The organism is Pseudomonas sp. NPDC047961 (genome assembly GCF_050272435.1).
Taxonomy (GTDB): Bacteria; Pseudomonadota; Gammaproteobacteria; order Pseudomonadales; family Pseudomonadaceae; genus Stutzerimonas.
The window spans coordinates 396229-785753 of record NZ_JBNNMD010000002.1; the positions used below are offsets into that span (position 1 = coordinate 396229).

At 61.2% G+C, this 389525-nt stretch carries 329 protein-coding genes, 1 tRNA gene, 1 other RNA gene, 1 pseudogene and 2 riboswitches (1 of these 334 running past the window's edge); of the genes and pseudogenes, 152 read left to right on the top strand and 180 right to left on the bottom strand.

Annotated elements, in window-relative coordinates:
* Positions 1–301: the 5' portion of a glutamate-5-semialdehyde dehydrogenase gene (locus ACQKIK_RS08175; protein ID WP_499135886.1), read on the bottom strand. 965 nt of this gene lie to the left of the window's left edge; only the first 301 of its 1266 coding nucleotides appear in the window; the start codon lies at positions 299–301; the stop codon falls past the left edge of the window.
* Positions 302–561: 260 nt separating this feature from the next.
* Here ACQKIK_RS08175 and ACQKIK_RS08180 point away from each other — a divergent pair, with 260 nt between their 5' ends.
* Positions 562–1881, top strand: a complete 1320-nt coding sequence (locus ACQKIK_RS08180; protein ID WP_499135548.1) for a bifunctional DedA family/phosphatase PAP2 family protein — start codon at positions 562–564, stop codon at positions 1879–1881.
* A 26-nt stretch (positions 1882–1907) separates the two neighbouring features.
* On the opposite strand, the gene ACQKIK_RS08185 is transcribed toward ACQKIK_RS08180, so the two are convergent.
* The 3 genes from ACQKIK_RS08185 to ACQKIK_RS08195 are packed head-to-tail and all read right to left on the bottom strand — an operon-like array spanning position 1908 to position 3586.
* Positions 1908–2498 (bottom strand): LON peptidase substrate-binding domain-containing protein, encoded by a 591-nt coding sequence (locus ACQKIK_RS08185; protein WP_499135549.1) that lies wholly within the window; start codon positions 2496–2498, stop codon positions 1908–1910.
* Between the two features lie 9 nt (positions 2499–2507).
* Positions 2508–3218, bottom strand: coding sequence for an LrgB family protein (locus tag ACQKIK_RS08190; RefSeq protein WP_499135888.1), 711 nt, complete (start codon positions 3216–3218; stop codon positions 2508–2510).
* A 5-nt stretch (positions 3219–3223) separates the two neighbouring features.
* Positions 3224–3586, bottom strand: a complete 363-nt coding sequence (locus ACQKIK_RS08195; RefSeq protein WP_046161765.1) for a CidA/LrgA family protein — start codon at positions 3584–3586, stop codon at positions 3224–3226.
* 181 nt (positions 3587–3767) lie between these two features.
* Here ACQKIK_RS08195 and ACQKIK_RS08200 point away from each other — a divergent pair, with 181 nt between their 5' ends.
* The 3 genes from ACQKIK_RS08200 (at position 3768) to ACQKIK_RS08210 (ending at position 6636) form a co-directional block, all read left to right on the top strand.
* A complete protein-coding gene (locus tag ACQKIK_RS08200) occupies positions 3768–4223 on the top strand; it encodes a MaoC family dehydratase (protein ID WP_045424027.1) in 456 nt (151 codons plus the stop codon).
* Between the two features lie 71 nt (positions 4224–4294).
* Positions 4295–5974 (top strand): C13 family peptidase, encoded by a 1680-nt coding sequence (locus ACQKIK_RS08205; protein ID WP_499135551.1) that lies wholly within the window; start codon positions 4295–4297, stop codon positions 5972–5974.
* Positions 5975–5994: 20 nt separating this feature from the next.
* Positions 5995–6636, top strand: coding sequence for an oxidoreductase (locus tag ACQKIK_RS08210; protein WP_499135552.1), 642 nt, complete (start codon positions 5995–5997; stop codon positions 6634–6636).
* Positions 6637–6714: 78 nt separating this feature from the next.
* On the opposite strand, the gene orn is transcribed toward ACQKIK_RS08210, so the two are convergent.
* Both orn and ACQKIK_RS08220 read right to left on the bottom strand, forming a co-directional pair.
* On the bottom strand, positions 6715–7257 hold the full coding sequence (orn, locus tag ACQKIK_RS08215) for an oligoribonuclease (protein WP_064480689.1): 543 nt from the start codon (positions 7255–7257) through the stop codon (positions 6715–6717).
* Positions 7258–7285: 28 nt separating this feature from the next.
* Entirely contained in the window at positions 7286–8095 is an 810-nt protein-coding gene (locus tag ACQKIK_RS08220; protein WP_499135553.1) for a class I SAM-dependent methyltransferase, read from the bottom strand.
* A gap of 127 nt (positions 8096–8222) precedes the next feature.
* Between ACQKIK_RS08220 and rsgA the strand changes: the two genes are divergently transcribed.
* Complete coding sequence (gene rsgA / locus ACQKIK_RS08225; RefSeq protein ID WP_128120695.1) at positions 8223–9254, top strand: small ribosomal subunit biogenesis GTPase RsgA; 1032 nt, start codon at positions 8223–8225, stop codon at positions 9252–9254.
* A 35-nt stretch (positions 9255–9289) separates the two neighbouring features.
* Here rsgA and motB read toward each other — a convergent pair whose 3' ends face one another.
* Together motB and motA are read right to left on the bottom strand one after the other, a co-directional pair.
* The gene (gene motB / locus ACQKIK_RS08230; RefSeq protein WP_499135554.1) at positions 9290–10300 is read right to left on the bottom strand and encodes a flagellar motor protein MotB; all 1011 of its coding nucleotides are present in this window, start codon (positions 10298–10300) and stop codon (positions 9290–9292) included.
* Positions 10301–10308: 8 nt separating this feature from the next.
* Positions 10309–11160, bottom strand: coding sequence for a flagellar motor stator protein MotA (gene motA / locus ACQKIK_RS08235; protein WP_499135555.1), 852 nt, complete (start codon positions 11158–11160; stop codon positions 10309–10311).
* Positions 11161–11330: 170 nt separating this feature from the next.
* Here motA and ACQKIK_RS08240 point away from each other — a divergent pair, with 170 nt between their 5' ends.
* From ACQKIK_RS08240 to ACQKIK_RS08265, 6 genes are all read left to right on the top strand, one after another.
* Positions 11331–12845 (top strand): HDOD domain-containing protein, encoded by a 1515-nt coding sequence (locus tag ACQKIK_RS08240; RefSeq protein WP_499135556.1) that lies wholly within the window; start codon positions 11331–11333, stop codon positions 12843–12845.
* A gap of 43 nt (positions 12846–12888) precedes the next feature.
* Positions 12889–13704 carry a rhodanese-like domain-containing protein gene (locus ACQKIK_RS08245; protein WP_046161758.1) on the top strand — a complete coding sequence of 272 codons (816 nt, stop codon included), beginning with the start codon at positions 12889–12891 and terminating at the stop codon, positions 13702–13704.
* An 11-nt stretch (positions 13705–13715) separates the two neighbouring features.
* Positions 13716–14618, top strand: coding sequence for an archaetidylserine decarboxylase (gene asd, locus ACQKIK_RS08250; protein WP_499135557.1), 903 nt, complete (start codon positions 13716–13718; stop codon positions 14616–14618).
* Between the two features lie 152 nt (positions 14619–14770).
* Complete coding sequence (locus tag ACQKIK_RS08255) at positions 14771–16591, top strand: cyclic-di-GMP receptor FimW-related protein (RefSeq protein WP_499135559.1); 1821 nt, start codon at positions 14771–14773, stop codon at positions 16589–16591.
* Between the two features lie 61 nt (positions 16592–16652).
* On the top strand, positions 16653–18719 hold the full coding sequence (locus ACQKIK_RS08260) for a GGDEF/EAL domain-containing response regulator (protein ID WP_499135560.1): 2067 nt from the start codon (positions 16653–16655) through the stop codon (positions 18717–18719).
* Between the two features lie 152 nt (positions 18720–18871).
* Positions 18872–19945 (top strand): NAD(P)-dependent alcohol dehydrogenase, encoded by a 1074-nt coding sequence (locus ACQKIK_RS08265; RefSeq protein ID WP_127840214.1) that lies wholly within the window; start codon positions 18872–18874, stop codon positions 19943–19945.
* Positions 19946–19996: 51 nt separating this feature from the next.
* On the opposite strand, the gene serB is transcribed toward ACQKIK_RS08265, so the two are convergent.
* The gene (gene serB, locus ACQKIK_RS08270) at positions 19997–21211 is read right to left on the bottom strand and encodes a phosphoserine phosphatase SerB (protein WP_499135561.1); all 1215 of its coding nucleotides are present in this window, start codon (positions 21209–21211) and stop codon (positions 19997–19999) included.
* A gap of 198 nt (positions 21212–21409) precedes the next feature.
* Between serB and ACQKIK_RS08275 the strand changes: the two genes are divergently transcribed.
* Positions 21410–22963: an AhpA/YtjB family protein gene (locus ACQKIK_RS08275; protein ID WP_463307855.1), complete on the top strand. Its 1554-nt coding sequence runs from the start codon at positions 21410–21412 to the stop codon at positions 22961–22963.
* A gap of 167 nt (positions 22964–23130) precedes the next feature.
* Here the strand turns inward: ACQKIK_RS08275 and ACQKIK_RS08280 are convergent, their stop codons facing one another.
* From ACQKIK_RS08280 to ACQKIK_RS08320, 9 genes are all read right to left on the bottom strand, one after another.
* Positions 23131–23823: a PqiC family protein gene (locus ACQKIK_RS08280; RefSeq protein WP_499135562.1), complete on the bottom strand. Its 693-nt coding sequence runs from the start codon at positions 23821–23823 to the stop codon at positions 23131–23133.
* A gap of 219 nt (positions 23824–24042) precedes the next feature.
* Positions 24043–26292, bottom strand: a complete 2250-nt coding sequence (gene parC / locus ACQKIK_RS08285) for a DNA topoisomerase IV subunit A (protein WP_499135563.1) — start codon at positions 26290–26292, stop codon at positions 24043–24045.
* Positions 26289–26816, bottom strand: a complete 528-nt coding sequence (locus tag ACQKIK_RS08290) for a retropepsin-like aspartic protease family protein (RefSeq protein ID WP_045423998.1) — start codon at positions 26814–26816, stop codon at positions 26289–26291. Before ACQKIK_RS08290 ends, parC begins: the two co-directional genes overlap by 4 nt.
* Positions 26813–27793 (bottom strand): esterase-like activity of phytase family protein, encoded by a 981-nt coding sequence (locus ACQKIK_RS08295; protein ID WP_499135565.1) that lies wholly within the window; start codon positions 27791–27793, stop codon positions 26813–26815. Before ACQKIK_RS08295 ends, ACQKIK_RS08290 begins: the two co-directional genes overlap by 4 nt.
* Positions 27790–29676: a DNA topoisomerase IV subunit B gene (parE, locus tag ACQKIK_RS08300; RefSeq protein ID WP_064480702.1), complete on the bottom strand. Its 1887-nt coding sequence runs from the start codon at positions 29674–29676 to the stop codon at positions 27790–27792. Before parE ends, ACQKIK_RS08295 begins: the two co-directional genes overlap by 4 nt.
* Positions 29677–29694: 18 nt before the next feature.
* Positions 29695–30312 (bottom strand): YqiA/YcfP family alpha/beta fold hydrolase, encoded by a 618-nt coding sequence (locus ACQKIK_RS08305; RefSeq protein ID WP_064480703.1) that lies wholly within the window; start codon positions 30310–30312, stop codon positions 29695–29697.
* 150 nt (positions 30313–30462) lie between these two features.
* Entirely contained in the window at positions 30463–31278 is an 816-nt protein-coding gene (cpdA, locus tag ACQKIK_RS08310) for a 3',5'-cyclic-AMP phosphodiesterase (protein ID WP_064480704.1), read from the bottom strand.
* 154 nt (positions 31279–31432) lie between these two features.
* Positions 31433–31879, bottom strand: a complete 447-nt coding sequence (locus tag ACQKIK_RS08315) for a DUF1249 domain-containing protein (RefSeq protein ID WP_046161745.1) — start codon at positions 31877–31879, stop codon at positions 31433–31435.
* On the bottom strand, positions 31876–32493 hold the full coding sequence (locus ACQKIK_RS08320) for an NUDIX domain-containing protein (RefSeq protein ID WP_499135890.1): 618 nt from the start codon (positions 32491–32493) through the stop codon (positions 31876–31878). The genes ACQKIK_RS08315 and ACQKIK_RS08320 overlap by 4 nt, the downstream gene beginning before the upstream one ends.
* Before the next feature lie 228 nt (positions 32494–32721).
* On the opposite strand from ACQKIK_RS08320, the gene ACQKIK_RS08325 reads away from it, so the two are divergent.
* Positions 32722–33450: an RsiV family protein gene (locus ACQKIK_RS08325; protein ID WP_499135567.1), complete on the top strand. Its 729-nt coding sequence runs from the start codon at positions 32722–32724 to the stop codon at positions 33448–33450.
* Here the strand turns inward: ACQKIK_RS08325 and cytX are convergent.
* A complete protein-coding gene (cytX, locus tag ACQKIK_RS08330) occupies positions 33416–34684 on the bottom strand; it encodes a putative hydroxymethylpyrimidine transporter CytX (RefSeq protein WP_155737961.1) in 1269 nt (422 codons plus the stop codon). The genes ACQKIK_RS08325 and cytX overlap by 35 nt on opposite strands.
* Positions 34685–35080: 396 nt before the next feature.
* Positions 35081–36961: a phosphomethylpyrimidine synthase ThiC gene (thiC, locus tag ACQKIK_RS08335; RefSeq protein ID WP_045423977.1), complete on the bottom strand. Its 1881-nt coding sequence runs from the start codon at positions 36959–36961 to the stop codon at positions 35081–35083.
* Positions 36962–37064: 103 nt separating this feature from the next.
* Positions 37065–37171: riboswitch (TPP riboswitch) on the bottom strand.
* Between the two features lie 192 nt (positions 37172–37363).
* Here thiC and ACQKIK_RS08340 point away from each other — a divergent pair.
* Positions 37364–38815, top strand: a complete 1452-nt coding sequence (locus tag ACQKIK_RS08340) for a TolC family outer membrane protein (protein WP_499135568.1) — start codon at positions 37364–37366, stop codon at positions 38813–38815.
* A gap of 143 nt (positions 38816–38958) precedes the next feature.
* On the opposite strand, the gene waaA is transcribed toward ACQKIK_RS08340, so the two are convergent.
* Entirely contained in the window at positions 38959–40227 is a 1269-nt protein-coding gene (gene waaA, locus ACQKIK_RS08345; RefSeq protein ID WP_499135569.1) for a lipid IV(A) 3-deoxy-D-manno-octulosonic acid transferase, read from the bottom strand.
* Positions 40228–40371: 144 nt separating this feature from the next.
* Between waaA and ACQKIK_RS08350 the strand changes: the two genes are divergently transcribed.
* The 4 genes from ACQKIK_RS08350 to ACQKIK_RS08365 all read left to right on the top strand — a co-directional run bounded on the left by ACQKIK_RS08350 (position 40372) and on the right by ACQKIK_RS08365 (position 43681).
* Entirely contained in the window at positions 40372–40704 is a 333-nt protein-coding gene (locus ACQKIK_RS08350; RefSeq protein ID WP_499135570.1) for a DMT family transporter, read from the top strand.
* A gap of 67 nt (positions 40705–40771) precedes the next feature.
* A complete protein-coding gene (locus ACQKIK_RS08355) occupies positions 40772–41944 on the top strand; it encodes an NAD(P)/FAD-dependent oxidoreductase (protein WP_499135572.1) in 1173 nt (390 codons plus the stop codon).
* The gene (locus ACQKIK_RS08360; RefSeq protein WP_499135891.1) at positions 41941–42756 is read left to right on the top strand and encodes an aldo/keto reductase; all 816 of its coding nucleotides are present in this window, start codon (positions 41941–41943) and stop codon (positions 42754–42756) included. The genes ACQKIK_RS08355 and ACQKIK_RS08360 overlap by 4 nt, the downstream gene beginning before the upstream one ends.
* 37 nt (positions 42757–42793) lie before the next feature.
* The gene (locus ACQKIK_RS08365) at positions 42794–43681 is read left to right on the top strand and encodes a metal ABC transporter ATPase (protein ID WP_127840255.1); all 888 of its coding nucleotides are present in this window, start codon (positions 42794–42796) and stop codon (positions 43679–43681) included.
* Between the two features lie 49 nt (positions 43682–43730).
* Here the strand turns inward: ACQKIK_RS08365 and hldE are convergent, their stop codons facing one another.
* From hldE to msbA, 4 genes are all read right to left on the bottom strand, one after another.
* Positions 43731–45152 carry a bifunctional D-glycero-beta-D-manno-heptose-7-phosphate kinase/D-glycero-beta-D-manno-heptose 1-phosphate adenylyltransferase HldE gene (hldE, locus tag ACQKIK_RS08370; RefSeq protein ID WP_101152929.1) on the bottom strand — a complete coding sequence of 474 codons (1422 nt, stop codon included), beginning with the start codon at positions 45150–45152 and terminating at the stop codon, positions 43731–43733.
* Positions 45153–45230: 78 nt separating this feature from the next.
* Entirely contained in the window at positions 45231–46625 is a 1395-nt protein-coding gene (locus tag ACQKIK_RS08375) for a PIG-L deacetylase family protein (RefSeq protein WP_499135573.1), read from the bottom strand.
* A 2-nt stretch (positions 46626–46627) separates the two neighbouring features.
* The gene (locus ACQKIK_RS08380) at positions 46628–47524 is read right to left on the bottom strand and encodes a GNAT family N-acetyltransferase (protein ID WP_499135574.1); all 897 of its coding nucleotides are present in this window, start codon (positions 47522–47524) and stop codon (positions 46628–46630) included.
* Positions 47524–49332 (bottom strand): lipid A export permease/ATP-binding protein MsbA, encoded by a 1809-nt coding sequence (msbA, locus tag ACQKIK_RS08385; protein WP_499135575.1) that lies wholly within the window; start codon positions 49330–49332, stop codon positions 47524–47526. Before msbA ends, ACQKIK_RS08380 begins: the two co-directional genes overlap by 1 nt.
* A 153-nt stretch (positions 49333–49485) precedes the next feature.
* Between msbA and ACQKIK_RS08390 the strand changes: the two genes are divergently transcribed.
* The gene (locus tag ACQKIK_RS08390; protein WP_499135892.1) at positions 49486–50061 is read left to right on the top strand and encodes a BUD32 family EKC/KEOPS complex subunit; all 576 of its coding nucleotides are present in this window, start codon (positions 49486–49488) and stop codon (positions 50059–50061) included.
* Positions 50062–50074: 13 nt separating this feature from the next.
* Here the strand turns inward: ACQKIK_RS08390 and ACQKIK_RS08395 are convergent, their stop codons facing one another.
* The 15 genes from ACQKIK_RS08395 to glnE all read right to left on the bottom strand — a co-directional run bounded on the left by ACQKIK_RS08395 (position 50075) and on the right by glnE (position 67609).
* Positions 50075–51226, bottom strand: a complete 1152-nt coding sequence (locus tag ACQKIK_RS08395; protein WP_499135576.1) for an O-antigen ligase family protein — start codon at positions 51224–51226, stop codon at positions 50075–50077.
* Entirely contained in the window at positions 51223–51981 is a 759-nt protein-coding gene (locus ACQKIK_RS08400) for a glycosyltransferase family 2 protein (protein WP_499135577.1), read from the bottom strand. The genes ACQKIK_RS08395 and ACQKIK_RS08400 overlap by 4 nt, the downstream gene beginning before the upstream one ends.
* Before the next feature lie 3 nt (positions 51982–51984).
* The gene (locus tag ACQKIK_RS08405; protein WP_499135578.1) at positions 51985–52857 is read right to left on the bottom strand and encodes a DUF6625 family protein; all 873 of its coding nucleotides are present in this window, start codon (positions 52855–52857) and stop codon (positions 51985–51987) included.
* A gap of 2 nt (positions 52858–52859) precedes the next feature.
* Entirely contained in the window at positions 52860–53816 is a 957-nt protein-coding gene (locus ACQKIK_RS08410; RefSeq protein WP_499135893.1) for a glycosyltransferase family protein, read from the bottom strand.
* Positions 53816–54541 (bottom strand): CatB-related O-acetyltransferase, encoded by a 726-nt coding sequence (locus ACQKIK_RS08415; RefSeq protein ID WP_499135894.1) that lies wholly within the window; start codon positions 54539–54541, stop codon positions 53816–53818. Before ACQKIK_RS08415 ends, ACQKIK_RS08410 begins: the two co-directional genes overlap by 1 nt.
* Before the next feature lie 69 nt (positions 54542–54610).
* Positions 54611–55723, bottom strand: coding sequence for a glycosyltransferase (locus ACQKIK_RS08420; protein ID WP_499135579.1), 1113 nt, complete (start codon positions 55721–55723; stop codon positions 54611–54613).
* Positions 55710–57464, bottom strand: coding sequence for a carbamoyltransferase family protein (locus tag ACQKIK_RS08425; protein WP_499135580.1), 1755 nt, complete (start codon positions 57462–57464; stop codon positions 55710–55712). Before ACQKIK_RS08425 ends, ACQKIK_RS08420 begins: the two co-directional genes overlap by 14 nt.
* Before the next feature lie 12 nt (positions 57465–57476).
* Positions 57477–58928, bottom strand: a complete 1452-nt coding sequence (locus ACQKIK_RS08430; RefSeq protein WP_499135581.1) for a lipopolysaccharide kinase InaA family protein — start codon at positions 58926–58928, stop codon at positions 57477–57479.
* Complete coding sequence (locus tag ACQKIK_RS08435) at positions 58925–59659, bottom strand: lipopolysaccharide kinase InaA family protein (RefSeq protein WP_499135582.1); 735 nt, start codon at positions 59657–59659, stop codon at positions 58925–58927. The genes ACQKIK_RS08430 and ACQKIK_RS08435 overlap by 4 nt, the downstream gene beginning before the upstream one ends.
* Positions 59659–60465, bottom strand: a complete 807-nt coding sequence (rfaP, locus tag ACQKIK_RS08440) for a lipopolysaccharide core heptose(I) kinase RfaP (RefSeq protein WP_499135583.1) — start codon at positions 60463–60465, stop codon at positions 59659–59661. Before rfaP ends, ACQKIK_RS08435 begins: the two co-directional genes overlap by 1 nt.
* Positions 60462–61583, bottom strand: a complete 1122-nt coding sequence (locus ACQKIK_RS08445) for a glycosyltransferase family 4 protein (RefSeq protein WP_045423941.1) — start codon at positions 61581–61583, stop codon at positions 60462–60464. Before ACQKIK_RS08445 ends, rfaP begins: the two co-directional genes overlap by 4 nt.
* The gene (waaC, locus tag ACQKIK_RS08450) at positions 61583–62584 is read right to left on the bottom strand and encodes a lipopolysaccharide heptosyltransferase I (RefSeq protein WP_499135584.1); all 1002 of its coding nucleotides are present in this window, start codon (positions 62582–62584) and stop codon (positions 61583–61585) included. The genes ACQKIK_RS08445 and waaC overlap by 1 nt, the downstream gene beginning before the upstream one ends.
* Positions 62585–63619, bottom strand: a complete 1035-nt coding sequence (gene waaF, locus ACQKIK_RS08455; RefSeq protein WP_241529363.1) for a lipopolysaccharide heptosyltransferase II — start codon at positions 63617–63619, stop codon at positions 62585–62587.
* Positions 63620–63701: 82 nt separating this feature from the next.
* The gene (gene ilvE / locus ACQKIK_RS08460; RefSeq protein ID WP_046161718.1) at positions 63702–64625 is read right to left on the bottom strand and encodes a branched-chain-amino-acid transaminase; all 924 of its coding nucleotides are present in this window, start codon (positions 64623–64625) and stop codon (positions 63702–63704) included.
* Between the two features lie 38 nt (positions 64626–64663).
* A complete protein-coding gene (gene glnE / locus ACQKIK_RS08465) occupies positions 64664–67609 on the bottom strand; it encodes a bifunctional [glutamate--ammonia ligase]-adenylyl-L-tyrosine phosphorylase/[glutamate--ammonia-ligase] adenylyltransferase (protein WP_499135585.1) in 2946 nt (981 codons plus the stop codon).
* A gap of 276 nt (positions 67610–67885) precedes the next feature.
* Between glnE and aceE the strand changes: the two genes are divergently transcribed.
* Both aceE and aceF read left to right on the top strand, forming a co-directional pair.
* Positions 67886–70531, top strand: a complete 2646-nt coding sequence (gene aceE / locus ACQKIK_RS08470; RefSeq protein ID WP_499135586.1) for a pyruvate dehydrogenase (acetyl-transferring), homodimeric type — start codon at positions 67886–67888, stop codon at positions 70529–70531.
* 24 nt (positions 70532–70555) lie between these two features.
* Entirely contained in the window at positions 70556–72565 is a 2010-nt protein-coding gene (gene aceF / locus ACQKIK_RS08475) for a dihydrolipoyllysine-residue acetyltransferase (RefSeq protein WP_499135587.1), read from the top strand.
* Positions 72566–72633: 68 nt separating this feature from the next.
* On the opposite strand, the gene ACQKIK_RS08480 is transcribed toward aceF, so the two are convergent.
* Entirely contained in the window at positions 72634–73161 is a 528-nt protein-coding gene (locus tag ACQKIK_RS08480) for a hypothetical protein (protein ID WP_256044638.1), read from the bottom strand.
* A 110-nt stretch (positions 73162–73271) separates the two neighbouring features.
* Here ACQKIK_RS08480 and ACQKIK_RS08485 point away from each other — a divergent pair, with 110 nt between their 5' ends.
* Both ACQKIK_RS08485 and msrA read left to right on the top strand, forming a co-directional pair.
* Positions 73272–75947, top strand: coding sequence for a sensor domain-containing protein (locus ACQKIK_RS08485; RefSeq protein ID WP_499135588.1), 2676 nt, complete (start codon positions 73272–73274; stop codon positions 75945–75947).
* A gap of 94 nt (positions 75948–76041) precedes the next feature.
* On the top strand, positions 76042–76689 hold the full coding sequence (msrA, locus tag ACQKIK_RS08490; protein WP_499135589.1) for a peptide-methionine (S)-S-oxide reductase MsrA: 648 nt from the start codon (positions 76042–76044) through the stop codon (positions 76687–76689).
* A 536-nt stretch (positions 76690–77225) separates the two neighbouring features.
* Here msrA and ACQKIK_RS08495 read toward each other — a convergent pair.
* From ACQKIK_RS08495 to bioB, 10 genes are all read right to left on the bottom strand, one after another.
* Positions 77226–79004, bottom strand: coding sequence for an acyl-CoA dehydrogenase C-terminal domain-containing protein (locus ACQKIK_RS08495; RefSeq protein WP_499135590.1), 1779 nt, complete (start codon positions 79002–79004; stop codon positions 77226–77228).
* A gap of 221 nt (positions 79005–79225) precedes the next feature.
* Positions 79226–81019: an acyl-CoA dehydrogenase C-terminal domain-containing protein gene (locus ACQKIK_RS08500; RefSeq protein ID WP_499135591.1), complete on the bottom strand. Its 1794-nt coding sequence runs from the start codon at positions 81017–81019 to the stop codon at positions 79226–79228.
* Positions 81020–81176: 157 nt separating this feature from the next.
* Positions 81177–82514, bottom strand: a complete 1338-nt coding sequence (locus tag ACQKIK_RS08505) for a GGDEF domain-containing protein (protein ID WP_499135592.1) — start codon at positions 82512–82514, stop codon at positions 81177–81179.
* Between the two features lie 118 nt (positions 82515–82632).
* Entirely contained in the window at positions 82633–84438 is a 1806-nt protein-coding gene (locus ACQKIK_RS08510) for a phenylacyl-CoA dehydrogenase (protein ID WP_046161709.1), read from the bottom strand.
* Between the two features lie 239 nt (positions 84439–84677).
* Complete coding sequence (locus ACQKIK_RS08515) at positions 84678–84932, bottom strand: hypothetical protein (RefSeq protein WP_045423915.1); 255 nt, start codon at positions 84930–84932, stop codon at positions 84678–84680.
* Positions 84933–85053: 121 nt separating this feature from the next.
* Positions 85054–85752 carry a dethiobiotin synthase gene (gene bioD, locus ACQKIK_RS08520; protein ID WP_499135593.1) on the bottom strand — a complete coding sequence of 233 codons (699 nt, stop codon included), beginning with the start codon at positions 85750–85752 and terminating at the stop codon, positions 85054–85056.
* Complete coding sequence (gene bioC / locus ACQKIK_RS08525) at positions 85749–86573, bottom strand: malonyl-ACP O-methyltransferase BioC (RefSeq protein WP_499135594.1); 825 nt, start codon at positions 86571–86573, stop codon at positions 85749–85751. The genes bioD and bioC overlap by 4 nt, the downstream gene beginning before the upstream one ends.
* Positions 86570–87292 carry an alpha/beta fold hydrolase gene (locus ACQKIK_RS08530; RefSeq protein ID WP_499135595.1) on the bottom strand — a complete coding sequence of 241 codons (723 nt, stop codon included), beginning with the start codon at positions 87290–87292 and terminating at the stop codon, positions 86570–86572. Before ACQKIK_RS08530 ends, bioC begins: the two co-directional genes overlap by 4 nt.
* Positions 87285–88466, bottom strand: coding sequence for an 8-amino-7-oxononanoate synthase (bioF, locus tag ACQKIK_RS08535; protein WP_499135596.1), 1182 nt, complete (start codon positions 88464–88466; stop codon positions 87285–87287). The genes ACQKIK_RS08530 and bioF overlap by 8 nt, the downstream gene beginning before the upstream one ends.
* A 98-nt stretch (positions 88467–88564) precedes the next feature.
* A complete protein-coding gene (gene bioB / locus ACQKIK_RS08540) occupies positions 88565–89620 on the bottom strand; it encodes a biotin synthase BioB (protein WP_127840273.1) in 1056 nt (351 codons plus the stop codon).
* A gap of 93 nt (positions 89621–89713) precedes the next feature.
* Here bioB and ACQKIK_RS08545 point away from each other — a divergent pair, with 93 nt between their 5' ends.
* Together ACQKIK_RS08545 and ACQKIK_RS08550 are read left to right on the top strand one after the other, a co-directional pair.
* A complete protein-coding gene (locus ACQKIK_RS08545) occupies positions 89714–90439 on the top strand; it encodes a ComFC family protein (protein WP_127840274.1) in 726 nt (241 codons plus the stop codon).
* Positions 90440–90483: 44 nt separating this feature from the next.
* Positions 90484–91458 carry a serine/threonine protein kinase gene (locus ACQKIK_RS08550; protein ID WP_045423903.1) on the top strand — a complete coding sequence of 325 codons (975 nt, stop codon included), beginning with the start codon at positions 90484–90486 and terminating at the stop codon, positions 91456–91458.
* A 227-nt stretch (positions 91459–91685) separates the two neighbouring features.
* Here ACQKIK_RS08550 and ACQKIK_RS08555 read toward each other — a convergent pair whose 3' ends face one another.
* Positions 91686–92525 carry a 23S rRNA (adenine(2030)-N(6))-methyltransferase RlmJ gene (locus ACQKIK_RS08555; RefSeq protein ID WP_499135597.1) on the bottom strand — a complete coding sequence of 280 codons (840 nt, stop codon included), beginning with the start codon at positions 92523–92525 and terminating at the stop codon, positions 91686–91688.
* A 142-nt stretch (positions 92526–92667) separates the two neighbouring features.
* On the opposite strand from ACQKIK_RS08555, the gene ACQKIK_RS08560 reads away from it, so the two are divergent.
* Positions 92668–93711, top strand: coding sequence for an NAD(P)H-dependent flavin oxidoreductase (locus ACQKIK_RS08560; RefSeq protein ID WP_499135598.1), 1044 nt, complete (start codon positions 92668–92670; stop codon positions 93709–93711).
* Between the two features lie 92 nt (positions 93712–93803).
* Positions 93804–94337, top strand: a complete 534-nt coding sequence (locus ACQKIK_RS08565) for a sterol desaturase family protein (protein ID WP_499135599.1) — start codon at positions 93804–93806, stop codon at positions 94335–94337.
* On the opposite strand, the gene ACQKIK_RS08570 is transcribed toward ACQKIK_RS08565, so the two are convergent.
* The 5 genes from ACQKIK_RS08570 to fni are packed head-to-tail and all read right to left on the bottom strand — an operon-like array spanning position 94291 to position 100275.
* Positions 94291–95223, bottom strand: a complete 933-nt coding sequence (locus ACQKIK_RS08570) for a phytoene/squalene synthase family protein (protein WP_499135600.1) — start codon at positions 95221–95223, stop codon at positions 94291–94293. The genes ACQKIK_RS08565 and ACQKIK_RS08570 overlap by 47 nt on opposite strands.
* Positions 95220–96737, bottom strand: coding sequence for a phytoene desaturase (locus ACQKIK_RS08575; protein ID WP_499135601.1), 1518 nt, complete (start codon positions 96735–96737; stop codon positions 95220–95222). The genes ACQKIK_RS08570 and ACQKIK_RS08575 overlap by 4 nt, the downstream gene beginning before the upstream one ends.
* A complete protein-coding gene (gene crtY / locus ACQKIK_RS08580) occupies positions 96737–97900 on the bottom strand; it encodes a lycopene beta-cyclase CrtY (RefSeq protein WP_499135602.1) in 1164 nt (387 codons plus the stop codon). The genes ACQKIK_RS08575 and crtY overlap by 1 nt, the downstream gene beginning before the upstream one ends.
* Positions 97893–99179 carry a glycosyltransferase gene (locus tag ACQKIK_RS08585; protein WP_499135603.1) on the bottom strand — a complete coding sequence of 429 codons (1287 nt, stop codon included), beginning with the start codon at positions 99177–99179 and terminating at the stop codon, positions 97893–97895. Before ACQKIK_RS08585 ends, crtY begins: the two co-directional genes overlap by 8 nt.
* Before the next feature lie 46 nt (positions 99180–99225).
* Complete coding sequence (fni, locus tag ACQKIK_RS08590; protein ID WP_499135604.1) at positions 99226–100275, bottom strand: type 2 isopentenyl-diphosphate Delta-isomerase; 1050 nt, start codon at positions 100273–100275, stop codon at positions 99226–99228.
* A 118-nt stretch (positions 100276–100393) separates the two neighbouring features.
* On the opposite strand from fni, the gene ACQKIK_RS08595 reads away from it, so the two are divergent.
* From ACQKIK_RS08595 to ACQKIK_RS08635, 9 genes are all read left to right on the top strand, one after another.
* Positions 100394–101299, top strand: coding sequence for a polyprenyl synthetase family protein (locus ACQKIK_RS08595; protein ID WP_499135605.1), 906 nt, complete (start codon positions 100394–100396; stop codon positions 101297–101299).
* 120 nt (positions 101300–101419) lie between these two features.
* A complete protein-coding gene (locus ACQKIK_RS08600) occupies positions 101420–103222 on the top strand; it encodes an acyl-CoA dehydrogenase (protein WP_499135606.1) in 1803 nt (600 codons plus the stop codon).
* 191 nt (positions 103223–103413) lie between these two features.
* Complete coding sequence (locus ACQKIK_RS08605) at positions 103414–105159, top strand: potassium/proton antiporter (RefSeq protein ID WP_064480753.1); 1746 nt, start codon at positions 103414–103416, stop codon at positions 105157–105159.
* 109 nt (positions 105160–105268) lie between these two features.
* Positions 105269–108571: a mechanosensitive channel MscK gene (mscK, locus tag ACQKIK_RS08610; protein WP_499135607.1), complete on the top strand. Its 3303-nt coding sequence runs from the start codon at positions 105269–105271 to the stop codon at positions 108569–108571.
* A gap of 80 nt (positions 108572–108651) precedes the next feature.
* Positions 108652–110112 carry a protein adenylyltransferase SelO gene (gene selO / locus ACQKIK_RS08615; protein ID WP_499135608.1) on the top strand — a complete coding sequence of 487 codons (1461 nt, stop codon included), beginning with the start codon at positions 108652–108654 and terminating at the stop codon, positions 110110–110112.
* A 281-nt stretch (positions 110113–110393) separates the two neighbouring features.
* Positions 110394–110912, top strand: coding sequence for an Hcp family type VI secretion system effector (locus tag ACQKIK_RS08620; RefSeq protein ID WP_019339876.1), 519 nt, complete (start codon positions 110394–110396; stop codon positions 110910–110912).
* A gap of 258 nt (positions 110913–111170) precedes the next feature.
* A complete protein-coding gene (locus ACQKIK_RS08625; RefSeq protein WP_499135609.1) occupies positions 111171–113339 on the top strand; it encodes a type VI secretion system Vgr family protein in 2169 nt (722 codons plus the stop codon).
* Positions 113336–116545: a hypothetical protein gene (locus tag ACQKIK_RS08630; protein ID WP_499135610.1), complete on the top strand. Its 3210-nt coding sequence runs from the start codon at positions 113336–113338 to the stop codon at positions 116543–116545. The genes ACQKIK_RS08625 and ACQKIK_RS08630 overlap by 4 nt, the downstream gene beginning before the upstream one ends.
* Entirely contained in the window at positions 116542–117819 is a 1278-nt protein-coding gene (locus ACQKIK_RS08635) for a hypothetical protein (protein WP_499135611.1), read from the top strand. The genes ACQKIK_RS08630 and ACQKIK_RS08635 overlap by 4 nt, the downstream gene beginning before the upstream one ends.
* 285 nt (positions 117820–118104) lie before the next feature.
* On the opposite strand, the gene ACQKIK_RS08640 is transcribed toward ACQKIK_RS08635, so the two are convergent.
* A complete protein-coding gene (locus ACQKIK_RS08640) occupies positions 118105–118821 on the bottom strand; it encodes a UTRA domain-containing protein (RefSeq protein ID WP_499135612.1) in 717 nt (238 codons plus the stop codon).
* Positions 118822–119170: 349 nt separating this feature from the next.
* On the opposite strand from ACQKIK_RS08640, the gene ACQKIK_RS08645 reads away from it, so the two are divergent.
* From ACQKIK_RS08645 to ACQKIK_RS08670, 6 genes are all read left to right on the top strand, one after another.
* Positions 119171–120229: an ABC transporter substrate-binding protein gene (locus tag ACQKIK_RS08645; RefSeq protein ID WP_499135613.1), complete on the top strand. Its 1059-nt coding sequence runs from the start codon at positions 119171–119173 to the stop codon at positions 120227–120229.
* A 243-nt stretch (positions 120230–120472) separates the two neighbouring features.
* Positions 120473–121276 carry an alkaline phosphatase family protein gene (locus tag ACQKIK_RS08650; RefSeq protein ID WP_499135614.1) on the top strand — a complete coding sequence of 268 codons (804 nt, stop codon included), beginning with the start codon at positions 120473–120475 and terminating at the stop codon, positions 121274–121276.
* Complete coding sequence (locus ACQKIK_RS08655; RefSeq protein ID WP_499135615.1) at positions 121273–122184, top strand: ABC transporter permease; 912 nt, start codon at positions 121273–121275, stop codon at positions 122182–122184. The genes ACQKIK_RS08650 and ACQKIK_RS08655 overlap by 4 nt, the downstream gene beginning before the upstream one ends.
* On the top strand, positions 122171–122968 hold the full coding sequence (locus tag ACQKIK_RS08660; protein ID WP_499135616.1) for an ABC transporter permease: 798 nt from the start codon (positions 122171–122173) through the stop codon (positions 122966–122968). The genes ACQKIK_RS08655 and ACQKIK_RS08660 overlap by 14 nt, the downstream gene beginning before the upstream one ends.
* Positions 122969–123235: 267 nt before the next feature.
* Positions 123236–124237 carry an ABC transporter ATP-binding protein gene (locus tag ACQKIK_RS08665; RefSeq protein WP_499135617.1) on the top strand — a complete coding sequence of 334 codons (1002 nt, stop codon included), beginning with the start codon at positions 123236–123238 and terminating at the stop codon, positions 124235–124237.
* On the top strand, positions 124237–124890 hold the full coding sequence (locus tag ACQKIK_RS08670; protein WP_021206430.1) for an HAD family hydrolase: 654 nt from the start codon (positions 124237–124239) through the stop codon (positions 124888–124890). Before ACQKIK_RS08665 ends, ACQKIK_RS08670 begins: the two co-directional genes overlap by 1 nt.
* Positions 124891–124906: 16 nt before the next feature.
* Here ACQKIK_RS08670 and ACQKIK_RS08675 read toward each other — a convergent pair whose 3' ends face one another.
* The 7 genes from ACQKIK_RS08675 to ACQKIK_RS08705 form a co-directional block, all read right to left on the bottom strand.
* Positions 124907–126103, bottom strand: coding sequence for a hybrid sensor histidine kinase/response regulator (locus tag ACQKIK_RS08675; RefSeq protein WP_499135618.1), 1197 nt, complete (start codon positions 126101–126103; stop codon positions 124907–124909).
* Between the two features lie 3 nt (positions 126104–126106).
* On the bottom strand, positions 126107–126706 hold the full coding sequence (locus tag ACQKIK_RS08680; protein WP_159966956.1) for a chemotaxis protein CheB: 600 nt from the start codon (positions 126704–126706) through the stop codon (positions 126107–126109).
* Positions 126703–127521, bottom strand: coding sequence for a CheR family methyltransferase (locus tag ACQKIK_RS08685; RefSeq protein ID WP_148925402.1), 819 nt, complete (start codon positions 127519–127521; stop codon positions 126703–126705). The genes ACQKIK_RS08680 and ACQKIK_RS08685 overlap by 4 nt, the downstream gene beginning before the upstream one ends.
* 1 nt (position 127522) lies before the next feature.
* The gene (locus ACQKIK_RS08690) at positions 127523–131026 is read right to left on the bottom strand and encodes a response regulator (protein ID WP_499135619.1); all 3504 of its coding nucleotides are present in this window, start codon (positions 131024–131026) and stop codon (positions 127523–127525) included.
* 216 nt (positions 131027–131242) lie between these two features.
* Entirely contained in the window at positions 131243–131401 is a 159-nt protein-coding gene (locus ACQKIK_RS08695; protein WP_045423855.1) for a YqaE/Pmp3 family membrane protein, read from the bottom strand.
* 390 nt (positions 131402–131791) lie between these two features.
* Complete coding sequence (locus tag ACQKIK_RS08700; protein WP_463307880.1) at positions 131792–132007, bottom strand: hypothetical protein; 216 nt, start codon at positions 132005–132007, stop codon at positions 131792–131794.
* On the bottom strand, positions 132007–132840 hold the full coding sequence (locus ACQKIK_RS08705) for an MBL fold metallo-hydrolase (RefSeq protein ID WP_499135620.1): 834 nt from the start codon (positions 132838–132840) through the stop codon (positions 132007–132009). Before ACQKIK_RS08705 ends, ACQKIK_RS08700 begins: the two co-directional genes overlap by 1 nt.
* A 239-nt stretch (positions 132841–133079) precedes the next feature.
* Between ACQKIK_RS08705 and ACQKIK_RS08710 the strand changes: the two genes are divergently transcribed.
* From ACQKIK_RS08710 to ACQKIK_RS08720, 3 genes are read left to right on the top strand one after another with little or no spacing between them, the layout of a single operon-like run.
* Positions 133080–134444: an NfeD family protein gene (locus tag ACQKIK_RS08710; protein ID WP_499135622.1), complete on the top strand. Its 1365-nt coding sequence runs from the start codon at positions 133080–133082 to the stop codon at positions 134442–134444.
* Positions 134445–134447: 3 nt separating this feature from the next.
* Entirely contained in the window at positions 134448–135209 is a 762-nt protein-coding gene (locus ACQKIK_RS08715) for a slipin family protein (protein ID WP_046161671.1), read from the top strand.
* A 9-nt stretch (positions 135210–135218) separates the two neighbouring features.
* The gene (locus ACQKIK_RS08720) at positions 135219–135719 is read left to right on the top strand and encodes an LEA/WHy family protein (RefSeq protein ID WP_499135624.1); all 501 of its coding nucleotides are present in this window, start codon (positions 135219–135221) and stop codon (positions 135717–135719) included.
* A 184-nt stretch (positions 135720–135903) separates the two neighbouring features.
* On the opposite strand, the gene treF is transcribed toward ACQKIK_RS08720, so the two are convergent.
* Together treF and ACQKIK_RS08730 are read right to left on the bottom strand one after the other, a co-directional pair.
* On the bottom strand, positions 135904–137502 hold the full coding sequence (treF, locus tag ACQKIK_RS08725) for an alpha,alpha-trehalase TreF (RefSeq protein WP_499135895.1): 1599 nt from the start codon (positions 137500–137502) through the stop codon (positions 135904–135906).
* A complete protein-coding gene (locus ACQKIK_RS08730) occupies positions 137499–138266 on the bottom strand; it encodes an SDR family oxidoreductase (protein WP_499135625.1) in 768 nt (255 codons plus the stop codon). Before ACQKIK_RS08730 ends, treF begins: the two co-directional genes overlap by 4 nt.
* A gap of 198 nt (positions 138267–138464) precedes the next feature.
* Here ACQKIK_RS08730 and rarD point away from each other — a divergent pair, with 198 nt between their 5' ends.
* The gene (gene rarD, locus ACQKIK_RS08735; protein WP_045423842.1) at positions 138465–139358 is read left to right on the top strand and encodes an EamA family transporter RarD; all 894 of its coding nucleotides are present in this window, start codon (positions 138465–138467) and stop codon (positions 139356–139358) included.
* 7 nt (positions 139359–139365) lie between these two features.
* Here rarD and ACQKIK_RS08740 read toward each other — a convergent pair whose 3' ends face one another.
* Positions 139366–139884 (bottom strand): glycine cleavage system transcriptional repressor, encoded by a 519-nt coding sequence (locus ACQKIK_RS08740; RefSeq protein ID WP_499135626.1) that lies wholly within the window; start codon positions 139882–139884, stop codon positions 139366–139368.
* A gap of 293 nt (positions 139885–140177) precedes the next feature.
* Between ACQKIK_RS08740 and ACQKIK_RS08745 the strand changes: the two genes are divergently transcribed.
* The 11 genes from ACQKIK_RS08745 (at position 140178) to ACQKIK_RS08795 (ending at position 154173) form a co-directional block, all read left to right on the top strand.
* On the top strand, positions 140178–142358 hold the full coding sequence (locus ACQKIK_RS08745; RefSeq protein WP_499135627.1) for a malate synthase G: 2181 nt from the start codon (positions 140178–140180) through the stop codon (positions 142356–142358).
* 200 nt (positions 142359–142558) lie between these two features.
* The gene (locus ACQKIK_RS08750; protein ID WP_499135629.1) at positions 142559–144181 is read left to right on the top strand and encodes a methyl-accepting chemotaxis protein; all 1623 of its coding nucleotides are present in this window, start codon (positions 142559–142561) and stop codon (positions 144179–144181) included.
* 21 nt (positions 144182–144202) lie between these two features.
* A complete protein-coding gene (locus tag ACQKIK_RS08755) occupies positions 144203–145363 on the top strand; it encodes a hypothetical protein (RefSeq protein ID WP_499135630.1) in 1161 nt (386 codons plus the stop codon).
* A gap of 11 nt (positions 145364–145374) precedes the next feature.
* The gene (locus ACQKIK_RS08760) at positions 145375–145779 is read left to right on the top strand and encodes a type 2 periplasmic-binding domain-containing protein (protein ID WP_127840303.1); all 405 of its coding nucleotides are present in this window, start codon (positions 145375–145377) and stop codon (positions 145777–145779) included.
* A gap of 182 nt (positions 145780–145961) precedes the next feature.
* Positions 145962–147896: a putative nucleotidyltransferase substrate binding domain-containing protein gene (locus ACQKIK_RS08765; protein WP_499135631.1), complete on the top strand. Its 1935-nt coding sequence runs from the start codon at positions 145962–145964 to the stop codon at positions 147894–147896.
* Positions 147893–148597: a 3'-5' exonuclease gene (locus tag ACQKIK_RS08770; RefSeq protein ID WP_045423828.1), complete on the top strand. Its 705-nt coding sequence runs from the start codon at positions 147893–147895 to the stop codon at positions 148595–148597. The genes ACQKIK_RS08765 and ACQKIK_RS08770 overlap by 4 nt, the downstream gene beginning before the upstream one ends.
* Before the next feature lie 121 nt (positions 148598–148718).
* Entirely contained in the window at positions 148719–149234 is a 516-nt protein-coding gene (locus ACQKIK_RS08775) for an RNA polymerase sigma factor (RefSeq protein WP_045423826.1), read from the top strand.
* Positions 149231–150214, top strand: a complete 984-nt coding sequence (locus ACQKIK_RS08780) for a FecR family protein (RefSeq protein WP_499135632.1) — start codon at positions 149231–149233, stop codon at positions 150212–150214. The genes ACQKIK_RS08775 and ACQKIK_RS08780 overlap by 4 nt, the downstream gene beginning before the upstream one ends.
* A 128-nt stretch (positions 150215–150342) precedes the next feature.
* Complete coding sequence (locus tag ACQKIK_RS08785; protein ID WP_499135633.1) at positions 150343–152787, top strand: TonB-dependent siderophore receptor; 2445 nt, start codon at positions 150343–150345, stop codon at positions 152785–152787.
* 55 nt (positions 152788–152842) lie between these two features.
* Positions 152843–153967 (top strand): PepSY-associated TM helix domain-containing protein, encoded by a 1125-nt coding sequence (locus ACQKIK_RS08790; RefSeq protein ID WP_499135634.1) that lies wholly within the window; start codon positions 152843–152845, stop codon positions 153965–153967.
* Positions 153964–154173, top strand: a complete 210-nt coding sequence (locus ACQKIK_RS08795) for a hypothetical protein (protein WP_499135635.1) — start codon at positions 153964–153966, stop codon at positions 154171–154173. Before ACQKIK_RS08790 ends, ACQKIK_RS08795 begins: the two co-directional genes overlap by 4 nt.
* Before the next feature lie 117 nt (positions 154174–154290).
* Here the strand turns inward: ACQKIK_RS08795 and ACQKIK_RS08800 are convergent, their stop codons facing one another.
* The 4 genes from ACQKIK_RS08800 to rloA2 form a co-directional block, all read right to left on the bottom strand.
* The gene (locus ACQKIK_RS08800; protein ID WP_045423816.1) at positions 154291–154812 is read right to left on the bottom strand and encodes a hypothetical protein; all 522 of its coding nucleotides are present in this window, start codon (positions 154810–154812) and stop codon (positions 154291–154293) included.
* Positions 154813–154909: 97 nt separating this feature from the next.
* Entirely contained in the window at positions 154910–156679 is a 1770-nt protein-coding gene (locus ACQKIK_RS08805; RefSeq protein WP_463307868.1) for a sodium:solute symporter family protein, read from the bottom strand.
* A gap of 5 nt (positions 156680–156684) precedes the next feature.
* On the bottom strand, positions 156685–156951 hold the full coding sequence (locus tag ACQKIK_RS08810; protein ID WP_045423810.1) for a DUF4212 domain-containing protein: 267 nt from the start codon (positions 156949–156951) through the stop codon (positions 156685–156687).
* Positions 156952–157595: 644 nt separating this feature from the next.
* Complete coding sequence (gene rloA2, locus ACQKIK_RS08815; RefSeq protein ID WP_045423808.1) at positions 157596–158117, bottom strand: retropepsin-like aspartic peptidase RloA2; 522 nt, start codon at positions 158115–158117, stop codon at positions 157596–157598.
* 144 nt (positions 158118–158261) lie between these two features.
* Between rloA2 and dbpA the strand changes: the two genes are divergently transcribed.
* Positions 158262–159641: an ATP-dependent RNA helicase DbpA gene (dbpA, locus tag ACQKIK_RS08820; protein WP_499135636.1), complete on the top strand. Its 1380-nt coding sequence runs from the start codon at positions 158262–158264 to the stop codon at positions 159639–159641.
* 139 nt (positions 159642–159780) lie between these two features.
* On the opposite strand, the gene ACQKIK_RS08825 is transcribed toward dbpA, so the two are convergent.
* On the bottom strand, positions 159781–161262 hold the full coding sequence (locus ACQKIK_RS08825) for a PhoX family protein (RefSeq protein ID WP_499135637.1): 1482 nt from the start codon (positions 161260–161262) through the stop codon (positions 159781–159783).
* A gap of 193 nt (positions 161263–161455) precedes the next feature.
* Here ACQKIK_RS08825 and yccS point away from each other — a divergent pair, with 193 nt between their 5' ends.
* Positions 161456–163642, top strand: a complete 2187-nt coding sequence (yccS, locus tag ACQKIK_RS08830) for a YccS family putative transporter (protein WP_045423804.1) — start codon at positions 161456–161458, stop codon at positions 163640–163642.
* Here the strand turns inward: yccS and ACQKIK_RS08835 are convergent.
* Positions 163633–164391, bottom strand: a complete 759-nt coding sequence (locus ACQKIK_RS08835; RefSeq protein ID WP_336605005.1) for a substrate-binding periplasmic protein — start codon at positions 164389–164391, stop codon at positions 163633–163635. The two genes, yccS and ACQKIK_RS08835, sit on opposite strands and share 10 nt — an antisense overlap.
* A gap of 158 nt (positions 164392–164549) precedes the next feature.
* Between ACQKIK_RS08835 and ACQKIK_RS08840 the strand changes: the two genes are divergently transcribed.
* Positions 164550–165731, top strand: a complete 1182-nt coding sequence (locus ACQKIK_RS08840; RefSeq protein ID WP_052649167.1) for a BaiN/RdsA family NAD(P)/FAD-dependent oxidoreductase — start codon at positions 164550–164552, stop codon at positions 165729–165731.
* A 5-nt stretch (positions 165732–165736) separates the two neighbouring features.
* On the opposite strand, the gene ACQKIK_RS08845 is transcribed toward ACQKIK_RS08840, so the two are convergent.
* The 6 genes from ACQKIK_RS08845 to ACQKIK_RS08870 all read right to left on the bottom strand — a co-directional run bounded on the left by ACQKIK_RS08845 (position 165737) and on the right by ACQKIK_RS08870 (position 170570).
* Complete coding sequence (locus tag ACQKIK_RS08845; protein ID WP_045423798.1) at positions 165737–165925, bottom strand: hypothetical protein; 189 nt, start codon at positions 165923–165925, stop codon at positions 165737–165739.
* Positions 165926–166001: 76 nt separating this feature from the next.
* On the bottom strand, positions 166002–166307 hold the full coding sequence (locus ACQKIK_RS08850) for a hypothetical protein (RefSeq protein ID WP_045423796.1): 306 nt from the start codon (positions 166305–166307) through the stop codon (positions 166002–166004).
* A 154-nt stretch (positions 166308–166461) separates the two neighbouring features.
* Positions 166462–168672, bottom strand: a complete 2211-nt coding sequence (locus ACQKIK_RS08855) for a putative bifunctional diguanylate cyclase/phosphodiesterase (protein WP_499135638.1) — start codon at positions 168670–168672, stop codon at positions 166462–166464.
* Positions 168673–168879: 207 nt separating this feature from the next.
* Positions 168880–169353, bottom strand: a complete 474-nt coding sequence (locus ACQKIK_RS08860) for a PA2171 family ribosome-binding persister protein (protein WP_045423793.1) — start codon at positions 169351–169353, stop codon at positions 168880–168882.
* A gap of 116 nt (positions 169354–169469) precedes the next feature.
* Positions 169470–169748, bottom strand: coding sequence for a DUF3509 domain-containing protein (locus ACQKIK_RS08865; RefSeq protein WP_045423791.1), 279 nt, complete (start codon positions 169746–169748; stop codon positions 169470–169472).
* 201 nt (positions 169749–169949) lie between these two features.
* Positions 169950–170570 carry a class I SAM-dependent methyltransferase gene (locus tag ACQKIK_RS08870; protein ID WP_499135639.1) on the bottom strand — a complete coding sequence of 207 codons (621 nt, stop codon included), beginning with the start codon at positions 170568–170570 and terminating at the stop codon, positions 169950–169952.
* Positions 170571–170778: 208 nt separating this feature from the next.
* Between ACQKIK_RS08870 and ACQKIK_RS08875 the strand changes: the two genes are divergently transcribed.
* Positions 170779–171186, top strand: coding sequence for a response regulator (locus ACQKIK_RS08875; RefSeq protein WP_045423787.1), 408 nt, complete (start codon positions 170779–170781; stop codon positions 171184–171186).
* 44 nt (positions 171187–171230) lie between these two features.
* Here ACQKIK_RS08875 and fba read toward each other — a convergent pair whose 3' ends face one another.
* The 7 genes from fba to ACQKIK_RS08910 form a co-directional block, all read right to left on the bottom strand.
* Positions 171231–172295, bottom strand: coding sequence for a class II fructose-bisphosphate aldolase (fba, locus tag ACQKIK_RS08880; protein WP_045423785.1), 1065 nt, complete (start codon positions 172293–172295; stop codon positions 171231–171233).
* Positions 172296–172463: 168 nt separating this feature from the next.
* On the bottom strand, positions 172464–172796 hold the full coding sequence (locus ACQKIK_RS08885) for an MliC family protein (RefSeq protein WP_045423784.1): 333 nt from the start codon (positions 172794–172796) through the stop codon (positions 172464–172466).
* Positions 172797–172813: 17 nt separating this feature from the next.
* A complete protein-coding gene (locus tag ACQKIK_RS08890) occupies positions 172814–173008 on the bottom strand; it encodes a hypothetical protein (protein ID WP_045431533.1) in 195 nt (64 codons plus the stop codon).
* Positions 173009–173108: 100 nt separating this feature from the next.
* Entirely contained in the window at positions 173109–174269 is a 1161-nt protein-coding gene (locus tag ACQKIK_RS08895) for a phosphoglycerate kinase (protein WP_499135641.1), read from the bottom strand.
* 77 nt (positions 174270–174346) lie between these two features.
* A complete protein-coding gene (gene epd, locus ACQKIK_RS08900; protein ID WP_045423780.1) occupies positions 174347–175393 on the bottom strand; it encodes an erythrose-4-phosphate dehydrogenase in 1047 nt (348 codons plus the stop codon).
* A 159-nt stretch (positions 175394–175552) separates the two neighbouring features.
* Positions 175553–177550, bottom strand: a complete 1998-nt coding sequence (gene tkt / locus ACQKIK_RS08905; RefSeq protein ID WP_499135642.1) for a transketolase — start codon at positions 177548–177550, stop codon at positions 175553–175555.
* 123 nt (positions 177551–177673) lie between these two features.
* Positions 177674–178594, bottom strand: coding sequence for a LysR substrate-binding domain-containing protein (locus ACQKIK_RS08910; RefSeq protein ID WP_127840735.1), 921 nt, complete (start codon positions 178592–178594; stop codon positions 177674–177676).
* A 162-nt stretch (positions 178595–178756) separates the two neighbouring features.
* Here ACQKIK_RS08910 and ACQKIK_RS08915 point away from each other — a divergent pair, with 162 nt between their 5' ends.
* From ACQKIK_RS08915 to metK, 4 genes are all read left to right on the top strand, one after another.
* Positions 178757–179653 carry a TauD/TfdA family dioxygenase gene (locus ACQKIK_RS08915; protein ID WP_499135643.1) on the top strand — a complete coding sequence of 299 codons (897 nt, stop codon included), beginning with the start codon at positions 178757–178759 and terminating at the stop codon, positions 179651–179653.
* Positions 179650–180255 (top strand): LysE family translocator, encoded by a 606-nt coding sequence (locus tag ACQKIK_RS08920; RefSeq protein ID WP_499135645.1) that lies wholly within the window; start codon positions 179650–179652, stop codon positions 180253–180255. Before ACQKIK_RS08915 ends, ACQKIK_RS08920 begins: the two co-directional genes overlap by 4 nt.
* Positions 180256–180333: 78 nt before the next feature.
* The gene (locus ACQKIK_RS08925) at positions 180334–181335 is read left to right on the top strand and encodes an ArsR/SmtB family transcription factor (RefSeq protein WP_046161638.1); all 1002 of its coding nucleotides are present in this window, start codon (positions 180334–180336) and stop codon (positions 181333–181335) included.
* Between the two features lie 14 nt (positions 181336–181349).
* Positions 181350–182540: a methionine adenosyltransferase gene (metK, locus tag ACQKIK_RS08930; RefSeq protein WP_046161637.1), complete on the top strand. Its 1191-nt coding sequence runs from the start codon at positions 181350–181352 to the stop codon at positions 182538–182540.
* 344 nt (positions 182541–182884) lie between these two features.
* Here the strand turns inward: metK and ACQKIK_RS08935 are convergent, their stop codons facing one another.
* The gene (locus tag ACQKIK_RS08935; protein ID WP_499135647.1) at positions 182885–183646 is read right to left on the bottom strand and encodes an ABC transporter permease; all 762 of its coding nucleotides are present in this window, start codon (positions 183644–183646) and stop codon (positions 182885–182887) included.
* Positions 183643–184572 (bottom strand): ABC transporter ATP-binding protein, encoded by a 930-nt coding sequence (locus ACQKIK_RS08940; protein ID WP_045423767.1) that lies wholly within the window; start codon positions 184570–184572, stop codon positions 183643–183645. The genes ACQKIK_RS08935 and ACQKIK_RS08940 overlap by 4 nt, the downstream gene beginning before the upstream one ends.
* Before the next feature lie 145 nt (positions 184573–184717).
* On the opposite strand from ACQKIK_RS08940, the gene ACQKIK_RS08945 reads away from it, so the two are divergent.
* The 3 genes from ACQKIK_RS08945 to ACQKIK_RS08955 all read left to right on the top strand — a co-directional run bounded on the left by ACQKIK_RS08945 (position 184718) and on the right by ACQKIK_RS08955 (position 188230).
* The gene (locus tag ACQKIK_RS08945) at positions 184718–186049 is read left to right on the top strand and encodes a ferredoxin reductase family protein (RefSeq protein ID WP_499135648.1); all 1332 of its coding nucleotides are present in this window, start codon (positions 184718–184720) and stop codon (positions 186047–186049) included.
* A 64-nt stretch (positions 186050–186113) separates the two neighbouring features.
* Entirely contained in the window at positions 186114–187790 is a 1677-nt protein-coding gene (gene ligB / locus ACQKIK_RS08950; protein ID WP_499135649.1) for an NAD-dependent DNA ligase LigB, read from the top strand.
* Positions 187791–187849: 59 nt separating this feature from the next.
* Positions 187850–188230 (top strand): DUF1090 family protein, encoded by a 381-nt coding sequence (locus ACQKIK_RS08955; protein ID WP_499135650.1) that lies wholly within the window; start codon positions 187850–187852, stop codon positions 188228–188230.
* 17 nt (positions 188231–188247) lie between these two features.
* Here ACQKIK_RS08955 and ACQKIK_RS08960 read toward each other — a convergent pair whose 3' ends face one another.
* Both ACQKIK_RS08960 and ACQKIK_RS08965 read right to left on the bottom strand, forming a co-directional pair.
* Positions 188248–188697: a c-type cytochrome gene (locus tag ACQKIK_RS08960; RefSeq protein ID WP_499135651.1), complete on the bottom strand. Its 450-nt coding sequence runs from the start codon at positions 188695–188697 to the stop codon at positions 188248–188250.
* 72 nt (positions 188698–188769) lie between these two features.
* Positions 188770–189204 carry a hypothetical protein gene (locus ACQKIK_RS08965; protein WP_045423760.1) on the bottom strand — a complete coding sequence of 145 codons (435 nt, stop codon included), beginning with the start codon at positions 189202–189204 and terminating at the stop codon, positions 188770–188772.
* Between the two features lie 158 nt (positions 189205–189362).
* Between ACQKIK_RS08965 and ACQKIK_RS08970 the strand changes: the two genes are divergently transcribed.
* The 4 genes from ACQKIK_RS08970 to rhlE2 all read left to right on the top strand — a co-directional run bounded on the left by ACQKIK_RS08970 (position 189363) and on the right by rhlE2 (position 195226).
* A complete protein-coding gene (locus tag ACQKIK_RS08970; RefSeq protein WP_045423758.1) occupies positions 189363–190616 on the top strand; it encodes a cation:proton antiporter in 1254 nt (417 codons plus the stop codon).
* A gap of 93 nt (positions 190617–190709) precedes the next feature.
* Positions 190710–190802: riboswitch (S-adenosyl-L-homocysteine riboswitch) on the top strand.
* Between the two features lie 23 nt (positions 190803–190825).
* Positions 190826–192235: an adenosylhomocysteinase gene (gene ahcY / locus ACQKIK_RS08975; RefSeq protein ID WP_499135652.1), complete on the top strand. Its 1410-nt coding sequence runs from the start codon at positions 190826–190828 to the stop codon at positions 192233–192235.
* A gap of 80 nt (positions 192236–192315) precedes the next feature.
* Positions 192316–193167, top strand: a complete 852-nt coding sequence (gene metF / locus ACQKIK_RS08980; RefSeq protein WP_499135653.1) for a methylenetetrahydrofolate reductase [NAD(P)H] — start codon at positions 192316–192318, stop codon at positions 193165–193167.
* A 232-nt stretch (positions 193168–193399) separates the two neighbouring features.
* A complete protein-coding gene (rhlE2, locus tag ACQKIK_RS08985) occupies positions 193400–195226 on the top strand; it encodes an RNA helicase RhlE2 (RefSeq protein WP_499135654.1) in 1827 nt (608 codons plus the stop codon).
* A gap of 103 nt (positions 195227–195329) precedes the next feature.
* Here rhlE2 and adeC read toward each other — a convergent pair whose 3' ends face one another.
* The 5 genes from adeC to ACQKIK_RS09010 all read right to left on the bottom strand — a co-directional run bounded on the left by adeC (position 195330) and on the right by ACQKIK_RS09010 (position 202452).
* On the bottom strand, positions 195330–196760 hold the full coding sequence (adeC, locus tag ACQKIK_RS08990) for an AdeC/AdeK/OprM family multidrug efflux complex outer membrane factor (protein ID WP_241529436.1): 1431 nt from the start codon (positions 196758–196760) through the stop codon (positions 195330–195332).
* Positions 196757–199891, bottom strand: a complete 3135-nt coding sequence (locus tag ACQKIK_RS08995) for an efflux RND transporter permease subunit (RefSeq protein WP_499135655.1) — start codon at positions 199889–199891, stop codon at positions 196757–196759. The genes adeC and ACQKIK_RS08995 overlap by 4 nt, the downstream gene beginning before the upstream one ends.
* A 6-nt stretch (positions 199892–199897) precedes the next feature.
* Positions 199898–201058, bottom strand: coding sequence for an efflux RND transporter periplasmic adaptor subunit (locus ACQKIK_RS09000; RefSeq protein WP_064480813.1), 1161 nt, complete (start codon positions 201056–201058; stop codon positions 199898–199900).
* A 241-nt stretch (positions 201059–201299) separates the two neighbouring features.
* On the bottom strand, positions 201300–201875 hold the full coding sequence (locus ACQKIK_RS09005) for a YceI family protein (protein WP_499135656.1): 576 nt from the start codon (positions 201873–201875) through the stop codon (positions 201300–201302).
* A 22-nt stretch (positions 201876–201897) separates the two neighbouring features.
* Positions 201898–202452 (bottom strand): cytochrome b, encoded by a 555-nt coding sequence (locus ACQKIK_RS09010; RefSeq protein ID WP_499135657.1) that lies wholly within the window; start codon positions 202450–202452, stop codon positions 201898–201900.
* A gap of 168 nt (positions 202453–202620) precedes the next feature.
* Between ACQKIK_RS09010 and ACQKIK_RS09015 the strand changes: the two genes are divergently transcribed.
* Together ACQKIK_RS09015 and ACQKIK_RS09020 are read left to right on the top strand one after the other, a co-directional pair.
* Positions 202621–204027, top strand: a complete 1407-nt coding sequence (locus ACQKIK_RS09015) for an adenosylmethionine--8-amino-7-oxononanoate transaminase (RefSeq protein WP_499135658.1) — start codon at positions 202621–202623, stop codon at positions 204025–204027.
* Between the two features lie 79 nt (positions 204028–204106).
* Entirely contained in the window at positions 204107–204835 is a 729-nt protein-coding gene (locus tag ACQKIK_RS09020) for a 16S rRNA (uracil(1498)-N(3))-methyltransferase (RefSeq protein WP_499135659.1), read from the top strand.
* 57 nt (positions 204836–204892) lie between these two features.
* Here the strand turns inward: ACQKIK_RS09020 and ACQKIK_RS09025 are convergent, their stop codons facing one another.
* From ACQKIK_RS09025 to pilG, 8 genes are all read right to left on the bottom strand, one after another.
* Positions 204893–205363 (bottom strand): chemotaxis protein CheW, encoded by a 471-nt coding sequence (locus ACQKIK_RS09025; RefSeq protein WP_499135660.1) that lies wholly within the window; start codon positions 205361–205363, stop codon positions 204893–204895.
* The gene (locus ACQKIK_RS09030) at positions 205360–206415 is read right to left on the bottom strand and encodes a chemotaxis protein CheB (protein WP_499135661.1); all 1056 of its coding nucleotides are present in this window, start codon (positions 206413–206415) and stop codon (positions 205360–205362) included. Before ACQKIK_RS09030 ends, ACQKIK_RS09025 begins: the two co-directional genes overlap by 4 nt.
* Positions 206408–213604, bottom strand: a complete 7197-nt coding sequence (locus ACQKIK_RS09035; protein ID WP_499135896.1) for a hybrid sensor histidine kinase/response regulator — start codon at positions 213602–213604, stop codon at positions 206408–206410. Before ACQKIK_RS09035 ends, ACQKIK_RS09030 begins: the two co-directional genes overlap by 8 nt.
* Before the next feature lie 11 nt (positions 213605–213615).
* The gene (locus ACQKIK_RS09040) at positions 213616–214482 is read right to left on the bottom strand and encodes a CheR family methyltransferase (RefSeq protein WP_499135897.1); all 867 of its coding nucleotides are present in this window, start codon (positions 214480–214482) and stop codon (positions 213616–213618) included.
* Positions 214483–214543: 61 nt separating this feature from the next.
* On the bottom strand, positions 214544–216592 hold the full coding sequence (locus ACQKIK_RS09045; RefSeq protein ID WP_045423730.1) for a methyl-accepting chemotaxis protein: 2049 nt from the start codon (positions 216590–216592) through the stop codon (positions 214544–214546).
* Between the two features lie 79 nt (positions 216593–216671).
* On the bottom strand, positions 216672–217208 hold the full coding sequence (locus ACQKIK_RS09050) for a chemotaxis protein CheW (RefSeq protein ID WP_045423728.1): 537 nt from the start codon (positions 217206–217208) through the stop codon (positions 216672–216674).
* 38 nt (positions 217209–217246) lie between these two features.
* Positions 217247–217612: a twitching motility response regulator PilH gene (gene pilH, locus ACQKIK_RS09055; RefSeq protein ID WP_045163991.1), complete on the bottom strand. Its 366-nt coding sequence runs from the start codon at positions 217610–217612 to the stop codon at positions 217247–217249.
* Positions 217613–217656: 44 nt separating this feature from the next.
* Entirely contained in the window at positions 217657–218064 is a 408-nt protein-coding gene (pilG, locus tag ACQKIK_RS09060; RefSeq protein ID WP_045423724.1) for a twitching motility response regulator PilG, read from the bottom strand.
* Positions 218065–218298: 234 nt separating this feature from the next.
* Between pilG and gshB the strand changes: the two genes are divergently transcribed.
* The 7 genes from gshB (at position 218299) to ACQKIK_RS09095 (ending at position 224220) form a co-directional block, all read left to right on the top strand.
* Entirely contained in the window at positions 218299–219258 is a 960-nt protein-coding gene (gene gshB, locus ACQKIK_RS09065; RefSeq protein ID WP_045423722.1) for a glutathione synthase, read from the top strand.
* 159 nt (positions 219259–219417) lie between these two features.
* Entirely contained in the window at positions 219418–220314 is an 897-nt protein-coding gene (locus ACQKIK_RS09070; RefSeq protein ID WP_241529444.1) for an energy transducer TonB, read from the top strand.
* Positions 220315–220395: 81 nt separating this feature from the next.
* Positions 220396–220965 (top strand): YqgE/AlgH family protein, encoded by a 570-nt coding sequence (locus ACQKIK_RS09075; protein ID WP_499135663.1) that lies wholly within the window; start codon positions 220396–220398, stop codon positions 220963–220965.
* Complete coding sequence (ruvX, locus tag ACQKIK_RS09080) at positions 220962–221390, top strand: Holliday junction resolvase RuvX (protein ID WP_499135664.1); 429 nt, start codon at positions 220962–220964, stop codon at positions 221388–221390. Before ACQKIK_RS09075 ends, ruvX begins: the two co-directional genes overlap by 4 nt.
* A 19-nt stretch (positions 221391–221409) precedes the next feature.
* The gene (gene pyrR / locus ACQKIK_RS09085) at positions 221410–221922 is read left to right on the top strand and encodes a bifunctional pyr operon transcriptional regulator/uracil phosphoribosyltransferase PyrR (protein WP_499135665.1); all 513 of its coding nucleotides are present in this window, start codon (positions 221410–221412) and stop codon (positions 221920–221922) included.
* 10 nt (positions 221923–221932) lie between these two features.
* Complete coding sequence (locus ACQKIK_RS09090; RefSeq protein WP_046161612.1) at positions 221933–222949, top strand: aspartate carbamoyltransferase catalytic subunit; 1017 nt, start codon at positions 221933–221935, stop codon at positions 222947–222949.
* Positions 222949–224220, top strand: a complete 1272-nt coding sequence (locus tag ACQKIK_RS09095) for a dihydroorotase (RefSeq protein ID WP_499135666.1) — start codon at positions 222949–222951, stop codon at positions 224218–224220. The genes ACQKIK_RS09090 and ACQKIK_RS09095 overlap by 1 nt, the downstream gene beginning before the upstream one ends.
* Before the next feature lie 54 nt (positions 224221–224274).
* Here ACQKIK_RS09095 and ACQKIK_RS09100 read toward each other — a convergent pair whose 3' ends face one another.
* The gene (locus tag ACQKIK_RS09100; protein ID WP_045423709.1) at positions 224275–224679 is read right to left on the bottom strand and encodes an NINE protein; all 405 of its coding nucleotides are present in this window, start codon (positions 224677–224679) and stop codon (positions 224275–224277) included.
* 134 nt (positions 224680–224813) lie between these two features.
* Between ACQKIK_RS09100 and ACQKIK_RS09105 the strand changes: the two genes are divergently transcribed.
* Together ACQKIK_RS09105 and ACQKIK_RS09110 are read left to right on the top strand one after the other, a co-directional pair.
* On the top strand, positions 224814–226025 hold the full coding sequence (locus ACQKIK_RS09105) for a putative DNA modification/repair radical SAM protein (protein ID WP_499135667.1): 1212 nt from the start codon (positions 224814–224816) through the stop codon (positions 226023–226025).
* A complete protein-coding gene (locus ACQKIK_RS09110; protein WP_499135668.1) occupies positions 226025–226855 on the top strand; it encodes a TIGR03915 family putative DNA repair protein in 831 nt (276 codons plus the stop codon). The genes ACQKIK_RS09105 and ACQKIK_RS09110 overlap by 1 nt, the downstream gene beginning before the upstream one ends.
* On the opposite strand, the gene ACQKIK_RS09115 is transcribed toward ACQKIK_RS09110, so the two are convergent.
* On the bottom strand, positions 226856–228001 hold the full coding sequence (locus ACQKIK_RS09115; protein ID WP_045423703.1) for a PilT/PilU family type 4a pilus ATPase: 1146 nt from the start codon (positions 227999–228001) through the stop codon (positions 226856–226858).
* A 78-nt stretch (positions 228002–228079) separates the two neighbouring features.
* A complete protein-coding gene (locus ACQKIK_RS09120; protein ID WP_046161608.1) occupies positions 228080–229114 on the bottom strand; it encodes a type IV pilus twitching motility protein PilT in 1035 nt (344 codons plus the stop codon).
* A 66-nt stretch (positions 229115–229180) separates the two neighbouring features.
* Here ACQKIK_RS09120 and ACQKIK_RS09125 point away from each other — a divergent pair, with 66 nt between their 5' ends.
* From ACQKIK_RS09125 to ACQKIK_RS09170, 10 genes are all read left to right on the top strand, one after another.
* Positions 229181–229894, top strand: a complete 714-nt coding sequence (locus ACQKIK_RS09125) for a YggS family pyridoxal phosphate-dependent enzyme (protein ID WP_499135669.1) — start codon at positions 229181–229183, stop codon at positions 229892–229894.
* 13 nt (positions 229895–229907) lie between these two features.
* Positions 229908–230735 carry a pyrroline-5-carboxylate reductase gene (proC, locus tag ACQKIK_RS09130; protein ID WP_499135670.1) on the top strand — a complete coding sequence of 276 codons (828 nt, stop codon included), beginning with the start codon at positions 229908–229910 and terminating at the stop codon, positions 230733–230735.
* Between the two features lie 9 nt (positions 230736–230744).
* Complete coding sequence (locus ACQKIK_RS09135; RefSeq protein ID WP_045423695.1) at positions 230745–231335, top strand: YggT family protein; 591 nt, start codon at positions 230745–230747, stop codon at positions 231333–231335.
* Between the two features lie 113 nt (positions 231336–231448).
* On the top strand, positions 231449–233416 hold the full coding sequence (locus tag ACQKIK_RS09140; protein WP_499135671.1) for a dynamin family protein: 1968 nt from the start codon (positions 231449–231451) through the stop codon (positions 233414–233416).
* A gap of 81 nt (positions 233417–233497) precedes the next feature.
* Entirely contained in the window at positions 233498–234637 is a 1140-nt protein-coding gene (metX, locus tag ACQKIK_RS09145; RefSeq protein ID WP_046161604.1) for a homoserine O-succinyltransferase MetX, read from the top strand.
* A gap of 9 nt (positions 234638–234646) precedes the next feature.
* Positions 234647–235246: a methionine biosynthesis protein MetW gene (metW, locus tag ACQKIK_RS09150; protein ID WP_045423688.1), complete on the top strand. Its 600-nt coding sequence runs from the start codon at positions 234647–234649 to the stop codon at positions 235244–235246.
* Positions 235247–235269: 23 nt separating this feature from the next.
* A complete protein-coding gene (locus ACQKIK_RS09155) occupies positions 235270–235692 on the top strand; it encodes a DUF4426 domain-containing protein (RefSeq protein WP_128120399.1) in 423 nt (140 codons plus the stop codon).
* Positions 235689–236285: an RdgB/HAM1 family non-canonical purine NTP pyrophosphatase gene (rdgB, locus tag ACQKIK_RS09160; protein WP_499135672.1), complete on the top strand. Its 597-nt coding sequence runs from the start codon at positions 235689–235691 to the stop codon at positions 236283–236285. The genes ACQKIK_RS09155 and rdgB overlap by 4 nt, the downstream gene beginning before the upstream one ends.
* A complete protein-coding gene (gene hemW, locus ACQKIK_RS09165) occupies positions 236282–237469 on the top strand; it encodes a radical SAM family heme chaperone HemW (RefSeq protein ID WP_499135673.1) in 1188 nt (395 codons plus the stop codon). Before rdgB ends, hemW begins: the two co-directional genes overlap by 4 nt.
* 9 nt (positions 237470–237478) lie before the next feature.
* Positions 237479–237802, top strand: coding sequence for a DUF3392 domain-containing protein (locus tag ACQKIK_RS09170; RefSeq protein WP_046161601.1), 324 nt, complete (start codon positions 237479–237481; stop codon positions 237800–237802).
* Between the two features lie 6 nt (positions 237803–237808).
* On the opposite strand, the gene ACQKIK_RS09175 is transcribed toward ACQKIK_RS09170, so the two are convergent.
* Positions 237809–238171, bottom strand: coding sequence for a DUF5064 family protein (locus ACQKIK_RS09175; RefSeq protein ID WP_231108005.1), 363 nt, complete (start codon positions 238169–238171; stop codon positions 237809–237811).
* A 187-nt stretch (positions 238172–238358) separates the two neighbouring features.
* Here ACQKIK_RS09175 and arcD point away from each other — a divergent pair, with 187 nt between their 5' ends.
* The 4 genes from arcD (at position 238359) to arcC (ending at position 243158) form a co-directional block, all read left to right on the top strand.
* Complete coding sequence (gene arcD / locus ACQKIK_RS09180; RefSeq protein ID WP_499135674.1) at positions 238359–239786, top strand: arginine-ornithine antiporter; 1428 nt, start codon at positions 238359–238361, stop codon at positions 239784–239786.
* A 99-nt stretch (positions 239787–239885) separates the two neighbouring features.
* Positions 239886–241142: an arginine deiminase gene (arcA, locus tag ACQKIK_RS09185; RefSeq protein WP_486034859.1), complete on the top strand. Its 1257-nt coding sequence runs from the start codon at positions 239886–239888 to the stop codon at positions 241140–241142.
* 53 nt (positions 241143–241195) lie between these two features.
* Positions 241196–242206, top strand: a complete 1011-nt coding sequence (locus ACQKIK_RS09190) for an ornithine carbamoyltransferase (protein WP_046161597.1) — start codon at positions 241196–241198, stop codon at positions 242204–242206.
* Between the two features lie 28 nt (positions 242207–242234).
* Positions 242235–243158 carry a carbamate kinase gene (gene arcC, locus ACQKIK_RS09195; RefSeq protein WP_499135675.1) on the top strand — a complete coding sequence of 308 codons (924 nt, stop codon included), beginning with the start codon at positions 242235–242237 and terminating at the stop codon, positions 243156–243158.
* Positions 243159–243212: 54 nt separating this feature from the next.
* Here the strand turns inward: arcC and ACQKIK_RS09200 are convergent, their stop codons facing one another.
* The 5 genes from ACQKIK_RS09200 to ACQKIK_RS09220 all read right to left on the bottom strand — a co-directional run bounded on the left by ACQKIK_RS09200 (position 243213) and on the right by ACQKIK_RS09220 (position 247063).
* Positions 243213–244547 carry a DUF1329 domain-containing protein gene (locus ACQKIK_RS09200; protein ID WP_499135676.1) on the bottom strand — a complete coding sequence of 445 codons (1335 nt, stop codon included), beginning with the start codon at positions 244545–244547 and terminating at the stop codon, positions 243213–243215.
* 178 nt (positions 244548–244725) lie between these two features.
* On the bottom strand, positions 244726–245397 hold the full coding sequence (gene trmB / locus ACQKIK_RS09205) for a tRNA (guanosine(46)-N7)-methyltransferase TrmB (RefSeq protein WP_499135899.1): 672 nt from the start codon (positions 245395–245397) through the stop codon (positions 244726–244728).
* 108 nt (positions 245398–245505) lie between these two features.
* Entirely contained in the window at positions 245506–246300 is a 795-nt protein-coding gene (locus ACQKIK_RS09210; protein ID WP_045423666.1) for a thiazole synthase, read from the bottom strand.
* 83 nt (positions 246301–246383) lie between these two features.
* Positions 246384–246584 carry a sulfur carrier protein ThiS gene (gene thiS / locus ACQKIK_RS09215; protein ID WP_046161832.1) on the bottom strand — a complete coding sequence of 67 codons (201 nt, stop codon included), beginning with the start codon at positions 246582–246584 and terminating at the stop codon, positions 246384–246386.
* Positions 246585–246688: 104 nt separating this feature from the next.
* Positions 246689–247063 carry a DUF423 domain-containing protein gene (locus tag ACQKIK_RS09220; protein WP_499135677.1) on the bottom strand — a complete coding sequence of 125 codons (375 nt, stop codon included), beginning with the start codon at positions 247061–247063 and terminating at the stop codon, positions 246689–246691.
* A gap of 71 nt (positions 247064–247134) precedes the next feature.
* Between ACQKIK_RS09220 and mtgA the strand changes: the two genes are divergently transcribed.
* Together mtgA and ACQKIK_RS09230 are read left to right on the top strand one after the other, a co-directional pair.
* Positions 247135–247845 carry a monofunctional biosynthetic peptidoglycan transglycosylase gene (mtgA, locus tag ACQKIK_RS09225; protein ID WP_499135678.1) on the top strand — a complete coding sequence of 237 codons (711 nt, stop codon included), beginning with the start codon at positions 247135–247137 and terminating at the stop codon, positions 247843–247845.
* A gap of 229 nt (positions 247846–248074) precedes the next feature.
* A complete protein-coding gene (locus ACQKIK_RS09230) occupies positions 248075–250627 on the top strand; it encodes a hybrid sensor histidine kinase/response regulator (protein WP_499135679.1) in 2553 nt (850 codons plus the stop codon).
* A 110-nt stretch (positions 250628–250737) separates the two neighbouring features.
* Here ACQKIK_RS09230 and rpoH read toward each other — a convergent pair whose 3' ends face one another.
* The 4 genes from rpoH to ftsY all read right to left on the bottom strand — a co-directional run bounded on the left by rpoH (position 250738) and on the right by ftsY (position 254703).
* Positions 250738–251592, bottom strand: coding sequence for an RNA polymerase sigma factor RpoH (gene rpoH, locus ACQKIK_RS09235; RefSeq protein ID WP_045423658.1), 855 nt, complete (start codon positions 251590–251592; stop codon positions 250738–250740).
* Positions 251593–251699: 107 nt separating this feature from the next.
* Positions 251700–252710 carry a permease-like cell division protein FtsX gene (gene ftsX, locus ACQKIK_RS09240; RefSeq protein ID WP_499135681.1) on the bottom strand — a complete coding sequence of 337 codons (1011 nt, stop codon included), beginning with the start codon at positions 252708–252710 and terminating at the stop codon, positions 251700–251702.
* Positions 252707–253378, bottom strand: coding sequence for a cell division ATP-binding protein FtsE (ftsE, locus tag ACQKIK_RS09245; RefSeq protein ID WP_045423654.1), 672 nt, complete (start codon positions 253376–253378; stop codon positions 252707–252709). The genes ftsX and ftsE overlap by 4 nt, the downstream gene beginning before the upstream one ends.
* A complete protein-coding gene (ftsY, locus tag ACQKIK_RS09250; protein WP_499135682.1) occupies positions 253375–254703 on the bottom strand; it encodes a signal recognition particle-docking protein FtsY in 1329 nt (442 codons plus the stop codon). The genes ftsE and ftsY overlap by 4 nt, the downstream gene beginning before the upstream one ends.
* Before the next feature lie 239 nt (positions 254704–254942).
* Between ftsY and ACQKIK_RS09255 the strand changes: the two genes are divergently transcribed.
* From ACQKIK_RS09255 to ACQKIK_RS09270, 4 genes are all read left to right on the top strand, one after another.
* Positions 254943–256295 carry a M16 family metallopeptidase gene (locus ACQKIK_RS09255; RefSeq protein WP_499135683.1) on the top strand — a complete coding sequence of 451 codons (1353 nt, stop codon included), beginning with the start codon at positions 254943–254945 and terminating at the stop codon, positions 256293–256295.
* Positions 256288–257838, top strand: coding sequence for a M16 family metallopeptidase (locus ACQKIK_RS09260; RefSeq protein ID WP_499135684.1), 1551 nt, complete (start codon positions 256288–256290; stop codon positions 257836–257838). Before ACQKIK_RS09255 ends, ACQKIK_RS09260 begins: the two co-directional genes overlap by 8 nt.
* Positions 257838–258437, top strand: coding sequence for a 16S rRNA (guanine(966)-N(2))-methyltransferase RsmD (rsmD, locus tag ACQKIK_RS09265; RefSeq protein WP_045423647.1), 600 nt, complete (start codon positions 257838–257840; stop codon positions 258435–258437). The genes ACQKIK_RS09260 and rsmD overlap by 1 nt, the downstream gene beginning before the upstream one ends.
* 114 nt (positions 258438–258551) lie before the next feature.
* Positions 258552–259538: a hydrolase gene (locus ACQKIK_RS09270; protein WP_499135900.1), complete on the top strand. Its 987-nt coding sequence runs from the start codon at positions 258552–258554 to the stop codon at positions 259536–259538.
* An 11-nt stretch (positions 259539–259549) separates the two neighbouring features.
* On the opposite strand, the gene pelG is transcribed toward ACQKIK_RS09270, so the two are convergent.
* The 8 genes from pelG to ACQKIK_RS09310 form a co-directional block, all read right to left on the bottom strand.
* Positions 259550–260920 carry an exopolysaccharide Pel transporter PelG gene (gene pelG / locus ACQKIK_RS09275; protein ID WP_499135685.1) on the bottom strand — a complete coding sequence of 457 codons (1371 nt, stop codon included), beginning with the start codon at positions 260918–260920 and terminating at the stop codon, positions 259550–259552.
* Position 260921: 1 nt separating this feature from the next.
* Entirely contained in the window at positions 260922–262442 is a 1521-nt protein-coding gene (gene pelF, locus ACQKIK_RS09280) for a GT4 family glycosyltransferase PelF (protein ID WP_499135687.1), read from the bottom strand.
* Positions 262439–263428, bottom strand: a complete 990-nt coding sequence (locus ACQKIK_RS09285) for a HEAT repeat domain-containing protein (protein WP_241529470.1) — start codon at positions 263426–263428, stop codon at positions 262439–262441. Before ACQKIK_RS09285 ends, pelF begins: the two co-directional genes overlap by 4 nt.
* The gene (locus ACQKIK_RS09290) at positions 263406–264779 is read right to left on the bottom strand and encodes a PelD GGDEF domain-containing protein (protein ID WP_499135688.1); all 1374 of its coding nucleotides are present in this window, start codon (positions 264777–264779) and stop codon (positions 263406–263408) included. The genes ACQKIK_RS09285 and ACQKIK_RS09290 overlap by 23 nt, the downstream gene beginning before the upstream one ends.
* Positions 264779–265297, bottom strand: a complete 519-nt coding sequence (locus ACQKIK_RS09295) for a hypothetical protein (RefSeq protein ID WP_045423640.1) — start codon at positions 265295–265297, stop codon at positions 264779–264781. Before ACQKIK_RS09295 ends, ACQKIK_RS09290 begins: the two co-directional genes overlap by 1 nt.
* A 26-nt stretch (positions 265298–265323) precedes the next feature.
* On the bottom strand, positions 265324–268878 hold the full coding sequence (locus tag ACQKIK_RS09300) for a tetratricopeptide repeat protein (protein ID WP_499135689.1): 3555 nt from the start codon (positions 268876–268878) through the stop codon (positions 265324–265326).
* Positions 268856–271615 (bottom strand): bifunctional glycoside hydrolase/polysaccharide deacetylase family protein, encoded by a 2760-nt coding sequence (locus ACQKIK_RS09305; RefSeq protein WP_499135690.1) that lies wholly within the window; start codon positions 271613–271615, stop codon positions 268856–268858. The genes ACQKIK_RS09300 and ACQKIK_RS09305 overlap by 23 nt, the downstream gene beginning before the upstream one ends.
* Positions 271616–271881: 266 nt before the next feature.
* Entirely contained in the window at positions 271882–272550 is a 669-nt protein-coding gene (locus tag ACQKIK_RS09310; protein WP_045423634.1) for a TetR/AcrR family transcriptional regulator, read from the bottom strand.
* A gap of 133 nt (positions 272551–272683) precedes the next feature.
* On the opposite strand from ACQKIK_RS09310, the gene ACQKIK_RS09315 reads away from it, so the two are divergent.
* The 5 genes from ACQKIK_RS09315 to ACQKIK_RS09335 all read left to right on the top strand — a co-directional run bounded on the left by ACQKIK_RS09315 (position 272684) and on the right by ACQKIK_RS09335 (position 277290).
* On the top strand, positions 272684–274114 hold the full coding sequence (locus tag ACQKIK_RS09315) for a coniferyl aldehyde dehydrogenase (RefSeq protein ID WP_045423631.1): 1431 nt from the start codon (positions 272684–272686) through the stop codon (positions 274112–274114).
* Positions 274115–274138: 24 nt separating this feature from the next.
* Positions 274139–274675 (top strand): twin-arginine translocation pathway signal protein, encoded by a 537-nt coding sequence (locus tag ACQKIK_RS09320; RefSeq protein WP_499135691.1) that lies wholly within the window; start codon positions 274139–274141, stop codon positions 274673–274675.
* A gap of 41 nt (positions 274676–274716) precedes the next feature.
* Positions 274717–276312: a GMC family oxidoreductase gene (locus tag ACQKIK_RS09325; protein ID WP_499135692.1), complete on the top strand. Its 1596-nt coding sequence runs from the start codon at positions 274717–274719 to the stop codon at positions 276310–276312.
* 105 nt (positions 276313–276417) lie between these two features.
* Positions 276418–276900: a pantetheine-phosphate adenylyltransferase gene (gene coaD, locus ACQKIK_RS09330; RefSeq protein ID WP_045423625.1), complete on the top strand. Its 483-nt coding sequence runs from the start codon at positions 276418–276420 to the stop codon at positions 276898–276900.
* 138 nt (positions 276901–277038) lie between these two features.
* Positions 277039–277290 (top strand): YfhL family 4Fe-4S dicluster ferredoxin, encoded by a 252-nt coding sequence (locus tag ACQKIK_RS09335; RefSeq protein ID WP_045423623.1) that lies wholly within the window; start codon positions 277039–277041, stop codon positions 277288–277290.
* A gap of 268 nt (positions 277291–277558) precedes the next feature.
* On the opposite strand, the gene ACQKIK_RS09340 is transcribed toward ACQKIK_RS09335, so the two are convergent.
* The 3 genes from ACQKIK_RS09340 to ACQKIK_RS09350 form a co-directional block, all read right to left on the bottom strand.
* The gene (locus tag ACQKIK_RS09340) at positions 277559–277900 is read right to left on the bottom strand and encodes a hypothetical protein (RefSeq protein ID WP_045423621.1); all 342 of its coding nucleotides are present in this window, start codon (positions 277898–277900) and stop codon (positions 277559–277561) included.
* Between the two features lie 124 nt (positions 277901–278024).
* On the bottom strand, positions 278025–278837 hold the full coding sequence (gene mutM / locus ACQKIK_RS09345; protein WP_499135693.1) for a bifunctional DNA-formamidopyrimidine glycosylase/DNA-(apurinic or apyrimidinic site) lyase: 813 nt from the start codon (positions 278835–278837) through the stop codon (positions 278025–278027).
* Positions 278838–278893: 56 nt separating this feature from the next.
* Complete coding sequence (locus tag ACQKIK_RS09350; RefSeq protein ID WP_196766742.1) at positions 278894–279703, bottom strand: HDOD domain-containing protein; 810 nt, start codon at positions 279701–279703, stop codon at positions 278894–278896.
* Between the two features lie 174 nt (positions 279704–279877).
* Here ACQKIK_RS09350 and ACQKIK_RS09355 point away from each other — a divergent pair, with 174 nt between their 5' ends.
* Both ACQKIK_RS09355 and ACQKIK_RS09360 read left to right on the top strand, forming a co-directional pair.
* Entirely contained in the window at positions 279878–280417 is a 540-nt protein-coding gene (locus tag ACQKIK_RS09355) for a type 1 glutamine amidotransferase domain-containing protein (RefSeq protein WP_499135694.1), read from the top strand.
* 187 nt (positions 280418–280604) lie between these two features.
* The gene (locus ACQKIK_RS09360) at positions 280605–281801 is read left to right on the top strand and encodes a class I SAM-dependent rRNA methyltransferase (RefSeq protein ID WP_463308403.1); all 1197 of its coding nucleotides are present in this window, start codon (positions 280605–280607) and stop codon (positions 281799–281801) included.
* A gap of 61 nt (positions 281802–281862) precedes the next feature.
* Here the strand turns inward: ACQKIK_RS09360 and ACQKIK_RS09365 are convergent, their stop codons facing one another.
* A complete protein-coding gene (locus ACQKIK_RS09365; protein ID WP_046161577.1) occupies positions 281863–282711 on the bottom strand; it encodes a poly(ethylene terephthalate) hydrolase family protein in 849 nt (282 codons plus the stop codon).
* A 478-nt stretch (positions 282712–283189) separates the two neighbouring features.
* On the opposite strand from ACQKIK_RS09365, the gene ilvD reads away from it, so the two are divergent.
* The gene (gene ilvD / locus ACQKIK_RS09370) at positions 283190–285028 is read left to right on the top strand and encodes a dihydroxy-acid dehydratase (protein WP_499135695.1); all 1839 of its coding nucleotides are present in this window, start codon (positions 283190–283192) and stop codon (positions 285026–285028) included.
* Positions 285029–285070: 42 nt separating this feature from the next.
* Here ilvD and ACQKIK_RS09375 read toward each other — a convergent pair whose 3' ends face one another.
* A complete protein-coding gene (locus ACQKIK_RS09375; protein ID WP_499135697.1) occupies positions 285071–286804 on the bottom strand; it encodes a DUF4153 domain-containing protein in 1734 nt (577 codons plus the stop codon).
* 771 nt (positions 286805–287575) lie between these two features.
* On the opposite strand from ACQKIK_RS09375, the gene ACQKIK_RS09380 reads away from it, so the two are divergent.
* On the top strand, positions 287576–288964 hold the full coding sequence (locus tag ACQKIK_RS09380; protein ID WP_499135698.1) for a uracil-xanthine permease family protein: 1389 nt from the start codon (positions 287576–287578) through the stop codon (positions 288962–288964).
* On the opposite strand, the gene ACQKIK_RS09385 is transcribed toward ACQKIK_RS09380, so the two are convergent.
* Positions 288965–290083: an NAD(P)/FAD-dependent oxidoreductase gene (locus ACQKIK_RS09385; RefSeq protein WP_499135699.1), complete on the bottom strand. Its 1119-nt coding sequence runs from the start codon at positions 290081–290083 to the stop codon at positions 288965–288967.
* A gap of 104 nt (positions 290084–290187) precedes the next feature.
* Between ACQKIK_RS09385 and ACQKIK_RS09390 the strand changes: the two genes are divergently transcribed.
* A complete protein-coding gene (locus tag ACQKIK_RS09390; RefSeq protein ID WP_499135701.1) occupies positions 290188–290643 on the top strand; it encodes a metallophosphoesterase family protein in 456 nt (151 codons plus the stop codon).
* A gap of 4 nt (positions 290644–290647) precedes the next feature.
* Here ACQKIK_RS09390 and ACQKIK_RS09395 read toward each other — a convergent pair whose 3' ends face one another.
* Both ACQKIK_RS09395 and ACQKIK_RS09400 read right to left on the bottom strand, forming a co-directional pair.
* Entirely contained in the window at positions 290648–291370 is a 723-nt protein-coding gene (locus tag ACQKIK_RS09395) for a YitT family protein (RefSeq protein WP_499135702.1), read from the bottom strand.
* A 93-nt stretch (positions 291371–291463) separates the two neighbouring features.
* Positions 291464–291979: a dihydrofolate reductase gene (locus ACQKIK_RS09400; protein ID WP_064480858.1), complete on the bottom strand. Its 516-nt coding sequence runs from the start codon at positions 291977–291979 to the stop codon at positions 291464–291466.
* A gap of 153 nt (positions 291980–292132) precedes the next feature.
* Here ACQKIK_RS09400 and ACQKIK_RS09405 point away from each other — a divergent pair, with 153 nt between their 5' ends.
* Positions 292133–293245, top strand: a complete 1113-nt coding sequence (locus ACQKIK_RS09405; RefSeq protein ID WP_499135704.1) for a glycerophosphodiester phosphodiesterase — start codon at positions 292133–292135, stop codon at positions 293243–293245.
* Between the two features lie 87 nt (positions 293246–293332).
* Here the strand turns inward: ACQKIK_RS09405 and ACQKIK_RS09410 are convergent, their stop codons facing one another.
* Positions 293333–294523 carry a CaiB/BaiF CoA transferase family protein gene (locus tag ACQKIK_RS09410; protein ID WP_499135705.1) on the bottom strand — a complete coding sequence of 397 codons (1191 nt, stop codon included), beginning with the start codon at positions 294521–294523 and terminating at the stop codon, positions 293333–293335.
* A gap of 207 nt (positions 294524–294730) precedes the next feature.
* Here ACQKIK_RS09410 and ACQKIK_RS09415 point away from each other — a divergent pair, with 207 nt between their 5' ends.
* The 5 genes from ACQKIK_RS09415 (at position 294731) to ACQKIK_RS09435 (ending at position 300881) form a co-directional block, all read left to right on the top strand.
* A complete protein-coding gene (locus ACQKIK_RS09415) occupies positions 294731–295708 on the top strand; it encodes a Bug family tripartite tricarboxylate transporter substrate binding protein (RefSeq protein ID WP_463309484.1) in 978 nt (325 codons plus the stop codon).
* Between the two features lie 10 nt (positions 295709–295718).
* The gene (locus ACQKIK_RS09420; protein ID WP_499135706.1) at positions 295719–296222 is read left to right on the top strand and encodes a tripartite tricarboxylate transporter TctB family protein; all 504 of its coding nucleotides are present in this window, start codon (positions 295719–295721) and stop codon (positions 296220–296222) included.
* 24 nt (positions 296223–296246) lie between these two features.
* Positions 296247–297725: a tripartite tricarboxylate transporter permease gene (locus ACQKIK_RS09425; RefSeq protein WP_499135708.1), complete on the top strand. Its 1479-nt coding sequence runs from the start codon at positions 296247–296249 to the stop codon at positions 297723–297725.
* Positions 297726–297788: 63 nt separating this feature from the next.
* On the top strand, positions 297789–299183 hold the full coding sequence (locus ACQKIK_RS09430; protein WP_499135709.1) for a DUF2868 domain-containing protein: 1395 nt from the start codon (positions 297789–297791) through the stop codon (positions 299181–299183).
* A gap of 324 nt (positions 299184–299507) precedes the next feature.
* Positions 299508–300881 carry a GTPase/DUF3482 domain-containing protein gene (locus ACQKIK_RS09435; protein WP_241529492.1) on the top strand — a complete coding sequence of 458 codons (1374 nt, stop codon included), beginning with the start codon at positions 299508–299510 and terminating at the stop codon, positions 300879–300881.
* Between the two features lie 141 nt (positions 300882–301022).
* On the opposite strand, the gene ACQKIK_RS09440 is transcribed toward ACQKIK_RS09435, so the two are convergent.
* The gene (locus ACQKIK_RS09440) at positions 301023–301967 is read right to left on the bottom strand and encodes a DMT family transporter (RefSeq protein ID WP_499135710.1); all 945 of its coding nucleotides are present in this window, start codon (positions 301965–301967) and stop codon (positions 301023–301025) included.
* A gap of 84 nt (positions 301968–302051) precedes the next feature.
* Between ACQKIK_RS09440 and ACQKIK_RS09445 the strand changes: the two genes are divergently transcribed.
* Positions 302052–302966: a LysR family transcriptional regulator gene (locus tag ACQKIK_RS09445; protein ID WP_499135712.1), complete on the top strand. Its 915-nt coding sequence runs from the start codon at positions 302052–302054 to the stop codon at positions 302964–302966.
* Positions 302967–303152: 186 nt separating this feature from the next.
* Here ACQKIK_RS09445 and phoU read toward each other — a convergent pair whose 3' ends face one another.
* The 5 genes from phoU to ACQKIK_RS09470 form a co-directional block, all read right to left on the bottom strand.
* A complete protein-coding gene (gene phoU / locus ACQKIK_RS09450; RefSeq protein ID WP_499135713.1) occupies positions 303153–303875 on the bottom strand; it encodes a phosphate signaling complex protein PhoU in 723 nt (240 codons plus the stop codon).
* 303 nt (positions 303876–304178) lie between these two features.
* The gene (gene pstB, locus ACQKIK_RS09455) at positions 304179–305009 is read right to left on the bottom strand and encodes a phosphate ABC transporter ATP-binding protein PstB (RefSeq protein WP_073299220.1); all 831 of its coding nucleotides are present in this window, start codon (positions 305007–305009) and stop codon (positions 304179–304181) included.
* A gap of 80 nt (positions 305010–305089) precedes the next feature.
* On the bottom strand, positions 305090–306706 hold the full coding sequence (pstA, locus tag ACQKIK_RS09460) for a phosphate ABC transporter permease PstA (protein ID WP_499135901.1): 1617 nt from the start codon (positions 306704–306706) through the stop codon (positions 305090–305092).
* A 108-nt stretch (positions 306707–306814) separates the two neighbouring features.
* Positions 306815–309091: an ABC transporter permease subunit gene (locus ACQKIK_RS09465; protein ID WP_499135715.1), complete on the bottom strand. Its 2277-nt coding sequence runs from the start codon at positions 309089–309091 to the stop codon at positions 306815–306817.
* A gap of 215 nt (positions 309092–309306) precedes the next feature.
* Positions 309307–310281 carry a PstS family phosphate ABC transporter substrate-binding protein gene (locus ACQKIK_RS09470; protein WP_045423571.1) on the bottom strand — a complete coding sequence of 325 codons (975 nt, stop codon included), beginning with the start codon at positions 310279–310281 and terminating at the stop codon, positions 309307–309309.
* Between the two features lie 218 nt (positions 310282–310499).
* Here ACQKIK_RS09470 and ACQKIK_RS09475 point away from each other — a divergent pair, with 218 nt between their 5' ends.
* A complete protein-coding gene (locus ACQKIK_RS09475; protein ID WP_045423569.1) occupies positions 310500–310901 on the top strand; it encodes an acyl-CoA thioesterase in 402 nt (133 codons plus the stop codon).
* A gap of 7 nt (positions 310902–310908) precedes the next feature.
* On the opposite strand, the gene ACQKIK_RS09480 is transcribed toward ACQKIK_RS09475, so the two are convergent.
* Positions 310909–312090 carry a GGDEF domain-containing protein gene (locus ACQKIK_RS09480; protein WP_064480867.1) on the bottom strand — a complete coding sequence of 394 codons (1182 nt, stop codon included), beginning with the start codon at positions 312088–312090 and terminating at the stop codon, positions 310909–310911.
* A gap of 166 nt (positions 312091–312256) precedes the next feature.
* Between ACQKIK_RS09480 and ACQKIK_RS09485 the strand changes: the two genes are divergently transcribed.
* A complete protein-coding gene (locus tag ACQKIK_RS09485; RefSeq protein ID WP_499135716.1) occupies positions 312257–313174 on the top strand; it encodes an AEC family transporter in 918 nt (305 codons plus the stop codon).
* Positions 313175–313206: 32 nt separating this feature from the next.
* Here the strand turns inward: ACQKIK_RS09485 and ACQKIK_RS09490 are convergent, their stop codons facing one another.
* The 5 genes from ACQKIK_RS09490 to recC form a co-directional block, all read right to left on the bottom strand.
* The gene (locus ACQKIK_RS09490) at positions 313207–313989 is read right to left on the bottom strand and encodes a substrate-binding periplasmic protein (protein WP_499135717.1); all 783 of its coding nucleotides are present in this window, start codon (positions 313987–313989) and stop codon (positions 313207–313209) included.
* 85 nt (positions 313990–314074) lie between these two features.
* Positions 314075–314530 carry a hypothetical protein gene (locus ACQKIK_RS09495; RefSeq protein ID WP_499135718.1) on the bottom strand — a complete coding sequence of 152 codons (456 nt, stop codon included), beginning with the start codon at positions 314528–314530 and terminating at the stop codon, positions 314075–314077.
* A 138-nt stretch (positions 314531–314668) separates the two neighbouring features.
* Positions 314669–316519: an exodeoxyribonuclease V subunit alpha gene (gene recD, locus ACQKIK_RS09500; RefSeq protein ID WP_499135719.1), complete on the bottom strand. Its 1851-nt coding sequence runs from the start codon at positions 316517–316519 to the stop codon at positions 314669–314671.
* Positions 316520–316966: 447 nt separating this feature from the next.
* Positions 316967–320515, bottom strand: coding sequence for an exodeoxyribonuclease V subunit beta (gene recB, locus ACQKIK_RS09505; RefSeq protein ID WP_499135720.1), 3549 nt, complete (start codon positions 320513–320515; stop codon positions 316967–316969).
* On the bottom strand, positions 320512–323823 hold the full coding sequence (recC, locus tag ACQKIK_RS09510) for an exodeoxyribonuclease V subunit gamma (RefSeq protein ID WP_499135902.1): 3312 nt from the start codon (positions 323821–323823) through the stop codon (positions 320512–320514). The genes recB and recC overlap by 4 nt, the downstream gene beginning before the upstream one ends.
* Positions 323824–324052: 229 nt before the next feature.
* Here recC and ACQKIK_RS09515 point away from each other — a divergent pair, with 229 nt between their 5' ends.
* Positions 324053–324943 carry a cache domain-containing protein gene (locus tag ACQKIK_RS09515; protein WP_499135722.1) on the top strand — a complete coding sequence of 297 codons (891 nt, stop codon included), beginning with the start codon at positions 324053–324055 and terminating at the stop codon, positions 324941–324943.
* Positions 324944–325084: 141 nt separating this feature from the next.
* Positions 325085–326776: a Na/Pi cotransporter family protein gene (locus ACQKIK_RS09520; RefSeq protein ID WP_064480873.1), complete on the top strand. Its 1692-nt coding sequence runs from the start codon at positions 325085–325087 to the stop codon at positions 326774–326776.
* 87 nt (positions 326777–326863) lie between these two features.
* Here ACQKIK_RS09520 and ACQKIK_RS09525 read toward each other — a convergent pair whose 3' ends face one another.
* Positions 326864–329416: a TRAP transporter permease gene (locus tag ACQKIK_RS09525; RefSeq protein ID WP_499135723.1), complete on the bottom strand. Its 2553-nt coding sequence runs from the start codon at positions 329414–329416 to the stop codon at positions 326864–326866.
* A 125-nt stretch (positions 329417–329541) separates the two neighbouring features.
* Positions 329542–330507 (bottom strand): TAXI family TRAP transporter solute-binding subunit, encoded by a 966-nt coding sequence (locus tag ACQKIK_RS09530; RefSeq protein ID WP_045423547.1) that lies wholly within the window; start codon positions 330505–330507, stop codon positions 329542–329544.
* A 543-nt stretch (positions 330508–331050) separates the two neighbouring features.
* Between ACQKIK_RS09530 and ACQKIK_RS09535 the strand changes: the two are divergent.
* From ACQKIK_RS09535 to ACQKIK_RS09545, 3 genes and pseudogenes are all read left to right on the top strand, one after another.
* A pseudogene (locus ACQKIK_RS09535) lies at positions 331051–331380 on the top strand (PAS domain-containing protein); the annotation flags it as partial.
* Positions 331381–331494: 114 nt separating this feature from the next.
* Positions 331495–332637 carry a methyl-accepting chemotaxis protein gene (locus ACQKIK_RS09540; RefSeq protein WP_499135903.1) on the top strand — a complete coding sequence of 381 codons (1143 nt, stop codon included), beginning with the start codon at positions 331495–331497 and terminating at the stop codon, positions 332635–332637.
* 165 nt (positions 332638–332802) lie between these two features.
* Positions 332803–334725, top strand: coding sequence for a sensor domain-containing diguanylate cyclase (locus ACQKIK_RS09545; RefSeq protein WP_499135904.1), 1923 nt, complete (start codon positions 332803–332805; stop codon positions 334723–334725).
* On the opposite strand, the gene ACQKIK_RS09550 is transcribed toward ACQKIK_RS09545, so the two are convergent.
* Both ACQKIK_RS09550 and ACQKIK_RS09555 read right to left on the bottom strand, forming a co-directional pair.
* On the bottom strand, positions 334714–336132 hold the full coding sequence (locus tag ACQKIK_RS09550) for a sensor histidine kinase (protein WP_499135724.1): 1419 nt from the start codon (positions 336130–336132) through the stop codon (positions 334714–334716). The two genes, ACQKIK_RS09545 and ACQKIK_RS09550, sit on opposite strands and share 12 nt — an antisense overlap.
* Positions 336125–336796, bottom strand: coding sequence for a response regulator (locus ACQKIK_RS09555; RefSeq protein WP_499135725.1), 672 nt, complete (start codon positions 336794–336796; stop codon positions 336125–336127). Before ACQKIK_RS09555 ends, ACQKIK_RS09550 begins: the two co-directional genes overlap by 8 nt.
* 178 nt (positions 336797–336974) lie before the next feature.
* Between ACQKIK_RS09555 and ACQKIK_RS09560 the strand changes: the two genes are divergently transcribed.
* The 5 genes from ACQKIK_RS09560 (at position 336975) to ACQKIK_RS09580 (ending at position 342291) form a co-directional block, all read left to right on the top strand.
* A complete protein-coding gene (locus ACQKIK_RS09560) occupies positions 336975–338237 on the top strand; it encodes an OprD family porin (protein WP_045423537.1) in 1263 nt (420 codons plus the stop codon).
* Between the two features lie 33 nt (positions 338238–338270).
* On the top strand, positions 338271–339245 hold the full coding sequence (locus ACQKIK_RS09565) for a Bug family tripartite tricarboxylate transporter substrate binding protein (protein WP_046161545.1): 975 nt from the start codon (positions 338271–338273) through the stop codon (positions 339243–339245).
* Between the two features lie 61 nt (positions 339246–339306).
* Positions 339307–339750 carry a tripartite tricarboxylate transporter TctB family protein gene (locus tag ACQKIK_RS09570; protein WP_064480881.1) on the top strand — a complete coding sequence of 148 codons (444 nt, stop codon included), beginning with the start codon at positions 339307–339309 and terminating at the stop codon, positions 339748–339750.
* A gap of 2 nt (positions 339751–339752) precedes the next feature.
* The gene (locus tag ACQKIK_RS09575; RefSeq protein ID WP_499135726.1) at positions 339753–341267 is read left to right on the top strand and encodes a tripartite tricarboxylate transporter permease; all 1515 of its coding nucleotides are present in this window, start codon (positions 339753–339755) and stop codon (positions 341265–341267) included.
* A gap of 1 nt (position 341268) precedes the next feature.
* A complete protein-coding gene (locus ACQKIK_RS09580; RefSeq protein WP_045431511.1) occupies positions 341269–342291 on the top strand; it encodes an AbrB family transcriptional regulator in 1023 nt (340 codons plus the stop codon).
* 75 nt (positions 342292–342366) lie between these two features.
* Here ACQKIK_RS09580 and ACQKIK_RS09585 read toward each other — a convergent pair whose 3' ends face one another.
* The 4 genes from ACQKIK_RS09585 to ACQKIK_RS09600 all read right to left on the bottom strand — a co-directional run bounded on the left by ACQKIK_RS09585 (position 342367) and on the right by ACQKIK_RS09600 (position 345166).
* A complete protein-coding gene (locus ACQKIK_RS09585; protein WP_045423529.1) occupies positions 342367–343596 on the bottom strand; it encodes a nucleoside recognition domain-containing protein in 1230 nt (409 codons plus the stop codon).
* A gap of 466 nt (positions 343597–344062) precedes the next feature.
* Entirely contained in the window at positions 344063–344233 is a 171-nt protein-coding gene (locus ACQKIK_RS09590; protein ID WP_019341907.1) for a DUF1328 domain-containing protein, read from the bottom strand.
* Positions 344234–344304: 71 nt separating this feature from the next.
* Positions 344305–344541 carry a hypothetical protein gene (locus ACQKIK_RS09595; protein ID WP_127840394.1) on the bottom strand — a complete coding sequence of 79 codons (237 nt, stop codon included), beginning with the start codon at positions 344539–344541 and terminating at the stop codon, positions 344305–344307.
* A 181-nt stretch (positions 344542–344722) separates the two neighbouring features.
* Positions 344723–345166, bottom strand: coding sequence for a ferritin-like domain-containing protein (locus ACQKIK_RS09600; RefSeq protein WP_045423525.1), 444 nt, complete (start codon positions 345164–345166; stop codon positions 344723–344725).
* Between the two features lie 303 nt (positions 345167–345469).
* Here ACQKIK_RS09600 and algB point away from each other — a divergent pair, with 303 nt between their 5' ends.
* Genes algB through ACQKIK_RS09615 form a run of 3 tightly spaced genes read left to right on the top strand, consistent with a single transcriptional unit; the run spans position 345470 to position 349043 of the window.
* Positions 345470–346816, top strand: coding sequence for a sigma-54-dependent response regulator transcription factor AlgB (gene algB / locus ACQKIK_RS09605; RefSeq protein WP_046161539.1), 1347 nt, complete (start codon positions 345470–345472; stop codon positions 346814–346816).
* Positions 346813–348600, top strand: a complete 1788-nt coding sequence (locus ACQKIK_RS09610; protein ID WP_499135727.1) for a KinB sensor domain-containing domain — start codon at positions 346813–346815, stop codon at positions 348598–348600. Before algB ends, ACQKIK_RS09610 begins: the two co-directional genes overlap by 4 nt.
* Positions 348601–348635: 35 nt before the next feature.
* A complete protein-coding gene (locus ACQKIK_RS09615; RefSeq protein ID WP_241529513.1) occupies positions 348636–349043 on the top strand; it encodes a DUF1330 domain-containing protein in 408 nt (135 codons plus the stop codon).
* 9 nt (positions 349044–349052) lie between these two features.
* Here ACQKIK_RS09615 and ACQKIK_RS09620 read toward each other — a convergent pair whose 3' ends face one another.
* From ACQKIK_RS09620 to ACQKIK_RS09640, 5 genes are all read right to left on the bottom strand, one after another.
* Positions 349053–349829, bottom strand: a complete 777-nt coding sequence (locus ACQKIK_RS09620) for an N-acetylmuramoyl-L-alanine amidase (RefSeq protein ID WP_064480887.1) — start codon at positions 349827–349829, stop codon at positions 349053–349055.
* A gap of 150 nt (positions 349830–349979) precedes the next feature.
* A complete protein-coding gene (locus tag ACQKIK_RS09625; protein ID WP_499135728.1) occupies positions 349980–351836 on the bottom strand; it encodes a GGDEF domain-containing protein in 1857 nt (618 codons plus the stop codon).
* On the bottom strand, positions 351836–352705 hold the full coding sequence (locus ACQKIK_RS09630; protein WP_046161534.1) for an endonuclease/exonuclease/phosphatase family protein: 870 nt from the start codon (positions 352703–352705) through the stop codon (positions 351836–351838). Before ACQKIK_RS09630 ends, ACQKIK_RS09625 begins: the two co-directional genes overlap by 1 nt.
* A 6-nt stretch (positions 352706–352711) precedes the next feature.
* Positions 352712–353341: a thiol:disulfide interchange protein DsbA/DsbL gene (locus ACQKIK_RS09635; protein WP_499135730.1), complete on the bottom strand. Its 630-nt coding sequence runs from the start codon at positions 353339–353341 to the stop codon at positions 352712–352714.
* A 181-nt stretch (positions 353342–353522) separates the two neighbouring features.
* Positions 353523–354155, bottom strand: coding sequence for a c-type cytochrome (locus ACQKIK_RS09640; protein ID WP_045423511.1), 633 nt, complete (start codon positions 354153–354155; stop codon positions 353523–353525).
* Positions 354156–354432: 277 nt separating this feature from the next.
* On the opposite strand from ACQKIK_RS09640, the gene yihA reads away from it, so the two are divergent.
* On the top strand, positions 354433–355095 hold the full coding sequence (yihA, locus tag ACQKIK_RS09645) for a ribosome biogenesis GTP-binding protein YihA/YsxC (RefSeq protein ID WP_499135732.1): 663 nt from the start codon (positions 354433–354435) through the stop codon (positions 355093–355095).
* A 57-nt stretch (positions 355096–355152) separates the two neighbouring features.
* Here the strand turns inward: yihA and gcvP are convergent, their stop codons facing one another.
* From gcvP to ACQKIK_RS09690, 9 genes are all read right to left on the bottom strand, one after another.
* A complete protein-coding gene (gcvP, locus tag ACQKIK_RS09650) occupies positions 355153–358029 on the bottom strand; it encodes an aminomethyl-transferring glycine dehydrogenase (protein WP_499135734.1) in 2877 nt (958 codons plus the stop codon).
* A gap of 106 nt (positions 358030–358135) precedes the next feature.
* Positions 358136–358525 carry a glycine cleavage system protein GcvH gene (gene gcvH, locus ACQKIK_RS09655; protein ID WP_499135736.1) on the bottom strand — a complete coding sequence of 130 codons (390 nt, stop codon included), beginning with the start codon at positions 358523–358525 and terminating at the stop codon, positions 358136–358138.
* Positions 358526–358605: 80 nt separating this feature from the next.
* Positions 358606–359688, bottom strand: coding sequence for a glycine cleavage system aminomethyltransferase GcvT (gcvT, locus tag ACQKIK_RS09660; protein WP_499135737.1), 1083 nt, complete (start codon positions 359686–359688; stop codon positions 358606–358608).
* Positions 359689–359825: 137 nt separating this feature from the next.
* Positions 359826–361442 carry an ABC transporter permease gene (locus ACQKIK_RS09665; RefSeq protein WP_046161531.1) on the bottom strand — a complete coding sequence of 539 codons (1617 nt, stop codon included), beginning with the start codon at positions 361440–361442 and terminating at the stop codon, positions 359826–359828.
* Positions 361443–361586: 144 nt separating this feature from the next.
* Positions 361587–362588: an extracellular solute-binding protein gene (locus ACQKIK_RS09670; protein ID WP_064480891.1), complete on the bottom strand. Its 1002-nt coding sequence runs from the start codon at positions 362586–362588 to the stop codon at positions 361587–361589.
* A 101-nt stretch (positions 362589–362689) separates the two neighbouring features.
* Positions 362690–363910, bottom strand: coding sequence for a 2-octaprenyl-3-methyl-6-methoxy-1,4-benzoquinol hydroxylase (locus ACQKIK_RS09675; protein WP_499135738.1), 1221 nt, complete (start codon positions 363908–363910; stop codon positions 362690–362692).
* Between the two features lie 136 nt (positions 363911–364046).
* Positions 364047–365225, bottom strand: a complete 1179-nt coding sequence (ubiH, locus tag ACQKIK_RS09680; protein ID WP_499135739.1) for a 2-octaprenyl-6-methoxyphenyl hydroxylase — start codon at positions 365223–365225, stop codon at positions 364047–364049.
* Positions 365226–366557, bottom strand: a complete 1332-nt coding sequence (pepP, locus tag ACQKIK_RS09685) for a Xaa-Pro aminopeptidase (protein ID WP_499135740.1) — start codon at positions 366555–366557, stop codon at positions 365226–365228.
* 13 nt (positions 366558–366570) lie between these two features.
* Positions 366571–367125 (bottom strand): YecA/YgfB family protein, encoded by a 555-nt coding sequence (locus tag ACQKIK_RS09690; RefSeq protein WP_064480895.1) that lies wholly within the window; start codon positions 367123–367125, stop codon positions 366571–366573.
* Between the two features lie 124 nt (positions 367126–367249).
* Here ACQKIK_RS09690 and ACQKIK_RS09695 point away from each other — a divergent pair, with 124 nt between their 5' ends.
* The 4 genes from ACQKIK_RS09695 (at position 367250) to ACQKIK_RS09710 (ending at position 368591) form a co-directional block, all read left to right on the top strand.
* A complete protein-coding gene (locus ACQKIK_RS09695; RefSeq protein WP_019341928.1) occupies positions 367250–367459 on the top strand; it encodes a TIGR02449 family protein in 210 nt (69 codons plus the stop codon).
* Complete coding sequence (locus ACQKIK_RS09700) at positions 367456–367770, top strand: cell division protein ZapA (protein ID WP_046161525.1); 315 nt, start codon at positions 367456–367458, stop codon at positions 367768–367770. The genes ACQKIK_RS09695 and ACQKIK_RS09700 overlap by 4 nt, the downstream gene beginning before the upstream one ends.
* Before the next feature lie 33 nt (positions 367771–367803).
* Positions 367804–367982, top strand: a non-coding RNA gene (ssrS, locus tag ACQKIK_RS09705) — 6S RNA.
* A gap of 6 nt (positions 367983–367988) precedes the next feature.
* Complete coding sequence (locus ACQKIK_RS09710) at positions 367989–368591, top strand: 5-formyltetrahydrofolate cyclo-ligase (RefSeq protein ID WP_045423489.1); 603 nt, start codon at positions 367989–367991, stop codon at positions 368589–368591.
* A gap of 50 nt (positions 368592–368641) precedes the next feature.
* Here the strand turns inward: ACQKIK_RS09710 and ACQKIK_RS09715 are convergent, their stop codons facing one another.
* Positions 368642–368791, bottom strand: coding sequence for a hypothetical protein (locus ACQKIK_RS09715; protein ID WP_499135741.1), 150 nt, complete (start codon positions 368789–368791; stop codon positions 368642–368644).
* Positions 368792–368983: 192 nt separating this feature from the next.
* On the opposite strand from ACQKIK_RS09715, the gene ACQKIK_RS09720 reads away from it, so the two are divergent.
* Positions 368984–369433 (top strand): EVE domain-containing protein, encoded by a 450-nt coding sequence (locus ACQKIK_RS09720; protein WP_499135742.1) that lies wholly within the window; start codon positions 368984–368986, stop codon positions 369431–369433.
* Positions 369434–369461: 28 nt separating this feature from the next.
* Here the strand turns inward: ACQKIK_RS09720 and ACQKIK_RS09725 are convergent, their stop codons facing one another.
* Positions 369462–369869 carry a flagellar basal body-associated protein FliL gene (locus tag ACQKIK_RS09725; RefSeq protein WP_045423484.1) on the bottom strand — a complete coding sequence of 136 codons (408 nt, stop codon included), beginning with the start codon at positions 369867–369869 and terminating at the stop codon, positions 369462–369464.
* 186 nt (positions 369870–370055) lie between these two features.
* On the opposite strand from ACQKIK_RS09725, the gene ACQKIK_RS09730 reads away from it, so the two are divergent.
* The gene (locus tag ACQKIK_RS09730; protein ID WP_148925544.1) at positions 370056–371033 is read left to right on the top strand and encodes an NADPH:quinone oxidoreductase family protein; all 978 of its coding nucleotides are present in this window, start codon (positions 370056–370058) and stop codon (positions 371031–371033) included.
* Between the two features lie 49 nt (positions 371034–371082).
* Here ACQKIK_RS09730 and secB read toward each other — a convergent pair whose 3' ends face one another.
* The 3 genes from secB to ACQKIK_RS09745 all read right to left on the bottom strand — a co-directional run bounded on the left by secB (position 371083) and on the right by ACQKIK_RS09745 (position 372339).
* Positions 371083–371580 carry a protein-export chaperone SecB gene (gene secB / locus ACQKIK_RS09735; protein WP_499135743.1) on the bottom strand — a complete coding sequence of 166 codons (498 nt, stop codon included), beginning with the start codon at positions 371578–371580 and terminating at the stop codon, positions 371083–371085.
* 88 nt (positions 371581–371668) lie between these two features.
* Positions 371669–371923 carry a glutaredoxin 3 gene (grxC, locus tag ACQKIK_RS09740; protein WP_045423478.1) on the bottom strand — a complete coding sequence of 85 codons (255 nt, stop codon included), beginning with the start codon at positions 371921–371923 and terminating at the stop codon, positions 371669–371671.
* Between the two features lie 2 nt (positions 371924–371925).
* A complete protein-coding gene (locus ACQKIK_RS09745) occupies positions 371926–372339 on the bottom strand; it encodes a rhodanese-like domain-containing protein (protein WP_045423476.1) in 414 nt (137 codons plus the stop codon).
* A gap of 141 nt (positions 372340–372480) precedes the next feature.
* Between ACQKIK_RS09745 and gpmI the strand changes: the two genes are divergently transcribed.
* From gpmI to ACQKIK_RS09765, 4 genes are all read left to right on the top strand, one after another.
* Complete coding sequence (gpmI, locus tag ACQKIK_RS09750) at positions 372481–374016, top strand: 2,3-bisphosphoglycerate-independent phosphoglycerate mutase (RefSeq protein WP_499135744.1); 1536 nt, start codon at positions 372481–372483, stop codon at positions 374014–374016.
* Positions 374017–374181: 165 nt separating this feature from the next.
* Positions 374182–375441, top strand: coding sequence for a murein hydrolase activator EnvC family protein (locus tag ACQKIK_RS09755; protein ID WP_499135745.1), 1260 nt, complete (start codon positions 374182–374184; stop codon positions 375439–375441).
* A gap of 43 nt (positions 375442–375484) precedes the next feature.
* Positions 375485–376822, top strand: a complete 1338-nt coding sequence (locus ACQKIK_RS09760) for a S41 family peptidase (RefSeq protein ID WP_499135746.1) — start codon at positions 375485–375487, stop codon at positions 376820–376822.
* 120 nt (positions 376823–376942) lie between these two features.
* A complete protein-coding gene (locus ACQKIK_RS09765; RefSeq protein WP_499135747.1) occupies positions 376943–377638 on the top strand; it encodes a divergent polysaccharide deacetylase family protein in 696 nt (231 codons plus the stop codon).
* A 4-nt stretch (positions 377639–377642) separates the two neighbouring features.
* Here ACQKIK_RS09765 and ACQKIK_RS09770 read toward each other — a convergent pair whose 3' ends face one another.
* The 7 genes from ACQKIK_RS09770 to hisB all read right to left on the bottom strand — a co-directional run bounded on the left by ACQKIK_RS09770 (position 377643) and on the right by hisB (position 382691).
* Positions 377643–378389 (bottom strand): substrate-binding periplasmic protein, encoded by a 747-nt coding sequence (locus ACQKIK_RS09770; RefSeq protein WP_046161519.1) that lies wholly within the window; start codon positions 378387–378389, stop codon positions 377643–377645.
* 321 nt (positions 378390–378710) lie between these two features.
* Positions 378711–379457 carry a substrate-binding periplasmic protein gene (locus ACQKIK_RS09775; protein WP_499135750.1) on the bottom strand — a complete coding sequence of 249 codons (747 nt, stop codon included), beginning with the start codon at positions 379455–379457 and terminating at the stop codon, positions 378711–378713.
* Positions 379458–379550: 93 nt separating this feature from the next.
* Positions 379551–380321, bottom strand: a complete 771-nt coding sequence (gene hisF / locus ACQKIK_RS09780; RefSeq protein WP_046161518.1) for an imidazole glycerol phosphate synthase subunit HisF — start codon at positions 380319–380321, stop codon at positions 379551–379553.
* Between the two features lie 99 nt (positions 380322–380420).
* Positions 380421–381164: a 1-(5-phosphoribosyl)-5-[(5-phosphoribosylamino)methylideneamino]imidazole-4-carboxamide isomerase gene (hisA, locus tag ACQKIK_RS09785; protein ID WP_045431504.1), complete on the bottom strand. Its 744-nt coding sequence runs from the start codon at positions 381162–381164 to the stop codon at positions 380421–380423.
* 35 nt (positions 381165–381199) lie between these two features.
* Positions 381200–381460 (bottom strand): DUF2164 domain-containing protein, encoded by a 261-nt coding sequence (locus tag ACQKIK_RS09790; protein WP_499135752.1) that lies wholly within the window; start codon positions 381458–381460, stop codon positions 381200–381202.
* Entirely contained in the window at positions 381460–382098 is a 639-nt protein-coding gene (gene hisH / locus ACQKIK_RS09795) for an imidazole glycerol phosphate synthase subunit HisH (RefSeq protein WP_045423460.1), read from the bottom strand. The genes ACQKIK_RS09790 and hisH overlap by 1 nt, the downstream gene beginning before the upstream one ends.
* Positions 382098–382691 (bottom strand): imidazoleglycerol-phosphate dehydratase HisB, encoded by a 594-nt coding sequence (gene hisB / locus ACQKIK_RS09800; protein ID WP_499135753.1) that lies wholly within the window; start codon positions 382689–382691, stop codon positions 382098–382100. Before hisB ends, hisH begins: the two co-directional genes overlap by 1 nt.
* 173 nt (positions 382692–382864) lie before the next feature.
* Here hisB and panM point away from each other — a divergent pair, with 173 nt between their 5' ends.
* From panM to ACQKIK_RS09830, 6 genes are all read left to right on the top strand, one after another.
* Positions 382865–383263, top strand: a complete 399-nt coding sequence (gene panM / locus ACQKIK_RS09805; protein WP_045431502.1) for an aspartate 1-decarboxylase autocleavage activator PanM — start codon at positions 382865–382867, stop codon at positions 383261–383263.
* Between the two features lie 174 nt (positions 383264–383437).
* The gene (locus ACQKIK_RS09810; RefSeq protein ID WP_499135754.1) at positions 383438–385660 is read left to right on the top strand and encodes an AsmA family protein; all 2223 of its coding nucleotides are present in this window, start codon (positions 383438–383440) and stop codon (positions 385658–385660) included.
* Complete coding sequence (gene mutY / locus ACQKIK_RS09815) at positions 385657–386739, top strand: A/G-specific adenine glycosylase (RefSeq protein WP_499135755.1); 1083 nt, start codon at positions 385657–385659, stop codon at positions 386737–386739. Before ACQKIK_RS09810 ends, mutY begins: the two co-directional genes overlap by 4 nt.
* Positions 386736–387008, top strand: a complete 273-nt coding sequence (locus ACQKIK_RS09820) for an oxidative damage protection protein (protein WP_046161514.1) — start codon at positions 386736–386738, stop codon at positions 387006–387008. Before mutY ends, ACQKIK_RS09820 begins: the two co-directional genes overlap by 4 nt.
* A 161-nt stretch (positions 387009–387169) precedes the next feature.
* Positions 387170–387245, top strand: a tRNA-Phe gene (locus ACQKIK_RS09825).
* A 152-nt stretch (positions 387246–387397) separates the two neighbouring features.
* Positions 387398–389095 (top strand): DUF6538 domain-containing protein, encoded by a 1698-nt coding sequence (locus ACQKIK_RS09830; protein WP_499135756.1) that lies wholly within the window; start codon positions 387398–387400, stop codon positions 389093–389095.
* The last annotated feature ends 430 nt before the right edge of the window (positions 389096–389525 follow it).

Genomic DNA, 389525 nt, shown 5'->3' on the forward strand with positions numbered 1-389525 from the left:
GGATCTCACCGATGGGGTCAGGCAGGTTCGCGACCTGGCGCAGCCCCTCGATCATGTCGTCGATGCGCGCAGGCGTAAGCGCCAGACGATCGAGCATGGCCTCGTCCAGACCATTGGCACGCCCGGCCTCGAGGTCCTCACGATTGGCACGGACCAGCTCCTCACGCGCGGCGTCAAGCGCGGCGGCGGCGGCTTGCAAGGCCCGGTTCTTCTGCGCTGTGGTGGCGCGCGCTAGCACGCGCGACGCCTCGCGCGCGGCGCGACCGAGGCGGGTCATGTAGTCGAGTACGGACTCGGTCATGGTCTGGCTGGCCTGACTGAAGGGAAAGCGGCTGATTATAGCCACCCACGCGCCTCACGCACAGCGGCGCCGGGCGAATGGCAGAAAAGCATCCGACTGCAGGTCACCCCACCGAATGTGCAGCTGACCACCCAAGCGCGACGAAATCCGCCGTTTGATCAGTGACCGCTCCAGGCTATTCCCAGCGCTATCATGACCAGACGCTTGAAACCCCGGCGCCAGGTGCCGGGTCGAAGCGTTTCGGACCAAGGAAAACAACCATGCCGGAATGGCTTACCGCACTCTCCAATTGGCTCACTGAGCACCCACAATGGCTTGGCCTTAGCCTGTTTGTAGTCGCCTGTCTCGAATGCCTCGCCATTGTTGGCTTGCTGATGCCCGGCACCGTGCTGGTGTTTGCCATTGCGGTCGTCGCCGGCAGTGGCGTGCTGAGCCTCGGCGAGACACTGCTCCTCGGCTATGCCGGCGGTCTACTTGGCGACCTGCTCTCATACGGGCTGGGGCGCCGCTATCATCAAAATATTCGCAGTATTCGCGGCCTGCGCGACCACCCAGAATGGCTGACACGCGCCGAGTTGTACTTCGAGCGCTACGGCATCGCCAGCCTGCTTGTAGGACGGTTCATCGGTCCGCTGCGCCCCATGTTGCCGGTGACCGCGGGCATGCTCGACATGCCGTTCGGGCGCTTTCTCCTGGTTAGCCTGGTCGCCGCGGCTGGCTGGTCGATGGCCTATCTGCTGCCGGGCTGGGCGGCGGGTGCAGCCGTGCGACTGCCCTTGCCAGAGGGTTTCTGGAGCGAGGCGGGCGTTGTAACCGCCGCTCTGCTTCTGCTCGTCGGCGGCGTGGTGCATGGCAGCCTGCATCAGATGCGCTGGGTGACCCCGCTTGCCGCAGGCCTCAGCGCAGCCGTTCTAATTGGACTGTTCATTGGTTGGCCCTACCTGGTGGAACTCGACGAAGGGCTGATGACGGTCATTCAGGGTGAGCGCAGCCCGATCTTCGACCGTTTCATGGTCGTGGTCACACGAGCTGGCGACTTCCAAACCCAGCTGTGGGCCGCCGTGTTGCTGAGTCTGTTGTTAATCGCCACAAAACGGTGGCGCGCTGCAGCGTTCACCATTCTCACGCTGCTGGGCACCGCGCTGGCCAACGGCGCACTTAAAGCGACCTTCGGCCGCATCCGCCCGGAAATTCTGTTGGAGCCCCTACACAGCTTCAGCTTCCCCAGCGGTCACAGCTCGGCGGCATTCGCCTTTTTTCTCACCCTTGGGGTTCTCGCCGGCAGGGGCCAGCCACCGCGCCTGCGCCTGGCCTGGGTGCTATTGGGCGTATTGCCGGCCACCGCAATTGCACTGTCGCGTGTCTATCTCGGCGTTCACTGGCCAACCGATGTGATCGCTGGCGCGGTGTTGGCAGCCAGCATTTGCGCGGCGAGCCTGACCCTTGTGCAATGGCGCGCACCGATGACGGCACTGTCGCCGAAAATATGGTGGCTCATCCTGCCGGCCACCCTGGGACTGATTGGCGCCTTTGCGATCTGGGCATTGCCAGGCGCCATGCTGCTCTATCGCTACCAGTAGTGCCGCCACGCCATTAAGGCGCCTTACTATTCGACCGCCTCGCCCTGCAGTTGCTCCAGCCAGCATTGAATCCGCTGCAATTGCAGCGCTGGATCGTCAAGCTGCAACAGTTCGATTTTCTGCTCCGGCTGAAAGGGCAGCAGGTAGGCCAGCTGATGCGCCAGCGAGCGCTGGCCCTGCGCGGCACTGCCCATCCCCAGTGCTTCAACCAGCGGATGCTGACCGAGCGCCTCCAGCAGAATAGCCAGATCAAGATGCTCATCCTTCAGCGGCAGGTCGTCCCCCTCCTCGCGCCAGTTGATCTCGGCAACGGTCAGCTGATCACGCTGCACCTCGGCCGACAACACATCGAAGCGACGGCCGCCCTCGACTCGTATGCCCAACAGGCCATTGGGTCGCTGTTGCCAATCGCGAATCAATGCCTCACAGCCGGTCAGGGCATATTCGCTCGGCGCCAACCCCACCTCGCTGCCCTCGATGAGACGCACCACACCGAAGCCATGTCCGGCCTTCATGCAGCTGCTGACCATATCCAGATAGCGCGCCTCGAAGAGCTGCAGATCAAGGGTGCACCCGGGAAACAAAACGGTATCGAGCGGAAACAACGGTAGCTTCATTCAAACTCCTTACGACAGCATCAGCACGGCCAAAGGCAGCAGCACTGCAGTCATCACGCCCATCAGGCTCATGGCCAGTGCCGCAAAGGCGCCGCACTCGTCGCCTTCCTGCAATGCCTGGGCAGTCCCCACCGCATGCGCAGTCAGACCCAGCGCCATGCCTCGGGCGGCAGGATGCTGAACGCCAAACCTGCGCAACAGTTCCGGGCCGATGATCGCGCCGATGATACCCGTGATCATCACGAAGACAGCTGCCAGCGCCACCACGCCGCCGATCTGCTCGGCCACCAGCATGGCGATAGGCGAGGTAACCGACTTGGGCGCCAGGGTCATCAGGATCATCTGGTCGGCACCAAAGACCCACGCCAGCGTCATGCCCAGCGCCGTAGCGCCGGTGCCGGCCAGTAGCAGGGTGAGCATGATAGGCCAGAACAGTTCGCGGATCCTCCGCAGATTGAGGTACAGCGGCACCGCGAGTGCCACGGTAGTCGGCCCAAGGAGCACGGTCAGCATCTGGGCGCTGTCGCGGTACTCCTCATAGCTCAGACCGCAAAGCACAAGCGTACCGACCACCACCACCATCGACACCAGCACTGGCTGCAGAAATACCCAGTGGGTTTTTTCGTAGGCCGCATAGGCCAGCTGAAAAGCCGCCAAAGTGATCGCCACGCCAAACAAGGGGTGATGAATGACCGCATCCCAAGCCGCCTGCCACTGCATCGCGATCATGCGCGACCTGCCTTGCGCTGCTGACGGCGAATCAGCGTTTGCATCAGCCAGCCGGTAAACACCAACGACACCACCAGCGAGAGCACCAGTACGCCGACGATGGCCCAGAAATCCTCGAGAATCGCCCCGGTATAGGCCATCACACCCACAGCGGGCGGCACCAGCAACAAGGGCAGATAACGCAACAGACTACTCGCGGCGACCTGCAGCGATTCACTCGCTTGCCCGCGAGCCAGCAGCGCTACGAACAGCAACAGCAAGCCAATGATTGGCCCCGGCAGCATTGGCAGAACCATTACGTTGAGCGCAGTGCCAAGCAGTTGGAACAGCAGCAGCCAGGTTAGTCCGCGTAGCAGCATGGAAGCCTCCAGAGCAAAGGAGCGCAATTATAAGCATCTCGCCACAACGACACCCGCAACAGCTCCCTATCAGCCTATGGCGCGCCATTCGCACGAACCATGCTTGGTTGATTCGCCCTCGGCTGCGTGCTGATCTAGCGTTGCGTCACATCCGCACAAAACAACAAACACCGGAGGATATATGCCGCAAGTACCCGTAGCAGAACTCAAGGACTACATTGGCAAAGAGCTAGGCCACTCCGAATGGTTCACCGTCGATCAGCAGCGAGTCGACCAGTTCGCCGATTGCACCGGTGATCACCAGTTCATCCACATCGACCCGGAAAAAGCTGCGCAAACCCCGTTCGGTGGCACCATCGCCCACGGCTTCCTGTCGCTTTCGCTATTGCCGATGTTGATGGACGAATTGATGATTCGCCCTGAAGGAACCAAGATGGGCGTCAACTACGGGCTCGACAGCCTGCGCTTCATCCAGCCAGTCAGGGTCGGCTCGCGGGTTCGCGTTGCAGCGACGCTACTCGACGCCTACGAGAAGAACCCGGGACAGTGGCTGCTCAAGTCGCGCGCTGTGATGGAAATCGAGGGCGTGGAAAAGCCCGCCTACATTGCTGAGACCCTGGCGCTCTGCTTTGTCTGACCAGACGGGCGCAGTTGCCGCACCCCGCTGAGTTTGCGGCATACTGCGGCGTCACCCCTCTGGAAAGCCGCATGCGCCAACTCGCTCCACTTCTGTTCGCCTGTTTTTTGAGCGCCTGCGGTGATGGCGAACCGTTGTTGCCTGCCGACGCCGTGCTGCCTGATGGTGGTCGTTACCGGGGCGAGTTCATCGATGGCCTGCTGCAGGGCGAAGGGCGTATCGACTACCCCAACGGCAGCCATTACCTCGGATCGTTCAAGGATGGACAGTGGCACGGTCAAGGCGTCTGGCAAGGCGCTAATGGCGACCGCTACGAAGGCTCCTTCAAACAAGGTCTGTTCAATGGCCAGGGCCGCTTCAGCTACGCCACGGGTGGCGTCTATGAAGGGCATTTCGAGCAGGGAAGTCTCAACGGCACGGGCCGCTACAGCGAACCCGGTCTGAGCTACGAAGGTGGGTTCAAGGATGGCCTCTATCACGGCACCGGCAAATTGCAGGAAGCAGAGGGCATCAGCTACGAGGGCGAATTCGGCGAAGGCCAGCCCGACGGCGAGGGCACCCGCAGCGACACCAGTGGAGTATTCAGCGGCACCTTCACCGACGGCCGACTCAGCGGTGACGGCGTTTACCGTAGCAACGACGGCGAGCATTACCTCGGCCAGTTTCAGGACGACCTTTTCCATGGCCAGGGGCGCTACGAAGATGCTGCCGGAAATGTCTGGAGAGGCACCTTCAAACACGGCGAACTAAGCGGCAACGGCGAATATGTCGGCATCGATGGTACGCACTACAGCGGACAGTTCACACGCTGGCAGTACAACGGCGAAGGGAATCTGCGCCAGCCGGACGGCGCTCAGTACGTCGGTCGCTTCCAGGCAGGCCAGTTCGATGGGCCGGGAACCCTCATCCTCGCCGATGGCACCAAGCGGAGCGGTACGTGGCGGGCCGGCCGCCTAAGCCAAGATGCTCAAGGCAAGCGCCTCGCCGACCCACTGGAGATAGGCCTGCTGCATCAGGGCCAGCTGTTGGCGGACGCACTTGACGCAGTGCCGCCATCGACCCCGGCGGCAGAGCTCTACAGCCTGACCCTGGCAGGCGATGGACAGCAAAGTGTGTTTCTGCGCGAGGTCGACTACGTGGACGACCTGCTGGCTGAACGTTTTGCCGCGCGCGGTCAGATCAGTTTGGTCAACCACCGCGACCACTTCGCCGACCGGCCACTGGCTACTCGCGAAAACCTTTCCCGCGCGATTGCCCGGCTGGCCGAGCGCAGCGGCCCGGAAGACCTGATCTTCATCTACTTGACCAGTCACGGCTCGGCAGACCATCAGTTGGTCCTCGCGCAACCCCGGCTGGCGCTAGAGGACTTGCCAGCCGCCGACCTGTCGGCGCTGATGCAGCCACTTGCCGAACGCAACAAGATCATTGTGATCTCTGCCTGCTATTCCGGCGGGTTCATCGAGCCGCTGAAAAGCCCCAACACGCTCATCATTACCGCAGCTCGTGCCGACCGCGTGTCGTTTGGCTGCTCCGAGGAGAGCGACTTCACCTACTTCGGCCGCGCTCTATTTGCCGAGGCCTTGCAGGAAACTCCGGATATTGTGCAGGCATTCACGCTGGCACAGGCGAGGGTTGCCGAACGGGAACAAGCCGACCACTATCAAGCTTCGGAGCCGCAGATATGGGCGCCCGAGCAGGTTGTCGAACGCTGGCGAGTGCTGAGCAGACAGCAACCAGCGCCATCTGACTGATCGTTACAGGAAGCCAAACCATGTATCTGACGCCACAGCGTATTTTGCTTGCCGGCGCCACCGGGCTAACCGGCGAGCACCTGCTCGACCGCCTGCTCAACGAACCCACAGTAGAGTGCGTGCTCGCCCCCAGCCGCAAGCAATTAGCCACCCACCCGCGGCTTGAGAACCCGATTGGCCCGCTGCAGACGCTGCTGCCGGAGCTGTCGGGTGACATCGACACCGCGTTTTGCTGCCTGGGTAGCACGCTGAAGGAAGCAGGCAGCCAGAACGCCTTTCGCGCCATCGACCATGACCTGGTTGTCGCCTTCGCCAAACGCGCTCGGGAGATGGGCGCGCGACACCTGCTGGTAATCAGCTCGCTGGGAGCCGACCCCGCCAGTTCTATTTTTTACTGCCGTGTCAAAGGCGAGATGGAGCAGGCGCTAAGCGCCCAGAACTGGCCGCAACTGACCATCGTGCGACCTTCGCAGCTGCTCGGGCCACGCATGCAGGTCCGCCCAGTCGAACGGCTGACCGCCCCGCTGTCCTATCTGCTGCCCGGCAAATACAGGGGTATCTCTGCCTGCACTCTGGCGCGGGCGCTCTGGCGCCTGGCGCTGGAGGAAGGCGAAGGTACGCGGGTGGTTGAGTCAGACGAACTGCGAAGACTTGGCCGGTAACCGTTTCAAGCTGCGCTGATGCCGCACGCAGCTTGTGTAAACCACGCATTTTTCCGGTTTTGCCATGCTTCGGCGTGATCAGTGCTTGATGAAGTGCTCGCGGTAATGGCGCAGCTCGGCAATCGACTCGCGGATGTCGTCCAGCGCCAGGTGCGTACCACCTTTCTTGAAGCCAGCCAGTACCTCAGGCGCCCAGCGCGCGGCCAATTCTTTGAGCGTCGAAACGTCCAGGTTGCGGTAGTGAAAGTAGGCTTCCAGGCGCGGCATACGGCGGTATAGGAAACGCCGATCCTGGCAGATGCTGTTACCGCAGATCGGCGACTTGCCCTTAGGCACCCACTGCTCGAGAAACGCCAGCGTCTGCGCCTCGGCGTCCTCGGTAGTGATCTGGCTGTCGCGCACCCGCTGAGTCAAGCCGGAACCGCCATGCTGGCGCGTATTCCACTCGTCCATACCGGCGAGGACTTCATCGCTCTGATGGATGGCGATGACCGGCCCTTCGGCCAGCACGTTGAGCTGACTGTCGGTAACGATGGTTGCCATTTCGATGATGACGTCGTTGTCAGGATCCAGACCGGTCATTTCCAGATCGATCCAGATGAGATTTTGCGGGTTCTGCATGGTGAACTCCTTGGCTGTGGCGCGCAGTTTAGCCGCTCGCGGAGCGGCCGTCAGGTTGCGGGGCCGCCCCGGGCCGCCAGATCAGCAGGCGTGAACGCCGCCAGTCATCGATGGGCAGAGTTTCCTGCGCTTCAACGCCAGGCACCTCGAAGCTGTTACTGATCAACAGCGCATCCGGACTCATCTCGGCCCGAGCCTTCTGCCACAACGCGGGCATGGGAGCAGGCGAGAGAAAGCAATAGACCACATCGTAGCCGGCCAGCGGTTCGCGCCAGAAGCTGCGAAAACGCACCCGGCAGTTGCGCTGGAACAAACAGCGCAACCAGCACAATGTAAAGGTGAGCGGCGCCGTCTCGACACCGACGAAACGTGCCGATGGGTAAAGCCGCGCCAACCGCAGGAGGGTGCCGCCGAGCCCACTGCCCAGATCAACGAAACTGAACCCATCGGGCAGCGCCTGTAGCCGTTGCGCCAGCTGCTGCTCGGCAACCGAACCCGTGAGATACAAGGGAACCCGCTCGGTCAGGGCGTTCCAGTTCAACATCAGCAGGATTAGAAAGCCGACCAGCAACAACCAGGGTGGCAGCGCATGGTCTTGAAGAAGCACCAGCCCCGGCACGAAGCCAAGATTGATTGGCAGCCACCAGCGCGACAATCCGAGGCGCTGACCGATCAATGCAGCAACCGCACCTTGCAGACAGGCAGCCCCTAAAAGGCTGAGGTGCCAGCCCAGCAGTCGCGCCAATACGAGCAGCAACAGCCAACATAGCAGCAGCGACAGCAGTTGACTGAGCAGCGCCAGCAAGGCGGGATAACGAGTAAGTGAGGAGACAGGCATGGGCGCTGGCCGCCAACGGTAGAGACGGCCTAGTCTACCGGCCAAAAGCCCAGCAAAAACAGGCCCGCAGCCTGTACTCACGTGCATGTTAGACTCGCCCTCTTTTTCATACCTGGGCACCCACGCAATGGCCAAACGCCAACTCAACCGCCGGCAAAGCTGGCGCATCGAGAAGATCCAGGAAGAACGCGCCACACGCGCGGCGCGGCGGGAATCACGCACAGTGGAAGAGCTCGAGGGCGGCGATCTCGGCCCGGAACAGACCGGCCTGGTCATCGCTCACTTCGGCGTGCAGGTTGAAGTTGAGGCTCAGGAAGGCGAGCACGGCGGTCAGGTGTTCCGCTGCCACCTGCGTGCAAACCTGCCAGCGCTGGTGACCGGCGATCGAGTGGTCTGGCGTCCAGGCAACCAGGGCATCGGTGTAATCGTTGCGCAACTGCCGCGTCAGTCCGAGCTCTGCCGGCCAGACACTCGCGGTCAGCTCAAGCCAGTGGCCGCCAACGTCGACCTGATCGTCATCGTTTTCGCCCCGTTGCCGGAGCCGCACGCCAATCTCATCGACCGCTACCTGATCGCAGCCGAGCATGCCGGTATCACGCCGCTATTGCTGCTGAACAAGGCAGACCTGATTGATGCCCAGAACGAAGGTGCACTCAACGCCCTGCTGGCGGTCTACCGCACCCTGGGCTATCCCCTGATGGAGGTGTCCGCGCATGACGGTGCCGGCATGGAGGCGCTGCAAGCGCGCCTCGACGGGCACGTCAGCGTATTCGTCGGCCAGTCCGGGGTGGGCAAATCGTCGCTGGTGAACAGCCTTTTGCCTGGCGTCGACACCCGGGTGGGTGCGCTGTCAGAGATGACCGGTAAGGGAACGCATACCACCACGACCGCGCGGCTGTTTCATTTCCCCGGCGGTGGTGAGCTAATCGACTCCCCGGGCATCCGCGAATTCGGCCTGGGCCACGTAAGCCGCTCTGATGTCGAGGCCGGCTTCATCGAGTTCCAGGACCTGCTGGGTCACTGCCGCTTTCGCGACTGCAAGCATGACCGTGAGCCGGGCTGCGCGTTGCTCAAGGCACTGGAGCAGGGGCAAATCCAGCCACAACGCATGGCCAGTTATCGACATATCATCAGTAGCCTACCGGAAGCCGACTACTGACGCTTGCTTGACCAGAAGCGATTGAGCCGCCCGGCTCAGTTGCCGCCAGGCTGGTCGAATTGCAGCACACCGTCCTCGAAGATGTTCAGCCGCTCGCGCAACTGCGGTGCTTGCAGCGGCGCGGAAGGCGCTGCCGAGGGCGCGGACGTATCGCCTGCGGACGTGGGCTCTGACGCTGCGTCTTTCCCCGTGGAGTCCGACTGCTCACCCTCGATATCGCGCTGCGCTTTCTTGGTCAACACCAGGATATCGATGCGGCGATTGACGGGATTCAGCGGGTCCTCCCGATCAAACAAGGCCGAAGAGGCATAGCCCACCACCCGGGCAATCTGTTCCTCTGGATAGCTGCCCGCAACCAAGGCGCGCCGAGCCGCATTGGCCCGCCCTGCCGACAACTCCCAGTTACCAAATTCGCCGCGCCCAGAATAGGGCTTGGCATCGGTGTGCCCGCTGACGCTGATCTTGTTCGGCACCGCACGAATGGTATCGGCCATGGCCAGCAGAATATCTTCGAAGTACGGCTGCAACTGGGCACTGCCTAGGGCAAACATAGGACGATTGGCCGCATCCATGATCTGAATGCGCAAGCCGTCCTGAGTGATCTCGAACAGGATCTGGTCCTTGAAGCGGGTCAGCTCCGGATTTTCGTCAACCTTGTTCTGAAGTTCCTGAAGCAACAGATCCAGACGTTCGCGCTCCAACTGCTCGGCGAAGGTTTCCGCCTGCTCCGCATCCATCGCTGCGTCGGTCTGCTGCACTGACGGGTCGACGACGTCATTGAGCGTGCGGTCCGGCGCAGGCGTTGGGGTGCCGCCCAGATCGATCACATGCGGACTGGCGCTTTCAGTGAAGCCAATCGGGTCCTGGAAATAGCCCGAAATCGCACGTTTCTGTTCGGGCGTGGCCGAGGACATCAGCCACATCACCATAAAGAACGCCATCATGGCGGTCGCAAAGTCGGCGAAGGCAATCTTCCAAGCGCCACCGTGGTGGCCCGCGGCGACCTTCTTGATCCGCTTGACGATGATTGGTTGGGTATTGTCCATGATTGCGCTTAGCTACCACGCATCGCTTGTTCAAGCTCAGCGAAGCTCGGACGGTGCGCCGGCAGCAGGACCTTGCGGCCAAACTCAACGGCCAGCGTCGGCGGCATTCCCGACGCGGAGGCCACCAGGGTCGCCTTGATGCCCTCGTACAGATTCAGTTCTTCCTTGGCGTCGTGCTCGAGTGCCGCCGACAGCGGGCCGAAGAAACCGTAGGACGCCAGAATACCGAGGAAGGTACCTACCAGGGCCGTACCGACCTTCTCACCAATCTCCGCGTTGGTTGCCGAAGCGAGCACCGACATGGTGATCACGATGCCCAGCACCGCGGCCACGATTCCCATCGCGGGCAAGCCGTCGGCGATTTTCGCCACAGCGTGAGACGGATGCTCGAGTTCTTCCTTGAGACCGTTGAGCTCCATATCGAACAGCCCTTCCAGCTCGTGCGGAGCCATGTTGCCGGACGACATGATGCGCAGATAATCGCAGACGAAGGCGGTCATACGCTCGTCCTTCAGAATTGCCGGATACTTGCTGAATATAGGACTGGCTGCGGGATCTTCGATGTCGGCTTCGATGGCCATCATGCCCTCACGGCGACTCTTGTTGAGGATCTCGTAGAGCATCCCCAGCACTTCCAGGTAGTACTTGTGAGTAAAGCGGTTGCCAAACATCTGCAGCGACTTCTTGAACACGATTTTGGTCGTGCTGCCGGGGTTCGCCTGCAGGAAGCCGCCAAGTGCGGCACCGCCGATGATCATCACCTCGAACGGGTGGATCAGCGCGGCAACCTTGCCGCCGGACAGGATGAAACCGCCAAGAACACTGGCGATTACCACAATAATGCCGATTATTTTTGCCATAGGTAGGTACGTCTAAAACCCGATCTTAGGGCACCTGAAACAAGCCGTGCGACATCGCACGATCTCGATTGGGGTCAGGCGGAAGGGCAGATGAAAAGAATTGTTCTGGTTATCGGAACTTTTGCGCCAGACTAAAGGCCATCCCGATGAAATGCTAGTTCGGCGGCGCCATGACTACGACACCATACCCCCGCACGCTTGCAGCCTGGCTCAAGACGTTGGACGCCGTTGTCCTGCCAGCGGCTGCCGGTCCCTATGCGCGTGTTCAACGGGCACTGGGCGACAGCAGCTTATCCATGCGCGAGATTTCGGACCTTATACAGGAAAGTCCGGTCCTTGCACTTACCGTGATCCGCGAAGCCAACCGCAGCGCCGGATCGACCAACAAACCGGCCGAGAGCCTTGAGGTTGCACTCAGCCGCATCGGCCTGAAGCGCGCCGAAGCCCTGTTTGCCAAGGTGCCAGCCGCTCAACCAAACGATATTCCGGCGCCGTTACGGCAGCTGATGTTGATCAGTAGCCACGCCAGCCAGCAGGCTAACGGATTGTTTGCTTCACGCTTGGCGCGACTCTGGCAGGAAATCCACTGGAGCAGCCTGTTGTTTCTTTCGCCGGCGTGGGCGCTGATCGCCGCGCACCCGGAACTGTTGGAGACCTGGGAGCAACGCGTACTGGTCAAATGCGAACCCGCCCGCCAGGTCGAGCAATCGTTGCTGGGCGTCTCGTTGCTGGAGCTCTGCATCGCCACCGCCGAACACTGGGGGCTGCCCGGCTGGATTGCCCAAGGCTACCGGCTCCTCAACGAGCACCGGCGCATGCTGATCAAGGCACTGCACATCGCCCGCGATAATGAACACCCCTTGCACCAGCAACAGATGCTCGACGCCGACCCTACGCTGCGTCGCTGGCTCACCTTACCAAGCAACACCATCCTGCTCGCAAACGGTCTGGCACTTTCGGCACATCACAGCTGGAGCGGCATCCATAGCCTGCGCTGGCAGCGGCTCGCTGGACTCTACCTGCAGGTGCCTCTCGCCGAACTGCAGCAGATGGCGCATCAGCAAGCGGCGGCCAGCGCCCGTGCGATCGGGCCAACCGATCTCTGGCATCCGGCCCAGGGGCTACTCTGGCCATGGGAAAGCACCTTCCAGGTGGAAAAGGCCGCGAAGCTGCCCGACACCGAAACCTTGACCCGATGGCGCGAGCATTGCCGCGAGCTGCTCAGCGATCCCTGCCCCTTCGACAATGTGCTCCAACTTACGGCGACCGCCTGCAAAGCACTGACCTGCTCGGGCATGCAGCGCGTACTGTTGCTGATGGTAGATCGCAAGCAACAGCGCCTGGTCAGTCAGCAGGCCGACGGGCTGCCAAACGAAGCAGCCCGGCTGACGCTCGATCCCGAGCAAAGCCAGGTGTTGCGCAGATTGCTGGAAAAACCGGCGTTATTACGGCTCAAGCCGGATAACCTCGCCCAGTTCACAGCGCTGTTGCCCGGCGCACTGAAAGCACTGTTCCCCAGCGAACACGTCCTGTTGCGCTCCGTCGGCCTGGAAGACCGGGTGGTGATGCTGCTGGTGGTCGATCAGAACAATACCGCTTTCAGTGAGACGAGCGTGCAGGCCTTCACCAAGACGGTCCAGTGCATCGAGCGCGCCCTGGCGACGTTCAGCAAACGCGCCCGCTGATTTTTTCGCTAGACTGCTCCTTTCTGTCCGCTCGAGGCTTGCCGTGTCCGCCTTTTCCACCCTGCCGCTGGTAATCGAACCGGCCGATCTGGCCGAGCGCTTGAATGCTCCCGAGCTGATTCTGGTCGACCTGACCAGTGCGGCCCGCTACGCCGAGGGCCACGTGCCTGGCGCTCGCTTCGTCGATCCCAAGCAGACTCAGCTCGGCCAACCACCGGCGCCGGGGCAACTGCCCGGCAAGCCTCAGCTGGAAGCACTATTTGGCGCGCTGGGGCATCGTGCCGACGCTGTCTATGTGGTGTACGACGACGAAGGGGGCGGCTGGGCCGGCCGATTCATCTGGCTGCTTGATGTCATCGGCCATTCCAATTACCACTACCTGAACGGCGGGTTGCACGCCTGGCTGGCAGAACAGCGCCCCCTGTCGCAAGACAGCCCTGTCGCTGCAGGCGGCCCGGTCCCCCTACAGCTGGACGAAACCCCTAGCGCGACCCGCGAGTATCTCGAAAGCCGGCTCGGTGCCGCCGACCTGGTGATCTGGGATGCGCGCTCGCCGGAAGAGTATCGCGGCGAGAAAGTGCTCGCAGCGCGCGCGGGGCATATCCCCGGCGCAATCAACTTCGAGTGGACCGCAGCCATGGACCCGGCACGCGCCATGCGCATCCGCGAAGATATCGCTGAACGGCTGGAAGCGCTCGGCATCACCGCCGACAAAGAAATTGTCACCCACTGCCAGACGCATCATCGCTCCGGCTTCACCTACCTGCTGGCCAAGGCATTGGGCTATCCGCGCGTCAAGGGATACCCTGGCTCCTGGGGCGAATGGGGCAATCTACCCGACACCCCGATCCAGCAATGAAAAGGTCATCCATGAAAGATCGCTTGTTTGTATTAAGCCAGTATCTGCTGCCACATCATCTGATTTCGCGCCTCGCCGGCTGTCTCGCCGAGTGCCGCCTGCCGTGGGTGAAAAACACGTTCATCAAGGCGTTCATTCGTCATTTTGGCGTGCCGATGCACGAAGCTCAGATCGAAGAGCCGACTGCTTTTGAACATTTCAATGCCTTCTTCACCCGCGCATTGAAAGACGGTGCTCGCCCACTCGATCCGACACCCGCTGCGGTCCTCAACCCCTGCGATGGCGCCATCAGCCAGCTCGGCAAGATCGAGCAAGGGCGGATCTTTCAAGCCAAGGGTCACACCTACAGCGTGATGGAACTGCTCGGCGGCGATCACCAGCGTGCCGCGCCCTTCATGGGTGGGGACTTCGCCACCGTATACCTATCGCCCAAGGACTATCATCGGGTGCATATGCCGCTGACCGGCACCCTGCGGGAGATGGTTTACATACCGGGCCGCATCTTCTCGGTGAACACCGTCACCGCTGAAGGCGTCCCGGAGTTGTTCGCTCGCAATGAGCGGGTGGTCTGCCTGTTCGATACCGAACACGGGCCAATGGCCATGGTATTAGTCGGCGCAATGATCGTCGCCAGCATCGAGACCGTGTGGGCCGGACTGGTTACGCCGCCCAAGCGTTCGCTCAAGACCTTTCACTACGACGAAGCAGCGCGCGCGCCCATTAGGCTGGAGAAAGGGGCGGAAATGGGCCGCTTCAAGCTCGGCTCCACCGTAATTTTGCTGTTTGGACCGGACCGGGTCAGCTGGGCTGAACACTTGGGGGCCTTGACGCCGGTCCGCATGGGAGAAGCGCTGGGCCAGGCGAAGTCGGAGGGCGACATCGTGGCGCCACCACCGGTCTCACCTCAGGTCTGACACCGCCAATGGTCGGCGGGCGCTGGCCAATTGCTCCGGGTTCGCTATGATTGCTTGCAACGATTGCATATTGATATCACGGCGTGGCGGGCCTCCCCAGTTCACCACCGCCGTTGGTGGCACGGCTGCAGGCATGCCACGGAGTTTATCGCTTGGATAACCAGAGCCAGCCATTACTGTTGCGCGTGTCGACGCCGAATTGCCAGGAGTTATCCTTCTGCGAACCCAGCGTGCGCGGCGTCAGACGCTGGCTTTCCGGCCTGCCTAAGGCGAACCTCGGCGAGACCGCGCGACAGCTGTACCAGGCCATGCGCGAGCTCAATCAGCTTCGCACGACCGCGGCGAACCGATTGCAGCTGCTCGAGTTGCTGCGACCAGAGATCCATTTCGTCTGCCGGGAACTGGAACGCTACTTCATCAACCAGCCTATCGTGCTCGGCGAACGCCCGCGCAAAGTGGCTAGCCTGTGCCAAGCACTGCACAACCATCTCGCCATTGGCTACAAATTGATCTCCGCCGAGCTGGCCCCACAGACTGGACGTGACCGCCTGCAGTTGCTCACCATTGCCCTGCAGCGGGCAATCCGCAGCCTTTGCGCAATGCTCGTGCGCTCCACACAGCTCTACAGCCCGACGCCTGATGGCCTGTGGCTGGAGCTGCATCAGCTGTACGCAATAGCCGTCGCCCAAGGCATACACCGCACCCTCGTGCAGGACGAATTGTGCTATCAGGTTCCTGGCCTCAGCACCGAACAGAGCTACATCGTTGCGCTGATGCTGGGCAGCGCCCGCTGCAACCAGATGCGGCAGCAAGGTATCGGCCAGCTCGCGCAACTGCTCGAGCCCTGGAGCGCCTTGGTCCAGCTGCAGGCTGGGTTGGGGCCGACCAGCCTGTTCGGCGTGTCCCCACGCATCGATGGTCCACCGCGCTACCGATCGATGTTCCCTGCCAACGAACGCTCCGATCTGCTCGGCATCGACCCGCATGCTCTGGTCAAAGCCATCCAGTCGCACCTGCAGCTGCCAGCAAATGAGAATAAAACGCTCGCCATCCCCGAAGGGTTGAATCCGGACCTATTGCAGCATTTGATTGCCGCCTGGGGTGACATCTCCGAGCGCAGCTTTCAACGCGCCCCGACAAAAGGGTCGATGACCCTGTGCATCGGCATGAGCGCATTGCATTACTACCTGGCAGGCCAGCGCCCGTTCGGCGAGCTGCTGAAACGCCCTGACGCGACTCGATCAGCTGTATTCAAGCTGAACAATGCCGCACCTGACGTCTGGTCCGTGGCGTTCGACGCCCAGGTTGTCGTAGAGGAGGAGCGACTTCCAGAAGAGGACCACATTGAGTTCGTCCGCCCGGTTACCGCACCGGACAAGGCGATCGAGGAAGACGAGGCCGCACAACCTAAAGCCGATAGCCCATTTTCAACATTCGAAGTGCAAAGGGTCGACCAGAGCCCAGGCGGTTACTGCCTGTCCTGGCCGGGCGAGGTCCCGGCCCAACTCCAGGCTGGCGAGCTGCTCGGCCTGCAGGACGCCACCAGCCAGACCTGGAGCGTCGCAGTGGTGCGCTGGGTCCGTCAGGTCCGCGGCAGCGGGCCGCAGATGGGCGTTGAACTCATCGCGCCCCAAGCACAGCCTTGCGGGCTTCGCCTGCTGCGCAAGACCGATCAGGGCAGCGAATACCTGCGCGCCCTGCTCCTGCCGGAAATCAGCGTGGTCTCGCGCCCGGCTACGCTGATCGTTCCCCGTTTGCCCTTCCAAGAAGGCCAGAAAGTGCAGATCAACCAGAACGGTGACGAGCACCGCGCGATGCTCTGTCGCCGGCAGGCGGGCACCAGCAGCTATAACCAGTTTGAGTATCAGCTGGTGGGCCTCACCGCCTCCCCCCAGGAGACGCCGATCACAGCGCGGGGCACCCAGGCGACTTCACGGGGTGAAGATTTTGACTCGCTCTGGAACACGCTGTAGATTGCCGATCACCGTTTTTTAGCCTTCACGCCCCTCTACGGCGCGTTCTAAAGCTGCAGCCATGGCCCCGCAAAAGAAAACCATCCGCCTGCTGATCCTCGAGGATTCGCAGAATGAAGCTGAGCGACTGGTCAGCCTGTTTCGTAACGCGGGCCAGGCGACGCGCGTTCATCGCTTGACCTCCAGCGAAGACTTAGCCGATGCACTGCAGCAGACCTGGGATCTTCTGATCAATGCGCCGTCCAGCGTCAACCTCGATCCTAGCGAAGCAATCAGCGCCATTCGCAAGCAAGCCAAGGATATTCCGGTCATCCAGCTTATCGAGGGCAACGACACCGATGCGATTACCGAAGCCCTCACCTTGGGCGCTCAGGGCGCGCTGCCGCAGGGCGAGGACGAGTGGCTGATCCTGGTCGCGAGCAGGGAATTGGCAAACCTTGAGGAGCGCCGCGCGCGCCGCTCCGCCGAACTGGCACTACGCGAAGCCGAAAAGCGCTGCCAGCTGCTGCTGGAGAGTTCGGTGGATGCAATTGCCTATGTCCACGACGGCATGCATATCTACGCCAATCGGGCCTATCTGGAGCTGTTTGGCTACGAGGATGTCGAAGAACTCGAAGGCATGCCAATGATTGACCTGATCGCTTCCTGTGATCAGGGCGAGTTCAAAGGCTTTCTGAAGAACTATCAAAGCCTGCAGGGCAGCGCCGAGCTGGTCTGCGGCGGAATTCGCGCTGACGGCAGCAGCTTCAAGGCAAGCATGCACTTTTCGCCTGCCAGCTACGATGGCGAGCCGTGCATCCAGGCCGTCATTCGCGCAGAAAGCGACAATGCCGAGCTGGAAAAGCTGCGCGAAATCAGCAGTCAGGATCTGGTGACCGGTCTTTACAACCGCAACCATTTCCTTGAGTCGCTGGACGGCGCGGTCGAGCGCGCCGTAAACGTCGGAAAGAGTTCGAGCCTCGCCTACATCCGCATCGATCGTTTCGCCAGCCTGCAAGCCGAAATCGGCCTGGGCGATTCGGATCGCTTGCTGGCCGAATTGGCGCAGCTGCTTCGCGCGCAGTTTACGGAGCAGGCCGAACTGGCACGCTTCGGTGACGATGCATTCGCTGTACTCATGGCAGAGGCCACCCCAAAGCAACTCGAACAGCCCTTGACTGAGTTGCTACGCAAGGTCGAGGGGCATCTTTTCGATGTCGGCGGCCGCACCATTCAGACCAGCCTGAGTATCGGGGTCGCCGCCCTCGACGAACAGACTGCGAAAGCTCGGGACGTGATTGACCGCGCCCACCGCTGCGCCGAAGAGCTGACCGATGGCAACGCCCTGAGAACCTACGATCCGGCCCGCGAACTTGCAGCCGCCGCTAGCCGCGGCAATGTGCTCGCCATGCTGCAACAGGCGCTGGAAAAGAACAGCTTCCGCCTGCTGTTCCAACCGATCATCAGCCTCCGCGGCGATAGCCACGAACACTACGAAGTGTTATTGCGTCTGCTCGACCCAGAGGGCACCGAGGTTCCGCCGGGAGAGTTTCTCGATGCCGCTAAAGAGGCAGGACTGGCCACCAAGATTGATCGCTGGGTGCTGCTTAACTCGATCAAACTGCTCGCCGAACACCGCAACAAGGGCCACAGCACGAGGCTGATGGTTCACCTGTCAGGACCCAGCCTGCAGGACCCATCACTTCTTGGCTGGCTTGGCGTCGCACTCAAGGCTTCCAAGCTGCCGCCCGATTCGCTGGTTTTCCAACTTGACGAAAACGACGCCGTCGCTTACCTGAGGCAGGCCAAGGCGCTCACCCAGGGGCTTGCCGGGCTCGGCTGCCGCGTCGCCCTGAACCAGTTCGGCTGTGTGCTGAATCCGCTCAATACGCTCAAGCACCTCAACGCCGATTTCGTGAAAATCGATGGCTCCTATACCCAGGACCTGAGCCGCCAGGAGAATCAGGAAGCGCTCAAACAGCTCCTGGCACAGCTCCATGAACAGGCCAAGCAGACCATTGTGCCCTTCGTAGACAGCGCCACCGTCCTGGCCACGCTCTGGCAGGCGGGTGTCGGCTATATCCAGGGCCAGTACCTGCAGGGCCCGAGCCAGTCGATGGATTACAACTTTTCCTCCGACGAAGATTGATCCCCAGCCGCAGTGGCTCCATCGGTCGGTCGAATCGCCACGGCGAAAAGACCTCGTCGACACCAGCGCGCCCCCGCAGGACTTGATCTCTGTCAGCTCCGACCGCCAGGGTTGGACTAGAGTGTTCTGACCTAGCCTGCGAGGGATGCGTCATGACCATGATGAGAGCCGCCGCGTTCGTCGAACCCGGCCGAATCGAGCTTGTTGACAAACCTATCCCCGACGTCGGCCCCAACGACGCACTGGTGCGTATCACCACCACGACCATCTGCGGCACCGATGTGCATATTCTCAAGGGCGAGTATCCCGTCGCCGCCGGCCTGACCATCGGCCACGAACCCGTGGGCGTGATAGAGAAGCTGGGCAGCAACGTACAGGGCTACCGGGAGGGCCAGCGCGTCATCGCCGGTGCGATTTGTCCAAACTTCTCCTCCTATGCCAGCCAGGACGGCCTTTCCTCTCAGGACGGCGGCTGTGCTTGCCACGGCTACAAGCCGATGGGCGGCTGGCGATTCGGCAATACCATCGACGGCACCCAGGCCGAGTACGTACTGGTCCCGGATGCTCAGGGCAACCTGGCGCCGGTCCCCGACGGGCTAACAGATGAGCAGGTACTGATGTGCCCCGACATCATGTCCACCGGATTCGCCGGCGCCGAAGCTGCCAGGATCAAAATCGGCGACATAGTGGCCATCTTCGCCCAGGGACCGATCGGTCTCTGCGCCACCGCCGGGGCACGCCTGCGGGGTGCCGGGATGATCATCGCCGTTGACGGTGTCGATGCGCGCCTGGACATTGCACGGCAAATGGGTGCTGACGTGACGTTGAATTTCAAACAAACGGATGTAGTTGAGGAAATTCTCCGGCTCACCGGTGGCAGGGGCGTTGACGCCTCCATCGAAGCACTTGGGCAACAGTCCACCTTCGAGAGCGCGTTACGCGTGCTCAAGCCTGGCGGCACGTTGTCTAGCCTGGGCGTGTATTCGGCCGACCTCACCATTCCGCTTGGTGCCTTCCATGCCGGTCTCGGCGACCACAAGATCGTCACCTCGCTGTGTCCAGGAGGGAAGGAACGGATGCGGCGGTTGCTGAACGTGGTGGCCTCGGGACGGGTAGACCTTGCCCCTTTGGTGACCCATCACTATGCCCTCGACGACATCACCAGCGCCTATGAGCTGTTCGCCAATCAGCGCGACGGGGTGCTCAAAGTGGCGATAAAGCCATAAGGCAAGCCTTAGCTGGAAGCTAAAGCCTCAACCGCTCAGCTTCCAGCCTGTTTATTCCGTTCCTTCACGGTCCCGGAAGCCAAGCAGGTAGAGAATTCCGTCCAGCCCCAGTGTCGAGATCGCCTGCTTGGCCGACTGTTTGACCAGTGGTTTGGCGCGAAAGGCGACACCCAATCCCGCCAACCCAAGCATCGGCAAATCATTGGCGCCGTCGCCAACGGCAATGGTCTGCTCCAGCCTCAAGCCTTCCCGTTCAGCCAGCTCGCGGAGCAGATCGGCCTTGCGCTGTGCATCGACAATGGGCTCCTGAGCGATACCGGTGAGCTTGCCATCGACAATCTCAAGCTCGTTGGCGTAGACGTAATCGATGCCCAGTCTGGCTTGCAGTTGTTTTGCAAAATAGGTGAAGCCACCTGACAGGATGGCTGTCTTGTAGCCGAGGCGTTTTAGCTCGGCGAAAAGCAGCTCAGCGCCTTCAGTGAGCCTGAGCCGGGCGCCCACCTCTGCCAATGCGCGCTCCTCTAGGCCTTCGAGCAATGCCAGGCGCTCCCGGAAGCTTGCGCGAAAGTCCAGCTCGCCGCGCATCGCACGTTCGGTGATCTCCGAAACCTGATCGCCAACGCCTGCCACCTTGGCCAACTCGTCGATGACTTCCGCCTCGATCAGCGTCGAGTCCATGTCGAACACCGCCAGCCGGCGATTGCGACGGAAAACCGAGTCACGCTGAAAAGCGATGTCGACGTTGAGCTCCTGCGCCACGCTGAGAAACTCAGCGCGCAGCGCTGCGGTATCGGCAGGCTCGCCGCGAACCGAAAACTCGATGCAACCCTTGCCCAGCTCTTCCGGCATGTCCAGTGGCTGGCGGCCCGAAAGACGGTCTATGTGGTCGATGTTCAGGCCGTACTTGGCGGTGATCGAGCTGACCCGCTGCAACTGCTCGGCAGTCACCTTACGGGTCAACAGGGTAACAATGTGCCGGGGCTTACCCTGCCCGGCCACCCACTGCTGGTAATCCGCCTCCGCGACGGGTGTGAAGCGCACCTGCTGGTCATGTTTGTAACCCATGAACAGCACATCCTTGAGTACAGAAGAGGCACGTTCGGTATCAGGTATTTCCACCAGAATGCCAAACGACAGGGTGTCGTGGATCACGGCCTGACCGATATCCAGGATATTCACACCACCTTGAGCGAGTACGCCGGTGATTGCCGCGGTCAGCCCAGGGCGGTCTTCCCCGGTGATGTTAATCAGGACGATTTCGCGCAAGGCGTAGCTCCTATGCAAAGAAGACGGGCATTCTATATCAGCAGGACTGCCGCTGAACGCTGCTGCGACGCACCAGTTTCCAATCCACATTTGCTTTGGCGCGTCTGCAATTCGTCTGCTTTGACCGAGCGACCTTTAGCCCCCACAGCGCTTTCCGTATACTGCGCGCCACTTTCCTAAAGAGTAGAGCCGCGCTCTGTGAACCGGCCCGCATCCGTCAAGCCCGACAATTTCTTCCTGCTGATCTATCGTGCATTGCGCCAGCGTCGTGTTCCGCTGGTTCTGCGGGTAGCCAGCCACACGCTACTGCTCGTCGCACTGGCCTTGATCATCTACGCCTGGGTCATGGGCATGCAATTCAAGCATGCGATGGAGCAGCAGGCCGATGCCCTTGGCCAAAGCCTGATCACCCAGACGGCCGCCTCGGCGACGGATCTGCTGGTGGCCAACGATATCCTTAGCCTCAATGTCTTGCTGAGCAACCTGGTGAAGAACCCGCTGGTGGCGCACGCAGCGATCTACAGTGTCGACAACCGCGTGCTGGCGGAGTCGGGTACCCGCCCGCAGCGAAGTCTGTTGGGCGACGAGGAAGGCCTCTATTCCACTCCCATCAGTTTTCAAGAGGTGATCGCCGGGCATCTGCGCATCAGCCTCGACATGCAGCAGTTCCAGCAGCCAATGACGATCAGCCTGCAAAGCATGGGGTTGCTCAGTCTTATCCTGCTAGCGCTAACCCTGACGCTCAGCATGCGCCTGGGCCGGCAGCTGTCCCTACCCCTGATGCAGTTGCGCCTGTGGTTGCGCGACCCCGATGACCCAGCGCCTGGCGCAGGTCGGCAAGATGAGATCGGCGAACTGGCGCGGCAGCTGCAGGCACGCCTGGTACCGGAAAAGCCGGAGCCGGAGATCGAACTGGACGACAGCATGCAGGATCTCTATTCGGCACATTTCGAGGTGCCTGCCCCGGCTTCGGTCAACGAGTACGACCGTTCCGACGTGGATCTTCGGGACCATCTCGACGAATCGGCTGAGAGTCTGGCCACCGATGATCATGCTACCGATGAGTCATTCGACGACGACTTCGACGACGACCCTCCGTTCGATGAGCCCAAGCCGCAGCCTGCGCCTGCCCAAGCTCCGGCAACGATCATTCCCGCAGCCCCAGCCATCTCAGGCAAAAGTGGCGTGCTGGCGATTCAGCTTGGCGCCCAAGAGCAATTGCGCCGTCTGCCACGCGCGCGGCTTACCGAGCTCCTGCAACGCTATAGCGACTGCCTGCAGCAGGCCGCGACCCTGTATCAGGCCGAACTGCATACGCTCAACGATGGCAGCAGCCTGATGCTGTTTCACAGTCAGGACGATGATCAGAACTACCTGACCCACGCGCTCTGCTGTGGCGAACTGATGCGCGCGCTTGGGCACGCGTTGCAGATCGAAGTGGCCGATAGCGGTATCACGCTACAGCTGCAGCTTGGATTGACCCAGGGTGAAGGACTGTACGACCTTAGCCAGGGCGACCTTCTTCTGAGCGAGCCCGCGCAAGCAGCGCTGGCCATGTCACAGCACAGCCGCAACCTGCTATTGGTCGAAAAAGGGATTGGCGAAGACAGCCTGATTCGCCAGCGTGCACGTATCCGTCCCATTGCGAGCCCAGAAGGCGCCTGTTGCGTCGAGCGACTGCTCGAGCCTTACCCGTCACTATTGGAGCGTCAGCTCGCTCGCATGCATGAGCTGCGCAACCGCATCAGCTGACACCGGCAATCATATTTCGGGCCTGCCTCACTGCCCGTGAGTCCGTACCTCACAGCTGTAGTCGGCACCCGCGTTGCGTCGGCGGGACCGATTGCAGGCTAGCTCCAGCTGCCCAGTGACTCGAGGCAGCCGCGGTCAACGGACATGCAAGCTTCAGCGCAAATCGCTTAGAAGCGAAACACTTCCAGATCGGTCCTGATCGGTTCCACCGCCGGGATTGCCGGAGCGGCGGGCTTGCTCGGCGCTTTGTTGACGCTGTGTTTGGTGCGCGCCTTGGCCACCGTCATCGGCTCAACCGCGCCTGCCATCATCTCGCTAAGTCGTTGCAGGAGCAGGCTCTGCGCCCGCACCTGATCGGTTGCGCTGCCTTGATGCACCTCTTGCAAGCGAACCAGCCGGCTGCTCTTGCGCTTACCCTGCCCGTCCAACAGGCGCCACTGAGCCTCCAGCACAGCAGGATGCTGAGGGCCGGAGTCCAGGCGGGTGATCTCGAGTTCGATCTGTACCTCAGGGGTAAAGCCCTTGCTGCCAGGGCTCAGCTCCAGGCTCTGAGTCTTCAAGCGCGAGGCCAGCTGGCGTAACAGCAGTTGGCTGATATCGCCTTGTAAACTTCCAGCCCAGCGCGCCTGCTGGCCGTCCGCGGCCAGGCTGCCGTCCGGCAGCCGCTGCAGCAAGACGTCGTGCTGCAGATAATCGGCCAGCTTGATCGGCCCCAGCAGAACTGCTGCGCCATCTGCTGCTTGCGCTGGCATTTCCACGTTGCCGTTGTCGAGTCGATACATTGGCACAGGCTGGGTAACACAGCCGGCCAGGCTGGCACAGGCAAGTAGCAAAACAGTTGTGAAGCGTTGCACGTTCATCTCTACCTTTGCACTGGGCTTGGGCGACGCGAAAGGCGGCTGGCGTCTGTCTGCGCCGCTGCTATCGTTTACCGTCAGCCACCGTGCTGATTGTCTTTAGCTAGCGACGTGGTCGGCAATTGCCGGCGCCGCATTGCAAATCGGAGAAATCGGAAGGCCGCTATCTTCCGCGAAACACTCAGCAGAAGCCAGCCTCTACGACTTCTCCGGCCAAGCAACTTACTCGACCAGCAGCGCGTCCACTCGCTGGAAGCCGCGCGGCAGCTTGTTGCCCCGCCGCCCACGCTCGCCCTTATAGTGTTCTAGATCATCACTCTTCAGCGAAAGGGTACGTTTGCCAGCCTGCAAGACCAGCGTGCCCCCTTCCGGCAGCACAGCGAGATCTGTCAGATACTCCTCGCGGCTGGCGACCCGATCACCCGGAATACCGATGATCTTGTTGCCTTTGCCCTTGCCCAGCTGTGGCAGGTCTCGAACCGGGAATACCAGCAAACGCCCTTCGGTCGTGACCGCGGCCAGCCAATCCTGATCGCGGCTTTTCAACGGCCGCGGCGCGACGACTCGCGCACCGGCCGGTAGCGACACCAGTGCCTTGCCTGCCTTGTTCTTAGCTTGTAGATCCTCACCCTTGACCACGAAACCATAGCCAGCATCCGACGCGATCACGTACAGCGACTCGTCATCGGGCAACAGGACGCATTCGAAACCGGCTCCGGGTGGCGGCGTCAGGCGGCCTGTCAACGGCTCGCCCTGGCCGCGCGCCGAGGGCAGCGAATGGGCCGGGAGCGAATAGCTGCGCCCGGTCGAGTCGATGAACACAGCGTACTGATTGGAACGGCCTGCTGCGGCGGCCTTGAAGCCATCACCCGCCTTGTACGACAGCCCGGTGGCGTCGATATCGTGGCCCTTGGCGCAGCGTGCCCAACCCTTCTCCGAGATCACCACGGTGACGGGCTCGGCGGGCAGCAGTTCATTTTCCGACAGCGCGCGGGCTTCGGCTCGCGCCACAATGGGCGAGCGACGGTCATCGCCGTAGGTCTCGGCGTCGGCGATCAGTTCCTTGCGCACCAGCTTTTTCAGCTTGGCTTCGCTGCCGAGCAGTGCCAGCAGCTTCTCGCGTTCCTTGGCCAACTCGTCTTGCTCGCCGCGGATCTTCATTTCCTCCAGCCTAGCCAACTGGCGCAGGCGGGTGTCGAGGATGTAGTCGGCCTGTAGCTCGGACAGTTCGAAGCGCGCCATCAAGACAGGCTTGGGCTGATCCTCGGTCCGGATGATGTGGATCACCTCGTCGAGGTTGAGAAAGGCGACCAGCAGACCTTCCAACAGGTGCAAGCGCCGTTCGACCTTGTCCAGGCGGAACTGCAGGCGACGGCGCACGGTGCCGATGCGATAGGTCAGCCACTCGCTAAGCAGCACCTTGAGATTTTTCACCTGCGGTCGGCCATCGAGGCCGATGACGTTGGTGTTGACCCGGTAGCTGGATTCAAGCTCGGTGGTGGCGAACAAATGCTGCATCAGCTCGTCGGCATCGACCCGATTGGAGCGTGGGATGATGACGATCCGGCACGGGTTCTCGTGATCCGATTCATCACGCAGGTCGGCCACCATCGGCAGCTTCTTCGCCTGCATCTGTGCGGCAATCTGCTCCAGCACCTTGGAGCCGGACACCTGATGCGGCAGCGAGGTGACCACGATATCGCCGTCCTCGACGCGATAAACCGCTCGCATGCGCACCGAACCGCGGCCGGTTTCGTAAATTTTCAACAGGTCAGCACGCGGCGTGATGATCTCCGCCTCGGTCGGGTAGTCCGGCCCCTGCACATGTTCGCAGAGCTCTTCGACGGTGGTCTTCGGATCATCCAGCAAACGCACGCAAGCGGCGGCCACTTCGCGCAGGTTGTGCGGCGGTACGTCCGTCGCCATGCCGACTGCGATTCCTGTGGTGCCATTGAGCAGTAGGTTGGGCAGACGCGCAGGCAAGGTTGCCGGCTCGTTTAGGGTGCCGTCGAAGTTAGGCACCCACTCCACGGTCCCCTGCCCGAGCTCGGTCAGCAACACTTCGGAGTAGCGGGACAGCCGTGCTTCGGTGTAACGCATGGCGGCAAACGACTTGGGATCGTCCGGCGCGCCCCAGTTACCCTGACCGTCGACCAGCGTGTAGCGATAGCTGAACGGCTGGGCCATCAGCACCATCGCCTCATAGCATGCAGAGTCACCGTGAGGGTGGAACTTGCCGAGCACGTCACCCACAGTACGCGCCGACTTCTTGTGCTTCGAATCGGCGTTCAGCCCCAACTCGCTCATCGCATAGATGATGCGCCGCTGCACCGGCTTGAGTCCGTCACCGATATGAGGCAGTGCGCGATCCATGATCACGTACATCGAATAATTCAGGTAGGCCTGCTCGGTGAAGTCGGCAAGGGAGCGACGCTCCACGCCGTCCAGGCTCAGGTCGATAGTTTCACTCATGGTCGATCCGTGGCGTGTTGGCGCAGCACCAGGGTGCCGGCGCGCTGGGTGAATTCGAGTTGTTTCAGGGCGCTCATGCCGAGCAATATCTGCTCACCGCCAAAGCCGGGCGCCACGATGGCACGTACGTCGTGCAGCCTGATGTCGCCAAGGGCCAGGCTGTCCAGCACGGTGCGGTAACCGGTGGTCTGCCCATTGGCGGTCTGCAGCATCACCGGAGCACCGCGAGGCAGGCCGAGGCGGTCGCCCACTTCGGCGGGAACTGCAACATCGGTGGCGCCGGTATCCAATAGAAAGGTCACTGTCTCGCCATTGATTCGGCCATCGGCCACAAAATGCCCCTGCGGGTTGCTATCCAGGTGTACCTCGATCCGTTCGCCTTGGATAACCGACACCGGCTCGCGATTGGGGTTGAAACGGCTCTGCTCCCAATCAGAGAAAAACTGCGTGGCCAGAAACAGCCCCGCCCCCCACGCCAGGACCAGCATGATGCGCCCGGCACGACGCCCGGCAGGCTGGCTCACTGCTTGGCACTCCACCCACCCTTGGGCGCGGCAAAGCGCCAGACGACGGGACGCTTTTCGCCATCTGCACGGGTAAGCTCATTGTTGTCGATCCCGACCCATGCACCTTCCGCATCGACCCAGAGCGCTTCGGCATTGCCATATGGGGTGTCGTAGCGGCGCGGTCCAGCCATCGCCGTGTCCGCGTAGGACCAGCATGCCTCACGCTCCCCGTTTTCCAACTTGCGGCGACAGATCTGATGCGCCACTGGCTCGAGCGTGAACAATTTATCGCTATGAAACGTGAGCCCGGAAAAACGCCGCGGCTGGGTGGCTTCATCCATCGCGGGCGGTGTTGAATCGCGTCCGCCGCCGACCATCAATACGCAGCCACCGGTACAGCGCCAGCTGTTCTGATTGCGATGGGTCACCATCAGACCTCGGCGACTGTGCTCTGCCGCCAGCCACAGCCGATCGGCGCCAGGATCGACCGCCAAGCCTTCAAACATAGCGTTGAACTTGAGCAGCATTCCGCTGGCCCGCGCTTGACGCACCACCGCAACAGGCAAGCTGAGCCACTCGGCAGTGCCTGCCGGGCTGACCCGCAGCACCGCCGCATGCGCTTCGCTGACCAGGTAACGATTGCCCAGGCTGTCGCAGCTCAGGCCTTCGAAATCCATCTCTCCACCGCGCAACATGCCAGTGAAGGCGGAGCGCACACGTACGCCCCACGACAGCCCGGTATTCGGCACGGGAGGCAACTCGAAACGCTCAGCCTCGGCCTGCCAGACGGTATCGCTGGCATCGAGGCGGTACAGCACATTGTCCTCTCGGTCGGATACCGCCCAGAGCGCATCACCGCACCAGGCCAGCCCGGAGAGATTACCCGCAGCGATCCCTTCGACGGGATGCTCGCTGACTATTGTCAGTTCGGGCGCGGCGGCTGCCGAAAACGGCACTGCCAGCGCGACCAGCAGCGCCATCCAGCGAGCACTCAAAGCAGCACCTCCGCAAGATTGCCCTTGGACTCCAGCCAGCTTTTGCGGTCACCTGCGCGCTTCTTGGCCAACAGCATGTCCATGATTTCGCGCGTGCCGTCGAAATCATCCAGCGTCAATTGCACCAGCCGGCGGGTGTTAGGGTCCATGGTGGTTTCTCGCAGCTGAGGCGGGTTCATCTCACCCAAGCCCTTGAAGCGCGTGACCTGCGGCTTGCCGCGGCGCTTTTCCGCCAGCAGGCGATCCAGGATGCCGTCACGCTCGGCTTCGTCGAGCGCATAAAAAATATCCTTGCCGAGATCGATGCGGTACAGCGGCGGCATGGCCACATAGACATGACCAGCATCCACTAGCGGGCGGAAATGACGAACGAATAGCGCGCAGAGCAGCGTAGCGATATGCAGACCGTCCGAGTCAGCATCAGCGAGGATGCAAATCTTGCCGTAGCGCAGCTGGGAGATGTCCGCCGCGCCCGGATCGACCCCGATGGCCACGGCGATGTCGTGCACCTCCTGGCTGGCCAGCACCTCACCGCCGTCGACCTCCCAGGTGTTCAGGATTTTGCCGCGCAACGGCATGATTGCCTGAAACTCCTTGTCGCGCGCCTGCTTGGCGGACCCACCGGCGGAATCACCCTCGACTAGGAACAGCTCGGAGCGCGCCGGATCCTGCCCGGCACAGTCGGCCAGTTTGCCTGGCAGTGCCGGGCCCTGGGTGACACGCTTGCGCTCGACCTTCTTGCTTGCCTTGAGCCGTCGTCCGGCGTTACTGATAGCCAGCTCGGCCAGCTGCAAGCCCAGCTCGGGATGGGCGTTGAGCCAGAGACTGAAGGCATCCTTGACCACGCCAGAGACAAACGCAGCGGCCTCGCGCGACGACAGACGTTCTTTGGTCTGACCGGAAAACTGCGGCTCCTGCATTTTGGTCGAGAGCACGAATGCGATCCGCTCCCATACGTCCTCGGGCGCGAGCTTGACGCCTCGCGGCAGAAGATTTCGGAATTCGCAGAATTCGCGCATGGCATCCAGCAACCCCTGGCGCAGGCCGTTGACGTGAGTGCCGCCCTGCGCGGTGGGGATCAGGTTGACGTAGCTTTCCTGGACACTGTCACCGCCTTCCGGTAGCCACAGCAGGGCCCAGTCGACTGCCTCCTTGCTGCCAGCCAGACTGCCGCAGAAAGGCTCGTCAGGTAGCCGAGCGAACTCGCTGACGGCGTCGACTAGATACGAGCGCAGGCCGTCTTCGTAGTGCCATTCGGTCTTCTCACCGGTGCTCTTATCCTCGAAGCTGACATTCAGTCCCGGACAAAGCACGGCCTTGGCCTTGAGCACATGCTTGAGCCGGCTGATGGAAAACTTCGGCGAGTCGAAATACTTGGGATCGGCCCAGAAATGCACGCTGGTGCCGGTGTTGCGCTTGCCAACGGTTCCGATGATGTCCAGCTCGCTGGCCTTGAAGCCATCGGCGAACGCCATGCGGTATTCGTTGCCTTCGCGCTTGACTGTCACCTCCACTCGGGTGGACAACGCGTTAACCACGGAAATACCGACACCGTGCAAACCGCCGGAAAACTGATAGTTCTTGTTCGAGAACTTGCCGCCGGCGTGCAGCTTGGTGAGGATCAGCTCGACACCCGAAACCCCCTCTTCCGGATGGATGTCCACCGGCATGCCACGACCATCGTCGATCACCTGTAGCGAATTATCCTGGTGCAAAATCACCTGGACCGAGCTGGCGTGGCCCGCCAAGGCTTCATCGACACTGTTGTCGATGACTTCCTGGGCGAGGTGGTTGGGCCTCGAGGTGTCGGTGTACATGCCTGGTCGCTTGCGCACCGGATCCAGGCCGGAGAGGACTTCAATGGCTTCGGCGGTATAAGACATGTGCGTCTCGTGATGTCCTTATAGATCGGAAAAATCGACGTCTGCAAACAGCACCGGATCGAAGCCGGCAAACGCCAGCAAGGCAGGAAGCCGCTCAGAGAATCCCTGGAAACCGTGATCACCGCCGGCTTGGATGCGCACGGCACAGCCCCTATAGAAATCGGCCGCATGGCGGTAATCCAGCGTCTCGTCGCCTGTCTGCAACCAGACCTGATAGCGTTCGGCATCTTGCGGCGACGGCACTTCCAGCTCAGCTAGCGCCGTGACATGGTCTTCAGTCAGCTCCCAGATCTCACCGCTATAGAGGTTGGTCTGAGGCCCGAGATAGCCATCGAAACGGCAATGAGGCGTCACGGCCGGATTGATCAGCAGGGCCTTCAGCCCGTAGCGTTCAGCGAGATGGGTTGCATAGTATCCGCCGAGGGAGCTGCCGACCAGCAGGGGCCGCCCCAACTCGGCGATAGCCTTCTCGAGCTGCGCAATCGCCTGACGGGGGTGATGATGCAGCGCCGGCACCTGCAGCGAGGCGGTCAGGTCCAGGCGACTCAGCGCCGCCGTCAACTGGCTGGCCTTTTGCGACAGCGGTGAACTGTTGAGGCCATGCATATAGAGAATGGTGGGCTGGTCGCGGGTCATGCTGATTCGCTGGGCTGACAAAGGATGGGAAGGCTACTAGGCGAGGCGCGCAAGCTGCAAGCTGCCAGAGAAGCGGGAGGCCGCCTGGGAAACCGGAAGCAGATGAGTATGGGGTTGATTCAGCGCCAAATGCCTTAGGGCTTTGAACTATCAATACCCTTTGACGCTGTAGTCGACTACGAAGTCGGTGCCGACCACTCGCGAGACACCTGTCTCGAGCTTGCCGTCGGCATACAGCCGCAGCCAACGGTAGCCTGGTGCGAGTGTATCGACCTGGAAGTCCTCGCTGCCGGGCGTGAACTGCACCCCTGTCGACGGGGTGGCTAGCAAGCGAACACCACGACGCTCGCTATCGAATGCCTGGTGAATATGCCCCCAGAGCAACGCTTTGACGCAGCTGAAACGGTCCAGCACGTCGAACAGCGCCTCACGGTTGTGCAATCCAATGCTGTCCATCCAGCGACTGCCAATCGAAACGGGGTGATGATGCAGGCAGACCAGGTGAGGCCGTTCCGGTGACTGCTGCAGGGTTCGCTCCAGCAAGTCCAATTGATCGTCACGCAGCATGCCAAAGACCGCGCCCGGCACCAGCGTATCGAGCATGACGACCCGCCATGCACCGATATCAAGCACAGGCATCATCATTTCGCTGCCACGGACGGCCTCTTGCATCGAGGTCAATTCATCATGGTTGCCCGGGCACCAGCGCACCGGCGCATCGATACGCTCGGACAACTGGCGAAACCGCTTATAGGAGGCAAGTGAGCCGTCCTGAGAAAGATCACCTGTCGCCAACATCAGGTCGATACGAGGCTGCTCTTCGAGAACCAGATCGACGACACGCTGCAGACTCTCAGCCGTATCCATGCCCAACAGCTTGCCGCCTGATTCGGCGAACAAGTGGCTATCGGTCAGTTGTACGAGCAATACCGAGTCATTTTCAACAGTGAGCGGCGCAGCAGCCAAGACCCGTCTCCTTTGGCGAAATCGCGTAAGAATTATGGTGGCTGGGAGTTGCAGGGGTAAACCGCGCGATGCGGGCATGCATCACAGAACCGCTTGGGAGCATCATCGATACATAGCACAACGCCAGCATCCATTCAGACGCGCACTGCTTCGCTTAAAGCACAGACTCCAGCTCATGGCCACAGGCCAGGCAGTGGCCGAGCCATTCTCCAAGGAACAGATTGAGCTGATTCTTCTCGTCAGGCTGATGCATCTGCGCGTTGGGATAGCTGTAAATGCCGCGGAAACGCCGAGCATTCTCGGCGCCGATCACCTCAGCCATACGCGCATCGTGATAGACCCGCACGTCCATCTGCGGCACTGGTAACCAAGGCAGGCAGTCTTGCTGACTGATGTGGACGGTGGTGGTGTAGGGGCAGCTCTCGGTCACCGTCAACACCAGCACGCCGAGCAGCCGGTCGCCCTGACTCATGGCGATCCGACGTGTATCCGGGTGGTTGCGCATCGCAGGCAGCAAGCGCATCAGACGCATGTAGTTCGCCTCGCAGGCCGCCTGCAACTCCAACAGGTCGACGCGGTATCGCTCGCGGGTTCGCCTCATATCCACGCCTCCCTGATCTCGCTGCGGTTCAAGGCCAACCACTGCAGGGCAATGATCGTAGCCGCGTTATCAATCCGGCCGTCGCGCAGCGCCTCCAATGCATTATCAAGAGACCACACAGCGGCACGGATATCTTCCCCCTCTTCTTCCAGCCCGAATACACCGCCCGCACCGACACTGCTGCAGCGGCCAACGTAGAGATGGATGCGCTCGGTGCTGCCCCCTGGGGACGGATAGTAAACAGACACCGGCCAAAGCTCGCCGAGCTCCAGACCTGCTTCCTCGATCGACTCTCGGCGCGCCACCTCTTCAGGCTGCTCGTCTTTATCAATCAGGCCGGCAACCGTCTCCACCAGCCAGGGGTTGTCTCCATGGGCCATGGCGCCGACACGAAACTGCTCGACCAGTACCACCTCGTCGCGTTGCGGATCGTAAGGCAGCACGCAGACTGCATCGTGCCTCACGAACAGCTCGCGCTCGATCTCCGCGCCCATGCCGCCTCGGAACAGACGATGGCGAAGACGAAGCCGGTCAAGATTGTAGAATCCACTGAAGCAGCGCTCGCGCTGGATGATCTCGACATCGTCGGCGCCGGCTTTGAAAATATCGTTCATGAACAACTCACATATCGGTTTATTCAAGCACCTGCCGGTACCAGAAAAAGGCTGCAACCGTCACAGCGTGAGCGGTCTCTCTGCTGCCATCGTAGCGCGCCATTTGCTCAGACGCAGCCCTTAGCAGACCATTCGCACGACGGAAGATGCCCAGCTGGCGATTCTCGAACTTCGCTCCACTCATGCACTCGAACCCGCACTGAAACCGCCGCAGGAGCCAACCCATTGATGCCAATCCGCAATGCCATCGCGTTAATAGCATTCAGCCTGCTCATTGGAGGTTGCCAACACTTCGGTGGAGAGCCGCCTGTGGAGGTTCGACAGATTCTCAGCGAGCAACGTCCAGCCGGCTGTCCTGCACAAGACGATAGCTGCCCATTGGTGAACATAGATACTCAGCTGTTCGAAAACGAGCCCGCACTGAACGCGCTGATCGACCAACGGTTGCGCGAGATGACGGTAAACAGCCCGAATGCAGAGGTCCCGGCGTCACTGGAGGGCTATCAACAGGCCTTCTTGCAAGATTCGGAACCCGGCTGGAGCAGCTATCTTCAAGCCAAACTACGCGAACAGCACGGACCGCTGTTGGTAGTCGAGCTGTCCAGCTATCTGCACACCGGCGGTGCTCACGGGATGCCCGGACGCGGCTTCATCAACTACGACCGCGAGCAAGACCGTGAGCTGAAGCTCGCCGATGTGGTGATGCCTGGCAAGGAGGGTGCTTTCTGGCGCGTTGCCGCGAAGGCGCATCAGCAATGGCTGATAGCCAACGAGCACGACGCCGCTTTCAGCCGTCAATGGCCGCATCAGCAGACATCAAACATCGCGTTCCTGCGCGACAAGGTCTTGCTCAAATACGACATTTACAGCATCGCACCGTATTCGAGCGGCCACCCTGAGCTGGAGATCCCGTACAAGGAGCTCAGCGGGATACTGAAACCGGCGTTCCTACCGTAGTCCTTGCAAAGCGGCTCAATATCAGCAGCAGCCCGCCGGAGAGGAACAGCGCCGGCAGGCTGGCGCCAACCTCGGGCCAGGCATTAGCCAACAAATGGTAGACAGCCGCACCGCAGCCCCACGCGGACAATGTCTCCCAGCGCAACATCGTGCCGGCCATTTGCAGTCGGCCACGCCTCCTGAGCAGGTAGTGATCCACCAGCACGACACCAAACAGTGGGGCGAATACCGAGCCGATCAGCAGCAGGAAGTTCTGGTATTCCGCCAGTGGTGCGAACCAGGCGATCAAGGTGCACAGCGCACCGATGACCAAAGCCAGCCGCTCGACCTTGAACGGCAGCAGTATGCCAACCGAGACTGCAGCCGAATGGATGTCGGCAAAAGCATTCTCGGACTCGTCCAGCAGGATCAGCAGCAGCGGGATGCCAAGCCCGGCACCCGCCAACGCCAACAACAGCGCGTTCACTTCGCCGCTGTCGGCAAAGGCCAGGGTATAGGCGACACCGAGGCTCATCAGCCAGACGTTGCCGATGAAGAAGCCCAGCACCGTACCGCCGAAAACACGCCGCGCCGCCTTGCCAAAGCGCGAGTAGTCTGCGATCAGCGGTAACCAGGACAACGGCATGGCGATGGCGATATCGAAGCCCAGCGCGAAGGGCAGCGATCCGTCGCCCTGACGTGCCCATAGAGCCCGGAGATCAGCCTTGTCGAACAGGTTCCAGGTCAGCCAGACGCAGGCGCCGAGCAGCAGCCAGATGCCCCACTTGCGCAAGATCCGACGGACGAAGGTCAGCGGGCCGGTGATCGCCAGCAACGTCGCCAGCGCACCGAAGAACAACGTCCAGAGCGCGGGGCTGACCCATCCGCTCTGCTCGCCAAACGCACGCGTCGCCAGCAAGCTCGCCGCGTCGCGCATGATAATGATCTCGAAGGCGCCCCAGCCGACTAGCTGGACCAGATTCAACAGCGCCGGCAACACCGCGCCTCGGTCGCCCAGCGTGCGCTTCAGATTCGCCATTGACGACAAGCCGGTGTCGCTGCCTATCACCGCGACCGCACCGAGCAGTATCACGCCTACTGCGGTGCCGCTGACGATGGCCAGCAAAGCACCGCTCATGCCCAGACCCGGCGCCAGCAAGGCGCCAAGCTGCAATACCATCAGGCCGACGCCGAGGGAGAACCACAGAGAAAACAGATCACGCCCACCGAATACACGGTGCTCAGCGGCGATCATCTGATGCGGAGAATAACGACCTGCATTGTTCACGTTGTTTTTCTCGAAGAAGCCGGTTGCCCGGCGCATAGCCGTGAGCGCAAGGGGTTGCCTCACGAAAGAAAGATCAGCGAAACAGTAGGGCAGATAAAGCCAGAGCCTTATCCACCCGTTCGCACTGCTCCGATTGGCCGCCGAATCGTTTCGCAAGCCTGTTGGACTCGACGCGTAAGAAGGCGCCATTTTTCACCCTGTACATCGGGTCAAGCAGCCGGCCTAGCGAGACTCGCTGCGTTAAGCGGCTCGGCGCAGACCTGCTGTGGTGTAGATGGATCACGCTGGATCGATCCACCAAACGGCGGAACGGTGGATGTAAAAAGCGGCATCCACCCTACGACGTAGTGGCCGACCCGGCCGCTACACCTGCTTGTAGATCACCGACCCCTCATCCTTGAAGCGCGAGGATTGTTCTTTAAAGCCCGCCTCGATCGCTTTTTGTTCATCGGTCAGCCCGTTCTGCGCGGCGTACTCCCGGACTTCCTGAGTGATCTTCATCGAGCAGAACTTCGGCCCGCACATGGAGCAGAAATGCGCGACCTTGGCCGAATCCTTCGGCAAAGTCTCGTCGTGGTAACTGCGGGCGGTGTCCGGATCCAGGCCGAGGTTGAACTGGTCTTCCCAACGGAATTCGAAGCGTGCCTTGGACAGAGCGTTGTCGCGAATCTGTGCGCCCGGATGGCCCTTGGCGAGGTCAGCGGCGTGCGCGGCGATCTTGTAGGTGATGATCCCGGTCTTGACGTCATCCTTGTTCGGCAGGCCCAGGTGCTCCTTGGGCGTGACGTAGCAGAGCATGGCGCAACCGAACCAGCCGATCATGGCCGCACCGATGCCGCTGGTGATGTGGTCGTAACCGGGCGCGATGTCGGTGGTCAGCGGGCCGAGGGTATAGAACGGCGCCTCGTCGCAGCATTCAAGCTGCTTGTCCATGTTCTCCTTGATCAACTGCATCGGCACGTGGCCGGGGCCTTCGATCATGCATTGCACGTCATGCTTCCAGGCGATCTTGGTCAGCTCGCCGAGGGTTTCCAGCTCGCCGAACTGGGCAGCATCGTTGGCATCGGCAATCGAGCCCGGACGCAGGCCATCGCCCAGTGAGAAGCTGACGTCGTAGGCCTTCATGATTTCGCAGATTTCCTCGAAGTGGGTGTAGAGGAAATTCTCCTGGTGATGCGCCAGGCACCACTTGGCCATGATCGAGCCGCCGCGCGAGACGATACCGGTGACGCGCTTGGCCGTCAGCGGCACATAGCGCAGCAGCACGCCAGCGTGGATGGTGAAGTAGTCCACGCCCTGCTCGGCCTGCTCGATCAGCGTGTCGCGGAACAGCTCCCAGGTCAGGTCTTCGGCGACGCCGTTGACCTTTTCCAGCGCCTGGTAGATCGGCACGGTACCGATCGGCACCGGCGAGTTGCGGATGATCCACTCGCGGGTTTCATGGATGTGCTTGCCGGTGGACAGGTCCATAACGGTGTCCGAGCCCCAGCGGATGCCCCAGGTCAGCTTGGCCACTTCTTCTTCGATCGAGGACCCCAGCGCCGAGTTGCCGATGTTGCCGTTGATCTTCACCAGGAAGTTGCGGCCGATGATCATCGGCTCGAGCTCGGTATGGTTAATGTTCGCCGGAATGATGGCGCGGCCGCGGGCCACTTCGTCGCGCACGAATTCGGCAGTGATTTCCTTTGGGATCGACGCACCAAAACTCTGTCCGGCGTGTTGCTCGGTGAGCAGACCGGCCGCGCGAGCTTCCTGCAGCTTCAGGTTTTCGCGAATGGCGACGTATTCCATTTCGGGCGTGATGATGCCCTGACGCGCATAGTGCATCTGGCTGACGTTCTTGCCCGGCTTGGCGCGGCGAGGATTACGTACATGGGCGAAGCGCATCTTGGTCAGCTCCGCATCGGCCAGGCGCTGCTGGCCGAAGTGCGACGTCAGGCCGTCGAGCAGCTCAGTGTCGGCACGGTCGTCGATCCAGGCCGAGCGCACATCAGCCAGGCCTTTGCGCACGTCGATGGTCACGCTCGGGTCGGTGTAAGGGCCGGAGGTGTCATAGACCAGAACCGGCGCGTTGATCTCACCGCCGAAATCGGTCGGCGTCACGTCGAGACTGATCTCACGCATCGGCACGCGGATGTCCGGGCGGGAGCCTTGGACGTAGATTTTCTGCGAACGCGGGAAAGGCTGGATCGATCCCTGATCGACTTGGGCGGATTCACTGAGGTTTTGTTGTTCTGCACGCATCAGGCTAGCTCCTCGAAAGTTGTCGGAGCGAACCTGAAAAACACGGCGGGAAAAGGGCATCGGGGCGCGCCGGGGCTGGCGCCGAGAGAGCTGGCCGAAAGACTGGCGAGCACATCTTGTTCCCTACGCAGGCCTTAACCTGATCAGGTTCAACGGGATCCGGAACTTTCCGATCTCAGCCTTCGCTTCAAGGCACCCCGACAAGAACGGGCCGAGTCTAATCAAGAGTGGCTGGGAATACCATGCCGATGGCAGCTACCACGACCGCCGGGTCATATCCATTCCCGCCCCCTGATGCTTGATCGCCTCCGACAAGGGCCCGAACACCCTGCTCAAGCGCCTTGACCGTCTGCATGCCCGCGCATAGCCTTGCCCATCACTTCGCTTCAGGGAAAGACGCACATGCTGCGCAGACTCACGTTGGCACTCGCCGTGACCGCCGCCTCGTCCGGGCTGACTTGGGCCGAGACAGCACCTCCACTTTCCGCCCGGACCGACCTAGTTAGCGTCTACCGACAGGCTGTCGAAAACAACGCCGACCTCGCCGCAGCGCGTGCCCAGTTCAAAGCGATTCAGGAAGTCGTGCCGCAAGCGCGTGCTGGACTGCTGCCGAACCTCAGCGGCGGCGCGGAGCTCAGCGACACGCGCACCGACGTCGACACGTCCATGGGTTCGCGCTCACTGTCACGCAGCGGCACCGTCTATCAGGCGACGTTGAGCCAGCCGATCTTTCGGCCCGAGCGCTGGTTCCAGCTACAGGCGGCAGAAGCCATCAGCGAACAGGCCGCGCTGGAGTACTCGATCGCCGAACAGGACTTGATTCGCCTCACCGCGCAAGCTTACTTCGCCGTATTGCGTGCCCAGGACAATCTGGCCGCAGCCAAGGCCGAAGAGTCGGCCTTTCAACGCCAGCTCGACCAGGCTGACGAGCGCTTCGAAGTTGGTTTGTCCGACCGTACCGATGTGCTCGAAGCTCAGGCGGGTTTCGATACAGCGCGCGCCAATCGACTGCTTACACAACGGCAAGTGGACGATGCGTTCCAGGCGCTGTTCACCCTGACCAACCGTGAGTATCTGGCACTGGAAGGCATCGAACACAGTTTACCGGTGCTGCCGCCCATCCCCAATGACGCCAGCGCTTGGGTCAACACCGCCACGCAGCAGAACCTCGACCTGCTGGCCAGTAATCAGGCCGTCAACGCTGCCGAGGAAACGCTGCGCCAACGCCGTTCTGGGCATTCGCCAACCCTCGACGCTGTGGCGCGCTACAGTAAGGGCGACAACGACAGCCTCGGTTTCACCAACACGGGTAGCGAAGCGGTGACTGGCATCCCCCGCTACACCGGCGACGTCGAGCAGCGCAGCATCGGCCTGCAGCTGAACATTCCTCTATACAGCGGCGGGCTGATCAGCTCCCAGCGCCGCGAAGCCTTCCACCAGCTGACCCAGACCGAGCAACAGCGTGAAAGCTTGCGGCGTCAGGTGGTCGAAACCACGCGCAATCTTTATCGGGCGGTCAATACCGATGTAGAACAGGTGCAGGCACGGCGGCAGTCGATCGTTTCCAACCAGAGCGCCCTGGAAGCAACTGATATCGGCTACCAGGTCGGCACCCGCAACATCGTCGACGTGCTCGACACGCAGCGCCGCCTGTTCGCTTCGGTCCGCGACTACAACAATGCCCGCTACGACTACATCATCGACAGTCTGCGCCTGAAACAGGCGGCCGGAACGCTCAACCCGGGCGACCTGGAAGATCTGCAACGTTATCTGAAAACCGACTACGACCCGGACACTGACTTCCTGCCGCCAGATCTGTCCGAGAATTTCGCCCGCCCGGTGCGCATCGAGTAGTTGGCATCGCCGGACGGGATACCGCTACGTTCGGCCGGAAGAAATTCCAAGGATCGTCAGGCCCGCAACGGGCCTGGCGGAACACCACTTTTCCGCGGCAGGTTTCGGTCACCGGGAGCGTTCGCAAACAGGCTGATACCCGGCTAACCGAGTAAAGCCCCAATCCCCTGCAGCAAACGGCCCAGCGCGCCCTGATTGTTCTTCAGCACTGTTAAGCCTGCGCTGCGCGCTTGCTCGGCGCGCGCGGGATCGACCCAGAATGCCTCTACTGTAGATGCCAGCTCAGGTGCAGTGCCAACTTCGGCAAGCGCACCGGCATCGCGTAGCTGCGCGGCGATATCGAGAAAGTTGAACAGGTGCGGTCCCGTCAGCACGGGTTTGCCCAATGAGGCAGGCTCCAACAGGTTGTGCCCGCCGGTCGGCACCAGGCTGCCGCCAACAAAAGCAACATCGGCGAGTGCAAACAGAAACAGCAGTTCACCCATGGTGTCGCCAAGTACTACCTGTGTAGCGGACTGCGGCGGTTCCGCTAGCGATCGCCGAACCGTAGCGAAGCCCTGTTTTCGGCACAGCTCATACACCGAGCCGAAGCGCTCCGGGTGGCGCGGCACCAGAATCAGCAACGCGTCAGGGTGCTCTGCTAACAGCAGGCGGTGGGCAGCCAGCAGAATTTCGTCCTCCCCCGCGTGCGTGCTGGCGCCAATCCAGATCGGCCGGAATACGACGCCCCATTGCGTACGGAGCTGAGCGGCGCGCTCAGGCAGCGCCGGGTCGATGCGCAGGTCAAACTTGATCGAGCCCGTGACCTGCACGCTGGTCTCACGGGCACCGAGCTGTCGAAAGCGCACGGCCTCGGCTTCGGTCTGCGCCGCGATCAGGCTCAGCTCGGCCAGCATCGGCGCGGTCAGTCGGGCGAAGCGTGCATAGCCGCGTGCCGAGCGCTCGGAGAGCCGAGCATTGGCCAGCGTCACCGGGATGCCGCGACGCGCGCACTGGTGAATGTGGTTGGGCCATAACTCGGTTTCCATCACGACCGCCAGCTTCGGCCGCAGACGCTCTAGAAAGCGCGATGCCGCCCAGGGCAGATCGTAAGGCAGATAGCAGTGCTGCACGGTGTCGCCAAACAACGCCTTGATGCGCTCTGAGCCAGTCGGCGTCATGCAGGTCACGGTGATCGGCAGCTGTGGATAGCGCTCCTTAAGCGCCCGAATCATCGGCGCCGCAGCAATGCTTTCGCCGACCGACACCGCATGCACCCAGATGCCACCCGGCTGAAACTCCGGCAACCCGACAGCGAAGCGCTCGCCGATGCGCGTTCGATAAGCCGGCGCTCGACGGGCGCGCCAGAACAAACGAACCACGATCAGTGGCAACGCGAGATGAAACAGCAGGGTATAGAGGGCACGATTCATGGGCGCGGAGCTTAGCAAAGGGGCGAATGCAACGGCCACAGCGAAGCGCGAAGCGAAATCCGCTATCGTTGCGCAGAACTTGCCCGTTCCGCGGGAGCCGAATGAACGCAGCGCAGACCGGCACTGCCCGCAACCGGAGACCGTATGACTGGCTATTTCTATCTCGCCATCGCTATCACCGCCGAAGTGATTGCCACCACGTCCATGAAGTCGCTGGCGGGCTTCAGTCGCCCGCTACCGCTGTTTCTGGTGATCGCGGGCTACAGCCTGTCGTTCTGGATGCTTGCCCTGGTGGTCAAGACCATCCCGGTGGGAATTGCCTACGCCATCTGGGCCGGCCTGGGCATCGTCCTGGTAAGCATCGCAGCGGCTGTCATCTACCATCAGAAGCTCGACCTTCCAGCAGTGCTCGGCATGGCGCTGATCGTGGCTGGCGTCGTGGTGATTCAGCTGTTTTCCGGCAGCACGGGACATTAGCCAGATCGGCTGAAGCCGACAGGTGAGCGGTTATACTGCGCGCCTGATTTCTCTATGAGGCCCGCCCATGTCCGATTCACTCAGCACCGATGTTTTGATCGTTGGCGGCGGAGTCGCCGGCCTGTGGCTGAACGCACGCCTGCGCCGGCTGGGCTATTCGACACTGTTGGTGGACAAAGGCGTGCTCGGCGGCGGGCAGAGCGTCAAGTCACAAGGCATCATCCACGGCGGGACCAAGTACGCACTGAGCGGCGCGCTGACCGGTGCATCCGAAGCCATCGCCGATATGCCGCGACGCTGGCGCGAGGCGCTTGCCGGCAACGGAGAACTGGACCTTTCCGACGTACGCCTGCTCTCCGACGCGCATTATCTGTGGTCTCCAGGCACGCTGACCGGCAACCTCACCAGCTTCTTTGCCAGCAAAGCCGTCCGCTCACGCGTTGGTCAGGTCAAGGGGAGCGAACTGCCACCAGCGCTGCAGGATTCTCGCTTCAAAGGCAAGGTTTACCGCCTTAGCGAGCTGGTGCTGGATGTCCCAAGCCTGATCCAGCGACTCGCTGAATTATCTGGCCCTGGCCTGCTTAAAGCCGAACGAATCGAGCCACTACGGGAAAACGGCGAACTGACGGGGCTAGTCGTCGACGGTCGCTCGATACGCGCTCAACGCATTGTGCTGACGGCCGGCGCGGGCAATGCCGAACTGCTGAACGCCTTGGGTCTCGCCCAACCGGCGATGCAGAAGCGTCCGTTGCACATGGTCATCGTCAAGGCGCCAACATTGAAGCCGCTTTACGCACATTGCCTTGGCGGCGGCGCCAAACCTCGCATCACTGTCACCAGCCACCCGGCTGAAGATGGTGAATGGGTGTGGTACCTGGGCGGCGATCTGGCCGAAGCGGGCGGGGTGGCGCGTGATGAAGCGGCGCAGATTGCGGCTGCGAAGAAAGAACTGGCCGAGCTGGTGCCTTGGATCGATCTGTCCGTAGCGAAATGGGCAACGCTGCGCATCGATCGAGCTGAGCCGGCGCAATCGGCATTGGCGAGACCGGACAACGCCTTTCTCGCGGAACAGGGCCGTCTGCTGGTTGGCTGGCCGACCAAACTGGCATTGTCGCCGGATTTCGCTGATCGCGTCGAAGGCGCATTGGTCCGAGACGGCATTCAACCGCAACCGCTGGCGCCACTGCCTGAACTGCCCCGCCCTGCGATCACCCGGCCATTCTGGGAAGGTTTGGTCTGATGGAAACGACCCTCCATCACCTGCATCGCCCGCTCGGCAGCACCGGCCTGAATGTATCGCCACTGGGCCTGGGCACCGTCAAGCTGGGCCGTGACCAGGGAGTGAAGTACCCCAACGGCTTTCGTATTCCCGACGACTCGCAGGCGCGACAACTGCTTGCTCTAGCACGCGATCTGGGGATCAACCTGATCGACACCGCGCCCGCCTACGGGGTCAGTGAGCAGCGCCTGGGCCCGCTGCTGCAAGGCCAGCGCGACCATTGGGTGGTGGTCAGCAAGGTTGGTGAGGAATTCATCGACGGTCGTTCGCATTTCGATTTCTCACCAGCCCATACCCGCTTTTCCGTCGAGCGCAGCCTAAAGCGGCTGAAAACCGACCGTATCGACCTTGTACTGGTGCACTCGGACGGGCGCGACCTGGAAATTCTGCAGGACAGTGGCGTTTACGAAACGCTCGCGGAGCTCAAGCGCGAGGGCAAGATCCTCGGCTTCGGCCTGTCGGGCAAGACTGTGGGGGGCGGATTGCTCGCCCTTGAGCATGGCGACTGTGCGATGGTCACCTACAACCTCAACGAGCAGGCCGAACGGCCGGTGCTCGACTACGCTCAGGCACACGCCAAGGGCATCCTGGTCAAGAAGGCGCTCGCCAGCGGCCATGTTTGCCTGACGCCAGACGAGGATCCCGTACGCCTCAGCTTCGAGTTGCTGTTCAGCCACCCCGGCGTCGGAGCGGCCATCATTGGCACCATCAACCCGCAACACTTGTCAGATAACGTGCGTACCGCCGCAGCCGTTTTATCCCAACAACAATAAACACGGCCAAACGGCCGCCTACTGCCTGGAGGAGCCGATGCCGCGTGTGCTGATCCGCAAGAATCCCACAGCCTTCAAGACGCTGCCGCTGCTCGTCGAAGCGAGCCCGGAAGGCTTGCGCTACCAGAGCCTCGGACGGCCACTCAATTTCAGCGAGATGCTCGAACGCCGCCGGCCAGTGACTGTCGATGATCCCAGCCGCTTCAAGGTCGAACTGGCAAACCTGGGCGTCTCGGTACGCCTGACCCTCTGTTGGCAGGGTCAGGAATACTGGGTACTGGTGCGCCAGCAACGCCAGGACCGGGGCGACGTGGTGCTCAAGTTGATCTCTGGCTACGTCCCCGCCCATGAGCTCAGCCTGCCGCTGCTAACCGCGATTCAGGAAGTCGCTGAAGAATGCTTGATGGAGACGCCTGAAGGTTGGCTCGCCGGGCGCTTCGGTGATACCTGGCTGCCGGCACCTTATCAGGGCAGCTTGCGCTATCGCGAGGCGGTGCACTTCAACCTCGCCTCGCTTTCCGGCTCGGCCAGGCCGATTCAATGTGGTCAGATGACCTTGATGGAGCGGCCGCGAGCCTATGTTCATCTGCCTACTGCTTCGCTGCAGCTGGTCTACGACATGCGCCTTGAGTTGCCGAAGGAAACCCGCGAGCTCAGCCTGTTCCACGTTGACGAACGCCTGGACGACGGCAAGCTCGTCGCTGAGTTATCCCGCAGCAGACCCGACCTCTATCTGGTTCCGCTGCTACAGGGCCGCCCGACCGCCGCGCTGTTCACCTTGCGCAAGGGTCAGCCCGTTCCGGCCAGCACGCGCGGGTTGTGGCTGTCGGAAAGTTTTGCCAGCCAGGACGAATGGGTCGTGCGAGAAGAGCGAATCAGCTGGCGTGACTGGATCAAGACCAACACCTTGGCGGCATCCGGTTGAACTGAAGAGATAGCCTGCCCAGCCAGGTTGGCTGGGCGGCAGGCGCTAGTTATCGCTTGCGGATTTTCTCGACAATGGCCGTGGTAGAGCTGTTTTCTACGAGCCCCAGTACCTTGACCTCGCCGCCATAGGCGGTGACCAGATCCGCGCCCACAACCTGATCGACACCGTAGTCACCGCCCTTGACCAACACATCCGGTTTGACCTCGGCGAGTAGATTCTCCGGTGTGTCTTCTGCGAAGCACACGACCCAATCGACTGCGCCGAGGCCAGCCAGCACCGCCATGCGTCGATCAACCGAGTTGATCGGCCGGCCCGGACCCTTCAGGCGACTCACCGAACCATCATCGTTCACCGCAACGATCAAGCGATCTCCCTGGGCACGCGCCTGCTCCAGATAGGACACATGGCCGGCATGCAGAATGTCGAAACAGCCATTGGTGAAGACGATCTTTTCGCCCTCGGCGCGAGCATCTTCGATCACCGTTAGCAGCTGCTCCAGTGTCATCACACCGCGCTCGGAACCTTCCTCGCGCTGCACCGCGCGGCGCAGTTCCGGGGCGCTGATACAAGCGGTCCCAAGCTTCCCGACGACGATGCCGGCGGCGAGATTGGCGAGGGCTACGGCCTGCGGTAATTCCTCGCCTGCAGCTATAGCGACGGCCAGGGTAGAGATGACAGTGTCGCCAGCACCGGTGACGTCGAACACTTCGCGAGCCCGAGCAGGCAGGTGCAACGGCGAATGCTCCGGACGCAGCAACGTCATGCCATGCTCGCCGCGAGTCACCAGCAGAGCGCCGAGCTCAAGGCTGTGCATCAGTTCGGCCCCCTTGGCCACCAGCTCGGCTTCGTCCGTGCAATGTCCAACGATGGCCTCGAACTCGCCGAGATTCGGCGTAATCACCGATGCGCCTCGGTAAATCTCGAAATTCTTTCCCTTGGGATCGGCCAGCACCGGGATACCGCGCTGGCGAGCCGCCTGAATCAATGCCTGGTGGTTGCGCAGCGCGCCCTTGCCGTAATCGGACAGAATCAACACTTTGACGCCGTCCAGCAGCGCCTCGACCTGCCTCAGCAACGCGGCGGGATCCGTATCGAAGGGTTCTTCGAAATCCATTCGCAGCAGCTGCTGATGGCGACTCATCACCCGCAGCTTGATGATCGTGGGCTGATGCTCGATGGATTGGAAGTATGCCCCGATCCCCGCAGCAGTAAGGCTATCGGTCAGGCTCTGCTGCGCCTCGTCGACCCCGGTAACCCCGACCAGCGCCGCCGGCGCACCAAGCGCTGCAATATTCAGCGCAACGTTCGCCGCCCCACCCGGCCGATCCTCGACATGCTCGACCTTGACCACCGGCACCGGCGCCTCAGGCGATATCCGCGAAGTACCGCCATGCCAGTAACGATCGAGCATGACGTCACCGACCACCAAAACGGCGGCTTGGTCGAATCGGGGCATGGACAGCTTCATGAGGGCTCCGGTGAGAAAGAGAAAACGGCGGTGATAATAACATGCAGGCATTGGCAGCCTGCCGGTGGTGGTGCCTTGCTAGAGGTGGCGAACCCAGAACAATTCGTGCCTGCGCACCGCCTTGCGGAAGAATTCGTCATCACCCGTTGTCGGCCAGCGGCGTCCCGCCAGAACCCGTTGAATGCTCCGGCGTAGGCGCTTTTTCATTGGCAGTGGCACTTGCAAGTCATGTTGCATTGCCAGAGCCATGGCCTTGTCCAGCTGTGTCTCGGCGTTCAACGTAAGACTCCATAGGCGATCAGCCGGCAAAGGCTCGATAGCGGGCGGCAAGGCGACACCACAGCCTGCCGGCCCCATGGGCCAGCGGTCATTATCGTGCAGGTGATTGGCGTAGAGCAGAAGGGCTTCGGGTTTCCACTCCCCCTCTTCTATTGCCTGTCGAAGAGCACGGGTCGCGGCAACGTGGTCAGCATGTGGGTCCAGCTCCGGATGAGGAGTGATTACTATCTCGGGACGAAAATGCGCGAGCAAAGCACGCAGATCGGCCTGCAAGTTGTTCCACGTAGGCTGCCCGTCGCGGTCCCCTGGCAACTGCAACGGGTTGTGCGTTCTCACGGTGCGTATGTTGGTTTCACTTGACTCACGAGAGCCGAACACTCTTTCGGGCATGGCCTCCATCGCCTGCAATTGCAAACAGTAATAGCCGAGTTGGACGCAATACCGCTGCGACACGCCGCCCCACAGAGGCACAGCAAGGCTACCCCAGGTGCGCAACCGCCCCTTGAGCCGCGATGCCGCAGCACTGTGCAGCCCGAGGCGGCGGTAGTTGTCGGCTTCAATCTCACCTTGGGTCAGCGTGACGATAGCCACCTCCGGGGTATGACTGTAGAGGCCGAAGGCCGCCAGCTCGGCATCATCAGCGTGGGGCGCGATGATCAGCACCCGCCGCTGCGTATAGTCGGGGTTACGCATGGCGTACAGCCTGACCTCGGCATCCAGACGGCAATACCGGCTATCGAATCGCAGCGAGCCCGCACGCAAAGCCTCCTGTTGCCCAGACAAGTTCAGATACCGCCGCCCACGTACACCACGCTCAAAATCCTGACGATCCCCACCGACATACACACGAGGGTCACGCAGGCGTCCAGCCCAAGTTGCCTCCAGCCGCACCTCAAGAATCAGCGTGTCGGCATCAGGCAAGTCACCGGTCAAGTGCAGGCAACCACGCCCGATGCACCCATCCAGTTGCACCGCATCCGGCGGAAATTCGTAACGGTAGTCTTCCTGTGGACGATAAAATAGATGATCGGCGAACCAGGCCTCATGGGCAATCCAGCCCAAAGCCACCAGTAGCGGCACCAGCCAGAAGCTGACTGCCACGCCTATAAACAGCAGCGTGACGAGCGCCGTTACCATTGCTATACGCTTGTGGCGACGATGCTGACGCAGCAGTTTTTGTTTGCGCGCTTCCATGCTCACACCTGATAGACCGGGACTCGATTGCACCAGCGGTCCTTGTACTCTCGATCCGCACGACCGAAGGAATAACGCAGCGGTTTGCCCAGCGCTCGGGCGTCGGCCCAAGCCGCTTGGGTATTGACGAAGCTGAGGACGCTGCCGGGGCTGAAATCCCGCTGTTGGGGATCGACACCGCCATTGATGTACTCGATCGACACCCATTTTGGCGCTTCGACCCGGTAAAGCACCTGGACGGCGATGGGCTGCTCGTCGAGTAGGACCACCGAGCCCGTCATGAACTCGCGCAGTAGTGTGAAGACTTCCTGCAGATGGCCCTTACCGGGCGCCTCGAAACTCCAGCGGCGCTGAAACAGATCGGCATACATTGCAGCCTGCTCGGTCGGCGAGAAATCCTGCATCGGGCGCAGTACGCCGCCGGCCTCTTCCAGCAGGCGCTGTTCGCGACGCTGGTTGTAGCGGAACTTCTTCGAATACTCCTCAGGCTCGCGCGCCAGCGCCAGGCCCTCCGACTGCTCGCGCAACGAGCTGATCGCAGCAGCATTCAGCTCGGACACGTAGCGCATACGCTGGCGTACCGGCACCTCAGCCAGCTCGGCAACCGGCAGAATGATCTCCGCGTTGCCCATATCGAACAGGCCACGCTTACCGGTCTTTTTCAGCACATCCTTGGAAAGTGCCAGATGCCGACCCCAGCAGGGAACCGCTGCAATCAGCTCACCTTGCTTTTCCCAGCCCAGATAGCGCACAGGAATACCAGCAAACCCAGCCAGCCGTTCGATGACCTCAGGGTGAGTCGCAACGCTGCCGCCGTATCGCTGCCAGGCTTCGGCATACGTCGATGCGTCGATAGTGCACCAGCCACGCTCTCGCCAGCTCTTCAGAAGCTGCAACATCAGGATTCCCGCTCGCCCGGAACTTCGTCCTTGAACTGCGTCGCGTGAAGCCTGGCGTAGGCACCGTTCACGGCTAACAGCTCGGCGTGGGTACCGCGCTCGACGATGCGCCCCTGGTCCATCACCAGAATCTGATCAGCCTTCTCGATGGTGCTCAAGCGGTGCGCGATGACCAGCGTGGTACGGCCCTGCATCACGTGATCCAACGCGCCCTGGATGTGCCGCTCGGACTCGGTATCCAGCGCTGAAGTGGCTTCGTCCAGAATCAGCACAGGCGAGTTCTTCAATAATGCACGAGCGATCGCCAGGCGTTGACGCTGACCTCCAGACAGCAGCACGCCGTTTTCGCCGACCATGGTCTGGTAACCCTCCGGCATCTGCTCGATGAACTCATCGGCGTATGCATCACGGGCTGCCCGGCGTATGTCATCCAGCGGCGCGCCAGCCAGATCGCCGTAAGCGATATTATTAGCCACCGTATCGTTGAACAGTGTCACCTGCTGAGTCACCAGTGCGATGTGCCGACGCAGATTGCGCAACGTGTAGGATTCAACATCCGCACCGTCGAGCAGTATCTGGCCGGCCTCATGGTGATAGAAGCGCGGGATCAGATTCGCAAGCGTGGATTTACCGCTGCCTGAACGTCCAACCAACGCCACCATCTGGCCCGGCTCGATTGTGAAGCTGATGTCGTGCAGTACGCGCTTGTCGGTCCCCGGATAGACGAAGTCGAGGTTACGCACCGCAAGATGACCGCTGACGGCTTCGCGCTCGAGCGTGCCGGTATCGGTCTCCGGCTGCTCGTCGAGCTGTTCGAAGATACTATCGGCGGCGGCCAGGCCTTTCTGGATGTTGGCGCTGACTTCGGACAGCTGGCGGATCGGCTTGGGAAGCAGGCCGGCGGCAGTTATGTAAGCCACCAAGTCACCTGCAGTTGCATCGCCGCGCAAAAGCAAAACCAGAAACATCAGCACGGCCATAGCGCTGTAAATCAGCAGTTGCAAGGTCGGCGTATACACCGCACCGGTCTTGACCATGCGCAACTGCTTGTCGGTGTTGCTCTGGCTGGCGTCAACGAAGCGCTGCTGCTCATAGCGCTCGCCGCCAAAGCTCCGCACTACCCGATAGCCCTGGATGGTTTCCGAAGCTACATGGGTGACATCCCCCATCGCTACCTGGATCTTCTTGCTCTGCTTGCGAAATTTCTTGCTGGCACTGCTCACTACTACGGCGATGACCGGCAGTATCGCCAACATCACCAGGGTCAGCATCCAATTCATCCACAATAGATAGGCGAACAAGAAGATCACCGTCAGCCCCTCGCGAATCACCACTTTGATCGCATCGGTAGCCGCACCGGTAACCATGGTCACGTTGAAGGTTATTCGCGATATCAGATGGCCTGAATTGTGCTGATCGTAGTAGCGATTGGGCAACGTCAGCAGACTATTGAACAGCTGCACGCGTAGGTCGTGCACCAAACCGAGCGAAACGCGGGCCAAATAGAAGTTACCAAGGAACGAGCCTAAGCCCTGCCAGGCAGCAATCAGCACGATTAATAGGGGCACCGCATGTAGTAGCGGCAACTCGGCCAGCCAGAGCACGCCGGGGAACAGTGCTGCGTCGGGGTTGCTCAGTCCATCGACGAAGTACTTGAGGATTCCCGCCAGCATCGGCTGGGTAGAGGCAAAGATTACATAGCCGATGATGCTGACCAGGAAATAGCCGATGTAGGGCTTCACATAGGCCAGCAGGCGGAAGTAGATCTTGAGGCTGGAAACAGCCTCCTGCCTGGGGATTTCTGTCATGACGGATCTCACCCGAAAAAGGGGCGCAATCTTAACACTCCTGCTTGCATGGCCGCGCCCCGCCGAGATCAGGCATCATATGCCGCTACGCGAACATTGAGGCGCCCATACGTGCTGACGTTTACCCCACTGCCCGCAGCAATGCTGAACGAGATGATCGAAGGCGCCCGGATCTTGGAGCAGGACAGCTTCGGCCCCAAGGTATACCGGCTGCGGGACGGCAACATGCTCAAGCTGTTCCGCCGCAAACGCCTGCTTTCCTCGGCGCTGCTGCGCCCGCACTCGCGGCGTTTCTGTGCCAACGCTGCAGCCCTACAAGAACTCGGAATTCCGACCTTGCAGCCGCTGCGCCTCTACCGCATGGAAGATCCGGGCAGAACAGTGGTGCTCTATCAGCCATTGCCCGGCGAAACCCTGTCCCAGCTTCTGCGCGACAATGATATTTCCTGGTCCAATCTGCAGCCGGAGCTAGCGCGCTTCATCAACCGCCTCCATGACAGCGGCGTGTACTTCCGCTCCCTGCACCTCGGTAACATCGTCCGTACCCCGAGCGGCCAGCTCGGCCTGATCGACATCGCAGACCTGCAGTTCCGTCGCCGCCCGCTAGGCGGGCAGCTGATCCGGCGCAACCGCGAACACTTCGATAAATACCTGCGCAAGGAGGGCTTTCCATTCGACAGCGCATCGCTGTGGGCCTACTGCGAGGCCATCCGAACAGGGCACCGCTGAGACACACCCCGACCTAAGCCCCGTCCGCTCGCCGGTTGACGATCAAAGCCATCGGCAGGAGCACCAGTAACCAAAGTTCGTCGGGGTTGCCGACCAGCTTACTGCCATCGAAGTTCAAGACCACTAAAGCCGTAAACAGATAAAGCCCCCAGGGATCGCGCTGCCTCCAGGCATGCTGGAGCACCACGGCCATCAGCACTAAGAAAATCAGCAGCGACACCAAGCCGCTGTAGAGACCAAGCGCTAGGAAGATATTGTGAGGATGCTGGATTGGTGCACCGCCAAGGATGGTCGCGTCCGTGACATGCTGCATGCCGCAGCCTAGCCATAGACCGCATTCCAACCAATCCGCGGCGAGGATACCCCATAGCTCGAAGCGGCCAGCGTCGGCACGAGCGAACAGACTAGCCACCTCCGGCACCTCACGCATGGCGATCAGGGTAAAGCCAGCGATCAGCACAGCCGCGCCCCCCATCAACAGCAGGTAGCGAGCACGGCGCAACATCATCCAGCCAGCGACCAGACCGCCAATCGCGAGCATACCGACCAGCCCGGAGCGACTTTGAAGCACGTAGGCCATGCAGAAGATTGCTAGCGAGGCAGCAGCAGATAGTTCCATCCAGCGCCGCTGGGCCAGCCAGGTAGGCAACGCCAGAGCGAAGCAGCTGGCCAGCCACATGCTGGTGTAGATCGGCCCGGTCATCCGCCCTGGCAGCCAAAGCACCCGCTCGCCCGGTGCATAGCGCCCGGTAAGCCAGTAGACGACGGCCGAGCCTAGCACATAGACGCCTAGCACCCAGAACAGTCCACGGGAGAACAGTGACGTCCGCAATGGCTGCGGATTGACCAGTTGGCTGACCAGCAACACAAACAGGGCCATATAAAGCACATGCTTGAAATATTGGCCGTCCACCGACACGGCGCCAACAAGCACATACCAAGCGCACAGAGCTCCCCATAGCCACAAGGCGGGAGACGGCCGGACATCGCGCCCCCCGCGCACCAGCAGCACGCCTAGAGCGGGCAATGCCAGCAGTACGTAGTAGACGTTGTTAACCATCTTGCTAGTGGGCAACAACAGAAAACTAGCGATAAAAATCAGCAAAGCTGGTGTGAAGTAGCCTACCCGCTCATGCTTTCCAGCCAGACGCTTTACAGCACTCACAACATCACTCCGCACAAAAGACCAACTGTGAACGCCAAAATCAGCCGCAGCCGCTCATGGCGCTTGCGCCGCGCCTTCTTTGCGCGCTCCTTGGGCACGCTGACATGCTCGCCGAATCCTGTATGCAGCACGGCGTCGTTCTCTAGGATCAGTGCATGGCGCCGCTCTTCCGCGTACAGCCGCGAAAGGTCTTTCTCTCCGGCATGTTGTGCATAGGGCGCATGCCGCTGATAGTCGACCAAACGGCGCAATCCTGGATTGAAGGAGAAGCCTTGCCAGTCCTCCTTATGTGAACCGAGTCGATAGCAAGGAATGCCCTGGACCACCTGACGCTCGCCCAGGTAGACATAGGGGCTGTGAATCGCCAGATCGTGGGCAAAGCTACGCAGCCAGACCTGCAGCGCCTGGGGATCGGCCTCCAACAGAGCTTGCGACTCCTCAATGAAGCCCGGCCGATAGAACGCCCAATCGTCCTCGCAATGGAAGATCCACTGGGTCTTGATGTGGGAGTAGGCCAGATCTATGGAACGCAACTGCCCCAGCCGCGGCATGTTGATGAAAAAGGTGGTGTACTCGCGCCAATGCTCGGGGATACAGCTTTCCACAGCCTGGCTCCCCGAGTCCTCGGTGATGAAAACCTCGCGGATCGGCGTAGTGTTGAAGGCGTCGAAACTAGCCAGCGTCTGCGTTAACAGGTCGAAACGACCACAACTGGTCACCACCAGAGTAACGTCACTGTCCTTAGAAAAGATCAAGATTCAAACCTCTCGAAAACCTTGGGGGGTGATGCTCCAGGTATCCTGTTCGGCCAGCGTGGCATCGCCCAGCAGCTCACGCTCGTCATGGGCCGGCCAGGCATCGCATTTCCAACCGATGAAATGAAAATAGGGAAACTCCCGCTCGCCGTCGCGGTCACTGCGCAACCGCCCGAGTTCCCAAATCCAGCGCTGTGGGAAATCGAAACTTCCATCGAGCCAGGCCACCCGACCATTCGGCGTGCTAAAGGCTTCGGCGAATTCGCTACGCCGCCGCCAGGGGTTTGAGATGTCGACCAGTCGCCGCAACGGCGTCGGCCAGCTCTTGTGACGGATGAACAATCGACTGAATGCGCCCTCGTCGAAGGCGCTGTGTTCGCTAGAAGCCAGTTTCGCCTGCCAGCCAGGTATTTGCATGAAGGCCTCGCGCATCCGTGCATCGTTGCGCAGCACGCATAGATGGCCAGAGATACGCCGCTCATGAGTGGAGAGCAGATCGAAACGCTGCAGCCGCTCGGCGCTGAAATAGCCGCGCAGATCGCCATAAATTAGATCGATATCGCTGAATCCCCAGAAATCGAAGCCCTCCAGCTCGTCGGCATGCACATGCCCCAAGGCCGGTTTTAGATCGCAGAGCTTGTAGGGGGTCTGCGGACTGAAGTCAATGCCCAGCCGCGCGGACACCTGGGCACAGTAGTCAGCAAAGCTAATTGTTCGGAAGCGTACGTTGCTTGGAGCATCGGGCAGCGCGCCGCAGTCTGTAAAGAACAGCCACTGCACGTCGGGATTAAAGCGACAACTCTTTAGGAAGAACGGCATCCAGAACGGCCAGCGACCGAAATAGGGGATGACAAACAGCAGACGAGGCGCGGTCATGCTTAAACTCCCAGGCGATTGCGCAACCGGCGAAACCAGCCGGGCGCCGGGGCGGGGCGTAAGGGCGCCTCCATGGCCTGCACGATCTCGGCGCCAATGCGCGCGAAGCTGAAGCAAGACTCGGCCAGCGCCCGACCGCTGTCGGCGATCCGCATCGCCCAAGCCGGATCGGCGCGCAGCTGCGCCAGCTTGCCGCGCAGTTCGTCAACCGTCCGGTACAGCACAAGGTTCTCCATGTCGACGAAGCCCAGCGCTCGGTTCTCCTCCTCGCCCTGATCGTAGGCAAGCAGCACGCAGCCGCAGGCCATGGCCTCGAAGTTTTTGATCATGTACTCGCCCATGCCAACGTCGGCGCTAACAAAGAAACGGATGCGGTTGAGGGCGTTGAGGTAGTCTTCACCGGAATTGGTACGAGTTGCCACCAGGTTCTCCATCTGCGCTAGTTCCTCCAGCAGCGCCTTGCGCCTGCTGTAGGCAACGCTCTTGGTACTGCCGATGAAGCCCAGTTCAATATCGCGCTCGCGCCCCAAATCGCGCAGCAATGTCTGGTCGTAGCCTTTGGGGACGAACACCGCATCCACCCCCTCCTCGCGCAAGCGCCGGGTCACAACCTGGCCGGAGCTGATCACCCGCGCCCAGGGCAGCTTGCAATAGTGCGCGCTGAACTTGCCGGTGTATTTGCAGGGAATGTAGTTCTGATACGCGTCATGCTCGAGGAGGACCAGGTTCGGTACGTTGCGAATAAAGTCCACTTGGCGGATTTCCTGCTTGAAGCGCAGGAAGAACAGGATGCGGTCATAGCGGGCTATGTCCACTTGGTCTCGGAAGTAACGCCGCAGATTGGCCTGATCACGGCGCCCAAGCCAACGGATGTCGCAATCGCAGTGGTGCTGAATGCTTTCGTAAAGACGATCCAGGATCGCCCGCTGTTCGGCCTGAACGAGAAACAGGACCTTCATCATACCCCCCCGTGTACGCGACGCTCAGCAAGCGGGAGCTCGCGACAGCCTCGGCGGCTGACCTCGACTCGCCTAAAGGAGACCCGTTCGCCTTCCTGCAGCGAGACAATGGCGCTCAGGAAAGATTCTGGATCGTTCAGTGGCAAGCCCTGGAGGACTGCGAGCGGCAGCTCCCACCAGGCACTCGCCAGCAACGCGTCGATCAACTGCGGTGGATGACGGTAACGCAGGATGCGCGCCGGCGTCCCAGCGACCACCGCATACGGCGGTATATCGCGTGTCACCACGGAGCGCGCCGCGATTACCGCACCCGTGCCGACCATGACCCCCTCCATGATCATCGCCTCGCGGCCGATCCAGACGTCATGGCCGATCTCAGCCGGCTTGCCGGGGGCGGCGTAGTCTAACGATGTCCCGGTGTACTGAAAGGGATGCGAGCTGACCCAGTGCAGCGGGTGACCGGCCCTTTCCTGACCGATCACGACCGCGTTGCCAATCGAGCAGAACCGTCCTATCCGCGCGACATTTAGCAGTTCGGAGGCGCTGCGCACATAACTCGATGCGCCGACCTGCAAGTGCTCGAAGGTGCCAATCACTTTACCGATGGAAGCACCCTCTTCCAGCACCAGCAGCGCTTTGCCGGGTAGGGCGTGTATGTCGACAGCCAATTTGAACCCACGTCTGCGCAACCAACGCCTATAGAGAGTCGCCTTCAGCGTGTTGATCAAAATAATTTCCCTTGAAATCCGAGTAGGTGATGCGATGCGCTGGCTGGCTGACTGCGCCACGGCGGACTAGTCTGCCGCCAGTCGCCAGTTGATCATCATCGGCAACCGCCAAAAAGTGGTCCGCACACATTGGTCAGAAAAACGCAGCAGCGCCTCGGCAATTTGCGGATCGTCCTTTGGCGCCGTCGCACTCTGTCTCAGAGTGCGCGCCAAGGCATGTTCGTCGGCCCGCGTGAATAGCCGTCCAACGCCATCGACCACCTCCCTACCTCCTCCACAATCCGAGCAGATCACCGGCACTCCAGCGGCCATCGCTTCTAGCAGCACCATGCCGAACGGTTCGTGATCGGAGGTAAGAGCAAAGACGTCAAATGCCTTGAAGTAGCGACGGCCATACGGCACCTGGCCGAGAAAGCGCACTTGTTCGCTCACCTCAAGCTCCGCTGCCAATGCCTTCAACGGAGCCTCCAAAGAGCCGCTCCCCATGATCGCCAGGAGGCTTTGGCCCGGCAGCTGGGGCAGCGCTAACGCAAAGCCGCGAATAAGCGTTGCTTGGTCCTTGTCCGGATGCAGACGGCCAACATTGCCGACCACCCATGCATCCTGAGGCAGCCCGAGGAATACCCGAGCCTCTTCACGTGACAGCTGTTCAGCCCGCACCGCAGCTATATCTATACGGTTGTACAGCGTCTCGATGCGCTCAGCCGGCCAGCCAGAGAGGCAGGCGCGGAGATCGTCTCTCACAGCATTGGAGACGCCCAGCAGCGTCAGCCGCTTTCGATAGAAGTTGGCAAACAGCTGACGCGGACGACGCTGATAATCGCCCAAGGCATGGTGGATACCGATCACAGGCAGCCTGGTACCCAGCAATGCTACGTAGATCGGCTTGAAGCGATGGGCTATGCAGAACGCGAAGTCGCGTGTGGCGGCGACCTTTCGTATATCTTGAATTGCCTGTAGCTTTAGACCGCGCACGTCGCGGCTGCTATAACCGAGGAAGACCACTTCATCCGAAGCAGATCCTTGCACAACCTCATCACTCGGTGAGCCTGTGAGATATACCGTGCAGACCTTGTATGGCGTGCCAACGAAAAGCGCGGCGTATTGCCGCGCACAGTCGAGAAAGGGTCCGTCATAGCTGTGGCAAAACTGCAGCACCCAATTCTTAGACGCTGTCATACCATTCCTTACCGTCCTTGACCACGAGGATGTCCTCCATGATCAGGTACTGCAAGTCCGAGCCATAGAACATGTTCAGCGCATCGGTTGGAGAGCAAATCATCGGCTCACCGCGGCGGTTAAGCGAGGTGTTCAGCGAAACGCCGTTGCCGGTGAGTTTTTCTAGCTCAAGCATCAGATCGTACCAGCGCGGATTGTGCCGGCGCTCCAGCACCTGGGCGCGGGACGTTCCGTCCTCGTGAACCACTTCGCCGACGCGCTCCTTCCAGCCCTCGTTCACCTCGAAGGTGAAGGTCATGAATGGGCTGGGGTGATCGACCTTGAGCATTTGTGACGCAACGGTATCGAGCATGGACGGGCAGAAGGGTCTCCAGCGCTCGCGGAACTTGATCTGCTCGTTGATTCGATCGGCCACGCCTGGCACGCTCGGACAGCCGATGATCGAACGGCCGCCAAGGGCGCGCGGGCCGAACTCCATGCGCCCTTGGAACCAGGCCACGGGGTTTCCGTCCGCCATGATTCTGGCAATGCGCTCAGGGGTGTTGGTGATCTGCTTGAACACCGGCTGGTTGGGGTGCCGGGCACAGGCCGCGATGACATCTTCGTTGGAATAAGACGGGCCGAGATAGACGTGCTCCATCTTTTCCACCGGTACACCGCGCTGGTGGGAGACGTAGGCAGCCGCACCAACCGCGGTCCCGGCATCGCCGGAGGCAGGCTGGACGAACAGCTCTTTGACGTCGTCGCGGGCGATGATCTTCTGGTTGAGCTTGACGTTGAGCGCGCAACCTCCGGCGAAGGCGATCTTGCCGGTCTCGCGAATGATGTCGCCCAGGTAATAGTCCATCATCTGCAGCGCCAGCTTTTCGAACAGCGCCTGCATGGCAGCCGCGTAATGGATGTAGGGATCGTCGGCGATATCGCCTTCACGCTTGGGCCCCAGCCACTCGATCAGCTTAGGCGAGAAGTAATAGCCCTTGCCCTTCTCCTTGTAACGACGGAAGCCGATGACGTTGGCGTAATCCGTGTTGATGGTCAGCTCGCCATTCTCGAACGTGGCCAGGCGAGAGAAGTCATACTTGGCGGCATCGCCGTAGGGCGCCATGCCCATCACCTTGAACTCGCCGTCGAGCATCTCGAAACCGAGGTACTCGGTGATCGCACCGTACAGACCGCCCAAAGAATCCGGATCGTAGAATTCCTTGATCTTGTGGATCTTGCCGTTCTCACCCCAGCCGAAGAAGGTGGTGGCGTATTCGCCCTTGCCATCGATGCCGAGGATGGCGGTCTTCTCGGTGAATCCCGAGCAATGGTAGGCGCTGGAGGCGTGAGCCAGATGGTGCTCGACAGGCTGCAGCTTGACCTTTTTCAGGTCGAAGCCCAGCTGCTGCAGGCACCACTCGATGCGCTTCTTGTAGCGGTAGTAGCGGCGGTTGCCCATGAGAATGGCATCCAGCGCGCGGTCCGGTGCGTACCAGTAACGCTTGGCGTAGTGCCAGCGGGCCTTCTCGAAGATGCTAATCGGCGCGAACGGAATGGCCACCACATCGACATCGGACGGCTTGATGCCGGCCTGCTCAAGGCAAAACTTGGCTGATTCGTACGGCATGCGGTTCTTGGCATGCTTGTCACGCACGAAGCGTTCTTCTTCGACAGCAGCGATCAGCTTGCCGTCAATGTACAGAGCGGCGGAAGGATCATGACTGAGGGCGCCGGAAAGGCCGAGAATCGTCAATGCCACGGATATTGCCTCTTAATCTTCGATGCGGATGCCGGGCACCGCGGGTAAACGTTGGTCAAGCAGTTGATGCAGGGCGCTGTCGGCCGGCCAGTTGCGCAGAAAACGTGCACGATCCTTGGCATAGGCCCGGGCGAAGCTGGTATCGCTAACATGTTGCTGAACAGCATCGAGATCAATGAGTGTCCAGCGGCCCCGCTCCCAGAATATGTTGTGCCCTTTCAGGTCCCCATGACTGATGCGTTCGCGAATCAGCGTCGTGAACAATCGGTCCAGCGAGGACAGCTCTTCCTCGGGCGGACAACTATCCACGTACGGCTGAAAGTGCGCGATTATATCTTTACCCGGAAGCAATTCGGTAATCAGCCACGCGGGGCCACGCATCCACATCCAGCGCCGTTCGATGACTGCCAAGAGCCGGGGGGTGGCAACCCCTAGAAAGTCGAGGCGATTGCCTTCGATCCAGCTGTGCCAGGCGCGGCTAGGGCGCCAGAAACGCTTGACCCAATGCAGCGGGCTCTTGATGTTGTATCGTTTGATTAACAGGGGCCGCCGTTCCAGCTCGACTCGCGCTACGGTGGCAGTACCGCCGGTCTTGAACAGCTTGCCCTTGGCGATGAACGCATCCGGATCGGCAAGCACCGCCTGCAGGGCAGCCTCCTCATCGCGCCTCACCACCTGCGCACCGAACGCACCGATACGCGCACTGAAGAGACTGCAATCGCGTGCCACCTTTTTCAGGTAATCATTCAGACGCCAGGCGCGAGTCTTACGGATATCCTTGAGCAACGCCTCCAGCGGCAGCGCATGCTCGCTGTTGGCGAGTAGATAGTGCACCAGCAGCTCTTCGATGAACGGCTCAAGCTCTGCCGGCAATTGGGCGAAGAAAACACCAAGGTTTTCCAGTACGCGCTCCCGAGATAGCGGCGTTCCGGGCACTTCCGCTTTCACGCCACCGCCGTCAACCACATAGAGCTGGTCACGTGCGCGCAGCAGATTGTCGAGGTGCAGATCGGCCTGCCAAATACCGCGCGCGTGCATATTTGCGATCAGCGCAAGCGCAGCCGCGAGTACCTGCTCCTGAGCGGATGACAGCGGAGCATCTTGCTCAGTGTCCCGCCAAAGGCTCCAGAGACTCTGAGCACCCTCGAGATAGCCGAACGTCAGCCACCCCCCCTCTCGCTCAACCCAACCCTCGTCTAGCAGAGTAGACGTCGGCAGGCTCTGCCCAGCCAAGAGCGCGGCACCTTCACGCTCGCGTTGATAATGTCGACCTGCCTTATCTCCGACCAGCACCTTGACCAATACCTTGCGCCCCTCCCATTCAGCGCGGGCGACATAGCGCTGCCCGGGCAAGACGCGCAACCACGAGTCGATCAGCATTTCGCCCGAGGGGAGTTCCAGAACCAGCGGCAATGAAGGCTCACGGCCAGCCTTTGCCAGCTCTCCGAGCTTCAATCTGGTCATTCTCGCCCCTCGAAGAACTTTAAGACCGCGCGGATCCTGGCCTTGTCTCGGTTATCCAACTTCTGATGACCGCTGTACTGCAGGTAGAAACGCAAGCGCTGCGTCCGCGTGAGCTGGTATTTGGCAACTTTGTCCAGACAGGCCAGGTCCTTGACGATCCGCCGCTGCAGGAACGGTCCACGCCAGAACGCGCCGGTCGGACAGTCGATCAGGTAAAGGCGGCGCTGTGGATCGACCAGTAGATTCCGCCACTTTAGATCGTTATGCGCAAAGCCACGGTCGTGCATCGCCCGTGTCGAGCGCGCCAACTGCAGACTGACATCCTGGACCCAACGACGATCACGCAGGCGCGCATCGGTGGTGTTGGCCAGCAACGCAAGATCTTCGGTCTGCTCAAGCTCGCGGGTGATCAATGCTCCACGCAAAAAAGCACCACCGCGGCGCTCCAGGCCGTACGCCACAATTGGAGCGGTCGGAATACTCCAGCGCCGGAAGAGCATGAGATTCTGCCATTCGGCCTTGACCCGAGGCCGGCCGACGAATCGACGCAACCCTTTGCCTGCCCCAGAGTACCGTTTCACGTAATAGCGAACACCGTTACGCTCGATGCGGATGACCTCCGACAGCAAATCCCGGGTCAGCCTCTCGCCCTCCAGCTCGAATACGCTCTCTAGCCTACCGAAATCATCGCTCAGATCGGCATAGGCCGGGTCGAGTGTCCAGCCTGCCATCAAAGCGCATCTCCGTAGCGCAACTTGCGGTCTTGAAGCTTTTCCGCCTTCCGCTGCAGCCAAGTCAACAACGAAGCCTCGTCACGCAGGACATCCAGTAATGGCCGTTGGAAATAGACCTGGAGAAAACGCAGCTTGTCACGGCGCGTCAGGCCGATGCCCAACGCCGAGAAATACAACCCAGCCAGATCCTTGTTGCGCCAGCGGCGTGGCGTCTGGGTGCGGGTCTGGGCGCGGTGAAGGTCGATGAGCGACAGGCGAAAATCATGCGCCGTCACCGGCTTGTCGGTATGCAGCAGAAAATGGCAGATGTAGAAGTCGCGGTGATTGACTCCCGCACGGTGCATGTTCCCAGCCATGCGAGCGACTTCCGCAATCAGCGCGCGCTTGAGCGCAGGCTCCGGCGGTTGTTCACGCCAGTTTGCGGCGAAGTCCTCGAGGCTGACCGTCGGCGCCAGTTCTTCGGTGATGATGAACGAATGCTGGGTGGCGGGATTGCTGCCGCGCTCGCCATAGGCGACGGCAGTCATAGTCGGTACGCCGACCTCGTGTAACCGTTGAATGGCCCGCCACTCCTGCCCGGCGCCGAGGACTGGCAGCTTGGCGGTGCTGAGGTTCTTGACGATCTCGCCCCAACCAATGCCGCGATGAATCTTGACGAAGTAACCGCGCCCGTCGATTTCGGTGCGCAAGGTGCGCCGACCTTCGAGCTCGCGGTAAACCTGCCCCTGCAGCTGCTCGACCGCCTCGAACGGATCGCGACCGGCCCAGAGGGTTTTGAAGGGCTCTGTGACGATCAGTTTCATGGGCGCTCCGCGAGGATCACATCGGCAGCCCGCTCGGGCATGCTGTAAAGATCGGCGCCTTCGGCAAAAGCGAGAGCGTTCTGCGACCACAGTGCGCGTTGCTCATTGCCCGCAAGCATCTCGGCCAGAAGCCGATCGAGATGGCCCTGTTCGAAAGGACTCGGCACCACGCGACCGCAATCGGCATCCGCGATGTAATGTGCATAGCCGCAGACATCCGTAACGAGCACCGGCAGTCCGGCGACCAGCGCTTCGAGCAGCACGGTACCGGTATTCTCGTTGTAGGCGGGATGAATCAGCAGGTCGGCACCCAGCAGGAAACGCGGAATATCACTGCGCCCTTCAAGGAACATCACTTGATCGGAAACGCCCAGGTTCCGGGCCTGCACCTGAAAAGTCCCGGGATCGTCCTGACCAATGACGAACAGGCGAGCCCGCCTCTTCAACTCAGGAGGCAGCGAAGCGACGGCCCTGAGGCTGCGGTCGAGCCCCTTGGTCTTGAAACCGGAACCGATCTGCACCAGCAGAAGATCGTCGCCCTCAAGCCTGAACTCCCGTCGGAACTCGGCCCGAATGTCGAGGGCATTGGACGGCGCCTTTCGATCCTGGGCAATGCCCGGCGGCAGCAGGTGAAAACGATCAGCCGGCGTTGCGTAGTGCTTGATGAACAGCGGCTGCTGCACCTCGGAAATCATCAGGATCTGCGTCTTCGCCTGCGGGGCGAACACCGCGCGTTCGTACTCGGCGAAATGCTTGTAACGGCCCCAACGACGGTAGATTGGGTTACGCAGGGTCTGGGCCTTGTCCTCGAAACAAGGGTCGGCGGCGTAATACACATCCAGCCCAGGCATCTTGTTGAAGCCAATCACTCGGTCAACCGGCCGCTTCGCCAGATCCGCCTCGACCCAGGCGGTGAAGCGCTCATTGCGGGTGTGGTTGAACAGCGCCTTGACCGGTGCGATCAGCACCTCGAACCCCTCGGGCACTTCGCCTTCCCAGATCATTGCGTAGACCCGGACCATATGGCCCCGGCGCTGACACTCGAGCGCGATGCGCATGAAATCACGCTGCAACCCGCCAAAAGGAAAGTACTTATAGAGGATGAAGGCCAGTTGCATCAGGGTGTCTCCGATGACCGCAACAGGGCCTTGAGTTCGCTTGCAACGTGCTCGGCTGATAGCCCGTCGAAGCAGGGTTTGTGGCGATCGCCTTTACCGGCGTTCGGCCCAGGCGCGCACAAGTGTACTTGGGAACGGCCATAGGCGCCGACTCGGCCAGGCAGCGTGGGGCCATAAAGCGAAATGCTCGGCACGTCCAACGCTGCAGCTAGGTGACCGAGCCCTGTGTCCACCGCCACACAGGCACGTGCCCCGGCAACCACTTTGGCAATACCGCCCAGATTGAGCCTGGGCAATACCGAAGCGCTCGGCAGGCCTTGGGCGATTCGTTCGGCTCGGGCCTTTTCTTCCGCATTGCCCCAAGGCAGACGGATCGCCCAGCCGAACTCGCTCATACGCTCGGCCAGTTGGCGCCAGTAAGCCTCCGGCCAATGCTTGCTCGGCCAGGTGGTCCCATGAAGGAAGAGTAAATAGGGTTGTTCGCCTGGCGTGGCCAGCTGACTGCGGTCCAGCCCGTAGTCGGCAATCATCTCAGGAATCGAGTAGCCGAGCGCCTGAGCAAATAGTTGACGCACCCGCTCGAGCGCATGCTGGTCCTGGGGCACGGCATAGCATCGATCATAGAAACGCGACGCCAGCGGTTCGCGTATTGAATCACGATCAAACCCTGCAACCGGCGCCTTAACGTAACGTGTCAACCAAGCGCTCTTGAGCAGTCCTTGCGCATCGATCACCAGGTCGTAACGGGTCTCGCGCAGCCGCGCCTTGAAGCGCCGCCACTCGCCGGTACGAAGGGTTTGCAGCGGATGCTTGCGCCAGCGGCGGATGGCCACGGGAATTACCTGCGCAACCGCCGGATGCCAGGCAGGGATCTCAGCGAAACCCTCCTCTACCACCCAATCAAACTGAATACCGGGGATGGCGCGGTGCGCGTCGGTCAACGCCGGAAGCGTATGGATCACGTCACCCAGCGAAGAGGTCTTGACCAGCATCACCCTCACTCAACGCACCTCGACTGGCTGTGGAACCAGGCGCCCTAGCGCCTCGATGACAGGGCGCGGTGTCAGCTCACGCATGCAGTTGTTATGGCCGAAACGGCAGGTGCGTTCGAAACAGGGACTGCAATCGAGCCCCAGACGCACGACCTCGACCTGATCGGACAACGGCGGGGTGAAGGCCGGTGACGTCGAACCATAGACCGACACCAGCGGCCGCCCGAGCGCGGCGGCGACGTGCATCAGTCCCGAATCGTTGGAGACCACCGCTTCGGCGCAGGAAAGCAGATCGATGGCCTCGGCCAAACTGGTTTCGCCAGCCAGGTTCAGCGCCTCTTCTCGCAGCCCGGGGATCAACTGTTGCAGGATCTGCTCGCCGACAGCGTGGTCGTTTTTCGAGCCGAACAGCCAGACCTGCCATCCCTCGCGGATTTTCACCTCTGCAACCTTGGCGAAATGCTCGGCCGGCCAACGCTTGGACTCGCCGAACTCCGCTCCGGGGCAAAGTGCCAATACCGGACGATCCAGTGAAAGCCCGAAACGCGTCAGCGCCGCATCGCGACTGTGCTCAACGATGCGCAGCGCCGGCTTCGGATACGGGGCAGGCAACTCGGCACCCGGCTCGTAGGCCAACGCCATGAAGCGCTCGATCATCAGTGGATAGCGTTGCTTGTCCAGCTTGCGCATGTCGTTGAGCAGACCGAAACGCATCTCGCCCCGCCAGCCGGTACGCTTGGGAATGCCGGCGAAGAACGGGACCAAGGCGGACTTCAGCGAGTTGGGCAGCAGGATCGCCTGCTCATACTGTCCACGCAGCCCCTGGGCGATGTTGCGCCGGGTCGCCATGTCGAGCACACCATGCCCGACCGGAAAGCTTAGTGCCTGACGCACCTCGGGCATACGCTCGAGAATCGGGCGACTCCACTCCGGCGCGAGCACGTCGATCTGGCAATCGGGATGACGCTGTTTCAGACAGACAAACAGCGTCTGCGCCATCACCATGTCGCCGACCCAGCTGGGACCCACAATCAGAATATTCATAAAGGCAGCTTCAGGCTTAGGGCTTCATGCCGCAAGCGCGAGCTGCCCGAGCGGCCCGTGTTCGCGGCAGCAACCCCTGCGCTTATTTGACCAGCGTACGCCACTCGGGGTGCGCCTCGGTCTTGCCGGACACCAGATCGAAGTAGGCTTTCTGCACTCGCTCGGTGACCGGACCACGACGACCGATACCAATGTTGCGACCGTCCACTTCGCGGATCGGCGTGACTTCGGCGGCGGTGCCGGTGAAGAAGGCTTCATCGGCGATGTAAACCTCGTCACGGGTGATGCGCTTTTCCACAACCTTGATGCCCAACTCGGCAGCCAGGGTCAACACGGTACCGCGCGTGATGCCATTAAGGCAGGCGGTCACTTCAGGCGTGTAGATAACGCCGTCTTTGATAATGAAGATGTTCTCGCCCGAGCCTTCCGCTACATAGCCTTCCGGGTCCAGCATCAGCGCTTCGTCAGCGCCGCCAGAAATCGCTTCCTGCAGGGCCAGCATCGAGTTGATGTATGCGCCGTTGGATTTGGCGCGGGTCATGCTGATGTTGACGTGATGGCGGGTAAAGGAGCTGGTGCGCACCTTGATGCCCACCTCCAGCGCTTCGTCACCCATGTAGGCGCCCCAGTGCCAGGCGGCAACGATCACGTGAACCTTCAGGCCGCTGGCGCGCAGACCCATGCCTTCGGATCCGTAGAACACCATCGGGCGAATATAGGCGCTTTCCAGATTGTTCTCGCGAACGGCGGCGCGGGTGGCCTCGTTAATTTCCTCTTTCGAAAACGGCATCTTCATATTCATGATGTGCGCCGAATCGAACAGGCGATCAGTGTGCGCCTGCAGGCGGAAGATAGCGGTGCCCGCCGGCGTGTTGTAGGCACGCACGCCTTCGAAAACGCCCATACCGTAATGCAGAGTGTGAGTCAGCACATGGGTGGTCGCATCGCGCCACTGCACCATCTCACCGTCATACCAGATCACGCCATCACGATCGGACATCGACATTGTTGCCACCTCGAATTCGGTAAATGCTGTTTGACGAGTCAGCTAAGTCCCAGCTCGCGCCAGATGCGCATCACCGCGCGACGCTCGTCATGAAATTGGTCTCCGCTCACAACGCCAGGCAGTTTCTGCAGTGATTGCCGGTGGGCCGCAGCGCGGTATGCCTTGTAGGCATCCTGCAGCAACCGAACCTCATCGCCGGTCATCAACCCGGCCTGCTCCAACCCATCGAGAATGCGGATATTGTCGGTATAGCGCAGCAGTTGCGGATGCTGGTGCGACCACGCCAAAGCCGCGTATTGCACCATAAATTCGATATCCACGATACCACCGGCGTCCTGCTTGAGATTGAACTCACCCTCCGCCAAAAAGGCTTTGTCAGCCATGCCGGCCTGAGTGGAGCGGGTCCCGAGGTTGTCACGCATCTTGGTGCGCATCTCGCTGACTTCGCCGCGCAGCTGTTCGAGATCGCGCGAGCGCCCCAGCACCGAAGCACGGACGCTCTCGAAATCCTTTGCCAGCTGTGGACAGCCGACCAACACTCGGGCCCGCACCAACGCCTGATGCTCCCAAGTCCAGGCCTCCTCGCTCTGGTAGCGACTAAAGGCATTCAGCGAGCTGACAAGCAAGCCGGATACGCCTGACGGACGAAGGCGCATGTCGACCTCGTAGAGTTGGCCTGAAGTCGTCTGGGTGGTCAGCAGATGAATGATGCGCTGACCCAGACGGGTGAAGAACTGTGCGCCATCGATGGGCTTGGCACCGTCTGTTTCGGCGTTCGGGTCGCCGTCATGGATGAACACCAGATCCAGATCAGAGCCGTGGCCAAGCTCGATTCCGCCGACCTTGCCATAGCCCAGGATGATAAAGGCCGGATCGCACAGCGAACCGTCGACACGCCTCGGCTGGCCGTGCCGCGCGACGGTGTGGCGCCAAGCCAGGGCCAGCACCTCTTCGAGAATGGCCTCGGCGAGCCAGGTCAAGTAATCGCTAACCTTCATCAGCGGCAAGGTGCCGGCGATCTCGGAAGCCGCAACCCGCAGTCGGTGCGCCAGCTTGAAGTGGCGCAGCGCTTCCATCTGCTGCTCGAGGTCGTCCTCGGGAATGCGCGCCAGCCGCTCGCGCAGCTCCGCGGCGAGTTCCGGCGCCAGCGGCGGGCTGAACAGCCGCCCCGCGTTTAGCAGCTCGTCGAGCAGCAACGGAAAGCGCGCGATCTGCTCGGCGATCCACGGACTGCCAGCACAAAGCTCGAGCAGACGCTGCAGGGCGCCGGGGTTTTCGGTCAGCAGCACCAGATAGGCCGAACGCCGGGCAACCGCCTCGACCAGCGGCAGCACACGCTCCAGCACCAAATCCGGATCTTCCTGTTCAACCGCCTGAGCCAACAACCTAGGGATGAAGGCATCGAGACGCTCACGGCCGAGGCGCTGCATGGTCCGCACCTGATTGCCGCTACGCAAAGCCGCGAGTCGCTGGCAGGCGGCCTGACCGTCGCGAAAACCCGCATCGCTCAACTGACGGCAGGCAAATTCCTCATCCCAATCCTGCTCCCACAATGGCAGCCACTCGCCACCTGCCAACGACTCGCCTTCGGCGCTTTCGTCTTCGTCGGGATCGGCAATTACCTGACGGAAATGCCAATCTACTCGACCGCGCCAATGCAGAAGCTGCTGATGGAAGGCTTCCCAATCGCTGAACCCCATGATCAAGGCGACGCGATCACAATCGATCTGGTTGTCCGGCAGCATCTGTGTTTGGCGATCATCGATGGCCTGCAGCGCATGCTCGGTGTAACGCAGGAATTCATAGGCTTCGCGCAATTCCTCGACCGCAGCAGGCGGCAGATAGCCCTGCCCGGCCAGGGTTGTCAGCACCTTGAGCAAGGGTCGCTGCTGCAAGCTCAGGTCGCGCCCCCCGTGGATGAGCTGGAAAGCCTGAGCGATGAATTCCACCTCGCGAATGCCACCCGAGCCCAGCTTGATGTTGGCGGCCATACCCTTGCGCCGCACTTCCTGCTGGATCAGCTGTTTCATGGTGCGCAGCGCATCGATCGCGGAAAAATCGAGGTAACGCCGATAGACGAAGGGCCTGAGCATTTCCAGCAACTCCTTGCCGGCCGCTTCGCTGCCGCCGACCACCCGAGCCTTGATCATGGCGTAGCGTTCCCAGTCGCGCCCCTGGTCCTGGTAGTACTGTTCCAGTGCATTGAAGCTCAGCACCAGCGAGCCGGACGAGCCATAAGGCCGCAAACGCATGTCGACGCGAAAGACAAAGCCGTCCAGGGTCGGCGCATCGAGCGCCTTGATCAGCCGCTGACCGAGGCGAATGAAGAATTCCTGGTTATCCAGCGAACGCTTGGTGCCTACAGTTTCGCCGCCTTCCGGATAACCGAAGATCAGGTCGATATCGGATGACAGGTTGAGCTCGCGCGCGCCCAGCTTGCCCATGCCAAGGATGACCATCTGCTGCGCTTCGCCGCTGCGCCGACCGGTCGGCACACCAAACTGCTCGCAATGGCGCTCATACAGCCATTGATAGGCAAGATCGATACAGGCGTCAGCCATGTCGGACGAATCGCCGCAGGTCTCGGCGAGATCAGCCTGACGAGTAAGGTCACGCCAGATGATTCGTACCTGTTGGCGGTTGCGGAACCGGCGTAGCCGATTGGCCAGGCTCTCTTCGTCCGGGCAGTCGCTGAGCAGCTCTGCGAGCACTGCACGCATTTCGCCCGCCTTCAACGATCGCTCCAGCAAGCCGCTCTCGGCCAACTGGAGCAGCAATTCAGGATCTCGGCTAACCTGTTCGCTGACGAAGTCGCTGGCGGCGCAAACCCGACCGAAAGCCTCACGACGCATCGTCGGCCATGCCAAGAACCGCTGTTCAGCCTGCTCCGATGAGTCGCGCAGAGCGCCGAGGAACGTCTCCTCGGCACGGGTGACCAAAGATTCAAGCGACGGCGGCAGTGCAACCAGCGATGGCAAACTCATGAATGTTTCCTTAGCGCAAGAATGGCTAGAGGGATAGCGAAAACGTCCGGACTAGAGCCCCTGACGCCGGAGCCAGCCAGCTAGACCGGCTCGCCGCGATGTAGTTTTACTACGAAAGAATGTGACAGGGGGCTGAATCAGCCGCGGTTTTGTAGTAAAACTACAGAGCCCGGCTCTACCCCCGGCAAACATCCAAGAACATATACGCGCCGGCCCACAAAGCTGGCCGCGAAGCAGGCAACCGATTCTGGAAGCCTTTCCGCCCTGGAGCAAGCCATGCAAGATCTCGATCCCGTCGAAACCCAGGAATGGCTGGACGCCCTCGAGTCAGTTCTCGACCGCGAAGGCGAAGACCGCGCCCATTATTTAATGACCCGGATGGGGGAGCTGGCCACCCGTAGCGGCACACCGCTGCCCTACGGCATCACCACGCCGTACCGCAACACCATCCCCGTTACCCGCGAAGCCAAGATGCCCGGCGACCTGTTCATGGAACGCCGCATCCGCTCCTTGGTCCGCTGGAACGCGCTGGCAATGGTGATGCGCGCAAACATGAAGGACCCGGACCTGGGTGGACATATTTCCACCTTCGCCTCCAGTGCGACGCTCTACGACATCGGCTTCAACTACTTCTTCCAGGCGCCTACTGAAGAGCATGGCGGCGACCTGATCTACTATCAGGGCCACGCCTCTCCTGGCATCTATTCGCGCGCGTTCCTCGAAGGCCGCCTGAGCGAAGATCAGATGCTCAACTTCCGACAGGAAGTGGATGGCCAAGGTCTGTCGAGCTACCCGCACCCGCACCTGATGCCGGACTTCTGGCAGTTCCCGACCGTGTCCATGGGCCTGGGCCCGATCACGGCGATCTACCAGGCGCGCTTCATGAAGTACCTGGAAAACCGTGGCTTCATCCCGAAGGGCAAGCAGCGTGTCTGGTGCTTCATCGGCGACGGCGAGTGCGACGAGCCGGAAACCCTCGGTGCCATTTCCCTGGCTGGCCGCGAAAACCTCGACAACCTGGTATTCGTCATCAACTGCAACCTGCAGCGTCTCGACGGCCCGGTCCGCGGTAACAGCAAGATCATCCAAGAGCTGGAAGGCGTGTTCAAAGGCGCCAATTGGAACGTCAACAAAGTAGTATGGGGCCGCCTGTGGGACCCGCTGTTCGCCGCCGACGAAGACGGCCGCATGCAGCGTCGCATGGACGAGGCGATCGACGGGGAATACCAGAACTACAAAGCCAAAGACGGCGCCTATGTGCGCAAACACTTCTTTGGTGCTGACCCTGAACTGCTCAAGCGCGTCGAGAGCATGTCGGATGAGGAAGTCTGGAAGCTCAACCGCGGCGGCCACGACCCGTACAAGGTCTATGCAGCCTACCACCAGGCGGTCAACCACAAGGGTCAGCCGACGGTCATCCTAGCCAAGACCATCAAGGGCTACGGTACCGGTGCCGGTGAGGCGAAGAACATCGCCCACAACACTAAGAAAGTCGATATCGACAGCCTGAAGATGTTCCGCGATCGCTTCGACATCCCGGTCAACGATTCGCAGCTCGAAGAACTACCGTTCTATCGTCCAGCCGAAGACAGCGCCGAGATGCGCTACCTGCGCAAGTGCCGCGAGAAGCTCGGTGGTTCCTTGCCGCAGCGCCGGCCGAAGAGCTTCAGCATCCCGACGCCGCCGCTGGAAACTCTCAAAGCGGTGCTTGACGGCTCCGGGGAGCGCGAGATTTCCACGACCATGGCGTTCGGCCGGATCCTGTCGCAACTGGTGAAAGACAAGGACCTGGGCAAGCGTATCGTGCCGATCCTCGCCGACGAGGCGCGCACCTTTGGCATGGAAGGCATGTTCCGTCAGCTCGGCATCTACTCCCCAGTCGGCCAGCTGTACGAGCCCGTCGACCGCGATCAGGTGATGTACTACCGCGAAGAAAAGGACGGCCAGATTCTTCAGGAAGGCCTGAACGAAGCGGGTGCTTTCTCCTCGTTCATCGCTGCCGGTACTGCCTACAGCAACTACAACCAGCCAATGCTGCCGGTCTACATCTTCTATTCGATGTTCGGTTTCCAGCGTATCGGCGACCTGGCATGGGCAGCTGGCGACGCCCAGACCCGCGGCTTCCTGCTGGGCGGCACCGCCGGCCGTACCACGCTGAACGGCGAAGGTCTGCAGCACGAGGACGGCCACAGCCACATCCTGGCCAGCACCATCCCCAACTGCCGCAGCTATGACCCCACCTACGGCTACGAGCTGGCGGTGATCATGCATCACGGCATGCACGAGATGATGGAGCTGCAGAAGAGCGTCTACTACTACATCACCGTGATGAACGAGAACTACCAGCAGCCGGCCATGCCGCAGGGTGTCGAGGAAGGCATTCTCAAAGGTATGTACCTGCTTGAAGAAGCCAAGGGCGACTTCAAGCACCGCGTGCAGCTGTTGGGCTCGGGCACCATCCTGCGCGAGGTACGCGCCGCAGTGGACATCCTCGCCAAGATGGGCGTGGGTGCCGACGTCTGGAGCGTGACCAGCTTCAACGAGCTGCGCCGCGATGGCCTGGCCGTGGACCACTGGAACCGCTTGCACCCAACCGACGAACCGCGCAAGAGCTATGTTGAGCAGTGTCTGGAAGGCCGCGAAGGTCCCGTCATCGCCTCCACCGACTACATGAAGCTGTTCGCCGATCAGATTCGCCAGTGGGTTCCGTCGCGTGAATACCAGGTGCTAGGCACCGACGGCTTCGGCCGCAGCGACTCGCGCGCCAAGCTGCGTGACTTCTTCGAAGTCGACCGTCGCTGGGTCGCTGTCGCCGCCCTGCAGGCACTCGCCGCTCGCGGCGCCATCGAACGCACGGTCGTGGCCAACGCCATCACCGAGTTCGGTATCGACCCCGAGAAGCGCAATCCGCTGGATTGCTGATGCGTGCGCACAGGAGAACCTATTGTGAGTGAAACCATACGCGTACCCGACATCGGCAGCGGTGAGGGTGAAGTAATCGAATTGTTCGTCAAGGTCGGCGACCGTATCGAAGCCGACCAGAGCATCCTGACGCTCGAATCCGACAAGGCCAGCATGGAGATCCCTGCGCCCAAGGCGGGCGTGGTGAAAAGCCTGAAGGTCAAGCTTGGCGACCGCCTGAAAGAAGGCGACGAGCTGCTGGAGCTTGAGAGCGAGGAAGAGCCGAACAGCGAGGCACCGACAGAAGACGCCGCCGAGCCGGCCGGCGCCGCTACCGGCGGCCCGGCAGATGAAACCGAGGCGCCTACCCCTCCGGGCGATGAAGCTCCGTCGGCATCAGCTGAGGAAGGCGAATCGCAGGAGATCAAGGTCCCGGACATCGGATCGGACGGCAAGGCCAGCGTCATTGAAATCTCGGTCAAAGTCGGCGACACCATCGCCGCCGAGCAAGCACTGATCACGCTGGAGTCCGACAAAGCCAGCATGGAGATACCCTCCCCGGCTGCCGGCGTGGTCGAGAGCATTTCGGTGAAGGTCGGCGACGAAGTTGGTACCGGTGACCTAATCCTGATCCTCAAGGGCGCCGCTTCGAGCAAGCCGGCAGCGGCCAGCGCCTCGGACAGCCAGGCACAAAGCCCGGCCAAGGAGAAACTGACCGAGCAGGCCGCAGAAGCACCAGCCGAAGCTGCAGGCGAGTCCGTGGAGGAGGTTCGTATTCCGGACATCGGCTCCAGCGGCAGCGCCAAGGTCATCGAAGTCATGATCAAGGCCGGCGACATCGTCGAGGCGGATCAATCACTGATCACGCTGGAGTCGGACAAAGCCAGCATGGAGATCCCAGCGCCCAAGGCTGGAGTGGTGGAATCGCTGTCGATCAAGGTCGGTGACGATGCCAAGACCGGCGACATGATCCTGACCTTGAAGGTGGCTGGCGCAGCTCCGGCGAAGAAAGCCGAGCCGAAGCCGCAGCAGGAAGCAGCGCCCCAGCAGCAGGCCGTTGCACCGAACAAGCAAGGCGTACCGGAGGCCAAGGCAGCCTCGACGCCAGCCCCAGCCGTGAGCGGGCCGAGCAAGGCCGGCACCAAGGTGCACGCTGGCCCTGCGGTGCGCATGACCGCACGGGAATTCGGCGTGGAATTGGCTGATGTCACCGGAACAGGACCAAAGGGCAGGATTCTCAAGGAAGACGTTCAGGCCTACGTCAAGAACATGCTGCACAAGACCAAGCAGGCCTCGGCCGAAGGCGCTACGGGCGGTGCGGGCATCCCGCCGATCCCGACCATTGATTTCAGCCGCTTTGGTGAAATTGAAGAAGTGCCCATGAGCCGCCTGATGCAGGTCGGTGCCGCCAACTTGCATCGCAGCTGGCTGAACGTGCCGCACGTGACCCAGTTCGAGTCGGCTGACATCACCGAATTGGAAGCTTTCCGTGTCGCGCAGAAGGCGATCGCGGAAAAAGCCGGCGTCAAGCTGACCGTGCTGCCGTTGCTGCTCAAGGCGTGCGCGCATCTGCTCAAGGAGTTGCCGGAGTTCAACGCTTCGCTGTCGCCAAGCGGCAAGTCAGTGATTCGCAAGAAATACGTGCATGTCGGCTTCGCGGTCGACACTCCGGACGGCTTGATGGTCCCTGTGATACGCAACGTTGACCAGAAGAGCTTGTTGCAGTTGGCAGCCGAAGCGGCAGAGTTGGCCGAGAAGGCCCGCACCAAGAAGCTATCGCCCGATGCCATGCAAGGTGCCTGCTTCACCATCTCAAGTCTCGGCCACATTGGCGGCACCGGCTTCACGCCGATCGTCAACGCGCCGGAAGTGGCGATCCTCGGTGTATCCAAGGCGGCGATGCAGCCGGTTTGGGATGGCAAGGCCTTCCAGCCTCGCCTGATGTTGCCGCTATCGCTGTCCTATGACCACCGCGTCATCAACGGCGCCGCGGCAGCACGCTTCACCAAGCGTCTGTCCGAGCTGCTGGCTGACATCCGCACCATGCTGTTGTGATCGGATGAGCAACAAAAAACCCGCCATCTGGCGGGTTTTTTTGTGCCACCTAACACCGTGAGGCGCCATCAGCCTTTCTGCAAATTGCGGAACAGGAATGAAAGAGCCTTCGCCAGCTCCTCGGCACCCTTGGGATCGCGCAGGATGGTTAGCCAAGGATCGCCACCCGCCTTGCCAGCGAAGGTGCACACGACACCCTGCGGCGGGCATTGGTATTGGATGTAGGGGTCCATGCCGAACACCGAGAAACCTCTATTACGCACGGCGACATTGCCGGACGCATCACGGCGCTCCTCACGAATGCGCAACTCACCCGGAGCACCAACGCTGATCTGGTATTCGAGGTCCTCTGGGTTGGCCTGCCCCACTTGATAGGCCGCCCGCAATCCATAGGTTTTGAGCAGTGCATTGCTATGAGCAAGCAGCGCTTTTCGTTCGTCCGTGGTCAGGTAAAGCGTCTTGAGCTCGGCCAGATATCGCGACGGTTCATCCGAGCCCAAGGTATTTGATTCGGCAGCTTTGAGCTGTCCGGTGGCGATCAGGAAGATCGAGATCAACAGTAACTTTGATAGCCGACTTGTCAGTCCCTGCTGCATGATGCACCCTTGCGGTGATTAATATTATTTAGCCATCGCCGCGCCGTAAAAAGCGTCTAAGCTGCGGCTAACGAAGCGACTACCGCAGCATACTGGAAGCAAACCGCTCGATGAAAATACATACCGATGCCGCCAGCCGTTTGGCGACCGAGGTTGTGACGCAGTTGCCAGTGCCTTCGAGGCTGGGCATGCTGCGCTTCGAGCGTTTGAATGAATCCAGCTGGGCGCTGCTGTTTCTAGACCCTGCCTGCGAACGTTATCTAGGCCAGCCCGCGCAGGATCTCTGTTCCCTGATCGACTCGCCTTACGCCAGCCTCATGGAACCGCAGGTTCGCCTTAAGCTTCATGACGTTGTCCAAGCCCAGCTCGCAACGCTGGGCCACTATTCCATCCGGTATTGCCTGCACACCTGCGGTGGGCCGCTGGATATGTTGGAAATCGGTGAACTCTGCCAGCAGTATGGTCGAGATCTGGTCCGCGGCTACCTGATTGTCGAACCCCATGCAGCGGAAGCCTCCCCTGCGCTGGAAGCCGAAAATGCGAAGCTGCGGTCGACCCTGGAGTTTTATCAGCAGGCCCAGGATGAGCACCTCGAACACCTGATCCGCTCCCGTGCGCAGCAGAGTCTGATTGTGCGCCTGGCCCGGCACCGGTACAGCGCAGCCGACCCGCAGCTCGAGGCCGCCCAGCTGATCACCCAAGCCGCCAGCGAAGCCTACGGGATAGCCCGCGCGTCGATATGGCATTTGAAGGGTAATCATCTAGAAGCCATCGCCGCCTACTGTCGCGACAGTGGCAGCCTCGAATACCCTTCATCGTTGGAAGTGTCAGGCTGTCCGCGTTATATGGAGGCGCTGCACAGGGGGCGAGTGATCGATGTGCAAAACATCGCCGAAGACGCCCGGACCGTGGAACTTGCGCAAGCTTTTTTCAAACCACGGGGTATCACGTCGATCCTTGACGCAACGATACGGGTCGGTGGTGAGGTGTTTGGCGTGCTCTGTCTAGAACACTCCGGTTGCGTCAGAACCTGGCATGCCGACGAGGTGGCGTTCGCTGGTGAACTGGCCGATCAGTATGCGCAGGTGCTGGCCAATCAGCAGCGCGTCAGTGCGACTTACACATTGCACCTCTTCCAGCGCGCGGTCGAACAGAGTGCCAGCGCGTTCATTCTGGTCGATCGTGATGGCATCGTCGAGTACGTGAATCCGAGCTTCACCTCTATCACCCAGTTTTCAGCCGATGAGGTTCGGGGCCGCCGCCTAGCCGAGCTTACCGCCTTGGAAAACCTCAGCGAATTGCTGTTCGATACCTCGTCGGCCTTGTCGCAAAGCAACAGCTGGCAGGGTGAATTTCGCAGCCGCCGAAAGAATCTTGAGCCCTATTGGGGGCAGCTGTCGATTTCCAAGGTGTTCGGTGAGAGCGGTGAACTCACGCATTACATCGGCATTTACGAAGACATCACGCAGAGCAAGTTGGCGCAGCAGCACATCGAGCGCCTGGCCTATACGGATAACCTGACCAGCCTCGGAAATCGGCCGTTTTTCATTCGCAGCATAGAAGAGCGCTTCGCCACCAACAAAGAACCGCAGCTGTGTCTGTTGCTGGTGGATATCGACAATTTCAAGCGCATCAATGACAGCCTCGGGCACCAGACCGGGGATAAATTGCTGGCCAGCCTGGCTCGCCGTCTACGCAACAGCCTCAACCGGGACAGTGTGCTTGCACGCTTCGCCAGCAACGAGTTCGCGCTCCTGCTCGACAACATGGACCTTGAAGAAGGCCGGCTCCTGGCGCATCAAGTGCTGCGCATCCTCGACAAACCCCTGTTTGTCGACAAACAGCTGATCAGCGTCAGCGCCTCCCTGGGCCTGGCCTGTTCGCCGCTGCATGGCCGCGATCCCGAGACGCTGATGAAACACGCCGGCCAAGCCCTGCATAAAGCCAAGGCCAACGGCAAGAATCAGGTCCAGGTGTTTACCGAAGCCTTGCACGCCGAGGCCAACTACAAGCTATTCGTCGAAAACAATCTGCGCCGTGCGCTGGTGCAGAATGAGCTAGAAGTCTTCTATCAACCCAAGCTCTGCCTGCGCAGCGGTCGGCTCCAGGGACTGGAAGCGCTGCTGCGCTGGAACCACCCGGAAAAAGGCATGATCCGCCCTGATCAATTCATCGGCGTTGCCGAAGAAACCGGGTTGATCATCCCGATAGGCAAGTGGGTAGCACGGGAGGCCTGTCGAATGGGGCTACAGCTCGCAGCGCTGGGCATCGGCAATCCACAGGTCGCGATCAACCTGTCGCCCAAGCAATTTTCGGATCCCGACCTGGTCGGCTCAATCGCCGCCATTCTTTCCGAAGAACAGCTACCACCCGACCGTCTTGAGCTGGAGCTGACTGAGAGCCTACTGCTCGAAGCGACCGAAGAGACCCGCCAGCAACTGATAGGGCTTAAGGCACTCGGGGTCACGCTGGCAATGGATGATTTCGGTACCGGCTATTCGTCGTTGAGCTATCTGAAGAAATTCCCCATCGATGTGATCAAGATCGACCGCAGCTTTATCAAGGACATCCCGGACAACCAGGACGATATCGAGATTACCTCAGCCGTTATCGCCATGGCCCGCAACCTCAATCTCAAGGTGGTTGCGGAAGGTATCGAGACAGTTGAACAGCTGACCTTCCTGCGCCATCAGCGCTGCGATATCGGGCAGGGTTACCTGTTCGACAAGCCCATCCCCGGCGACCAGCTACTGACCTCGCTACGCCGATACCCGCACTGGCTCTAACGGTCTGTGCCTACCGTCCGGGCACATGCGCGTTGGATTTGTCAGCTTGGTAGCCTAGGCTAGCTGAAAACACGCCCCAGGCTCGAGGACCACAATGACCCTGCGCTCGCAAATTCTCGTTCATAAACAAGCGCTACCCGATGCAGGACAAGCCCTGCCCGGACGCGCCAAGCCAGTTCCGGTACCCGCAGCTCACTTCGTCAGCGGTAACCCGCTGCAGCCCCCTTTCCCGGAGCACCTGCAGCAGGCGATGTTTGCAATGGGTTGTTTCTGGGGGGCCGAACGCCGCTTTTGGGAGCAGCCAGGGGTATGGACTACCGCGGTGGTCTATGCCGGAGGGCACACGCCAAACCCCACCTACGAAGAAGTCTGTTCCGGTCTTACAGGGCACACCGAAGCCGTGCTGGTGGTGTTTGACCCGCAAAAAATTTCTTACAACGACTTGCTCAGGCTGTTCTGGGAGGCGCACAACCCGACCCAAGGCATGCGCCAAGGCAACGACATCGGCACCCAGTATCGCTCGGCAATCTACTGCTTTAGCGCCACGCAACTCGAAATGGCGCGCGATAGCGAAGCGTGCTTCCAGACAGAGCTGAACAAGCACGGGCTTGGAGGCATCACCACGGAAATCGCCGACCTACCGGCTTTCTACTACGCAGAGGCCTATCACCAGCAATATTTGGCGAAGAACCCTGGCGGATACTGTGGCCTTGGAGGCACAGGCGTCTACATGCCAGCCTGAAAACTGCACTGCGTCGATGCTGGGGCTAATCAGACGCTAGGGGAGGCAAGCGCAGCCTGCCAATGTCTTGCGGTGGCGTTGCGCCCGGACAGCTTCCCCAGCTTGTCCGCGCTCCGCCAACTTCATCTGGATCGAGCCGCCAAGCCGCCGCGGCACACAGACATCCATCTACCGGCCCGTGACGCCTGGCTTCTCTGCCCTTTAAAAAAGAAAACCCCGCCGAAGCGGGGCCTTTGCAGACTGAAACTGACATCCGTGACTTACGCCTTCCTGGCGTCGTTCCGCTACGCGTCCGTTTTGTGTCTAAAGCGCTTCCCTACGCGGCGTCCATGGCGGCAAAGACTACCGATCGGCCTGGAAAACCTGTAGTAGCAGTTCGCACCACGGCTTGTAAGCATTTACTTACGCACGACCCCTTCCTTGGCGCTGCGTGTAAGTAATTGGCTACAAGCGATGCAGATCTATGACTAAGCCCGTCACACATTGTTCCCAGAGATGGCGAATTAATTTCATTGTGCCTTCACAGGATTGAGCGTTTAGAACTGCGAAGCCTCGAGCAGATACAACGAATCGCTGCCAGCTCGAACCGAGGCGCTCAACGAGTGGATGCGCGGCAGCAGACGAGCGAAATAGAACCGCGCAGTGCCTAGCTTGCTGGCATAGAAGTCATCCTGGGTTTCCTTGCCCACTGCGGCCTCTGCCATTCTGGCCCACATATAGGCGTAGGCCGTATAACCGAACACATGCAGGTATTCGACCGAGGCCGCACCGATCTCGTTGGGATTGCGCTTCGCGCTGTCGATGACAAACGAGGTGAGCGCATCAAGGTTCTCCAGTGCGGCCTGCAATGGCGCCGTGAACTCTCCAAGCTCACTGCCCGCCGCTGCACAGTAGCTGCGTACTTCTTCGGCAAACGCGTTGTACAGCTCGCCGCCGCTGCCCACCACCTTTCGCCCAAGCAGATCCAGCGCCTGGATACCGTTGGTGCCTTCGTAGATCTGGGTGATCCGGCAGTCGCGTACCAGCTGCTCCTGCCCCCACTCCCGGATAAAACCGTGGCCGCCGAAAACCTGCTGGCCATGGACAGTCGTTTCCAGCCCCATGTCGGTCAGGAAAGCCTTGGCTACCGGTGTCAGTAGAGCCACAAGCGCCTCGGCACGCTGGCGTGCTTCGGCGTCATCGCTGAATTTGGCGATGTCCAGCTGCAGCGCCACATAGCTGGAGAAGGCGCGACCACCCTCGTTCAGCGCCTTCATGGTCAGCAGCATCCGCCGAACATCGGGGTGCACGATAATCGGGTCAGCGGCCTTGTCTTGCGCTACCGGGCCAGTCGGTGCGCGGCTCTGGATACGCTCACGTGCGTACTCGATAGCGCTCTGATAGGAACGCTCGCCCGTGGCCAAGCCCTGGATACCGACGCCGAGACGCTCATAGTTCATCATGGTGAACATCGCCGCCAGGCCCTTGTTCGGCTCGCCGACCATCCAGCCCGTCGCACCATCGAAGTTCATCACGCAGGTGGCCGAGGCCTGGATGCCCATCTTGTGCTCGATGGAACCGCAGCCGAGGCTGTTGTGCTCCCCGAGGCTGCCATCTTCGTTGACCATTACTTTCGGCACCAGGAACAGTGAGATACCGCGCGAACCGGCCGGCGCATCGGGCAGTTTGGCCAGTACCAGGTGGATGATGTTCTCGGTGAGATCGTGCTCGCCGCCGGTGATGAATATCTTGGTGCCGCTGACCTTGTATGAGCCGTCCGCTTGCGGCTCGGCCTTGGTGCGAATGATGCCCAGATCAGTACCTGCATGAGGCTCGGTCAGGCACATGGAGCCGGACCAGACACCGGCATACATGTTCGCCAGGTACTTCTGCTTAAGCTCTTCGCTGGCGTGGGCGTAGATGGACAGGCAGGCGCCGGAGGTCAGCATGGGGTACAGGCCGAACGCCAAGCTGGCGGAGTTCATCATTTCCTCGACTTGCGCCGAGATCGCTTTCGGCATGCCCATGCCGCCGTAGGCTGGATCGCCGCCTACACCGACCCAGCCGCCTTCGGCGTAAAGGCGATAGGCTTCTGGGTAACCGGCCGGGGTGGTTACCGCGCCGTCGACCCAGCTGCAGCCCTCCTCGTCACCACTGCGGTTGAGCGGAGCGATCGAGTTGGCCGTTATCTTGCCCGCTTCCTCGAGAATGGCTTCGGCCGTCTCGGCATCGACGACTTCCGCCAGAGCCGGCAGTGTCTGCCAGAGCTTCGGCGCATCGAAGACTTCATTCAGGACGAAACGCATATCGCGCAGGGGTGCTTTGTAGTCAGCCATGAAAAAAGACCTCGCAGAAAACATGTCACCCGGCCGATTGGCCGCAGCAGTTTCGCGAGTCTAACTGAAGACCAATCGGCGCCCGAAGCGTCTTTAAATGACTGACCGGTTCTCCCTTCGACGCTAGAGGCAGCCACACTTGCTCGTCCGGAATCCACAAGCTGCGACTGAGATCGCCCACAAAAAAGCCCGCACGAGGCGGGCTGTAGATTACCGATGGGTCAGAAAGCGAATTGGTCAGCAGCCAGCTTCATCAGGCTGGCACTGCCGGCCTCGATGGCCGCTTTATGGGCAGCGGTGCGGGGGAGCAGGCGAGCAAAGTAAAATTCGGCAGTGGTCAGCTTCGACTGGTAGAACGCCGTGTCGCTGCCCGCTTCATCCAGCTTGCTCTGAGCCACCACAGCCATGCGCAGCCAGAAGTAGCCCAGGATCAGGTAACCGCAGTACATCAGGTAGTCCACCGAGGCCGCGCCGACTTCGTCAGGATTCTTCATCGCGGCCAGGCCGATTCGTGTGGTGACCTCGCCCAGCTCACGATTCAGGCCAGCCAGCTGCGTGACGTAGTGTTGCAGCTGAGGATGCTGCGCGTTGGCCTCGCAGAACTTGTGCACCTGCTTGGTGAAACCGCGCATCAGCTTGCCCTGGCTGCCGAGCACCTTGCGACCGAGCAGGTCGAGTGCCTGAATACCGTTGGTACCTTCGTAGATCGGTGCGATGCGGCAGTCGCGCACCAGCTGCTCCATACCCCACTCGCGAATGTAGCCGTGGCCGCCGAATATCTGCATGCCGAGATTGGTAACCTCCAGCCCGGTGTCGGTCATGAAGGCCTTGCAGATCGGGGTGAGAAAGGCGAGTAGGTCCTCGGCTTCCTTGCGCTTATCGGCGTCCGGGCTGTGTATCTGATCAAGCAGCTGCGCGGTGAAGTAGGCCAGGGCACGGTTGCCCTCGTTGAACGCCTTCATGGTCAGCAGCATGCGCCGCACATCGGGGTGCACAATGATCGGATCGGCAGGCTTTTCAGGAAACTTCGCCCCGGTCAGTGCACGCATCTGCAAACGTTCATTGGCGTACCGGATGGCGCCCTGAAAGCTCGCCTCGCCACTGCATAGCCCCTGCATGCCGGTACCCAGCCGTGCATGGTTCATCATCGTGAACATGCAGTTCAGACCCTTGTTGGGCTCACCGATGAGGAAACCCTTGGCGCCATCGAAGTTGATCACGCAAGTTGCCGACGCCTTGATCCCCATCTTGTGCTCGATGGAGCCGCAGGCGACAGTGTTGCGTTCGCCTGCTTCGCCAGCCGCATCAGGCATGAACTTGGGCACGATGAACAGTGAAATGCCTTTGGTGCCAGCCGGAGCATCAGGCAGTTTGGCCAGCACCAGATGCACGATGTTCTCGCTCATGTCGTGCTCGCCGGCCGAGATGAAGATCTTCGTGCCGCTGATCGCGTAGCTGCCGTCAGCCTGCGGTACCGCACGAGTCTTGATGATGCCCAGATCCGTGCCGCAATGGGATTCAGTGAGGCACATGGTGCCGGTCCAGCGGCCCTCGGTCATGCGGGTCAGGTAGGCTTGCTTCTGCTCATCGGTGCCGTGAGCGGCGATTGCGGCCATGGCGCCATGGGTCAGCCCTGGATACATACCAAAAGAGGTATTCGCCGAGCCGACCATCTCACCGACTACAAGCCCCAGCGAGTGCGGCAGGCCTTGACCGCCATAGGCAGGATCCGAGGCCAGGCCCATCCAGCCGCCTTCAGCATACTGCGCAAAGGCTTCCTTGAAGCCTTTAGGGGTGACTACCACGCCGTCGTCGAAATGGCAGCCTTCCTCGTCACCGCTCCGGTTAAGGGGCGCAAGGACCTGCTCGCAGAACTTGGCGCCTTCTTCGAGGATCGCGCTAACCGTGTCTGGCGTGGCGTCTTCGGCACCGTTGGCCGCGTAGCTGCCATGAAAGTCGAACACTTCGTCGATCAGGAAGCGCATATCGCGCAGGGGAGCTTTGTAAGCGGGCATATCGATCTCCAGGACGGCACTGTGCATTGTTATGCCCGCCACGCTACTGGCAGATCGACCCGCTCGCCATCACATTGCAGGCGCTGAATGCGCCACCATAACCACCGGCTGCCCGACCGGTTCGCACGGCCAACGCCGGCAGGTTTTCAGCCGCGCGCTAAGCGTCGGTGGTCACCTCTTTCAACGTACGCATTGCACCGCGGCGGTTCTCCCCATGCGCGCGGATGCAGTTACGCCCCGCTCCCTTGGCGCTATAGAGCGCCTGATCGGCCTTTTTAATGACCTCCTCGGGGCTGCGCTGCGTTATCAGTCGCTCGGCGACGCCGATACTGATGGTCACCGAGACCGCGGCTGCCGAAGCAACACCGCGGCGCTGCCGCCCCTGCTCCGCATCCTTTGGCCGGCTGGACTTGTCGCGCAGCTGCAACGGATAACTCTCGACAGCCTGCCGTACGGCTTCCAGATGCGGCAGGCAATGCGTCAAATCACGCCCCGGAAATACCAGCGCAAATTCTTCACCACCGTAACGATAGGCACGCCCACCGCCACCAACTTTACGTAGCCGGCTTGCGACGAGGCGCAGTACCTCGTCACCCACGTCGTGCCCATGGGTATCGTTGAAAGCTTTGAACCGATCGACGTCGGCCATCGCGATCACGTATTGACGGCCCAGACGCTGCAACCGTTCGTTAAGAGCACGACGGCCAGGCAGGCCGGTCAGCTCGTCACGGAAAGCCATCTGATAGGCCTCCTGTGCAATCGAAACCACCAGCACCAGCATCATCAAGCTGCTCAAGACGTTGAGTGCGCCCGGACGACTGAATACCTGCGGCAGCATCAAGAACAGCCCTACCAGCGCAACCAACTGCGCCGCATGCACTGGTCGAGGCCGCCGTAGGTATTGCGCCAGCACCCCGAGTATCGCGATTAGAAATACTGGATAGGCCAGCTGGATCAATTGCAGCCAGTCAGCCTGCAATGACGGCCAGCGAATCTCAGTCAGCCATTCGAGCACATCCACGGGGAAGCGCCGCGCCAGAGCCAGCGCCAAGACCGACACAACAAACACAACAGCAAGCCGTGCCAGACCGTCCTGCAACAAATGTGCACGCTCTTGCCAAAGGGCATAGAGCCCATAGAGCGCTGGTAAAAGCAGGCTACACAGGTGGAAGGTCAGCGCGGCCTCAGGCAGCAGCGAGCCCGTGAGCCGGTAGTGGTCGACCTGGGTATCGAGTAGGAAATAGACGATATAAACCGTCAGCAGCAGAAAGGTCTCACGGACCCGGCCATAGGCGATGCAGAAGGCCCCCCCGAGCAACAGCAGCACGGTAGGCAGCACGTTGAACAGCGAAGTGAAGAACTCGTTCAGGGTAGGTTGACGCGCAGCCACAAGCCCTCCGGTCAATAACGCCAGGGGAGCATAGAAATGACTGAAGCGAGCGGGACTCAGGCGGGGCACGGCGGCTCCGATAACGGCCGTGAGGAAAGTAGGCATTCTGCCTGCACTTGGTGGCAGGTTCACCTATAGGGGTGCAAAACAATGACTGGCATGGCGGAAAACAGGCAAAAAAAACCGCTGCCGTAGCAGCGGTTTCTTTTTTCTTCCAGAGGCCTTAGTAGGCCAGCTCGAAGTGCGCCTCATCCATGTCCATCAGGTTGTCAGCACCGGACAGCATGGCTTCAACGTGGGTACGCGTACGCGGCAGGATGCGCTGGAAGTAGAAGCGTGCGGTCTGCACCTTGGCGGTGTAGAAGCCGTCCGCATCTTCGCCGGCAGCGATCTTCTCCGACGCCAGGCGTGCCATGTCCGCCCAGAAGTAGGCCAGGCAGGCGTAACCGCAGTACATCAGGTAATCCACCGAAGCAGCGCCGACTTCTTCGCGGTTCTTCATCGCAGCCATACCGACCTTCATGGTCAGATCGCCCCACTCCTTGTTCAGCTTGGCCAGCGGCTCGACGAACTGCTTGACCGGCTCGTTGCCTTCGTTGGCCTGGCAGAACTTGTGCACCACCTTGGTGAAGCCTTTCAGCGCCTCGCCCTGCGTCATCAGGACTTTACGGCCCAGCAGGTCGAGAGCCTGAATGCCGGTGGTGCCTTCGTACAGGCAGGAAATACGGCTGTCGCGAACGTTCTGCTCCATGCCCCACTCAGCGATGAAACCGTGGCCGCCGTAGATCTGCACGCCATGGTTGGCCGCTTCGAAACCGACTTCCGTCATGAACGCCTTGGCGATCGGGGTCAGGAACGCCAGCATCGCGTCGGCGGCTTTGCGCTCGGCTTCATCCTTGCTGCGCTGGACGATGTCGACCTGCTTGGCTGCGAAATACATCATCGCCCGGTTGCCTTCGGCAAAGGCCTTCATGGTCAGCAGCATGCGGCGCACGTCAGGATGCACGATGATCGGGTCAGCAGCCTTTTCGGGAGCCTTGGGACCGGTCAGCGAACGCATCTGCAGACGCTCACGCGCATACTTGATACCGCCCTGGAAGCCGATTTCGGCGTGTGCCAGGCCCTGCAGCGCAGTACCCAGACGCGCCGTGTTCATGAAGGTGAACATGCAGTTCAGGCCCTTGTTCGGCGGGCCGATCAGGAAGCCAGTGGCGCCATCGAAGTTCATCACGCAGGTGGCGTTGCCGTGGATACCCATCTTGTGTTCCAGGGAGCCGCAAGACACGCCATTGCGCTCGCCCACGCCGCCTTCGGCGTTCGGCAGGAATTTCGGCACGATGAACAGGGAGATGCCCTTGGTGCCAGCCGGCGCATCGGGCAGACGAGCCAGAACGATATGGACGATGTTATCGGCCATGTCGTGCTCACCCGCGGAGATGAAGATCTTGGTGCCGGATACCTTGTAGCTGCCATCGGCCTGAGGCTCGGCCTTGGTGCGCAGCATGCCCAGGTCGGTGCCGCAATGCGGCTCGGTCAGGCACATGGTGCCGGTCCACTCACCTGAGACAAGCTTGGTCAGGTAGGCCTGCTGCTGCTCAGGCGTGCCGTGCTCATGCAGCGTGTTCATTGCGCCGTGAGAGAGGCCGGGATACATGCCCCAGGACCAGTTCGCTTCACCGATCATTTCGCTGATTGCCAGGCCCAGCGATTCCGGCAGGCCTTGGCCGCCATGCTCAACGTCATGGGCCAGGCTGGGCCAGCCACCTTCTACAAACTGCTGGTAAGCCTCTTTAAAGCCGGTCGGCGTCTTCACGCCGCTTTCGCTCCAGGTGCAACCCTCGATGTCGCCCACACGGTTCAGAGGCGCGATGACCTGCTCACAGAACTTCGCGCCTTCATCGAGGATGGCATTGACCATGTCCGGGGTGGCGTCTTCACAACCCGGAAGGCTCTGATAGTGCGCTTCGTAGCCGAGCAATTCGTCACGTACAAAGCGGATATCGCGCAAGGGGGCCTTGTAGTCAGGCATATCGTAAACCTCAGCAGTGGGTTCTTGATTCAGGTGACTGACGGGTCAGCCACGCTTGATTTTGAATGGACCATCCGGCATAGCCCCGGCAGGTCAAACAGGCGTTTGAAACATACGTTTAGGCCTGTTCGATGTCAAGCAGCGACCATGACGCCATTCGTCGGCATCTGAACAATCATGGGCAGGGATCAGGGTGCCCGGAATCGGGCGAGGCGGCCGGCCAGAAAGGCCGGCGCAGGTCAGGCTTTGGTGTTGACCAATGTACCGAGCACTTCGTCGGCAGTCTGCAGGAGGCGCACGCCAGCGTTAGCCTGATGCTCACCCACTTTCATCTGAACCAGTTGCTCGGTCAGCTCGACCGTGTCGGCCATTGCCTGAGAGGTTTCAGCAGCAGGCAGCGTGCGATCAGCCACGACAGCGCTGGCTTGGTCAACCCGCTGCTGGCCGGCTTGGTACGCTCCAAGGCCGGCAGATAGAAGACTGTTGATTTGCATGATTCAACTCCACTGAAGACGCTTAGCTATCATTGATAGCAGAGCCGTTCCGTTGACGCCAGTGCCACGTCGCTATCAGCAGCACTCAAGCGCATGATCGAATGATGCCTGCGCGTCGTCTTCAAGTCCTGAGCGGCAAAATCTTGAGGGGCGCCAGGTCGAGGTAGCGTGCTACCGCTGCCGGGCTTGCGGTCGGCAAACGCGGCACCCGACCAAGGCATGGGGCCTCAAGCCGCTCATTCAACGTCGCGAGATTTTCCTGTACTCGTGAGGTGGCCGGATCAACGATGTTGGCGACCCAGCCGGCTAGCCTCAATCCGTCGCGCTCGATGGCCTCGGCGCTGAGCAGCGCATGGTTGATACAGCCAAGGCGCACGCCGACTACCAGAATCACCGGCAGGCCGAGTTCTATGGCGAGATCGGAAAGCGTTTCGTCTCCAGCCAGCGGCACGCGCCAGCCACCCGCGCCCTCCACCAGCGAGAACTGAGCCTGCAGTGCCAGCACTTGCCGAACCGGCTCGGCCAGCGACGTTACAGTCAGCTCGACACCCGCCTCACGGGCGGCCAGGTGTGGAGCAATTGCCGGCTCGAAGGCAATCGGGTTGACCTGCTCGTAGCGTAGCGGCAGCGTGCACTCGCCGAGCAGCGCCAGTGCATCGCTGTTGCGCAGGCCTTCGGCCGTAATTTCGCAACCAGATGCGACCGGCTTCGCTGCTGCCGTGCTGAGCCCGGCCAGCCGCGCGGCGTGCAGGAGTCCGGCAGCGATAGTGGTCTTGCCGACTTCGGTGTCTGTACCGGTGACGAAATAAGCCGCGGTCATGTCAACTCCTTGCACAACACGCCATACACCACCTGATAGGTCGCCGGGAGCCCGGTCGGCGTGCGGAACTGCTCGTAGGCATCAATCAGCGCTCGAATCCGAGCACGGCCGGTAAGCCCGCCCGGGCGGCCGGGGTTCAGGTTATGCGCGCCGAGCGCCTTGAGTTCGCTGGTCAGCTGACGCAGCTCGGCGAAATGCAGCACCTCGGGCTCGACCTCTAACCGCTCCAGCTGCAAACCACCGGCGGCGCAGTACTGCTGATAGGCGCTGAACGGACGAAAGCGATTCACATGGGCAAAACCGTCCACCGCCTGCCAGCTGTCGCGCAGCTCCTGCAGAGTCCCGCTGCAGAGGCTGCTGAAGGCGAACACACCACCAGGACGGAGTACCCGCTTCGCCTCGCTCAGCACGGCGGGGAAATCCTCACACCACTGCAGCGCCAGACTGGAAAAAATCAGATCCACCGACGCATCACGCAGCGGCAAGCACTCAGCATCGCCAGCGATGAAGCTGCCCGCGCCGCCCTGGGGCCGGGCATGGCGTAGCATGCCTTCGGCGATATCCAGCGCGACGCCTTCACCAGCCGGAAAGCGGTTCGCCAGGACTCGGGAGAAATAGCCGGTGCCGCAACCCAGATCCAGCCAGCGCGCCGACGTCAACCCAAGGGGCAGACGCTCGATCAGCGCGTTGCCGACGGTGCGCTGCAGCTCGGCCACACCATCGTAACTAGATGCCGCACGGGAAAACGACGCAGCAACCTGACGCTTGTCAGGCAGGCCGCTTTTCGTATCCGGTGCTAGTGCCGCGACCGCGTCCGTCATTCCGCCTTGCTCTTGATGAAAGCCGCGATGGTTGCGGCCACGTCGTCCGGCCGCTCCAAAGGGAGCGCGTGGCTTGTCGAGGCGATCAGCTCGGCTTCGACCCCAGGCATCCAGCGCCGAAGCGCATCACAGGCAGTCGAAGGCACCAGCGCGTCGCCACCGGCAAACAGGTGCAATTGCGGCCCGAAATAGCCATGCAGCGCGCCACGTCCGTCCAGCTCAGCGAGTAATCGCAAGCCGGCTTCAAGCACGGTCGACGTCGAATCAGATTGGCTGACTTCCAGCTGGCGGGCCAGCGTTCGCGGATCGTAGCCACCGCGGCTACAGAGCAGACGGAAACGCTTGAGCGTTTCCTCGGGATCAAGCCTGAACGCCTCTTGAAAAGCATCGAAGATCTCCGCTGCCATCGCTTCGGGCCACTGAGGGCGGGCACGGAAGCAGGGGTTGCTGGCGATGGTGACCAGTCCACGGCAGGAATCCAAGCGCCGCGCGGCGAGCTGGGCCGCCAGCATACCGCCCAGCGACCAACCGGCCAGCCAGCTGTCATCGGGTAAACGGCGGTCGAGTTCATCCAGCCAGGCTTCGGGATCGGCAAGCTCGGGCAAGGGCTCGATGACCACGTCAAGATCCTGATCGAGTTCTGTCAAAGCCTCACACAAAGGCTGCAAAGCAGCCGGGCCATACGCCCAACCGGGTAGCAAAATCAGCTGATCACGCATCCGCTTCAGGCTCCTCGGCCATTCGATTCCAGCATTCGGCCAGGATATCCAGCAGTCGTTCCACCTGCGCTTCGCTATGCGACGCGCTGAAGGTCACTCGCAGCCGCGCGCTGCCGGTTGGCACTGTCGGCGGGCGGATGGCACCGACCAGAATTCCACGCTCACGCAGCGCCGCAGAGAGTCTCAGGGCGCGCTCGCTGCTACCGACCAGAATCGGCTGGATCGGCGTCGGGCTATCCATCAAGGTCAGACCGATCTCGCTCGCACCCTGACGGAAACGTGCGATCAGACTGTTCAGGTGATCTCGGCGCCAGCTCTCACTGCGGAGTAGCTCCAGGCTTTTGAGGGTGGCGCAGGCGACAGCCGGTGGCTGGCTGGTCGTATAGATGTAAGGCCGAGCGAACTGGATCAGCGTCTCGATCAGTTCCTCGCTGCCAGCCACAAAGGCCCCAGCGGTGCCGAAGGCTTTGCCGAGCGTGCCGACCAGGACCGGCACGTCATCTATCCCCAAGCCGAAATGCTCGACGATGCCGCCGCCGGTTTTGCCCAACGGGCCGAAGCCGTGTGCGTCATCGACCATGACCCAGGCATTTTTGACTTTCGCAGTGGCGCAGAGCGCTGGCAGGTTGGCCAGATCGCCATCCATGCTGAATACGCCATCGGTAACCACCAGCGTATCGCCGGCGGCCTTGTCCAGGCGCTTGGCCAGGCTGTCGACGTCGTTGTGCAGGTAACGCGAGAAGCGCGCGCCACTGAGCAGACCGGCATCGAGCAGCGAAGCGTGATTGATACGGTCTTCCAGCACTGTATCGCCCTGCCCCACCAGCGCTGTAACGGCTGCGAGGTTGGCCATGTAACCGGTGGAGAACAACAATGCTCGCGGCCGGCCGGTGAACTCAGCCAGGGCCTCCTCAAGCTGGTGATGCGGTGTACTGTGCCCCATGACCAGATGCGATGCACCGCCGCCGACACCCCAGCGCGCAGCACCCTGCTGCATGGCGCGGACGACGTCGGGGTGGCTAGCCAGCCCCAGATAGTTGTTGGAGCAGAACGCCAACAACTGTTCGCCATCAACCGTCACCTCCGGCTGCTGCGGTGTTTCCAGCAATGGGCGACGGCGATAGAGGTGGGCGGCGCGGCGCTCAGCGAGACGAGACGCAAGATCGAAAGGCATAGTTCAATACCCTAAGGAGCGAGCTTGCTCGCGAACGGGAGAACGCGAAAGCTTCGCGAGCAAGGACTAGGCGTCCCCCTCGCTCCTACTGAGGTTGCTTAGGCAGTGGCGTCGTAAAACAGTTTGCTGTCACGCTGCTCGACCAGGGCCTGCTCGATGGCGGCCTGATGCACTTCGTCATCGTGCTCTTCGCGGGCTTCCGGCTGGATCCCCAGACGCTTGAACAGCAGCATGTCCTTGTCGGCCTGCGGGTTGCCGGTGGTCAGCAACTTTTCGCCGTAAAAGATCGAGTTGGCGCCAGCGAGGAAGGCCAGCGCCTGCATCTGCTCGTTCATCTGCTCGCGACCGGCCGACAGGCGCACATGGGATTTCGGCATCATGATCCGCGCCACGGCGAGCATACGGATGAAGTCAAAAGGATCGACGTCCTGCTCTTCGGCCAGCGGTGTGCCCTTGACCTTGACCAGCATGTTGATCGGCACCGATTCCGGATGCTCGGGCAGGTTGGCCAGTTGAATCAGCAGGCCGGCGCGGTCATTCAGCGACTCACCCATGCCAAGAATGCCACCGGAGCAGATCTTCATGCCCGACTCGCGGACATAGCTCAGCGTCTCCAACCGGTCGGCGTAGGTGCGGGTGGTGATGATGCTGCCGTAGAACTCCGGCGAGGTGTCCAGGTTGTGGTTGTAGTAGTCCAGCCCCGCGGCTGCCAACGCTTTGGTCTGCTCCTGATCGAGCTTGCCGAGGGTCATGCAGGTTTCCAGTCCCAGTGCTTTCACGCCTTCGACCATTTTCAGCACGTAAGGCATGTCCTTGGCGGACGGGTGCTTCCAGGCGGCGCCCATGCAGAAGCGCGTCGAACCAATGGCCTTGGCTTCGGCCGCAGCCTCCAGCACCTTCTGCACTTCCATCAACTTTTCTTTATCGAGGCCGGTGTTGTAGTGGCCTGATTGGGGGCAGTACTTGCAATCTTCCGGGCAGGCGCCCGTTTTGATCGACAGCAACGTCGAAACCTGGACGCGGTTGGCATCGAAGTGCTGGCGGTGCACGCCTTGAGCCTGGAAGATCAGGTCATTGAAGGGTTGTTCGAAGAGCGCCTTGACTTCGGCGAGGCTCCAGTCGTGACGGGTAACGGAAGCGGCGGTGGCGCTCATGGGCAATCCTTGTAATTAATAGCGGCTCGGCGGCCAGGCACGGATGCGAAATGGTTAGCCAAGGCCGAGGCGCTGTCAACCAGGAAAGGAATCATGGTTTACAACTGGCTAAATATTGAACACTACTGTTCGCTTTGTGATGAGCGCTGCGAAACACGGCAATCGGTTTGCGGCGCCTGCGAAGCAGAGCTGCCCTGGCTGGGCGAGCACTGTTCTGTATGCGCCCTACCGTTGCCGGCGTCCGGCCTGATCTGCGGCGAATGTCTCAAGCGGCCGCCCGCGTTCGATCAGGTTACCGTGCCGTGGCGCTTCGCCTTTCCGGTAGACACCCTGATCAGCCGTTTTAAACACCAATCTCAATGGCCGCTCGGCAGGCTGCTGGCGGAGCAGCTGTCGCGCCATTTGCAGCACGCGTTCGATGAAGGTTTGCTACGCCCCGACGCCTTGTTGCCGGTGCCCCTGGCCCGCAAGCGGTTGCGTCAACGCGGCTTCAATCAGGCGCAAATGCTAGCTGATTGGCTGAGCACAGCACTGTCGATCCCCGTCGATACGAAGCTCTTAACACGGGTTCAGGACACCCAGTCGCAGCAGGAGCTCGATGCGGCCAGTCGGCGACGAAATCTGCGCCAGGCGTTTGCGCTTATTGATGATCGGAGCCTGACCGGACGTCACCTGGCAATCATCGACGATGTGCTGACAACGGGCGCAACCGCGGAGGCGTTGGCCCGTCTGCTTAAGCGAGCCGGCGCGGCACGCGTTGACGTCTATTGCCTGGCGCGCACACCGAAACCCGGCGAGTCGCCAGGCGCGGTTGTGTAAACACGCCAGTGCAATACACTGGGTACCCGTCCACGGAGCCGACCATGAGCCACCCCTTCGACACGCTTACGCCTGACCTTGTGCTCGATGCGGTGGAAAGCACCGGCTTCATCAGCGACGCTCGCGTGCTGGCATTGAACAGCTACGAAAACCGCGTTTACCAGGTGGGCATCGAGGACGAAACGCCGATCGTTGCGAAGTTCTACCGCCCTGGCCGCTGGAGCAACGAATCCATTCTCGAAGAGCATCAGTTCTCCAAGGAGCTGGCCGATCGCGAAATCCCGGTCGTGGCGCCATTCGAGCGCGACGGCAAAACCCTGTTCGAACACGCCGGTTTTCGCTTCGCGCTCTTTCCTCGCCGCGGCGGTCGCGCGCCGGAGCCGGGCAATCTGGATCAGCTCTACCGACTCGGCCAGTTGCTGGGCCGCATGCATGCGGTCAGCGCCAGCCGGCCCTTTGAGCATCGGGAAACACTCAATGCCCAGCATTTCGGCCATGAGTCGCTGGCGACGCTGCTTGAAGGTAATTTCGTCCCAAAGAGCCTGCTGCCTGCTTACGAGTCGGTGGCGCGCGACCTGCTGAAGCGTGTCGATGATGTCTTCGCCCGCACAGACTTCCAGCCGATCCGCCTGCATGGCGACTGCCATCCCGGCAACATTCTCGCCCGTGACGATGCGTTCCACCTGGTCGATCTGGACGACTGCCGGATGGGCCCCTCGGTGCAGGACATCTGGATGATGCTGGCTGGCGAACGTCACGAGCGCCTCGGGCAGCTGTCCGAACTGGTCGATGGCTACAACGAATTCCACGACTTCGCCCCGCGAGAACTCCCGCTGATCGAAGCGCTTCGCGCTCTACGCCTGATGCACTACAGCGCCTGGCTTGCCCGCCGCTGGGATGACCCGGCCTTCCCTATGAGCTTTCCCTGGTTCGGTACCGAACGGTACTGGGGCGATCAGGTCTTGATCCTCCGTGAGCAGATGTCGGCACTGCAGGAAGAGCCGCTGAAGCTTTTCTAGCTGGAAGTTCGGAAGGGAACGGGGGGGCCATCGGAGCCCCGACGGTCTAGCGCTGGCCTGCTCGGTGGGCTGAAGCCCACCCTACGACTCATGCAAAGCGTTGCCGGCCATACCTACTCGCTGCCTACATGTTCCCCGGAGCACGCTCGCCCTACCCTAAGACCTCAGTACTGACTGATCGTAGGGTGGGCTTTAGCCCACCAGTCGCACACGCATCTACGTCGCGATCAGGCCTCCTCGATCAACCAGTCCAGCCGCCAGCCGCCTTCGCTCTGCCCGAGCAGTTTAGCCAGCCAGGGCAACAGTTCGCGCAGCTCTTCCTCCAGCCCCCACGGCGGGTTGCTAATAACAAGGCCGGAGCCGTTCAGCCGCAGCGCCTCGTCGGTGGGGTGGACGTACAGCTCAGCGCGCAGCAATTTGGGCGCACCGCTACGTGACAGATCCTGATAGAAGCGCTTGAGCTGCCGCTCATCCTTGATGGGATACCAGATCACACCGATGGTCTGGCGCATGCGTCCCAGCGCTTCCTTCAGCGCCGTCACGCAGCGGCTCAGCTCGTCGGCCTGCTCGAATGGCGGGTCGATGAGCAGGACAACGCGTTTTTCGTGCGTGGGCATCAAGGCGCGCGGCACGTGCCAGCCCTCGCCCAGGTGCACCGCAACACGGTGGTCACCGGACATATTGTCCTTGAGCAGGCGGCCGTCCTCAGGGTGCTTTTCGTTGAGTTGCAGGCGATCCTGCGGGCGCGTCAGCTGGCGCGCCAGCTCCGGCGAGCCGGGGTAGTAACGCAGCTGACCGCTTGGATTGAGCGCGCGGATCACATCCAGATACGCCTGCGCCATTGCCGGGACATCCTCTGCCTGCCACAGCCGCGCGACGCCCTGCAGCCACTCGCCGGTGCGGCTGGCCTGGTCACCGGCCAAGTCATACAGGCCGACGCCGGCATGGCTGTCGAGATAGGCGAACGGCGCCTCCTTGCGCGCCAGCATGGCGAACAGACGGGACAAGACGAGGTGTTTGAAGACGTCGGCGTGATTGCCGGCGTGAAAAGCGTGGCGGTAATTCATCGGGCACTCCTGAAGAGCGCACAGTCTAACTGCGCCGAGCCACGATTCGCAGAGCCTGGACGAAACACCTGTAGACCAGGGGTACGAAATCTCGACAAACGGCTGCTACAGTGACCCACCGCTATCCAACCAGGACGCCCCGATGGACATTCGCGACCTCTTGCAGATCACCCTACCCATCATCCAGGCGCCGATGGCCGGCTCGCAGAACCATCAACTCGCCGCCGCAGTTTCCGAGGCCGGCGGGCTGGGCTCGATCCCTGCTGGGATGCTTAACCCCGAGACCCTGGACGCCGAGCTGACCGCCATGAGCGCGCTGACGCGCAAGCCCTACAACGTCAATTTCTTCTGCCATCAGACACCCGCCGAGGACGCCGCGCGTACTGCGGCCTGGCTGGCCTTGCTGGCGCCTTTCCTGAAAGAACTCGCGATCGACCCGGCGAGCATTCCCGGCGGCGCAACCCGTCAGCCTTTCGACGCCGCGATGGCCGAAGTGGTGGAGCGGCACCGTCCACCGGTGGTCAGCTTTCATTTCGGCCTGCCTGCGCGGGACCTGCTAGAGCGCGTCAAAGGGAGCGGCGCGAAAATCCTCTCCAGCGCCACGACGCTGGAAGAAGGCCGCTGGTTGCAGGCGCAAGGTGTCGATGCGGTGATTGCCCAGGGCGTCGAAGCCGGGGGCCATCGCGGCATGTTTCTAAGCGATGACATCAATGGTCAGGTCGGCACCTTTGCCTTGCTGCCGCAGCTGGTTGCCGCACTGGACGTGCCCGTGATCGCCGCCGGCGGGATTGCCGATGCCCGCTGCGTAACCGCCGCGCAGGCGCTTGGCGCAGCGGGCGTGCAGGTCGGCACCGCTTATCTGCTATGCGACGAAAGCCGCGCCAGTCAGCTGCACCGCCAAGCCTTGCAGAGCCCCTCCGCCGAGCACACTGTGTTGACCACCTTGTTCTCCGGACGGCCAGCGCGCGGCATCGTCAATCGCCTCATCCGCGAACTGGGCGCTCGGCCAGAAGCCGTGCCGGCGTTTCCGCTGGCAGGCAATGCCATCGGCAGCCTGCGCGCCGCAGCCGAGCCTCAGGGCATCAACCATTTCTCACCCCTATGGGCGGGGCAGAACGTCAGCGGTTGCCAGCCGATTCCGGCGGCGCGATTGACCGAGGCGCTGGCGTCCGGCTGGAAGAATTAAGCAACAATCAGGGCTGCGCCAGGCGTCGGACTGGGTCCATTGTCGCGGTGTAGCGCGTAAACTGGCCCGACCTGCAGATGAGCGGATCGGATATGACCGTGCTGACAAACACACTGGTATTTCTCGCCACCCTGGCCGGTATGGAGCTGTTCGCCTGGTGGGCGCACAAGCATGTGATGCATGGCTGGGGTTGGGGCTGGCACAAGTCGCACCATGAGCCGCGCACCGGCTGGTTCGAGAAGAATGATCTGTATGCAGTTGTATTTGCCGGGGTCGCTATCCTGCTGATCGCACTTGGCACGGCGGGCTACGGCCCGCTGGAATGGATCGGCGCTGGCATGACAGCCTATGGCTTTCTATATTTCGTCGCCCATGACGGCCTGGTACACCACCGCTGGCCGCTGCGCTACGTACCGCGCAAGGGCTACCTCAAGCGTCTCTATCAGGCCCACCGCCTGCACCATGCGGTAGAGGGCAAGGAGCGCTGTGTGTCCTTCGGCTTCCTCTACGCGCCGCCGCTGCCGGTGCTCAAGCAGCAGCTCCGCGAGCTGCATGATGGTCCGTTGCACAAGACAAACGCTAAGCCCGACAGGGACGTTTCCAGAGGGAATCAGGACGCGGCGTGAGCTGCATCCGACGCGAAGCCAGCGCCAGCATTCCCCCGCCCAGCAGAAACTGCAATTTCTGCGCACTCGTCGTCGACACCCGCGTGTCCCAGGCCGCCGCGCCGCGCGCTTTCACCTCCACACCGATCTGCCGATAGACCCCATGCGCCGTTGCAATGGACCAGGCCGAACGCAGTGGCAGGTCGCGCAACCCCTGCGAGGCCGACAGGTAGTAAGGCTCAGCTAGATCGACCAGACGGGCCGCCAGCAGCGCCAGCGCAGGCCGGTTGTGCGGCAGGCCGATCTCATCGGCCGGAATGCCTACTTCCGCGAGCCAGTCGGCCGGCAGATAGACGCGACCGATCTCCGCGTCCTCGACGATATCGCGAGCGATATTGGTCAACTGAAACGCCAGCCCCAGGTCGCAGGCCCGATCCAGCGTCGCCTCCGCTTCGGCGCCCATCACTTTCGCCATCATCAGGCCCACCACTCCGGCAACGCGGTAGCAGTACAGCAGCGTGTCCTCGAGAGTCTGGTAGCGATACTCCTGCACATCCATGCGGAAGCCCGCCAGATGTTCCAATGGGTATTCCCTTGGTATCTGGTGGCGCTGAACCACTTGCTGAAACGCAGCAAAGGCCGGATCGCTCATTGGCTCCCCGGCATAGGCGCGCTCGGTCCGGTCCACCAGCTCGGCCAGCCGCGCTTCACCGGTGGAGCGATCACCCTCGACCTGGCCGTGCCCCAGCGTCTGGCCATCGATCACGTCATCGCAATGCCGGCACCAGGCATAGAGCATCACCGCGCTCTGGCGGGTGCGTTCGTCGAACAGCTTCGCCGCTGCCGCAAAGCTCTTGGAGCCTACATTAATCGCCTGCGTCGAGTGATCGATGACCTTATCGTTCATCCGGCCTGCTCCTCCAACCTGAAGTCCTCCAGCATCAGGCCGGCCGTGGCCTTGGCCGAACCCACCACACCCGGCACGCCTGCACCGGGATGAGTGCCGGCTCCAACGATATAGAGGTTTGGAATCACATCATCGCGGTTATGCGGGCGGAACCAGGCGCTCTGGGTGAGGATCGGCTCCAGCGAAAATGCCGAGCCCAGATGGGCATTGAGCTCGTCACGAAAATCGTGCGGCGTGAAGATCCGGTGGGTCACCAAGTCGTCGCGCAAGCCCGGAATGTAGTGACGCTCAAGGTATTCAAAGATGCGGTCGCGGTACTTCGGCCCTTCCACTGCCCAGTCGATATCCGCCGTGCCCAGGTGCGGCACCGGGGCCAACACGTAATGGCTGGCACAGCCTTCCGGCGCCAATGATGGATCGGTCACACAAGGCGCGTGCAGGTACAGGGAGAAGTCATCGGCCAGGGTTTCGCGCTTGAAGATCTCGTCAATCAGCTCACGGTAACGTGGACCGAAACAAACCGTGTGATGTTGCAGGTGCTCATGACGGCGCTTGAGGCCGAAATGAATGACGAACAGTGACATGGAGAAGCGTTTGCCGGAGAGCCGCTTGGCCTCGTCCCGACCACGTTGTTCGTGGCCGAGCAGCCGCTTGTAGGTGTTGACCACATCGGCGTTGGAGGCCACCGCATCGGTATCGAAGCGACGGCCGTCTCGCGTAGTCACAGCTTTAGCTCGCCCATCCGCCAGTTCGATGCGCGCCACTTCGGCGTTCAGCTCCAGCTTGCCGCCCAGGTCTTCGAATAGCCGGACCATACCTTGCACCAGCGCCCCGGTGCCACCGCGTGGAAACCAGACGCCACCCTGCCGTTCCAGCGCATGGATCAGTGCGTAGATCGACGAGGTTTCAAAGGGGTTGCCACCGACCAGCAACGAATGAAAAGACAGCGCCTGCCGCAGTCGGTCGTTCTCCACGAACTTCGAAACCATGCTGTACACATTGCGCCAGGCCTGCAATTTGGCCAGCTGCGGCGCGACGCCGATCATGCTGCGAAACGACAGGAAGGGCACGGTGCCGAGCTTTACGTAGGCCTCCTCATACACCGCACGGGAATAGGCAAGAAAGCGCTGGTAGCCTGCGACATCCTTTGGATTTAACGCATGAATCTGCCGGTCCAGTTCGACCTGATCGTTGACGTAATCGAAGCTGTAGCCATCCTCCCAGCACAGCCGATAAAACGGGCTGACCGGCAACAGCTCGACGTAATCGGCCATGCGCTTGCCCGCACCGGTAAACAGCTCGTCCAGCGCCGGAGGGTCGGTGATCACCGTCGGGCCGGCATCGAAAGTGAAGCCCTGATCGTGATAGACGTAGGCGCGGCCGCCCGGCTTGTCGCGCTTCTCCAACACGGTGGTCTGAATGCCGGCACGCTGCAGCCGAATCGCCAGCGCCAGCCCACCGAAACCGGCTCCAATCACTACGGCCCGCCTCACACCGCCTGTTTGTTCGTTCATCATTTGTCCTTGTGGTGCAGGTTGCCAGCGGCGAGCGCACGCAGCGCTTCACCCACCGGCACGGGAGGTTTGCCCGAGACGATGCGCAAGCGGTCCCAGGTGGTCAGGTTGGCCGCGTAGAAGCGCTGGATCAGCGGCTCACGCAAGCGATAGAAACGCTGCATGACCGCCCAGCGGCGATCCGCCGGTCCGGCCATGAACAGCATGCGATTGAGCAATCGGAAGAACCCACGTTGACGCCACTGCTGCATCGAATAGCCGCGAATCGCGGCGAACAGGCTGTCTGCATCCCAGCGATTCAGCGCGACCAGGTGATCGGCGAGGCGTACCGCATCAGGCAGCGAATAGCCTGTAGTCGGATGAAACAAAGCGGCAGACAGCCCCGCCTGCGGCACGCCACGCGCCTCGTCCCAGAACGCCGGCAAATCACCGGAGAGCACGATGGGCAGCACGCCCTGTTCTTCACGCAGCAGTTCGGCGATGACCCAGCCGCGCTCGCTGGCATAGCGGGTAATGTTGTCGCGCAACGCACCAAGCGAAACGGCATCGCCATCGGCGTAGTAGGTGTCTTCGATCAACAGGGTGTCGGCGCTGAGCGGCAGCACATAGACGAACCGGTAGCCATCCTGCTGAGCGACGCTGGCGTCCATGATGATCGGCTCCAGCAAGCCGTGCGGCTGATGCAGGCGTAGTTCCTGGCCAAGGAATTTCTGGAAGCCCAATGCCAGCTGATCGCTTCGACGTACCCCTCGCCCGTCGATTACCGCGCCAGCCCGCAATACTTTGCCGCACGCCAGCCGCACCTGCCGGGGCTCTACGTGCGTGACAGTGGCGTTCAGACTTACGCCGTCAGCCAGCTCCGACATCAGCAACTGATGGAAGCGATGGGAAAAGATGCTGGCATAGCCGCTGCCCAAACGGCGTTGAAGATCCGGGAAAATCACCTCGTAGCCAGGCCAGCGATTGCCCACCAGAGGCTCCAGCCAGGTCTGTTGGGCTGGGGTCAGGTCGTGTTCGTGAAAGGACCAGGTATGGTTGCCGCCGAGGGTTTCGCCCTGCTCGATGACCAGCAACCGCAAATCTGGACGCGCCTGCCGCAGGCGCAGGGCCAGCAGCCCGTTGGCCAGGCCGCCGCCGACGAGAATCAGGTCCGCATCAGCCATGTTTGGCCCTTTGCAACGCCGGCGATTCGCCTAGCGCTGCCTCGATCAGTAGCGCTGCCCGCGGCGCCCCACCGGCAGCACGAACCTCATCGCCAAGAAGTCGGGCGCGCTGAGCGAAATTGGGCTCGCGCAACAATCGACGCAAGCCCTGCACGATCCGTCGGCGACTGGCCAGACGCGGATCGAGCTTCAAGCCAACACCTGCATGCACCACCCGAGCGGCTACGCCGGGCTGATCGAAGGCAATCGGCAACGCCAGACTCGGCACCCCTGCTTCCAGCGCGTCGAGTACGGTGTTGAGCCCGGCATGGGTGACTACGGCATCGGCTCGCGCCAGCACCGCACGCTGGGGTGCGAAATCGGTGACCCAGCTGGCGCCGGCCTTGAGTAATCGTTGCTCCTGGCGCCGATCAAGCCGCCCGCAATGTGCGATCAGCAGTTGTACATCGAGGTCGCGGCACGCCTCGGCTATCCGCTGGAACAGGCCGAAGCGATCACCTTGCAGGGTGCCCAGCGAGGCGAACACGAATGGCCTGCCGGTAGCGACCGGAATCGTCATCGCTGGCTCGTTAGTCAACGCCGAGCGCAGCGGGCCGATGCCGTAAAAGTAGTCAGGCAGGGCGGAACGTGGAAAATCGAAACCGGGTGTGGTCTGGCTCAACTGCAACAAAGGCGACAGGCATTCATCGAGGCGCTGGCGAGGCGGCAAACCGAACGCGGCTGCATGGCGCGAGATAACGTTGGCGTGCGCCTGCATCGCCCGGTCATAGACGCCACTGCTGTGCAGATTCAACTGCTCGCCCCAGGGCGTCGCACGATAGCGCCAAGGCATGACCGGCAGCGGCACCAGCGCCTCACGGTTGACTGGCAAGGCACAGGCCACCGACACGAACGGCAGCCCCAGGTACTCGGCGACAAGCCCACCACCCGGCTCCATCTGGTCTGCAATGACGCACTCTGCGCCGATGGAGCGAAGCACGGCAGGTGCCTCTCGGCAAAACATATCGGTTGCCGAAGCCATATCGGCGATCACCCGGCGTATGCCCCAGGGCCCGCCGGGGCGTGCCGCACGGTCGATCACCGCCCTGAGCGAGCCAGGCGGATGCGAGCCCGCGCCGACCTGGGCAAATCCCAGTCGAGGGTGGCGCAATATTGCGGCCACATCGGCCTGCTGCACGACCGTCACACGGTGCCCGCGCGCCAACAACTCAGAGGCGAGCGCTTCCATCGCCCGCACGTGGCTGTGGAAAGGCGGTGCGATCACGGCAAAATGAGTCATTGAAACGAACCTCGTCGGCTGGCAGAGCAGCAAACCTGACGACACATCACAGCTTGGACGGGTCGAACGGGGTCAGGAGCGGCGCTTTGGCCAGCTCCGCCAGATTGGCCGAGCCCGTACAGAAGCAGGCAATGCGCAGCTGCTCGATCAGCACCTGGAAATGCTCGACCACGGCTTCTGGCCCGTTTAGCGCTGCGTCCAGCACGCCGGCAGCCTGCCCCACCAGATTGGCGCCCAGACGAATCGCCTTGGCCGCATCTATGCCGTCACGAATGCCGCCTGATGCGATGAGCTGAGCAGTAGGGCAGGCGCGGCGAACAGCCGAAATCGCCTGCGCGCTGGGTATGCCCCAGCCGGTGAACGCTTTGGCAATGGCTCGCTGCTGCGGATCCAGGGTTCGTTCCGCCTCTACCGCCGCCCAGCTGGTACCGCCGGCACCGGCGACGTCGATCACCGATACGCCGGCATCGAGCAATCGCTGCGCCACGCTCGGAGAAATGCCCGCACCCACCTCTTTTGCTACCAACGGCACCGGCAAGCGCAAGGCCAGTGCCTCGAGCGCCGCGTACACGCCTATCCAGTTGCGATCACCGCCAACCTGCACTGCTTCCTGCAACGGGTTCAGATGGATGATCAGTGCATCGGCCTGAATCATGTCGACGGCGCGCTGCGCCTCATCCAACCCGTAGCCGGCGACCAGCTGCGCCGCTCCGAAATTGGCCAGCAAAGGGATCGACGGCGCGCGTTCGCGCAACTGCCGGGTCAGCCCCTGATCTGCGTCGGTTTCCAGTGCGATTCGTTGCGAGCCCACCGCCAGGGCAATCCCCAGCACCTCGGCAGCCTCGGCCAGGTTTCGATTGATCTGAGTCGCCCGCGCCGCGCCGCCCGTCATCGAGCTGATCAGCAGGGGGGCTGAGAGGGGTCGGCCGAACAGCACGGCGCGAATATCGATGTCGTCAAGACGCAACTCCGGAACCGCGCAGTGCTCGAAAGTCAGGGCAGCGTAGCCTGGATCGACGGCGGAACAGGCGCGGCGCGGGTCGAGAACGATGTCCAGGTGGTCGTTCTTACGTTCCGCAATAGTTTCTTTAGTCATGCAGCGCCTCGTTCGATGACCTTATGTGGACGGTAGTGGTCATTAAAAGTGCCAAGACTTATACACTCTGTACAGGTATTGTCACGATATCTAACGAAAAACGATACAGGAGGTCGTCATGGCCATCGCTTTGCCGGACACGCACCACGACTTCGGACGGACAGTCAGTACGCTGCGTGCACAGGTTGACGAGCGGCTTGGCCAGTGGCTACCGCTAGCGCCTCCGCAAGACGCCATCGCCACCGCCATGCGTGAAGGCACACTCGCGCCGGGCAAGCGTGTCCGACCATTGCTGCTGCTATTGACCCTCAAGGATCTTCAGCAGGACACGACGGCCTTCGATGCCGGCCTCGACCTGGCTTGCGCCCTGGAGATGGTGCACGCCGCCTCACTGTTTCTTGATGACATGCCGTGCATGGACAACGCCGAGCTGCGCCGTGGCCGGCCGACCATTCACCGTGAGTTCGGCGAAGACGTCGCAGTCCTCGGCTCGGTCGCCCTGCTCAGCCAAGCATTCAGCATAGCCGCCTCGACAGCCAGCATCGACGCGTCGACGCGCAATCAGCTGGTGCGCCTGCTGTCGCAAGCTACCGGCGCGCAGGGCCTGGTTCGCGGCCAGTTTCACGATCTGCGTGAGGGGCAACGCGCACGCCCGCTCGAAGCCATTGCCCATACCAACCGCCTGAAGACCTGCCCGCTTTTCACGGCTGCGGTGGAGTCCGCTGCGCTGCTGGCCGATGCCAGCGCGAGCTGCACGCGCCATCTCAACGGTTTTGCCACCGAACTCGGGCTTGCCTTCCAGCTCCTCGACGATCTGGCCGACGGGCTCAGCCCTCAGCAGATCGGCAAGGATTCCGGCAAAGACGCCGGAAAAAGCACCGTAGTCGCCCTGCTCGGCCCCGAGGCGGCGCGCCAGCACATCGAAGAACATCTGGCACGTGCCGAACAGCATTTGATCGACGCCGGTATCGGCGACGGTCACCTTGCACAGCTGCTCGAATATTTCTGCGCGAAGCCACACTAAGGCCGCCCAGGCAACCCCCAAAAGACGCTGCTGTGTCGACCCATCACTCGAATGTATGGTGCTAGGCAGCCGTCTCGCCGGCTCCTTAGACTCGAGTGCATGTAAACGGAGGATTTTTCCATGCCCGAGACTCTGCTCTGCCCGCGTAACCTGGCATTCGAACTCTACGAAGTACTCGACGCCGAAGGCTTGACCCAGCGCGAACGCTTTGCCGACCACAGCCGCGAAACCTTCGACGCGGCCATCGACACCGCCCGCAGCATTGCCGAGAACCTCTTCGCCCCGCACAACCGCAAGGCAGACGAGAACGAGCCGATCTACAAGGACGGCGAAGCGGTGCTGATTCCGGAAGTGAAGCCAGCCGTCGATGCGTTCATCAAGGCCGGCTTTCACAACGCGTCGCGCAGCTTCGACGATGGCGGCATGCAGCTGCCCAATCTGCTTTCACGGGCCTGTTTCGCGCACTTCCAGTCGGCCAACATTGGCACCTCGTCATACCCGATGCTGACCATGGGCGCGTCGCACCTGATCGAGGTGTTCGGCAGTGACGAACAGAAACAGCGCTTTCTCCAGCCCATGCTCGAAGGCCGCTTCTTCGGCACCATGGCGCTGACCGAGCCGCACGCCGGCTCTTCCCTGTCCGACCTGCGCACCCGTGCCGAGCCTGCCGGTGACGGCACCTACCGCCTGAAGGGCAATAAGATCTTCATCTCCGGTGGTGATCATCCGCTGTCGGAAAACATCGTGCACATGGTGCTGGCCAAGCTGCCCGACGCCCCGCCCGGGGTAAAAGGCATCAGCCTGTTCATCGTCCCCAAGTTCCTGGTCAACGACGACGGCTCGCTGGGCGATCGCAACGATGTGATCCTGGCCGGGCTGTTCCACAAGATGGGCTGGCGCGGCACCACCTCCACCGCGCTGAACTTCGGCGACAACGGCAACTGTGTCGGCTACCTGGTCGGTGAGCCGCACAAGGGCCTGTCGTACATGTTCCAGATGATGAACGACGCGCGCATCGGCGTTGGCATGGGCGCGATCATGCTCGGTTACGCCGGCTACCTGTACTCGCTCAACTACGCGCGGGAACGGCCACAAGGCCGCCTGCCAGACGGCAAGAACCCGGCATCGTCGCAGGTCCCGATCATCCAGCACACCGACGTCAAACGCATGCTGCTAATGCAGAAAGCCTACGTAGAAGGCGCCTTCGATCTCGGCCTCTATGCCGCGCGTATCGTTGACGAAGAGCAGACCGCAGGGACCGAGGAAGAGCGCAAGAGCGCCCACGAGCTGCTGGACCTGCTCACCCCGATCGTCAAATCCTGGCCTTCGGAGTACTGCCTTAAAGCCAACGAGATGGCCATTCAGATCCTGGGCGGCCATGGCTACACCCGTGAGTACCCGGTTGAGCAGTACTACCGCGACAACCGACTGAACCCGATTCATGAAGGTACGCACGGCATCCAGTCACTCGACCTGCTGGCACGCAAGCTGACGCAGAACGGTGGCGCCGGGCTGCGCCAGTTGCTCGGTCTGATCCAAGGTACCTGCAAGCGCGCGGGCGAGTTCAGCTCGCTGGATGCACTGCGTCAGCCGTTGGAGCAGCTCCTGGCGCGCCTGACCGAGGTCACCCAAGCGCTGCTCGGCGACCTGATGGCTGGCAAGATCAACCAGGCACTGGCTAACTCGGCCCTGTACCTCAAGGTATTCGGTCACGCCGTGATCGGCTGGCGTTGGCTGGAGCAGGCGATTCACGCCGAGCAGGGGCTGGCGAAGGGCAACGAGGCGGACGTCGATTTCTATCGCGGCAAGTTGCAGGCCGCACGCTACTTCCTGACGTGGGAAGTGCCAAGCTGCCGTCACGAACTGGATCTGCTGGCTGGTCGTGACGACACCTGCCTGACCATGCAGGAAGACTGGTTCTGACCTGCTGCCCGACACGTTGTACGTGTCGGGCGGCCACTATCATTCGAGACGCCGTTTATCGGCGCCACCTCCTTACCCGAAACGCCCGTCGCTCCGCCGGGCTTTTTTGACAGCACGTCAAAACCGCGGGTTAGAATCGCTGGCATGCAGCCTGCATGCTTGCCAGCAGCACTAACCTTCGGAGAGCGCGTTTGGATATCGGCAACATCAACCAACTGTTCTTTGTCGGTGCTCTGTTGGTTGCGGCGAGCATCCTGATGAGCTCTCTGTCGACACGTCTCGGCGTGCCGATCCTCGTCATCTTTCTCGCGGTCGGCATGCTCGCGGGCGTCGACGGTATCGGCGGCATCGTCTTCGACGACTACTCGCTGGCCTTCCTGATCAGCAACCTGGCCCTCGCGATCATCCTGCTCGATGGCGGTATGCGCACCCGCGCCGCCACCTTCCGCGTCGCACTCTGGCCGGCGTTTTCGCTGGCTACAGCAGGGGTGGTTGTCACGTCCGGCCTGACCGGTCTAGCTGCAGCCTGGCTATTTGATCTACCCATGATGCAAGGCTTGCTGATCGGCGCCATCGTCGGCTCGACGGATGCCGCCGTGGTGTTCAACCTGCTGAACGGCCGGGGGCTCAACGAACGGGTCGGCTCAACATTGGAAATCGAGTCGGGCAGCAACGACCCGATGGCGATGTTTCTTACCGTCGCGCTGATCGACATGCTCGCCTCCGGCCAGACTGGGTTCGGCTGGGGCTTTTTCATAAGCCTGCTGCAGCAGTTCGGTATCGGTACCCTGCTCGGCCTTTCTGGCGGCTGGCTGCTGCTGCACCTGATCAACCGCCTTTCTGTCGCGGACGGGCTCTACCCGCTGCTGGCCGTCGCTGGCGGCATCATGATTTACGCGCTGTCCGGCGCCATCGGCGGCAGTGGCATTCTGGCGGTCTACGTCTGTGGCCTGCTGCTGGGCAACCGCCCCATCCGCAACCGTCATGGCATTCTGCACATGTTCGACGGCCTCGCCTGGCTCAGCCAGATCGGCATGTTCCTCGTGCTCGGCCTGCTGCTCACGCCCAGCCAGCTGTTGCCCATCGCCCTGCCGGCGTTGGCCCTTTCACTGTGGATGATCCTCTTCGCCCGCCCACTGGCAGTGTTCATCGGGCTGGCACCGTTTCGCAGCTTCCACCTGCGTGAGCGCCTGTTCATTTCCTGGATCGGGCTGCGCGGCGCGGTGCCGGTGATTCTCGCGGTATTTCCGCTGATGGCCGGGCTGGAAAACGCCCAGCTGTTTTTCAACGTGGCGTTCTTCATCGTGCTGGTTTCGCTGCTCCTGCAAGGCACCACGCTGACCTGGGCTGCGAAGAAGGCCAAGGTCGAGGTGCCGCCCTCGCCGCTGCCGATCTCCCGCGCCGGGTTGCAGATTCACACGACCAGTCAGTGGGAACTGTTCATCTATCGCCTGACCGCCAAGAAGTGGTGCATCGGCGCCGCGCTGCGCGAATTGAAGATGCCCACTGGCACACGCATCGCTGCCCTGTTCCGCGGTAAGGCACTGCTGCACCCATCGGGCAGCACGCGCCTGCAAGTCGACGACATCCTTTGCGTCATCGGCCACGAAGAAGACCTTCCGGCGCTCGGCAAGCTGTTCAGCGAAGCCCCGCAGCGCGGCCGAGATATGCGCTTCTTCGGCGACTTCATACTTGAAGCGGAAGCCGAGATGAGCGCCCTTGCGGCCCTGTATGGCCTGAAACTGGGCGAAGTCGACGGCAGTCAGCAGATTGGCGACTTCATGGCCGAACGCGTCGGCGGCAAGCCGGTTACGGGCGATCAGATCGAATGGAACGGCCTGACCTGGACAATCGCCGCCATGGAGCATGGGCAGGTGCGCAAGGTTGGCCTGAAGTTTCCCGAGGGCAACAAACCGGGTCCATCGCTGCATTTCTGAAGCGCTGTACAGCCGCGACGCACCGAGCCAGAGCGTTCCGATCTATGGGCTCGCCTCGGCCTTCTGCAGCCCTTAGACTCCGCACTCTTTTCTTCACTCGATAATGTTCATGGCACCCTTGCGTATCTTCTTGCTGGCGACCCTGCTCGCCTTCGTTCCCGCTTCGGCATTCGCTCAATCCATTCCAGGCCTGACCGGCACCAAACCGGCCGCCGAAGAGGCGAAACCTGCACAACCGAGCGCTGACGAACGTGCTCAACGCCTTGCGGAACAGGCCGCGACCGCGCAGCAGCGACTAACCGAACTGAAGGCCGAACTCGCCAGCGCGCCGAAAGAAATCGCCGAGTCCCAGCGAGACCTGAGCAAACTCAAGGCCAGCGACACCAGCGATCTGGTCGAAAAGCTGGCCAAACTGAAGATGCCAGCCCTCGAGCAACGCCTGGCAGAGCGTGTCGAGGAGTTGTCGATCTGGCAGACAGCGCTGACCGCGGCTAACAGCATGATCATCAGCGCGCAGACGCGTCCCGAGCGCGCTCAGGCCGATATCAGCAAGTCGCAGATGCGGATCGACGAGATCAATAACTTGCTCAAGGCCGGCCGCGAAAACGGCAAGCCACTGAGTGATGAACGCCGCGCCCTGCTTGCGGCGGAAAAGTCCGCCCTCAACGCGCAGATCGAACTCCGTCGCAACGAACTGGCCGGCAACAGCTTGCTGCAGGACCTGGGCATTGCTCGCCGCGATCTGCTGTCCGAACGCATCGCCCGTGCCGAGCGCGAAACCATGGCGCTGCAGACGGCAATCAACAACAAGCGCCGGGAAGAATCCGAACAGACCGTCGCCGAATTCTCGCTAAAGGCCGAGAAGACCGGCTCCGACAAGCTGCTGCCGGCCGAAAGCGCCGAGAACAAGCGTTTGTCTGGCTACCTCTTGCGAGCCACCGAGCGGCTCAACGACCTTACCCAGCAGAACTTGCAGACCCGCCAGCAGCTCGACACGCTCAACCAGGCCGACCAAGCACTGGAAGAGCAGATCGCCGTTCTTGAGGGCAGTCTGCTGCTGTCGAAGATCCTCTCGCAGCAGAAACAGGCCCTGCCGCAGCTCTCGCTGGATAGCAACCTGGCGGATGAGATCGCTGATATTCGGCTCTATCAGTTCGAGCTGAACCAGCGCCGCGAAGCCGCCGGCAACGTCGAAGACTATGTAGAGCAACAGCTGGCCAGTCAGCCTCCCAGCGAGGTGACTCCCGAATTACGCAGTGCGTTGCTGGAGCTGGTTCGCACGCGCAGCGAGCTGCTCGATCGACTCAACCATTCTTTGAACGCTCTGCTGAGCGAGTCGATTACGCTGCAGCTGAACCAGCGCCAACTGCAGAGCAAGGCCGAAGCCCTGCGCAATACGCTGGACGAGCAGATGTTCTGGATCCCCAGCAATCGGCCACTCGATCTGGACTGGTTCAAGAACGTGCCCACGTTGCTCGACCGCCAGTTGCGGGCGATGCCCTGGGGTTCGGTGTTCGAAGCCTTAGGCGCGGGCCTGCTGGAGCGGCCACTGTTCTTCGTTCCGCTGTTGCTGATGATCGGCGTGCTGCTCTGGCGCCGTCAGGCGATCAACACCAAGTTGGACTCGCTGAGCAGCGACATCGGGCATTTCCGTGACGACAGCCAGCTGCACACGCCAATGGCGCTGCTGCTGAATCTGTTGCTGGCGCTGCCGGGCGCATTGTTTCTCGCGCTGTGCGGTTACCTGCTGCAGATGGACGGGCGCGGGCAGAACGACGCCCTCGGCGCCGCGTTCTATCAGATGGCGCAGGCCTGGTTGGTGTTCTATAGCGCGTATCGGATGCTCTCGCCCAATCGGGTCGCCGAAACGCACTTCGGCTGGTTCCGTCCGCAGGTCACCTTCCTGCGCAACGAAATCCGACGGCTGGGGCTGGTGGTCATGGCCCTGGTGGCCGTGGTGGCGATTGCCGAACATCAACCGGGCAATCTAGTCGACGATGTGATCGGCATCGTCGTGGTCCTGGTCTGCTTCGCATTGATGAGCTGGCGCCTCACGCGCCTGTTGCTTAAAGGTCCGGCCAGCCAGAACGCGTCACCGCTTCAGCGCTTCATCGGTCTGCTGTTCAGCCTCCTGCCGCTGGTGCTGATACTGGTGGTGGGTTTTGGCTATTACTACACGGCGCTGAAACTGACCGGGCGCTTGATCGATACCTTGTATCTCCTGCTGGCCTGGATCGTCATCGAAGCGACGCTGATTCGCGGGCTGACCGTCGCTGCTCGCCGACTTGCTTACCAGCGTGCCCTGGCCAAGCGTGAAACTCAGCCCGACGAGCCGATAGACAGCAGCGAGGCAAGCGGTGAGGACGGCCTCGATATCGAGCAGGTCAACCAGCAGTCCCTGCGCCTGACCCGCCTGGCGATGTTCGGCCTGTTCTTCGCGGTGCTCTATTGGGTCTGGGCGGATCTGATCAGCGTGGTCTCCTACCTCGATAACGTCGTGCTCTACGAATTCGTCAGTGGTGCTGGCGACACGGCTACGACCAATGCCATCACCCTGAACAACCTGCTTGGGGCTCTGCTGATCGTCGCCATCACGGTGGCCCTGGCGCGTAACCTGCCGGGTTTGCTGGAAGTGCTGGTGTTATCAAAACTGCACCTGGCGCAGGGCAGCGCCTATGCCACCACGACGCTGCTGTCGTATCTGCTGGCCGGCATCGGCTTCGTCTCCTTCCTGTCGACGCTTGGCGTCAGCTGGGACAAGCTGCAGTGGCTGGTGGCGGCGCTCTCGGTTGGCCTGGGCTTCGGCATGCAGGAGATCTTCGCCAACTTCATTTCCGGTCTGATCATCCTCTTCGAACGTCCGGTGCGGATCGGCGATGTGGTGACCATCGGCAATCTCTCAGGCACGGTCAGCCGGATTCGCATCCGTGCCACCACCATTACCGACTTCGACCGAAAAGACATCATCGTCCCAAACAAGACCTTCATCACCAGCCAGCTGGTGAACTGGTCCCTGAGCGACACCATCACCCGCGTGACGATCAAGGTCGGCGTCGCCTATGGATCCGATCTGGATCTGGTGAAAAAACTGCTCTACAAGACCGCGAATGAAAACCCGCGGGTGTTGAAGGAGCCGGAGCCGCTCGTATTCTTCCTGACCTTTGGCGAGAGCACGCTCGACCACGAGCTGCGCGTCCACGTACGCGACCTCGGCGACCGCAACCCCGCCACCGACGAGATCAACCGGGCCATCGACCGCGAATTCGCCAAGGCCGGTATCTCGATCGCCTTCCGCCAGGTCGATGTATTCCTGAAAAACTTTGACGGCAAACAGCTACACCTGGGAACCGCGCCACGGCTCGCTCAGCCCGATAACCAGGGCGCTACGCCGCCCACCGACAGTCAGGCCTGAGGAACGTCACCTCCTTTCCCGGCCTCCAAACACAAAGCGCGCCCGCACAGGGCGCCGAACCGCAAGGTGCCGGAGCCCCCGTGAAGACGCTTACCGAGCTGAATTTCGACAACCGCTTCGCCCAGTTGGGCGAGGTTTTTTCTTCTGAAGTCACGCCCCAGCCGCTCGAAAACCCGCGCCTGGTAGTGGCCAGCGAAGCCGCCATGGCCTTGCTCGATCTCGACCCGGCAACCAAGGACGATCCGCTGTTCACCGACCTGTTCGCCGGCCACAAGCTCTGGAGCACGGCGGAACCACGTGCGATGGTCTATTCCGGCCACCAGTTCGGCAGCTACAACCCGCAATTGGGCGATGGCCGTGGTCTGTTGCTCGGTGAGGTGGTCAACGAGGCGGGCGAGCATTGGGATCTGCACCTCAAAGGCGCCGGCATGACGCCCTATTCCCGCATGGGTGACGGCCGTGCCGTGCTGCGTTCATCAATCCGCGAGTTTCTTGCCAGCGAGCACCTGCACGCGCTGGGTATTCCCAGCTCCCGCGCGCTCTGCGTGACCGGATCGGAGACACCGGTCTACCGCGAACGCCAGGAGCGCGGCGCGATGTTGATGCGCCTCGCGCCCAGCCACGTCCGCTTCGGCCACTTTGAATTCTTCTACTACACCAAGCAGCACGACGAATTGAAGAAGCTGCTTGATCATGTTGTCGAAAGCCACTTTCCCGAATGCCTGGAGCATCCAGAGCCATACCATGGTTTCTTCCGTGAAGTGCTGGAGCGCACCGCGGAAATGGTCGCCAAATGGCAGGCTTATGGCTTCTGTCATGGCGTGATGAACACCGACAACATGTCCATTTTGGGCATCACCTTCGACTTCGGTCCTTACGCCTTCCTCGACGACTTCGATGCGCGCTTCGTCTGCAACCACTCCGACCATGCCGGCCGGTATTCTTACGAGAATCAGGTCCCAATTGCGCACTGGAACCTCGCCGCGCTGGCGCAGGCGCTGACGCCCTTCATCGCCATCGAGCAGCTGCGCGCGACCATGGACCTGTTCCTGCCGATCTACGAAACGGTGTGGCTCGATCTGATGCGCAAACGGCTCGGCTTGCAGACCGCCGAGGAGAGCGACAAAGTGCTGATCCAGCGCTTGCTACAGCTGATGCAGAGCAGCGCCATCGACTACACGCGCTTCTTCCGCGAGCTCGGTGACAGCCCGGCAGAGAAGGCTCTGGCTCGGCTGCGTGAAGATTTCGTCGACATCAAAGCCTTCGATGAATGGGCCGCGACCTACCGCCAGCGTTCCGAGCGCGAAAGCGTCGATCACGAGGCGCGCCGGACCCGTATGCAGGCAGCCAACCCGAAGTACATTCTGCGTAACTACCTGGCGCAAAAGGCAATCGAGGCCGCCGAGGCAGGCGACTACGGCCCTGTGCGCGAGCTGCATGGGGTGCTTAGCCGCCCCTTCGACGAGCAGCCAGGCATGGAGCACTACGCCGAGCGCCCGCCGGAATGGGGCAAACACCTGGAAATCAGCTGCTCGTCCTGAGCCATGGCGCTGCGCAGAATGCTGCGCAGGCTTTGGCTTAGGGCGATCGCCCTGTAGTTGTGAAGCGAACAATGGCGGGTGCTAGAGAGACATGCGCCAAATGTTGCGCAACTGCGGGCAGGATGTTGCCCAACTAAATGTGAGCGATGGCGCAGAGCAAACGGCCGAGACCACAGCGGGCAAACCTAACCTATTGAAACGTAAGGATTAAATATAGCTGGCACGCGCCTTGTACTTATTCTGCTGCCATTCTGGCATTCAACAAGGCAAGGAGAGCGTTCATGCCAACACCCGCGTATCTGTCCCTCGAAGGCACCAAGCAAGGCCTGATCACCGCAGGCACCTTCACCGAGGACTCGGTCGGCAATATTTTCCAGGAAGGACACGAAGACCAGATTCTGGTGCAGGCTTTCCAGCACCAGGTGATCATCCCGCGCGACCCTCAGTCCGGCCAACCCACCGGCCAGCGCGTGCACAAGCCGCTGATGATCACCAAGGTGTTCGACAAGTCGTCGCCGCTGATCTTCAACGCTCTGACCTCGGGTGAACGCCTGAACAAGTGCCGCCTGGAGTGGTACCGCACCTCCTCCACCGGTACTCAGGAGCACTACTTCACCATCGAACTGGAAGATGCGGTGATCGTCGACGTGCAGTCGCGCATGCCCAACTGCCAAGACCCGAACATGTCCCACTTCACCCATCTGGAAGACGTGTACTTCACCTACCGCAAGATCGTTTGGACCCATGAAGTCTCCGGTACTTCTGGCTCCGACGACTGGCGTACCCCGATCTCGGCATAAGCCTCGATCAGGCCTCGCGGCCACGGTTAATCCACATCGGCCAGGTTTACCTGGCCGATGCGTTTCCAGCTGACGCATTCGGCAAACAACGTAGTGCTTCACACGGATATTTCGCCAAAAGGGCGAGAATAGCTGCCAGATTTCTGCGGAACTGGATGCCTCTCCAATCCGCGCTACGGCATGCCAGAAATACAGGCGATGCCGCCTTGCGAGCCATTACCGGCTCGCCGCCATGGACTGGTTACAAAGGAACAGGGAATGTTCAATCCGGCTAACGACACGCACTTCAGCCTTGCGATTGAAGGCGCTCAATATGACTTGCAGGTACTCGAATTCAAGGGTCGAGAGGCTATCTCGCAGCCCTTCGCGTTCGACCTCGAACTGGTCAGCGAGCGCTCCGATATCGATCTGGAAAGCCTGCTACATCAGCGCGCCTTTCTAGCCTTGTCGCCTGCCGGCAAGGGTATCCATGGCTTGATCTACAGCGCAGCGCAAGGCAATTCAGGCAAACGCCTGACGCGCTATCGCGTCACCTTGCGTCCGCAGCTAGCCTATCTATCTCACCGCACCAACCAGCGCATCTTCCAGCACCTCTCGGTGCCGCAGATCATCGCCAAGGTTCTAGAAGAGCACGGCATTCTCGCCGGAGACGGCCACCGTTTCGATCTTGGCCCGGTGGTCTATCCCAAGCGGGACTACTGCGTTCAATACGATGAAACGGATCTTCAGTTCCTCCAGCGCCTCTGCGAGGAAGAAGGCATTCACTACCACTTCCAGCACAGCGATGCCGGCCACATGCTGGTGTTCGGTGATGACCAGACGGTATTTCCGACACTTGCCTCGGTTGCCTATCAGCAGGACAGCGGTCTGGTTGCCGATGAGCCGGTCATCAAGCGCTTTGGCGTGCGCGTCGAGACCCGCGCCGGGTGCGTCACCCGCCGCGATTACGATTTCGAGAAGCCCCGTCTGACCATGGAGGCGGCGGTTAGAAGCAACACCCAGCCCGACCTTGAGGATTACGACTATCCCGGCCGCTTCGTCGACCGCGAGCGAGGCAAGCATCTATCCCGGCGCGCGCTGGAACGCCATCGCCACGACTTCGAACTGGCTGAGGGAGAAAGCGACCAGTCGCTGCTGGTCTGCGGCCATTTTCTACCACTCAGCGATCATCCGCGCGGCGACTGGAATCAGCTATGGCTGCTGACTGAAGTTTTCCACGAAGGCAAGCAACCTCAGGTGTTGGAAGAGTCCGTCACCGATTCTTCAGACATCGCCGCGCTGACTCCCTTTCCCCTAAGTGGTGGGGAAAGGGAAGCCCGGCTAAGGGATGAGAGGTCCCTTGCCAACAACGACTTCACCCAAGGCTACCGAAACCAGTTCACTGCGACCCCTTGGGCTGTCCCCTTCCGCCCCGCACTTCGCCACCCCAAACCACGCATCCTCGGCAGCCAGAGCGCGGTCGTAACCGGCCCGGCCAGCGAAGAGATCCACTGCGACGAATACGGCCGAGTGAAGGTGCAGTTTTTCTGGGATCGCGAAGGCAAAGCCGATGAGCACACGAGCTGCTGGTTGCGTGTCAGCTCAAGCTGGGCCGGCGACCGCTATGGCGGAATCGCCATCCCACGCGTGGGGATGGAAGTGCTGGTGACCTTCCTCGAAGGCGACCCCGACCAGCCTCTGGTCACCGGCTGCCTGTACCACAAGGAACATGTCGTCCCCTATGACCTGCCGGCTAACAAGACCCGCAGCGTGTTCAAGACCCTGAGTTCACCCGGTGGCGGCGGCTACAACGAACTACGCATCGAAGACCGCAATGGCGCCGAGCAAATCTATATCCATGCCCAGCACGACTGGGACGAGAACATCGAACACGACCAGAAGATCCGCGTCGGCCACGAACGCCACGACACCGTCGAGGCCAACAGCTACAGCGAATTCTGCGCCGAAGAACACCGCACCACGCACGCCGACCGCCGCAGCGAAATCAAAGCAGACGACCACCTGACCGTCGGCAATAACCAGCACGTCAAGATCGGAACCGGCCAGTTCGTCGAAGCCGGCAACGAAATCCACCTTTCCAGCGGGCTCAAAGTAATACTCGAAGCCGGCAGCGAACTGACCCTCAAAGCCGCGAGTAGCTTCATCAAACTCGACGGTAGCGGCATCACCATGGTCGGACCGATTATCAAGATCAACTCCGGCGGTGGACCGGGCGGCGGTTCGGGGGCGGCTCCAGTGTTACCGATCATTCCCAAGCCCGCAGATACCGCACCGACCGGCGATAAGACCGGCCAAGCCAATATCAATCCGCTGTTGCCGCTGGCAAGCCTAGGTCAACAAGGGCCACAACAGCTGATCGTCGATGTATGGGGCGACCCGGCCTTGGGCGGCCAAGTACAACTGCTCGACCCGGAGGAGGAAGCATGAGCGAGCTGAAGGGCCAGCCCATCAAGCAGGGCACCCGCAAGCGCGCGGAATACGACAATGCGCGCCGTGCGCGGCTCGCGCTGAATATCGGTCGCGCCGACGGCGGCGAGCTGCAGATCCCGGTCGAAGTAGATATGCGCAGCAATGAGGAAGAAGAGAATATTCAGCAGAATACCTTCCTCGCAGTCATGCCGATGGCGCGCTTGCCGGGCTACGATCGCTACGACGAGGCCCCCAAGGGCGGCTTGCTTAGAGCAGGAAGACTGTACGTGTTCCGGCAAGGGAAACTTTGGCGCGAGCTGGAAAGCGACGGCCATGGGCAATTCTTCGAAGTGGATATAGTCCATTGGCGAAAGACGGCCAAGGCAGGCGGCAAAGCGGATGAGCGCAAGCCCGTCGGCGTCAAGCAGTATCTGATCCTTGTGCCGATGCTGCTGAAAGGTCGTTTCGTGGGGGACGAATTCTCCATGGCCTACAGTGAGCTGCCCTGGGCCTGGGAATATATTCAGTGGCTGGAGGCCAGTTCCGGGCGCATCAAGCAACGCTGTCAGAACGTAGCGCCCGCCTGGGCGGCTGCCGTGGTAGGCCCCGAGCAATGGAAAGCCACCCAGGCGATGCCGGTCATCCCGATCACACGCATCAGTAAAGGCATGTGTGCCCGCGAACTGCACCTTGAAACCCTGCTCGAAGATCCCTTGCTACTCAATACCGGCCTTACCGAGTTGCCCGCCGGCTCGCTGGTTAAGCAGCTCGAACAACGGCAAAAAGAGTTGGCTGGCTTTATGCGCACTGCGCCACCTGATCCTCTGCCAGTATTGCCGGCAAACAAAGACCTGCTCAACGAATACCAGTTGCGCGACTATCCACAACTGGTCGGGGTGATGCTCGACGACCCCATCTTCGCCCTGCGCCATGCCGTCGCCCAGTCGCGGCTATGCGCGGAACTGCTGCAAACCCTCAACGCCCTGGTGCCGCACCAACCCTTCGGCCGTTATGCCGAGTTGCTCTACAAGGAGGCCATGCCAGCTGATGGCCCTCTACAAGAATTTAAACGGCATATCGATATTGCAGCGCTAAAGAAAGCCACCCTGCACAGCGAACGCGAACAGGCCCGCGAACAGCTTTACCATCAGCAGGAGCGCATGCTTGAGTTGGTCAAACGCCTGCCAGCAGTGTGGAACGATTTCCTCCACAGCCACGACGAACGTCTGCTGGAGCCTTATGCCCAACTGACCGAACTGCTGGAGGTCCTCAACCGCTCGCCCAAGGGGTGCGATCCGCGCTGTATCGAAGCGCAGGATATGAAAGTCAGTGCGGCCGTGGACAAACTCAGTCGCCAACTGGTCGAGGCCACCCATGCGCTGACAAAAGGCTTGTTGGCCAATGCCCAAAACGAGTTGCCAGAAGCCGCCAAACGTCTACAGGCCCTTGCGGCCAGCGGTATCGCCGTCAAGCCGGAGCGTTTGGGCCTGAGTGCGCTGAGCTTTCTCAACAATGCCTACATCGGCCAGAACCTGATGTTGGCAATGGATGAACTGCTCAACCATGTTGCTACGGCCAGCGCATTAGCGGTCAAGCGCATCAGCGAAGGCGCTAGCGTTACCCAGATTCAACTACACCGCAGTTTTGCTCCCACCTTCGGCGTACTGAAAAATCTGCATAGCCAAGCGAAAGGGCTGAAACTGCTGACCCAAGGCGAAGCCCTGGCCAAGAACATGGTCGTGCTGGGCGTGCATGGCGATGGCTTTAGCTTCGGCATCACCGCCGCCGAGCGCATCACCCTGACCCGCGACAACTATCTATATGCCAGTCTGGAAAAGAAAAACGGCCAGGTGATCGCCACCAGCAGCGGCAAGCTGGCCGAGCGCCTGAACTTTGCCCGTAAAGACCTGGGCCAGGTCATGGTGGTGGCTGCCGAAGCCAACGATCCCCTGGTCGCCGACTATAAGCAGTGGCGCACCGGCGCCGCCCACCTGAACACCGCCAAGGCCCTCGCCAATAGCAAGACGTTGCCCGTACTGGCGACTGTGTGTGCGGGGTTTAGTTTGTATGCGAATCTATGGGGAGCAAAAGACTTAATCAGCCAAGGCGAGGTAGAACGATGGACCATTGGCGCAATGGGCGCTACAGCAGATCTTGGGTTAGCCAGTAATAACGTTGCGCTCAAATTGCTAACCGATGCCAAGCGTAGCGGCAACCCATGGCATGTGTTCTGGGAGCGAGGCCGCTTTCAAACCTCAGGCTTCTGGGCCGAAAACCTGCTAAAGCGTACTGGCAGCACATGGCTAAATGTGTCGCGTGTCGGCTCGGCTGTGGCCATGGGAGTAACGGCTTTCTTGTTTGCGTGGGACGCCGGACGCGCCCTGCGTGACGGCGACGACGATGTCGCCATGGCTAATATGATCGCCGCCAGCGGCTCGGGTATCTGGGCGCTCTATACCGTTGGTCTGCTAGCCAGCCCCTGGTTGCTGGGGCTGGGGATCGGTCTGCTGGTGGCCGGTGTGATTGGCACCGTATTACTAGCCGATGGCGCGGTGGAACAGGCCATCAAGCACGGCCCCTTCGGCACCAAGCAGCGCCTGCCGCAGATGAACAACCCCTTGCAGGCTTACCAGCAACTGCTGGGGGCTCTGGGCGAGCCCCGCGTCCATATTGAGCGGCTACAGTTCTGGCAGGACAAGGCCAGTGCGGCGGACAACGCTCGCCTGCTCGATGCGCAAACAAGCGCGCGTGGTTACCTGGCACGGCAAGACTGGGTGGTCGAATTGAGCACCCCGCTGCTGGGCCAGTTCCGCAATGGCCTCGACTTCCGCCTAATCGCCAAGGAAGTGCTGCGCACCCGTGGTCATACCTCGGGTTGGACCTACCGTTACCAGCCTATCCCCAAGGAAAAGCTTGGCGCTGTGGTGCTCGACGGTAATCGCTTGCTCTTTGTGCTGCCTGCACAATTTGTTGTGGCCTCAGCAGATGACCCGCTGCGCTACAGGCAAGCCATCGAATACAGCCTTAAGGTCTGTGGGCAGTTCGAACTGGGCGAAACTATGTGCCACGCGGACGATACCTTCCCAGGCTATAACCGCATCACGCTCCCCCAGCCAAAGCCGCGTAGCTGGCAAGCGTTTGCAGCGCAGATGCCCACAGACGGCGACAATGCCGATGACGTGGCCTACTGGCTGATTACACAACGGGACTTTGCCAAAATATGAATGCCTCCGTTAAACCGACAGCAACTTATGCCGATTCGGCCTACTGCAGCAACGCCATTCCGGTTCAACCACCGCATAAGTGGCCGCAGGATGCCGACCGTACTGGCCCGACTCGGACGCAATTGCGCTGGGGGCACTATGCCAATCTAGTGCCTTCGCAGGATGTAGATGCACAGTTGCAGCCCGGTATGCGTGACTATCTAGACAAAAAAAAAGAAAATGACCTTTATATTAATCAAAAGCGCTGGAACTTCGATAACACCAGCAAGTGGATGATTCTGATTCCCTATTTAAAATATGCGTCAATGCTTTTTATACCGTGGATGCTGTGGGGGGTTATGACTACAGAAGCTCTCGCTGTAACTATAGCGTGGGCGGCAGAAATAAATAGCGCCAACTCATATGTCGTCATTGGCTTTCTCTCCATTTTAGTATCTTTTTTATTTATGGGTCTTAGTGCTTGGTATGTGTGGGGCGGCGATAATCCGCGCTATAAACAATATCTAATCCATGTTACATCTGGCTTTTTAGTGGCGCTAATAGCCTCTCTAGCAACCTTTGAGGACTCCTCGTCCGGTACAGATATGTTCTGGCTTTGCGCTGGCATGGCCCTTAGTGTCTTTATGGGCCTAATCGGCTGGGATTACTTACAAGACCTTTACCTGCGCATATTCGCTCACGATGGCAGCGGCTTTAACCGCCAGACCGGCATGCTCACTATTGGCAGGCGCTTTCAAAAACCCTTTAGCGCACCGCTCTATGAGTTCGATGCCACCCTGGAATTCCGCCCCGGCCCGCACGGCAACAGCGGCTTCGCAATTTGGCTGCACCACCGCTACACCTCGGTCGAGGTGTTTCTCGGCGCTAAAATCCAATCCCTGGGCATGAACCTGGAAGAAGCTCTGGCGTTCTGGGATACGCTGCAGCGCTATATGGACGTGACCCAACCCTTACCCGAACTGCCGATTCTCGAACAGTTCCGCCACCTCGACCCGACTACCGCCGAACACGACCGCCAGAGCAAGCGCGACCCGCGCCGTTGGCGTGATATGCCTTACCGGGCCTGGGAGCGCCGTGGCCGTGCGGAAATGATAAAGCGCAACCGCGACTACAAATGGCAGGAACAACCCTGCATCATCCAATCCAAGATCGACCCCGGCCTGAGCATCGAAGCCTACTACCGCAGCCAGGAAGCCAAGGGCATCCAGGCCACGCCCAAGGGCGACGACTTCGATGACGTCCATCAGCATCACATCGGCACCGAACGCAGCTGACGAAAAATGGAGCGCTGCTGGCAGCAAATACCGCTAATGACCGGAAAGGTGACAGTATTTGGTGCTGAACGCCGCCTGCGCCGTACCGCCGTTATTAACACGGCCCGACGACCATGGCGCCCGATATCGTTGAGACCGATCTGCCACCATTCAGGCGTTACTCCGCTGCCCAGGTAGGCTGACCAAGCGTAACCCTGCATACGCTCTGGTCTCGGCAAATCTAAAACCGCCCCGCTGCACGCCGGAGGTTAATCCTATAAACAGACCAGCGAATCAGCATTCGCCCTACTCCGGCACCTCCACACACACATGAATCGCATCATGCCGCCAGTACTCCACATCGCAGTCAATGATCCGCTCATGCTGATCGCGGTTCAGACGGATGATGCGCAGGGCAGGGCTACCGGGGGCGGTGCGCAGGGTTGATGCGGCTTCCGGGTGGAGGGCGGTGGGGACCATGTCGAAGCGGACGCGACCGTAATGGATGCCGTATTCGCTGGCGTACAGCTCGGTAAGTGAGCAGGTCAGGTCGTACTTCAGGATGCCGGGGAAGTGGACTGGGTTCAGGTAGTGCTCGACGTAGAGTACAAGGCGGCCGTCGATGCGGCGTGCGCGGCGGATCTGGATGACGCTCGATAACGCCGCAAGCTCCAGGCGCGAACAAATCTCCGCAGTAGCGGGCTGCAGCCTTGCCGACAGCACCTCGGTAGCAGGCAAACGGCCCTGTTCGCCCACCATCGCGTGGAAATGGCTACGCACCAATGGGTTGTAGAGCACCCGCGGTGGCGACACGAACCAGCCACGACGGTCTTCGCGATAGATCATGCCGAGTGATTCCAGCTGCCCCAAGGCTTCGCGTAGCGTGATGCGTGTGGTGGCGAACAGCTCACTGAGCTTTCGCTCGGACGGCAACTGCCCGCCCGGCTGCAGCAAGCCATGGCGGATCTGCTCCTGTAGCGAGCTACAGATCGCCGTCACCGTCCGCGGGACTTCATCGCGCATCTTCTTTTCTCACTGGACTATACCAAGGACCAAGGCGGGGCACGGGCTGCCGTCTTTTCCCAGTTGATGGCGGGTAACGCTAGAGCGTAACGATGACTGTCGCATGACAATGCAGCGGCAAAAACAGCCCGCGGACCGTATAGACAACGCGGTGCACTACGGACAAAAAAACTGTGCAGGCCTTTTCAGGCAGGGTTTTGCGCGTGCGCTAGGCTTGTTACGGCACTCCTGTCGCAGTGTCGCCCGTTACGGCGATGGCGGAGGCAACGACATCAAACTGTCACTTGCACCCCCTAGTTTGGTTGCATCGAACTGATCTAGACCAACCGACCTGCGAAAGGAGCTTCGAATGAAACGACTGCTGCTGGCTTCACTACTGGGATCAGCCATCGCCCTGGCGACATCGGCGAACGCTGCACAAACGGATCTAAAAGCGCTCGAAGAGGCGGCTCGCGCGGAAGGTGAGGTCAATAGCGTCGGCATGCCGGACAGCTGGGCCAACTGGAAGGATACCTGGCAGGACCTTGAGCAAAAGTACGGTCTCAAGCATATGGACACCGACATGAGTTCGGCCCAGGAGATCGCCAAGTTCGCAGCCGAAAAAGACAACGCCACGGCCGACATCGGTGACGTCGGCGCGGCCTTCGGGCCGATCGCCGTTCAGCAAGGTGTTACCCAGCCATATAAGCCCACTACATGGGACCAGATTCCCGAGTGGGCCAAGGACAAGGACGGGCACTGGATGCTGGCCTATACGGGATCCATCGCCTTCATCGTCAACACGCAGCTGGTCAAGGATGTGCCGACCTCCTGGGCCGAGCTGAAGGATGGTCAGTACAAAGTCGCCATCGGCGATGTCAGCGCTGCTGCACAAGCTGTCAATGGCGTACTGGCCGCGGCCATCGCCAATGGTGGGGACGAGACGAATATCCAGCCGGGCCTGGATTATTTCGCCGACATCGCCAAGCAGGGCCGCTTGTCGCTGTCGAACCCGACGATCCAGACACTGGAACGCGGCGAAGTGGAAGTGGGTGTGGTCTGGGACTTCAATGGCCTGTCGTACCGCGACCAGATCGACCCCAGCCGCTTCGAGGTCGTGATTCCGTCAGATGGCTCGGTGATTTCCGGCTACACGACCATCATCAACAAGTGGGCCAAACACCCCAACGCCGCTAAGCTCGCCCGCGAATACATCCTCTCCGATGCCGGGCAGATCAACCTGGCCAAGGGCAACGCCCGCCCGATCCGCGCCGAGCACCTGACACTGCCCGCCGAGGTGCAGGCCAAGCTGCTGCCGAACGAGCAGTACGTCAAGGTCAAGCCGATCGAGAACGCCGATGCCTGGGAAGCAACTTCCAAGGCTCTGCCGCAGCAGTGGCAGGAAAACGTGATCATCGAAATGGAGTGATCGGCTGCCAACCGACAGGATCGTAAGGTAGTGAGCGGCGCCCCACTTCAGCCTGCCAGCACGCAGGCGGTGGGCTGAAGCCCACCCTACGACGCGCACCAGGTGTGCCGGAAGACGGGTTGGGTCGGGTTTTTGTAGGGTGGGCTTTAGCCCACCAGAGAAAGTCCCGCAGAAGAAACGGTGGGCTGAAGCGGAGCGCCGGCCGGCCCACCCCACGGCCCACTCCTGATAAGGAAATGTCCAATGGGAAAAGCCATCCTCGTTGTGCTCGACGGCCTCAGCTATCAGGTCGCGGAGCACGCGATCGGCCATCTACAGGCCTATTGCATGGCCGGCCGTGGAGCGCTGTACCGTTTGGAATGTGAATTACCCGCGCTGTCTCGCCCCCTTTATGAATGCATCCTGACCGGCGTGGCACCAATCGACAGTGGCGTCGTGCATAACGACGTGGTGCGGCTATCCACCGAGCGCAGCATCTTCCATTACGCCCGCGACGCGGGTTTGAGTACAGCGGCCGCGGCCTATCACTGGGTCAGCGAGCTCTATAACCGCGCGCCCTTTGTGGCGGCACGCGATCGTCATAGCGAAACGCCCGAACTGCCGATCCAGCATGGTCACTTCTATTACGAGGATCACTACCCCGATTCGCATCTGTTTGCTGACGCGGAAAGTTTGCGGCTGCGGCTCAGTCCCGACTTCCTGCTGGTGCATCCGATGAACATAGACGACGCCGGCCACAAGCACGGTCTGGATTCGCCCCAGTACCGCAACGCCGCGCGCCGCGCCGACATTCTCCTCGCCGACTACCTGCAGCACTGGCTGGACGATGGTTACCAAGTGTTGGTGACGGCCGATCACGGCATGAACAACGACCGCTCCCACAACGGCCTATTGCCCGAAGAGCGTGAGGTGCCCCTGTTCGTTCTGGGTTCAGCATTCAGCCTCGACCCCGCCGCACGACCGAAACAGACCGAGTTGTGCGGAACATTATGCGAGTTGCTCGGTGTGGCCCATGACAAACCACTGTGCCAGGACCTGCTGAAATGAGCGCGCCGCTTGAAGACAACCTCAAGACCGCCGCCATTCGAGACGGTGCTGCCCCTAGAATCGCAGACCGTCGGGCGCCGCGCGGCAAATGGCTGGCGCTGCTCTGCCTGCTGCCGTTCGCCGTGTTCTTTTTCGCCTTTCAAATAGCTCCGCTGCTGTGGGTCACACTCAACAGTCTGCACACGGCGGACGGATGGAGCCTGGCCAATTTCGAGAAAGTCTTCGGCTCCAAGTTCTATCTACAGGCTATCAAGCACAGCTTGCAGATCGCCTTCTGGTCGAGCCTGTTCGGCATCGTCATCGCCATCCTCGGTAGCTACTCGCTGCGCCAGGTCGATTCGAAGTTGCGCGACTTCGTCATGGCCTTTTCCAACATGACCAGCAACTTCGCCGGGGTACCGCTCGCGTTCGCCTTCGTCATTCTGCTCGGCTTCAACGGGGCGCTGACGATCCTGCTCAAGCAGGCCGGCATCATCGAGGACTTCAATCTCTACTCCAAGACCGGCCTGATCGTGCTCTACACCTACTTTCAGATCCCGCTGGGCGTGCTGCTGCTCTACCCCGCCTTCGATGCACTGCGCGAGGATTGGCGCGAGTCAGCCTCGTTGCTGGGTGCGGGCAGCTGGAGCTACTGGCGCTATATCGGCCTGCCGGTACTGACGCCGGCACTGCTGGGCACCTTCGTCATCCTGCTGGCCAATGCGCTGGGCGCCTATGCCACGGTGTATTACCTCACCACGGGCAATTTCAACGTATTGCCGATCCGCATCGCGGCGATGATTTCCGGTGACATTTCCCTCGATCCGAACATGGCGAGCGCATTAGCGATGGTGTTGGTTGGGTTGATGGGCGTGATCACCGTGGCGCATCAGCTGCTGCTCAGGAGGAGCTACCATGCGGGCCGCTGAAGCGAAACGCGGTGCGCTGTACCACCGCATGGTGGTGTGGCTGCTTTTCTTCATCCTGTTACTACCTCTAGCAGCGACCTTTCTCTACTCGATCTCAAGCAGTTGGTCAGCGACCATCCTGCCGGACGGGCTGACGTTCGACTGGTATCTGCAGCTTTGGAGCGAGGAGCGCTTCCTACGCGCATTCGCTCAGTCCTTGCTGGTCTGCCTTGGGGCGTTGGCCCTGGCGGTGGTGCTGATCCTGCCGCTGCTGTTCGTGGTGCATTACCACTTCCCGAAACTCGACGGGCTGATGAACATCCTGATCCTGCTGCCCTTCGCCGTGCCGCCGGTGGTGTCCTCGGTCGGCCTGCTGCAGCTCTACGGCTCGGGGCCGCTGGCGATGGTCGGTACGCCCTGGATCCTCATTGGCGCCTACTTCACCATCGCGCTGCCATTCATGTATCGCGCAATCAGCAATAACCTCCAGGCGATCAACCTGCGCGATCTGATGGATGCGGCCCACCTGCTCGGCGCCAGCACCTGGAAAGCGGCGTTTCTCGTGGTGCTGCCGAACCTGCGCAAGGGGCTGATGGTGTCGCTGTTCCTGTCGTTTTCGTTTCTGTTCGGCGAGTTCGTCTTTGCCAACCTGCTGGTCGGCACCCGCTACGAAACCTTGCAGGTCTATCTGAACAACATGAAAAACAGCAGCGGCCATTTCAACAGTGCGCTGGTGATCTCCTACTTCTTCTTCGTACTGGTATTCACCTGGGCGGCGACCCGGTTGAATCGGGAAAAGCCTTGAGGGGAAGTGTTTGCAAGAGGGCCTGGCTAGTTTGTTCGGTGGGCTGAAGCCCACCCTACGTGACTCACCGGGCGTACCGGAAGGCGTGCCCAGCGGTTTTTGTAGGGTGGGCTTTAGTCCACCAGAGAGAGCCCCGCCGAAGAGCCGGCGGGCTGAAGCCCATCCTACGGAATAGCAGCGTGGCGCTGAAACGGAGCACCGCCTGGCCAACCCTTTTTTACGACAGGCCCCGGCCACCGCTGCGGCTATTCGAGACAGGAACACTCCATGAGCTACCTTTGCGTTCGTAACCTGCACAAAGCCTATGGCGACACCCAGGTCTTCAGCGATATCGATTGCGAGATCGCCAAGGGTGAGCTGATTACATTGCTCGGCCCCTCAGGCTGTGGCAAGTCCACACTGCTACGCTGCATCGCCGGTCTGACCGAGGTCGACGGTGGTCAGATCTTGCTGGATGGCGAGGATCTAGTGCCAATCTCACCGCAAAAGCGCCAGATCGGCATGGTGTTCCAGAGTTATGCGCTGTTTCCCAACATGACGGTGGAGCAGAACGTCGCCTTCGGCCTGCGCATGCAGAGCATCGCCCGAGACGAGAGCACACGGCGGGTGAGCGAGGTGCTGGCGATGGTCGAGCTGAATGATTTCGCCCGTCGTTACCCGAGCCAGCTTTCCGGCGGCCAGTGCCAGCGCGTGGCCCTGGCGCGTTCGCTGGTGACCCGCCCTCGCCTGTTGCTACTAGACGAGCCCTTGTCAGCGCTGGATGCGCGCATCCGCAAGCATCTGCGTGAGCAGATCCGCGCGATCCAGCAGGAGTTGGGACTGACGACCATTTTCGTCACTCATGATCAGGAGGAAGCCCTGACCTTGTCGGACCGCATCCTGCTGATGAACGCCGGCCGCATCGTCCAGAGCGCCGATGCCGAAACCCTCTACACCGCACCAGTGGATGCCTTCGCCGCCAGCTTTATCGGCAACTACAACCTGCTCGCCCCGGACATCGCCTCGCGATTGCTGCAACGCCCGGTTGATGCGCAGGTGGCGATCCGCCCGGAAGCCATCGCGCTGAGCAACTCGGCCGACGGCGGCAGCAACATTGCCGCCGTGATCAAAAGCCACAGCCTGCTTGGCAACGTGATTCGCTACCGCGTCGAAGCACGCGGAGTTGAACTGCTGGTCGATGTACTGAATCGCTCCGCCGCCGATCTCTTTCCCCGCGGCAGCCAGGTTGGCCTTACCATCGACGCTTCGGCAATTCACGAGGTGGCTTGATGGCCCTGGCAATTTTCGACCTGGACGAAACACTGATAGACGGCGACTGCGCCAGCCTTTGGGCCCATGAAATGGCCAAGATCGGCTGGGTGGATGGAGAATCCTTCCTGCGCAAGGATGCCGAGCTGATGGCTGAATACGCCTTCGGCACGCTGGCGATGGAAGACTACATGGCCTTCAGCCTGACGCCCCTGGTAGGCCGCACGGCTGAAGAGGTGGACCATGTCGTCGAGCCCTTCGTCGAGGATGTGATCGAGCCGCTGATCTATAACGACGCCATGCGCTGCATCGCCGAGCATCGCAAGGCCGGCGACCGCATTTTGGTGATTTCCGCTTCGGCGGAGTTCCTCGTCGGGGCCGTTGCCGAACGCCTCGGGATCAGAGAAGTGCTGGCCATTCAGCTGGAGGAACAACACGGCTTCTACAGCGGCAACACCCGTGGTGTGCTGACCTACCGTGAAGGCAAGGTGACGCGGTTACGTGAGTGGGCAGAGGCGGCGGGCGAATCGCTGGAGGGCGCGCACTTTTACTCCGACTCGATCAATGACCTGCCGCTGCTCGAGCAAGTGGCGCATCCGCATGTGGTGAACCCCGACCCGCTATTGCGCGAACAAGCCGAAACCCGGGGATGGCCTCAGCTGACCTGGACCTGATGCGCACCCATGCGCCTCAGGCGTTGGCATTCAATGGCAGCAGAACCCTGAACAACGCACCCTTGCCCTCTTCGCTCTCGACTTGAATCTGGCCTTTGTGCGCTTTGACGATCTGTTCTGCGATGAACAACCCAAGACCGAGGCCAGCACTGCATTCGCTGCCTTCGGCGCGCTCGAACTGGCAGAAGATTCGCTCCAGGCTCTTCGGGCTGATACCGATACCCTGGTCGCGCACTTCGATACAGGCACCAGACTCGCTCGCGCCGACACTCACCTGAACCGGATTACCCGCACCGTAACGCATGGCATTGGTGAGCAAATTGGCCAGCACCTGCTCGATACGAAACTCGTCCCAGCAACCGATGATCGGTTCGGGGCGCTGGAACAGCAGTGAGCAGCCGCTCACTTCCATTTGCGGGGCGAAATTTTCCACCACGCTGGCTACGAGCTTTCCCAAATCCACCTGCGTCGGCCGAATCGACAGCTTGCCGGTGCGGATACGCGACACATCGAGCATGTCGTCGATCAGGCGGATCAGGCTCTGAACCTGGCGCTCATCCTTGTCGACCATCTGCCGCAGCTTGTCCTCGCTGAACACCGCGACGCTCTCGCGACCGAGCTGTAACTTACGCAGCTGCACTTCCAGAATGAGCGTATTGAGCGGCGTCTTCAGCTCATGGGAGACGATCGACATGAAGTCGTCGCGCATGCGCACCGCATTCTCCAGTTCGGCCTTGGTGCTGCGCAGCTCGTCGAGCAGCACTTCCTGTTCGCGGCGGCTGCGCTCCAGCTCTTCAAGCTGACGCGCCAGGCGCTTGCGGTTGCGATAAAGGTCGACGAACACGCTGACTTTGCTGCGCACCGCATGGGTGTCCAGCGGTTTCTGCATGAAGTCGACGGCACCGCTTTCGTAGCCCTTGAACGCATAGTCAAGCTCGCGCCCAGCGGCGCTGACAAAGACGATGGGGATCTGCTTGGTGCGCTCGGTACCGCGCATCAGCTCGGCCAGCTGGAAACCATCCATACCGGGCATCTGGACATCGAGAATGGCCAGTGCGAACTCGTGGCGGAGCAGCAGTTCAAGCGCCTGTTCTGCCGACTCGGCCTGATGCACCCGGATGCCCGGGCCCTGTAGCAGGGCCTCCAGCGCCAGCAGATTTTCCGGCAAATCATCGACGATCAGCAGGTTCGCTTCATCGGTTTGGTTGGGCATCAGTCACTCCAGATCACGCAACAATCGATGAATATCGCGTAAAGGCAAAATGTAATCCGGCGCGAAGCGCTGGAGTGCAGCAAGTGGCATCGTCGGCACCTCGGCTTCGCCGGGCTCCTGAACGATTGTGAGGCCGCCGGCCTGCTTGATCGCCTCAAGCCCGGCGGCGCCGTCCTCGTTGGCACCGGTCAGGAGGATGCCGGCGACGCGGTCGCCCCAGACATCTGCCGCAGACTCGAAGAGCACGTCGATCGAAGGTCTTGAAAAATGCATCGCCTCATCCTGGCTGAGCGACAGCGTCATGTCCGCCTCGACCAGCAGGTGATAGCCCGGCGCTGCGAAGTAGAGCGTGCCGCCGTGCACCGGCTCCTTGTCGCGCGCTTCCTTCACGGCCAGATCGGTCTTGCGCTGGAAGATCTCCACCAGCTGGGTCGGCCCTTTCGGGGGCACATGCTGAACCATCAGCAGCGGCAAGCGAAACGTACGCGGCAACCCCGACACCAGCGCACTGAGCGCGGACAACCCGCCAGCCGACGCGCCGATCACCACGGCATCCACAGGCCGGGCGGGCAGCTTGGTTGAGGTTTCGGCAGGCGCTTTCATAGCTTGCGGAAAATCCTTTCCTGCTTGTTGAAGGCTTCGAACCGCCCGGCATAGCCGGAAAACTCGAGGGTTTCCTTGCTACCGAGGCCGAGGAAGCCCCGGTGGCAGAGCGAATCGAGAAACAGGCCAAAGGCCCGATCTTGCAGCGGCTTGTTGAAATAGATCAGCACGTTGCGGCAGGAAATCAACTGCGTTTCGGCAAATACGCTGTCGGTCGCCAAGCTGTGATCGGCGAACGTTACGTTCTCTTTCAAGGACTTATCCATGATTGCCGAGTCGTAGGCGGCCGTATAGTAATCGCTCAAGCTGTGCTTGCCACCGGCACATTGGTAGTTGTCGGTGTACTGGCGCATGTTATCGATGTTGAAAATGCCCTGACGCGCACGCTCCAGCGACCTTGGGTTGATGTCGGTCGCGTACAGGATTGTGCGTTCGAGCAGCCCTTCTTCCTTGAGCAGGATCGCCATCGAGTAGACCTCTTCGCCCGTACTGCAACCGGCAATCCAGATCTTCAGTGACGGGTAAGTGCGCAATACCGGGATCACCTGCTCACGCAGCGCCAGGTAGTAGCTGGGGTCACGGAACATCTCGCTCACTGGGATGGTGAGGAACTGCAGCAGCTCCATGAACGCCTGCGAGTCGTAGAGAATCCGGCGCTGCAGCTCCGAAATGCTCTCGCAACGCATCTGCTTCAGCGCCAGCAGCACGCGGCGTTTGAGCGAAGCACTGGAATAGTCGCGGAAATCGTAGCTGTAGCGCAGGTAGATCGCTTCGATCAGCAGCTTCAGCTCGATGGCCTGGTTGCGGTCCGGCATGTCAGAGCAGCTCCACCTTTGGCAGCCAGACGCGGATCAGCGAGAACAGACGGTCCAGGTCGATGGGCTTGGCCAGGTAATCGTTGGCGCCCGACCGCAAACAGCGATCCTGATCATCCTTCATCGCCTTTGCAGTCACCGCAATGATTGGAAGCTTGGCGAAGCGTGGGTCCTTGCGGATCTCCTGCATGGCGGTGAAGCCATCCATCTCCGGCATCATGATGTCCATCAGCACCAAATCGATATCGCCAACGTTCTGCAACTGGGCAATGGCCTCATGGCCGTTGCGCGCGATCTCGATCAGCGCGCCTTTCTGCTCCAAGGCGCTGGTCAGGGCGAAGACATTACGCACGTCGTCGTCGACCACCAGAATCTTGCGGCCCTCGAAGGCCTTTTCCCGGCTGCGTACGCTTTTCAGCATCTTCTGGCGCTCCGGCGGCATGTCCGACTCCACCTTGTGCAGGAACAGCGTGACCTCATCGAGCAATCGCTCCGGCGAACGCGCGCCCTTGATGATGATCGAGCGCGAGTATTTCATCAGCGCGGCCTCTTCATCACGAGTGAGGTTACGTCCGGTATAGACGATCACCGGCGGGAACGAGCAGATGTCTTCGCGCGCCATGCGTTCGAGCAGTTCATGGCCATCCATATCCGGCAGTTTGAGGTCGATGATCATGCAGTCGAAGACCGTGGTACGCAGCAGCTCGAGGGCTTGCTGACCAAACTCCACCGCGGTGATCTCGATATCGGTGTCCTCGATCAACCGCGAGACGCTTTCGCGCTGACGGGCGTCGTCTTCGACCAGCAGGATACGTTTGACCTTTTGCGCCAACTTCTCCTCGAAGCGGCCGAACACGGCCTTGAGGTCTTCGCGGGTAGTCGGTTTGGTCGCGTAGCCGATGGCGCCCATCTGCATCGCGGCTTCCTTACGATCCTCCACCGACACGATGTGCACCGGGATGTGCCGGGTGATGGGATTTTCCTTGAGCCGCTCAAGCACGGTCAGCCCAGAATGGTCTGGCAAGCGCATGTCCAGCAGGATCGCATCGGGTCGGTATTGCACCGCGGTGTCGAAGCCGTGGTCGGCGTTCTGCGCGATCAGACAGCTGTATTTCAGTTCGTGGGCCAGGTCGCGAAGAATGCCGGCAAACTGCGGCTCGTCCTCGATTACCAGCACCGAACGCTCGAACGGGAAGCGCTCGCGATCGTCCGTCAGGGACGCCACGCCTTGGGCTTGCTCCAGCACCGGTCGCGGCGTTGCAGCAATAGGCGTCGTCACGGGTGCAAGCGCTGCCTGGATATTGATCGGCGCAGGTAAAGGCTCGTGCTCCTGCTCGGCCACCGGGGCGCTGTAGTTCTCCGGAACGATCAATGTGAACACACTGCCGGCACCCGGTTCGCTACTGACTTCAATGGTGCCGCCGAGCAACTGGGCCAGCTCACGGGAGATGGACAAGCCCAGCCCGGTGCCGCCATAACGCCGGTTGGTGGTGCCATCGGCCTGACGGAAGGCCTCGAAGATGACTTCCTGCTGGTCGGCGGGGATACCGATTCCGGAATCACGCACGGCAAAGGCTATCTGTTGGTCGTCACGGCGCGTCACCCGAAGTTCTACCGAGCCCTTCTCGGTGAACTTGAAGGCATTGGACAAAAGATTCTTGAGAATCTGCTCCAGCCGCTGGCGGTCGGTATAGAGGCTCGGCGGCAAGTCCTCGGCCAGCTCGACATTGAACTGCAGCGACTTTTCCAGCGCCTGGGCGAGAAACAGGCTCTTCAGGCCATCGACCAGTCGCGTGAGGATCAACAGCTCGGGATGGACATCCAGCTTGCCAGCTTCGACCTTCGAGATATCCAGAATGTCGTTGATCAGATTGAGCAGGTCATTGCCCGCCGAATAGATCGAGCGCGCGAACTGCACCTGGTCTTCCTGCAGATTGCCGTGCGGATTGTCGGCCAGCAATTTAGACAAAATCAGCGAGCTGTTCAGCGGCGTGCGCAGCTCGTGGGACATGTTGGCGAGGAATTCCGATTTGTAACGACTGGCGCGCTGCAACTCATCGGCGCGCTCTTCGAGCATCAACTGCACCTCATGCAGGCGATGGTTCTTCAGGTCCATTTCATCGCGCTGCTGCGCCAGCGCCTGGGTCTGTTCGGCGAGCTGCTCGTTGGTCTGCTCCAGCTCGGCCTGCTGCTCTTCCATGTGCGCCTGCGACTCGCGCAAGGCGTTGGATTGCTCCTCGAGCTCTTCGTTGGCCGCGCGCAGCTCTTCTTGCTGGACCTGCAACTCCTCGTTGAGCTGCTGGGTTTCAGCAAGCATGCGCTGCAGCCGCTGGCGATAGCGCGCGGCCTCGATGGCTGAGCCGATATTTTCGCTGACTCGCCGCAGCAACTCATTGTCCTCGTCACGCAGGGGTCGCAAGAAGCCGACTTCCAGCACGGCGTTGAGCATGCCGCTGTCTTCCACAGGGAAGATCAGTACGGACGAGGCGGCGGCGCTGCCCAGCGCCGAACTCACGTTCAGATAACCCTGCGGCACATTGTCGAGCTGCATTACGTGACGTTCCAACGCCACCTGGCCCACCAATCCTTCGCCCAGTTCAAGATTGCGGCCGGCATGCAACCGCTCCCGATCCCAGCCGAATTCCGCGACCCGCTGCAGCTTGCCTTCCTGAGTGACATACAGTGCTCCGACCGCAACGCCGAGGTAGCGCGCCAGGAAACCAAGCACGTTCTGGCCCAGCGTCGGCAAGGCCTGCTCGCCGATCATCGACTCGCTGAGCTGGGTCTGACCGTTTCGATACCAGGCCTGCTTTTCCAGTGCGGCGGCATGCGCCTGTTGCTGTTGGAGCGACTCCGAATAGCTGTCCGACAAACTGATCAGGTCGCGCCGCCCGAAATAGACCAGCAGGCCGCTGAAAATCAGACTGAACAGCAGAAACCCGCCGATCAACGCGGTGGTGATCGTTTCAGACGTATCGGTACGTTCGGATCGGATTTGTCGTTCGTAGGCAATGAACTCGTTGAGCAGCCGACGCTGTTCTTCCTTCAGCTTCAACCCTTCCTGACTGCGCACATACTCAACAACGGATTCGTTCCGAGCCCTGCGGGCGATCGCCTCCTCGGAAAACGCGATCCATTGCTCATGCAGCCGACCAAGGCGCTCGACACGATTCAGCTGTACCGGATCATCGGCGGCGTAATCGGCAATCAGGTCGAACTGGCTTTCGAATACGGGCAGTTCGTTTCGGTAGGGCTCGAGAAAAGCATCGTCCCCGGCAATCAGATAGCCTCGCATCGAGGCTTCCAGGTCACCCATCACTTTCAGCATGTCGTGAGCGTAAGCAACGCCCACCACGGAGCGCTCGACCCAGTGACTGACGTTGAGCAGGAAGTAAACGATGGCGCTGAAGAAAAACGCGCTGAGGAAACCGAAACCGAGGGGCACCGCCACGTTGCGGTTGAGGATTCGCTTGAAGTGATTCTGATCGATGAAAGAGTCGCCCATCTGGTTCCTTCCTGGGTACTGTGCGAGCAACAGTGACCCACGGCCACGCGGGCGGCTGCGTCGCCACCAGCGAACGCCTCCGATCCCGACAAGTTCTTGGTGATTCGCGCGAGATGCCACAACGCGCGCAGTCGACCGCGGACTGTACACCGCCTCGCTTGCAAGCACAAAAAAGCCCGGCCGAATGGCCGGGCCCTGTTGCTCGCTGATCAACCCTCAGCGACGGGCGATAATCCAGACTGCGTGAATGATGCCGGGGATGTAGCCCAACAGCGTCAGCAGAATATTCAGCCAGAATGCGCCACCCAGGCCAACTTGCAGGAACACCCCTAGCGGCGGCAGCAATATAGCGATGATGATGCGAATCAGGTCCATTGTGGTTCCCCCTCAGTCTGGTTTTGCCAATTGGCTTACTGTGAATCGACCGAATCGCCGGAGAGGGGTTCCTTTCCGGCGGGAATCAGGGGGCTGGCAGGGCCACACGACCCAGGAGTTCGATGGAACAACCACAACCGAGACGGCAGTGATTTCAAGCATCCGGTAGCGACCGTTTGAGTCGCCAGGGGCACCCAACGGGGTGCACGAGAGAGAGAACGCGGCTGGCCGTGGAATTGGGTCAGCTGAATGCGCAGATGCCGCCTGCCTTGTGAGCCGCGCGCAACGCCAAGCAGTATCGCTTCAGCCAGCGGACTATCGCAGATCGATCAGGCCCGTCGCCATACGCGAAAGGTCGAACATGACAACCGGATTCCCGCGCTAGTACCGCTACCGGTGCCTTGGCGGCTCGGGCCTGTTGCGCTTGCGCCGGATGTTGATCCACGACAGCACGGCCAGCGCCAGCATCAGCCCGGTCATGTTGAAGTTGCCGATCACTGCGTAGCCCAACGCCGCCAACGAACAGGCTACGAAACCGACCCACCTCACGTAGCCCATCATGGTGCGCACCGCGCCGCCGACGCGATCATCCTCTGGCGGCCCCATCAAACCGACCTCGCCCGCATGCGTTCAAGCTCCTTGGCATCATGGCTGCAGAACAGCGTCACCTCGTCCTTGTGCTCCAGCGACAGGGTCCAGAGCCGATGCTGGTTTGCCAGGCGCGCCGTGCGATCGGTCTCCATCATGCGCTGATAAAAGCGCAGCCCCGGTGTGCAGTGACGTTCGGTCTGGCCGACTTCATCGCGGTAGAAATAGGCGTCACCGGCGTGCAACAGCCAACCGTGGCCGGTATCCAACGCGACACCAGCGTGGCCATGGGTGTGCCCGGTGAGCGGGATCAGCAGGATCTCCGGCGGAAGGCCACGTAGTTCCCGTACCGCCTGAAAACCGAACCAGGTGTCCCCGCCCGGCTCGTAGAACTGCCAGTGGCGCACCTCATCCCATTGCTGGTGGCGATAGCGGCGGTGGCCGAGGAAGCTGTGAGTCGAGCGCGCCGCGTCCATCTCGCGCTGAAGCACATGCACCTGCGCATTGGGAAAGTCCGCGAGCCCACCAGCATGGTCGAAATCCAGATGCGTGAGCACGATGTGCTGCACGTCATCTGCGCTGAAACCCAACTGCCGAACCTGCTCCAGCGCCGTGAAGCGACGCTCGAACTTGATGTTGTTGAAGGCAATGAAGAACGTACTGAGTCGCTTGCGTGGCTCCAGCACATCGCAGCTGCCAAAGCCGGTATCGACCAGCACCAGCCCATGCCCATCGGTCTCGATCAACAGACAGTGGCACACCAGGCTGGCGGTCAGCCCGCTGCTGAAGCCGTCGAACAGTTTGCCGCCGACCGGGCACATACAGCCGCAATTGAGATGATGAACGCGCATGGAAATCTCCTCAGGAGCGGAGCATCACGCAACGGAACGCTGCGCCATCGAGCCCCTTTGTTCAGCCTCGTATAGGTTGTGAGGCTCGCCTACCGCGCAGAGTTCATGTGCCGGCGCCATTGACCGATGACCTGAGGCAAGGCCCAGCACAATGGAGAGGAACTGCGGCCGGTTGGACTATCCTCCGAGGACTGCCTCAAGCAACCACCGGCTTGCCGTCGACCTGGGAGTCACAGCTGATGCATCGTCGCTTCACTCATCGATTCGCCTGGCTGCTTGGCGTGCTGCTGGCCTTCGCCAGTGCTGCACATGCGTCCGACCCGGTCATGGTGCTGCGAGTAGACGGGATTATCGGCCCGGCCAGCGCCGACTACGTCATCCGCGGCATTCAAAAGGCGCAGGAGGCTGATGCGCAGCTGCTGGTGCTGGAACTGGACACCCCCGGCGGGCTGGATAGCTCGATGCGCGCCATGATCAAGAAGATCCTCGCCAGCCCGGTGCCTATAGCCACCTATGTCACGCCTAGCGGCTCTCGGGCGGCCAGCGCCGGAACCTACCTGCTCTACGCCAGCCACATCGCCGCCATGACCCCCGGCACCAACCTGGGCGCCGCGACTCCGGTGCAGATCGGAGGCGGTGGGGGCCCACCGGCGCCTTCTCCGGATGCCGAGAAGGGGAAAGAAAACAGCGGCGACGCCATGAGCCGCAAACAGGTCAACGACGCAGCAGCGTACATTCGTGGTCTGGCGCAACTGCGCGAGCGCAATGCCGAATGGGCCGAGCGGGCGGTGCGAGAGGCCGTCAGCCTCTCGGCAGCCGAGGCGCTGGAGCAGAACGTGGTCGACTACCTGGCCAGCGATCTCGATGACCTGCTGACCCAGCTGAATGGCAAGACGGTCGAGACCCGCGCAGGCACGCGCACGCTGCAGACTGCCGACGCCGCGCTCGAGCGCCATGACCCGGACTGGCGGGTGCGCCTGCTGGCCGTGATCACCAACCCCAGCGTGGCGCTGATCCTGATGATGATCGGCATCTATGGACTGGTCTTCGAATTTTCCAACCCGGGCACCGGTGGTGGCGGCGTTATCGGCGGGATCTGCCTGCTGCTGGCGATGTTTTCGCTGCAGATGCTGCCGGTCAACTATGCGGGCGTCGCACTGATCCTGCTGGGCCTAGCGTTCATGGTCGCCGAGGCCTTCGTTCCCAGCTTCGGCGTGCTCGGCCTCGGCGGCGTGGCCGCATTCGTCACGGGTGCGGTGATTCTGATCGACACCGAAGTGCCGGGCTTCGGCATTCCGCTGGCGCTGATCGGCACGCTTGCTGTCATCAGCGCGTTGCTGGTCTTTGGCATCGTCAGCATGGCGCTGAAAGCCCGGCGGCGCCCGATAGTCAGCGGCGATGCCGAACTGATCGGCACACTGACCCAGATTACCGGCATCAAGCCAGATGAGCCGGGCACCGGTTGGGTGCAGCTACACGGTGAACACTGGCAGGTGCACGGGACCGGGCCACTGCAGGTGGGCCAGCAGGTCCGCGTGGTAGCACGGCATGGCTTGCAACTGGATGTGACTGCGGCCGACAGGCCGTCAACCGAGAAGAGGTGAAGCATGGGTCTTGAAATGAGCTTTATCGTCGTCGCGGTGCTGGTGATTGCACTGCTGGCATCGACGTTCCGCATCTTGCGCGAATACGAGCGCGGCGTGGTGTTTCAGCTGGGCCGCTTCTGGAAGGTCAAGGGGCCTGGGCTGATCCTGATCATTCCCGGCATCCAGCAGATGGTCCGGGTCGACCTGCGCACCTTGGTCCTGGACGTTCCGACCCAGGACGTAATCTCGCGCGACAACGTCTCGGTGAAGGTCAATGCGGTGGTCTACTACCGCGTACTGGACGCTGAAAAGGCGATCATTCAGGTCGAAGACTACCACTCGGCCACCAGCCAGCTGGCGCAGACGACGCTGCGTGCGGTGCTCGGCAAGCACGATCTGGACGACATGCTGGCCGAACGCGAGCAGCTCAATAACGACATTCAGCAAGTGCTCGACGCGCAGACCGACGCCTGGGGCATCAAGGTCGCCAATGTCGAAATCAAGCATGTGGACCTCGACGAATCGATGATCCGCGCCATCGCCCGGCAGGCCGAGGCGGAACGCGAGCGTCGCGCCAAGGTCATTCATGCAGAAGGCGAGCTGCAGGCCTCGGAAAAACTCATGCAGGCCGCTGAAATGCTCGGGCGCCAACCCGGTGCCATGCAACTGCGCTACATGCAGACGCTGAGCAACATCGCTGGCGACAAGAATTCGACCATCGTCTTCCCGCTGCCTATGGAGCTGCTCCAAGGCCTGGGCAACCTCACCAAGAAAAATGAGTAGAGACCTTATATGCCCCTGCGCTCAGCCGTACCCGTTGTTCGCCTGCTGTCGGTCTGCCTGCTGGCACTGACGCTCACTGCCTGCGCGGCTTTCTTCGACCACGACCCGCTCAACGTACAGGTGGCCGGCATCCAACCGCTGCCCGGGGAAGGGCTGGAGCTGCGCATGGCGGTGAAACTGCGGGTGCAGAATCCCAACGACCGCCCGCTGGACTACGACGGCGTAGCGCTGGAGCTGGAAATCAACGGACGCAACCTGGCCAGCGGCGTCAGCGACGCAAGCGGCACCATCCCACGCTTCGGCGAAACCGTATTGAGCGTGCCGATGACCATCTCGGCATTCTCTGCCGCGCGGCAAGCGCTGGGCCTGGCTGAGCATATCGGCATGGATGAAGTGCCCTATGTGCTGCGAGGCAAGCTGGCGGGCGGCAGGACGTTCGGCACGCAGCGGTTCGTGGAGAAAGGCACGCTTGATCTGAACGGCGCGATGCCTAGCCCGTATCGGCGGTAGATCTCTAGGGTTCGCAGCCGGCAAACGCGCTCTGGCAAGCGGGTAACTTAGCTGCCGGCATCTCCCAACGCTTTGCGAGCAAGCTCGCTCCTACAAAAGGCATCCTGTCTCGTTGAGTAGGAACGCTGGCTCGCAAATGGCAGAGCTGCCGACCCGCTACAGTCTCGGCAGCTGTCCGCCCTGCTCACTCCACCCGGCAGCGGCCGGCTCGGCAACGGTGAGCTTCATGAGACGGGTCGGCCTGCATCAGCTTGCGAGTCACGCCATTGGTCCAGCCGAAGCCGTCCTGCAACGGGTATTCACCACCGCCGGCGTGCTCGGTGCAGGGCCGCAGCACATACTTCTCCACCAGCTTGCTCTCGCTTTCAAACAGCAGCGAGACGATCTTCAGCCAGCGCTCTTCGATCTGCAGTGCCAGTGCATCGTGACCATAGTGTTGCAGCCCACGGATGCCCATCCATTGCAGCGGCGCCCAGCCGTTCGGGCGGTCCCACTGCTCACCACTGCCGCCGACCTCGGTGGTGGACAGTCCGCCGGGGGCGAGCAGCCGTTCGCGAACCACTTCAGCCACCCGCGCCGCCTGCTCGGCACTGGCAAGCTTGACGAACAGCGGCGTCAGGGTGGCAGCGGTAAGGTTGTCCCTAGGTTTTGCGAGGCACCAGTCGTAGTCGAAATAGGCGCCGTGCTGCTCGCTCCACAAGTAATGATCGATCGCAGCCAGACGCTTTTCGGCACGCAGACGGAACGCCTCGGCACAGTCATGTTGGCCCTTAGCGCGGCTGAGACGGGCGATCTGTCGCTCAAGGTTGTAGAGAAAGCTGTTCAGGTCCACCGGAATGATCTGCGTGGTGCGAATGCTCGAGAGCCGCTGAGGATCGCCCAGCCAGCGCGAACTGAAATCCCAGCCGGACTCTGCACCGGCTCGCAGGTCGCGATAGACCTCATGCGCGGGCCGGCTGGATGAACGCGCCGTTTCGACGTCTTCGAGATAGGACTCCTCGCGCGGCGTGTCCCGTTCATCCCAATAGCGATTGAGTACGCTGCCATCGGCCAGACAAACGCAGCGACGATGGGATTCTCCGGGACGCAACTGATCGTCCCCATCGGTCCAGAACGCGTGCTCCTTGCGCAACTGCGGGAGGTAATCGTTGGCGCGATGCACGCCGGACTCCTCGAACAGGTCGGTCATCAACGCGAAAACCGGCGGCTGCGAGCGGCTCAGGTAATACGAGCGGTTGCCATTGGGCACATGGCCGTAGGTATCGATCAGGTAGGCGAAATTGTCCGCCATTGATCGCAGCAGCTCGCAATGCCCACTCTCATCCAGGCCGAGCATGGTGAAGTAGGAATCCCAGTAATACAGCTCGGTAAAACGACCGCCCGGCACCACGTAGTCGTGGGGCAGCGGCAGCAGCGAGGAGAATTCCGGGTGCTGGCGCGGGTGGCGGGTCAGCACTGGCCAGAGCCGGTCGATGTGCTCAGCCAGGGTATCGTCGGGGTTGGCGACGAACTCGGTTGGCTGTCGCTGGTAGACCTCGAAGTGCTCCAGCACAAATCCACGTAGATCGAAGCCGGGCTGGCTATTCTGCGCCCGATAAGCTTCGAGAATGCGCTCCGGATGCTGTCGCGGGGCGCAGTCGACAAAGGTCTTGCTGTCAGCAAACACCCGCTGCATCTGCACCGCCACGAACAGTTCCTGGTAACGGTCCGCGGGGGTCAGGGTATCGGCGGCCGAAACCGCACGAGTGTCGTAATCGAAGTCGCTCGAAGGGATATCGGTCATTGCTCGCTGTAATTCCATAGCAGTCCACCATCTATCACCAGTGTAGTGCCGGTGACGTAGTCGGCGTCGTTCGAGGCGAGAAAGGCCACTGCACCCGCCACATCGTGCGGCTGCCCCAAACGCTTGGCCGGGATGTTCTCAAGCAGCCCGGCGAGTTTTTCCGGTTCGTTCATCAGCGTCTGATTGATTGGCGTCTCGATCGCGCCGGGCGCGACGTTGTTGACCGTGATCCCCAGCGGTGCCAGTTCGATCGCCAGGTTACGCGTCAGCATTTTCAGACCGCCCTTGCTGGAGCAGTAGGCACTGAAATTGGGAAATGGCAGCTCCTCGTGAACTGAGCTGTTGTTGATGATCCGCCCGCCTCGCCCGGTGTCGCGCAGGTGCCGGGCAAACGCCTGGGACAGGAAAAATGGGCCGCGCAGATTGACGTTCAGCACCTGGTTGTAGTCCGCCTCGCTCACATCGAGAAAGGCGTCGTGTTTCTGCACCCCGGCGTTATTGACCAGAATGTCCAGGCGGCCCATCTGCTCGACGGCCTGCTCAACCAGCCGATAGCAATTGGCAGGTTCTGCAACATCCGCGGCGATAAAGCAGACCCGATGCCCTTGGGCCCGCACCTGCTCGAGTGTTTCGCGCGCCTGGTCGTCATCATGTCGCCCATTGATAACCAAATCGGCGCCTTCCTTCGCCAGGCGTATGGCTATGCCGCGGCCGATGCCCTGGGTGCTGCCGGTAACCAGGGCGACCTTGTTCTGCAGTTTCATCGAACACCTCGTGTGGCTGTCGAGTCGCAGCGGCGACCCCAAGTCGTCCACTTTGAGACGGGTTGCAGGCGGGCGCGTTCAACCTCGGGTGTTTGCGAATGCTTCCAGAAGGCGCCCGGGGCGGTCTGCGCAGCAGACAAATGCCTGCATCAGGGCGCAAAATGGCCGGCTCTCCGCCGCCCCGCTTTCAGGACAGCCATGGCCACCGCCGATCTGCGCAAGGGTTACCTACTGGGTCTGATGACCTTTTCCATCTGGGGCCTGTTCCCGCTCTACTTCAAGTCCATCGAGCAGTACGCGGCGCTGGAAATCGTTACTCAAAGGGCCATCTGGTCGGCGCTGTTCGGCACGCTGGTGCTGAGCCTCTGGCGCCACGCAGGTTGGTGGCAGGAGTTGCTTGCCCATCCGCGGCGGATCGGTGTGCTGATGATTTCCAGCGTGCTGATCGCCAGTAACTGGCTGATCTACGTCTGGGCGGTGAACCACGATCACATGCTCGAGGCGAGCCTGGGCTACTACATCAATCCGCTGGTCAATGTGCTGCTGGGGCTTATCGTGTTGCGCGAGCGCCTGCGCCCGCTGCAATGGCTGGCCGTGGCGATGGCGGCTGTCGGCGTGCTGCTGCAGCTGATCACCCTCGGCGACTTTCCCTGGGTGTCGATCGCGCTGGCGCTGAGCTTTGGCAGCTATGGCCTGTTGCGCAAGCAGGCGCCGGTCGCCGCCCTGCCGGGCTTGGTGGTGGAAACCTGGCTGCTGTTGCCAATCGCGCTGGGTTGGTTGTTTTTCTTCGGCACTGGCCCAAGCACTGAATGGTCGTTCTGGACCGAGCCGCAGGCGCTGTGGCTGGTAGCTGCCGGGCCGGTCACGCTGCTGCCGCTGCTGTGCTTCAACGCAGCGGCCAGGCATCTGCCCTACTCGACCCTGGGCTTCCTGCAGTACATCACGCCCACGTTGCTGCTGCTGCTCGCGGTATGGGTGTTCGACGAGCCCTTCCCGGCCGATCGCCAGCTGGCCTTTGTCTGCATATGGGCGGGACTCGCCGTGTACAGCTACGACGCCTGGCGCGTGATGCGTAAAGGTGCCATGCGCTAACGGCAAGTCAATCGGCAGGCTGCAGTTTCAACTCCACCATCAGGTCGTCGGCCAGCATTTCCAAGTGTTCCTGCAGCTCGTCCAAGGACAGTTCACTCGGCACGGCCAACCGCGCATCAGCCCGGAACAGCAACTCGTTGGTCATCGGCGCGGGCAGAACGTCGGTGTCCAGGCTTTCCAGATTGACGCCGTGACGGGCAAGCAACTGGGTGATATCACGGACGATGCCCGCGCGGTCGTTGCCCACCAGCTGCAGCTGAATCATCTGCCAGTGCCGTTCAGGCTCCGCGCCGCTTTGGGCAACGAGCACCCGGATACCCTGTTGCTCAAGCTGCTGCAGGGCTTCCCTGAGATCGGCGTGGGCCTGAGCCGGCACCGCGACCCGCAGAATTCCGGCGAACTGGCCCGCCATACGCGACATGCGGCTCTCCAGCCAGTTGCCCCCATGGTCGGCGATGCACTTGGCCAGGCATTCGACCAGCCCCGGCTGGTCCTCGGCAATCACGGTAAGAACGAGATGATCCATCTGTGGCTCCTTTAATAGAGAACTACGGCAAGCGGCGTTGGCCGTACGACTGCTGAGAGTAATGGACCGCTCCCGTGGCGTGCGACTCCATAGGTATAGAACAAACGTCGCCAACGCCGTATTTAAGAGGCCGGTACGCAGAGTGCCGACTGCCGGATGAGCGATATTCAGGGCCTTGAGCTTGCGCCGTGTGGCGGACTGATTTTCCGAACGGCTTCATGTAGTATCCGTCGACCCGGACTACAAGAAGAAACTGTCCGACGGATTTGAAGAAGAACCAAGTGAGGCGAGTAATGACTGAGCGCGTTCAAGTCGGTGGCCTGCAGGTCGCCAAAGTCCTGTACGACTTCGTGAACAACGAAGCGATTCCTGGTACCGGCGTTGATGCCGATGCCTTCTGGGCCGGCGCTTCCAGCGTCATCCATGACCTGGCGCCAAAGAATCGCGCGCTGCTGGCCAAGCGTGACGACCTGCAAGCCCAGATCGACGCCTGGCACCAGGCGCGTGCCGGTCAGGCCCACGATGCCGCGGCCTACAAATCCTTTCTGCAGGAAATCGGCTACCTGCTGCCGGAAGCCGAAGACTTCCAGGCCACTACCCAGAACGTTGACGAAGAAATCGCCAGCATGGCCGGCCCGCAGCTGGTGGTGCCGATCATGAATGCGCGCTTCGCCCTCAACGCCGCCAATGCGCGCTGGGGCTCGCTGTATGACGCGCTCTACGGCACCGATGTGATCTCCGAAGAAGATGGCGCCAGCAAAGGCCCCGGCTACAACGAAGTTCGCGGCAACAAGGTCATCGCCTATGCCCGCGCCTTCCTCGACGAAGCCGCTCCGTTGGTAACTGGCTCGCATGCCGACTCCACTGGCTACCGCATCGATGCTGGCAAACTGGTCGTCTCGTTGAAGGATGGCAGCACCACCGCCCTGCAGAACCCAGCGCAACTGCGCGGCTTCCAGGGCGACGCCAACGCACCGATCGCCGTGCTGCTCAAGCACAACGGCATCCACTTCGAAATCCAGATCGACCCGTCCAGCCCCATCGGCCAGACCGATGCAGCCGGCGTGAAGGACGTTCTGATGGAATCGGCACTGACGACCATCATGGACTGCGAAGACTCGATTGCTGCGGTCGATGCCGATGACAAGACCATCGTCTACCGCAACTGGCTCGGCCTGATGAAGGGCGATCTGGCCGAGGAACTGGACAAGGGCGGCAAGCGCATCACCCGCGCCATGAACCCGGACCGCGTCTACACCCAGGCCGACGGCAACGGTGAGCTGACCCTGCATGGCCGCTCGCTGCTGTTCATCCGCAACGTAGGTCACCTGATGACCAACGATGCCATCCTCGACAAGGACGGCAACGAAGTCCCCGAAGGCATCATGGACGGTCTGTTCACCAGCCTGGCCGCGATCCACAACCTCAAGGGCAACACCAGCCGCAAGAACACCCGCACCGGCTCGATGTACATCGTCAAGCCGAAGATGCACGGCCCGGAAGAAGTGGCCTTCGCCACCGAACTGTTCGGCCGCGTCGAGGACGTCCTCGGTCTGCCGCGCAACACCTTGAAGGTCGGCATCATGGACGAGGAGCGTCGCACCACGATCAACCTCAAGGCCTGCATCAAGGAGGCGCGTGAGCGTGTGGTGTTCATCAACACCGGCTTCCTCGACCGCACCGGCGACGAGATACACACCTCCATGGAAGCCGGCCCGGTAGTACGCAAGGCTGCCATGAAGTCCGAGAAGTGGATCAGCGCCTACGAGAACAACAACGTCGACGTGGGCCTGGCCTGCGGCCTGCAGGGCAAGGCGCAGATCGGAAAGGGCATGTGGGCCATGCCTGACCTGATGGCCGCGATGCTCGAGCAGAAGATCGGTCATCCCATGGCCGGCGCTAACACCGCCTGGGTTCCGTCGCCGACCGCTGCCACCCTTCATGCCATGCACTACCACAAGGTCGACGTGCAGGCGCGTCAGGTCGAGCTGGCCAAGCGCGAGAAGGCTTCCATCGACGACATCCTCACCATCCCGCTGGCGCAAGACACCAACTGGAGCGAGGAAGAGAAGCGCAACGAGCTGGACAACAACTCGCAGGGCATCCTCGGCTACATGGTTCGCTGGGTCGAACAGGGCGTCGGCTGCTCCAAGGTGCCGGACATCAACGACATCGCGCTGATGGAAGACCGCGCCACCCTGCGTATTTCCAGCCAGCACGTGGCCAACTGGATGCGCCACGGCGTGGTGACCAAGGATCAGGTGGTCGAAAGCCTCAAGCGCATGGCGCCGGTAGTCGACCGCCAGAACCAGGGCGACCCGCTGTACCGCCCAATGGCGCCGGACTTCGACAACAGCGTGGCCTTCAAAGCCGCCCTGGAGCTGGTCCTTGAAGGCACCAAGCAGCCGAACGGCTACACCGAGCCGGTGCTGCATCGCCGCCGCCGCGAGTTCAAGGCCAAGAACGGCCTGTAACCCGCACTGCTGCTGAGACTGAACCGCCCCACGGGGCGGTTTTTTTATGCCTTGTTTCAGCTGAGCGGCGCTCAAGTTATGCCTGCGACATCCGATAACGTGACTCGAACACCAATTCTAGTCACAATATTTCAGATAGATGGCACTCCGCTACTAGTCGCCTTCTCGTAGTATCCGCCACCCCGCCGTGGAGTCGTTGCATGTTCAAAAATTTCTCGCTAACCGCGAAGCTGTCGCTGGTTCCTGCCGTCGCCCTGCTCGGGCTGATCCTTTATGTCGGCTATACCTCGCTGCAGCTTTCTGCGACGGATTCACGCCTGGTCAGCATCGAAACTCAGAGCTATCCCACACTGGAAAAAACCGACGCGGTGATCTTCCAGTTTTCCCGTATACCCGGCCTGCTAAACAATGGCGTGGCAGCGGGCGAGCCGGGCATTCTCGACGAAGCACGCCAAGTACTCAGCGAAATCGATGCGCAGCAACAGGCGCTCGTTACGCTCCTGAACGCTCAACCGCAACGGCTACAGGCGCTCAACGAGTGGCGCAATGCAGTCAAGACTTACGCCGACAATGCGCTCGATGCTTCAGCGAAGCTGATCGATGGCAGTGCGTCGTTCGATGATCTGCGACCGAGTCTGGACCGTATGGCCAGCGATCTCGCTCAGGCTCAGAAACTCGCATCTGACTTCCGCACCGGTGCCTATCAGGATTTCCAGCAAACCCTGGCCGAAACCCGTGAAGCCAACGAAGCCACCACACGCCTGGGCATCATCCTCAGCGTAGTGCTGATCGTGGTGGTCAGTCTCGGCGCCTGGCTGGTGATACGCAGCGTGATGGCCAACGTGCGCGGCGTGATTGCCTCGCTGCAATCCATTGCACGCGGCGATGGCGACCTGACGCAACGCGTGAACGTCGAATCGAACGACGAAATCGGCGCCATGATCGAGCTGTTCAATGGCTTTCTCGACAAGCTGCAGCGCACGATTCGCCAGATCATCGAGGCGGCCAGCCCGCTCGGCCAGGTATCGAAAGAACTCTACAACCTGACCCAGGGCTCGGAAGAAAACGCCAAATCGCAGCAGCACCACACCGACTCCATCACCCGCGACATCCTCACCATGACCGGCAGCATTCAGGAGGTCGCGCAGCGTTCGCAGCAGGCTTCCAATGAAGCCAACTCCGCCGCGCGCCAGGCCGCCACTGCACGTGAGCATGTCGGCAGCCTGTCCACCGGCATCAGCGACCTGGGTGACAGCGTGATGGGCGCGGTCAAGGCCATGGAACAGCTCGAGGAAGAAACCCAGGAAGTCGGCTCCGTACTCACGGTGATCCGCAGCATCGCCGAACAGACCAACCTGCTCGCGCTGAACGCCGCCATCGAAGCCGCCCGCGCAGGTGAACAGGGTCGCGGCTTCGCCGTGGTGGCTGACGAGGTGCGTAACCTGGCGCAGAAAACCGCCGCTTCGACAGCAGAGATTCAGCAGATCATCCAGCGTCTGCAAAGCAGCGCCAACACGGTGCTCAACGTGATGAACAGCAATGGCGAGAAATCACGCGCCAGCATCGAGCGCTCGGTGGAAGCGACCCAACTGCTCGAGACCATCGCCCGCACCGTCAACCAGATCGACGAACTCAACGCCGGGATCGCCCAGTTCACTCAAGAGCAGATCGGCCTGTCGAGTTCCATCCAACAAGAAACCCAAGTGTTGCAGCAGGACGCAAAAGCAACCGCAAACGGCGCCGAAGCCACCGCCCGACTGGGCGAGCAACTGGTCAGCACGGGCGATCACCTGCGTGCGGCCACGGCCCAATTCCGCGTTTAAATTGATTTTAGGAGCACCCTGATGACCGCAGTACGTGTTATCGGCCTGGCAGCCGTCTGCCTGGCGACCACTCAAGCCTTCGCCCTCGAGCAAGGCGAGCACCGCTTCAATGGTTTCGGCACCGTCGGTATCACCCATCTGGGTGGTGAAGACGATGGCCGCAGCTATGGTGTGCAAGGCCAAACCAACGACTCCTGGCGCGGCGACCAACTGTCCAAGTTCGGCGCCCAGCTGAGCTACGGCATCACCGACACCGTCGGCGTGACCGTTCAGGCCACTGCCAAGGCACAGCAGGATGAGTGGAAAGCCAACCTGGAGTGGGCCTACCTCTCGTGGCAGACCACCGATCAACTGATGCTCCGCGCCGGCCGCCTGCGCAGCCCGGTCTACATGTATTCCGAAAGCCTCGACGTCGGCTACAGCTACCCTTGGCTGCGCCTGCCTGACGAGGTGTACAGCCAGGTCCAGGTGACCAATTACGAAGGCGTCGATGCGGTCTATACCGTACCGCTGTCCTACGGCTCGGTGACCATCCAGGTCGCGGGTGGTCAGGCCAAGAATCGTGACTACTACGCCTATGACGAGCAGTTCGATATTGACTACGGCAACCTGTTCGGCGCCAGCGTCAGCCTGGCCACCAATGATTTCGGTACGCTGCGCGTCGGCTATGTCGAAGCGGATATCAAGACGGATATCAACGGCACGGTCACTGTGGCGCCGGGCGTCAGGGCTCCACTGAGCCTGCTCGCTCTGGACAAGGAAAAAGGTAAGTTCACCTCGATCGGCTACCAGTACGACAACGGCGTCTGGGTCAGCAGCAACGAATGGACCTCACGCATGATCGAGAACGACAACATGGAGTCGATTGATTCCTTCTACTTGATGGGTGGCCGTCGCTTCGGTGATTTCCTGCCGCACGTGACTTATGCACAGCTGGACGACAACGGTGGTCGTCAGTCCTCCTGGACGCTGGGGCTGAACTACCAGGCCGCCCCGACCGTCGTGGTCAAGGGGGAGTACAAGCGCGTGGACACCAAAAATGGTTATGACGGTGTGTTCACCCGCAACGCCCAGGAAGTCTTCAACAACGCAGTGTATGACCTCAGCGCTGGCACCCGTGGCGCCCCCGCCCGCAACTACGACGGCGACATCGTTTCCGTCGGCGTCGATTTCGTATTCTGAGGAGCGTCTAGATGAAAACATCCCTTCGCATTCTCGGCAGCGCAGCCCTGCTCGGCATGGTTTCCATGGCTCAAGCTGAAGTCGCGGTCATCGTTAATCCCGGTGCTTCCAAGGCGCCGTCGCAGTCCGACGTAGCCAACATCTTCCTGGGCAAGGACAAGTCCATGAAAGGCGTCGACCAAGCCGGCTGGACTCCCGCCAAAGAGGCTTTCTATTCAGGCGTCACCAACAAGAACGAGTCGCAGCTCAAGTCGTACTGGTCCGGGCTGATCTTCACCGGCAAGGGCCAGCCATTGCCAAGCGTCGCCGACGACGCAGCGATGGTTGCCAAGGTTGCGGCTGAAGCCGACGCCATCGGCTATGTCGACAGCGCTGCGGTCAACGATTCGGTCAAGGTGCTGTTCACCCTGCCGTAATCGAACGCGCCACCAGAACCGCCCTACGGGGCGGTTTTTTTATGCGCGCAAAATCCTGCTACAACCCTGCCCGCTCAGCTGACCCGTGTCAGCCCGATACAGTCTGCCGGCGACTAGACTTACGTCCAATGTGCCCCACCGGACCCACAGCCCACCATTGGGCGCAAAAATGGAACCGAACCATGAGCAAAGCCGATGCTTTCGCCGAGGCAGGCAAAACCGCCGTACTGCAGAATATCCACGGAACCATGGAGTTTCTGCGCAAGTACCCGCCGTTCAATCAGATGGAACCAGGCCATCTGGCTTATCTGGTTGAGAACTGCCAGCTGCGCTTTTACAGCGAAGGCGATTGCATCATTTCGCCTGATGACGGCGTCGTCGAGCACTTCTACATCATCAAGCAGGGCCGGGTTCATGGTCAGCGCCCACACACCAGCAAGCGCGGCACCGACACCACCTTCGAGGTGATCGTCGGCGAATGCTTTCCGATGGCCGCCTTGATGGGCGAGCGTGCCACCCGCACCGGGCACTTCGCCGCTGAAGACACCTTCTGTTTTCTGCTAAACAAGCCCGCCTTCGTCAAGCTGGTCTCCAAATCTGCGGCATTTCGTGACTTCGCCATGCGCGGCGTCAGCAGCCTGCTCGACTTGGTCAATCAGCAGGCGCAGATGCGCGCGGTGGAGAGCCTGGGCGAGCAATACTCGCTGGAGACGCGCATCGGCGAGCTCGCTTTGCACCATCCGGTCTCTTGCCTGCCATCAATGCCACTGGCCGATGCGGTGGCCTTGATGCACGAAAACAACACTGGCAGCGTGGTGATTACCGACCTCGAATTTCACCCGCGAGGCATTTTCACCTTGCGCGATCTGCGCCGCGTGATCGGCACCGGCACGACCGACCTGTCCGCCCCGATTGCCGAATTCATGACGCAGGATCCATTCCATCTCCCGCCGGATGCAACAGCCTTCGATGCCGCCATCGCCATGACCGAGCGTCACATCGCTCACGTCTGCGTTGTCGATAAAGGCCTGCTGAGCGGGGTGATTTCCGAGCGCGATCTGTTCTCGCTGCAGCGCGTCGACCTGGTTCATCTGGCGCAGGCGATTTCGCACGCCGACAGCGTTGAGACGCTGGTGATCATCCGCAGCCGGATCTTGCAGCTGGTCGACAATATGCTGGCGCACGGCGCCTCCTCTACGCAGATCACGCACATCATCACGCTGCTCAACGACCATACGGTTTGCCGCGTGATCGAACTGGCCATCGAATTGCTCGGCGACCCCGGCATCCCTTTCACCTGGCTGTGCTTCGGCAGTGAAGGGCGCCGCGAGCAGACCCTGCATACCGATCAGGACAACGGCATGCTCTTCGAAGCCGCTGACGCAGCCGAAGCCGCCTCTATCCGGGGCCGCCTGCTGCCGCTTGCAGAGCGCATCAACCACGATCTGGACACCTGTGGCTTCACCCTGTGCAAGGGCAACATCATGGCCAGCAACCCGCAGCTGTGCCTTTCACGACTCGAATGGCAGCGGCGCTTCAGCGGCTTCATTCGGGAATCGACACCGGAAAATCTGCTCAGCAGCACCATTTATTTCGACCTGCGCGCGATCTGGGGTCCCAGCGAGGGGTGCGAGCAGCTGCGCAGCAACATGCTTGAGGAGGTCGGCGACAGTCGGTTGTTCCAGCGCATGATGGCGGAAAACGCGCTACGTCATCGCCCGCCCGTAGGACGTTTTCGCGATTTCGTGGTGACCCGTAAAGGCGACGGCAAAGCGACCCTGGATCTTAAAGTGCAGGGCCTGACACCCTTCGTAGACGGGGCGCGGCTGCTGGCGCTGGGCCACGGCATCACAGCGTGCAATACGTTGGATCGATTGCGCCAACTGGTCGAAAAAGATGTCATCGACGGAAAGGATGGTGCTGCCTATGAAGAGGCCTACCATTTCATCCAGCAGACCCGCATGCAGCAGCACCAGCAGCAGGCACGCGACGGAAGGCCTTACTCGAACCGGCTCGACCCGGACACCCTCAATCACCTGGATCGGCGTATCCTGCGCGAATCCTTTCGCCAAGCCCAGCGCCTACAGAGCAGTCTGGCGGTCCGCTACCAGTTATGAATATGCCCTGGTTCAAACGTCGCGGCCCTATCCTCGAACTCGAACAACTGCAACGGCGTGATCAGCTTGTGCCGCCTGCCGCGCTGGACCTTTGCCCGCTCGACGTGCAGCGTATGGTGGTGCTTGATCTTGAAACCAGCGGTCTCGACATGCGCCGCGATATCGTCCTTTCCATTGGTGCGGTGGTTATCGAGCGAGGCGGCATCCAACTGGGGGACCAGTACGAGTCGACGCTGTTGCGCCGGGCGCAAAAGGTCAGCGAAAGCGTGCTGATCCACGGGATTGCGCCAAGCGAACTCGAAGCGGGCGAAGACCCGGCCGAAGCGCTTCTGGATTTGATGGAGTTCATTGGCGACAGCCCGATTCTGGCATTCCACGCCGGTTTCGATCAGCGCATGCTCACCCGCGCGTTAAAACAGACGCTAGGCTACAAGCTGCGCCATCCATTCATCGACATTGCCGAAGTTGCACCCATGCTTTGCCCCGACAACCGACCCAGACAAAACGGTCTGGATGACTGGTGTAGCCATTTCGGACTTCAAGTTCTGCAACGCCATCACGCCAGCGCAGATGCACTGGCCACTGCCGAGCTGGCGTTGATCCTGTTCAGCAAGGCGCGTCGACAGGGCGTGGACAGCCTTGAGGCGATGAGCCAACGATTGGCCAACTGGCGCAAACGGCAGCAGGCTCAGTTCATGTAATAGGGCTTGCCGGGTTCCTGATCGAACGGCGCAACATCCTCGTTGCACCGCTGCCGGCAACTTGCGATCATGTGCGAATAGTTCTCGTTATTGGCCGAGGTGTCGGCCTTGGAGCATTCGCTTGTCGGCTGGGTCGACCCATCAACAGTTCGTTGGCTTGCTGTATCGCGATCATCGCGATTGGCTGTTGAACTGGCTGCGCCGCCAACAAGCGTGTCCTCATCGCGCCGAGGACCTGAGCCAGGACACCTTCCTGCGGCTGCTCAAGCGTGACGATATAGGCGATCTACGTGAGCCACGCACTTTGCTGGCGACGATCGCTCGTGGCCTGTTGATCGATCATTTTCGTCGCAGCGCGCTGGAGCGCACCTATCTCGATGAGCTGGCACTGCAGCCGGAAGACACGCAACCCAGCGCCGAGGATCAGCTGCAAGTGCTCCAGGCATTGCGCGAAGTGAACCTCATGCTCGGTGCGCTCTCGGCTAATGCACGTGCAGCCTTCTTCTATAACCGCCTGGACGGCCTGACCCACGCCGAAATTGCGTCGCGCCTCGGCGTCTCCGTTCCACGCGTAAGACAGTACCTCGCCCAGGCTCTGCGCCAGTGTTATATCGCCGTTTACGGTGAGCCTAGATGAGTGTGGACCGGCAGCCGGTATCGGCCCGTGTGCTCGATGAGGCCATCGCCTGGCAGCTGCGTCTTGGCGACGGTGGCGAGAGCCCTCAGGTCCGAAAGGCGCTACAAAGCTGGTTGAGTGAAAGTGCCGAGCACGCCAAAGCCTGGGCACAACTGGGTGGCATCGATCAGCAACTCGGCACCATTAATTCCCCATCCGCGCGAAGGGCGTTGCAGATCAGTGCTCACTCCGGACAGCGGACAGTAGGTCGTGCGCTTCTCGGCCTGGCATTGCTGTGCACGCTGGGCATGGGAATCGCACTGCAATCGCAGCCGCTGCCGGTGTGGTTAGCTGACGAACGCACCGGCGCCGGGGAACAGCAGAGCGTTACGCTGGCTGACAATAGCCACATTCAGCTGAACAGCCGCAGCGCACTGGATATTCGCTTCGATCAGCAAGAGCGCCGGCTGTTTCTGCACAGCGGTGAGGTGCTTGTTGAAACCGCACCGGGCAATGACCCAAGACCCTTTGTCGTCGAAACCGGACAAGGCGATCTGCGCGCGCTCGGCACGCGATTCATCGTTCGCCGAGAAGGTGATGCGACCCGCCTGGTCGTACTCCGATCCGCTGTGGCCGCGCTTCCCGGCGGCCTACAGGCGGGTCGCACTGTGCAGGCTGGCGAGCAGGTACTGATGCACCGCGATCATCTCGACGACAATCAGGCAGCACCGGTTGCTGCAGACGCCTGGAGCCGGGGCATGCTCGTGGTAGAAGATCTGCCGTTGAGCGAGCTGCTAGCCATACTCGGTGAGTATCGCCGTGGTTACCTCGGCCTCGACCCGAGCCTCGAATCCCTGCGCATCAGCGGCAGTTTTCCGCTGCACGACACCGACCGCGCGCTGGCAGCCCTGCCACCCAGCCTACCGGTGCAGATCGAGCGGCACACTGATTGGTGGGTCAAGGTCGTTCCGGCGCAACCTGCCAGCGATTCGCACAAGTAACTGCAGCGCACATCGCAGCGGTAGCTCCAGGCCCTATAAAAATATTTTCAGCTGCCCCTATCACTTTTCATTTCTCCTCCGGCCTCATGAATAACTGAGACATATTCCTATTCGGGAGTTATTCACAAATGCCATCGCTTTCACTGTTCCGCCCCAGCCTTCTGGCCGTTGCTATTGCCGTCGCGCCACTGCCACTACTGGCCCAGACGTCCAATGGCGAAACGGCTGCTGGCGAGGTTCGCGAGTACTCCCTGCCCGCCGCGCCTCTGGCCTCGACCCTCAATCGTATCGCTGCCGAAGCGGGACTGGTGCTCAGCATCGATCCGGCGTTGACCCGCGACCGCATGGCCGAGCCGGTACAAGGTCGCTTCGATGGCCAAGGTGCGCTGCACGAAGCGCTACGAGGAACCGGGCTAGAGCTGCGACACACGGATTCGGGCAGTTACAGCCTTCAGCCGGGGACAACCTTCAGTTCCGCTGAAGCCATGGTTCTGCCAGGAGTAGTGATTACAGGCAGCGAGACCGTCGCAGACGCCTGGGGCCCTGCGGATGGCTATCTGGCGAATCGCACCGCTGTTGGCAGCAAAACCGACACCCCGATACTTGAAGCCCCTCGCTCGATTTCAGTGGCCACCCGCGAGCAAATGGAAGACCGCAATGTGCAGAGCCTCGACGACGCGGTGCGCTACATGCCGGGCGTCATCGCCAGCAGCTACGGCAGTGACAGTCGCGCCGACTGGATGAAAATTCGCGGCTTCGAACCTATTCAGATGCTTGATGGCCTGCCACTGATCAAAGGCACCTATGCCATGCCCAAGCTGGAAACCTGGAGCTTGGAGCGCGTAGCCATCCTGCGCGGCCCGGCCTCTTCGGTCTACGGACAAACGCCCCCGGGCGGCCTGGTGGACGCCGTCAGCCGCCGTCCGCAAGCTGAGAGCAGTCGCGAGGTGGAGGTGCAGGTCGGTAACTACGATCACAAGCAGATCAGCTTCGACACCACCGGTCGTATCGACGACGAAGGCCGCTTTCTCTATCGCTTCAGCGGCGTCGGACGCGACAGTGGAACCGTCATCGAACACATGGACGACCAGCGCTTCAACCTGGCACCAAGTTTGACCTGGAACATCAGCAACGACACCACGTTGACCTTCCTGAGCCAGTTCAACCGCGACGATACCGGCGCCACCAGCCAGTTCCTGCCACTTCAGGGCACCAAGCTGAGCACACCCGCAGGGAAAGTCGACTACAACGAGAACCTGGGCGATCCAAGCTGGGAGTTCTACGACAAGCGCTACTACGCCCTGGGCTATGCCTTCGAGCACCGCATCAATGATGTCTGGCAGTTCCGGCAGAATCTGCGTTACAGCAAGATCGACTTGGAAGCCCAGACGATCACCGCAGGCGGATGGGCTTTTGCGGTTGCGGACGACGGCACGGTGCAGCGTGGCGCCAACGTATACGACGAGGACATCAGCCACTTCGCGGTGGATAACAACTTCCAGGCGGATTTCAGCACGGGCGTTATTGGCCATACCGTGCTGCTGGGTCTCGATCATCAGCGCGTGAATACCAACTACCGCTGGCAGTACGGCGCAGCGCCTGCCAGCAACATCATCAATCCTGTCTACGACCAAGACTTTAGCGGCGTCGCCTACGCTGCTTTCCAGGACTACAACCAGAAGCGCCGTAACACTGGCGTATACCTGCAAGACCAAATGTCCATCGATGCCTGGCGCCTGACGCTAGGCGGCCGCTGGGATCGGCTAGACACCGACTCGGTGTTCTACAACGCTGGCAACGCCCAGGACAGCCGCCGCGACAGCGCTTTCAGCGGTAACGCGGCTCTGAGCTATGTGTTCGAATCGGGACTGGTTCCCTATGTGTCCTATGCCGAGTCCTTTCAGGCCGAAGCAGGCGGAACCGCCGGACAGACCTTCCGGCCGAGCACTGGCAAGCAATATGAGGCCGGTATCAAGTATCAACCCAACGGTAGCGAGCTGCTGCTCAGCGCAGCTGTTTATGACCTGACGCGCCAGGACATCATCAGTACCAACACCAGCGGCGTGACAGCCCCCGTCGGCGAAGTACAGGTTCGCGGCCTGGAGCTAGAGGCGACGGGTAGCGTCACGGACAATCTCAAATTGACGGCTTCCTATACCTACGCCAACAGCAAGATGACGAAGGTCGGCGACCCACTGGACCAGAACCGTCCATTGCCGCTGACCCCCGAGCATCAAGCAGCGATCTGGGCCGACTATGACTGGGCAACAGGCCCGCTGGCCGGCTTTGGGGTTGGTATTGGCGCGCGTTACGTCGGCGCCACCGACAACATTGCGGTAGGGAGCGTCGGCTTCGTGCGTGATGAATCGGACGGCCATTCAAGCGCGTACACGGTCTACGACGCGGCTGTTCGCTATGACCTCGGCCAGGTCGACAGCAGCCTCCGCGGCGCCAGTGTCGCTATCAACGCTAACAATATGTTCGACAAGGAATACCTAGCCACCTGCGACGGCTTCTACTGCTATGCCGGCGACCCGCGCCGCGTAACGGCTAGCCTAAGTTACGCTTGGTAGGCCTCTCAGTAGTACCGGAGGCCGCTGACGCGGCCTTTGGCATTCTGGAGTCATGATGAAAAGCAAAACCATCCGCCGCTGGTCCTTCGTCCATACCTGGACCAGCCTGATCTGCACGCTGTTTTTACTCTTACTGGCGGTCACTGGATTGCCGCTGATCTTCCATCACGAACTGGAACATCTGCTTGGCGAGGCGCCTGAGTTGCGTGAGATGGCACCCGATACGCCGCATCTCGATCTGCAGCAGTTGGTGACAGCCGCCGAGCGGCACCGCGAGGGTGAGGTGGTGCAGTATTTTGGTTGGGAAGCGGACGAGCCTAACGGGGTCGTGGCGATTACCGCTGCAACAGCCGGCACCGAACCCAACTCTTCCTACACCTTCATGCTCGATGCCCGCACCGGCGAAGCGGTCGAGATGCCAGCGGCCAACGGCGGCCTGATGATGTTCTTCCTGCGCATGCACGTGGACATGTTCGCCGGATTGCCGGGCAAGCTGCTGCTGGCGTTCATGGGCATCCTGTTTGTCGTAGCGATCATCTCGGGCGTGGTGCTGTACGCCCCGTTTATGCGGCGTCTGGAATTTGCTCAGGTGCGCCATGACCGTTCCAGCAGGACGCGCTGGCTCGATCTGCACAACCTGATCGGTGTCGTCACGCTCAGTTGGGCCTTGGTGGTGGGCATCACCGGTGTGGTCAGCGCCTGCGCCGATCTGCTGATCGAAGCCTGGCGCGCCGAATCGTTGGCGACGATGCTCGAACCCTACCAAGACGCTCCACCACTGACGGCACGAGCCCCCGCCAGCGATCTACTGAAGATCGCCACGCAAGCTGCACCGGGCATGCAGCCGGACTTCATCGCCTTTCCGGGCACGCGCTTTTCCAGCGAGCACCACTACACCGTATTCATGAATGGCAGCAGCCATCTGACCTCACACCTGTTTACCCCTGTACTGATCGATGCGCAGACACTGGAGGTCACAGCCGTTGGCGAGCGGCCTTGGTACATGGATGCCTTGGGACTGTCACAACCACTGCACTTCGGTGACTACGGCGGTCGGCCGATGCAGATTCTGTGGGCAGTGCTCGATGTGCTGACCATCATCGTACTGGGTAGCGGGCTTTATCTATGGTGGGTTCGGCGCCACGGCGGGCGAGTGGCCGCTAGAGATGTGTCGGAATGAGCTGGCGCAAATCGACCTTCTTGCTGCCGGGATTGATAGCCGTGCTCGGCCTAGCCGGTCTTTTCGCTGCGTTGCTGGGGGATGGCTGGTGGGATGCACTTGCCTGGCTCGGCCTAGGCCTCCCGGCAGCGCTGGGCGCATGGCCGCTGCTGCGCTGTCGGATGGCAGCATCCGCCAGAACTGCGCAGCCTGTATTCAAGGAATGAGTTCCTGAAAGCCTCGGCCGGCCGCCCGACCTAGACTGGCCAGACGTTGCCTCCAACGCAGCGCTGCGCCCCAGCAACGGGCTCAGCGGCGTGATGGATCCAATCTTCCGCCGAGGCTTAACGCGAATCGGCACCGCAGATGCGTTGAAACAGCGGCGAATCGGCGTCCAACTCGGTCAAGGTTTCGGCTTTGGCCTGACCCGCCTCGTTCAGCCTGAACATGGCCTTTTCCGCGCAAATCAGCTGATAACGTCCACTGACGACGGTGGAAGTTAGATGCTGCTTATCGAAGCGATACAGGACAAAGCGGGCTATGCGGCCCTGGTTCGTATCCTGGGTCTGCGCGTTTGCCTGATCAAGCACGGTGTAACTCAGCGGCATGGGATACATCATGGTCCATGGGCGCCACAACATTTCTCCCTCTTCGCTCGAAACAACCACGGTCCCTTCCGGTAAGCGGGCCTGTTTGGTTTCGAACCAGGTGTATTCGTAATGGATGGTGTAACTCAGCATTCCCAGACCTGCACAGACAGGAATGATCCATTTCGGCACTCGCTTACGCGTCAGTGAGCGGAGCAAAAGCCCGATGCCGGCTCCCGCCACTCCAGCGACGATTGCCGCAATTAGATGCCAGAACATATACAACTCCCCTAAAAAAATCGGGCTTCCATATGGAAGCCCGACTTGTACCTCAACCTTGTGCCAGAACAGGTCTGACGTCCGGCTGCATTATCAGTTAGTGATCAAGCGCAACGCCAGCACCCTTAGGAGTACGAACGCTCTCGACCAGATCCTGAATCTCCTGCGGCGGAGCCTCGGTAGCCATCGACACAGCGTAGGCAACAGCGAAGTTCAGCATCGCACCTACCGCACCGAAGGCCTGCGGCGAGATGCCCATCCACCACTGATCAGGCGTGTTGGGGATGCTTGCAGTGCCAGGGATGAAGAACCAGCCCAGGTACAGGAAGATGTACACGGCGGTGGAAACCACACCAACCAGCATTCCTGCGACAGCGCCCTTGCTGTTCACACGCTTGGAGAAGATACCCATCATCAGCGCCGGGAACAGACTCGCTGCCGCAAGACCGAACGCCAGGGCGACGACCTGAGCCGCAAAGCCCGGAGGATTCAGGCCCAGCCAAGTCGCAAGCAGAATCGCTGCGGTCATGGCTAGACGGGCAGCCAGCATTTCGTTCTTCTCACTGATCTTTGGATTGATCAGCGTCTTGATCAGGTCATGACTGATGGCAGAGGAGATCGCCAGCAGCAGACCCGCAGCAGTTGAGAGCGCAGCAGCGATAGCACCGGCAGCGATCAGACCGATGACCCAGCCCGGCAGGTTGGCGATTTCCGGGTTGGCCAGAACAATGATGTCGTTGTTCACGGTCAGCTCGTTGCCATTCCAGCCACGCTCAGTAGCGGTCGGGGTAAAGGCGGCGTTGGTGTCGTTGTACATCTGCACACGACCGTCAGCGTTCTTGTCTTCCCAAGCGATCAGACCAGTCTTTTCCCAAGTCTGGATCCACTCTGGACGATCTTCGTAGCGGATCGCATCGGCCTGTGGGCCTTCAGGATAGATGGTCTGTACCAGGTTCAGGCGTGCCATGGAGGCAACAGCCGGCGCGGTGAGGTACAACAGAGCGATGAAGATCAGCGTCCAGCCAGCGGACCAACGGGCGTCAGCCACCTTCGGTACGGTGAAGAAGCGGATGATCACGTGTGGCAGACCAGCGGTACCGATCATCAGCGACAGGGTGAACAGGAACATGTTCAGCTTGTTGTCGACGTCCGCGGTGTAAGCGGCGAAGCCGAGGTCAGTGACCACCTGGTTCAGTTTGTCGAGCAGCGGCATACCGGATTCGGTATGGGTGCTGAACATGCCGAACATCGGGATCGGGTTGCCCGTCAGCTGCATGGCAATGAACACGGCCGGAATAGTGTAGGCAATGATCAGAACCACGTACTGCGCCACCTGGGTGTAGGTGATCCCCTTCATGCCGCCGAATACCGCGTAGGCGAACACGATCACGGCTGCGATCCAGATACCGGTGGAGTTGCTCACTTCCAGGAAGCGAGAGAACGCCACACCCGCACCAGCCATCTGGCCGATTACGTAAGTTACGGAGATCAGGATAAGGCAGACGACTGCAGTCAGGCGCGCACCACGGCTGTAGAAACGGTCACCGATGAAGTCCGGAACCGTGAACTTGCCGAACTTGCGCAGGTAGGGCGCCAACAGCATCGCCAGCAGCACGTAGCCACCGGTCCAGCCCATCAGGTACGCCGAAGTGGCATAACCGCCGGAGGCGATCAGACCTGCCATGGAAATGAAGGAAGCTGCAGACATCCAGTCTGCCGCCGTTGCCATGCCGTTGGTTACTGGGTGAACACCCCCACCAGCGACATAGAATTCTTTGGTCGAACCGGCGCGGGCCCAGATCGCGATCCCGATATAAAGCAGGAAGGACGCGCCCACGAACGACATGTTGATCCAATATTGGCTCATTCTAGTTACTCCTCAACCCCGAATTCCTTGTCCAGTTTGTTCAGCCGCCACGCGTAGTGGAAGATGATCAAAATGAACGTAATGATGGAACCCTGTTGAGCGAACCAGAACCCCAGGTCAGTTCCCCCGACCGGGATACCCGCCAGCAAAGGGCGCAGAAGAATGGCGAAACCATATGAGACAAGAGCCCAAACTACCAAGCTCCATGTTATGAGGCGAACATTCGCCTTCCAGTACGCATCAGCATTTTTTTTGTCGTCGTCGTCGGCCATGACGTTCTCCGTCTTATTTTTATTACGGGTGAAGGGAACCACATCGTGAATTTAGCAAGGATGTGTCGTGAAAAGATAGCCCCGACTTTAGTCTGACGGGCTCTAGAACAAGCGCTAAAACGACACCCCAACCGTCGCCTGACCGTCCCATATCCTCCCAACAGGCCATATGCCAGCGCACTAGTAGTGCCTAAAGACACGCGACCCTCAAGCCATACACTGAGCGCTTCTGCCAACACCTCAGCGAAATGGAACCCAATCTTTCGAGCCGCTTGCCGCGCGCAGAGGATCATTATTACCTGACCCAGCGGTCACGAAACAAAACAAGCGTTGAACTAGGGTTTCTAATCCTCGAATACTAGCTACTAAACAGATACCGGAAATAATAAAAGCGCAAGACGACTTATATTTATCTTTCGCATAGGGTCCGAAGATCAGAGCAGTAATAATATGCGCGAATTAAATAACACTCGAAGATTATGATTAGATTACAAGCCGAGTCAGGCTCGTCGACGATAATAGTCGTTAATACGCATCGCTAAGTGCCCTTCTGATTGCGACAAACCATAGGGGTCAAATGGGTGCGTCGGGCGCGGGAGGCTATTACCATCCGCGCCCGCTTGGCTCGCAGGAAGCGAGCCGAACTAGCAGGTGGGACGCCCAGCCGTATACTTCTGGGCAGGGTCAATTGCCGCTTCCAGGTCGCGAATCGCCGTCGCACCTATCAATAGCGGATAGCGGAAGTGGCTACGGTCGGTCAGGTTGACCTCGGTTTCGCGTAGCTGGTCACCGATGCATAGCTGCATCTCGACAACCGGCCGCTCGGCTACATCCGGCCCACGCTCCACATCGGTGTCGTCGTCCGGGTCGACCGCCTCTTCTTTGCGGGTCTTGATTTCGGCGATTCGCGCCAGCCGATGCTCATATAGCGTGTCGTCAGCGCCTTCGACTGCCAGGCGGAATCTCACCCAGTCTTCACCATCTCGCTCGAATCGTTCGATATCACGTGCCGACAGCGAAGCCGTCATGGCACCGGTGTCCATCTTCGCCTTGAGGGTCTTGCCGAGGTCTTCGATCTTGATCTGCTCATAGCGGCCGAACAGGGTTGGCTCAGCGGCAACGGCGGGAAGGGTTAAAGCGCTCAATAGCAACAACAAACGGGACAAAACGGCCTCCTGACTCTGTATTGACTTCAGTGGGACCGGCTGTCGCCGCGATCCGTTCCGCCCGTGGTGCCAGGCCATCGGCAGCACGCGTGGATGCGGGCCGCCTGTTAGACTGCGCCTCACTTTTTCTAGCAGATCAATACCGTGCCCAGTTCAGCCTTCGCCACCCTGCCCCTCAGCCCTGCAACGCTGGCCAACCTCGACGCGCTCGGCTATGCCGAAATGACGCCGATTCAGGCGCAAAGCCTGCCGGTCATGCTTAAAGGTATGGACCTTATCGCGCAGGCGAAGACCGGCAGCGGCAAGACCGCCGCCTTCGGTATCGCCCTGCTGGAGCCAATCAACCCGCGCTATTTTGGCTGTCAGGCGCTGGTGCTTTGCCCGACCCGCGAGCTGGCCGATCAGGTCGCCAAGGAACTGCGCCGGCTGGCGCGCTCGGCAGACAACATCAAGATCCTGACGCTTTGCGGCGGCGTGTCCATCGGCCCGCAGATCGGTTCGCTGGAACACGGCGCCCATATCATCGTCGGCACGCCTGGGCGCGTTCAGGAACACTTGAAAAAGGGCTCACTGAAACTCGACGGCCTGAACAAGCTGATCCTCGACGAAGCCGACCGCATGCTCGATATGGGTTTCTACGATGCGATTGCCGAGATCATCGGGCAGACCCCGACCAAGCGGCAAACCCTGCTGTTCTCGGCGACCTACCCCACCGGCATCAAGCAACTCGCATCGACGTTCATGCGCGATCCGCAGCAGGTCAAGGTCGAAGCCCTGCATGACGACACCCAAATCGAGCAGCGCTTCTACGAGATCGATCCCGAAGCGCGCATGCAGGCGGTTATTCGCATCCTCGCCAGCTTCCGACCCGAGACCTGCGTGGCCTTCTGCTTTACCAAGCAGCAGTGCCAGGAATTGGTCGACGCTCTCACCGAAAAGGGTATCTCTGCCATGGCGCTGAACGGCGATCTGGAGCAGCGCGACCGCGATCAGGTGCTGGCGATGTTCAGCAACCGCAGCCTGTCGGTGCTGGTCGCGACCGATGTGGCGGCCCGGGGATTGGATATCGACGCGCTGGACATGGTGATTAACGTCGAGCTGGCGCGTGATTCCGAAATCCACATCCACCGGGTTGGGCGCACCGGTCGCGCCGGCAAGAAAGGCATCGCCATCAGCCTCGTCGCCCCGGCCGAAGGCCACCGAGCCCAGGCCATCGAGGACCGGCAGAAAGCGCCGCTCAATTGGCAGCCCCTGGGAGATCTGAAAGTGCAGCCAGGCGAACCGCTGCAGCCGCCAATGGTGACGCTGTGCATCGGCGCAGGCCGCAAGGACAAGCTGCGGCCCGGCGACATCCTTGGTGCACTGACAGGCGATGCGGGGATTCCGGGCAAGCAGGTGGGCAAGATCGCGATCTTTGACTTTCAGGCGTTTGTCGCGGTCGAGCGCGACGTGGCCAAGCAGGCAATGAATCGCCTGAACTCCGGCAAGATCAAGGGGCGTTCATTGAAGGTCAGGCAGCTTTAAGCTGAATGCTGAATGCTGAATGTAGGGTGGATCACGCTTCTCCGATCCACCGGCGACGGTGGACGTAAGAAGCGACGTCCACCCTACAAACTAAACAAGTCCGATCAGCTCCTTCTGATCGGTCTCATCAGAACTGGACTTACAGCGAACCGCGAGCCCAGGGACCCCAGATGGCAAAGGTGATGCCGGGGGTCTGGATGTTGACGAACAGGAAGTGTCCGGTCGGATCGAAGCAGGCGCCGCAGAACTCACGGTTGCGGTAGTCGCCGCCCGAAGCGTTCTTCCCGGCCGCCGCGGCCTGGACGTCATCGAACACCACGTTGTTCTTGGCGAAGATGTACGCCTCCCCCGCGGTGGTCAGGCCCAGCAGGCGTTCGCCAAAGCCGAAAGCGTCCTGCACACCACCACCGTCTTCGCACAGAAGCACACCGCCGCGCGGGCTGACCGTAATGTTGTCCGGGTTGTTGGCGATTTCGGCGTCGGTGGACGCGAAGACGCAGGTCAAGCGGTCGTTCGCCAGATCGTGCACCCACACCGCCCCACGGCCGTAACCGGGGCGGCCCTGACTGTCGGTACCGGCACTGGTGTCGACAATGTAGAGCTTGCCCTCGCTGTACCAGATGCCTTCGCCGCGGCTCATGCTCAGGCCGCCGGCCTGACGCCCCTGAACATAAGGGCCGCTGCCTTCGGGCTGAGGCTCGAGGTCCGGATTCGATACTTCCACCCACTCCAGTTGATAGCTGTCGCCCTGCTTCGGCGCATGCAGGTCGATCAACGCACGATTACGCACCCGAGCGGCTTGCAGTATTCCACCCGAGGCAAGTGAACCTGGCTGCTGGCTCGCGTCAGTGGGGATATAGCGATAATAGCCGGATTGGTTGCGGGCGTCTTCCGTCAAATAGACATAGCTGTTACGCGGGTCCACTGCGACCGCTTCGTGGCGGAAGCGACCCATCTGCACGATCGGCTGGCCAGTGGTCAGCGCCGGGTCGGCCGTCACCTCAAACACATAGCCGTGGGCGCGACCACCCACGCTGCGGTAGTCAGAGGTGTTCTCTTCACAGGTTAACCAGGTGCCCCAAGGCGTGACGCCGCCGGCGCAGTTGGTACGGGTTCCGCCGAGGCTCGGCAGGGTGCGTACCGGCTGCATGATGTCGCGGGAAACATAGAGGTTGGTGGTGCCGCCGGCCGGACGCTGGCCGTTGGACAGGGTCACGTCATCGTAGATGCCGGTGGCGTCGATCAGCGGGCCGGTGCTGGCTTCATGGTTACGCACCAGCACGATTTCCGGGCCATGCTGGCCGCGACGTACCTCGATAACGCCCATGCCGTCATGCGACGTGGGTACAGGCTGACCGTTTTCCATCAGGTCGCCAGTCCATGAAAAGCTCTTGTACTGGAACCCGTCGGGCAGCTGGAGCAATTCCAGACCGGTGCTCAGATCCTTGGTGGGACGCAACGGGCCGTAGCTGCTGCGAACCAGGCCGGCGCCGCGACCTTGTGCGTTACGTGCAGCAAAGGCTTCGAGCGTGCCGAGAAACGGCGTGCTGGCGACGACGGCGGCGGTGATAGCGCCACCTTTGAGCAGGCTGCGGCGGCTGGCATCGTGTTCACGGTTCATGCGGTGTCCTCTTTTATAGGAATGGGAGGGGGCGGCATGAATGAAGCCTGACGAATGCGGCTAAACGATGACCGTGCGGTTTCGTTCCGATGATGCGAGACGGATGGACGGTATAAGCTTTGCTTCGATTGCCGTGACGTCAGCCCACGGTCGACGTCCTACCTTCTTCTCCCAGCCAGGTCCGACTCGTTCTATGCGCTCACCCTCGCTCAGCCATTCCCTGCGCCAGCTCTGGGCGCTGGACAAGTTCGGCTACAGCCTTCGCGTACTGATCGCACTGGCCGGCAGCATGGGATTGAGCTGGTACCTCTCCCAGCCATCGATGGCGATTCCCTTGTTCCTCGGCGTCATTGCCAGCGCCCTGGCGGAAACCGACGACAGCTGGCTAGGGCGGTTATCGGCCCTGCTGGTCACACTGCTGTGCTTCAGCATTGCCGCGGCTTCAGTGCAGCTGCTGTTCCCCTTCCCTCTGCTGTTTGCGCTCGGCATGGCGGCATCAGCGTTCGGCCTGGTGATGCTCGGTGCACTGGGCGAACGCTACGCAACCATCGCCCAGGCAACGTTGATTCTCTCGATCTACAGCATGATCGCAGCCGACCAGCGTGGCGGCGAGGCGCTGCATCCCTGGCGCGACCCGCTGCTGTTACTGGCGGGCGCGACCTGGTATGGCCTGCTTTCCGTCGTCTGGAATGCGCTCTTTGCGAACCAGCCCGTACAGCAAAGTCTGGCCCGCCTGTACCGGGAGCTGGGGCAGTACTACAAACTCAAGGCCGCCCTGTTCGAGCCGGTGCGCCAGTTGGATGTGGAAGAACGTCGCCTGCAACTGGCGCAGCAGAACGGCCGGGTGGTCAGCGCGCTGAATGCCACCAAGGAAACCCTGCTGCATCGCCTGGGCAATGGTCGGCCCGGAGCGAAGATCAGCCACTACCTCAAGCTCTACTTCCTTGCACAGGACCTGCACGAGCGCGTCAGCTCCTCGCACTATCCTTACCAGGAGCTGGCCGAGGCGTTCTTTCACAGCGACGTACTGTTTCGTTGCGGCAGACTGCTGCGCTTGCAGGGCTTGGCTTGCGTGGACCTGGCGAATGCCGTCCAGCTGCGTCAGCCGTTTCGCTACAGCGAAGCCAATGCACAGGCACTGGCGGACCTGGAGTCGTCGCTGGAACATCTGCGAATGCAGAGCAACCCGGCGTGGCGCGGGCTGTTGCGCTCACTGCGGGCATTGTCCGGCAACCTAGCAACCATGCAGCGCCAGCTGTCCACGGCGACCAACCCCGATGCCCTGGAAGGGGAACAGGACAGCAGCCTGCTGGATCGGCAGCCACAATCGTTGCGGGATGCGTTCAACCGTATCCGCTTGCAGCTGACACCCACCTCGCTGCTGTTCCGCCATGCCTTGCGCATGAGTTTGGCGCTGCTTTGTGGCTATGCCGTGCTCCACACGATCCACCCCGAACAGGGTTATTGGGTATTGCTGACGACGGTGTTCGTCTGCCAGCCCAACTACGGCGCCACGCGGATCAAGCTGGTCCAGCGCGTGACGGGCACGGCACTCGGCCTGGCTGTTGGCTGGGCGCTGTTCGATCTGTTTCCCAGCCAGCAGATACAGGCGCTGTTCGCCGTGATCGCGGGCGTCGTGTTCTTCGCTGCTCGCAGCAGCCGCTACACCTTGGCGACCGCGGCGATCACGCTGCTGGTGCTGTTCTGTTTCAACCAGGTGGGTGACGGTTACGGGCTGTTCTGGCCACGGCTGGTCGACACCATCCTGGGCAGCCTGATCGCGGCGGCCGCCGTGTTCCTCGTACTGCCGGACTGGCAGGGCCGGCGCCTCAACCAGGTCGTCGCCAATACGCTCGCGCGCAGCGCCGACTATCTACGGCAAATCATGACCCAGTACGAAAGCGGCAAGCGTGATGATCTGGCGTATCGACTGGCGCGGCGCAACGCACACAACGCCGACGCGGCGCTCTCCACCACCTTGTCGAACATGCTCCTGGAACCTGGGCATTTCCGTAAGGACGCGGAAACCGGCTTTCGCTTCTTGATCCTCTCGCACACGCTGCTCAACTACCTGTCGGGCTTGGGCGCCCACCGCGAGAGTCTGCCCGACGATGCGCGTGACGAAATGCTGGAGAGCGCGGCACAGCAATTGGCGAGCAGCCTCGACGAGCTGGCCAACGGGCTGCAACACAACCAACCGGTTGCCGTTTACAGCGAAGCAGAAGAAGCGCTGGCGCAACAGCTGGAGCAGACCTCGGAAGACCTCGACGATAGCCATCGTCTGCTGCAGACCCAGCTGGGACTGATCTGCCGACAGCTGGCACCACTACGCAGCATGGCCGCGCACCTGCTGCGGCAACCTCCGCAGCCTCAAGGCTGAGGCAGCGAATTCGGCGAAGGGAGACCATGACGCGCGAAGATGGCCGCGTAGGTGCCATCCTCGACCATCGCCTTGATCTCGCGGTTGAAGGCCGCAATGATTGCAGCCTGCTGCGGATGATCATTACGCACCACCAGCGACAGATCGCGGATGCTGAATTCACCCGGTACGAAACTCAGCCCATCACTCACATCCTTGAGCGAGCCGTTGAAGTGAAACAGCACAGTACGCTCGTCCTCAAGGGCCAGATCAGCGCGATCGGCCAGCAGCATTCGAGCCGCCTGCACGAAGTTATTGGCGTAGCCTTTGTTGAGTGTTGAATCGTCTGCCAGCTCATCGCTATAGGCATAACCATTGGTTAGCACGATGTCATAAGTGCGCAGACTTTCACGTCCCTCATAGCGGATGCCCGCACCCTGCCGCTGTACCCAACGCACCCGGTTGCTCAGGAAGGGACGACTGTACGCTGCGTAGTCTGCATGCCGGGTCGTGAACCAGTCGTTGATGATGTCGTACTTGCCTTGCTGTAACCCCAGCACCACTCGCTCCCAAGGCACCTCGGTGTAGGTGACGTCATAGCCCGCGCGACCAAGCGCCGTGCGGATAAGCTCGACCGACAACCCGTCGCCGGGCAAGGTTTGGTCTGTGTAGGGCGGCCAGGCATCACCTGCCAGTCTCAGCACTTCGGCAGAAACCGACGCACTGGTCGACAGCAGCATTCCAACCATAAATTTTTTTATTGTTGTCAAAGCACTCTCCCGCACACTCATGGCGAAGCGCCACCAGCGCTAGCTAATCACAACCAGCGCCGTTTGGGATGCCCGGCTCGTCGGATGCGGGAACACCGAGCTGCAGCCAGCGAGCGGCAGGAGTACCATCGCGCATTTTCCGGGCGAGGTAGCTGGCAGTGCAGACGGACGTGATAGTAATCGGCGCAGGGGCTGCCGGGCTGATGTGCGCCTTCACAGCAGCCGCCCGGGGCAGACGGGTCCTGCTCATCGACCACGCCAACAAAGCCGGCAAAAAGATCCTCATGTCAGGCGGTGGCCGCTGCAACTTCACCAACCTCTACACCGAGCCGGCCAACTTCCTTTCCGGCAACCCGCATTTCTGCAAATCCGCGCTCGCCCGCTATACCCAGTGGGACTTCATCGAGATGGTCTGCCGTCACGGCGTGCCCTACCACGAGAAGAAGCTGGGCCAGCTGTTCTGCGATAACAAGGCGAGCGACATCCTGGATATGCTGCTGGACGAGTGCGAGCAGGCCGGCGTCGACCTTCGGCTCGAGACGGCCGTACAAACCATAGACAACGCGGATGATGGCTACCAGCTGCTGACCGATGCAGGACCGGTAACCTGCCAGTCGCTGGTGATCGCCACCGGCGGCTTGTCGATCCCGACCCTCGGTGCGAGCGCATTCGGTTATCAAGTGGCGCGGCAGTTCGGCCACACCGTGCTGCCGACCCGCGCAGGCTTGGTGCCCTTCACCATCACCGAGCCACAATTGAAGTCGATGTGCGAGGCGCTGTCAGGGACTTCAGTCGAGGATTGCCTGGTCAGCTGCAACGGCCAAACCTTCCGCGAAAACATCCTGTTTACCCATCGCGGGCTGTCCGGTCCGGCGATTCTGCAGGTCTCCTCCTACTGGGAGCCAGGCGACGCTATCGAGATCAACCTGTTGCCGCACCTGAACCTGAGCGAGTGGCTGGACGAGCAACGCCGCGAGCGCCCCAATACCGAGCTGAAAACCCTGCTCGGCGAACTGTTCACCCGCAAGATGGCCGGACTTCTGGCAGAACACTGGTTCGTCTCTAAACCGTTGAAACAGTATTCGGCCAACGAGTTGATCGAAATCGCCGAGCGACTGGGCTGCTGGCGCCTGGTGCCGGCAGGTACTGAGGGCTATCGGACGGCCGAGGTGACCCTCGGCGGCGTGGATACGAAGGAGGTGTCATCCAAGACGATGGAGTCCCAGAAATCACCAGGCCTGTATTTCGTTGGTGAAGTTCTGGATGTCACCGGCCACCTTGGCGGCTTCAACTTCCAGTGGGCCTGGGCCTCGGGCTACGCCGCGGCGCAATACGCCTAGCCCGACTACTGATTGGTCATGTTGGAAGGCGGCGAGAGCTCACGCGGGCCGGCCGGGTCGGTCGCCGTGTTCTGGTACTCCTGCTGGTTCCTTTCGACATTGCGCAGCGCCGACGGCTCGTCGTCTGGCGAGCAGCCGACCAGTGTCAATGCGAGCGGAAGTGCTGCAGTGATGGCAATCAGTCTGGATTTCATATCATTTCTCCTGCCGTGCAGTGCGCCAGCCTCATGTTGGGCGGCTTCGGCACATGCATTCAGATCATTCCGAAGTTTACTGAGCAGCGCCTGATGCGCCGCGTGTGGTGTTGGGTGCGGTACCCGCGCCGGACGCTGTGCCAAGGCCGCTGCCGTTATCCGCTGGCGCTGTGTCCATGTTGCCCTCTGCACCGGTCGCCAGTGGTGCACCAGCTTCAGGACCGGCGCCCTCTCCATCATTGGAGGGTGGCGCACCCGTGAAGGGCGGCTCAGGCTTTTCGATGGCAGGTTCGGGCGTCGCCACCTCCCGATCAACGTCATCCTGTCCACAACCCACGAGAACCAGGCCAAGAACAGGGGCATACAGATAGGCCAATCGCATCAATACCTCCAAGCATCTATCCCGCGAGTAGCCTGCGGGCATGAGTCAATCCTTATCAAATTGACCCTGCAGACGTCCCGGAGTGCCCCGCCCCAGTGTCCAGGCCGCCCGACGGTTCCGAGTGGCTGCCTGCAGCTGCCAATAGGCAGGCGACCTAGGCCGACACGGCCAGCTGCCAAAGCCCATCGACGCAATGGTCATGACCGAAGCGTTGTCGCAGCGCGTCGGCCAACAGGGGTCGGCTGAATAGATAACCCTGGGCGTACTCGCAGCATTCGGCCTCGAGGAAGGCTAGATGGCTCGCCTCTTCGACGCCCTCGGCGACTACCGTCAGACCGAGGCTCTGACCCAACCCGATGATGGCCCGACTGATCACGGCGGCATCCGCATCTTCCGCCACCCCTGCAATGAAACTGCGGTCGACCTTGAGAATGTGCAGGGGAAACTGTTTCAGATAGCCGAGCGAGCAGTAGCCAGTACCGAAATCATCCAGCGCCAGCCGCACACCGAGGTCGGCGATTTCCTGCAAGGTCATCAGCACCGCGTCGCTGTGCTGCATCAGCAGGGTCTCGGTGATCTCCAGTACCAGGCTCGAAGCGGGCAGCTGCGTCTCGCCAAGAATGGCGATGAGACGGTGGGTGAAGTCGGCCTGCTGCAGCTGTCGAATCGACAGGTTTACCGAGCAGTAGAGCTGCGCCTGACCGGCCTGCTGCCAGCGCCGCACCTGCGTACAGGCCTCTCGCAACACCCACTCGCCAACCCGGACGATTTCCCGCGACTCCTCGAGTATCGGGATGAACTCCTGAGGCCCGACCGAGCGCCCGTCATGCTGCCAGCGCAACAGTGCCTCAACCCCGGCCAGATGGGCTTGCCCGCCAACCAGACGGCATATCGGTTGGTAACAGAGCGTGAACTCGTTGCGTTCCAGAGCTTGCGCCAAATTGCTTTCCAGCTCCAGTTGACGCTGCGCCGTGCTTTGCAGCCCTTCGCAGTACAAGGCGAACTGGTTCTTGCCGGCGTTCTTGGCGCGGTACAGCGCCAGATCGGCGGCTTGCAATGCATCTAGCGGTTTGCCGTCACGCTGTAACGGAGCGATACCGATGCTGGCACTGAGCGAAAGTGTTCGCTCAGCCAGCTGCAAGGGCGCCCGCAGCGCGTTGAGCATGCGCTGCGCCACGCGCTCGGCGTCGCTGGCGCACGCAAGGTCGCCCAGCAACGCCACGAACTCATCGCCCCCGAAACGGGCAAGATGATCACCGGGGCGCAGGCAACCGGAGAGACGTCGAGCAACCTCCACCAGGACCTGATCGCCGACACGGTGACCAAGGCTGTCATTGATCAGCTTGAAACGATCGACATCGACGAATAACAGCGCAGAGTCCCGTACCCCGCCCCGCTGCTGCGCGGCCTTGAGGAGCTCATCCATATGCAGACGATTCGCAAGCCCGGTGAGCGGATCGTGACGGGCCGCGTGGTGCAGACAACTTTCGGCGATCTTGCGCGCGCTGATGTTGGTTTGCGAGCCGGCCATGCGCCGCCCGCTGCGTTCGCAATGCTCGACCACGCCGCGCACCTGCACCCAGAGGTATTCGTTGTAGTGGGTTTGAATGCGGTACTCATGGTTCAACGATGCCGTGCGACCACCCAGATGCGCGGAAATGGCTTCGCGCAATCCCGCCAGATCATCCGGATGGACTCGATTGAACCAGCTGTCGCTGGTGTATCCGGGCTCGGCGGAAAGGCCCAGCATGGCCATCCAGCGTTCGGAGAGATAGAGCTGGTCGGCATCGATGTGCCAGTCCCAGATGCCATCCTCGGTGCCCCTCATGGCACGGGCCAAGCGCGCTTCACTGTCTTCCAGGGCCTGACGCTGCGCCACCGTGTAGGTGTCGATCGCGAGAATCATGTCGAAGAACACTGCCTTGAGCAGGCTGTCGAACACGCCATACCCCGGCGCATCACCCACTAGCTCCGCCAGCATGTCGCCGAGATACAGGCGATAGGCGCCCAGGTACCACTCCAGGTCGACGCCCACACGCTGATGCACCAGCCCGACCAACAGACGGTCCGTTACATAGCTACGGTCGTATGGACCATTCCACAGCCGTTCGTAATAACTTCGCTGGCTATGCTTGAGTCGCACCAGCCGCTGGGGATCGGCAATCAGCGCCGTCGGTACCTCGAAGGCGGCCATGTGGGTATAGAGGCGCTCAATGAACTTGGCATGCGCATCGTCCACATCGGCGGCAGCACTGTTCAATCGTGCGCCATCGCTTGACTGCCACTCCAGAAAGCGCATGCGCGTACGGATCGCCTCAGGCCCGAGACCAATCCGCTTCAGCAATTCCTTTAGCTCGTCTTCCATCCGCCACCTACCCTGAAGCCGCCAAGCGTGGCTCCTTTCGTTTGACCCGCTACGAGCAGGCAATACCGCCACCAAGTAGCACTAGGCCATCAAGCCTGACAGTAGCGTTGAGCAGGGATGTTGATGCAGATCAGCGAGGCGCCGAGCGAAGCCTAGTGCTTTCGTAGGCCCGGATAGACCGGGGCATTGCGCCCCGGCATCGTTCAATCAAGCTGCCTGTTTGGCAGCAAATTCTTTCTTCAGGCGGGTCTTGAGCGCTTCCATCTGCTGCCCCATCTCGTTCAGCTTGTCTTCGCTGAACAGTTCACGCGCAGAAGGAAACATCTCGGACTCTTCTTCCTCGATGTGATGCTCGAGCAGTTCCTTGCACACTTTCACGCGCCCGGAGAATTCGAGCGTCGACGGGTCAGTTGCCTTAAGGTCAGGCAATACCAGCGAATCGACCGCACGGTGCTCTTCCTTGGCCTCGTGATACATGGTCTTTTCCTCTTTTCCGCCTGCTTCCTTGAAGGCTGGATAGAGAATCTGTTCTTCCAGCTGGGTATGGATCGACACCTCCATCTCCAGCTTTTGCAGCAATTCGGTACGGGTCTTGACCGCACGCTCGGTGGTATCGGTGAGGCGCGTCAGGATGTCTTTGACTTTCTCGTGGTCGTCGATCAACAGGTCGATGGCATTCATGGACATTTCCTCGATCAGGTTTGTGCTGCATTCAGACTCTTCGGTCCGATCGTCAGCACGGGGGGAGGTATGTTTGAGAACGGCAGGCCTATGGCAGTGCAGGCCTGCCATAGGTCTCAGGCGTACTCGTAGGTAGGTAACCCGGTGCGGCTCTGGCTCTGCAAGCGGGCAATGGCCGGCGACATTCCCGCTTCCAATGCGAGATCACGGCGGACCGAGCTGATGACCCATTCCAGCTGAATGTCGGTTTGGGTCTGGCCTTTGGACAGGGCCCGCTTGATGACATCCCTATCATCATTACGAAGTGTTAGCAGAAGCCCACCATCCGGACGAGGTGCGGTGATGACTTCGAACTCAGGAAACGCGGCAGAGAGAACTTTTTCAGCGGCAATCATTATTGTGTACTCCGGTTATGTTCCAGCGTACCTAGCTAGAGCATCGATCATGCCAACCGGTCGACCACAAAAATCCGCGTAATTTCAGTGACTTGCGTCGCATAATAGCGTTTTGTACACATGCAAAACGCATGACGGTTACGCTTACGGCATGCATTCTGCGTTGCTGAAGAACAAAAATCGAAGTTCGCTGTCTTGCGCTCAAGCCTTGCGCCAGACGCTCGCAAGCCACGGCTGTTGCTCGCGCGGCAGCCCGGCCGGGCGGTAGTAATGCTCCAATTCAATGAACCCGACGGACTGCAGTAAGCGCTGCCAAGTCGGCCAGTCGTACCAGGCGCCGTAGCGAGCGCCACTCCAGCCTTCCTGATTGTCGCCACGTGGATTTGAGCAAAACAGCACGCCGGACGGACGCAGCGCCTCGCGCAGCGAGGCCAAGACTTGAGTGATTTCGCTGCTGGGCAGATGAAACAACACGGCATTGGCAAAGATGCCGTCAAAGGTTCCACTCGGCAGATCCAGCTCCAGAAAGTTCTGGTGCAGCACCTCGCAGCCGGTGTCGGCACGGGCCATCAGGACAAAGGGCTCGGCTCCATCGACGCCAACGGCAGTATGCCCCCGCTCGGTGAATGCCTTGAGGTCCCGCCCGGGCCCGCAGCCAAGATCGAGAATGCGCAGCGGCGGCTCGCCCTGGATATGCCGCAGCAAGGCGTCGATGTTCTGGCTGACGTCGTGGTCTCGGGTGCCCTCGCGAAACGCTTCGGCGTTGGCACGGTAATCGTCCAACGTCAGTTCTGAAATGGCACGATGATTTTCGTCAGGCATGAGCGAGCTCCGGTGATGAAGAGGCGAGCCTAACGGCACGATTGTCGATTGCCAACGCATGTGAAACCGCGTAAATGCACAGCAAAGCAGTTGACGGATGGCTGCACATCGCTGAACTTGCTGTACGGCGCTGGCTCCAACGCTGATTCGCGTGAATTAATACCCCTACGCCGCACTATGTTCATGAAACACATCGAGAATTGCTCCGATGAGCCAAGCACCCAATAAAGTCGTTCTACTCGTCGAGGACGAACCTCACATTCTTGCCCTGCTGTCTGATTACCTCGCAGGCGAAGGCTATAAGGTATTGGAGGCGGCAGGCGCGCCGCAGGCCTTCGAGATCCTGGCGACAAAGCCGCAACTTGATTTGCTGGTGACTGACTTCCGTCTTCCTGGCGGCGTGTCCGGGGTGATGATCGCTGAACCTGCACTGAAGCTGCGCCCTGACCTCAAGGTCATCTTCATCAGCGGCTACCCAATCGAAATTTACGAATCGGGCAGCGACATCGCGCGCTCCGCACCGATCCTGGCCAAGCCTTTCTCGCTAGACACCTTGCGCAGCCAGATCCAGCAGCTATTGGCCGAACCGCGCCCCTCTGATTTAGCCCCCTCATAACGCAACGAGCCCGCACTAGGCGGGCTCGTCATCAACGCTTCGACTCAGTTGACCTTGGGGTCGAGTTCGCCGCGCGCATAACGCTCGAACATGGCGTCCAGGGAGATAGGCTTGATCTTCGATGCATTGCCGGCGGTACCGAAGGCTTCGTAACGGGCGATGCAGATGTCGCGCATCGCAGTTACGGTCTTCGCAAGGTATTTGCGTGGGTCGAATTCGCTGGGGTTCTTCGCCATGAATTCGCGGATCGCACCGGTGGACGCCAGACGCAGGTCGGTGTCGATGTTGACCTTACGCACACCGTACTTGATGCCTTCGACGATTTCCTCGACCGGGACGCCGTAGGTTTCCTTGATGTCACCACCGTACTCATTGATGATTTTCAGCCATTCCTGCGGGACCGAGGAGGAGCCATGCATTACCAGATGGGTATCCGGGATGCGCTGATGGATCTCCTTGATGCGCTGGATCGACAGGGTGTCACCGGTTGGCGGCTTGGTGAACTTGTAGGCGCCGTGGCTGGTGCCGATGGCGATGGCCAGGGCATCGACCTTGGTCTTGGCGACAAAGTCAGCCGCTTCTTCCGGGTCGGTCAGCAGCTGGCTGTGATCCAGGGTGCCTTCGGCACCGACGCCATCTTCTTCACCGGCCATACCGGTTTCCAGCGAGCCCAGGCAACCCAGCTCACCTTCTACCGACACGCCACAGGCGTGGGCGAAGGCGACGGTCTGCTGAGTGACGCGGACGTTGTATTCGTAATCGGACGGCGTCTTGCCGTCTTCACGCAGCGAGCCGTCCATCATGACTGAGCTGAAGCCCAGCTGGATGGAGCGCTGGCAGATGTCAGGGCTCGTGCCGTGATCCTGGTGCATGACCACCGGGATATGCGGGAATTCTTCTACCGCCGCGAGGATCAGGTGACGCAGAAACGGCGCGCCAGCGTACTTACGAGCACCGGCCGAAGCCTGGACGATCACCGGGGAGTCGGTTTTGTCGGCCGCTTCCATGATGGCTCGCATCTGCTCGAGGTTGTTTACGTTGAAGGCCGGCACGCCGTAGCCGAATTCGGCGGCGTGGTCGAGCATCTGGCGCATGCTGATGAGTGCCATGTTTTCCTTTCTCCCGGTTAGGGTCGTTTAATCATGTAAAGCCTGCCGCAGGGGCCGGCGCTGTTCAAGCACCGCGCGGTATGGCGCGGCATTGTAGTGGTGGACGGCTCAAAAGCCATCAGGCCCGGCGAAAACGCCGCAAAACAGGGAAATTGCCCGCCTTTTCGATCAGATGTTGATCAACGACGCACTGCAACCATGGGCGAGCAGCTTGTCATCAGCCAGGCGATAGACTAGTGCGCCTGTCCCCTTGTCGTGGAAGGCCACAACGCCATCGCTATAGAAAGCACCACGGGTCACGGGTTCCTTGCGCAACCTATGGACTTGCTGACTGTCGCCGATTTTCAGCTCCACCATCTGGCGGCTTTCATCAGCATAGCGCCAGGCAATGTTCTGCGTGCTCTGGCACTTCCAGCCTACGAAGGGTGCGTCCGGGCCGGATTGCCAGTGGCCGCACCCGGCAAGGAGCAATGCAGCAATCGAAATGAGCAGGCCTTTCATCGGTTCTCCTAGCGGGCTCAGGAACAGTCCTGGACGTCGGCAGCGGTGCCTGCCGTCGGGTCGCCAGTGCTCTGCATCTCAATGCGCTGATCGTTCTGCGCAGTCGGGCTTTGTACCGGTGGCGGGTCGATCACTTCACAGAGCGAGTCTGGTGAACCTCCGGCACAACCGGCCAGGCCAAGACAGCAAACAGCTATTGCGGCGTAACGCATGGTGAGTCTCCATTCCTCGTCTGGACAGAACAGAGACAGCAACCAGTCGCAGGGGTTGCCTTTGCCGTTACGCTTGTAACGACAAAAGGCCATCAGCCGTTTACTTTGCGCGCTGCTCCAGCACTTCCACAGCAGGCAGAACCTTACCTTCAACGAACTCGAGGAAAGCACCGCCGCCGGTAGAAATGTAGGAAATCTTTTCGCTCACGCCATACTTATCGATAGCCGCCAGCGTGTCGCCGCCGCCAGCGATAGAGAATGCCGGGCTTTGCGCGATGGCCTGAGCCAGCACCTTGGTGCCGTTGCCGAACTGATCGAACTCGAACACGCCGACCGGGCCGTTCCACAGGATGGTCTTTGACGACTTCAGCAGTTCGGCGAAGTTGGCTGCGGTCTGCGGGCCGATGTCCAGAATCATGTCGTCTTCGGCGACGTCCGCGACAGCCTTGACGGTGGCTTCAGCATCTTCAGCGAAAGCCTTGGCCACGACCACGTCGACCGGCAGCGGCACGCTGACCTTGGCGGCGATGGCCTTGGCGGTGTCGACCAGATCGGCTTCGTACAACGACTTGCCCACCGGGAAGCCGGCCGCAGCGAGGAAGGTGTTAGCGATACCACCGCCGACGATCAGCTGGTTGCAGACCTGGCTCAGGCTGTTGAGCACGTCCAGCTTGGTGGAGACTTTGGAGCCGGCGACGATGGCTGCCATCGGCTGAGCGGGGCTCTTCAGCGCTTTGCCCAGGGCATCCAGCTCGGCTGCGAGCAGCGGGCCGGCACAGGCCACCTTGGCGAATTTGGCCACGCCGTGGGTCGAACCCTGGGCGCGGTGCGCAGTGCCGAAGGCGTCCATGACGAACACATCGCACAGCGCCGCGTACTGCTGCGCCAGCTCGTCGGTGTTCTTCTTTTCACCCTTGTTGAAACGCACGTTCTCCAGCAGCACCAGCTCACCCGCCTGCACCTGGACGCCGCTCAGGTAATCCTTGACCAGCGGGACCTCGCGATCGAGCGCCTTGCTCAGGTAATCAGCGACCGGCTTGAGGCTGTCTTCCTCGCTGTAGACGCCCTCTTCCGGACGGCCCAGGTGTGAGCAGACCATCACCGCTGCGCCCTTTTCCAGTGCCAGCTTGATGGTTGGCAGCGAAGCGAGGATGCGCGCATCGCTTTTAACCGCGCCATCCTTCACCGGCACGTTGAGATCCTCACGGATCAGCACGCGCTTACCCTGGAGGTCGAGGTCGGTCATCTTCAAAACGGTCATGTGATCTTCCTTAAGTTCAAGAACGGCGATATTTGTAAGCTGCGGCCGGCCAGGTAAAGCCCGCCAGACAGTGACGGTTAGGCGCGGTGGGCGACGCGCAAATAATGATCGGCCACGTCGAGCATGCGGTTGGCGAAACCCCACTCGTTGTCGAACCAGGCCAGCAGGTTCACTAGCCGCGGCCCGGAGGCGCGCGTCAGGCTGCCATCGACGATCGCAGAATGCGGGTCGTGGTTGAAATCACAGCTGGCGTGGGGCAGCTCGGTATATGCGAGCAGGCCTTTCAACGGGCCGGATAGCGCGGCTTCCCGCAGAATCCGATTGATCGTCGGCGCATCCGTATCGCGGGAGGTCTGCACGGTGATATCCAGACATGACACGTTCACCGTCGGCACCCGCACGGCTTTGGCCTGAATCCGCCCCGAGAGTTCCGGCAGCAGGCGTTCGATGCCTTTTGCCAGACCGGTCGACACAGGGATCACCGACTGGAAAGCCGACCGCGTGCGGCGCAGATCATCGTGGTGATAGGCGTCGATGACCGGCTGATCGTTCATCGCCGAGTGAATCGTGGTGATCGAGACGTAATCGAGCCCGATGGCATCGTTGAGCAGCTTGAGCAGCGGTACGCCGCAGTTGGTAGTGCAGGACGCGTTGGAGACCAGTCGTTCGGCTCCCGTCAGCTGCTCATGGTTGATGCCCATGACCACCGTCGCATCAACGTCAGCGGCCCCGCTCATGGGTTGCGAAAACAACACGCGTGGAACACCAGCCGCGAGAAAGCGCTCCCCGCCGGCACGCGTGTTGTAGGCACCGGAACACTCGAGCACCAGGTCCACGCCCAGATCGCGCCAATCGACCGCTTCAGGCGTCGACTCGCGCAAGACCTTTACGCAGTGGCCGTTCAGATGCAGACAATCGCCTTCCACCGCCACGTCGCCGGGAAAGCGGCCATGGGTAGAGTCGAAACGGGTGAGGTATTCAAGACTGGCCATGTCGGCGAGGTCGTTGAGGGCGACGATCTCGAAATCGAAGGCCGCGTTGCGCTCGTAGAAGGCTCGCAACACGCAGCGACCAATGCGACCGTAGCCGTTGAGGGCAATGCGGTAGGGGACATTTCGGGGCATTCGCGGCTCGCCTTATGCGAGCTGGAAGCTGGAAGCCAGACACTCGATGTGGCTCGTGCCGCCGCCACTCCGATGTTGAGCCGCCACTTCTCAGCTGCTGTGATCTCGCAAACCTGAGCTGGAAGCCCCTTACTCAGGCTCCAGCTCGCAGCTTAGCTATCAGTCTTCCAGCAGCTCTTCAGCCACCGCAAGGATGTTGTCGACCGTAAAGCCGAACTCCTCGAACAGCTGACCAGCCGGGGCCGACTCGCCGTAGGTGGTCATGCCGATGATGCGGCCGTCGAGGCCGACGTACTTGTACCAGTAGTCGGCATGCGCCGCCTCGATGGCGATACGCGCACCCACTTCGACCGGCAGCACGTGCTGCTTCCAGGACGCATCCTGGGCATCGAAGACGCTGGTGCACGGCATCGAGACGACACGCACGTTGCGGCCCTGCTCAGTCAGCTTGTCGTAGGCCTGAACGGCTAACCCAACTTCCGAACCGGTGGAAATGAGGATCAGCTCAGGCTCGCCGACGCAGTTCTTGAGGATGTAACCACCCTTGGCAATGGACGCCTCGGTTTCGTTGTCGCGGATGTGATACGGCAGGTTCTGGCGCGAGAAGATCAGCGCGCTCGGGCCGTCCTTGCGTTCGACCGCATGCTTCCAGGCGACAGCGGACTCGACTGTGTCGGCCGGACGCCAGGTATCCAGGTTCGGCGTGGTGCGCAGGCTGGTGAGCTGCTCGATCGGCTGGTGAGTCGGGCCGTCTTCGCCAAGGCCAATGGAGTCATGCGTGAAGACGTAGAGCACACGCTGCTTCATCAGCGCCGACATGCGCACTGCGTTGCGCGCGTACTCCATGAACATCAGGAAGGTCGCGCCGTAGGGAATCAGGCCGCCGTGAAGGGCGATGCCGTTCATAATGGCGCTCATGCCGAACTCGCGCACGCCGTAGTACATATAGTTGCCCGAGGCATCCTCGGCGACCACCGGCTTGCAGCCCTTCCACAGCGTCAGGTTGGAGCCGGCCAGATCCGCCGAGCCACCAAGCAGTTCCGGCAGCAGCGGGCCGAAAGCGTTCAGGCAGTTCTGGCTGGCCTTGCGGCTGGCAATGGTTTCGCCCTTGGTGGCAACTTCGCGAATGAATGCCGAAGCTTTCTCAGCGAAGTCTTCCGGCAGCTCGCCGGCCATGCGGCGCTTGAACTCGGCGGCCATGGCCGGGAACTCGGTTTCGTAGGCAGCGAAGCGTTTGTTCCATTCGTTCTCGGCGTCCGCGCCCTTCTGCTTGGCATCCCACTCGGCGTAGATGTCAGCGGGGATTTCGAACGGGCCGTGCTTCCAGCCCAACGCCTCGCGGGTCAGGGCGATCTCGGCGTCGCCAAGCGCGGCGCCATGGGATTCTTCCTTGCCCTGCTTGTTCGGCGAGCCGAAGCCGATGATGGTCTTGCAGCAGATCAACGTCGGGCGGTCGCTCTTGCGCGCGGTATCGAGGGCGATCTGAATTTCGTCGGCGTCATGGCCATTGACGTTACGAATGACCTGCCAGCCGTAGGACTCGAAGCGGCGCGGCGTGTCATCGGTGAACCAGCCATGCACTTCGCCATCAATGGAGATGCCGTTGTCATCGTAGAAAGCGATCAGCTTGTTCAGCGCCAGGGTGCCGGCCAGGGAGCAGACTTCGTGGGAAATCCCTTCCATCAGGCAGCCGTCGCCCATGAACACATAGGTATGGTGGTCGACGATGTCGTGGCCGGGACGATTGAACTGTGCGGCCATAACCTTCTCCGCCAAGGCGAAGCCCACGGCGTTGGCTAGGCCCTGACCCAGCGGACCGGTGGTGGTCTCAACGCCGGCGGTGTAGCCGAACTCGGGATGGCCCGGGGTTTTGCTGTGCAATTGCCGGAAGCTCTTCAGGTCGTCGATGGACAGGTCGTAACCGGTCAGGTGCAGCAACGAGTAGATCAGCATCGAGCCGTGGCCGTTGGACAACACGAAACGGTCGCGGTCGGCCCACAGAGGGTTGGTCGGGCTGTGCTTCAGATGATCGCGCCAGAGAACCTCGGCGATGTCCGCCATGCCCATGGGGGCACCCGGGTGGCCGCTGTTGGCTTTCTGCACGGCATCCATGCTGAGGGCGCGGATGGCATTGGCTCGCTCACGACGGCTGGGCATCGCTGAATCTCCTGCGGGGTAGCTTCTGAAACGAAGGGGGCGGAAAAAGGCGGCCATTTTCCCCTACCGCGGGTGGCGGGGCAATGACTGAATAAGCGCCGCGGGGCCGCCAATGCCCTCTAATTAGTCGAGCAGCCTGACGCCACAGCTGCCGATGTCCGGCAAATGTTGCAGCAAATAGTCCTTCATGCGCGTCAGCGTCAGGGGCGGCTCTCCCGCTGCCGGCCAGACCAGGTAATAGCTGTCGCCGGAGCGCACTGCCTGGTCGAACGGCAGCATCAGCGAGCCTTTGCGCAACTCGGCGTCGACCAGGGCCAGATCGCCGATTGAGATGCCATGCCCCTGTGCTGCTGCGGAAATCCCCAGCTCCAGCGTGTCGAACAGCTTGCCCTGCTGCCAGGCGACAGCCTCGACCCAACCGACCCGTTGCAGCCAGCGGCGCCAGTCTCGGCAGTCGCGCGACGGGTGAATCAGCTCTGCATCAGCGAGGCGTGCAGCCGTCCAGGGTGATCCCCCCTGATAGTCCGGCGAACACACCGGCACCAGCCATTCATCGAACAACTTGATCCGGTTCCAGTCTGCCGGAAACCCGCCATGCCCCAGCAGGATGGCGCAATCGAAGGGTTCGTTGTGGAAGTCCACCGAATCGAGGTCCATCCAGGCACTGGTCAGTTGCACGCGATCCTGCGGATGGGTGAGTTGGAAATTCTCCAGCGCACCGAGCAGCCAACGCATGGTCAGGGTGGAAGGGGCTTTCAGCCGGAGCGCGTCCTGCTGGCGGTTGATGGCGATGCAGGCGTTTTCGATGGTACGGAAGCCGACCTTGAGTTCCTGCGCCAGCAGCCGTCCGGTGTCGGTCAGCGCCAATCGCGAACCGCGACGCTCGAAAAGAGAGCAGCCGAGGCTTTCTTCCAGCGTCTTCACGTGCCGACTGACAGCACTCTGGGTGATGCACAGGCTTTCAGCGGCCTGTGTAAATGACCCGAAGCGTGCCGCGACCTCAAAGGCACGCAGCGCATAAAGCGGCGGCATGCGCAACGTCATGCCACCAGTCTCCGGCATGAGTAAAACTCATCGGAGATGGCCGTTTTTTCCATTTTGCAACCCTCCAGGGCCCACCAATACTCGCCGGCAATCGGGCCAGCCGTGCGCTGGCATCGACTCAATAAGAGGCCTCTGCCTTGTATAACGCTAGGGAAGGATGACATGCCCACTCGCGAGTTCGATCAACTTTTGTCTGCCAGTATTCGTCACGGGGGGCTCAGTCAGGCGCAGATAGCGGACATCCTCGATTTCAAGCTGTTCGGCAACGCCAAGGGTTTTGTCCTGTTGGAAGACACGGAAATCGGCCAAATCCCGCCGACGCCCGCCTCACGCACCGACCTTAACAAGATCGACGACCGCAGCGAGCGCCTGCTCTTGCAGGCCACGGCGTTGCTGGGAGAGCCGATCGGCTACGTGCAGGAATCGGGCGGTTGCATCGTCAACAACTTCTTCCCGCAGCAGACGCAGTCCCGTGCCGCGACCTCGGACAGCTTCGACACCGAACTCGACCTTCACACCGAAAATGCCTTCCACGCCATCCAGCCGGACTACCTGCTGCTCCTCTGCCTGCGTCAGGATCCGGCTGCCGAGGCCGTCACCTACATCGCGTCGGCCGAGCGCATCCTCGAGCGACTTTCCTACGAAGACCAGGTGTTCTTTCTCAACGAGCCCTACAACTTTCTGTCCGACTACGGCCACAGCGAAAAGAACCAGCGCATCGATATCAACAAGCATCAGACTGTGCTGTACGGCGACCCTGACGCCCCCTTTCTGCGCTTCGATCCGCAATTCATGGTCGCCTACAGCGATCGGGCTCAGCGCGCGCTGGACCGACTGCGCGCCGTTGCCTGGGAAGCGGTCGAGCCAGTGCGCCTCACGCGCGGCGATCTGCTGATTATCGACAACCGCCGCACGGCACACGCACGCAGCCCCTTCACCGCCCGTTTCGATGGCAGCGATCGCTGGATGCAGCGCACCTTCGCCAGCTGCAACCTGCGCTTCTATACCGAAAAGCTGGGCAAGCAATCGCGCATCTTCGAACTGGTAACCGAGCTATGAACGCCACCTATCTCGCCTTTGCCGCCGCGGTCGCCTTGCTGATCGCCTCCCCTGGCCCGGTCGTCGCGCTGGTTGTCGCTGACGCCCGACGCAGCTGGCCGGCATGGACCATTCTCGGCGGAGTGCTATCGGCGCAAATGCTGTTGATCGCTGCGCTGATGGTGATCTACCTGGCCCTGGACCTGAAACCGGTGATTCTCGAATGGGGCCAGGTGCTCGGCGGGCTCTACCTGATCTGGCTCGGTGCCGACGGCCTCTGCGGCGGGGGCGGTGGAGAAGCTAAGGAGCTGCCGCGCCCGCAATCGCATTACTTCTGGCGGGCCATGGCGGTCGGACTGTCCAACCCCAAGGACATCCTGTTCTTCCTCGCTTTTCTGCCAGGCTTCATTCTGCCGGCCCAACCCTTCGCGCCGCAGGCTCTGGCGCTGATCGCCATTTGGGCACTAGTCGATGTTTCGATTTTGATCACCTACAGCCTGGTGTCACGCCAGTTGTCGAGCAATGACCGCCTGCAGGGGCTACTCGATCTGCTGCCCAATTTCTTTCTACTGGCGCTGGGTCTGGTGTCCTGCGGCATGGGCGTCAACAGCCTGATCAGCTAAGGCGTCGCTTGTCCAATATCAAAACTTTTTGATATTGGCATTGCTGGACGAAAATCGACCGACTAGACTGCGCTGCCTATGAGCCTGCGCATTCCCCAGATATCTTTCGACGACAGCGATCAGCTCGCCGCCCTGTGCAAAGCCGGCGGCGATTCGCTGCGGCTGAACGTACTGCGCGCACTGGCCAGCGACTCGTTCGGCGTGCTCGAGCTGGCGCAGATTTTTGCCACCGGACAATCCGGCATCAGCCATCACCTCAAGGTACTGACCCAGGCCGGCCTGCTGGCGACGCGCCGAGAAGGCAATGCGATCTTCTATCGCCGCGCCCTGCCCCAGAGCGACAACCTTGGCGGCAGGCTGCATGCAGCCCTGCTCGAAGAGGTGGATCAGCTGAGCCTGCCGCTCGATGTGCAGGCGCGCATTGCCGCGGTGCATGCCCAGCGCAGTGCCGCCAGTGAAGACTTCTTCGCAAGGATGGCCGGTAGCTTCCAGGCGCGGCAGGACATGATCGCCGGCTTCCCGCAGTACCGCGACAGCGTGGTCGCATTGCTCGATGCGCTGAATCTTCCAGCCCAGGCAACAGCACTTGAAGTAGGCCCCGGCGACGGTAGCTTTCTGCCCGAACTGGCACATCGGTTCGCTCGAGTGCTCGCGGTGGACAACAGTGCGGCGATGCTCGAGCTGGCTCGCTCACGTTGCGAGCGGGATGCGCTGGAAAATGTCGAGTTGAAGCTTGCCGACGCGTTGCAGGACGAATGTCCGTCAGCCGACTGCGTTGTGCTGAACATGGTTTTGCATCATCTGGCCGCGCCGGGTGAAGCACTCAAGCAACTTGCACGGCTGGTGAACATGGGCGGTAGCCTGCTGATCACCGAGCTGTGCAGCCACAACCAGAGTTGGGCCAGGGAGGCCTGCGGCGACCTCTGGTTGGGCTTCGAACAGGATGATCTGGCCCGTTGGGCCGATGCCGCGGGGCTCACGCCCGGCGAGAGCCTCTACATTGGCTTGAAGAACGGTTTTCAGATCCAGACCCGGTACTTTTCCCGGCTCGCCCCTGACAGCCGACTCACCCACCGGTAATTAGGAACCGATAGATGAGCGAATATTCGATTTTCACCTCCGAGTCCGTGTCCGAAGGGCACCCGGACAAGATTGCCGACCAGATTTCCGATGCGGTGCTGGACGCCATCATCGCCGAGGACAAGCATGCCCGCGTGGCCTGTGAGACGCTGGTCAAGACCGGCGTTGCGATCGTCGCTGGCGAAGTCACCACCAGCGCCTGGGTCGACCTTGAGCAGCTGGTACGCGACGTCATCATCGACATCGGCTACAACAGCTCGGAAGTCGGCTTCGATGGTGCCACCTGCGGCATCATCAACATCATCGGCAAGCAGTCGGTGGACATCGCCCAAGGCGTCGACCGCAGCAAGCCGGAAGACCAGGGCGCCGGCGATCAGGGCCTGATGTTCGGCTACGCCAGCAACGAAACCGACGTGCTGATGCCGGCTCCGATCCGCTTCTCCCACGCACTGGTCGAGCGCCAGGCTGAAGCGCGCAAGAACGGCCTGCTGCCGTGGCTGCGTCCGGACGCCAAGAGCCAGGTCACCTGCCGCTACGAAGGCGGCAAGGTGGTCGGCATCGACGCCATCGTGCTCTCCACCCAGCACAACCCGGAGGTCAAGCATTCGGACCTCAAGGAAGCGGTGATGGAGCTGATCGTCAAGCACGTGATCCCGGCCGAGCTGTTGCACAAGGACACCCAGTTCCATATCAACCCGACCGGCCAGTTCATCATCGGCGGCCCGGTGGGCGACTGCGGCCTGACTGGACGCAAGATCATCGTCGACACCTACGGCGGCATGGCCCGTCATGGCGGCGGCGCCTTCTCCGGCAAGGACCCGTCCAAGGTCGACCGTTCGGCTGCTTACGCTGGCCGCTACGTGGCGAAGAACATTGTCGCCGCCGGCTTGGCCGAGCGCTGTGAAATCCAGGTTTCCTACGCCATCGGCGTGGCCCAACCAACGTCGATCTCCATCAATACCTTCGGCACCAGCAAACTCAGCGACGAGAAGATCGTCGCTCTGGTCCGCGAGCATTTCGATCTGCGTCCGTACGCAATCACCACCATGCTCGACCTGCTGCACCCGATGTACAAAGCCACAGCAGCCTATGGTCACTTCGGCCGTACTCCAGTTGAAATGACGGTCGGTAACGACACCTTCACCGCCTTCACCTGGGAAAAGACCGACAAAGCCGACGCCCTGCGCGCCGCTGCCGGGCTCTGACCCGCCTCCAATCCGTAGGGTGGGCTTTAGCCCACCCCCGCGGAGCTGTCGCCAACTCGGTGGGCTGAAGCGGAACGCCGCCCGGCCCACCCTACGAGACGGCCAAGCGCATGAAAAAGCCCCGCCAGCGAAAGCCGGACGGGGCTTTTTTACAGGTGCGACGGTTCTCTGCCGCCCCGACAAGGCCGACGCCCCGCAGCACCGCTTCGGCCTCGACCCGCCCCAAACCGTAGGGTGGGCTTCAGCCCACCACCACGGACCTGCCAGCGACGCGGTGGATTGAAGCGGAACGCCGCCCGGCCCTCCCTACGAGATGGCCAGCGCATGGAGAAGCCTCGCCCGGCTCAATTCTTCAGACGATAACCCGTCTTGAAGATCCACCCGATCAGCACCAGACACAGCGCCAGGAAGCCCAGCGTCATGGCCAGGCTGATACCGACGTTAACGTCGGAAACCCCGTAGAAGCTCCAGCGAAAGCCGCTGATGAGGTACACCACCGGATTGAACAGTGTGACCTTTTGCCAGACTGGAGGAAGCATCTCGATGGAATAGAAGCTGCCGCCGAGAAAGGCCAAAGGCATGACGATCAGTGACGGCACGATCTGCAGCTTTTCCCAACCGTCTGCCCAGATGCCGATGATGAAACCGAACAGGCAGAAGGTCACCGCTGTCAGCACCAGAAACAGCGCCATCACCCAGGGGTGGGCTATCTCGTAGTCGACGAACAATCGCGCCGTCAGCAGGATCACCAGCCCGAGAATGATGGACTTGGTTGCCGCGGCGCCGACATAGCCGATGACGATCTCAAGATACGACACCGGTGCCGACAGCACTTCGTAAATCGTCCCCGAATAGCGCGGCATGTAGATGCCGAACGAGGCATTGGAAATGCTCTCGGTGAGCAGCGCCATCATGATCAGGCCGGGAATGATAAAGGCGCCGTACGGAATGCCGTGCATCGCCTCCATCCGCGAGCCGATAGCCGAACCAAACACCACGAAGTACAGCGACGTGGATATGACTGGCGTGGCGATGCTCTGCAGCAGCGTGCGCCAGGTGCGCGCCAGCTCGAACAGGTAGATGGCACGGATTGCATGGAAATTCATGTGCGGCTGCCCTTTACCAAGCTGACGAAAATTTCTTCCAGCGAACTCTGGCTCGACTGCAGGTCCTTGAAGTCGATGCCGTGCTCGGCGAGACGTCTGAGTAGCTCGGCGATGCCGGTGTCCTCGTGCTGGGCATCAAAGGTGAACACCAGCTGATTGCCCGAGTCGACCAGTTCGAGCGGGTAGCTGGCCAGGTCCGCCGGAATCTCGGCCAGCGGCCGTTGCAGATGCAGGGTCAGCTGCTTGGTGCCAAGCTTCTGCATCAGCGCTTTCTTGTCCTCGACCAGGATGATCTCGCCCTTGCTGATCACGCCAATGCGATCAGCCATCTCCTCGGCCTCTTCAATGTAGTGCGTAGTCAGGATGATGGTTACCCCGCGCTCACGCAGACGGCGGACCATTTCCCACATATCGCGGCGCAGCTCGACGTCAACGCCGGCCGTGGGTTCGTCGAGAAACAGGATGGTCGGTTCGTGGGACAGCGCCTTGGCAATCATCACGCGGCGCTTCATGCCGCCGGACAGCTCGATGATGCGCGCGCTCTTCTTGTCCCAAAGTGACAGGTCGCGCAGCAATTGCTCCAGGTAGGCGTCATCCGGAGCCTTGCCGAACAGTCCGCGGGAAAAGCGCACCGTCGCCCAGACACTCTCGAAGCCTTCATTGAAGAGCTCCTGCGGCACCAGGCCGATCTTGGAACGTGCGGCGCGGTAGTCATCGATGATGTCGAAGCCATCGACCCGAACTCGACCGCTACCGGGATTGACGATCCCGCAGATGATGCTGATCAGCGTGGTTTTGCCCGCCCCGTTGGGCCCGAGCAGGGCAAAGATCTCGCCCTTGTGGATCTCCAGATCGATCTGCTTGAGCGCTGGATGCCCCGACGCGTAGGTCTTGGTGAGGTGCTCGATGGTGATCACGGGTTGCACTGATGAATCACTCCGCAAAACATTTGGCTGGCGATTGTACGACGCAGTTAATTAGCTCACTAATCAATGCCGTTGATAACGATCATGCCCACCACTGCATCGCAAGCGCATGCTTCTCATGCTTCATCACAGCAGAGGGACCGCCATGCAACGGATCAGACTGGCCTTAGTCACATCGTTCATCACCGTGACCCTTCTCTGGCTCGCTGCTGCGGGCGGCATCACTGACGGCTATCCCCGTTTCTGGCCGCTGCGCGCAGACATGGTTCACTACAGTGGCGCTCTTGCCATCAGCGCAATGAGCGTGGCGATCTACCTCGCCATCCGCCCCCAGTGGCTGGAGCGCCTGCTGGGTGGCCTGGACAAGAGCTATCGGCTGCATAAATGGCTGGGAATCGGCGTGTTGGTGGTATCAACCGTACATTGGGGCTGGGCGCAGATTCCGAAATGGCTGGTGGGGTTGGGCTGGCTCGCAGCCCCTGCCCGACGCGGCGCCGGCAAAGCCAAGGATGGCCTGCTCGGCTGGCTGCATGGGCAACGGGGGTTCGCTGAGGACATCGGTGAATGGGCCTTCTATGTCGCCGCGTTACTGATTGTTCTCGCACTGACAAAACAGTTCCCGTACCGCTGGTTCTTCAAAACCCATCGCTGGCTGGCACTGGTCTATCTGGTGCTGGCGGTACACAGCCTCATGCTGATGCCACCCGCCTATTGGCCGTCACTACTGGGTGCGGTGATAGCCGTGTTGCTTATTGGCGGGACCTTTGCCGCTACTGTTTCGCTGCTGCGCCAGGTCGGACGCGCACATCAGGTTGTGGGCCGCGTCGATGGCCTGACCTATCACCCCGACAATCAGGTCCTGCATGTGAATGTATCGCTTGAAGGGCCCTGGCCCGGCCACAAACCCGGGCAATTTGCCTTTGCCAGCTTTGAGGAAAAGGAAGGACCACATCCCTTCAGTCTTTCCAGCGCCTGGCAGAACGACGGCAAGCTCTCCTTCTCGATCAAGGGACTCGGGGACTACACCCGTCGATTGCCGCAAACCCTGCACAACGGCGATGCGGTTACGGTAGAAGGCCCTTACGGCTGCTTTGATTTTAGCGGACACAAAGCGGGGCAAATCTGGGTAGCGGGCGGCATTGGAATCGCCCCGTTCATGAGCCGGCTACAGGCGCTGGCGGGCAGCAGCAAGGACAACACCATCGATCTTTTCTATTGCACCAGCGCACCGGACCAACGCTTCATCGCGCAGCTGCAAGCACTCGCTGCGTCCGCCCGGATACGTCTGCACGTACAGGTGGCCAGGGAGCATGGTCGACTCACGCCTGACCAGATCCGCCAAGAGGTGCCAGACTGGCTGCAGCGTGACGTCTGGTTCTGCGGGCCGGCCCGCTTCGGCAGCAAACTGCGCCAAGACCTGACCGAGCACGGCCTGCCAGCCAGCGATTTCCATCAGGAATTGTTCAACATGCGCTAGCGCACGGCCTCAGCTGACCCTGCGGAGCAGAATGGGCGACCTCAACGAGCAAGGATGCTCTTCTATGCAGCGCTTGATTGCGACAGCACTCTGTACTTTCTCCTGCCTGGCAATGGCGGATTGCCCTGACTGGCCGAACCGCCGCGCTGAAACGGAGATCGCAGCCTTGGCCGCCCAGGTGGCGCAATGGGACGACGCCTACCATCGGCGCGGTCTCTCGCTGGTCGACGACGAAATCTACGACCAGACCCGGCAGCGTCTGGAGCAATGGCAAGCCTGCTTTGCGACTGACAGCGCAGCAACAGCTGCAAACCCGCTGGACGGCAGCGACGGGCCCGTTGCCCATCCAGTCGCCCAGACCGGCCTGGCCAAGCTTGCCGATGCCGAAGCGGCCAAGGACTGGCTCACGGCCCGCTCGGATGTGTGGGTCCAGCCAAAAGTCGATGGCGTCGCGGTAACGTTGCATTACCAACAGGGTTCACTGGTCCGGGTGGTGAGCCGCGGCGACGGCAGCCATGGACAGGACTGGACCGACCGCGCCCGGCAACTGCAGGCCATACCGCTGCAGCTGCCGATCAAAAAAGAATTGATCCTGCAGGGCGAGCTGTACTGGCGCTTGCTGGACCATGTGCAAGCGCAAGCCGGCAGTGCCGGGGCGCGCAGCAAGGTCACCGGAGCGATGGCGAGGTTGGTGCTGGATGAGGCGACCGCCGCACAGATCGGCCTGTTCATCTGGGACTGGCCCAACGGCCCGGCCGACATGCGATCTCGCCTCGCCGGCCTGGTGGCGATGGGATTCGATGAAAGCGCTGCGCTGACCGTGCCGCTGGAAACTGCGGAACAAGCTGGCCATTGGCGTGACCACTGGTTCCGCCATAGTCTTCCGTTCGCCAGTGATGGGATCGTGCTGCGCCAGGGCGAGCGCCCGGACGCCTCCCGCTGGCAGGCCCAGCCGCCGCACTGGGCAATTGCCTGGAAATATCCGCTGCGCACGGCCGTTACCCGGGTGCGCGAGGTGACATTCAGCATCGGTCGCAGCGGCAGAATCACACCGGTACTGCAGCTGGAGCCGGTACAGCTCGATGACCGCCTTGTCAGCCGCGTCAGCCTCGGGTCCGTGAGGCGTTGGCAGCAGGCAGACGTACAACCTGACGATCAAGTCGCGATCGCCCTGGCCGGCCTGACCATTCCGCGCTTCGAGCGTGTCGTTTGGCGCATGCAGCAGCGGCGGGGGCGAGTCGAGGCGCCCGCACCCGGCGACTACCATTTTCTGAGTTGCTGGCAAGCCAGCCCTGGCTGCGAGCAGCAGTTCATCGCACGCCTTGTCTGGCTCAGCGGTAAGAAAGGGCTCGACCTGCCCCACCTGGGACCGGGGACTTGGCAGGCATTGGTGGATGCCAGGCTGGTCGATGACCTGCTTGACTGGCTGCACCTCGATCAGCGTCGTTTGCAACAAGTGCCAGGTATCGGCGAAGCCAGCGCCAGCACACTGGTCGCCAGTTTTCAGCTGGCACGCGCCCGTCCTCTCGCCAGTTGGCTACGGGCGCTCGGCGCGCCACCGGGTGCCGATGCAATCCCGGCCGACAGCTGGAGCGACCTGGACGCAATCTCCCAGTCGCAATGGCAGGCGGCGCCCGGTATCGGGTCGAAACGCGCTAAGCAGCTTCGGACCTTCTTCACGGCGCCGGAAATCCTCCGGCTGCGTCAGCAACTGCATGAGGTCGGGATTGCCGGGTTCTGAGGGCACTTCACCGCTGGACTCCAGTCTTATGACATCACAACAACAAAAAGGACCTGTGCATGACCGGCCGGCACAATCCCTTCGCGTATTTGCTGATCTGTCTCTGTTGCAGTGTGCCAACGATGGCAATGGCAGAGACGGACGCGGCCTGCAGCGAACCGCGCGAGCGCATCAGCCAGCAAATCAAGGACGCACGCCTGAAGGGCGATAGCAGCCAGCGCGCGTTACTAGAGGCTCAACTGCAACACCTGACCGAGCGCTGCAGCGGCGTGGTCCCGTTGCAACCCAACCACGCCGAGATCGAACGCGCGATGCGCCTGGCTACGACGCGCGAAGCGCAGCTGCGCGAGGCGTTGGGAACTGGTGATCAGCAGGTGATCGAAGTGAGCAAACGACGCCTGGATCAGGCCCGTAAGGAGCTGGAAGCGGCCAAGCGCTGATCGGTGTGCCGCCTCGATCAATAAGCGCGGAATTCCTTGTGGCACGCTTCGCAGGCGTCTTCTACCTGCTGAAACGCCGGCGCGACGCTTTCGGACGTTACCGGCGTCTGAGTGGTCGCGGCAACGAGCGCGGCAGTTCGGGCTTCTAGCTCTCGGGCCATCTGGTTAAATCGCGTCTGCTGCTGCCATACATCGTCGCGCGCATCGCTCTGCGCTTCCTTCACTTCCGGGTAATGCTGCCAGGGCTGGCGGGATAGCTGATCCAGCTTCGCCGCTCCGCTGGTGAAGCCTTCTGGATCGAACGGCAAGCGACCGCGCAGCATGCCGCCCAGGTCCTCTTTGACGTCGAGCATCTGCTGATAGATCGCCTTGCGTTTGCCGAGCGGAGAGTTGGGATCGATACGATCACAGCCAGCCAACAGCGCCAACACGGCGACCAGCGACACACTCAACGGCAACAGCTTCATGGTTCTACCACTCGGAAATACAACGGCCGGCGATTATCGCCCCTGCCGGCCGTATCACCAAACGTCACAAGCCTACTGCGACCATTCACCACCCGCGCTTTCACAGTCGACCTTGGCCTGGGCGTGGTCCGTTGCTTTGTAGTAGAAGGTGACGATGCGTGCCTGCTCGGGCACCGTGGTGGGCGCGGGCGTGCTGGTAGCCTGACTGCCAGTGGCGCGCTCGTTGGCCAGCGTCGCGGGCGTCAACGCTGCAGTACACACGCCGAAGTGACCGGATGGGCAACTTTCGAGGATCTCCCGGCGAGAATTCTTCACCGCCTCGTTGTTTTGACAGACCCAGTCGATGTTGTTGTCTTGCATGCCCTCGTAGCGAAAACACTTTTCGGTCGCCACCGGCGGCGGCACTGCGCCGGAGGTTTCGGCGCTGACGTAGCAGGAATTGGCGGCAGCCGGCAGGCTCAGCCCGGCAGCAATGGCTAGCAGAACAGAACGAAACAAGAGGTTCATGTTGGCAGCTCCTGAAAGGATCACTCGCCCGGCGAGGTTCACCGAACCTTATCGTTCGACCCTTCAGGCCGTGGCTGAGTTCGCGATTCGCCTGGCACCATTTGCGTCGAAACCTAGTCCACTCTGCATTCGCCCATCGATGCTGCCCTGAGGACCTCATGCTCGAACTTTCGGCCATTTTCATCAGCCTCACCGCACTGCTCGCCTACCTCAACTACCGTTTCATCGGCTTGCCACCCACCATCGGCGTAATGGCCACGGCACTGGTGTTTTCGCTGCTGCTTCATGGTTTGACCATGCTGGGCCTGCCGCTGCTGGAAGCGCAGATCGAAACCCTGGTTGGCCGGATCGACTTCAACCATCTGTTGATGGATGGGATGTTGTCGTTTCTGCTCTTTGCCGGCGCACTGCACATCAACCTGGCCGATTTGCGCGCCCGCCGTTGGGCGATCGGTCTGCTGGCCACCGTAGGCGTCCTGTTCTCCACTGCCGTGATCGGCTTCGGTAGCTGGTGGATCCTCGATCTGTTCGGGTTGCAGCCGCCGTTGATCTACTGCCTGCTGTTCGGCGCGCTGATCTCACCGACCGACCCAATCGCCGTGCTCGGCATCATGCGCTCGGCCGGCGCGCCAAAAGCGCTGGAAACCACCATCGTCGGTGAGTCGCTGTTCAATGACGGGGTCGCGGTGGTGGTCTTCACCGTGCTCCTGGGTGTGCTAGCGCGGGGGGAGGCTCCGGGCGCGGGTGAGGCTGTCTGGCTGTTCGTCGAGGAAGCCGGCGGCGGCATGCTGCTCGGTGCGCTGCTCGGCGCATTGACGTTTGCCCTGCTCAAGAGCATCGACCAATACCAGGTGGAGGTCCTGCTGACACTGGCGCTGGTCCTGGGTGGCTACACCCTGGCAACCCATCTGCACCTTTCCGGCCCGATCGCGATGGTGGTGGCCGGCCTGATCATCGGTAACCAGGGGCGGCGCCACGCGATGTCGGATCATACCCGGGAGAACCTGGACAATTTCTGGGAGCTGCTCGACGAGATCCTCAACGCGGTGCTGTTCGTGCTGATCGGCATGGAATTGGTGCTGCTGCCCTTCAGCGCGCAATACCTGCTGATCGCACTGTGCATCACACTGCTGATTCTGGGCACGCGCCTGGTGGCCGTCGGGCCGCCCGCGCTGCTGCTGCGAAAGATGGGTCGCGCACTGCCCAATGGAACGGTACGCATCCTGACCTGGGGTGGGCTGCGAGGCGGAATTTCTGTCGCGCTGGTGCTGGCATTGCCAGCAAGCGACGAACGCAATCTGCTGCTGAACATCACCTACCTCATCGTGCTGTTCTCGATTTTGGTCCAGGGATTGAGCATCGGTCGGCTGGTCCGCCAGATCTGCACGCGCGACAGCGGCGGCGGTCACTGACCGAGAGCACTGCGCCGGGCTTGGGATTGCTCGCGGTCACAGCTATAATCGCCGGGCTCTACACCGCCGACACTGCTCGGCCGTGCCCGCCACCTGTCCGAGGGGCGCTGCAGCAGGCTTACCTTCAGGGGGTCTGTCAGGCTCGGATAGGGCGTTAACCATACGCATCAACGGCGCCCATTCGCACAAAACGAATGGAGAACTCTTCAATGAGCGCTGTCATGACGCCTGCAGGTTTCAACGATTTCAAGGTCGCCGACATTTCCCTGGCTGCCTGGGGTCGCCGCGAGATCATCATCGCCGAATCCGAAATGCCCGCCCTGATGGGCCTTCGCCACAAGTACGCTGACGAGCAGCCGCTAAAAGGCGCGAAGATCCTCGGCTGCATTCACATGACCATCCAGACCGCCGTGCTGATCGAGACGCTGACCGCGCTCGGCGCCGAAGTTCGCTGGTCCAGCTGCAACATTTTCTCCACTCAGGACCAGGCCGCTGCCGCCATCGCTGCCGCCGGCATCCCGGTATTCGCGTGGAAAGGCGAGACTGAAGAAGAGTACGAGTGGTGCATCGAGCAGACCATCCTCAAGGACGGCCAGCCGTGGGACGCCAACATGATCCTCGACGATGGCGGAGACCTCACCCAGATCCTGCACGACAAGTACCCACAAGTGCTCGAGCGCGTGCATGGCGTCACCGAGGAAACCACCACCGGCGTACACCGCCTGCAGGACATGCTGAAGAAAGGCACCCTGAAGATTCCAGCGATCAACGTGAACGACTCGGTCACCAAGAGCAAGAACGACAACAAGTACGGCTGCCGTCACAGCCTCAACGACGCCATCAAGCGCGCCACCGACCACCTGCTCTCCGGCAAGCAGGCACTGGTGATCGGCTACGGCGACGTGGGCAAGGGCTCGGCGCAGTCGCTGCGTCAGGAAGGCATGATCGTCAAGGTTTCGGAAGTCGACCCGATCTGCGCCATGCAGGCCTGCATGGATGGCTTCGAATTGGTCTCCCCGTATAAGGACGGCCTGAACGACGGCACCGATGCGAGCATCGACACCGCGCTGCTGGGCAAGATCGACCTGATCGTTACCACCACTGGCAATGCCAACGTGTGCGACGCCGGGATGCTCAAGGCGCTGAAAAAGCGCGCACTGGTCTGCAACATCGGCCACTTCGACAACGAGATCGACACCGCCTTCATGCGCAAGAACTGGGCGTGGGAAGAGGTCAAGCCGCAGGTGCACAAGATCCACCGCACCGGCGCCGGCAGCTTCGATGCGCAGAATGACGATTACCTGATCCTGCTGGCCGAAGGCCGTCTGGTGAACCTGGGCAACGCCACTGGCCACCCGAGCCGAATCATGGACGGCTCGTTCGCCAACCAGGTCCTGGCGCAGGTTCACCTGTACAACGAGAAGTTCGCTGACCTGCCTGTCGCTGAAAGGACCCAGAACGTCACCGTGATGGTGCTGCCGAAGAAGCTCGACGAGGAAGTCGCAGCCGAAATGGTCAAGGGCTTCGGTGGGGTCATCACCCGCCTGACCCCGACCCAGGCCGAGTACATTGGCGTGGAAGTCGAAGGTCCGTTCAAGCCGGATAGCTACCGCTACTAATAACGGCCAGAGCCGCACCAGCGCTTTGCACGAGCCAGCTCGGTCAAGCGCGGTGTGGCTGATCGCCGAAAGGAATTGTCATGTCACAAACACGTAGCCATAGCTTCAGCTTCGAGTTCTTCCCGACCAAGACCGACGCCGGGCACGAAAAACTTCTGGCCACCGCCAGGCGCCTGGCCGAATACAAACCGGACTTCTTCTCCTGCACCTACGGTGCCGGCGGTTCGACGCGTGATCGCACCCTCAATACCGTGCTGCAGCTCGACGGCGAAGTGAAGGTCTCCACGGCGCCGCATCTGTCCTGCGTTGGCGACACCAAGGCTGAATTGCGCGAACTGCTGAACATCTACAAGGATGCCGGGATCCAGCGCATCGTCGCCCTGCGCGGCGACCTGCCCTCCGGCATGGGCATGGCCAGCGGCGAGCTGCGCTATGCCAATGAGCTGGTGGAATTCATTCGCGCCGAAACGGGCGATCATTTCCATATCGAAATCGCGGCTTATCCGGAGATGCATCCGCAGGCGCGCCAATTCGAAGATGACCTGGCCAATTTCGTGCGCAAGGCCAAGGCCGGTGCTGACAGCGCCATCACCCAGTACTTCTTCAACGCCGACTGCTACTTCTACTTCGTCGAGCGCGTGCGCAAGCTGGGCGTGGATACGCCGATCGTCCCGGGTATCATGCCGATCACCAACTACAGCAAGCTGGCGCGCTTCTCCGACGCCTGCGGTGCGGAAATTCCGCGCTGGGTGCGCAAGCAGCTGGAAGCCTACGGCGACGACATGGAGAGCATCCAGGCTTTCGGCACGCAAGTGATCACCGAGATGTGCGAGAAATTGCTCGCCGGTGGCGCGCCTGGGCTGCACTTCTACACCCTGAACCAGGCCGAACCCAGCCTGGCCGTCTGGGAAAACTTGAAGCTGGTTCGCTGAACTGCTCAGCTCCCTGCGAAACAGGGAGCTGGCCAATGAACCTGCGAACTGCCACACTGTCCTACCAATGCGGCGTTAACAGGCTCTGTTATACTCCGCGCTTCCGCCAGGCTTACGCCCGGATGTCGTTATCGTAGAGATGCGGCAGGACCGGACGGGATCGCACGCCAGTCGCGATTCGAGCCAGGCATGACCATCCCAGGGCAACGCCCTACACAAGACAGGATTACTCATGTCCTTTGCTTCCCTCGGTCTCTCCGAGGCTTTGGCCGGTGCCGTCGAGGCCGCCGGTTACACCCAGCCTACACCGGTGCAACAGCGGGCCATTCCCGCCGTGTTGCAAGGACGCGACCTGATGGTCGCTGCACAGACGGGAACCGGCAAGACCGGTGGCTTTGCCCTCCCCGTACTCGAAATTCTTTTCCCGGGCGGCCATCCTGACCGCGAGCACCGCCACGGTCCGCGCCAGCCGCGCGTACTGGTGCTGACGCCGACACGCGAGCTCGCCGCCCAGGTACACGATAGCTTCAAGCTGTACGCCCGCGACCTGCCGCTGAAAAGCGCGGTGATCTTCGGAGGCGTCGGCATGAACCCGCAGGTTCAAGCCATTGCAAAGGGCCTCGACGTGCTTGTCGCCTGCCCGGGCCGCTTGCTCGACTTGGCTAACCAGAAAGCCGTCGACCTTTCCCACGTGGAGATTCTGGTCCTCGACGAAGCCGACCGTATGCTCGACATGGGCTTTATCCATGACGTCAAGAAGGTCCTCGCCAAGCTGCCGACCAAGCGCCAAAACCTGCTGTTCTCGGCGACCTTTTCCAAGGACATCACCGACCTCGCCAGCAAGTTGCTGCACGAGCCGGAGAAAATCCAGGTCACACCGCCGAACACAACCGTCGAGCGTATCGAGCAGCGTGTTTTTCGTCTGCCATCGACGCACAAACGCGCCCTGCTGGCCCATCTGATCACCAAAGGCGCCTGGGAACAGGTGCTGGTGTTCACCCGCACCAAGCACGGCGCCAACCGCCTTGCCGAGTATCTCGACAAGCACGGTCTGCCGGCAGTCGCGATTCACGGTAACAAGAGCCAGAACGCGCGTACCAAGGCGCTAGCGGATTTCAAGGCCAACCAGGTACGTATCCTGGTCGCCACCGATATCGCCGCGCGCGGGCTGGACATCGACCAGCTGCCTCACGTGGTCAACTTCGAGCTGCCGAACGTCGAGGAAGACTACGTTCACCGGATCGGGCGTACCGGTCGGGCTGGCCGCAGCGGTGAAGCGATTTCGCTGGTTGCACCCGACGAGGAAAAGCTGCTCAAGGGCATCGAGCGGATGACCAAGCAGAAGATTCCGGACGGCGATTTGCTGGGCTTCGACGCCACCACCATCGAAGCGGAGAAGCCGGAAGTCCGTGAGCCGCGCCAGCCACGTCCTGCTCGCAACAGTGAACGCAAACCTCGGGGCGAGCGCGCCGCCAAAACCACCGAAACTGCAGCCAGCGAGCCGAAAGCGGGCGACCGCAACCGTCGCGGGCGCAACAAGCCGCGCAGTGCGCGTCCAGCTCAGGGCTCGGCAGAGCAGACAGCTGCAGCTCCGGTGAGCCGTCCGCCTCGCCTACCGAATGATCGCGCTCCGGACGAATTTCTTGATGACGAAGTCGATAACTTCGGCAACAGCGTCGACTATGTCAGTCCCTACCAGAACAAGCAGGGACGTGGCCGTCGTCCCGGCGCGCCGGCTCAACCGGCTCAACCGACTGGCCAGCCACGTGCCGCGGCAGCCCCACGCAGCGGCGCTGCCGGTGCAGGCGCTCAAGGTAAAGGCAAGCGTCAAGGGCAGCCTGCACGTGGCGCGCAGCCACGCCGCAAGAACGAAGGGCGTCGGATCGACGGTGATAGCGGTGGTGCCCGCCGGGACGTTGCGGAGAAGCCGAAGGAAAAGCAGCCGGTCATCATCCACAAGGAGTCGAAACTGGACCGACTGCCCAGCATTGAGCAGTTGGAACAGCTGCCGACCAAGCCTCGCGGCGAGAAGCCGGCATTGCTGACCCGCAATCGCTGAAACGCAGCACGAATAAAAACGCCGCCCTCAAAGGCGGCGTTTTTGTTTGAGCGTTGGCTCGATAATCACACCATCGACCGACGGCAAGCGTCGCGAGACAGACTCAACCTGGCCCAGGGATAGCCTCGGCATTTGCATCCCAACCGCCGCCCAACGCCTTGAACAACTCGACTTCGCTGATCATCTGCGCCAGACGGTCACTGATGTACTGCTGCTGCACTTCGAACAGCTGACGCTGTGCGTCGAGCAACGTCAGGTAGCTGTCTACGCCCGTCCGGTAACGCCTCTCGGCGAGACGATAGTAGTCTTCGCTGGTCTCCAACAAGTCACGCTGAGCCTGCAACTGGCGAACATAAGTCGCCTGGGCCGCCAGCCCGTCCGCCACTTCACGGAACGCCGTCTGGATCGCCTGTTCATACTGCGCCACCTGGATGTTGCGGCTGATCTCGGCGTAGTCGAGGTTGGCACGCAGCTGCCCGGCATTGAAGATCGGCACACTGATGCTCGGAGAAAAGTTCCAGTAGCTGGAGCCACCATCGAACAGCCCGGACAGCTCACTGCTCGCGGTACCTACCGCGCCAGTGAGGCTGATACGCGGAAAAAACGCTGCCCTCGCCGCCCCGATATTCGCGTTGGCAGCGCGTAGCTGATATTCAGCTTGAATGATGTCCGGACGCTTATAGAGCAAGTCCGACGGTAGCCCCACCGGAACCGTGGCCAGCAGGTCGCGCTCCAGCCGACCATCGGCCGGCAAGTTCAACGGAACGCTCTGGCCAAGCAGCAGCGTGAGGGCGTTGCGGTCTTGGGCAACCTGGCGGGTATAACGCTCGATTCCCACTCGCGCGGTATCGACCGCGCTGCGCGCCTGGCTCAACTCGAGCGCCGAGGCTACGCCGACATCGAAGCTGCGCTGAGTAAGTGAGAGGCTTTCCTCATAAGCATTCAGCGTGTCACGACTCACCTGCAACAGAGCCTGATCGGCCTGCAAGGTCAGCCAAGCATTGGCAACGCTCGCGATCAGACTGATCCGGGTGCTCCGCTGTGCTGCCTCGGTGGCGAAATACTGCTGTAGCGCCTGTTCACGCAGACTACCCAGGCGCCCGAACAAGTCCAGTTCCCACGAGACACCGAGCGTCGCGCTGTACTGGCTGCTGATGGCACCGTCGCCGGTCTGGTTCAGATCTCCAGGCGTTCGAGTACGACTGCCGGCCGCGTCGCCACTTACCAGCGGCAGCAGATCGGCCCGCTGAACACGGTAGAGCGCGCGATACGCATCGACATTTAGCGCCGCAACCCGAAGGTCGCGGTTGTTCTCCAGGGCCACGCGTATCAACTCACGCAGCGCGGGATCCCTGAAGAAGGCCTGCCACTCCATCTCCATCTGTCGCCCTTTCACCGCACTGGCAGAGCCGATGTAAGCCTCACCCTCGGGCCAGGACTCGGGCGTTGGTGCGTCGGGGCGCTGGTAATCAGGCATTAACGAGCAACCGCTCAGCGCTGCCATCAGCGCCAGGCTCAGTACTGACTTGTTCATTGCGCCTCTCCGTTTTGCTCGTCGCCCACAGTCTTTTTGCGCTTACCCAGCGAAGACACCAGGACATAGAACAACGGCACCCAGAAGATCGCCAACAGCATGGCGCTGAGCATGCCGCCGATCACACCTGTACCGATCGCATGTTTGCTGCCGGCACCCGCCCCGCTGGAGATCGCCAGCGGAAGTACGCCAAGCATGAATGCCAGTGAGGTCATGATGATAGGACGTAAACGAATGCGGCAGGCTTCGATCGCCGCCTCGGTTAGCGTCATGCCCTGCTCGTGCAAGGTCTTGGCGAACTCGACGATCAGGATTGCGTTACGCGCCGACAAACCTACGGTGGTCAACAGACCGACCTGGAAGAAGACGTCATTGGACAACCCGCGGCCCATGGTGAACGCCAGCGCGCCAACAATACCCAGCGGCACAACGAGCATGACCGAGAGCGGAACCGACCAACTTTCGTACAGGGCCGCGAGCGCGAGGAACACCACCAGCAGCGACAGGGCATACAGTGCCGGCGCCTGCGATCCCGACAAACGCTCTTCGTAGGACTGGCCAGTCCATGAGAACCCAATGCCAGCCGGCAATTGCGCGGCGATCCGCTCGACCGCCGCCATGGCCTCACCGGAGCTGTAGCCTGGTGCAGCCGCTCCCAGAATTTCCATCGCCGGCACGCCATTGAAACGAGTCAGCTTAGGCGGGCCATACGTCCACTCACCGGTGGCGAAGGCAGTAAACGGCACCATCTCGCCTGCGGCGTTGCGCACATACCATTTGCCGAGATCCTCCGGGTTCATACGCGAAGTGGGTTCGCCCTGCATGTAGACGCGCTTGACCCTACCCCGATCGATAAAGTCATTGACGTAACTCGAGCCCCAGGCAATCGATAGGGAGTCGTTGATCGCGGCAAGGGAAACCTGAAGAGCACGCGCCTTTTCGTCGTCGATGATCAGGCGGTACTGCGGCTCGTCGCGCATCCCGTTGAAGCGAACGCCGGTGAGCGCTGGGTTCTCTGAGGCCAGCTGCATGAACTGGTCACGCGCCTTGCTCAGGGCTTCATGGCCGAGCCCGGCCTGGTCCTGCAGATATACGTCGAAACCGGTGGCGTTGCCCAGCTCCATCACCGCAGGCGGCGCAAAGGCGAACACCATGGCATCGCGAAGACTAAAGAAGTACCCCTGGGCACGCTCAGCCAGCTCGAAGACACCCTGCCCGGGCTCGGTCCGTTCTTCCCATGGCTTGAGCATAATGAAGGCCATGCCTGAACTCTGCCCGCGGCCCGCGAAGTTGAAGCCGGTAATGGTGAACACCGAATTGACCGTCTCGCTTTCCTCGGTCAGCAGATAATCCCGCATCTGTTCGACAACCTCCTGGGTGCGACTCGCGGTCGAACCGGCAGGCGTCTGCACCTGGGCGAACAGCACACCCTGGTCTTCCTCGGGAAGAAAGGCAGTGGGAATGCGGGTGAACATCCAGATCATGATGCCGACAATGAGCAGATACATCAGCAGATAGGGCGCCTTGCGCCGCAACACAGCTTTCACACCACGCTCGTAGCGCAGGGTGCCGCGCTCGAAGGTGCGGTTGAACCAGCCGAAGAAACCGCGCTTGCCCTCATGATCGCCGCTATGCGGTTTGAGGATGGTGGCGCACAGCGCTGGCGTGAAAATCAGCGCGACCAGGACCGAGAGCACCATGGCCGAGACGATGGTTATGGAGAACTGACGATAAATAACCCCGGTAGAGCCACCGAAAAACGCCATCGGCAACAGTACAGCGGAAAGCACCACACCGATGCCTACCAGCGCGCCCTGGATCTGACCCATCGACTTGCGCGTCGCTTCCCGCGCCGAAAGCCCCTCCTCGCGCATCACCCGTTCGACGTTCTCCACCACCACGATGGCATCGTCCACCAGCAGACCGATGGCCAGAATCATGGCGAACATGGTGAGCGTGTTGATGCTGTATCCAAACGTCAGCAGGATCGCGAAAGTGCCGAGGATCACCACTGGCACAGCCAGCGTCGGGATCAGCGTGGCCCGCAGGTTCTGCAGGAACAGGAACATCACCAGGAACACCAGTACGAAGGCTTCTATCAGCGTGTGGACTACGCCTTCGATGGAGGCCGAGATGACCGGTGTGGTGTCGTAGGGGTAAACCACCTCGACGCCAGGCGGGAAGAAAGGCTCCAGCTCGGAGATCGTCTGACGGACCGCTGTTGCGGTATCGAGCGCGTTGCCACCCGCCGCCAGGCGTATCCCCAAACCTGCTGCAGGCCGGCCGTTGTACTCGGCGCGAATTGCATAGCTTTCGGCGCCGAGCTCGACCTTGGCCACGTCACGCAGGCGCACCTGTGATCCATCGGCGTTAACCTTCAGCAAGATCTTCTCGAACTGCTCCGGCGTCTCCAGACGGGTCTTGCCAATGATGGTGGCGTTAAGCTGCTGGGTTTCCACCGCCGGCAGACCACCAAGCTGACCGGATGAAACCTGGACGTTCTGCTCCTGGATCGCAGACCGGACGTCCACTGCGGTCAGTTGGTACTGCTGCAGCTTGGCTGGGTCCAACCAGATCCGCATGGCGTACTGCGCGCCGAACACTTGGAAGTCTCCGACGCCAGGGGTACGCGAAATTGGATCCTGCACGTTAGCAACGATGTAGTTGGCCAGGTCGAAGTTGCTCTGTTGCCCGTCCTTGGACACCAGCGCCACCACCATCAGGAAGTTACGCGCCGATTTCGACACGCGTATGCCCTGCTGCTGAACCGCCTGCGGGAGCAGGGGCGTGGCGAGCTGCAGCTTGTTCTGTACCTGCACCTGCGCGATGTCAGGGTCGGTGCCCTGCTCAAACGTCACGTTGATCGTCATGCTGCCATCAGAGTTACTTTCCGATGAGATGTAACGCAGACCATCGAGGCCATTGAGCTGCTGTTCGATGACCTGGACAACTGTGTCCTGAACCGTTCGCGCTGAAGCGCCGGGGTAGTTGACCGAAATCGACACGTTCGGCGGCGCGATGCTCGGGTACTGGTTGACTGGCAGCTTGAGAACCGCCAACGCTCCGGCAAGCATCAGCACCAGGGCGATCACCCAGGCAAAGATGGGCCGGTCGATGAAGAACTTGGACATGTCTGGTTATCCCTCTTGGCCAGCGGCGGCTGCGCCAGCCTGGCCATTGCTCTGCCCGGCCTGCTTGACGTTACCGGCTGGCTGCGCATTGACCTCGACACCTGGACGAATGAACTGCAGCCCTTCGGTAATCACGCGATCACCTGGCTGCAAGCCTTCGCTCACCAGCCAGCGATTACCGACTGCACGCTCGGTCTTGATCTGACGCAGTTCGACCTTATTGTCGGCGCCTACAACCATCGCGGTCGGCTCTCCACGAGCATCACGGGTAACGCCCTGTTGAGGCACCAGCAATGCCTGCTCTCGAACACCGGCCGGCAAGCGCGCGTGAACGAACATTCCAGGCAGAAGCTCCTTTTCTGGATTCGGAAACTTGGCGCGGATGGTGACCGAACCCGTGCCTTCGTCCACGGACACTTCGGAGACTTCCAGCGTACCGTCATGCGGATATTCGGAGCCGTCCGGCAAGATCAGCCGGGCCTTGGCCGCGCTGTCGCCAGCCTGCTGCAGCCGGCCGCTTTCCAGGTCGCGCCGCAGGGCAATCAAGTCCTGCACCGGCTGGGTCACATCGACATAGATCGGATCAAGCTGCTGGATGGTCGCCAACTCCTGCGCCTGGCCATTGCTGACCAACGCCCCTTCGGTCACCGCGGAGCGGCCTATACGCCCGGAGATGGGCGCTAGTACTTTGGTATAGCGAACATCGATTTTCGCCCGTTCCAGCTCGGCCTGGGCCTGCAGAGACGCAGCCCGGGCCTCATCATGGGCTTGCTGGCTCACCGCCTGTTCCTTGACCAGCAGCGCATAGCGATCAGAGAGCGACTTGGCCGACGCCAGCCGCGCCTGAGCACTTTTCAGGGTGGCCTCGTATACGGCCGGATCGATCTGATAGAGCTGCTGGCCCTTCTTTACTTCACTCCCTTCTGTGAACAGGCGCTTCTGAATGATGCCGCTGACCTGCGGCCGGACCTCGGCAACGCGGAAGGCTGTGGTTCGCCCCGGCAGCTCCGTTGTCAGTTCGAACGGCTCAGCTCCGAGTGTCACGATGCCAACCTGAGGGGCCGGCTTCCCCGCCGGCGCCGCCGCTTGTTCGTCCTGACAACCGCTGAGCAGTGCTACGGCGACGAAAAGTGGAATCAGAACAGCACTGGCTGGTTTGATCAGCATCGGGAGTGACCTCATTGAACAAATGGCCCTAGAGCAGAACAGCCTGGGCAGACTCGAATGGCAGAATGCGACGAATATACTTACGTGCAGTAGTGTTTGTAAACAGGCGATTGCCTCTCCGACGGGCTATTGCGCTGATACCGATGCTGCCAAGAACGCTGCAAAATGCCTGGACGCGGCCCTGACCACCGCACAAAAAGCAGAACGCCGGCTTACGCCGGCGCCTGGTGACTATTGTCGATTACTGGCGGATGCCTTCGACCGAGATGATCAGATCGACTGACTGCGAAGCCGGTCCAAGATCCATTTTGATAGCGAAGTCTTTCAACTTGAGCGTCGTCGTGCCTTCAAAGCCTGCACGGTAGCCGCCCCATGGGTCCTTGCCTTCACCGAGGAACTTGGCCGCAATGATCACCGGCTTGGTGACGCCGTTTAGGGTCAGATCGCCCGTGATATCTGCAGTACCGTCACCAGTCGGCTTGACCGAGGTGGACTCGAACGTCGCCGTTGGGTGCTCAGAGACGTTCAGGAAATCCTCGCTGCGCAGATGCTTGTCACGCTCGGCATGGTTGGAAAAGACGCTGTCCGTCTCCAGCGTTACCTTCACGCTGCTTGCTTCAGGCTTCGCGGCATCGAAGCTGAAGCTGCCGTCGAACTCCCTGAAGGAGCCCCAAAGCCAGCTATAACCCAGGTGGCTGATCTTGAAGTTAACGAAGGCGTGCTGGCCTTTGGTGTCGATCGCGTAGTCAGCGGCAAACGCCTGGCCAGCAAGCATCATCGAGCCCAGGGCCAGTGCAGCGAAGCTTTTCTTCAACATGGAGTACTCCTTTCGAGGTTTGTCAGGCATCGGCGCGTCCGAACATTCGTTTGAGCGTCGAATCGCGATCGATGAAATGGTGCTTCAGAGCCGCCAGGGCATGCAGACCGGAGAAAATCACCAGTCCCCAGGCGAGGTATTCGTGGATCAGTCCGGCTATGTCTTCCTGATCCGGAATCGAGGTGATCAGCGCAGGCACTTCGAACCAGCCGAACACGCTGATGCTGCGGCCGTCTGCCGTGGAAATGAGGTAGCCCGAAATCATCACTGCGAACAGCCCAAGGTAGAGCACGCCGTGACCCGCCTTGGTCGCCAACCGCGTCAATCGGCCGTGGCTAGCAAGTGGCGCTGGGCCGCTGCTAAGGAAGCGCCAGGTGACGCGCAGAATCATCAGGGCCAGCAAGAGCAAGCCGATACTTTTGTGGATGTCCGGCGCCGTGCGGTACCAGCTGCTGTAATAGGTCAGCCCGACCATCCAATAACCCAGCGCAAACAGGCCGACTACGGCAACCGCTACCAGCCAGTGCATCGTGATGCTGACCAGACCGTAGTTAGTAGAAGAGTTTCGCCATTGCATTGCTAAGTCCCGAACTGATTAACGCGCTTAGCCTAACGGCTAACAGATCGAAATGAATCGCATTTTTTCGTTTCAAAATATCGGCCCGGTAGATAGGTCCGTTTTCGCTGAACGGACCACCGTGCGGTTTCTGCTAGGCTGCGCCGATGTCTATACCAAGGAGCAACGATGAGCCTGAATGACAGCTGGATGCAGCGTGACCTGTCCGTGCTCTGGCACCCCTGCACTCAGATGAAAGATCACGAGCAGCTTCCTCTGATTCCGATCCGGCGCGGCGAAGGCGTGTGGCTTGAGGATTTCGATGGGAAACGCTATCTGGACGCCGTCAGCTCCTGGTGGGTCAACGTATTCGGGCACGCCAACCCACGCATCAATCAACGCATCAAAGACCAGCTCGATCAGCTCGAACACGTCATGCTTGCCGGCTTCAGCCACCAGCCGGTGGTCGAACTGTCGGAGCGGCTGGTCAACATCACGCCTGCCGGGCTCGATCGGGTGTTCTACACCGATAATGGATCGACCGGCATTGAAGTCGCGCTGAAGATGAGCTTCCACTACTGGCGCAATATCGGACGCCCAGGCAAGCAGCGGTTCGTCACCCTGACCAACAGCTACCACGGCGAAACGGTCGCAGCCATGTCGGTAGGCGATGTGGCGCTGTTCACCGACACCTACAAGCCGCTCTTGCTGGACACGTTTAAGGTACCGAGCCCGGATTGCTACCTGCGTCCAGACGGCGTGAGCTGGGAAGAGCATTCGCGCACCATGTTCGCCCATATGGAGCAAACCCTGGCCGAGCACCATGACGACATTGCAGCAGTGATCGTCGAACCCCTGATCCAGGGTGCAGGCGGCATGCGCATGTACCACCCGATCTACCTCAAGCTGCTACGAGAGGCTTGTGACCGGTACGAGGTGCATCTCATCCATGATGAGATTGCGGTAGGCTTCGGCCGCACCGGCACCATGTTTGCCTGCGAGCAAGCCGGGATCACACCGGACTTCCTTTGTCTGTCAAAGGCATTGACCGGCGGCTATCTGCCCATGGCCGCTGTGCTGACCACCGACAAGCTGTACCAGGCGTTCTATGACGATTACTCGACCTTACGGGCCTTTCTTCATTCACACACCTATACCGGAAATCCCCTGGCCTGCGCGGCGGCGTTGGCCACCCTCGACATCTTCGAGCAGGACAACATCCTAGAGGCCAACAAAGTGTTGGCAGCCCGCATGGCCAAGGCCACTGCACACCTGAGCGATCACCCGAACGTGGCCGAGGTGCGCCAGACCGGCATGGCCGTTGCCATCGAGATGGTGCAGCACAAAGCCAGTAAAACTCCCTATCCCTGGCAAGAACGCCGCGGCTTGAAGGTCTACCAGCACGCTCTGCAACGTGGCGCATTGTTACGCCCGCTGGGCAGCGTGGTGTACTTCCTGCCGCCCTATACCATCACCGAGGAACAGATCGACTTTCTTGCCGACGTGGCTACCGAAGGCATCGATATTGCGACACGCGCGGCAATCAGCGTCGCTCTGGCACCGGGCGCGCCCAGCACATTCCACGATCCCGGCTAGCTCCGACACAGGCTTTGGGCTTCAGGGTACACGGCCGACGCTATAAACTGCCGCCCCAACCCTCGACCGTAGCTTTCCGATGCGCATATCCCGACTCTTCATCGACACGCCTCTCTCACTTGGTACATGCGAGCTACCGGACGCTTCAGCGCATTACCTCAGCCGGGTTCTGCGACTGCCGGTCGGCGCTGGAGTGCAGCTGTTCGACGGCAGCGGCCAGGAGTTCTGCGGCGAACTGGTGGAGGTGAGCAAGAAGCATGTGAAGGTCCGACTGCATGAGCAGCGCCCTGGCTTGCCCGAATCAAAGCTGAAGATCCACCTGGGCCAAGGGCTGTCGCGCGGCGAGCGTATGGATTGGGCCATTCAGAAAGCGACCGAATTGGGCGCTGCGGAAATCACGCCAATTGTCAGCGAGCGCTGTGAAGTACGGCTGAATGACGAACGTGCCGATAAGCGCTTGGCACACTGGCGCCAGATCGCCATAAGCGCATGCGAACAGTGTGGACGTTCGGTCGTCCCGACCATTCACCCACCAATGCCACTGCAGGATTGGCTGGGGCTGGACGCGGAGCTGAAACTGGTCCTGCATCCGGTAGCTGAACCGCTATCCTCGCATCGGCCACCTGCTACATTAGCGTTTCTCATTGGCCCTGAAGGCGGCTTGAATGACGCCGAGATTGAACTGGCGCGCAATGCAGGGTTTCAACCGGCCCGCCTCGGGCCACGAGTATTGCGCACAGAAACCGCCCCGGTGGTGGCACTTAGCATCGCGCAGCAACTCTGGGGTGATTTCCAGCCGGACGCCTGAGCGGAAAAACACGGCAGTTGACCTGACGACCGACCGACACGACCGGCATGTCCCAACTCAGATCAGGCCGGCGTCCGCCAGTTTCTGCTCCAGCGCGATAAGGTCCGGTATGCGCGCCTGGACATCGCCCAGGTTGACCGCATCCAACTCCAGGGGGCCCAACGGGACGTCCGAGCGTGCCAAATTTGGGTCAACCTTGACCGAGCGCGGGATACCCTGAACCAGCAAAGCAATGAACTTCACATGATCACGCCCACCCAGGGCATTTAGCACGGCTACGCGCGAACCGGCCCCGGTGCTGGGTTGACCGCCCGATGCCGCCTCGAAGGACAACAGCGGCAATGTCAGGTCTCGCCACGACACCTGCCCAAGGAACCAGGGCGGGGTGCCTTGCGCCGACTGCGGAGCGCGATAAGGAATAAGCTCGGCTAACGCGACGTTTGGTACTAGAAGCATTCGGTCGGCTAAGGGGACCAGAAGCCCGGTTAGGCTGGCAGAGGCATCCTGAGTAATAGCGGCTTGACTCATAGGTTATCCAGTTGCAATGCCGCAACGGGCTGGCTGGCCTGTTGCGCAAAATGATTGACCAAGGCCTGAGCCAGCTCGCGAGGGTCACCGCTGAGCGAGCTATAGCCACCCTCGCGGAGACTGTCGGGCATGCTCGAGCAGACGCAAGAGTCGGCTCGTTGGGTCCAGACCCTGCCGCCCTGACGTAAAACATAGGCGGCTGCGGCATTGCCATCGCTGCCCATGCCGCTGAATGCGATAACACCGCAACGATCACCGAACTGCTGAGCCAGATTAAGCATCATCTGATCGATGGACGGACTATAGGGCTCGGGCCAGCTTCGCCCATGGAGCAGCATGGCGCCATCCTTGCCGAACCCCATCTCCTCGCTGATAGGCGCCACGACCACCTCACCGCAACGTATCGAGTCGTTTGCACGACTTTGATTAACGCTCCACTGACTGTGTCGCCCCACCGCTTGCGATAGGGCCGATTCGAAGCTTGCCTCGATATGCTGGGCGTAGACGAAGCCAACCGGCAGCCCCACCGGCAGCGCATCAAGAAAAGCCTTTACCGCCTCTGGCCCGCCCAGCGATGCCGCCAGTAGCCATACTTCGCGGGCAGGTTCCCCGGCGATCGAATCAGCCGCAGCCAGCAGCGTGCCAGGCAACGCCAGGCGGGTGACACGTTCCGCTTCCCCACGCAACACCTCAAGACGTGGGCCCACAACTCGAGAAGGGTCGCCAACCAACCGCTTCAGCTTGCCAAACATGCGCCGTTCCCAGCGCGGATAATGTTCGGAGTGGCGCTCTGGCGCGTGCCCCTCGCCAAACAAAACCGGACAGCTGTCCCGCTCGAGCAAGGCATTGACCAGCGGGGAATCTTCCGTCTGCGCCAGATCGACCAGCCACAGGTCGGCTTGCGCTGCCACCAGGTCTGATTCTTCAATCCGCGCCGGGTCGCAGTTGAGCACGACGTTGTAACCATTGGCGCTCAAGGCCTGCTGCAACACATGGCGCTGCAACGAAGTGTCTGCGATCACTCCGATGCGGGCGGGGCTGACTTCACTCATGACGCGGAACCAATTTCTGGATTGTCTCGAGTAGCAGCGACTCCTGATAAGGCTTTCCAAGGTACTCGTTCACACCGATGGCCATGGCCCTATCCCTGTGCTTTTCGCCGGTTCGCGAGGTAATCATGATGATGGGCAGATCCTTCAAATGCTCATCGTGGCGCACCAGCGTGGCCACTTCGAAACCGTCCATCCGCGGCATCTCGATATCCAGCAAGATGATGTCCGGCTTGCGCTCCTGCAGCTGCGTGATTGCGTCGACACCATCCTTGGCCGTCAGCACGTTCATTCCGTTCCGCTCGAGGAGGCGGCTGGTGACCTTGCGCACAGTCACCGAATCGTCAACGACCATCACCAGCGTTGGCCGATCAACTTCAATATCGGCCGGCTCGTCTTCGCCAAGCAGGCGCAATGGTTGCTGCTGGGTGAGCAGATGCGCATGCAGAACACGGATGGTCGCGAGCAGATCGAGGATCACCACTACTCGGCCATCGCCGAGGATGGTCGCACCGGAAATACCTGGCACAGTGGCAAATTGCGGCCCCAAGCCCTTCACCACAATTTCTCGCGAACCGGCGAGACTATCGACCTGTACCGCCACACTGTGGTCATTCGAACGCACCAGGATCACCGGTAACGGCAGGCTTTGCCCGACCAGCTTTGGCCGCTGACCGTTGTTCAGCAGCTCGCCTAAGTAGCGCAACTCATAGGTCTGTCCCGCATACTCGAAGCGCGATGCACCTGGCTGGTAATAGGCTTCGAGTTCGTAAGGCGACACACGCACGATACCTTCGATCGTGTTCAGCGGAATCGCATAAAGGTCCTCGCCGGAATACACCATCAGAGCCCGATTGACCGACACAGTGAATGGCAGGCGGATCAGGAAGCGTGTCCCTTTGCCAAGCGTAGACTCGATACTCATAGAGCCCCCGAGCTGCTTGACCTCGGAATGCACCACATCCATGCCGACACCACGCCCGGATATCTGCGTCACTTGCTCGGCGGTCGAGAAACCGGCCTCGAGAATGAACTGCAGCACGTCATGGTCCGACAGCTCGATGCCGGGCTGCATCAAGCCGCGCTCGATCGCCTTGCGGCGAACGGCTTCAAGGTTGATGCCTGCACCGTCATCGCTCAAGGCCAGCACGATATCCCCGCCTTCACGGCTCAGGTCCAGGCGAATGTTGCCCTGCTCGGGCTTACCTGCTGCGACACGCTTGGCGCCGACCTCAATACCGTGGTCAACCGCGTTGCGCAGCATATGCTCCAATGGCGCAACGATGCGCTCGAGTACGCTGCGGTCCATCTCACCTGTCGCATTGCCCACCTGGAACTCGACCTGCTTGCCTAGCTCGCCAGCCACCTGACGAACAATCCGGCGCAAACGAGGCACCAGCCGATCGAAGGGAACCATGCGGGTGCGCATGAGGCCTTCCTGCAGCTCCGTGTTGACCCGCGCCTGCTGCAGCAGCAAGGTTTCCGCGTCGCGATTACGCGCGGCCAGGGTTTCCTTTAGATCCAGCAGGTCCGATGCCGACTCGAACAGTGCGCGTGACAGCTGCTGCAACTGCGAATGCCGGTCCATTTCCAGCGGATCGAAGTCGTCGTAGCCTGCACGCTCGGCTTCAGCCTGATAGCGGCTAAGAATCTGCGCCTGGGTTTCGGTGTCCAACCGTCGCAACTGGTCGCGAACCCGCTCGATAGTGGCTTCCATCTCTCCCAAGGTGAAGCCAACGTCGCTGACCTGCTGCTCAACCCGACCGCGGAAAATTGATGTTTCGCCCGCCAGGTTGACCAATCCCTCCAAAAGGTCCGCAGGCACCTTGACCAGTTCCTGCGGTGCGCGGCGTGAAGCAGCATCCAGTGCAGCCTGTTCGGCGCGGCGGATGAATGGCAGAACCTTAGCCGGCGAGGTGCTGATCGGAGCCTGAGCACTGGCGGCCACAATAGGCGTTTCGAGCACGATGACGGACGAGCTTGTGTGCTCCGCCTGCGTAATTTCCTGCGGCTGTGAGTCTGTCTCCAGATCGGGCTCAGTTATCAGCCGCGAGCGCATCGACTCGACCTCTTTGAGCAATGCGTCATAGCTGCCCTGCACGTCCAGAAACAGGCTGTCAGTCCATGGACCGCCTTGCAGTTGCGCCTCGCTCAGACGTTGCTCCAGGTCATGCGCCATGTCGCCCAGCCGAACTTGAGCCGCCAGCCGCGCACCGCCTTTCAGGGTATGGAGCACCCGCATCATGTCGGCCAGAGGCGCGACGCTATCACCTGTGGCTTCCCAGCGCCCGAGAGCGGACTCCATTTCCTCCAGCAGCTCGTCCGCTTCTTCGACGAAAATATCGAGAATCTCGGCTTCGGCAGCGTCTTGGGCGGCATCCTGCGCTGCCTTCAACGCAACGCTGCTGGGCATGCTCAATTGCTCTTCAGGGTTCGCCCGAAAACGCTGAATGGTTGCGATCAGGTCTTGTCCGTCCGGCAGCTCACGGAAAGCGCGCACGGCATCGAGCATCGCCGCGAGCCGGTCATGGCATGTTTGCAAGAGGGCGAACAAGGTTGGACTGGCGCGGTAATGACCGGCGCACAGCCCCTCGTAGAGGTACTCCAATTCGTGGGCCAGATCACCGATCTCGCGTATGTCCGCCATCCGCGCACCGCCTTTTAGGGTGTGCAGATCCCGTTGTAACGCTTCGATCTCAAAACTATTGTCAACATCATCGATCCAGCGTTGAAGCGATGCTCCGGCGCGCTCGATGATGTCAAAGCCTTCCTCTAGAAAGATCTCTACCAGCTCTGGATCGCGGTTTTCCCAGCTACCTGCTCCTGCCTTGCCTGACTCGGTCGCCGAAGTCGGCTCCGGCGATTCGGCCGGTTCCGGCTCTTCAGGCAGCTCTACGACGACCTGCTCCACTGGCTGGACCAACGCTTCAAAGGGGATGGCGTCGCCCGATGCACGTTCGACCTCAGGTTCATCGGTGTCCGTATCAAGCCCGAGCATGGAATCATCGGGCCCCTGCGCAGCTTCCAGTTGCTCTGAGTCATCAGCAGCGGACTCAGCCCTCTGCGGGTCCTCGTCGACCATTTGCATTTCGTCGTCGGCCGAAACAGCCGGATCGAAGCTCGGCGCGATCCCTTGCCGATAAGCGCGAATATGCTCGATTAGCCGCGCAGCGGGGTCCATTGGCTTGTGCGCCTGGAGCTGCTCAAGTTGAATAGCCAGCTGATCGTGGCTGCGTAGGAGCAGCGTGGCAAGATCATCCGTATGCACGTAGCGACCGTCTGAAAGCCCTTCATAGAGGGTTTCGAGCTCGTGCGCGAGATCACCGATCGGCCGAATTTCAGCCATTCGCGCGCCGCCTTTGAGGGTATGCAGGTCACGCAGCAAGGCCGATAACGCCAACTGATTGGCTGGGTCTCCCAGCCAGCGTTCCAGCGCACCGCCAGCGCTCTCCAGCAGATCGACCGCTTCGTCAAGAAAGATCTCGACCATTTCCTCGTCTAGCTCGTCCTGGCCCAACGAAGGCTCGGCGAGCCAGGCTTCGGCTTCGGCTTCGGCTTCGGCTTCGGCTTCGGCTTCGGCTTCGGCTTCGGCTTCGGCTTGAGGCTGTGTAGCACCGTCCACTGAGTCAAACGTAGCAGACGGCGCCATGGCGCTTTCTTCGCCCGGCTGCTCAAAGGTGAGCGGATCAATCGCTTCGGCCAGCAACTGTTCAAGCCGGTCCACCAGCTCCGGCTGTCCGGTCACCTGCAGACCGGCCGCCACCTGATCCATCATGCCAACCAGCGCCTCGTGAGCCTGTTCAACGTCATCGAAGAACCGTGCGCTGACTGCGAGACGACCTTCCTGCACAACCGCATACAGGTCGAGTAACACCTGACACAGCGTGTCGATTTGCGGAAGCTCGGCCATCTGAGCGCCGAGACCAAGCGTCGTCAACTCTTCCAACAACGCCGTTAGCTCCTGCCGCTCGGCAGGATGCTCGCGCCAGCTCTGCAAAAGCGCTTCGGCGTCGAGCAGGATGTTCATGCCCTCGGAGAGAAACATCGAAATCATGCCTGGATCGCGTGGCTCACCCTGTTCTGTATCACCACGCTCGCCAGCGTCCGCCAGCCGTGCCTGATGCAACGCATGCACGCTGGCTATGAAATCTTCTGCTCCCTCGATCGTTGCCAGTGGCTCACGCTCAAGATTGTCCAGCCCTCGCCTGAGCAGCTGCTCTGCGGTATGTAACAGTTCGGCCTCAGCCAGATCCATCTGTATCAGGTTGGCCTTGAATTCCTTGACCATTCTTTCCAATGGTGTGGCGATCTCTGCCATCGGAAGGATTCCGGCCATGTGCGCGCTCCCCTTGAGGGTATGTAGCGCACGCTGTAAAGGGTCGGTAACTGGTTGCGGCAGGCGTTGCGCGCAATCGGCGAGAAAGTCGACGAGCGTTGCAAGATGCGCTTCTGCCTCGTTGCGGAATATCTCCAGCAACTGCGGATCCAGCACTTCATCAATCACCTCTTCCTGGGCCGGCTGGTCAATCGCGACTCCGCCCTGAGGGTCAGGTTCAGGTGACTCCCCTTTGGCCAAGGCGTGAGCGTTGGCAGCCAACCGATCGACATCGTCGCGCTGGCGTTGTGCCTTCGCTGCAAACTCTTCGACCAGGGTTGGCATCAGAGCCACTACGTCACGTACCAGTTGCTTGACCGGCTCGCCTACGTCAATGCTGCGATCAAGGACCCGATTGAGCAGGTTTTCTACAGACCAGGCGAGTTCGCCAATGATCAACGCACGGACCATGCGCCCGCTGCCCTTGAGTGTATGGAAGGCGCGCCGCACCTCGCCGAGGGCCTCCTTGTCAGAGGGATCTTCACACCAACGCGGCAGGTATTCGGTGATGGTTTCGAGAACCTCAGCGGCTTCCTCGATGAACACTTCGAGCAAGTCATCATCGACTGCCTCCTCATCTTCAGGCGGAGGCAGAAGGCTCGGCGGAACATCCCGAGCAGGGGGATTGACCGAGACGACAGGCGTAGCCATGACGTCCTCCATGGTCAGAGCCGGCTCGTCAGAAGCCGAATGAACCATGGGGCCGGGCAGCACGACTTCAGGCATATCGAGCGCAGCCATTTCGGCTTCGCTCCACTCCAGCTCGTAGCCCGGCGAATCATCGGCAGGCTGTCCTTCGGCAGCGTGCGACGCATCGTCCGCCGCGGCAGCGTCTGCCTGCAAAGATTCCAACTCGGTTAGTTCGAGAGTTTCGCCTGGCCAGTCGAACGACTCGGGTTCCGCCACATCGTCGACGCCCAGTGCTCCTTGGTTGGCCAGCTCCGTATCAACGCTCGGATACTGCTCAGAAGGTGTAAAATCTGATCGTATCGAGGCCTGGTCTTGCATTTCGGCAGCCGGCTCGGGGGCCTCCGCGGGCTCGGAAGGCAGCACTTCGATGTCATCGAGCGGATCTGACGGCTCGACGCTCACCTCAGGGCTGGCTTCTCCCAACGCGCTAGAAGGCTGCTCACTGAGTGGATAGCCCAACGCCTGCAGACTCTCTTCAGCGACATCCAGAATTAGGTCGCCCTGCGAGCCGCAGTCTTCGCTGAGACGCTCGAGGTAGTACTCGACGCTGGTTATTGCATCAGCCAGCGTATCCAGACTTTGCCAATCCGGGATCGCCTGCTTCGCGAGCAATTGCTCCTGAATGTAGCGGTTACAGGCATCCAGCAAGGCGGCAGCGCGGGCAAGGGGAACCATTGCGAGCCCGCCACGGGATTGGGTTAGCAACTCCGGAACGCGTGCCAGATGTTGATGATTCCATTGGGAGGCTATGAACTCGATAATCGCGTCTTTCGCCTGTTCCAGGCCCGTACGCGCCTCTCGGATAACCAGGCGATGGATCTGGCCGACGTCCGTGGTTGGGAGGTGACTCTCCTCGCCTCGATGCTCGGCTGCGGTGCCCCCAACCATGCCAGCGAGCGTCGCCTCGACGTACAGCAGGGCGCCTGCGACATCCATCAAAGCGGCGTCGTCAGGCTGCTGCTGCCCATTGGCCAAGGCTTCGACCAGGCTGATCTGCTCTAAAATGATCTTACGTGGTTGACCGAAACCGAGCACGGCTAGCGTATCGGCAATCTGCTTGAGCGGCGGCTGCAGCGCGCCAAGCTCAGTGAGTCCCAGACGGTCGCTGCGTACAAAGAGGTCCAGGCTGTCCTTGACCCGAACCAGCTCCTCACACAGCGCGGCCACAACCGACCGCATAGCGCCGCGGTCCGGTCCGGCCAGCTGAGCCCGCTCTTCGTCGACTAGCGTGCTGTCGGGCAACGCGTCATCCAGACTGTACTCAGCTTTCAAGGCCTGGATGCGGGGCGACTGAGCCGGCGCCTTGGCGATGTAGAACAGCAGATTCTTGGTCAGCTCGTCCGGAGCGGCCTGGTTGATGCCCTCTGCGCCCTGAACGACCAGACGCTTCAGCTCTTTGTCTACCTGTCGTAACAGGTTCCGAACCGTGGTGCCATTAACGACAGCGCCACTGGCGAGCCCCTCAACCACGCCGGATGCGATCTGCCACAGCGCGCCCAACGGCGCATCCTTACAGAGCATTTCCAGACGCGCGAAGACTCGCGCCATATAGCTTAGGTTGGTAGGTAGATCCTGGTTGCGAATGACCCCTACCAACGCGACCTGCAACATCTGCCGTAGTTTTCGCAGCAAACTTGGCAGATCCTCGGTCTGTCGTTGCGCCAAAAACTCGCCCGACAGGGCCGGCGCCCGCGCGGACATGTTTGGCGAAAACAGGCTGGTTTCCGATAACAGCTTCTCGCCACGCGCCGCCCGAAGATCGTTAAGCAGCGGCAGCACGACCATGGGTAGATCGCGCCGAGCACTCTGGATACGATCCAGATAAACCGGCATCTGCAGAATCGCCTGCATGAGCACTTCAAGCGCTTCGGTCTGGCTGGCGACGCTTTCATCCAACAGCGCACGGGCAAGCTGCTCCATTTCCTCGGCAAGCAGTGCAGCGCCATAAAACTCAACCATCTGCAAAGTGCCAAGCACCTGATGCACGTAGGTCAGACAGAAGCGCATCCGCGTCGAGTCTTGCGGGTTTTCGACGAACGCTTCCAAGGCCTGCCGTGCCTGCTTCAGCGTTTCGGCAATTTCGCCTTTCACCCACTCCAGGGCGACATAATCGTGCCGATCACCCATAGCGACTCCGCTCATAAACATTTCCGGGTAAAGGCCAAAACCTGACTATCAGCCACCGGAACCAGCTCCGGGTGCTGCCAACCGACAACCTCGCCCGCACCAATAACCAGCAATCCTCCCGGCGCCAGGCGCTCGACAAGACGATTGAGGATTTCGCGGCGGCGCCAGCGGCGGAAGTAAATCAACAGGTTCTGACAAAAAATGACGTCCACATCGGACATTGGCGCACCGGCCAGCTCCAGCACGTTAAGTCGGGCAAAGCACACCCTTGCTGCCAGGCTAGGCACTACTTGGAAACGATCACCCGCCAGTGGTTGGAAATACCGCTCGCGTAGGTCGGGGTCCAGCTGCTCGAGCCGACGAAGACCGTACAGGCCCTCGCGCGAACGGCTTAACGCGCTGAGACTGATATCGGTTCCTATCACACCAAACTGTGTTTCGCCGCCGGCGCACTTGAGCGCCTCTGCGGTACAAATCGCCAACGAGTATGTTTCCTCGCCGCTTGCGCAACCAACGCTCCACAGCGACCAGGGCTGAGCAGCGCTTCGCGACTCGACACGCCCCTTTATGTAATCGGAAAGCACTGCAAACGACGGCAGGTGACGGAAAAAGCGAGTCTCCTGTACCGTCAGACGGTCCATGAGGGTGGACCATTCCACAGCCCCGCGGGGGCCGTCAGTGACCTGACGGAAATAACTCGCGTAGTCCTGCGCCCCGACCTCGCGCATTCGGCTGCTCAGATTGGTCTGAAGAAAGGCCCGACGCTGCTCGGTCACGACCATACCGGAGCGCTCTTCGAGCAGGGCCTGCCAGTCATTGAATTCCGCCGCCGACATATCAGCCAAGGGTCTCAGTGACCAATCAACACCTGGCTGCATGCCCTGCCCCTTATCCATGAACTTCCACAGCGAGCCATTTCAGGCCGCCGCGTTCTCCAATTCAGGCCTGATCCTGCGCTTCCGGCAGGGTAAAGCCGGATACCGAATGCCGCATTTCATTGGCCATCTTGGCGAGGTTACCAATGCTCCTCGCAGTAGCGGTGGTGCCCGAGGAGGTTTGCGAGGTAATTTCCTGAATGACGTTCATGGTGTTGGAAATATGACCAGCCGACGACGCCTGCTGGCGGGCCGCGTTGGAAATGTTCTGGATAAGCGCCGCGAGGCTCTTGGATACCTTTTCGATTTCCTCCAGAGCAACCCCGGCGTCCTGGGCCAGACGGGCACCTCGAACCACTTCCGAAGTAGTCTGCTCCATCGAGATAACCGCTTCGTTCGTGTCGGTCTGAATCGTTTTCACCAGGGCTTCGATCTGCTTTGTTGCAGCAGAGGATCGCTCCGCAAGGCGTTGTACTTCGTCCGCAACTACCGCGAAGCCTCGACCGGCATCACCTGCCATGGAGGCCTGAATCGCAGCGTTCAACGCAAGGATGTTGGTCTGGTCGGCGATGTCGTTAATCAAACTAACGATATCCCCGATCTCCTGCGAGGACTCGCCGAGACGCTTGATTCGCTTGGAGGTGTCCTGAATCTGCTCCCGAATGTTATCCATGCCGGTGATGGTGTTATGCACCACCTCGTTGCCCTTGTTTGCGATCGCTACCGAGCGCTCAGCTACCGCCGAGGATTCGGCGGCGTTGGCCGATACCTGGTCAATCGAAACCGCCATTTCGTTGATCGCCGCCGATGCACCGGCAATTTCCTGAGCCTGATGCTCGGATGCCTCGGCCAGATGCATCGCGGTCGCCTGGGTTTCCTGGGCCGCACCAGAGACCTGTACGGCGGTCTGGTTGATCGTTTCAACCAGGTCTCGCAACTGGTCAATGGAATAGTTGATCGAGTCGGCGATGGCGCCGGTGAAGTCTTCGGTAACCGTGGCAGCTACCGTCAGGTCACCGTCAGCCAGATCGCCGATTTCGTCGAGCAGACGCAAAATCGCTGTCTGGTTACGCTCGTTCTTTTCCGCGGTTTCGCTCAACCGACGACGTGTAACCTGGACCATGACCAAGCCGATCAACAGAATTGAAGCCAGCGCCAATGCACCAAGGACATAGCCAGCCAGTGTATTGACGTAACGGGCTTCGGCGCGACTTTGAAGCCCTTGGGTCAGTTCGGACGTTTTATCGAGCAGGGTCTGCGAGACTTCGAAAATACTGTTCGATGACTCACGCACCTGGAACAGTTCCGGTGAAGTTTCCAGGATTTCATCCACTGATCCGGACACGAACTGGAACAGCTCAGAGATTGCCGCCAGCCGATCCAATGCTTCGACGTCGCTTACCCGGGTGATCCCCATGGCTTCGTTGCCTTCGAGCATGGCGCTGAGGACGCGACCGAACAGGCTGGCGTCACGACCAAACATGTCTGCAGCCTGCACTGAGTCCTGGTCGCCGGAAAGTACCTTGTTGACCGAGCCCAGAATACGTTCCGCGAGCAGCGATTGACGCTGCGCTACGGAAACCTGAGCGGCAGGGGCACCACTTTCGAGCAGGATGTCCACGACCTCCTCATACTCGACCTGAAGCTGGGGGATGGTTTCGGCCAGGGTCGCAGCAACCTGGTGCAAGGACAGTACGGTTTGTTCGCTGGCAAGGATCGCGTCAGTGTTTTGCCGCAGCGTATCCCAATCCTGCTGCACTGCCGCCACCTCAGACTGAAGCGACTCCGGCACCGCTGGCAGCCCAATGCGCTCATCACCGACGGAGAGATAGCTCCAACGCTCGCTGAAGTCATTGCGAGCATCTTTCAGCGAGTCGAATGCTTCGGCAGTACCAGTGGCCGCCTCAACCGCGTTCTTTGCAATACGCTGGGAGAGAACTCGCAGCTCACCTGCGTGTCCAACATATTCGTTATCGTAGTCGGCCTGTGTATTGATGTACGCGAAGTTCACGAACAGCAGCACCATCGACACGATCAGGAGGATAAACAGGCCAGCAATCAACGTATTGCTACGTACACCTGCCAACAATGCATTCGCGTTCATTTTTTTCATTTTTTCCGGCCCCCGCCTGGACCACCCGTACGTTTCCTTCCAAGAACCAAAAGGCCGGCATCAGCCGACCCCACCTAAATCAATACGCCACGTCCAGGAATTTCTGGTGCGCGGCAAGCGCGTGCGGACTGAAGACCAGCCAGGGCTGCTCACGCTGAAAAACACCATGAATGAATGGTTGAATCGATGCCTCAACAGGAGGCAGCTGTTCGGAAAAAGCATCTACCGGAAAATGCTGCATGCCGAACACTTCATCGACCGTCAATCCCGCAAACACTTCCTGATGGTCCACCACCAGCACGCGCCGCTGCTTGCGTAGCGGCGACAACTCCAGCCCTAGATAGCCGCACAGATCCATGATAGGCAAAAGCCTGCCGCGGACGTTGGCAACCCCTTTCACCCAGGCTTTCACTCCGGGGAGCAGGGTATAGCGCGGCTCGTGGAGTATTTCGCCAACCTCCCCCATCGGGGCAACGAACAGTCGGCCACCCATCCGGAAACCTATACCTGCCCATGTCTGGACAGCTTCTTGCTGCGACGGCAATCCGGCAGCCAAAGCCCTACAACGGCTGTCGATCTCCAAGAGTCGCTGAAAAGGCGAAGGCGTATCCGACATGCTGGCAACTTCCTTTGTCCGAATCCCGAAATCGTCGATTAACCGGCAAGTACGGCGCTAAGGGTCTTCAGCAGTGTCGCTTCGTCCACAGGCTTGGTCAGGTAATCCTTGGCACCTTGACGCTTGCCCCAGACCTTATCGGTTTCCTGATCCTTGGTGGTCACAATGATCACCGGAATGTGACTGGTTTCAGCATCTTTGGTCAGTTGGCGAGTTGCCTGAAAACCGTTCAGGCCGGGCATTACGATATCCATCAAAACCGCGTCCGGTTTCTCCTGGCGCGCAAGCGCTACACCATCGGCACCGTTTTCGGCCTTGAGCACGACGTGTCCATGCTTTTCCAGCATGGCTGTCAGCTTGTACATCTCGGTCGGCGAGTCATCAACAATCAGAACGCGAGCCATGGTTTCTCCGTAGGAAAGGCTTCAGCGGCACACAGGGCCGGACTTCAGGATACTTGCTCAACCGGTGAAAAATCCGGCACATGGGCCTTGATAGCACCGAGCAACTCTTCTTTGCTGAACGGTTTGGTGAGGTACTGGTCCGACCCCACGATCCGCCCCTTGGCCTTGTCAAACAAACCATCCTTCGAGGACAGCATGATCACCGGCGTGGACTTGAAAGAACTGTTGTTCTTGATCAGCGCGCAGGTCTGATAACCATCAAGCCTGGGCATCATGATATCGACGAAGATGATGCGCGGGTGACTATCCGCGATCTTGGCAAGCGCATCGAAGCCATCCACCGCCGTGATCACATCACAACCTACTTTCTTCAGTAGCGTTTCGGCAGTGCGACGAATCGTTTTCGAATCGTCGATCACCATGACCTTCAAGCCCTCGGAGTGCTGTTCCATTTCGCCCTACCATCGCCTCGGTGAGTCGTAGTTTATCGTTATGTCAGTGCGCCGGAGGCCCTGTCATCGATGGGCTGCACCCAATCGCCGGACCTTTTTAGCACACTCCTCAAATGCAAGCTATCTGCCGCCGGAGCAGCGGGATTTTCCTTGACCCAGCGCACAACCACGGCCAATCTGCGTCGGTATTTCAAGCCTCTGCAGCCCCTGCTGCCACTCGTTGGAGACCACCACATGACTGTTCGCGTCGGGATCATCATGGACCCAATCGCGCAGATCGCATTCAAGAAAGACAGCTCCCTGGCCATGCTGCTGGCAGCCCAGGACCGCGGCTGGACGATCTATTACATGGAACAGCGCGATCTTTACCAGCTTGCCAGCGAGGCGCGGGCCCGCATGCGCCCGATCCAGGTCTTCAACGACCCCCAACGCTGGTACGAAACAGGGGAAGAGGTCGACGGCGCTCTTGCCGATCTCAATGTCATCCTGATGCGCAAGGACCCGCCCTTTAATAGCGAGTATGTCTATGCCACCTACCTGCTGGAGCTTGCCGAGCAGGCCGGCACGCTGGTGGTGAATAGTCCGCAGAGTTTGCGCGATTGCAACGAGAAATTCTTTGCCACCCAGTTTCCGCAATGCACCCCACCAACCCTTGTCAGTCGGCGGTCCGACATTCTGCGGGAGTTTGCTCGCGAGCAGCGTGACATCATTCTCAAACCGCTGGATGAAATGGGTGGCGCATCGATTTTCCGCCACCGCGAAGGCGACCCGAACCTTTCCGTGATTCTCGAAGTACTGACCGAGCATGGTAGTCGCCAGATTATGGCGCAGCGTTACATACCGGCCATCAATGAGGGCGACAAGCGCATCCTGATGATTGACGGCGAGCCGGTGCCCTATTGCCTAGCGCGCATTCCGGCAGCGGGCGAAACACGGGGCAATCTTGCTGCCGGCGGACGCGGCGTCGCCCAGCCACTTTCTGAGCGCGATAAGGAGATCGCCGCGATTGTCGGGCCAGAGTTGCGCAAACGCGGGCTGCTTTTCGTCGGACTGGACGTGATCGGTGATTTCCTTACCGAGATCAACATTACCAGCCCGACCTGCATTCGTGAGATCGACAATGCGTTCGATACCCGCATCGGCGAGCGCCTGATGGACGCTATCGCTGCAAAATTGAGCAGACCCAACGTTTAGTGACAAGGCGGTTGGCCTAGCCGACCGCCTCTCCACCGAACGCCCCCTGTGTTTGGGGCGACCCATCGTCACGCCGACCCATCAAAGCTGCCGCCTGGTTCATAGACTTTTACGGTCACGCTGGGCAGACTGCGCGCACTTCAAGCCGACTGAAATGCGATGAACGCCGCTACACGCCAACCCTCTCTTACCCCTACCGGTGTCCGTCCGGCAGACCGTCTCGGCTTTACGATATTTCTCGCAGCCGCGCTTCATGGTGCCCTCATTCTAGGGCTCGGGTTCACGCTCTCCGAACCAAAGCAGACCAGCAAATCGCTGGAAATCACCTTGTCCACGTTTAAAAGTGAAGACAAGCCAAAGGAAGCAGATTTCCTGGCTCAGGACAATCAGCAAGGCAGCGGCACGCTGGAGCATAAGGCCTCGCCGAAAACGACCGAGCAAGCGCCGTTCCAGGACACTCAGGTGCGCAAGGTCTCGCCCGCTTCGTCGCCACCGCCTAGCAGCCCTAGCGAGGCGCCTAAGACAGCTGTAGCAACCCGCGCACCGCAGCCGGACAAGACACCGGCAAAACCACAAAAGAACAAGCCGCAGCCACAGGCGCAGCCGGCTCCCGTCTATGACAGTTCGCAGCTCAGCGCGGAAATCGCCAGCCTTGAAGCCGAACTCGCCCAACAGGTCGAGCAATACGCCAAGCGGCCTCGCGTCAGTCGTCAGAACAGCGCAGCCACCATGCGCGACATCAGCGCCTGGTACCGGGACGAATGGCGCAAGAAAGTCGAACGCATCGGCAATCTGAACTACCCCGACGAGGCGCGCCGTCAACGTATCTACGGCAGCCTGCGCATGCTGGTGGTCGTTGACCGAAACGGTGCGGTTCAGGAGCTTCGAGTACTCGAATCTTCAGGCCAGCCGATGCTCGACCAGGCCGCTATGCGCATAGTCAGGCTTGCCGCACCTTTTGCCCCTTTTTCCGGTGAGCTGGCGCAGAACTTCGATCAGGTCGAGATCATCAGAACCTGGCGGTTCGAGCGTGGTGACCGTCTGTCAAGCCGCTGAAAAGAGAAGGCCGCGCCGCGTCGGGCACGTATCTAGCGCGGCTGCTTCACGGCCCAGCCCGTAACGCTTAAGCTAGCCCCCATGAACGCGACCTCGCCCAGCTACCTCAAGCATCACTTTCTGATCGCCATGCCGCATATGGCGGACCCCAATTTTGCCCAAACCTTGATCTATCTGGTGGAGCACAACCGGGACGGCGCGATGGGGCTGATTGTCAATCGCCCAAGCGGATTGAACCTGGCGGACATCCTTGAGCAACTCCGCCCGGATCAGCCAGGCGATGTCAGCAGCCAACATCTGACGATTTTTTCGGGCGGCCCGGTTCAGACCGATCGAGGTTTCGTGCTGCATCCGGCCGACGCCCAGTTTCAGGCAACGCTCGCTCTGGGTCCGATCGGAGTGACCACGTCCCAGGACGTACTCTTCGCCATCGCCGACGGCTACGGCCCTAAGCAGCATCTGATTGCCCTCGGCTATGCGGGTTGGGAACCTGGCCAACTGGAAGCGGAGCTGGCCGAAAACGTCTGGCTCAGCTGCCAGGCGCAGCCAAAGATTCTTTTCGACCTGCCCTATGATCAGCGTTTGACTGCCGCTGCCGCATCGCTAGGGGTCGACCTTAGATTGCTCAGCAGCCAGGTCGGCCACGCATGAGCACGCTGCGTCTACTGCTCGGCTTTGACTACGGCACCAAGCAGATCGGCGTCGCCGTTGGACAGGCGATCACCGGTCAGGCACGCGAGCTCTGCGTGCTCAAGGCGCAAAATGGCGTACCCGACTGGTCACAAATCGAGGTACTGCTGCGTGAGTGGCAACCGGATGCACTAGTGGTCGGCCTGCCTTTAAACATGGACGGCAGTGCCAGTGAGATGAGCGCTCGTGCTGAGAAGTTTGCCCGCCGCCTCAACGGTCGCTTCAACCTGCCAGTGCATACCCATGACGAGCGCCTCACGACATACGAAGCCAAAGGCGAACGCCTGCGTGGCGGTCAGAGCGGCGGTTACCGTGAACGCCCTGTCGATGCGCTGGCCGCCGCTCTTTTACTCGAAGGCTGGCTGAGTGCCCAGCAAACCGCCTGAAGCGGTCCCAGGAGAAATCATGACCCTGCCCAACCCCGACAAGCTGCTCCCGGAAATGGCTTCCGCTCTGGACCGACACCTGAACAGCCGCGCCGTCAGCGAACCTCGCTTCATCGGCATCCGCACCGGCGGCGTCTGGGTCGCCCAGGCGCTGCTTGAACGGCGGAACAAGAACGAGGCGCTGGGGATTCTGGATGTCTCCTTCTACCGCGACGATTTCACCCAGAACGGTCTGCATCCCCAGGTCCGCCCCTCGGAGCTACCTTTCGAAATCGAAGGGCAACATCTGGTATTGGTCGATGATGTACTGATGAGCGGTCGCACCATCCGCGCCGCGCTCAACGAGCTGTTCGATTATGGTCGGCCCGCCAGCGTCAGCCTGGTATGCCTGCTCGACCTCAACGCCCGCGAGCTGCCAATCCGGCCAGACGTAGTTGGCGCGACACTCTCACTGGCTCCTGACCAACGGGTGAAGTTACTTGGCCCAACCCCGCTAACGCTCGAGCTCCAGACCCTCGCCTCCGCCAATTGAGACCCTCGCGATGACGCCAACCGACGCCAAGCGCCCACTCCAGCTGAACGATAATGGTCAGTTGCGCCATTTCCTCTCGCTGGATGGGCTACCCCGCGCGCTACTTACCGAAATCCTCGACACCGCCGACTCGTTCCTCGAGGTCGGTGCCAGAGCAGTGAAGAAAGTCCCGCTGTTGCGAGGAAAAACCGTTTGCAACGTATTCTTCGAAAACTCGACGCGAACGCGCACCACCTTCGAGCTGGCGGCCAAGCGGCTGTCGGCGGACGTGATCACCCTGAACGTCTCGACCTCTTCGACCAGTAAGGGCGAAACACTTACCGATACCCTGCGCAACCTCGAGGCAATGGCCGCCGACATGTTCGTCGTCCGTCACGCGGATTCCGGCGCAGCGCACTTCATTGCAGAACACGTCTGCCCGGATGTAGCGGTCATAAACGGCGGCGATGGGCGCCATGCGCACCCGACCCAGGGCATGCTCGACATGCTCACCATTCGCCGGCATAAGGGCGACTTCGAAAAGCTCTCAGTGGCCATCGTCGGCGACATTCTGCATTCGCGGGTAGCCCGCTCCAATATGCTCGCGCTGAAAACACTGGGCTGCCCGGATATTCGTGTCATCGGCCCGAAGACGCTGCTACCCGTCGGCCTGGAGCAGTATGGCGTGAGCGTCTACCACGACATGAACGAAGGCCTGCGCGACGTCGACGTGGTGATCATGCTGCGCCTGCAACGTGAACGCATGCAGGGCGGGCTGCTGCCCAGCGAAGGCGAGTTCTATCGGCTCTATGGACTCACGACCCAGCGTATGGGGTTGGCGAAGCCGGACGCCATCGTCATGCATCCCGGCCCGATCAACCGTGGCGTCGAGATCGAGTCCGCAGTGGCGGATGGTGCCCAGTCGGTCATTCTCAATCAGGTCACCTATGGCATCGCGATTCGAATGGCGGTGCTGTCCATGGCGATGAGCGGACAGACCGCACAACGGCAACTTGAACAGGAATATGCAGCCGAGGAGCAGAATTGATGCCTACCCACATCCTCGGTGCTCGCCTGATCGACCCGGCCAGCGGGCGCGACGAAGTCACTGATATTTACTGTCAGGACGGCAAGATTGCTGCGTTCGGCCAAGCCCCAGCAGGCTTGAACGCCGCCCAGACCATTGATGCACGAGGCCTGGTCGCAGCGCCTGGCCTGGTCGACCTATCGGTAGCGCTTCGTGAGCCTGGCTTCAGCCGCAAGGGCAGCATCGCCAGCGAAACGCTCGCGGCAACGGCCGGCGGCATCACCAGCCTGTGCTGCCCACCGCAGACCAAGCCAGTACTGGACACTGCTGCAGTAGCTGAACTGATCCTCGATCGCGCCCGCGAGTCCGGTCATGCCAAGGTCTTTCCGGTCGGAGCGTTGACACGCAATCTGGCCGGCGAGCAGCTGTCGGAACTGGTCGCGCTACGAGACGCGGGCTGCGTCGCCTTCGGCAACGGCCTGGCCAACTTCACCAGCAATCGCAACCTGGGCCGAGCACTGGAATACGCAGCCACATTTGACCTCACGGTCGTCATCCATTCACAGGACAGCGATCTGGCCGAGGGTGGACTGGCCCACGAAGGCCCGGCGGCGGCCTTTCTCGGCCTGGCCGGAATTCCCGAAACAGCAGAAACCATTGCCTTGGCGCGTAACCTGCTGCTGGTGGAGCAAGCCGGTGTGCGCGCGCACTTCAGCCAACTTACCACTGCCCGCGGCGCGCAGATGATTGCCGATGCGCAGGCTCGCGGCCTGCCAGTCACCGCTGATGTGGCGATGTATCAGCTGATCCTCACCGACGAAGCGCTGCACGGCTTCTCCAGTCTCTACCATGTACAGCCGCCTCTGCGCAGTGCCGCTGACCGTGAAGGCCTTCGCCAGGCGGTCAAGAGTGGCGTCATCTCGGTGATCTCGAGCCACCATCAACCGCATGAAGCCGACGCCAAGCAAGCCCCTTTCGGCGAGACCGAGGCGGGCATGAGCAGCGCCGAAATTCTCCTGCCTCTCGCACTGACACTGGTCGAAGATGGCCTGCTGGATCTACCGACCCTGCTGGCTCGCCTGAGCAGCGGCCCGGCCACGGCGCTAAGGCTGCCAGCCGGCCGGCTGTCGATTGGCGGAGCCGCGGATTTGGTCCTCTTTGACCCAAGCAGTTCGACCCTGGCCGGCGAGCGCTGGCACTCGAAAGGCCGGAATTGCCCGTTCATCGGGCATTGCCTGCCCGGGGCGGTGCGCTACACCCTGGTTGACGGACGAGTCGCCTTCCTCGGCTAGATCGCTTACTCAGCCGTTCGCAGCCGAGCAGAGCTGCGAACGGTCAGCGCACGATCAACGATCAATGCGTTTTTCCATATTCTGCATCGACACCTGGCTATTGAGCGTCCAGAAGTCATAAAGGATGCCGATGAAAAACAGCCCACCCGTGCAAAGATAGATCAGCCCGGTAATCCACTTGCCCTGGTACATCCGGTGCACGCCGAATACACCCAGGAATGTCAGCAGAATCCAGGCGACGGTGTAGTCGATCGGGCCAGGCTGGAAGCGCAGGTCGGCTTCACGGTCCATCGACGGGATCAGAAACAGGTCGATGATCCAACCGACGAAAAACAACCCGAGCGTGAAGAACCAGATGGTGCCGGTGATCGGCTTGCCGTAGTAGAAGCGGTGCGATCCTAGAAAGCCGAAAATCCACAGGAGATAGCCAATCAGGGTGCTATGGGTGTTTTGACGCATCTGAGCCTCGCTGTCCGATAGTGGAATTTCTTGAGCTTATCTGATTACCGCTCGATTGCAGCGCCTGCCGAGCGGACATCATTCAACTGAGCCACCATGATACTGTATATACAACCAGCATCATGGTGATTGTTATGCAGTTGATCGAGAAGCTCAGCGTCCTGGCCGACGCCGCAAAATACGACGTGTCTTGTGCCAGCAGCGGTGCGCCCAAACGCAGCTCGAAGGGACGCAGTGGGCTCGGCGCCACGGATGGCATGGGTATTTGTCACAGCTTTACCCCGGATGGTCGCTGTGTGGCGCTGCTGAAAATCCTGTTGACCAACTTTTGCCTGTACGACTGCCAGTATTGTGTCAACCGGCGTTCCAGCGATGTTCCGCGCGCACGCTTCACCCCAGAAGAAGTGGTGACGCTGACACTGGACTTCTACCGCCGCAACTGCATCAGCGGCCTGTTTCTCAGCTCAGGGATTATCCGCTCAGCTGACTACACCATGGAGCAGCTCAATCGCGCGGCCAAGCTGCTACGCGAAGAGCACGAGTTTCGCGGTTACATTCATCTGAAGACGATTCCAGATGCCGACCCGCAACTCATTGCAGAGGCGGGGCGTTACGCCGACCGCCTCAGCGTCAACATCGAACTTCCGACCGAGGCCAGCCTGATTCGCCTGGCGCCTGAAAAACAGGTAGTGACCATCAAGCAGGCGATGCACGCCATTCATGAGGGCGAGACCGAAGCGAAAGCGGAAAAGCGAGCGCCACGCTTCGCACCGGCAGGTCAGAGTACGCAGATGATCGTCGGCGCGGACGCCACCGATGACAGCACCATTCTGCATACCGCCCAATCACTGTATGGCGACTTCAGACTGCGCCGCGTCTATTACTCGGCGTTCAGCCCCATTCCGCACAGTCCGAAGACAGTACCCTTCGAAGCACCGCCGCTGCTGCGCGAGCATCGCCTATACCAGGCCGACTTCCTGATGCGCAGCTATGGCTTCAAGGCCGGCGAATTGTTGACGGGCCCGGGCAACCTGCCGCTGGACATCGATCCGAAGCTGGCATGGGCACTGTCCAATCGCGAGCATTTCCCAGTTGATCTGAATAGCGCCGAACCTGCATTGATTGCGCGCATCCCGGGCATCGGCATTCTCAGTGCCAAACGGCTGGTCGCCCTGCGCCGGCAGAAGCGAATCCGCTTCGAAGATCTGACCCGCCTTCGCTGCTCGCTGGAAAAAGCCAAGCCCTTCGTCATCACTCAGGATTACCGCCCCAGCCTGGCCTACCGAGAATCGTCCGCCTTGCGCCGGCAGCTCAGCGAAGGCCCGGTGCAGATGGGGCTCTGGTAATGCTTCAGGTTCGCTTCGACGGTCGTTTCGATGGCTGGCGCGAGGCGGCTCGCGATTTGCTCTACCGTGGAATCGCCCCACATCACGTGGAATGGCTTGCTGGCGACGAGGCGGGTGGCTTGTTCGGCGACCACGTTGCACCGGAGCCGATCGAGCTCAGCTCGCCGGTACGCATCTCTCGGCAGTTGCTCGCCGAACTGGAAACTGCGGCGCGCTTTCGAACAGCTGACCGCTGGAGCCTGCTGTACCGCATCCTTTGGCGAGTCGCGAAGGGCGACCAGACGGCCAGGCTGGCTGGCGATGCTGACGGCAGCGAACTGCACGCGCGAATCAAGACAATCCGCCGCGAAATGCACCATCTGCACGCCTTCCTAAGGTTCAGCCCGATTACTTCACCAAGCGGGCCAGACTATGCAGCCTGGTTCGAGCCCGCGCACGACATCCTGACCAGCGCCGCGCCGCACTTCGCCGAGCGGATGGGCCTGCATTCGTGGTTGATCGCGACACCGGATGATGCAGTGTTGTGGGACGGGGACGTCATGCACTACGCCAATCCCTGCCCGGCCATCTGGCGCCAGTTGGCACAGACCGCCCAGGAGTCTGGCGCTGAGTTGTGGAAGACCTATTACGAAAGCACCTTCAACCCGGCGCGGCTCAACCGCGACGTGCTGCAGAACAATCTGCCAGTGCGCTTCTGGAAAAACCTGCCGGAAGGGCCGCTGATCCCGCAACTAATGAGCCGTGCCCGGGCTGGAGCGCAACGTGACGGCCAGGCAGAGCGTGTCGCCACCCGTCCGGGTAAGCGCATAGAACGGCCCGGACAGGCATGATCAGCGGAAGCTGCGACCCGTATCGTCGTCGCTGACTTCCAGCGTAAGCCCCTGAGATACGCTGGTGAGATGTTCACCATCGGTTTCCGAACCCAGCTTGATCATCAGCCGTAGATCGTTGGAGGAGTCGGCATGCGCCAGGGCGTCTTCGTAAGTGATTTCGCCTTGCACGTAGAGGCTGTACAGCGCCTGGTCGAAGGTCTGCATGCCTAGGTCGGTGGAGCGTTTCATCAGCGATTTGAGCTCGTGAACCTCTCCTTTACGGATCAGATCAGCCGCTAGGGGAGTATTGATCAGCACTTCGATCACCGCGCGACGGCCTTTGCCATCGGGCGTCGGGATCAGCTGCTGAGCGACGATGGCTTTGAGGTTCAGCGACAGATCCATCCAGACCTGCTGCTGCCGATCAGCCGGGAAGAAGTTGATGATTCGGTCCAGCGCCTGGTTAGCGTTGTTGGCGTGCAGGGTCGCCAGACAAAGGTGGCCGGTTTCGGCGAATGCAACGGCGTAGTCCATGGTTTCCCGTGTCCTCACTTCACCGATCAGGATCACATCCGGCGCCTGGCGCAGGGTGTTTTTCAGCGCTACATCGAAGGAGTCCGTATCGATCCCGACTTCACGCTGGGTGACGATGCAGCTCTGATGCTGGTGAATGAACTCAATCGGATCTTCGATCGAGATGATATGGCCGCTGGAGTTCTTGTTGCGGTAGCCGATCATCGCAGCCAACGAGGTCGATTTGCCGGTACCGGTCGCACCGACGAACAGCACCAGCCCCCGTTTAGTCATTGCCAGCTTTTTCAACACTTCGGGAAGCTTCAGGTCTTCCAGCGTTGGTATGTTGGTCTCGATACGGCGCAGTACCATGCCCGCGAGGTTGCGCTGATAGAAGGCGCTGACCCGAAAACGCCCGATGCCCCGCGCACTGATGGCGAAGTTGCATTCGTGGTTCTCGGTGAACTCGCGGCGCTGCTGCTCGTTCATAACGGCGTGCACCGTTTCGCGAGTCATCTCCGGCGACATCGGTGTCTTGTTCACCGGCAGGATCTTGCCGTTGACTTTCATCGACGGCGGCACGCCGGCCGTAATGAACAGGTCGGAACCGCCCTTTTCCACCATCAGGCGCAACAGTTTCTCGAATTCCATCGTCGTTCTCGTAGTCCGGCGTAGCCGATTTGTAGCGAAGCGGAAGGCCCAGCAGTATCACCAAGGCCTTGTAAAGAATCAGAAATTTTCCGGCTGCTTGGCCTTTTCCTTGGCGTTGTCGCGCGAAATGATCCCCTTGGCCAACAGTCCTTTCAGGCAAGAATCCAGCGTTTGCATGCCCAACGATCCACCGGTCTGGATGGACGAGTACATCTGCGCCACCTTGTCTTCGCGGATCAGGTTCCGGATCGCCGGCGTGCCGATCATGATTTCATGCGCCGCAACGCGGCCGCCGCCAACCTTCTTCAACAGCGTCTGCGAAATTACCGCCTGCAGTGACTCCGACAGCATCGAGCGGACCATCGACTTTTCTTCCGCCGGGAACACGTCTACAACCCGGTCGATGGTCTTGGCCGCCGATGTGGTGTGCAGGGTGCCAAACACCAAGTGGCCGGTTTCGGCAGCGGTCAGCGCCAGGCGGATGGTCTCCAAGTCGCGCATTTCGCCGACGAGGATGATGTCCGGGTCTTCACGCAGCGCCGAACGCAGTGCTTCGGAGAAGCCGAGCGTGTCACGATGCACTTCACGCTGGTTGACCAGACACTTCTTCGATTCATGAACGAATTCGATCGGGTCCTCGATGGTGAGGATGTGGTGGTACTTGGTGCTGTTCAGGTAGTCCAGCATCGCCGCCAGGGTGGTCGACTTGCCCGAACCGGTCGGCCCGGTCACCAGCACCAGCCCGCGAGGTACGTCGGTGATCTTGCGGAAGACCTCACCCATTCCAAGGTCTTCCATAGTCAGCACCTTGGACGGAATGGTCCGGAATACTGCACCAGCGCCGCGGTTCTGGTTGAAGGCGTTGACCCGGAAACGCGCTACGCCCGGTACTTCGAACGAGAAGTCGGTCTCGAGGAACTCTTCGAAATCCTTGCGCTGCTTGTCATTCATGATGTCGTAGATCAGCGCGTGTACCTGCTTGTGGTCCATCGCTGGGAGGTTGATCCGGCGCACGTCGCCATCAACGCGGATCATCGGCGGCAAGCCGGAAGACAGGTGCAAATCCGACGCACCCTGCTTGGCACTGAAGGCCAGCAGCTCTGTGATATCCATGGGACTCCCCAATTACAAGCAAGCAGGTAGAATGCCGCGCAGACCCTAAGGTGGCAGGCGCAGGTAATGTCCACGATAGCGACGAATATTGCAAAGGTCGGAACGCGCATCCGTGAGGCGGCGCAAGCTGCAGGGCGTGATCCCGACGGAGTGCTCCTGCTTGCGGTGAGCAAGACCCAACCGGCCGAGGCCATCCGTGAAGCCAGCGAAGCAGGCCTGCGCGATTTCGGTGAAAACTATCTACAGGAAGCACTGGAGAAACAGGCCAAACTCGCCGATCTGCCATTGGTCTGGCATTTCATTGGCCCCATCCAGTCGAACAAGACCAAGCTGATCGCCGAGCATTTCGACTGGGTGCACTCGGTGGACCGCCTGAAAATCGCCCAACGTCTTTCGGATCAGCGTCCCGAGCACCTGGCTCCGTTGAACCTCTGCCTGCAGGTCAACGTCAGCGGTGAGGCCAGCAAGTCCGGCTGCGAGCCGCAAGATGTTCACCAACTGGCTCAGGCCATCTCCGCATTGCCACGTCTGCGTCTACGCGGCCTGATGGCGATACCCGAACCGACCGATGACCCAGCCGAGCAGCGCGCTGCCTTCGCCCGCCTGCGCCAGCTGCAAACCGAACTTCAGTTGCACCTGGACACTCTTTCCATGGGCATGAGCCAGGACCTCGAAGCTGCCATCGCCGAAGGGGCAACCTGGGTTCGGATCGGCACTGCCCTGTTCGGTGCCCGCGCTTATCCTTCGAAAGCAGCCGCAGACGCCCCACCGCATGAATAAAAGGAACCGTACTTTGAGCACTCCCCGTATCGCCTTCATCGGCGGCGGCAACATGGCCGCAAGCCTAATCGGCGGTCTACGCGCCCAGGGCACTGCCGCCTCCGCGATTTGTGCCAGTGATCCCGGCGCCGATAAACGCAGCGAACTCGAAGCAGCCCATGGCATCGACACTTTTGCCGACAACGCCCAGACCATCGCAGGCGCAGACGTAGTCGTACTGGCGGTTAAGCCGCAGGTGATGCAAGCAGTCTGCCGTGATCTGGCCGCAAGCCTGCAAGCGAATCAGTTGGTTGTTTCGATCGCAGCTGGCATCGATTGCGCCAGTCTGCAGGCGTGGTTAGGCGAACAATCCCCGCGCGCGATCGTGCGCTGCATGCCTAATACCCCGTCCTTGCTGCGCCAGGGTGTGAGCGGGTTGTTCGCCAACGATCAAGTGACCGACACGCAAAAACAGCAGGCCGAACAACTGCTTTCAGCGGTTGGGCTGGCGCTCTGGCTGGACAAGGAATCGCTGATTGATGCGGTGACCGCTGTGTCGGGCAGTGGCCCGGCGTATTTCTTCCTGATGATCGAAGCCATGACCGCGGCGGGTGAGCGAATGGGCTTGCCACGTGACACCGCGGCACAACTGACCATGCACACCGCTTTGGGCGCCGCGCGAATGGCCTGCGAAAGCGATGCCGGAGCCTCTGAACTGCGACGCCGCGTCACCTCGCCGAACGGAACCACCGAAGCGGCGATCAAAGCCTTCCAGGCGGGCGGTTTCGAAAGCCTGGTCGAGCAAGCGATGGCTGCAGCCGCACGACGCTCGGCCGAACTCGCTGAACAATTGGGCAACTAAGGAGCCTTCATGTCGCAACTCTCGCAAGCCCTGATCCTGATCGTTCAAACGCTAGGCAGCCTGTACCTGCTGATCGTCTTGCTACGCTTCATCCTGCAGCTGGTCCGGGCAGACTTTTACAACCCACTGAGCCAGTTCATCGTCCGCGCCACGCACCCGTTGCTTAAGCCATTGCGCCGCGTAATTCCCAGCATCGGCGGACTCGACCTGTCGTCGTTGGTATTGGCGATCATCGTCCAGGTCCTGCTAATGGCCGCTATCCTGATGATCGCGTTCGGCACCATCGGCAATCCGCTGCAGCTACTGGTCTGGGCGATCATTGGCGTGACCGGGCTGTTCATCAACATCTTTTTCTATGCGCTGATCATCAGCGTGATCCTGTCTTGGGTCGCACCTGGCAGCCACAACCCCGGCGCCCAATTGATCAGCCAGATTTGCGAACCGGCGCTCGCACCGTTCCGCCGCCTGCTGCCGAACCTTGGCGGGCTGGATATCTCGCCGATTTTTGCATTTCTGGCAATCAAATTGATCGACATGCTGGTCATCAACAACCTGGCGATGATGACGCATATGCCCAACATCCTGCGTTCGCTCATCTAAAACCGAAACCGCCCATAGCCTCGTGTAGCCTTTTGGGCGGTGGGTCACAAAAGGCTCGATTGACCCGTACCCGGCGGCAGGGATAATCGCCCCCTACGCCATCAGGAAGCACCATGCTCATGGAACGACTCGACCGGCAGGTGGATGCCTATGTCTCCTGGAAACGCGACCTGATCCGCGAAATCACGCGTTATCGCAGCTGGCTGGCGCACAACCGACTGAACTCCGATGCGGTTGAAGCCAGACTGGACCGCGCACTCAAACTGCTGCGCACTGACCACATCACCCTCGCGTTTGTTGGCGAGTTTTCCCGCGGCAAGACGGAGCTGATCAACAGCCTGTTTTTTGCTGGCTATGGCCAACGCATCCTGCCATCGCGGGCCGGCCGCACCACCATGTGCCCGACTGAGCTGTTCTTCGATCCACGTGCGGAACGTTCCTACATTCGCCTGCTGCCGATCGAGTCCCGCTTGGAAGACACCAGCATCGCGCAGCTCAAACGCACCCCGCACCTTTGGACCAACATTGCACTGGATCCCGCTAACCCTGACGCCATGGTCGAAGCGTTCGGCCAGGTTGCCTCTACCCGGTCGCTGCCCGTGGAGCAAGCCATTCAGCTGGGCTTCCATCCCGACGCGCTGGAGGCGTCCGATGCCGACGGGGAAGTGATGGTGCCGGCCTGGCGACACGCCATGGTCAACTTCGATCATCCGCTGCTGCGCCAAGGCTTGCGCATCCTCGACACACCCGGCCTCAATGCCCTCGGCAGCGAGCCAGAGCTCACCCTGTCGATGCTGCCTAACGCCCAGGCGGTGATTTTTTTGCTGTCAGCCGATGCCGGGGTGACGGCAAGCGACATGGGCATCTGGCAACAGCACATTCGCCAACTCGACGACGGTGGACAAAACCGCTTGTTCGCTGTGCTTAACAAGATCGATGTCCTGTGGGACGACGTATCCGGTGACGCCTTCGTCAGTGAGGCGATCCAACGGATGCAGGCCGCTACGGCGCAACAGCTGGGCATTGCCATCAAAGATGTGCTTCCACTCTCAGCAAAGCAGGCCCTGCTGGCGAAAATTCGCGGCGACGAGAACCTGCTCAAACGCAGTCAACTGATTGAGCTGGAGCACCTGCTCTGTGAGCGTATCCTCGCCCAAAAGGAGCGCCTGCTTGAGCAACAGGTCGTGCGCCAGGTGCTCGCGCTGCTGCAAAACAGCCAGCACATCCTGACCCAGCGACTGGCCAAGGTGCGCGAGCAATGCGAACTGCTCGATAGCCATCGCCAAGACAGCGGCCAGATGCTCATGGAGCTGACAGCCCGTACCCGCCATGACCATAACCAGCACCATAAGCGTTTGCTGCAGTTAAAAACCAACCAGCGACTACTGCAACGCCAGGGCGAGCTTCTGCGTTCGACGGTGCGCCCAGAACGTCTCGAGGAGCACCTTGCCCGACTGCGTCGCAGCCTCACAGGCAGCCTGACCACACTGGGTATCAACCTGAGCATCGTGCACTTCTTCCGCTCCGTAGAGCAGGATCTCGGTACGCTTGAGCACGAGGCGGCATTGGCAAACAAGATGGTCTCGGCCATCTACCGGCGCCATAACGACGAGAACCCGCTGCACGGGGTAGACGCCCCGCTGTTCCGTCTGGCGCGGTACCAGAACGAACTTAAAGGCCTGCAAGGCAAGGCCGACCAGTTTCGCCTGCAGCTCAAGACCCTGCTCACCGAGCAGCGCACTTTGACCCGACGTTTCTTCGCCACCCTTGTACAAGAGGTGGTCACCATGCATCAACGGTTGCGCCAGGAAGCCGAGCATTGGGCCAACGAAGCGCTGCTTCCGCTGATGCAGCATTCGCTGGAACACAAGCAGCAGCTGGAAGCGCATATGCTGCGCCTCAAGAGCTTGGCGCAGGATAGTCAGCAAAGCAGCCAGCGCGGCCGCCTGCTGACGCGTTACAGCCTTGAGCTGGAACAACAACTGGCCCAGGCCGGCGAAATGCTGCGTCTGCTGCGAAAACCCGCGCCGATCCGCCGCCAGGGCAAAGTCGTCAGTCTCACCAGCGCCAGCATCGGCTGACACAGACGTTGCGATTGAGGATGAATTGAGGCGCGCTAACCTTTAGACTTTGCCGCCTTCTTCCAGTACGAGCCAGGGTCAATGCCCACAGCTATTCCAGCCGATTCCGTTGGTCTGGTGAGTCCGAAGGTCGCGCATTTCGCCGAGCCGCTGGCACTCGCCTGCGGCCGCACGCTGAACGCTTACCAGCTGATCTACGAAACCTACGGCGAGCTCAACGCCTCGTGCAGCAATGCCGTGCTCATCTGCCACGCGCTTTCAGGCCATCATCATGCGGCCGGCTTCCATGACGCCGAAGACCGCAAGCCCGGCTGGTGGGATAGCTGCATCGGCCCGGGCAAAGCCATCGATACGAACCGCTTCTTTGTGGTCAGCCTGAACAATCTCGGCGGCTGCAATGGCTCGACCGGCCCCAGCAGCACCAATCCAGCAACGGGCAAGCCTTATGGCGCGGATTTCCCGGTCGTCACCGTGGAAGACTGGGTCAACAGCCAGGCACGCCTGGCCGACATGCTGGGCATCGAGCAGTGGGCCGCAGTGGTGGGCGGCAGCCTCGGTGGCATGCAGGCCATGCAATGGACCATGAGCTACCCGGAGCGCGTCCGCCATTGTGTGGCGATCGCCTCGGCACCCAAGCTGTCAGCCCAGAACATTGCGTTCAACGAGGTCGCGCGCCAGGCCATTTTGTCGGACCCGGAGTTTCACGGCGGGCATTTTCAAGAGAAGGGTGTAATCCCCAAGCGGGGCCTGATGTTGGCGCGGATGGTCGGGCACATCACCTACCTGTCCGACGACGCCATGGGCACCAAATTTGGCCGTGGGCTCAAGAGCGAAAAGCTGAATTACGATTTCAACAGCGTCGAATTCCAAGTCGAAAGCTATCTTCGCTACCAGGGCGAAGAGTTCTCCGGCCGCTTCGATGCCAATACCTACCTGCTGATGACCAAGGCGCTGGATTATTTCGACCCGGCGGCGACGCACGACGATGATCTGGCCAAGGCACTGTCCACGGCGAAAGCGGACTTCTGCGTAATATCGTTCACAACCGACTGGCGCTTCTCCCCGGAGCGCTCGCACGAAATCGTCGACGCGCTGATGGCGGCGCGCAAGAACGTTTGTTATCTGGAGATCGACGCCCCTCAAGGCCACGACGCCTTCCTGATTCCGATCCCTCGATATCTACAGGCCTTTCGCGGTTACATGAACCGCATCGCCGTATAAGGAACCTATATGCGCGCCGACCTGGAAATCATCCAAGACTGGATACCGGCGGGAAGCCGCGTGCTCGACCTGGGCTGCGGTAACGGTGACCTGCTGGCCTGGCTGCGGGACAACAAGCAGGTCAGCGGCTATGGCCTGGAAATCGATCCAGACAACATCGCTGCCTGCGTCGAGAAAGGCGTCAACGTCATCGAGCAAGACCTCGACAAGGGCCTCGGCAACTTTGCCAGTGACAGCTTCGACATGGTGGTCATGACCCAGGCACTGCAAGCAGTCCACTACCCGGACAAGCTGCTCAAGGAGATGCTGCGGGTCGGACGCGAGTGCATCATCACCTTTCCCAATTTCGGTCACTGGCGCTGCCGTTGGTACCTGGCCAGCAAAGGCCGCATGCCGGTGTCGGATTTTTTGCCTTACACCTGGTACAACACGCCGAACATTCACTTCTGCACATTCGAGGATTTCGAGCGGTTGTCCCACGAACTTGGCGCCCGAGTGCTCGAGCGCCTAGCCGTGGACCGCCATCACAAGCACGGTGTGGCGAGCCGCTTGTGGCCTAATCTGATTGGTGAAATTGGTATCTATCGTGTCACCGGAGCCGTCCGCTGACCGCTCATTGCTGGAGGTAATCCATGAGATCTCGTTTGATATGCCTGCTCGCCCTGCTCTTTGCGCTACCCGCCGTGGCTGAGCGCAAACACAGTGTCGGCGAATACGACGTGCACTACATCGCGTTCAATTCCGGCTTCCTGCAGCCAGACATCGCCGCCGCTGCCGGCCTCGTGCGCAGCAAGACTCAAGGCGTGGTCAACCTATCGGTGCTCAAGTCCGGCAAACCGACTGCAGCTCAGGTCAGTGGCACGGTGAAGAACCTGCTCGGTCAGGATTACCCGTTGGACTTCAAGCAACTAAAAGAAGGCGACCAGGCCATCTACTACTTGGCACAGTTCCCCTTCGGCTCGCGAGAAACCCTGCGCTTTAACCTGAACGTGCAGCCTGCCGGCGCCCCGGCGATCAATTTCGACTTCAGCCAAGAATTCTTCCCGGACGAATGATGCTCTTCACAGAACTGGTGCTGGCCAGCCACAACGCCGGCAAGCTAAAGGAACTGCAGGCCATGCTGGGCGACGCCGTACGCGTACGTTCGATTGGCGAGTTCAGCGACATCGAACCGGAGGAAACCGGGCTTTCCTTTGTCGAGAACGCCATCCTCAAGGCACGCAATGCTGCGCGTATATCCGGCTTGCCTGCGCTGGCCGACGACTCGGGGCTGGCGGTTGATCACCTGGGTGGTGCGCCGGGCATCTACTCGGCGCGCTACGCAGGCGGCCAGGGCGACGCGGCGAACAATGCCAAACTGCTCGACGCCCTGAAGGACGTGCCGGACGCCGAGCGTGGCGCTCAGTTCGTCTGCGCGCTGGCATTACTGCGGCATGCCGACGATCCGCTGCCGATTCTCTGCGAAGGACTGTGGCAGGGCCGCATTCTGCACAGCGCTCAGGGGGAGCATGGCTTCGGTTACGACCCCCTGTTCTGGGTGCCGGAACGTGACTGCTCAAGCGCTGAGCTGGCACCGGAGGACAAGAACCAGCTCAGCCACCGCGCCCGCGCCATGGCCCTGCTCAAGCAGCGGCTGGGGATCGCATGACCGCTGCTTCCAACGGCGGCGCTCCCGAGCCGCCTGCGGTATCGCGCCTGGAACTGCCGCCGCTGGCGGCTTACGTTCACATCCCCTGGTGCGTGCGCAAATGCCCGTACTGCGATTTTAACTCCCATGCTGCTGGGGCCTCGCTGCCAGAAAACGCTTATGTCGACGCGCTACTGGAGGACCTGGATGCCGATCGGGAGCAGATACAAAGCCGCAAGCTGACGTCGATCTTTTTCGGTGGCGGCACGCCGAGCCTGTTCTCCGCCAGCGCGCTGGAACGAATCCTCGAAGGCATGCGGCAGCGGGTCGGGTTCGCCGATGACATCGAGATCACCCTGGAAGCCAACCCTGGCACGTTCGAACAGGCGAAATTCCGCGACTACCGCAGCCTCGGCATCAACCGCTTGTCGATTGGCGTGCAAAGCTTCCAGCCCGCCAAGCTGAAGGCTCTTGGCCGCATCCACGATGGTGACGAAGCGATTCGGGCCGCCGATATGGCGCGCGCGGCGGGCTTCGATAATTTCAACCTCGACCTGATGCATGGTCTGCCTGAGCAGAGCCTGGAAGACGCGCTGAGTGATCTGCGTATCGCCATTGCCCAGCAACCGACGCACCTGTCTTGGTATCAGCTCACGGTCGAGCCGAACACCGAGTTCTGGAGCAAACCACCCCAGCTGCCGGAAGACGAGACCCTGTGGGACATACAGGAAGCCGGACAGGCGTTACTCGCCGCGCACGGCTATGGCCAGTACGAAACCTCGGCTTATGCTCAACCCGGCAGGCAGGCGCGACACAACCTCAATTACTGGACCTTCGGCGACTTCCTTGGGCTGGGCGCGGGTGCCCACGGCAAGTGGACTGCACCGAATGGCGAGATCCGCCGGCACTGGAAGACCCGCCTGCCGAAAGACTATCTCGATCCAGCGAAACGCTTCCGCGCGGGCGACAAGCAACTCGCGCAGGACGAATTGCCCTTCGAGTTCCTGATGAACGTGCTGCGCCTCACCGACGGCGTGCCTTCATTGATGTTCACTCAGCGCACCGGCCTCTCGTTGGACTTGCTGGCCGACGGACGACGGGACGCGGAAGCACGCGGCTTGCTTGAACCCGACCCACAGCGGCTGGTTGCGACCCCCAAAGGCCAGCTTTTTCTCAATGACCTGCTGCAACTCTTCCTGCCTTAAGGACCCTGCATGGATCTCGTACTCGACCTCATCGCCACCCTGTCGCGCTGGAGCCGCCACCACCTGTTCGATATTTCCCTGGCGATCATGGCGACCCTGTTTGTCCTGTTCGGCCCGGCATTGAACGCCTGGGTGCAGAAGAACATCGGCGGGCTCAATTTCGTCCTTCGCACCCTGGCGTTCGTGGTCTTCTGTGCATTGGTCTACGGACTTGGCATCATCTATCTCAGCCCCTGGCTGGCCAAGGGGTTGGCGCAATTCAACAACTACACCCTGGCGCCGGTGCTGTTGCTGGTGCTGTTCATCATTGGCGTGGTCGCTGACCGAAACTGAACTGAACTAGTCTTCTCGCAAAAAACGGTCGAGGTCCACAGGCTCGCCAGGCATTCCGTGCAGCTGGTCGCGCAGATCCTCGAACATTGGATCGTAATCCGCGTGAAATGCGAACAGCACATCCGTGTGCAGGTGCAAACCGCGCTTGCGCAAGCATTGACGGATGCGCTGCAGGAAATTGAAAGCCACGTCGCGGTGCATTTCAAACCGTTCGTCAATCGGCGTCTGATCGACCTCCCCATGAAGGTGGAACGAGGCCCATTCTGGCTTTTGTTGCGGCCCTTCGACGTGGTATTCGAGTATCAAGTGGTACCCGGGAAAGCCGTCCGATGGCAATCGGCTGACTTCCACATGACCTGGTCTGAACACGGACCTTCTCCTCAGTGAATCTGGCGTTGCCTGCCAGGCGCTCTACCTGCCGTGACCGCCACGGCACGCTAACAGCTCGATGCCATGCTGACACTCTCGTTCTGACGTTTGTTGACGCCCGTCATTACCCTGTCGCACGCCTGGGCGCCCAATGTCTCCAGTGCTGATCCTAAAAGGAAACAGGAACATGGCAACGGCCTCGAAACAATTGAAACTCGCTGCACTGATAGCGCTGGTGGTGGGCTCGATGATTGGCGGCGGAATTTTTTCGCTGCCGCAGAACATGGCCGCGAGCGCCAGCGCCGGCGCGATCCTCATCGGCTGGGGCATCACAGCCATCGGCATGCTCACGCTCGCCTTCGTCTTCCAGACTCTTGCCAACCGCAAGCCAGACCTGGATGCAGGCGTTTATGCCTACGCCAAGGCGGGCTTTGGCGACTATATGGGTTTCTCGTCGGCCTGGGGCTACTGGATCAGTGCCTGGATCGGCAACGTCAGCTATTTCGTCCTGCTGTTCAGCACCCTGGGCTATTTCTTCCCGATCTTTGGGGAGGGCAACACCTTGCCGGCTGTGATCGGCGCATCACTGGTGCTTTGGGGTGTGCACCTGTTGGTTCTACGTGGCATTCAGCAGGCCGCGTTCATCAATCTGGTCAGCACTATCGCCAAGATCGTTCCGCTGATCATGTTCATCGTCCTTGCCGCCATCGCCTTTCGCCTGGAAGTATTCACGGCGGACTTCTGGGGCCGCGGCAATCTGGAGCTGGGCAGCGTCATGCAGCAGGTGCGCAACATGATGCTGGTGACCGTATGGGTCTTCATCGGCATCGAGGGCGCCAGCGTCTACTCTGCGCGTGCCGAGCGACGCAGCGATGTCGGCAAGGCAACCGTGATCGGCTTCATTGGCGTGCTCGCGCTACTCGTGCTGGTCAACGTCCTGTCCATGGGGATCATGAGCCAGGCCGAGCTTGCGGGCTTGAAAAATCCTTCGATGGCAGGGGTACTGGAGCAAGTGGTGGGACGCTGGGGCGCAGTGCTGATCAGTGTCGGGCTGGTGGTGTCACTGGCCGGCGCCCTGCTCTCCTGGACCCTGCTATGCGCGGAGATCCTCTTTGCCGGGGCACGCGACCACACCATGCCGAGCTTCCTGCGCAAGGAAAATGCGAATCACGTTCCCGTCAACGCGCTCTGGCTGTCCAATGGGCTGATCCAGTTCTTTCTGATCATCACCCTATTCAGCGCTTCGACCTATCTGAGCCTGCTCTACCTCGCCACTTCGATGATCCTGGTGCCCTATTTCTGGTCCGCGGCCTACGCGCTGCTGATCAGCATTCGGGGGGAAGGCTACGAGAATGCGCCTGGTGAGCGGCGCAAGGATCTGCTGGTGGCCGCCATTGCGACGCTGTACGCACTCTGGCTCGTATATGCCGGAGGCGTGCAATACCTGCTGCTTTCTGCGCTGCTCTACGCGCCAGGCGCTCTGCTGTTTGCCAAAGCCAAGCATGAACGCGGCGAGCCGGTATTCACCACCGTCGAGAAGCTGATCTTCGCCGCGGTCGTGATAGGCGCAGGCATCGCGGCCTACGGTTTGTACGACGGTTTCCTTTCGCTTTGATCCTTTTAGGCGCCAACTGCGCCTACTCCTCGACCATTGCCACGAGCGATGGCGAACCACTGAGCACCTACCGGTGCGAAGACTGCTAGGAGAACTGCTATGACCCCGCAACCCCAGAAACTGGGTGTCCATTCCGAAGCCGGCAAACTGCGCAAGGTGATGGTCTGCTCGCCAGGCCTTGCCCACCAACGGCTGACCCCGACCAACTGCGACGAACTGTTGTTCGATGATGTGATGTGGGTAAACCAGGCCAAGCGCGATCACTTCGATTTCGTCACCAAGATGCGTGAGCGAGGGGTCGAAGTCCTCGAGATGCATAACCTGCTGACCGAGACGGTAAGCAATCCAGAGGCGCTGAAATGGATTCTTGACCGCAAGATCACTGCGAACCAGGTCGGCACTGGTCTGCAGAATGAAGTGCGCAGCTGGCTCGAGGAGCAACAGCCCCGACACCTCGCGGAGTACTTGATCGGCGGCGTATCAGGCAGTGACCTGCCCGGCACTCACAGCGGCGAGATCGTCAGCCTGTTCCGTGATTTCCTCGGCCACTCCAGCTTCATCCTGCCGCCGCTGCCCAACACGATTTTCACCCGCGACACCAGTTGCTGGATCTATGGGGGCGTATCGCTTAACCCCATGCACTGGACAGCACGGCGTCAGGAAACCCTGCTCACCGCGGCGATCTACCGCTTCCATCCCGAGTTTGCCGATCAGGACTTTAAGATCTGGTACGGCGACCCCGAACTCGACCACGGCCTGGCGACGCTCGAAGGCGGCGACGTGATGCCCATCGGCAATGGCGTGGTCCTGATCGGAATGGGTGAGCGCAGTTCCCGCCAAGCAATCGGCCAATTGGCCCAATCACTGTTTCGCCAAGGTGCAGCCGAGCGAGTGATCGTCGCCGGTCTGCCGCGTTCGCGCTCGGCGATGCACCTGGACACTGTGTTCAGCTTCTGCGATCGCGACCTGGTGACGATCTATCCAGACGTCGTTCAGGGCATCGTCGCGTTCAGCCTGCGACCAGACGAGAGCAAACCAGGCGGCATCGATCTGCGTCGCGAGAGTTCGAGCTTCCTTCAGGTCGTGGCCGAGGCCCTGGGCTTACCCGCTTTACGCGTAGTCGAAACGGGCGGCGATAGCTATGAAGTCGAGCGTGAGCAATGGGACGACGGCAACAACGTCGTCGCGCTGGAGCCGGGCGTAGTCATCGGCTACGACCGCAACACCTTCACCAATACCATGCTGCGCAAAGCCGGTGTCGAAGTCATCACCATCAGCGCCAGCGAGCTTGGACGAGGCCGTGGCGGTGGCCACTGCATGACCTGCCCGATCATTCGCGACGCCATCGACTATTGATCACAGTCCGGGCGAGCTTCGCCCGGCACGCCCACATCAGAGGAATGCTCATCATGCCCTTCAATATCCACAACCGTAGCCTGCTCAGCCTGATGCACCACAGCGAACGCGAGCTGCGCCACCTGCTCGACCTGTCCCGTGATCTAAAGCGCGCCAAATACACAGGTACCGAGCGCCAGCATCTGAAGGGCAAGAATATCGCGCTGATCTTTGAAAAAACCTCTACCCGCACCCGTTGCGCCTTCGAGGTGGCGGCCTATGACCAGGGAGCGAACGTCACCTACATCGATCCCAACTCCTCTCAAATCGGCCATAAGGAGAGCATGAAGGACACCGCGCGCGTGCTGGGACGCATGTACGACGCCATCGAGTACCGCGGTTTCAAGCAGGAGATCGTCGAGGAACTGGCCCGCTACGCCGGCGTGCCGGTCTACAACGGCCTGACGGATGAATATCACCCCACGCAGATGATTGCCGACGTGATGACCATGCGCGAGCACAGCGACAAGGCGCTGCATCAGATCAGCTATGCCTACCTCGGCGATGCGCGCAACAACATGGGTAATTCCTTGCTGTTGATCGGTGCCAAGTTGGGCATGGACGTACGCATCGCTGCGCCCCGCGCACTCTGGCCAAGCGAAGCGCACATCAAGGCCTGTCAAGATTTCGCCGCACAGAGCGGCGCGCGGCTGACACTTACCGAGGACCCGATCGCAGCCGTAGAAGGTGTCGACTTCGTCCACACCGATGTGTGGGTGTCCATGGGTGAGCCGGTCGAGGCCTGGGCCGAGCGTATCGAGCAGCTGCTCCCCTATCAGGTGAACACGGCGCTCATGCAGGCGACCGGCAACCCGCGCAGCAAGTTCATGCACTGCCTGCCGGCGTTTCATAACAGCGATACCAAGGTGGGCAAGGAGATTGCGGCCAAGTACCCGCACCTGGCCAATGGCATCGAGGTGACCGAGGACGTGTTCGAGTCGCCCTACAACATTGCCTTCGAGCAAGCGGAAAACCGCATGCACACCATCAAGGCAATTCTCGTCTCGACGCTTGCAGACGTCTAAGCCACTAGACGTACCAGGAGGACATAGCATGCGCATCGTGATTGCACTGGGTGGCAACGCCCTGCTTCGCAGAGGCGAACCACTGAGCGCCGACAACCAGCGAGAGAATGTCAGAACCGCTTGCAGCCAGATTGCCCGCATCTCGCCCGGTAATGAGCTGGTAATCGCCCACGGCAACGGCCCACAGGTTGGGCTGCTGGCCCTGCAGGGAGCTGCCTACACGGACGTGCCCGGTTACCCGCTGGATGTACTCGGTGCCGAGACCGAAGGCATGATCGGCTACATTATCGAGCAGGAGCTAGGCAATCTGCTGCCCTTCGAGGTGCCCTTCGCCACCCTGCTCACGCAAGTGGAGGTGGATGCTGCTGACCCGGCGTTCGCCAACCCGAGCAAGCCGATCGGCCCGGTGTACAGCCGCGAAGAGGCCGAACGACTGGCCAGTGAAAAAGGCTGGCACATCGCTGCCGATGGCGAACGTTTCCGCCGAGTTGTTCCAAGCCCGCGACCGAAGCGGATTTTCGAGATCAGGCCGATCCGCTGGCTGCTGGAAAAAGGCAGCGTGGTTATTTGCGCTGGCGGCGGTGGCATACCTACGGTGTACGACCAGAACGGGCACCTGCAAGGCGTCGAGGCAGTGATCGACAAGGACCTCTGCTCGGCGCTACTGGCCGAGCAGCTCGAAGCCGATCTACTGGTGATCGCCACGGATGTCGACGGGGTCTACCTGGACTGGGGCGCGCCGCAGCAGCGCCGCATCAACGAGGCCCATCCCGACCAGCTGGAACTGTTGGGCTTTGCCGCAGGGTCGATGGGGCCGAAGGTTCAGGCAGCATGTGAGTTTGCCCGCAACACCGGCAAAGCTGCGGTAATCGGCTCGCTGGCCGACATCGAAGCGATCGTGCAGGGCCGCGCCGGAAGCCGCGTCAGCCTGTCGGCACACGGCGTGTCATAGCCAAAAACCACAAGGGCGCCCGCGGGCGCCCTTGCTGCTCTCAGCCAGTGCTGCTTAGTTGCCGCGTCGCAGCGCCGCCGGTGAGAAGTCACGCGGGCCGAGCCGGGCACTGAAGTCATACATCGACTCATTGTTATCCAGACCGTCAACAAAGTAGTTGTCGTCTTTCAGGTGATAGAGCGTTTCGACGGTGCTGTTGAACATCGGCACGTCGTAATAGCTGATTGGATGGCTTTCCTGCAGCCCGATCAGCTCGCCCTTTTCATCAAACAGGTCCACAGCCAGAATCGACCAGCTGTCCTCATCGACATAGAACCGGCGCTTGTCGTAGGGGTGACTGAAGCCCTTGCGCAGTGTGGCGTCGACGACCCAGACCCGATGCAACTCATAACGCAACAGTTCCGGATTCAAGGTTCGCGGACCGACGATTTTATCGTAGGGAATGCCCTTCTGATGCACCGCGTAGCTGTTGTAGGGCACCAGCATTTCGCGCTTGGCAACCAGCTGCCACTCATAGCGATCCGGTGCGCCATTGAAGGAGTCCACCACGTCCGCTGTAGCCAGGCCGCTAGTGTCGGGCTGCAGCGAATCGTAGGCGAGCGACGGCAAACGACGTACGCGGCGATCAGCCGGGCTGTAGCGCCAGGCCTTGCGTACCGCCAGCACTTGGTCGAGCGGATCCTGGACCACCAGGGCGGTACCTGACAGTTTGGCCGGCGCAGTGACACGGTACTTGTAGTACAGCGAGGTGTTGTCCAGGTCGGCCTGGCTCATGCCCTCACGGTTAAAAACGTAATAGATCTGCCGATCCCGTTTGATATAGCTCGGGTTTCCGTTGATCACCACGGCCTGATTGTTCACGAAGTGAGTCTGGTCGCCCTTGTAATGCAGAACATGGTTCCAGATCACCTCCATCCCGTCCTGCGGGATGGGAAATGGAATACCCGCTGAGGCACCCTTGATCCCGTTGCCGTTGGCGATCAGCTCGGCATTGACCGCATTCAGTCGCGTGGCGTCATAGATGCGCTGTGGGTTGCTGGCGCTGCGACGGGTTGGAAATACCCGCATATGAAAGTCCGGATGCCGCTCGACCAGCGCTCGCAGCCCCTCCGGCAACAATGCGGCGTACTGAGCCACATTGCTCTGGTCCACTCGGTAGAGCATCGGATCGGCCGCAAAAGGGTCCGGATGGTGCATGCCGGCTTCGTAGCCTGCAGGTGGTTGCACACCTCCGGTCCAAGCGGGAATGGTGCCGGCGGCGTTACCGGCGCGCTCGGCACCCAGCGGGGTCAGGTCCTGACCCAGGCGCACGGCCTGCATCTCGTCGACCTTGGCATGAGCCTGGCTGGCACAGGCCGCCAGCAGCAGAATTCCAAATTTCCTGTACATCTGTTTGCTCCTTGCAGCGCGGCTGGCGCGGCAGATGACGGCTCTTGCCCGCAGGCAGAGCACTCGTTGATGCGTTGGGATCGTGCCGTCCTGGCATTTTTCGTTATTGGATCGTCCCTGGGCCGCTTGGTCGCGGCTTTGGTGGATGTCGCGGTGGCACGTATTTCTTTTCAGCGAGTCAGTCGATGCGCTCGAACTTGAGGTCCCAGACGCCGTGGCCGAGGCGCTCACCGCGCCGTTCGAACTTGGTGGTCGGGCGCTCCTGCGGACGATCAACGTACTGCCCGTTTACGGCCTGGTTACGGTAGCCAGGCGCGACGTTCATAACGTCGAGCATGTGCTCGGCATAGGCCTCCCAGTCGGTCGCCATATGCAACACGCCGCCGACCTTGAGTTTCTGCCGGACCAACTCGGCGAATGCCGGTTGGACGATGCGCCGTTTGTGATGACGACTCTTATGCCAGGGATCAGGGAAAAACAGCAGGACCCGGTCCAGGCTCGCATCGGGGACGCATTCACGCAGCACTTCAAGCGCATCGCAACTGTAGATCCGCACGTTATTCAGATTCTGTGACAGAAGTCCGTTTAGCAGGGCCCCTACGCCCGGCGAGTGCACTTCGACCGCAATGAAATCCTGTTCCGGCGCCGCCGCGGCCATTTCCAGCGTGGAGTGGCCCATGCCAAAGCCGATCTCGAACGTGCGTGGTGCCTGCCGAGCAAAGACCTGATCGAAATCGCGCAACCCATCTGCCAGTTCCAGGCCGAACCGGGGCCAGCCCTGATCCAGACCTCGTTGCTGTCCTTCGGTCATGCGACCGGCACGCATCACAAAGCTTTTGATGGTGCGCATGCGCCGTTGGCCCTCGGCCGGAATTGGAGTGTCACTCATGAACGAACCTACAGATAAAGAGGACCGGCCGCGCGATCGAGCACGCGGCCTGAGACGGGAGGAGAAGGATTAGCGGATCAGGCCTTCCAGAGGCGAGGAAGCGCTGGCATAGAGTTTTTTCGGCATGCGGCCAGCCAGGTAGGCTAAGCGGCCGGCGTCGATCGCATACTTCATGGCCTCAGCCATCAGCACAGGGTTCTGCGCATGAGCGATGGCGCTGTTCATCAGCACCGCCTCACAACCCAGCTCCATCGCGATGGTTGCGTCGGATGCCGTGCCGACGCCTGCGTCCACAAGCACCGGCACCTTGGCCTCCTCGAGGATGATGCGCAGGTTGTATGGGTTGCAGATGCCCAAACCCGTGCCGATCAGACCGGCCAGCGGCATCACCGCAATGCAGCCCATGTCGGCCAGCTGGCGGGCAATGATCGGATCGTCGCTGGTGTACACCATCACGTCGAAGCCATCCTTGACCAATACTTCAGCGGCCTTGAGGGTTTCGATGACGTTGGGAAACAGGGTTTTTTGGTCGGCCAACACTTCCAGCTTGACCAACCGGTGCCCATCGAGCAGTTCACGGGCCAGGCGGCAGGTGCGCACGGCCTCTTCGGCGTCGTAGCAGCCCGCGGTGTTCGGCAGGATCGTGTAGCGGTCTGGCGAGATCACATCCAGCAGATTAGGCTCGCCCGGGTTCTGGCCGATGTTGGTACGGCGTACCGCCACGGTGACGATCTCCGCGCCAGAGGCCTCGATGGCCGCGCGGGTTTCCTCGAGATCCTTGTATTTACCGGTGCCCACCAGCAGACGCGATTGATAGGTGCGACCGGCAAGCGTGAAGGGTTTGTCGTGCGGAACTGGGCTCATGCGACCATCCTGTTCAGACCTAATGAAGCGAGAAGTACGCTGCTGCACGGGCGGCGTCGGGGAATATCAATGCGGCGAGTGGGTCAGCCACCGCCAATGGCATGCACGATTTCGATCTGATCGCCTTCGACCAGAACCGTCGCGGCATGCTGGCTGCGTGGCACGATGTCGCGGTTGAGTTCGACCGCTAGCCGGCGCCCGGTCAGCTCCAGGCGCTGCAGCAGATCAGCCACCGACTGGCCGTCCGGGAGCTCATAGCGCTCACCGTTCAACTGGATATGCATAGTGATCGCCACCATTGCAAAAGGGCCAGCATTCTAGCCCGATCGACTCGGTCCACCAAGGCAACAGCTTCCACCATTCATCTCCACCCGAACCGCTCCGTCAATCAGCCACGCAGATTCCAGGCGGCCAGCATCAGACAGATCCAGCCGGCCAGGAACGCCGCGCCGCCAATCGGAGTGATAATGCCGAGCTTGCCGACACCGGTCAGGGTCAGCAGGTAGAGACTGCCGGAGAACAGCAGGACACCCAGCGTAAACAAGCTGCCTGCTGCGACCAGCAGACGGCTCGGCGCATGCAACGCCAGCAAGGCGATGCCGAATAATGCCAGCGCGTGGATCAGTTGATAGTGCACGCCGGTCTGAAACACAGCGAGATAGTCAGCAGCCAGGCGGCTCTTCAAACCATGGGCTGCGAACGCGCCGAGGGCGACGCCGGTCAAGCCGAAGAATCCGGCGAGCATAAGAAACGGGCGAATCATTCGGGGGCCTTCCGGTCAGGGACTGTATGCACCGTTATAATGCCCGTTCTCCCCGGTTGCGACCACGCCCCATGCTTCGAGCCCTGCTACGCCGACTGACCAAACTGCTGCTATGGCTGACGGCACTGTCCGTGTTGCTGGTGCTGGTGCTGCGCTGGGTGCCGCCGCCCTTCACTGCGCTGATGGTTGAACGCAAGGTCGAATCCTGGACCAGTGGTGAAGGCATTGACCTGCAACGTAGCTGGCGGCCCTGGAAACAACTGCCGGACGACTTGAAGATGTCGGTCATCGCAGCCGAAGACCAGAAGTTCGCCGATCATTGGGGTTTCGATGTTGCGGCAATTCGAGCTGCATTCGAGCATAACGAACGTGGCGGCTCGCTGCGTGGCGCCAGCACTCTGAGCCAGCAGGTGGCGAAGAACCTGTTTCTCTGGTCGGGGCGTAGCTGGCTGCGCAAGGGCCTTGAAGTCTGGTTCACCGGCTGGATCGAGCTGCTCTGGCCGAAACAACGGATTCTGGAGGTCTACCTGAACAGTGTCGAATGGGGCAGTGGGATATTCGGCGCCGAAGCAGCTGCACAACATCACTTCGGGATTGGCGCACCCTACCTATCCGTCAATCAGGCTAGCCAGCTGGCCGCTGTACTGCCTAACCCTCGGGAGTGGGATGCCGGCCAACCCGGTCCGCACGTGCGCAGTCGCGCCGCCTGGATTCGAAAGCAGGTGAGGCAATTGGGCGGCAGCGGTTACCTGAACAAACTACAGGCGAGCGAGGCACGCTGAAGGCAAACCGGAACGATACGGCGACGGGTCGGCTCCAGCGCCTCAGCGCCCTCACACGCGCAAGACCACCAGCCAGTACGCTCTGTCGGGGCGTTATGGCAGTGCGCCATCTCAGCGAGTAAGCTGCGATGAATATGTGGCAATGCCGGGCCACGAGCCGCATGTAAGGGCGGTCGCAAGACAGGCGTCTGATATTCTCGCCACTCGTCACTAACGCACGGCAGACAGCATGAGCGAAACCAGTGCACCTTTCGGCAAGGTGCGGCAGTTCTTTCACTGGCGTAACAGCATCGCCTGGCTTGTACTGGCGTTAGCGCTATTGGTACAGCTTGCGCTCCTCAATCATCTTCAGATGAAAGAAGAGCGGGCCGCGCTCAAGCAGTTCGACTTGCTGGTGAACACGACCATTGAAGCCATTCAAAAACGCATGACCGACCACGAGCAGATTCTGCTCGGAGCAGCCGGACTGTTCGACGCCGCCGGAGAGGTGTCGCGAGAACAATGGCGTGAATACAACGACCGGCTGCAACTGGCCGAACGCTACCCGGGCATTCAAGGTGTCGGTTTTGCCAAGGCCCTATTGCCGTCGGACCTCGAAGCGCATGTGCAGAACGTCCGGGCTGAGGGATATAGCGACTACGATGTTTACCCGCAAGCGGCGGACCGCTCGTTCTATACGCCAATCGTCTTCCTCGAGCCCTTCCGTGATCGCAACCTGGCCGCTTTCGGCTTTGACATGTTCTCCGAGCCGGTTCGCCGACAGGCCATGCTCAGCGCTGCCGAAACTGGAACAACCCAGATTACCGGGAAAGTGACGTTACGCCAGGAAACCCACGGCAAGGTACAAGCAGGCGTCCTCATGTACGTGCCGCTGTACAGTGATGGGGAGCCGTTAACTGCCGTGACACAACGCCTGCAAGCGCTAAAGGGCTTCGTCTACAGCCCTTATCGGCTCGACGACCTGATGCGAGGCATTCTGGGCGCAGCCAATCCGAACCTCAGCTTGCGCATTTACGCAGGCGATACCGAGCAAACCGAGCAGCTTATCTTTGCCAGTCGAGATGCACCTATGGCCGGGCAAGCCCAGTACAGCAAGGAAGTGCAGCTGGGTCTTTATGGCCAGACATGGACGCTGCGCCTGGAGAGTCGGCCGGCCTTCGAGCAGTTCTTTCACACCAACAAAGGGCTGATAGCGGGCCTTGGTACTGGCCTGAGCGCACTATTGTTCCTCCTGACGTTTTCGTTGTCGCTCAGACGCCGCCGTGCTGAGGCGCTGGCCCAGCAGATGACCGAAGACATCCGGGAAAACAAACGTGCCCTTCAGCTCAGTGAAGAGCGCCTAAGCCTTGCGCTCAAAGGCAGCAATGACGGGCTGTGGGACATGAACCTGGATGCCGGGACCTTCTATGCATCGCCGCGCGCCTGGCACATGCTCGGCTACCGTCCCGGCGAGCTCAGTTCGGATCTCAAGCTCTGGGAGCGACTCGTCGTAGCCGAGGACCTGCCTCAAGCGCGGACTCAGCTGGCCCGGACCATGCTCTCCCCAGTCGATCACTTCACCACCGAGCTACGCCTGCAGCATAAAAGCGGCAAAATCACGCCTGTGCTGATCCGCGGCTACATCCAGCGCGACCGCAACGGCCAGCCGCTGCGCATCAGCGGCACCAGCATGGACCTGACCGAACACAAGCGCATCGAACAGATGAAAGACGAGTTCGTCTCGACGGTAAGCCATGAGCTGCGCACCCCACTGACATCCATCAGCGGCGCCCTGGGCCTGATCACCGGCGGCGCCCTGGGCGAGGCGCCTCCCGCCATCCAGCAGATGCTCGAAATCGCGCACCGCAACAGCTTGCGGTTGGGTTACCTGATCAATGACCTGTTGGACATGGAAAAAATCACCGCAGGCAAGATGACCTTCGATATGCGCGAGCACTCGCTGCGCCAACTGCTGGATGAGGCGCTGACCAGCAACCAGGCTTTCGCCTCGCATTTCGGGGTGAGCTGCATACTCCGTGACCCGATCAATGTGCACGTATGGGTCGACGGATTGCGCCTGCAGCAGGTGCTGAGCAACTTTCTTTCGAACGCCATCAAGTACACGCCGGAAGGTGGCCAGGTCACGCTGCATTGCAGCCAGCCCAATGCCGGCCATGTCCGCATCAGCGTCACCGATCAGGGGCCGGGCATCCCGCTAAGTTTCCAGAACCGTGTATTCGAGAAATTTGCTCAAGCGGATGCGTCCGACAGTCGCCAGAAAGGGGGCACCGGCCTGGGGCTTGCCATCACCAAGGAATTCATCGAGCGGATGGGCGGTCGTGTCGGCTTTGATACAGCCGAGGGCCAAGGCACAACGTTCTGGTGTGAGCTGCCCATAGTCGAATCGGCCACTGTGGCACCAGACCAGGGCCAGCCTCGCCTACTGGTAATCGAAGACGAGCCGGACACCGGCCGGTTACTGTTGCTGATGCTACGCGATGCCGGTTACGCGGTTGACCGCGTTCAGAGCCTGCACGCGGCACGAGGCAAGCTTGCCAGTACCCGTTATGAGGCAATGACACTCGATTTGCATTTGCCCGACGGCAGCGGACGTGAGCTGATTGACGAAGTACGCAGCAACCCTGGCACGCAAGATCTGCCGATCATCGTGATATCGGCCGCCAGCCATTTCGAGCAGAACGCTGAAGACACGAGCATCACCTGGCTACACAAACCCATCAGCGCGGCACAACTGCTGATCGCTCTGACCGACACCTTGGAACATTCCAGGCATTGCCGCTAATCCCGGCGACCATCCAGCTGCAGTCACCCTTCGCCGGCCAACGGCATAAAAAAAGGCGCTGCAGTTGCAGCGCCTTTGGGCTCTGGACTAGAAAGCTCAGGCTTCGGCTATCAAGCCTGGATTGAACCCTTGAGCTTGTTCATCGCATTCTTTTCAAGCTGACGAATCCGCTCCGCAGAAACCCCATACTTGGCGGCGAGATCATGCAGCGTCGCTTTGGTATCACTCAGCCAACGCTGCTGGAGGATATCGCGGCTACGCTCATCCAGCGTGTCCAGCGCCTCGTGCAGATTCGTATTTGAGTTATCGCTCCAGTCGGCATCTTCGAGCTGCCGCGCCGGGTCGTAACGATGATCTTCGAGATAATGCGCTGGCGACTGGTAGGCGCTGTCATCATCCGCGTCGGCAGATGGATCGAAAGCCATGTCATGCCCTGTGAGACGGCTTTCCATCTCGCGGACTTCGCGCGCCTCAACGCCGAGGCTGTCGGCAACCCGCTCGACCTCGTCATTGTTCAGCCAGGCCAGACGCTTCTTCTGACTACGCAGATTGAAGAACAGCTTGCGTTGCGCTTTGGTCGTGGCAACTTTTACGATGCGCCAGTTGCGCAGGATGAACTCGTGGATTTCGGCCTTGATCCAATGCACGGCAAAGGAAACCAAGCGCACGCCCATTTCAGGGTTGAAGCGCTTAACCGCCTTCATCAGGCCGACATTGCCTTCCTGGATCAGATCGGCCTGTGCCAGACCATAGCCGGAATAACTACGGGCGATATGCACAACGAAACGCAGGTGGGCCAGCACCATCTGACGGGCGGCCTCGAGGTCCTGTTGGTAGAACAGACGCCCGGCCAAGTCGCGTTCCTGCTCGACCGTGAGCAGCGGAATGCTGTTGACCGTCTGCACATAGGCCTCGAGATTGCCTCCCGGGACCAGAGCTTGAACAGGTTGGAGATTAGATGTCATGCAGGTCCTCCAAAAATGAAGCTGCAGCAGTTTAGCACTGCCGCATGAGACTGCAAGCCTGTGGAAAAGTTTCCTTACAGCTACCTAAAGCCATATATATCAACAGGTTAGCGCGGTGAAAGCTCGCTCAAATGCCTCGCAACGGCAAGCCAAGCGCCTATGTAACCCAGCAGCACGGCTCCAAGCACAAGGGACAGCCCATCGTCGGCTGGTACGCCCGCCAAGCCAAAATTACTGCCATACAAGCCAGCCAATCCAATGACAGCCTCGTTCAACCAGCCGAGCCCATAGGCGAGCAAGCCCCAGGCAATCAGGCCCGCTCCCAGCCCGTACAACGCACCCATGTAGAGAAACGGGCGCCGCACATAGCCGTCGGTTCCGCCGACTAGTTTGACCACCTCAATCTCGGTGCGGCGGTTTTCGATGTGCAAACGGATGGTATTGCCAATCACCAGTAGCAGCGTGGCAATCAGCAACAGGCTAAGGCCGAACACGAACCGATCACCCAGTTTGAGAATGGCGGTCAGCCGTTCGACCCATAGCAGGTCCAACTGGGCCTGCTCGACCCCGGGCAACTCCGACAAGCGTTGGCGCAGCGCCTCGAGGTTATCGCGATCAACTTCGTTAGGCGTCACCAGGATCACACCGGGCAGCGGGTTTTCCGGCAGTTCTCGCAAGGCCTCGCCAAGCCCCGACAGCTGCTGAAATTCCTCCAGCGCCTGTTCTCGACTGATCCAGCTGGCTTCGGACACGTCCGGCATCGCCAGGATCTGCTCGCGAAGCGCTTGCCCCTGAGCCGCATCCACATCCAGCTGCATAAACAGCGAAATCTGGGCTGCCCGCTGCCAGGAGCCACCGAGCCGCTCGACATTGTCCAGCAACAGTGCCAAGCCCATCGGCAAGCTCAACGCGACCGCCATGACCAGACAGGTAAAAAAGCTACCGATCGGTTGTTTGATCAGCCTGCCGACACTATCGACCACGCTGGCCCGGTGGCTTTCCACCCAGGCATGAAACAAGGCTTTGAAGTCCGGCTCGTCGCTTCTGGGCTGCTCGGGCTTGTTGCGTACACCGCCCGCGCGTTCAGCTGGGTTCGGGTTCTGCTCGGGTGCGCTCATCGGGTGGCCTCTCCATCGCCGATCAATCGACCACGCTGCAGTGTGAGCATGCGATGACGCATACGGGCGATCAGCGCCAGATCGTGGCTGGCAATCAGCACGGTGGTACCGAGACGGTTGATATCTTCGAATACGCCCATGATTTCGGCTGCCAGCCGCGGATCGAGGTTACCGGTCGGCTCGTCGGCAAGCAGCAACGCCGGACGGTGCACCACGGCGCGGGCGATGCCGACGCGCTGCTGCTGGCCCGTAGAGAGATCGGAAGGGTATTGCAGTGCTTTGTCCTTGAGACTGACACGCTCCAGCGCGGTCATCACGCGCTGGCCAATTTCGCGCTTGTTCAAACCGAGGATTTGCAAGGGCAATGCGGCGTTATCGAACACGGTGCGATCAAACAGCAGCTGATGGTTCTGAAATACCACACCGATCTGCCGCCGGAGAAAGGGAATCTGCGCATTGCTGATTCGCGATAGGTCCTGGCCGGCCAACAGCAGCTTGCCACTGCTAGGTCTTTCCATCGCCAGCAGCAAGCGCAACAAGGTGCTCTTGCCTGCACCGGAGTGACCGGTGACGAAGAGGAACTCACCGCGCTTCACGTGAAAGGAAAGTTCGTGCAATCCGACGTGGCCGTTGGGATAGCGCTTGCCCACCTGTTCGAAACGAATCATGACGAGGCTCCGCCCGTCCCTTTCTCGGCGAACAACGCGTTGACGAAGGCATCCGCCTCGAAGGTCCGCAGATCATCGATGCCTTCACCGACACCGATATAGCGGATCGGGGTGCCGAACTGCTTGGCCAGCGCAAAGATCACACCGCCTTTGGCGGTACCATCGAGTTTGGTCAGCGCCAGGCCTGTCAGCTCGACCGACTGATTGAACTGTTTGGTCTGGTTGATAGCGTTCTGACCGGTTCCCGCGTCGAGCACCAGCAGCACTTCGTGCGGCGCCGTATCGTCGAGCTTGCCCATCACGCGACGGACCTTTTTCAGCTCCTCCATCAAATTGTCCTTCGTATGCAGGCGCCCGGCGGTATCCGCGATGAGCACGTCAATGCCTCGGGCCTTGGCAGCCTGCACTGCATCGAAGATCACCGAAGCGGAATCCGCCCCCGTGTGCTGAGCGATCACCGCGATGTTGTTGCGCTCACCCCAGATCTGCAGCTGCTCGACTGCAGCCGCACGGAACGTATCGCCTGCGGCCAGCATGACCTTCTTGCCTTCGAGCTGCAGCTTCTTCGCCAGTTTGCCGATGGTCGTGGTCTTGCCAACGCCGTTGACGCCTACCACGAGGATCACGAACGGCTGCTTGCTGCTGTCGATCAGCAACGGTTGCTCGACAGGCTTGAGCAAGCTGGCCAGTTCTTCCTGCAAAGCCTTGTACAACGCGCCGCTGTCGGCCAGCTCCTTGCGCGAGACTCGGCGCGCCAGGTTCTGCATGATGGCGGTGGTGGCCTCTACGCCAACATCCGCGGTCAGCAGACGGGTTTCCAGCTCATCGAGCAGGTCATCATCGATGGCCTTCTTGCCCAGAAACAGACTGGCCATGCCTTCGCCAATGCTGGCGCTGGTCTTCGACAAGCCTTGTTTGAGCCGGGCAAAGAAGCCCAATTTGGCGGGCGCTTCTGGTACGGCCGGTGCTGGTGCAGGCTCGACGGCAATCTCAGCGAGGATTGGCGACTCGGGCACTTCCTGAGGATGAACAAGCTCCGGCGCTGGCTCGGGCTCAATCTGCAATTCAGCGTCCGGTTTAACGTGCGCAGCCTCGGGCTCCGCTTGGGTAGCCTCAGGCTCAGAACGCAAGGGCTCTTCCGCCGTCTCTACCTCGTCGGGCAAGGCAGTATCGGGCTCATCGGCGAACGGCTGGCTGTCTTCCAGCGGCTCGGCAGGCGGCGGCTCGGCCGCTGGGGTCTGCGGCTTCTTGCGAAACCAGCCAAACAAGCCTTTCTTCTCGCCAGCCTCGGCCGGCGCCTTCTTATCGTCGTTGGAACCAAACATGGAGAAGATTTTCTCAAGAGGGCGATACGCCGGCGGCCATGCCACCAGCCAGACGGGCGCTATCCTAGCACTGCGCATCGGCCTGCGCTAAGCGTGGCCATCCGCCCAGTCATCTGCATTGGCAAAGCGAGCTTTATATGCCTTTGCCCTGACACAAGGGCACCAGTACCATGGCCCGCGTGTCCTCACCAGCCGGCATTGTCGCGGGCGGGATCGATCACTGAACGAGCCTTTCTCCTATGCCTTTGATGCTACGCCGCGCCGCAGCCCTGCTACTCGGCACCTTATACCTTCCGCTGGTGATGGCTGCCGAAGCCCAGCCCACCCACGAGTTCTTCCTGGATAACGGCCTTAAGGTGATCGTGCGCGAGGACCACCGGGCGCCGATTGTGGTCTCTCAGCTCTGGTACAAGGTCGGCTCCAGCTATGAATCACCGGGGCAGACAGGCCTGTCCCACGCGCTCGAACACATGATGTTCAAGGGTAGCCGCAAGCTTGGCCCGGGCGAGGCCTCTCGCATTCTTCGCGAACTGGGCGCTGAGGAAAATGCATTTACCAGCGACGATTACACCGCTTATTACCAGGTCCTGGCGCGCGATCGCCTGGCCGTGGCGTTCGAATTGGAAGCCGATCGCCTGGCGAGCCTCAAGCTGCCGCCGGAAGAATTCGAGCGCGAAATCGAAGTCATCATGGAAGAACGCCGGCTGCGCACCGATGACAAGCCCAGCGCGCTGGCCTTCGAGCGCTTCGAGGCCATGGCCTACCCTGCCAGCGGCTATCACATCCCGACCATTGGCTGGATGGCCGACCTCAAGCGGATGACCATCGAGGATCTGCGCACTTGGTACGAGCGCTGGTACGCGCCCAACAATGCGACCCTGGTAGTGGTCGGTGACGTCACGGTGGACGAAGTCCGGACCTTGGCCGAACGCTACTTCGGGCCAATCGAGAAACAGGAAGTGCCGAACGCCAAGCGCCCATTGGAACTGGACGAGCCCGGCGAACGCCGGCTGCGCCTGCATGTGCAGACTCAGGTACCCAGCCTGATCATGGCCTTCAACACACCGAGTCTGGCCACCAGCGAGGAGCCGAGTCAGATCCATGCGCTGCGGCTGATCAGCGCGCTGCTCGACGGCGGCTACAGCGCACGCCTGCCCCAGCAGCTTGAGCGCGGCGAGGAGCTGGTGACCAGCGCCTCAGCTTGGTACAACGCCTACGCCCGCGGCGACACACTGTTTGTTCTGAGTGCTGCACCAAACATGCAGAAAGGCCGAACGCTGGAAGAAGTCGAGGCGGGCCTTTGGAAGCAGCTGGAAAAGCTCAAGCAAACCGCGCCGTCCCCCGAGGAGCTGGAGCGGGTCCGCGCGCAGGTCATCGCCGGATTGGTCTACGAGCGCGACTCCATTACCCAGCAGGCCACCACCATCGGCCAATTGGAAACCGTTGGCCTCTCCTGGCGGCTGATGGACGAGGAGCTCAGCGCTCTGGAAGCCGTTACCCCAGAGGACATTCAGGAAGCCGCCCGTACCTATTTCACCCGCTCTCGCCTGAGCGTTGCCCATGTTCTACCCGAGGAGTCCAGCGATGAGTGATCGCCACCTGTTGCGTCGCGGCCTGCTCGGCCTGGCGCTGGCGTCCTGCCTCGGCCTGGCCGCCTGCAGCGAAGAAGCCAGCGACGCCGCCGCATCGATTCCGGTTCCCACCGAGGAAACCGTCGCCACACCGTCCGAATCCGGACAGGCGATCGCCAAAGAGGCTGAAGAAGCTGCAGCAGCCAGCACTCAGCTCGAGTCCTTGGCCGAGCTCGGCGACAAACCCTTGGCCCGGCGCGAATTGGACATCCAGAGCTGGCAGACCGAGGGTGGCGCCAAGGTGCTGTTCGTCGAGGCGCACCAGCTGCCCATGTTCGACCTGCGTCTGACCTTTGCCGCCGGCAGCAGCCATGATGATGGGGTGCCCGGCCTGGCAATGCTGACCAATGCCATGCTCAATGAGGGCGTAGAGGGCAAAGATGTCACCGCTATCGCCGAGGGCTTCGAAGGCCTTGGCGCGAATTTTGGCAACGGTTCCTACCGCGACATGGCTGTCGCCAGCCTGCGCAGCCTCAGCAAGGCTGACAAGCGCGAGCAAGCGCTACAGCTGTTCAGCCAGGTCGTGGGCAAACCGACCTTTCCCGAAGACTCGTTGCAGCGAATCAAGAACCAGGTCCTTGCCGGCTTCGAATTCCAGAAACAGAACCCGGGAAAGCTGGCCAGCCTTGAGCTATTCGAGCAGCTGTATGGCGATCATCCCTATGCCCACTCCAGCGAAGGCACGCCCGAGTCAATCCCAGGCATCAGCGTCGCGGAGCTGCGCGCGTTTCATCAAAAGGGTTATACGGCCGGTAATGCAGTAATCGCGCTGGTTGGCGACCTCAGCCGCGAGGAGGCCGAAGCCATCGCCGCGCAGGTTTCCGCAGCGTTGCCTCAGGGACCGGCCCTGCCGCCTCCACCCTCGCCAAGCGAGCCAACCGCCGGCACCCAGCACATCGAGTTTCCTTCCAACCAGACTCATTTGATGCTGGCGCAGCTGGGGATTCCGCGTGGCCATCCGGATTACGCCGCGCTGTATCTGGGTAACCAAATCCTCGGCGGCGGTGGCTTCGGCACTCGCCTGATGGAGGAAATCCGTGAAAAGCGCGGCCTGACCTACGGTGTCTATTCAGGCTTTAGCCCGATGCAAGTGGCTGGTCCTTTCATGATCAACCTGCAGACCCGCGCCGAGCTGGCTGAAGGTACGCTGGAGCTGGTTCAACGACTGGTTGCCGACTTCCTGCAGAACGGCCCAACCGACGCTGAGCTGGAACGTAGCAAGCGCGAAGTCGCCGGCAGCTTTCCGCTGTCCACGGCCAGCAACAGTGACATCGTCGGTCAGCTGGGAAGCATCGGGTTCTATGACCTGCCACTGACCTACCTTGAAGACTTCATGCAACAGGTCCAGGCGTTGTCGGTCGAAGACGTCAAGGCTGCGATGAACAAGCATCTGAGCCCGGATGACTTCGTGATCGTCACCGCGGGCCCGCAGGTTGAGCAGAAGCCGCTGCCACCGCCCAGCACGAAGCCCCTCGAACAACCCAGCAGCGTTCCGGAGCATTGATGGCCAATCCACCCCTCCGTCCCTCCGCCCATGGGGGCCAGGGCCAGCTGCGTATCATCGGCGGTGAGTGGCGCAGCCGACGCTTCGGTTTTCCCGACGCCGATGGCCTGCGACCGACCCCCGATCGCGTCCGCGAAACACTGTTCAACTGGCTCGCGCCGTACCTCTCTGGCGCGCGAGTGCTCGACCCCTTCACCGGAAGTGGTGCGCTCTACCTTGAAGCCCTCTCGCGCGGCGCCAGCATGGCACTCGCGCTGGATGTGAATGCCAATGCCATTGCCAATCTGCGCAAGCATCTGGACACGCTCAAGTGCGGCCAGGGCCAGTTGCTGCAAAGCGACGCCCTGCGCTATCTCGAAACCCAGAACCCAACCCCATTCGACTTGGTGTTCCTGGACCCGCCGTTCAACAAGAACCTGCTGCAGCCTACCTGCGAGCTGCTTGAAAACAGGGGCTGGCTGGCTAAGCATGCCTGGGTCTATACCGAGAGCGAAGCTGCCCCCTCCAGTCTTGGCCTACCTGGGAACTGGCGCCTGCACCGTGAAAAGCAGGCGGGCAAAGTGAACTATGCGTTGTGGGAGCGCAGCGGCGCAGACTAAGCCTCAAACCAGCGCTCTTCTGGCCGGGCAAAGCCGGCCAGCAATACTGACCCGCATTGCAATCGAGCCTGGGTGACCATGCCCACCATTCCTGATACCAGCGCCGCACTCGAAATGGATCGCCCCTTCGCCCCGGCCGGGTGGCTGCCCGGCGGCCATCTGCAAACGCTATGGAACCCGTTCTGCCGCCGAGCGCCTCTCCTGCAACGCCGCCGTGAGCGGCTGTGGCTCGCTGACGGCGATTTCATTGATCTCGATTGGCATGGGCCGCATGAAGCGGACGCACCGCTCGTGCTGGTATTGCATGGCCTGACCGGCTCATCGAGCTCGCTCTATGTGCTCGGCCTGCAACAGGAGCTGGCGAACCGGAACTGGGCAAGCATCGCGATCAACTGGCGAGGCTGCTCGGGTGAGCCAAACCTGCTGCCGCGCGCCTATCACTCCGGTGCAAGCGATGATCTGAGCGAAGTCATAGCTCATCTACAAGCCGCGCGGCCACTGGCCCCGCTGTATGCCGTGGGCTACTCGCTCGGTGGCAACGTGCTGCTCAAATACCTCGGCGAAACCGGCCAGGCAGCACCGCTGCAAAAAGCCGTGGCGGTGTCCGTGCCGTTTCGCCTGGACCAGTGCGCCGACCGTATTGGCCTCGGCTTTTCGCGGGTGTACCAGGCGCACTTCATGCGCGAGATGGTGGCCTACGTGAAAGACAAGCAGCGCCTATTCGCGCACAACGGCGATGATCTCCATCTCACGGCGCTGCAGCGTCTGGGCTCGTTGGAAGGCATGCGCACCTTCTGGGACTTCGACGGCCGCTTCACCGCCCCACTGCATGGCTATGCTGATGCAACCGATTATTACCGCCGCGCCTCAAGCCGCTACTTCCTGCCCGACATCCGCATCCCAACGCTGCTGATCCAGGCCGAAGACGACCCCTTCGTCTTCCGCCACAGCGTGCCCGAGCCTGATGAGCTATCCGCAACCACCACTCTGGAACTGCACAGGAGCGGCGGGCACGTCGGCTTCGTCGAAGGCTCGCCGCTCAAACCTCGCTATTACCTGGAGCGGCGAATACCGGAGTGGCTGGCGCCAGCCAGCCGCTAGGAGCGGTAACGCTATCGCCCCAGCATGAAAGTTTCGTACTCGAGATCCTCTAGCGAACTGGACAAGCGAACCAGCCCTAGCAGTACGCAGGCCAATACCGACAAGGTGAAGCCATAGCCGAAGAAACTTGGGCCCAACTGCTGGCTGACAACCGTCAGCATGGCGTTGAGTAATACGAAGATCACACACAGCTCGAGCACGATGGTGCGCTTGTCCAGATAGAAAAACACGTTCAGGAGCGCCATGAACACCACCTGAATGCTCACGCCGATGAGGTCGACGTAGAACAGAGGAAGATAAAAGGCGGATATCCCCAGCCATGCCAGCAGCTTCGGCGCGATAAGAAACAACAGCACGACGGTCAGGCCCTGAACCTTACAGATTTCCAACAACCCTTGACGCACCGACAGGATCATCTGCTGTTTGAGCTGGCCGATGTGCTGCAGCGTTTCGCCGCCTCGAATGGCTGAAAAGACCCGGTCATACCACTCGGCAAAGTCGGTTTCGATGCGCACGAGAAAAACCGCCATGCCGGGAATGATTGCCAGGTAAGCGAGAAAAATCGGCAGGTCGTAGAGCATCGAAGCACGCAGCGGGCCAATCACATGACTGGACGTACTGGGGTTGAACCAGAAAATGATCTTGTCGATCCATATTCCTAGGTTGTAGCACAGCCCTGTCAGCAAGAGGCTGACGTACACCTGCTTGCGCTTGAAGAAGTCGAACGCCACTAGCTGCCTGGCCGGATACTCCCGCAGGATATCGAACAGAAACATGAAGAACAGACTGGCATGCCCAATGAGTAAGCCCAGCAACAATCCTTCAAGCTTCAGAAAGCGCAACAGGAACGAGCACAGCACCATCACCGAATAGCCCACCACCATGACCAGCAGGATGCGGTTGTAAGCCTTCATGCCGGACAGAAAGATGATGGTCAGCCACAAATTGCACAGCACCACGAAGTTCGCCAGCATCAGCAGGCGATACAGGAACGGCTGATCGAACAGCAGGCTGAGCAGGAGAAAACCCAGCACACCCGATGAAACCGTGACCACCAGCAAGATGCCTATCAGGTTCGGCAGGATCAGCTCCTGCCGTTTTTCAAACAGACGATCGGATATGAAGCGGGTAAAGAACAGCTGCGCGCCGCCAGTGAAGATCAGCGAGGAGGCCATCAGATAGGTCACGCTCACCAGGAACTGTCGAATCAGCAGTTCCGGCACCACCACCCCGAGGCTCATCACTCCAATGACCATGACGCTGATGATCGACAGTACCCACGGACCGGAACTGATCAGCCCGGCGTACACATAGGCGCGCAGCGTGGCCGTGTACGAGTCCCGCGACAGGATCTTGCGTAGCTCGAATCCAATCCCAGCCATGTCAGGCTGCTCCCGTAGCGTTGCGATAGAGGTTGCGGTAACGGTCGAGCATGATCGTCTCGGTGTAGTACCGATTGACTCGCTTTAATCCGACCGACTGTGCGGCCCGCCAACGCGCAGGGTCACGCAGCAGATCGACGATGGCTCGGGACGTGGCCTGGGGATCTGCGATGGCTACCACCTCGCCTGCCATCCCCAACTTCGGTTCCTCATCGGGCGCACCTTCGATCAATTCGCGGCACGAGCCGACGTCGCTGGTAACTACTGGCGTACCGGCAGCCCAGGCTTCCAGGATGACCAGCGGTTGCGCCTCGCTAATCGAGGTCAGCACCATCAAACCAAGGTTAGGTAGCAGCTCGTGAATCTGACGAAAGCCGAGAAACTTGACCTTGCCTTCGAGCCCCAGGCTGACCACCAGGCTGCGGCATTCGGCAGCGTAGGCGCGATCCTCTTCTTCGGGACCGACGATCCAGCCTTCGGCCTCGGGAATGGCGCTGACCACGCCTCGCATCGCCCGGATGAAGGTTTTCACATCCTTTATCGGCACCACACGACCCACCAAGCCAACGACCGGTGCGATGCCTGGAGGACGACGCTGCAAGGCGTCCCCCCACGCAGCCATGGCGATGCCGTTGGGGATCACCCGCGTGCGCGCCGGATCGGCACCATCTGCAATCTGCCGTTGGCGGTTGCCGTCGTACAGCGAAATGATCGGGTCGGCAGCGCGATAGGTCAGCAGACCAATGCGCTCGAAAAATCGGATCCAGAGCTTACGAATGTAACTGAATTCGGTATCCAGGCCGGTACGCAGCGCCTCGTCCGGGCTTTCAGATATCCAGCTGGCCTGCGCCAGATCGATCTTGCGTTCCTTCGTATAGATTCCATGCTCGCTGAGCAGGTAAGCGCACTGCCAGCGATGTTGCAGGATCGCGCCTAGCAACCCTGCATAACCTGTCGAGATCGAGTGCAACACCCTTGCACGCGGCAACCGGGCCGCCGCTTGCGCAAGCATGACCAGCGGCGCCTGCATGGTGCGCAGTGTCCAGAAATAATTGATGAAAGAAGGATCGCTGCAATGCTGGGTGTAGCCGTCCGTAATGGCTTCCCAGCTGGCACGACTGTGCAGTACGTCATCGAGATTCAGTCGTCCGGAGGCCAGGGTAGCCAGGACAGCCTCGCCCTGTTCGAGGCTGGGCTGCTCAGGGTGATGCAGAAATTGGTGCAACTGGCGCATGTGCTCTGCAGCGCCGTCTCGCTTGGCCGCGACCACTCCATCTCCTGGGCGCCAAGCACACTCGAGAAAGTGCTCCTCGATATGCACCACGTTTGGCGGAATCTTGTATTGGCGCTCAGAGTAGGCTTCGCGTTGACCACCAATGAAGAACACCGAGAACGTGAACTCTGGCAGCCCGAGGATCAATTGGTTGACCCAACTGGATACGCCGCCGCGCACGTAGGGCCAAGTCCCCTCAAGCAACAGGCAGATATCGGTGGGGGGCGTTTCAGGTGGCGTTTTGGTCACAGCCAGTACTTCGCTAGGGCAGCAAACGGTGGGCGTTGCAGAACATCTTCGGTCAGCCTCGCCAGCTGCCGGGAAACATCCTCGTAGCGGCCTTCGATGAAGGCGATCTCGGCACGAAATGGCGCCAACGTTTGCACGCCGACGCCTACCGTTTCAGCCTGGTTGAAGTGCATCTTCGCAGCATCCAGCCGTGTCTGCTCAAGGGCAATCCGCCCGGCTAGCACATGCGCATAGGGGTTGCCTGCAGCGCTCAGGGCCTGCTCCACATGTTCGCGGGCCTGCTCGAGTACGTGCTCAAGCACGCTACCTTGCGCCAGCCCCAGGTAGGCGAGCTCCCAGTACCAGCGCGCCAGCGCGTCGTGCAACGCGGCTTGGTGAACGCCTTCTGCTGCGGACAGCTGTCGCAAGGTAGTTTCTATGCGAAGGTTGATCTCGCTTTCCTGCTTGTCCAGCATCGAATAGGCCAACAGCCGCACGTCATCCGCAGGGTCGCGCAATGCCAGCTTGAGAATGGGGATCGCCTCACGAGCAGGCATGCGACGCGTAGCGAACAGTGCCGTCAATCGCTTCTCGGTATCGGGGGCGTCACGCAGCACATCTTGCAATCCACCATCGTTGAACATCAGAGCCTTGCTGCGCTCCTGGGGGCGGAAAGGCAGATCGGGTACGCCCCTCGAGTCCCAGTTCTGCTCCTGCTTCCGACGAGGCAGATACAACGCTGGAAACAACGAGACAGCAACACCTATGGCACCCAAGCCAGGCACGAAAAAAGCGAGACTGAAGACGAACAACGGGCTCCAGGGCAGTGGAAATTTGTAGCGCCGCGGCAGCAGCAACCAGATGCCTGCACTGAGCATGGCACTGCTCAGCAGGTGAGCGCCAAGGTAAAGCGTAGTCGCCTGAGCCACACTCAACTGCTGATGGAACGCCACCCAGCTGCCAATTTCGAACAGCAGCGCACCACTAAATAGCCACTTGCTGATCATTCAATGCGCACTCGTTGTAAAGGAAACGACGCAGGGCATCATGGCCATTGCCGACACCTAGGTCATGGGCAGAGACTCGTACTTCCAGACTTTCTAGCGTCTGCGCCATGCCGAAACGCTCATTGATCAGCGTATTGAGGCGGAACAGATAGCCTTGCGCGCCCTCGGCTGAGGTCAGCGGCAGCAGGACCAGAACACAGCTATTTCCCCGCTGGTTGGTCACTCTGCGCTGCAGATCGAGTCCGCGACGGCTGCCTTCGATCAGGTGCAGCAATGCTTCGCTATGCGAAGACTCGGCCACCTCCAGAAAAAACAGGCTGGCATCCAGCCCATGATTTTGAGCATCGATCAACGAGCGCTTCAGGTTCTGGCTGAACTCTTGGCTGTCCCAATCGTTAAGCTGGAGGAACTGCGGGTCGCTCAGGATCAAGTCAGCAATGTGCCCGGCAAGGATTGCCAGTAAGCCGAAGACGCGATCATTGAACGAGAAGAAAGGCATTTGCTCTACGGCCAATACTGCCAGGATGCGATCTTCCGTATCGATGAGCGGGACGCAAAGCTGATACCGGGAGTGCTGACGATGCTCGCCACGCTCAAGCAATTGCTCGCGGATGCTAACCAGCTCACCGCGCTGCAAGCACATGCGCACCAGCAGGTCGTGCTCGTTCAGGGGATCCATTGCGCCGATCATGCCCAGTGGCTCAGGCACGACCGAGCCATCGCTTACCCGGTAAAGCCCGGCTGCCCGGAACGCGCCGTATTGCGCAAGCAGGCTCAACACCGGATCGGCAAGCGCAGCGAGGGCATCATTACCACGCGACAACCGACGCAACTGATTGCGCAAGCCAACCAGTGAGCTGCGCAGGCTCTGGTCGCTCCCTGCGACCCGCTGCTCGAGCCGATCGTGCGAGATACGAAGGATGTAATGGGCGCGAGTGAACTCGTCGAGTCGCAGCTGACGATATTCGTTGGCCATATCCAGTCGTTCCAGTCGACGCTCCCATATGTCGCGAAACTCGCCGACCAGCATTCCGCTGATCAGTACGCCAACGATGAAAGACGCGGGCATTTCCGGGTATAGCCCTTCGCCGTAACGGTGAAAGGCAATCAATGCGAGGATAAGTAGGACCGAACTGACCAGGCCGCGCATGAAGCCATAGCGCATACCCAACAGCAGCGGCGCCATGATTGTCCATGGAAACGAACCGTTGACCATCAACGGGTCTTCAGGGGACAACCAGTAGCCAAGCGCAATCGCCAGACCACTTAGAAACCAGGTTTCCAGCCAGGAAACAGCGCCACTGGCGCGTGGCGCCAGTGTGAAATCCTTGTGTGCCGAGCTGAGCGCCATTATTCGAGGCGCAACGCGCCGACCAGCTCACGCAGCACTTTCTGCGCCGTGCCTGCAAGGCTTTCACGAGACCAGCCGGCGCGTGCGCCGCTTTTGCTCCAGATGATCCGCCCAGTGGCAGGCTCGATCACCTGCAGGCTGATGCCCACGGCGGGCTCACCATCCAGACCGCTTTTGTATTGCCACTCCTCCACGCTGCCGCTGATGACATAGTCGAGACGCTCGGACTGTGCCCAGGACAACGCCTGGGAAAGGCGTTCACGATCATCCAGCATGGGCAGGTCCGTCTGCACGACGAGAGGATAGTGACGCAGTTGCAAGCCACGCTCGGCCAAAACGCTCAGCAGGATCTGTTCAGCACGTTCACCCGCCTGCGGGGCCTGCGAGTAGTTCACGATCGGCACGAGCCCCCAGGTAGCCCCCTGTGGCAGAGCCGATGCGGGCTGGTCGGTGAACGTGGTACAGCCACCGATGAAAAATGCCACGGCCAGCACGGCCAGCACGCGAATGAATGACATGGTTGATCCTCCCTGTAAGTTCCGCATCAACGCCCGAAACGGGCGCTATAAGTCACACCCAGCGTCCCACCTGGCTCCCCGTCACCATTGCGAGGTGCGGATTGGTACCCAAAGGTGAAGGCCATTTCGTCGTCGCCGAGCACTCGCATGCCGACGCCCGTAGTAATCGCGTAGTTGGCTTGCTGTTCGGTCCATTGCCAGCCCGCCAACACATCGAGCAGCCAGCTGAATTGCGCTGTGCCGCGATTCAAGGCACCAGGAAATCCACGACGCCAGGTGCTGCCGACGTAAAGCTGACCGAAGCGCTCCTGCAGAAGATCGGCGGCCTTTGGCTTGAACTGGCTGACGTCATCTTCTGTTTCGTCTGGAATCTCGTTGTTCTTTAATCGATATTTCGCATAGCTGAGTCCGCTGCGTAGCGTCCAAGCAGGTCCTTCAAAGAACACCGCATGGCTGAGCTCCAGATTAGCCTGTTGCCCGCTGCCCACCGCTTCGCCGTCTAGCATGCTGTAGCGCTGATGCGTCAGCGACCAACTGAGCTGATCGCGCGCGCTGATTCCATGTGTACCGCTTATTCCGAACCCATCGCGCTGGCCCAGCGCTCGCAGCAGTCCGCTGTCTTCGGCCTGGCGCTTCCAGTCAGCACGAAACACCAGTGCATCCTTGCTGGTCAGCTGAAGCCCTCTGGAAAGACCGAAACCAAAGCGGTCCCCCTCGTCGTGGCTGCTGCTATCGACCGCAACGCCCAGAGACCCGTTATCCAATGTTCGGGTCAACTCCAGTTCGGCTGACTGCTCAATGCCAGGACGAGCCTGATACAGGCCGCTTCCCGAGTATTCCATTTGCGCAAGCGAGAGACTCGCATGCCAATCGTGATCCAGCTGCCGAGCAACCAGCACGGTTGGACCCTGAAGCTTCAGTGAACCGAAATCCTGCTGCCGCATGCCCACCTGAATACCCTGCGGGTTGCGTTCCTGCAGCGCCAGTGCCTGCCGAAGCAACTGCTGACGAACAACAACAGGTTGCTCAGAGGAAAGTGCCGCCAGAGCTTCGGCCATCGCCTGGCTGTTAGCACCCAGACGCTGCAACGCCTCGACACGCTGTGCTGGGTCCAGTCCATCCTGCGCAAGCAGGCGCTCCAGGGCCTGACGGTTTTGCGTCTGCAACGCTTCTTGCAATTCCGCATAGCGGCTGATTTTCAGGCCGTTGCGCCGTGCCCATGCCAGCCACTGCCCCTTCAGCGAACTCTGATTGTGCACGTCAAGCTGCTCGCTGAACTGATCGAACCAGAGCTGCAACATCGGCCGAGAGCCATCGCGCCAGCGAAGCGCCAGCTCACCGGCTGCCGCGCCTGCGCCGCTGGCGGACATCAATCTCAAATAGGTCTGGTATTGCGCTACGTCTGCGCTACGCATCGGCATTTCGATCGTGCGTAGCACATGCCGGCGCAGGCGTAGTGCACGATCCGAGTAACCGGCACTCTCCAGGGCATCGGCATAAGCTGCCTGCACCAGGCTGTCGTCCGGGTTCAGTTCCAGATAAAGATCGAACCAGCGCAAGGCTTGATCATTACGATTGAGCAGCAGGTTGGCTCTGGCGAAGGGCAACCATAGAGCACTCCGTTTAAGCGCGAGGTTCTGCCATTGCCGAAGCAGTGGAGCAAGCGGCTCACGCTGCCCTTGGTCAATGTAATGCCAGAGCAACTGCGGGCGGAACTCACCGGTTTCCGGGAAACGAGCCAGCGCTTCGAGGTATAGACGCTCGGCCCCCTTGCTGTCCCCGACCTCTGCGGCTTGCATGGCACGTGCACTCCAGAGCGCGCTGATGCTGTCACTATCGGGCAGCAGCCGCCCCTCCCGAACCAATGCATCAAGACGAACCATGTCGCCGAGTTGCATGGCCATCTGGATTGCACGGCTTAGACTCGCCGGCGTGCGGGTGCGCTTCCAGCTGGCGATCAACACGTCCAAAGCACGGTCGGGCGCACTGTGCTCGTAAAGGGAAATCAGCCGCTCCTCGGACGTGCTATCGGCCTTTACGCCCAACGCCTCGAGCCTGAGATAGCTCTCAAGGGCTTCCTCGTCCCGCTCCAGCTCCCATGCCAACTCGCCTCGCAGACGCCAGTAGCCTTGGTCAGTCACCGAGTCAGCATCGATGGCGTTGAGTACCTGCCATGCAGCCTGTGGATCGAACAATTGCCAGTTGGCTTCCGCCCAATCGACACGCTGGACGATGGACAGCCCAAAACGCCGCTCTATGTCGGCCCAAAGTTCTGCCTCAGCGGACAGCTGCTGGGTTTGCTCGAGGATCTGCTGCAGGCGCATCCATGCCAGTTGATGACTGGGGTGTACCCGCAGATAGTCACGCAACCATTGCTCGGCTTGCTCCGGGGTGCCTCGCTCGCTATGGCTGAATACGAGCGCGTCCAATTCCGCGTCCAGCAACTGCCGACGCGCTCCTGTATCGGCCAACAGAGCAATGGTGTTGTCAAAGTCATACAGTTGAGCAGCCAGGCGCCAGGCATGCTCCCGAACCGCCGGCGTATCCTCCAACTGGATCAGGCGCAGCCAGAAATTCAGCGCTGCCGTGGTGTGCCCCGTCCACTCACCGAGCAGGGCCAGCTGCTTGAGCTGACCTGCAACCGGAGGCTCAACGGCCGCCAGCCGCTGGCCGACAGCCCACGCCTGTTCGAGTTCGCCCGCAGCAAGATGCAGCCCAAACTCGGCGTTTAGCGCCCCCAGGTCATCCGGTTGCAGCGTACGCCAAGACGCTATCGTATCGGTCACCAGATCGTAACGACGGGTACCGATTCCCGCTTGCACAGCTGCACTGAACAGCGCCCCATCCTCTGCGTTCATCAGCGATAAATGGCGATGAACCAGCTCTGCTGCCTGCTCGCTCCGGTCCGCCGAGAGCAGCGCTGAAAACGCCTGATGCAGATAACGACGCCGGTCGGCTGTTGTCTCGGCATCATTGAGCTGTTCGATGAAGAGTTCGGCAGCCGCCGACGTCTCACCCGCCCCCAAGTGAGCCCGGGCCGCCTCGTTTAACCAGCTTTCACGGCGCGTTTCATCTCGCACGGCGAGGTCGCGATAGGCTTGCGCCGCCAGCCCCGGATCGGTGAGTGACAACGCATAAGCGGCATAACGAATAAGCTCCTCGGTTGAGATACTGTCGCGGTTCAGCGCTCTCAACTGATCTTGCAGGGCCGTGCGGGCTTGCAGCGTCATGCTTTCCGGGGCTGTCTGAGCTTCAAGCACTGCTAATTCGGCGAGCAAAAAACGTACGCTGCCAGCTTCGCTTTCAGGCAGCAGATAGACATGCGACCGGGCCCGCGGGAGATCGCCCAGCTCGATTAACTGCTCGATCAGCTTGAGCCGAAGGCTCATGTTCTCCGGGTGTGCCTGGAGCAACAGTTCGGCGTAGTTGATGGAGACGGCATCAGGTTGCCTGTCGTCTGGTAACAACGCGTCTTCGTCGGTATAGGTCAGCACAAGTAATGCGCCCAGCAGCGCGGCTATCAATAGCAGTGCCCAGGGGCTCAATAATCGAGTGGAACTAGGGGCAGTTGAGTTGCGCATCAGCCACCCGCGACATCGGAAGATCGAACTGCCATAAGCCATTCTTGCCGGTACTCGGATAACGCTTTCCCGCGACTTCAAGCACGCAGGTTCCTGCTGCGCGTACCGAGAAGCGCAGCGGCATCTCGCCGGCAAAAGACAACCTGACCTTGTGCTTGCCAAGGTAGTCCCAAGCGAGCAACGGCAGGTTCGCCTGTTCTAGGGCTGGGCGCGGGTCGCGCTCGCTACGCAGCGCCAGCACTGCACTGGCATCGCTTAGGTGTACGTATCGCCCTTGTGGCAAATCGCGCACTCCAGCGATGCCTTGCGAGCGCGCAAGATCCGGCCAGCCAAGAGCCGGGTCCAACCGCAGGGTGCGCAGCCCATCCATGCCACGAAGTTGCCACCTCCCGTCGCCCAAGCGCGCCAAGCTCGCCTGATGCAGCCCATGCATACGCTTGAGGTACTGACTCATCCAGAGCGATATCGGCTGCTCGGCCTCCATCGATCGATAGATGTCCTGCATGACACGGATCGAAGCCTGCTTGGTGCCCGAATAGAAGTGGTAATAGAGGTGCAAACCGCGCAGCCTTCGAGGCTTGTCCGTAAGCGCGAAGGTTTCCAGCACGCCACGAAACCCGTAATAGGGGCCGCGCCAAAGATTGGTGTACATGTTTTCATTGATGACCGGCGCGTAATACTGAACGCCGCCAGCAGTTGGCCTGATTAGCGGTGACAGGCCGGTCAGCGACGGATGCGCGTTGGTCAGCACGGTCGTGCCCCCATTGACGTTCGCCAGTCCAGCGTCGTAGGCCAGTTTGATCGTCGCTGCATCTGGCAATGCGTCGCCGGTCCAAAAGATCATCTTTACCGGTTTCTGGGCGCTGGTCAGACGCTCATTTATATAGGCTGTAGAACCGACCACCTCACGGGCGAAATCAATTTTTTCATAGCCGGGAATGGCCATCATCATCCCGTACTCGGCAGTGAATCCTTCCTGCTTCTGGACCCGCTCCGGCTGCCAGAAGAAGGGATGGCTGAAGGTATGAGTCGCCACTTCAACCTTAGGCTCGGCAAAGATTTCCCGTGCGATGGGCTCCAGCTCTCTGGCGAGATGCGGATAGCGACCTCTGGGGCCAACCTCGCCCTCGATAACCGAAACAGAGGTCAGAAACGGGTGAGGCTTGATGAATCCATCCAGCACCGCACGCCCCGAATACGGAGAGCCAATGATTTCGGCACGCGAGATGAAGCCGTCGCCATCGATATGCACCGTGGCAATGCGACGTCCATTTTCGGTAGTAGCATCCGGACGTGGCAACGCTGGCAATCTCAAGGCTCTCTGCAAAAAGGCAAAGGGGTCGACTATCCAACGCTGGCTGTCTCGGCCATCTTCAATGACGTAAGGAGACAACGCGATGCCTCCGGCCGGCCCGGTAGCCACAGGCACGTACTGCCGTTCTTCGCTATCAACCAGTGTAAGTGCCGAAACAGCGCCACCGTCGTCGACCAACGTGAGGGGAACCAGGTCGCGCGTACGAACCACCACAGGCGCCTCGAAGCGGCCCAGGATCGTCTCGTCTTGGTTGGCGATGACCAGGTCACCCTTCGCCGGTGGCTGAACGCGGCGCAGCCCCATCCTTTTCAAAAGCCCATCATTGGCGATCGGCAATCCAGCCAAGAGTGCCAGCGGAACGGACTCGTCGATTCGTTCGCCCACCCATCGATTGAACTCGGCGGCGTCATCAGGCGGGCCACTGGTCATCCAGGTGACAACACCAGCGTACAGCCCGCCCAGGGGACCATTGGGCAACTGGTCGGCCGGTAGATAGTCCACGCGATAGCCGAGATACTCAAGCAATCCGCCCAGAACGGTATGGCCTGGATTGGACGTCAATGCACCTTCGCGCGGGTCATATACCACCGCGATCCGCCGGGGCTGAACCTCGACACCACTGATGCCGAGATAGTTGAGGTCCGGCATGGTGACGAACGGTACGAAGCCCTCCTGCCGTAGCTGTACGGCAAGGGCTCGCGCCTCATCGCGCCGCGCCGAAGGAAGGTAGTCGATGGCAATCAGGGGGATGCCTTGCGCGCGCAGCGGATCCAGCTGGGTGCGCAGCCAGTCTCGGTCTTCCTGAGGAACCTTCCGATAGCGCCGGGTATTGGCATCCCACCCGGAATGAATCGATTCAACAGCCACTGCCGCGGCGACACCCGGCAGTTCGGGAAGCACTTCAAATCCCCGGTTGAATATCAGCTTGAGCCCTGGCTGTTGACGGTGAAGTTCGGCAAGGAAATCCCGTAAGGCCAAGCGCTGAGCCTCCCGATTGGCTTCAGGCAGTAACTGAAAGCTGTCCAGCGTATCTAGAAAAAGCCCGGCGTATCCCCGGCTTGCCAGCTCTTGCGCACGGCGCAACAGGTGGTGTCGCCAAGCAGAAGAGGTCAGCAGCATCACTTGGCTAGACCACGCCTCGTTACGCACGTCACTTGCGCCGGGGGCGAGGCCATCCGCTAGTTCATCGATATCGCCGTCATATTCGCCGACCGAGAGATAGGCAAATGGTTGACTGCCCTGCGCGCGAAGGAAGTCGATGCCCGCGGGCTCTACATGAGCGGGCTCGAGTACCGCCCAATCAAATTGCGATAGCTCGGCAAGTGGTGGATTGGCGGCGTACCAAAAGGCCACGCTTGTCGGTGCAGCTGAGACGCTGGCCATCGAATGACCGCTAAGCGGCAGCACACTGAGCAGCAGCATCGACAGCACAATGGGGCACCACCGCTTTAGCAAACGGAGCAACTTACACGCCAAGCCACGACGGTAAACAAGTGCTCGGACATTCCGCATGACGATACCGGGGGGAGAGTTACAACGTGCCTATTAGCCCACAATCAAAATGCCATTACAATCAAAATGCCATCATGCCCGACAGAAGGCTGACCGCAGTCACGGCGAAGGTCAATAACTTGACTAAAGGACCCGTCAGAAACTATTCGCTTGCTGAAAGCGATACCGAACTTCTTTTAGATCGTTGAGAAGAGTTCGGTCAGCGGCACGTGTAAGCGGCGACGCAACTCGTCGAACGTCGGTCTCGCATGTTCGGATACAAACCCATCTTCAAGCGTAAGCACCTGATAGATGCCACGCCGTAACATAGGCTCGGTCAAGCATTCCCCACTCACGCCTGTGGTGCATAGAAACCTTACCCAAGAAGTAACGACAATCCAGGCGTTGACTGCGACCGCCTCGACCTGGGTTTCTGTCATACGTAAAAGCCCGGCGTCGACAAAGCCCGCATAGATGCGCCGAGCCACCTCCAGATGGCTTGCAGCGAATCCGCGATACCGTTCAGCCAGTGCCTCGTCACCGCCGAGAAGATGCTCCAGGTCCCGATGTAAAAACCGGTAGTCCCACATTGCCGAGAGCAGCGACTCGAGATAGAAGGTTTTGTCGTCCATGGTCACGGCCCGCCCTTTGGGGACCTGTAAAAAACCGTCGACCGCCACCTCATAGCGATCAAACAGCTCGGCGATGATCGCCTGCTTGTTACGAAAGTAGTAATAGAGGTTGCCCGGCGATATCTCCAGGTGTGCAGCGATGTGGTTGGTGGTCACGCTGCGCTCGCCTTGAGCATTGAACAGCTCCAGGCTCGCTTGCAGGATGCGCTCGCGGGTGCTCGGTTTGGGTGACATGCAGAAAGCTACTTTCGTCTTGCTAAAGCGGGAACGCAAAGGTAACCCGGCCATCGGGGCTGCGCACAGGTTTGACACTTTAGAGTTTTTACTCTAGAAATCGTCGATCTGTCGCCTTTCCGGAGCATCTCTAGTGCTTGCCGACGCCGTGTATCCGCATCCCAGCCATTTCGAAGCCGAGCATTTACAGGCGTTATTCGAGCGTCAGCGCAGTGCTTTCCAGGCCTATCCCAGCCCTACTGCCGCTGATCGTCTGCAGTGGCTGGAGGCGCTCCACGATTTGCTCGCCAGTCATCAACAACCGGTGATCGATGCCATCAATGAGGATTTCGGTAACCGCTCGGCAGACGAGACGCGGCTAGCCGAGATCATGCCCAGCCTGGATGGCATTCGACACGCCAAACGCCACCTGACGCGCTGGATGAAGCCCTCTAGGCGTCGTGTGGGCATGGCTTTTCAGCCCGCCAGCGCCCGCGTCGTCTACCAGCCACTCGGGGTGGTCGGCATCATCGTGCCGTGGAATTACCCGTTGTATCTGGCCATCGGCCCGCTGATCGGCGCGCTGGCTGCCGGCAACCGGGTGATGCTGAAGATGAGCGAGTCCACGCCAGCCACTGGCCAGCTGCTCAAGGATCTGCTCGCACAAATCTTTCCTGACGATCAGGTCGCGGTTGTCCTCGGCGAGGCAGATGTGGGTATCGCCTTTTCAAAGCTGCCCTTCGATCACCTGTTGTTCACCGGCAGCACCAGCGTTGGCCGGCACGTTATGCGAGCGGCCGCGGAAAATCTGACGCCAGTGACGCTCGAATTGGGCGGTAAGTCGCCCGCGATCGTCTCGACCGACGTGCCGCTCGCCGATGCGGCCGAGCGGATCGCGTTTGGCAAGACGCTCAATGCCGGGCAGACCTGTGTTGCGCCGGATTACGTGCTGGTACCCCGGCCACGCATCGATGAATTCGTCGAGGCCTATCGAAAGGTGGTTCGACGCTTTTACCCACAGCTGGCAGACAATCCCGACTACACCTCGATCATCAACCGGCGCCAGCATGCCCGGCTGCAGGGCTACCTGGACGACGCCCAGGCCAAGGGCGCGCGCCTGCTGCCGCTGTTCGAGCAAGGCCAGGAACGGCGAATGCCGCACTGCCTCCTGCTCGACGTCACCGATGAGATGCAGGTCATGCAGGACGAGATCTTCGGACCGCTGCTGCCGGTGGTGCCTTATGACGAGATCGGTCAGGCCCTCGCCTATGTCAACGCACGCCCCCGGCCGCTGGCGCTGTACTACTTCGGGTATGACCGAGCCGAGCAACGCCATGTGCTGCGCCACACCCATTCCGGTGGGGTCTGCCTCAACGACACGCTGCTGCATGTCGCCCAAGATGACCTGCCGTTCGGGGGCGTTGGTCCGTCGGGAATGGGCCATTACCACGGGCACGATGGATTCCTCACCTTCAGCAAGGCCAAAGGCGTCTTTATCAAACAACGTTTCAATGCCGCGCGGATGATTTACCCCCCTTACGGCAAGGCGCTGCAGAAGCTGGTCTACAAGCTCTTCGTGCGCTGAAAAGCGCAGCCGGTGACAACAAGAATGATCAATACCGAGCGACCATTTTCCCGCCGCAGCCTCCTCAGGGTCGGCCTGTTTGGCAGCGCGGCCCTCGCCGGCGCTGGCCCGATTGGCAGTTTGTCCGGTTGCAGTGCCGAGCAGTCTGCTGCTGGCTTCGTACAGTTGCGCGAAAGCGACTTGCCGGTGCTGCGTCGCCTGACGCCAATCATCCTGAAAGGCGCCGTTCCGGAATCGAGCATGCCCAGCGCCGTGCAGGGCACTCTGACGAGCCTGGACGAGGGGCTCGCCCACCTGCCTCCCGCCGTGTCAAAACAAGTTTCGCAGCTGTTCGATCTGCTGAGTCTGCCGCTCACCCGCGGTCCGCTGACCGGTGTCTGGGGCGGCTGGGAGCAGGCGCAGGACGGCGAGATTCAAGGGTTTCTGCAGCGCTGGGAAAACAGCCCGATTGCATTATTGCGGCAGGGTCATGCCTCGCTTCAGCAGATGATTCTGATGGCGTGGTATGGCCGACCTGAATCCTGGCGCCACTGCGGGTATCCCGGGCCGCCGGTCATCTAGCGATGAACACGAAGACCGCTCGCCCGACCTGAGGAATCAAAATGCCTGTCACCGACCCCTTTGCAGAAGGTATCGCCCGCGGCTGGAAAACCCATGACGGTTCCCGGCTCGAGAAGGACATCACGCTCGACGCCGATATCGCCATCGTTGGCAGCGGGGCCGGTGGTGCCACCAGCGCCGAGTTCCTCAGCGCGGCCGGTTACAAGGTGCTGCTGATCGAGGAAGGCCCGTTGCGCAGCAGCCAAGACTTCGACATGCAGGAGCCCGCCGCCTACGCCTCGCTCTACCAGGAGGCAATCGGACGGACCAGCAAGGACGGCGCCATCACCATTCTGCAAGGCCGCGCTGTCGGCGGCTCGACCCTGGTGAATTGGACGTCGAGCTTCCGCACGCCAGCCGCGACACTGGAGCACTGGGCCGACGAGCACGACGTCAAGAACCTCTCCGAGCAGAGCATGGCGCCCTGGTTCGAGCGCATGGAGCAGCGGCTGAGCATCGAGCCCTGGCCGCTCCCACCCAACGCCAACAATCAGGTGATCCGCGACGGCTGCGCCGCACTCGGCTACAGCTGGGCGGTGATCCCGCGCAACGTGCGAGGCTGCTGGAATCTGGGCTATTGCGGCATGGGCTGCCCGACCAACGCCAAGCAATCAATGCTGGTGACAACCATCCCGGCCACACTGGATGCCGGCGGCGAGCTGCTCTACCTCGCCCGCGCCGACCGTCTTGTGGTGGACAAGGGGCGCGTCACCGCACTGGAGTGCCTCGCCATGGATGCGCGCAGCGTTGCGCCAACAGGTCGCAAGATTAGGGTACGTGCACGTCACTACATCCTCGCTGGGGGCGGCATCAACACGCCCGCCATCCTGCTGCGCTCCGATGCACCCGACCCACACCAGCGCGTCGGAAAACGCACCTTTCTTCATCTGGTGAATTTTTCCGCCGCCCAGTTTGAGCAGGTGATCAACCCGTTCTACGGCGCGCCCCAGTCGATCTATTCCGACCATTTCCAATGGGACGATGGCACCCGCGGGCGTATGTCCTACAAGCTTGAAGTACCGCCCATCCATCCGACCCTGGCCGCGACGCTGCTTGGCCGCGCCGGTATCGACAACGCCAGGCGCATGGAGCAGCTGCCACATACCAACGCGATGATTGCGCTGATGCGCGACGGTTTTCACCCGGACAGCGCCGAAGGGCAGGTCCAGCTGCGCAGCGACGGCACGCCCACGCTCGACTACCGGATGACACCCTACACCTGGGATGGCATTCGCCGTGCCTACCACAGCATGGCGGAAATCCAGTTTGCCGCCGGCGCCAAAACGGTCCTGCCGCTGCACAACGACGCCAGCCATTCGACCAGCCTCGGACAAGCGCGCCAGATGATCGACGGTCTGAATCTTGAGCTATATCGCACCCGGCTCGGCAGTGCTCACGTGATGGGCGGTTGCGCCATGGGCGAAGACCCGCGTCAGGCGGTCACCGACAGCCTTGGCCGGCACCATCAGTTGGAAAACCTGTCGATCCACGACGGCTCGCTGTTTCCAACCAGCATCGGGGCCAATCCGCAGTTATCCATCTACGGCCTCGCCGCGAAACTCTCGAGTCAATTGGCCGAACGATTGAAAAATGCGTGAACGGCTTCGTTGTGCTGACATTCAGCAGCCATCCGCTTTGATGCTTTACGCTGCCGACGCCGAGCCGCTACCATCCACCCCCCACGCATGCGTCAGGACGCCGCGATGAATCGAGTGCTGTATCCGGGAACCTTCGACCCGATCACCATGGGCCACACCGACCTGGTCGAGCGCGCATCGCGCCTGTTCGACGAAGTCATCATTGCCGTCGCTGCCAGCCCCAACAAGAATCCATTGTTCCCGCTTGAGCAGCGCGTCGCATTGGCCAAGGAAGTGACCTCGCATCTGCCGAACGTCAAGGTCATGGGCTTCTCCACGCTGCTGGCGCACTTCGTCACCGAGCAGAAGGCCAACGTGCTGCTGCGCGGCCTGCGGGCAGTTTCGGACTTCGAATATGAATTCCAGCTGGCCAACATGAACCGCCAGCTCGTCCCTGACGTGGAAAGCCTGTTTCTGACCCCGTCTGAAAAGTTCTCTTACATTTCCTCGACCCTGGTCCGCGAAATCGCCCGTCTTGGCGGCGATGTCAGCAAATTCGTCCACCCCTCGGTGATGAAGGCGCTGACCGAGCGCTACGCCTCGCGCTGAAGCACCCAGCCTTCGCGCGGCGGATGATTACCGACAGAAGGGTGAGCACTGCCGCGTGCACCGGGCGAGTCGATGCGGCAAAATTGGCGCGTCGTTTTTACCTGTGCTGCGGTCGATGCTGCAGCTGGAGTTAGCTGGATGTCCCTGATAATCACCGATGACTGCATCAACTGCGACGTGTGCGAGCCCGAGTGCCCGAACAGCGCGATTTCCCAGGGTGAGGAAATCTACGTCATCGATCCCAATCTCTGTACCGAGTGCGTCGGCCATTACGACGAACCGCAGTGCCAACAAGTCTGCCCGGTGGATTGCATCCCGCTCGATGAAAGCAATGTCGAGAGCAAGGATGAGCTGATGCAGAAGTACATGATCATCACTGGCAAAGCCTGATCGACCTTCCGACCTCGCCCTGAAGGTGAGGTCCGCCCCAAAACCGGTGCCCGCCATTCCATGCCGCTGCAAGAGCTGCCTAACCAACGTGGGTGAGGCTTCAAGTCGACCACGACTGCTGAGCTGTTGCTGCCACAACGTCGCTGCTGGCTGCTCAGCACGTTAGAAACGCACCAGCCGAAAACGACACGGCCCCGCACGCGATGAAGCGGCGAGGCCGTAGAGCGAGTCGGATAAACCGCCGACCCGGTAAAGCTGAACTGCGGGATCAATCCTGGCGGTTGTAACCGACGCGGGTGCAACCCAGGCAGCGAGCAAAGGCCGCGGCACCTGGCTCAACAACCAGCGCATGCCCCGTCTCCTTGATGCCGCCGCCCATGGCGCTGAACGGCAGACTCACGACGAACAGGCCGGCTCCGACGACAGTGGCCGCGATCAGCAGCGGACGGGCGATCAGCAGATCGCCCACGATGGAAAAGGCTTTCGGGGCCTCGACGGTGTACATCGGATCGCCGCTGGCGTTCTGCTGTACCGATTGCGCCTGCACAGGCATCGTCAGCAGACCTGTGGTCAGGGCCAAGACAACAGCAGTGGAGCGAAACAGATTCATGGTGTGGTCCTTCAGCTGGGCGAAACGAGGCAGATGATTGTAGTGAGCGTCACTATAGCAGTGGCCGCCGGTTGTTGATCGTGAACACCGTCAATGCCTGCGCAGTGCATGGCCGATCGGTTTTTCATCGCTGACAGCGTCCGCAATAGACACTGGCACGCTGGCCGAGGCGAATTTCTCGCAGGGTCGAACCACAGGTTTTGCAAAAATCCCCGCCCCGACCGTAGACGAACAGCTCTTGCTGGAAGTAACCCGGCTTGCCATCGCCCCCCACGAAGTCGCGCAGCGTGGTGCCGCCGCGCTCGATGGCATAGGCCAGGATCCGTTTGATCTCGACGGCCAGCTTCAGGTAGCGCGCCCGCGACACCGCGCCGGCCGCTCGCCGCGGATCGATTCCGGCAGCGAACAGCGCCTCGCTCGCATAAATATTACCGACGCCGACCACCACCGCGTTATCCATGATGAACGGCTTGATCGCCATGCTGCGTCCACGTGACATCTGATACAGACGCTCTCCGTCGAACGCGTCGCTGAGCGGCTCCGGGCCCAGGCTGGCGAGCAGCACGTGGCTCAGCGGATCATCGCTCCACAGCAGGGCACCGAAGCGGCGAGGGTCGGTGTAGCGCAGCGCCATTCCGGACTCCAGCACGATGTCGACATGCTCGTGCTTGCCCACTGGAAGATCAGCCGGTACCAGCCGCAGGCTGCCGGACATGCCTAGGTGCGCGATGAGCGTGCCCACTTCAGCCTTGATCAGCAGGTACTTGGCGCGCCGTTCGACCGCCTCGATCCGCTGACCGGACAGCCGTACGTCCAGATCCTCCGGGATCGGCCAGCGCAACCGTCGCTCGCGCACGATGACCCGACTGACACGTTGGCCGACAAGATGCGGAGCGATGCCGCGGCGGGTGGTTTCGACTTCTGGGAGTTCGGGCATACAGGCAAATCGAGAAGGGAACGGCAGGCGACCTTAGCAGCTAACGCACGGCCCGGTCAGCCGACACCCAGCTCCCGAATGATGTCGCGCTGGCATTCGAAATCGTATTCGGAGAGGCCAACGTATTCGAGCACCAGCTGCGCCACGGCAGCCCATTCGTGGTCCTCCGGCTGATCGCCCAGTACGCGATGGCAGGCGCAGATGTGCTCAGCCATCTTCAGGATCGCCAGCAACGTTTTGACTTGAGGGTCGCTCCATTCATCGTTGAACAGTGCCAGCGCGTTGTGGTGGTTGGCGATGGCCTCACACAAATGCTGCGGCAGCTTCCATGAGCGCGCCACGAAATACCCGACCACCGCATGATTGGTATTCAGCACCCGATTTTCGACATCGGTAATGCGCGTTTCGGCACCAACACCGGCGTAGGCCTCCTCCAGCACCCTCATATAGCCAGGAAAGCGGGTGAGCATCAGCGGGATACCGCAATTGTGGAACAGACCCAGCGTGTAGGCCTCGTCAGGCGCCGGATGACCGATGCGCTTGGCCAGGGCCAGACAGGTGCTGGCCACATCCTGCGCCGAATCCCAGAAGCGGTTGAGCGTGACGATGGCCGCATCGGTCAGCTCGCCGCGAATCGATTGTGCATTGATCAGGTTGATGACTGAACGGCAGCCCAGCAGGTTGACGGCTTGCTGGATCGAGGCGATGCGGTTGGCGAGGCCGAAGAACGGTGAGTTAACCGTTTTCAGCAAGGCGCCGGACAACCCTGGATCCTGGCTGATCAGGCGGGCAATGGCGCGCAAGTCGGGATCAGGCATGACCTGCTCCATCTGCAGGTCGACCATGATCTGCGGCTGCGGCGGCACGCTGATCCCCTGCAGCACGCTGCGGATCTGCTCGTCGGTGAGTTCAATGGACATAGAAAGCGGCTCGACCTTGTCGATAGCACAAGGCCACCAAGGAAAGAGTGCGAACTTTGGCCGAGATGGCGGTCGGATTTCAAGTAGATCAATTTGAAATCCGACGAGGAGGAAAACGAAATGGCCGATTCCCTGAAAGGCAAACGCATCGCGATCCTGGTGACAGACGGTTTCGAGCAGGTCGAGCTGACTGGGCCAAAGGAGGCGCTGGAAAAAGCCGGCGCGACCGCCGAGATCATTTCGTCATCGAACGGCGAAGTGACCGGCTGGAACCACACCACGCCCGCCACCAAGTTTCACGTCGACAAGACGTTCGACACCATTCACATGGAAGACTACGACGCCGTTCTGCTTCCGGGCGGCGTGGTGAATTCCGACACCATCCGCACCGACGAGATGGCCCAGGAGCTGGTTCGCGATGCGGCCCGCACCAACAAGACCATTGCCGTGATCTGTCATGGCGCCTGGTTGCTGGCCTCCTCTGATCTGGTCAAAGGCAAGAAGATGACCAGCTGGCCGTCGCTGACCGACGATTTGAAGAACGCCGGCGCCCAGTGGGTCGACGAGCAGGTCGTGGTCGACGGCCATCTGATCAGCAGCCGCAAGCCGGACGACATCCCGGCGTTCAACGAAGCGCTGATCAAAGCCCTCGCGGCCTGACGCCAGCTAGGTAACGCCGAGGCATCGCGAATACCGGTCGACCGCGACTGGCCGATGCCTCTCCTGAGCCGCCTGCTGGGCAACTGCTCCCAGCAGCGATGTCTAACCCCAACGCCCTCCTCCATCCAGCCAGCGCTTTTGTCAGCCCTCTGGCCTATAATCGCGCCCTTTTCCCGGAGCCCTCCTGATGAGCCTGCCCAGCCTGCGCCTCAAAGCCAACGCCGACCGCCGCCTGCGCGCCGGCCATCTGTGGGTCTATAGCAATGAGGTGGACACCGCAGCCACGCCGCTGAGCGGTTTTGCCGCTGGTGATCAGGCCATCCTCGAAGCAGCGGGAGGCAAGCCGCTGGGCATCGTCGGCGTCTCGCCGAACAACCTGATCTGCGCGCGCCTGCTGTCACGTGACCTCAAGCACAGCCTGGACAAGTCGCTGCTGGTCCATCGCATCCAGGTCGCACTGTCGCTGCGTGATCGCCTGTTCGATCAACCTTGCTACCGCCTGATCTACGGTGATTCGGATCTGCTGCCGGGCCTGGTGGTGGACCGTTTCCATGACCATCTGGTGGTTCAGCTGGCCTCCGCCACCATGGAGCGCAACAAGGATGCCGTGCTCGAAGCCCTGGTCCAGGTGCTCAAGCCGCGCGGCGTGCTATGGAAGAACGACTCCAGCGCTCGCGATGCCGAAGGGCTGGAGCGCTACGTCGATACCGCGTTCGGAGTAGTGCCGGAATGGGTTGCGCTGGAAGAGAACGGCGTCAAGTTCGAAGCACCCGTGTTGCAAGGCCAGAAGACCGGCTGGTTCTACGACCACCGCATGAATCGCGCACGCCTGGCGCCCTACGTGAAAGGCAAGCGTGTGCTCGACCTGTTCAGCTACATCGGCGGCTGGGGCGTCCAGGCCGCTGCCTTTGGCGCCAGTGAAGTGTTCTGCGTCGATGCCTCGGCGTTCGCGCTGGATGGCGTCGAGCGCAACGCCGCGCTCAATGGCGTTGCCGAGAAAATGACCTGCGTGGAAGGCGACGCCTTCGAAGCGATGAGAGAGCTGAAGAACGCCGAAGAGCGCTTCGACGTCGTCATCACCGACCCGCCCGCTTTCATCAAACGCAAGAAAGACATCAAGAACGGTGAAGCCGCCTACCGCCGCCTCAACGAAACCGCGATGCGTCTACTGAACAAGGACGGCATCCTGGTCAGCGCCTCTTGCTCGATGCACCTTGAGGAAGACAACCTGCAGAACATCCTGCTCGGCAGCGCCCGGCATCTGGATCGCAACATCCAGCTGCTTGAACGTGGATCACAGGGCCCGGATCACCCGGTGCATCCAGCGATCCCCGAAACCCGCTACATCAAAAGCATCACCTGTCGCATCCTCCCTAACAGCTGATAGCTGTCGCCAGACGAACGAAGCCCCACATCAAAACGCATGCGGGGCTTCGCCGATCGCCTTACTCGATTCCCTTGCGCTGCTCGGTCCAAAGATAGCTGGTGCACAACCCGCAGAAGCGACCATAGAAGGTGCTGCGCGCCGTTTCATCCTCCATCAGGTGATAGCGGAACCACGCCGTTGAGGGTCCGCGGTAGGCTCCACCGTCGCCGACGGGCTCGAAGTGACTGACATACCGCCGCTCACCCCAGAACACCGGCACATTGGCCCGTGTGTAGACCGGCTGCGCGTTGAGGTACGGAAACGCGATGGTGTCGCCCCCGCCTGACATCAGAAACATCGGCCCCTTCTGATTGCGCTGGGACGACGGGTCATGGCCAAGCCCGATGGTGTAGGGCTGGATTGGCGCGGTCACGCTCACCCGATCATCCTGCCCAGCCATGATCGATCCACCGCCGCCCTGGGAATGACCTGACGTGCCGACCCGGCCGGTGTTTAGCACGCCAACGTAAGTGCCATAGGTGCGATTGCTCTCTTGTACCAGATAGTCGAGGCAGGCCAGCATGTCCCGACCAGTCCCGGCGTTGGACGTCTCCGCCGCTGCGACAACGAATCCATGGCTGGCCCAATGCGATAACAGTCCCGAATACGCGGTCGGCCCTGTCCCGGTACCGTTACCCCAGAGAATTACCGGATGCCGGACGCCGTTCTGCCCCAAGCTACTGGGACGGTAGACGCGGCAGTTCGGGCCTTCGCTGCGACTGGTTGTGGCATAGGGGCCGGAGCGCTCGAAGTTCGATACCGCAGGAAAGGGCGCGCCGGGCGTATCCGGCAGCGGCGCAGCCAAGGCAGACCCGCAGATCGCTAGGCCCAGTGCAGCGGCAATGCCGCTAAGTTTGATGTCCAGCATGTGTGTTCCTCTTGTTGTTCTGATCATGTGTATGGACGTTCGCACCAGCTCGCGATGTGAGTCGAACGCACTGCACCTCCTGTGTTTCCCGCGTGACCATCAGCAGTGCGGGTGGCCAGTCGGCCCGAATCAACCCTAGCCAGCGAAAACCACCGCGCCACCTGATGCGCCCGTGGAGCGGACGAACGGCTGCGCTTCGCCCCGGCTGAATAATTCATCATTAGCTTCAGTGTTGATGCGCTTGACTCAACACAGGATGAGCCTCGGTAATCGCGCCGTTTGGCTCGCCGACAGGAACGCGCGTAGAATCGGGCTATTCCTCGCCATCATCCCCAGGCGGGCCATGAGCCCAGGCCGCCCGAGCGATACCCCGCCTCGATCGGCCCCTCCGCACGCACGGTCACCTGCCGTTGCACGCGGCACAGGTGACGCTCACCATAAGCACTATTCGAACCGCTGATTAGCCGCAGGAACCGTCATGCCCGATTACCGCTCGAAAACTTCCACGCACGGCCGCAACATGGCCGGTGCCCGCGCGCTCTGGCGTGCCACCGGCATGAAGGACGAAGACTTCAAGAAGCCGATCATCGCCATCTCCAACTCCTTCACCCAGTTCGTGCCCGGTCACGTGCACCTGAAGGATCTGGGCCAGCTGGTCGCCCGTGAGATTGAAAAGCACGGCGGCGTAGCCAAGGAATTCAATACCATCGCGGTCGACGACGGCATCGCCATGGGCCACGACGGCATGCTCTATTCGCTGCCCTCGCGCGAGATCATTGCCGACTCGGTGGAGTACATGGTCAACGCGCATTGCGCCGACGCCATCGTCTGCATCTCCAACTGCGACAAGATCACCCCCGGCATGCTGATGGCTGCGCTGCGCCTGAACATCCCGGTGGTGTTCGTCTCCGGTGGCCCGATGGAAGCCGGCAAGACCAAGCTGGCCAGCCACGGCCTGGACCTGGTCGATGCCATGGTCATCGCCGCCGATGAAAGCGCCTCCGACGAGAAGGTCGCCGAATACGAGCGCAGCGCCTGCCCGACCTGCGGCAGCTGCTCCGGCATGTTCACCGCAAACTCGATGAACTGCCTGGCCGAAGCCTTAGGGCTAGCCCTGCCTGGCAACGGTTCGACCCTGGCGACCCACAGCGACCGTGAGCAGCTGTTCCTGCGCGCCGGCCGCACCATTGTCGAGCTGTGCCAGCGTTATTACGGTGAAGGCGACGAATCGGTGCTGCCGCGCAATATCGCCAGTCGCAAGGCGTTCGAGAACGCCATGACCCTGGACATCGCCATGGGTGGTTCCACCAACACCATCCTGCACCTGCTGGCTGCGGCTCAGGAAGCCGAGGTCGATTTCGACCTGCGCGCCATCGACGCCCTGTCACGCAAAGTGCCGCAGCTGTGCAAGGTTGCGCCGAACATCCAGAAGTACCACATGGAAGACGTGCACCGCGCCGGCGGCATTTTCTCCATTCTCGGCGAGCTGGCCCGTGGCGGCCTGCTGCACACCGATGTGCCCACCGTGCACAGCCGAACGCTTGCCGAAGGCATCGCTAAATGGGACATCACCCAGACCCAGGACGAAGCGGTACACACCTTCTTCAAGGCAGGCCCGGGCGGTATCCCAACGCAGACGGCGTTCAGCCAGTCGACCCGTTGGGACACCCTGGATCTGGATCGCGCCGAAGGCTGCATCCGCAGCGTCGAGCACGCCTATTCGCAGGAAGGTGGCCTCGCCGTGCTCTACGGCAACATCGCCCTGGATGGCTGCGTGGTGAAGACCGCGGGTGTGGATGAATCCATCCATGTCTTCGAAGGCACCGCCAAGATCTTCGAAAGCCAGGACAGCGCCGTGAAAGGCATCCTCAATGACGAAGTGAAGGCCGGTGACATCGTCATCATTCGCTACGAAGGCCCGAAAGGCGGCCCGGGCATGCAGGAAATGCTCTACCCGACCTCGTACCTGAAATCCAAGGGACTGGGCAAGGACTGCGCCCTGCTCACCGACGGCCGCTTCTCCGGTGGCACCTCGGGCCTGTCCATCGGCCACGCTTCGCCTGAAGCCGCTGCGGGCGGCGCCATCGGCTTGGTACGTGACGGTGACAAGGTGCTGATCGACATCCCCAACCGCAGCATCCAGCTGCAGGTCAGCGATGAAGAACTGTCCCACCGCCGCATCGAGCAGGACAAGAAAGGCTGGAAGCCTGCCGCCCCGCGCCCGCGCAAGGTGACAACAGCGCTCAAGGCCTACGCACTGCTCGCCACCAGCGCCGACAAGGGCGCGGTGCGCAACAAGGCCATGCTGGACGGCTGATCCATCGCGGTAAAACAAGCCTGGCCTTCGCGCCGGGCTTTTTCATGGTTCGCCGATGGCCGGTTCCAGCCGAACTCCGTCAATTTCAATCGCGTTGAAGCGGGGCGCGACCAGTTCGAATTCCCCCCTATCAAGAAGCTCGCCTAGCGCCTCGCCTTCCGGAAGCGCGCCTGCGGTGACGCGCAGCTGGCCAAGCCAACGCCAGCCTCCGGCAGCAACCCGACCCAGCACCGGCACCACCCGAGGCTCGCCACGGAGCAGCAGCACTTCGGATTGGCCGTCCCGATCCAGATCCACCGCAAACAACCGACACTCTGCTAGGCATCCCTGATTGCTGACGGCACGTGCCAACGAGCCATCTTCATCCGTTACAGGTTCGCCAATCCAGGGCACTGGCGGCGCGGCTGCGACCTCCTGCTCGCGTTTCCACGCCCAGTAGTGGTCCGCCTTATCAAGCCGTTGCAGATCGGCTTGCAGGCCTGTGCGCCGAGCCTCGTCTTCCCAATGCTCGTCTAGTTGCTGACGCAGCGCTTGCAGGTATCGCCGTCCCGGCTCGCCCAGCTGAAAGCGAAGCGCGCCCATGTCGGTTCGTTCGACTGGCACTTCGTCACTCAGCAGACGCTGATACTGACTGGCCGCGCTCAGGTGCAGGGGGCTCAGCGCCGGCACATGCATGAGCACCAACAGGCAGGCGGCGAATAGTGCCAGAGGCGGGTTGCTCTGTCGGAGCCCGCTCAGCCACGCGGCATCACGCCGGATCACTGCTCTCACCAGTGCCAGGCCATGCACCATCGCTACGAGCGCCAGGAGCGCAGCCAACACGCGATCCGGCGTCAGCCCGTACTGGTCGATCCGCAGCCACAACGCATGCATCGCGAGGCCAGCCAGTAACGGCAGGCACAGCGAACTGGCATCCGCCAGCAACCGTAAGGGTCGCGGGTAGTGGAACCTCTGCAGCCCGTCCTGCACCACCCCGTTGAGCAGTGCGATATGCGCGAACACCAATGCCAGCAAGATCGGCGTCGCGTGGCGTGTCGCCCAGAGCGGAGCAAGACCGGTGAACGGCAGGAAAACCACGAACAGCAGCAGGATCACCACCGTCAGCGGCAGCAGAAAACGACACATGGCCTGCAGCACATTGCGCAGCGCATCGATGACCTGGCCGCGCTCCAGCCCGATGCGCAGCCCGGCGGCGACAACGGTCGCGCTGGCGACCCAGACGAAGCCGGACGAATTGAAGAGCCGCTTGAACTGATCGACCCCGAGCATGCTGAACAGGCCCGCCCAGAGCCAGATCAACAGCCAGAACACCCCGAGCATCACGAGCGCCATGAACAGCAGCAAACCGTTGTTCCAGGCGTGACGGTAGAGCGCGCTGTAGTCGAAGCGCCAGCGATGCGCAGGGTCACGAGCCTGGATGAAGGGTGTGAGGATGTAAGCCAGTGCCAGATGACTCCACAGCAGCAGCGTGCCGGTCGTTTCATCGAAGTAATACCAGCGCGGCTGGTCGAACTGAACCCCAAGCCACGCCGCCAGCGTTGCGGGCAAAAGAATCCCCGGGAGCAGCAGCTTCCAGCGATCCGCCTCGCGCAACTGCCCCCATAGCATCTGCAGCTGCCAGCCCCCCACCACGACCAACACAATCAGGGCCGAACAGAGGGACCGCCAGACAGACCCGTGCGGCCAGCTTTCGCTGGCCATCCATAGCGTCAGGCCCTGCAACAGACCCACCGACAGATAAACCATCAGGGGTCGATGCTCACTTGCTGGTTGCATGATTGTTCCTTCAGAAAATCGTGGCAGCGCGGTCAGGCGCAGGTTATGCGGTTGCAACGTCAGAGTCTCAACATACCGCGCTGCGCCCGTGAGGCTGGCAGGTAATTCAGCCGTCAGCCACTGGCCGTCCCGCTTTTCGTAAGAGCATGCAAACTCGCGATCAAGCTCTGAGATTCATGCTGCGGTAGAGCCCGGATCGCCAGCAAGCTGGCTCCTACAGGGGGCTGGCGATCTGAGTACAGCCTTCCGCGACTGGCCATCCCGGTTTTCGTACGAGCAACCTCGCTCGCGATCAAGCGCTAAGACTCATGCTGCGGGAGAGCCCGGATCGCCAGCAAGCTGGCTCCAATAGAGCCTGGCGATCTGAGTACAGCCTTCCGTGACCGGCCATCCGGGTTTTTGTAGGAGCGAGCTCGCTCGCGATCAAGCGCTAGACTCATGCTGCGGGAGAGCCCGGATCGCCAGCAAGCTGGCTCCTACAGAGGCTGGCGATCTGAGTACAGCCTTCCGTGACCGGCCATCCCGGTTTTCGTAGGAGCATGCGTACTCGCGATCAAGCGCTAGATTCATGCTGCGGGCGAGCCCGGGTCGCCCGCAAGCTGGCTCCTACAGGGGGCTGACTATCTGAGTACAGCCGTCAGCCACTGGCCGTCCCGGTTTTCGTAGGAGCGAGCTCGCTCGCGATCAGACCCGCGTCATCAGCCAACAGGTTCAGCTGTGCCCCATCGATGCTGCCACGTAGAATCGCGCTCTTTTTAGCTGGAGCATGCCATGAGCGCGCTGAAGTCCTCCCCCGACGAGTTGCGTAACGACCTGGTCTACGGCCTCGACGACAGGCCCAGTCCCTGGATCGCCTTTCTCGCCGCGCTGCAGCATCTGCTGGCGATCATCGTGCCGATCGTCACGCCCGGATTGCTGATCTGCCAGGCCATCGGCGTATCGCCACGCGACACCAATATCATCGTGTCCATGTCGCTGGTAATTTCCGGCATCGCCACCTTCGTCCAGTGCAAGCGCTTCGGTCCGCTCGGCGCAGGGCTGCTAATCGTGCAGGGCACCAGCTTCAACTTCGTTGGCCCGCTGATCGCCGGCGGCGTACTGATGGTCAAGCAGGGCACGCCGGTCGAAGCGGTGATGTCGGCGATTTTCGGTGTGGTGATTGCCGGCTCCTTTATCGAGATGGGCGTCTCGCGCGTGCTGCCGTTCATCAAGCGCCTGATCACACCGCTGGTGACCGGCATCGTGGTGCTGATGATCGGCCTGACGCTGATCAAAGTCGGGCTGATCAGCATGGGCGGTGGCTACGCCGCCATGGGTGACGGCAGCTTCGCCAGCCGCGAGAATCTGCTGCTCTCCGGCGTAGTGCTGGGCGCCATCGTCGTGCTCAACCGCCTGCCGGTGCAGTGGATGCGCAGCTGCGCCATCATCATCGCGCTGGCCATCGGCTATGCGCTGTCCGCCTACCTGGGACGCCTGGACTTCACCGGCATGCGCGAAGCCGAGCTGTTCGAGGTGCCGATGCCATTGCACTTCGGCCTAGGCTTCTCCTGGAGCCTGTTCATTCCGATGGTGGTGATCTATCTGGTCACCTCGCTCGAAGCCATCGGTGACATCACCGCCACCAGCAAACTTTCACGCCAGCCGGTGGAAGGCCCGCTGTGGATGCAGCGCATCAAGGGTGGCGTGCTGGTCAATGGTGCCAACTCGCTGCTGGCGGGTTTCTTCAATACCTTCCCAAGCTCGGTGTTCGCGCAGAACAACGGCATCATCCAGCTCACCGGCATCGCCAGCCGCTACGTCGGCATGTGGATCGCGGTGATGCTGGTGATTCTCGGACTGTTCCCAGCCGTCGCAGGCGTGCTGCAGGCCGTGCCCGAGCCCGTACTGGGTGGCGCCGCTATTGTGATGTTCGGTGCGGTAGCGGCCGCGGGCATCAACATTCTCACGGGCATCCAGCTGGATCGCCGCGCGCTGCTGATCATCTCGGTCTCGCTGGCGCTGGGCCTGGGCTTTTCTCAGGTGCCGGAGTTCCTGGCAAACCTGCCGGGCGAGCTGCGCAACGTGCTGGAATCTGGGGTTGCAACCGGCGGCATTTGCGCCCTGGTGATGAACTGGTTCCTACCCGAGTCGCCGGCAAGCGCAGAGCAAGACCCGGTCTGATCAACTGGTACGCGCCTCCTGAGCGAGGCGCTGGCAGACCTCATCGGCGATCGCCAGGGCAGCGGTCAGTCCTGGCGATTCGATGCCGAACAGATTCACCAGCCCCGCAACGCCATGCTCGGCCGGCCCGTCGATACGGAAATCCGCAGCCGGTTCGCCGGGTCCACTGATCTTCGGGCGAATGCCGGTGTACGCCGGTTGCAACGCACCATCGGGCAATCCCGGCCAGTAACGGCGGATCGCGGCGTAGAAACGCTCCGCGCGGCTTTCATCCATCGTGTAATCCAGGCCGTCGACCCATTCCACGTCCGGGCCGAACCGCGCCTGTCCGCCGAGGTCCAGTGTCAGGTGCACGCCCAGCCCGCCGGGTTCCGGGAGTGGATAGACCAGGTGCCGGAATGGCGTCGGGGTCGACAGGCTGAAATAGCTGCCCTTGGCGAAATAGCGAGGCGGCACCGATTCAACGGTCAGTCCCGCCGTGCGCGCGGCGATTTCTGGTGCTGCGTGTCCGGCACAGTTGATGACGCTGCTGGCCAGCAGCGTCATCGGCGTTTCACCTCCCACCTCGACACACAGCCCCGCACCGGTCACCTCAATGGACGCTACCGGCGCATGCAACGCCAGCAACGCACCCGCGGCCTCGGCATCCCCTTGCAGCGCCAGCATCAGCCCATGGCTGTCGACAATGCCGGTACTGGGCGAGAGCAGCCCGGCCACGGCATTGAGCTGCGGTTCCAGGGATTTCACCTCATCGCCATCAAGCCGCTGCAGATCGCCGACGCCGTTAGCGATGGCGTGTGCCTGTAGCGCATCGAGCCCCGCCAATTGGGACTCATCGGTGGCGACGATCAGCTTGCCGCAACGCCGATAAGGCACGCCGTGACTGTCGCAGAACGCATAGAGTGCATCGCGCCCGGCCACGCACAGCCGTGCCTTCAGCGAACCTTGCGGATAGTAGATGCCGGCGTGAATGACCTCGCTGTTGCGCGAACTGGTGCCCGTACCGATGGCTGACTCGGCTTCCAGTATCACCACCTCGCGTCCGGCCTGGGCCAGTGCCCGCGCTACCGCCAGCCCCACCACGCCAGCACCGATGACCACACAATCGACCTGCTCCATTCCCGCTCCCCTACAATTAGGCGAGCGCCAGACTGCCGCAAGATCGAACCGCGGCCAAGCCTCGCTTGCCCAACATCCATACACTCATGAAAACGGGAGCCACCATGCGCATTGGCGTCATATCCGACACCCACGGCCTGCTGCGCCCTGAAGCCATCGCTGCGCTGCAGGGTTGCGAGCGCATCATCCATGCCGGTGACATCGGCAAACCCGAGGTGCTGGACAGGTTGCGTGAGCTGGCGCCACTGGACGTCATTCGTGGCAACGTCGACAGCGCTGATTGGGCCACAGCGGTTCCGGAGCACCTGGATTTAGAAATCGGCGGGCTGCGCATCCACGTCACCCATGACGTCAAGACGATGGGGATCGACCCGGTCGCCGAGCGGGTCGACGTGGTCATCGCCGGGCACTCGCACCAGCCCAAGATCGAGCAGGTCAACGGCGTGCTCTACCTCAACCCGGGGAGCGCCGGCCGTCGCCGCTTTACATTGCCGATCAGCCTGGCCCTGCTGGACATCGAGGACGGCCAGCCGCGAGCGCAGCTGGTGACGCTGGGTTAATCGCTCAGCTGACGCCCATATAGCGATCGCTGCGGTGATTGATTGCCAGCACCAGATTCAGTGCCACCGCGCCCAGCACCGAGAGCGCAACCTTATCCAGCGGCACGATGAATACAGCCGCCAGCACGATCAGCGCGTCGATGCCCATCTGGAAGGTCCCGGCGCGCAGGCCGAAGCGCTCCTGCAGGAACAGCGCGAGGATGTTGACGCCACCGAGGCTGGCGCGGTGACGGAACAGCATCAACAGCCCGACGCCCATGGCGAAGCCGCCGAACAGCGCGGCGTAATAGATGTTCAGCTCGGCAAAGCGAATCCAGTTCGGTGTCAGTTCGGCCAGCAGCGACACCAGACCCACCGCAATGATGGTGCGCAGCGTAAAGCTCCAGCCCATGCGCCAGATCGCCAGTAGGTAGAACGGGATATTGAGCGTGAAGAACACCAGCCCGAAGGGCCAGCCGGCGAAATACTTGAGCAGAAAGGCCAGACCGACCGTGCCGCCAGTCAATAGCCCGGCATGGCTGTAGAAGGCAATGCCCAACGCCACCATCGCGGTGCCCAGCAGTAGCGCCAGCGCATCCTCCCAGAGCGGATGGCGGACGAAGATCGCGGCGATGGTTTCCGCCTGCTCCGCGTCCTCGCGTTCAGCGTCACGCTGGTTGACGACCGCGTCCGCTGCGCCACGTTGCACTGCGCCACGTTGCACTACGCCCTGTTTGTCGTTCTGCATGAAAGGTGTCTCGTGAGAAGCGGAGGGAAAGCATAGAAGCTGACGCCAGGCGAGGACTTGGCGTCGGTCAAGGAAGCCTGGGGATGCCTAGGGTCAGCGACGCTGCCAGGTCTCGAAGCGATAGCCGGGCGCCTCGCCCTCGGCAGGATGTGACTGGCTCTCGGTACGCTGCCATTCGGCTTCTTCGAAGGCGGGGAAAAAGGCGTCGCCTTCAGGGGCCGCATCGATTCGGGTGAGGTAGAGGCGCTGAGCCTGCCCCAATGCCTGGGCGTAGAGTTGCGCGCCGCCAATCAGCATCAGCTCCTCGACACCCTGCTCGCGCGCCCACTGCTCCGCGCGAACCAGCGCAGCGTCGAGCGTAGTAAAGGTTTCGGCACCGTCGAGCTGCAGGTCCTGCTGGCGGCTAACCACCAGATTCAGCCGACCTGGCAATGGGCGGCCGAGGGAATCCCAGGTCTTGCGCCCCATGATGATCGGCTTGCCAAGGGTCATCGCCTTGAAGTGTTTGAGGTCGGCCGGCAGATGCCAGGGCATCGTGTTGTCGAGGCCGATGACGCGGTTGTCCGCCATGGCCGCGATCATAGCGAGGGGAAGTGAGGTCTGATTCATGGCGGCGAGAATAACAGAGCGCCGGCGGAGCAGTCAGCGCCGCCAGATACACGTCAACAACATCGAACGGTCATCTTCGCTTTACCAAAGCGTCAAGCTATCGTCATTGTCACGCCTCAGGCTTACCGCTCCCCTTCCACGGAGACGCCCACAATGGCCCGCCACAGCCGCCCTACCTTGCGCCACCTATTTGCCGCCTGCAGCCTGCTGCTGCCGATCGCCGCGTTTGCCGCCACGCCCGACGCCTCGGTCGCTGCCAAGAACGGCCGCGACGAGCCCCATCCGCTGGTCATTGCCCACCGCGGCGCCAGTGGCTACGTGCCCGAGCACACCCTTGCCTCTTACGCGCTGGCCATTCTGCAGGGCGCCGACTATGTCGAGCCGGACCTCGTCATGACCCGCGACGGCGAGCTGGTCGCCCGTCACGACAACGAGCTGGGGTTGACCACCGATGTGTCACAGCACCCCGAATTCGCCGACCGCAAGCGCACGCAAATGGTCGACGGCGTGAAGCTCACCGGCTGGTTCAGCGAAGACTTCACCCTGGCCGAGCTGAAAACCCTGCGCGCCATCGAGCGCATCCCAACGATCCGTCCCGGTAACGCGCGGCTCGACGGCAGCCTGGAAATCCCGACGCTGCAGGAGATCATCGATCTGGTGAAAACCATGCAGCTGAGCGAGCGCCGCCGCATCGGTCTGTACCCGGAAACCAAGCACCCGACGCACTTCCAGAAGCTTGGCCTGGCTATCGAAAAACCACTGGTGCGCGTCCTCCACCGCAACGGCTATGCAGGCCGCAGTGCGCCGGTCTATATCCAGTCCTTTGAAGTGGAAAACCTCAAGACCCTCAGCGGCTTGACGCAGCTGCGCCTGGTCCAGCTGTTTGGCGGTGGACAGCCCTACGATCAGAAAGTACGCGGCAGCAAACTGACCTACGCGCAGATGGCAACCGCAGAAGGCCTGAAGGCCATCTCGCGCTACGCCGCGGGCGTCGGCCCGGAAAAGAGCTACATCATTCCGCGTGACGCCAACGGCAATCTCGGCCAGCCCACCGACTTCGTGCCAAACGCCCACGCCGCTGGCCTGAAGGTGCACCCGTACACCTTCCGCGCCGAGAACGTGTTCCTTCCGGCCAATCTGCGCAAAGGCGACTCCCCAACCGAGCGCGGCAATATTGAAGCTGACATACAGGCCTTCCTCGACGCTGGCATCGACGGGCTGTTCATCGATCAGCCGGACATCGCGGTAAAAGTGCGCGGGCAGTAATACCCAGCGCTACCCCGCCCGGCCAGGATGGCCGGGCACTCCTACGTCCGGGTTGTCATGCCAAGTGATCGGCGCTGAGCGAGCGAGTCAGCCGATCACGCCCGCCTGGTGCAGCTCGGCCAGTTCCGCTTCGCTTTTGCCGAGCACACGAGTGAGCACGCTATCGGTGTGCTGACCGTGCAGCGGCGGCGCCTTGGCGACAACCGTTAGCGTACGCGAGAAGCGCAGCGGGCTGCGCACCATGCGCACCTCCCCGGCGACCGGGTGCTCGGCGCTGATGACGAGGTCGCGATAGCCTGCCGTTTCCGACTCCAGCGCCTGAGCGACATCCTTCACTTCACCGACCGGAATCGCCTGCGCGCGCAATGCGCCGATCAACGCCTCGTTGTTCCAGCCCGCAAACGCGTCCTGCAGTATCGGGAGCAACACCTCACGGTTCTCCGTGCGGCCCTTGTTCTGGGCGAAGCGCGGATCGCTGTGGAGCTCCGGACGCTTGAGCACGTCCAGACACAGGCGGCGATACTGCTCGTCGTTGCCCACGGCCAAGGCGATGCTGCCATCGGCGGTGTTGAACAGCTGGTAGGGCACGATGCTGGCGTGAGCATTGCCGTAGCGTTGCGGCACCTTACCCGTGTTGAGGTAGCCGGACGCGACATTGGCCAGGAAGTGCAGCGCACTGTCGGACAGCGCGATATCCACCGACTGACCGAGCCCGGACTTCTCGCGCTCGAACAGCGCCGCCAGGATGCCCTGAACCGCATTCATGCCAGTAACCAGATCGATGAAAGCCACGCCCAGGCGCATGGGCTCGCCCTCCTTCTCGCCCGTGATCGACATGAAGCCGCTTTCGGCTTGGATGATGAAGTCGTAGCCAGGCCGGTTTTCCATCGGGTTGCCGCGCCCGTATCCGGTAATCGAGCAATGGATGAGCCGAGGATTGACCGCTGCCAGCGTTTCGTAATCCAACCCGAGGCGCTTGAGGCTTGCAGGCAGGAAGTTTTCGACCACCACGTCGGCCTGCGCGGCCAAATCAAGGATCAGCTGACGCCCCTCGGGTTTACGCAAGTCCACCGCCAGGCTCTGCTTGTTGCGATTGGCGCTGAGGTAGTAGGTGGAGATGCCGGCCTTGGCCGGCGGCATCCAGCTGCGGGTGTCGTCACCCTCCAGGCTTTCGATCTTCCACACCTCGGCGCCGAGGTCCGCCAGGGCCATGGTCGACCAGGGCCCGGCGAGGATGCGTGTCAGATCCAGTACCTTGATGCCTTGTAGAACGCTCATCGACTCTCCTTCTAACCTGAACTGGCAATGGAGTCGAAACTGGCGCAAGCGGGTCAAAACCACAACAGCTGGCCTGCAAACATCTGTGCGATTACCGAACCGTTTTTCGTTCATCGGACTCCCGTCAGGGTTCGATCCTTTTAAGGTGACAGCGTCGCCTGATCGCCACCCGCAGCCTTAAAACAACTACAAGAAGAGAACACCACCATGCCCCTGACTATGAAGCGCACCCTGAGCCTGTTCCTCCTGGCCGCCACGCTCCCCCTCGCCTCGCTGGCCCAGGCCGCCGAATGGCCGACCGACACCGTCCGCCTGGTGGTGCCCTATGCGCCGGGCGGGACCACAGACGTTCTGTCGCGCAAGGTTGCCGACCTGCTGCAGCAACAGATCGGCACGGTCGTCGTGGAAAACCGTCCGGGCGCTGGCTCGACCATGGCCACCGGACAACTGGCCCGCGGCGGACGGGGCGCTGACCACACGATTCTGATGGCGTCTCCCGGACACACCATCGGCCCGGTGATCTATAAAAAGCTGCCTTACGAGCCGGTGAAAGACTTCAAATTCATCCGTAACATCATCGAAATCCCCAACGTGATGGTGGTTCCGGCAGACAGCCCGTACAACTCGGTAGAAGAATTCATCGAGGCGGCCAAGACCAAGGAGATGACCTTCAGCTCCGCCGGCATCGGCAGCTCGATCCATATGTCCGGCGAGCTGTTCAAGACCATGACCGGCACCCAGATGACTCACGTACCCTTCCGCGGAAGCGGCGAAGCGCTGCCGGCACTGCTCAGCGGCGACGTCGACGTCTCCTTCGAAAACATGCCGACCGTGCTCTCGCACATCCAGTCCGGCAAGCTCAAGGCGCTGGCCGTCACCTCGAAGGAGGCATCGCCCTACCTGCCGGATGTCGAGCCGCTGTCCAAAATCGGCGCGGACCTGGGCCTGGGCGAATTCGTCACGACCGCCTGGTTCGGGCTGATCGCCGATGACCAGATGTCCGACCAGGCCGTCGAGACGCTGCAGACCGCACTGGACAAAGTCATGGACGACCAGGGCTTCAAGGATTTCGCCGCACAGATCGGTGGTGAGCCGGCGACCGAGGAAGGCGATGATTTCCGTGACTACGTCGCCGAGGACGTTCAGCGCTGGCAGCGTGTAGCCGGTCAGGCCGAGCTGAACTGATCGGAGGTCCATGATGACCACCGATGCTGCGGTGAGCCGCCCGCGCTGGGCCAATCTCAACACATGGCTGGGCGTGTTCTGGTTGATCGCGGCGCTGGTGTTTCTGTTCTACCTGGTGCCGAACCATATCGACGAAGCCCCCATGGTCGACAACCCCATGCAGTCGCCACGCTGGCTGCCCAGTGTGGCGGGCTGGCTGATCGCGGCGTTGTCGCTGGCATTGATCGTTGAAGGCTGCTTGCGACCGCCGGCCCGGACCGCATCCGTTGAATCCGAACGTGCACCGGCCCGGCGCTGGCTGCTGATGTTGGCCGGGCTGGGCGCCTATTGGCTGCTGTTCGATCTGCTCGGCGCCATCGTCGCCGGTATTCTCGGCACGCTGCTGCTTTTTGCCGCTCATCCGGTGCGCAAGCCCTGGCTCTATCTGCTGGCGATCGTATTGCCGTGGCTGGTAAGCCTGCTGTTCATCCACGTACTGAATGTCCCGCTGCCCTCCGGCACGCTATGGAACTGACGGCGCCCTTATGCGAGTAACCGAATGGAAGGTTTTTCCGAAGTCCTGGACCTGTTTCTCAGCGTCGACAATTTCATCGCCATCTTCATCGGCGTGTTGATTGGGGTGGTCATCGGCGCGATTCCTGGCCTTACCGCGACCATGGCCGTTGCGCTAGCCCTGCCTTTCACCTTTTCGCTGGAGCCGGTGACGGCGATCCTGCTGTTGGTGGGCATCTACAAGGGCGGCATGTACGGCGGTTCGATCACCGCCATTCTGATCCACACGCCCGGTTCGCCAGCCGCCGCCTGCACGTTGCTCGACGGCTATCCGTTGACGCAGCAGGGCAAGGCGAAGAAGGCGCTGCAGATGGCGCTTTACTCGTCATGCATCGCCGATGTGTTATCGAACCTGGCGCTGATCCTGTTCGCCTCCTACCTAGCCAAGGTCGCGCTCAATTTCGGGCCGCCAGAGTTCTTCTGGCTGATCTGCTTTTCACTGACCATCATCGTCTCCATCGCAGGCGACTCGCCGATCAAGGGTCTGATCGCTGCCAGCTTCGGCATCATCGTGTCCATGATCGGCATGGATGCGGTATACGGCAGCCAACGCCTGACGTTCGATAACTACAACCTGATGGACCGGGTCTCCTTCGTGCCGTTGCTGATCGGCCTGTTCGCTATCCCCGAAGTGATCGATTTCTACCTGAAGAAGGCCGGCCCGCATATCCGGGCCGCCTCCAGCGGGGCTGGCCTGACGCTTGGCGAACTCAAGTCCAGCCTGGTCACCATCGTGCGCGGCTCCTTTATCGGCGTGATCATCGGCGCCATTCCAGGCGCCGGCGCCACCGCGGCATCATTCATCTCCTATAGCGAAGCCAAACGGCGCTCGGCCAACCGGGCGAACTTCGGCAAAGGCGAACTCGAAGGCGTCGCCGCGGCCGAGTCAGGCAACAACGGCGTGGCCGGCGCAACCCTCATACCGCTGTTGTCGCTGGGCATCCCGGGCGATGTGATCACAGCGATCATCCTCGGCGCTTTCATGATCCATGGGCTGACGCCGGGCCCGGTGCTGTTCCAGGAAAACCTGACGCTGGTCTACGCACTGTTCTGCGGGATCATGCTGAGCTCGGCGGTGCTGCTGTTCGTCGGTCACGGCGTGATCAAGTATTTCTCACTGATCGCCGAGATCCCCAAGGCCATCCTGCTGCCCATCGTGCTGATGTTCTGCGTCTACGGTGCCTTTGCGGTGAACAACAGCCTGTTCGACATCGGCCTGATGCTGCTCTTCGGCGTGATTGGCTATCTGTTCAACCGTACCGGGTTCGCGACAGCGCCCTTCCTCCTCGGCTTCATTCTCGGGCCAATGTTCGAGGACAACCTCAGGCGCACGCTGTTGATCGGCCGCGGCGACCCGATGATCTTCTTCCGCGGGCCGATTACCTGGATCTTCATCGTGCTCACCGGCTTGTCGCTTTTCTTCGCCGTTCGGCGTTATTGGCAGGAGCGAATCCGGGCTCGTTGACCATTTCACCCTTGTGACCGGCAGCGGTTATCCTCAGGGCCGAGCCCTTCTACGAGAAACCGTGTGCCTGCACCTCTCCCAGCCTCACCGAATCCCCTCGACCGCCTCTGGCTGACCGAAGCCGTGCGCCTGCGGGAAGAACATGCCGGCCCGCTCGATGACGCCGAGGCCAACCGGCAAGCCCGTGCGCAAGGTGGGGCACTGCCAGACCTGATCGAGCACCGAGCGCTGTGGCTGGCGCGCCGCGACGGGCTGTTCGACGCGCTGCGTCATTGGCGGCAGGGCGCGCGGCTGGCCGGGTATGCGCTGATACTACTGGCGCTGGTTACCGGGGCCGGATTGGCGCTTGCGGCGCTGGGCGACGGAATACGGCCGGTCAATGTGTTCTGGGCACTGGGCAGCCTGCTCGGGCTGAATCTGCTGACGCTGCTGGGCTGGTTGCTGGGCTTTCTCTTCGCGGGCGACGCTGGCGGTGCATTGGGTCGGTTGTGGCTCTGGCTCAGCGAAAAGCTGGCCCGCGACGCCCGCGCGGTGCAGTTGGCGCCGGCCCTGTTGACGGTGTTGGAACAGCGACGGCTCGGGCGTTGGCTCTTGGGGCTGGGCGTGCACGGCTTATGGCTGGTTGCCATGAGCAGCGCCCTGGTTACGCTGCTCGCGCTGCTCGCCACGCGGCGTTACGGCTTCGTCTGGGAAACCACCATCCTTGGCGAAGACGCATTCGTCGGTCTGACGCAGGCGCTCGGCGTGCTGCCGTCGCTGCTGGGTTTCAGCGTGCCGGACATGGCGCAGATCCGCGCCAGCGGTGATCTCGCCAACGGTGTAGAAAGCGCGCGTCAAAGCTGGGCGGGCTGGCTGATTGGCGTGGTGCTGATCTACGGCCTGCTACCGCGCCTGCTGCTGGCATTGCTCTGCCTGTGGCGCTGGCGACGTGAACGGGCACAGCTGCGACTCGACCTGAAACTGCCGGCCTACCGGCTGCTGCGTGAGCGCCTTCAGCCGCCCAGCGAGCACCTTGGCATCACTGACGCGGCGCCGGCAGAGTTGCATGCACCGAATGCCGGTGCGCAACTGGACGGCAGCGAGGGCGCGGTGCTGGTCGGCATCGAGCTGGACCAGAGCCAACCGTGGCCGCCAAAGCTGCCAAAATCCGTTGCTGATGCGGGCGTGCTGGATGACCGCGGGCAACGTCGGCGGTTGCTCGAGCAGCTGACCCGCTTCCCACCGCAACGCCTGACCATCGCCTGCGATCCGCGTCGTTCGCCGGATCGCGGCACCCTGGCGTTGATCGGTGAGCTGAGCCGTTGCGCGGCCCAGAGCCGTGTCTGGTTGCTGCAACCGCCCGCTGGCGAAGCGCTGGACAGCCATCGGCTGCATGATTGGCATCAGGCGCTCGATAGCCTCGGCCTACCTCATTCCAGCAGCGCACCCATGACTTGGTTGGAGACTGGCCATGATTGAGTACGCGGGCAACACGCTCCAGACCGTGAGCTGCATGGGAACTATCCGTAGGGTGGATGACGCTCTTTTCATCCACCGAAATGGCGGCCTGCCCGAAGGTGGATGGGTAAAGCGCCATCCACCCTACGCGACCGGAGCGACCCCTGCGGAGCAAATCCGCTCACCCATCGCAGGGCGGGTGAAATTCGCTGATCGGGAGCTTTCGCTAGACAATCCTCGCGAGGAGCACTCGCTCCACTGCCGTGCAAACCATTACGCAGGTTGCAACCGCAGGGTGGCGGAAAACCAGACGAGACTCATCAAAACGCCCGGAAGACCACGCCCATGAGCGCACCTCTAAAACTCGCGCTGGTCGGACATACCAATGTCGGCAAGACCTCGCTGCTGCGCACCCTGACCCGCGACGTCAGCTTTGGCGAGGTCTCGCATCGGCCGAGCACCACCCGCCACGTCGAAGGTGCACGACTGTCCGTCGACGGCGAACCGCTACTGGAGCTCTACGACACGCCCGGCCTGGAGGACGCCATCGCTCTGCTCGATCATCTTGAGCGCATCGAACGCCCCGGCGAGCGCCTCGACGGGCCGGCCCGCACCGCCCGTTTCCTCGATGGCAGCGAGGCGCGCCAGCGCTTCGAACAGGAGGCCAAGGTCTTGCGCCAGCTGCTGGCCAGCGATGCCGGGCTCTATGTGATCGATGCCCGTGAACCGGTGCTCGCGAAATACAAGGATGAGCTGGCGGTGCTGGCCGGCTGTGGCAAGCCGCTGTTGCCAGTGCTCAACTTCGTCGCGCAAACCGGACACCGCGAAGAGCAATGGCGCGAAGCGCTGGCGCGCCTGGGCCTGCATGCGCTGGTGCGCTTCGACAGCGTGGCACCACCGATCGATGGCGAGCGCCGACTCTATGAAAGCCTGGCGCTGCTACTGGAACAATCGCGGCCCAAACTGCAGCGGCTGATCGACGACCACGAAGCCCAGGCAGCAGCGCGGCTGAGCGAAGGCAACCGGCTGATCGCCGAACTGCTGGTCGATGTGGCCGCCTGCCGCCGCAGCGTTGCGGCGCAGCCAGACCTGGAGCGCGGCGCCATCCGTGAATTGCACGACGCCGTGCGTTCCCGCGAGCAACGCTGCGTCGAAGCATTACTGCGGCTATACGGCTTCCGCCCACAGGATGCGGCGGCTGCCGATTTGCCTCTACTCGACGGCCGCTGGGGTGATGACCTGTTCAATCCCGAAACACTCAAGGAGCTGGGGGTCAAGATCGGCGGCGGGATGGCGGCCGGCGCGGCCGCCGGTGCTGGGGTCGACCTCATGGTTGGCGGTATCACCATGGGCGCGGCCGCACTGCTGGGAGCGCTTGCCGGCGGCGGAGCGCAAACGGCAAGACACTATGGCAATCGCCTGTTGGGCAAACTAAAGGGCCAGCGCGAATTGACCGTCGATGATGGCGTGCTGCGCCTGCTCGCTGTACGGCAACGCCAGCTGCTCGTCGCCCTCGCCGCTCGTGGGCATGCCGCAATGGAGGCAATCCGTCTCGATGCACCGGACGACAAGACGTGGCGCGAAGGCAAGCTGCCCGAGGCCTTGCATCGTTGCCGCGCCCATCCGGAGTGGTCTTCTCTGAACCCCGGCGCGCGGCTGGAGCAGTCCGAGCGACAGCAGCAACTGATGGAACTGGTGCGGACTCTGCAGCGCAGCTAAGCCGTTGCGGCAGTCCCTGATGCGCGGAGGAGCCTTGGGGATTCTGGTGGGCTGAAGCCCACCCTACATGAAGACACCACGCTCGGCCCGTAGGGTGGGCTTCAGCCCACCGTAGCGCTACCGCATAATGCTTCTCCTCCCCTAACTCACGGACGCGCCTGGATGGGCGGTCTGCGCTTTGCCCTCACCCACGACTGGCGCCGCCACATCACCGAAACGCAACGCGCCCAGTGTCGCCAGCATGATCAGCAGACCGCCGGACCATTCCGTCAGCGTCAACCGCTCCCCCAGCCAGAGCCCGGCGATAATCGCGCCGAACAGCGGCTCGGACCCCATCAACAAAGAAACACGTGTGGCGCTGGTGCGGCCAAGCGCCAGGTTCTGTGCATAGAGCGCAAACAACGTGGCGAAGGCCACCAGGTACAGGGTCCCGGCCCAGAACGCGGGACTCTGCGGCAACGTCGGCAAGCCACCCGGCAGTGATAGGCCCAGTAGCAGGCAACCCGACGCTACAACCCCGCTTTGCACCGCCGTCAGGGCGAGCGGCGGCACCTGCTGATCAGCTGTCAGCCGTCGCGTCAGGCACACCAGCACGGCGCGCAACACTGCGGCTGCTAGCATCAGCCCATCCCCCGGATTGAGCGAGATGGCCATGCCTCCGGTCAGCAGCCAGACGCCGACCAACGACAGGGCACAAGCCACAAACAACAGATTGCTCGGGCGCTGACGCACCATCGCCCATTCCACGAAGGGCGTGAACACCACGCACAGGCTGATGAGAAAGGCAGCGTTGCTGGCGGTGGTGAGCATCACCCCCCAGGTTTCGCAGAGAAAGATCCCCAGCATCACCAGGCCCAGCGGTAACCCCGGCCGAATCGCGCGCAGCCCATCCCCGCGCAGCTGCGGCAACAGCAGAACAAAGGTCAGCCCGAAGCGGATCGCCAGAAATCCCAGCACCGGATAGAACCACAACGCCTGCTTGGCCACCGCGTAGCTGCTGCCCCAGATGATCGCCACCATCAGTAGCATGGCATCGGCCAGCCAGAGATTGCGTTGTGTGACACCGCGCCAGTCGTGCATGCCCATCCACCCCTCTTCTCAGATCGAGGCGATTGTCCATTGATACGCTGAGGTCGATAATCCAGTGATTCAGCAAAGGACTTGTTCGCCATGAGAACGAATGACAAGACAACGCTGTTACCGGGAATGGCGGTGTTCGTGCGCGTGGTGGAAGCCGGCAGCTTCTCCGCCGCCGCCCGGCAGCTTGGCACCACCGCTTCGGCAGTGAGCCGCCAGGTCGCGCGGCTGGAGCAGGAGTTGTCGTTGCGGTTGCTGGAGCGCACAACACGGCAGCTGCGATTGAACGAAGCCGGCAGTGAGTTCTACGCCCATTGCAGGGCAATGCTCGACGCTGCCGAGCAGGCGCTGGCCATCGGCGAACGCCTGATGAGCCGCCCCCGCGGGCTTGTGCGCCTGAGCGTGCCAAAAGCCTACGGAAAGTTTGTCATCAGTCCGCTGATGCCGAATTTCCTGCACCGTTACGCCGATGTCGACGTGCAACTGCACATCAGCGACCAGAGCCCCGACCTGATCGAGGATGGCTTCGACCTGCTGGTGAAAGTCACCGACCAACCACCAGAAGGCCTCGCCGGCAAACCGCTTGGGCCGGTACGCCAGCTGCTCTGCGCGAGCCCGCACTACCTGCAACAGCAAGGCACGCCGCAGCATCCGCAGGAATTGCTCAGACACAGCTGCATGTTTCTGGGTGAAAACGCTGGCGACAACCGTTGGCATTTCAGCAACGGCGATCAGCAGGAAATAGTGACGGTGCGTGGCCGCTATATCAGCAATCACAGCGAAGCGCGGCTGGATGCAGCGGTAGGGGATATCGGTATCACGGTGCTGCCGCAATTCACGGCGGCGCACGCGCTGGCGGAGGGGCGCTTGCGCGAAGTGCTGCCGCAGTGGCGCTACACCGGCTCGTATCAGGGCGCGGCCTGGCTCCTGTGGCGACAGAACCTGCACCTGCCGCCGAAGCAGCGGGTGCTAATTGACTACCTAAGCGAGGCGCTGACCACGAGCTAAGCACCATACCGATATGTGACGGCTACTGCGGCGTGCCGCCTCTAGCGCAAAGGTAGCCAGAGCACCGAGCGGCCTTTGGCTCTTGGTGGGCTGAAGCCCACCCTACAATCTGGAAAACGAGCTCCCGTAGGGTGGGCTTCAGCCCGCCAAGGGCAGTCACAGCGCCCGGCGTTTCCCCAAAAAGGATCAGTCGCGCTTGGCGACTTCCTCGGCCATGCGCGTAACGCCCAGGTGACGCACGTCGGTGCCGCGCACCAGATAGATCACCATTTCAGCAATGTTGCGCGCGTGGTCGCCGATACGTTCCAGCGAGCGCAGCACCCAGATCACGCTGAGCACGCGGGAAATCGAGCGCGGGTCTTCCATCATGTAGGTGACCAGTTCGCGCAGCGCGGTCTTGTACTCGCGGTCGACGGTCTTGTCGTACTGCGCCACCGACAGCGCCAGCTCGGCATCGAAGCGGGCAAAGGCGTCCAGCGACTCCTGCACCATCCGACGGACCTGATCACCGATATGGCGGACCTCGACATAGCCGCGCGGCGACTCGCCGTCCTCGCACAGTTCGATGGCGCGACGAGCTATCTTGGTGGCTTCGTCACCGATGCGTTCCAGGTCGATGACCGACTTGGAGATGCTGATGATCAGGCGCAGGTCGGAGGCCGCTGGCTGACGGCGCGCGAGGATACGAATGCACTCTTCGTCGATGTCGCGTTCCATGTGGTTGATCTGGTCATCCACGTCGCGCACCTGCTGCGCGAGCCCGGAATCGGCATCGATCAGCGCGGTGACCGCATCGTTGACCTGCTTTTCCACCAGGCCACCCATGGCCAGGAGGTGGCTGCGCACCTCTTCCAGCTCGGCGTTGAACTGCTGGGAGATGTGTTGCGTGTGGCTGTCTTTGCTGATCATGTGCGAACCCTTGCGAAACGGTTGTTCTCTCGCCGGACAGTCCGGCCTTTGGCAAATCGTGCTGCGCTAGAAGGCAGCGCGCAGACACTGAGTTCGGTGGGCTGAAGCCCACCCTACGCCGCTGATCATTGCTCTCGCTCCGAGGAGGCTGCCGCTAGGCGGCTCTGGTGCGCAGCGCACTGGAAATAGTCGAGTTAACGTTGAGGCCCTTGGGAAATCTTCACTGGCGCGGAGGGCGCGCGCTGACAGTACGAGTAGTACGGCAAACGCGCCCGACGAAGCCAGAGGAGATTTCCCATGGCATCAACCGTAGCGGCCGGTGATGTAGTCTTCGGTCTGCTTCTTTTCTGGATTGGTGAACAGCGTATCGGTGTCGCCGTACTCGATCAGTTTGCCCATGTACATAAACGCCGTGTAGTCCGATACCCGCGCGGCCTGTTGCATGTTGTGGGTGACGATGACGATGGTGTACTTGGCCTTGAGCTCATAGATCAGCTCTTCGACTTTCAGCGAGGAAATCGGGTCGAGCGCCGAGCTGGGCTCGTCGAGCAGCAGCACTTCCGGCTGCACGGCGATGGTGCGGGCAATGACCAGACGCTGCTGCTGACCGCCGGAGAGACCGAGCGCCGATTCGTGCAGGCGATCCTTGACCTCGTCCCACAGCGCCGCGCCCTTGAGCGCCCATTCGACGGTCTCGTCGAGCACGCGCTTCTGCTTGATGCCCTGGATGCGCAGGCCGTAGACGACGTTCTCGTAGATGCTCTTGGGGAACGGATTTGGCTTCTGGAACACCATGCCGACGCGACGACGCAGGTCGGCCACGTCTTCGCCCTTGCGGTAGATGTTATGACCGTCGAGGTTGATGGCGCCTTCGATGCGGCAGCCGTCCACCAGGTCGTTCATGCGGTTGAAGCAGCGCAGCAGGGTCGACTTGCCGCAACCGGATGGGCCGATAAAGGCCGTCACACGTTGGCGCGGGATGTTCATGCTGACATTGTAGAGCGCCTGCTTTTCGCCGTAGTAGAGGCTCAGGTCAGGCACTTCGATGGCCACGGCTTCGTTGGCCAGGCTCAGCGCGCGCTTGTCTCGACCCAGCGCCGAGATGTCGATGGAATGCGTCTTTGCTTGTGACATGGATGTCTCCGTATCGCTGGAGGCTAGAAGCGCGGGCTGCGATCGTTGCAGCGCCGGGCCACCAGCGGGTCTGTCGGCTATTAGTGGTCGAGCGCTTTGTATTTTTCGCGCAGATGGTTACGGATCACGACGGCCGTGAGGTTCAGCGTCGCGATCACCAGCACCAGCAGCAGCGCCGTTGCATAGACCAGCGGCCGCGCCGCCTCGACGTTGGGGCTCTGGAAGCCGACGTCATAAATATGAAAGCCCAGGTGCATGATCTTCTGATCCAGGTGCAGGTAGGGGTAGTTACCGTTGAGCGGCAGGCTCGGCGCCAGCTTGACCACACCAACCAGCATCAAGGGTGCGACCTCGCCGGCGGCACGGGCCACGGCGAGAATCAGGCCGGTCATCATCGCCGGGCTGGCCATCGGCAGGACCACTTTCCACAGGGTCTCGGACTTGGTCGCACCCAGCGCCAGCGAGCCTTCGCGGAGAATACGCGGAATACGGGCCAGGCCTTCCTCGGTAGCCACGATGACCACCGGCAGCGTCAGGATCGCCAGGGTCAACGATGCCCACATCAGGCCTGGAGTGCCGAACACCGGCGCCGGAGCTGCTTCGGGGTAGAAGATCTGATCAAGCGAACCACCCAGGACGTAGACGAAGAAGCCGAGGCCGAACACGCCGTAGACGATCGAGGGCACCCCGGCGAGGTTGTTGACCGCGATGCGGATGATGCGGGTCAGCACGCCTTGCTTGGCATATTCACGCAGGTAGACCGCTGCAATCACGCCGAACGGGGTGACGATCACCGCCATGATGATGGTCATCAGCACGGTGCCGAAAATTGCCGGAAAGATGCCGCCTTCGGTGTTCGCCTCACGTGGTTCGTCACTGACGAACTCCCACACCTTGGCAAAGTAGAAGCCTAGCTTGTCGAGCGTCGACATGGCGTTCGGGCGGTAGGCACGGACGATCTTGCCGAGGCTGATCTCCTTTTCCTGACCGTCCATGGTGCGCATGGTGATGCTGTCGCGATTGAAGCCTGTGTAGAGCGCGACCAGCTCGCTCTCGAGCGCCTTGTATTCGGCGTCCCACTGCGCCCGCTCGGCATCGAGTTCGGCCTGGGCGGCCGCATCGAGCTTATCGTCCAGCTCCAGCTTGCGGGTCTTCAGACGCAGGCGTTCCAGGCCATGGTTGATGCGACCGATGTCGACCTTTTCCAACTTGGCGATCCCGGCATGCAGGTCGTCGATGCGGTCAATGCGCTTTTGCAGCTCTGGCCATGCGGCATCGCCCTCGGCCACCAGTTGACCGCCTTCTTTGACGTTCAACAGCTCGCCATAGAAGTTGCCCCACTCGCGGCGCTCCAGCGCCACCAGATCGGCCGGCTTGCGCTGATTGCTCAGCCACTCGCCGACGACCCAGGAGAAGTCCGCACCGTAGACCTCGCGGTTACCGACCTTGAGCAGCTCACGGGTCATGAACTCGCCGCCTTCGACGTCCACCGGCAGCCCACTGGCCGCCAGACGTGCACGCGGCACTTCTTCAGCCTGCACCACTTCGCCAGCCATCACCCGCGGCTGCGATCCCGGCACTTGGTAGTCGGCGACGATCACATCGTCCGGCCAGAAATGCTCGAGGCCGCGCACGGCGATTACCGCCAGCAGGCCTAGGGTCATGATCACGGCGATCGCCACGGCGCCCGCGTTCATCCAGACCCAGGGGCTGCCGCTCTTGATCCAGGTTTTCAGCGAATCCTTTTTCACGGATCGATACCTTTGTCGAAAACTTGTCGCAGCCGTCACCGGCTGCGTTCTTTATTACAGGCTGGCGTACTTGAGGCGCAGGCGCTGGCGGATCAGCTCGGCCAGGGTGTTCATCACGAAGGTGAACATCAGCAGCACCATCGCGGCGAGAAACAGCACGCGATAGTGAGTGCTGCCCACTTCCGATTCGGGCATTTCCACTGCGACGTTGGCCGCCAGGGTGCGCATGCCTTCGAAGATGTTGGCTTCCATGATCGGCGTGTTGCCGGTGGCCATCAGCACGATCATGGTTTCGCCCACGGCGCGGCCCATGCCGATCATCAATGCGGAGAAGATCCCGGGGCTGGCGGTCAACAGCACCACGCGGGTCAGCGTCTGCCAGGGCGTGGCACCGAGTGCCAGTGAGCCTAGCGTGAGGCTGCGCGGCACACTGAACACGGCGTCTTCGGCAATCGAGTAGATCGTCGGGATCACCGCGAAGCCCATTGCGATGCCAATCACCAGAGCGTTGCGCTGGTCGAAGGGAATGCCCATGTCGTTGGACAGCCACAGGCGCATGTCACCGCCGAAGAACCAGTTTTCCAGGTATCCGCTGATGGCCAGGGAGCCCCAGCCCACCACAAGGATCACGGGTATCAGCAACAGCGCTTCCCAACCATCCGGCACGCTCAGGCGAATGTTTTCCGGCAGCCGGCTCCAGAACCAACCGGCGAAGAGAATCGCCACTGGCATCAGCAGCAGCAGGCTGAAAATGCCGGGCAGGTGGTTTTCCAGATAGGGTGCGAGGAACAAGCCGGCAAAGAATCCGAGGATGACCGTTGGCAGCGCTTCCATCAGTTCGATCACCGGCTTGACCTTGCGGCGTAGCGTCGGCGCCATGAAATACGCGGTATACAGCGCGGCGCAGATCGCCAGCGGAGCGGCCAGCAGCATCGCGTAGAACGCCGCCTTGAGCGTACCGAACGCCAGTGGCGAGAGGCTCAGCTTGGGCTCGAAGTCACCGGTAGCCGACGTGGACTGCCAAACGTAGTCCGGCTCCGGGTAACTTTCGTACCAGACCTTGCCCCAGAGCGCGCTCCAGGATATCTCCGGGTGCGGATTGTCGATCACGAAACGCTGCAGCTGGTCACCTGACTCGACCAACAGGCGCGTGGCCCGAGGCGACATGGCGGCGACGGCAGCGCCCTCTGCGACCTGCTCGGTCAGCAGCTCGCGATGAGCCGTGCTGTGGAAGATGCCCAGAGTGCCGGCGCTGTCGAGGGCAAGGAAGCCCTTGCGGCGCTCTTCGGGAAGAATCTGTGTGATCGGTTGATCGGCCAGCTGAAAGTTGCGCACGTTCTTCAGTTCAGGCTGACCGTCGTTGCTGCGCACCATGAACCACTGACCGATGCTGCCATTCGAGTCGCCGACCATCAGCGAGATGCCGCCCAGCAGCGAGGCTACCGTGGTGATCTCGCCTTTGCCGCCAAGTAGCTTGTAGCGACCGTTGAGTTGCTTGCGGCGCAGATCGAAGACATCAACGCTGGCGCGACCGCTCACGGCGAACAACCACATGTGCCGCGGGTCGATGCGCAGCGCCTTGATTGGCTCGGAGAGTTGCGGCAGATCCATCCGCTCCTCTTCAAGGCTTTTTTCACCGGTCATCAAATTTTCAGTGGAGACGATTTTCAAGGCATGCAACGCGCCATTCGTAGCGCCTGCGACCATCAAGGTCGAGCCGTTGAGACTGATGCCTGCATGCTCGATGGGCCGCCCTTGCGGATCAAGATTCAGCGGTTGTTCACCGAAGGGGTAGTCTAGCTGCGGCGTGATGGTCTTCTTGCCTTCCGGGTAGCTGACTTTGTAATTGTGCTCTGCAACCAACACTTGGCCGTTGCTCAGCCCCAGCACCATGCGGCGATTGCCGGGCGTGTCCTGGCCGACCGAGACGATCTGGCTGCCAGCCGGCAGCGGCAACTCTACGGTACGCAGCAGGTCGCCAGTGGGTACGCTGAAGAAACGAACGGCTCCGTCGCTGCCCAGACGCATCGCCACCTTGTTCTGCTCTTCCACGGCCAGCAACAGCGGCGCGCCGGCATCGGCCAGCCAGGCCGGCTGCTGCACTTCACGCGCCTCCAGTTCGGCGCCCTGAAACATGGGCGCTACGACCTGGGCGAGATAGAAGAAAATCAGGGTGATGGCGCCAAGCACGGCGAGGCCGCCAATGGAGACATACCAGCGCGCCAGCTTGTCTTTGAATGCGCGGATACGGCGCTTGCGCTGCAGGGCCGGGGTGTTGAAATCCAGCCGCTGCACATCGGAATTCGCGCTCATGGTCTCGATATCGTTCATGCGAAGGTTCCTGGCCACTCAGGCCGCTTAAACTGCTGCGCCGTTGGCGCGAGTCGTTTCCTGGCTTGATGGCCGGTCGGGCGCCTAATTTAATGCAGCTGTGTGACAGAAAAATTACAGCGAGGTGACGTGACAACGCCCACCGGCGCAAGAAGCGTGGCGGGCGTCGAACTCAAGCCTTGCAGCGGTCGCTGCAGGCCTGAATGCTGCTGGGTTTAGTCGTTCTGCAGACCCAGGTCGCTGAGGGTCTTGTCGACCACTTTCTTCGGCAGCGGGATGTAGCCGTCCTTGACCACGACTTCCTGGCCCTGCTTCGACAGCACAAGCTTGAGGAACTCGGCGTCGATCGGGCTCAGCGGCTTGTTCGGCGCCTTGTTGACGTAGACGTAGAAGAAGCGTGCCAGCGGGAACTTGCCAGCCAGAGCGTTCTCTTCGTTGGCTTCAAAGGCTTCGCCACCCTTGGACAGGGGCACAGCGCGGACGCTGGAAGTCTTGTAGCCGATGCCTGAGTAGCCGATGGCGTTCAGGGTGCTGGAGATCGACTGCACCACCGAAGCGGAGCCCGGCTGCTCGTTGACGTTAGGCTTGAAGTCACCCTTGCACAGCGCTTCTTCCTTGAAGTAGCCATAGGTACCGGAAACCGAGTTACGACCGAACAGCTGGATCGGCTTGCTCGCCCACTCGCCAGTCAGACCGACGTCACCCCAGGTGGTGATGTCTTTTTCGCCACCGCACAGGCGGGTGCTGGAGAAGATCGCGTCGACCTGCTCGATGTCCAGGCTCTTGATCGGGTTGTCCTTGTGGACGAACACAGCCAGGGCGTCGATAGCGACCGGCACGGCAGTCGGCTTGTAGCCGTACTTCTCTTCGAAGGCCTGGATTTCGTTGTCCTTCATCGGACGGCTCATCGGGCCGAGGTTGGCCGTGCCTTCGGTCAGCGCGGGCGGTGCGGTGGAGGAGCCGGCGGCCTGAATCTGGATGTTGACGTTCGGGTAGGCACGCTTGAAGTCTTCAGCCCACAGGGTCATCAGGTTGGCCAGGGAGTCGGAACCGACGCTGGACAGGTTGCCGGATACGCCGGAGGTCTTCTCATAGGTCGGCAGTGCTGGATCAACCGCGGCCACTGCGTTGGCAGCGCCTACACCAGCGGCAACAAAGGTCAGGGCCGCCATCAAACGATTCAGTTTCATTCCATGCTCCTAGCAGGGGTGTGTCAGTGTTTGGAACGGGGGCCATTGTCTGCAGGCCGTGTGAACACTCTATGAACTGAATATGACAATCTGGTGACGATACTGAACTTTAGGCCTGCCCGGTCGCTGTGACTATCTACAGCCGCTATACTCGCCCCCGCCCGCACTGCTGCGGGCTTTTCGCGCAAGAAAAACAAACGCGCCGCGAGTCCCGACCGATGAACGAATACGAACAGGAAGATCCAATCCCGCAGGGCGACCTGGCCTTGCAGCTGACCGCCCTGCCGCGTGAGACCAACGGTTTCGGCGATATTTTCGGGGGCTGGCTGGTATCACAGATGGATCTGGCCGGCACCGCCATGGCCAGCCGCGTCGCCGCCGGTCGTGTGGCCACGGTGTCCATCGACCGCATGGCCTTCATGGTGCCGGTGGCAGTCGGCGCGCAGCTTTCGTTCTACACCCAGACGCTGGATGTCGGCCGCAGCTCGATCCGCATGCTGGTGGAAGTGTGGAGTGATGACCCGCTGTCCAGCGAGTGGCGCAAGGTCACCGAGGCGGTATTCGTCTTTGTCGCCATTGATGGCAGCGGCCGCACCCGCCCGGTCACGCCACGCCGCTGAAAGCCGATCAGCGCACCACGTAGCGGTTCTTTCCGGCCTGTTTGGCTTGGTACAACGCCGCATCGGCGGCCTGATAGAGTTGTTCGGCGGTCTGCCCTGGCTGCCACATCGCAATGCCAATGCTCGTTGTGGCGCATGCGCTCTGGGCCGATGCCGGATGAGGGATGGCTCGTTCAGCGAGTTCAGAGAGAAGCTGCGCCGCGATGGCCTGCGCTGAGCTCTCATCGCAATTGAGCAGCAACAACGCGAACTCTTCCCCCCCGACCCGGGCCGCCAGATCCATCGGCCGCCGGGAGAAACGGCCCAGTAAGTCGCCGAAATCGCGGATCAGCGCATCGCCAGCCGGGTGCCCCAGGCTGTCGTTGTAGGCTTTGAAGTTATCCAGATCCAGGAGTAGCAGCGCGAGCGGCTGGCGGTCCCGACGGGCTTGCAACAGCGTTTGCCGCAGAGCTGCATCAAAGCTACGGCGGTTCGCCAAGCCAGTCAGCGAGTCGTGTTGCGCGACCCAGCCGAGCAGCTGGCGTACCAGAAATTGCTCACGCTGCGAGTATTCATGGATGTAGCGACTGATTGCTCCGATCGTCAACAGCAACACGTAATAGCTGACCGAGATCCAATGCACCTGCATTTCGCTGGAGGAGAGGATGAGCGCGGCCATCAAGATATCGATCAGGATGATCGACGCCGCACTAATCAGCGCTCGCCAGAAGGTGATGCCGAGAAAGAAGAACGAACAGACGATCAACAGCCCAGCACCGTAGCGGAACGCCAGTTCCGTCTGGGAGACTTCGTAATGGATATCGATGCGCGCCGCAACGATCCCAACCAGCACCAGCAGCAACGGAAACAGTCGGTTGGCAACCAGCCGGACCCGCCGGTGAAAGACCGACATGAGCAGGATCGCTACACCCGGCGCCATTTCCACCAAACGCAGCAGGGTCAACTCGCGCAGCCACCTCGGGTCAGACCCGGCATATAGCTGCCGTTCGGCATAGTGATAACCGGCCACCACCAACAGCAAAAGGCAGGCACCGAGCACTTGCGCAAAGCGCGCCTGACGTCCCAGATAACGGCGAAATTCGCTTTCCAGATCAGGCGCAAACAGCAGGCCACGAAAGCCTGCCAGCAGCTGCCTGCCATGCGGGGTATCGCGGAAATCTTCGGCAGACTGCTGTTCTAGGGGCTGCATCGACATTGCTCAAGTCATGGCACGGGCAATGATATCACTTAGACATTACCCCGACGGCTTTCCCGATGAACGTGCAAGCAACCGCTCTGGGGCAGATAAATCCGCATCGCTCGTCTCTTGCCGACGCCTTCACGAGACTCCACTATCGAGTCACCTGCACTGTTGGATGTATCGTGTGACCAGCCTTCTGCTCGCCCTATGGCCTCTGTTTGCCCTGATCATTGCCGGCTACTTTCTGCGCCTGCGCGACTTCCCCAACGAGGCCTTCTGGCCCGGAGCCGAGCGGATCAACTACTTCGTGCTGTTCCCGGCGCTGCTGTTCAGCAGTCTGGCCACCGCACCTTTGGACAACCCGGCGCTGCCCCGCTTGGCTGCTGCCGTGTTGCTGGCCCTGGGATTGGCGTGGGTCGTACTGCTGATCATGAAGCGCCTGCGCGGCTGGTCGGCGGCGCGCTTCGGCGCCTTTGCCCAGGGTGCCCTGCGTTTCAACACCTATCTGGGCCTTGCGGCTGTCGGCAGTCTGTTCGGCCAGGAAGGCCTGGCCATGGCCGCGCTGATGCTGGCGTTGATGGTGCCAACCGTTAACGTGATGTCGGTCTGGGCGCTGACCGCTGAACGCGGCGTCAGCGCGCGCGGCCTGCTGCTTCCGATCGCGAAAAACCCCTTGATCGTCGCCTGCGTCACGGGCGCCCTGGTGAACCTGTCCGGGCTCGGCCTGCCTGGCGGCACTGACCGGCTGCTTGGCCTGCTGGCCGCGGCCAGTTTGCCCTTGGGTTTGCTCTGTGTCGGCGCCGCCTTGAAGCCGAAGGAACTCGGAGGCGAAATTCCTGCACTGGGCTGGAACAGTGCTGTGCGCCTTCTGGCAGTGCCGCTACTGGCTTACGCCGTCGCTCAATTGCTCCAATTGCCTGCCATGGAAACGACCATCATCGTCCTGTTCTTTGCCCTTCCCACAGCGCCTACCGCCTACGTGCTAACCCGCCAGCTCGGTGGTGACAGCCACCTGATGGCCGGCATCATCACTCTGCAAACACTACTCGCTGCGGCCAGCTTGCCGCTGGTGCTGACACTGCTCGAACGCTGAAAACCGTGACCGAGCGCCAGCCATCGCGACCGTTATTGCGCTGTCGTGGTGCGGCGGTCCACTGGAACGTTGTCGGCAGCGAACGACTCGATCAAGCGCTGATAATCGCCACTTTCCTGAAGGGTTCTGAGTCCTCGGTCGAACCGCTTGATCAGCTGTCCGGCGTCCGGTCGGCTGCGCGGGACGATGAGGTGAATCGTCTGACGGCTCAAAACCGAATCGGAAATATGAAAACGCTGCCGATCCACTTCGGTTGATTGCACAGCATGGACGCCCAGCAGACGATCAGCCAGAAACACATCATCTCGGCCAAGCATTAGCAACAACGCACACTCGCTCAGGCTCGGCGGCGAATGTCGGACCAGTACACCCCGATCAACCAGTGCCTGGACTCCAGCAGGCAGCTGCCAGCCCAGCGGGTGGCACAGCCGCCTGCCGCTGACGCCGGCGAGGTCATTGACTTCGACTGCATCCGTGGCGCGACTGAACAGGTGTTGCTCGGAAATATAAAGCGGCGCCGAGTAGAGGAAATCATGCTCGCGCTGCTCCGCACGGATGTACGGAAAAGTCGCGTCGTATTCGCCGCGAAGGGTCATCAGATAGCCCCGATTCCAGGGCTGCCAGGCAAGCGACGAGGCTAATCCGCTGCGCTCGAGCGCAGCCTGTGCGACCGCCGAGAGCATGCCGCCTCGAGGCAGTGCGCGATCAGTGAGCGGGGCGTAGTCATCGCCCGTCACCAGGCGCACATCCGCGGCATGTGCCCCAAGACTGACCGCCAGGCTCAGCAGAGCGCCCCGGCTACAAAATCCTTTCATCACCACCTTTGCCATCCTTGCGAAAACGAATGAAGCGCAACCTAGCGAATATCAAAGCCAGCAACTATCAGCGCATCGGGCGCCGCTAGCGGACGACCTGGCCGCGCGACAATCGCAACAGCAGCAATGCCATGCCCACTCCAGCGGCGATCAGCACCAGCGTCGGGCCCAGATAGCCGACCAGTTCCTGCAGCCAGGCGAGCAGTTGGCGAACGATGAGCAGGTTCAGGCTTGGCCCCGCTGCGTCCGCATCGAGCCGGTAGGCGCCCGCCAGCCAGATGTCATAGGCAAACCTCAGCGGCAACAGCGTCAGTGGCAGCAACACCAGGCACACCCAGTAGCCGCTGCGCCGCCTTGGCCCCAACAGCCCCCAGGGCCGGTAGGCCGCGCGGATCAGCTGGAAGAAACAGAAGCTGTAGTAGGCGATTAGCAACAAGACGAACGCGCCACTCCAGGATGGGGCAATCCATAGTTCACGCACCATGACTCCAGTGAGCGACAAGCTGACCAGGCCCCAGACCAGAAGAAAGAAGATTTTCATCGCATGTCCCGGTTGTCGGTTATCGGTTGACGGTGAACCCACATCGGAACAGAAACCGAACGTGGATACGCGCAACCGTTTCACGAAACTGGCCGCGATGCGCTGCGATCATGCCCTCTACGCGCAGCGGCGCACGCATCAGAACAGGCTGAGCTGATCGCCCGCCGGCTCGCTGGCCGGCTTCGGCAGGCTAGCCCCCTCGCTTGTGCGCTTCGTGTCACCTAGGCTCAGCCTTTCAGCAAGCCCGGCCGCGCGCTCGGCGCGGGTGCTTACGGCCTCACCCAGACGCACCGGCAGCGCCCAAATCTCCACTTTGCGCTTGGCACGGGTGATGCCGGTGTAGAACAGCGAGCGGGTCAGCAGCGGGCTAGGCTGTTCCGGCAACGCCAGCAGCACCTCGGTGAACTCCGAGCCCTGGCTCTTGTGCACGGTCATGGCGAAGGCGCTGTCATGGCTGGGCAGGCGCGCCGGGGCAAAGCCGCGATAGCCCTCGTCGCCTTCGAAGAACACGCGCAGGCCCTGCTCGGTTTTGAGGCACAGGCCAATATCGCCGTTGAAGAGCCCCAGGGCGTAGTCGTTCTGCCGGACCATCACCGTGCGGCCGGGGTACCAGCGTTCGCGCGCCTGCACGCCGAGGCGACGCTTGAAGCGCGCTTCCAGTGCCTCGTTGATGCCGGTCACGCCGAAAGGCCCATCGCGCTGGGCGGTCAGCGCCCGAAAGCCGTTGAAGGCCTCGAAGGCGGCCGCCGGATCGGCTTGCCGTGCAGCCTGCAGATAGGGCGAATAGCCCTGCTCCAGTCGATCGATCAGCGCCGTGGGGCTGGGCGTGGCGTTCCAGGCGAGGTCTGGACGACCCTCTTGTAGCAGCGCGACCGTGCCCTTGGCGTCGCCGCCGTTGATTCGCCGCGCCAGCTCACCGATGCCGCTGTCACCTGCGAAGCGGTGGCTGTGGGTGAGCAGGACCACCGCATCGCCCAGGCGCGAGCGCGGCGTCTCGATGGGAACATGCTGCCCGGTAATGCGTTGCAGATCGGCCGCGGCCTGGCTATCGAACCCTCGGCCTTCACAGAGTTCGGCGAACACCGCGCCGGCTTCCACGGCGGCCAGCTGGTCTTTGTCGCCGAGCAGGATCAGCCTTGCCTTCGGCGGCAGCGCAGCGACGAGCTTGGCCATCAACGCCAGGTCGACCATCGATGCCTCATCCACCACCAACACATCCAGCGCCAGCGGGTTCGCCGCGTCATGGCGCACCCTGGGGCTGTCGCCGCGGCTGCCGAGTAGGCGGTGCAGTGTGCGCGCCTCGTCCGGCAGGGCTTCTTTGACCGCATCGCTGACCGGCAGCTCAGCCTTGGCATTGCGGATCGCTTCGGCCATGCGTGCGGCTGCTTTGCCGGTGGGCGCGGCTAGGCCGATGGCCAGGCGTTCGCCGCCGGGCTGCTCCAGCAATGCCGCCAGCAGGCGCACCACAGTGGTGGTTTTGCCGGTACCGGGACCACCGGAGATCACCGCCAGTCGCCGGCGTACCGCCTGTGCTGCCGCGAGGCGCTGCCAATCGGGGCTTTGCTGATTGAAGGCGAACAGCCGCGCCAGGCTGTCGCTCAGTTGTTTTTCATCCACTGCTGGCACATCCGCCGCGCGGGCCAGCAGTTGTTCGGCCAGCTGCTGTTCGTATGCTTGATAACGGGCCAGATAGAGCCGATTCCCCATGAGGATCAACGGCGCGTAATCGCCTTGCGCGCCGACCAGGGGAGAGGCTTCCAGCTGTTCGCGCCAAGTTGCGAGCGGCGGCAGGCTTAGGTCGACTTCGGGCCAAGGGCGCTTGCCCGCCAGGCGTTCGAGCGGCAGACAGACGTCGCCGGAAGCCAGGGCCTCGCAGCAAAGCGCGGCGGCGAGCAGGACCATGTCAGGCGTCTCAGGCTCGAGGCGCTGAAGGCTGGCGATGAAAGCGCGCTCCAGTGGGCCGAACGGCAGGTCTGAAAGCAATGCCATCACACACCCCTCCACGCGGGCGGGGTCAGGCAGCACTTCAGCATGGAGCAGACTGCGGCCCGCCTCAGCCAATCAAGGCCATCGTTAAAGTGGCGGGCTGAAGCCCACCCTAAAGCGCTGATATTGACCGTAGGAGCCAGCTTGCTGGCGATGCTTTGCCCATTCCCCCGGATCGCCAGCAAGCTGGCTCCTACAAAAGCGGGCGATTTCCCATAGCGAGAGAAGGCTACTGCGAATCTAAGGCGCATCATCTCCCCTCCTCGAACAGACGGTCCAATGCATCGAGCACGGCATCGTCCGGCCTCGCGAAGTACACATGCCCGCCTCGGACATCCCCCGCAGGACTAGCCTGTAGGGTGGGCTTCAGCCCACCGATATGCTCAGTTGGATAAGCGCGCTGAACTGACGCAAATTGCAATCCGACGACTTCTACAAGCCCCACATGCATCACCGCCCCTCCTCGAACAATCGATCCAACGCATCGAGCAGCGCATCGTCCGGCCTCGCGAAGTAGACGCCGGCTTCAGGCATGCCCCGCAGGAAGAGGTAGTAGGCGCCGCCGAGCTGCTCGTCGCGGAAATCGGCTAGGCGCTGACGCAGGAAGCGGCGTAGCGCCACCAGATAAATCAGGTATTGCAGGTAGTAATGCTCGCCTGCCAGCGCCTGCAGCAGCCGTTCGCCGCCGTAATAGCTCGCATCCGGACCGAGCCAATTGGACTTGTAGTCAGCGATGTACCAGCGGCCGTCGTGCTCGAAGGTCAGGTCGATGAAGCCCTTGAGAAAGCCCTTGAGGCTGTCGAACTCCAGCCGCGCCGCCGCTTCGCGTAATGGCTCGGCGAGGCCGTTGGCTGGATCGACCAGCAGACTGCGCAGCCGCGCCACGTCGAGGTCCCGTACCGGGAAGGTGAAGCCCAGCTCCGGCAGGCGTCTGGCCGATTGCAACGCGGCGAGGGTCAGGCCGGCGCCATCCATATCGGTGTCGAGCACCTTTTGCAGATGGCTGATGGCGATTTCCTTCCACTCCAGCGGCAGACCGTAGGCCTGCAAAGCGGGTTCGACCAGCGCCTCCAGCTCGCCTTTGCCCCGCGCCCAGTCTTCGAGGATCGCGTGCAGGCAGGTACCGGCTCGCGCACCGCGGGGGAAAGCAAAGAAGCCACTGCCCGGCTCGCCGGCATCGGGGATGGCCAGGGCGTCGCGGTCCGGCGCTTCCATATGCATGCCGGCGGCCAAGCCGGAGAAACTGCCGATCCGCCAGGCGCTGTGGAGGCTGCGATTGAGCTGCGACAGCTGCTCAGTCGGCGCCGCGCGGCCTGGCCCTTGGGCACTGGCTTCGCGCGGTTCCAGCGGCAGGCAGGCCATATGACCGTCGCTTCCGTGCACCAGTCGCTCGATGGCCAGGCGCAGGCTGCCGCCGTTGAGGTCGGCCAGATGATTGCCCAGTTCACTCAACGGTTGCTCGCCAGGCAGTTCGCGGCCGTGTAGCAGCCAGGCCAGGGCGCTGCTGTGCAGACCTTCGTCCGCTAGGCTGCCATCCTTTTTTGGTTTGCAGAGATTCACAGGCCCCCAGTGCAACCAGAGCCGGTCGCGCGCGCGAGTCAGGGCGACATAGGCCAGGCGCAGCTGTTCGGCAAACACCTCCCGGCGGGCGCGTTCGAGGTTGTCTTCCAGCGCGTCGCTGCCGAGGTCCAGCAGCGGCTGGCCGCTGGCATCGTGGCAACGGGCGCTGTCGCGGTTCTTGCCGAGCAGTTTGCCATCCCAGAGGAAGGGGCAGAATACCAGCGGGTATTCCAGCCCCTTGCTGGTGTGGATGGTGACAATCTGCACCCGCTCGGCATCGCTTTCCAGGCGCAGCAGGGCTTCTTCGCCGGCGCCTTCGCTGCCGCGCTGCAGGTTGAACCAGGCGAGCAGCGGCTCAAGACCCGGGCGCAGCAGGCTTTCGGCTTGCAACAGTTCACCCAGGTGCAGGAGGTTGGTCAGCCGACGTTCGCCATCGACCCGCGCCAGCAGCCGTTCGGCCACCGCCTGCTCGTCGAGCCAGGCACGGAATACGCGCATGAACCCCTGCTGCTGCCAGAGCTGGTGATAGCGCTCGGCGGCTTCGCGCTCGGCGTCCCACTGCTGCTGATCATCCTGGCAGCGGGCGAGATCGGTAGCGCTGCGGCCCAGTAGGCGCGTGGCCAACGCATAGCGCAGCAAGCCTTCACGACCGGGCTCGGCGTAAGCGGCCAGTACTGCGGCCAGCTCAGCCGCCTCCTCACTGCGCCAGACGCTGTCACGCCCGCGGCGGACGCTGGGCACGCCTCGCGCCGCCAGCTCGTCGGCGATCATCCCGGCCTGTCGATGGTTGGCTACCAGCACGGCGATATCGCCACCTTTCAGCGGAGTAAACACACCTTCCTTGTCGAAACCGGCGCGCCCTTCCGCGGCGCCCGCCAGTTGCAAGGCAACACGCCGAGCAGTGTCGCTTGCCGCCAGCTGTGCGGCTTCGCCCTTGCCCAGCGGATCGTCACCCATCCAGACCAGCGACAGCGGCGCGGCTTCGCCCTCCTCCACCAGCCGCAAGCTCGCACGCGGCTTGTCGGCCGCGCCTACCGCTGGATAGCGCAGATCAGGTTGGGCGAACGGCTGCGGATGATCGAACAGCTGGTTCAACGCGGCGATCAGCTCGGGCGTCGAGCGATAATTGGTCGGCAGGTTGAAGGGCTCGCGATCGGCCTGCTGCTTGGCCGTCATGTAAGTTGCCAGGTCCGCACCGCGGAAGGCATAGATGGCCTGCTTGGGATCGCCGACGAAACACAACGAGGCCTCGCTGGCCTTGGCATAGATGCGGTTGAAGATGGCGTACTGGATCGGGTCGGTGTCCTGAAATTCGTCGATCAGCGCCAGCGGATAGGTGGCGCGCAGCGAGGCCGCCAGGTCTTCGCCGACCGGACCTTTCAGCGCCAGATCCAGGCGATTGAGCAGATCATCGAAGGCCAACAGCCGCTGCGCCGCCTTGCGCTCCGGCAGCTCGCGGTTGAGCCGTTCCAGCAGCGCGACCTGCAGGGCGATCAGCCGTTGCTTGCCCGCTGGCAGTGCCTCGGCCACCTGATCGGCCAGCTCGTCCAGCGCATGGGCCAACTCGCACACCGGCGCGTCGAAGCCCTTCTTGCAGGCCTTGCTCAAGGCGCGCACGCCGAACTTGGCCGCGCCATCGGGTAGATCGAACATCGCTGCCGGATCGGCGAAATAGGCGTCGAGCTCCGCCTGCCAAGGCGCGAACTTGATGCTCTTGTGGGTGCTCTGGCTGAGTCCCCCATGGCCCGACAGCTCGGCGACCCAGGCGGTGCCCGCCTGCTTCCACAACTCAGCGGCGCGCTGCCAGGCGGCTTCGACCGGGCGCAGATCGGCGGCGATCGGCGCGCCCTGCGGTTCCACGCGCAAGTAGGGCTTGCCCAGATGGCTGCGCAGCCGCTGGCGCAACCAAACCGGGGTAATGCGGCTCTTGGCCAGGAAGCGCGCCCAGGCCGGATCGGCATCGGCCAGCTCGCTACGCCAGGCATCCGCGAGCAGCGCATCGATGATTTCGCGGTCATCGGCGGTCAGCTCGCTGTCGAAATCACCGCCAGCTTCGAAGGCGGCGTCCTGCAGGGCTCGCTGACAGAAACCGTGAATGGTGAAAATCGCCGCCTCGTCGAACCCATGGACCGCCAGCAACAGGCGCCGCCGCGAGGCTTCGTCTGGGTAGCGCGCATGCAGGCGGTTGAGGAAGTCATCCTCGCTCGGCGTGCCGTCATAGACCGCCAGCAGATCGGCCAGCCGCGCACGGATGCGCTCGCGCAGCTCGGCGGTGGCCGGGGTCGTGTAGGTGACCACCAGAATCTGCCCCACCGACAACTGCCGCTCCAGCAGCAGGCGGGCGTACAGCGCGGTGAGCGTCCAGGTCTTGCCGGTGCCGGCGCTGGCCTCGATCAGTGAGCGGCCGTCGAAAGGCGAATCGAGCAGGTCGAGTTTCATTGGTCTTCCTCCTCATCGGCCAAGGCATCCAGTGCGGGACCTATCAGCTGTTGGGCCAGGGTTTCGAAGCGCTCATCCAGCGGATCACGGTCGCGGAAGGCCAAGGCGTTCCAAGGGTCTTCAGCCTCGGCAGCGATAGGACTGAACTCCGCCCCCAGCCAGGCTTCGCGGGCGCGCTTGCGGCCACAGTCGAGCGGTTCGCTGCCGCGCGCCGGCTTGCGATAACCCTTGGCGAAAGCATGGCTGCTACGCGGCAGTAGCGGCAGCGGCTCACGGATGGCACCGCGATAGGCGGCGAGCCAGGGTTCGAGCAGCTCGGTGGCGTTCGCCAGCGGGCCGAGCTGCCAATCGCCTGCAGGCGAGAGCATCATGCTGTTGCGCTCGATACCCGCCGTAGCCGACAGGTTGAGCAGCAAATGGCGCAGCCAGAACGGAGGCAGGTCCCATTCGCCGAGGCGGCCGAGCTTCCAGCCGAACAGCCCGGCCGGGGTGACGCCGTCGAGCCAGCCATGCACGCGCACGCCGGCCAGGGTGATATCCACCGGCAGCGGCTCGGGCACCGCGTCCGGGCGCAACTCGAACAGCCGCGGCGCGAAGGCACGTACCGGCCCTCGCAGCTTGCCCCACAGCGCCTGGCCCAGCTCGCCCGTCGGCAGCCAGCCGGCCGCACAAGCCATGCGCCGCTCATCTTCGTCACTCCAGCCATGCTCCATGGCCTGCAGCGACAGCCGACGCAGGCCGTTCCAGGCCGGCATCTCCAGGTCGAACGGTTCGTCGCTGGCCAGCGATTCCTGGTCGTCGGCCAGGCGCAGACCCAAACGCTGTTCGAGCAGGAAGCGCGCCGGATGGCGGAAGCATTGCAGCAGTTGCGACGGCTCGATGGTCAGCCAGGCTTCGTCGGGCTCGGCGAGCAGGCTGGCGAATGGCTGCGGCTGGGTTTGCGGCGGCTCGGCCAGGCGCTGGGCGGCGCGGAACCAGGGCAGCGAGAAACCGGCGCAGGCGGCAGCGCCGAAGTTGCGTGGTGAGAACGGTTGCAGCGGATGCGCGATAAGGATCTTTTCGCTGGCTTTGGGCGCTTTCGGCTGCGATGTATCGGGGCTGGCAGGATCGCGAGCAAGCTCGCTCCTACAGACAGCGGTCATGTCCACCGCTTCGAGCACTTCGCTGAGCAGTACCGATGGCGGCAGCACGGCGTTGTCACGCGGGTCGCGACCGACATAGGACAGGTACAGCGCCTCGCGTGCCGACAGCAGGGTTTCCAGTAGCAGGTAGCGGTCGTCGAGGCGCCGCGCACGGTCGCCACGGCGCGGGTGGCGGCCGATCAGATCGAAGCCCGACGGCGGTGTGCGCCGCGGGAAGGCGCCGTCGTCCAGGCCGAGCAGGCAGACCACACGGAACGGCAGGCTGCGCATCGGCACCATGGTGCAGAAGGTCACCGCACCGGTAAGAAAGCCCGAGGCGCCGCTGCCCTGCTGCAAGGCAGCGCTGAGCTGCTGGTGCACCAGTTCCAGTTCGATGGGGCGCGTCAGGTCCGCGGCCTGGGCCTGATCGCGCAATGCCGCGCAGGCCTGGGACAACAACAGCAGTGTGTCGCCGGCTTCACGCTCGTCAAATAGCGTATCGATCAGGACTTGCAGATCGTCCGCCCATTCTGCCAGCGGGCGCGGGCGCGCCAGTTGATCGGCCAGCATTCCAAGGCGCTCGACAAACTCGACCAGCCGCCCTAGCAGTTGTGCACGGGCGCCTTCCAGCGCATCCAGTGGCCAGTGCTCGCCCAGCAGCGGCGCGTTGTCACCGGCCAGTTGCGGCGGTGCGGCAAAGCCCAGCAGCAGACGATCCAGCCCCTGGCGCCAGGTAAAGGCTGATTCGTCGGGCAAGCCCAGGCGAACACGCTGGCTGCCGTCACGCCCCCAGCGCACACCGGCTTCACGCAACCAGTCGCGCAGCAGCGGTAGGTCTTCGCTTTCGATCCCGGCGCGCCGGGCAACGGCAGGCTGCTCCAGCCAGGCGAGGATTTCCTCGGCGGCAAAACGACTCTGCGCCAGCATCAGCAATTCAAGGAACGCCTCGATCAGCGGCATCTCGGCGCGCAGGCTGCGGTCAGCGAGGCTGTAGGGAATCCGCGGGCTGCCCTCGCGCGGGGCGAACACCGCTTCGATAAAGGGTGCGTAGCGCTCGATGTCCGGGGTCAGCACCACCACTTGATCAGGCGTCAGGCCCGGATGGGCAGCGAAACGCGCCAGCAGCTGGTCATGCAGGATCTCCACCTCGCGCAGCGGCGAATGAGCGATGTGCACTTCCAGCGAGCGGTCGTCCTCGGCCAGGGTGATGCGCTCATCGGGCTGGCGGGTGCGCAGGCGTAGGATGTCGTTCTGCAAGGCGTGCAGCAGGCTGTCGTCGTGCAGGTCGTCGTCTTCGGAATACAGGCCGAACTCCTGACTGCCTTCGCTGGCGGTCAGGCTGAACAAGGAATCGAAGAAGTCCCGGCCCTGCTTGCCCAAGCTCGCTAACAACGGATGGCCAACGTCGAGATACCAGTCATCTGCTCCGCTCTCGGGCTGGCGTGCCAACTCGCGGATATCACGGATCTCGCCCCAGGCCTCACGGCTCGGGTTGAGTGCGCAGACGACCACGTCGATATGCCGCGCCAGCCTGTCGAGCACACGCAAGTGATGCGGTGGCAGGCTGCTGATGCCAAACACCAGCAGGCGCTCGGGCAGGCCGGGCAAGGGTTCGTCGCTGTAGAGCCGTTGCAGCAGATCGCCGAGTAGGCGCGCGCGGTGGGGGTGGCCGTCCTTGGTCAACTCGCGCCAAAGCAAAGCCTGCCAGGCCTCGTCCGGGCCGAGGTCCAGCGTTTCGCCACGCTCCCAGGCGGCCAGCCAGTCGTCGCGATAGAGCAGGTACTGGTCGAAGACATCAGCAATCTTGGCCGCCAGACTTAGCCTCCGGCGCTCGTCACCGCCGTCCAGATACTGCGCCAGACGCGGTGCGAGTTCGAGGTTGCCCGGATCGCAGAGCCAGCCGTACAAGCGCCAAGTCAGGGTGGTCGGGGAGAACGCCGATTGCTCCGGCAGGCTGCCGAGCACGGTGCGGCTCAGGTCCCAGACGAATTTGGCAGGCAACTGCATCTCCAGTTGCATGGCGATGCCCTGCTTGCGCGCCAGCTCCAGGGTCAGCCAGCGGCCCATGCCCTGGCTCGGCACCATCACCAGTGCCGGGGCGAAGGGGTCACTGAGCGGCTGTGCAAGCAGGCGCGTGGCCAGTTCGCCGAGGGTTTCGAGGTCAGGGGCGTGGTAGAGGCTGAGCATGGCGGCGGCTTCGACTGGATCAGCGGTCAAGGGTAACAAGTTCCGGTTGCGCAGCGGTGCTGCAAAGGCATGCGTAGATAGCCGGTGCGGCGTTCCTTCCTACTCCTTTCGCAGGAACTCAACGGTTCTTGTGTTCAATATCAATCCCCTACCCGCCATAGGATATTCCATGACAGGCAGTCCCAATGCCCCCAGCAACCTGTCGCCTGCCTCAGGCTAGGAGCAACCGATGAAATTGAACAACCGGAACCTGCTAACTCTCATGTTGGGCGCGGCCATCAGCGCGAGCCCGCTGGCCTACGCAGTGACCGACAACGCGCCAGCCAAAGGCTCAGTGGAGCGCAGCCATGCGCGCCAGGCCAGCGCGCTGCTTGAGCGCGCCACCGCTCACCTGAAGGCGAACGGACCCGAGCAGGCGCTGGCCGCGTTCAATGACCGCCAGGGCAGCTTCGTCGATGGCCAGCACTATGTGTTTGTCCTGGACCCGAACGGCACCATGCTGGCCAGTAACGGTGCGTCGCGCGCGCTGGTTGGGCTCAACGTGATGGACCTCAAGGACGCCGCCGGTAAACCCTTCATTCGCCAGATCGTCGAAGGTGCCCGCACCGCTGACAGCGGCCAGGTGGATTACCACTGGCTGAACCCGGCCGACAATAAGGTCGAGAACAAGACCAGCCTGTACCGCAAAGTGGGCGATCAGATCCTCGCGGTGGGGTATTACATCCCGCGCTCTTCCGCCGAACACGCGCAGAAAATGCTGGATGAAGCCGTAGCACTGATGAAACGTTCGGGTGGCGAGGCTGCGTTCAAGGCCTTCAACGACCCCCAGGGCGGCTTCGTGATGAATGACGAGTATGTGTTCGTTATCGGCTTGGAGGACGGCCAGTACCGCGCCAGTGGCGCTTCCCCCAACCTGGTGGGTGTCGATGTTCGCGAAGTCACCGATGCCGCCGGTACGCCGCTGTTCAAGCAGATGATCGAACTGGCCAAGAACAAGGGCAGCGGAACCGTCGACTATGTCTGGCGCAATCCGGCGACCAATGCGGTGGAGAAAAAGCACTCGCTGATCCGTCGGGTCGACGACGTGCTGCTAGGCGTGGGCTACTACTCGCCCAACTGATGCAAGCGCAGCGGTTCATGACAATTTCGTGAACGGGCGGCTGCCGACCATGGTCAACCGGATATAACCCACAGCTGACCTCCCGCCTTTGGCGAGACTGGCTGTGCCTGTTGATCATCCTGCCGCCGGAGACCCTGCCCGATGTTGACGCTGTTGCATCTGCTGTCCTCCATCGCGCTGCTGGTCTGGGGCACGCATATCGTGCGCACCGGAATCATGCGGGTGTATGGCTCGCACCTGCGCAGGTTGCTCGGCCACAGCATGGCCAACGCGCCCATGGCCTTCACGGCTGGAATCGGCGTCACCGCGCTGGTGCAGAGCAGCAACGCCACGGCCCTACTGGCCATCTCGTTCGTGGCGCAGGGCTTGATGGCGCTGCCGACCGCCTTGGCGATCATGCTTGGCGCGGACGTCGGCACTGCATTGATGGCCCGCGTGCTGACCCTGGACCTGTCGTGGCTGTCCCCGCTGTTCACTCTGGTCGGGGTCAGCCTGTTCCTCTCGCGCAAACAGACCCGTGCAGGCCAGCTCGGTCGCGTGCTGATCGGCCTTGGCCTGATCATTCTGGCGCTGCAGCTGATCGTTGGCGCCGCCGAACCCATCACCGAAGCGCGCGGCATGCGTGTGCTGTTCTCCTCTCTGGCCGGCGACACCCTGCTGGCCGTGGTGGTCGGCGCGTTGTTCGCGGTGCTCTCCTATTCCAGCCTCGCCGCCGTCCTACTCACCGCAACGCTGGCCAGTGCCGGGCTGATCAGCCTGCCGGTTGCGCTGGGTGTGGTCATAGGCGCGAACGTCGGCAGCGGTGTGCTGGCCTGGCTCAATGCGACGCCGCAACCGGTGCCGGCCCGTCGGGTAGCGCTGGGCAATCTGCTGTACAAGCTCGCCGGCCTTGTGGTGCTGCCGTTCTTGCCAATAACGGTGGAATGGATGGCAACGCTCGGCTTCAGTGCGCAAACCCAAGTCATCGCCTTCCACCTGGCGTACAACTCGCTACGTTGCCTGGTGCTACTGCCAACGGTCGGCCTGATGGCCAGGCTCTGCGAGCGCGTGCTGACGGAGCGGCCTCTGGATAACGGCATTGCGCAGCCGCGCCATCTCGACCCCACTGCGCTGGACACCCCCTCGCTGGCCCTGGCCAACGCCACACGCGAGACGCTGCGCATCGGCGATCTGGTGGAAACCATGCTGGCACGCCTGCTCGAAGCCCTGCGTGAAGACCGTCCGGAGCCGGGCGAGGACATCCGCCGCCTGGACGACGATGTCGACGCGCTCTACAGCGGCGTCAAGCTCTACCTGGCGCGAATGCCGCGCGAGGACCTGGCCGAACAGGAAAGCCGGCGCTGGGCCGAAATCATCGAGTTGGCAATCAACCTGGAGCAGGCCGGCGACATCATCGAGCACATGCTGGGCAAGGTGCAGAACCTCAAGATTTCCAAGCGGCGCTCGTTTTCCGACAGCGGGCTGGACGAGCTCGGCCAGCTGCACAGCCTGCTCAGCGCCAATCTGAGCCTGGGTCTGTCGGTGTTTCTCTCCGGTGATTCTCACAGTGCGCGCCAGTTGCTGCAGCAGAAGCGTCAGTTCCGCAAGCGTGAGCGCGAACTGGCCCACGCCCATGTCCATCGGCTGCACCAGCAGGTGGTGGAAAGCATCGAGACCAGCGCCGCCCATCTGGAGCTGATTGCCGACATGAAGCGGCTGAACTCGTTGTTCTGCAGCGCGGCTTATCCGGCACTGGAGGGCTCCGGCAGCGGAAAGCCGCGCGTCTCGGGCGAAAGCCAGGCAGTGCGAGAAACGCGGATCAAGCAGCAGCTGCCGCCGGGCAAGCCGGCCTGATCCCGACCGGTCCGATGGTCGGTGCGGGCAAGAAAAACCCCGGCGATGCAGAGCATGGCCGGGGTTGAAGTCAGCGTCGCGAACGGGTCAGTCCCGCTGCCGACGCCGCTGCATCCACACCACCAGTCCGAACAGCAACAGAGCGGGTAGCCACATCCACTCCTTGGCCCAGCGGTCGGTAGGCGCGCGCACGGCCAGAATTTCCTGATCGAACTGCAATCCGAGCTCGGCGGCAGGGCTGCCGAAGGTCACGCTGTCGATCAGCACCTTGCCATCTTCCTCATAGGTCATCACGCCCAGCTTCTCCAGCTTTTCCGCGCCGGTCTCGCCGTTCGGGATGGCGATCAGCAGGCTGAACTCACGCATGTCACCCACGGCGTCTTCACCCCGAATGCGCAGGCGCAGCTGGCTGTCTTCCTCGACTGCTTCCAGCGCCTGGACCAACTGCGTAGGCGGTATGTCTCGGTAGGGGTCATGCACGATGTCCATCCAGAAGCCCGGACGGAACAGCGTGAAGGCGATCAACAGCAGCAGCACGTTTTCGTACCAGCGGCTGCGCACCAGGAAGTAGCCCTGGGTACCGGCTGCAAAGATCAGCATGGCCAGTGTCGCGATGACGAAGATCACCATTCCGTGCCAGAACGACACATCGATCAGCAACAAGTCGGTGTTGAAGATGAACAGGAATGGCAGCGCGGCAGTACGCAGGCTGTAGTAGAAGGCCACCACACCCGTCTTGATCGGGTCCCCCTTGGACACGGCAGCCGCGGCGAATGAGGCCAGCCCCACCGGCGGCGTCACGTCAGCCATGATGCCGAAGTAAAAGACGAACAGATGCACCGCGATCAGCGGCACGATCAACCCGCTCTGCGCCCCCAGCGCCACGATCACCGGCGCCAGCAGACTGGACACCACGATGTAGTTGGCAGTGGTCGGTAGGCCCATGCCAAGGATCAGGCTGAGGAATGCCGTGAGCAGCAGCATCAGCATCAGGTTGCCCATGGACAGCAGTTCGACCAGATCGGCCAGCACCAGGCCCACGCCGGTCTGCGAGACGGCGCCGACGATGATCCCAGCCGCTGCGGTGGCGATGCCGATCCCGATCATGTTGCGTGCACCGGCGATCAGTCCTTCGCGCAGGTCGATCACGCCGTCCATGAAGTTGCCGTGCGCATGAGTGCCGTCGCGGCGCATCCAGGTCAGAAGCGGTCGCTGGGTCAGCAGGATGATGACCAGAATGACCGACCCCCAGAATGCGGACAGGCCAGGCGACAGGCGCTCGATCATCAGGCACCAGACCAGCACCACCACCGGCAGCAGGAAGTGCAGCCCGGACAGCAGCACCGGCCGAGTCTGCGGCAGTTTTTCCAGCGGCGCGTCGGGGTCTTCGGCCGGCAGCGGCGGATTGCTCGCGGCGATTTTCAGCAGGCCTAGGTAGACCGCCACCAGCAGTGCCCCGATCACCCAAATCGCTGCGTCGCCCAGCGCAGGCTTGAGCCAGCCAAGGCCGTAATAGACGGCGAGCGAGACGCCGGAGATCAGCGCAACGCCAAAGGCGAAGCCGATCAGCCGCTGCATCCAGGGCTTGGCTACGTTGGCCCGGGGCAGCGCGGTGAGACCGAGCTTGAGCGACTCCAAATGAACGATGTAGACCAGTGCGATATAGGAGATCAACGCCGGCAGAAAGGCGTGCTTGATCACCTCGACGTAGGGGATGCCCACGTACTCCACCATCAGGAACGCCGCCGCACCCATCACCGGAGGCATGATCTGCCCGTTGACTGATGAGGCCACTTCCACCGCGCCGGCCTTCTCGGCCGAAAACCCGGTGCGCTTCATCATCGGGATGGTAAAGGTCCCGGTGGTCACCACGTTGGCAATGGACGAGCCCGAGATCAGGCCAGTCATGCCGGACGCAACCACCGCCGCTTTGGCCGGGCCACCGCGGAAATGGCCAAGCATGCTGAACGCCAGCTGGATGAAGTAATGCCCGGCGCCCGCACGCTCAAGCAGCGCGCCAAAGAGGACGAAGAGAAACACGAAGCTGGTGGAGACACCCAGGGCGATGCCGAACACACCCTCGGTGGTGATCCACTGGTGGTTGGCGAGCGCTGTGAAGCTGACGCCACGGTGGGCCAGCAGCCCTGGCATGTATGGGCCGGCCAGGCTGTAGCCGAGGAAGATCAGGGCAATCACCGCCAAGGCAGGCCCGAGTGCGCGGCGGGTCGCTTCCAGCAACAGCGGAATACCGATGCACGCCGTGATCAGGTCCATGGTAGTGAGGTTGCCGGGACGCTGGGCCAGCTGCTCATAAACGATGAACAGGTAGCCTGCGCTCGCGGCGGCAATCAATCCGAGCGCGATGTCGATCAGCGGCACCCGGTCGCGCGGCGAGCGCTTGAATGCGGGATAAACGAGGAATGCCAACAGTAAGGCGAACGCCAGGTGAATCGAACGCGCCTCGGTGTTATTGAACACGCCGATGCGCAGCATGAAGGGCAACGGCGAGGCGATCCACAGCTGGAACAGCGACCAGAGCAGCGCAAGGCTGGCGATCAGCTTGGCCATTGCGCCGCTGGGCAGCCGAGCACCGACGTCCTTGGCAATCAGATCTTCAGTAGAAGGATGGTTGTCTTGCATGAAATCTGGCCTGTTTTTTCAGGGAACGGAAACCGCGAAAACCCGCGGCACGAAGCGCACGGGTTTTCAGGCAAATGCTGTGGACGGATAACCGTCCACAGCGATGCAGCGAGCCGTAAAGGCCGTTACATCCAGCCCCGTTCCTTGTAGTAACGCACGGCACCGTCATGCAGCGGCGCAGACAGACCGACCTTGATCATGTCTTCCGGCTTCAGATCCTTGAATGCAGGATGCAGGCGCTGGAAGCGCTCGATGTTCTCGAACACCGACTTGACCAGCTTGTAGACCACTTCGTCATCGACCTTGGACGTAGTGGAAAGCACGGCCTTGCCACCAATCGACTGAGTGGCGCTGTCGTTGCCCTTGTACATGCCACCTGGGATTTCAGCCTTGGTGTAGTAGCTCTTCTCGGACAGCAGCTTGTCGATCTCAGGACCGGTGATCGGTACCAGAACAGCGTCGACAGTAGTGGTGGCTTCCTGGATCGCGCCATTGGGGTGACCGACGAAGTAGGTCATGGCATCGATGTTGTTGTCGCCCAGGGCGCTGGCCTGCTCGGCCGGCTTGAGTTCGGCGGCGAGCGCGAAGGCCGACTTGTCCCAGCCCTTCTCGTTCATGATCTCTTCGAGGGTGTCACGCTGACCGGAACCGGGGTTGCCGATGTTGACGCGCTTGCCTTTCAGATCATCCAGGCTCTTGATGTTGGCATCACGGCGCGCCAGGACGGTGAAAACCTCGCTCTGCAGCGAGAACACGGCACGGATGTCTTCCATGGCGCCTTCGCTCTTGAACGGCTCCAGGCCCTTCATCGCCTTGTACTGGTGGTCCGACTGCATGATGCCGAAATTGAATTCGCCGCTGCGCAGGCCGTTGACGTTTGCCACGCCGCCGCCACTGGCTGGCGCGTTGCACTTCAGGTCCTCGGCGTTACGGTTGACGAAGCGGCAGATTGACTGACCGGCAACGTAGTAGACGCCCGTCTGGCCGCCGGTACCGATAGTGACGAATTGCTCTTGCGCCTGAGCCATACCGCTCAGACCAGTCCCCGCCAATGCGGCGGAAAATATCCATGCCAAGGATTTGCCTTTCATGGATCCACTCCTTATTGGTTGTTTTGGAATTGTCCTGCAGGCCTCGTGAGCCACGCGGGAAGTTTGGAGTCTAGCAGGCCGCTGCCTCGGTAACAGCTCGGACCTCAACCTCACGGCTAATGGGCGCCCTGTGACTATGGCTATGACCCATTTGGGGATGGGGGGTTGCTCGTCTGCGGAATAAACCTGAAATACCTATACAAATATCTGTACATAAATATTTATATGTATAAGATCGCCTCATAGCACAGAGCCATTACCCGACTAAAGGGGTCGGCCTTTTGGTGGATGGCTGACCAAAGCAGCCGATATCACAATGCCATCACTCGATGTAATGCGAGTGCGCACTACAAGCAGAGCAATGTGCTGGCCGAAGCACCAACAAGGCCGTTTGAAAGCTCGGTTTAGCAAGACCGAATAGGATCCGTTTGGAAGTCCGAGGATTTCACCGCAAGGTGAATCGCAGGGTTGCGCGATGTCCAGTCTGGGCATCGGTCAAGACGTCCGTGGCGGAAAAATAATCTAGTTTCAGAGAATTCCACCATGCGCTTGAACGTACCGGTCACCGGACGCGACGTGTCCTTCAGTGAGACAGCCAACATACTGTCCACCACCGACCTCAACGGCGATATCACCTATGTAAACCCCGACTTCATTAAGATCAGCGGTTTCGAAGAGCGTGAGTTGCTCGGTCAGCATCACAACATAGTCCGCCATCCCGACATGCCCCCCGAAGCATTCGGTGACCTCTGGTCCAGCGTTCGTGCTGGCAGGTCATGGATGGGAATGGTGAAGAACCGCTGCAAGAACGGCGATCACTACTGGGTCAGCGCCTTTGTCACCCCCATCAGCCGCAACGGGAAAGTGGTCGAGTACCAATCGGTGCGGACCAAGCCGCAGGCCGCACAGGTAGCGGCAGCCGAAACGTTGTATGCGCAACTGCGCGAAAAGCGGCCACCTGCCGCTCTGCGCCGCTCCCCCTTGGGCGTGCGTAGCCGCGTCGCGCTGCTCGTCGCCCTGGGTGCTGCTCCCTTCGCTATCGGAGGGGCACTGTTAGGTGGAGCAAGCCTCGTAGCGGCGGTAGCGGCTGCAGCTGCAGCTGCCTTGAGCGCGAGCGTCTTTGCATACATGGCGCTTGCGCCTCTGCAGCGTCTTGCTGCACAGGCTCGGCAGGTGGGGGATGATGCGGTCGGTCAGCTGGTCTACACGGGGCGCCGCGACGAGTTCGGTCAGATTAGCTATGCCATGAAACTGCTCGAAACCGAAGCCGGGGCCATGGTTGGCCGAATCGGCGATGCGTCACGCCAGCTGAGCATGCATGCACGGGAGCTGGTGGATGCCATGGACAGCAGCGCACAGAGTGCATCGCGTCAGCAGAGCGAAACCGATCAGGTTGCCACCGCAATCAATCAGATGGCGATGAGCGTGCAGGAAGTCGCCAACAACGCCCAGCGCACCGCCGAGGCAGCCAGCCGAGCTAACAGCGAAGCTGCAACCGGTACGGATGTCGTCAATAAGACGGGGGCAGCTATCGGCCGGCTAGCTCAGGATATTCAGCACGCCGGTGATGTCATTCTCGAACTGGAAGCGCACAGCAACGACATAACCAAGGTGCTGGATGTCATCCGCGGCATCGCCGAGCAGACCAACCTGCTCGCCCTTAACGCAGCCATCGAAGCCGCCCGCGCAGGCGAACAAGGGCGTGGCTTCGCTGTAGTTGCTGACGAGGTTCGTAGCCTGGCGTCTCGAACCCAGCAGTCCACCCAGGAAATCAACTCGATGATCGCGGCTTTGCAGGGCGGTGCACGTCAAGCGGTGCAGGTGATGCAACGTAGCCGAGATCAGGCCATGGAAAGTGTCGAGCAGGCTGAGCAAGCGGCACGCTCGCTCCAGGACATCAACAATCGAGTGAACGAGATCAGCGACATGAGCATGCAGATTGCCTCGGCCGTCGAGCAGCAAAGTGCCGTCAGCGAGAACATCAATCAGAACATCGTGAGCATTCGTAGCGGCTCCGATCAGCATGTAGAAAGTGGCCTGCGCAGCCGGGAGACCGCTTCGGGTGTCGCTCAGTTGGCTGACAGCATGGAAATGCTGGTGCAGCAATTCTGGACACGGCGACGCGGTTAGCCGGTCAAGAAGGCTCCAATTGACGTTCCGATGGATGGCCGAACCGTTAGTAGCCTAGCAGTGGTATCAAAACGACATTACCCGTATCGTTTCGATGGCCAAACCACTGCCTGACCCTCACGGCTGCCTATGCGTCGCGATGGGTCGTTAGACGAGACCTCTCACCTGATGCGATTCCGCCGGCTCTTGCTCTGCTGCCTGTTAACCGCCTTTGCCGGCCTCATGTCGGGCCAGGCCATCGCGGCTTTTGTTCCAAGCGTGGTCAGCAAAAGCGGTGCGGAACTCCACATGGGCGCGGTGGAGTGGCTACCCGGGCATCCTGATGCCGACTTCGCAACCGCTCACACTGCCCCTTGGCAGTGGCAGCCGTTAGCCAAGCCCAATCTCAAGAAACAGCGGGACGGCGCATGGGTGCGCTTCGAAGTTGATAGCAATGCCACAAGCGCCGAGCGCTGGTACCTGAGCCTGAAATGGCCTGTCCTGGATAAGGTGCGTGTACGTCTGTTCTACCCGGCCGAAGGCGAGTGGGGTCCCTTGATGCAGGCTGGCGATCACATTCCCAAGCGTGATCAACCGCTAGCAGACCACAACCTGGTCTTCCCGCTGGAGTTGCGTGGCAATGAACGCGCCGTGGTGTACATGCAGGTACAAGCCCATGAACTCATGGCGTTGCCGTTGAGCATTTACGATGAAACGGCGTTCGCAGCGGAAAAAATTACCGACGTCGCAATGATCAGCCTGTTCTTCGGCGGCATGCTGGTGATCCTTCTCTACAACAGCAGCCTGTTCGTGTTCACCCGGGATCTGGCTTATCTGCTCTATGTCGTCTATCTGCTCAGCGCGCTGTTTTACGTCCTGACGATCACCGGCTTCGGCCAGCTATTCCTGTGGCCCGACACGCCTGTTTTCGCCCGCCGCTTCTATGCGCTGTCGGCAGCCTTGTGTTTTTTCACGCCGTTGCTGTTCGCCAGTCGCTTTCTCAAGGTCCGAAGTTATGGCGGCTGGCCCTGGCTGGTCACCTGGGTGCTGATGGGCTACTGGGGCGTGGTGATTCTGGTTACCGTGTTCGCGCCCTCGCTGAGTCGTTACCTGATGGCCGAACCGATCGCCCTGATTCACTGCATCCTGACGATGGCCGCCGTCATCAACCTGTGGATTCGAGGCAACCGTTCAGCACGCCTGTTCACCATCGCCTGGTCGACATTGTTGGTCGCCACCATCGCCCACCTGCTGGCGCTGGAAGGGCTGTTACCACTGAATGCACTGACCCTGCATGGCCAGCTGATCGGTATGTTCGCTGAGTTCGTGCTGCTGTCGATGGCATTGGCCGAACGCATCAATCACGAGCGTGACCGCCGGATCCTGGCGCAGCAGAGTGCCTTGCAAGCCTCCGATGCATTGGCGCAGGAGCGTGAGTCACGCCTCCAGGCGCAACAGCAGGCGCTAGAGATGCAGATCCGCAACAACGGGGCGCTTGAGGCGCGTGTGTACGAACGAACTCGGGCGCTGGAAGAGGCCAAGCGCGGCCTGGAGAGGGTTAACGAGCAACTGACCCGCATGAGTGTTACCGATGCGCTGACCCAGCTGTCGAACCGGGGGCATTTCGACCTGATGATCGACGAAGAGATCCGCCGCGCCCAACGCACGGAGACGCCATTGTCGGTGCTGCTGCTGGACATCGATCATTTCAAGCGGGTCAACGACACCTACGGGCATGCGTTCGGTGACGACTGCCTGCGGCTGGTAGCCGATACGCTCAAGCAACACGGCCAACGGGCCGGCGACGTGGTGGCGCGCTATGGCGGCGAAGAGTTCGTCATCGCGCTGCCTGGCATGAACAGCCGCGAAGCCGGCGAACAGGCCGAACGAGTCCGCGCAGCCGTGGCAGCGCTACGGCCCGCTCATGGCGAGCAGCGGCTGGAACTGACCATCAGCATCGGCGTGGCGACCCTGCAGCCGCCTGCGAACTGCTCCCCTTCACAATTGCTGGCGTGTGCCGATGCAGCGCTTTATCGGGCCAAACACAACGGTCGCAATCAGGTGGCAATTGCCGAGCCCGACGAGGCTCTCGAGCCGTCAGTCAACTGAATCGGGAACCGGTGGCGGGAAGCGCACCTTTACCAGCAGCCCGCCCAAGGCGCCCTGATCCAGTTCGATAGTCGCCCGGTGGGCACGAACAATTTCGCCGACGATGGCAAGACCAAGCCCGGCGCCCCGCCCTTGCTGGTGCACACGATAGAAACGGGCGAAGACCTTGGCGCGCTCCGCCTCGGGAATCCCCGGACCGTCATCCTCGACCTCCAGCACGCCCTCTTCCCTCACTCTCAGCACCACATTTCCGCCATTCGCCGTGTGCGCCATGGCGTTATCCAGCAGATTGCTGAGCAGCTCCGTCAACAACGTCGGCTCGCCGTCGATCCATATCGGCTGATCGGCTTCCAGCGCCAGCGCGACGCCCCGTTTGTGGGCCAGCGCAGCCATGGCCAGGCCCAGTTCCCTCGCCAGCTGGCTGAGGTCCAGGCGCTGGGCACCGCCTTCAGCAATCGACTGCGCGCCGGTTTCGATACGCGCCAGCGACAACAACTGGTTGGCCAGATGGATCACCCGGTCGGTATGGGCTCCGGCTTCTTCAAGCGTCTCCTGCCAACGCTGCGGCTGCTGTTCACGCTGGCCGAGTTCGATCCGCGCCTTGAGCGCCGCCAATGGCGTGCGCAGTTCGTGAGCGGCGTCGGCAATGAACTGGGCCTGCCGCTCGAACTGCCCGCGTAGCCGCTCGGTGAAGTGATTGAGCGCTGCCACCAGAGGTTTCAGTTCGCGTTGCACGGCCACCAGCTGTAGCGGCCGCAGATCGTCAGGCTGGCGCTGTTCGACCGCCTCGCTGAGTTTGCCCAAGGGGCGCAACGCCGCGCTGACTGCCAGCCACACCAGCACCAGCGCAGCAATGGCCAGTGATCCGACACGCCACAGCGTATCCACCAGCAGGCTGCGGGCCATGCGCTCACGAGCGCCCAGCGTTTCGGCGACGCGGATTTCAGCAATGCCGTTGAGCTCCGGCTCGCTCACCGGCTGCAGAAGGCTCACCAGCCGCACACCTTCGCCCCGGAATTCCCCGTCGTAAAAGCGCGCCAGCGCGGGATAGTCATCGGTGCGACGGATGTCAGCGCCTGGCGCAGGCAGATGCTCGTAGCCGCTGACCAGCCGGCCTTCGGTATCCAGCACCTGGTAGTAGATGCGCCCGGCGCTGTCGTAGGCGAAGGTGTCCAGCGCCACGTAGGGCACATTGGCGCGGAGCTGCCCATCATTGGCAACCAGGCCATCGGCAATGGCGCGGGCCGAAGCCAGCAAGGTCCGGTCGTAGGCTGTGTCGGCGGCGGCGCGCCCGTTCCAGTAGGCGCTCCAGCCACTGAACAGCATTAGCAGGGTCAGCAGCATCGCCAGCCTGCGCAGCAACCCACCGCGCAAACTGCCGGCGCGCGGCTGTATCTCTTCAGGCATCCGCTGCCTCCAGCAGATAGCCCAAGCCTCTGAACGTCACGATGCGCACCGCGCTGCCTTCGAGTTTCCTGCGCAGTCGGTGAATGTAGATTTCGATGGCGTCGGCACTGGCGTCCTCGTCGAGGCCGAACACCTGGGCCGCCAGTTGATCCTTGCTCATGACCCGGCCGGGCCGAGTGATCAGCGCTTCGAGGACCGCCTGCTCCCGAGACGTCAGGCTGAGCGGCTGCCCCTGGAGGCTGAAGCGCCGCGCATCCAGGTCATACACCAGCGAACCGCAGCGCTGCTGCCGCTCGCCAGCAGCCACGCTGCGCCGCAACAACGCCTTGACCCGCGCCTCCAGCTCGGAGAGTTCAAAGGGCTTGGCCAGGTAATCGTCAGCGCCGAGATTGAGCCCATGGACCCGATCGGTGACCTCCCCGCGGGCAGTCAGCATCAACACCGGCAGGGTCTTGCCACGCTCACGCAGGCGCGACAGCACCTGAAAGCCGTCAAGCCTGGGCAGCCCGACATCGAGGATCGCCAGCGCGTAATCCTCGGTCGACAACGCGAGATCAGCGGCGATGCCATCGTTGAGCAGGTCAACCGTCCATCCCGCAGCGCGCAACGCCTGCGCCACGCTTTCAGCCAGCTGGGGGTGGTCCTCGACCAAGAGAATCCGCATTTGCCTGTCCTCTGCCACACACGGAACGGGCCGCCAGTGTAGCGACAAGGCACGCCGCCCGCTGCTTTCGCCCTTGAAAGCCTGGCGAAAGCTTCGCCGCCTAGGATCGGGATCAGGTGGCTCGATCCACCTGGCGCGGCTCACGCCGCCACAACAAAAACAATAGTGGAGATTCAGGATGCTGACTGCCGTCAGAATTAACCCCGTACGCGCTCGCCTTGCCCTCGCCGTCGCGGCTGCCTCTCTGGCGCCCATGGCCCAGGCCGATTTCATCGAAGACAGCAGCGCGACCCTGCAAACCCAGAACATCTATCTCAATCGTGATTTTCGCGAAGGCACCGGCCAGTCCAAGCGTGAAGAATGGGCGCAGGGTTTCCTGCTCAACATCGAATCAGGCTTTACCGAAGGCACTGTGGGCTTCGGCCTAGATGCCATGGGCATGCTCGGCGTCAAACTGGATTCCGGCGGTGGCCGCACCAACACCGATCTGCTGCCGGTGCGCGACGATGGCAGCACCCCGGACGAGTTCAGCCGCCTCGGTCTGACGGCCAAGGCGAAGTTTTCGGAAACCGAACTGCGTTACGGCAGCCACATCCCGGAAACACCAGTGGTTACCGCCAGCGACAGCCGAACCCTCCCCCAGGTGTTCGAAGGCACCCTGTTGGTGTCTCAGGACGTGACCGGTCTTACCCTGACCGGCGGGCGTCTGGACAAGGTCATCGACCGTGCTTCGACCAACTCTCAGGAGCTGCAGGTCAACAACAAGAACGGTCGTTTCGACAGCGCGGCCGAGGCCGATCATCTGACCTTTGCCGGCGCGCGCTATGACTTCAACGAAAAGCTCATCGGTACCTACTACGCCGCCGAGCTGGACGACATCTATCGTCAACACTTCTTCAACCTGCAGGCTGTGCAGCCGCTGAGCGAGAATTCGTCGCTGACCGCCGACCTGCGCCTGATGATCAGTGATGACACCGGCGCAGCCAATGCCGGCAAGATCGACAACCAGGCCTGGAACGGCATGGTGGGCTACAGCCTGGGTGGCCACAAGGTCAGCCTGGCCTATCAGCAAATGAACGGTGACACCGGCTACGCCTACGTCGACGGCAGCAACCCTTACCTGGTCAACTTCGTCCAGATCAACGATTTCGCCAATGCCGACGAGCGTTCCTGGCAAGCGCGTTACGACTACAACTTCGCCTCGATCGGCGTCCCTGGCTTGACCTTCCTGACGCGCTACATCTCCGGTGACAACGCCGAGTACAGCGGCGGCAGCAATGGCAGCGAGTGGGAGCGCGACATCGAACTCAAGTACGTCGTACAAACCGGTCCGCTGAAGAACGTGGCCGTGCGCATGCGCAACGCCATGTTCCGTTCCGATTTCGCCCGTGACGCTGACGAAAACCGCCTGATCGTCAGCTACAGCCTGCCCATCTGGTAAAGCCGTCCACAATAAGAATCAAAGGAGACACCCATGAAGACAGCAATCCGTCGTATCGCCCTGCTCTCGTCCTGCCTGGTCCTGTCCAGCCAGCTGTTCGCCGAGCCCAAGCGTCCCGAGTGCATCGCCCCGGCCAAGCCCGGCGGTGGCTTCGACCTGACCTGCAAGCTGGCCCAGAGCGGCCTGAAAGACGAAGGCCTGCTCGAATCGCCCATGCGCGTCACCTACATGCCTGGCGGAGTCGGCGCAGTGGCTTACAACGCCGTCATCGCCCAGCGTGCGGACGACCCGGCGACCATTACAGCGTTCTCCAGCGGCTCGCTGCTGAACCTGGCGCAGGGCAAGTTCGGCCGCTATGACGAGACCGACGTGCGCTGGCTCGCCGGCATCGGCACCGACTACGGCGCCATCTCGGTACGCGCTGATGCGCCCTACCAGGACCTCGACGACCTGATCGCGGCGGTGAAGAAAGACCCCAGCAGCGTCGTGTTCGGCGCTGGTGCCACCATTGGCGGGCAGGACTGGATGCAGACCGCGCTGATCGCCCGCGCCGCGGGTGTGGATCCGAAGAAACTGCGCTACGTCGCGTTCGAAGGCGGCGGTGAAACCCTCACGGCCATGCTCGGCGGTCACGTGCAGGTCACCAGCAGCGGCCTGGGCGAGGTCGCCCCGCAGCTCGAAGCCGGCAAGATCCGCATCCTCGCGGTGCTGTCCGATGATCGACTGCCGGGCAAGATGTCCGAGATCCCGACCGCCAAGGAACAGGGTTACGACATCAGCTGGCCGGTGATCCGCGGCTTCTACATGGGCCCAGAAGTCAGCGATGAAGACTTCAACTGGTGGAAGACCCAGTTCGACACGCTGCTGGCCGACGAGGACTTCGCCAAGCTGCGCGAACAACGCGATCTGTTCCCGCTGTCGATGACAGGCGATGAGCTCACCGAGTTCGTCAACAAGCAGGTCGCCGACTACAAGGAACTCGCCGGCGAGTTCGGCCTGGTCAAGTAACACCCTGCCGGTAGCGGCTTCCCGAGGGCAGCCGCTACCCGCTCCTCCCGAGGTAACCACCATGTACGTTCGTGTCTTTGCCGCGGCCTGGCTGCTCGCCTGCGCCGGACTGGCGCTGCTCGCCTGGGGTTTCGAGGCGCCCTTCGCCTACGACCCGGTCGGCCCGCGCGCCTACCCGCTATTGCTGCTGTTCCTGATGGCTTGCGGTGCGCTCTGGCTGCTCTGCAAACCACACGGCGACCCGACGCCGCCGTTCGATTGGTCCATGGCCCGGCGCGCCCTGTACTGCGTCCTGGTCCTGCTGGCGTACGCATTGCTGTTCGAGCAGCTTGGCTTCGTCATCACCACCGCGCTGGCCACCTTCGCCCTGGGCCTGCTGTTCAACGGGCGCTTGTTGCCAAGCCTGATCAGCGGCGTGCTGATGGGCGTGCTGCTCTTTGGCCTGTTCGACCTGTTGCTTGATGTGCCGCTGCCGCTTGGCGTGCTGCGCTTGCTGGAGAGCTGAAAATGGAAACCTTGAATTTCTTGTGGCAGGGCTTTGACGTCGCCACGCGGCCGATGAACCTGCTGGTGGCGCTGTTTGGCGCCTTTGTCGGCACCGTTGTTGGGCTGCTGCCTGGGCTCGGCCCGATCAACGGCGTAGCCCTGCTGCTGCCTCTCGCCTTTGCGCTAGGCCTGCCGCCGGAGACTGCGCTGATCCTGCTGGCCGCTGTGTACCTGGGCTGCGAGTACGGTGGCCGGATCTCGGCGATTCTGCTCAACGTACCCGGCGACGCTGCGGCTGTGATGACCACCCTCGACGGCTATCCCCTGGCACGCCAGGGCAAGGCGGGTATCGCCTTGTCGTTGTCGGCGGTCAGCTCGTTCATCGGCAGCATCATCGCCACCTGCGGTGTAGTGCTGTTCGCCCCGCTGCTGGCGAAATGGGCGGTGGCCTTCGGCCCGGCGGAATACTTCGTACTGATGATCTTCGCCATCGCCTGTCTGGGCGGCATGGTCGGGGACAAGCCGGTCAAAACCCTGATGGCCGCATTGATCGGCCTGGGTCTAGCAACCGTTGGCGTGGACTCCACAACCGGCGTCTACCGTTTCACCTTTGGCAGCGTGAGCCTGTCCGACGGCATTCAGTTCGTGATCGTGGTGATCGGTTTCTTCAGCGTCAGCGAAGTCTTGCTGATGCTGGAAAAGACCCACAGCGGCCAGAAAGCGGTCAAGGCCAGCGGACGCCTGCTGTTCAACTTCAAGGAGTTCTGCTTCACCTTCTGGACCATGGTGCGCAGCGCCCTGGCCGGCTTTGTCATTGGTACCCTGCCTGGTGCCGGCGCGACCATCGCCAGCGCCATGACCTACATGAGCGAAAAGCGCATGGCCGGCGACAGCGGCAAGTTCGGCGAAGGCGACTTGCGTGGTCTGGCCGCACCAGAAGCGGCCAACAACGCCTCCGCCTGTGGCTCGCTGATCCCGATGCTGACCTTGGGTGTGCCGGGCTCGGGCACTACCGCGGTGATGATCGGCGCACTGACGCTGTACAACATCACCCCCGGCCCGCTGCTGTTCGAGCAGCAGCCCGATGTAGTCTGGGGCCTGATCGCCTCGCTGTTCATCGGTAACGTCATCCTGCTGGTGATGAACATTCCCCTGGTCGGCCTGTTCTCCAAGATGCTCAGCGTGCCCAACTGGGTGCTGGTCCCGGCCATCACCGCGATCAGCGTGGTCGGCGTCTACTCGGTGCACAGCACGACGTTCGACCTTGTGCTGATGGTGGGCCTTGGCGTGTTTGGATACCTGCTGCGCAAGCTGGAATTCCCGCTGTCGTCACTGATCCTCGGCTTCGTGCTTGGCGAGATGATGGAAGACAACCTGCGCCGTGCGCTGTCGATCTCGGCAGGCGATCTGGGCATCCTCTGGGGTAGCCCGATCACGCTGGTGCTCTGGGCGATGGCTGGACTGATGCTGGCCATGCCGGGCCTGCGCTGGTGGCGCCAGCGCCGTCGCGGCAAGCTGAACGAGGCGAATGCCTGAGATGCCGCGCCAGTTGCCTGGATGGTGGGCGACGCCTCTGGTCGGCGCCCTCGGCGGCTGGCTGGCAAGCCTGGCGAACTGGCCGCTGCCGTGGATGGTCGGTTCGCTGCTGGCGGTCATTGCGGTTCGCTGCAGTGGCTGGCTGGTAAGGGAAGTCCCGCAGGGTCGGCAGGTCGGGCAATGGTTGATCGCCAGCGCCATCGGCCTGCATTTCACCAGCGAGGTCATGCAGCAGGTCGTTGATCATTTCGGCGTGATTCTCGCAGGTGCGCTATGCACCCTGCTGCTGAGCCTGATCGGCATCTTCATTCTCCTGCGCAGCGGCACAGACCGCGCCACGGCGTTCTTTTCCAGCATGCCGGGCGGCGCCAGCGAGATGGTCAACCTGGCCGGTCGCCACGCGGCCCAGCCGGCGATGGTCGCTGCTGCTCATAGCATGCGACTGCTGCTGGTGGTGCTGATCATCCCCGCTCTGTTTACCTGGAGTCTGCCGCCCGTGGATGCTCCGCCACCGGCACCGGTGAGCTGGCCTTGGTTGGCGGTGTTGTTGCCGGCGGGCGGGCTGCTGGCGTTGCTGTGGAAGCGGCTCGGCCAACCCAACCCCTGGATGCTCGGCCCGCTCACCGTCTGTGCCGTTGCCAGCGCCGCTTTCGATCTGCATCTGGGCATGCCCGAAGGCGTCGGTCAGTTCGGCCAATGGCTGATCGGCTGCTCGCTGGGCTGTCACTTCGATCGGCCGTTCTTTCGCAGCGCGCCGCGATTCATGCTGCGCATCCTGCTGTTCACGCTGCTGGCCATGCTCGCTGCGGCGGGCCTCGCCGAAGTGCTGGGTTGGGCGGCCACGCTGAACCAGACGTCGCTGATGCTGGGGATGATGCCCGGCGGCATCACCGAGCTGTGCCTGACGGCCGAAGCACTACAGTTGTCGGTCGCCTTGGTCACTGCACTGCAGGTGCTGCGATTGTTCCTCGTCATGTTCCTCGCCGAACCGCTATTCCGGTTTTGGCAACGAGCCACGCTTTAACCCGCCCATTGGCGGGTTCTTTTTTAGCGCCTGCGTCTTGCTGGCGGTCTGGGCGAGACCTTGCGAATTACCGATTCAGCCAAAGAACCAATAGCAGACCAGAATCGCCGCGACGATGCCGGCGAAATCCGCCGCCAGAGCGCAGCCCACCGCATGCCGCGCCCGCTGGATGCCCACCGCACCAAAGTAAACGGCCAATACATAGAAGGTCGTCTCGGTGCTGCCCTGCACTGTCGCCGCAACCAATGCCGGAAAGCTGTCGACACCCTGGCTCTGCATCGTCTCGATCAGCATCGCGCGTGCCGCACTGCCCGAGAAGGGTTTGACCAGCGCGGTCGGCAGCGCATCGACGAAGCGGGTGTCCCATCCAAGCACCTCGACCAGCCAGCGAATGCCGTCCAAACCGAAATCCAGCGCGCCAGATGCCCGAAATACACCGATCGCGCAAAGCATGGCGATCAGATAGGGCAGCAAACTCTTGGCGACGTCGAAACCTTCCTGGGCGCCTTCGACGAAGCTTTCGTAGACCGGAACCTTGCGCAGCGCACCGATGACCAGAAAGGCAATGATCAGGCCGAACAGCGTGAGATTGCCGAGCAACGACGAAAGAGAAGAAAGTGCAGTGGCCGATAGCCCTGCGAGCAACGCCATGAAACCACCCAGCAACAGCGCACCGGGTATCAGGTAGGCAAGGACCACCGGGTCCCACAGGCGCAGACGCTGCACCAGCGCCACGGCGAGCAGTCCCGCCAGCGACGAAGCGCTGGTCGCCAGCAATATCGGCAAAAAGACCAGCGTGGGGTCCTCTGCGCCTTGCTGCACGCGATACATGAAAATGGTCACCGGCAGCAGAGTCAGGCCTGATGTGTTGAGCACCAGGAAAAGGATTTGAGCGTTACTGGCGATGTGAGGCGTGGGGTTGAGCTCCTGCAACGCCCGCATCGCCTTCAAGCCGATCGGCGTAGCAGCATTGTCGAGGCCCAGCCCATTGGCAGCAAAGTTGAGCGTGATCAGCCCCAGCGCCGGATGCCCGGCGGGCACTTCAGGCATCAACCGACTGAACAGCGGACCCAGCAGGCGCGCTAGCTTTTCGATCATGCCGGCCTTTTCCGCGATGCGAAGGAAGCCGAGCCACAGGGTAAGCGTACCGAACAGCACGATCATGATTTCCACGGCCAGCTTGGCCATGGCGAAAAGGCTTTCGACCAGTGCGGCAAACACAGCCGGATCGTCGCCGAGCAACCAGCGCGCCAGCGCCGCAACTGCAGCGATCAGAAAAAAGCCCAGCCAGAGGCCGTTGAGCATGGGGTTCTCCAACGAATGACTGCGGGCGATGATAGCGGTGCGGCTGGAGAACGGCCATGAACCAAACAGGGCGAAGCTATGGAAGGTGCAGTGAATATATGCTGAGGCGCTGCACTAGATCGTGCATTAACCGCTATAGACAGCGGCCGGTACGCCAATGAGAGGGCGAGATTCCCGCAAGAGGTTCTCTGCTGTGGAGAAATCGCAAGCCGAAGGTGGCATTCCACCTTCGGTTGCCTTTCGCCGAGCCCGGTCCATGACGGAGGTACTCCCTGTACCCCTAGGTCGCTCCATTAAGAGCGTCCCGACCCCTTGGCTCCCCCGCTGTAGGGGCTGATGGGTAAATCACCAGGAGGATGATTGACCTCAGTACCAGCACTTCGCTTTTACGAAGGCTTTGAAAAAAGGCATCCAGCCGCTGTTACTTCCCTAATATTGCAGCCGCCCTGACGAGCGGCGTTCCGCATCAGGCTCGTGGGCCGCGGCCTCGTCCGAAAATCAGCGAAGCAACAAACAACACTAGGAATACTACGAACAGGATCTTGGCGATACCTGTTGCAGTGCCCGCGATACCACCGAAGCCCAGTACTGCAGCGATGATGGCAATGATCAGAAACGTAATAGCCCAACTCAGCATGGTGTAACTCCTCTTCGGTTCAGGACATCTTCAGCGGACCGATCCGCAAGGATCGGGTCGCCTATCTCCAACTAGAAAACCCAACGTTGTTCCGACCGCTCCTGCAAATAATCAATCGTCTGCTCGGCAGGTCCGGTTTGCACAATCCCTACAGGTTGAGCGTCGTACATGCGGATTCGTTCCGCTGACTCATGCTGTGTCTGGCTGAGCGGTTCCGACATTGGCTGTTCGGCTCCGATGATCAACGTGACCACTGCGGCGGTAAGAAAACCTTTTCCAACCAGTAGGAAACGTGCTTGACGATTCATCCTCAACTCCTTCTAAGCATGCGGGGCATGTCTGTCTTAGCGGTTATGTTGCAGGGCTCGTGCCATCCGTTAGCTTTCCTATTAATCCTTTAATTTCAACAACTTAGATACACCAAACATCGCTGCGCCAATTTATATTGCACGATGCCTATGCAGAGCGCCGGGCGATTTGCACGACGGACTAATCCCTGCGGTTCCTGTCGCTGTGATTGAGGGTATGAATGCGCTCATGACAGGCCCGGATTTTCGGCAGCTCAATGGCTAGCAATGCCTTCACATCAGGGTCAGCTGTTTTCAGTGCATCCTCGAAGGCCGCCAGGATGCGCTCTTCAGTCTGGTCAAGCTGGTCGATGTAAACCGCGTCACTGTCGCCGAGCCTCGCCTTGGTGTCGGCGTACATCTCGCGCAGCTTACCTGCGGTAGTGCCGCCTTGTGCGGGTTGCTGCTGATTGGCTGCAACCTTTACTGACAGCGCTTGGATGATGTGCGTCTTGGCCTGAGCCATATCGCGGAACAGATGCTGCAATTCGACCTCTTTCACCTCGTCAATCGCGTGCTGATAGAAATGCTGACCGTCGCGGGTGATCTCGATGAGCTCGTTGAGTTGGGTCATGTTCTGGTTCATGGGGCCTCCAAATACAGATTGCGATGCGCCTCGACTGCTGTCGACCACGCGCGTTGCCGGTAACCACCGCAAGCCCCATGCCAGCGCCAAAAACTTCCCTGCACCTTTATAATCAACAGTTTGCATCGCCGTTGCGCTTGATGTGCGATTGCAGACTGCAGGAAAGACCCGTGTATACCGTGCAACTTGCAAGGCTTTGCGTAGACTAAAGCAGGCGCTGACCTACCGCGCGCCAAAGCAGCACACAGATTCCACCTCAACCACACGCCAAACATTCACCGCTTTTGCCTGACTGGAGCATTCATGGACCAAACGACCGACACCGGCGGCCGCATCCTACTGGTAGACGACGAGGCAGCGATCCTGCGCACGTTCCGCTACTGCCTCGAGGACCGCGGTTATACGGTGGTCACGGCGGCCAGCGCTTCACAGGCCGAAGCGATCCTGCAGCGGCAGGTGTTCGATCTGTGCTTTCTGGACCTGCGCCTCGGTGAAGACAACGGTCTCGATGTTCTGCAGCAGATGCGCGTACTTGCGCCGTGGATGCGTGTAGTAATCGTCACCGCCCATTCGGCCGTGGACACCGCGGTGGACGCGATGCAAGCGGGCGCTGCGGATTACTTGGTCAAGCCATGCAGCCCCGAGCAGCTGCGCCTGTCGGCCGCCAAGCAGCTGGAGGTTCGTCAGATGGCAGCGCGCCTGGAGGCCCTGGAAGGCGAGGTGCAAAAACGCAGCGATGCGCTGGGCTCGTACAGCCCGGCGATGATGAGCGTATTGGAGACCGCCCGCCAGGTGGCCGATACCGACGCGAACATTCTCATCCTCGGTGAGTCAGGCACGGGCAAAGGCGAGCTGGCGCGTGCGATTCACAACTGGAGCCGGCGTTCTAAAAAAGCCTTCATCACCATCAACTGTCCGTCCCTGTCGGCTGATCTGATGGAAAGCGAGCTGTTCGGACACAATCGTGGCGCTTTCACCGGGGCTACCGAAAGCACCCTGGGACGCGTCAACCAAGCCGACGGCGGCACGCTGTTTCTCGACGAAATCGGCGACTTTCCCCTCGCTTTGCAGCCGAAACTGCTGCGCTTCATCCAAGACAAGGAATACGAGCGCGTCGGTGACCCGGTCACCCGGCGGGCCGACGTGCGCATTCTCGCCGCCACCAATTTGAATCTTGAGGAAATGGTCCGCGAAGGGCGTTTCCGTGAAGACCTGCTCTACCGTCTGAATGTCATCACCCTGAACCTTCCACCCATGCGCGAGCGCCCGGAAGACGTGCTGACCCTCGCCGAACGCTTCCTGGCCTTCTTCGTAAAAAGCTATGGCCGACCAGCGCGCGGCTTCAGCGACAACGCGGTTGCCGCATTGAAGGCCTATCGCTGGCCAGGCAACGTCCGTGAATTGCGCAACGTGGTCGAGCGCGCCAGCATCATCTGCCCGCAGGACATGATCGAAGTCAGCCATCTTGGCCTGGCCGATCAGGCCGTCAGCAACGCCCCACGGATCGGTGAGCCGCTCAGTTTGGAAGCGCTGGAAAAAGCACATATCTCGGGCGTATTGAGCACCAGCGACACGCTTGAGCAAGCCGCCCGAATTCTAGGCATCGACGCATCGACGCTTTATCGAAAACGTAAGCAATACGGCCTATGAAAATCCAGATGAAGCTGAGAACCCGGCTGTTCCTGGGTTTCTCGGCATTGATGACGGTGGCCTTGCTTGGGCTACTGCTGGCGCTGGTTAGCGTCGTGCAAATGGCGAAGAGCCAGGAAAATCTCATTCGCGATAACTTCGGTGTCATCGAGGTCAACCAGCAGCTGCGCCAGGCGCTGGGAAACCAGCTACTGCTGCTGGTCCGTGAACAGCGCGACGCTGAAGCCCTGAACGAATACCGCGAAATCTTTCTGGGCGCTCTGGCGCGCGGTATGGCGAACGCCAACGACGAGCAGGACCGCAAGGCTTATGAAGCCATCGGCGACGCCTATACGCGCTTTGCCGTGCAGCTGGAAACACCCTCCAACCTGAACGTGACACTGCTCGAGGATAATCCCCTCAGCCAATCCTTCAACCGCGTTCGCGAGTTGATGGTGGACATGCAACAGTCCGCCTACAACCAGATTCGTGACACCGAGATTCGCAGCCGCGAACGGGCACAATTGCTCGCCGGGCTGCTCGGGTTGACCGGTATTGCGGTGCTGCTGATCGGCTTCGTCACCGCGCACAGTTTCGCCCGGCGCTTCGGTGATCCCATCGAGCAACTGTCCAGCGTGGCTGACCAGATCGGCCGCGGCGACTTCAATATCAATCTGCCCAGCTCGCCCATCGCTGAGCTATCGTCGCTGATTCGGCGCTTCGGTCTGATGGCGCAGGCCCTGCACCAGTTCAAGCAAACCAATGTCGAAGCGCTGGTCGATGGCCAGCAACGGCTGCAGGCATTGCTCGACAGCATCGATGACGGCCTGTTGATCATCGACCGCCAGGGCCGTCTGGAACATGCCAACCCGGTTGCGCAGCGCCAACTGGCCTGGGAAACAGAACATCTGGGGTCGACGCTTGGCCAGGCCCTCGGCTATCCGGAGCTGGACGAGGCCGCTCAGCAAGTGCTGGCCGATACGCCGCTATCCGGGCCGCCGGAAGATCTGGTGATCGAGGCCGACGGCGAGCGCCGCCTGTTGTCATGGCGCATGAGCCCAGTGAACCATCACGACGGCCGCATCAGCGGCGCGGTGATGGTGCTTCACGACGTAACCGACCAGCGAACCTTCGAACGGGTGCGCAACGAGTTCGTGTTGCGTGCCTCGCATGAGCTGCGCACCCCCGTGACAGGCATGCAAATGGCCTTCAGCCTGCTGCGCGAACGAACGCACTATCCGGACAATAGCCGCGAAGCCGACCTGTTCACCACCGTGCATGAAGAGATGCAACGCTTGGTCACGCTGATCAACGATCTACTGAACTTCTCGCGCTACCAGAGCGGTCAGCAAAAACTCGAACGTGTGCCGTGCGACCCGGCCGTACTCCTCGAGCAAGCACGGCAGCGTTTCCAGGCGAGTGCTGCGCAGAACCATATCGAAATAAAGCTTGAACTACAGACGCCGCTGCCAAGCCTGTTGCTGGACCAGCAGCAGATGGACCGGACGCTCGACAACCTGCTCAGCAATGCACTACGGCACACACCTGACGGCGGTGAGATCCGCCTACTGGCGCGGCATCACGGCGAACGGGTCATTCTCAGTGTCGAAGACAATGGCGAAGGCATCCCCTATAGCCAGCAGGCGCGCATCTTCGAGCCGTTCGTGCAGATCGGTCGCCGCCGCGGCGGCGCCGGACTGGGCCTTGCCTTATGCAAAGAGATCGCCCAGCTACATGGTGGTCGTATCGGCGTGCATTCGCGCATTGGCCACGGCACCATCTTCTATATCGCCCTGCCCATCTGAGCCTGGCACGGCGGGAAGAATAAAAAGGAGCCACCATGCCCAGCCTCAACCCCAGCCAAGACCAGCTGAAGCGCTTCGCCGAGCAGATGCCCGCCAACGAGCCGATCCTCATGCTCAACTTGCTGCGCTTTAACGATCAAGCCGCCTACCCTGCCGAAAGCGGTCACCCGCCTTGTTCCGGCAGGGAAGCCTATGCAGTCTACAGCCGCACCGCCATCAAGAAGGTACGCTCAGCCGGTGGCGACGTGGAGATCATGGCCAACGCCCGCGTCGCGCTGATTGCGCCGGAACAGGAGCATTGGGACGAGGTGCTGCTGGTGCGCTATCCCTCGCCTGAAGCCTTTCTGGCAATGCTGGCGGACCCGGAATACCGCGCCGCCACGATCCACCGTACCGCAGCACTCGCCGACTCGAGGCTGATCGGCTGTAACCCTCGCAGCTGAGCCGAAGCCTCAGCCTGCTGCGTTCAGCACCGCGAGCAGCGCTGCGGTTTCAGCGTCCGGTTCGCCATCGAAGCGCGCCGGACGGTATTTCATCTGGAACGCGGCAATGACGTTTCGGGTTTCCAGATCGAGATAGCCGTGATCGGGCACCTTGTAACCCTGCTCCGCCAACTGCGCTTGGAACCAGGCCACATCCGGTATTGCCGTCGCAAACAGGCTGCGCTGGCGCGCTACGGCTTGGGCGTCAGGCCAGGGCACCAGACCGGCGTCCGCCAGCCGCTTCCAGGGAAACAGCGGGCCCGGGTCGACCTTGCGCTGCGGGGCAATGTCACTGTGCCCGATGATCGCGCCAGGCTTCAGACCGCGGCGCTGCATGATGTCCTTGAGCAGCACGATCAGAGCGTCAATCTGCTCATCGGAGTAGGGATACCAGAGACGCCCCTCGGCGCTTTCGATATAACCGCGGTTAACCAGCTCGATGCCAATGGAGCTGGAGTTAAGCCAGGTACGTCCGTTCCATTGGCTTTCGCCAGCATGCCAGGCACGACGATCTTCATCGACCAGACGGTAGATGGTCGCGGGCGCCTCACCGATTAGGTAGTGGCTGCTGACGCCGTCGCCCTTGAGAATGTCGAGCGAACGCTGCAGGTCACTCGAGGTGTAATGCAGAACGATAAACTGCGCCCGGCTGTCCTGCCCCAGCGATGTATGACGGGTATCGATACGCGGACCGCTGGCGCAGCCGGCGAGCAATAGGCCAAACAAGGCGAGGATCAAACTTTTCATACGGGACCTCTGGTCGACAGCGTGATGACGCAGACTTGGGACAAGTCGATCGGACCGAGCAGCGGCCCGCAGAGAAACGCCGAGAGAGTCGGCGCCATCGCATAGAAGGCAATTGTACTGGGGTGACCCTTGGGCTCCCAGCGCGGTCGGTCAGTCCGCTTCGATACGGTTGCGACCGGAATCCTTCGCCCGGTATAGGGCTCGGTCGGCGCGCTCGAACACCTGCTCGGCTCGATCGACTGCAGCGAAGCTTGCAAGCCCCCCAGACAGGGTCACCTGGATACGAGCGCCCTTGAAGTGGAACGGACAGCTTTCGATACCTGTACGCAGGTTATCGAGCAGCTTAAGCCCCGCCGCGGCGGGCGTCTCGGGCAGCAACAGCGCGAACTCTTCGCCACCGAAACGGGCTATAAAATCGGTCTTGCGCAGCCGCTTACGCAGCTCGTTGGCAATGATCTTCAGCACTCGATCACCAGCCAGATGGCCGAAACTGTCGTTGATACGCTTGAAATGATCGACGTCCAGAACCGCGAGCAGCAGCTGACCACCGTAGCGTTGCTGACGTGCGACCTCGAGCTCCAGGCGCTCATCCCAGGCGGCTCGGTTAGGCAAGCTGGTAAGCGGATCCTGCAGGGCCTTCTGCCGCTGCTCTTCGAGGTGCTCGCGCATCCCCGTTGCGGCCTGCTCAAGGCTTGCCACCCGCTCGACCAGAGTGCTTAGGCGATCGCTCAAGGCCTGTTCATGGTCGCTACGCTGACGCTGATACGCGTCGACGGTTTCGAGTAACCCATCCAACCGAGCCTGAACAGTCTGCTTCAGGCTCGGCAGGTCCTTGGCGCCGAGCACGCTGTCTTGCAGACCACCGACTTGCTGGCGCAGCTCTTCGTCAAGCGCCTGGGCGGTTTCCTTGCTCTGCACGTGCCCTTCGCGGGCCGCGCCGAGACTGTCCTGCATGGTGGCCAGACGCTCGTTGAGCAGACTCAGGTAGAGCTCGAATTCTCGCTGCCCTTGGTCAGCCACAGCCAGCATCAACTGAGCCAGGTCATCAAGCACCGGTACGAGCTCATACCAATTCAGCCCTTGCTGAATCCGCTCGCGCATAGCCTGCACCTGCGCCTGCTGGTGTTCTGGCAGGCGCAGATTCTCGAGAAGACCGAGCAGTGTCGACTCGACACGCTCGGCAATGGCACTGTAGGCCTGCTCCGGCGAAGGCGGTAACTGATACGGATCGGCCGACTGGATCTCCGGCGTCGATGCTGGCGGTATCACGTCGGCTATCGCATCGCTATGCGGCACCGCGACGTCGATCACAGCCAGCGGTGCGTCCGCCGCCTGAGGGCCAGAATCCGGAGCGTGCGACCCCTGCAATGGTTCAGGCGTTTCGGCCTGATCAAAAAGCGGCTGGCCTGGCAGCGATTGCATCGGGCCAGCTGTAACCAATGGCGAATCGTTGTCGGGCTTTTCCAAGGCCTCAATATTGCGGTCGCGCTGACCGAACAAACGGCCAAGTAATCCCACCGAATTGGAGGTGCCGGATGGCCGCTGAGCCGCCAGCGCCTGGCTCTGTAACTCACCCAGCTCGCTCAACAACGTGGGCAGCTCGCGCGATTGGGCCGCTCGCTTAGCAAGCTGCCGTGAAAACTGCTTCAACGGCTTGCGGATTTCGTTGGGTAGCCGCAGCTCGAGCAATTGCGAGGCCAGCCGGTCGAGCGCCTCGGTCAATCGCTCGAGGCGCTCCTGTTTAGTGCGCTCAGTGTCGAGGACCGCGCGCTCGAGCCGCGGGACCAGCGCACCCAGACGGTCATCCTGCACATCGTCGCGCAGCACATCACGTAGCTCACGCATGCAGCGCTCAACCGCCGGATCGGCACCGTCCACCGCAAAACTGCTGCGCACCAGACTGCGCCGCAGCAGATCCAGCCGCGTATTCCAGCGCCCTTCGAGCTGCTCCTGCTGTTCCAACTGGTGCAGATATTTGTCTTTCCAGCGTTGCGCGTCGTCGCTCATCAGGTCCTATCCGTAGGTACAGGCAGTGCGTCAGCATTGTGCAGCGCGTCAGGCAGGCGGATCTCCACCGCGACCGGTAGGTGGTCCGAAGTTGCCTGGGCCAGCACATCGACACGCTCGAGCGTCAGGCTGGGGCTCAGCAGAATGTGGTCCAGGCAGCGTTGCGGACGCCAGCTGGGAAACGTCGCCTCGATCTGTGGTGCTTGCAGGCCAAGATCACGCAGGGGTGAGTGCTCCAGCAGATCGCTGGCATGGGTATTCATGTCGCCCATCAGAATCTGATGGCGGTAGCCACCAATCAAGTCGCGGATATACGCCAGTTGGCGAGTGCGTGCGCCACCGCCAAGCGCCAGATGCATCACCACGACGACAAGGGCATTCTCACCCTGGCCAAAGCGGAGCAGAATCGCGCCACGGCCGGATGGCCCTGGCAACGGATGGTCTTCCAGCCCCTGCGGTTCCAGTCGACTCAGCACGCCGTTGCTGTGCTGAGCGAAGCGTCCCAGGTTACGATTGAGCTGCTGGTACCAGTACGGAAAAGCGCCGAGCTGCGCAAGATGCTCGACTTGATTGACATAGCCCGATCGCATGCTGCCGCCGTCCGCTTCTTGCAGCGCCACGAGATCGTAGTTGGCGAGCAAGTCGCCGATTCGCTGTAAGTTCCGTGCGCGTCCGGTGTGTGGCAGCAAGTGCTGCCAGCTACGGGTGAGGTAATGGTGATAGCGCTCGGTGCTGATTCCGACCTGAATGTTGAAACTCAACAGACGCAACCGGCCATTACAGGGCAGGCCGCTGGAGTCCAGGCAAAGCGGATTGACCTGCGCCTGTCCGGGGCCGGCCAGGCGTGGTGAGCTCCAGCGACGAAGCACGCGTGCTTACCGGGCCGCGCGTTCTTTTTCGATGAGGAAGTCAGCAACATCCAGTGCCCGCTCCGGGCCACCCGCAGATCCGATATCGAAACGGTACTTACCGTTGACGATCATCACCGGAACACCAGTGATCTGGTAAGCCATCGCCAGCTTCTTTGCCTGCTCGGCACGGCTCTTCACGCCAAAGGAGTTATAAGCCTTCAGGAAAGCTTGCTTGTCGACACCCTGCCCCTCGAGGAGCTCCGCCATCTTTTCCGGCGTGTCGAGCTTGTTACCGTCTCGGTGATAAGCGTTGAATACCGCGTCATGGACTTTCTGCTCGACGCCCATGGACTCCAGCGCGAGGAACATCTGCCCGTGCGTGTTCCAGACGCCACCAAACATCGCCGGGATGCGCTTGAAATCGACATCGTCAGGCAGTTGCTTGATCCATGGATTGATCACCGGCTCGAACTGGTAGCAATGCGGGCAGCCATACCAGAACAGCTCGACCACCTCGATCTTGTCCGGCTCGGCAACCGGGACCGGATTCTTCAGCTCGACGTATTCCTTTCCTTCTTGGAAATCTGCCGCACTGGCTGAAAAGCCGAACAGACTGGCGGTAACGAGAAGGGCACTGAGGACGAGTTTACGCATGATGACTCCCTTGTAATGAACGGCTAACCGATAGCGCCACAGGCTGCAGCAATTCATGTTTGCTCGCCAGCGCTTTCCGCCGCTTTTCAATATCTTGACAATCATTATAGCGAGGCCGAAAACAAAAAAAGGCGTTCAGGCTCATGCCCTGAACGCCCCTTTTAGGCTGATCGGAAAACGATCAGTGCAGGCCTTGGATGTAGCTCGACAGTGCCTGGATGTCTTTGTTGCTCAGCTTCGACGCGATGGTGCGCATGATGGCCGCGTCGCCATCGTTGGTGCGATCGCCTTCGCGGAAATCGGTGAGCTGCTTGGCCGTATAGGCCGCGTGCTGACCGCCCAAACGTGGGAAACGCGCCAGGTTGTTGCCTACGCCGTCCGGCGCGTGGCAACCGGAGCAAGCCGGCATGCCCTGCTCCAGCTTGCCGCCGCGGAAAAGCTGCTCACCCTGAGCGACCAGAGCCGGGTCGGCCGTGCCGATCGTCATCTTCTGGCTGGCGAAATAGGCGGCCATGTCCTGGAGGTCCTGATCGCTGTAGGGATCGAGAATACCGGTCATTTCCAGCACCTTGCGACCGACGCCAGGCTCGGCTGTGGGGCTGCTGCCCGCCTTGATATCCTGCAGCTGCTTGAACAGATAGTTCGGGCCCTGGCCTGCGAGTTTCGGGAAGTTCGGTGCGGCACTGTTTCCGTCGGCACCGTGGCAAGCACCACAGACGGCGACCTTTTCTTTTCCTGCTTCTGCATTTCCAGCCGCGTGGGCGATACCGGTGATGCCAAGGGTCAACAGCAGACTCACGAGTACTTTGTTCATCAGCTCATCCAACTACGGCTAAGGGTTTAAAGAAATCTTATTCGGCAGTCCGACCGCTTAGGGCCATGGCGACGCTCGTTATAAACAGGGTGACCTCTGACTTGTCGCTTGAGCAACGCCTTGTTCGCTTCCGGTCGGTCGCCGAAAGCGGCTAGCAGAGCGGCTACTCGGGCTCGTTTTTAGACCAAAGCGCACACAAAATCTGCGGCATTATATACTGGCGCTCCTGAAACGGAAATGAACCATTGCCGCACCCCGCGCACTCACCGGAAAGCCCATGCTCCCAAAAAACCCGATTCTAGGCCTCTGCCAGCAAGCCACGTTCATGACCAGTGCCGCCAAGGTCGATCAATGCCCGGCTGACGAGGGCCTGGAAGTCGCTTTCGCCGGTCGCTCGAACGCGGGCAAGTCCAGTGCGCTGAACACGCTCACCCATGCCAGTCTCGCCCGCACGTCGAAGACACCCGGGCGCACCCAACTGTTGAACTTCTTCAGTCTCGATGAACACCATCGCCTGGTTGATCTTCCCGGCTACGGCTATGCAAAAGTGCCGATTCCCCTGAAGCAGCATTGGCAGCGCCATTTGGAAGCCTACCTGAGCAGCCGCGAGAGTCTCGCTGGGGTGTTCTTGATGATGGACATTCGCCATCCGCTGACCGAATTCGACCGCATGATGCTCGACTGGTCCAACGCCAGCGAGATGCCGCTACACATCTTGCTGACCAAATCAGACAAGCTTGCCTTCGGCGCAGCCAAAAACGCGCTGCTGGCGATACAGCGCGACATCCGCAAGGGGTGGGGAGATGGGGTCAGCGTACAGCTGTTCTCAGCGCCGAAGCGGCAGGGCGTGGAAGAAGCCCAGCTGGTGCTGGCGCAACTGCTGGGGATGATTGGCGAAGATAGCGATGAGGCTCTCGACGAGCCTTCGCAAGAAAGCTGAATTTTCGGTAGAGACTTCGCCCGCTCTCACCCAAGGGTCAGAACGGGCGGAGCTGCACTACTCGCGGTAATCCTCGACCGGCACGCAGGCACAGAACAGGTTGCGGTCCCCAAAAACATTGTCGACCCTATTCACCGCGGGCCAGTACTTGTGCGCCTGAGTGTGGGCGCTCGGCGTCACGCCTTCGGCAATGCTGTATGGACGATCCCACAGGTTGGTAACGTCGGCCAGCGTATGCGGAGCGCGTACCAGCGGGTTGTCCTCGGCAGGCCACCCACCGCTTTCCACCTTGTCGATCTCAGCACGAATGCTCAGCATCGCTTCGACGAAACGATCCAGCTCGGCTTTAGACTCGCTCTCGGTAGGCTCGATCATCAACGTGCCGGGCACCGGGAAAGACATGGTCGGCGCATGGAAGCCATAATCGATCAGCCGCTTGGCGACGTCCTCCTCGGTGATGCCGGTCTGCGCCTTGAGCGGCCGCAGATCGATGATGCATTCGTGTGCTACACGGCCGTTGCGGCCGCTGTAGAGGACCGGGAAGGCCTCGCCGAGACGCATCGCCAGGTAGTTAGCACTGAGAATCGCAACCTCGGTGGCGTCGCGCAGCTGCGGCCCCATCATGGCGATGTACATCCAGCTGATCGGTAGAATGCTGGCACTTCCCCAAGGCGCAGCGCTGACCGCGCCGTTTTCCGGATTCGGGCCTTGCAGCTCGATCACCGGATGGTTCGCAACGAAAGGCTGCAGGTGCGCCTTGATACCGATCGGCCCCATGCCTGGGCCGCCACCGCCATGCGGGATGCAGAACGTTTTATGCAAGTTCATGTGCGAAACGTCCGCGCCGATATCGGCTGGACGCGCCAGACCGACCTGGGCATTGAGGTTGGCGCCGTCCATGTACACCTGGCCGCCCTGCGCATGAATCGCTTCGCAGATCTCCCGAACGCCTTCTTCGTAGACACCATGAGTCGACGGATAGGTGATCATCAGGCAGGACAGCTTGTCACCCGCCTCGGCGGCCTTGCGTTTGAGGTCCTCGAGATCTACGTTCCCCGCCTTGTCGCAGTCGACGATTACTACTCGCATGCTGACCATCTGCGCCGACGCAGGGTTGGTGCCGTGGGCCGAAGATGGAATCAGGCAGATGTCACGCTGGCCCTCGCCGCGGCTCTCGTGATACTTGCGGATCGCGACCAGACCGGCGTATTCGCCCTGGGCGCCTGAGTTGGGCTGCATCGAGATCGCGTCGAAGCCAGTGATCGCACAAAGCCAAGCTTCCAGTTCATCGATCATGAGCTTGTAGCCCTGAGCCTGCTCCTGCGGTGCGAACGGATGCAGGTTGGCGAACTCCGGCCATGTAATCGGGATCATCTCGCTGGTGGCGTTCAGCTTCATGGTGCAGGAACCGAGCGGGATCATCGCCTGGTTCAATGCCAGGTCCTTGTTCTCCAGCTGCTTAAGGTAACGCAGCATCTCGGTTTCGCTGTGGTGGGTGTTGAACACCGGGTGAGACAGATAAGCGCTGCTGCGCTGCAGTTCGTTCGGGATGCCGCTGAGGATTTCACCCGCGTCCAGCGTCGCGATGTTCAGTCCGTGATCGGCACCGAGGAACACCGCCAGAAGCTGTTCCACGGTCTGCTCGTTACAGGTCTCGTCGAGGCTTACACCTAGCTTGCCGCGACCGAGGATGCGCAGATTGATCTGCGCCGCGCGAGCACTTTCGAGGATCGCCGTCTGTGCGCCGCCCACCTCAAGCGTCAGCGTGTCGAAGAAATGCTGGTTGGTGCGCTTGATGCCCTTCATTTCCAGCGCGCTGGCCAGGATCGAGGTCAGCCGATGGGTGCGCTGAGCGATGCGCTTGAGCCCTTCTGGACCGTGGTAGACGGCATAACAGCTGGCGATGTTGGCTAGAAGCACCTGCGCGGTACAGATGTTGGAATTGGCTTTCTCGCGACGAATATGCTGTTCGCGCGTTTGCAGCGCCATGCGCAGCGCCGTGTTGCCGCGCGCATCCTTGGACACGCCGATGATACGGCCGGGCATGGCGCGCTTGAAGGCGTCGCGGGTAGCGAAATAGGCGGCGTGGGGACCGCCGTAGCCCATCGGTACGCCAAAACGCTGGGTTGAACCGAGCACCACATCCGCGCCGAGTTCGCCAGGCGGCGTCAGCAGCAGCAGGCTGAGCAGGTCCGCCGCGACGCATGCCAGGGCTTGCTTGGCGTGGAGCGCCTCGATCGCCGGTCGCAGATCGCGAATTTCGCCATGAGTGTCGGGGTATTGAAGCAGCGCACCAAATACTTCCTGCCCAGCGATGTCCTCAAGCGCACCGACCACTAGATCGAAACCAAAGGCGTCAGCACGCGTCTGCACCACAGAGAGCGTTTGCGGGTGGCAGTTTTCATCAACGAAGAAGCAGTTGCTCTTGCTCTTGGCCATCCGCCGCGCCAGGGTCATGGCTTCCGCTGCGGCTGTGGCTTCGTCGAGTAGCGAGGCGTTGGCCAGATCGAGCCCGGTGAGGTCGATGGTCAGTTGCTGGAAATTCAGCAGCGCCTCCAGACGACCCTGGGCAATCTCAGGTTGATAAGGCGTATAAGCGGTATACCAGCCCGGGTTTTCCAAGACGTTGCGCAAAATTACGGGCGGCGTGATGGTGCCGTGGTAGCCCATACCGATCAGGCTGGTCCAGAGCTGGTTCTGTTCCGCGTAGCCTCGCAAGCGCGCCAGTGCTTCCTGTTCATCCAGCGCGGCCGGCAGCGCCAGGTCACCTTGCAGGCGAATCGCCGGCGGCACGGTCTGCTTGACCAGCTCTTCACGGCTGGACAAGCCGAGCGCATCGAGCATGGCCTGTTGTTCACCCGCATCAGGGCCAAGATGGCGACGCAAAAAGGCGTCAGGTTGCTGGAGCTGGGAAAGGCGCGGCACTTGAGACATCACTGCTTCTCTCGAAAAAGGAAAGCCCCGATACGCGGACTGCTATGAAATCCGACTTCGCTCGGTTTTCACACGCCTGCATTGCGGAGCTTTTGGATTTGATCGCTTAGGCTTCGGCGTCGCAGGAGGCCTTGTAACCCTCTGCATCGAGCAGCTTTTCCAGTTGCGAGGCATCGCTCGGCTGAATCCGGAAGAACCAGCTGCCATAGGGCTTGCTGTTGACGTTTTCCGGCGAATCGGTGAGTTGCTCGTTGATCGAGACCACCTCCCCGGAAATTGGCGCGTAAATGTCCGAAGCGGCCTTTACCGACTCCACCACACCCGCTTGTTGCCCTGCAGTCAGCTGCTGGCCGATCTCCGGCAGCTCCACATACACCACATCGCCCAGCGCTTCCTGGGCATGGTCGGAGATACCGACGCTAACACTACCGTCGGCTTCGAGACGGGCCCACTCGTGGCTGGCGGCGTAACGCAGATCGCTGGGGATGTCGCTCATTCGTAGGTCCTCAAAAAAGCTGTCGGTTGCGGGCACGAAGCAGGCTCTGCGGCCCGTTGCAAAATTGCAGTAGGCCGAATTTACACCAGTACTTTGCCGTGACGCACGAAAGTCGGCTGCACCACGCGCACGGGATACCACTTGCCACGGATTTCTACTTCGGCACGATCAGCCGTCCCGGCCGGAACACGCGCGAGCGCAATGGCTTTGCCAAGCGTAGGCGAAAAACTACCGCTGGTGATCTCTCCTTCGCCCATGCCGTTGACGCGCACGATCTGATGGGCTCGCAGCACGCCACGCTCCTCGAGCACCAGCCCTACCAGTTTCGGCAGATCACTTTGTGCTTTCTGGGCCTCGAGCGCGCTGCGGCCGATGAAGTCACGCTCGACCGGCTGCCACGCCACGGTCCAGCCCATATTGGCCTGCAGCGGCGAGACATCCTCGGTCATATCCTGGCCATAGAGATTAAGGCCCGCCTCGAGGCGCAATGTGTCACGCGCACCCAGCCCGATCGGCGGGATGCCGGCGCCGACCAGCTCGCTGAGAAAATCGGGAGCCTGCTCGGCCGGCAGGATGATTTCCAGGCCGTCCTCACCGGTATAGCCGGTGCGACCAATGAACCAATCCCCTGCGGCACGGCCGTTGAAGGGCTTGAGCTCGTGGATCAATGCCGCTCGAGCCTGACTGACCAATTCAGCGGTGCGCGCCCGCGCATGGGGGCCCTGGACGGCCAGCATCGCCAGCTCGGGCCGCTCGGTCACTTCAACCGTAAACCCCTCAGCCTGCGCCTGCATCCACGCCAGATCCTTGTCGCGGGTGCTGGCGTTGACCACAAGCCGATAACCCTCTTCGGCGAGATAAACGATGAGGTCGTCCACCACGCCGCCACGCTCGTTGAGCATGGCCGTATAGAGTGCTTTGCCGACCTGCCCGAGACGGTCTACGTCGTTGGCCAGCAGGCGCTGGAGATAGGCCTTTGCATCTGCCCCCCGGACGTCCACCACCGTCATGTGGGAGACGTCGAACACCCCGCAATCGCGGCGCACCTGATGATGTTCTTCTACCTGGGAGCCGTAATGCAGCGGCATGTCCCAGCCGCCGAAATCGACCATCTTGGCGCCGAGTGCGAGGTGCTGATCGTAGAGGGGAGTACGCTGACCCATGGGTTTCTCCTTCCGGGCAGGTCGCCGAAGCGGCGTGGGTAGAGCTTATTAGAGCCGGGCAGTAGGCCCGACGATTTTTGGATGGCGCGCATTGTAGCCTCAAGGTCGTGACAGGTCACTGCGAGGCGATGGAGCGCTTAGCCGACTCGCCGGGCTGAGCGACGGATCAGCAAGATGACCGGCAACAGCCCGACCAGCACCAACGTCAGCGCAGGCAGCGCGGCACGCGCCCACTCGCCTTCGCTGGTCATCTCGAAGATCCTCACCGACAGGGTGTCCCAACCGAACGGTCTCATAAGGAGCGTGGCAGGCATTTCTTTCAGTACATCGACGAACACCAACAGCGCGGCACTCAGTGTTCCGGGCAATAACAACGGCAGGTAGACCCTGAAGAACAGTGCCGGCCCGCCCACGCCAAGGCTGCGCGAGGCCTGCGGCAGAGAAGGCCGAATCCGCGCCAGCGCGCTTTCCAGCGGCCCGAACGCCACCGCCATGAACCGAATCAGGTAAGCCAGGAGCAATGCGCCGAGGCTTCCCAACAGGATCGGTTTGCCAGCGCCGCCGAGCCAGCCGGACAGCGGCACAACCAATTCGCGGTCGAGGTAGCTGAACGCAAGCATGATCGACACGGCCAGCACCGACCCCGGCAGCGCGTAACCGAGATTCGCCAACCCAACTGCCATCTTTATCGGACGCAGCGGTGCCTGGCGTCGGGCGAAAGCCAGCAACAGCGCCACAGTCACTGTGATCAGCGCCGCCATGCCGCCCAGATAAAGGGTATGCAGGATCAAGCCAGTGTAACGCTCATCGAGATCGAAGCGCCCACGCTGCCAGAGCCAGACCAGCAACTGCAGTACGGGTATGACGAAGGCACAAAGAAACACCAGGCCACACCAACTACTGGCGGCCAGGGCCTTGACGCCACGAAGCCGATAAAGCACCGCCGAGCGCGCCCGATCATTGGCGGGCCGGGCTGCCCCACGCGCACGGCGCTCGCCATAGAGCACCAGCATCACCGCCAACAGCAACAAGCTGGCCAGCTGAGTGGCGCTGGTGAGACTGAAGAACCCATACCAGGTCTTGTATATCGCGGTGGTAAATGTGTCGAAATTGAAAACCGCCACAGCGCCGAAATCGGCAAGTGTTTCCATCAATGCCAAAGCCAACCCGGCACCGATTGCCGGTCGCGCCATTGGTAAAGCAACGGTCCAGAACGCTTTCCAGGGCGACTTGCCCAGAACCCGCGCGGCCTCCATCAGCCCTTTGCCTTGAGCAATGAAGGCTGAGCGAGCAAGCAGATAGACATAAGGATAGAAAACCAGCACCAGTACGGTGATGACACCGCCGGTAGACCGGACCCGCGGAAAGCGCACCCCACTGCCGAACCACTCCCGAGCCAGTGTTTGCACCGGCCCGGCAAAATCGAGTAGCCCGATGAACACGAACGCCAGCACATAGGCGGGAATGGCAAAAGGCAGCATCAGCGCCCAATCCAGCCAGCGCCGCCCCGGGAACTCACACAACGAAGTCAACCAGGCCAGGCTGACCCCAAGCACGGTCACACCCACCGAAACACCTAGAACCAGCGTTAACGTATTGCCCAGCAAACGCGGCAGCTGGGTCTGCCAGAGATGTGACCAAATGCTGGTGTCGATATCGCTCCAACTGAACAGCAGGACGCTCAGCGGCAGCAATACCAGCGCGGCAACTGCGAAAGTGATGGGATACCAGCGGCGCTCGACGGGGTGGGACACGCAAGCCTCAAAAGCAGAAAAGACGACGCCCCCGGCATGCGGGGGCGTCGATTATAGCCGTAGCTGCAAACTGCAGACTGCAAAACCAGGCGTTCAGAATGAACGGAGCCTGGCTGGCCGCCTAGGCGGCCAGCCGAAAGCTGCTTATCGCCAACCAGCGCGGTCCATCAGCATGATCGCTTCAGCCTGGCGCTTGCCGGCAACTTCAACCGGGATAGTGTCCGCCTTGAAATCACCCCAAGCAGAAACCTCAGCCGAAGACTTCACCTCGGGATTCGCCGGAAACTCCATGTTGATATCGGCAAAGATGCTTTGCGCTTCGGGGGTGGTCATCCACTCGACCAGCTTACGTGCAGCCTCGGGGTGCGGCGCATGCTTGGTCAGGCCGATGCCCGACAGGTTGACGTGTACACCGCGACCATTCTGATTCGGCCAGAAAAGCTTGGCTTTCAGATCCGGGTTTTGCGCGTGCAGGCGGCCGTAGTAGTAAGTGTTGACGATACCTACATCACACTGACCGGCATCGATTGCCTGAACCAACGCGGTGTCGTCGGCAAACACGTCTGTAGCAAGGTTATTGACCCAACCCTTGATGATTTCTTCTGTCTTCTCGGCGCCATGGGTTTCGATCAGGGTAGCGGTCAGGGACTGGTTATAAACCTTCTTGCTGGTCCGCAGGCACAGACGGCCTTCCCAGTTCTTGTCGGCCAGGGCTTCGTAGGTCGTCAGCTCACCCTCTTCCACACGCTCGGGTGAATAAACGATGGTCCGCGCCCGCAGCGACAAACCCGTCCAGCCATCAGTGGAGGAGCGGTACTGCGAAGGGATGTTGTCGTTAACTACCGCCGAGTTCATCGGCTGCAGGATGCCCATCTGCTCGGCCTGCCAGAGGTTGCCACCATCTACCGTCAGGAGCAGATCCGCCGGCGTGTTTTCGCCTTCGGCCTTGATGCGGGCCATCAGCGGCGCTTCTTTGTCCGTGATGAACTTGACGTTGACGCCGGTCTTGGCAGTGTACGCATCGAAAACCGGCTTGATCAGCTCATCGATCCGCGAAGAGTAGACCACTACTTCTTCGGCAGCCTGTACAGCACTCGACAGCGCGGTGAGCGCGAGAACGGCGAGTAAACCTTTGCTTGCCTGCATGGATCAGCCTCTTAGATTTGTTCAAGAGGCTGAATAGTAGTGAATGTCATTTACTTTCTCAACGCGACAATTCGCGCATCCAGCGGCAGGCCCCTAACCGATCAGAGCCTAGCCAGCTCCGGCATATCTCCGCTCAAGCCCAGCGCTTGGCGAACGAACAGCGCTTTGGCTGCGGGCAGAGCCTGAACACCTTTCAACCCGGCATTGCGCAACCAACGCAGCGGCAGTGGGTCGGCTTGGAATAAGCGCTCGAACCCCTCCATTGCCGCCATCATGGCCAGGTTATGGGGCATCCGACGCCGCTCGAACCGCCCCAACACCCACGGGTCACCCAGCCGAACACCACGCGATACCGCGCGCTGGATCACTTCTGCAAGCACCGCTGCGTCGAGCAACCCCAGGTTGACGCCCTGCCCGGCCAACGGATGAATGGTGTGAGCAGCGTCGCCAATCAATGCCAACCCGGGCTGTACGTAACGCTTTGCATGGCGTTGGCGCAGCGGGATGCATAAGCGCGGATCGGCCTCGACTATTTCACCCAAGCGATATTCGAAGGCGCGACCAAGCGCCTGACAAAACGCATCATCGTCCAGCGCCATCAGCCGCTGCGCCTCGGCCTCCGTGACAGACCAGACGATGGAGCACCAATGGGCGTCGCCCTCCCGCTGTAAGGGCAGGAATGCCAGCGGTCCTTCGTCGGTGAAGCGCTGCCACGCAGCCTGCTGGTTCGGCTCAACACAGCGCACGCTGGTGACTATGGCGTGATGCAGATAATCCCACTCGCGGGTTTCGCAGCCGGCCAGTTGGCGGACCGTAGAGTTGGCACCGTCGGCAGCGACTATAAGTCCGGCGCTCAGCTGCTGACCGTCATCCATCGTCAGCGTCCAACCGTTATCGTTCTGCTGCAGCTGCTCAAGACGGGCGTTGCCCTTGAGTTCAACCGAACCACGGCTCTTCAGCGCCTCCAGCAGAGCATCCTGCACGACACGATTCTCGACGATGTGACCCAATACATCGGCATGCACCGCGGCCGCGGAGAAATCGATATGGCCAGTGCCGGAGCCATCCCACACGTGCATGTCCAGATAGGGACTAGCGCGTCGACCGACAATCCCCTGCCAGGCGCCCACACGCTGAAGAATCCGCTGACTGGCAGCCGACAGGGCACTGACGCGAGGCTCGAAAGAGTCCGAGGGTTTGAACGGCTGCACTTCCAGCGGTCCGCCGTCGACCAGTTTGATGGTGAGGCCGGAGTCCTGCAGGGCCAGGGCCAAGGTACTGCCAACCATCCCAGCGCCAACGATGATGAGGTCCGCTTGCATTACTGCTCTCTCCTGTTCGCCTAGCCTGCAAATTTGGTAGGTCCGCTCGACTGCGCTAACGCTCGCTCGAGCATCGTGCCTTACGGCTCAGCGTGGCAGCTACTAGTCCCGCATCGGCGGAGCATTCAACACGCCCCTAACGCTCGCGTACGCCCATTCCCATTGCCTGTCTCGCGAACCAGGCTTTGGCGGGCGGCAGCAGATCCAGCCCCAGCAATCCAAGATTCCGCCCGGCAATGAAAAGGCGCCCCGAATCACCGAACAGCTGGGTCAGTTGATCGGAAAAACCCACCGTGACGCGCTGGTCCGAGCGCTGCTTTTGATGGTAAGCCTGCAATACGCCCAGGTCGCCCGGCGGCGCCAAACTGCCCAAGAGCGCGACCGCAAGGGCCTCGGTGTCACGGAGGGAAAGGTTGTAACCCTGCCCGGCGATAGGGTGCAAGCTGTGCGCAGCATTACCCAGTACGACCAGGCCAGAGCGAACCTGCTCTTCAGCTTCGATCAGCACAAGCGGATAGAGGTGCCGCGCGCCAACCTGCTGAAAACCGCCAAGCCGATAGCCGAACGCCTGCTGGAGCTCTTCGAGGAACTCTGCTTCAGGGAGCGCGGCAAGACGCGCTGCATCCCGTTCCGGCCGAGTCCAGACCAGAGCGCAGCGGTTATCCGGCAGCGGCAGCAACGCCATCGGCCCCTCATCGGTGAAGCGCTCGAACGCGCGACCCCCGTGCGGCATACCGGGCGTAACATTGGCGATCAGCGCCGTTTGCCCATAGGGCGATTGTTTGATTTTGATGCCGAGCTGCTCACGCAGCCCTGAGCGACCACCATCGGCCAGAACCGCGAGATCACAGCCGAGCGTCTGACTGTCAGTCAATGTCAGGTGATAGCCGCCCGGCACGGCTCGCATCTGCTCGACTTCAGCAGGGCAATGGCGAACCACTACGTCGTCATCGAGTGCTTGCCAGAGACAATGGCCGATCCAGGCGTTTTCCACGACATAACCCAGCGCCGGGACACGCTGACTACTGGCGTCAAGCCTGGTGACACCTGCACGACCGCGGTCGGATATATGGATATCGGTGATTGGCTCTGCGCGCTCGGCGATCTCATCCCATATACCCAGGCGCTGGTAAATAAGCCGGGTCCCGTAGGACAAAGCGGTAGAACGCGCGTCATAGCTGGGCTGGTAGTGGTTGCCCGGCTCGAACGGCTCGATCAGCTCGATCGTCCAGCCACGCTGTTTCGCTCCACTTTGCAGTGCCAACGCCAAACTCGCGCCGACCAGCCCACCTCCGATGATCGCCAACGTTGCCATCTACGCGACCTCGGCGGAAACCGCCATCAGTGCCTCGATCTCGTCAACGGACTTAGGCACACCGCCAGTAAGAATTTCGCAACCGTTGCGGGTGACCACCACATCATCTTCGATGCGTACGCCGATGCCGCGCCACTTCTTTGCCACGTCCTGATTGTCAGCCGCAACATAGATGCCCGGCTCGACGGTCATCGCCATGCCGGGTTCCAGCACGCGCCATTCGCCGCCGACCTTGTAATCACCGACATCATGCACGTCCATGCCCAGCCAGTGACCGGCGCGGTGCATGTAGAAGGGTTTGTAGGCTTCGGCGGCAATCAGCTCATCGACGTCACCCTGGAGCAATCCCAGCTCGACCAATCCGGCTGTGATTACCCGAACGGTCGCCTCGTGGGCCTCGTTCCAATGCCTGCCGGGCGCGATATGCTTAAAGGCTTCTTCGTTGGCAGCCAGGACCAGCTCATAAATAGCTTTCTGCTCGGGCGAAAAGCGGCCGCTGACCGGGAAGGTGCGGGTAATGTCGCTGGCGTAGCAATCAATTTCACAGCCGGCGTCTATCAGCACCAGGTCGCCATCCTTGAGCAGTGCGTCATTCTCGCGGTAATGCAAGATGCAAGCGCTCTTTCCGGCCGCGACGATGGAACCGTAGGCCGGCATCTTCGCTCCGCCTTTGCGGAACTCGTAATCCAGCTCGGCTTCGAGATGGTATTCGTAGAGTCCAGCACGGCTGGCCTGCATGGCACGGATATGGGCGCGCGCGGAGATCTCCGCGGCGTGCTTCATCACCTTTATTTCGTTCGCCGACTTGTACAGGCGCTGGTCGTGCAGCAGATGGTCTAGGGCGACGAATTCGTTCGGCGGCTGCGCCCCCTGACGGGCCTTGGAGCGGATCGTGTTGATCCATTCCATCAAGCGATGATCGAATTCTTGGTTGCTGCCGATCGCGTAGTAGACGCGTGAACGCCCCTCGATCAGACCGGGAAGAATGTCGTCTATATCGCCGATGGGGAAGGCATCATCAGCGCCGTAGTCCGAAATCGCGCCATCCTGACCCGCGCGCAGACCATCCCATAACTCGCGAGCCGGATCGCGTTCCCGACAGAACAGCACATACTCGCCGTGCTCTCGACCCGGGATCAGCGCAATCACTGCCTCGGGCTCGGGAAATCCGGAGAGATATTGAAAATCACTGTCCTGACGGTAGATGTGCTCGACGTCGCGGTTGCGAATGTACATCGGCGCGGCCGGCAGGATGGCGATGCTGTTAGGTTCCATCTCAGCCATCAGCGCCTTGCGCCGGCGGACATATTCCGACTTGGGGATACGGGTCATGGACGAGCGGTCCTCAATGCAGGGAAGGCTTGGGCGTCGGCGGTACCGGCTTAGCGCACTCAGTGAATAGCAGCAGGGGCGCTACGCGCAGGTATTCCGTGACCTCCATGTAGTCGTTCTCGCCATCTTCGGACTCATCCAGCGAGTCCTGGATCTGCGCGATGGCCGCCAGATCCTGAAGCACTTCCATCGCTTCGCCGCTCAGCGCACGATCGCCGGCGACCAGACCGAATCCGGTCAGGAAACTCTGGCACCACTGACCCAGAGCCAGCGCACGCTCGGTCAGCGATGCCTCATCGCTCGGCAGCAGCAGGACGATGGTGATGTCATCGCCGGCAAGTTCGCCTTTGACCATTTCTTGCAGTCCGATAAGTGCTTGGCGCACCGGCTCGTCAGGTTCAGCACCAAGCAGCTCGACAGCATCGATCAGCCAGGTTTCGGCGTCGAAACCAGCGCCTGCGCAGCTGCGCCCGAGCAACAGTCCATGTAGCTCGGCGGGTGTGACGGGTTGGGCACTGCTGGCCAACAATGTAGCGAAAGCAGCGTAAGGCGAGTTCTGAATGGGCATTGGCAGCTAGGCGCGCAGAGGCGCTAATGTCTAGAATGAAGGCCTTGTATCCTAGCATCGGCATACGAGCCAAGACCATCGAAGCCGGCCTACCCAGCGCTCGCGCCACTGACCCGGGAATCCCATGGAAGACGCCGACCTGCAATTGCTGACTGCCAAGCTGGAGCAGCTGATTCAGCGTACCGAACAACTCAAGGCGCAGAATCGACTCCTGCGCCAGAGTGAGCAGGCGTGGCGCGAGGAGCGCGCTCATCTGATCGAAAAGAACGAAATGGCCCGCGTGAAGGTCGAATCAATGATTTCGCGCCTGAAAGCTCTGGAGCAGGACTCATGACCCAGCCGAACACCGTTACCGTGCACATCATGGACAAGGAATATTGCATCTCCTGCCCACCCGAAGAACGCAGCAATCTGGAAGGCGCCGCCCATTACCTGGACCGCAAAATGCGCGAGATCCGCAGCAGCGGCAAAGTCATCGGCGCTGATCGCGTTGCAGTCATGGCCGCGCTGAACATCACTCACGAGCTGCTACATAAGCATGACCGACTGGATGCCGAGGCCAACAGCGCACGGGAGCATGTACGCTCCCTGCTGGAACGAGTCGACAGCGCACTGGCCGCCGATCCAAACCCAACCGGCAACTGATGAACGGCAGCCAGATTGCGTTATAATCCCGCCCACTCCCTGGCATGTTCGCCAGTCGGCGATGACCCTCTCCCGATAAGCAACACAATGGAGGCTACACGTAGTGCCGGTGTGCATGTCCGCCTGACGGAAAGCCTTAAGGTACTCTGTAGTCGCCACCTTGAACTCTCGGGTTCAAGGGCCTACGCGGGCAGCGGCATGCTGGGGAGCCTCATTTCATGATCGTAGCCGAAGGCCTTTCTCGCCCGGCGCTGCGACGTCAGTTGCGCCAAGCGCGCCGCCAGCTTTCTCCGACTCAACAACGTCGGGCAGCACGAAACCTCTACCGACAACTGGCCCAGCACCCGATTTTTCGCCGGGCTCGCCACATCGCCTTCTATCTGCCCAACGACGGCGAGATCGACCCCCGCCCGTTAATGCTTGAAGCGCAGCGTCGCGGCAAGGCGACCTATCTGCCAGTGCTCAACGCCTGGCCGCGGACACGCATGGTGTTTCAACGGCTCATGCCGAACGAGCGCCTGGGGCCGAATCGCTTTGGCATTGCAGAACCCGCGTTTCGCCCGAACCGGCAAAGGCGCATCTGGACACTCGATCTGGTACTGATGCCTTTGGTGGGGTTTGACGAGGACGGTGGGCGCCTGGGCATGGGCGGCGGCTTTTACGACCGAAGCCTGGCATATCGCGGCAGGCGCAAAAATGGTCACAAACCGACACTTCTTGGGCTCGCGCATGAGTGCCAGAAGGTGGACAGACTACCGCTAGAACCCTGGGATGTGAGTCTGCAGGCTACCGTGACGGACCAGAGTTGGTACGGGGGATGAGGCGGGTGATGCGGAGAGTGTCGCTAGCCGCATCCATGCGGCAGACTCGATCAGCGTTGAAGCTGCTGAGAGTGACTGATCGGAACCATCGAAGACGAATCTCCTGATTGCTCCCAAAGGCCCTGCGTATAGCCGGTAGTGACGACACCGAGGCCAAAGATCAGCACCAATATCCAAAGAATATCTGGCTTGCGTTTCATAGTTTTCGCCTCCCCTGCCAGGCGAATAGTTTCATTCGAGTCAGTATCGTTTTAGTTTTTCAGACTCGACAATGCCAACCTCAAGCGCGGCATTCTCCGCTATGCACCGATGCCACGCAAACAGGCGTTGCGACCGGTTGTCGGGGAGTTTCGCTTGAGGACCCAAGATGCAGATAGCAGCGAGCAAAGACCATGCCGTACTGGCTCATGAAGTCCGAACCCGACGAGTTTTCAATCGCAAACCTACAGCAACTAGGAACTGGTCGCTGGGACGGTGTGCGCAATTATCAAGCACGCAACTTCCTACGAAACATGATCGAGGGGGACCTATTCTTCTTCTATCACTCCAGCTGCGCAGTACCGGGTATCGCCGGTATCGGAAAAATCACCCGCAGCGCTTATCAGGACCCAACTGCACTGGATCCTGCTAGCCCGTATTACGATGCGAAGGCAACTACGTCCAAAAATCCCTGGGATGCTGTGGACGTAGGCTTCGTCGAGCGTTTTCTGGTGACATTGACCCTGCCCCAACTGAAGGCGCAGCCGGCGCTTTCGCAGATGCCGCTCGTCAAGAAAGGTAGTCGGCTCTCGGTCATGCCTGTTACCGAGACGGAATGGCAGGCCGTGCTTTCACTCCGTTGACTCAGCAAGCCGCCCGCTGGAACCACGGCTACTGAATGATCAGATTGTTGAACAGAAGGTCGTCGACCAAGGGCTTGCCTTCTTCTTGAGTCAACACCGCCTGTACCTGTTTGAGCGCTTCCTGACGTAACGCTTCCTTGGCTTCGACCGAGCCGAGACTGGCGTCCGTTTGCTGGGAAAACAGTATGACCAGCTGATTACGAATGAGCGGCTCATGGTGCTTGACCTTGGCCTCGGCTTCGCTGCCGGTTACTCGCAGCGCGATATCTGCCTTGTAGTACTTGAGCTTACCGTCGGAACCATAGTTGCCGACCAATGCGGGTACCAACCCGTAGTAGATAGTCTTTGCAGCTGCGCCCTCTTCGGGCTCGGGGGAGTTGGCGAATACCGGCAGCGCGAGGCCCAGGGCCAGACAGAGAAGAATGATGCGTTTCACAGAACTGCTCCTAGGGCTATTGGCGCCAGCATACCCAGTGATACGCACGGACCCAAGCCCAGCCTTATGAATTGCCATCAGAGCCGAACATGCTCGTTGCGTCGCCCGAGCAGCCTTCTAGACTGACCGGACACAACCCAGGCCATGAGTGCCATCAGTCCAGATACGACAATAAAAGGAAACTCGATGAAAGCTGTCCTGTGCAAAGCATTCGGCCCGGCCGAAAATCTCGTCGTAGAAGAGTGCGACAGCCCTCAGATCAAGAAGGGCGACGTGCTGCTCGATGTGCACGCAGCGGGCGTCAACTTCCCAGACACACTGATCATCGAGGGCAAGTATCAGTTCAAGCCACCGTTTCCGTTTTCCCCAGGTGGCGAGGCGGCTGGGGTGGTTGCGGCCGTAGGCGAAAAGATTACTCACCTGAAGGTCGGTGACCGCGTCATGGGTCTAACCGGCTGGGGCAGTTTCGCTGAACAGGTCGCGGTCCCTGGGCACAACGTATTGCCGATTCCTCAGGAGATGGATTTCGAGACCGCCGCGGCTTTTAGCATGACCTACGGCACCTCGATGCATGCACTGAAGCAGCGCGCCAACCTGCAGCCGGGCGAAACCTTGCTGGTTCTCGGCGCGTCCGGCGGGGTCGGCCTGGCTGCCGTAGAGATCGGCAAGGCAATGGGGGCAAAAGTCATTGCCGCCGCCTCGACTGCCGAGAAGCTGGAAGTGGCAAAAAATGCAGGAGCTGACGAACTCATCAACTACAGCGAAACCAGCCTCAAGGAAAAGCTGAAAGAGCTTACTGCTGGCCAGGGCGTCGACGTCATCTACGACCCGGTTGGCGGCGCACTGTTCGAAGAAGCGTTTCGTAGCATCGCCTGGAATGGTCGCATGCTGGTGGTCGGTTTCGCAGCAGGAGATATCCCATCGCTTCCCGCCAACCTGCCACTTCTGAAAGGCGCCTCGCTTGTGGGTGTGTTCTGGGGGTCCTTTGCCCAACGGCAGCCACACGACAACGCGGCCAATTTCAAGCAGCTTTTCGCATGGCATGCTGAGGGCAAGCTGAAGCCACTGGTGTCACAGACATTTGCCCTGGAGCAGGCAGCCGATGCAATCAATACGCTGGGGCAGCGCAAGGCGGTGGGCAAGCTGGTCGTGAAGGTCCGCTAAAGAGGATTCGCTCGTTGCCCACAGCTGTGTGCAACGAGCGGCCGCCGAATCAATGGGCGGTGGTAGCTGGACTCTCGCCGCCCTGCTGCATGCGCGCCATTTCCTGGGCGTAGAGCGCGTCGAAGTTCACCGGCGCCAGCATCAACGCAGGGAAGGAGCCGCGCGTGACCAGGCTGTCGAGTGTTTCCCGCGCATAGGGGAATAGGATATTTGGGCAAAACGCGCCAAGCGTATGGCTCATGGCCTGCGCTTCGAGGCCCTTGATCAGGAAGATACCGGCCTGCTGCACTTCAGCAATGAACGCCACTTCCTCACCGGTCTTGACCGTTACGGAAAGCGTCAGCACCACCTCATGGAAATCACCTTCCAGCGACTTCTGCTTGGTGTTCAGATCCAGCGCAACGCTCGGGTTCCATTCCTGGCGGAAGATTTCCGGACTTTTCGGGGCTTCGAAAGAGAGGTCACGGACATAGATCCGCTGCAGAGAAAACTGCGCGCCCTGCTCTTCCTGACCTGCGGCGGCACCGTTGTTTGCTTGTTCAGTCATTTGAAGCCTTCTTGTTGTGCATGTCGAGTTTGAGTCGCGCCGCCCGTAGCAAGGTTTTACCCGCTACCGACAGGCCGTTTTATTCGAGTCACGCCTGAAGCATCGCGTCCAGGCGGCCAGCCCGCTCCAACGCGTGCAGCTCATCGCAGCCACCGACGTGTTCGTCACCAATCCATATCTGCGGGACAGATGTCCGGCCAGCCTTTGCCGCCATTTCCGAGCGCAACGCAGGCTTACCATCGACGGGGATTTCCTCGTAGCTGACGCCCTTGCGATCAAGCAGGCTCTTGGCCCTGATGCAAAACGGGCACCAGGCGGTGGTGTACATGACGACTTTGGACATAATTATTTAACCACTGGCAGATTTTCGCCGCGCCAGCTGGAAATCCCTCCGGACAGCTTCGCGGCAGTGAAGCCCGCCTTCTGCAGTTCACGGCAGGCCGTTCCGGCGTGCTGGCCCATGGCATCAACGACCACGATGGTCTTGCCCTTGTGCTTTTCCAGCTCGCCCAGTCGGCTGACCAGCTTCTCGTGGGGAATGTTCAATGAGTCGACAATATGGCCCGCGTCGAACTCCTTCTTCGCGCGCACGTCCAACACCACGCCTTCGTCGCGGTTGACCAGACCGGTCAGCTCGCGGTTGCTCAGGCTCTTGCCGCCCTTGCGTGCCTCGGTGATGGCGAGAAGCACAAGCAACACCAAGAAGATGCTGACAAGAACATAGTGGTTAGAGACAAATTCAATCAGGTTAGCGACCATCTAAAGGGTACCCGGGGGATAAAATGCGGGCCAGTATACACAGCCCCCCCACCAGGCTGAACCCTGCGAATCGTGACGCCCAACCGGCCAACTATTAGACTGGCCGCCTTTTTTCGCGACCCCGTGCAAGGAGCCAGACACATGCCCGCAGCGCCCAAACCCCTGGTATTGATCATTCTCGACGGCTTCGGACACAGCGACAATCCTGAATTCAATGCCATCCACGCCGCCAACAAGCCAGTCTATGACCGCCTGCTCGCCAGCCAACCGCACGGACTGATCTCTGGCAGCGGCATGGATGTGGGTCTGCCGGACGGGCAGATGGGCAATTCCGAAGTGGGCCACATGAACCTGGGCGCGGGCCGCGTGGTGTACCAAGACTTCACGAAGGTCACCAAATCCATCCGCGACGGCGAGTTCTTCGAGAACCCCACCATCTGCACCGCAGTCGATAAGGCAGTGGGTGCAGGCAAGGCCGTGCATATCCTCGGCTTGCTTTCCGACGGAGGCGTTCACAGCCACCAGGATCATCTGGTTGCGATGGCTGAGCTGGCTGCCAAGCGCGGCGCCGAAAAAATCTACCTGCACGCCTTTCTTGATGGCCGCGACACGCCGCCGAAGAGCGCACAGCACTCCATCGAATTGATGCAAGCGACCTTCACCCGCCTGGGCAAGGGCCGCGTTGCGAGCCTGATCGGTCGTTACTTCGCCATGGATCGTGACAACCGCTGGGACCGGGTCGAGCAGGCGTACAGCCTGATTGTTGACGGCAAAGCCGACTACCAATCCGATTATGCTGTTGACGGTTTGATTGCCGCCTATGAGCGCGGCGAGAGCGACGAGTTCGTCAAGGCTACCACCATTGGCGAGCCGGTCCGTGTCGAGGATGGCGATGCCGTGGTGTTCATGAACTTCCGCGCCGACCGTGCACGTGAACTGACGCGCTGCTTCGTCGAGCCTGGCTTCAGCGAATTCCAGCGCGCCCGGGTACCGCAACTGGCTGGCTTCGTCATGCTGACGCAATATGCAGCAAGCATCCCGGCGCCCAGCGCGTTTGCCCCGGAAGGCCTGACCAACGTGCTCGGCGAATATCTCGCCAACAACGGCAAGACCCAACTGCGCATTGCTGAGACCGAAAAGTACGCCCACGTCACCTTCTTCTTCTCCGGCGGTCGCGAGGACCCCTTTACGGGCGAAGAGCGCATCTTGATTCCGTCGCCGCAGGTTGCCACTTACGACATGCAGCCTGAAATGAGCGCGCCCGAAGTGACTGATCGCATCGTCGAGGCCATCGAGAACCAGCGTTACGACGTCATCATCGTCAACTACGCCAACGGCGACATGGTCGGCCACACCGGCGTGTTCGAGGCCGCGGTCAAGGCCGTGGAATGCCTGGACAAGTGTGTCGGACGGATCGTTGAAGCGTTGGAAAAGGTCGGAGGCGAAGCGTTGATCACTGCCGATCACGGCAACGTCGAGCAGATGGAGGACGTCATGACTGGTCAGGCGCACACCGCCCATACTTGCGAGCCGGTTCCCTTCATCTATGTTGGCAAGCGTAACCTGACCATCCGCGAAGGCGGCGTGCTCGCCGATGTCGCACCGACCATGCTGACGCTGCTGGGCATGCCGGTACCGACAGAAATGACCGGCCGCTCAATTGTCGAGCTGAGCTGATAGCTGGAAGCTGGAAGCTGGAAGCTGGAAGCTGGAAGCTGGAAGCTGGAAGCTGGAAGCTGGAAGCTGGAAGCCAGGCTGTTACCTCCAGCTCTGGGGTTCAAGCTTCCAGCTTGGTTTTTAGGCATACTACGGTAGTCGTTGAACTCACGGTTACGCCCTCTCATGCCCCGTATTCTTCTTGTATTAGCGCTTTTTTGCCTGCTTGGCCCAGCCATGGCCGACGAGCGCGCCGATGCGCGCAAGCAGATCGAAGCGGCACGCCAGGACGTCGCGGAATTGCAGAAGCTGCTCAAGCAGATCGAACAGGAGAAATCCACGGTCCAGAAGCAACTGCAGACTACCGAAAGCGAGATGGGCCAGCTGGAGAAACAGGTCGACTCTTTGCAGCAGGAAATCGATCGCAGCGAAGCCGAGCTGGAACGCCTCAACGACGAGAAAGCCACGCTTGAAGATGCGCGCCTCGAACAACAACGCCTGATTGGCATTCAGGCACGCGCGGCTTATCAAAGCGGCCGCCAGGAATACCTGAAGCTGCTGCTCAACCAGCAGAATCCAGAAAAATTCAGCCGTACCCTGACCTACTATGACTATCTCAGCAAAGCCCGCTTCGAGCAGCTCGAAAGCTTTAACGAGACGCTACGCCAACTGGCCGGCGTAGAAGACGGCATTCAGAAGCAGCAGGCAACACTAGCCGAACAGCAGGACGGCCTCAAACAACGCCGCGAGCAACTGGCCGAAGTCCGCAAGGAGCGTCAGGTAACGCTGGCAAAACTAGATAAAGACTTGTCCAGCCGCGACCAGAAGCTCAAAGCACGCAAGCAGGAGCAGGCGCAGCTGGAGCGGGTGCTCAAGACCATCGAAGAAACCCTTGCTCGCCAGGCGCGTGAAGCCGAGCAGGCGCGTCAACGCGCGTTGGCCGATGCCCGCGAAGAGCAGGCACGCCAGCAACAGGCCGGCCGCACTCCATCAGCACCGGCCGGCCCAATAGTCTCAAGCGCTGGCGGGAATATTGGCGGTCCTTTCGCCAAGGCCAAGGGCAAGTTGCCCTGGCCGGTAGACGGAAGATTGGTCGCACGCTATGGCACTCCCCGCGGTGGCGACGCTCGAACCAAGTGGGACGGCGTGCTGATCGGCGCCGACGTTGGTACCCAGGTCCGAGCCGTTCACGGGGGCCGGGTGGTATTCGCTGATTGGTTGCGTGGCGCCGGCCTGTTGGTGATCCTCGATCACGGCAACGGCTACCTGAGCCTTTATGGGCACAACCAGAGCCTGCTGCGTGATGCAGGAGACATCGTCAAGGCGGGCGATCCGATCGCCACCGTAGGAACCAGTGGCGGGCAAGAAGCTGCCGCACTTTATTTCGCCATTCGCCAACAGGGTCGCCCGAGCGATCCGGCACAATGGTGTCGTGCGCAGGGATAAGCCGAGCCGGCTGTTAGCGCGCCCCTCACAACTGGAGTCAAACATGCTGCACCTGTGCCGTTTCGCCCAACCCTCCACCCTGGCCCTGACCGTCATGCTAGGGGTGTACGGTAGCGCCTGGGCGCAGCAATCGCCCGCAGAGATCGCGCCAGAACCGCTGCAGCTGAACGCCGCGACCCAAAAAGCGCCGCTTCCGCTGGAGGAGCTGAGGACCTTTGCCGAAGTGCTGGACCGGATCAAGGCCGCATACGTGGAGCCGGTCGACGACAAGACACTTCTGGAAAATGCCATCAAGGGCATGCTCAGCAACCTCGACCCGCATTCCGCCTACCTCGAACCTGATGCCTTTGCCGAACTGCAGGAGAGCACCAGCGGTGAGTTCGGCGGCCTGGGGATCGAAGTCGGGATCGAAGACGGGTTCATCAAGGTAGTATCGCCAATCGACGACACCCCAGCGTCCAAGGCCGGCATTGAGGCTGGCGATCTGATCGTCAAGATCGACGGCAAGCCGACCAAGGGCATGTCCATGATGGATGCGGTTGGCATGATGCGCGGCAAACCAGGCAGCGATATATCGCTGTCACTGGTGCGTGAGGGGGGCAAGCCGTTCACCGTCAAGCTCAATCGCGCGGTGATCAAGGTCAACAGCGTCAAGAGTCAGCTGCTTGAGCCCGGCTATGGCTACCTGCGCGTAACGCAGTTTCAGATCAATACCGGTGAGGAAGTCGGTAAGGCCTTGGCGAGCTTGCGCAAGGAAAATGGCAAGAAGCTCAACGGGCTGGTGCTCGACCTGCGCAACAACCCCGGCGGGGTGCTCCAGGCTGCGGTGGAAGTGTCCGACCATTTCCTGACTGATGGCTTGATCGTTTACACCAAAGGCCGCATCGCCAACTCCGAGCTGCGCTTCAACGCAGACGCGGCCGATGCCAGCGAAGGCGTTTCGCTGGTCGTGCTGATCAATGGTGGTAGCGCCTCGGCGTCGGAAATCGTGGCCGGGGCCTTGCAGGATCAGAAGCGTGGTGTAGTCATGGGGACCGACAGCTTCGGAAAAGGCTCGGTGCAGACGGTACTTCCACTGAACAACGACCGTGCACTCAAGCTCACCACCGCGCTCTATTACACACCCAACGGACGCTCAATTCAGGCACAGGGAATCGAGCCGGATATCCGGGTCACCCGTGCCAAACTGACGCGGGAACAAGCTGCGGAAGGCATCCGCGAGGCCGACCTGGCCGGGCACCTCGGCAATGGCAACGGCGGCGCGGAACGTCCTACTACGGCACCGGTCATCAGCGACTCTCCGCGCCCTCAGGACGAAGACTACCAACTCGGCCAGGCACTGAATCTGCTCAAGGGGTTGAACCTCACCCGCGGCCAGTAGCGGATGCCTTGGGTTCTAGCTCTGTTAGTAGGGGTTTTGGTCCCGCTCTCGGCAATTGGCGGGGCTACGACTGGCGACAGTAAAACAGCCGCAGCAAATCACCTGGCAACCGTCTCGCGAATGCCGAAGCTGGTGCTGGTAATCGATGACCTTGGGCAGAACGCGGCACGGGATGCACGCGTTCTGGCCCTGCCCGGCCCAGTGGCCATGGCGATTCTGCCGGATACCCAGAACGCCACGGACTTGGCCGAGCGGGCCAAAGCGGCAGGCAAGACCGTCATGTTGCATCTGCCCATGGCCCCCGCTGGCGGGCCTTACGCCTGGCAACCGCAGCTGCCTTCAGCCGAGCTTGACCGTCGACTGACCAGCGCCCTGGCAAAAGTGCCCCATGCCAGCGGCGTGAACAATCACATGGGCAGCCAGATGACCGACCGGCAGCAGCCCATGGCGTCACTCATGCGGCAGCTGCAACAGCGCCACCTGTTCTTTCTCGACAGCCGTACCAATGCGGCAACCGTTGCAGCAGCGACCGCGCAACGCATCGGCTTGGCGAGCCTGTCGCGTGACATCTTTCTCGATGACGACCCCAGCCCCGAGGCCGTTGCCATGCAGTTTCGGGCGGCCGTACAACTGGCCCGCAAGCAAGGTTCAGTTGTGGTAATCGGTCATCCACACCCTGCCACACTTGACCTGTTGGAGCGCGAGCTGCCGAAGCTGGCAGCGCAGGGTATCGATTGGGTGGACATCGGTCAGATGATCGCCACCCGGGGCAACCGCGCCATGGTCGCCCATGGCGCGAACGGCCTGTATCGATAAGTCATCAGAGATAACGGCGCATGATCGCGTCGATAGCGCCGTCGCTCTTCATCTCGTTCAGCGCTTTCTGCAACCGAGTAACGACTTCATCCGGCGTCTGCTTGTTCAGCGCAAGGAACAGCTGCGCGTCGTTAAAGCGCAAAACCGTGGTCAGTCCGCTTACGCCTTCTTGTTTGGCCAGATACGGCCCGACTGGGTCGGTTGTCGCCCATAGGTCTATCTGCCCCTTGAGCAGCTTGCTGATGTTTTCCTGGTCGCGCAGTGAATTGATCGGCTCGAAACCCTTGCTTTCCAGATGCTGGCTAACCGCGTCGTTCTTGTAGGCACCGATTCGGTACTGCTGCGCCTGGTCGAGCGAACTCAGCCGCATCGGGCTACCGGCCGGGGCCAGCAGTACCCAGCCGGTACTGGCCAGCGGGCCGACCCATTTGAATAGTGGTTCACGCTCGGGTGTGTAGGTGGTGGAGAACAGCCCCTGGTCCGGGTGTTCCAGCGCCTGGTTGTAGATGCGCTCCCAAGGGAAACGCAGCGTCAGGCTGTAGGCGATCCCGGCACGCTTGAACATCTCGCGCACGATCTCGGCGTTAATCCCACTAATGTTGCGGTCTGCCGCGTAGTTCTTGCCGTCAGCCGCCATGTTGAAAGGCGGAAAATTTTCGGTCAGCAGCACCATTTTGTAGTCATCGGGCAGTTCTGCCCTGGCCGATGCAGCCATCAACAGCAACAGCCCGGCCACTAGAATTCGTCTCATCGCTCCCTCCCCGTATGCAAACATCCCAGGCGACACAGCGCTGACACCTGCCAAGCAGCGTCCATGCGTGTGTCGCACCTTTATGATGTGTAGCAACTTGTGAACCAGGCGCCGTGTAGCTATCCCAGCAATGTGACGAGCCGCACAAACGAACGAGCCAATTTGCTATCAGCGACGGCTACGCCGCTAAACGAAGGGCTCAGTGGAAGGACAGCCCTGCCCGCTAGCTGAGGAGGATCAGGGAAGCGCTCCGATAAAGGGCATCGCAGCGCCACTACGCTGCGAGCGGGGACGTCGGCGTGAGGTCGGCGGGCAAACTATCTATAAATAGCGGCTGCTGATGGTGTCTAACGTGCCGTCAGCGCGCATCTGCTCCAGCGCAGCCTGCAGCTTGGCTACAGTTGCATCGGGAATACCGAGGTTAAGCGCCAGGTAAAGCTCTGCGCTGTCGAATTTGAGCACCCGCTTAAGGCCGGTCACGCCTTGCTGCTTGGCCAAATAGCGTCCAGCCGGGTCGCCCGTTGCCCAGAGATCAATCGCGCCGCTCTGCAGCTTATCCACGTTGGTTTGATCGCGCAGGACGAGCGACGGCTCCAGCCCCTGCGCCGCGAGGTGCTCGGCAATCGCATCGCCTTTGTATGCGCCGATGCGGTACTGACTGGCCTGTTGCAGGTCGTCTACCTTGATGGTGCTGTCGGCTCGTGCAAGCAGCACCCAATCGTCCGGGCCGATTGGTCCCACCCATTTGAACAGGTCCTCACGCTCCGGCAACCGGGCAGTGACGAATACACCATAGCCCGGCATGTCCAGGGCCATCTTATAGATGCGCTCCCAGGGGAAACGCAGTGTCAGCGTGTAATCGACGCCGGCGCGCTTGAACATTTCACGAACGATATCGGCGGCGATACCGGTGATATTTTCGTCACGCGCGAAGTTCTTGCCGTCTACCGCCATGTTATAGGGCGGAAAGTTCTCGGTGAGCAGGTTGATCGGTTCCGGTGCCGAATGCGCACCACCAGCAATCAGCGAGAGGCTGACGGCCAGCCCCAACAGCGTGGTCTTGAACATGGAGTGGTCTCCTTGATAATGCGGCAGCCGCATACCGCGGCTGTGTCCCTGGTCGATTCGAAGCGGATTCTCAAAGGCCTACGGCTTACCGGATCAGCGCATTACGATGCCGCAGCTGGCCATGTACGCCTTGGCTTCCGGCACGGTGTACTCGCCGAAATGGAAGATGCTTGCGGCTAGCACCGCATCGGCCTTGCCTTGCAGAACCCCATCCGCGAGATGCTGCAGATTGCCGACCCCACCGGAGGCGATCACCGGAATATGCACCGCTTCGCTGATGGCACGGGTGACGCCCAGGTCATAGCCACTCTTGACGCCGTCCTGATCCATGCTGGTCAGCAGGATTTCACCGGCGCCCAGCGCTTCCATCTTCTGCGCCCAGAGCACCGCGTCCAACCCGGTAGGCTTGCGTCCGCCATGGGTGAAGATTTCCCAACGTGGCGTTTCGCCCGGTTTAGAAACCCGCTTGGCGTCGATGGCGACGACGATGCACTGCGAACCGAAGCGATCGGCCGCCTCGCCGACGAACTCCGGGGTGAAGACCGCAGCGGTGTTGATCGACACCTTGTCGGCGCCAGCATTGAGCAAGTTACGGATGTCCTGCACGCTGCGCACGCCGCCGCCCACGGTCAGCGGAATGAACACCTGGCTGGCCATCCGCTCCACGGTGTGCAGTGTGGTGTCGCGGTTGTCGACGCTGGCCGTGATGTCGAGAAAGGTGATCTCGTCGGCGCCCTGCTCGTCGTAGCGGCGGGCGATTTCCACCGGATCACCGGCGTCACGGATGTTCTCGAACTGGACGCCCTTGACCACGCGGCCATTGTCCACGTCGAGGCAGGGAATGATGCGTTTGGCCAATGCCATGGGGCTATCTCCGGAAGCAGCTTCTTCAAGCCGCAGGCTTCAAGCTGCAAGTAGCGGTAGGGTGGATCACGTTTCACCGATCCACCACTGATCAGCGAATCACTCGTCCTTGTATTTCAGATCACATAACGCCTGGGCCTCGGCGACATCGAGCGTCCCTTCGTAGATCGCCCTCCCGGTGATGGCGCCGACGATGCCGCGGGTGTTGGTGTCGAGCAGCTTCTGGATGTCGCCGATGTTGTGGATGCCACCGGACGCGATCACCGGGATGCGGCTGGCGTTAGCCAACGCGACCGTGGCCTCGACGTTGCAGCCCTGCATCATGCCGTCCTTGGCGATGTCGGTGTAGACGATCGCCGAGACGCCATCGGCCTCGAAGCGGCGCGCCAGATCGACCGCCTGCACGCTGGAAACTTCTGCCCAGCCATCGGTGGCGACGAACCCATCCTTCGCATCCAGGCCGACAATCACCTTGCCCGGAAAGGCGCGGCAGGCTTCACCGACGAACTCTGGCTGCTTGACCGCTTTGGTACCGATGATCACGTAGCTGACGCCAGCGCGAACGTAGTGCTCGATGGTTTCCAGCGAGCGGATGCCACCGCCGATCTGGATCGGCAGGTTCGGGTAGCGCTTGGCGATAGCCGTGACCACCTCGCCATTGACCGGCTGGCCCTCGAAGGCGCCGTTGAGGTCGACCAGGTGCAGACGGCGGCAACCGGCCTCGACCCACTTGGCGGCCATGGCCACCGGGTCATCGGAGAACACCGTGGCGTCGTCCATCAGCCCTTGACGCAGACGCACGCAGGCGCCGTCTTTAAGATCGATCGCGGGAATAATCAGCATGGCTTGAACCTGTACAAATCGGGTGTCGGTTAAGGTCAGCTCTTCTCGAGCGCCCACAAGTCGCTCTCGATGCTCTCGAACCTTTCTTTCAGGTGCGTCTGCACGTCGAAAATCGCCTTGTTGTAATACAGCGGAGCAATGTCACGGGCGAAGAGATCGAGCACTTCCTGAGCCTCGAATGAGCCGAGCTCCAGTTCGAAGCGATCCTCCAGAAAGCGCTTGATGATCTGCTGTGCAGCCTGCTCCTGAGCGGTATCCAGCGTAAGGACCGGTACCTTGAGCTTCGCCCGGCTCATTACCAGCGGCCATCCCAGGCGGCGAAGTTCTGCAGCAACTGCAGGCCATGGGTGTGACTCTTTTCGGGATGGAACTGCACGGCGAAGCGCGAACCATCGGCCAGCGCCGCAGCGAAGTCCTTGCCGTAGTGGCCACGACCCACTACCTGCCGTGGGTTGCCGGCCTCGATGTAATAGCTGTGTACGAAGTAGAAGCGGCCATCGGCAGGAATGTTGTGCCAGAGTGGATGAGCAATCGCCTGCTCCATTTCGTTCCAGCCCATGTGCGGCACCTTGAGGCGCTCGCCGTCTTCCTCAAGATCCTTACCGAAGAAGCGAACCTGGCCGGGGAAAAGGCCGATGCAGTCGACGCCGCCGTTTTCCTCGCTGCGCTCCATCAGCGCCTGCATACCCACGCAGATACCGAGGAACGGACGATCGACACTGACTTCCCGAACCAGCTCGTCGAAGCCCAGGCGGCGGATCTCTGCCATGCAATCGCGAATTGCACCCACACCCGGAAAGACCACACGATCAGCCTCTCGAATCACCTGCGCATCGCTGGTAATCAGTACCCGCCCAGCACCGACGTGCTCGAGCGCCTTGGCGACCGAATGCAGGTTGCCCATGCCGTAATCGATGACTGCAACGGTCTGCATTACAGGCAACCCTTGGTCGACGGCATCTGCCCAGCCATGCGCTCATCCAGCGTCACTGCCATGCGCAGCGCGCGGCCGAAGGCCTTGAACACGGTTTCGATCTGATGATGGGTGTTGTGCCCGCGCAGGTTGTCGATGTGCAGAGTGACCAAGGCGTGGTTGACGAAGCCCTGGAAGAACTCCTGGAACAGATCGACATCGAAGCCGCCGACGGTGGCGCGGGTGTAGGGAACATGCATCTGCAGCCCTGGGCGCCCTGAAAAGTCGATGACGACCCGCGACAGCGCCTCATCGAGCGGCACATAGGAATGCCCGTAACGGGTCATGCCTTTCTTGTCGCCGATGGCCTTGGCGAAGGCCTGGCCGAGGGTGATGCCAACGTCCTCGACGGTGTGGTGGTCATCGATGTGCAGGTCGCCGTTGCACTCGATATCCAGGTCGATCAGCCCGTGACGGGCGATCTGGTCGAGCATGTGCTCCAGGAAGGGCACGCCGATGGCGAAGCGCGCCTTGCCGGTGCCATCCAGATTGATGGTGACCTTGACCTGGGTTTCCAGGGTGTTGCGCTCTACGTAAGCCGTACGTTCGGACATCAACAGCTCCGCTGATCGTGGGGCGAAAAATGAGCCGCATTATAGGCCCAAACCCACCCTCGTCGATACGCGCCCAGTGGCTCGGCTGCTACAGCCAGTCGCCGGCAGCTGTCGTGCGCCGGTAAGCCGGCACGGTTATGCTGCGGACATCCAAATCAGCACCGCAGGTCACCATGCCCGTATCAGTTGAAGCCGTAACCGAGCCCAGCCAGCAAGACCGCACCGATCTGGTGAAAATTTTTGCCGATGCACCGAGCTGGCTACTGGCGCCCCACGCAGACGCCGCAGCATTGATCGAGGCGGGACTGGCCGATCGCAGCCTTATCGCAGGTCGCTTTAACGACCGCCTGCTCGGCGCCGCCCTGCTGCAGCGCGACGGGTCCCACTGGTGCCTCTCGCATCTGTGCGTGCGCGCGATTACACGCCGTCGCGGCGTGGGCAGGCGGATCCTCGAAGAGAGCCAGCGCCTAGCTCGGGAAGCCGGAAAGGAGTTGCATCTGGCGGCACCGGCAGATCACCTAGAAGCTCAAGCATTGGCCGCACGGGCACATTTGCCGCTGGACTCCATCTAGCGATCGATCAGCGTTTCGTCGCGAAGCCGCAACCGACACGGTGCGTGCCAGTGCCACCGGCGCGCATAGGAACCCAGGCGCCGCTAGCCACTCCAACGCCAGCCACGGCAAACAGCCATGGCGCCCGGCGTTATACTCGCTGCTTTTGAAATACCAAACACAAAGGACCTGTCCATGAAATCGCTCGGCAAGATCCTGGGCCTGGTAATCCTCGGGTTGCTGCTCCTTATCGTCGCACTGGGCTTTGCCCTCACGCATTTGTTCGACCCCAACGACTATAAAGACGAGATCCGTGCACTTGCTCGCGAAAAGGCCGGGCTCGAACTGGACATCTCCGGCGACATCGGCTGGAGCCTGTTCCCCTGGCTCGGCCTGGAATTGCACGACACCACCCTGGCCAGCGTGCAAACACCCGAACAACCCTTTGCCGACCTGCGCATGCTGGGTCTTTCGGTCCGGGTGCTGCCGTTGCTGAGCCGCGAAGTGCAGATGAGCGACATCACGCTCAACGGACTCAATCTGACGCTCAACCGCGACGAGAAGGGCCGCGGCAATTGGGAAGGTGTGGGCCGTCCGACCACTAGCGAAACGCCACCCGACAATGCAGCAGCGCAACCGGCAGAGCCCTCCACCGACGAACAGCCGTCCGACAACACCAGACGGCCACTGCAATTGGACATCGACAGCCTGACCATCAGCGATGCAAGGGTGACCTACCATGATGCGCAAAGCGGGCAGCAATTCAGCGCCGAAGGCATCGAGCTAATCACGGGGGCCATACGCGAAGCCACTTCGATACCAATCAAACTCAACGCCTTTTTCGGCAGCAACAAGCCGGTGATGCGCGCTCGCACCGAATTACAGGGCGCGTTGCGTTTCGATACCAAATTGCAGCGCTATCAGCTGGAGGACCTGCGCTTGAGCGGTGAGGCCTCCGGCGAGCCGTTACAGGGCAAGACTCTCTCCTTTAGCGCACAAGGCCAGCTGCTGGCCGACCTGGCGGCCGACATCGCCGAGTGGACCAGCCTTAAGTTCACCGCCAACCAGCTACGCGGTCTTGGCGAGCTGAAAGCCCGCGACCTGCAGAACCAACCGAAGATCAGCGGGGCACTGTCAATTGCGGAATTCAACCTGCGCGAATTCCTCGAGAGCATCGGCCAACAGCTCCCGGCCATGGCCGACAACACCGCGCTGGGCAAAGCCGAGCTGGTCACCCGTCTTGCCGGCACCCCGACTAGCCTGACCTTCGAAGAGCTCAATCTGAAGTTGGACGGCAGCACCTTCACCGGCCAGATCGCAGTCAGCGATTTCGCCAAGCAATCGTTGCGAGTTGACCTCAGTGGCGACCAGTTCAATCTCGATCGCTACCTCCCCCCACCAGGAAAGGATGATGCGGCTGCCGCCGCGCGCCAGAGCGAGGTCAAGGCCACCGAAGCGGCTGTGATAGGCAGCGGCACTACTCCGCTGCCTGACAAACCAACCCAGCAAGCCTGGAGCAGCGCGACCGTCCTGCCGGTCGGCTCACTGCGCAGCCTGGATACGCGCTTCAATTTGAACATCGACAACCTCACTGCAATGAAGCTGCCGCTCGATAACTTTGCCCTCAAGGCACGCACTGCGGGCGGGCTGCTGACGCTAGAGCAGTTGCGCGGAGGGCTCTACAACGGCCGACTGGAAGCCTCGGCAAGCCTCGACGTTCGACCACAGATACCGTTGCTCACTGCCCAGACCCGCATGGCGCACGTCCCGATCGAAGGCCTGCTGCAAAGCCAGGGCGAACAGGTGGTGATCAAGGGCTTGCTTAACCTGGACAGCGATCTACGCACTCAGGGCAACAGCCAGCAAGCCTGGATCGACAACCTCAACGGCAAGATCGGCTTCATCATCGACAACGGCGTCCTCGTCGACGCCAACCTCGAGCAGCAGCTCTGCCGCGCCATCGCCACCCTCAATCGCAAGCCGCTTAGCAGCGAGCCGCGCGGCAAGGACACGCCGTTCCGCGAATTGAAAGGCAACCTCACCCTACGCAATGGCGTCGCCAGCAACCCGGACCTGAAAGTCAGCATTCCCGGCCTCACGGTAAACGGCAACGGCGATGTGGACCTGCGCGTACTCGGCATGGACTACCGCGTCGGCATCGTCATCGAGGGCGACAAGGGCGAGATGCCAGACCCGGCCTGTGCGGTCAACGAGCGTTACGTCGGTATCGAATGGCCGCTGCGCTGCCGCGGGCCTTTGGAACTGGGCGCCAAGGCCTGTCGATTCGACAATGACCGCCTCGGCAAAATCGCCGCCCGACTAGCGGGTGACAAGCTCAACCAGACCATCGAAGAGAAGCTGGGCGACAAAGTCAGTCCTGAACTGAAGGACGCACTGAAAGGCCTGTTCAATCGATGACATCACAAGCACTGGGCGACGAGCAGTTCGGCGCTGCCGTTCTCGACTGGTACGACCGCCACGGGCGCAAGGATCTGCCCTGGCAGCAAGGCATCACGCCCTACCGCGTGTGGGTATCGGAGATCATGCTGCAGCAGACGCAGGTCAGCACCGTGCTTGGCTACTTCGATCGCTTCATGGATGCGCTGCCGACGGTCGAGGCACTGGCTAATGCCGACGAAGATGAAGTACTGCACCTGTGGACCGGGCTCGGTTACTACAGCCGCGCGCGCAACCTGCACAAGACCGCCAAGCTGATCGTCGGCAAGCACGGCGGTGAATTTCCTCGAGACGTGGAACAGTTGTCCGAACTGCCGGGCATTGGACGCTCCACTGCCGGAGCCATTGCCAGCCTGAGCATGGGCCTGCGGGCACCGATTCTGGACGGCAACGTCAAGCGCGTCCTGACACGTTATGTCGCCCAGCAGGGCTACCCCGGCGAACCGAAAGTCGCCAAGCAACTCTGGGAAGTGGCCGAACGGCTGACCCCGCAGAACCGGGTCAACCACTACACACAGGCGATGATGGATCTGGGCGCCACACTCTGCACGCGCAGCAAACCCAGCTGCCTGCTCTGCCCGCTGAAGGCAGGCTGCCGCGCTCATCTGCTGGGCCGGGAAACCGAATTCCCGGTGCCTAAACCTCGCAAAGCTTTGCCACAGAAGCGCACCCTAATGCCCTTGTTGGCCAATCCCGATGGCGCGATCCTGCTTTACCGTCGCCCATCGACGGGCCTCTGGGGCGGGCTCTGGAGCCTGCCGGAGCTGGACGACCTAGCAGCGCTCGACCCGCTCGCCCAACGCCACGCCCTACAACTTCAAGAACGTCGCGAGCTGCCGGGCCTGACCCACACCTTCAGCCACTTCCAACTAGCCATTGAGCCTTGGCTGATCAGGGTCAAGTCCGAGGCCCACGCCGTGGCCGAGCCAGACTGGCTCTGGTATAACCTCGCCACCCCGCCGCGACTGGGGCTTGCCGCCCCGGTAAAGACGCTGCTCAAGCGCGCCGCTGCCGAATTGAACGCAGGAGAGATGTCATGACCCGCACCGTGAACTGCCGCAAGTACAAAGAAGAACTCCCCGGCCTAGAGCGCCCTCCCTACCCTGGCACCAAGGGCGAAGACATCTATAACAACGTATCGAAAAAGGCCTGGGACGATTGGCAGAAGCATCAAACCATGCTGATCAACGAACGCCGGCTGAACATGATGAACGCCGAAGACCGCAAGTTCTTGCAAACCGAGATGGACAAATTCCTTTCGGGCGAAGAGTACGCACAGGCCGAAGGCTACGTCCCGCCAAGTGAGTGATGGCGGGGTTGGGTGACACGCTCAGCGACGTCCTACCCAACCCAGGCCAACCGTTTTAAACCACGAACGCCGGCATGCATCGCTAAATGCCCGTTCTTGCTAAATATTTCCAAAGCCGCGCTTGACAGACAAAAGCCAAATCCGTCTAATAGCGCCCCGTTGCCCAGGTAGCTCAGTCGGTAGAGCAGGGGATTGAAAATCCCCGTGTCGGCGGTTCGATTCCGTCCCTGGGCACCATTACATCTAAGCCCTTGATTCCTAACGGAGTCAGGGGTTTTTTGTATCTACGGCACTGCTAAGCCCGCCTACTTTGGTACACAAAGGCGGTACACATGGCAGCTTCCAGCCGTATGATTCCCGGATCGTCCCGAATCCGTGCGCGCTCCTTCATGGCCCAACCTTTCAAGCATTCCTCTGGCGTCTACTATCTTCGCCGTCGTGTTCCTGAAGAGCTGCGCGCCTCGCTGGGTCTTGAATACAAACGGTCTCTGAAAACCCGCGACCCTGGCGAGGCAAAGGCACGCTTTGCTGCCGAGTGGGGCAAGTCCGAAGAAGCATTCTCTTTGGCGCGCGCCCAGCTCTCGGGCATGTCTGCTCTTACCGCCCGCGATATCCAACAGTTAGCGGCGCGCTGGTTCAGAGCGGAGCTTGAACAGCTGGAGCGAACGGGCGACTTCAAACCGCTTTTGGTACAGGGCTCGCTCGTCAGCAACGAAGGGCCAGACGGGCATCAGGAATTCCAAGAGTGGATATCGCTGCGCGACGCGCCGACGCAGGGCATAGAGATTGACCCATTCGATACGGCCCGCCCTTACGTACTTCGTACATTAAACGCTGAAGCCATCGCACGGCCTGCGCCCGACAGCCAGGCACTCAAAGATCTAGCCCAAGCATTTTGGACCCATCTCCTACAGCTATCCGATCTGGCCAAGCTGAGGCATGACGGCGACTGGGTCACACGATTTAACGTGATGGAGCGCGAGCCGCTTTCGGTCAAGTCACCCGCTCCGACCCAAGGCAAGACACTGCTGGATGCGTTCAATGCTTACAAAGAATCGAAGCTGCTCGACGATGGCAACAGTCGAAGCACGATCAGAACACTGGACGAATTCGGAAGCACAATCCGTCGATTCGTTGAGCTGTTCGGAGACCTCTCACTTACCGCCGTGACGAGATCAACGATTCAGGAGTACCGGGCTTATCTTGCGAGATTTCCCACCAAAGCTAAAGGCGCAGCGAAGCTGTCCGCTCAGCAATTGATAGCTAGGGCTGAGGCTGAGCAGCTACCCACCCTCTCCGCTGCAACAGTAGGCAATAAGCTAAGGGCGCTGTCCGCCGTACTTGGATTCGCGGTGCGCATGGATTGGATCAAAGAGAACGCAGTGGAGGCGTCAGGCATTGCCAGGGCAGCGAAGCGAACTGCAAATAACAGCGCCAAGCGTCGTAAGGATTATTCGCAGGCGGAGCTGCACCAGATCTTCACGAGCCCGGCATTTGTCGATCCAAACTGGCGCCTGCCTCGACGTGATTTTGGACAGGCGTTCTATTGGCTCCCTCTGCTCATGTACTACACCGGAGCACGTCGCGAGGAACTGGCCCAGCTCGCCGCGAGAGACGTGATAACAGACGAGGCGGGCATACCCTACCTTTCCATCCTGGCGACGCTTGGAGACGACGACAGGGGCCGTACAGTGAAGAACTATGGCAGCCGTCGACGTGTGCCTCTACATGACCACCTGCTCACTCTCGGCTTTCTTGAATATGTGGCCGACCAACCGAAAGATGGGCAGCTCTTCCCACATCTGGCGCCCAATTCTGACGGCTATTACGGGGTGAATTGGGGCAAAGCCTGGGCACGCTATCTGCGAGAGATCGCAGGGCTCGATAGCCCAGCCAGCCCCTCCCATGGATTCCGGCACTCTTTCAAGACACTCAGCCGGCAGGTTGGCATGCCAGAGGATATACATGACGCGATTACTGGGCATAGCAACGGCGGGGTTGGGCGAGACTATGGCAGCATGCCGCTATCACGAATTGCAATAGAACTACGCAAGTACCCCACGGCTCCCGGCATAGAACCGGCATAGATATTCGATAAATAGCCTGGAGCTTATTAGTTTAGCCATCGTGAATGGCAAGCTTTTCCTCGGTCAAGCATATCTCTTACTGCCACCTATGATCATACAACCGCAGTAACCTTGCAAGCATTCTCGGCCATGATAGTGACTTGGTTTCTGACTAGAAGGATTCCAATAGCTTAGACCAAACCTTATCACATACCATCTCTGTAGTGTTTATAGACTTGCTATCTCCCCTATTACTACTATTACTACTATTACTACTATTACTACTATTACTACTATTACTACTATTACTACTATTACTACTATTACTACTATTACTACTATTACTACGAGTATCTAGTATCTAGTATCTAGTATCTAGTATCTAGTATCTAGTATCTAGTATCTAGTATCTAGTATCTAGTATCTAGTATCTAGTATCTAGTATCTAGTA

What these genes read in the sequence shown, in the direction of transcription:
- ACQKIK_RS08480 (WP_256044638.1), bottom strand. Translation starts at nt 73,161, where the DNA reads ATGCAGCAGGGACTGACAAGTCGGCTATCAAAGTTACTGTTGATCTCG.
- panM (WP_045431502.1), top strand. Translation starts at nt 382,865, where the DNA reads ATGCCCGTATCAGTTGAAGCCGTAACCGAGCCCAGCCAGCAAGACCGC.
- ACQKIK_RS09440 (WP_499135710.1), bottom strand. Translation starts at nt 301,967, where the DNA reads ATGGGCATGCACGACTGGCGCGGTGTCACACAACGCAATCTCTGGCTG.
- parC (WP_499135563.1), bottom strand. Translation starts at nt 26,292, where the DNA reads ATGAGTGAAACTATCGACCTGAGCCTGGACGGCGTGGAGCGTCGCTCC.
- motB (WP_499135554.1), bottom strand. Translation starts at nt 10,300, where the DNA reads ATGGACAATACCCAACCAATCATCGTCAAGCGGATCAAGAAGGTCGCC.
- ACQKIK_RS08700 (WP_463307880.1), bottom strand. Translation starts at nt 132,007, where the DNA reads ATGGGGCCGCCAGAGGATGATCGCGTCGGCGGCGCGGTGCGCACCATG.
- ACQKIK_RS08795 (WP_499135635.1), top strand. Translation starts at nt 153,964, where the DNA reads ATGAGCTGGCGCAAATCGACCTTCTTGCTGCCGGGATTGATAGCCGTG.
- ubiH (WP_499135739.1), bottom strand. Translation starts at nt 365,225, where the DNA reads ATGGCAACGTTGGCGATCATCGGAGGTGGGCTGGTCGGCGCGAGTTTG.
- ACQKIK_RS09005 (WP_499135656.1), bottom strand. Translation starts at nt 201,875, where the DNA reads ATGTTGAAGAAAAGCTTCGCTGCACTGGCCCTGGGCTCGATGATGCTT.
- ACQKIK_RS09395 (WP_499135702.1), bottom strand. Translation starts at nt 291,370, where the DNA reads ATGCAGAACGACAAACAGGGCGTAGTGCAACGTGGCGCAGTGCAACGT.
- rfaP (WP_499135583.1), bottom strand. Translation starts at nt 60,465, where the DNA reads ATGAAACTGATCGTCACAGAGCCCTTCAAAACCCTCTGGGCCGGTCGC.
- ACQKIK_RS09490 (WP_499135717.1), bottom strand. Translation starts at nt 313,989, where the DNA reads ATGAAAGGATTTTGTAGCCGGGGCGCTCTGCTGAGCCTGGCGGTCAGT.
- ACQKIK_RS09105 (WP_499135667.1), top strand. Translation starts at nt 224,814, where the DNA reads ATGCAGTTGATCGAGAAGCTCAGCGTCCTGGCCGACGCCGCAAAATAC.
- ruvX (WP_499135664.1), top strand. Translation starts at nt 220,962, where the DNA reads ATGAGCACGCTGCGTCTACTGCTCGGCTTTGACTACGGCACCAAGCAG.
- ACQKIK_RS08260 (WP_499135560.1), top strand. Translation starts at nt 16,653, where the DNA reads ATGGCCCCGCAAAAGAAAACCATCCGCCTGCTGATCCTCGAGGATTCG.
- ACQKIK_RS09290 (WP_499135688.1), bottom strand. Translation starts at nt 264,779, where the DNA reads ATGGCGCTCAGCTCGGCACACAAGGATTTCACACTGGCGCCACGCGCC.
- ACQKIK_RS09515 (WP_499135722.1), top strand. Translation starts at nt 324,053, where the DNA reads ATGAAATTGAACAACCGGAACCTGCTAACTCTCATGTTGGGCGCGGCC.
- ACQKIK_RS08575 (WP_499135601.1), bottom strand. Translation starts at nt 96,737, where the DNA reads ATGAACGAACAAACAGGCGGTGTGAGGCGGGCCGTAGTGATTGGAGCC.
- orn (WP_064480689.1), bottom strand. Translation starts at nt 7,257, where the DNA reads ATGCAGAACCCGCAAAATCTCATCTGGATCGATCTGGAAATGACCGGT.
- ACQKIK_RS08420 (WP_499135579.1), bottom strand. Translation starts at nt 55,723, where the DNA reads ATGACAGCGTCTAAGAATTGGGTGCTGCAGTTTTGCCACAGCTATGAC.
- ACQKIK_RS09400 (WP_064480858.1), bottom strand. Translation starts at nt 291,979, where the DNA reads ATGAATCAGACCTCACTTCCCCTCGCTATGATCGCGGCCATGGCGGAC.
- rpoH (WP_045423658.1), bottom strand. Translation starts at nt 251,592, where the DNA reads ATGACATCTAATCTCCAACCTGTTCAAGCTCTGGTCCCGGGAGGCAAT.
- algB (WP_046161539.1), top strand. Translation starts at nt 345,470, where the DNA reads ATGGACCAAACGACCGACACCGGCGGCCGCATCCTACTGGTAGACGAC.
- mutY (WP_499135755.1), top strand. Translation starts at nt 385,657, where the DNA reads ATGACATCACAAGCACTGGGCGACGAGCAGTTCGGCGCTGCCGTTCTC.
- fba (WP_045423785.1), bottom strand. Translation starts at nt 172,295, where the DNA reads ATGGCACTCATCAGCATGCGCCAGATGCTCGACCACGCCGCCGAATTC.
- ACQKIK_RS09040 (WP_499135897.1), bottom strand. Translation starts at nt 214,482, where the DNA reads ATGCAGCCAGGTGTTGATTGGTCACTGAGACCCTTGGCTGATATGTCG.
- ACQKIK_RS08965 (WP_045423760.1), bottom strand. Translation starts at nt 189,204, where the DNA reads ATGAACCTCTTGTTTCGTTCTGTTCTGCTAGCCATTGCTGCCGGGCTG.
- ACQKIK_RS09760 (WP_499135746.1), top strand. Translation starts at nt 375,485, where the DNA reads ATGCTGCACCTGTGCCGTTTCGCCCAACCCTCCACCCTGGCCCTGACC.
- ACQKIK_RS09115 (WP_045423703.1), bottom strand. Translation starts at nt 228,001, where the DNA reads ATGGAATTCGAGAAACTGTTGCGCCTGATGGTGGAAAAGGGCGGTTCC.
- ACQKIK_RS08600 (WP_499135606.1), top strand. Translation starts at nt 101,420, where the DNA reads ATGCCCGAGACTCTGCTCTGCCCGCGTAACCTGGCATTCGAACTCTAC.
- ACQKIK_RS08715 (WP_046161671.1), top strand. Translation starts at nt 134,448, where the DNA reads ATGGGTCTTGAAATGAGCTTTATCGTCGTCGCGGTGCTGGTGATTGCA.
- ACQKIK_RS08680 (WP_159966956.1), bottom strand. Translation starts at nt 126,706, where the DNA reads ATGAAAGCGCCTGCCGAAACCTCAACCAAGCTGCCCGCCCGGCCTGTG.
- grxC (WP_045423478.1), bottom strand. Translation starts at nt 371,923, where the DNA reads ATGTCCAAAGTCGTCATGTACACCACCGCCTGGTGCCCGTTTTGCATC.
- ACQKIK_RS09525 (WP_499135723.1), bottom strand. Translation starts at nt 329,416, where the DNA reads ATGCAAGACAACCATCCTTCTACTGAAGATCTGATTGCCAAGGACGTC.
- ACQKIK_RS09270 (WP_499135900.1), top strand. Translation starts at nt 258,552, where the DNA reads ATGGATCGCCCCTTCGCCCCGGCCGGGTGGCTGCCCGGCGGCCATCTG.
- ACQKIK_RS08635 (WP_499135611.1), top strand. Translation starts at nt 116,542, where the DNA reads ATGAATGCCTCCGTTAAACCGACAGCAACTTATGCCGATTCGGCCTAC.
- ACQKIK_RS08220 (WP_499135553.1), bottom strand. Translation starts at nt 8,095, where the DNA reads ATGCCTGTCTCCTCACTTACTCGTTATCCCGCCTTGCTGGCGCTGCTC.
- ACQKIK_RS09210 (WP_045423666.1), bottom strand. Translation starts at nt 246,300, where the DNA reads ATGAGCCCAGTTCCGCACGACAAACCCTTCACGCTTGCCGGTCGCACC.
- ACQKIK_RS09560 (WP_045423537.1), top strand. Translation starts at nt 336,975, where the DNA reads ATGCTGACTGCCGTCAGAATTAACCCCGTACGCGCTCGCCTTGCCCTC.
- secB (WP_499135743.1), bottom strand. Translation starts at nt 371,580, where the DNA reads ATGACTGAACAAGCAAACAACGGTGCCGCCGCAGGTCAGGAAGAGCAG.
- ACQKIK_RS08710 (WP_499135622.1), top strand. Translation starts at nt 133,080, where the DNA reads ATGCATCGTCGCTTCACTCATCGATTCGCCTGGCTGCTTGGCGTGCTG.
- ACQKIK_RS09765 (WP_499135747.1), top strand. Translation starts at nt 376,943, where the DNA reads ATGCCGAAGCTGGTGCTGGTAATCGATGACCTTGGGCAGAACGCGGCA.
- ACQKIK_RS09125 (WP_499135669.1), top strand. Translation starts at nt 229,181, where the DNA reads ATGTCCACGATAGCGACGAATATTGCAAAGGTCGGAACGCGCATCCGT.
- ACQKIK_RS08780 (WP_499135632.1), top strand. Translation starts at nt 149,231, where the DNA reads ATGAGTGTGGACCGGCAGCCGGTATCGGCCCGTGTGCTCGATGAGGCC.
- ACQKIK_RS08675 (WP_499135618.1), bottom strand. Translation starts at nt 126,103, where the DNA reads ATGCCCAACCAAACCGATGAAGCGAACCTGCTGATCGTCGATGATTTG.
- ACQKIK_RS09615 (WP_241529513.1), top strand. Translation starts at nt 348,636, where the DNA reads ATGCCCAGCCTCAACCCCAGCCAAGACCAGCTGAAGCGCTTCGCCGAG.
- ACQKIK_RS08380 (WP_499135574.1), bottom strand. Translation starts at nt 47,524, where the DNA reads ATGTTGCAGCTTCTGAAGAGCTGGCGAGAGCGTGGCTGGTGCACTATC.
- ACQKIK_RS09770 (WP_046161519.1), bottom strand. Translation starts at nt 378,389, where the DNA reads ATGAGACGAATTCTAGTGGCCGGGCTGTTGCTGTTGATGGCTGCATCG.
- ACQKIK_RS08890 (WP_045431533.1), bottom strand. Translation starts at nt 173,008, where the DNA reads ATGCGTTACGCCGCAATAGCTGTTTGCTGTCTTGGCCTGGCCGGTTGT.
- ftsX (WP_499135681.1), bottom strand. Translation starts at nt 252,710, where the DNA reads ATGAGCGCACCCGAGCAGAACCCGAACCCAGCTGAACGCGCGGGCGGT.
- ACQKIK_RS09775 (WP_499135750.1), bottom strand. Translation starts at nt 379,457, where the DNA reads ATGTTCAAGACCACGCTGTTGGGGCTGGCCGTCAGCCTCTCGCTGATT.
- ACQKIK_RS08595 (WP_499135605.1), top strand. Translation starts at nt 100,394, where the DNA reads ATGGCCATCGCTTTGCCGGACACGCACCACGACTTCGGACGGACAGTC.
- ACQKIK_RS08935 (WP_499135647.1), bottom strand. Translation starts at nt 183,646, where the DNA reads ATGAATTTCCATGCAATCCGTGCCATCTACCTGTTCGAGCTGGCGCGC.
- treF (WP_499135895.1), bottom strand. Translation starts at nt 137,502, where the DNA reads ATGACCGATATCCCTTCGAGCGACTTCGATTACGACACTCGTGCGGTT.
- ACQKIK_RS08265 (WP_127840214.1), top strand. Translation starts at nt 18,872, where the DNA reads ATGACCATGATGAGAGCCGCCGCGTTCGTCGAACCCGGCCGAATCGAG.
- ACQKIK_RS08200 (WP_045424027.1), top strand. Translation starts at nt 3,768, where the DNA reads ATGCCGCAAGTACCCGTAGCAGAACTCAAGGACTACATTGGCAAAGAG.
- ACQKIK_RS09640 (WP_045423511.1), bottom strand. Translation starts at nt 354,155, where the DNA reads ATGAACAAAGTACTCGTGAGTCTGCTGTTGACCCTTGGCATCACCGGT.
- ACQKIK_RS09000 (WP_064480813.1), bottom strand. Translation starts at nt 201,058, where the DNA reads ATGCTGATCAAACCAGCCAGTGCTGTTCTGATTCCACTTTTCGTCGCC.
- ftsE (WP_045423654.1), bottom strand. Translation starts at nt 253,378, where the DNA reads ATGATTCGTTTCGAACAGGTGGGCAAGCGCTATCCCAACGGCCACGTC.
- ahcY (WP_499135652.1), top strand. Translation starts at nt 190,826, where the DNA reads ATGAGCGCTGTCATGACGCCTGCAGGTTTCAACGATTTCAAGGTCGCC.
- ACQKIK_RS09030 (WP_499135661.1), bottom strand. Translation starts at nt 206,415, where the DNA reads ATGAGTGAAGTCAGCCCCGCCCGCATCGGAGTGATCGCAGACACTTCG.
- ACQKIK_RS08970 (WP_045423758.1), top strand. Translation starts at nt 189,363, where the DNA reads ATGCTCGAACTTTCGGCCATTTTCATCAGCCTCACCGCACTGCTCGCC.
- ACQKIK_RS09155 (WP_128120399.1), top strand. Translation starts at nt 235,270, where the DNA reads ATGAGATCTCGTTTGATATGCCTGCTCGCCCTGCTCTTTGCGCTACCC.
- ACQKIK_RS08515 (WP_045423915.1), bottom strand. Translation starts at nt 84,932, where the DNA reads ATGCAAATCAACAGTCTTCTATCTGCCGGCCTTGGAGCGTACCAAGCC.
- ACQKIK_RS08430 (WP_499135581.1), bottom strand. Translation starts at nt 58,928, where the DNA reads ATGACCAGATTGAAGCTCGGAGAGCTGGCAAAGGCTGGCCGTGAGCCT.
- ACQKIK_RS08750 (WP_499135629.1), top strand. Translation starts at nt 142,559, where the DNA reads ATGTTCAAAAATTTCTCGCTAACCGCGAAGCTGTCGCTGGTTCCTGCC.
- ACQKIK_RS09790 (WP_499135752.1), bottom strand. Translation starts at nt 381,460, where the DNA reads ATGAGCCGGGCGAAGCTCAAGGTACCGGTCCTTACGCTGGATACCGCT.
- ACQKIK_RS09690 (WP_064480895.1), bottom strand. Translation starts at nt 367,125, where the DNA reads ATGCCCATTCAGAACTCGCCTTACGCTGCTTTCGCTACATTGTTGGCC.
- ACQKIK_RS09485 (WP_499135716.1), top strand. Translation starts at nt 312,257, where the DNA reads ATGTATCGTGTGACCAGCCTTCTGCTCGCCCTATGGCCTCTGTTTGCC.
- glnE (WP_499135585.1), bottom strand. Translation starts at nt 67,609, where the DNA reads ATGAGTTTGCCATCGCTGGTTGCACTGCCGCCGTCGCTTGAATCTTTG.
- ilvE (WP_046161718.1), bottom strand. Translation starts at nt 64,625, where the DNA reads ATGTCGATGTCCGATCGTGATGGCGTGATCTGGTATGACGGTGAGATG.
- ACQKIK_RS09355 (WP_499135694.1), top strand. Translation starts at nt 279,878, where the DNA reads ATGGCCGATTCCCTGAAAGGCAAACGCATCGCGATCCTGGTGACAGAC.
- ACQKIK_RS08870 (WP_499135639.1), bottom strand. Translation starts at nt 170,570, where the DNA reads ATGCCTGACGAAAATCATCGTGCCATTTCAGAACTGACGTTGGACGAT.
- pstB (WP_073299220.1), bottom strand. Translation starts at nt 305,009, where the DNA reads ATGTCACAAGCAAAGACGCATTCCATCGACATCTCGGCGCTGGGTCGA.
- recD (WP_499135719.1), bottom strand. Translation starts at nt 316,519, where the DNA reads ATGGCATTGCTTTCAGACCTGCCGTTCGGCCCACTGGAGCGCGCTTTC.
- ACQKIK_RS08375 (WP_499135573.1), bottom strand. Translation starts at nt 46,625, where the DNA reads ATGGAAGCGCGCAAACAAAAACTGCTGCGTCAGCATCGTCGCCACAAG.
- ACQKIK_RS08800 (WP_045423816.1), bottom strand. Translation starts at nt 154,812, where the DNA reads ATGTTCTGGCATCTAATTGCGGCAATCGTCGCTGGAGTGGCGGGAGCC.
- ACQKIK_RS08925 (WP_046161638.1), top strand. Translation starts at nt 180,334, where the DNA reads ATGAGCCTGCGCATTCCCCAGATATCTTTCGACGACAGCGATCAGCTC.
- thiS (WP_046161832.1), bottom strand. Translation starts at nt 246,584, where the DNA reads ATGCATATCCAGTTGAACGGTGAGCGCTATGAGCTCCCGGACGGCCAG.
- ACQKIK_RS08645 (WP_499135613.1), top strand. Translation starts at nt 119,171, where the DNA reads ATGAAACGACTGCTGCTGGCTTCACTACTGGGATCAGCCATCGCCCTG.
- hisF (WP_046161518.1), bottom strand. Translation starts at nt 380,321, where the DNA reads ATGGCATTGGCCAAACGCATCATTCCCTGCCTCGACGTGGACAATGGC.
- mscK (WP_499135607.1), top strand. Translation starts at nt 105,269, where the DNA reads ATGGCACCCTTGCGTATCTTCTTGCTGGCGACCCTGCTCGCCTTCGTT.
- ACQKIK_RS09385 (WP_499135699.1), bottom strand. Translation starts at nt 290,083, where the DNA reads ATGGAGCAGGTCGATTGTGTGGTCATCGGTGCTGGCGTGGTGGGGCTG.
- metX (WP_046161604.1), top strand. Translation starts at nt 233,498, where the DNA reads ATGCCCACAGCTATTCCAGCCGATTCCGTTGGTCTGGTGAGTCCGAAG.
- ACQKIK_RS08405 (WP_499135578.1), bottom strand. Translation starts at nt 52,857, where the DNA reads ATGACCGCGCCTCGTCTGCTGTTTGTCATCCCCTATTTCGGTCGCTGG.
- ACQKIK_RS08190 (WP_499135888.1), bottom strand. Translation starts at nt 3,218, where the DNA reads ATGCAGTGGCAGGCGGCTTGGGATGCGGTCATTCATCACCCCTTGTTT.
- ACQKIK_RS08910 (WP_127840735.1), bottom strand. Translation starts at nt 178,594, where the DNA reads ATGACGTTGCGCATGCCGCCGCTTTATGCGCTGCGTGCCTTTGAGGTC.
- ACQKIK_RS09090 (WP_046161612.1), top strand. Translation starts at nt 221,933, where the DNA reads ATGACGCCAACCGACGCCAAGCGCCCACTCCAGCTGAACGATAATGGT.
- recC (WP_499135902.1), bottom strand. Translation starts at nt 323,823, where the DNA reads ATGCTCAGCCTCTACCACGCCCCTGACCTCGAAACCCTCGGCGAACTG.
- ACQKIK_RS08195 (WP_046161765.1), bottom strand. Translation starts at nt 3,586, where the DNA reads ATGCTGCTACGCGGACTAACCTGGCTGCTGCTGTTCCAACTGCTTGGC.
- ACQKIK_RS08365 (WP_127840255.1), top strand. Translation starts at nt 42,794, where the DNA reads ATGCCGCGTGTGCTGATCCGCAAGAATCCCACAGCCTTCAAGACGCTG.
- ACQKIK_RS09745 (WP_045423476.1), bottom strand. Translation starts at nt 372,339, where the DNA reads ATGGTCGCTAACCTGATTGAATTTGTCTCTAACCACTATGTTCTTGTC.
- ACQKIK_RS09820 (WP_046161514.1), top strand. Translation starts at nt 386,736, where the DNA reads ATGACCCGCACCGTGAACTGCCGCAAGTACAAAGAAGAACTCCCCGGC.
- ACQKIK_RS09360 (WP_463308403.1), top strand. Translation starts at nt 280,605, where the DNA reads ATGAGCCTGCCCAGCCTGCGCCTCAAAGCCAACGCCGACCGCCGCCTG.
- ACQKIK_RS09230 (WP_499135679.1), top strand. Translation starts at nt 248,075, where the DNA reads ATGAGCGAAACCAGTGCACCTTTCGGCAAGGTGCGGCAGTTCTTTCAC.
- ACQKIK_RS09375 (WP_499135697.1), bottom strand. Translation starts at nt 286,804, where the DNA reads ATGCAACCAGCAAGTGAGCATCGACCCCTGATGGTTTATCTGTCGGTG.
- phoU (WP_499135713.1), bottom strand. Translation starts at nt 303,875, where the DNA reads ATGATCAGCAAAGACAGCCACACGCAACACATCTCCCAGCAGTTCAAC.
- metF (WP_499135653.1), top strand. Translation starts at nt 192,316, where the DNA reads ATGTCACAAACACGTAGCCATAGCTTCAGCTTCGAGTTCTTCCCGACC.
- crtY (WP_499135602.1), bottom strand. Translation starts at nt 97,900, where the DNA reads ATGGCTGATGCGGACCTGATTCTCGTCGGCGGCGGCCTGGCCAACGGG.
- ACQKIK_RS08550 (WP_045423903.1), top strand. Translation starts at nt 90,484, where the DNA reads ATGAGCCACCCCTTCGACACGCTTACGCCTGACCTTGTGCTCGATGCG.
- rarD (WP_045423842.1), top strand. Translation starts at nt 138,465, where the DNA reads ATGGCCACCGCCGATCTGCGCAAGGGTTACCTACTGGGTCTGATGACC.
- ACQKIK_RS09475 (WP_045423569.1), top strand. Translation starts at nt 310,500, where the DNA reads ATGAACGAATACGAACAGGAAGATCCAATCCCGCAGGGCGACCTGGCC.
- tkt (WP_499135642.1), bottom strand. Translation starts at nt 177,550, where the DNA reads ATGCCCAGCCGTCGTGAGCGAGCCAATGCCATCCGCGCCCTCAGCATG.
- ACQKIK_RS09570 (WP_064480881.1), top strand. Translation starts at nt 339,307, where the DNA reads ATGTACGTTCGTGTCTTTGCCGCGGCCTGGCTGCTCGCCTGCGCCGGA.
- ACQKIK_RS08560 (WP_499135598.1), top strand. Translation starts at nt 92,668, where the DNA reads ATGGACATTCGCGACCTCTTGCAGATCACCCTACCCATCATCCAGGCG.
- ACQKIK_RS08240 (WP_499135556.1), top strand. Translation starts at nt 11,331, where the DNA reads ATGACTACGACACCATACCCCCGCACGCTTGCAGCCTGGCTCAAGACG.
- waaA (WP_499135569.1), bottom strand. Translation starts at nt 40,227, where the DNA reads ATGAATCGTGCCCTCTATACCCTGCTGTTTCATCTCGCGTTGCCACTG.
- ACQKIK_RS08810 (WP_045423810.1), bottom strand. Translation starts at nt 156,951, where the DNA reads ATGGCCGACGACGACGACAAAAAAAATGCTGATGCGTACTGGAAGGCG.
- ftsY (WP_499135682.1), bottom strand. Translation starts at nt 254,703, where the DNA reads ATGTTTGGTTCCAACGACGATAAGAAGGCGCCGGCCGAGGCTGGCGAG.
- epd (WP_045423780.1), bottom strand. Translation starts at nt 175,393, where the DNA reads ATGCCCCGAAATGTCCCCTACCGCATTGCCCTCAACGGCTACGGTCGC.
- ACQKIK_RS08805 (WP_463307868.1), bottom strand. Translation starts at nt 156,679, where the DNA reads ATGAGCCAATATTGGATCAACATGTCGTTCGTGGGCGCGTCCTTCCTG.
- ACQKIK_RS08860 (WP_045423793.1), bottom strand. Translation starts at nt 169,353, where the DNA reads ATGAATGCCATCGACCTGTTGATCGACGACCACGAGAAAGTCAAAGAC.
- hldE (WP_101152929.1), bottom strand. Translation starts at nt 45,152, where the DNA reads ATGAAGCTGTCCATGCCCCGATTCGACCAAGCCGCCGTTTTGGTGGTC.
- ACQKIK_RS08945 (WP_499135648.1), top strand. Translation starts at nt 184,718, where the DNA reads ATGCAACGGATCAGACTGGCCTTAGTCACATCGTTCATCACCGTGACC.
- gcvH (WP_499135736.1), bottom strand. Translation starts at nt 358,525, where the DNA reads ATGAGCGACATCCCCAGCGATCTGCGTTACGCCGCCAGCCACGAGTGG.
- ACQKIK_RS08695 (WP_045423855.1), bottom strand. Translation starts at nt 131,401, where the DNA reads ATGGACCTGATTCGCATCATCATCGCTATATTGCTGCCGCCGCTAGGG.
- ACQKIK_RS09530 (WP_045423547.1), bottom strand. Translation starts at nt 330,507, where the DNA reads ATGAAAGGCAAATCCTTGGCATGGATATTTTCCGCCGCATTGGCGGGG.
- ACQKIK_RS09305 (WP_499135690.1), bottom strand. Translation starts at nt 271,615, where the DNA reads ATGCTGCTGCTCAGTGTGCTGCCGCTTAGCGGTCATTCGATGGCCAGC.
- ACQKIK_RS08630 (WP_499135610.1), top strand. Translation starts at nt 113,336, where the DNA reads ATGAGCGAGCTGAAGGGCCAGCCCATCAAGCAGGGCACCCGCAAGCGC.
- ACQKIK_RS08920 (WP_499135645.1), top strand. Translation starts at nt 179,650, where the DNA reads ATGAACGCCACCTATCTCGCCTTTGCCGCCGCGGTCGCCTTGCTGATC.
- gcvP (WP_499135734.1), bottom strand. Translation starts at nt 358,029, where the DNA reads ATGTCTCAAGTGCCGCGCCTTTCCCAGCTCCAGCAACCTGACGCCTTT.
- ACQKIK_RS09600 (WP_045423525.1), bottom strand. Translation starts at nt 345,166, where the DNA reads ATGAACCAGAACATGACCCAACTCAACGAGCTCATCGAGATCACCCGC.
- ACQKIK_RS09755 (WP_499135745.1), top strand. Translation starts at nt 374,182, where the DNA reads ATGCCCCGTATTCTTCTTGTATTAGCGCTTTTTTGCCTGCTTGGCCCA.
- ACQKIK_RS08555 (WP_499135597.1), bottom strand. Translation starts at nt 92,525, where the DNA reads ATGAATTACCGCCACGCTTTTCACGCCGGCAATCACGCCGACGTCTTC.
- yihA (WP_499135732.1), top strand. Translation starts at nt 354,433, where the DNA reads ATGCTCCCAAAAAACCCGATTCTAGGCCTCTGCCAGCAAGCCACGTTC.
- rsgA (WP_128120695.1), top strand. Translation starts at nt 8,223, where the DNA reads ATGGCCAAACGCCAACTCAACCGCCGGCAAAGCTGGCGCATCGAGAAG.
- ilvD (WP_499135695.1), top strand. Translation starts at nt 283,190, where the DNA reads ATGCCCGATTACCGCTCGAAAACTTCCACGCACGGCCGCAACATGGCC.
- metK (WP_046161637.1), top strand. Translation starts at nt 181,350, where the DNA reads ATGAGCGAATATTCGATTTTCACCTCCGAGTCCGTGTCCGAAGGGCAC.
- ACQKIK_RS09720 (WP_499135742.1), top strand. Translation starts at nt 368,984, where the DNA reads ATGCCGTACTGGCTCATGAAGTCCGAACCCGACGAGTTTTCAATCGCA.
- yccS (WP_045423804.1), top strand. Translation starts at nt 161,456, where the DNA reads ATGCGCTCACCCTCGCTCAGCCATTCCCTGCGCCAGCTCTGGGCGCTG.
- ACQKIK_RS09365 (WP_046161577.1), bottom strand. Translation starts at nt 282,711, where the DNA reads ATGCTGGACATCAAACTTAGCGGCATTGCCGCTGCACTGGGCCTAGCG.
- ACQKIK_RS09575 (WP_499135726.1), top strand. Translation starts at nt 339,753, where the DNA reads ATGGAAACCTTGAATTTCTTGTGGCAGGGCTTTGACGTCGCCACGCGG.
- ACQKIK_RS08315 (WP_046161745.1), bottom strand. Translation starts at nt 31,879, where the DNA reads ATGAGGCGAACCCGCGAGCGATACCGCGTCGACCTGTTGGAGTTGCAG.
- ACQKIK_RS08485 (WP_499135588.1), top strand. Translation starts at nt 73,272, where the DNA reads ATGAAAATACATACCGATGCCGCCAGCCGTTTGGCGACCGAGGTTGTG.
- ACQKIK_RS09670 (WP_064480891.1), bottom strand. Translation starts at nt 362,588, where the DNA reads ATGCAGGCAAGCAAAGGTTTACTCGCCGTTCTCGCGCTCACCGCGCTG.
- asd (WP_499135557.1), top strand. Translation starts at nt 13,716, where the DNA reads ATGAAAGATCGCTTGTTTGTATTAAGCCAGTATCTGCTGCCACATCAT.
- ACQKIK_RS08660 (WP_499135616.1), top strand. Translation starts at nt 122,171, where the DNA reads ATGCGGGCCGCTGAAGCGAAACGCGGTGCGCTGTACCACCGCATGGTG.
- ACQKIK_RS09565 (WP_046161545.1), top strand. Translation starts at nt 338,271, where the DNA reads ATGAAGACAGCAATCCGTCGTATCGCCCTGCTCTCGTCCTGCCTGGTC.
- ACQKIK_RS09810 (WP_499135754.1), top strand. Translation starts at nt 383,438, where the DNA reads ATGAAATCGCTCGGCAAGATCCTGGGCCTGGTAATCCTCGGGTTGCTG.
- ACQKIK_RS08885 (WP_045423784.1), bottom strand. Translation starts at nt 172,796, where the DNA reads ATGAAAGGCCTGCTCATTTCGATTGCTGCATTGCTCCTTGCCGGGTGC.
- ACQKIK_RS09620 (WP_064480887.1), bottom strand. Translation starts at nt 349,829, where the DNA reads ATGAAAAGTTTGATCCTCGCCTTGTTTGGCCTATTGCTCGCCGGCTGC.
- bioC (WP_499135594.1), bottom strand. Translation starts at nt 86,573, where the DNA reads ATGACGGACGCGGTCGCGGCACTAGCACCGGATACGAAAAGCGGCCTG.
- ACQKIK_RS08825 (WP_499135637.1), bottom strand. Translation starts at nt 161,262, where the DNA reads ATGAACCGTGAACACGATGCCAGCCGCCGCAGCCTGCTCAAAGGTGGC.
- ACQKIK_RS09120 (WP_046161608.1), bottom strand. Translation starts at nt 229,114, where the DNA reads ATGGATATCACAGAGCTGCTGGCCTTCAGTGCCAAGCAGGGTGCGTCG.
- ACQKIK_RS09700 (WP_046161525.1), top strand. Translation starts at nt 367,456, where the DNA reads ATGACCCAGCCGAACACCGTTACCGTGCACATCATGGACAAGGAATAT.
- ACQKIK_RS09465 (WP_499135715.1), bottom strand. Translation starts at nt 309,091, where the DNA reads ATGAACGATATCGAGACCATGAGCGCGAATTCCGATGTGCAGCGGCTG.
- ACQKIK_RS08650 (WP_499135614.1), top strand. Translation starts at nt 120,473, where the DNA reads ATGGGAAAAGCCATCCTCGTTGTGCTCGACGGCCTCAGCTATCAGGTC.
- ACQKIK_RS08500 (WP_499135591.1), bottom strand. Translation starts at nt 81,019, where the DNA reads ATGCCCGCTTACAAAGCTCCCCTGCGCGATATGCGCTTCCTGATCGAC.
- ACQKIK_RS08570 (WP_499135600.1), bottom strand. Translation starts at nt 95,223, where the DNA reads ATGAACGATAAGGTCATCGATCACTCGACGCAGGCGATTAATGTAGGC.
- ACQKIK_RS08855 (WP_499135638.1), bottom strand. Translation starts at nt 168,672, where the DNA reads ATGGAAGACGAGCTAAAGGAATTGCTGAAGCGGATTGGTCTCGGGCCT.
- ACQKIK_RS08720 (WP_499135624.1), top strand. Translation starts at nt 135,219, where the DNA reads ATGCCCCTGCGCTCAGCCGTACCCGTTGTTCGCCTGCTGTCGGTCTGC.
- ACQKIK_RS09300 (WP_499135689.1), bottom strand. Translation starts at nt 268,878, where the DNA reads ATGCGCAACTCAACTGCCCCTAGTTCCACTCGATTATTGAGCCCCTGG.
- ACQKIK_RS09675 (WP_499135738.1), bottom strand. Translation starts at nt 363,910, where the DNA reads ATGCAAGCGGACCTCATCATCGTTGGCGCTGGGATGGTTGGCAGTACC.
- ACQKIK_RS08640 (WP_499135612.1), bottom strand. Translation starts at nt 118,821, where the DNA reads ATGCGCGATGAAGTCCCGCGGACGGTGACGGCGATCTGTAGCTCGCTA.
- bioB (WP_127840273.1), bottom strand. Translation starts at nt 89,620, where the DNA reads ATGAGCGCCACCGCCGCTTCCGTTACCCGTCACGACTGGAGCCTCGCC.
- ACQKIK_RS08305 (WP_064480703.1), bottom strand. Translation starts at nt 30,312, where the DNA reads ATGACCCGCGACCAGCCCACCATTCTCTATATGCATGGCCTCAACAGT.
- ACQKIK_RS08325 (WP_499135567.1), top strand. Translation starts at nt 32,722, where the DNA reads ATGCCAATCCGCAATGCCATCGCGTTAATAGCATTCAGCCTGCTCATT.
- trmB (WP_499135899.1), bottom strand. Translation starts at nt 245,397, where the DNA reads ATGCGCACCATCAAAAGCTTTGTGATGCGTGCCGGTCGCATGACCGAA.
- ACQKIK_RS08625 (WP_499135609.1), top strand. Translation starts at nt 111,171, where the DNA reads ATGTTCAATCCGGCTAACGACACGCACTTCAGCCTTGCGATTGAAGGC.
- ACQKIK_RS09170 (WP_046161601.1), top strand. Translation starts at nt 237,479, where the DNA reads ATGGATCTCGTACTCGACCTCATCGCCACCCTGTCGCGCTGGAGCCGC.
- ACQKIK_RS09415 (WP_463309484.1), top strand. Translation starts at nt 294,731, where the DNA reads ATGCCCCTGACTATGAAGCGCACCCTGAGCCTGTTCCTCCTGGCCGCC.
- pepP (WP_499135740.1), bottom strand. Translation starts at nt 366,557, where the DNA reads ATGACCCGTATCCCCAAGTCGGAATATGTCCGCCGGCGCAAGGCGCTG.
- pyrR (WP_499135665.1), top strand. Translation starts at nt 221,410, where the DNA reads ATGACCCTGCCCAACCCCGACAAGCTGCTCCCGGAAATGGCTTCCGCT.
- parE (WP_064480702.1), bottom strand. Translation starts at nt 29,676, where the DNA reads ATGTCTTATACCGCCGAAGCCATTGAAGTCCTCTCCGGCCTGGATCCG.
- ACQKIK_RS08280 (WP_499135562.1), bottom strand. Translation starts at nt 23,823, where the DNA reads ATGAACGTGCAACGCTTCACAACTGTTTTGCTACTTGCCTGTGCCAGC.
- ACQKIK_RS08210 (WP_499135552.1), top strand. Translation starts at nt 5,995, where the DNA reads ATGTATCTGACGCCACAGCGTATTTTGCTTGCCGGCGCCACCGGGCTA.
- ACQKIK_RS09585 (WP_045423529.1), bottom strand. Translation starts at nt 343,596, where the DNA reads ATGCTCAACGGCCTCTGGCTGGGCTTTTTTCTGATCGCTGCAGTTGCG.
- ACQKIK_RS09045 (WP_045423730.1), bottom strand. Translation starts at nt 216,592, where the DNA reads ATGAAAAAAATGAACGCGAATGCATTGTTGGCAGGTGTACGTAGCAAT.
- hemW (WP_499135673.1), top strand. Translation starts at nt 236,282, where the DNA reads ATGACCGCTGCTTCCAACGGCGGCGCTCCCGAGCCGCCTGCGGTATCG.
- ACQKIK_RS09050 (WP_045423728.1), bottom strand. Translation starts at nt 217,208, where the DNA reads ATGTCGGATACGCCTTCGCCTTTTCAGCGACTCTTGGAGATCGACAGC.
- ACQKIK_RS08760 (WP_127840303.1), top strand. Translation starts at nt 145,375, where the DNA reads ATGAAAACATCCCTTCGCATTCTCGGCAGCGCAGCCCTGCTCGGCATG.
- ACQKIK_RS09010 (WP_499135657.1), bottom strand. Translation starts at nt 202,452, where the DNA reads ATGCAATGGCGAAACTCTTCTACTAACTACGGTCTGGTCAGCATCACG.
- ACQKIK_RS08390 (WP_499135892.1), top strand. Translation starts at nt 49,486, where the DNA reads ATGATCGAAGGCGCCCGGATCTTGGAGCAGGACAGCTTCGGCCCCAAG.
- gcvT (WP_499135737.1), bottom strand. Translation starts at nt 359,688, where the DNA reads ATGGGTCAGCGTACTCCCCTCTACGATCAGCACCTCGCACTCGGCGCC.
- ACQKIK_RS09285 (WP_241529470.1), bottom strand. Translation starts at nt 263,428, where the DNA reads ATGATCAGCAAGTGGCTATTTAGTGGTGCGCTGCTGTTCGAAATTGGC.
- ACQKIK_RS09390 (WP_499135701.1), top strand. Translation starts at nt 290,188, where the DNA reads ATGCGCATTGGCGTCATATCCGACACCCACGGCCTGCTGCGCCCTGAA.
- ACQKIK_RS09070 (WP_241529444.1), top strand. Translation starts at nt 219,418, where the DNA reads ATGAACGCCGCTACACGCCAACCCTCTCTTACCCCTACCGGTGTCCGT.
- pilH (WP_045163991.1), bottom strand. Translation starts at nt 217,612, where the DNA reads ATGGCTCGCGTTCTGATTGTTGATGACTCGCCGACCGAGATGTACAAG.
- mtgA (WP_499135678.1), top strand. Translation starts at nt 247,135, where the DNA reads ATGCTTCGAGCCCTGCTACGCCGACTGACCAAACTGCTGCTATGGCTG.
- ACQKIK_RS09635 (WP_499135730.1), bottom strand. Translation starts at nt 353,341, where the DNA reads ATGCGTAAACTCGTCCTCAGTGCCCTTCTCGTTACCGCCAGTCTGTTC.
- pilG (WP_045423724.1), bottom strand. Translation starts at nt 218,064, where the DNA reads ATGGAACAGCACTCCGAGGGCTTGAAGGTCATGGTGATCGACGATTCG.
- cytX (WP_155737961.1), bottom strand. Translation starts at nt 34,684, where the DNA reads ATGATCGCCGCTGAGCACCGTGTATTCGGTGGGCGTGATCTGTTTTCT.
- ACQKIK_RS09410 (WP_499135705.1), bottom strand. Translation starts at nt 294,523, where the DNA reads ATGAGCGTTCTACAAGGCATCAAGGTACTGGATCTGACACGCATCCTC.
- ACQKIK_RS08510 (WP_046161709.1), bottom strand. Translation starts at nt 84,438, where the DNA reads ATGCCTGACTACAAGGCCCCCTTGCGCGATATCCGCTTTGTACGTGAC.
- ACQKIK_RS08960 (WP_499135651.1), bottom strand. Translation starts at nt 188,697, where the DNA reads ATGAAGCTGTTGCCGTTGAGTGTGTCGCTGGTCGCCGTGTTGGCGCTG.
- bioD (WP_499135593.1), bottom strand. Translation starts at nt 85,752, where the DNA reads ATGACCGCGGCTTATTTCGTCACCGGTACAGACACCGAAGTCGGCAAG.
- ACQKIK_RS08865 (WP_045423791.1), bottom strand. Translation starts at nt 169,748, where the DNA reads ATGATTGCCGCTGAAAAAGTTCTCTCTGCCGCGTTTCCTGAGTTCGAA.
- ACQKIK_RS08785 (WP_499135633.1), top strand. Translation starts at nt 150,343, where the DNA reads ATGCCATCGCTTTCACTGTTCCGCCCCAGCCTTCTGGCCGTTGCTATT.
- rhlE2 (WP_499135654.1), top strand. Translation starts at nt 193,400, where the DNA reads ATGTCCTTTGCTTCCCTCGGTCTCTCCGAGGCTTTGGCCGGTGCCGTC.
- metW (WP_045423688.1), top strand. Translation starts at nt 234,647, where the DNA reads ATGCGCGCCGACCTGGAAATCATCCAAGACTGGATACCGGCGGGAAGC.
- adeC (WP_241529436.1), bottom strand. Translation starts at nt 196,760, where the DNA reads ATGAACAAGTCAGTACTGAGCCTGGCGCTGATGGCAGCGCTGAGCGGT.
- rsmD (WP_045423647.1), top strand. Translation starts at nt 257,838, where the DNA reads ATGGCCAATCCACCCCTCCGTCCCTCCGCCCATGGGGGCCAGGGCCAG.
- ACQKIK_RS08665 (WP_499135617.1), top strand. Translation starts at nt 123,236, where the DNA reads ATGAGCTACCTTTGCGTTCGTAACCTGCACAAAGCCTATGGCGACACC.
- ACQKIK_RS09140 (WP_499135671.1), top strand. Translation starts at nt 231,449, where the DNA reads ATGCTCATGGAACGACTCGACCGGCAGGTGGATGCCTATGTCTCCTGG.
- ACQKIK_RS09020 (WP_499135659.1), top strand. Translation starts at nt 204,107, where the DNA reads ATGCGCATATCCCGACTCTTCATCGACACGCCTCTCTCACTTGGTACA.
- ACQKIK_RS08545 (WP_127840274.1), top strand. Translation starts at nt 89,714, where the DNA reads ATGGTTTACAACTGGCTAAATATTGAACACTACTGTTCGCTTTGTGAT.
- ACQKIK_RS08185 (WP_499135549.1), bottom strand. Translation starts at nt 2,498, where the DNA reads ATGAAGCTACCGTTGTTTCCGCTCGATACCGTTTTGTTTCCCGGGTGC.
- aceE (WP_499135586.1), top strand. Translation starts at nt 67,886, where the DNA reads ATGCAAGATCTCGATCCCGTCGAAACCCAGGAATGGCTGGACGCCCTC.
- ACQKIK_RS08685 (WP_148925402.1), bottom strand. Translation starts at nt 127,521, where the DNA reads ATGCCGGACCGCAACCAGGCCATCGAGCTGAAGCTGCTGATCGAAGCG.
- ACQKIK_RS09470 (WP_045423571.1), bottom strand. Translation starts at nt 310,281, where the DNA reads ATGAAACTGAATCGTTTGATGGCGGCCCTGACCTTTGTTGCCGCTGGT.
- ACQKIK_RS09420 (WP_499135706.1), top strand. Translation starts at nt 295,719, where the DNA reads ATGATGACCACCGATGCTGCGGTGAGCCGCCCGCGCTGGGCCAATCTC.
- hisB (WP_499135753.1), bottom strand. Translation starts at nt 382,691, where the DNA reads ATGTCCGAACGTACGGCTTACGTAGAGCGCAACACCCTGGAAACCCAG.
- ACQKIK_RS09595 (WP_127840394.1), bottom strand. Translation starts at nt 344,541, where the DNA reads ATGAATCGTCAAGCACGTTTCCTACTGGTTGGAAAAGGTTTTCTTACC.
- ACQKIK_RS09335 (WP_045423623.1), top strand. Translation starts at nt 277,039, where the DNA reads ATGTCCCTGATAATCACCGATGACTGCATCAACTGCGACGTGTGCGAG.
- arcD (WP_499135674.1), top strand. Translation starts at nt 238,359, where the DNA reads ATGGCAACGGCCTCGAAACAATTGAAACTCGCTGCACTGATAGCGCTG.
- ACQKIK_RS08740 (WP_499135626.1), bottom strand. Translation starts at nt 139,884, where the DNA reads ATGGATCATCTCGTTCTTACCGTGATTGCCGAGGACCAGCCGGGGCTG.
- ACQKIK_RS08585 (WP_499135603.1), bottom strand. Translation starts at nt 99,179, where the DNA reads ATGACTCATTTTGCCGTGATCGCACCGCCTTTCCACAGCCACGTGCGG.
- ACQKIK_RS08620 (WP_019339876.1), top strand. Translation starts at nt 110,394, where the DNA reads ATGCCAACACCCGCGTATCTGTCCCTCGAAGGCACCAAGCAAGGCCTG.
- ACQKIK_RS09520 (WP_064480873.1), top strand. Translation starts at nt 325,085, where the DNA reads ATGTTGACGCTGTTGCATCTGCTGTCCTCCATCGCGCTGCTGGTCTGG.
- ACQKIK_RS08320 (WP_499135890.1), bottom strand. Translation starts at nt 32,493, where the DNA reads ATGAACGATATTTTCAAAGCCGGCGCCGACGATGTCGAGATCATCCAG.
- ACQKIK_RS09555 (WP_499135725.1), bottom strand. Translation starts at nt 336,796, where the DNA reads ATGCGGATTCTCTTGGTCGAGGACCACCCCCAGCTGGCTGAAAGCGTG.
- ACQKIK_RS09295 (WP_045423640.1), bottom strand. Translation starts at nt 265,297, where the DNA reads ATGTCATTCATTCGCGTGCTGGCCGTGCTGGCCGTGGCATTTTTCATC.
- ACQKIK_RS09135 (WP_045423695.1), top strand. Translation starts at nt 230,745, where the DNA reads ATGTCGCAACTCTCGCAAGCCCTGATCCTGATCGTTCAAACGCTAGGC.
- ACQKIK_RS09405 (WP_499135704.1), top strand. Translation starts at nt 292,133, where the DNA reads ATGGCCCGCCACAGCCGCCCTACCTTGCGCCACCTATTTGCCGCCTGC.
- ACQKIK_RS08755 (WP_499135630.1), top strand. Translation starts at nt 144,203, where the DNA reads ATGACCGCAGTACGTGTTATCGGCCTGGCAGCCGTCTGCCTGGCGACC.
- ACQKIK_RS08505 (WP_499135592.1), bottom strand. Translation starts at nt 82,514, where the DNA reads ATGCCTACTTTCCTCACGGCCGTTATCGGAGCCGCCGTGCCCCGCCTG.
- ACQKIK_RS09220 (WP_499135677.1), bottom strand. Translation starts at nt 247,063, where the DNA reads ATGATTCGCCCGTTTCTTATGCTCGCCGGATTCTTCGGCTTGACCGGC.
- ACQKIK_RS08895 (WP_499135641.1), bottom strand. Translation starts at nt 174,269, where the DNA reads ATGACCGTTTTGAAGATGACCGACCTCGACCTCCAGGGTAAGCGCGTG.
- ACQKIK_RS09590 (WP_019341907.1), bottom strand. Translation starts at nt 344,233, where the DNA reads ATGCTGAGTTGGGCTATTACGTTTCTGATCATTGCCATCATCGCTGCA.
- ACQKIK_RS08655 (WP_499135615.1), top strand. Translation starts at nt 121,273, where the DNA reads ATGAGCGCGCCGCTTGAAGACAACCTCAAGACCGCCGCCATTCGAGAC.
- ACQKIK_RS08845 (WP_045423798.1), bottom strand. Translation starts at nt 165,925, where the DNA reads ATGAAATCCAGACTGATTGCCATCACTGCAGCACTTCCGCTCGCATTG.
- ACQKIK_RS08410 (WP_499135893.1), bottom strand. Translation starts at nt 53,816, where the DNA reads ATGAAGGTCCTGTTTCTCGTTCAGGCCGAACAGCGGGCGATCCTGGAT.
- ACQKIK_RS09610 (WP_499135727.1), top strand. Translation starts at nt 346,813, where the DNA reads ATGAAAATCCAGATGAAGCTGAGAACCCGGCTGTTCCTGGGTTTCTCG.
- ACQKIK_RS08180 (WP_499135548.1), top strand. Translation starts at nt 562, where the DNA reads ATGCCGGAATGGCTTACCGCACTCTCCAATTGGCTCACTGAGCACCCA.
- ACQKIK_RS09255 (WP_499135683.1), top strand. Translation starts at nt 254,943, where the DNA reads ATGCCTTTGATGCTACGCCGCGCCGCAGCCCTGCTACTCGGCACCTTA.
- ACQKIK_RS09015 (WP_499135658.1), top strand. Translation starts at nt 202,621, where the DNA reads ATGAGCCTGAATGACAGCTGGATGCAGCGTGACCTGTCCGTGCTCTGG.
- ACQKIK_RS09075 (WP_499135663.1), top strand. Translation starts at nt 220,396, where the DNA reads ATGAACGCGACCTCGCCCAGCTACCTCAAGCATCACTTTCTGATCGCC.
- ACQKIK_RS09710 (WP_045423489.1), top strand. Translation starts at nt 367,989, where the DNA reads ATGATCGTAGCCGAAGGCCTTTCTCGCCCGGCGCTGCGACGTCAGTTG.
- ACQKIK_RS09550 (WP_499135724.1), bottom strand. Translation starts at nt 336,132, where the DNA reads ATGCCTGAAGAGATACAGCCGCGCGCCGGCAGTTTGCGCGGTGGGTTG.
- ligB (WP_499135649.1), top strand. Translation starts at nt 186,114, where the DNA reads ATGCAGCGCTTGATTGCGACAGCACTCTGTACTTTCTCCTGCCTGGCA.
- hisH (WP_045423460.1), bottom strand. Translation starts at nt 382,098, where the DNA reads ATGCAGACCGTTGCAGTCATCGATTACGGCATGGGCAACCTGCATTCG.
- pstA (WP_499135901.1), bottom strand. Translation starts at nt 306,706, where the DNA reads ATGAACGCGGGCGCCGTGGCGATCGCCGTGATCATGACCCTAGGCCTG.
- ACQKIK_RS09425 (WP_499135708.1), top strand. Translation starts at nt 296,247, where the DNA reads ATGGAAGGTTTTTCCGAAGTCCTGGACCTGTTTCTCAGCGTCGACAAT.
- ACQKIK_RS09730 (WP_148925544.1), top strand. Translation starts at nt 370,056, where the DNA reads ATGAAAGCTGTCCTGTGCAAAGCATTCGGCCCGGCCGAAAATCTCGTC.
- ACQKIK_RS09200 (WP_499135676.1), bottom strand. Translation starts at nt 244,547, where the DNA reads ATGTACAGGAAATTTGGAATTCTGCTGCTGGCGGCCTGTGCCAGCCAG.
- msrA (WP_499135589.1), top strand. Translation starts at nt 76,042, where the DNA reads ATGACCCTGCGCTCGCAAATTCTCGTTCATAAACAAGCGCTACCCGAT.
- ACQKIK_RS08995 (WP_499135655.1), bottom strand. Translation starts at nt 199,891, where the DNA reads ATGTCCAAGTTCTTCATCGACCGGCCCATCTTTGCCTGGGTGATCGCC.
- ACQKIK_RS08730 (WP_499135625.1), bottom strand. Translation starts at nt 138,266, where the DNA reads ATGAAACTGCAGAACAAGGTCGCCCTGGTTACCGGCAGCACCCAGGGC.
- arcC (WP_499135675.1), top strand. Translation starts at nt 242,235, where the DNA reads ATGCGCATCGTGATTGCACTGGGTGGCAACGCCCTGCTTCGCAGAGGC.
- ACQKIK_RS09100 (WP_045423709.1), bottom strand. Translation starts at nt 224,679, where the DNA reads ATGCGTCAAAACACCCATAGCACCCTGATTGGCTATCTCCTGTGGATT.
- ACQKIK_RS08205 (WP_499135551.1), top strand. Translation starts at nt 4,295, where the DNA reads ATGCGCCAACTCGCTCCACTTCTGTTCGCCTGTTTTTTGAGCGCCTGC.
- ACQKIK_RS08770 (WP_045423828.1), top strand. Translation starts at nt 147,893, where the DNA reads ATGAATATGCCCTGGTTCAAACGTCGCGGCCCTATCCTCGAACTCGAA.
- ACQKIK_RS08445 (WP_045423941.1), bottom strand. Translation starts at nt 61,583, where the DNA reads ATGCAACTGGCCTTCATCCTCTATAAGTACTTTCCTTTTGGCGGGTTG.
- thiC (WP_045423977.1), bottom strand. Translation starts at nt 36,961, where the DNA reads ATGCGTGCAGAACAACAAAACCTCAGTGAATCCGCCCAAGTCGATCAG.
- motA (WP_499135555.1), bottom strand. Translation starts at nt 11,160, where the DNA reads ATGGCAAAAATAATCGGCATTATTGTGGTAATCGCCAGTGTTCTTGGC.
- ACQKIK_RS08495 (WP_499135590.1), bottom strand. Translation starts at nt 79,004, where the DNA reads ATGGCTGACTACAAAGCACCCCTGCGCGATATGCGTTTCGTCCTGAAT.
- ACQKIK_RS08565 (WP_499135599.1), top strand. Translation starts at nt 93,804, where the DNA reads ATGACCGTGCTGACAAACACACTGGTATTTCTCGCCACCCTGGCCGGT.
- ACQKIK_RS08340 (WP_499135568.1), top strand. Translation starts at nt 37,364, where the DNA reads ATGCTGCGCAGACTCACGTTGGCACTCGCCGTGACCGCCGCCTCGTCC.
- ACQKIK_RS09380 (WP_499135698.1), top strand. Translation starts at nt 287,576, where the DNA reads ATGAGCGCGCTGAAGTCCTCCCCCGACGAGTTGCGTAACGACCTGGTC.
- ACQKIK_RS09025 (WP_499135660.1), bottom strand. Translation starts at nt 205,363, where the DNA reads ATGAGTCAAGCCGCTATTACTCAGGATGCCTCTGCCAGCCTAACCGGG.
- ACQKIK_RS08765 (WP_499135631.1), top strand. Translation starts at nt 145,962, where the DNA reads ATGAGCAAAGCCGATGCTTTCGCCGAGGCAGGCAAAACCGCCGTACTG.
- ACQKIK_RS09695 (WP_019341928.1), top strand. Translation starts at nt 367,250, where the DNA reads ATGGAAGACGCCGACCTGCAATTGCTGACTGCCAAGCTGGAGCAGCTG.
- pelG (WP_499135685.1), bottom strand. Translation starts at nt 260,920, where the DNA reads ATGGCTGGGATTGGATTCGAGCTACGCAAGATCCTGTCGCGGGACTCG.
- ACQKIK_RS08435 (WP_499135582.1), bottom strand. Translation starts at nt 59,659, where the DNA reads ATGGCAGGCTGGACACTCGACCCGGCCTATGCCGATCTGAGCGATGAT.
- ACQKIK_RS09445 (WP_499135712.1), top strand. Translation starts at nt 302,052, where the DNA reads ATGAGAACGAATGACAAGACAACGCTGTTACCGGGAATGGCGGTGTTC.
- ACQKIK_RS08690 (WP_499135619.1), bottom strand. Translation starts at nt 131,026, where the DNA reads ATGGGCGACTCTTTCATCGATCAGAATCACTTCAAGCGAATCCTCAAC.
- ACQKIK_RS09095 (WP_499135666.1), top strand. Translation starts at nt 222,949, where the DNA reads ATGCCTACCCACATCCTCGGTGCTCGCCTGATCGACCCGGCCAGCGGG.
- ACQKIK_RS08955 (WP_499135650.1), top strand. Translation starts at nt 187,850, where the DNA reads ATGACCGGCCGGCACAATCCCTTCGCGTATTTGCTGATCTGTCTCTGT.
- gshB (WP_045423722.1), top strand. Translation starts at nt 218,299, where the DNA reads ATGACTGTTCGCGTCGGGATCATCATGGACCCAATCGCGCAGATCGCA.
- ACQKIK_RS08705 (WP_499135620.1), bottom strand. Translation starts at nt 132,840, where the DNA reads ATGCGCGTTCATCATCTCAATTGCGGCTGTATGTGCCCGGTCGGCGGC.
- fni (WP_499135604.1), bottom strand. Translation starts at nt 100,275, where the DNA reads ATGACTAAAGAAACTATTGCGGAACGTAAGAACGACCACCTGGACATC.
- ACQKIK_RS08670 (WP_021206430.1), top strand. Translation starts at nt 124,237, where the DNA reads ATGGCCCTGGCAATTTTCGACCTGGACGAAACACTGATAGACGGCGAC.
- ACQKIK_RS09480 (WP_064480867.1), bottom strand. Translation starts at nt 312,090, where the DNA reads ATGCAGCCCCTAGAACAGCAGTCTGCCGAAGATTTCCGCGATACCCCG.
- ACQKIK_RS09495 (WP_499135718.1), bottom strand. Translation starts at nt 314,530, where the DNA reads ATGAAAATCTTCTTTCTTCTGGTCTGGGGCCTGGTCAGCTTGTCGCTC.
- ACQKIK_RS09715 (WP_499135741.1), bottom strand. Translation starts at nt 368,791, where the DNA reads ATGAAACGCAAGCCAGATATTCTTTGGATATTGGTGCTGATCTTTGGC.
- ACQKIK_RS08745 (WP_499135627.1), top strand. Translation starts at nt 140,178, where the DNA reads ATGACTGAGCGCGTTCAAGTCGGTGGCCTGCAGGTCGCCAAAGTCCTG.
- hisA (WP_045431504.1), bottom strand. Translation starts at nt 381,164, where the DNA reads ATGCTGATTATTCCCGCGATCGATCTTAAAGACGGCGCCTGCGTGCGT.
- ACQKIK_RS08850 (WP_045423796.1), bottom strand. Translation starts at nt 166,307, where the DNA reads ATGCGATTGGCCTATCTGTATGCCCCTGTTCTTGGCCTGGTTCTCGTG.
- ACQKIK_RS09310 (WP_045423634.1), bottom strand. Translation starts at nt 272,550, where the DNA reads ATGTCACCCAAACCGAGCACCCGCGAGCGCATCCTGCAAGCGAGCCTG.
- ACQKIK_RS08790 (WP_499135634.1), top strand. Translation starts at nt 152,843, where the DNA reads ATGAAAAGCAAAACCATCCGCCGCTGGTCCTTCGTCCATACCTGGACC.
- ACQKIK_RS09035 (WP_499135896.1), bottom strand. Translation starts at nt 213,604, where the DNA reads ATGGGTGATCGGCACGATTATGTCGCCCTGGAGTGGGTGAAAGGCGAA.
- ACQKIK_RS08355 (WP_499135572.1), top strand. Translation starts at nt 40,772, where the DNA reads ATGTCCGATTCACTCAGCACCGATGTTTTGATCGTTGGCGGCGGAGTC.
- recB (WP_499135720.1), bottom strand. Translation starts at nt 320,515, where the DNA reads ATGAAACTCGACCTGCTCGATTCGCCTTTCGACGGCCGCTCACTGATC.
- ACQKIK_RS09190 (WP_046161597.1), top strand. Translation starts at nt 241,196, where the DNA reads ATGCCCTTCAATATCCACAACCGTAGCCTGCTCAGCCTGATGCACCAC.
- ACQKIK_RS08530 (WP_499135595.1), bottom strand. Translation starts at nt 87,292, where the DNA reads ATGCGTGATCAGCTGATTTTGCTACCCGGTTGGGCGTATGGCCCGGCT.
- ACQKIK_RS09830 (WP_499135756.1), top strand. Translation starts at nt 387,398, where the DNA reads ATGGCCCAACCTTTCAAGCATTCCTCTGGCGTCTACTATCTTCGCCGT.
- mutM (WP_499135693.1), bottom strand. Translation starts at nt 278,837, where the DNA reads ATGCCCGAACTCCCAGAAGTCGAAACCACCCGCCGCGGCATCGCTCCG.
- ACQKIK_RS09325 (WP_499135692.1), top strand. Translation starts at nt 274,717, where the DNA reads ATGCCTGTCACCGACCCCTTTGCAGAAGGTATCGCCCGCGGCTGGAAA.
- gpmI (WP_499135744.1), top strand. Translation starts at nt 372,481, where the DNA reads ATGCCCGCAGCGCCCAAACCCCTGGTATTGATCATTCTCGACGGCTTC.
- coaD (WP_045423625.1), top strand. Translation starts at nt 276,418, where the DNA reads ATGAATCGAGTGCTGTATCCGGGAACCTTCGACCCGATCACCATGGGC.
- waaF (WP_241529363.1), bottom strand. Translation starts at nt 63,619, where the DNA reads ATGAATATTCTGATTGTGGGTCCCAGCTGGGTCGGCGACATGGTGATG.
- ACQKIK_RS09320 (WP_499135691.1), top strand. Translation starts at nt 274,139, where the DNA reads ATGATCAATACCGAGCGACCATTTTCCCGCCGCAGCCTCCTCAGGGTC.
- msbA (WP_499135575.1), bottom strand. Translation starts at nt 49,332, where the DNA reads ATGACAGAAATCCCCAGGCAGGAGGCTGTTTCCAGCCTCAAGATCTAC.
- bioF (WP_499135596.1), bottom strand. Translation starts at nt 88,466, where the DNA reads ATGCCTTTCGATCTTGCGTCTCGTCTCGCTGAGCGCCGCGCCGCCCAC.
- rdgB (WP_499135672.1), top strand. Translation starts at nt 235,689, where the DNA reads ATGATGCTCTTCACAGAACTGGTGCTGGCCAGCCACAACGCCGGCAAG.
- ACQKIK_RS08350 (WP_499135570.1), top strand. Translation starts at nt 40,372, where the DNA reads ATGACTGGCTATTTCTATCTCGCCATCGCTATCACCGCCGAAGTGATT.
- ACQKIK_RS09260 (WP_499135684.1), top strand. Translation starts at nt 256,288, where the DNA reads ATGAGTGATCGCCACCTGTTGCGTCGCGGCCTGCTCGGCCTGGCGCTG.
- arcA (WP_486034859.1), top strand. Translation starts at nt 239,886, where the DNA reads ATGACCCCGCAACCCCAGAAACTGGGTGTCCATTCCGAAGCCGGCAAA.
- ACQKIK_RS09435 (WP_241529492.1), top strand. Translation starts at nt 299,508, where the DNA reads ATGAGCGCACCTCTAAAACTCGCGCTGGTCGGACATACCAATGTCGGC.
- ACQKIK_RS09580 (WP_045431511.1), top strand. Translation starts at nt 341,269, where the DNA reads ATGCCGCGCCAGTTGCCTGGATGGTGGGCGACGCCTCTGGTCGGCGCC.
- ACQKIK_RS09625 (WP_499135728.1), bottom strand. Translation starts at nt 351,836, where the DNA reads ATGAGCGACGACGCGCAACGCTGGAAAGACAAATATCTGCACCAGTTG.
- ACQKIK_RS08915 (WP_499135643.1), top strand. Translation starts at nt 178,757, where the DNA reads ATGCCCACTCGCGAGTTCGATCAACTTTTGTCTGCCAGTATTCGTCAC.
- ACQKIK_RS08875 (WP_045423787.1), top strand. Translation starts at nt 170,779, where the DNA reads ATGAGCCAAGCACCCAATAAAGTCGTTCTACTCGTCGAGGACGAACCT.
- ACQKIK_RS09110 (WP_499135668.1), top strand. Translation starts at nt 226,025, where the DNA reads ATGCTTCAGGTTCGCTTCGACGGTCGTTTCGATGGCTGGCGCGAGGCG.
- ACQKIK_RS09340 (WP_045423621.1), bottom strand. Translation starts at nt 277,900, where the DNA reads ATGAATCTGTTTCGCTCCACTGCTGTTGTCTTGGCCCTGACCACAGGT.